433 protein-coding genes, 7 tRNA genes and 7 pseudogenes (2 of these 447 only partly in view) are annotated in these 449,177 nt (G+C 64.1%); 220 read left to right on the top strand and 227 right to left on the bottom strand.

Going from position 1 to position 449,177, the window contains the following annotated elements; genetic code table 11:
- Window positions 1-192 carry the 3' end of a lysine-2,3-aminomutase-like protein gene (locus tag JJC00_RS21515; protein ID WP_200467953.1) on the top strand. It extends 903 nt beyond the left edge of the window, so only the last 192 of its 1,095 coding nucleotides appear in the window; its start codon lies beyond the left edge, outside the window; its stop codon occupies window positions 190-192.
- 41 nt (window positions 193-233) lie between these two features.
- On the top strand, window positions 234-488 hold the full coding sequence (locus JJC00_RS21510; protein ID WP_200467952.1) for a hypothetical protein: 255 nt from the start codon (window positions 234-236) through the stop codon (window positions 486-488).
- Between the two features lie 63 nt (window positions 489-551).
- Here the strand turns inward: JJC00_RS21510 and JJC00_RS21505 are convergent, their stop codons facing one another.
- From JJC00_RS21505 to JJC00_RS21480, 6 genes are all read right to left on the bottom strand, one after another.
- Window positions 552-1,637: a 3-deoxy-7-phosphoheptulonate synthase gene (locus tag JJC00_RS21505; RefSeq protein ID WP_200467951.1), complete on the bottom strand. Its 1,086-nt coding sequence runs from the start codon at window positions 1,635-1,637 to the stop codon at window positions 552-554.
- A 234-nt stretch (window positions 1,638-1,871) separates the two neighbouring features.
- A complete protein-coding gene (locus JJC00_RS21500) occupies window positions 1,872-2,450 on the bottom strand; it encodes an HdeD family acid-resistance protein (protein WP_200467950.1) in 579 nt (192 codons plus the stop codon).
- A 69-nt stretch (window positions 2,451-2,519) separates the two neighbouring features.
- Entirely contained in the window at window positions 2,520-3,560 is a 1,041-nt protein-coding gene (locus tag JJC00_RS21495) for a PrsW family glutamic-type intramembrane protease (protein WP_200467949.1), read from the bottom strand.
- Between the two features lie 323 nt (window positions 3,561-3,883).
- Window positions 3,884-4,156, bottom strand: a complete 273-nt coding sequence (locus JJC00_RS21490; protein WP_200467948.1) for a hypothetical protein — start codon at window positions 4,154-4,156, stop codon at window positions 3,884-3,886.
- Window positions 4,157-4,271: 115 nt separating this feature from the next.
- Window positions 4,272-4,898 carry a PilZ domain-containing protein gene (locus JJC00_RS21485; RefSeq protein WP_200467947.1) on the bottom strand — a complete coding sequence of 209 codons (627 nt, stop codon included), beginning with the start codon at window positions 4,896-4,898 and terminating at the stop codon, window positions 4,272-4,274.
- 214 nt (window positions 4,899-5,112) lie between these two features.
- Window positions 5,113-5,751, bottom strand: coding sequence for a hypothetical protein (locus JJC00_RS21480; RefSeq protein WP_200467946.1), 639 nt, complete (start codon window positions 5,749-5,751; stop codon window positions 5,113-5,115).
- A 260-nt stretch (window positions 5,752-6,011) separates the two neighbouring features.
- Here JJC00_RS21480 and JJC00_RS21475 point away from each other — a divergent pair, with 260 nt between their 5' ends.
- The 4 genes and pseudogenes from JJC00_RS21475 (at window position 6,012) to sugE (ending at window position 10,281) form a co-directional block, all read left to right on the top strand.
- A complete protein-coding gene (locus JJC00_RS21475) occupies window positions 6,012-7,025 on the top strand; it encodes an acyltransferase family protein (protein WP_200467945.1) in 1,014 nt (337 codons plus the stop codon).
- Between the two features lie 272 nt (window positions 7,026-7,297).
- Window positions 7,298-8,080 (top strand): annotated as a pseudogene (locus tag JJC00_RS21470) (glycosyltransferase family 2 protein); the annotation flags it as partial.
- A 269-nt stretch (window positions 8,081-8,349) separates the two neighbouring features.
- A complete protein-coding gene (locus tag JJC00_RS21465; RefSeq protein ID WP_200467944.1) occupies window positions 8,350-9,729 on the top strand; it encodes a hypothetical protein in 1,380 nt (459 codons plus the stop codon).
- Between the two features lie 237 nt (window positions 9,730-9,966).
- Window positions 9,967-10,281 (top strand): quaternary ammonium compound efflux SMR transporter SugE, encoded by a 315-nt coding sequence (sugE, locus tag JJC00_RS21460; RefSeq protein ID WP_200467943.1) that lies wholly within the window; start codon window positions 9,967-9,969, stop codon window positions 10,279-10,281.
- A gap of 39 nt (window positions 10,282-10,320) precedes the next feature.
- On the opposite strand, the gene JJC00_RS21455 is transcribed toward sugE, so the two are convergent.
- On the bottom strand, window positions 10,321-11,445 hold the full coding sequence (locus JJC00_RS21455; protein WP_200467942.1) for an amidinotransferase: 1,125 nt from the start codon (window positions 11,443-11,445) through the stop codon (window positions 10,321-10,323).
- 236 nt (window positions 11,446-11,681) lie between these two features.
- Between JJC00_RS21455 and JJC00_RS21450 the strand changes: the two genes are divergently transcribed.
- The 3 genes from JJC00_RS21450 (at window position 11,682) to JJC00_RS21440 (ending at window position 14,516) form a co-directional block, all read left to right on the top strand.
- Window positions 11,682-12,827 carry a fructose-1,6-bisphosphatase gene (locus JJC00_RS21450; RefSeq protein WP_200467941.1) on the top strand — a complete coding sequence of 382 codons (1,146 nt, stop codon included), beginning with the start codon at window positions 11,682-11,684 and terminating at the stop codon, window positions 12,825-12,827.
- A 45-nt stretch (window positions 12,828-12,872) separates the two neighbouring features.
- Window positions 12,873-14,066 carry a 6-phosphofructokinase gene (locus JJC00_RS21445; RefSeq protein ID WP_200467940.1) on the top strand — a complete coding sequence of 398 codons (1,194 nt, stop codon included), beginning with the start codon at window positions 12,873-12,875 and terminating at the stop codon, window positions 14,064-14,066.
- A 93-nt stretch (window positions 14,067-14,159) separates the two neighbouring features.
- Window positions 14,160-14,516, top strand: coding sequence for an Mth938-like domain-containing protein (locus JJC00_RS21440; protein ID WP_200467939.1), 357 nt, complete (start codon window positions 14,160-14,162; stop codon window positions 14,514-14,516).
- 18 nt (window positions 14,517-14,534) lie between these two features.
- Here JJC00_RS21440 and JJC00_RS21435 read toward each other — a convergent pair.
- Window positions 14,535-14,609, bottom strand: a tRNA-Glu gene (locus JJC00_RS21435).
- Between the two features lie 228 nt (window positions 14,610-14,837).
- Here JJC00_RS21435 and JJC00_RS21430 point away from each other — a divergent pair.
- The 3 genes from JJC00_RS21430 to JJC00_RS21420 are packed head-to-tail and all read left to right on the top strand — an operon-like array spanning window position 14,838 to window position 15,552.
- On the top strand, window positions 14,838-15,092 hold the full coding sequence (locus JJC00_RS21430) for a PilZ domain-containing protein (protein WP_200467938.1): 255 nt from the start codon (window positions 14,838-14,840) through the stop codon (window positions 15,090-15,092).
- Between the two features lie 45 nt (window positions 15,093-15,137).
- Window positions 15,138-15,377 carry a hypothetical protein gene (locus JJC00_RS21425; protein ID WP_200467937.1) on the top strand — a complete coding sequence of 80 codons (240 nt, stop codon included), beginning with the start codon at window positions 15,138-15,140 and terminating at the stop codon, window positions 15,375-15,377.
- Window positions 15,378-15,384: 7 nt separating this feature from the next.
- A complete protein-coding gene (locus JJC00_RS21420; RefSeq protein WP_200467936.1) occupies window positions 15,385-15,552 on the top strand; it encodes a hypothetical protein in 168 nt (55 codons plus the stop codon).
- A gap of 118 nt (window positions 15,553-15,670) precedes the next feature.
- Here the strand turns inward: JJC00_RS21420 and JJC00_RS21415 are convergent, their stop codons facing one another.
- Window positions 15,671-16,309, bottom strand: coding sequence for a glutathione S-transferase (locus JJC00_RS21415; RefSeq protein WP_200467935.1), 639 nt, complete (start codon window positions 16,307-16,309; stop codon window positions 15,671-15,673).
- 286 nt (window positions 16,310-16,595) lie between these two features.
- Window positions 16,596-17,048, bottom strand: coding sequence for a VOC family protein (locus tag JJC00_RS21410; protein ID WP_200467934.1), 453 nt, complete (start codon window positions 17,046-17,048; stop codon window positions 16,596-16,598).
- A gap of 360 nt (window positions 17,049-17,408) precedes the next feature.
- Between JJC00_RS21410 and JJC00_RS21405 the strand changes: the two genes are divergently transcribed.
- The 5 genes from JJC00_RS21405 to JJC00_RS21380 all read left to right on the top strand — a co-directional run bounded on the left by JJC00_RS21405 (window position 17,409) and on the right by JJC00_RS21380 (window position 19,444).
- Window positions 17,409-17,903: a hypothetical protein gene (locus JJC00_RS21405; protein ID WP_200467933.1), complete on the top strand. Its 495-nt coding sequence runs from the start codon at window positions 17,409-17,411 to the stop codon at window positions 17,901-17,903.
- Between the two features lie 218 nt (window positions 17,904-18,121).
- Window positions 18,122-18,364 (top strand): hypothetical protein, encoded by a 243-nt coding sequence (locus JJC00_RS21400; protein ID WP_200467932.1) that lies wholly within the window; start codon window positions 18,122-18,124, stop codon window positions 18,362-18,364.
- Between the two features lie 112 nt (window positions 18,365-18,476).
- Window positions 18,477-18,758: a hypothetical protein gene (locus JJC00_RS21395; protein ID WP_246773871.1), complete on the top strand. Its 282-nt coding sequence runs from the start codon at window positions 18,477-18,479 to the stop codon at window positions 18,756-18,758.
- Window positions 18,755-19,063: a hypothetical protein gene (locus JJC00_RS21390; RefSeq protein WP_246773870.1), complete on the top strand. Its 309-nt coding sequence runs from the start codon at window positions 18,755-18,757 to the stop codon at window positions 19,061-19,063. Before JJC00_RS21395 ends, JJC00_RS21390 begins: the two co-directional genes overlap by 4 nt.
- A gap of 216 nt (window positions 19,064-19,279) precedes the next feature.
- Window positions 19,280-19,444 (top strand): hypothetical protein, encoded by a 165-nt coding sequence (locus JJC00_RS21380; RefSeq protein WP_200467930.1) that lies wholly within the window; start codon window positions 19,280-19,282, stop codon window positions 19,442-19,444.
- Between the two features lie 220 nt (window positions 19,445-19,664).
- On the opposite strand, the gene JJC00_RS21375 is transcribed toward JJC00_RS21380, so the two are convergent.
- The 3 genes from JJC00_RS21375 to JJC00_RS21365 form a co-directional block, all read right to left on the bottom strand.
- Window positions 19,665-19,973, bottom strand: a complete 309-nt coding sequence (locus JJC00_RS21375) for a hypothetical protein (protein ID WP_200467929.1) — start codon at window positions 19,971-19,973, stop codon at window positions 19,665-19,667.
- A gap of 159 nt (window positions 19,974-20,132) precedes the next feature.
- Entirely contained in the window at window positions 20,133-20,318 is a 186-nt protein-coding gene (locus tag JJC00_RS21370; protein WP_200291380.1) for a hypothetical protein, read from the bottom strand.
- Between the two features lie 91 nt (window positions 20,319-20,409).
- Entirely contained in the window at window positions 20,410-21,960 is a 1,551-nt protein-coding gene (locus JJC00_RS21365; protein WP_200467928.1) for a carboxylesterase/lipase family protein, read from the bottom strand.
- Between the two features lie 94 nt (window positions 21,961-22,054).
- Here JJC00_RS21365 and JJC00_RS21360 point away from each other — a divergent pair, with 94 nt between their 5' ends.
- From JJC00_RS21360 to JJC00_RS21340, 5 genes are all read left to right on the top strand, one after another.
- Window positions 22,055-22,861, top strand: coding sequence for an AraC family transcriptional regulator (locus JJC00_RS21360; protein ID WP_200467927.1), 807 nt, complete (start codon window positions 22,055-22,057; stop codon window positions 22,859-22,861).
- A 269-nt stretch (window positions 22,862-23,130) separates the two neighbouring features.
- Complete coding sequence (locus JJC00_RS21355; RefSeq protein ID WP_027531020.1) at window positions 23,131-23,427, top strand: HU family DNA-binding protein; 297 nt, start codon at window positions 23,131-23,133, stop codon at window positions 23,425-23,427.
- A 512-nt stretch (window positions 23,428-23,939) separates the two neighbouring features.
- Window positions 23,940-24,077: a hypothetical protein gene (locus tag JJC00_RS21350; RefSeq protein WP_177243661.1), complete on the top strand. Its 138-nt coding sequence runs from the start codon at window positions 23,940-23,942 to the stop codon at window positions 24,075-24,077.
- A gap of 464 nt (window positions 24,078-24,541) precedes the next feature.
- Window positions 24,542-24,892, top strand: coding sequence for a GrlR family regulatory protein (locus JJC00_RS21345; protein ID WP_200467926.1), 351 nt, complete (start codon window positions 24,542-24,544; stop codon window positions 24,890-24,892).
- 140 nt (window positions 24,893-25,032) lie between these two features.
- Window positions 25,033-25,230 carry a hypothetical protein gene (locus tag JJC00_RS21340; protein ID WP_200467925.1) on the top strand — a complete coding sequence of 66 codons (198 nt, stop codon included), beginning with the start codon at window positions 25,033-25,035 and terminating at the stop codon, window positions 25,228-25,230.
- On the opposite strand, the gene JJC00_RS38625 is transcribed toward JJC00_RS21340, so the two are convergent.
- Window positions 25,227-25,352 (bottom strand): hypothetical protein, encoded by a 126-nt coding sequence (locus JJC00_RS38625; RefSeq protein ID WP_283816629.1) that lies wholly within the window; start codon window positions 25,350-25,352, stop codon window positions 25,227-25,229. The two genes, JJC00_RS21340 and JJC00_RS38625, sit on opposite strands and share 4 nt — an antisense overlap.
- Before the next feature lie 354 nt (window positions 25,353-25,706).
- Between JJC00_RS38625 and JJC00_RS21335 the strand changes: the two genes are divergently transcribed.
- Complete coding sequence (locus JJC00_RS21335; protein WP_200467924.1) at window positions 25,707-25,985, top strand: hypothetical protein; 279 nt, start codon at window positions 25,707-25,709, stop codon at window positions 25,983-25,985.
- Window positions 25,986-26,052: 67 nt separating this feature from the next.
- On the opposite strand, the gene JJC00_RS21330 is transcribed toward JJC00_RS21335, so the two are convergent.
- Window positions 26,053-26,217 (bottom strand): hypothetical protein, encoded by a 165-nt coding sequence (locus tag JJC00_RS21330; RefSeq protein WP_200467923.1) that lies wholly within the window; start codon window positions 26,215-26,217, stop codon window positions 26,053-26,055.
- A 264-nt stretch (window positions 26,218-26,481) separates the two neighbouring features.
- Between JJC00_RS21330 and JJC00_RS21325 the strand changes: the two genes are divergently transcribed.
- The 5 genes from JJC00_RS21325 to JJC00_RS21305 all read left to right on the top strand — a co-directional run bounded on the left by JJC00_RS21325 (window position 26,482) and on the right by JJC00_RS21305 (window position 29,823).
- On the top strand, window positions 26,482-27,243 hold the full coding sequence (locus JJC00_RS21325; protein ID WP_200467922.1) for an SIR2 family NAD-dependent protein deacylase: 762 nt from the start codon (window positions 26,482-26,484) through the stop codon (window positions 27,241-27,243).
- Between the two features lie 208 nt (window positions 27,244-27,451).
- Complete coding sequence (locus tag JJC00_RS21320; RefSeq protein WP_200467921.1) at window positions 27,452-28,084, top strand: cold-shock protein; 633 nt, start codon at window positions 27,452-27,454, stop codon at window positions 28,082-28,084.
- 167 nt (window positions 28,085-28,251) lie between these two features.
- Entirely contained in the window at window positions 28,252-28,737 is a 486-nt protein-coding gene (locus JJC00_RS21315) for a DUF192 domain-containing protein (RefSeq protein ID WP_200467920.1), read from the top strand.
- 111 nt (window positions 28,738-28,848) lie between these two features.
- Window positions 28,849-28,925, top strand: a tRNA-Pro gene (locus JJC00_RS21310).
- A 172-nt stretch (window positions 28,926-29,097) separates the two neighbouring features.
- The gene (locus JJC00_RS21305) at window positions 29,098-29,823 is read left to right on the top strand and encodes an outer membrane protein (protein WP_200467919.1); all 726 of its coding nucleotides are present in this window, start codon (window positions 29,098-29,100) and stop codon (window positions 29,821-29,823) included.
- Between the two features lie 42 nt (window positions 29,824-29,865).
- Here JJC00_RS21305 and JJC00_RS21300 read toward each other — a convergent pair whose 3' ends face one another.
- The 3 genes from JJC00_RS21300 to JJC00_RS21290 all read right to left on the bottom strand — a co-directional run bounded on the left by JJC00_RS21300 (window position 29,866) and on the right by JJC00_RS21290 (window position 32,292).
- Window positions 29,866-30,087 carry an RNA-binding protein gene (locus tag JJC00_RS21300; protein ID WP_200467918.1) on the bottom strand — a complete coding sequence of 74 codons (222 nt, stop codon included), beginning with the start codon at window positions 30,085-30,087 and terminating at the stop codon, window positions 29,866-29,868.
- 431 nt (window positions 30,088-30,518) lie between these two features.
- Window positions 30,519-31,718 (bottom strand): IS256 family transposase, encoded by a 1,200-nt coding sequence (locus JJC00_RS21295; RefSeq protein WP_200467897.1) that lies wholly within the window; start codon window positions 31,716-31,718, stop codon window positions 30,519-30,521.
- A 295-nt stretch (window positions 31,719-32,013) separates the two neighbouring features.
- Complete coding sequence (locus tag JJC00_RS21290) at window positions 32,014-32,292, bottom strand: hypothetical protein (protein WP_200474369.1); 279 nt, start codon at window positions 32,290-32,292, stop codon at window positions 32,014-32,016.
- Between the two features lie 203 nt (window positions 32,293-32,495).
- Here JJC00_RS21290 and JJC00_RS21285 point away from each other — a divergent pair, with 203 nt between their 5' ends.
- Entirely contained in the window at window positions 32,496-32,690 is a 195-nt protein-coding gene (locus JJC00_RS21285; RefSeq protein WP_200467917.1) for a hypothetical protein, read from the top strand.
- Between the two features lie 33 nt (window positions 32,691-32,723).
- On the opposite strand, the gene JJC00_RS21280 is transcribed toward JJC00_RS21285, so the two are convergent.
- Window positions 32,724-33,902, bottom strand: coding sequence for an OpgC domain-containing protein (locus JJC00_RS21280; RefSeq protein WP_200467916.1), 1,179 nt, complete (start codon window positions 33,900-33,902; stop codon window positions 32,724-32,726).
- Between the two features lie 258 nt (window positions 33,903-34,160).
- Here JJC00_RS21280 and JJC00_RS21275 point away from each other — a divergent pair, with 258 nt between their 5' ends.
- Together JJC00_RS21275 and JJC00_RS21270 are read left to right on the top strand one after the other, a co-directional pair.
- A complete protein-coding gene (locus JJC00_RS21275; RefSeq protein ID WP_200467915.1) occupies window positions 34,161-34,463 on the top strand; it encodes an ETC complex I subunit in 303 nt (100 codons plus the stop codon).
- 96 nt (window positions 34,464-34,559) lie between these two features.
- Complete coding sequence (locus JJC00_RS21270) at window positions 34,560-35,054, top strand: Lrp/AsnC family transcriptional regulator (RefSeq protein WP_200467914.1); 495 nt, start codon at window positions 34,560-34,562, stop codon at window positions 35,052-35,054.
- A gap of 31 nt (window positions 35,055-35,085) precedes the next feature.
- Here the strand turns inward: JJC00_RS21270 and JJC00_RS21265 are convergent, their stop codons facing one another.
- Window positions 35,086-36,114: an AraC family transcriptional regulator gene (locus JJC00_RS21265; protein ID WP_200467913.1), complete on the bottom strand. Its 1,029-nt coding sequence runs from the start codon at window positions 36,112-36,114 to the stop codon at window positions 35,086-35,088.
- A 159-nt stretch (window positions 36,115-36,273) separates the two neighbouring features.
- On the opposite strand from JJC00_RS21265, the gene JJC00_RS21260 reads away from it, so the two are divergent.
- The 4 genes from JJC00_RS21260 to JJC00_RS21245 are packed head-to-tail and all read left to right on the top strand — an operon-like array spanning window position 36,274 to window position 41,964.
- Complete coding sequence (locus JJC00_RS21260; protein ID WP_283816822.1) at window positions 36,274-37,401, top strand: isovaleryl-CoA dehydrogenase; 1,128 nt, start codon at window positions 36,274-36,276, stop codon at window positions 37,399-37,401.
- 37 nt (window positions 37,402-37,438) lie between these two features.
- Window positions 37,439-39,043 carry a carboxyl transferase domain-containing protein gene (locus tag JJC00_RS21255; RefSeq protein ID WP_200467911.1) on the top strand — a complete coding sequence of 535 codons (1,605 nt, stop codon included), beginning with the start codon at window positions 37,439-37,441 and terminating at the stop codon, window positions 39,041-39,043.
- Window positions 39,044-39,047: 4 nt separating this feature from the next.
- Window positions 39,048-41,051: an acetyl/propionyl/methylcrotonyl-CoA carboxylase subunit alpha gene (locus tag JJC00_RS21250; protein ID WP_200467910.1), complete on the top strand. Its 2,004-nt coding sequence runs from the start codon at window positions 39,048-39,050 to the stop codon at window positions 41,049-41,051.
- Between the two features lies 1 nt (window position 41,052).
- Window positions 41,053-41,964, top strand: a complete 912-nt coding sequence (locus JJC00_RS21245) for a hydroxymethylglutaryl-CoA lyase (RefSeq protein WP_200467909.1) — start codon at window positions 41,053-41,055, stop codon at window positions 41,962-41,964.
- A 103-nt stretch (window positions 41,965-42,067) separates the two neighbouring features.
- Here the strand turns inward: JJC00_RS21245 and JJC00_RS21240 are convergent, their stop codons facing one another.
- From JJC00_RS21240 to dctP, 3 genes are read right to left on the bottom strand one after another with little or no spacing between them, the layout of a single operon-like run.
- Window positions 42,068-43,426: a TRAP transporter large permease gene (locus JJC00_RS21240; protein WP_200467908.1), complete on the bottom strand. Its 1,359-nt coding sequence runs from the start codon at window positions 43,424-43,426 to the stop codon at window positions 42,068-42,070.
- Entirely contained in the window at window positions 43,423-43,977 is a 555-nt protein-coding gene (locus JJC00_RS21235; protein ID WP_200467907.1) for a TRAP transporter small permease, read from the bottom strand. Before JJC00_RS21235 ends, JJC00_RS21240 begins: the two co-directional genes overlap by 4 nt.
- Window positions 43,974-44,996, bottom strand: a complete 1,023-nt coding sequence (gene dctP / locus JJC00_RS21230) for a TRAP transporter substrate-binding protein (RefSeq protein ID WP_200467906.1) — start codon at window positions 44,994-44,996, stop codon at window positions 43,974-43,976. The genes JJC00_RS21235 and dctP overlap by 4 nt, the downstream gene beginning before the upstream one ends.
- A 343-nt stretch (window positions 44,997-45,339) precedes the next feature.
- Between dctP and JJC00_RS21225 the strand changes: the two genes are divergently transcribed.
- A complete protein-coding gene (locus tag JJC00_RS21225; RefSeq protein WP_045007240.1) occupies window positions 45,340-45,582 on the top strand; it encodes a pentapeptide MXKDX repeat protein in 243 nt (80 codons plus the stop codon).
- Window positions 45,583-45,744: 162 nt separating this feature from the next.
- Here JJC00_RS21225 and JJC00_RS21220 read toward each other — a convergent pair whose 3' ends face one another.
- Entirely contained in the window at window positions 45,745-46,092 is a 348-nt protein-coding gene (locus JJC00_RS21220) for a DUF6481 family protein (RefSeq protein ID WP_200467905.1), read from the bottom strand.
- A 263-nt stretch (window positions 46,093-46,355) separates the two neighbouring features.
- On the opposite strand from JJC00_RS21220, the gene JJC00_RS21215 reads away from it, so the two are divergent.
- The 3 genes and pseudogenes from JJC00_RS21215 to JJC00_RS21205 all read left to right on the top strand — a co-directional run bounded on the left by JJC00_RS21215 (window position 46,356) and on the right by JJC00_RS21205 (window position 47,893).
- On the top strand, window positions 46,356-46,592 hold the full coding sequence (locus JJC00_RS21215; RefSeq protein WP_200467904.1) for a hypothetical protein: 237 nt from the start codon (window positions 46,356-46,358) through the stop codon (window positions 46,590-46,592).
- 74 nt (window positions 46,593-46,666) lie between these two features.
- Window positions 46,667-46,888, top strand: a pseudogene (locus JJC00_RS21210) (hypothetical protein); the annotation flags it as partial.
- A gap of 189 nt (window positions 46,889-47,077) precedes the next feature.
- The gene (locus tag JJC00_RS21205; protein ID WP_200467902.1) at window positions 47,078-47,893 is read left to right on the top strand and encodes a hypothetical protein; all 816 of its coding nucleotides are present in this window, start codon (window positions 47,078-47,080) and stop codon (window positions 47,891-47,893) included.
- A 139-nt stretch (window positions 47,894-48,032) separates the two neighbouring features.
- On the opposite strand, the gene JJC00_RS21200 is transcribed toward JJC00_RS21205, so the two are convergent.
- Both JJC00_RS21200 and JJC00_RS21195 read right to left on the bottom strand, forming a co-directional pair.
- Window positions 48,033-48,194, bottom strand: coding sequence for a hypothetical protein (locus JJC00_RS21200; protein WP_200467901.1), 162 nt, complete (start codon window positions 48,192-48,194; stop codon window positions 48,033-48,035).
- A gap of 545 nt (window positions 48,195-48,739) precedes the next feature.
- Complete coding sequence (locus tag JJC00_RS21195) at window positions 48,740-48,967, bottom strand: DUF2171 domain-containing protein (protein WP_200467900.1); 228 nt, start codon at window positions 48,965-48,967, stop codon at window positions 48,740-48,742.
- 138 nt (window positions 48,968-49,105) lie between these two features.
- Here JJC00_RS21195 and JJC00_RS21190 point away from each other — a divergent pair, with 138 nt between their 5' ends.
- Window positions 49,106-50,407 (top strand): hypothetical protein, encoded by a 1,302-nt coding sequence (locus JJC00_RS21190; protein ID WP_200467899.1) that lies wholly within the window; start codon window positions 49,106-49,108, stop codon window positions 50,405-50,407.
- A gap of 29 nt (window positions 50,408-50,436) precedes the next feature.
- Here JJC00_RS21190 and JJC00_RS21185 read toward each other — a convergent pair whose 3' ends face one another.
- The 5 genes from JJC00_RS21185 to JJC00_RS21165 all read right to left on the bottom strand — a co-directional run bounded on the left by JJC00_RS21185 (window position 50,437) and on the right by JJC00_RS21165 (window position 54,491).
- Complete coding sequence (locus JJC00_RS21185; RefSeq protein ID WP_246773869.1) at window positions 50,437-50,646, bottom strand: hypothetical protein; 210 nt, start codon at window positions 50,644-50,646, stop codon at window positions 50,437-50,439.
- A gap of 428 nt (window positions 50,647-51,074) precedes the next feature.
- On the bottom strand, window positions 51,075-52,274 hold the full coding sequence (locus JJC00_RS21180; protein ID WP_200467897.1) for an IS256 family transposase: 1,200 nt from the start codon (window positions 52,272-52,274) through the stop codon (window positions 51,075-51,077).
- Window positions 52,275-52,398: 124 nt separating this feature from the next.
- Window positions 52,399-52,824, bottom strand: coding sequence for a DUF2441 domain-containing protein (locus JJC00_RS21175; RefSeq protein ID WP_200467896.1), 426 nt, complete (start codon window positions 52,822-52,824; stop codon window positions 52,399-52,401).
- Between the two features lie 490 nt (window positions 52,825-53,314).
- On the bottom strand, window positions 53,315-53,587 hold the full coding sequence (locus JJC00_RS21170) for a hypothetical protein (protein ID WP_200467895.1): 273 nt from the start codon (window positions 53,585-53,587) through the stop codon (window positions 53,315-53,317).
- A gap of 827 nt (window positions 53,588-54,414) precedes the next feature.
- Window positions 54,415-54,491 (bottom strand) — tRNA-Arg (locus JJC00_RS21165).
- Between the two features lie 403 nt (window positions 54,492-54,894).
- Here JJC00_RS21165 and JJC00_RS21160 point away from each other — a divergent pair.
- From JJC00_RS21160 to JJC00_RS21135, 6 genes are all read left to right on the top strand, one after another.
- A complete protein-coding gene (locus tag JJC00_RS21160; protein ID WP_200467894.1) occupies window positions 54,895-60,099 on the top strand; it encodes an alpha-2-macroglobulin family protein in 5,205 nt (1,734 codons plus the stop codon).
- Between the two features lie 137 nt (window positions 60,100-60,236).
- Complete coding sequence (pbpC, locus tag JJC00_RS21155) at window positions 60,237-62,297, top strand: penicillin-binding protein 1C (protein ID WP_200467893.1); 2,061 nt, start codon at window positions 60,237-60,239, stop codon at window positions 62,295-62,297.
- Between the two features lie 50 nt (window positions 62,298-62,347).
- Window positions 62,348-64,090: an ArnT family glycosyltransferase gene (locus JJC00_RS21150; protein WP_200467892.1), complete on the top strand. Its 1,743-nt coding sequence runs from the start codon at window positions 62,348-62,350 to the stop codon at window positions 64,088-64,090.
- A gap of 1 nt (window position 64,091) precedes the next feature.
- On the top strand, window positions 64,092-64,937 hold the full coding sequence (locus tag JJC00_RS21145) for a phosphatase PAP2 family protein (RefSeq protein WP_200467891.1): 846 nt from the start codon (window positions 64,092-64,094) through the stop codon (window positions 64,935-64,937).
- Between the two features lie 65 nt (window positions 64,938-65,002).
- A complete protein-coding gene (locus JJC00_RS21140; protein WP_200467890.1) occupies window positions 65,003-65,737 on the top strand; it encodes a glycosyltransferase family 2 protein in 735 nt (244 codons plus the stop codon).
- A complete protein-coding gene (locus tag JJC00_RS21135) occupies window positions 65,734-66,072 on the top strand; it encodes a lipid-A-disaccharide synthase N-terminal domain-containing protein (protein ID WP_200467889.1) in 339 nt (112 codons plus the stop codon). Before JJC00_RS21140 ends, JJC00_RS21135 begins: the two co-directional genes overlap by 4 nt.
- Before the next feature lie 10 nt (window positions 66,073-66,082).
- On the opposite strand, the gene JJC00_RS21130 is transcribed toward JJC00_RS21135, so the two are convergent.
- Entirely contained in the window at window positions 66,083-66,667 is a 585-nt protein-coding gene (locus tag JJC00_RS21130) for a hypothetical protein (protein WP_200467888.1), read from the bottom strand.
- Window positions 66,668-66,702: 35 nt separating this feature from the next.
- Complete coding sequence (metC, locus tag JJC00_RS21125) at window positions 66,703-67,887, bottom strand: cystathionine beta-lyase (RefSeq protein ID WP_200467887.1); 1,185 nt, start codon at window positions 67,885-67,887, stop codon at window positions 66,703-66,705.
- Between the two features lie 382 nt (window positions 67,888-68,269).
- On the opposite strand from metC, the gene JJC00_RS21120 reads away from it, so the two are divergent.
- The 5 genes from JJC00_RS21120 (at window position 68,270) to JJC00_RS21100 (ending at window position 73,579) form a co-directional block, all read left to right on the top strand.
- Window positions 68,270-69,286: an amino acid ABC transporter substrate-binding protein gene (locus JJC00_RS21120; RefSeq protein WP_200467886.1), complete on the top strand. Its 1,017-nt coding sequence runs from the start codon at window positions 68,270-68,272 to the stop codon at window positions 69,284-69,286.
- A 26-nt stretch (window positions 69,287-69,312) separates the two neighbouring features.
- Window positions 69,313-70,518 (top strand): amino acid ABC transporter permease, encoded by a 1,206-nt coding sequence (locus JJC00_RS21115; protein WP_200467885.1) that lies wholly within the window; start codon window positions 69,313-69,315, stop codon window positions 70,516-70,518.
- Window positions 70,515-72,035: an amino acid ABC transporter permease gene (locus JJC00_RS21110; protein WP_200467884.1), complete on the top strand. Its 1,521-nt coding sequence runs from the start codon at window positions 70,515-70,517 to the stop codon at window positions 72,033-72,035. The genes JJC00_RS21115 and JJC00_RS21110 overlap by 4 nt, the downstream gene beginning before the upstream one ends.
- A gap of 11 nt (window positions 72,036-72,046) precedes the next feature.
- Window positions 72,047-72,787, top strand: a complete 741-nt coding sequence (locus tag JJC00_RS21105; RefSeq protein WP_200467883.1) for an amino acid ABC transporter ATP-binding protein — start codon at window positions 72,047-72,049, stop codon at window positions 72,785-72,787.
- Between the two features lie 90 nt (window positions 72,788-72,877).
- Complete coding sequence (locus tag JJC00_RS21100; RefSeq protein ID WP_349643511.1) at window positions 72,878-73,579, top strand: tetratricopeptide repeat protein; 702 nt, start codon at window positions 72,878-72,880, stop codon at window positions 73,577-73,579.
- A 46-nt stretch (window positions 73,580-73,625) separates the two neighbouring features.
- Here the strand turns inward: JJC00_RS21100 and JJC00_RS21095 are convergent, their stop codons facing one another.
- Entirely contained in the window at window positions 73,626-74,660 is a 1,035-nt protein-coding gene (locus JJC00_RS21095) for a cysteine synthase A (protein ID WP_200467882.1), read from the bottom strand.
- 98 nt (window positions 74,661-74,758) lie between these two features.
- On the bottom strand, window positions 74,759-75,988 hold the full coding sequence (locus JJC00_RS21090) for an SAM-dependent methyltransferase (RefSeq protein ID WP_200467881.1): 1,230 nt from the start codon (window positions 75,986-75,988) through the stop codon (window positions 74,759-74,761).
- 692 nt (window positions 75,989-76,680) lie between these two features.
- Between JJC00_RS21090 and JJC00_RS21085 the strand changes: the two genes are divergently transcribed.
- The 6 genes from JJC00_RS21085 to JJC00_RS21060 all read left to right on the top strand — a co-directional run bounded on the left by JJC00_RS21085 (window position 76,681) and on the right by JJC00_RS21060 (window position 87,998).
- A complete protein-coding gene (locus JJC00_RS21085) occupies window positions 76,681-78,126 on the top strand; it encodes an efflux transporter outer membrane subunit (protein WP_246773868.1) in 1,446 nt (481 codons plus the stop codon).
- Entirely contained in the window at window positions 78,116-79,540 is a 1,425-nt protein-coding gene (locus JJC00_RS21080; protein ID WP_200467879.1) for an efflux RND transporter periplasmic adaptor subunit, read from the top strand. Before JJC00_RS21085 ends, JJC00_RS21080 begins: the two co-directional genes overlap by 11 nt.
- Before the next feature lie 36 nt (window positions 79,541-79,576).
- Window positions 79,577-82,729 (top strand): efflux RND transporter permease subunit, encoded by a 3,153-nt coding sequence (locus JJC00_RS21075; RefSeq protein ID WP_200467878.1) that lies wholly within the window; start codon window positions 79,577-79,579, stop codon window positions 82,727-82,729.
- Complete coding sequence (locus JJC00_RS21070; RefSeq protein WP_200467877.1) at window positions 82,729-85,833, top strand: efflux RND transporter permease subunit; 3,105 nt, start codon at window positions 82,729-82,731, stop codon at window positions 85,831-85,833. The genes JJC00_RS21075 and JJC00_RS21070 overlap by 1 nt, the downstream gene beginning before the upstream one ends.
- Window positions 85,834-86,155: 322 nt before the next feature.
- Window positions 86,156-86,905 (top strand): class I SAM-dependent methyltransferase, encoded by a 750-nt coding sequence (locus JJC00_RS21065; protein WP_200467876.1) that lies wholly within the window; start codon window positions 86,156-86,158, stop codon window positions 86,903-86,905.
- Window positions 86,906-87,266: 361 nt separating this feature from the next.
- Complete coding sequence (locus JJC00_RS21060; RefSeq protein ID WP_200474182.1) at window positions 87,267-87,998, top strand: tRNA-uridine aminocarboxypropyltransferase; 732 nt, start codon at window positions 87,267-87,269, stop codon at window positions 87,996-87,998.
- Between the two features lie 9 nt (window positions 87,999-88,007).
- Here the strand turns inward: JJC00_RS21060 and JJC00_RS21055 are convergent, their stop codons facing one another.
- The 3 genes from JJC00_RS21055 to JJC00_RS21045 form a co-directional block, all read right to left on the bottom strand.
- Window positions 88,008-88,154 carry a hypothetical protein gene (locus tag JJC00_RS21055; protein WP_200467875.1) on the bottom strand — a complete coding sequence of 49 codons (147 nt, stop codon included), beginning with the start codon at window positions 88,152-88,154 and terminating at the stop codon, window positions 88,008-88,010.
- A gap of 185 nt (window positions 88,155-88,339) precedes the next feature.
- Window positions 88,340-88,413: transfer RNA gene (locus JJC00_RS21050), tRNA-Cys, on the bottom strand.
- A gap of 85 nt (window positions 88,414-88,498) precedes the next feature.
- A complete protein-coding gene (locus JJC00_RS21045) occupies window positions 88,499-88,705 on the bottom strand; it encodes a hypothetical protein (RefSeq protein WP_200467874.1) in 207 nt (68 codons plus the stop codon).
- Between the two features lie 268 nt (window positions 88,706-88,973).
- Here JJC00_RS21045 and JJC00_RS21040 point away from each other — a divergent pair, with 268 nt between their 5' ends.
- The 10 genes from JJC00_RS21040 (at window position 88,974) to JJC00_RS20995 (ending at window position 100,363) form a co-directional block, all read left to right on the top strand.
- On the top strand, window positions 88,974-89,237 hold the full coding sequence (locus JJC00_RS21040) for a hypothetical protein (protein WP_200467873.1): 264 nt from the start codon (window positions 88,974-88,976) through the stop codon (window positions 89,235-89,237).
- A gap of 534 nt (window positions 89,238-89,771) precedes the next feature.
- Window positions 89,772-90,935, top strand: coding sequence for a PspA/IM30 family protein (locus tag JJC00_RS21035; RefSeq protein WP_200467872.1), 1,164 nt, complete (start codon window positions 89,772-89,774; stop codon window positions 90,933-90,935).
- Window positions 90,936-90,945: 10 nt separating this feature from the next.
- Window positions 90,946-91,608 carry an OB-fold-containig protein gene (locus JJC00_RS21030; protein ID WP_200467871.1) on the top strand — a complete coding sequence of 221 codons (663 nt, stop codon included), beginning with the start codon at window positions 90,946-90,948 and terminating at the stop codon, window positions 91,606-91,608.
- A gap of 19 nt (window positions 91,609-91,627) precedes the next feature.
- Window positions 91,628-93,325 carry a flotillin family protein gene (locus tag JJC00_RS21025; protein WP_200467870.1) on the top strand — a complete coding sequence of 566 codons (1,698 nt, stop codon included), beginning with the start codon at window positions 91,628-91,630 and terminating at the stop codon, window positions 93,323-93,325.
- Between the two features lie 95 nt (window positions 93,326-93,420).
- Window positions 93,421-93,495 (top strand) — tRNA-Asn (locus JJC00_RS21020).
- A gap of 212 nt (window positions 93,496-93,707) precedes the next feature.
- Window positions 93,708-93,857, top strand: a complete 150-nt coding sequence (locus tag JJC00_RS21015; protein WP_200474368.1) for a hypothetical protein — start codon at window positions 93,708-93,710, stop codon at window positions 93,855-93,857.
- A 166-nt stretch (window positions 93,858-94,023) separates the two neighbouring features.
- Entirely contained in the window at window positions 94,024-94,686 is a 663-nt protein-coding gene (locus JJC00_RS21010; protein ID WP_200467869.1) for a protein-L-isoaspartate O-methyltransferase family protein, read from the top strand.
- Window positions 94,687-94,892: 206 nt separating this feature from the next.
- Window positions 94,893-96,284: a TolC family outer membrane protein gene (locus JJC00_RS21005; protein WP_200467868.1), complete on the top strand. Its 1,392-nt coding sequence runs from the start codon at window positions 94,893-94,895 to the stop codon at window positions 96,282-96,284.
- Window positions 96,285-96,587: 303 nt separating this feature from the next.
- A complete protein-coding gene (locus JJC00_RS21000; protein WP_200467867.1) occupies window positions 96,588-97,358 on the top strand; it encodes a PopZ family protein in 771 nt (256 codons plus the stop codon).
- Window positions 97,359-97,486: 128 nt separating this feature from the next.
- Complete coding sequence (locus JJC00_RS20995; protein ID WP_200467866.1) at window positions 97,487-100,363, top strand: valine--tRNA ligase; 2,877 nt, start codon at window positions 97,487-97,489, stop codon at window positions 100,361-100,363.
- 110 nt (window positions 100,364-100,473) lie between these two features.
- Here JJC00_RS20995 and JJC00_RS20990 read toward each other — a convergent pair whose 3' ends face one another.
- Window positions 100,474-101,076, bottom strand: coding sequence for a DNA-3-methyladenine glycosylase (locus tag JJC00_RS20990; RefSeq protein ID WP_200467865.1), 603 nt, complete (start codon window positions 101,074-101,076; stop codon window positions 100,474-100,476).
- A gap of 130 nt (window positions 101,077-101,206) precedes the next feature.
- On the opposite strand from JJC00_RS20990, the gene lipA reads away from it, so the two are divergent.
- From lipA to JJC00_RS20970, 4 genes are all read left to right on the top strand, one after another.
- A complete protein-coding gene (gene lipA, locus JJC00_RS20985) occupies window positions 101,207-102,160 on the top strand; it encodes a lipoyl synthase (RefSeq protein WP_200467864.1) in 954 nt (317 codons plus the stop codon).
- 6 nt (window positions 102,161-102,166) lie between these two features.
- Window positions 102,167-102,649 (top strand): type II toxin-antitoxin system RatA family toxin, encoded by a 483-nt coding sequence (locus JJC00_RS20980; protein ID WP_200467863.1) that lies wholly within the window; start codon window positions 102,167-102,169, stop codon window positions 102,647-102,649.
- 967 nt (window positions 102,650-103,616) lie between these two features.
- On the top strand, window positions 103,617-103,796 hold the full coding sequence (locus JJC00_RS20975) for a hypothetical protein (protein ID WP_200467862.1): 180 nt from the start codon (window positions 103,617-103,619) through the stop codon (window positions 103,794-103,796).
- A 93-nt stretch (window positions 103,797-103,889) separates the two neighbouring features.
- Window positions 103,890-104,666, top strand: a complete 777-nt coding sequence (locus tag JJC00_RS20970; protein ID WP_200467861.1) for a mechanosensitive ion channel family protein — start codon at window positions 103,890-103,892, stop codon at window positions 104,664-104,666.
- A gap of 6 nt (window positions 104,667-104,672) precedes the next feature.
- On the opposite strand, the gene JJC00_RS20965 is transcribed toward JJC00_RS20970, so the two are convergent.
- Together JJC00_RS20965 and JJC00_RS20960 are read right to left on the bottom strand one after the other, a co-directional pair.
- Window positions 104,673-105,284, bottom strand: a complete 612-nt coding sequence (locus JJC00_RS20965) for a CinA family protein (protein ID WP_200467860.1) — start codon at window positions 105,282-105,284, stop codon at window positions 104,673-104,675.
- Window positions 105,285-105,287: 3 nt separating this feature from the next.
- Complete coding sequence (locus JJC00_RS20960) at window positions 105,288-106,469, bottom strand: bifunctional 2-C-methyl-D-erythritol 4-phosphate cytidylyltransferase/2-C-methyl-D-erythritol 2,4-cyclodiphosphate synthase (protein ID WP_200467859.1); 1,182 nt, start codon at window positions 106,467-106,469, stop codon at window positions 105,288-105,290.
- 281 nt (window positions 106,470-106,750) lie between these two features.
- Between JJC00_RS20960 and dusB the strand changes: the two genes are divergently transcribed.
- The 3 genes from dusB to ntrC are packed head-to-tail and all read left to right on the top strand — an operon-like array spanning window position 106,751 to window position 110,370.
- Entirely contained in the window at window positions 106,751-107,752 is a 1,002-nt protein-coding gene (dusB, locus tag JJC00_RS20955; RefSeq protein ID WP_200467858.1) for a tRNA dihydrouridine synthase DusB, read from the top strand.
- Complete coding sequence (locus JJC00_RS20950; RefSeq protein WP_200467857.1) at window positions 107,749-108,918, top strand: two-component system sensor histidine kinase NtrB; 1,170 nt, start codon at window positions 107,749-107,751, stop codon at window positions 108,916-108,918. The genes dusB and JJC00_RS20950 overlap by 4 nt, the downstream gene beginning before the upstream one ends.
- Before the next feature lie 9 nt (window positions 108,919-108,927).
- Complete coding sequence (gene ntrC / locus JJC00_RS20945; protein WP_200467856.1) at window positions 108,928-110,370, top strand: nitrogen regulation protein NR(I); 1,443 nt, start codon at window positions 108,928-108,930, stop codon at window positions 110,368-110,370.
- 162 nt (window positions 110,371-110,532) lie between these two features.
- On the opposite strand, the gene JJC00_RS20940 is transcribed toward ntrC, so the two are convergent.
- Together JJC00_RS20940 and JJC00_RS20935 are read right to left on the bottom strand one after the other, a co-directional pair.
- Window positions 110,533-110,679, bottom strand: coding sequence for a hypothetical protein (locus JJC00_RS20940; protein ID WP_200467855.1), 147 nt, complete (start codon window positions 110,677-110,679; stop codon window positions 110,533-110,535).
- Between the two features lie 109 nt (window positions 110,680-110,788).
- A complete protein-coding gene (locus tag JJC00_RS20935; protein ID WP_246773867.1) occupies window positions 110,789-112,939 on the bottom strand; it encodes a VCBS domain-containing protein in 2,151 nt (716 codons plus the stop codon).
- Between the two features lie 209 nt (window positions 112,940-113,148).
- Here JJC00_RS20935 and JJC00_RS20930 point away from each other — a divergent pair, with 209 nt between their 5' ends.
- The 6 genes from JJC00_RS20930 (at window position 113,149) to hflX (ending at window position 120,641) form a co-directional block, all read left to right on the top strand.
- A complete protein-coding gene (locus JJC00_RS20930; RefSeq protein WP_246773866.1) occupies window positions 113,149-113,832 on the top strand; it encodes a FecR family protein in 684 nt (227 codons plus the stop codon).
- A complete protein-coding gene (locus JJC00_RS20925) occupies window positions 113,826-114,656 on the top strand; it encodes a tetratricopeptide repeat protein (protein ID WP_200467854.1) in 831 nt (276 codons plus the stop codon). The genes JJC00_RS20930 and JJC00_RS20925 overlap by 7 nt, the downstream gene beginning before the upstream one ends.
- 274 nt (window positions 114,657-114,930) lie before the next feature.
- Complete coding sequence (locus JJC00_RS20920) at window positions 114,931-117,366, top strand: sensor histidine kinase NtrY-like (RefSeq protein WP_200467853.1); 2,436 nt, start codon at window positions 114,931-114,933, stop codon at window positions 117,364-117,366.
- Window positions 117,367-117,383: 17 nt separating this feature from the next.
- Entirely contained in the window at window positions 117,384-118,754 is a 1,371-nt protein-coding gene (locus tag JJC00_RS20915) for a sigma-54-dependent transcriptional regulator (protein ID WP_200467852.1), read from the top strand.
- 247 nt (window positions 118,755-119,001) lie between these two features.
- Entirely contained in the window at window positions 119,002-119,250 is a 249-nt protein-coding gene (hfq, locus tag JJC00_RS20910; protein WP_007591126.1) for an RNA chaperone Hfq, read from the top strand.
- A gap of 11 nt (window positions 119,251-119,261) precedes the next feature.
- Window positions 119,262-120,641, top strand: coding sequence for a GTPase HflX (gene hflX, locus JJC00_RS20905; protein WP_200467851.1), 1,380 nt, complete (start codon window positions 119,262-119,264; stop codon window positions 120,639-120,641).
- 49 nt (window positions 120,642-120,690) lie between these two features.
- Here the strand turns inward: hflX and JJC00_RS20900 are convergent, their stop codons facing one another.
- Together JJC00_RS20900 and mazG are read right to left on the bottom strand one after the other, a co-directional pair.
- Window positions 120,691-121,149, bottom strand: coding sequence for a GNAT family N-acetyltransferase (locus JJC00_RS20900; RefSeq protein ID WP_200467850.1), 459 nt, complete (start codon window positions 121,147-121,149; stop codon window positions 120,691-120,693).
- Between the two features lie 14 nt (window positions 121,150-121,163).
- The gene (mazG, locus tag JJC00_RS20895) at window positions 121,164-121,982 is read right to left on the bottom strand and encodes a nucleoside triphosphate pyrophosphohydrolase (RefSeq protein WP_200467849.1); all 819 of its coding nucleotides are present in this window, start codon (window positions 121,980-121,982) and stop codon (window positions 121,164-121,166) included.
- Between the two features lie 126 nt (window positions 121,983-122,108).
- Here mazG and queC point away from each other — a divergent pair, with 126 nt between their 5' ends.
- Complete coding sequence (gene queC, locus JJC00_RS20890; RefSeq protein ID WP_200467848.1) at window positions 122,109-122,822, top strand: 7-cyano-7-deazaguanine synthase QueC; 714 nt, start codon at window positions 122,109-122,111, stop codon at window positions 122,820-122,822.
- A 106-nt stretch (window positions 122,823-122,928) separates the two neighbouring features.
- Here queC and JJC00_RS20885 read toward each other — a convergent pair whose 3' ends face one another.
- From JJC00_RS20885 to nthA, 3 genes are read right to left on the bottom strand one after another with little or no spacing between them, the layout of a single operon-like run.
- Window positions 122,929-123,306, bottom strand: coding sequence for a nitrile hydratase accessory protein (locus JJC00_RS20885; protein ID WP_200467847.1), 378 nt, complete (start codon window positions 123,304-123,306; stop codon window positions 122,929-122,931).
- Complete coding sequence (gene nthB / locus JJC00_RS20880; RefSeq protein WP_200467846.1) at window positions 123,306-123,965, bottom strand: nitrile hydratase subunit beta; 660 nt, start codon at window positions 123,963-123,965, stop codon at window positions 123,306-123,308. Before nthB ends, JJC00_RS20885 begins: the two co-directional genes overlap by 1 nt.
- Window positions 123,962-124,597 carry a nitrile hydratase subunit alpha gene (gene nthA / locus JJC00_RS20875; RefSeq protein WP_200474179.1) on the bottom strand — a complete coding sequence of 212 codons (636 nt, stop codon included), beginning with the start codon at window positions 124,595-124,597 and terminating at the stop codon, window positions 123,962-123,964. Before nthA ends, nthB begins: the two co-directional genes overlap by 4 nt.
- Window positions 124,598-124,720: 123 nt before the next feature.
- On the opposite strand from nthA, the gene JJC00_RS20870 reads away from it, so the two are divergent.
- From JJC00_RS20870 to JJC00_RS20855, 4 genes are all read left to right on the top strand, one after another.
- Window positions 124,721-125,527, top strand: a complete 807-nt coding sequence (locus tag JJC00_RS20870) for an enoyl-CoA hydratase/isomerase family protein (protein ID WP_200467845.1) — start codon at window positions 124,721-124,723, stop codon at window positions 125,525-125,527.
- A gap of 107 nt (window positions 125,528-125,634) precedes the next feature.
- Window positions 125,635-127,110 (top strand): DASS family sodium-coupled anion symporter, encoded by a 1,476-nt coding sequence (locus JJC00_RS20865; RefSeq protein ID WP_200467844.1) that lies wholly within the window; start codon window positions 125,635-125,637, stop codon window positions 127,108-127,110.
- Between the two features lie 246 nt (window positions 127,111-127,356).
- Window positions 127,357-128,463, top strand: coding sequence for a methionine ABC transporter ATP-binding protein (locus JJC00_RS20860; protein ID WP_246773865.1), 1,107 nt, complete (start codon window positions 127,357-127,359; stop codon window positions 128,461-128,463).
- Window positions 128,453-129,118 carry a methionine ABC transporter permease gene (locus JJC00_RS20855; protein ID WP_200467842.1) on the top strand — a complete coding sequence of 222 codons (666 nt, stop codon included), beginning with the start codon at window positions 128,453-128,455 and terminating at the stop codon, window positions 129,116-129,118. Before JJC00_RS20860 ends, JJC00_RS20855 begins: the two co-directional genes overlap by 11 nt.
- Window positions 129,119-129,147: 29 nt before the next feature.
- Here the strand turns inward: JJC00_RS20855 and JJC00_RS20850 are convergent, their stop codons facing one another.
- Entirely contained in the window at window positions 129,148-129,720 is a 573-nt protein-coding gene (locus JJC00_RS20850; protein WP_200467841.1) for a helix-turn-helix domain-containing protein, read from the bottom strand.
- A 199-nt stretch (window positions 129,721-129,919) separates the two neighbouring features.
- Between JJC00_RS20850 and JJC00_RS20845 the strand changes: the two genes are divergently transcribed.
- On the top strand, window positions 129,920-130,732 hold the full coding sequence (locus tag JJC00_RS20845; RefSeq protein WP_200467840.1) for a hypothetical protein: 813 nt from the start codon (window positions 129,920-129,922) through the stop codon (window positions 130,730-130,732).
- Here JJC00_RS20845 and JJC00_RS20840 read toward each other — a convergent pair.
- Entirely contained in the window at window positions 130,689-131,924 is a 1,236-nt protein-coding gene (locus JJC00_RS20840; RefSeq protein ID WP_200467839.1) for a M24 family metallopeptidase, read from the bottom strand. The two genes, JJC00_RS20845 and JJC00_RS20840, sit on opposite strands and share 44 nt — an antisense overlap.
- 454 nt (window positions 131,925-132,378) lie before the next feature.
- Between JJC00_RS20840 and JJC00_RS20835 the strand changes: the two genes are divergently transcribed.
- The 3 genes from JJC00_RS20835 to JJC00_RS20825 are packed head-to-tail and all read left to right on the top strand — an operon-like array spanning window position 132,379 to window position 136,974.
- Window positions 132,379-133,398 (top strand): TRAP transporter substrate-binding protein, encoded by a 1,020-nt coding sequence (locus JJC00_RS20835; RefSeq protein ID WP_200467838.1) that lies wholly within the window; start codon window positions 132,379-132,381, stop codon window positions 133,396-133,398.
- A gap of 15 nt (window positions 133,399-133,413) precedes the next feature.
- The gene (locus JJC00_RS20830; protein WP_200467837.1) at window positions 133,414-135,303 is read left to right on the top strand and encodes a TRAP transporter large permease; all 1,890 of its coding nucleotides are present in this window, start codon (window positions 133,414-133,416) and stop codon (window positions 135,301-135,303) included.
- A 24-nt stretch (window positions 135,304-135,327) separates the two neighbouring features.
- Complete coding sequence (locus JJC00_RS20825) at window positions 135,328-136,974, top strand: acyl-CoA synthetase (protein ID WP_200467836.1); 1,647 nt, start codon at window positions 135,328-135,330, stop codon at window positions 136,972-136,974.
- A 116-nt stretch (window positions 136,975-137,090) separates the two neighbouring features.
- Here the strand turns inward: JJC00_RS20825 and JJC00_RS20820 are convergent, their stop codons facing one another.
- From JJC00_RS20820 to JJC00_RS20780, 9 genes are all read right to left on the bottom strand, one after another.
- Complete coding sequence (locus tag JJC00_RS20820; RefSeq protein WP_200467835.1) at window positions 137,091-138,068, bottom strand: TRAP transporter substrate-binding protein; 978 nt, start codon at window positions 138,066-138,068, stop codon at window positions 137,091-137,093.
- 39 nt (window positions 138,069-138,107) lie between these two features.
- Window positions 138,108-139,421, bottom strand: coding sequence for a TRAP transporter large permease (locus JJC00_RS20815; RefSeq protein WP_200467834.1), 1,314 nt, complete (start codon window positions 139,419-139,421; stop codon window positions 138,108-138,110).
- 2 nt (window positions 139,422-139,423) lie between these two features.
- Window positions 139,424-140,023, bottom strand: coding sequence for a TRAP transporter small permease (locus tag JJC00_RS20810; RefSeq protein WP_200467833.1), 600 nt, complete (start codon window positions 140,021-140,023; stop codon window positions 139,424-139,426).
- A 161-nt stretch (window positions 140,024-140,184) separates the two neighbouring features.
- Complete coding sequence (locus JJC00_RS20805) at window positions 140,185-140,982, bottom strand: MBL fold metallo-hydrolase (RefSeq protein ID WP_200467832.1); 798 nt, start codon at window positions 140,980-140,982, stop codon at window positions 140,185-140,187.
- Window positions 140,983-140,995: 13 nt separating this feature from the next.
- Window positions 140,996-141,772 (bottom strand): TatD family hydrolase, encoded by a 777-nt coding sequence (locus tag JJC00_RS20800; protein ID WP_200467831.1) that lies wholly within the window; start codon window positions 141,770-141,772, stop codon window positions 140,996-140,998.
- 11 nt (window positions 141,773-141,783) lie between these two features.
- Window positions 141,784-143,739: a methionine--tRNA ligase gene (gene metG, locus JJC00_RS20795; protein ID WP_200467830.1), complete on the bottom strand. Its 1,956-nt coding sequence runs from the start codon at window positions 143,737-143,739 to the stop codon at window positions 141,784-141,786.
- Window positions 143,740-143,787: 48 nt separating this feature from the next.
- Window positions 143,788-144,834: a DNA polymerase III subunit delta' gene (locus JJC00_RS20790; RefSeq protein ID WP_200467829.1), complete on the bottom strand. Its 1,047-nt coding sequence runs from the start codon at window positions 144,832-144,834 to the stop codon at window positions 143,788-143,790.
- Window positions 144,831-145,517: a dTMP kinase gene (tmk, locus tag JJC00_RS20785; protein ID WP_200467828.1), complete on the bottom strand. Its 687-nt coding sequence runs from the start codon at window positions 145,515-145,517 to the stop codon at window positions 144,831-144,833. Before tmk ends, JJC00_RS20790 begins: the two co-directional genes overlap by 4 nt.
- A 2-nt stretch (window positions 145,518-145,519) precedes the next feature.
- Complete coding sequence (locus JJC00_RS20780; RefSeq protein ID WP_200467827.1) at window positions 145,520-146,782, bottom strand: D-alanyl-D-alanine carboxypeptidase family protein; 1,263 nt, start codon at window positions 146,780-146,782, stop codon at window positions 145,520-145,522.
- A 153-nt stretch (window positions 146,783-146,935) separates the two neighbouring features.
- On the opposite strand from JJC00_RS20780, the gene JJC00_RS20775 reads away from it, so the two are divergent.
- Window positions 146,936-147,901: an alpha/beta fold hydrolase gene (locus JJC00_RS20775; RefSeq protein ID WP_200467826.1), complete on the top strand. Its 966-nt coding sequence runs from the start codon at window positions 146,936-146,938 to the stop codon at window positions 147,899-147,901.
- Here the strand turns inward: JJC00_RS20775 and JJC00_RS38620 are convergent.
- A pseudogene (locus JJC00_RS38620) lies at window positions 147,898-148,823 on the bottom strand (septal ring lytic transglycosylase RlpA family protein). The gene JJC00_RS20775 and the pseudogene JJC00_RS38620 sit on opposite strands and share 4 nt — an antisense overlap.
- A gap of 808 nt (window positions 148,824-149,631) precedes the next feature.
- Between JJC00_RS38620 and JJC00_RS38615 the strand changes: the two are divergent.
- A complete protein-coding gene (locus tag JJC00_RS38615) occupies window positions 149,632-149,760 on the top strand; it encodes a hypothetical protein (protein WP_283816627.1) in 129 nt (42 codons plus the stop codon).
- Window positions 149,761-149,785: 25 nt separating this feature from the next.
- Here the strand turns inward: JJC00_RS38615 and JJC00_RS20765 are convergent, their stop codons facing one another.
- Entirely contained in the window at window positions 149,786-150,073 is a 288-nt protein-coding gene (locus tag JJC00_RS20765; RefSeq protein WP_200467825.1) for a hypothetical protein, read from the bottom strand.
- 123 nt (window positions 150,074-150,196) lie between these two features.
- On the opposite strand from JJC00_RS20765, the gene JJC00_RS20760 reads away from it, so the two are divergent.
- Window positions 150,197-150,775 carry a TIGR00645 family protein gene (locus tag JJC00_RS20760; protein ID WP_200467824.1) on the top strand — a complete coding sequence of 193 codons (579 nt, stop codon included), beginning with the start codon at window positions 150,197-150,199 and terminating at the stop codon, window positions 150,773-150,775.
- Between the two features lie 14 nt (window positions 150,776-150,789).
- Here the strand turns inward: JJC00_RS20760 and JJC00_RS20755 are convergent, their stop codons facing one another.
- From JJC00_RS20755 to JJC00_RS20740, 4 genes are all read right to left on the bottom strand, one after another.
- Complete coding sequence (locus tag JJC00_RS20755) at window positions 150,790-151,122, bottom strand: DUF1476 domain-containing protein (protein WP_200467823.1); 333 nt, start codon at window positions 151,120-151,122, stop codon at window positions 150,790-150,792.
- A gap of 254 nt (window positions 151,123-151,376) precedes the next feature.
- The gene (locus JJC00_RS20750; protein WP_200474178.1) at window positions 151,377-151,568 is read right to left on the bottom strand and encodes a hypothetical protein; all 192 of its coding nucleotides are present in this window, start codon (window positions 151,566-151,568) and stop codon (window positions 151,377-151,379) included.
- 227 nt (window positions 151,569-151,795) lie between these two features.
- A complete protein-coding gene (locus JJC00_RS20745; RefSeq protein WP_200467822.1) occupies window positions 151,796-152,824 on the bottom strand; it encodes a glycosyltransferase family A protein in 1,029 nt (342 codons plus the stop codon).
- A 48-nt stretch (window positions 152,825-152,872) separates the two neighbouring features.
- The gene (locus tag JJC00_RS20740; RefSeq protein ID WP_200467821.1) at window positions 152,873-154,300 is read right to left on the bottom strand and encodes a lipopolysaccharide biosynthesis protein; all 1,428 of its coding nucleotides are present in this window, start codon (window positions 154,298-154,300) and stop codon (window positions 152,873-152,875) included.
- 649 nt (window positions 154,301-154,949) lie between these two features.
- Here JJC00_RS20740 and JJC00_RS20735 point away from each other — a divergent pair.
- Complete coding sequence (locus tag JJC00_RS20735; RefSeq protein WP_200467820.1) at window positions 154,950-156,386, top strand: IS1182 family transposase; 1,437 nt, start codon at window positions 154,950-154,952, stop codon at window positions 156,384-156,386.
- A gap of 993 nt (window positions 156,387-157,379) precedes the next feature.
- Entirely contained in the window at window positions 157,380-157,634 is a 255-nt protein-coding gene (locus JJC00_RS20730) for a DUF3551 domain-containing protein (protein WP_200467819.1), read from the top strand.
- Between the two features lie 606 nt (window positions 157,635-158,240).
- Here the strand turns inward: JJC00_RS20730 and JJC00_RS20725 are convergent.
- The 5 genes from JJC00_RS20725 to JJC00_RS38205 all read right to left on the bottom strand — a co-directional run bounded on the left by JJC00_RS20725 (window position 158,241) and on the right by JJC00_RS38205 (window position 160,430).
- Complete coding sequence (locus JJC00_RS20725) at window positions 158,241-158,609, bottom strand: hypothetical protein (protein WP_200467818.1); 369 nt, start codon at window positions 158,607-158,609, stop codon at window positions 158,241-158,243.
- A 253-nt stretch (window positions 158,610-158,862) separates the two neighbouring features.
- Window positions 158,863-159,522 carry a hypothetical protein gene (locus JJC00_RS20720; protein WP_200467817.1) on the bottom strand — a complete coding sequence of 220 codons (660 nt, stop codon included), beginning with the start codon at window positions 159,520-159,522 and terminating at the stop codon, window positions 158,863-158,865.
- A gap of 205 nt (window positions 159,523-159,727) precedes the next feature.
- The gene (locus JJC00_RS20715; RefSeq protein WP_200467816.1) at window positions 159,728-159,964 is read right to left on the bottom strand and encodes a hypothetical protein; all 237 of its coding nucleotides are present in this window, start codon (window positions 159,962-159,964) and stop codon (window positions 159,728-159,730) included.
- A gap of 130 nt (window positions 159,965-160,094) precedes the next feature.
- Window positions 160,095-160,184, bottom strand: a tRNA-Ser gene (locus JJC00_RS20710).
- Between the two features lie 117 nt (window positions 160,185-160,301).
- Entirely contained in the window at window positions 160,302-160,430 is a 129-nt protein-coding gene (locus tag JJC00_RS38205; protein ID WP_246773862.1) for a hypothetical protein, read from the bottom strand.
- A gap of 284 nt (window positions 160,431-160,714) precedes the next feature.
- On the opposite strand from JJC00_RS38205, the gene JJC00_RS20700 reads away from it, so the two are divergent.
- The 3 genes from JJC00_RS20700 (at window position 160,715) to JJC00_RS20695 (ending at window position 161,613) form a co-directional block, all read left to right on the top strand.
- Window positions 160,715-160,930, top strand: coding sequence for a hypothetical protein (locus tag JJC00_RS20700; protein ID WP_200467815.1), 216 nt, complete (start codon window positions 160,715-160,717; stop codon window positions 160,928-160,930).
- 184 nt (window positions 160,931-161,114) lie between these two features.
- Window positions 161,115-161,312 (top strand): hypothetical protein, encoded by a 198-nt coding sequence (locus tag JJC00_RS38200; protein WP_246773861.1) that lies wholly within the window; start codon window positions 161,115-161,117, stop codon window positions 161,310-161,312.
- Window positions 161,313-161,406: 94 nt separating this feature from the next.
- A complete protein-coding gene (locus JJC00_RS20695; RefSeq protein WP_200467814.1) occupies window positions 161,407-161,613 on the top strand; it encodes a hypothetical protein in 207 nt (68 codons plus the stop codon).
- A gap of 921 nt (window positions 161,614-162,534) precedes the next feature.
- Here the strand turns inward: JJC00_RS20695 and JJC00_RS20690 are convergent.
- The 11 genes from JJC00_RS20690 to pncA all read right to left on the bottom strand — a co-directional run bounded on the left by JJC00_RS20690 (window position 162,535) and on the right by pncA (window position 175,735).
- Window positions 162,535-162,861 carry a hypothetical protein gene (locus JJC00_RS20690; RefSeq protein WP_200467813.1) on the bottom strand — a complete coding sequence of 109 codons (327 nt, stop codon included), beginning with the start codon at window positions 162,859-162,861 and terminating at the stop codon, window positions 162,535-162,537.
- 245 nt (window positions 162,862-163,106) lie between these two features.
- Complete coding sequence (gene ilvD, locus JJC00_RS20685; RefSeq protein WP_200467812.1) at window positions 163,107-164,957, bottom strand: dihydroxy-acid dehydratase; 1,851 nt, start codon at window positions 164,955-164,957, stop codon at window positions 163,107-163,109.
- A gap of 162 nt (window positions 164,958-165,119) precedes the next feature.
- Complete coding sequence (locus JJC00_RS20680) at window positions 165,120-165,980, bottom strand: ABC transporter permease (protein WP_200467811.1); 861 nt, start codon at window positions 165,978-165,980, stop codon at window positions 165,120-165,122.
- A complete protein-coding gene (locus JJC00_RS20675) occupies window positions 165,977-166,906 on the bottom strand; it encodes an ABC transporter permease (protein ID WP_200474177.1) in 930 nt (309 codons plus the stop codon). The genes JJC00_RS20680 and JJC00_RS20675 overlap by 4 nt, the downstream gene beginning before the upstream one ends.
- Complete coding sequence (locus JJC00_RS20670) at window positions 166,906-167,898, bottom strand: ABC transporter ATP-binding protein (RefSeq protein WP_200467810.1); 993 nt, start codon at window positions 167,896-167,898, stop codon at window positions 166,906-166,908. The genes JJC00_RS20675 and JJC00_RS20670 overlap by 1 nt, the downstream gene beginning before the upstream one ends.
- Window positions 167,895-168,878 (bottom strand): ABC transporter ATP-binding protein, encoded by a 984-nt coding sequence (locus tag JJC00_RS20665; RefSeq protein WP_200467809.1) that lies wholly within the window; start codon window positions 168,876-168,878, stop codon window positions 167,895-167,897. Before JJC00_RS20665 ends, JJC00_RS20670 begins: the two co-directional genes overlap by 4 nt.
- A gap of 3 nt (window positions 168,879-168,881) precedes the next feature.
- Window positions 168,882-170,519, bottom strand: a complete 1,638-nt coding sequence (locus tag JJC00_RS20660) for an ABC transporter substrate-binding protein (RefSeq protein WP_200467808.1) — start codon at window positions 170,517-170,519, stop codon at window positions 168,882-168,884.
- A 29-nt stretch (window positions 170,520-170,548) separates the two neighbouring features.
- The gene (locus JJC00_RS20655) at window positions 170,549-171,364 is read right to left on the bottom strand and encodes a sugar phosphate isomerase/epimerase family protein (RefSeq protein WP_200467807.1); all 816 of its coding nucleotides are present in this window, start codon (window positions 171,362-171,364) and stop codon (window positions 170,549-170,551) included.
- Between the two features lie 454 nt (window positions 171,365-171,818).
- On the bottom strand, window positions 171,819-173,852 hold the full coding sequence (locus JJC00_RS20650; RefSeq protein WP_200467806.1) for an NAD(+) synthase: 2,034 nt from the start codon (window positions 173,850-173,852) through the stop codon (window positions 171,819-171,821).
- 127 nt (window positions 173,853-173,979) lie between these two features.
- Window positions 173,980-175,095, bottom strand: coding sequence for an alpha/beta fold hydrolase (locus JJC00_RS20645; protein WP_200467805.1), 1,116 nt, complete (start codon window positions 175,093-175,095; stop codon window positions 173,980-173,982).
- A 13-nt stretch (window positions 175,096-175,108) separates the two neighbouring features.
- Entirely contained in the window at window positions 175,109-175,735 is a 627-nt protein-coding gene (gene pncA, locus JJC00_RS20640; RefSeq protein WP_200467804.1) for a bifunctional nicotinamidase/pyrazinamidase, read from the bottom strand.
- A 270-nt stretch (window positions 175,736-176,005) separates the two neighbouring features.
- On the opposite strand from pncA, the gene glk reads away from it, so the two are divergent.
- From glk to JJC00_RS20625, 3 genes are all read left to right on the top strand, one after another.
- The gene (glk, locus tag JJC00_RS20635; protein WP_200467803.1) at window positions 176,006-176,974 is read left to right on the top strand and encodes a glucokinase; all 969 of its coding nucleotides are present in this window, start codon (window positions 176,006-176,008) and stop codon (window positions 176,972-176,974) included.
- A gap of 143 nt (window positions 176,975-177,117) precedes the next feature.
- Window positions 177,118-177,321, top strand: coding sequence for a hypothetical protein (locus JJC00_RS20630; RefSeq protein WP_027536131.1), 204 nt, complete (start codon window positions 177,118-177,120; stop codon window positions 177,319-177,321).
- A gap of 148 nt (window positions 177,322-177,469) precedes the next feature.
- Window positions 177,470-177,625, top strand: coding sequence for a hypothetical protein (locus JJC00_RS20625; RefSeq protein WP_200467802.1), 156 nt, complete (start codon window positions 177,470-177,472; stop codon window positions 177,623-177,625).
- Between the two features lie 100 nt (window positions 177,626-177,725).
- On the opposite strand, the gene JJC00_RS20620 is transcribed toward JJC00_RS20625, so the two are convergent.
- Entirely contained in the window at window positions 177,726-178,103 is a 378-nt protein-coding gene (locus JJC00_RS20620; RefSeq protein WP_200467801.1) for a response regulator, read from the bottom strand.
- Between the two features lie 111 nt (window positions 178,104-178,214).
- A complete protein-coding gene (locus tag JJC00_RS20615; RefSeq protein ID WP_200467800.1) occupies window positions 178,215-179,030 on the bottom strand; it encodes a Spy/CpxP family protein refolding chaperone in 816 nt (271 codons plus the stop codon).
- A 485-nt stretch (window positions 179,031-179,515) separates the two neighbouring features.
- Here JJC00_RS20615 and JJC00_RS20610 point away from each other — a divergent pair, with 485 nt between their 5' ends.
- The 6 genes from JJC00_RS20610 (at window position 179,516) to JJC00_RS20585 (ending at window position 185,591) form a co-directional block, all read left to right on the top strand.
- The gene (locus tag JJC00_RS20610; RefSeq protein ID WP_200467799.1) at window positions 179,516-180,856 is read left to right on the top strand and encodes an ABC transporter substrate-binding protein; all 1,341 of its coding nucleotides are present in this window, start codon (window positions 179,516-179,518) and stop codon (window positions 180,854-180,856) included.
- A gap of 125 nt (window positions 180,857-180,981) precedes the next feature.
- Window positions 180,982-181,920: a carbohydrate ABC transporter permease gene (locus tag JJC00_RS20605; protein WP_200467798.1), complete on the top strand. Its 939-nt coding sequence runs from the start codon at window positions 180,982-180,984 to the stop codon at window positions 181,918-181,920.
- A complete protein-coding gene (locus tag JJC00_RS20600; protein WP_200467797.1) occupies window positions 181,920-182,825 on the top strand; it encodes a carbohydrate ABC transporter permease in 906 nt (301 codons plus the stop codon). The genes JJC00_RS20605 and JJC00_RS20600 overlap by 1 nt, the downstream gene beginning before the upstream one ends.
- 6 nt (window positions 182,826-182,831) lie before the next feature.
- Window positions 182,832-183,932 (top strand): ABC transporter ATP-binding protein, encoded by a 1,101-nt coding sequence (locus tag JJC00_RS20595; RefSeq protein ID WP_200467796.1) that lies wholly within the window; start codon window positions 182,832-182,834, stop codon window positions 183,930-183,932.
- A 35-nt stretch (window positions 183,933-183,967) separates the two neighbouring features.
- Window positions 183,968-184,957: a hydroxyacid dehydrogenase gene (locus JJC00_RS20590; protein WP_200467795.1), complete on the top strand. Its 990-nt coding sequence runs from the start codon at window positions 183,968-183,970 to the stop codon at window positions 184,955-184,957.
- Between the two features lie 166 nt (window positions 184,958-185,123).
- On the top strand, window positions 185,124-185,591 hold the full coding sequence (locus tag JJC00_RS20585) for a hypothetical protein (protein ID WP_200467794.1): 468 nt from the start codon (window positions 185,124-185,126) through the stop codon (window positions 185,589-185,591).
- Here JJC00_RS20585 and JJC00_RS20580 read toward each other — a convergent pair whose 3' ends face one another.
- Entirely contained in the window at window positions 185,592-186,089 is a 498-nt protein-coding gene (locus JJC00_RS20580) for a DUF1993 domain-containing protein (RefSeq protein ID WP_200474176.1), read from the bottom strand.
- A gap of 114 nt (window positions 186,090-186,203) precedes the next feature.
- Between JJC00_RS20580 and JJC00_RS20575 the strand changes: the two genes are divergently transcribed.
- The 3 genes from JJC00_RS20575 to JJC00_RS20565 all read left to right on the top strand — a co-directional run bounded on the left by JJC00_RS20575 (window position 186,204) and on the right by JJC00_RS20565 (window position 188,607).
- Window positions 186,204-186,986 carry a transporter substrate-binding domain-containing protein gene (locus tag JJC00_RS20575; RefSeq protein ID WP_200467793.1) on the top strand — a complete coding sequence of 261 codons (783 nt, stop codon included), beginning with the start codon at window positions 186,204-186,206 and terminating at the stop codon, window positions 186,984-186,986.
- A 169-nt stretch (window positions 186,987-187,155) separates the two neighbouring features.
- Window positions 187,156-188,067, top strand: coding sequence for a DUF2147 domain-containing protein (locus JJC00_RS20570; protein ID WP_200467792.1), 912 nt, complete (start codon window positions 187,156-187,158; stop codon window positions 188,065-188,067).
- 183 nt (window positions 188,068-188,250) lie between these two features.
- Complete coding sequence (locus tag JJC00_RS20565) at window positions 188,251-188,607, top strand: hypothetical protein (RefSeq protein WP_200467791.1); 357 nt, start codon at window positions 188,251-188,253, stop codon at window positions 188,605-188,607.
- 9 nt (window positions 188,608-188,616) lie between these two features.
- Here the strand turns inward: JJC00_RS20565 and JJC00_RS20560 are convergent, their stop codons facing one another.
- Both JJC00_RS20560 and JJC00_RS20555 read right to left on the bottom strand, forming a co-directional pair.
- On the bottom strand, window positions 188,617-189,021 hold the full coding sequence (locus JJC00_RS20560) for a (R)-mandelonitrile lyase (RefSeq protein ID WP_200467790.1): 405 nt from the start codon (window positions 189,019-189,021) through the stop codon (window positions 188,617-188,619).
- A gap of 18 nt (window positions 189,022-189,039) precedes the next feature.
- Entirely contained in the window at window positions 189,040-189,738 is a 699-nt protein-coding gene (locus JJC00_RS20555) for a ribonuclease activity regulator RraA (RefSeq protein WP_148772666.1), read from the bottom strand.
- A gap of 248 nt (window positions 189,739-189,986) precedes the next feature.
- Between JJC00_RS20555 and pxpB the strand changes: the two genes are divergently transcribed.
- The 3 genes from pxpB to JJC00_RS20540 are packed head-to-tail and all read left to right on the top strand — an operon-like array spanning window position 189,987 to window position 192,550.
- The gene (gene pxpB, locus JJC00_RS20550; protein WP_200467789.1) at window positions 189,987-190,718 is read left to right on the top strand and encodes a 5-oxoprolinase subunit PxpB; all 732 of its coding nucleotides are present in this window, start codon (window positions 189,987-189,989) and stop codon (window positions 190,716-190,718) included.
- The gene (locus JJC00_RS20545; RefSeq protein WP_200467788.1) at window positions 190,715-191,752 is read left to right on the top strand and encodes a biotin-dependent carboxyltransferase family protein; all 1,038 of its coding nucleotides are present in this window, start codon (window positions 190,715-190,717) and stop codon (window positions 191,750-191,752) included. The genes pxpB and JJC00_RS20545 overlap by 4 nt, the downstream gene beginning before the upstream one ends.
- Before the next feature lie 27 nt (window positions 191,753-191,779).
- Complete coding sequence (locus JJC00_RS20540; protein WP_200467787.1) at window positions 191,780-192,550, top strand: LamB/YcsF family protein; 771 nt, start codon at window positions 191,780-191,782, stop codon at window positions 192,548-192,550.
- An 87-nt stretch (window positions 192,551-192,637) separates the two neighbouring features.
- On the opposite strand, the gene JJC00_RS20535 is transcribed toward JJC00_RS20540, so the two are convergent.
- The 7 genes from JJC00_RS20535 to JJC00_RS20505 form a co-directional block, all read right to left on the bottom strand.
- Window positions 192,638-192,790: a hypothetical protein gene (locus JJC00_RS20535; protein ID WP_200467786.1), complete on the bottom strand. Its 153-nt coding sequence runs from the start codon at window positions 192,788-192,790 to the stop codon at window positions 192,638-192,640.
- Between the two features lie 306 nt (window positions 192,791-193,096).
- Window positions 193,097-194,710: a sulfite reductase subunit alpha gene (locus tag JJC00_RS20530; RefSeq protein ID WP_200467785.1), complete on the bottom strand. Its 1,614-nt coding sequence runs from the start codon at window positions 194,708-194,710 to the stop codon at window positions 193,097-193,099.
- Window positions 194,707-196,503, bottom strand: a complete 1,797-nt coding sequence (locus JJC00_RS20525) for a NirA family protein (RefSeq protein ID WP_200467784.1) — start codon at window positions 196,501-196,503, stop codon at window positions 194,707-194,709. Before JJC00_RS20525 ends, JJC00_RS20530 begins: the two co-directional genes overlap by 4 nt.
- Before the next feature lie 13 nt (window positions 196,504-196,516).
- Window positions 196,517-197,347 (bottom strand): formate/nitrite transporter family protein, encoded by an 831-nt coding sequence (locus tag JJC00_RS20520; protein WP_200467783.1) that lies wholly within the window; start codon window positions 197,345-197,347, stop codon window positions 196,517-196,519.
- Between the two features lie 351 nt (window positions 197,348-197,698).
- Window positions 197,699-198,856 carry a CmpA/NrtA family ABC transporter substrate-binding protein gene (locus tag JJC00_RS20515; protein ID WP_200467782.1) on the bottom strand — a complete coding sequence of 386 codons (1,158 nt, stop codon included), beginning with the start codon at window positions 198,854-198,856 and terminating at the stop codon, window positions 197,699-197,701.
- Window positions 198,853-199,443, bottom strand: a complete 591-nt coding sequence (locus tag JJC00_RS20510; RefSeq protein WP_200467781.1) for an ANTAR domain-containing response regulator — start codon at window positions 199,441-199,443, stop codon at window positions 198,853-198,855. The genes JJC00_RS20515 and JJC00_RS20510 overlap by 4 nt, the downstream gene beginning before the upstream one ends.
- 294 nt (window positions 199,444-199,737) lie before the next feature.
- On the bottom strand, window positions 199,738-200,301 hold the full coding sequence (locus JJC00_RS20505; protein ID WP_200467780.1) for a hypothetical protein: 564 nt from the start codon (window positions 200,299-200,301) through the stop codon (window positions 199,738-199,740).
- 355 nt (window positions 200,302-200,656) lie between these two features.
- Between JJC00_RS20505 and rimO the strand changes: the two genes are divergently transcribed.
- A complete protein-coding gene (gene rimO, locus JJC00_RS20500; protein WP_200467779.1) occupies window positions 200,657-201,976 on the top strand; it encodes a 30S ribosomal protein S12 methylthiotransferase RimO in 1,320 nt (439 codons plus the stop codon).
- Between the two features lie 195 nt (window positions 201,977-202,171).
- On the opposite strand, the gene JJC00_RS20495 is transcribed toward rimO, so the two are convergent.
- Entirely contained in the window at window positions 202,172-203,110 is a 939-nt protein-coding gene (locus JJC00_RS20495; protein WP_200467778.1) for a hypothetical protein, read from the bottom strand.
- Window positions 203,111-203,509: 399 nt separating this feature from the next.
- On the opposite strand from JJC00_RS20495, the gene JJC00_RS20490 reads away from it, so the two are divergent.
- On the top strand, window positions 203,510-204,706 hold the full coding sequence (locus JJC00_RS20490) for an acetylornithine transaminase (RefSeq protein ID WP_200467777.1): 1,197 nt from the start codon (window positions 203,510-203,512) through the stop codon (window positions 204,704-204,706).
- A 98-nt stretch (window positions 204,707-204,804) separates the two neighbouring features.
- Here the strand turns inward: JJC00_RS20490 and JJC00_RS20485 are convergent, their stop codons facing one another.
- The 3 genes from JJC00_RS20485 to pcsA all read right to left on the bottom strand — a co-directional run bounded on the left by JJC00_RS20485 (window position 204,805) and on the right by pcsA (window position 207,311).
- Window positions 204,805-205,779 carry a quinone oxidoreductase family protein gene (locus JJC00_RS20485; protein WP_200467776.1) on the bottom strand — a complete coding sequence of 325 codons (975 nt, stop codon included), beginning with the start codon at window positions 205,777-205,779 and terminating at the stop codon, window positions 204,805-204,807.
- 75 nt (window positions 205,780-205,854) lie between these two features.
- Complete coding sequence (locus tag JJC00_RS20480; RefSeq protein ID WP_200467775.1) at window positions 205,855-206,589, bottom strand: TerC family protein; 735 nt, start codon at window positions 206,587-206,589, stop codon at window positions 205,855-205,857.
- Window positions 206,586-207,311, bottom strand: coding sequence for a phosphatidylcholine synthase (gene pcsA, locus JJC00_RS20475; RefSeq protein ID WP_200467774.1), 726 nt, complete (start codon window positions 207,309-207,311; stop codon window positions 206,586-206,588). Before pcsA ends, JJC00_RS20480 begins: the two co-directional genes overlap by 4 nt.
- 128 nt (window positions 207,312-207,439) lie before the next feature.
- Here pcsA and JJC00_RS20470 point away from each other — a divergent pair, with 128 nt between their 5' ends.
- Window positions 207,440-208,624: a UbiH/UbiF family hydroxylase gene (locus tag JJC00_RS20470; RefSeq protein WP_200467773.1), complete on the top strand. Its 1,185-nt coding sequence runs from the start codon at window positions 207,440-207,442 to the stop codon at window positions 208,622-208,624.
- A gap of 17 nt (window positions 208,625-208,641) precedes the next feature.
- Here JJC00_RS20470 and JJC00_RS20465 read toward each other — a convergent pair whose 3' ends face one another.
- Window positions 208,642-209,595 carry an AEC family transporter gene (locus JJC00_RS20465; RefSeq protein ID WP_200467772.1) on the bottom strand — a complete coding sequence of 318 codons (954 nt, stop codon included), beginning with the start codon at window positions 209,593-209,595 and terminating at the stop codon, window positions 208,642-208,644.
- 106 nt (window positions 209,596-209,701) lie between these two features.
- Here JJC00_RS20465 and hspQ point away from each other — a divergent pair, with 106 nt between their 5' ends.
- A complete protein-coding gene (gene hspQ / locus JJC00_RS20460; protein ID WP_200467771.1) occupies window positions 209,702-210,034 on the top strand; it encodes a heat shock protein HspQ in 333 nt (110 codons plus the stop codon).
- 157 nt (window positions 210,035-210,191) lie between these two features.
- Here the strand turns inward: hspQ and JJC00_RS20455 are convergent, their stop codons facing one another.
- The gene (locus JJC00_RS20455; protein ID WP_200467770.1) at window positions 210,192-211,001 is read right to left on the bottom strand and encodes an invasion associated locus B family protein; all 810 of its coding nucleotides are present in this window, start codon (window positions 210,999-211,001) and stop codon (window positions 210,192-210,194) included.
- A gap of 259 nt (window positions 211,002-211,260) precedes the next feature.
- Between JJC00_RS20455 and JJC00_RS20450 the strand changes: the two genes are divergently transcribed.
- From JJC00_RS20450 to JJC00_RS20440, 3 genes are all read left to right on the top strand, one after another.
- A complete protein-coding gene (locus JJC00_RS20450; protein ID WP_200467769.1) occupies window positions 211,261-213,135 on the top strand; it encodes an extracellular solute-binding protein in 1,875 nt (624 codons plus the stop codon).
- Window positions 213,136-213,139: 4 nt separating this feature from the next.
- Window positions 213,140-214,642 (top strand): class I adenylate-forming enzyme family protein, encoded by a 1,503-nt coding sequence (locus JJC00_RS20445; RefSeq protein ID WP_200467768.1) that lies wholly within the window; start codon window positions 213,140-213,142, stop codon window positions 214,640-214,642.
- Between the two features lie 85 nt (window positions 214,643-214,727).
- Window positions 214,728-215,951, top strand: a complete 1,224-nt coding sequence (locus tag JJC00_RS20440) for a GGDEF domain-containing protein (protein ID WP_200467767.1) — start codon at window positions 214,728-214,730, stop codon at window positions 215,949-215,951.
- A 107-nt stretch (window positions 215,952-216,058) separates the two neighbouring features.
- On the opposite strand, the gene mfd is transcribed toward JJC00_RS20440, so the two are convergent.
- Together mfd and JJC00_RS20430 are read right to left on the bottom strand one after the other, a co-directional pair.
- Complete coding sequence (gene mfd, locus JJC00_RS20435) at window positions 216,059-219,577, bottom strand: transcription-repair coupling factor (protein WP_200467766.1); 3,519 nt, start codon at window positions 219,575-219,577, stop codon at window positions 216,059-216,061.
- Window positions 219,574-219,864: a succinate dehydrogenase assembly factor 2 gene (locus JJC00_RS20430; RefSeq protein WP_200467765.1), complete on the bottom strand. Its 291-nt coding sequence runs from the start codon at window positions 219,862-219,864 to the stop codon at window positions 219,574-219,576. The genes mfd and JJC00_RS20430 overlap by 4 nt, the downstream gene beginning before the upstream one ends.
- Before the next feature lie 185 nt (window positions 219,865-220,049).
- Between JJC00_RS20430 and recG the strand changes: the two genes are divergently transcribed.
- Window positions 220,050-222,158, top strand: a complete 2,109-nt coding sequence (gene recG, locus JJC00_RS20425) for an ATP-dependent DNA helicase RecG (protein ID WP_200467764.1) — start codon at window positions 220,050-220,052, stop codon at window positions 222,156-222,158.
- A gap of 15 nt (window positions 222,159-222,173) precedes the next feature.
- On the opposite strand, the gene JJC00_RS20420 is transcribed toward recG, so the two are convergent.
- The 3 genes from JJC00_RS20420 to glmS all read right to left on the bottom strand — a co-directional run bounded on the left by JJC00_RS20420 (window position 222,174) and on the right by glmS (window position 225,841).
- The gene (locus tag JJC00_RS20420) at window positions 222,174-223,031 is read right to left on the bottom strand and encodes an NAD(P)-dependent oxidoreductase (protein ID WP_200474175.1); all 858 of its coding nucleotides are present in this window, start codon (window positions 223,029-223,031) and stop codon (window positions 222,174-222,176) included.
- 133 nt (window positions 223,032-223,164) lie between these two features.
- Window positions 223,165-223,935 carry a DUF502 domain-containing protein gene (locus JJC00_RS20415; RefSeq protein ID WP_200467763.1) on the bottom strand — a complete coding sequence of 257 codons (771 nt, stop codon included), beginning with the start codon at window positions 223,933-223,935 and terminating at the stop codon, window positions 223,165-223,167.
- Between the two features lie 79 nt (window positions 223,936-224,014).
- Window positions 224,015-225,841 carry a glutamine--fructose-6-phosphate transaminase (isomerizing) gene (glmS, locus tag JJC00_RS20410; RefSeq protein WP_200467762.1) on the bottom strand — a complete coding sequence of 609 codons (1,827 nt, stop codon included), beginning with the start codon at window positions 225,839-225,841 and terminating at the stop codon, window positions 224,015-224,017.
- Window positions 225,842-226,061: 220 nt separating this feature from the next.
- On the opposite strand from glmS, the gene JJC00_RS20405 reads away from it, so the two are divergent.
- Entirely contained in the window at window positions 226,062-226,292 is a 231-nt protein-coding gene (locus JJC00_RS20405; RefSeq protein ID WP_200467761.1) for a hypothetical protein, read from the top strand.
- A 6-nt stretch (window positions 226,293-226,298) separates the two neighbouring features.
- Here JJC00_RS20405 and glmU read toward each other — a convergent pair whose 3' ends face one another.
- Window positions 226,299-227,666, bottom strand: a complete 1,368-nt coding sequence (gene glmU, locus JJC00_RS20400; RefSeq protein ID WP_200467760.1) for a bifunctional UDP-N-acetylglucosamine diphosphorylase/glucosamine-1-phosphate N-acetyltransferase GlmU — start codon at window positions 227,664-227,666, stop codon at window positions 226,299-226,301.
- Between the two features lie 180 nt (window positions 227,667-227,846).
- On the opposite strand from glmU, the gene JJC00_RS20395 reads away from it, so the two are divergent.
- On the top strand, window positions 227,847-229,253 hold the full coding sequence (locus JJC00_RS20395) for a hypothetical protein (RefSeq protein ID WP_200467759.1): 1,407 nt from the start codon (window positions 227,847-227,849) through the stop codon (window positions 229,251-229,253).
- Between the two features lie 374 nt (window positions 229,254-229,627).
- Window positions 229,628-230,008, top strand: coding sequence for a hypothetical protein (locus tag JJC00_RS20390; RefSeq protein ID WP_027534560.1), 381 nt, complete (start codon window positions 229,628-229,630; stop codon window positions 230,006-230,008).
- Here JJC00_RS20390 and JJC00_RS20385 read toward each other — a convergent pair.
- Window positions 229,968-231,632, bottom strand: a complete 1,665-nt coding sequence (locus tag JJC00_RS20385) for a beta-(1-6) glucans synthase (RefSeq protein ID WP_200474174.1) — start codon at window positions 231,630-231,632, stop codon at window positions 229,968-229,970. The genes JJC00_RS20390 and JJC00_RS20385 overlap by 41 nt on opposite strands.
- Before the next feature lie 228 nt (window positions 231,633-231,860).
- Between JJC00_RS20385 and JJC00_RS20380 the strand changes: the two genes are divergently transcribed.
- From JJC00_RS20380 to JJC00_RS38190, 4 genes are all read left to right on the top strand, one after another.
- A complete protein-coding gene (locus JJC00_RS20380) occupies window positions 231,861-232,454 on the top strand; it encodes a beta-1-3, beta-1-6-glucan biosynthesis protein (protein ID WP_200467758.1) in 594 nt (197 codons plus the stop codon).
- Window positions 232,455-232,677: 223 nt separating this feature from the next.
- Window positions 232,678-235,338, top strand: coding sequence for a glycosyltransferase (locus JJC00_RS20375; RefSeq protein WP_200467757.1), 2,661 nt, complete (start codon window positions 232,678-232,680; stop codon window positions 235,336-235,338).
- A gap of 266 nt (window positions 235,339-235,604) precedes the next feature.
- Window positions 235,605-235,680 (top strand) — tRNA-Lys (locus JJC00_RS20370).
- An 82-nt stretch (window positions 235,681-235,762) separates the two neighbouring features.
- Complete coding sequence (locus JJC00_RS38190) at window positions 235,763-236,239, top strand: type II toxin-antitoxin system HicB family antitoxin (RefSeq protein WP_246773860.1); 477 nt, start codon at window positions 235,763-235,765, stop codon at window positions 236,237-236,239.
- A gap of 843 nt (window positions 236,240-237,082) precedes the next feature.
- Here JJC00_RS38190 and JJC00_RS20360 read toward each other — a convergent pair.
- On the bottom strand, window positions 237,083-237,778 hold the full coding sequence (locus JJC00_RS20360; protein WP_200467756.1) for a hypothetical protein: 696 nt from the start codon (window positions 237,776-237,778) through the stop codon (window positions 237,083-237,085).
- A 268-nt stretch (window positions 237,779-238,046) separates the two neighbouring features.
- Here JJC00_RS20360 and JJC00_RS20355 point away from each other — a divergent pair, with 268 nt between their 5' ends.
- The 5 genes from JJC00_RS20355 to JJC00_RS20335 all read left to right on the top strand — a co-directional run bounded on the left by JJC00_RS20355 (window position 238,047) and on the right by JJC00_RS20335 (window position 239,641).
- Complete coding sequence (locus JJC00_RS20355; RefSeq protein WP_200467755.1) at window positions 238,047-238,217, top strand: hypothetical protein; 171 nt, start codon at window positions 238,047-238,049, stop codon at window positions 238,215-238,217.
- Window positions 238,218-238,277: 60 nt separating this feature from the next.
- Complete coding sequence (locus tag JJC00_RS20350; protein WP_200467754.1) at window positions 238,278-238,433, top strand: hypothetical protein; 156 nt, start codon at window positions 238,278-238,280, stop codon at window positions 238,431-238,433.
- Between the two features lie 159 nt (window positions 238,434-238,592).
- A complete protein-coding gene (locus tag JJC00_RS20345) occupies window positions 238,593-238,835 on the top strand; it encodes a hypothetical protein (protein ID WP_200467753.1) in 243 nt (80 codons plus the stop codon).
- Window positions 238,836-238,989: 154 nt separating this feature from the next.
- Window positions 238,990-239,229 carry a hypothetical protein gene (locus JJC00_RS20340; protein ID WP_200474173.1) on the top strand — a complete coding sequence of 80 codons (240 nt, stop codon included), beginning with the start codon at window positions 238,990-238,992 and terminating at the stop codon, window positions 239,227-239,229.
- Between the two features lie 118 nt (window positions 239,230-239,347).
- A complete protein-coding gene (locus JJC00_RS20335) occupies window positions 239,348-239,641 on the top strand; it encodes a hypothetical protein (protein ID WP_200467752.1) in 294 nt (97 codons plus the stop codon).
- Between the two features lie 15 nt (window positions 239,642-239,656).
- On the opposite strand, the gene JJC00_RS20330 is transcribed toward JJC00_RS20335, so the two are convergent.
- Window positions 239,657-240,577: a LysR family transcriptional regulator gene (locus tag JJC00_RS20330; RefSeq protein ID WP_200467751.1), complete on the bottom strand. Its 921-nt coding sequence runs from the start codon at window positions 240,575-240,577 to the stop codon at window positions 239,657-239,659.
- A 107-nt stretch (window positions 240,578-240,684) separates the two neighbouring features.
- Here JJC00_RS20330 and JJC00_RS20325 point away from each other — a divergent pair, with 107 nt between their 5' ends.
- From JJC00_RS20325 to JJC00_RS20280, 10 genes are all read left to right on the top strand, one after another.
- Window positions 240,685-241,008, top strand: a complete 324-nt coding sequence (locus JJC00_RS20325; protein ID WP_200467750.1) for a Dabb family protein — start codon at window positions 240,685-240,687, stop codon at window positions 241,006-241,008.
- A complete protein-coding gene (locus JJC00_RS20320; protein ID WP_200467749.1) occupies window positions 241,005-242,084 on the top strand; it encodes a maleylacetate reductase in 1,080 nt (359 codons plus the stop codon). The genes JJC00_RS20325 and JJC00_RS20320 overlap by 4 nt, the downstream gene beginning before the upstream one ends.
- Before the next feature lie 5 nt (window positions 242,085-242,089).
- Window positions 242,090-243,454 carry an amidohydrolase family protein gene (locus tag JJC00_RS20315; RefSeq protein WP_200467748.1) on the top strand — a complete coding sequence of 455 codons (1,365 nt, stop codon included), beginning with the start codon at window positions 242,090-242,092 and terminating at the stop codon, window positions 243,452-243,454.
- Between the two features lie 19 nt (window positions 243,455-243,473).
- The gene (locus JJC00_RS20310) at window positions 243,474-244,376 is read left to right on the top strand and encodes an NAD(P)-dependent oxidoreductase (RefSeq protein WP_200467747.1); all 903 of its coding nucleotides are present in this window, start codon (window positions 243,474-243,476) and stop codon (window positions 244,374-244,376) included.
- Window positions 244,377-244,508: 132 nt separating this feature from the next.
- The gene (locus JJC00_RS20305) at window positions 244,509-245,900 is read left to right on the top strand and encodes an FAD-linked oxidase C-terminal domain-containing protein (RefSeq protein WP_200467746.1); all 1,392 of its coding nucleotides are present in this window, start codon (window positions 244,509-244,511) and stop codon (window positions 245,898-245,900) included.
- Window positions 245,897-247,411 (top strand): sugar ABC transporter ATP-binding protein, encoded by a 1,515-nt coding sequence (locus JJC00_RS20300; RefSeq protein ID WP_200467745.1) that lies wholly within the window; start codon window positions 245,897-245,899, stop codon window positions 247,409-247,411. Before JJC00_RS20305 ends, JJC00_RS20300 begins: the two co-directional genes overlap by 4 nt.
- Window positions 247,404-248,354: an ABC transporter permease gene (locus JJC00_RS20295; protein WP_200467744.1), complete on the top strand. Its 951-nt coding sequence runs from the start codon at window positions 247,404-247,406 to the stop codon at window positions 248,352-248,354. Before JJC00_RS20300 ends, JJC00_RS20295 begins: the two co-directional genes overlap by 8 nt.
- On the top strand, window positions 248,351-249,328 hold the full coding sequence (locus JJC00_RS20290) for an ABC transporter permease (RefSeq protein ID WP_200467743.1): 978 nt from the start codon (window positions 248,351-248,353) through the stop codon (window positions 249,326-249,328). The genes JJC00_RS20295 and JJC00_RS20290 overlap by 4 nt, the downstream gene beginning before the upstream one ends.
- Window positions 249,329-249,371: 43 nt before the next feature.
- Window positions 249,372-250,364, top strand: coding sequence for a sugar ABC transporter substrate-binding protein (locus tag JJC00_RS20285; protein ID WP_200467742.1), 993 nt, complete (start codon window positions 249,372-249,374; stop codon window positions 250,362-250,364).
- A 71-nt stretch (window positions 250,365-250,435) separates the two neighbouring features.
- Window positions 250,436-250,723, top strand: a complete 288-nt coding sequence (locus JJC00_RS20280; protein ID WP_200467741.1) for a YciI family protein — start codon at window positions 250,436-250,438, stop codon at window positions 250,721-250,723.
- Between the two features lie 205 nt (window positions 250,724-250,928).
- On the opposite strand, the gene JJC00_RS20275 is transcribed toward JJC00_RS20280, so the two are convergent.
- From JJC00_RS20275 to JJC00_RS20265, 3 genes are all read right to left on the bottom strand, one after another.
- Entirely contained in the window at window positions 250,929-251,321 is a 393-nt protein-coding gene (locus JJC00_RS20275; protein WP_200467740.1) for an NUDIX hydrolase, read from the bottom strand.
- Between the two features lie 155 nt (window positions 251,322-251,476).
- Window positions 251,477-252,592, bottom strand: coding sequence for an AI-2E family transporter (locus JJC00_RS20270; RefSeq protein ID WP_200467739.1), 1,116 nt, complete (start codon window positions 252,590-252,592; stop codon window positions 251,477-251,479).
- Between the two features lie 167 nt (window positions 252,593-252,759).
- Window positions 252,760-253,485 (bottom strand): outer membrane protein, encoded by a 726-nt coding sequence (locus JJC00_RS20265; RefSeq protein ID WP_200467738.1) that lies wholly within the window; start codon window positions 253,483-253,485, stop codon window positions 252,760-252,762.
- 259 nt (window positions 253,486-253,744) lie between these two features.
- Here JJC00_RS20265 and JJC00_RS20260 point away from each other — a divergent pair, with 259 nt between their 5' ends.
- Window positions 253,745-253,972, top strand: a complete 228-nt coding sequence (locus JJC00_RS20260; RefSeq protein ID WP_200467737.1) for a hypothetical protein — start codon at window positions 253,745-253,747, stop codon at window positions 253,970-253,972.
- Window positions 253,973-254,081: 109 nt separating this feature from the next.
- On the opposite strand, the gene JJC00_RS20255 is transcribed toward JJC00_RS20260, so the two are convergent.
- On the bottom strand, window positions 254,082-254,561 hold the full coding sequence (locus tag JJC00_RS20255; protein WP_200467736.1) for a GNAT family N-acetyltransferase: 480 nt from the start codon (window positions 254,559-254,561) through the stop codon (window positions 254,082-254,084).
- 153 nt (window positions 254,562-254,714) lie between these two features.
- The gene (locus JJC00_RS20250; protein WP_200467735.1) at window positions 254,715-255,407 is read right to left on the bottom strand and encodes a glyoxalase superfamily protein; all 693 of its coding nucleotides are present in this window, start codon (window positions 255,405-255,407) and stop codon (window positions 254,715-254,717) included.
- Between the two features lie 1,161 nt (window positions 255,408-256,568).
- Here JJC00_RS20250 and JJC00_RS20245 point away from each other — a divergent pair.
- Together JJC00_RS20245 and JJC00_RS20240 are read left to right on the top strand one after the other, a co-directional pair.
- On the top strand, window positions 256,569-258,617 hold the full coding sequence (locus JJC00_RS20245) for an acetoacetate--CoA ligase (RefSeq protein ID WP_200467734.1): 2,049 nt from the start codon (window positions 256,569-256,571) through the stop codon (window positions 258,615-258,617).
- A gap of 143 nt (window positions 258,618-258,760) precedes the next feature.
- Window positions 258,761-259,063, top strand: coding sequence for a hypothetical protein (locus JJC00_RS20240; RefSeq protein WP_011087444.1), 303 nt, complete (start codon window positions 258,761-258,763; stop codon window positions 259,061-259,063).
- Between the two features lie 5 nt (window positions 259,064-259,068).
- On the opposite strand, the gene JJC00_RS20235 is transcribed toward JJC00_RS20240, so the two are convergent.
- Window positions 259,069-259,305, bottom strand: a complete 237-nt coding sequence (locus JJC00_RS20235; RefSeq protein WP_200467733.1) for a hypothetical protein — start codon at window positions 259,303-259,305, stop codon at window positions 259,069-259,071.
- Between JJC00_RS20235 and JJC00_RS20230 the strand changes: the two genes are divergently transcribed.
- On the top strand, window positions 259,304-259,555 hold the full coding sequence (locus JJC00_RS20230; RefSeq protein WP_200467732.1) for a hypothetical protein: 252 nt from the start codon (window positions 259,304-259,306) through the stop codon (window positions 259,553-259,555). The genes JJC00_RS20235 and JJC00_RS20230 overlap by 2 nt on opposite strands.
- Window positions 259,556-259,644: 89 nt before the next feature.
- Here the strand turns inward: JJC00_RS20230 and JJC00_RS20225 are convergent, their stop codons facing one another.
- Complete coding sequence (locus JJC00_RS20225) at window positions 259,645-259,926, bottom strand: hypothetical protein (RefSeq protein ID WP_200467731.1); 282 nt, start codon at window positions 259,924-259,926, stop codon at window positions 259,645-259,647.
- A gap of 188 nt (window positions 259,927-260,114) precedes the next feature.
- Between JJC00_RS20225 and JJC00_RS20220 the strand changes: the two genes are divergently transcribed.
- From JJC00_RS20220 to JJC00_RS20200, 5 genes are all read left to right on the top strand, one after another.
- Entirely contained in the window at window positions 260,115-260,702 is a 588-nt protein-coding gene (locus JJC00_RS20220) for a formyltransferase family protein (protein ID WP_200467730.1), read from the top strand.
- 183 nt (window positions 260,703-260,885) lie between these two features.
- Window positions 260,886-261,236, top strand: coding sequence for a hypothetical protein (locus JJC00_RS20215; RefSeq protein WP_200467729.1), 351 nt, complete (start codon window positions 260,886-260,888; stop codon window positions 261,234-261,236).
- Complete coding sequence (locus tag JJC00_RS20210) at window positions 261,181-261,726, top strand: hypothetical protein (protein WP_200467728.1); 546 nt, start codon at window positions 261,181-261,183, stop codon at window positions 261,724-261,726. The genes JJC00_RS20215 and JJC00_RS20210 overlap by 56 nt, the downstream gene beginning before the upstream one ends.
- A 179-nt stretch (window positions 261,727-261,905) precedes the next feature.
- A complete protein-coding gene (locus JJC00_RS20205; RefSeq protein ID WP_200467727.1) occupies window positions 261,906-262,781 on the top strand; it encodes a DMT family transporter in 876 nt (291 codons plus the stop codon).
- Between the two features lie 209 nt (window positions 262,782-262,990).
- Complete coding sequence (locus JJC00_RS20200; protein ID WP_200467726.1) at window positions 262,991-264,421, top strand: caspase family protein; 1,431 nt, start codon at window positions 262,991-262,993, stop codon at window positions 264,419-264,421.
- Between the two features lie 93 nt (window positions 264,422-264,514).
- On the opposite strand, the gene JJC00_RS20195 is transcribed toward JJC00_RS20200, so the two are convergent.
- Together JJC00_RS20195 and cysK are read right to left on the bottom strand one after the other, a co-directional pair.
- Window positions 264,515-264,754, bottom strand: a complete 240-nt coding sequence (locus JJC00_RS20195; RefSeq protein WP_200467725.1) for a BrnA antitoxin family protein — start codon at window positions 264,752-264,754, stop codon at window positions 264,515-264,517.
- Window positions 264,755-264,757: 3 nt separating this feature from the next.
- The gene (gene cysK, locus JJC00_RS20190; protein WP_200467724.1) at window positions 264,758-265,747 is read right to left on the bottom strand and encodes a cysteine synthase A; all 990 of its coding nucleotides are present in this window, start codon (window positions 265,745-265,747) and stop codon (window positions 264,758-264,760) included.
- A gap of 223 nt (window positions 265,748-265,970) precedes the next feature.
- On the opposite strand from cysK, the gene JJC00_RS20185 reads away from it, so the two are divergent.
- Entirely contained in the window at window positions 265,971-266,189 is a 219-nt protein-coding gene (locus tag JJC00_RS20185) for a hypothetical protein (RefSeq protein WP_200467723.1), read from the top strand.
- A 60-nt stretch (window positions 266,190-266,249) separates the two neighbouring features.
- Here the strand turns inward: JJC00_RS20185 and tgt are convergent, their stop codons facing one another.
- Window positions 266,250-267,398 (bottom strand): tRNA guanosine(34) transglycosylase Tgt, encoded by a 1,149-nt coding sequence (tgt, locus tag JJC00_RS20180; protein WP_200467722.1) that lies wholly within the window; start codon window positions 267,396-267,398, stop codon window positions 266,250-266,252.
- 229 nt (window positions 267,399-267,627) lie between these two features.
- On the opposite strand from tgt, the gene JJC00_RS20175 reads away from it, so the two are divergent.
- The 4 genes from JJC00_RS20175 (at window position 267,628) to JJC00_RS20160 (ending at window position 271,850) form a co-directional block, all read left to right on the top strand.
- Window positions 267,628-268,782 carry a patatin-like phospholipase family protein gene (locus tag JJC00_RS20175; protein WP_200467721.1) on the top strand — a complete coding sequence of 385 codons (1,155 nt, stop codon included), beginning with the start codon at window positions 267,628-267,630 and terminating at the stop codon, window positions 268,780-268,782.
- Between the two features lie 147 nt (window positions 268,783-268,929).
- Window positions 268,930-269,688, top strand: a complete 759-nt coding sequence (locus JJC00_RS20170; RefSeq protein WP_200467720.1) for a TetR/AcrR family transcriptional regulator — start codon at window positions 268,930-268,932, stop codon at window positions 269,686-269,688.
- Window positions 269,689-269,986: 298 nt separating this feature from the next.
- Entirely contained in the window at window positions 269,987-270,595 is a 609-nt protein-coding gene (locus JJC00_RS20165) for a PepSY domain-containing protein (RefSeq protein ID WP_200474172.1), read from the top strand.
- 217 nt (window positions 270,596-270,812) lie between these two features.
- Complete coding sequence (locus tag JJC00_RS20160; RefSeq protein WP_200467719.1) at window positions 270,813-271,850, top strand: aspartate-semialdehyde dehydrogenase; 1,038 nt, start codon at window positions 270,813-270,815, stop codon at window positions 271,848-271,850.
- A 66-nt stretch (window positions 271,851-271,916) separates the two neighbouring features.
- On the opposite strand, the gene queA is transcribed toward JJC00_RS20160, so the two are convergent.
- From queA to coaD, 7 genes are all read right to left on the bottom strand, one after another.
- A complete protein-coding gene (gene queA, locus JJC00_RS20155; RefSeq protein WP_200467718.1) occupies window positions 271,917-272,990 on the bottom strand; it encodes a tRNA preQ1(34) S-adenosylmethionine ribosyltransferase-isomerase QueA in 1,074 nt (357 codons plus the stop codon).
- Window positions 272,991-273,008: 18 nt separating this feature from the next.
- On the bottom strand, window positions 273,009-273,476 hold the full coding sequence (locus JJC00_RS20150) for a PIN domain-containing protein (protein ID WP_200467717.1): 468 nt from the start codon (window positions 273,474-273,476) through the stop codon (window positions 273,009-273,011).
- A complete protein-coding gene (locus JJC00_RS20145) occupies window positions 273,476-273,757 on the bottom strand; it encodes a hypothetical protein (RefSeq protein WP_200467716.1) in 282 nt (93 codons plus the stop codon). The genes JJC00_RS20150 and JJC00_RS20145 overlap by 1 nt, the downstream gene beginning before the upstream one ends.
- Window positions 273,758-273,962: 205 nt before the next feature.
- The gene (locus JJC00_RS20140) at window positions 273,963-274,427 is read right to left on the bottom strand and encodes a peptidylprolyl isomerase (RefSeq protein ID WP_200467715.1); all 465 of its coding nucleotides are present in this window, start codon (window positions 274,425-274,427) and stop codon (window positions 273,963-273,965) included.
- Complete coding sequence (locus JJC00_RS20135) at window positions 274,424-274,849, bottom strand: hypothetical protein (protein ID WP_200467714.1); 426 nt, start codon at window positions 274,847-274,849, stop codon at window positions 274,424-274,426. Before JJC00_RS20135 ends, JJC00_RS20140 begins: the two co-directional genes overlap by 4 nt.
- 8 nt (window positions 274,850-274,857) lie before the next feature.
- The gene (locus JJC00_RS20130) at window positions 274,858-275,433 is read right to left on the bottom strand and encodes a peptidylprolyl isomerase (RefSeq protein WP_200467713.1); all 576 of its coding nucleotides are present in this window, start codon (window positions 275,431-275,433) and stop codon (window positions 274,858-274,860) included.
- A gap of 37 nt (window positions 275,434-275,470) precedes the next feature.
- Entirely contained in the window at window positions 275,471-275,968 is a 498-nt protein-coding gene (gene coaD / locus JJC00_RS20125) for a pantetheine-phosphate adenylyltransferase (RefSeq protein WP_200467712.1), read from the bottom strand.
- A 260-nt stretch (window positions 275,969-276,228) separates the two neighbouring features.
- Here coaD and JJC00_RS20120 point away from each other — a divergent pair, with 260 nt between their 5' ends.
- A complete protein-coding gene (locus JJC00_RS20120) occupies window positions 276,229-276,486 on the top strand; it encodes a hypothetical protein (protein ID WP_200467711.1) in 258 nt (85 codons plus the stop codon).
- Between the two features lie 189 nt (window positions 276,487-276,675).
- A complete protein-coding gene (locus JJC00_RS20115; protein ID WP_200474171.1) occupies window positions 276,676-278,529 on the top strand; it encodes a potassium transporter Kup in 1,854 nt (617 codons plus the stop codon).
- 58 nt (window positions 278,530-278,587) lie between these two features.
- On the opposite strand, the gene gyrA is transcribed toward JJC00_RS20115, so the two are convergent.
- The 3 genes from gyrA to JJC00_RS20100 form a co-directional block, all read right to left on the bottom strand.
- On the bottom strand, window positions 278,588-281,320 hold the full coding sequence (gene gyrA / locus JJC00_RS20110) for a DNA gyrase subunit A (protein ID WP_200467710.1): 2,733 nt from the start codon (window positions 281,318-281,320) through the stop codon (window positions 278,588-278,590).
- 168 nt (window positions 281,321-281,488) lie between these two features.
- Window positions 281,489-281,887 (bottom strand): DUF2306 domain-containing protein, encoded by a 399-nt coding sequence (locus tag JJC00_RS20105; protein WP_200467709.1) that lies wholly within the window; start codon window positions 281,885-281,887, stop codon window positions 281,489-281,491.
- Between the two features lie 202 nt (window positions 281,888-282,089).
- Window positions 282,090-282,590, bottom strand: coding sequence for a single-stranded DNA-binding protein (locus tag JJC00_RS20100; RefSeq protein ID WP_027534641.1), 501 nt, complete (start codon window positions 282,588-282,590; stop codon window positions 282,090-282,092).
- A gap of 434 nt (window positions 282,591-283,024) precedes the next feature.
- On the opposite strand from JJC00_RS20100, the gene JJC00_RS20095 reads away from it, so the two are divergent.
- The 5 genes from JJC00_RS20095 to JJC00_RS20075 all read left to right on the top strand — a co-directional run bounded on the left by JJC00_RS20095 (window position 283,025) and on the right by JJC00_RS20075 (window position 289,351).
- Complete coding sequence (locus tag JJC00_RS20095; RefSeq protein WP_200467708.1) at window positions 283,025-283,786, top strand: outer membrane protein; 762 nt, start codon at window positions 283,025-283,027, stop codon at window positions 283,784-283,786.
- Window positions 283,787-284,017: 231 nt separating this feature from the next.
- A complete protein-coding gene (locus JJC00_RS20090) occupies window positions 284,018-284,764 on the top strand; it encodes an outer membrane protein (protein ID WP_200467707.1) in 747 nt (248 codons plus the stop codon).
- 158 nt (window positions 284,765-284,922) lie between these two features.
- Window positions 284,923-285,675, top strand: coding sequence for an outer membrane protein (locus JJC00_RS20085; RefSeq protein ID WP_200467706.1), 753 nt, complete (start codon window positions 284,923-284,925; stop codon window positions 285,673-285,675).
- A 323-nt stretch (window positions 285,676-285,998) separates the two neighbouring features.
- Entirely contained in the window at window positions 285,999-288,974 is a 2,976-nt protein-coding gene (gene uvrA, locus JJC00_RS20080) for an excinuclease ABC subunit UvrA (RefSeq protein WP_200467705.1), read from the top strand.
- Between the two features lie 107 nt (window positions 288,975-289,081).
- Complete coding sequence (locus tag JJC00_RS20075) at window positions 289,082-289,351, top strand: hypothetical protein (RefSeq protein ID WP_200467704.1); 270 nt, start codon at window positions 289,082-289,084, stop codon at window positions 289,349-289,351.
- Between the two features lie 22 nt (window positions 289,352-289,373).
- On the opposite strand, the gene JJC00_RS20070 is transcribed toward JJC00_RS20075, so the two are convergent.
- Together JJC00_RS20070 and JJC00_RS20065 are read right to left on the bottom strand one after the other, a co-directional pair.
- The gene (locus tag JJC00_RS20070) at window positions 289,374-289,718 is read right to left on the bottom strand and encodes a DUF5615 family PIN-like protein (protein ID WP_200467703.1); all 345 of its coding nucleotides are present in this window, start codon (window positions 289,716-289,718) and stop codon (window positions 289,374-289,376) included.
- Between the two features lie 3 nt (window positions 289,719-289,721).
- Window positions 289,722-289,943 carry a DUF433 domain-containing protein gene (locus JJC00_RS20065; RefSeq protein WP_200467702.1) on the bottom strand — a complete coding sequence of 74 codons (222 nt, stop codon included), beginning with the start codon at window positions 289,941-289,943 and terminating at the stop codon, window positions 289,722-289,724.
- 70 nt (window positions 289,944-290,013) lie between these two features.
- Between JJC00_RS20065 and JJC00_RS20060 the strand changes: the two are divergent.
- Window positions 290,014-290,163: pseudogene (locus tag JJC00_RS20060) on the top strand (HAD hydrolase-like protein); the annotation flags it as partial.
- A 50-nt stretch (window positions 290,164-290,213) separates the two neighbouring features.
- Here JJC00_RS20060 and JJC00_RS20055 read toward each other — a convergent pair.
- Together JJC00_RS20055 and JJC00_RS20050 are read right to left on the bottom strand one after the other, a co-directional pair.
- Window positions 290,214-290,549 (bottom strand): DUF5615 family PIN-like protein, encoded by a 336-nt coding sequence (locus tag JJC00_RS20055; protein WP_200467701.1) that lies wholly within the window; start codon window positions 290,547-290,549, stop codon window positions 290,214-290,216.
- A gap of 1 nt (window position 290,550) precedes the next feature.
- Complete coding sequence (locus tag JJC00_RS20050) at window positions 290,551-290,778, bottom strand: DUF433 domain-containing protein (RefSeq protein WP_130212464.1); 228 nt, start codon at window positions 290,776-290,778, stop codon at window positions 290,551-290,553.
- Between the two features lie 76 nt (window positions 290,779-290,854).
- On the opposite strand from JJC00_RS20050, the gene JJC00_RS20045 reads away from it, so the two are divergent.
- Window positions 290,855-291,487, top strand: coding sequence for an HAD-IA family hydrolase (locus JJC00_RS20045; RefSeq protein WP_200467700.1), 633 nt, complete (start codon window positions 290,855-290,857; stop codon window positions 291,485-291,487).
- Between the two features lie 92 nt (window positions 291,488-291,579).
- Here JJC00_RS20045 and JJC00_RS20040 read toward each other — a convergent pair whose 3' ends face one another.
- Together JJC00_RS20040 and JJC00_RS20035 are read right to left on the bottom strand one after the other, a co-directional pair.
- Window positions 291,580-292,518 (bottom strand): cytochrome D1 domain-containing protein, encoded by a 939-nt coding sequence (locus tag JJC00_RS20040; protein WP_200467699.1) that lies wholly within the window; start codon window positions 292,516-292,518, stop codon window positions 291,580-291,582.
- A gap of 2 nt (window positions 292,519-292,520) precedes the next feature.
- Entirely contained in the window at window positions 292,521-293,075 is a 555-nt protein-coding gene (locus JJC00_RS20035) for an SRPBCC family protein (RefSeq protein ID WP_200467698.1), read from the bottom strand.
- A gap of 963 nt (window positions 293,076-294,038) precedes the next feature.
- Between JJC00_RS20035 and JJC00_RS20030 the strand changes: the two genes are divergently transcribed.
- Both JJC00_RS20030 and JJC00_RS20025 read left to right on the top strand, forming a co-directional pair.
- A complete protein-coding gene (locus JJC00_RS20030; RefSeq protein ID WP_200467697.1) occupies window positions 294,039-296,108 on the top strand; it encodes a DUF1217 domain-containing protein in 2,070 nt (689 codons plus the stop codon).
- A 106-nt stretch (window positions 296,109-296,214) separates the two neighbouring features.
- Complete coding sequence (locus tag JJC00_RS20025; protein ID WP_200467696.1) at window positions 296,215-297,381, top strand: IS110 family transposase; 1,167 nt, start codon at window positions 296,215-296,217, stop codon at window positions 297,379-297,381.
- A 653-nt stretch (window positions 297,382-298,034) separates the two neighbouring features.
- On the opposite strand, the gene JJC00_RS20020 is transcribed toward JJC00_RS20025, so the two are convergent.
- The 4 genes from JJC00_RS20020 to JJC00_RS20005 all read right to left on the bottom strand — a co-directional run bounded on the left by JJC00_RS20020 (window position 298,035) and on the right by JJC00_RS20005 (window position 301,755).
- Window positions 298,035-298,322, bottom strand: a complete 288-nt coding sequence (locus JJC00_RS20020) for a HigA family addiction module antitoxin (RefSeq protein WP_200467695.1) — start codon at window positions 298,320-298,322, stop codon at window positions 298,035-298,037.
- Between the two features lie 61 nt (window positions 298,323-298,383).
- Window positions 298,384-299,169 (bottom strand): AAA family ATPase, encoded by a 786-nt coding sequence (locus tag JJC00_RS20015; protein WP_200467694.1) that lies wholly within the window; start codon window positions 299,167-299,169, stop codon window positions 298,384-298,386.
- Between the two features lie 108 nt (window positions 299,170-299,277).
- Window positions 299,278-300,138: a PCC domain-containing protein gene (locus JJC00_RS20010; protein ID WP_200467693.1), complete on the bottom strand. Its 861-nt coding sequence runs from the start codon at window positions 300,136-300,138 to the stop codon at window positions 299,278-299,280.
- A 9-nt stretch (window positions 300,139-300,147) separates the two neighbouring features.
- Window positions 300,148-301,755, bottom strand: a complete 1,608-nt coding sequence (locus JJC00_RS20005) for an acyl-CoA synthetase (RefSeq protein ID WP_200467692.1) — start codon at window positions 301,753-301,755, stop codon at window positions 300,148-300,150.
- 179 nt (window positions 301,756-301,934) lie between these two features.
- Here JJC00_RS20005 and JJC00_RS20000 point away from each other — a divergent pair, with 179 nt between their 5' ends.
- Both JJC00_RS20000 and JJC00_RS19995 read left to right on the top strand, forming a co-directional pair.
- On the top strand, window positions 301,935-302,300 hold the full coding sequence (locus JJC00_RS20000; RefSeq protein WP_200467691.1) for a hypothetical protein: 366 nt from the start codon (window positions 301,935-301,937) through the stop codon (window positions 302,298-302,300).
- Window positions 302,301-302,392: 92 nt separating this feature from the next.
- The gene (locus tag JJC00_RS19995) at window positions 302,393-302,668 is read left to right on the top strand and encodes a GNAT family N-acetyltransferase (protein ID WP_200467690.1); all 276 of its coding nucleotides are present in this window, start codon (window positions 302,393-302,395) and stop codon (window positions 302,666-302,668) included.
- 52 nt (window positions 302,669-302,720) lie between these two features.
- Here the strand turns inward: JJC00_RS19995 and JJC00_RS19990 are convergent, their stop codons facing one another.
- Window positions 302,721-303,119 carry an SPW repeat domain-containing protein gene (locus JJC00_RS19990; protein WP_200467689.1) on the bottom strand — a complete coding sequence of 133 codons (399 nt, stop codon included), beginning with the start codon at window positions 303,117-303,119 and terminating at the stop codon, window positions 302,721-302,723.
- Between the two features lie 280 nt (window positions 303,120-303,399).
- On the opposite strand from JJC00_RS19990, the gene JJC00_RS19985 reads away from it, so the two are divergent.
- Complete coding sequence (locus tag JJC00_RS19985) at window positions 303,400-303,675, top strand: GNAT family N-acetyltransferase (RefSeq protein WP_200467688.1); 276 nt, start codon at window positions 303,400-303,402, stop codon at window positions 303,673-303,675.
- Between the two features lie 56 nt (window positions 303,676-303,731).
- On the opposite strand, the gene JJC00_RS19980 is transcribed toward JJC00_RS19985, so the two are convergent.
- Window positions 303,732-304,145 carry a DUF3597 domain-containing protein gene (locus JJC00_RS19980; protein WP_200467687.1) on the bottom strand — a complete coding sequence of 138 codons (414 nt, stop codon included), beginning with the start codon at window positions 304,143-304,145 and terminating at the stop codon, window positions 303,732-303,734.
- Between the two features lie 334 nt (window positions 304,146-304,479).
- Between JJC00_RS19980 and JJC00_RS19975 the strand changes: the two genes are divergently transcribed.
- Complete coding sequence (locus JJC00_RS19975) at window positions 304,480-305,382, top strand: DUF2189 domain-containing protein (RefSeq protein WP_200467686.1); 903 nt, start codon at window positions 304,480-304,482, stop codon at window positions 305,380-305,382.
- Between the two features lie 143 nt (window positions 305,383-305,525).
- On the top strand, window positions 305,526-306,350 hold the full coding sequence (locus JJC00_RS19970; protein WP_200467685.1) for a lytic murein transglycosylase: 825 nt from the start codon (window positions 305,526-305,528) through the stop codon (window positions 306,348-306,350).
- A 91-nt stretch (window positions 306,351-306,441) separates the two neighbouring features.
- On the opposite strand, the gene JJC00_RS19965 is transcribed toward JJC00_RS19970, so the two are convergent.
- Window positions 306,442-306,768: a hypothetical protein gene (locus JJC00_RS19965; protein ID WP_200474170.1), complete on the bottom strand. Its 327-nt coding sequence runs from the start codon at window positions 306,766-306,768 to the stop codon at window positions 306,442-306,444.
- Window positions 306,769-307,392: 624 nt separating this feature from the next.
- On the opposite strand from JJC00_RS19965, the gene JJC00_RS19960 reads away from it, so the two are divergent.
- The 5 genes from JJC00_RS19960 to JJC00_RS19940 all read left to right on the top strand — a co-directional run bounded on the left by JJC00_RS19960 (window position 307,393) and on the right by JJC00_RS19940 (window position 312,119).
- On the top strand, window positions 307,393-307,545 hold the full coding sequence (locus JJC00_RS19960; protein WP_007590701.1) for a DUF1127 domain-containing protein: 153 nt from the start codon (window positions 307,393-307,395) through the stop codon (window positions 307,543-307,545).
- Window positions 307,546-307,671: 126 nt separating this feature from the next.
- Complete coding sequence (gene trmFO / locus JJC00_RS19955) at window positions 307,672-309,099, top strand: methylenetetrahydrofolate--tRNA-(uracil(54)-C(5))-methyltransferase (FADH(2)-oxidizing) TrmFO (protein ID WP_200467684.1); 1,428 nt, start codon at window positions 307,672-307,674, stop codon at window positions 309,097-309,099.
- A 7-nt stretch (window positions 309,100-309,106) separates the two neighbouring features.
- Window positions 309,107-310,201 carry a serine/threonine protein kinase gene (locus JJC00_RS19950; protein ID WP_200467683.1) on the top strand — a complete coding sequence of 365 codons (1,095 nt, stop codon included), beginning with the start codon at window positions 309,107-309,109 and terminating at the stop codon, window positions 310,199-310,201.
- Between the two features lie 92 nt (window positions 310,202-310,293).
- Complete coding sequence (locus tag JJC00_RS19945; RefSeq protein ID WP_200467682.1) at window positions 310,294-310,845, top strand: CAP domain-containing protein; 552 nt, start codon at window positions 310,294-310,296, stop codon at window positions 310,843-310,845.
- A 95-nt stretch (window positions 310,846-310,940) separates the two neighbouring features.
- Window positions 310,941-312,119, top strand: a complete 1,179-nt coding sequence (locus JJC00_RS19940; protein WP_200467681.1) for an aminotransferase class V-fold PLP-dependent enzyme — start codon at window positions 310,941-310,943, stop codon at window positions 312,117-312,119.
- Window positions 312,120-312,145: 26 nt separating this feature from the next.
- Here JJC00_RS19940 and JJC00_RS19935 read toward each other — a convergent pair whose 3' ends face one another.
- Window positions 312,146-312,607, bottom strand: a complete 462-nt coding sequence (locus JJC00_RS19935; RefSeq protein WP_200467680.1) for a cupin domain-containing protein — start codon at window positions 312,605-312,607, stop codon at window positions 312,146-312,148.
- A gap of 126 nt (window positions 312,608-312,733) precedes the next feature.
- On the opposite strand from JJC00_RS19935, the gene JJC00_RS19930 reads away from it, so the two are divergent.
- A complete protein-coding gene (locus tag JJC00_RS19930) occupies window positions 312,734-314,275 on the top strand; it encodes a winged helix-turn-helix domain-containing protein (RefSeq protein ID WP_200467679.1) in 1,542 nt (513 codons plus the stop codon).
- A gap of 12 nt (window positions 314,276-314,287) precedes the next feature.
- Here JJC00_RS19930 and JJC00_RS19925 read toward each other — a convergent pair whose 3' ends face one another.
- The 6 genes from JJC00_RS19925 to yajC all read right to left on the bottom strand — a co-directional run bounded on the left by JJC00_RS19925 (window position 314,288) and on the right by yajC (window position 319,941).
- Complete coding sequence (locus tag JJC00_RS19925) at window positions 314,288-315,532, bottom strand: threonine ammonia-lyase (RefSeq protein ID WP_200467678.1); 1,245 nt, start codon at window positions 315,530-315,532, stop codon at window positions 314,288-314,290.
- Window positions 315,533-315,577: 45 nt separating this feature from the next.
- The gene (locus JJC00_RS19920; RefSeq protein ID WP_200467677.1) at window positions 315,578-316,441 is read right to left on the bottom strand and encodes a phytoene/squalene synthase family protein; all 864 of its coding nucleotides are present in this window, start codon (window positions 316,439-316,441) and stop codon (window positions 315,578-315,580) included.
- Window positions 316,438-316,821: an Mth938-like domain-containing protein gene (locus JJC00_RS19915; protein WP_200467676.1), complete on the bottom strand. Its 384-nt coding sequence runs from the start codon at window positions 316,819-316,821 to the stop codon at window positions 316,438-316,440. The genes JJC00_RS19920 and JJC00_RS19915 overlap by 4 nt, the downstream gene beginning before the upstream one ends.
- A gap of 60 nt (window positions 316,822-316,881) precedes the next feature.
- Window positions 316,882-317,901, bottom strand: coding sequence for a protein translocase subunit SecF (secF, locus tag JJC00_RS19910; protein ID WP_200467675.1), 1,020 nt, complete (start codon window positions 317,899-317,901; stop codon window positions 316,882-316,884).
- 10 nt (window positions 317,902-317,911) lie between these two features.
- Window positions 317,912-319,510 (bottom strand): protein translocase subunit SecD, encoded by a 1,599-nt coding sequence (secD, locus tag JJC00_RS19905; protein WP_200467674.1) that lies wholly within the window; start codon window positions 319,508-319,510, stop codon window positions 317,912-317,914.
- Window positions 319,511-319,572: 62 nt separating this feature from the next.
- Window positions 319,573-319,941 (bottom strand): preprotein translocase subunit YajC, encoded by a 369-nt coding sequence (gene yajC / locus JJC00_RS19900; RefSeq protein WP_148753779.1) that lies wholly within the window; start codon window positions 319,939-319,941, stop codon window positions 319,573-319,575.
- Window positions 319,942-320,121: 180 nt separating this feature from the next.
- Here yajC and JJC00_RS19895 point away from each other — a divergent pair, with 180 nt between their 5' ends.
- Entirely contained in the window at window positions 320,122-321,102 is a 981-nt protein-coding gene (locus tag JJC00_RS19895) for an ATP-binding protein (RefSeq protein ID WP_200467673.1), read from the top strand.
- A 169-nt stretch (window positions 321,103-321,271) separates the two neighbouring features.
- Here the strand turns inward: JJC00_RS19895 and JJC00_RS19890 are convergent, their stop codons facing one another.
- A complete protein-coding gene (locus JJC00_RS19890) occupies window positions 321,272-322,663 on the bottom strand; it encodes a LysM peptidoglycan-binding domain-containing M23 family metallopeptidase (protein WP_200467672.1) in 1,392 nt (463 codons plus the stop codon).
- A 109-nt stretch (window positions 322,664-322,772) separates the two neighbouring features.
- Window positions 322,773-323,423, bottom strand: a complete 651-nt coding sequence (locus JJC00_RS19885; protein ID WP_200467671.1) for a protein-L-isoaspartate(D-aspartate) O-methyltransferase — start codon at window positions 323,421-323,423, stop codon at window positions 322,773-322,775.
- Between the two features lie 241 nt (window positions 323,424-323,664).
- On the opposite strand from JJC00_RS19885, the gene JJC00_RS19880 reads away from it, so the two are divergent.
- A complete protein-coding gene (locus JJC00_RS19880; protein WP_200467670.1) occupies window positions 323,665-324,036 on the top strand; it encodes a response regulator in 372 nt (123 codons plus the stop codon).
- Between the two features lie 3 nt (window positions 324,037-324,039).
- Here JJC00_RS19880 and surE read toward each other — a convergent pair whose 3' ends face one another.
- From surE to JJC00_RS19820, 12 genes and pseudogenes are all read right to left on the bottom strand, one after another.
- Entirely contained in the window at window positions 324,040-324,807 is a 768-nt protein-coding gene (gene surE, locus JJC00_RS19875; protein WP_200467669.1) for a 5'/3'-nucleotidase SurE, read from the bottom strand.
- Window positions 324,808-324,905: 98 nt separating this feature from the next.
- A pseudogene (locus JJC00_RS19870) lies at window positions 324,906-325,293 on the bottom strand (hypothetical protein).
- A 95-nt stretch (window positions 325,294-325,388) separates the two neighbouring features.
- On the bottom strand, window positions 325,389-326,720 hold the full coding sequence (gene serS, locus JJC00_RS19865) for a serine--tRNA ligase (RefSeq protein ID WP_200467668.1): 1,332 nt from the start codon (window positions 326,718-326,720) through the stop codon (window positions 325,389-325,391).
- A 197-nt stretch (window positions 326,721-326,917) separates the two neighbouring features.
- The gene (gene tatC / locus JJC00_RS19860; protein WP_200467667.1) at window positions 326,918-327,730 is read right to left on the bottom strand and encodes a twin-arginine translocase subunit TatC; all 813 of its coding nucleotides are present in this window, start codon (window positions 327,728-327,730) and stop codon (window positions 326,918-326,920) included.
- Window positions 327,727-328,245 (bottom strand): Sec-independent protein translocase protein TatB, encoded by a 519-nt coding sequence (tatB, locus tag JJC00_RS19855; RefSeq protein ID WP_200467666.1) that lies wholly within the window; start codon window positions 328,243-328,245, stop codon window positions 327,727-327,729. Before tatB ends, tatC begins: the two co-directional genes overlap by 4 nt.
- Window positions 328,246-328,333: 88 nt before the next feature.
- Window positions 328,334-328,567, bottom strand: coding sequence for a twin-arginine translocase TatA/TatE family subunit (locus JJC00_RS19850; protein WP_027529733.1), 234 nt, complete (start codon window positions 328,565-328,567; stop codon window positions 328,334-328,336).
- Between the two features lie 168 nt (window positions 328,568-328,735).
- On the bottom strand, window positions 328,736-329,488 hold the full coding sequence (gene scpB / locus JJC00_RS19845; protein ID WP_200467665.1) for an SMC-Scp complex subunit ScpB: 753 nt from the start codon (window positions 329,486-329,488) through the stop codon (window positions 328,736-328,738).
- Between the two features lie 21 nt (window positions 329,489-329,509).
- Entirely contained in the window at window positions 329,510-330,349 is an 840-nt protein-coding gene (locus JJC00_RS19840; RefSeq protein ID WP_200467664.1) for a segregation and condensation protein A, read from the bottom strand.
- Between the two features lie 8 nt (window positions 330,350-330,357).
- Window positions 330,358-330,588: pseudogene (locus JJC00_RS38985) on the bottom strand (glycoside hydrolase family 3 N-terminal domain-containing protein); the annotation flags it as partial.
- A gap of 246 nt (window positions 330,589-330,834) precedes the next feature.
- A complete protein-coding gene (locus JJC00_RS19830) occupies window positions 330,835-332,379 on the bottom strand; it encodes an SPOR domain-containing protein (RefSeq protein ID WP_200474169.1) in 1,545 nt (514 codons plus the stop codon).
- Between the two features lie 141 nt (window positions 332,380-332,520).
- Complete coding sequence (gene argS, locus JJC00_RS19825; RefSeq protein ID WP_200467663.1) at window positions 332,521-334,317, bottom strand: arginine--tRNA ligase; 1,797 nt, start codon at window positions 334,315-334,317, stop codon at window positions 332,521-332,523.
- A gap of 9 nt (window positions 334,318-334,326) precedes the next feature.
- Entirely contained in the window at window positions 334,327-335,535 is a 1,209-nt protein-coding gene (locus JJC00_RS19820; RefSeq protein WP_200467662.1) for a deoxyguanosinetriphosphate triphosphohydrolase, read from the bottom strand.
- 136 nt (window positions 335,536-335,671) lie between these two features.
- Here JJC00_RS19820 and erpA point away from each other — a divergent pair, with 136 nt between their 5' ends.
- Window positions 335,672-336,001: an iron-sulfur cluster insertion protein ErpA gene (gene erpA / locus JJC00_RS19815; RefSeq protein ID WP_200467661.1), complete on the top strand. Its 330-nt coding sequence runs from the start codon at window positions 335,672-335,674 to the stop codon at window positions 335,999-336,001.
- A 177-nt stretch (window positions 336,002-336,178) separates the two neighbouring features.
- Here the strand turns inward: erpA and JJC00_RS19810 are convergent, their stop codons facing one another.
- The 5 genes from JJC00_RS19810 to JJC00_RS19785 form a co-directional block, all read right to left on the bottom strand.
- Window positions 336,179-336,796 carry a site-2 protease family protein gene (locus JJC00_RS19810; protein ID WP_200467660.1) on the bottom strand — a complete coding sequence of 206 codons (618 nt, stop codon included), beginning with the start codon at window positions 336,794-336,796 and terminating at the stop codon, window positions 336,179-336,181.
- A 414-nt stretch (window positions 336,797-337,210) separates the two neighbouring features.
- Window positions 337,211-337,567 (bottom strand): type II toxin-antitoxin system RelE/ParE family toxin, encoded by a 357-nt coding sequence (locus JJC00_RS19805; protein ID WP_200467659.1) that lies wholly within the window; start codon window positions 337,565-337,567, stop codon window positions 337,211-337,213.
- 7 nt (window positions 337,568-337,574) lie between these two features.
- Window positions 337,575-337,862 (bottom strand): type II toxin-antitoxin system ParD family antitoxin, encoded by a 288-nt coding sequence (locus tag JJC00_RS19800; protein WP_200474168.1) that lies wholly within the window; start codon window positions 337,860-337,862, stop codon window positions 337,575-337,577.
- Window positions 337,863-338,212: 350 nt separating this feature from the next.
- Window positions 338,213-338,365 carry a hypothetical protein gene (locus tag JJC00_RS19790; protein WP_200467658.1) on the bottom strand — a complete coding sequence of 51 codons (153 nt, stop codon included), beginning with the start codon at window positions 338,363-338,365 and terminating at the stop codon, window positions 338,213-338,215.
- A gap of 23 nt (window positions 338,366-338,388) precedes the next feature.
- Window positions 338,389-339,000 (bottom strand): hypothetical protein, encoded by a 612-nt coding sequence (locus JJC00_RS19785; protein ID WP_200467657.1) that lies wholly within the window; start codon window positions 338,998-339,000, stop codon window positions 338,389-338,391.
- Window positions 339,001-339,143: 143 nt separating this feature from the next.
- On the opposite strand from JJC00_RS19785, the gene JJC00_RS19780 reads away from it, so the two are divergent.
- Both JJC00_RS19780 and JJC00_RS19775 read left to right on the top strand, forming a co-directional pair.
- Window positions 339,144-339,842: a GIY-YIG nuclease family protein gene (locus JJC00_RS19780; protein WP_200467656.1), complete on the top strand. Its 699-nt coding sequence runs from the start codon at window positions 339,144-339,146 to the stop codon at window positions 339,840-339,842.
- 8 nt (window positions 339,843-339,850) lie between these two features.
- On the top strand, window positions 339,851-340,690 hold the full coding sequence (locus JJC00_RS19775) for a hypothetical protein (RefSeq protein ID WP_200467655.1): 840 nt from the start codon (window positions 339,851-339,853) through the stop codon (window positions 340,688-340,690).
- Window positions 340,691-340,843: 153 nt separating this feature from the next.
- On the opposite strand, the gene JJC00_RS19770 is transcribed toward JJC00_RS19775, so the two are convergent.
- Window positions 340,844-343,174 (bottom strand): hybrid sensor histidine kinase/response regulator, encoded by a 2,331-nt coding sequence (locus JJC00_RS19770; RefSeq protein ID WP_200467654.1) that lies wholly within the window; start codon window positions 343,172-343,174, stop codon window positions 340,844-340,846.
- Window positions 343,175-343,308: 134 nt separating this feature from the next.
- Between JJC00_RS19770 and xth the strand changes: the two genes are divergently transcribed.
- Window positions 343,309-344,106 (top strand): exodeoxyribonuclease III, encoded by a 798-nt coding sequence (xth, locus tag JJC00_RS19765; protein ID WP_200467653.1) that lies wholly within the window; start codon window positions 343,309-343,311, stop codon window positions 344,104-344,106.
- A gap of 60 nt (window positions 344,107-344,166) precedes the next feature.
- On the opposite strand, the gene JJC00_RS19760 is transcribed toward xth, so the two are convergent.
- Window positions 344,167-344,991: a tetratricopeptide repeat protein gene (locus JJC00_RS19760; RefSeq protein ID WP_200467652.1), complete on the bottom strand. Its 825-nt coding sequence runs from the start codon at window positions 344,989-344,991 to the stop codon at window positions 344,167-344,169.
- Window positions 344,978-346,702 (bottom strand): dihydroxy-acid dehydratase, encoded by a 1,725-nt coding sequence (gene ilvD, locus JJC00_RS19755; RefSeq protein ID WP_200467651.1) that lies wholly within the window; start codon window positions 346,700-346,702, stop codon window positions 344,978-344,980. Before ilvD (JJC00_RS19755) ends, JJC00_RS19760 begins: the two co-directional genes overlap by 14 nt.
- Before the next feature lie 388 nt (window positions 346,703-347,090).
- Here ilvD (JJC00_RS19755) and JJC00_RS19750 point away from each other — a divergent pair, with 388 nt between their 5' ends.
- Complete coding sequence (locus tag JJC00_RS19750) at window positions 347,091-347,369, top strand: metal/formaldehyde-sensitive transcriptional repressor (RefSeq protein ID WP_200467650.1); 279 nt, start codon at window positions 347,091-347,093, stop codon at window positions 347,367-347,369.
- A 4-nt stretch (window positions 347,370-347,373) separates the two neighbouring features.
- Complete coding sequence (locus JJC00_RS19745) at window positions 347,374-348,435, top strand: urease accessory protein UreH domain-containing protein (RefSeq protein ID WP_200467649.1); 1,062 nt, start codon at window positions 347,374-347,376, stop codon at window positions 348,433-348,435.
- Between the two features lie 31 nt (window positions 348,436-348,466).
- Here JJC00_RS19745 and JJC00_RS19740 read toward each other — a convergent pair whose 3' ends face one another.
- The 9 genes from JJC00_RS19740 to JJC00_RS19700 form a co-directional block, all read right to left on the bottom strand.
- The gene (locus tag JJC00_RS19740) at window positions 348,467-349,387 is read right to left on the bottom strand and encodes a DUF1259 domain-containing protein (RefSeq protein ID WP_200467648.1); all 921 of its coding nucleotides are present in this window, start codon (window positions 349,385-349,387) and stop codon (window positions 348,467-348,469) included.
- A gap of 370 nt (window positions 349,388-349,757) precedes the next feature.
- Window positions 349,758-350,552 carry a CbtA family protein gene (locus JJC00_RS19735; RefSeq protein WP_200467647.1) on the bottom strand — a complete coding sequence of 265 codons (795 nt, stop codon included), beginning with the start codon at window positions 350,550-350,552 and terminating at the stop codon, window positions 349,758-349,760.
- 10 nt (window positions 350,553-350,562) lie between these two features.
- On the bottom strand, window positions 350,563-350,757 hold the full coding sequence (locus JJC00_RS19730; protein ID WP_200467646.1) for a CbtB domain-containing protein: 195 nt from the start codon (window positions 350,755-350,757) through the stop codon (window positions 350,563-350,565).
- A 3-nt stretch (window positions 350,758-350,760) separates the two neighbouring features.
- Complete coding sequence (locus JJC00_RS19725; protein WP_200467645.1) at window positions 350,761-351,051, bottom strand: hypothetical protein; 291 nt, start codon at window positions 351,049-351,051, stop codon at window positions 350,761-350,763.
- A gap of 83 nt (window positions 351,052-351,134) precedes the next feature.
- On the bottom strand, window positions 351,135-351,356 hold the full coding sequence (locus JJC00_RS19720; protein WP_200467644.1) for a hypothetical protein: 222 nt from the start codon (window positions 351,354-351,356) through the stop codon (window positions 351,135-351,137).
- A gap of 83 nt (window positions 351,357-351,439) precedes the next feature.
- Window positions 351,440-351,697 carry a phage terminase large subunit family protein gene (locus tag JJC00_RS19715; protein ID WP_200467643.1) on the bottom strand — a complete coding sequence of 86 codons (258 nt, stop codon included), beginning with the start codon at window positions 351,695-351,697 and terminating at the stop codon, window positions 351,440-351,442.
- A 149-nt stretch (window positions 351,698-351,846) separates the two neighbouring features.
- Window positions 351,847-352,059 carry a hypothetical protein gene (locus tag JJC00_RS19710; RefSeq protein ID WP_200474167.1) on the bottom strand — a complete coding sequence of 71 codons (213 nt, stop codon included), beginning with the start codon at window positions 352,057-352,059 and terminating at the stop codon, window positions 351,847-351,849.
- Between the two features lie 219 nt (window positions 352,060-352,278).
- Window positions 352,279-352,455, bottom strand: a complete 177-nt coding sequence (locus JJC00_RS19705; RefSeq protein ID WP_200467642.1) for a hypothetical protein — start codon at window positions 352,453-352,455, stop codon at window positions 352,279-352,281.
- A gap of 105 nt (window positions 352,456-352,560) precedes the next feature.
- Window positions 352,561-354,297 (bottom strand): adenylate/guanylate cyclase domain-containing protein, encoded by a 1,737-nt coding sequence (locus JJC00_RS19700; RefSeq protein WP_200467641.1) that lies wholly within the window; start codon window positions 354,295-354,297, stop codon window positions 352,561-352,563.
- 325 nt (window positions 354,298-354,622) lie between these two features.
- Between JJC00_RS19700 and JJC00_RS19695 the strand changes: the two genes are divergently transcribed.
- Window positions 354,623-356,812, top strand: a complete 2,190-nt coding sequence (locus JJC00_RS19695; RefSeq protein WP_200467640.1) for a lytic transglycosylase domain-containing protein — start codon at window positions 354,623-354,625, stop codon at window positions 356,810-356,812.
- Window positions 356,813-357,536: 724 nt separating this feature from the next.
- Here the strand turns inward: JJC00_RS19695 and JJC00_RS19690 are convergent.
- Window positions 357,537-357,932, bottom strand: coding sequence for a hypothetical protein (locus JJC00_RS19690; RefSeq protein WP_200467639.1), 396 nt, complete (start codon window positions 357,930-357,932; stop codon window positions 357,537-357,539).
- Window positions 357,933-358,850: 918 nt separating this feature from the next.
- On the opposite strand from JJC00_RS19690, the gene JJC00_RS19685 reads away from it, so the two are divergent.
- The 3 genes from JJC00_RS19685 to JJC00_RS19675 all read left to right on the top strand — a co-directional run bounded on the left by JJC00_RS19685 (window position 358,851) and on the right by JJC00_RS19675 (window position 362,250).
- Window positions 358,851-361,115 (top strand): PAS domain S-box protein, encoded by a 2,265-nt coding sequence (locus tag JJC00_RS19685; protein ID WP_200467638.1) that lies wholly within the window; start codon window positions 358,851-358,853, stop codon window positions 361,113-361,115.
- Complete coding sequence (locus JJC00_RS19680; protein WP_200467637.1) at window positions 361,112-361,771, top strand: response regulator transcription factor; 660 nt, start codon at window positions 361,112-361,114, stop codon at window positions 361,769-361,771. Before JJC00_RS19685 ends, JJC00_RS19680 begins: the two co-directional genes overlap by 4 nt.
- Before the next feature lie 83 nt (window positions 361,772-361,854).
- Window positions 361,855-362,250 (top strand): response regulator transcription factor, encoded by a 396-nt coding sequence (locus JJC00_RS19675; protein ID WP_246773856.1) that lies wholly within the window; start codon window positions 361,855-361,857, stop codon window positions 362,248-362,250.
- A 22-nt stretch (window positions 362,251-362,272) separates the two neighbouring features.
- On the opposite strand, the gene JJC00_RS19670 is transcribed toward JJC00_RS19675, so the two are convergent.
- The 13 genes from JJC00_RS19670 to JJC00_RS19610 all read right to left on the bottom strand — a co-directional run bounded on the left by JJC00_RS19670 (window position 362,273) and on the right by JJC00_RS19610 (window position 376,406).
- Window positions 362,273-363,244, bottom strand: a complete 972-nt coding sequence (locus tag JJC00_RS19670; protein WP_200467636.1) for a tripartite tricarboxylate transporter substrate binding protein BugD — start codon at window positions 363,242-363,244, stop codon at window positions 362,273-362,275.
- A gap of 87 nt (window positions 363,245-363,331) precedes the next feature.
- Complete coding sequence (locus JJC00_RS19665) at window positions 363,332-364,573, bottom strand: threonine synthase (RefSeq protein WP_200467635.1); 1,242 nt, start codon at window positions 364,571-364,573, stop codon at window positions 363,332-363,334.
- Window positions 364,574-364,704: 131 nt separating this feature from the next.
- Window positions 364,705-366,126, bottom strand: coding sequence for a dihydrolipoyl dehydrogenase (lpdA, locus tag JJC00_RS19660; protein WP_200467634.1), 1,422 nt, complete (start codon window positions 366,124-366,126; stop codon window positions 364,705-364,707).
- A gap of 129 nt (window positions 366,127-366,255) precedes the next feature.
- Complete coding sequence (locus JJC00_RS19655) at window positions 366,256-367,608, bottom strand: pyruvate dehydrogenase complex dihydrolipoamide acetyltransferase (protein WP_200467633.1); 1,353 nt, start codon at window positions 367,606-367,608, stop codon at window positions 366,256-366,258.
- 62 nt (window positions 367,609-367,670) lie between these two features.
- Window positions 367,671-368,123, bottom strand: coding sequence for a nucleoside deaminase (locus JJC00_RS19650; protein WP_200467632.1), 453 nt, complete (start codon window positions 368,121-368,123; stop codon window positions 367,671-367,673).
- Window positions 368,124-368,125: 2 nt separating this feature from the next.
- A complete protein-coding gene (locus tag JJC00_RS19645) occupies window positions 368,126-368,428 on the bottom strand; it encodes a DUF5076 domain-containing protein (RefSeq protein WP_200467631.1) in 303 nt (100 codons plus the stop codon).
- Between the two features lie 3 nt (window positions 368,429-368,431).
- A complete protein-coding gene (locus tag JJC00_RS19640; protein WP_200467630.1) occupies window positions 368,432-369,820 on the bottom strand; it encodes a pyruvate dehydrogenase complex E1 component subunit beta in 1,389 nt (462 codons plus the stop codon).
- A gap of 30 nt (window positions 369,821-369,850) precedes the next feature.
- Complete coding sequence (gene pdhA / locus JJC00_RS19635; protein WP_200467629.1) at window positions 369,851-370,873, bottom strand: pyruvate dehydrogenase (acetyl-transferring) E1 component subunit alpha; 1,023 nt, start codon at window positions 370,871-370,873, stop codon at window positions 369,851-369,853.
- A 169-nt stretch (window positions 370,874-371,042) separates the two neighbouring features.
- On the bottom strand, window positions 371,043-372,425 hold the full coding sequence (locus tag JJC00_RS19630; protein WP_246773855.1) for a glycerophosphodiester phosphodiesterase family protein: 1,383 nt from the start codon (window positions 372,423-372,425) through the stop codon (window positions 371,043-371,045).
- A gap of 175 nt (window positions 372,426-372,600) precedes the next feature.
- A complete protein-coding gene (adh, locus tag JJC00_RS19625) occupies window positions 372,601-374,118 on the bottom strand; it encodes an aldehyde dehydrogenase (RefSeq protein WP_200467628.1) in 1,518 nt (505 codons plus the stop codon).
- A gap of 150 nt (window positions 374,119-374,268) precedes the next feature.
- Window positions 374,269-375,228, bottom strand: a complete 960-nt coding sequence (locus JJC00_RS19620; protein WP_200467627.1) for a GAF domain-containing protein — start codon at window positions 375,226-375,228, stop codon at window positions 374,269-374,271.
- A gap of 200 nt (window positions 375,229-375,428) precedes the next feature.
- Complete coding sequence (locus JJC00_RS19615) at window positions 375,429-375,746, bottom strand: FtsB family cell division protein (RefSeq protein ID WP_027529774.1); 318 nt, start codon at window positions 375,744-375,746, stop codon at window positions 375,429-375,431.
- Between the two features lie 108 nt (window positions 375,747-375,854).
- Entirely contained in the window at window positions 375,855-376,406 is a 552-nt protein-coding gene (locus JJC00_RS19610) for an NADPH-dependent FMN reductase (RefSeq protein ID WP_200467626.1), read from the bottom strand.
- A 73-nt stretch (window positions 376,407-376,479) separates the two neighbouring features.
- On the opposite strand from JJC00_RS19610, the gene JJC00_RS19605 reads away from it, so the two are divergent.
- A complete protein-coding gene (locus JJC00_RS19605) occupies window positions 376,480-376,698 on the top strand; it encodes a hypothetical protein (protein ID WP_200467625.1) in 219 nt (72 codons plus the stop codon).
- On the opposite strand, the gene JJC00_RS19600 is transcribed toward JJC00_RS19605, so the two are convergent.
- Window positions 376,676-377,815 carry a zinc-binding dehydrogenase gene (locus JJC00_RS19600; protein ID WP_200467624.1) on the bottom strand — a complete coding sequence of 380 codons (1,140 nt, stop codon included), beginning with the start codon at window positions 377,813-377,815 and terminating at the stop codon, window positions 376,676-376,678. The genes JJC00_RS19605 and JJC00_RS19600 overlap by 23 nt on opposite strands.
- Before the next feature lie 34 nt (window positions 377,816-377,849).
- Entirely contained in the window at window positions 377,850-379,133 is a 1,284-nt protein-coding gene (gene eno / locus JJC00_RS19595; RefSeq protein ID WP_200467623.1) for a phosphopyruvate hydratase, read from the bottom strand.
- A 176-nt stretch (window positions 379,134-379,309) separates the two neighbouring features.
- Here eno and JJC00_RS19590 point away from each other — a divergent pair, with 176 nt between their 5' ends.
- The gene (locus JJC00_RS19590; RefSeq protein WP_200467622.1) at window positions 379,310-380,287 is read left to right on the top strand and encodes a Vgb family protein; all 978 of its coding nucleotides are present in this window, start codon (window positions 379,310-379,312) and stop codon (window positions 380,285-380,287) included.
- Between the two features lie 48 nt (window positions 380,288-380,335).
- Window positions 380,336-380,788, top strand: coding sequence for a preQ(1) synthase (queF, locus tag JJC00_RS19585; protein ID WP_200467621.1), 453 nt, complete (start codon window positions 380,336-380,338; stop codon window positions 380,786-380,788).
- A 49-nt stretch (window positions 380,789-380,837) separates the two neighbouring features.
- Here queF and JJC00_RS19580 read toward each other — a convergent pair whose 3' ends face one another.
- The 5 genes from JJC00_RS19580 to JJC00_RS19560 all read right to left on the bottom strand — a co-directional run bounded on the left by JJC00_RS19580 (window position 380,838) and on the right by JJC00_RS19560 (window position 385,652).
- Complete coding sequence (locus JJC00_RS19580; protein WP_200467620.1) at window positions 380,838-381,290, bottom strand: universal stress protein; 453 nt, start codon at window positions 381,288-381,290, stop codon at window positions 380,838-380,840.
- A 246-nt stretch (window positions 381,291-381,536) separates the two neighbouring features.
- Window positions 381,537-382,961 (bottom strand): serine hydrolase, encoded by a 1,425-nt coding sequence (locus JJC00_RS19575; protein WP_200467619.1) that lies wholly within the window; start codon window positions 382,959-382,961, stop codon window positions 381,537-381,539.
- A gap of 193 nt (window positions 382,962-383,154) precedes the next feature.
- Window positions 383,155-384,366 (bottom strand): MFS transporter, encoded by a 1,212-nt coding sequence (locus JJC00_RS19570; RefSeq protein WP_200467618.1) that lies wholly within the window; start codon window positions 384,364-384,366, stop codon window positions 383,155-383,157.
- Window positions 384,366-385,217, bottom strand: a complete 852-nt coding sequence (gene kdsA / locus JJC00_RS19565; protein WP_200467617.1) for a 3-deoxy-8-phosphooctulonate synthase — start codon at window positions 385,215-385,217, stop codon at window positions 384,366-384,368. The genes JJC00_RS19570 and kdsA overlap by 1 nt, the downstream gene beginning before the upstream one ends.
- A 108-nt stretch (window positions 385,218-385,325) precedes the next feature.
- Complete coding sequence (locus tag JJC00_RS19560) at window positions 385,326-385,652, bottom strand: NIPSNAP family protein (protein WP_200467616.1); 327 nt, start codon at window positions 385,650-385,652, stop codon at window positions 385,326-385,328.
- A 191-nt stretch (window positions 385,653-385,843) separates the two neighbouring features.
- Here JJC00_RS19560 and JJC00_RS19555 point away from each other — a divergent pair, with 191 nt between their 5' ends.
- The 3 genes from JJC00_RS19555 to JJC00_RS19545 all read left to right on the top strand — a co-directional run bounded on the left by JJC00_RS19555 (window position 385,844) and on the right by JJC00_RS19545 (window position 388,664).
- Window positions 385,844-386,518: a response regulator transcription factor gene (locus tag JJC00_RS19555; RefSeq protein ID WP_200467615.1), complete on the top strand. Its 675-nt coding sequence runs from the start codon at window positions 385,844-385,846 to the stop codon at window positions 386,516-386,518.
- The gene (locus JJC00_RS19550) at window positions 386,515-387,891 is read left to right on the top strand and encodes a sensor histidine kinase (protein ID WP_200467614.1); all 1,377 of its coding nucleotides are present in this window, start codon (window positions 386,515-386,517) and stop codon (window positions 387,889-387,891) included. Before JJC00_RS19555 ends, JJC00_RS19550 begins: the two co-directional genes overlap by 4 nt.
- Window positions 387,892-388,001: 110 nt before the next feature.
- A complete protein-coding gene (locus tag JJC00_RS19545) occupies window positions 388,002-388,664 on the top strand; it encodes a class I SAM-dependent methyltransferase (RefSeq protein WP_200467613.1) in 663 nt (220 codons plus the stop codon).
- Between the two features lie 4 nt (window positions 388,665-388,668).
- Here the strand turns inward: JJC00_RS19545 and JJC00_RS19540 are convergent, their stop codons facing one another.
- The 3 genes from JJC00_RS19540 to tpiA all read right to left on the bottom strand — a co-directional run bounded on the left by JJC00_RS19540 (window position 388,669) and on the right by tpiA (window position 391,751).
- Window positions 388,669-390,300, bottom strand: a complete 1,632-nt coding sequence (locus tag JJC00_RS19540; protein WP_200467612.1) for a CTP synthase — start codon at window positions 390,298-390,300, stop codon at window positions 388,669-388,671.
- A gap of 166 nt (window positions 390,301-390,466) precedes the next feature.
- A complete protein-coding gene (gene secG / locus JJC00_RS19535; RefSeq protein ID WP_148753720.1) occupies window positions 390,467-390,856 on the bottom strand; it encodes a preprotein translocase subunit SecG in 390 nt (129 codons plus the stop codon).
- Window positions 390,857-390,995: 139 nt separating this feature from the next.
- Window positions 390,996-391,751 (bottom strand): triose-phosphate isomerase, encoded by a 756-nt coding sequence (tpiA, locus tag JJC00_RS19530; protein ID WP_200474164.1) that lies wholly within the window; start codon window positions 391,749-391,751, stop codon window positions 390,996-390,998.
- Between the two features lie 274 nt (window positions 391,752-392,025).
- Between tpiA and JJC00_RS19525 the strand changes: the two genes are divergently transcribed.
- The 5 genes from JJC00_RS19525 (at window position 392,026) to JJC00_RS19505 (ending at window position 399,289) form a co-directional block, all read left to right on the top strand.
- Window positions 392,026-393,924 carry a SurA N-terminal domain-containing protein gene (locus tag JJC00_RS19525; protein WP_200467611.1) on the top strand — a complete coding sequence of 633 codons (1,899 nt, stop codon included), beginning with the start codon at window positions 392,026-392,028 and terminating at the stop codon, window positions 393,922-393,924.
- Between the two features lie 14 nt (window positions 393,925-393,938).
- Window positions 393,939-394,952, top strand: a complete 1,014-nt coding sequence (trpD, locus tag JJC00_RS19520) for an anthranilate phosphoribosyltransferase (protein WP_200467610.1) — start codon at window positions 393,939-393,941, stop codon at window positions 394,950-394,952.
- A gap of 7 nt (window positions 394,953-394,959) precedes the next feature.
- On the top strand, window positions 394,960-395,781 hold the full coding sequence (gene trpC, locus JJC00_RS19515) for an indole-3-glycerol phosphate synthase TrpC (protein ID WP_200467609.1): 822 nt from the start codon (window positions 394,960-394,962) through the stop codon (window positions 395,779-395,781).
- Window position 395,782: 1 nt separating this feature from the next.
- A complete protein-coding gene (gene moaC / locus JJC00_RS19510; protein ID WP_200467608.1) occupies window positions 395,783-396,328 on the top strand; it encodes a cyclic pyranopterin monophosphate synthase MoaC in 546 nt (181 codons plus the stop codon).
- Window positions 396,329-396,568: 240 nt separating this feature from the next.
- Window positions 396,569-399,289 (top strand): bifunctional diguanylate cyclase/phosphodiesterase, encoded by a 2,721-nt coding sequence (locus tag JJC00_RS19505; RefSeq protein ID WP_200467607.1) that lies wholly within the window; start codon window positions 396,569-396,571, stop codon window positions 399,287-399,289.
- 129 nt (window positions 399,290-399,418) lie between these two features.
- Here the strand turns inward: JJC00_RS19505 and JJC00_RS19500 are convergent, their stop codons facing one another.
- Entirely contained in the window at window positions 399,419-400,756 is a 1,338-nt protein-coding gene (locus JJC00_RS19500) for a S41 family peptidase (protein ID WP_200467606.1), read from the bottom strand.
- A 290-nt stretch (window positions 400,757-401,046) separates the two neighbouring features.
- On the opposite strand from JJC00_RS19500, the gene JJC00_RS19495 reads away from it, so the two are divergent.
- The 7 genes from JJC00_RS19495 to JJC00_RS19465 all read left to right on the top strand — a co-directional run bounded on the left by JJC00_RS19495 (window position 401,047) and on the right by JJC00_RS19465 (window position 406,466).
- Complete coding sequence (locus JJC00_RS19495; protein WP_200467605.1) at window positions 401,047-402,174, top strand: alpha-hydroxy acid oxidase; 1,128 nt, start codon at window positions 401,047-401,049, stop codon at window positions 402,172-402,174.
- Window positions 402,175-402,188: 14 nt separating this feature from the next.
- The gene (locus tag JJC00_RS19490) at window positions 402,189-402,815 is read left to right on the top strand and encodes an HAD family hydrolase (protein WP_200467604.1); all 627 of its coding nucleotides are present in this window, start codon (window positions 402,189-402,191) and stop codon (window positions 402,813-402,815) included.
- Between the two features lie 137 nt (window positions 402,816-402,952).
- The gene (locus JJC00_RS19485) at window positions 402,953-403,168 is read left to right on the top strand and encodes a hypothetical protein (RefSeq protein ID WP_200467603.1); all 216 of its coding nucleotides are present in this window, start codon (window positions 402,953-402,955) and stop codon (window positions 403,166-403,168) included.
- Between the two features lie 185 nt (window positions 403,169-403,353).
- A complete protein-coding gene (locus JJC00_RS19480; RefSeq protein ID WP_200467602.1) occupies window positions 403,354-404,565 on the top strand; it encodes a molybdopterin molybdotransferase MoeA in 1,212 nt (403 codons plus the stop codon).
- Between the two features lie 175 nt (window positions 404,566-404,740).
- A complete protein-coding gene (lexA, locus tag JJC00_RS19475; RefSeq protein ID WP_014494969.1) occupies window positions 404,741-405,442 on the top strand; it encodes a transcriptional repressor LexA in 702 nt (233 codons plus the stop codon).
- 194 nt (window positions 405,443-405,636) lie between these two features.
- A complete protein-coding gene (locus JJC00_RS19470; RefSeq protein WP_200467601.1) occupies window positions 405,637-405,840 on the top strand; it encodes a hypothetical protein in 204 nt (67 codons plus the stop codon).
- Window positions 405,841-406,031: 191 nt separating this feature from the next.
- A complete protein-coding gene (locus JJC00_RS19465; RefSeq protein WP_200467600.1) occupies window positions 406,032-406,466 on the top strand; it encodes a hypothetical protein in 435 nt (144 codons plus the stop codon).
- Window positions 406,467-406,476: 10 nt separating this feature from the next.
- Here JJC00_RS19465 and JJC00_RS19460 read toward each other — a convergent pair whose 3' ends face one another.
- Together JJC00_RS19460 and JJC00_RS19455 are read right to left on the bottom strand one after the other, a co-directional pair.
- Complete coding sequence (locus JJC00_RS19460) at window positions 406,477-408,762, bottom strand: ComEC/Rec2 family competence protein (RefSeq protein ID WP_200467599.1); 2,286 nt, start codon at window positions 408,760-408,762, stop codon at window positions 406,477-406,479.
- Between the two features lie 97 nt (window positions 408,763-408,859).
- Window positions 408,860-409,093, bottom strand: a complete 234-nt coding sequence (locus JJC00_RS19455) for a DUF2171 domain-containing protein (protein ID WP_026311879.1) — start codon at window positions 409,091-409,093, stop codon at window positions 408,860-408,862.
- A gap of 388 nt (window positions 409,094-409,481) precedes the next feature.
- Here JJC00_RS19455 and JJC00_RS19450 point away from each other — a divergent pair, with 388 nt between their 5' ends.
- Window positions 409,482-410,807 carry an MFS transporter gene (locus tag JJC00_RS19450; RefSeq protein ID WP_200467598.1) on the top strand — a complete coding sequence of 442 codons (1,326 nt, stop codon included), beginning with the start codon at window positions 409,482-409,484 and terminating at the stop codon, window positions 410,805-410,807.
- Window positions 410,808-410,890: 83 nt separating this feature from the next.
- On the opposite strand, the gene JJC00_RS19445 is transcribed toward JJC00_RS19450, so the two are convergent.
- Entirely contained in the window at window positions 410,891-411,253 is a 363-nt protein-coding gene (locus JJC00_RS19445) for an SPW repeat protein (protein WP_200467597.1), read from the bottom strand.
- A 251-nt stretch (window positions 411,254-411,504) separates the two neighbouring features.
- Between JJC00_RS19445 and JJC00_RS19440 the strand changes: the two genes are divergently transcribed.
- Entirely contained in the window at window positions 411,505-411,687 is a 183-nt protein-coding gene (locus JJC00_RS19440; RefSeq protein ID WP_200467596.1) for a hypothetical protein, read from the top strand.
- A 165-nt stretch (window positions 411,688-411,852) separates the two neighbouring features.
- A complete protein-coding gene (gene glnA, locus JJC00_RS19435) occupies window positions 411,853-413,283 on the top strand; it encodes a type I glutamate--ammonia ligase (RefSeq protein WP_200467595.1) in 1,431 nt (476 codons plus the stop codon).
- Window positions 413,284-413,311: 28 nt separating this feature from the next.
- Here glnA and JJC00_RS19430 read toward each other — a convergent pair whose 3' ends face one another.
- Window positions 413,312-413,704 carry an SgcJ/EcaC family oxidoreductase gene (locus tag JJC00_RS19430; RefSeq protein ID WP_200467594.1) on the bottom strand — a complete coding sequence of 131 codons (393 nt, stop codon included), beginning with the start codon at window positions 413,702-413,704 and terminating at the stop codon, window positions 413,312-413,314.
- Window positions 413,705-413,710: 6 nt separating this feature from the next.
- Window positions 413,711-415,387: a glutamine--tRNA ligase/YqeY domain fusion protein gene (locus JJC00_RS19425; protein WP_200467593.1), complete on the bottom strand. Its 1,677-nt coding sequence runs from the start codon at window positions 415,385-415,387 to the stop codon at window positions 413,711-413,713.
- 155 nt (window positions 415,388-415,542) lie between these two features.
- Here JJC00_RS19425 and gltX point away from each other — a divergent pair, with 155 nt between their 5' ends.
- The 8 genes from gltX (at window position 415,543) to JJC00_RS19385 (ending at window position 424,798) form a co-directional block, all read left to right on the top strand.
- Window positions 415,543-416,970 (top strand): glutamate--tRNA ligase, encoded by a 1,428-nt coding sequence (gltX, locus tag JJC00_RS19420; protein ID WP_200467592.1) that lies wholly within the window; start codon window positions 415,543-415,545, stop codon window positions 416,968-416,970.
- Between the two features lie 144 nt (window positions 416,971-417,114).
- Entirely contained in the window at window positions 417,115-418,419 is a 1,305-nt protein-coding gene (gene gltA / locus JJC00_RS19415; protein ID WP_200467591.1) for a citrate synthase, read from the top strand.
- Window positions 418,420-418,614: 195 nt separating this feature from the next.
- Window positions 418,615-419,793, top strand: coding sequence for an ROK family transcriptional regulator (locus tag JJC00_RS19410; protein WP_200474163.1), 1,179 nt, complete (start codon window positions 418,615-418,617; stop codon window positions 419,791-419,793).
- 52 nt (window positions 419,794-419,845) lie between these two features.
- Window positions 419,846-421,132 (top strand): ABC transporter substrate-binding protein, encoded by a 1,287-nt coding sequence (locus tag JJC00_RS19405; protein ID WP_200467590.1) that lies wholly within the window; start codon window positions 419,846-419,848, stop codon window positions 421,130-421,132.
- 50 nt (window positions 421,133-421,182) lie between these two features.
- Complete coding sequence (locus JJC00_RS19400; protein WP_200474162.1) at window positions 421,183-422,058, top strand: carbohydrate ABC transporter permease; 876 nt, start codon at window positions 421,183-421,185, stop codon at window positions 422,056-422,058.
- Window positions 422,051-422,908, top strand: a complete 858-nt coding sequence (locus JJC00_RS19395; RefSeq protein WP_200467589.1) for a carbohydrate ABC transporter permease — start codon at window positions 422,051-422,053, stop codon at window positions 422,906-422,908. Before JJC00_RS19400 ends, JJC00_RS19395 begins: the two co-directional genes overlap by 8 nt.
- A 10-nt stretch (window positions 422,909-422,918) precedes the next feature.
- Entirely contained in the window at window positions 422,919-424,034 is a 1,116-nt protein-coding gene (locus JJC00_RS19390) for an ABC transporter ATP-binding protein (RefSeq protein ID WP_200467588.1), read from the top strand.
- A complete protein-coding gene (locus tag JJC00_RS19385) occupies window positions 424,031-424,798 on the top strand; it encodes an SDR family NAD(P)-dependent oxidoreductase (RefSeq protein WP_200467587.1) in 768 nt (255 codons plus the stop codon). Before JJC00_RS19390 ends, JJC00_RS19385 begins: the two co-directional genes overlap by 4 nt.
- Here JJC00_RS19385 and lpxB read toward each other — a convergent pair.
- From lpxB to JJC00_RS19295, 18 genes and pseudogenes are all read right to left on the bottom strand, one after another.
- On the bottom strand, window positions 424,795-425,976 hold the full coding sequence (lpxB, locus tag JJC00_RS19380; protein WP_200467586.1) for a lipid-A-disaccharide synthase: 1,182 nt from the start codon (window positions 425,974-425,976) through the stop codon (window positions 424,795-424,797). The genes JJC00_RS19385 and lpxB overlap by 4 nt on opposite strands.
- Window positions 425,973-426,830: an LpxI family protein gene (locus JJC00_RS19375; protein ID WP_200467585.1), complete on the bottom strand. Its 858-nt coding sequence runs from the start codon at window positions 426,828-426,830 to the stop codon at window positions 425,973-425,975. The genes lpxB and JJC00_RS19375 overlap by 4 nt, the downstream gene beginning before the upstream one ends.
- 19 nt (window positions 426,831-426,849) lie before the next feature.
- Window positions 426,850-427,641 (bottom strand): acyl-ACP--UDP-N-acetylglucosamine O-acyltransferase, encoded by a 792-nt coding sequence (gene lpxA / locus JJC00_RS19370; RefSeq protein WP_200467584.1) that lies wholly within the window; start codon window positions 427,639-427,641, stop codon window positions 426,850-426,852.
- A gap of 115 nt (window positions 427,642-427,756) precedes the next feature.
- Window positions 427,757-428,218, bottom strand: a complete 462-nt coding sequence (fabZ, locus tag JJC00_RS19365; RefSeq protein WP_036010015.1) for a 3-hydroxyacyl-ACP dehydratase FabZ — start codon at window positions 428,216-428,218, stop codon at window positions 427,757-427,759.
- Entirely contained in the window at window positions 428,215-429,282 is a 1,068-nt protein-coding gene (lpxD, locus tag JJC00_RS19360; protein WP_200467583.1) for a UDP-3-O-(3-hydroxymyristoyl)glucosamine N-acyltransferase, read from the bottom strand. Before lpxD ends, fabZ begins: the two co-directional genes overlap by 4 nt.
- A 150-nt stretch (window positions 429,283-429,432) precedes the next feature.
- A complete protein-coding gene (bamA, locus tag JJC00_RS19355) occupies window positions 429,433-431,967 on the bottom strand; it encodes an outer membrane protein assembly factor BamA (protein ID WP_200467582.1) in 2,535 nt (844 codons plus the stop codon).
- A gap of 174 nt (window positions 431,968-432,141) precedes the next feature.
- The gene (rseP, locus tag JJC00_RS19350; RefSeq protein ID WP_200467581.1) at window positions 432,142-433,293 is read right to left on the bottom strand and encodes an RIP metalloprotease RseP; all 1,152 of its coding nucleotides are present in this window, start codon (window positions 433,291-433,293) and stop codon (window positions 432,142-432,144) included.
- Window positions 433,294-433,337: 44 nt separating this feature from the next.
- Window positions 433,338-434,561 (bottom strand): 1-deoxy-D-xylulose-5-phosphate reductoisomerase, encoded by a 1,224-nt coding sequence (gene dxr, locus JJC00_RS19345; RefSeq protein WP_200467580.1) that lies wholly within the window; start codon window positions 434,559-434,561, stop codon window positions 433,338-433,340.
- A 4-nt stretch (window positions 434,562-434,565) separates the two neighbouring features.
- A complete protein-coding gene (locus tag JJC00_RS19340) occupies window positions 434,566-435,408 on the bottom strand; it encodes a phosphatidate cytidylyltransferase (protein ID WP_246773853.1) in 843 nt (280 codons plus the stop codon).
- Window positions 435,405-436,163 (bottom strand): isoprenyl transferase, encoded by a 759-nt coding sequence (locus JJC00_RS19335; RefSeq protein ID WP_200467579.1) that lies wholly within the window; start codon window positions 436,161-436,163, stop codon window positions 435,405-435,407. The genes JJC00_RS19340 and JJC00_RS19335 overlap by 4 nt, the downstream gene beginning before the upstream one ends.
- A 123-nt stretch (window positions 436,164-436,286) precedes the next feature.
- Window positions 436,287-436,850, bottom strand: coding sequence for a ribosome recycling factor (gene frr, locus JJC00_RS19330; RefSeq protein WP_200467578.1), 564 nt, complete (start codon window positions 436,848-436,850; stop codon window positions 436,287-436,289).
- 66 nt (window positions 436,851-436,916) lie between these two features.
- A complete protein-coding gene (gene pyrH / locus JJC00_RS19325; protein ID WP_200467577.1) occupies window positions 436,917-437,633 on the bottom strand; it encodes a UMP kinase in 717 nt (238 codons plus the stop codon).
- A 60-nt stretch (window positions 437,634-437,693) separates the two neighbouring features.
- The gene (gene tsf, locus JJC00_RS19320) at window positions 437,694-438,617 is read right to left on the bottom strand and encodes a translation elongation factor Ts (protein ID WP_200467576.1); all 924 of its coding nucleotides are present in this window, start codon (window positions 438,615-438,617) and stop codon (window positions 437,694-437,696) included.
- Between the two features lie 136 nt (window positions 438,618-438,753).
- Window positions 438,754-439,743: a 30S ribosomal protein S2 gene (locus tag JJC00_RS19315; protein WP_200292254.1), complete on the bottom strand. Its 990-nt coding sequence runs from the start codon at window positions 439,741-439,743 to the stop codon at window positions 438,754-438,756.
- 208 nt (window positions 439,744-439,951) lie between these two features.
- Window positions 439,952-442,599 (bottom strand): annotated as a pseudogene (locus JJC00_RS38610) (caspase family protein).
- A gap of 165 nt (window positions 442,600-442,764) precedes the next feature.
- Complete coding sequence (locus JJC00_RS19305; protein ID WP_200467575.1) at window positions 442,765-443,505, bottom strand: carbonic anhydrase; 741 nt, start codon at window positions 443,503-443,505, stop codon at window positions 442,765-442,767.
- A 127-nt stretch (window positions 443,506-443,632) separates the two neighbouring features.
- Entirely contained in the window at window positions 443,633-447,136 is a 3,504-nt protein-coding gene (dnaE, locus tag JJC00_RS19300) for a DNA polymerase III subunit alpha (RefSeq protein ID WP_200467574.1), read from the bottom strand.
- 465 nt (window positions 447,137-447,601) lie between these two features.
- Window positions 447,602-448,321, bottom strand: coding sequence for an outer membrane protein (locus JJC00_RS19295; protein ID WP_200467573.1), 720 nt, complete (start codon window positions 448,319-448,321; stop codon window positions 447,602-447,604).
- Between the two features lie 707 nt (window positions 448,322-449,028).
- On the opposite strand from JJC00_RS19295, the gene JJC00_RS19290 reads away from it, so the two are divergent.
- On the top strand, window positions 449,029-449,177 hold the beginning of the coding sequence (locus JJC00_RS19290) for an FAD-binding oxidoreductase (protein ID WP_200467572.1). Its footprint extends 1,615 nt past the window's final position; the window shows 149 of its 1,764 coding nt (coding positions 1-149); it begins with the start codon at window positions 449,029-449,031; its stop codon lies beyond the right edge, outside the window.

Raw genomic sequence — 449,177 nt, 5'->3', positions numbered from 1 at the left:
CGGGTGTCAGGACTGTGTCAGCCGGACTACGTCATCGACATACCAGGCGGCGCCGGCAAGTCGCCGGTCGGGCCGAATTATGTGTTGGCGGAGCAAAATACCGCAGCCGATGCACGTGATGCAGCCTCGGAAACGCGCTATCGTATCGTTGACTATTGCGGCGACGTTCATCTCTATCCGCCCGAGGCTTGAGCGGCCCAGAGAACGCCGGTTTGAGGAATGGAGGATCGGACATGAAAAAGATCATCGTGGCAGCATCGCTCGCGATCTTGCTTGGCGGCGCGGCGATTGCGCAGACTGGCACCAAGGGATCGTCGACCTCAGGCGGCGCCTCGTCGGGAACGCTGCCGCAGGCGCCGGTGGGGCACCGCCAGCCGCGCGCGGGCGACGTGCCGAACGAGAAGAATTTGAGCGATCCGAACAATCCCGTGAACAAGGAAGATGCTCTGCTCGACAAGAAGATCAAGAGCATCTGCCGCGGCTGCTAGACCACATCTGCGGCGCGGCGGGCAGGGCGCGAACAGCATCGCCCCGCCCACCTGTTGCCGCGGTTAAGCGGAGCGCTCGTGCAATCCGGCGCGCGCGGTGTTGCGCCGGATCTCGACCGCATCGGCGAGCTGCTCGAGCACGGTTGCCGTGGTCGCCCAATCGATGCATCCGTCGGTGATGCTCTGGCCGTAAGTCAGCGGCTTGCCCGGCACCACGTCCTGGCGGCCGGCGACGAGATTGCTCTCGATCATCACGCCCATGATGCGGTTCTCGCCGCCCGAGATCTGGCCGGCGATATCGGCCGTGACCAGCGGCTGGTTTTCCGGCTGCTTGCTCGAATTGGCATGGCTTGCATCCACCATCACCAGCGGCGCGACACCGGATTTCGCCAGATCGTTGCAGGCCGCCGCGACGCTCGCCGCATCGTAGTTCGGCTTGCTGCCGCCGCGCAGGATGACGTGGCAGTCTTCGTTGCCGGCGGTCGAGGCGATCGCCGAGCGGCCGAGCTTCGTCACCGCCATGAAATGATGCGGATGCGAGGCCGACTTCACCGCGTCGGCCGCGATGCGCACATTTCCGTCGGTACCGTTCTTGAACCCGACCGGGCAGGACAGCCCCGAGGCCAGCTCGCGATGGATCTGGCTCTCGGTCGTGCGCGCGCCGATCGCGGCCCAGGACACGAGGTCGGCGATGTATTGCGGCGTCGTCATGTCCAAAAACTCTGCGCCGGCGGGCAGGCCCAGATTGTTGATGGCCGAGAGCACGTTGCGTGCGAGCCGCAGGCCCTTGTTGATGTCGAAGCTGCCGTCCAGATCCGGATCGTTGATCAGGCCCTTCCAGCCGACCGTGGTGCGCGGCTTCTCGAAATAGACCCGCATCACGATCTCGAGCTGGTCGGCGAGATCCTCGCGCAGGGCGGCGAGGTGCTCGGCATATTCGAGCGCGGCCTTGGGATCATGCACAGAGCAGGGGCCGACGACGACCAGAAGCCGGTCGTCCTGGCCGTTGAGGATGGCATGGATGGCGTTGCGCGCTGCCATCACCACGCGGGTGGCCGTGAGGGTGCGCGGGACCTCCCGCATCACATCCTCAGGCGTGCTCAGCTCTTTCAGTTCGCGGATACGAAGATCATCGGTCGTGCTCAGCACGGCGGGCTCCTGTCTGTTTCTCGAACCTGCCGGCCAATAAAAAAGCCGCCAGGTCTGGCGGCTGTTCGGACGTTTGCTTCAATATTCAGATTGAGCGCGATCCTCCTGCCGCCAGCGAGCTGTCGTAGCTAAAGTACCAAAAATAGCTGGTGGCGACGGTGATCATGGCCGGCCATATAGCGCGCCGTCGGAGGGTTGTCACCCCCCAATCGGCGTCAGGGGCTTTGAGGCGCCTCAACTGTTGCTTTTGCGCGCCGCCAGGGCCATGCCGATCAGGGTGGCGCCGCCGAACAACAGGTTGATGCCGACCAGCACGCCGATGGCCCATTCCGCCGAACTGGGCAGTCCCGCGATCACCATGAACGCGATCGCGATATCGACGAGGCCTGCGATCAGCAGCCAGGACCAGCGGCCGCTCAGCTCGCGGCGGTGCTCCAGCGCATACATGATGGTGGTGACGCCCTCGGCGAGGAAGTAGGCGCCGAGCACGATGGTCAGCGTCAGCACGGCTTGCATCGGCCGTGCTAACAGCAGCATGCCGGCGAGCACGGCCAGCGCCGCCGAGATCAGCGACCACCAGAAGCCCGGCGTAGCGCGCGCCCAATAGGTCACGATCAATCCGCCGATGCCGCTGATCAGGAACATCCAGCCGAGAAAGATCGTGATGGCAAGGCTTGCGAGCGGCGGCAGGATCAGCGCGGCGATGCCGAGAACGGCGAGCAAGATGCCTTCGAACAGAAAGGCCTTCCAATGTGCCTTCACCGCCTGGCTCATCGCGGATTGCATCCGTGAAAACTCATCGGGCGATGTCATCGGCAAGCTCCAGATCGAAAGATGTGCGCTCAATCTAGTACGCACACGCCATGCTTGCCATCCCGCGGATCAACCGCCGCCGTGCGCTGACGAAAAACCTTCGCCACTGGTGCGGATGCGGTTGCGGCCGAGAACGTAGATCGCGGTCGTGACGACCAGCAGCGCAAGGCCGAGCAGGATCGAGACGAAGCCGATCGGGATCAGCGCCAGCGTCAGATTGCGCTCGGGGTTGATGAGCCAGTGGTGGATCGAGGTCAGGACGAAGGCGAGGCCGAGGAAGCCGACGCCGCCGCCGGCGAGCCACAGCGCCCACATCCGGCGCAGCTGGCTGAGCCGCTCCCGCGCGATATCGGTGCGGGGCGCGTGATGGCGCGCGACGCGCCGCACCAGGCGCATGGCAAAGGCGATCGAGCTGAAGCCGATCAGCAGGCTTGCGGCGCCCAGCCACATCCGCAAGGTGGGATCGAGATCCGGCAAGTGCTGAAGCGCGAGCAGCGGGAAGTCGAAGGCCGAATGCAGGGCGAGCGGGCCTGCGAAAATCAGGAGGCGGCTTGAGAGGCGGGACCAGTCCCGATGATGGCGGTTCGCGCCTAGCGCCGTGCCGGCGCGCGCGATCGTCAGATAGGCGCCTGCAATGATGCCGAGCGCGCCATGGAACGGCACGGTGAGAACGCTGCGCAGCGCCGCCAGCGACCGCCACATCTCGGCATGCTGGACCAGATAGGCGAGGTTTTCGTAGGCCGCGAAGCCGAGGCCGACGGCAGCGCCATAGACCACGGTGTCCATGGGGTTGGCGAAGGTCCGCCGCTTGGTCGAGGAGACCAACACGATGGCGATCACCTTTACCGCCTCCTCGGGCAGCGCGACGCCGAAGACCGAATGCATGGCGAGTGCCGCCCACGGATTGTCGGGCGCCGCGACCATCTTGGCGAAGGGGGCCCGGGCGAGACCCAGCAGCGAGATGCTGGCCGCGCCAAGCAGGAAGGCGGTCCAGACCTGGGCCGGCGGCCCGGGGCGTTCCTCGGCGGCAATGACAAGCCACAACATCAGCAGCGCCGGGGCGATGGCGGCCGTTCCGATGACGGTGGGTAACGCTTCAATCAGATACATCGGCGCCGAAAATAGGTTCCCTTGGTCCGCTTATCTACGTTTCCCGATGCGACCATCTGTCATGCGCCTGCTGTCCTGTTGCTTAACAAGGGCGACAGCTGGCGTTCATCAGGGCCCCAAAGTGTAGAATATGAGCGCAATCAATTGCATGACAGAATCACCTCGACGTCGACCGTAACGGCTGCGCGCCCGTCACCGGATCGCGATTGATAAATCAAATCAAGGCAATGTGCGGGTTTCTTCGATTCACGATGCACGTGCGCAAGCGGCGAGTCCAGAGGCGGAAATTTACCTTGCTCGGGGCAACTCGCAGGCTTCCACCCTCAGTGGGTCGTGAATGGCGGCGGAGCATCTGGCGTGATGTCGAAGGCCCCGAGGTGGAATTCCTCGCCGACGGTCTCGTCGGCCTCGACATGGTGCGCAAGCAGCGTGAAGGCAGCTTGCGGATATTGCTTCCAGATATCGAGATCGCCGGCCGTAATCGTGAGCCAGCCGAACGTGTACATGTAGCGCCCGGGCTCGGTGACCCGGCCGACCCTGTCCCAGGTGATCTTATCGACTGTGATCTTATCAACTGTGGTCTTGTCGACTGCCATCCGGTCCCCCGATCGCAAGTCTGCAAATGACGCCCGGCACGCGGCACGGACCCTTAAAAGCTGATCCCGCAATGGGGCCGCGATAGGGCAGCAGTACGAATTGCTTTGGCCGGCTTCAGGCCGGCTGCGGCACGGCCTGCCGCACGACCAGGCGGACGAGGTCGTCCCGGTCCTGCTTCTCGGTGAACTTCACCGCAAAGCCATTGTCGAACTTGCGGATGACGCGTCCAACGCAGGCGCCGACCGCAAGCGGGGTCCCGATCGGCGGGTCGTATTCGCAGGAGATCGCGACGCCGGCCGTGGAGACGTCGATGATGAAGCAGGGATGGATGCTGCCGTCGGCAACCGTCAGGAATGTGTGCGAGCCCTGCGGAACGAAGCGTGCGTCACGTCGCAGCTCCTCGATGCTGTCGTCCTTCTGCTTCTTTTCAAGCCAAGTCAGCTTTTCCGACATCCAGGCGCGGCGAGCCCGCGTCATGTCGAGCTCCATCAGGAAGCCCGATTTCAGCGTCGCGCTGATGGTGCACTGGAATTCGCCGAAATCCTGGAAATAGGAGGTCACGCGCTCGCCGATCTTGCCGACGACAGGCACGTCCACGATCATGCGGAAGGGCGAGACGCGCTTGGTGCGGCAGGCGAAGTTTCGCAGCTTGCCGTCGCAATCGTACCAGCGATGCAGCGAATAGCTACCGCTCACGGTTACTTCCACCGCTCGCTGCCTGAGGAACTCTGCGACGGACATTGGGCCCCAATCGTGTTTCGGATTGTCTCCGTAATTCCACGGTAGCGATCAAATTCTAAGCAAATGATACCGGCGCTCAGGAGCAGGGGTAAATTTCCGGTAAATGACCGGGTCGGTAGTGTGCCGGGGTAAGCGGCAAAACGTCCCGACTATCGGGCGGGCGCGTTCACAACCACATCATTGCGGGCGCCTTGTCCGAGTTGAACGGTGGCATTCAGACAGGCCCGTGCAGCCCCACCAAAACCAGCGCGCCAATGGCCAAGGCGAGCTTCATCACCTTCCAGGTCAGGCTGTCCCACCTGATCTCCAATCCGAGCCATGGCAACGCGCGCCGCATCGCGCGTGTCGCGAGCGCTTCGACGATGACGACCGCAAGGGCAATGCCGGCGATGAGAGACCAGGACGGCTCGGCCGGAGGCATCCATGCTGCGAGCCATTCGGGGACCAGGTCCCGCAACGACACGAGCAGCGCGAACCATCCGAACAGGGAGACGAAGCCCTTGACGATCTCGGGTCCGATCGCTCCCGGCTCGAACCGGATCCCGATCGTTGCGAGTGCGCTTTCGATGCGCTCGCCGTCGGTCAGGAAGATGAACGCCCCGAAGTAAAACGGCACGCGCAATTGCAAAAGGAACGCGACGATCGCTGACAGGACGGCGTAGCCATAGGCGTCGCCCAGAATGTCCTTCGCGGCTTGGGGCTGCGGCACCGATCTGGTGCGCGCCATGTGCTCCAGCATTTTGGCGCGTCGGTCCGGCGAATACGGCGCCGTACGCTGTATCCAGGCCGGGGGCATGGTCACAGCCGGCGGGGCGCCGGACTGGCCCTCCGGGGTAGATTTGCGCTGCTCCATGAGGCCGACCCAGGTCTTTCAACATCCATGACGGCGCGGCGACAACCGCGGTCTTGGGTTCCGCGGGGGGCGGTCCCATACGCACATTTGTCGGAAGTGGGGACCGGGCAGGTTCATGGCAAAGGGACGGATTCTCGCCCAGACGCAGCCCTTCAGCGATCAGGCTCGGACCCGAAGCGATTATTTCAATAGATTGCCATGACGTGCCGCGTTGTGGCTAAGTGCGAACGCGGATCCAGACCTCGGATGTCAGGACGACCGTGGTTCAAAAACTCGAATTCCTGCCTAGACTTGAGTCGTTGCGTGGCCTGGCTGCGGTTTCTGTCGTCGGCTACCATGCGTTCGGACAATTCACCGACACCTATGTCACAGGCATGGCGCCGGTGGTGCTCTTCTTCGTGCTGAGCGGCTTCGTGCTATCGCGCTCGCTGGCTCGGAACGACGACATCGCGGTATTCCTGCGTCACCGGATTCTCCGGCTGTTTCCGGCGGCGATTGCGGTCGTAGTGCTGCTGGCCGCGCTGCACGGGGCATTCGGATTCTATCTGGGCTTCGGGCCTGATTTTTCGCCCTTCAACGTGCTGCTGAACGCCCTGATGATCCGGCACGACATCAATGGGCCGATGTGGTCGATGACGGTGGAGTGCTTCGCAACACCGGTCATCGTTCTGGCTTTCCTGGGCGGCCGGCGTTTTGGCTCGCGCGTCCTGATCGCGGCGAGCGCGGTGCTGTTCGGGCTGTCGTTCATCGGTCCATATGTGCACCTGCTCGGCGGCTATACGAACCTCGCACCTTTGTACGCTTTTGTGCTTGGCGTGACGCTGCACTTCTCGGGACGCCGCCTCGTGGAAGGTATCGGCGATCGGCAGATGGTGGTGGCTGTCGTGGCCGGTGTCCTGTTCCTCTATTGCGGTCTGCAAAAGCAAACCGCGCCGATCATCTTGCTCGAAGCCTGTTCATCCGGGCTGCTGGTCGCGCTGATCGCGTTTGGGGAGCCGCAGCGCGGCTTTCGTTTGCTGGGTCAGCCGGTGATCGGCTTCTACGGCCGGATATCCTACAGCTTCTATCTCTTCCACATGATCGGCTTGAGCGTTGCGGTCCGCATCAGCGCCATCGACGGCTGGCCCATGCTGTCGATCCTGTTGAGCATTGTCATCGGCGTGCTGTTGACCACGCCGATGGCGTGGACATCCCGGCGGTTCATCGAAGAGCCGTTCATCGCGATAAGCCGAAAATGGCGCGACCGGCGAGGTGAGGTTTTCACGACGACCTGAAGACGTCCAGCGCGGTCGTTAGCCTTCGCCCGCGCCGATATGGCGCGTTCGGTCAGCATCGGATCGTCGCTGAACGGGGGCCGAATTTCTGGCGCGCCGGATGACGTTCCTGTTGAAGTCCCGCTGCAGTTGCGCTTGAGTAGCGGCAGGTTCGGGGGGACTTTTTTATGTGTATTTTTATGTCTGCGGCGCCTCGCGCCGCGGTTTCTGATGTCGCGATAGATCGTCATTCGAGCCGGCCCGACGAGGCCTGCGTCTTGTCATGGACATGAATCCGCCAGATGGCGCTCCGGCACTATATGGTCGCGCGCTCGAGCCGGTGGGCGAGGGAGGAGTTTTGCTCGGCCACGGTCGTCGTTCCGGCGCGTAACGAGCGCGGCAATATCGAGCCGGCTGTCCTGCGGATGCCGGACTTCTGCGGCGACATCGAGATCATCTTCATCGAAGGCCATAGCCAGGACGGCACCTTCGAGGAGATGGAGCGGGTCAGGCAGGCGTATCCCTCCAGGGACATCAAGGTGATGCCCCAGCCGGGCAAGGGCAAAGCCGACGCCGTCTTCACCGCGTTCGATGCGGCGCGCGGCGACGTGCTGATCATTCTGGACGCCGACCTGACCATGCCGCCGGAGCAGATTCCGAAATTCGTCGAGGCGCTGCTGTCGGCGAAGGGCGAGTTCGTCAACGGATCGCGCCTGGTCTATCCCATGGACGAGGGCGCGATGCGCTTCCTCAACTTGATCGCCAACAAGATCTTTTCCTATCTGTTCTCCTGGCTGCTCAATCAACGCTATACCGACACGCTGTGCGGCACCAAGGTTCTGCGCCGCAGCGACTATCAGCGCCTGAAAGCCGGCAAGGCCTATTTCGGCGATTTCGATCCGTTCGGCGATTTCGATCTGATCTTCGGCGCCTCGAAGCTCAATCTCAAATCGGTGGATCTTCCGATCCGCTACGCTGCGCGCACCTATGGCGAGACCCAGATCTCCAGGTTTCGCCATGGCTGGATGCTGCTGAAGATGGTGGCTTTCGCTTTCCTCAAGATCAAGGCGATCTAGGCCGTGGGAGCCACGGGCGATTGCCGTTTTCCTGACACGCGCTTGAACGGGAGGATCAGAACATCGCTGATCATCATCGTGCCGTCATTGTATCTGGCGGCGACGTTGCTCTATTCGGCCTGGCAGGCGGTCTGGGGCGTCCAGGTCGATCCGGAATCGGCCTACACCATGAACGGGCTCGTTGCGGCGGCCGGATTTGGCTCGCTGAAGTTCGATCATCCGGGAACAACGACGACATTGCTCGTCGAGTTGGTCATCAGGGCTGGGCCTTGGTCGCCCGGCCCGATGATATCGTCGCGTTCGGGCTCAAGCACTACGATGCGATCACCTACGCAGCGCGGACTTGCGAGGCGCTGGTTCTCTCGGGCGCGTTGCTGGCAGGCGGGCTCATCGTGGGCCGGACGACGCGCAGCGCCATTGCCGCGGTGCTGTTTCAGGCCGGAGCGTTCGTTCATCCCGATGCGTTTCACTTTCAGACGGTGCTCGCTCTGGAAAGCCTCATGGTCACGTTCGCCCTGTTCGGCATGGCGATCGTGCTCAAGGCTGCGCTCGACGAGCGACCGCCGGCGACCAGCCTTGGCGTCGTGTCCGGATTGATTTTCGCGCTCGGGTTCTCGACCAAATATCTCTACCTGCCGCAGGCATTGTTCGCCGTGTGCCTGATCAGAAACCGGCGGGCGTTCGTCGCCGCCCTGATCACCGGGACCATCGGCTTCGTTGCCTTCAGCCTGATCTTCAATCCGGGCACGATCACGCGCGGGTTCGGATGGCTGATGCAAATCGCAACCCACAAGGGACATTACGGCGAGGGCGAGACCGGATTCATCGACTTCGCGACGTTCTGGTCCAACATGCGCGAGATCATCGCGGCCGTGCCGCTCGCGGCGGGCGCCACCATCGCAGCCGCGGCCGCAACGCTGGCCTGGTGCATCAAGACGCGGGACTGGCGCGATCCGGTCAGCCTCACGCTCAGCGCCGCTGTCCTGATCTTTGCAGCGTACCTGGTGGCGACGTCGAAGCATTTCGCGCTGCATTACATGATGGCATCGTGGGCCCTGACGGGCGGTGTCCTCGTCCTGGTCGCGGTGCAGATCAGGCGGCTGATCCCGGCGATCCCGGCGACCGCTCTGAGCCTGCTGGCGGCCGGTCTATGTGCCGCGACGGCCGCGGTGACGCTGATCGAGGCGCGCGCTGTCGCGCTGCAATCCTCCAGCTCGAATGCGATCGGGGCCAGGCTCTCGAAGGCCGTGGCCGCGGCCGGTCCCGCCTGCGCCAACGTCTCCGGCATGTTCGTGGGGGCGCCGGAGAACGATATGAACCACGGCTGGGACATGACACTGCAGCTCTGGGGCGATCAGGCGATGCGGGAGAGGTTCTCTGTTGCCTATGAGCGCGCCTTCACGGTCGCGCTGCTGGACCACAACACCTACACGCACGTCCTGAAGAACAATTTTCGCACCGCCAGCTACGCCAAGCTCGCCGCGGACTATCCCTGCATCATCGTCCGCTCACCGTGGGAGCTGAACGAGGACACGTCGATCGGACTGCTGGCGCTCAATCCGGATCATTGCGTGATCGAGGGGATCCACGTCTACAGCGTCGGCCTTGCCTGCGCGAAGGTGCGCGAGAGCTTCCTGGGCGAGCGGTGAGGGCAATGGGGGATGCTTGGCGCTCCCTGGCGAAGAGCGATATTCGAACAATTTCAACCGGTTTGCCAGTTTTTGGAAGCCGAATCTGCACACTGATACACATAGTCTATTTCGGTCTATTTCGGCTGTTGGCAACTTTTTCCTGCAGCGCTGCCGTGTTTTTCTTGCGCGGACACGCTGCACGAACGAGCGTGGAAAGGAACTGAGACCAACAAACGTCTTAAAGGAGGATCTCCCATGGCTTGGCTCTTCCTGCTCGTTGCTGGCCTGTGCGAAACAGCCTGGGCGATCGGCCTCAAATACACGGAAGGATTCTCGCGCCTGCTACCCACAATCGGAACGGTCGCGGCTATGGTGGCCAGTTTTGGATTCCTCGGCCTGGCCTTTAAGTCACTGCCGGTCGGTACGGCGTACGCGGTGTGGACGGGTATTGGCACGGTCGGCGCCGCGGCGCTCGGCATCTATCTTTTCAATGAGCCCGCGACCTTGCTCAGGCTTGCCTGTATCGGCCTCATTCTCTCGGGCGTCGTCGGACTGAAAATCACCTCTTAGCCCGCGTGGCGCGATGTGGGTCTCACGGAAAGTCGGCGCTCAGAAATAGCTTTCCAATGTGCCGCGCCGCCGGATGTCGAGCGTGGCGCAGTGGAAGGCGCCGCCAAATGCGGCGTAGTGCAGGAATTCGCATGGAATCGGCTCGAAGCCCCATTTCTCCATCGCACGCATTGTTCCCGTATGATGTGGGTCGACGATGACGCGCTTCTCGTCCACTGTTAGGACGTTCATGCTGAGCCATTTCCCGCACAGCGAAGTGATCTTGAGCATACGATCGGCGATCGAATCGGGCTCCGGGGCCACAAGGATGTCCCATTTTTTCAAGATGGCCGGAAGACGACCGACGTCTATGTATTCGGGATTGATCAGAATCTTGCCGGGCCCAAGCGGCAATATGGTGGTATCGATGTGCATCGGATTGGGACAGCGGCTCTCGATCTCATGAATGCGATAACCATCGCCAAGGTGGCGACGCAGCCATTCAATACCGGACGCATTGGTGACGTTGCTGCGGGTCACGAATAGGTCGCGCCCGCAGCGAAAGAAATCGGCGGCATCGAAGACCGGTTCAAATTCGGTCAGGATGTGTGAGATCGGCTCGCCTTTCTCGGGGACGCAATACTCCGGATCGAACAGCTCGTCCGTCAGTTGCGGCCTCGGCGCGGCGGTCCAGCGCGCGCCACGTCGGAAATAGTCCTTCAAGATCGGACGATAGGAGTGGGTCTCGAAGTAGCGACACGGCCACGCCATCGGCGTTTCGATGATCTCGTCACCGATCACAAGCATGCTGTCGCGCGGGCAGGAGTTGCAGAAGCCGTGTGAGGACCATTCCGGCGTACTGAAGCGTTTCCTGTGATCGACGGCTTCCGGCCGCCTTACCACAATGCCCAACGACTGTAACAGCGCAACAAACCCATCAAGCTCGCGCTGTGCCGGTTCGATCATGATCTTTGGATAGTGGAAGCCTGCGAACAGCGACTGGGCCCGTGCAGCCACGCCCGGGATATTGCAGGTGACAACCGGATGATCGGACGGGATGACTGCACCCTCGAGCCTTCCGACGATCACTTCCTCGAGCGGATCCCACTCGTTGTACGAGTTCACTGGAGAGATTTGCCCCAATGAGGCGGTGTCCGGGCCGGCGGCGCGCGTGACCACGTCCATTGCATGGAGCCTCCGCGCTACAACAGTCGCGAGCCCCGGAGGTTCCAATGGCAGCCGAGACGCGTCGGCGGACGGTGAGCTGGAACAAGAACACGGTCTTCGGGAGTTTCAAGGTGCCGTGATTTTCCTGCACGGAACCTATCGGAACGTCAGACGTTCTTTTCCGCGAATGAGCAGCGCCATTGCCCGGGCGCAGCAAGCGCCGAGGCGTTTGGTTTGCGCGGGGAGGAACGCTCATGAGACTCACCCTTTCAGTCATTAAGGCTGACGTTGGCTCCGTTGGCGGACATACGAAGCCGTCTACACACATGCTGGCGACTGTCGATCGCGAGGTTGGGAAAGCGATCGCCAATGGTCTTTTGATCGACGGCTTTGTCTGCCACACCGGCGACGACATTGCGATCATCATGACGCACACACGGGGCGAAGGGAGCTCCGAGGTCCATCAATTCGCCTGGAAGACTTTTCTCGCGGCCACGGCGGTCGCGAAGACGTCCGGTCTCTACGGCGCGGGCCAGGATCTTCTCGCAGACGCACCTTCCGGGAACATTCGCGGTGCTGGTCCGGGCGTCGCCGAACTTAGCTTCGATCACAACCTCTCGGGTCCGAGACCCGCGGAATCGTTCATGGTGTTCGCCGCCGACAAGTGCGGCCCCGGCGCCTACAACCTGCCGCTCTACCTCGCTTTCGCCGATCCCATGTATTGCGCGGGGCTGATGCTGCCCCCGATGATCAAGGGATTCCGTTTCCATATCATTGACATGGACAACACAGCCGGCGACAGCGTGATCGAACTCGACGCGCCCGCGGACAACTACCACATTGCTGCGCTGCTCCGCGACAACGAGCGCTTTGGCGTTGATCGCATCGTTTCTCGAACGCATGGCGAGGTCGCCGCGGCCGTGTCTGCGCAGCGTCTTCACGCGATCGCAGGCAAGTACACCGGCAAGGATGATCCGGTCGCGATTATCAGGAACCAGGGAATTTTCCCCGCGCCCGAGGAAATCGTATCGCCCTTCGCCAAGGCGCACTTCGTCGGTGGCGATGCACGGGGCTCGCACGTGATGCCGCTGATGCCGGTGCCGCTCAATACACCGGTGACCGGCATGTACTGCCTGCCGATCGTTTCCTGCGCCGGCTTTTCGATGGACAAGAATGGCCGCTTTGCCGAATCCTATACCGATTTCTTCGACAACCTAGCGTGGGATGAGGTGCGCCGGTGCGCACAGCGCAAGGCAATCGAGATGCGCAGCCAAGGCTGGTCCGGCGCTGCGATGCTGCCCTATTCCGAGCTGGAGTATGGCGGCTTCCGCGACACCGTATCCGCTCTGCTGCAGCGCTTTCGGTTGCGAGGGGAGCGCGAGCCTGAAGCGGCCGAATAGAGAGCGTGCGACACGGGCGCTATTGCGACATGCTAGTACTAGGAGATGGGCGTGGCGAGAAAACGCATCGGCATTCTCACCGGCGGCGGCGATGTTCCCGGCCTCAATGCAATCATCAAGACCGTGACTTATCGCGGCAGCGAGGACGACATCGAAGTTGTCGGGCTCCGCCGCGGTTGGGAGGCCCTCACGCATCTGAACCTCGACGACCCCGCCAGCACATCCCACTACGTCATCCCGCTCAACCGCGAAAATACGCGCATCATCGATCGGCGCGGCGGTACCGTGCTGCACTCGAGCCGCACCAATCCCTCAAAAATGAAAAAGCGGCCCGATCATCTGGCTGGCCAAAACTTTCCAAGCTCGGAGAGTACCAAGGGCGGCGTCGCAACCAAGACCTGGGACGTCACCGGTCAGGTATTGGCGAACTTATCGGGGCTCGGCATCGAACACCTCATCGCCATCGGCGGCGACGACACACTTAGTTATGCGGACAAGCTGAACGGACTCGGCGTCAAGATCATCGCGATCCCGAAGACGATGGACAACGACGTCCGCAACACCGAATATTGCATCGGCTTCTCGACCGCGATCACCCGCGCCAGCGATGCTATCCAGCGGCAGCGCACCACTGTCGGCTCACACGAGCGAATTGGAATTTTCCGCATCTTTGGCCGCGATGCCGGATTTACGGCGCTCTATTCCGCATACGCGACCTCGATCCGATGCGTGGTACCGGAGTACAAGGTCAATCTCGACAAGCTGATCCGATTGCTGCTCGAGGAGAAGCGTGCCAACCCAAGCAACTACGCGCTGATCGTGCTGAGCGAGGGTGCCGAGTGGGAGGACTACAAGATGCAGGAATACGGCGAACCTGACGCCTACGGTCACCGCAAAAGGATGAGCGTGGCCGAAGTGCTTGCCGACGAGATCAAGCGGCGCGCGGGCGAGGAGACCATCGTCTCTGATCTCACCTACGACCTGCGATCGGGCGATCCTGACTTCATCGACAAGCTCGTCGCCCTGACTTTCGGCAACATGGCCTATGACGCCATCCTCGAAGGCAAGACCGGCCTCATGTCGGCGCTGGTCGATGGCCGCTACGACCTTGTGCCTATCCCCGACGCCAGGCTCGGGCCGCGCAAACTGGACGTCGCCAGCACATACAACACGGAGCGCTACCGTCCTCTCTATTCCAACAAGCGTGGGCTGCCGATCTTCCTCAACCGCGCGTCTTAGGGTGGCAGACGCGGAGCAGATGTGCGCGGACATCGATACAAGGCTCGTCTGCCGAGTCGGGTCCTCGCGCCGAGATCAGAAGGAGGTCAGTCCATGGAGATCGAGCGCACTACATTCGGCACAATCACGATCGACGGAAAGACGTACGAACACGACGTGATCATCCGTCTCTCCGGCGAAGTGGAAAAGCGGAAGAAGAAACTGTCGAAGAAGTACTACGGCACCTCGCATGTCCTTTCGAAGGACGAAGCGAAGTTCGTCTATGAGAAGGGATGCGAGCAGTTAATTCTTGGCTGTGGCCAGTACGGAAATGTGCATCTATCGCCCGAAGCAGAGGCGTATTTTGCGAGAAGGGGCTGCAAGGTCCTGCTGCAGCCGACCCCTAAGGCGATTGATACGTTCAACAACTCGCATGCGCGGAAGATCGGCCTTTTTCACGTTACGTGCTGAGTCGGACGGCGGGAAATTTGGCGCTCCCTAGCGGAATCGAACCGCTCTCTCCACCGTGAAAGGGTGGCGTCCTAACCGATAGACGAAGGGAGCAAACGCAAGGCCACGCCGCATGTGGCGACAGGCCCGCTGGCCGCGCGAGTCGTGCCCCGGCGGCTTGCAGCGGGCGAACGTATAATGGCCTTTGCGCCCGTGGGCAAGCCGTTCGGAACGCTCTTTTGGCCCCGGTGGATAGCCTGCCCCGGGATCATTCGGGTGGCGATTTCAACCGTTTCTTAGGGTTCCCTGGGCTAGCGCTGGAGCGGGAGATATCTTTAGCCAATGCCACAGCCCACGAAGCGCGCAGCCCGCAAACTGCTGTCGCAGCATGCCTGGATCACGCTCGATGGCGGATTCGCGGCGCGGCATTGCCTGGTCCAGGACATCTCGGCCTCGGGCGCCAAGATCACGCTGGACGAGGATGCAAGCCAACTGCCCGGCGTGATCCGCATGGCGTTCGCGCGCGATGCCCGGACCGGACGGAGCTGCCAGGTGGTCTGGCGCCGCGGCAAGTCGGCCGGCATCAAGTTCCTCTGACCGCCAGCGGATAGCGCCTGGCCCGGGTCCGGGCTACAAGGCGGGATGCGCTTCACCGTCCTCGTCCTGATCTCGCTCGCTACGACCTCGGCAGCCGGGGCCGAGACCCTGCGCCTGCCACCGAGCGAGCCACCGCAGCCCGGCAAGACCCTGCCGCTGAAGGGCGCCGCCGGGTCTGCCAAGGCCAATGGTTGCGCCTCCTATGGCCGGGGCTTCACCATGGTCGAGGGGACCTGCGTGAAGATCGGCGGCGCGGTCAGGGTCGACGCAACTGCCAGGCGCTGAGGGACCGATGTCGCCGGATCTGTTGCGACTCGATCTCCTCGTCCCCGCGCTGATGTATTGCGCGCTGCTATGGTGGGTCGGACGCGGGCTGTCATGGGCCGCAAAGCTCACCACGGCAGTCGTAACGCTGGGGCTGATCGTCCTCGTTGTGATGGTCGAGCGCGCCCGGCACTAGGGTGCCCAAACTAAAAACGCGAAAACAACCCCATGCATAGTAGACGCGAGGCCCGGGCAGTTTGCGCGCTCACAGCGATTCAGCGCGCGCTCACCGCAGCTTAAGCCGCGTCAGCGGGTCACGACATCGGCGGGGCCACGTGCTGCGCAAATCCGGGCCGCTTGCCGAGCGCGGCGAGCCACCGCGTCAGGTGCGGCTGGGCCGGCCGGGTGATCCCCTCGACCCCGAGCCAGCGCCGCGCATAGGCGCCGATCGCGATATCGGCCAGCGTGAACTGGTCGCCTTCCATGAAGGCCCGCTTGGCCAGATGGTGGTCGGCGATGGCCCAGACCTCGGCGGCCGCGTCTGCATCCCTTTGGATCTTGACCATGTCGCGCTCGGCGGGCGGCGTGCGCACGATGCCCCAGAACACCGGGCGGTCGACCGGCTGCACCATCGATAGCGTCCAGTCGAGCCAGCGGTCGACGCCGGCGCGCTTCTTCGGCGCCTCCGGATAGATCCCCGTGCCGCGCCCGTGCGCCATGCAGAGATAGCGCATGATGGAATTGGATTCCCACAACGCATAGTCGCCCTCGACCAGCGTCGGGATCCGCGCATTGGGGTTCATCGCGAGATAGTTGGCCTCGCGGGTCTTGCCGTATTGCATGCCGGCGTCGATGCGCTCGTAGGGCAGGGAGAGCTCGTCCAGGCACCACAGCACCTTCTGCACGTTGACCGAATTGGCGCGGCCCCAGATCGTCAACTTCGTGTCCGGCATGAAATCCTCCCGCGGTGTTGTCAGTTGGCGCGGTGATAGCGGAATTTCATGTCCTGAGCGACGGTGATTGCGGCGCGCCTCTCATGCAAAAAGCTCCGCCATGAGCGGAGCCTTCCTTGCAGTTTTGCCTGAGATCAATGGCCGAAGAACAGCCACAGCAGAATGATCACCGGGATCGGCACGCCCAACAGCCACAACAAAATCCCGCGTCCCATCACGTCCTCCTCCATTCATGTCGTTGAAGAGAGAACGCGGGGGCGGAGAGCTTGTTCCTGCGGCGAAGGCGCTACCAGTGACCCGTATTCGGCATCGACGCCCACGGCTCGGCCGGCGCCTTCGGCTCGCCCTTCTGCAAGATCTCGATCGAGTGCAGATCGGGCGAGCGCACGAACGCCATGTTGCCGTCGCGCGGCGGCCGGTTGATGGTGACGCCGGCCTTTTGCAGCTTCTCGCAGGTGGCGTAGATGTCGTCGACCTCATAGGCGAGATGGCCGAAGAAGCGGTCCTCGCCATACTTCTCCTCGTCCCAATTCCAGGTGAGCTCGACGAGCGGTGCGCCGCGCGTTTGCGGCTGCTTCTTCAGCGCCTCGAGATCGTCATCCGAGCACAGGAACACGAGCGTGAAGCGCCCCTTGTCGTTCTCGATCCGCCGCACCTCCTTCAGCCCCAGCGCATCCTGATAAAACTTCAGCGCGACATCGAGATTGCGCACGCGCAGCATGGTGTGAAGGTATCGCATGGTTGTTGCTCCCTTGGACGTTCGGAGGGTTTTGCTTTGGGCCGGGACGGCGGGAGAGAGATAGCAGGAAAAGGGGATGAGGGGCAGGGGGCGGGGAGATATGGGTGACGGGGCGGCTGGCGAGGGAGACCTGCCGGGCGAGGATACAAACCGCAGGGCAGCCAGACTGTGATACTGACTAAGTCAAATGCGCGGTGATCGCATGCAGCTGCGCTGAGGCGACCACGGATAGCCGTGAGCATTTCCTGAACAAGACTCGCAGATTCGGCGGCTCTCGGAAGGCGAGCCAGACCGGCATTGCCTAAAGTCGCGCAATTTTGTGGTAGTAAGAAGGTGCGGGAATATTCCTTAGGGGGATGCATGGCCGGGGAAGTCGCTGGGCAAGTCAGTACCGTCTCGACCGCTTGGGCAGTCTTTGGTGTAATTGGCGGATCGATAATCGGCGGCGCGATAAGTGCGACCGTTGCTTTCCTGATTCAAAAGAGAACCCTCAACGCCGCGAAGGAGCAGCGAGAAGCTAAGCGCTTTGAGAAACGAAAAGCGATCGCCTACTCGCTATTTTTCAAGATGATACGAATCCACTCGACAATCGAAGTCATAAAATCAACACTCGATGAATGCGTGAACGCGGGGAAGAAAAAGGGGTTCGCTTCGTATTGGCAAATGATCCTTCCCCTTGGAAATCTGCCTGACCGGGTAAGGTTTACAGCCGACGAGATGGCATTGCTGCTTTCGCTCGACAGTAGGCTGTTCAACGACCTGGGTCCGTACGACGAAGTCCGCAACAGTCTGATTGACCTGTATGAGAATTACGGCCGACGACGAACGGATGTTCTCTCCAAAGTTCGGTTCTGAGGAAATGGATGGTGGGACAGGCACTCATAAGCTCTCCGCCGAGGACGTTGCGTGGCTTAAGCCACGATCATATGAGTTGGATAGCCTTGCGGAAGGGATGATTGCTCGTGCTTCGAGCGAGCAGGTATTGTCCAAATCTTTGCTGCAACGAATTCACGATCTGTTTGTAAAGGAGTTTCAATTCGAGAAGACGTTGCAGTTTGTGAAGGAGGCGTAGCATGAGCGATATCCCAAGCCCTGAGGGAGGACTGCCAACTCTAAGCGATTGGCTTGCCAATTGGCTTGGATTCCAGTTGCCATCTATCCCGATGCCCCAAACGATAAAGAATCTCGACAAGGCAGTTGGCAGGATATTGCTAGCGTCAGGCGAGAACGTCGAAGCCCGCATCAAGTCGAACACCGGAGCGGTGAAAGCCGCCGGAAAAATTTCTGTTGAGGGAATGTATCGGGAATTACGGTGACAGTGCACTCAACTCAAATGGCAGAAGAGAAACTGAGGGGGTGGTGGGAGGAGGCGCCAAACCGGTCTGGTACGGCACCTGAACCGTTGGCGGAGCAGCGCGACTAAGTTGCATGGCTCATACCCTGAAAACGAACCTGCTGATCGCGTTGGCGATCGGATTCCTGATCTCCACGGCCTTCATGTCGATACCGTCGATGAGAGACGGCACCAGCGATTGGTCGGGCGTGGAATTTCCAGGCATGGCCGCAGCGTACTTGTTCTGGGGAGCGCTCAGCGATTCTGTCTTTTGGGGCACGGTGATTGGATGGGCCGTGAACGCGGTGGTCTACAGCCTGCCGGCCTTTGTCGTCTTCAGCGTGTTCACTGCCATGAGGAGCCTGCAGTTGCGGTGACAGCAATCGGCAAAAGCGAGGTAAGATCCGGCCATGACGGGAGCGGCAAGACGCGCTGGCTTCAAAGGCTGGGAAGGATTGCGCGGGTTGCGGCGCTTTGCGGGACGGTCGCGTGGCTTGTGCTCGTGACAATCTCTCCTCAAGAGCCTGATGCCGCCCACCCCGAACGTTACGCACACCGGCAAGACGTCCGCTATGTGAGCGAGGACATGGGCCTGGTTTTGCGAATTCTATTTGGCTCGACGTTTGCGCTGGCCATGGTTGCGTTTGGATGCCATTTCGCGATCAGGGACATGCAAGATTGAAGGTAGCCAGGCCAAGGCCTGGCCACGCATGTGTGATTGCCCGCATATCCTGCCGGCGAGGAGCCCGGCCTGATGAACCGGGGTTGCGCCTCATGCGACGAATGCCTGGAAACGAGGTCTTTCGCCGTGAACTGGTTCAAACGATATGTCGTCGGCTGGCTGATCGCGGTGCTCTTCTTCGCCGCCGTTGACAGCTACAAGGCAGGATGATTGGCCATGCTTGACGCCTTGCTCGGCCTCATCTTCGACATCGTTCTCAGTGCCGTTGGGACTGCCATTGTCAAATTGTTCAGTGTGGACAACGCCGCCGAAATCGCGACGGTTATCATTGGCCTCGGCTTTATCGCGATCGGCTTCACGGCCGCTGTGTGGGGGCATTGAAGGGCAGCGCCATCGCACATGAAGGAAAACACGGCGATCGACTCGTAGCCATCCTTCGAGACGCCCGCCTATGGCGGGCCCTCAGGATGAGGCCTCGTTTTGCGGCGAGATATTAGACCCTCGTGATGAGGAGCCCGCCAAAGCGGGCGTATCCTGACGATTCTTCGCATCGCCGCGCAAAACATGCAGGCCGAGCTCGTCCGGCTGTCTCCGCCTGCAACTACGCCGCAATCCGTCGTTCGACGGGCGCCGCCGTCGTCAGCAGTTTTAGCACCTCGGCATGCTCGAGGTCGGGAACCGCGATCGCCGTGTGGCTGTACATCGCGTGCGACCGCGATGTCGAGATCTTGTCCAGGATCTCTTTGCCCTTGATGACGTGAAGGCCCATGCCGTCTCCGGACGGGAAGATCGCCAGCACCACGTCGTAGGCGCCGATGACGGCCCTGAGCGCCTCGGCCTTGTCCTCGGCGACATCGACAAACACACGAACATCGGCTGCGAGTTCACGCAGCTCGTCAAAATCCAGCACTGTGGGGTACTCCAACGCAACCAACCTGAATGGAGAGTGGATGCGTTGGGTTACCAGAGTCTGAACAATGTCGATCAAGTCACAAGTTTCACGACGAGGTGACTCCCTCGTGGAACCGGAGCTGCAAAGGCGCGCTGAAGGGAAGCTACTTGAAGCTAATCACTTGGCGTAGCCCTGAGAGCGGAGCCACGCGATCTTGCGATCGCCGTTGATCCAGTCGTCGGCATCTGCCTTGCTGGTAAACCCGGTGATTTGACGCTGCTCGTGGTCGGGGTAATCAGCCAGGATTTTCCATTCGCTGTCTGAAATCCGGGCGGTTTTGAAGGTCACTTTTGTTTTGGCCATGCCGCATTATGCAGGAGATGGCCTGAAAAGGGAACTACCTTGCGGCGACCGCGAACGGCCGCTCTTTTGAACCCACCGCGGGTCCCGTCGCCTACATCTCCTCGCGCCAGCGCATCGGAAGTGCGCCGTCCGCTCTGAAGCTGCCGATGAAGGCGAAGCGATCGGCTTGCGGATTGGGGCGGGCTTCGATCGCGTTGCCGAGGATCTGTACCACATCGCTCTCGTCGTAGGCCGGCCAGGGCGGCAGGCCGGGCCCGTTGGGATCGCCGCGTGTCGCAAAGTTCGCCCAATAGCTCATGATGGTCTGCGCGAGCGCGCGGTCCGCTTCAGCCGGCGGCGTGGTGCTGCCGATCACCCGCTGCGGCGTCAGCGTGCCGAACACGAAGGGGATCTCGGTGACGTGCGAGGCGATCGGCGTGTAGGGCGAGGTGTAGTTGAAGTGGTAGCCGTAGACGGGCGCGCGCGTGCGGCTGCGATGCAGCCGCAGCCACTGCCAGCATTGCTCGCCGACGACCATATCGCCGGTGAGCGCGGCGGCGGATGCCCTGGCCTGCGCGTCAGTGTCGGCGGGGTAGATGTTGAGACATTCTGCCAGCCGCTCCTTGCCGAACATCGCTTCGGCCGCCGCGCGAAAACCTTGCGCGGAGTGAGCGGGCAGGGATTGCGACATGAAGGGGAATTCCTCCGCGCTGTTCCAGCCGGCGAGCAGTGGGATGTGCATCTGTTCGCCGCGCAGGAAACGTCGCGCGGGCACGTCAGGCACACCGTGATGATCGATGTTTGGCGAGAAAGCCTGGGTGACATGGTCGCGCTCAAAGCTCCAGGGCGCGGCCGCATTCAACTGTTCGGCGGGCATCGCGCGCAAGGCTGCGATCGACGCATTGCCTTGCCTTCGCGTGAAGGCGAGGCCGCGCGCGCGAGCTTCCTCAAAGTTTTGCAGCGGCCCGTGCCGGCCATCCCAGAAGGCGCCGCTCTCGCCGATGGCCTTGTGGAACAGCCCGCGTGCCAGCGGCGACGCCATCAGAATGCCGACGGCCATGGCGCCGGCGGATTCGCCAAACAAGGTGACGTTATCGGGGTCGCCACCGAAGGCTGCGATGTTGGCCTGGACCCAGCGCAACGCGGCGAGCTGATCCTGCAGGCCGTAATTGCCCGACGGCGCTTCCGCATCGAGCTCGGGATGGGCGAGAAAGCCTGAAATGCTGAGCCGATAGTTGAAGCTGACGACGATGACACCCTTGGCCGCCAGCAGGCTTCCGTCGGTCGCGGGATTGGCCGAGGAGCCGAATTGGAAGCCGCCGCCGTGAATCCACACCATCACGGGCCGCTTCTCGTCCGCTTTCTTCGCGGCGGTCCAGACGTTGAGGGTGAGGCAATCCTCACTGCGCGGTCCCGGCCTCGGATCATTCTCGAGCGACGAGAGAGACGCTGGGCCAAAGGCCAGTGCATCGCGCACGCCTGTCCACGGCGTCGGCGGCCGTGGCGCGCGCCAGCGTAACGGCCCGACCGGCGGCGCGGCGTAAGGAATGCCTTTGAAGGCGAGCACGCCGCCGGCGTCGCGTGGCTCGCCGCGCACCACGCCGGCCTGCGTGCGAATGGTTCGGCCCAGTTGGGCAGCTCCAGAGGGTATCGAGCCGTGCACGGTCGCATCTCCTTGTTCGAGGTGAGGCGAGATCTATCGACTTTCCCGATGGATGAATCTATGCATAATTCCATTCGATCGCTAAAAACCGTCAATGATGAGACAGAAGCTTCGTTATCCTCTCCGTTATCCCTGGCTCGACCTGGACGTGGATGACCGCTCCGCGCCGGTCATTGCCGTGCGCGTCGATGCCGATGGGACCAAAGGGGAGGTGCCTGATCACAGGCATCGCAAGGGACAGCTCGTGGTGTCGCTTGGAGGCGGCGTGACCTGTCGCGTTCCGAGCGGGCTGTGGATGGTGCCGCCGCATTGCGCGGTCTGGATTCCAAGCGACATGCCGCACAGCAATCGTGCGACTGCGAATGCACGCCTGTTCTTCGTCTACATCGAGGCGGAGCTGGTCGATCTGCCGGATCGCTGCTGCACCATCTCGATCTCGCCATTGCTGCGCGAATTGATCGTCGAGCTATCCGACGGCGCGCAGCATGACGAGGCGCGGCGGGAGCGCCTGATCGGCGTGCTGCTCGGCGAGTTGCCGCGCATGCCCGTGCAGCAATTGCATCTGCCGCTCTCGCGTGAGCCGCGGTTGACGCGCATTGCGGAAGCCTTGGCGGACAATCCCGCGGACCGCCGCACGCTGGCGGAATGGGCGGATCACGTCGCGCTCAGCGAGAGCAGCCTTGCGCGTCTCGTCGCGAAGGAGACGGGGCTGACGTTTGGACGCTGGCGCCAGCAACTGCATCTGATCGTTGCGATCCGCCAGCTTGCTGCGGGGGCGAGCGTACAGCAGGTCTCCGCCGATCTCGGCTATGAATCGGTCACGGCCTTCATCACCATGTTCAGGAAGGCGCTGGGAAAGCCACCGGCCAAATATCTCAGCAGTGTGGCTCAGGAGCCGTAGTCGCATGCGCGCGGGCAAGTCCGCAAGGTTGGCGAACTCTTTAAGGGTGCTGCGGAATTCGATTTGTCGTCGCCGCAGACAGCATTGTCCGGCGGAAACAGGACGGAACTCGCGCAGAACTGCTGCTTGCGTTTTCGGCCTCAATGGGTTCTAAGCCCGGCTGCTTCGTGACCGACAGGCATGAACAGACGCGCGGCCCGCGTGGTTTTACCGCTTCCCGGACAAAGCTACGTCGCAGCGCGCGCACCCAATTCAGAGGAAGTCCAGACATGGCGAAGATGACCAAGACCCAATTGATTGATGCAATTGCGGAAGGCACGCAGCTTGCGAAGAACGACGTGAAGTCGGTCATCGAATACATGGCGACCGTCGGCTACAAGGAGCTCAACGAGTCCGGCGAGTTCGTTATTCCCGGTTTCGTGAAGATGTCGGTCGTCAACAAGCCTGCGACCGAAGCCCGCATGGGCGTCAATCCCTTCACCAAGGAGCCGATGCAGTTTGCTGCGAAGCCGGCGAGCAAGTCGGTCAAGGCCTCGCCGCTGAAGGTCGCCAAGGACTCGGTCTGATCCCAACGTCGCGCGCCGTCTGCGTGCGCCTTGAGCGACGCGCGGACCGGCGGCGCGATGCCGACAAAAAGGGGAAAACCCCGCCTGGGGGAAGCGGGGTTTTCTGATGGGGGTGAAGCCTGGGGGAAGCTTCATTGATTTGACGCGCCAGCGCTGAAAAAGTTCATCGCGATCGTGCGCGGCGATCCCCGCAACTCATCAGCCGATACCGAGAAAGAAAAACCCCGTGCTTGCGCACGGGGCTCTCTTGCTGACGGCATTGGGATTTCAGCGCCTGGCCGTCAGCGACCTCTCTGACTTAAGGTTGAAAATCCAAAAAGCAACAGCGCCGCGGTGACGGAATATGTTCGTCGATCGCGGCGCTGCCATGTGACCGGGCGCTGAAATCCCCAGCCTCCATGGGTCCTCGGCGCACCGGAAAGGTTCAACGCGACACGCATGAAATCTCGCGTCAGGGCTGGACTTTTTGTTCCCATTTTGTTCTAGTGAGTCATCCGCTTTGGAGGTGATTCATGACCGTCGAGAAACAGCGCGAAGTGATCCGGCTCTGGAACCAGCTCAGGAAGGTCGAGGGTCCGGCCGCAGAAGAACTCCGCATCCAGATCCTGGAGTGCTTCTCCGAGAAGGGCAACGCCAAGCGCGCAGCCTGAGCGTTCTCGGCTAAAGGCGTTGCGGACCTCAGGTGAGGATGGCTTCGCTTCATCGATCATTAGGAATCGCTTTCGCGTTGATTTGCTCGACTCCGATTCGTTCTTCGAGAACGAAATGGAGTCGGATGCAGAACAGTTTGTGGCTGCTCGAATATTGGTTGGGGGCTGTGTCAAAACGAGTCAGTGCGATGCTTCGCGTCATCGTGTCGTCGTTGCGGCCGCCTCTGCCGATGTCCCAGGACACGGTGTGATCGTTCGCATGCAGCGGTTTGTCGCTCGTTTGCGTGCAAACGACTTTTTAAGAATTGCTTCGCGCGGATTTCGTCGATTCCGATTCGTCCTCCGGGAACGAAATGGCGGCGAAGCCTGAACAAAGCCGGTCACGGCGCGGCGACAGGTCTGGGTCGCTGGCTCGACGCTTCCCGCATGCCGCGCTATCGTCGCTCGTAACGACGGGCGCATCCATGAAGAACGGGCTCTACTCGATCCACATCCACATGCTCGACGGCGTGAAGGGCCGCGACAACGGCGTGTTGATCTTGCGTGATGGCGTGCTGCTCGGCGGCGGACCGTATTTCTGGTCGCGCGGCTCCTACACATTCGGCAACGGCACCTGGAAGGGCGAGTTGGCCACCAACCAGCATTCGCCGTTCGCCGATCCGCTCGTGCGGCCGCTGTTCGCCGGCACCGAAGCGACCAGCGGCTTTTCCGGCACGTTCAGCGAGGAGGGGGCCGAGGTGTACGGCACCGTTCTGGTCGCGGGCCATCGCAGCCTCGGCTTCCGCGCGTCGTTGAAGTGGCTCGCCGAGATCTGAGGCGCGCGCCAAATTCCTAACGGAAAACTTGCAGGGATCGCGATAACCCTATTCGGTTAGGTTAAAAGCCCAATCGCGTTGCGCTTGCTGCGCGTTGGGATAGCTGTCTGGCAAAGACAACAAGAAAACCGAATTTGCCAATGACACCTTTTTTAGAACCGTCATTTTACCAGGGCGACCGCCAGACCTACCGCCGCGTCGTCGTCGTCGGCACGCTGTTCTGTCTCGCCTTCGTGGTGATCAGCTTTTCGTTGCGGCCGCAGCTCGAGGACACGCGCGTCGCGGTCAAGGCTGACCGGCTGGTGCGCACTGCAGGACAGCCGCCGCAGGCGAACTAGCGCTTGCTGCCATAGGCCTCATCGTCGGCGGAGTCCTGCGGGCATGCGGCGCCGCGGGTTGCAAGCGCCACGAAGCCGGCATAGCCGGACAGATTGAGCAGTACTTCGAGCCAGGCAGGCATGACGAGCCTCTTCTCTCGCGGGAAGACCACCTCAATGTGTGCGGGGCGCGCTTGTTCCCGATTGGCCAGGAGACTTACTGCAAAGAGACTTACTGCAAAAAGAGACTTACTGCAAAGAGACTTGCTGCGAAGCGACTTGAAACCGAAAACCCCGCCAGCACCGCGGAGATGCTGACGGGATCTTCGTGCTGTCGCCTCGACCCGGATGGCGGAGGCTTCCGCACTTGCAGGTCCAATCCGCGTGTCCCGATATTGTTCCCGCCGGCAGTGAGATTTTTGCGCGGCGCGGTTCCACCAGAGGCGAACCATCCCGGGTGGTCCGCGTTGTCAGCGCGAGATGCGAAGGAGGAAATCATGAAGAAGACACTCGCAGTTCTGGCGACCGTCGCAGCCGTCGGCGTGACCGCGGTTGCAGCGCCTGCGCAGGCACGCGGCCGCGGCATTGGCCCGGGCCTGGCGTTTGGTCTCGCCGCCGGTGCGCTCACCGCGGGCGCCGTCGCCGCGTCCCATCCGTACGGCTACTATGGCCCGGGCTATGGCTATTATGACGGCCCGGCCTATTACGACCCCGGCCCGTATGCCTACTACGGTGGACCGTACTATCGGCACCGCCACTATTACCATTACTGGTAACGGCTGAGGAATCGAAAAGCCCGGAGCGACGCCCCGGGCTTCGTGTGCGCAGATCCTGCGCGATCGCTTACGGCCAGAGCGAGGGCCGTTCCGCCTTGCGGGCGTTCTCGAGCGTCGACACGAAATATTCCTCGCGCTCGCGCTTGAATTTTTCCTGCGTGGCGCGGAAGGCGGCGACACGGGCGGCAATCTCTTCGCGTTCGCGGATCTTGCGTTGTTCGTCTTCGGTCATGTCAAACCCCCACGATAGCTGAGTATGTGTGCACTGCTGAACTCAAGCACTGCCGCCGCAATCACGTTGAGTCGCGTCAATACATGCATTGGCGCTTCTGATTGGGGCGTCAATGGGGAGGCGGCATTGCAGGATTGTGATAAGCGAAGGTCGAAAACAATTGCCGCCCCATCGCCGCTCACGACTTGCGGTGGATAAGAGCGTCAACAATCTTGTCGCTTGCGGATGTTGCAGCCAGCGCGACGGCAAATCAGGAGGCGGCGAGTGATTGCATCTGACCTTCAGAGCGGTGTCGAACGGCTTGGCGAATTGATCGCGAGCGCCAGGATCATCGTGCCGTTCACCGGCGCCGGCATCTCGACCGAATGCGGCATCCCCGACTTCCGCTCGCCGGGTGGAATTTGGACCCGCAACCGTCCGATTCCCTTCGACGAGTTCGTCGCGAGCCAGGAGGCGCGCGATGAATCCTGGCGCCGGCGTTTCGCAATGGAGGAGGTGTTCGCCGCAGCGAAACCCGGCCGCGGCCATCGCGCGCTTGCGTCACTGCATCGCGCCGGCAAGATTCCCGCAATCATCACCCAGAACATCGACAATCTGCACCAGGCCTCGGGCTTCGCCGCCGATCGCGTGATTGAACTTCACGGCAATACCACTTACGCGCGCTGCATCGGATGTGGGCAGGCCTATCAGCTCGACTGGGTGAAGCGCCGATTCGATCATGACGGCGCCGCGCCCAACTGCACCGCATGCGACGAGCCGGTCAAAACCGCAACGATCTCATTCGGTCAGGCGATGCCCGAGGATGAAATGCAACGCGCGACCGCGCTGTCGCAGGCCTGCGATCTCTTCATCGCGATCGGTTCCTCGCTTGTGGTATGGCCGGCGGCGGGATTTCCGATGATGGCGAGGAACGCCGGTGCACGTCTGGTGATCATCAATCGCGAGCCGACCGAGCAGGACGACATCGCCGACCTCGTCATCCGCCACGACATCGGCGAAGCACTCGGGCCCTTTGTCGAGAATTGAGGCATCAGTTTGATTCGCGCCTGTGCAAGCTGTTCATAGGTTCCGGCGAATCGCTTTTTTATCTATGCCTCGCAACCGGGAGTGTTATCTTTTGATTCGAAAGATTCGCGTCGCGTCGATTGAGAAGATTCTCTGAAGGTTCTCTAAAGACGCGTGATTCGACGCCGCCATTGAGGCGGGTAGCATGGCATGTGTGGGGTCCGGGGTTATGGGGTCGTCGGACGGATTTGAGTCCAAGAAGCTGGGAGTTCCCGCGTCGGGCGAGCACGGCGCCGGTCGCGATAGCGCGCTCAGTCCCTTCAGCGGACTAGGTGAGGGCAGCGCCAACCTCGTCGAGGTCCATGGCGTCATCAAATGGTTCGACGCCTCAAAGGGCTACGGCTTCATCGTTCCCGACAATGGATGGCCCGACGTGCTCCTGCACGTTACCGTGCTCAGGCGCGACGGCTTCCAGACCGCGTATGAGGGCGCCCGGATCGTCGTCGAGTGCATCCAGCGCGCCAAGGGCTATCAGGCCTTCCGCGTCGTCTCGATGGACGAGTCGACCGCGATCCATCCCGCGCAGATGTTGCCGCCGCGCACCCATGTCACGGTGACCGCGACCAGCGGGCTCGAGCGGGCTCAGGTCAAATGGTTCAACCGGCTGCGTGGCTTCGGCTTCCTGACCTGCGGCGAGGGTACCCCCGACATCTTCGTGCACATGGAGACGCTGCGCCGCTTCGGCATGACCGAGCTGCGGCCGGGCCAGTATGTGCTGGTTCGCTTTGGGCCGGGCTCCAAGGGCATGATGGCCGCCGAGATCCATCCAGAGACCGGCTCGCCGGGTCTCCAGTCGCACTAGCGGCTTGCCATTTTCGTATTCGTGAGCAGAAGCGCGCGGCCCCGGGATCGCGCGCTTCTGGCTTTTGTCACGATCGCCGCGTAAGGATGTCGCAGTCCCACGCCATCAGGCCCAGTCCATCGCCGTCAGGCCCAGTCCCACGCCGTCAGGCCAATGAGTCCATTTCCATGAGCTTTGATCGAAAGGCCGCCCGGTCCGTTGCCCGGGGCTGGCTTGCCGCCATCCTCGTCGTTGTCGGCTTTGCTGTCGCAAGCGGGTCGGTTCGCGCGGCCAGCTTCCAGCCGCTCGAGATCGTCACCAAGAACGGCGTGCGGGTGTTCTCGGTGGAGATGGCGACCACGGACGAGGAGAAGCAGACCGGGCTGATGTACCGCAAGGAATTGGCCGATGGCAAAGGCATGCTGTTCGATTTCAATCCCGAGCAAGAAGTCTCGATGTGGATGAAGAACACCTATGTCTCGCTCGACATGATCTTCATTCGCGCCGACGGCCGCATCCTGCGCATCGCCGAGAATACCGAGCCGCTCTCGACCAGGATCATCTCGTCGGGAGGCCCGGCCCGGGCCGTCCTCGAGGTGGTGGCGGGAACAGCGCAGAAATACGGCATCCGCCCCGGCGACCGCGTTGGCCACCCCCTGTTCGGCAGCAAATAGGCCGGATTGGTGCGACCATGGCCGCCCTGACGGGCGGCTGAGCGTTTGCCGGCGGTCGGCAGGCTTGCTGGCGCTTTGGGAAGCGTGTATCGACAGGGCTCGCCGGACATTCGGGGTATAGCGCAGCCTGGTAGCGCGGCAGTTTTGGGTACTGCAGGTCGTTGGTTCGAATCCAGCTGCCCCGACCAGTCCCGAGGTGGACCCTCTTCATTCCCTAGAGATCTATAAGTGCGGTGTGCGTCCGCCGCGCCGGCGTTGGTCAGGCCGGCAGAACAATGCCGCGACAACTTGTCCGCTACACAACCTCCGCGTCAGCTTCGCGTGCACTATCTCTGCGCGTGCAATGGGGAATGTTCGGACATGTTTAGAACTGTCGGGGTTGCGGTGATTCTCGCTCTGTCTGCGACGGCGGCATCTGCGGCTGATTATGCGCGGCAGGCGCCTCCAGGGGCGCCGCTCACCTTCAACTGGACCGGCTGCTATATCGGGGGACATCTCGGCGGCGGTGCCAGCGACGATCGCACGATCAACAGCGCCGGCGGGACGGTCGATTTCGGCGCGGGCGGCTTTATCGGTGGCGGACAGGCCGGCTGCGACCATCAATTCGCATCCAACTGGGTCGTCGGCGCCGAAGGCCGGGCCGCATGGTCGAGCCTGTCGAGCCAGCATGGCAGCAATGTCAGATTTCCCGCGTTCGGCAACCTCGTCGTGCCGTCGCAGTTCGGACTCAAGAACGATTTTCTCGCCTCGGTCACCGCACGGTTCGGTTACGCCTACGGTTCAGGCTGGCTGTTCTACGGGCGAGGCGGCGTCGCCTGGACCCACGAGAAGATCGATGATGCCTATGTCAGTCCGGCCACTGGTTTCCGAATCGATCCAAGCGCGTCCGTCATGCGGACCGGCTGGACATTGGGGGCGGGCGTGGAATGGGCGTTTGCGCCCTGCTGGTCGGCCAATGTCGAATACAATTACCACGACTTCGGTACGAAGGGCCCGATACAGCTGATCAGTCCGGAAGGCATAACCGTGGCCCATCTCAAGGACACGATCCATGCCGCGACGATCGGCGTGAACTACCACTACTGATGTCGGGAGCGGCTGGCATGTCACGGCCGGCCAGCTCGGGCGTCAGGACAGCAGCCAGTCGACGAGGCGCCAGGCCAGCCAGCCCAGCGCCCAGATCCAGCCCACCATCGCGATCGCCGCAATCCCGAGCCAGCACAGTGCGAACAGCGACATCCGGGGCTCCTCTGCCTCGGACAGTTTCTCGCTCGTATCAAGTTGGCTCACTGCATCCCCTTGGCCAATGGCCTGCTGTTCATTGGTCTTCGTTCGCTCGCTAAAATTCACCGGCCGCGCTCCAACTCACACGGACGTGAGACGGGATGACTATCCATTCACCGCGAGCGGGAGCTGATCAGACCCGCTCGCGGCGTCCCCGGACAGGTGGGAAGAAGCTGCAACCCGTGACGGGCCGAATGGTTTCTGATGTTTGCTGGAGAAATACGCGCCGCGTTGAGCTCCAACGGTGCGTCTGCCGCCGCCAGCGGCGTCTGAACGGTCCTGCGCTGCGGGCACAAAGGCACGATCCAAGGTCCGGTCAGGCCCGAAGGGGACGGCCGGACGCGACGGCGAACCCTCAGCGCTCGTTCTTTCCGCCGCACGATTTCTGCGCGATTTCTACAAGAAGCTAAGCGGGTTAACGGGCGCAAAAGATCGTGTCCCAGGGAGTGGTGTAACTGGCGGTGGGACACCGCGTTCGCCGGCAAGGGCCGGACTGGTCAGCTGGCGATAGCCGGAAAGCTGACGGTTGGATCATCGCTCAACGGCGCGATGGTTTCCAGCGTCATGTAGCGGGCGCGCTGGACGGCCCATTCATCGTTCTGCTCGAGCAGGATCGCGCCGATGAGGCGGACGATGGCATCCTCGTTGGGGAAGATGCCGACCACCTCGGTGCGCCGCTTGATCTCGCCGTTGAGGCGCTCGATCGGGTTGGTCGAGTGCAGCTTGGTTCGATGCTGCGGCGGGAATGTCATGTAGGCCAGCACATCGGTCTCCGCTTCGTCGAGGAAGCCGGCCAGCTTGGGCAGCTTGGGGCGGAGTTGATCGGCGACCTTCCGCCATTGGGTTCGCGCGGCCTCGGCATCGTCCTGGGCGAACGCGGTGGCAATGAAGGCGGAGACGACGCGCCGCCCACTCTTGCCGGCATGCGCCAGCGCGTTGCGCATGAAGTGGACGCGGCAACGCTGCCAGGTGGCGTTGAGCACCTTGGCGACGGTGGCCTTGATGCCCTCGTGAGCGTCGGAGACGACCAGCTTGACGCCACGCAGGCCGCGGCGAGCAAGCTTGCGCAGGAATGCCGTCCAGAACGTCTCGGCTTCGGAGGGACCGATGTCCATGCCGAGCACTTCGCGGCGGCCGTCACTGTTGACGCCGACCGCGATAATCACCGCGACCGAGACGATGCGGCCATTTTGGCGCACCTTCACGTAGGTGGCGTCGATCCACAGATATGGCCAGTCGCCCTCGATCGGCCGGGCGAGGAAGGCCTTCACCTTGTCGTCGATCTCGCCGCACAGCCGGCTCACCTGGCTCTTCGAGATGCCGGTCATGCCCATGGCCTGCACGAGGTCGTCCACCGAGCGGGTCGAGACGCCCTGCACATAGGCTTCCTGCACCACGGCGGTCAGCGCCTTCTCGGCCATGCGGCGTGGCTCCAGGAAGCCCGGGAAGTAGGAGCCCTTGCGCAGCTTGGGAATACGCAGCTCAACTGCGCCGGCGCGGGTCTCCCAGATCCGGTCGCGGTAGCCGTTGCGCTGGGCCAGACGTTCGGGGTTCTTCTCGCCATAGCCCGCTCCGGTCTGGCCTTCGACTTCCAGCTCCATCAGCCGCTGGGCCGCAAAGCCGATCATCTCGCGCAACAGATCGGCATCAGGGGTCTTCTCCATGAGCGCGCGCAGGTTCATCATCTCGTCGGTCATCGGTGGTTCCTCGAATCAGGTTGGTGTCAGCAACCCGACCCTACCGACGAATCATCGATGACCACCGCAAAGCCGTCCGCCCGCTACGGCGCTATGTGGGGGCGCGCGTGCGGACGGCTTTGCTCTACCGAGCTACACCATCAGCTGGGACACGACCGCGCAAAATTACCAAAGCTTCGTCGAACCTTTGGCTGTCGCCTTAGACATAACAGTGTTGGGGATTTCAGCGCCCAATACCTAAACGGACGCCGCCAAGCGATGATATTCCGCTTGCGCGGCGTTGCGCTTTTTAGGCTCAGCCCGAGGCGTACCAGCCCGCCGGAAACGGGATCAGCGGCCAGACCGGACAATTGTCGTTGGCAGCCCTCGTCGACCTGTTGTGAGGCGGCTTGTCATGGGGCGCCGCCCTGGCAACCGGTGTCGGCGGCGATGAAACCATCGCCAGGCGCAGACGTGCACATTGCAAATTCATTGTGGTTGCCCCGGCCAGCAAGTCTTTTGAAAAATAGAAATCGGTCCAAAATCGCCGCGCGTTTAGAACGGGGCGCTCGTTCTCAAATTGCGCATACATCATAGAAAAATCGGCGCCTGCTTTCAACGGGTTTGGTTAGGTACCCCACGAGAGTAAGGTTGATCAGTTAGGTTAAGGACGAGAGGATGTTGCGGCTGCCTTGGTGGCTGTTATCAAATCGGCAAGGCTCGCGATCGGCTGCTGCAATCGGTGCTCGCACGGGATCACAGTCCATCGCGGAGCTCATATCCTGTGAGTTTTGCGTCATGTCTTTCGATCGTAACGTCCGTGCCGTCCATCCGCGGCCAAACTGGACCGAGATCTGGCACCTCTGGACCGTGATCGTGCCGCGCCGCTCGATCAACGGGCAGCTCGTCTACGGCAAGGTCTGGCGCCGTCACGACGGCCGCGACTGGATCTACAAGAAGTTCACCGAATACGACGGTGAGGCGGCGGCCTGAGCCGCCGCTGCCACGCGTCTCAGGCGGCCTTTTTCAAGCAGCCTTGGCCGCCGGGGTGGCCGCGGGCTTTGCCGGCGGCGGCTTCAGCGGCTTGTCCTGCCGCTTCGACCAGGAGATGTAATAGGCGACCGTCGTCATGATCGCGATGCCCGCGATGGAGACGAAGAGCTGCGCGAACAGCGAGCCCGAGCTCATCGACAGCTCGAAATGGCCGACGAAGGACAGGAACACGCCGACGCAGAACACGGCGAGCGATTGCTGACCACAGACGATCACCGGATCGAAGATCTTCCACTCCAGGCCCGGCCATTCCTTCGGCACGAAGCGGATCACCAGGATCACGATCACGACGAAGTGGATGAAGCGGTAGGGCGCGAGGTTGGTCTTGTCGTTCGGGTTGAAGGCCGAGAACAGCCATTCCGGGAACATGCCGCCGAGCGTCGGGAAGCGGCCGGCCATGGTCATGACCAACGCGAACGCGAGATAGCCAAGGCAGAGCCACAGCGTGATCTGCGAATTGATCAGCCAGCCCGAGCGACGTGCGCCGCCCATCGCGCACCAGGCGCCGAACACGAACAGCACCTGCCAGCAGTAGGGGTTGAAGTACCACTGGCCGGCCGGGTAGGCGTTCAGGTTCAGGCCGAAGTGACGCGCGGTGAGCCACAGGATGATGGAGAGCACCATCGTCAGATCAGGCTTGCGCAGCATGAACCAGAGCACCGGCGGAAACAGGCCCATCAGCACGATGTAGAGCGGCAGCACGTCGAGATTGAGCGGCTTGAAGCGCAGGAACAGGCCCTGGCGCAGCGTCTCGGTGGCATTGTCGACGAGGCCTGCGACGTTGAACTCGTTGATCATCTCTGAATCGCCGAAGCGCAGCGCCAGATAGCTGATCGAGGCGATGTAGATCACGAACAGGATGATGTGGGCGACGTAGAGCTGCCAGACCCGCTTGGTGAGGCGGGTGGCGCCGACGATGAAGCCGCGCTCCAGCATCATGCGGGCATAGACGAACGAAGCCGTATAGCCGGAGATGAAGACGAACAGGTCGGCGGCGTCGGAAAAGCCGTAGTTGCGGGTCGTGATCCAGTTCACGACATTGTCGGGGATGTGGTCGAGGAAGATCGCCCAGTTGGCGACGCCGCGAAACAGGTCGAGCCTGAGGTCACGGCCCTTCTCGGGGAGCGTGGCATTGATGTTCAGGAAGGCCATGCGACGGGAGCTTTCGAAGGGGACGGATATGCGGATGTCGGCGAGGCAGGGCCGCCGGGCGGGATTCCCGGGCGGACGGCGGCGGGTACGCAATTGTCACGGTGCAGCATAATGACTATACCCGTCGGTGAGGGACCCGGGGGCACGGAATCACCGATCAGTTCCCGAAAGGTGTCTCTATACTATGCCCGCGGTTTCCACCAATCGCTACCGTGACGCATTAAAATCGAACGAAAAGACCAAGAGGCCCGACCGCCAATGACCGCACGCATTTTCAAGCCCGCCAAGAACGCGATGCAATCCGGCCGGTCCAAGAAGGAATGGCAGCTCGATTACGAGCCGGAGCAGCCGCGCGCGGTCGAGCCGCTGATGGGCTGGACCTCGTCGGGCGACATGAAGCAGCAGATCACGCTGCGCTTCGACACCAAGGACGAGGCGGTCGCCTATTGCGAGCGCAAGGGCATCGCCTACCAGGTGATCGAGCCGAAGGAATCGCTCCACCGCCAGGTCGCCTACGCCGACAATTTCGCCTTCCGCCGCGGCGAACCCTGGACGCACTGAGGGGCTTCACCTCGTCCGTTTTCGCGGGGAGCCCTTGGCACCCATTCTGCCGCGTGCTTCGCTGGTCCGCATGACGGGACCATGACGAGGTGGGGGATGGCGGGGCGTGATCAGCTCGACGGCGTCGATCTGAAGATCTTATCCGAGCTGCAGCAGGACGGGCGGGTTCGCAACAACGAGCTGGCGCTACGCGTTGGCGTCTCCGCGCCGAACTGCCTGCGGCGGCTCAAATCGCTGTTCAGCCGCGGCGTGATCCGCGCGGTGCGTGCCGTCATCGACGAACGGCTGCTCGGCTACGAGGTGGTGTCGTTCGTCTCGATCCAGCTCGGCAGCCAGGCCCAGCCGGTGCTCGAGGCGTTCGAGAGTTCGATCACCGCGATCCCGCGCATCCAGCAGTGCTGGCGCATTTCGGGCGACACCGACTATCTCCTGAAATGCGTCGCGCCGAGCGTCGAGAGCATGCGCCAGCAGCTCCTTCATTTTGCTGCCATGCCTGATGTGAAGAACGTGCGCAGCTTTCCCGTGCTGGGTGTCGCAAAGGACGTGCCTTTGCCGTTGCAGGAGATCGCGGCTGCGGCGCCGGCCGGATAGGAGCCGCGCGAGGCGACGGCGACCAGAACCTTCAGCGATATCGGTCGCGAAACTCGCGGGGGCTGGCGCCGGTCCAGCTACGGAAAGCCCGCGAAAAACTCTTTTCGTTGCGGAAGCCGGCGATCTCCGCGATCCGCTTGATCGGCGTGCGGCCGCGTATCAGCTCCTGCTTGGCAAGCTCGAGCTTTGCTTCCTCCTTGAGGTCGCGCAGCGAGGTGGCTTCCGCGCGGAGCCGCCGATGCATGGTGCGGGTGGACAGCGCAAGCTCGCTGGCGACATCCTCCGCGCCGAGAATGCGTCCGCGCGCCTCGCGCAGCACGCGCCTGACACGCTCGACCAGCAAACGATCGCGCCGATAGGGCAGCACGGTCAGCCGCAGCGCGCCCTTGAGCATGCTGTCGAGGTCGGCGGCACTGCGGGTCAGCGGCAGTGAGAGATAATGCTTGTCGAAGACGATGCGGGCCCCAGTCGCATCGAAGCGGACATGCTTGCAGAAGATGGTCGGATAGACCGAGACGTGGCCGGGCTCGGAATAGGGGAATTCCGCCGCGCGCAGCGCGATCGCGGAATCCACCGCCCAGCAGGAGAATCCGAGCACGTAGCGGAGCAAGGTGACGAGGCAGAACTCGCGCAACGGTCCGAGATCGCGCTGCTCGCGGAGGGAGATGGTCGCGGTCTCGCCGCTGACCGCAAGCTCGAACAGCACGTCCTCGGTCAGCAGGCGGTGATGCCGGCACCAGCGCTTCAGCGCGACCTCGAGCGTGGGCGCGGTGATCGACGCGCGGCACAGCATGCCGTAAGTGCCCCACGGCAGCCTTCGCGAGAACCAGCCGAGCGCCTCGTCGTCGAGCTCGCGCATGGCATGGCCCGCCAGCGCCTCGAACTGCGCTGCCGTGACCCGCCCGTCGCTCGATCCGACGAGGTCGGACAGGACCTGCGCCTTGCTCAGCGCCTCGGCTGGATCCCGGCCATAGCGGGCATAGGCCGCGACCACGCCGCGGACGAAGGCGGCAGGGGTCATGGCGCGGCGGGGCGTGGCGGTTGCGGCCTGAAAGGGCATCGAAAGTCCTTTGGAAAATCCTCGCCAAACTTGGCGGAAAATGCAACCTTTTCGACTGCCACGGCGCCTGGGCGGGGGTAGGTTCGGGGCCGACAAGAAACCGGAGGAATCGCCTTGAACATCCCGAGCATCGACTTCGATCTGGGCGAAGACATCAGCATGCTGCGCGACACCGTGCGCGCCTTTGTCGAGGCGGAGGTGGCGCCGCGCGCGGCGGAGGTCGAGAAGGCCAATCTGTTCCCGGCCGATCTCTGGAAGCGTTTTGGCGACCTCGGCCTGCTCGGCATGACCGCGCCGGAGCATTATGGCGGGTCCAACATGGGCTATCTCGCCCATGTCGTCGCCATGGAGGAGATTTCGCGCGGCTCGGCCGCGATCGGGCTGTCCTACGGCGCGCATTCCAACCTCTGCGTCAACCAGATCCGCCGCAATGGCAACGATGCGCAGCGCCAGCGCTATCTGCCGAAGCTGATTTCCGGCGAATATGTTGGCGCGCTCGCAATGTCCGAGCCGGGCGCGGGCTCCGACGTGGTCTCGATGAAGCTGCGGGCCGACAAGCGCGGCGACCGCTATGTGCTCAACGGCTCAAAAATGTGGATCACCAATGGCGGCGATGCCGACGTGCTGGTGGTCTACGCCAAGACCGATCCCGAGGCCGGTCCGCGCGGCATGACCGCCTTCCTGATCGAGAAGGGTATTAAGGGCTTCACCCACGGCCAGCATCTGGACAAGCTCGGCATGCGCGGCTCCAACACCTATCCGCTGTTCTTCGACGATTGCGAGGTGCCGGAGGAGAACGTGCTCGCCGGCGTGGGCGAGGGCGTCAAGGTGCTGATGTCCGGCCTCGACTATGAGCGCGCGGTGCTGTCGGGCGGTCCGCTCGGCATTATGGCGGCCTGCATGGATGCGGTGGTGCCCTACATGCACGAACGAAAACAGTTCGGCCAGCCGATCGGCGATTTCCAGCTGATGCAGGGCAAGCTCGCCGACATGTATTCGACCTGGCAGGCAACGCGCGCCTATGTCTATGCCGTTGGAAAGGCCTGCGACCGTGCCAACCACGCGCGCACGCTGCGCAAGGACGCTGCTGCGGCAATCCTCTATTCCGCGGAGAAGGCGACGTGGATGGCCGGCGAGGCGATCCAGGCGCTCGGCGGCGTCGGCTATACATCCGAGTTTCCGGTCGGCCGTCTCTGGCGCGATGCCAAGCTTTACGAGATCGGTGCGGGGACGTCCGAAGTGCGCCGCATGCTGATCGGCCGTGAGCTGATGGCGGAAACGGCTTAACTCTCCACGCAACCACGCATAGGAAACGCGGGACCACATGCCGCTCCATTCCAGCATCGATCCATCGTCATCCGATTTTGCGCGCAATTCCGAATCCATGCGCGCGCTCGTCGCCGATTTGCGCGAAAAACTCAGCCAGGTCGCGGGCGGCGGTGGCGAAGTCTCACGCAACCGCCACACCGCGCGCGGCAAGATGCTGGCGCGCGAGCGCGTCGATCTGCTGGTCGATCCCGGGACGTCGTTCCTGGAGCTGTCGCCGCTGGCGGCCCATGGGCTCTACGGCGGCGACGTGCATTCGGCGAGCATCGTCACCGGCGTCGGGCGCATCTCGGGCCGCGAATGCGTGATCGTCGCCAACGACGCCACCATCAAGGGCGGCACCTATTGCCCCATGACGGTCAAGAAGCATCTGCGGGCGCAGGACATCGCGCGGCAGAACAATCTTCCCTGCGTCTACATGGTTGATTCCGGCGGCGCCTTCCTGCCGCTCCAGGACGAGATCTTTCCGGACGAGCGGCATTTCGGCCGCATCTTCTACAATCAGGCGCAGATGTCCTCGCAAGGCATCCCGCAGATCGCAATCGTGATGGGCTCCTGCACCGCCGGCGGCGCCTACGTGCCGGCGATGTCGGATGAGAGCATCATCGTGCGCAATCAAGGCACCATCTTCCTCGGCGGCCCGCCGCTGGTGAAGGCCGCGACCGGCGAGGTTGTGACCGCCGAGGAGCTCGGCGGCGCCGACGTGCATTCGCGCCAGTCCGGCGTCACCGATCATTACGCACAGAACGATGCCCATGCGATCGGGATCGCCCGCCGGATCGTTGGTACGCTCAAGCCGTCCACGCGGCCGAACCTCAACATGCATCCGCCCCGCGATCCGCTGTTTGCGGCCGAAGAAATTTACGGCGTGGTGCCGATCGACGGCCGCAAGCCGTTCGATGTACGCGACATCATCGCCCGCGTGGTCGATGGCTCCGAATTCGACGAGTTCAAAAAGCTCTACGGCACGACGCTGGTGTGCGGGTTCGCGCACATCTGGGGCTTTCCGGTCGGCATCATCGCCAACAACGGCATCCTGTTCAGCGAGAGCTCGCTGAAAGGCGCGCATTTCATCGAGCTGTGCTGCCAGCGCGGCATTCCGCTGGTGTTTTTGCAGAACATCACCGGCTTCATGGTCGGCAAAAAATACGAAGCCGGCGGCATCGCGCGCGACGGCGCCAAGCTGGTGACGGCGGTTGCGACCGCCTCGGTGCCGAAATTCACCGTCGTGATCGGCGGCTCCTACGGCGCCGGCAATTACGGCATGTGCGGCCGCGCCTACGCGCCGCGCTTCCTCTGGATGTGGCCGAACGCGCGTATCTCGGTGATGGGTGGCGAACAGGCCTCGATGGTGCTGAGCCAGGTTCGGCGCGATAATATCGAGGCCAAGGGCGATAGCTGGTCGAGGGACGAGGAAGATAAATTCCGCGAGCCTATCCGCGCGCAATATGAGAGCCAGGGGCATCCCTATTACGCGACCGCGCGTCTGTGGGACGACGGCGTGATCGATCCGGCCGACACCCGCCTCGTGCTCGGCCTCGGCCTCTCGGTGGCGTCGAATGCGCCGATCGAGCCGACGAAATTCGGCCTGTTCAGGATGTGATGCGATGGACCGCTCAAAGCTCTACCGTCGTTTTCGCACGCTCCTGATCGCCAACCGCGGCGAGATCGCAGCCCGCGTGATCCGCACCGCCCGCGCCATGGGCCTGCGCACCGTCGCGGTCTATTCCGAGGCAGACCGCGACGCCATGCACGTCGCGCTCGCCGACGAGGCCGTACTGCTCGGGCCCGCACGGGCCCGCGACAGCTATCTCGATGTCGAGCGTCTGATCGAAGCCGCGCGCAAGACCGGCGCCGAAGCTATCCATCCCGGCTACGGCTTCCTGTCCGAGAATGCCGAATTCGCGCAGGCCTGCCTCGATGCCGGCCTCGTCTTCGTCGGCCCGACCGCCGAGATGATGACGGCGATGGGCTCAAAGTCCGGCTCGAAGGCGCTGATGGAGAAGGCGGGCGTGCCGCTGGTGCCCGGCTATCACGGCGAGGCCCAGGATGATGCCACGCTGTCGAAGGCCGCCGACAAGATCGGCTTCCCCATCCTGGTGAAGGCCTCCGCCGGCGGCGGCGGCCGCGGTATGCGCATCGTCCGCTCGGCGGCCGAGCTTGCGCCCGCGATCGTCAGCGCCAAGCGTGAGGCCAAGGCCGCGTTCGGCGACGATCGCATGCTGATCGAAATATATGTCGACAATCCCAGGCATATCGAGGTGCAGATCATCGGCGACAGCCACGGCAATCTGCTGTCGCTGTTCGAGCGCGAATGCACCTTGCAGCGCCGGCACCAGAAGGTGATCGAGGAGGCGCCTTCGCCGACGCTCAACGCCGCCCAGCGCGAGACCGTCTGTGCGGCTGCCCGCAAGGCGGCGGCCGCAGTGAACTATGTCGGCGCCGGCACCATCGAGTTCGTCTCCGACGGCAAGGACGTGTTCTTCATCGAGATGAACACCCGTCTCCAGGTCGAGCATCCCGTGACCGAGCTGATCACCGGCATCGATCTCGTCGAATGGCAGCTGCGCGTCGCGTTCGGCGAGGCACTGCCGCTCAAGCAGGACGAAATCAAGCTCAACGGCCACGCTGTTGAAGCGCGCGTCTATGCGGAGAACCCGACCAAGAACTTCATGCCGTCGGTCGGAAAGATCTCGACCTGGCGGCTGCCGGCGGAGACTGGCGGCCTGCGCATCGACGCCGGCTATCGCGAGGGCGATACGGTCTCGCCGTACTACGACGCCATGCTCGCAAAGATGATCGCGTGGGCGCCGACACGCGACGTCGCGATCGACCGGCTCAACCGTGGGCTGGAAGACTCGGACGTCCGCGGCGTCGTCACCAATATTCCGTTCCTGTCGGCGCTGATCACGCACCAGAAGGTGCGGGCGAATGCGATCGACACCGGGTTCATCGAGCGCGAGCTTTCCGTCCTGACATCAGCCTCGCCGGTGCCCGGTGAGCTCGAGCTGTGCGCCGCAGTCGCCGCGATCGTCAATGACGAGCGGCAGGCCACGCAAGCGGGCGCGAATTCGCCGTGGCAGACCTTTGGCTGGATGCCGGTCGGCCGCCGTCAGCGCAGCTTTGCTTTCCGCGTCGGCCACGGGCCCGAGCAAGAGATCATGCTGAACTATGGCAGCGGGCCTTCGACGCTGGTGATCGGTGAGCGCGAGCTCGCGTACACGGTTGCGCCGAAGGATGGCGGCTTCGACCTGACGCTCGACGGCGTGAAGTCCTCCGTGGCGGCCGTGATCGACGGCCATGAGCTGTATTTGCGCACGCGCAACGGCCGCTTCGACCTGCATTGGGTGGATCCGTTCGGCGGCGAGAGCGAGGAGCATGTCGGCGAAGACAAGATCGCGGCGCCCTTGCCGGGCACCGTCGTCGCCGTGCTGGCCGAGGAGGGTGCCAAGCTCGAAAAGGGCGCGCCGATCCTCACGCTCGAAGTGATGAAGATGGAGCAGACGCTGCGCGCGCCCTATGCCGGCGTGCTCAAATCCATCAAATGCAAGGTCGGGGACATCGTGCAGGAAGGCGTCGAGCTCGCCGTGGTCGAGCCGTCGGGAGAGTGATATGAGCGATCCCGTCCGCATCATCGAGATGGGGCCGCGCGACGGCCTCCAGAACGAGAGGACACCCGTCAGCGTCGAGGCCCGCATTGCCTTCATCGGGGCGCTGGTCGGAGCCGGCCTCGATACGGTCGAGGTCGGCGCCTTCGTTTCACCCAAGGCGATCCCGCAAATGGCAAGCTCCGACGCCGTATTGCGCGGCGTGAGCCACATCAACGGCGCCGAATTCCACGTGCTGGTGCCGAACGAAAAGGGCTATGACGCGGCCCGCGCCGCCGGCGCGAAGGTGGTTTCCGTGTTTGCGGCGGCCTCCGAGGGCTTTTCGCGTGCCAACATCAATTGCACGGTCGCGGAGTCCATCGAGCGGTTCAAGCCGGTGCTGACGCGCGCCAACGACGATGGCGTGAAGGTACGCGGCTATATCTCCTGCGTGCTCGGCTGTCCCTTTGACGGCGAGATCAAGCCCAAGGCGGTTGCCGATCTCGCCAATACGCTGTGGGAGCTCGGCTGCTACGAAATATCGCTCGGCGACACCATTGGTGTCGGCACGCCTGAAAAGGCCAGGGAGATGCTGCGTGCGGTCGCCGCCAACATTCCCGCTGCCAAGCTCGCGATGCACTTCCACGACACTTACGGCCAGGCGCTGGCCAATCTCTATGCCGGCCTGAAGGAGGGCGTCCGCGTCATCGACGCTGCCGCGGGCGGGCTCGGCGGCTGTCCCTATGCGCCCGGTGCCACGGGTAACGTCGCAACCGAGGATGTCGTTTACATGCTCGAGGGCATGGGCGTGAAGACCGGCGTCGACATGGAGAAGCTGCTGGCCGCGACCAACACGATGAGCGGCGTGCTGGGCAAACCGCCGGTGAGCCGCGTGGCCTCAGCGCTGAACGCGAAGAAGAAGCGCGCGGCTTCCTAGTTCTCCGTCATTGCGAGCGAAGCGAAGCAATCCAGAGTCTCTCCGCGGAAAGAGTCTGGATTGCTTCGTCGCAAGGGCTCCTCGCAATGACGGTGGAGAGACATCATCGGCTCCCGTCCGGCCCCATCACCAAATCCGGCAGCCAGGTCGAGATCTCCGGCACGAGGCAGAGCAGCAGCACTGCGCCCATCATCAAGAGCACGAAGGGCAGCGTGCCCCAGATCACTTCGCTCAGCGAAATGTCCGGCGCGACGTTGCGGATGACGAAGATATTCAATCCCACCGGCGGATGGATCAAGCCCATCTCCATCACGATGGTCATGACCACGCCAAACCAGATGATGTCGAAATTCGCCGCGCGTAACGGCGGCAGGATGATTGGCGCCGTCATCAGGATGATCGAGACCGGCGGCAGGAAGAAGCCGAGCACGACGACCATGACGAGGATCGCAAACAGCAGGCCCCAGCGCGGCAGATGCATCGCGACAACGGATTCGGCGGCCGATTGCGAGATGTGCAGATAGCTCATCACGTAGGAATAGAGCAGGGACATGCCGATGATCATCATCAGCATGGTCGATTCCCGGATCGTCGATTTCATGATCGGGCCGAGGTCCTCCGGCCGCCATACGCCGTAGATCGCCGCGATCAGTCCGAGCGCCAGCAGGCCGCCGAGGCCGGCCGTCTCCGACGGTGTGGCATAGCCGCCATAGAGCGCCGCCATGACGCCGGTGAGCAGCAGCACGAACGGGAGCACGCGCGGTAGCACGCTGAAGCGCTCCGCAAGCGTATACTCGTCGCGGGCGAGGATCGCAGCTTCGGGGCCGCCGTTCTTGTAAGCCGCTTCGGCCGCCGCATATTCCTGGCGGAAGCGGATCACGGCATAGCCGCCGAACAGCGAGACCAGCAGCAGGCCGGGGCCGATGCCGGCGAGGAACAGCCGTCCCAGCGACTTTTCCGCCGCGACCGCGAACAGGATCATGGTGATCGAGGGCGGCAGCAGGATGCCGAGCGTGCCGCCGGCGGCGATGATGCCGGCCGCGAAGCCGCCGGAATAGCCACGCTTGCGCATCTCGGGGATGCCGGCCGAGCCGATCGCCGAGCAGGTCGCTGGGCTCGAGCCCGCCATCGCCGCAAACAGCGCGCAGGCGAAGACGTTGGCAACGCCCAATCCGCCAGGCACGCGATGCAGCCAGGCGTGCAGCGCCGAATAGAGATCCTGGCCGGCGCGCGATTTGCCGATCGCCGCGCCCTTCAGGATGAAGAGCGGGATCGACAGCAGCGTGATCGAGGCCATCTCCTCGTAGACATTCTGCGTCACCGTATCCAGCGATGCCGCAGGCATGTAGATGCCCATGAACACGACCGCGACCGCGCCGAGCGCGAACGCGATCGGCATGCCCGAAAACATCACGAGCAGTGTCGCGATCCCGTAAGCGATACCGATACCGAAAACGCTCATGGACGCTTGGCTCCCGTGAACGGCAGCGCCAGCTGCACGAGGATCTGGGCGCAGAGCAGGCTCATGCCAAGCGCCATCAGTGAATAGGGTATCGCGAGCGGCGGCGACCACATCGAGTTCGAGACCTGACCGTCGACATAGGCTTCATGGGCCAGCGTCCACGACTTCCAGGTGAAGAAGGCGCAGAACAGGAACGTCACGGCGTCGACGATCCAGAGCCGGATCCTGTTCGCCAGCGGCGACAGCAGGCCAACGAAGGCCTCGATGCCGATATGGCCGCGGTTCTGCTGCACATAGGCCGCCGTCATGAAGGTGGCGCCGACCAGCAGGAACACGGCGGCCTCGTCCTGCCAGTAATTGGCGGCCTTGAACAAGGCACGACTGAGCACGCTGTAGCTCAGGATGGCGCAAGCGGCGACCAGCGCCAGCGCGGCGAACACGACGATGATGCGATTGAGGATGGCGAGGCCGCGATCGAGTGCTGCCGCAAGGCCGGTCCTTGCGGCAGCATTCGTCGTGTCGTCACGATCCGGAAGCGGACCGTGGCTCATGCAGCGACGTCGGTGGCGAGCTTGAGCAGGTTCGCAGCGGTTGCGGTCTTGGCGCCGTAATCCTTCCACGCGGTGTCGCGGGCGATGTCGCGCCATTTGCCGACCGTCGCGGCATCGAGCGCCGAGACCTTTGCGCCCGCCTTCTCGTAGACCTTGGCGACCTCGACGTCGTCATCCTGCGCGCCCTTGCGGCCGAAGGCTTCGAGCTCCGCGCCGACGGCGACCAGAATGTCCTGCTGGTTCTTCGGCAGCTTGTCGAAGATCGCCTTCGACATCATCAGCGGCTCGAGCATGAACCAGTAGGACGCGCCCGCGCCCGAGGTCAGCGACTTCGCGACCTCTTCGAGCCGGAACGAGATCAGGCTGGTGGAGGAGGTGATGCCGGCGTCGCAAGCGCCGGTCTGCATCGCGGCGTAGAGTTCGTTCGAGGGCACCGACAGCACCGAGGCGCCGGCGGTCTGCAGCACCATGTCCATCTCGCGCGAGCCGCCGCGAACCTTCATGCCCTTGGCATCCTCCGGCGACACGATCGGCTTGGAGCGGCTGGCGACGCCGCCGGCCTGCCATACCCAGCTCAGGAGAATGATGCCCTTGTCGGCAAGGAAGTCGGTCAGTGCCTTGCCGACCGGCTCCTTCTTCCAGCGCATGCCCTGGTCGTAGGTGGTGACGAGACCGGGCATCAGGCCGATATTGGTCTCGGGCAATTCGCCGCCGGCATAGGGCATCGGGTACAGCGAGATGTCGAGCGCACCCTTGCGCATCGCGGAGAACTGCGCGTTGGTCTTGATCAGCGAGGAGTTCGGATAGATCTCGGCGGCGATGTCGCCGTTGCTGCGCTTACTGACTTCGGCGGCGAACATGCGGCAGAGCCGGTCGCGGAAATCGCCCTTGTCGATGGTGCCGCCGGGGAATTGGTGCGAGATCTTCAGCGTGGTCGCGGCATGCGCGGTGCCGATGCCGAAGCGGAGAATGGCGGGTGCAGCGACAGCGGTCGCGAGCAGGTGACGACGCGTGAACATGGAATATCCCCTTGGGCGGTACTTTGGACGGTTCTTGCTTAACGTGATCCGGGTGGGTCATGAGACCGGCGCCGAGGCCCATCCTAGCCGGTCTTTGACCCCAACTTCTCTCATCTGATAGTTCGAGACGGAATGCCGCGGCAAGTGTTGGCCTTGCTGCGCTGCACACGTAAGCCTCGACGGTTCCGCTCGTTAACGCCGTTCGTCAGGGGCGATCGCGCAGGGCGCCGGGTCACCTCCGAAAAAATTCGCAACGTCGCGTAACAAGCATGCGCGTCGATTCGTCGAGGTTGAATAGCGGCAACCGTCGCTGACAAACACCATCTCGAAGGGAACATTTCTCATGACCATTCGCACCCGCATCGTGCTCGGCGTCTCGGCTGCCGCTCTCTCGCTTGGCCTGGCGCTGTCGCCGGCCGCTTTTGCTCAGGACAAGATGGGCAAGGATGACGGCATGATGAAGAAGGACACGATGTCCAAGGACGGGATGAAGAAAGACACCATGTCCAAGGACGACGGCATGAAGAAGGACACGATGTCGAAGGATGGCATGAAGAAAGACGACGGGATGATGAAGAAGAACTGATCTTCCACCGGTCGTCACGACGCGTCTCGCCGAGGCGCGCTTGCGATTGGACGGCGTTCGTAGCCTGCCATCGGGCCGCGCATTCACGCGCGCCCCGGTGGGGGGACCATTTCGAACTGCCGTGTGAACCGAGGCTTGCCTCGGTTCAATTTGATTTGAACGTTACTTCCGCTTGGCCTTGCGGGCAGCGTAGCGGGCGTCGCGTTTGGCCTTTTGCTCGGCCTCCATTTCGGCCTGCCTGGCGACCGCTTCTTCCGCTTCGCGGGCGAGCCGCGCGGCTTCCGCAGCTGCAGCCTCTTCCGCAATGCGCTTCTGCTCGGCCTTTTCGGCCTCGCGCGTCGCCTTTGCCTCAGCGCGCTTGGCCGCGAGCGCCTCGCGCTCGGCACGACGTGCCGCCACCTCCGGGTCGTCGTGACCCGGCTGCGACTTGAATTTGTTCAAAAGATTTTTGCGTGCTTCCTGAGCGGCCTTTTGCCGGTCGGAGAATCCTGGTTCCCTGAATCCACTCATCGAACGAACCTTGTCATCCTCGCTTTCGATCCTACATCACTGGCTGTTGGTACGTCGGCTGGGCACAAGCAGGCACCACGCGACGCAGAAGCGTGTACATCGCCACGCGCCGCGAAGCCACCCATAATCGCAGCCGATCAGGTCAACGAAATCGCTGGACCAGCCGATCCTTCGTAGCCCGGAAAAACTGCCGAATTGTGATGTCCTTCATAAGGGGCACCCAACGGCGGCGCCTAGCGTCCGCCCCGATACGGAGCACGGGCATGATCCTTTTCCGGCTGAGCCTGAAGGCCCTTGCAATCACATTTGCCGCTGCGGCGGTCGCAGGTGCGGTGCTGTTGGCTGCCCGCCCGCAACCCATCGAAAGCACCGTCCTGGGAGCCGCCTGGGAGTGTACCCAGACCGCATTCATCCTGACGAGCTGCGCGCCGCGTGCGCAGCAGGCGATCCCGGCGGTCGAGACCTCGCGCAAGGAGGCGCTGAGGCCGACCAGGGGCTGAGCGGCGACGGATTGAGCGGGATGTGACGCGACGTCGCAGAGGTGATAAAGGCCTCAGCGAGCGACAAGGTCCCCATGTCCAACCCTGAAACCAAGCTTGATCCTGCCGATAAGCCCAGCGCGCCGCCAAAACCCCAATCCGGCGACAGCCGCCGCGGCGCGATCGCGGGGCTGATCATTGCCGCTGTCATCCTCGGTGTCGGGCTGTGGCTCGCCCGTGACCTCACGGCCGCCAGCAAGATGCAGGACTGCCTGATGTCGGGGCGGAGCAATTGCAACGTGATCGAGCCCGCCCGCAGACCGGTTTCGGCGGGACGCGTCCGGACGAAAAAATGCCGTGATCTTAATCATTTGTAACGGGACACAGCCGGCTTGTCGGCTCAGTTTGACAAGTCAGTTATGTCCGCCGGCATCACCCAGGCGCGATCCGAATCGTCTATCGCGCGTGGACTACGGCAATTTGCGAAGGTTGAGGGGTAAGCACGCATGAGTGCGTCCAGCCGCATGAAGGTTATCATTCCCATGGTTTCGGCCATGTCGTTGCTGGCGTTCTCCGCGCAAGCGCAGGACGCGGGTCCGCCGAAGGGCGTCGGCCAGCCGCAGGGGCAGGGCGCCGGTAGCCCGCCTCCGGCCAATCAGAACATGCGCAAGGGTCCTCCGCCGCAGCAGGCCGCGCACCCCGGGCCTCAGCCCGCCGGCCAGGCCCATATGGCTCCGGGCCCAGGTCCAGCAGCGGCTCCCGGCCCGCATGGTCCCGGTCCGCGCGCCGCCGGAGGCCCGCCGCCGGGACCCGGTCGCTACACGGCACGCGGCCCCGCACCGGCGCGCGACTGGGACGGACAAGCCTACCGCGGCAATCTCGCCTGGGACGGCGGACGCTGGCGCCACGAGGTCCACAACGGCCGCTCTGGCTGGTGGTGGGATGTCGGCGGCGTCTGGTACTATTATCCCCAGCGGATGGACGGCCCGCCCGCCTACATTTCCGAAGACTACATCGACGATGTGCCGGTGGCCTACGCGCCGCCGGGTCCGCCGGTCGCCTATGAACCGCCGCCTCCACCGCCGCCCGCAGATCCCGGCGCGAGCGCGCTCGGCGGGGCCATCGTCGGCGGCGTGCTTGGCGGCCTGATTTCCGGCAACGCCTCGGGTGCGGCCGCAGGCGCCGTGATCGGTGGCGCGACGGGCGCAATCGCCGGCGCCACCGCCGCTTCGCGCCCCGGCTACTATCTCGCTGAGGGCAATTGCTATTACCGCTATCCGAGCGGCCAGTATGTGCAGGCCGATCCGCGCGCCTGCTACTGAACTTCTCAAACCGCAATCCAACATGAATGAGGCGGGTCCGGTGCCCGCCTCATTTGCGTTTGCGCCTGCGTGGAGACGAGGTCCGACAACGTTGTGGCGACGCACACAACTGTCTCAACTTTTCTCTGGCGCATTGCGCTTAGGAGACGAGCCAGGTCAGGAACGCCATCGCGGCCCAGACCAGGCCGCCGATCCAGACTGTCATCGCCAGGACGATGGCTGCGAGAAGGGAGAGACCGAACAGGTCGATCTTGCGCGGTGATGCGCCAGCCCGTGCTGCGGCTTCGGCCTTTTGTGCCATGACGGAAACAACCATCCTTCCTGTGTCGCGTTCTTGCGGCGCGTAAAGCATCGTTTAGCGAACCCGCCGGAACTCGGCTGTGATGCAATTCACAGATCCGCCAGAATGAAAGCGGCCTCACCGGTTTGTGCGCAAATCGCGCTCGCGCAGTTCCTGGTCGCGCTTCAAATTCGTCGCGGTAACATCGTGCGGAAACGCGCACGACGTTGCGACCTTGGTCCACCGCAATCATACGGACGAAATTGCCACGCACTTGTCCATATCGGCCGGTTAAAGTTAGCCGCATGTGTACGAAGTACGACCCTCAGCATGAAGCCGAGGCGGCGATGAAGCGCGCCGCGGCGTCCGAAGGCCCCGACCGGCAACGACTCATCGAGCTCGCCCTGGCCTGGCATCAGCTCGCTCGCGATCGGCGCGACGACGAGCGAAGGAGCTGATTTTACGCGGCGTTAAGATTCACCTGGACGCCAATTTCGCGTTTCGATTCGTGCTTGGCGAACGAAGCGGAGTCGGATCGTGAACAAACGAGCGGAGGCTTTCCCGGATTAGGCGGCTTCCGTCTTCGGGACGGCGTCGGCATTCATCGAAAGCTTGACGACGTCGCCCTCGACCGCACCAACGTATTTCGTGTCGATGTAGTGGTGATGGTCCTTGTGACCTTCCGGACTGTCCATCCGGGTCAGCTTGATACGATTTCCCTCGACGCGATCGACAGTGCCGACATGCACGCCGTCCTTGCCGATGATCTTCATGTGTTCTCTGATGTTCGACATGCTGTCCTCCTTGGGTAGCATCAACGTGCCGAACGCATCTTCGTTGCAACGAAGGTGCGGGCCGACCTTTGGATCTCCGGCACGCGCCAGACGTTGAAGGGACGATGGAAGCTTTTCGATCGTCACACCAAGAATCGCATGGAGACCATTGAGGCCTATCTGGCGCGGAAGCACAGGGAAATCGGGCTGCTGAACGATTGCCTGAGAAACCCGCGACCCTTGCCCTGTCCGCAATCGGTGGACGAGGCCGTCAAGGTAAAATTCCAGCTCGCCGCCATGCTGCGTGCGGAGCACGAGCTGCAGGACTGGAAGGCGACGGAGACGGCGTGGTCGGCCTCGGCCAGGCCTGCGAGCGGTCCGTTTGTATTCAGTTACGACTATCAGCGGGCAGATCTCAGTGTCAGCGGCCCTTCGTTTTATGAACTCGAGCACGGCTGCACCAGCGAGGCGATTTATGCCGCCTCCGGCATGGCCGCGATCTCGACGCTGCTGCTGGCTTCGGCGGCGGCTCTCCCCAATGGCGACATTCTGGTGCTACCGGGCTCTTACGGTGAGACGCTGGAGCTGATCGAGCGCCTTGTCCCAAACCTGCGGCCCGTCACGCTGAGGCTGCCGCTGGCTGATGCGTTTGCCCACGCCGGTGTACCCCGAATTCTGCTGCTGGATTCATGTGTCTCTGCCGGGGCGTTCGAGGCCGTCCTGCGCTGCGACGGTTCGGCGCTCGATCTGCTGGTCTTCGACACGACATGCTTTGCCGGACGGTCGGGTCGCATCCGGCGCGTCCTGCGCTGGGGACAGCGATGCAAGATTCCAGTCGTGATGGTGCGAAGCCATAACAAGCTGGATTCGCTCGGCGCGGAATACGGAAGGCTCGGCTCGGCGGTTTTCGTCGGCTGGGACGAGCAGCGCGCCGCAACGGGCGGTTCGATGGTCGGGCGCCTTGCCGCGGATGCTCGCAACGCGGTCCGGCTTCTGGGCGGGGCGGCGCTGCCGGCACACTTCCCGCCCTACGTGGGCAGCGATGCCTATTGGGCGTTAACGAAGAGGCGCGTCGCAGCCATCCTGCGCAATGGCCGCCATACGGCGCGGTTTTTTGCGCGCGAGCTCGCCTCGCTCTCGGCCGAACTCCACTTCACCCACGGTCTCTACGTCACGCTCCGCGCCCGCCGTCCTCTTGACGAGGCGAGTGCACGGCAAGCCGCCGAAGCCATGAGCCATGATCTGAGCGGGAAGGGATATCCGATCCGCCACGCCGGCAGCTTCGGGTTCGATTTCGCCGCGACCGAGTGGTTTCACGACGCGACCACGGATCGGTACAGCGTCCGGGTCGCGGTGCCGGATTTGCCGACGGAGCTGTGGAATGGTCTTGCAGTGGCGATTGCCGAATGGTGGAGGTCGAATCAATGTCGGCTTGGTTCGCAACTCTCGGCAAATCTTTGATGTGCTCGCCGATTATCGCTGCGCCAGAATCACTCGATCGCCGACGCCTGCTTCTGGTAGCTCCTGCGCGCCCAGGCCTGAACGGCGGAAGCGAGCTTATGCTGGCTCTTGGCGGCGTCGGCAATGGTCGCCTGCGCCATCTCGATCCGCTTTGCGATCGTGCTGGAGTTGATGTCCACGACTGCGTCGAGCGCCAGAAACGACATCGCGACGATCGCCACCGCAAAGGCAATCCCCATTCTCGTCAATTCGGCTCGCGGCATTCACAGTCCATGATCGGGCGCAGTTCGCCCGCCGCGCATAGATAGGGCGCGTCCGCACGGTTCAAAGACCAGCGTAAGGTTACCCACGCGTTCGTGAAGGACGACAGATTTGCGATGGGCGAGGGGCGGCGCGTTAATCATGAACGCTGGCGCGCGTCGACAAGAATGAGGCTTGGCGATCCCGGCAGGAATCGAACCTGCAACCCTCAGAGTAGAAATCTGCCCGACGCATAATAGTATCAATGGGTTGCGGCCATCGTGTTGCAGTGGTGTTGCGACCGCAACTACGTCAGTTGATTGACGATGCGCAGCCGAGACATCGTAAGTCGCTCGCGAAGATCGTGTCCCAGGGAGTGGTGTAACTGGCGGTGGGACACCGCGTTCGCCGGCAAGGGCCGGACTGGTCAGCTGGCGATAGCCGGAAAGCTGACGGTTGGATCATCGCTCAACGGCGCGATGGTTTCCAGCGTCATGTAGCGGGCGCGCTGGACGGCCCATTCATCGTTCTGCTCGAGCAGGATCGCGCCGATGAGGCGGACGATGGCATCCTCGTTGGGGAAGATGCCGACCACCTCGGTGCGCCGCTTGATCTCGCCGTTGAGGCGCTCGATCGGGTTGGTCGAGTGCAGCTTGGTTCGATGCTGCGGCGGGAATGTCATGTAGGCCAGCACATCGGTCTCCGCTTCGTCGAGGAAGCCGGCCAGCTTGGGCAGCTTGGGGCGGAGTTGATCGGCGACCTTCCGCCATTGGGTTCGCGCGGCCTCGGCATCGTCCTGGGCGAACGCGGTGGCAATGAAGGCGGAGACGACGCGCCGCCCACTCTTGCCGGCATGCGCCAGCGCGTTGCGCATGAAGTGGACGCGGCAACGCTGCCAGGTGGCGTTGAGCACCTTGGCGACGGTGGCCTTGATGCCCTCGTGAGCGTCGGAGACGACCAGCTTGACGCCACGCAGGCCGCGGCGAGCAAGCTTGCGCAGGAATGCCGTCCAGAACGTCTCGGCTTCGGAGGGACCGATGTCCATGCCGAGCACTTCGCGGCGGCCGTCACTGTTGACGCCGACCGCGATAATCACCGCGACCGAGACGATGCGGCCATTTTGGCGCACCTTCACGTAGGTGGCGTCGATCCACAGATATGGCCAGTCGCCCTCGATCGGCCGGGCGAGGAAGGCCTTCACCTTGTCGTCGATCTCGCCGCACAGCCGGCTCACCTGGCTCTTCGAGATGCCGGTCATGCCCATGGCCTGCACGAGGTCGTCCACCGAGCGGGTCGAGACGCCCTGCACATAGGCTTCCTGCACCACGGCGGTCAGCGCCTTCTCGGCCATGCGGCGTGGCTCCAGGAAGCCCGGGAAGTAGGAGCCCTTGCGCAGCTTGGGAATACGCAGCTCAACTGCGCCGGCGCGGGTCTCCCAGATCCGGTCGCGGTAGCCGTTGCGCTGGGCCAGACGTTCGGGGTTCTTCTCGCCATAGCCCGCTCCGGTCTGGCCTTCGACTTCCAGCTCCATCAGCCGCTGGGCCGCAAAGCCGATCATCTCGCGCAACAGATCGGCATCAGGGGTCTTCTCCATGAGCGCGCGCAGGTTCATCATCTCGTCGGTCATCGGTGGTTCCTCGAATCAGGTTGGTGTCAGCAACCCGACCCTACCGACGAATCATCGATGACCACCGCAAAGCCGTCCGCCCGCTACGGCGCTATGTGGGGGCGCGCGTGCGGACGGCTTTGCTCTACCGAGCTACACCATCAGCTGGGACACGACCCTCGCGAAGCCTCATGTGCGTCTCTGGATGGGGCATGACATCACCGCGCCAGTAGCGCCGCGCCCATTCTTTTGTGTCGTCGTAAGGTCCGGTGCCCTTCCAATCTGCTTCGTGCGATTTCGCGGCCGGACCAATAAGCGCTACTTCGTAAAGAACCGCCAGTGGAGCGAACTTAGAAAAATAGAACCGAGCTTCTTCTTCCGCGTCTATGACGAAGGCGCAGTCGAAGCGCGATGGAAGGGCGGGAAACTCTTTTGCCCTGACTTCCTCCAGGATGGTCTCTCGGGGCCACTCCGTGTGTCTGTTACCGATAAGGCGGACGATACGTCCCCAATTGCCGGGACGTACTACTGATCCTGCCTCCAGCAGCAGGGAGCAAGCAAAGTAGGGCATTCCTTCTACACTCCTAGGAGCCGGTTTTGAACGCTCTCTGCGGCACGCTGATCAGCTTCAGTGCCGAACGTCGTTTCGATAGATATAAGTTCGGTAGAGCATGACCGCGCAGCCGACTCCAAGCGCGCCGAAGACCAACCCCGGAGCTGAGTTGCCCGAGTTAAACGCGGTGACTGCGATGGAGAGGTTTCCGAGAAGGCCGAAGACCAGCACGATGATCCACCAGATGAGGAGGAGCTTGGGTCCGAGAGACATCTTCCGTTGGGTCATTGGGAGTGCATCACTACCGCCGAGGCTGGGTAAGGCGACCCACGAGCCGTCCGCAAAACCATCCAAAGAGATTACTGAGGATCCGTGCGGCCACGACGAATAGCGCAACGCTGCCCCACAGCAGCCATTGAGATTGTCCGACATCCCAAGGCAACAGAGATCGAATGACCTCCGGCGATCTCAGGATAATTTCCCAGACTTGCCGGAGAGCTTCCACTAGTCAGTGCGCCGTAAGCCGCTGCATCAACATTTGTGCGGCATATTGAGATCGCGAGTCGCGTCCGACCTTCTTTTCATTCGCTTTGCACCACGCGACGAAGGTGTCCGGATCAATTTCTATTTTCTCCGTTTGAGCGCCTGAAGCCTTGACCTGTTTCATGGCGGCTTCAATTTTGGCGAGCCAGCGTGGATAATCGGGCATCTCTCGATCGAGTGCTTGCCAGACTTGCCAGTCGCGTTCGAGCAACCAAGCTACGGCTATTCTCGTTGCCATATTATCCTTTGTGGGGGTGCTGCGTTAATTCAACTGCGTGACGATCGCAAATCCATGGTGCCTTGCAGACTTGAGAACCTGACTGAAGCCGGATGACTTCGACAGCTCATCCGCGGGTCTAAATGTCAGGTCGCGGCACCATTCGCATTTTGCAATAGCTCGCGGCCTTTCTGCGCCCGATCGCAGCAGCAGTTGGCGGCCGGTCTGCCTGCCGTACAATGTCCGCTCGAAGAATCTCGCCACATCGTTAGTTTCCGGCACGGAGCAATTTCCCTTCGCTGCACCACGATTCGGAGAGAAGGGTAGAAGACACGCCCGCCGGTTGTAAGGTACGCTTTACTCGTTTTCCCCGGATATTTGGCAGAGGCTCGACCCAGCTATGACCACAAGCACTTATGAAGCTCTTGTTTGCGAATGTGGTCACCTGGGCCGGCTTCGGTGCCGAGAGAATGACGCCCCACACAGCGGTCTGTGGGAGTCCTACAGCTTGGAAGGCTTCGATGGCGGCAAGCTCGCCATAACAAACTACAAGGACCTCCCTGCGGACCTGTTGGCGGTGCTGAAACCCAAGTGTCCTAGCTGTGGACAGACCGGCAAGGTGACGTACGTGCTGCGGAGAGTAGCCAACCCCGCGATCACGGCGCATCGATCCAAGTCGTGAACGAAGCGCGAAAAGCCACGTTGCGTCCGTGTTGCGCGGAGCGAATGGTATCACTTCGTAAGTCGTTGATTTCAATGGTGGCAGATGGCAGCAGCTTGCAACACACAAAGAACGTCGAGAACGAAAGCGAACTGAGATCAAGCGTTTGATTTGGCTGAAGGAATTGTGGCGATCCCGGCAGGAATCGAACCTGCAACCCTCAGAGTAGAAATCTGATGCTCTATCCAGTTGAGCTACGGGACCGTCCTCGGCCGCCCCGGTTTGGGGGCCGGCTGTTCATATATCATGCCAATATGAAAAATCTGGTCTTTCGCCAAGCCTGAACCGAACCCTTTTCCTCCATGCCGCGACAAAGCGGAACGGCGGAGTGTCAGGGTGCCGGGTTGAGCGGCAGCGTACTGGACGATGGATCACATCGCCGGGGGCGCTGACTAGCTTCCGGGACACGGCCGCCGGTCGATTGGTCCGGTATTGCTGCGCCACAGGACGGCGTGTGCTGCGATATCTCGATCGGTCTCCTCTGGGCGTGCCTTGCCATGGCGAATGCGACGTTTTGCACCTTTGGTTCCATCGCCATGAGTCCGTCACCTTTCCGCGCACTTTATCGCCGCCGCGGCGTTCGTCCGCGATTTCCGGGAGTCCCTTCATGATCGGTCTGGTTCGCGCCGTCACCCTCTGCGCCGCGCTGGCGCTCGGCCTTAGCATCGCGCAGGCCGCCGATAAGGCGTTCAAGCGCGACGATCTCGCTGATTCCGCCATCAAGCTGGAGACGCAGATCAAGAGCGAGGCCGGGCCGGTCGCCAAGACCGGTGCGACCTTGCGTACCGACGCGGATGCCGCCTTCAAGCGCAGCGATTACCGCACCGGGCTCTCGGTTCTCGGCCAGATCGCCGCCGTCACGCCTGATGACGCCGGCAACTGGCTGCGGCTCGCAAAAGTCATCTTCCAGATCACGCCGAAGAGCTCGAGCGAGCAGACCTTCCTGCTGGAGCGCGCCTCGACCGCCGCCTACATCGCCTACATGCGCGCCGGCAATCCGGGCGAGGAGGCGGATGCGCTCGCCGTGCTTGGCAAGTCGCTCGCCGAACGCAAGCTATGGCGGCCGGCGCTGGACGCATTGCGGCTGTCGCTCGACATGCGCGAGGTCGCCGACGTCCGCGGAAATTACGAGAAGCTGCGCGACGAGCATGGCTTCCGGCTGCTCGACTATACCGTGGACTCGGATTCGGCGAGCCCGCGCGCCTGCTTCCAGTTCTCGGAAGAGCTCGCCAAGCGCACCGACTTCGCGCCGTTCCTTGCGCTCGCCGGCCAGGACATGCCGGCACTGTCGGCCGAGGGCAAGCAGCTCTGCGTCGACGGACTGAAGCACGGCGAGCGCTACAATATCAATCTGCGCGCCGGTCTGCCGTCGACCGTAAAGGAAGGCCTGCCGAAATCGGCCGAGTTCAACGTCTATGTGCGCGACCGCAAGCCGTTCGTGCGCTTCACCAGCCGCGCCTATGTGCTGCCGCGGACTGGCCAGCGCGGCATTCCCGTGATCAGCGTCAACACGCCCGCGGTCACCGTCAACGTGTTCCGGATCGGCGATCGCAATTTGATCAACACGGTGGTCGACAGCGACTTCCAGAAGACGCTATCGAAATACCAGCTCAGCGATCTCGGCGGCGAGCGTGGTGTCAAAGTGTGGTCCGGCGAGCTCGCGACCGCGATGACGCTGAATCAGGACGTCATCACGGCGTTTCCGGTCGACCAGGCGCTGGGCGAGCTCCAGCCCGGCGTCTATGTGATGACGGCAGCGGCCAAGGGCGCGGGCAGCGACGACGATTACCAGCTCGCCACCCAATGGTTCATCGTCTCCGATCTCGGCGTTACCGCCTATTCCGGCAATGACGGCATTCATGTCTTCGTCAATTCGCTGGCCTCGACCGACCCGGTCGGCAAAGCCGAGGTGCGGCTGGTCGCCCGCAACAACGAGATTTTGGCGACGCGCAAGACCGACGATGCCGGCCACGTGCTGTTCGAGGCGGGGCTCGCGCGCGGCGAGGGCGGCCTGTCGCCGGCGATGCTGACGGTCACCGGCGAGAAGGCCGACTACGCCTTCCTCAGCCTGAAGACCTCGGCCTTTGATCTGTCCGACCGCGGTGTCGCGGGCCGCGTGGTGCCTGTTGGCGCCGATGCCTTCGTCTATGCCGAGCGCGGTGTCTACCGCTCCAGCGAGACCGTCTATCTCACCGGGCTCTTGCGCGACGGGCAGGGCAAGGCCGTCACCGGCGGGCCCCTGACCCTGGTGATCGAGCGTCCCGATGGTGTCGAATTCCGCCGCGCTCAGCTCGCCGACCAGGGCGCCGGTGGCCGCACGCTTGCCGTGCCGCTGAACTCGGCGGTTCCGACCGGCACTTGGCGGGTGCGCGCCTTCACCGATCCGAAGGGATATTCGGTTGGCGAGACCACCTTTATGGTCGAGGACTACGTCCCCGACAGGATCGAATTCGACTTGTCCGCCAAGGACAAGCTGATCAAAGCTAACGCTCCTGTGGAGCTTAAGGCGGACGGTCATTTCCTCTATGGCGCGCCCGCATCTGGTCTCCAGCTCGAAGGCGACATGCTGATCGCACCCGCGAGCGAACGCCCTGGCTTTGCCGGCTACCAGTTCGGCGTCGATGACGAACAGACCACCTCGAACGAGCGCACGCCGCTGGAGAACTTGCCGGAGGCCGACGCCAATGGCATTGCGACCTTCCCGGTGACGCTGGAGAAGCAGCCGGCCTCCACGCGTCCGCAGGAAGCGCAGATCTTCGTCCGCATGGTCGAGACGGGGGGACGTGCCGTCGAGCGCAAGCTCGTGCTCCCGGTCGCGCCGGCGACTGCCCTGATCGGCATCAAGCCGCTGTTCGGCGACAAGAACGTCGCCGAGGGCGATAAGGCCGAGTTCGATGTCGTGTTCGTCTCACCCGAGGGCAAGACGCTTCCGCGCGACGGTCTGCGCTACGAGCTCTTGAAGATGGAGTCGCGCTACCAATGGTATCGGCAGAACAATTACTGGGAGTACGAGCCGGTCAAGTCGACCTCGCGCGTCGCCGACGGTGACGTCACAATCGCGGCGGACAAGCCGTCGCGGATTGCGCTCGCACCGCAGCCCGGCCGCTACCGGCTGGACGTGAAGTCGAACGACGCCGACGGCCCGGTGACCTCGGTGCAGTTCGACGTCGGCTGGTATTCCGACGGCAGCGCCGATACGCCGGACCTGCTCGAGACCTCGATCGACAAGCCGCAATACTCATCCGGCGACACCATGACCGTGTCGGTCAACGTCCGCTCCGCCGGCAAGCTCACCGTCAACGTTCTCGGCGATCGCCTACTGACAACGCAGACCATCGACGTTAAGGAAGGCACCACGCAGGTGAAGCTCGCGGTCGGCAAGGACTGGGGCACCGGCGCCTATGTGGTGGCGACGCTGCGCCGTCCGCTCGATGCGGCCGCCCAGCGCATGCCGGGTCGCGCGATCGGCCTGAAATGGTTCGGGATCGACAAGCAGACGCGCACGCTCCAGGTGAAGCTGACGCCGCCGGCGTTGATCCGTCCGAACGCGACGCTGAAGATTCCGGTCAAGCTCGACGGGCTCAATCCGGGCGAGGACGCCAAGGTCGTGATATCAGCGGTCGATGTCGGCATCCTCAATCTCACCAATTACAAGCCGCCGGCACCGGATGATTATTATCTCGGCCAGCGCCGCCTGAGCGCGGAGATCCGCGATCTCTATGGGCAACTGATCGACGGCATGTCGGGCACGCGCGGACAGATCAAATCCGGCGGCGACGCCGGCGCTGCCGAGCTGCAGGGCTCGCCGCCCGCGCAGAAGCCGCTCGCGCTCTATTCGGGCATCGTCACGGTTGGCCCAGACGGCACAGCCGAGGTGAGCTTCGACATTCCGGAGTTCGCCGGCACCGCGCGCGTGATGGCGGTGGCGTGGACCGCGACCAAGCTTGGTCGTGCCAATACCGACGTCGTGATCCGCGATCCCGTCGTGCTGACCACGACCTTGCCGCGCTTCCTGCTCAATGGCGACCACGGCACGGTCAATCTCGAGATCGACAATGTCGAGGGGCAGGCCGGCGACTACGTCATCAACGTGAAGACGGGCGGACCGGTGAAGATATCAGGCAACCCCGCCACCACGGTCAAGCTCGCCGCCAAGCAACGCAACTCGTTCGCGCTTGCGATCGACGCGACCGCGGCGGGGCCGGCGACGCTCGACGTCGACATCAAGGGGCCGAACGGCCTGGCGCTCGCGCGGCATTATGCGCTCGACGTCAAGGCGGCGACGCAAGTGCTGGCGCGGCGCTCGATCCGGACGCTGGCGAAGGGCGAGAGCCTGACGCTGACCTCGGACATGTTCTCCGACCTCGTGCCAGGCACCGGCAGCGTCTCGGTCTCGGCAAGCCTGTCGACCGCGCTCGATGCGGCGACGATCCTGAAAGCGCTCGACCGCTATCCCTATGGCTGCTCGGAGCAGATCACGAGCCGCGCCATGCCGCTGCTCTACGTCAACGACCTCGCGGCCGGGGCGCATCTCGCCATGGACACCGAGGTCGATAGCCGCATCCGTGACGCCATCGAGCGGCTCCTGGCCCGTCAAGGATCCAACGGCTCGTTCGGCCTGTGGTCGGCGGGCGGCGACGATGCCTGGCTCGATGCCTACGTGACGGACTTCCTCACCCGCGCCCGTGAAAAGGGCTTTGTGGTGCCGGACGTGCTGTTCAAGAACGCGCTGGATCGCATCCGCAACTCCGTCGTCAACGGCAATGAGCCGGAGAAGGACGGCGGCCGCGATCTCGCCTACGGCCTCTACGTGCTCGCCCGCAACGGCGCGGCGCCGATCGGCGATCTCCGCTATCTCGCCGATACCAAGCTGAACAATCTGGCGACGCCGATCGCCAAATCTCAGCTCGCGGCGGCGCTGGCTCTCGTCGGCGACCGCAACCGCGCGGAGCGGGTCTATGGCGCAGCCCTCGACAGCCTCGCGCCAAAGCCGGTGCTGGAGTTCGGCCGCACCGACTACGGCTCGCAGCTCCGCGATGCCGCGGCACTCGTCTCGCTCGCGAGCGAAGGCAACGCGCCGAAGGCGACGCTGACGCAGGCGGTGGCACGGGTCGAGACCGCGCGCGGTCTCACGCCCTACACCTCCACGCAGGAGAATGCGTGGCTGGTGCTGGCGGCGCGGGCACTGGCCAAGGAAAACCTCTCGATGGAGGTCGACGGCCAGCCGATCAGGACCGCGCTCTACCGCAGCTACAGGGCGGACACGCTGAGCGGCAAGCCGCTGAAGATCACCAACACCGGCGATGCGCCGGTGCAGGCGGTGGTCTCGGTGTCGGGCTCGCCGGTCACGCCAGAGCCGGCCGCGTCGAATGGCTTCAAGATCGAGCGGAACTACTTCACGCTCGACGGCAAGCCGGCGGACATCAGCAAGGTGAAGCAGAACGATCGCTTCGCCGTGGTGTTGAAGATTACGGAAGCGAAGCCCGAGTACGGCCACATCATGGTGTCCGACTATCTGCCGGCGGGACTGGAGATCGACAACCCGAAGCTGGTGTCGTCGGGCGACAGTGGTACGCTGGACTGGATCGAGGACGGGCAGGAGCCTGTAGATACCGAGTTCCGTGACGACCGCTTCACTGCTGCGGTCGATCGTGCCTCGGACTCCAAGGCGGTCTTCACCGTGGCCTATGTCGTGCGCGTGGTCTCGCCCGGCAAATACGTGCTGCCGCAGGCCTATGTCGAGGACATGTATAGTCCCTCGCGCTACGGCCGCACCGGCACGGGCAGTGTCGAGGTGCGGGCGGCGAAGTGAGTGGTGAGATGAGTGAGGCCAACCAAGCCTCTCGTCATTCCGGGATGGTCCGAAGGACCAGACCCGGACTCTCGAGATTCCGGGTTCGGCTCTTCGAGCCGTCCCGGAACGACTGCCGTGGAGAACGGCGCGCGAGCATGCGCATCCTCTCCGCCGCCGCGCTCGCGTTCATCCTCGCCATCATCGGCTTCGTCGGCTGGGTCTATTCCCTCGGTCCGCTGCCGCTCGACGAAGCGCGGCGCGTCTCTACCACAATCGTCGACCGCAACGGAAAACTGCTGCGCGCATACGCCATGGCCGACGGGCGCTGGCGGCTGCCGGTCGAGGCCAAGGCCGATGTCGATCCGACCTATCTCAAGCTGCTGTTCGCCTGTGAGGACCAGCGCTTCTACGCCCATGACGGCATCGATCCGCTGGCGCTGGGCCGTGCCGCGGTGCAGCTCTCGACGCGCGGCCACATCGTGTCCGGCGGCTCGACCATCTCGATGCAGCTTGCCCGCCTGATGGAGCCGCGGCGGCAGCGCTCGCTCTACGCAAAGCTGCACCAGATCGTGCGCGCAATTGAGCTGGAGCGGAGGCTGAGCAAAGACGAGATCCTCAATCTCTACCTCGCGCTCGCGCCCTATGGCGGCAATCTCGAAGGCATCCGCGCCGCGTCGGTCGCATATCTCGGCAAGGAGCCGAAGCGGCTGTCGCTGGCCGAAGCAGCGCTGCTGGTCGCGCTGCCGCAATCGCCGGAGACGCGCCGTCTCGACCGCTATCCGGACGCCGCGCGAATCGCCCGCAATCGCGTGCTCGATCGCATGGTCGAGGAGCATGTGGTCAGCGTCGACGATGCCAAGCAGGCCAAGGCCGTGCCCGTGCCGAAGCTGCGCAAGCCGATGCCGATCCTGGCGCCGCATGCCTCCGACAGCGCGCTTGCGACAGTCAAGGACGCGCCGATCATCAAGCTGACGCTGGACGCCAATCTTCAGAAGGTGCTGGAGCCGTTGGCACGCGACCGCGCAATTGCTCTGGGGCCGAATATCTCGGTCGGCATCATCGTGGTCGACAATGACAGCGGCGACGTGCTCGCCCGCGTCGGCTCGGCGGATTATTTCGACGAGAGCCGGGCCGGGCAGGTCGACATGACCCGCGCCATTCGCTCGCCGGGCTCGACGCTGAAGCCGTTCATCTATGGCCTGGCTTTCGAGGACGGCTTTGTTCATCCCGATAGTCTGATCGACGATCGCCCGGTGCGCTTCGGCTCCTACGCGCCGGAGAATTTCGACATGACGTTCCAGGGCACGGTGCCGGTGAAGAAGGCGCTGCAATTGTCGCTGAACGTGCCGGCGATCGTGCTGCTGGACCGCGTCGGCTCGAGCCGGCTGGCCTCGCGGCTGCGGCAGGCCGGCGGCAATCTCATTCTGCCCAAAGACGAGACTCCGGGGCTCGCCATGGGCCTCGGCGGCGTCGGCGTGACGCTGCAGGATCTCGCGCAGCTCTATGCGGGCGTCGCGCGGCTCGGCACCACCAAGCCGCTGCGCGAGGTCATGGCCGCCCAGGACAATCGCGAGCCATTGCGGCTGCTGGATCAGGTCGCGGCCTGGCAGGTCGGCAACGTGCTGCTGGGAACCCCACCGCCGGAGAACGCCGCCCATAACCGTATCGCCTTCAAGACCGGCACCTCCTACGGCTATCGGGACGCCTGGTCGGTCGGGTTCGACGGGCGCATGACCATCGGCGTCTGGGTCGGGCGGCCCGATGGCGCGCCAGTTCCCGGACTGGTCGGCCGGGTCGCCGCGGCGCCCATCCTGTTCGATGCTTTCGCGCGAACCGGCAAGACATTGTCCCCGCTGCCGAAGCCGCCAAAGGGAGCCTCGCTCGCCAGCAACGCGAAGTTGCCGTTGCCGCTGAAGCGGTTCCGCCCCGTCGGGGAACTCGTTCGGACCGGCGGCGAGCAGGCGCTCCACATTCAATTCCCGCTGAACGGGTCCCGGATCGATGTCGACCGCACCAATGGGCCAGACGGCGCCGCCATGCCCGTGAAGGTTGCCGGCGGGGTGTTGCCGATGACTGTCATGGTCAATGGTACCGCGCTCGGCGAGATCGACGGACGGCGCCAGCGCCTGATCGATCCGCCCGGCCCGGGCTTTGCACGGCTGACCGTGATCGACGCCACTGGCGCCGCGGACACAGTTGTCATTCGAATTCAATGACCTTGCCTTAAGCGGTTGTGGCGATGGCGGTTTCAGCGTAAGCGGAACCAATGGCCGAGACCTATCCAACTCCTCGTTTTGGAGCGCCCCGCGTGCCGAAAACGCCCGTGAATCCGGGCAGCCGGCTCGTGCTGATGCTCGACTTTGTCACCGCCAACCATGCCCGCGCGGTGGGCTTCCTGGTGCTGTGCGCGCTGCTGCTGTTCCTGCCCGGCTTCTTCACCATTCCGCCGGTCGATCGCGACGAGGCGCGCTTTGCGCAGGCCACAAAGCAGATGGTCGAGAGCGGCGATTATGTCGACATCCGCTTCCAGGAGGACGTGCGCTACAAGAAACCGGTCGGCATCTACTGGTTGCAATCCGCGGCGGTCGAAGTCGCGACTGCGCTGAAGCTGCCGAAGGCTGAACTCCGGATCTGGGTCTACCGGCTGCCGTCGCTGCTGGGGGCGATTGGCGCCGTGCTCATGACCTATTGGGCGGCGCTCGGCTTCGTGACGCGGCGCGCCGCGGTGCTTGCCGGGCTTCTGATGTGCTCCTCCGTGCTGCTCGGCGTCGAGGCGCGGCTCGCCAAGACCGACGCCATGCTGCTGTTCTGCGTGGTCGCCGCGATGGGGGCGATGGCACGCGCCTATCTGTCCTGGCAGCGCGCCGAGGACGAAACCCATCCGCCCTGGAGCTGGCCCGCGATCTTCTGGACCGCGCTCGCCGTCGGCATCCTGATCAAGGGTCCGCTGATCCTGATGTTCGCAGGCCTGACCATCGTTGCGCTCGCGATCCAGGACCGCGACTCCTCCTGGCTGTGGAAGCTGCGCCCGGTCTGGGGCCTGATGTGGATGCTGGTGCTGGTGCTGCCCTGGTTTGTCGCGATCTTCTGGCGCGCGGGCGATGCCTTCTTCGCCGACTCCGTCGGCGGCGACATGCTGAGCAAGATCGGCGCGCAGGAATCCCATGGCGCGCCGCCCGGGCTGTACCTGGCGCTGTTCTGGATCACCTTCTGGCCGGGCGCGCCGCTTGCGGCGATGGCGGCGCCTGCGGTGTGGCGGGCGCGGCGCGAGCCCGGCGCGCAATTCCTGCTGGCCTGGCTGATCCCGTCCTGGATCGTGTTCGAGGCAGTGCTGACCAAGCTGCCGCATTACGTGCTGCCGCTCTATCCGGCGATTGCGATCCTCACCGCCGGTGCGCTGGAGCGGAACGTGTTGTCGCGCTCCTGGCTGGCGCGCGGCTCGGCCTGGTGGTTCGCGATCCCCGCGGGCGGCTCGATCATCGCGGTCGTCGGCGCCGTCATGCTGACGCGGCAGCCGGCCTTCGTGGCCTGGCCGTTCATTGCGGCCTCGCTGATCTTCGGACTGTTCGCCTGGTGGCTCTACGACAACAACCGCGCCGAGCGCTCGGTGCTCAACGCGCTGGTCGCGGCGCTGATGCTCGCCGTCGTGGTCTACGGCATCGTGCTGCCGTCCCTGACGCCGCTGTTTCCGAGCATCGAGGTCGCGCGCGCGTTGCGCAATGTGACCTGCGTCGGGCCCAAAGCGGCGTCCGCCGGCTATCACGAGCCGAGCCTCGTCTTCCTGACGGGCACCCAGACGCTGCTGACCGACGGATCGGGAGCCGCCGATTTCCTCAGGCAGGGAAGCTGCCGGTTTGCGCTGATCGAGCAGCGCTCGGAGCGCAGCTTCGTGCAGCGCGCGGAGGCGATCGGGCTGCGCTACAAGGTCGGGGCGCGCATCGACGGCTATAATTTCTCGCAAGGACGCGCGATCTCGATCTCGATCTTCCGCTCCGAAGGCACCGAATAGGATGCCTGCTACGACCACCATCGCACCGCGTGCGAGCTATCCTGTGCAGCTGCTCGCGGTCGCGGGGAGCGCGCTGGCGCAGCTCGTGCGCACGCCCTCGCATTCGCGCCGCGCAGCAGCTGCGCGAAAACTGGCGCGGCACTCGCTGTGGCTCAGCGCGGCGGGCGCCGCGCTGATTATTGTTCTGATGCTCGCATTCGATGGGACCGAGATCCAGCTGATGCCGGCGCGCGGCACGCCGGCGCTCTGGCCGATCCGTATCCTCACCGATTTCGGCAAGGATGAGAATCTGCTCTCGGTGCTGGGCGTCGCGTTGATTGTCGTGGCGCTCGTTGCTGCTAGAATGCACGGCACACGGCGCGCGCTGCTGCTCGGCTTCGGCACAAGGCTGCAATATCTGTTTCTGTCTGTTGCGCTGTCGGCGTTCGTCGCCGATATCCTGAAATATCTCATTGGCCGCGGGCGTCCCTTCGTCGGCGGCAAGGCCGACCCGTTCAACTTCATTCCGTTCGATGGTACGGGGGCTTATGCCAGCCTGCCGTCGGGGCATGCGGTGGCGGCGTTTGCACTGGCATTTGCAGTCTCGGCACTCTGGCCGCGCCTGCGCGTGTTCATGTTCACTTACGCAATCGTGATCGTGCTGACGCGCCTGGTGCTGCTGGCGCATCACCCGAGTGACGTCACGGCCGGCGCTCTGATCGGCATGGTCGGCGCCATGGCGGTCCGCTACTGGTTTGCGGCGCGCCGGCTCGCTTTTGCCATCCGGGCCGACGGCACCATCGTGCCGCTTCCAGGACCGCTTCCCGGGCGCCTCAAAAGGGTTGCCCGCGGGGCATCTGCCCCATAAAAGCGGCTGCTTCCCGGGGGCACCGGTTCCCCGGAGGCGGGCCAATTCCAACCACGAGCTTCGATTTGTCGTCGTCCCAGCCCTCGGTTTCCATCATCGTCCCCGTGCGCAACGAAGCCGACAACATTGCGCCTTTGATCGAGGAGATCACGGCCGCGCTCGGTGAGCGCTGGGCCTATGAGATCATCTATGTCAACGACGGCTCGACCGATGCGACCGGCGAGCGGCTCGCGGCGGTCATGGCGCAGCGGGACAATCTGCGGCAGCTGCGTCATGCCAAATCAGGCGGCCAGTCGGCAGCGGTGCGCAGTGGCGTGCGCGCGGCCCGCGGCGTGATCGTGGCGACGCTCGATGGCGATGGCCAGAACAATCCCGCCTTCCTCCCGGACCTGATCGCGGCGGTCGAGAAGGGCGCCAATGTCGGGTTGGCCGCGGGACAGCGCGTCGGGCGCAAGGACACCGGCTTCAAGAAATTCCAGTCGCGGGTGGCCAACAAGGTCCGCAACGCGATCCTGCAGGACGGCACGCGCGACACCGGCTGCGGGCTGAAGGCGTTCCGGCGCGAGGTCTTCCTGACGATGCCCTATTTCGACGGGCTGCATCGTTTCCTGCCGGCGCTGGTTCGCCGCGAAGGTTTTGACATTGCCTATGTCGACGTGATCGACCGGCCGCGCCATTCCGGCGTGTCCAATTACGGCTTCTTCGACAGGCTGTGGATCGGGATCATGGATCTCGCCGGCGTGTGGTGGCTGATCCGCCGCAAGAAGCCCACCCCAGACGTGACCGAGGTAAAGGCATGATCATTCAATTTGGTCAGGCGTTGCATAACTATTTCTACGACGTGTTCGTCGCCAAGTTCGATTTCTGGCTCGCCTTCGGCCTGGTCGCGCAGCTGTTCTTCACCGCGCGCTTCCTGGTGCAGTGGATCGCGAGCGAGCGCGCCGGCAACAGCGTAGTGCCGATGGCATTCTGGTTCTGCTCGATGGGCGGTGGACTGATGACGCTGGTCTATGGCGTCGTCAAGCGCGAACCCGTGATCATCCTCGGGCAGGCGCTGGCGACGATCATCTATATCCGCAACATCATGCTGATCATCAAGAACCGCGGCCGGACGTCGAAGACGCTGGACCGCTGAGGCGGACTGGCTAGCGCGTTTCTTGGCCAATCACGATCCTCAAGTATCTCAAGGAAATCCCGGCAATTGTGGCAAGGGCGACGATGCCAGCGAACGGCCCCGTGATGAAACCGGTCAAAAGCGCAATACCAAGCGTAAAATCAAACCAATTCCACCGATCGCAAAAGAGCAGCTGCGGCATCCAGAGTCCTCTGCCCTGAATCCAACTTACCACCAACTCATCAGTTTCCATCAAAACAATAGCCGCAGACAAGAAGAACGAGGCGTAAAAGACGATTCCAAATCTCGGCCAGCGCAGTGTCGCACATTGACAAATGACCATCACAATCCACGGCAGAACATAAAAAAGAGATTCTGCCGCGAGCGCGACACTGCGAACCTCCTGGCAGATCGCGTACTGCCTCCACTCGAGCACCGCTAGATAGGTTGTTTCAAGCAGCGCCGCCGCAACCGTCAGGCAGACGGTAGCGTGTCGAAACTTCGTTACTGAAGGTGAGAGGGGCGGCACGGGAATCAGCTCGAACGGTTGCTCTCGCGCGTTCCTATCGAAAACCCGTGAAGCTTTCGTGGCGCCGTTCAGCGAAACGAGATGCATCCCCTGCTTTGGCGCGATGCCCGATTCCCCGGGGCTTACATGACCGCCTTCAGTGCACCGAAGCCGCGATCGAGATCGGCCTTGAGGTCGTCGACGTTCTCGAGCCCGATGTGGAGTCGCAGCGTCGGGCCGCCCGGCGCCCACTTCGTCGCGGTGCGATAGTCGCTGCAATCGAAGGGAATTGCGAGGCTCTCGAAGCCGCCCCAGGAGAAACCCATGCCGAACAGTTTGAGCGTGTTGAGCATGGTGTCGACGGCGGTCTGCGGCGCCGGCTTCAGCACGATGCTGAACAGGCCCGAGGCGCCGGCGAAGTCGCGCTTCCAGATCGCGTGGCCCGGATCGGTCTCGAGCCCCGGATGCAGGACACGCGCGACTTCGGGGCGGCCAGCGAGCCAGCGTGCCACGTCGAGGCCGGAGCGATGATGCTGTGCAAGCCGCACCGACAGCGTGCGCAGGCCGCGCAGCGCGAGGAAGACGTCGTCGGGGCCGGCACAAACGCCGAGCAGGCGGATGCCTTCCGATATCTGCGGCCAGGTCTTGGCATTGGCCGAGATGGTGCCGAACATGATGTCGGAATGGCCGCCGATATATTTGGTGGCCGCCTGCATGCTGATGTCGACGCCCTGCTCGAGCGAGCGGTGATAAAGCGGCGTCGCCCAGGTGTTGTCGTCGATGACGAGCGCGTCGCGCGCATGTGCAATTTGAGCGATGGCGCGGATGTCGGGCATCTCGAATGATTGCGAGCCCGGTGCCTCGACCAGCACCGCACGGGTGTTGGGCTTGAACAGCTTCTCGATGCCGGCGCCGATCAGCGGATCGAAATAGGTGGTCTCGATGCCAAGGCGGGCGAGCATGCCGTTGCAGAAATTGCGCGTGGGACGATAGACGTTGTCGCAGACCAGGATGTGCTCGCTGGTCTTCAAGACCGAGAGCAGGGTGGTCGAGATCGCCGACAGGCCCGACGGCACGATGCCGACGCCGGCGCATTGCGGCCCCTCCAGCGCCATCAGCGTGTCCTGAAACGCCCTGGTGGTCGGGGTGCCGTGGCGGCCATAGGTGAACTCGCCGCGATGGGCATGCAGGTCCTCGGCGGTCGGATAGAGCACGGTCGAGCCGTGGAACACCGGCGGATTGACGAACCCCTTCTGCGCCTTGGTGTCGCGGCCGGAGGTGACCAGCCGGGTTTCGGCATGCTGCTGTGCGGGGTGCGAGGAATCCATGCGTCTGCTTTCAAAAAAGCGTTTCCGCCCGGCGCGGATCGCGGTCGGGGCGGCCTGGAGGCCGCTGACGTTAATAACAGAACACAGAAGAGTCCCGTCAACCCCTTGACCCGGCTCGCCAGTCGTTCTGTGATGCGCAGGTGCTATTCAGTCGCCGCATGTTGAGGGGCCTGCCGCGACCTTCGATCCATCGTCTGACCGGACCTTGCGCCACAGCCACAAGTGCGGGCGCCTGCGGCGAGGATTAAGGTATGGCCTCCCAGGATGGGCGAGTGTTCGGCAAGGTTTTTCCAGCATGATTCTTGCAAGGCTAGCCCTTAGGGAAAGTCTTGGCAGAGACACCGTTCCTGACCTTGAGATGACTTTGAAAGGCTAGAAGCCCATGAAACGCGTAACCTTGGCTCTCTCTCTTGCTCTCGCCGCCGGCCTCTCCGCCCAGGCCGCCGACGCGCAAACGCTCAAGACCATCAAGGACCGGGGCACGCTGTCCTGCGGCGTCAGCCAGGGCCTGCCGGGCTTCTCCTCGCCCGACGACAAGGGCAACTGGACAGGCCTCGACGTCGACGTCTGCCGTGCGCTTGCGGCTGCGATCTTCAACGATCCGACTAAAGTCAAATTCGTGCCGACCTCGGCCAAGGACCGCTTTACCGCGCTGCAATCCGGCGAGATCGACGTGCTCTCGCGCAACACCACCTGGACCATCTCGCGCGACACCTCGCTCGGCGCCAACTTCACCGGCGTGACCTATTATGACGGGCAGGGCTTCATGGTGAAGAAGTCGCTCAAGGTGAATTCGGCGCTGGAGCTGAACAGCGCCTCGGTCTGCGTGCAGACCGGCACCACCACCGAGCAGAACCTCGCCGACTACTTCAAGGCCAACAACATGAAGTACGAGGTGATCGCGTTCGGGACCAACGACGAAACCGTCAAGGCCTACGAGGCCGGGCGCTGCGACGTCTTCACCACCGACCAGTCCGGCCTCTACTCCAACCGTCTGAAGCTCGCCAATCCCAACGACCACATGGTTCTCCCCGAGATCATCTCGAAGGAGCCGCTCGGCCCAATGGTGCGCCACGGCGACGACCAGTGGTTCGACATCGTGAAATGGACGCTGTTTGCCATGATCACCGCCGAGGAGCTCGGCGTGACCTCGAAGAACGTCGACGAGAAAGCCAAGATGGAGAATCCGGAGCTGAAACGCGTCCTCGGCACCGACGGCAATTTCGGCGAACAGCTCGGCCTGACCAAGGATTGGGTGATCCGCATCGTGAAGGCCGTCGGCAATTACGGCGAGGTGTTTGATCGCAACGTTGGCGCCGGTTCGCCGCTCGCGATCAACCGCGGTCTCAACAATCTCTGGAACAAGGGTGGTCTCCAGTACGCGCCGCCGATCCGCTGATCCCGCGCGCTCGCCGGCATACGGCAATGAGCACCGAAGCTCGCAAACCGCCACTCCAGATCGCGCTGAAGATCAGGCGCCTCCTGGGTGGCAAGACAGGCTGGAACGGCGTCGCCGTCCAGTTTGCCTTCGCGGCGGTGCTGGGCTGGATCGCCTATGAGATCATCTCGAATGCCCGCGCCAACCTGGAAAACCAGCACATTGCCGCCGGCTTCGGCTTCCTCGCGAACAATGCCGGCTTCGATGTCAACCAGACCCTGATCTCCTATACCGGCTCCGACACGTTCCTGCGGGTGTTCGTGGTCGGCCTCCTCAACACGCTTGTCGTCTCTGTGGTGGGCATCGTGTTCGCCACGTTGATCGGCTTCATCGTCGCGCTATGCCGGCTGTCGCCGAACTGGTTGGTGTCGCGCGTCGGCGAAATCTATGTCGAGATCATCCGCAACCTACCGCTGCTGTTCCAGATCCTGTTCTGGTATCTCGCGGTGCTGGCCGCGCTACCCAATCCGCGACAGAGCATTTCGTTTCTCGGCATCGCCTTCATCAGCAATCGCGGCCTCGTCATTCCGAGCCCCATCGGCGAGCCCGGATTGCTGCCGTTCCTGGCCATGCTTGCGCTCGGCATCATTGCCTCGCTGGCGCTGCGCTCCTACGCGCGACGCGCCCTGTTCCAGGCTGGCCGGGTGATCCGCATCTGGCCTTACGTGCTCGGCTTCCTGTTCGGGCTGCCGCTCGTCACGACGCTGCTGTTCGGTCTGCCCTTCACGGTCGAGCTGCCGCAGCTCAAGGGCTTCAATTTCGCCGGCGGCGCGCGCGTCATCCCGGAGTTCGTGGCGCTGACGCTGGCGCTGTCGACCTATACCGCGGCCTTCATCGCCGAGATCGTGCGCGCCGGGATCCTGTCCGTCCACAAGGGGCAGATGGAGGCGGGGGCCTCGCTGGGCCTGAGCCGCGGCTCCACGCTGCGGCTGATCGTGGTGCCGCAGGCGATGCGGGTGATCGTGCCGCCGCTGACCAACCAGTACCTCAACCTCACCAAGAATTCCTCGCTCGCGGTCGCGATCGGCTATCCCGACCTGGTGTCGGTTTGGGCCGGCACGTCGCTGAGCCAGACCGGGCAGGCGATCGAGATCATCACGATGACGATGGGCGTCTACCTCCTGATCTCACTGATCACCAGCGGCGTGATGAGCATCTACGGCTGGCGCCTGAACCGGAGTCTTGGCGCATGACCGACATCACTGCGTCATCCTTCGTCCGTCGGGACCTCGTCGCCGAGCGTCCCGCGCCGGTCAGAACCACCGGCTTTGTCGGTCTGTTGCGCACCCGGCTGTTCAACTCGCCGACCAATATCCTGCTCACGATCGTCGGCGCGTTGCTGCTCTGGTTCACGATCATTCCGTCCGTCAGATTCCTGATCGTCGATGCGGTCTGGAACGGCAAGGACCGCGGCGCCTGCCTCGCCGAGAACGCCGGATTTGCCGTCGGCGCCTGCTGGCCCTACATCCAGGCCAAACTGCCGCAGCTGATCTACGGCTTCTATCCCGAAGCCGAGCGCTGGCGGGTCAATCTCGCGCTGATCCTGGCGGCGGCGCTGCTGCTACCGCTGCTGATTCCGCGCCTGCCCGCCAAGAGCCTCAACGCCAGCCTGTTCTTCTTCGCCTTTCCGGTCGTCGCGTTCTTCCTGCTGCATGGCGGCGGCATCAGCGGCTTTGGCCTGAGCTGGACCGCCGGCCTGCTGGAATTGTTCGACGACAGCATCGTCAGCGCCGGGCAGGTCCTGCTCAGCCTGAGCAAGGCATCAGCGATCGCGCCGCTGCTGTGGGTTGTCGGCCATCTCATCATGCTGGTCGGCACCGCGATCCACTGGCTGATCTTCCCGTTGACCTGGCTGCGGGACCAGATCCAGGGGACGGGCCAGTCGGTCTGGGTCGATTTTGCCATTACGACTGCTTTCGTCTCGCTGATCGCCTTCGTCCTCGGCGGCGGCATGCGCACGGGGTGGCGCGGGCTCGCGTCGAGCATCGCCACGTTCATTGCAATGGCCATCGTCATCAAGCTGATGGGGCTCGACCACGGCGGCCTGCCGATCGTCGCGACCAATCTCTGGGGTGGGCTGCTGGTGACACTGGTGGTCTCCGTAACAGGCATCGTCACCTCGCTGCCGATCGGCATTGCGCTGGCACTCGGCCGGCGCGCCTCGATCCCCCTGATCCGGATATTCTCGATCGCCTTTATCGAATTCTGGCGCGGCGTGCCACTGATCACCGTGCTGTTCTTCGCCACCTACATGCTGCCGCTGTTCCTGCCGGGCAATTTCACTGTCGACGGCCTCGTGCGCGCGCTGATCGGCATCGCGCTGTTCACGGGCGCCTACCAGGCCGAGAACGTCCGCGGCGGCCTCGCTGCGATCCCGCGCGGGCAAAACGAGGCCGCGGCAGCGCTGGGCCTGTCGTGGTGGAAGACCACGTCGCTGATCGTGCTGCCGCAGGCGCTGCGCCACGTGATCCCGAACCTCGTCAACAGCTTCATCTCGCTGTTCAAGGACACCTCGCTGGTCTCGATCGTGGCGCTGTTCGACTTGCTCGGGTCGCTCCGGGCGTCGTTCTCGGATCCGAAATGGTCGACGCCGTCGACCGCGTTCACCGGTTTCGCCTTCGCCGGCATCATCTACTTCATTTTCTGCTTTGGAATGTCGCGCTACTCGCTCTTCGTCGAGCGCCGCCTCAACGTCCACCGCCGCAACTGATCGAGGCCACCATGTCCGCTGATCCCATCGTCAACATTTCCGGCCTGAACAAATGGTACGGCGAGTTTCACGTGCTGCGCGACATCGACCTCGAGGTCAACAAGGGCGAGCGCATCGTGATCTGCGGGCCCTCGGGCTCGGGCAAGTCGACGCTGATCCGCTGCATCAATGCGCTCGAGGAATTCCAGGAGGGCGAGATCGTCGTCGATGGCATCGAGCTCGGGCCGAACCTCAAGCATGTCGATGCGGTACGCCGCGAAGTCGGCATGGTGTTCCAGAGCTTCAATCTGTTCCCGCACCTGACGGTGCTGGACAATTGCACGCTGGCGCCGATCTGGGTCCGCAACATCCCCAAGAAGGATGCTGAGGAGACCGCGATGAAATTCCTGGAGCGGGTCAAGATCCCGCACCAGGCCAACAAGTTTCCTGGCCAGATGTCCGGCGGCCAGCAGCAGCGCGTCGCGATCGCGCGCGCACTGACCATGAACCCCAAGGTGATGCTGTTCGACGAGCCGACCTCGGCGCTCGACCCCGAAATGGTCAAGGAGGTCCTCGACACCATGGTCGACCTGGCGAAAGAGGGAATGACCATGCTGGTCGTGACCCACGAAATGGGCTTTGCCCGCGAGGTCGCCAACCGCGTGGTGTTCATGGACGCCGGCCAGATCATCGAGGCCAACACGCCGAACGAATTCTTCGCCACGCCCCAGCACGCCCGTACAAAACTGTTCCTGAGCCAGATCCTGCGTTGATCTCCGGGACATCCCGGAGACGGTGCTAACCGGCCGGCCGGACATGCGAATCGGTTAGACTCTTCGTTGGCCATCCTTCGGAGAGCGACCTTGCAAAGCAATGCCGGCGCACGCGCGTTCCAGAACGCGCGATTGCAGAAGAAATTCAAGAAGCAGGCGGAGGCCATCATCGCCGCCGCGAACGCGGCCTTTGGCCAGGGCCGCTATGCGGAGACCGAGGCGCTCTGCCGCCAGATCCTGAATGAGCTCCCGGAGCATTTCAGCGCCTTGCATCTGCTTGGATTGTGCGCATTCGCAAGCCAGCACTTCGAGGCAGCGAAACAGGCTCTCAAGCATGCCGTGACCGTCGACCCGCGCTCGGCACAGGCTTTTTCGGATCTGGGAGCTACGCATTTCGCACTTGGGCAATATGAGGATGCGCGCACCTGCCTGGAAAAAGCGATCGCGCTGAAGCCGAGCTTCCCGATGGCCTTGGCCAATCTCGGCAATGCGCTGCTGCATCTCGGCCGCGTCGAGCAGGCCATCGAAGTGTACGATCGCGCGATCAGGCTGAAGCCCGACTATGTCGATGCGCTCAGCAATCGTGGCCTGGCGGAGCTGGCGCTGCGCCAGTTCGACCGCGCCAGGCAAAGTTTCGAGCGGGCTCTGTTGTTTCAGCCAAAGCACGTTGAATCGCTGGTCGGCAAAGGTTTGGTCAGTATCGAGCTCAAGAACTACGACGAGGCGAAAACCGCGCTCGAAGCGGCGCTTTGCCCACCCTACAGCACCTCGGAACGCTGCGCCGAAGCGTAAAATTTTTACGGCGCGTCCGAGCTGAAGTTGACCAAGCCGACTGGAGCTAGACGAACGGCAGCTTGATGTTGCTGCGCTTCTCCAGCCATTCCGGCACCGGCAGGTTCTTGGCGCGCATGAAGTCGGCGTTGAACAGCTTTGACTGATAGCGGCTGCCGGAATCGCAGAGAATGGTGACGATGGTCTTGCCGGGTCCGAGCTGCTTGGCGAGCTGCATCGCGCCGACGATGTTGATGCCGGTGGAGCCGCCGAGGCACAGGCCTTCGTGCTGGAGCAGCTCGTAGATCACCGTGACAGCTTCGGCATCAGGAATGAGAAAAGCATCATCGACTTTCGCACTCTCGACGATTGCGGTCACGCGGCCGAGCCCGATGCCTTCCGTTGTGGAGTCGCCGGGCGTCGCCTTGGCGGTGCCGGTCCTGAAGTATTCATACATGCCGAAGCCGTGCGGATCGGCGCAGGCAATGCGAATGTTCTTGTTCTTCTCTTTCAGATAGCGGCTGACGCCGGCCAGCGTGCCGCCGCTACCGACCGAGCAGACGAAGCCGTCGACCTTGCCGCCGGTCTGCTCCCAGATCTCGGGTCCGGTCGAGTCGTAATGCGCCTTGGCATTGTCGAGGTTGTTCCACTGATCGGCGAACAGCACGCCGTTCGGCTCGGTCTTGCGCAGCTCGTCAGCAAGGCGGCGGCCGACATGCTGGTAGTTGTTCGGATTGGAGTAGGGCAGTGCCGGTGATTCCAGCAGTTCGGCCCCGCACAGCTTCAGAAAGTCCTTCTTCTCCTGGCTCTGCGTCTCCGGAATCACGATCAGCGTGCGATAGCCGCGCGCGCTCGCCACTACCGCTAGGCCAATGCCGGTGTTGCCGGCGGTCGCTTCCACCACGAGGCCGCCCGGCTTCAGCTCGCCGCGCTTCTCGGCTTCCAAAATCATCCATTTGCCGGCGCGGTCCTTGACCGACTGGCCGGGGTTCATGAACTCGGCCTTACCGAGAATGGTGCAGCCGGTCAGTTCGGACGCGCGCTTGAGCTTGATGAGCGGGGTGTTGCCGATGGCTTCGACAACGTCGTTTTTGATGGTCATGTCAGGCAATTACCGGCTGGATGCATGAAGGCATCGAGACCCTAAAGTAGGGTCGCCGGCCTTACAAGCGAACCTTGCAAGGCGAGGGGCGCAAACTCTTATTGCTGCTTTGCGAAGATAACCTGCCGGACGTCGATATTGCCGGAGAGGAATCCGGCCTCGCAATAAGCGAGATAGTATTCCCACAGCCGCCGGAACCGGTCGTCAAAGCCGAGCGGCACTAGGCCCGGCCAAGCCGCGCGAAAATTATTTCGCCAGGTGGCAAGCGTCTTGGCATAATCTTGCCCGAAGATGCGCTCGCCGATGACAGGGAGGTTGAATCGGTCCCCGAGCGACTTCAGCACCGCGGGCGAGGGCAGCATGCCGCCGGGAAAGACGTAGCGCTGGATGAAGTCGACCTCGCGCCGGTAGCCCTGAAAAAGGCGGTCCTGGATCGTGATGGCCTGGATGCCGGCAAGCCCGCCCGGCAGCAGCCGGTCACGCAGCTGGGCGAAATAGCGCGGCCAGAACTGCTCGCCGACCGCCTCGATCATCTCGATCGAAGCGATCCGGTCGTAGCGATCCCGCTCGTCGCGATAATCCTGCAGCCGGATCTCGACCTTCTCGGCGAGGCCCGCCTCGTGGATGCGCTTGCGCGCGAAGTCGCGCTGCTCGGTCGAGATCGTAAGGCCGACGACGCGTGCGCCAAAGGTCTTGGCGGCGAATTCGGCGAAGCCGCCCCAACCGCAACCGATCTCAAGCAGCTTCAGGCCCGGCTTCAGGTCGAGCGCCTCGGCGAGGCGGCGATATTTGTTGGTCTGCGCGGCCGTGAGGTCCGTGGTTGATTCTTCGAACAGCGCCGACGAATAGGTCATGCTGGGATCGAGCCAGGCCGAGTAGAACGCATTGCCGATATCGTAATGGGCGTGGATGTTGCGCCGGGCCTGGCGGCGGGTGTTGCGGTTGAACCAGTGTTGCACCATCTGGACGAACCGCATCAGAGGCTTGTCGCGCAACATGGCCTGGATCAGATCGTGGTTGACGCAGAATAGGTAGAGAAACTGCGTCAGGTCCGGCGTATCCCAATCGCCGGCGAGATAGGCTTCCGCAATGCCGATATCGCCGCCATTGATCAGCCGCGAGGCGAAGCCGTAATTGTGCAAGCGCATGGTGGCATTCGGACCCGGCTCATGACCGCCAAGCCGGATCACACGGCCATCGGGCAGGGTCACATCGAGTGTACCGCGCCTGAGTCTGGAGCCGAACGAGAGCGCAAGGCGGACAATCCGCGGCAGGTCAGCGAGCGCTGTCTCCACGTTATCGGGCGTCACCGAGACGACATTCGGCATCGTCGGACTCATCACCTCAACTGGTCAGGTGTGACTATCCGCAAGACGCGCCCCATCCCGCCTTTCGCCAGACCCGCGCGCCCCGCAAACGGTCAGCTCCGCATAATATAGGCGGGCGTTTTGCCGGCCGCCAAGGTGGTTTCGGAGTCTGGCGCGGCATCGGTCGCGGGAAAGGCTATCGTCACCATCGCGCTATTCCGTGGTCTCCGCGAGCTCGATCGGTGCCGCGCGTCTGGGCGCAATCGCCACGAGCCTCGGCCGCCGTGTCAGCGTCCCCACCTTGCGCTGGACAAGCGACGGTGCGTTGCGGCGCAGGTTTCAGTGGAGCCCGGGCGGGCTTCGCTGGCTCTGGCGATAGTGTGGCGGCAATATCACATGAAATCTTAGTAAGCTTGTCGCCGTTTCCGGATGCTTCGGAAATGAGAGAAAGCCTTGCAAGACAAGTACATCTTACATTTTCGGGCCAAGGATATGGGCGCTTTCGAGGGTGCATTTCGCAGGTGCGGGACTGTCCTGCAGTTCCGCGCCCGGCTAGGATGGCTCTCAGGTTTCGCAGAAAGCATCACCGTTGTGACCGAGTTGCACAGACCCACCCAGCTGTTGAGCCGCGAATCGGCTAATCCGGCCACGCGGTGGCGGTTGGATCTGCCCGGCGGGGGGTGGATGTGACACAGCGAGTTCCGGCGGTCGCCATGCGGCGATCCCTTGGTTCAGCTCTCCGGACGCCTGCGCGCTGGCTCGCGGTGCTGTGCTTTGCCTCGAGCTCGGGCGCCTGCGTGCTGACGCAGGACCTTCCCGATCCCGCGCTCGATGTCCCCACGCAATACAAATACGCCGGCAAGGGGGATGCGCCGCCGACACTGGATTGGTGGCGCAGCTTCCGCTCGTCGGAGCTGACGCAGCTGATGGAAGAGGCGCAGACCGTCAACCTCGACATCGCTGCCGCGGTCTCGCGCATCGTCGAGGCCGACGCCCAGGCGCGGCAGGCGGGCGCGGCGCTGCTGCCCAGCCTGTCGGGAGCCGGATCGGAGACCTATTCGCGCACCTCGGGCTCGAGTGCGTCGGGCCTGACCAACGGCGGCCGTGAAGTCGTCAACTATTCCTCGTCGCTGAGCGCGAGCTACCAGCTCGATTTCTGGGGCCAGAACCGCGACGCGCTGCAAACGGCGGAGGAAACCGCCAAAGCCAACCGCTTCGACCGCGATACTGTCGCGCTGACGACGCTCGCAGCCGTCGCCAACGCCTATTTCCAGGTGCTGTCCTCGCAGGATCGCCTGCGCACCGCCCAGCGCAATATCGCGAGCGCCCAGCGCATCCTCGATGCCATTCGCGAGCGCCGCAAGGCCGGAACGGGTACCGATCTCGACGTCGCCCAGCAGGAGAGTGTGCTGGCCAACCAGAAGGCGCTGGTGCCGCCGCTGCGCCAGACGCTCGACCAGAACGCCAATGCGCTGGCGGTGCTGGTATCGCGGCCACCGGAGAGCGTGCGCCTCGCGGGCGGCTCGCTGGATCGGATCGCGATCCCGCGCGTCACGCCCGGCCTGCCGTCGGAGCTGCTGACGCAGCGGCCCGACATTCGCCGGCAGGAGGCCCAGCTCGCCTCGGCCACTGCCAATATCGGCAATGCCCGCGCGCAATTCTTCCCGACCATCCAGCTCACCGGCAATGGCGGCTATCAGAGCTCGGCGCTGGTCTCGCTATTCCAGCCGCACGCGGCGTTCTTCCAGCTGGTCGGCAGCGCGACGCAGCCGATCTTCGACGGCGGCAAGATCCTCGGCAATTTCGAATTCGCCAAGGCGCGGCAGGAGGAGTTGCTGCAGACCTACCGCAAGACCATCGTCCAGGCCTTCACCGACGTCGACAATGCGCTGTTCTCGATCAAGCAGACCACGATCAAGCTGCAATTGCAGCGCGATGTCGTCAACGCCTCGCAGCGCGCCTTCGACCTCGCCGAGCAGCAGCTGCGCGCCGGCACGGCCGATATCGTGACCGTGCTCAACACCCAGCTGACGCTGTTCCAGGCCGAAGACACTCTGGCGCAGGCGCAACTCGCACGCCTTCTTGCCATCGTCAGCCTGTATCAGGCGCTCGGCGGCGGCTGGGAGCCGCGAATGGAGAAACCGGTCAATGCTCTTTAAGCCGGATACGAAGGACAAGGCGAAACAGGGGACGGCGAAAAAGTCGCGCGGCCGCGGCTTCGTCATGACCCTGATCACGCTCGCGATCCTCGGCGGCCTCGGCTATCTCGGCTGGACCGTGATGCACCAGCAGCCGCAGCAGCAGGGCAACGGCCCCAATCAGCGGCCCGATCTGCCGGTGCCGGTGCTGGCAGCGACGCCCAAGATCCAGGACGTGCCGGTCTATCTCGACGGCGTCGGCGCGATCCGTGCGCTCAACACGGTCACCGTGCGCTCGCAGGTCGACGGCAAGCTGATCGCGGTGAAGTTCACCGAAGGCCAGGACGTCAAGAAGGGCGACGTGCTCGGGGAGATAGACCCGGCGCTCTACCAGGCGACCTATGACCAGGCCGTCGCCAAGAAGGCCCAGGACGAAGCCCAGCTCGCCAACCAGCGCATCGATCTGACGCGTTACGAGCAGCTCGCGGCCACAAATGCCGGCTCGAAGCAGCAGGCCGACACCCAGCGCGCCGCGGTCGCGCAGACCGAGGCGCTGATCAAGGCCGACCAGGCTTCGATCGACAATGCGGCGGCGACGCTGAGCTACACCAAGATCGTGGCGCCGCTGTCGGGCCGCGCAGGCCTGCGCCAAGTCGATCAGGGCAACATTATCCACGCCGCCGACACCACCGGCCTCGTCGTCATCACGCAATTGCAGCCGATCGCGGTGTGGTTCAGCCTGCCGCAGCAGCAGATCATGCGCGTCAACGCCGCCGCGGCCAAGGGGTCGCTCGCAGTCGACGTGTTCGGCAATGACGGCGTCACCGTGATCGACACCGGCAAGCTCACCGGCATCGACAACCAGGTCGACCAGACCACCGGCACGCTCAGGCTTAAGGCGGAGTTTCCCAATGCCCATTACCAGCTCTGGCCGGGTCAGTTCGTCAATGTCCGTCTCAAGGTCGAGACTTTGACGCAGGCGCTGGTGGTGCCGACCTCGGCGGTGCAGCGCGGACCGATCGGCACGTTCAGCTACGTCATCGGGGAGGGCGACATCGTCTCGGCCAAGCCGGTCACGGTGACGCAGCAGAACGAGCATGACGCGGTCATTGCGAGCGGCCTGTCGCCGAACGACAAGGTCGTGACCACAGGCTTCGCCAATCTGTCTGACGGCTCCAAGGTGGTCGTCGGCCGCGACGAGCAGACACCGTCGGCCGATCTTGCCCCGCGCAAGCGCACGCGCGCGCCGGATGGCCAGAAGAAGGACGGTCAGGCCAAGGACAGTCAAGCCAAGGACGGGCAGAAGGACGGACAAGGCAAGGATGGCGAATTCCGCGCTCAGCGGAAGAGCAGTGAAGGCGACCAGAAGGGCCAGACCGGCCCGGCGCCGGGGCCGGGGGCTCAACAAACGGGACCTGGAGCCAAGCAGCCATGATCCCGGCAACAGCCGCCTGAGCGGCAGGCGCATCTCATGGGTGTTTCAGAGCCCTTCATCCGCCGGCCGATCGCGACCTCGCTGCTCGGCATTGCGCTGCTGATCGGCGGCTTGCTCGGCTATTTCGCGCTGCCGGTCTCCGCGCTGCCGCAGGTCGACTTCCCGACCGTGCAGGTCTCGACGCAGTTGCCGGGCGCGAGCCCCGACGTGATCGCCTCGCTGATCACCGCGCCGCTGGAGCGGCAGCTCGGCCAGATCCCGTCGCTGACGGCGATGAACTCGACGAGCTCGTTCGGCGTCAGCCAGATCTCGCTGCAGTTCGACCTCAACCGCGATATCGACGGCGCGACCCAGGACGTGCAGGCCGCGATCAACGCGGCTGCCGGCGTTCTGCCCAAGACGCTGCCTTATCCGCCGACCTACGCCAAGGTGAACCCGGCTGACGCGCCGGTCATGACGCTGGCGCTGCGCTCGGACACGATCTCGCTGCGCGCGATGAGCGACATCGCCGATACGCTGCTGGCGCAGCGGCTCAGCCAGATCTCCGGCGTCGGTCGCGTCTCCGTGCTTGGCGGGCTGAAGCCGGCCGTGCGCATCCAGGCGGATCTGGCGCGGCTCGCTGCCTACGGCATCGCCATGGAGGATTTGCGCGCCGCCATCGCCAATGCCAACGTCTCCGGGCCGAAGGGCTCGCTCGACGGCGCCCAGCAATCCTACATCATCGCCGCCAACGACCAGATCGCCGCCGCAGACGCCTACAGGCCGATCATCATCGCCTATCGCAACGGCTCGCCGGTCACGATCGGCGACGTCGCCCAGATCGTCGACGGGCTCGAGAATGACCGCACCGGCGGCTGGTACCAGGGCACGCCGGCCGTCATCATCGACATCCAGCGCCAGCCCGGCGCCAATGTCATCGACGTCGTCAAGCAGATCCGCACCGAAATCCCGAAGGTTCAGCGCGCCATTCCGGCCGGCGTGCATCTGACCATCGTCTCCGACCGCACCGTCACCATCCGCGCCTCCGTCCACGACGTGCAGTTCACGCTGATCCTCAGCGTCGTGCTGGTGACATTGGTGGTGCTGCTGTTCCTGCGCTCGCTGCGCGCCACGCTGATCGCCGGCGTGGCGCTGCCGCTGTCGCTGATCACGAGCTTCGGCATCATGTATTTTGCCGGCTTCAGCCTCGACAATCTCTCGCTGATGGCGCTCACGATCGGCACCGGCTTCGTGGTCGACGACGCCATCGTGATGATCGAGAACATCGTCCGCCACATGGAGAATGGCGACAGCGCGATGCAGGCGTCACTGAAGGGCGCCAGCGAAATCGGCTTCACCGTGATCTCGCTGACGGTGTCGCTGATCGCAGTGTTCATCCCGCTGCTGTTCATGTCGGGCCTGGTCGGCCGCATGTTCCGCGAATTCGCGCTGACCTTGACGATCGCGGTCGTGACCTCGGCGGTGGTGTCGCTGACGCTGACGCCGATGATGTGCTCGCGGCTGCTTAAAGCTGCCCATGAGGAGCTGGCGGTGCCGGGGCTTGCCGCCGTCAGCCGCTTCATCGACCGCACCGTTGAGTTCTACCACCGCACGCTGCTCTGGGTGCTGGAGCGCCAGCGCGCCACGCTGGTCGTGACCTTTGCGACGCTGGCAGCGACCCTCGTGCTCTATGTCGTCGCGCCGAAGGGTTTTCTGCCGCTGCAGGACACCGCTTCGATCACGGCGGTGACGGAGGCGGCGCCCGACGTGTCGTTCGGCGAGATGCAGAAGCGCCAGGCCGAGGCCGCCGACGCCATCAAGGCCGATCCTGACGTGACTGGCGTGGTCTCGGTGATCGGCGCGGGCTCGGTCAACCCGACCACCAATGTCGGCCGCCTCGTCATGACGCTGAAGCCGCGCGGCGAGCGGCGCGACGATGTCAGCGCGGTCATCACCCGGCTGAAGGACAAGGTCGCCGGCATCCCCGGCATGACCGTCTACTTCCAGCCGGTGCAGGACGTGCAGATCTCGACGCAGTCGAGCCGCTCGCAATACCAGTACACGCTGACCGGCACGGATGCGACGCTGGTCTCGGAATGGGCGCGAAAACTCGTCGACGAGATGCGCCGGGATCCCCTGTTCCGCGACGTCTCGTCGGAGGCACAGGAAGGCGGCCTGCGCGCGCAGCTGGACGTCGACCGCACCCGCGCCGGCCAGCTCGGCGTCAGCTTGCAAGCCATCACCGACACGCTGAACGATGCGTTTGCGCAGCGCCAGATCTCGACCATCTACGGCCAGGCCAACCAGTACCGTGTGGTGCTGGAGGCACTGCCGATGTATCAGCGCGATCCCTCGATCCTGTCGAAGCTCTATTTGCCGGGCGGCGCCAGCAGCTCCGTCGTTGGCGCGCCCAACGCCCAGGTGCCGCTCGATGCCGTGGCGACGCTGAAGCGCACCACGGCACCGCTCGCGATCTCGCACCAGGCGCAATTCCCGGCGATCTCGCTCAGTTTCAATCTCGCGCCGGGCGCGGCGCTTGGCGACGCCGTCGAAGCGGTCAAGACGATCGAGACCCGGATCGAAATGCCCAACAGCATCGTCGGCGTCTATGCTGGCGACGCCGCCGAATTCGCCAAGGCGCTCGCCGGCCAGCCTTGGCTGCTTCTCGCCGCCGTGATCACGATCTACATCGTGCTGGGCGTGCTCTATGAGAGCTACATCCACCCGATCACGATCCTCTCGACGCTGCCCTCGGCCGGCGTCGGCGCCATCCTCGCACTGATCCTGTGCGGGCAGGACCTCTCGGTTATTGGCCTGATCGGCATCATCCTGTTGATGGGCATCGTCAAGAAAAACGCGATCATGATGATCGACTTCGCGCTGGAAGCCGAGCGCGGGCAGGGCATGCCAGCGCATGAGGCGATCGTGCAGGCGTGTCTGTTGCGCTTCCGCCCGATCATGATGACGACGCTGGCCGCGCTGTTCGGCGCGCTGCCGCTGGCGATCGAGAGCGGCACCGGCGCCGAGCTGCGCTTCCCGCTCGGCATCTCCATCATCGGCGGCCTGCTGCTGAGCCAGCTGCTCACGCTCTACACGACGCCCGTGATCTACCTCGCGCTCGACCGCATCAACCGCCGCCTCGAGCAGGCGCTGCCGCCGCCGGCGCCCGAGGGGCCGCCCACGGCCGGCGCGACCGAGGGGATGCAGTGATGGCATCGATCTCGGAGCCCTTCATCCGCCGTCCGGTCGCGACCACGCTGCTGTCGATCGGCCTGTTCCTGCTGGGGGGCGTCGCCTACGAGTTCCTGCCTGTCGCTTCCGTCCCGAATGTCGACTTCCCCGCCATCTTCGTCTCGGCGAGCCGTCCCGGCGCCGATCCCTCGGTGATGGCCGCAACCGTGGCCGCACCACTGGAACGGCGGCTCGGCGAAATCGCCGGCATCAATCAGATCACGTCGACGAGCTCTCTCGGCACTGCGAACATCCAGCTCCAGTTCGACATCGGCCGCAACATCGACAAGGCGGCGCGCGACGTGCAGGCCGCCATCAACGCCGCGCTGGTCGACCTTCCCAGCGATTTGCCCGCGCTGCCGCGTTTCCGCAAGGCGAACACCGCGGGTGCGCCCGTCTTCGTGCTGGCGCTGACCTCCAAGACGCTGTCCGCCAGCGCCATCTACGACGTCGCCGATACCGTGCTGGCCCAGCGCATCTCGCAAGTCCCGGGCGTGGGCGACGTCACGGTGTCCGGCGCCGATCAGCCGGCGGTGCGGATCCAGCTCAACCCGGTCGCGCTGTCCAATGCGGGGATAGCAACCGACGCCGTGCGGACTGCGATCGTCAACGCCAACCCGCTTGGTCCAGTCGGCATCTTCAATGGCGATCGCCAGAGCGAGACGCTGTCGCTCAACAGGCAGATGCGCACGGCGCAGGAATTCCGCGACATCGTCATCAAGAGCTCGAACGGCAATTTCGTACGGCTCTCCGACGTTGCCGAGATCGAGGACGGCGTCCGAAACGCGCGCTCGATTGCCTGGTTCAACAAGCAGCCGGCGGTGCTGATCCAGATCACCAAGCAGGGCGACGCCAACGTCATCGACACCGTCGACCGGGTCAAGGCGCTGATCCCCGCGCTGAAGCAATGGATCCCGGCCGGCGTCGACGTCTCCACCCTGGTCGATCGCACCTCGACGATCCGCGCCAGCGTGATGGACATGCAGTGGACGTTGCTCGCGACCGCCATCCTGGTGATGGTCGTGGTGTTCGTGTTCCTGCGCCGGGTGACGCCGACGATCGCCGCCGGCATCTCGGTGCCGCTGGCGCTGGCGGGAACCTGCGCCGGGATGTGGGTCGCGGGCTTCTCGATCGACAATCTGTCGCTGATGGCGCTGGCGATCTCGGTCGGCTTCGTGGTCGACGACGCCATCGTCATGATCGAGAACATGTACCGCAATCTCGAGCATGGGATGCGGCCGTTCCAGGCGGCGCTGGAAGGCGCCAAGCAGATCGGCTTCACCGTGGTCTCGATCAGCCTGTCGCTGATCGCGGCGTTCACGCCGCTGATCTTCATGGACGGCATCGTCGGCCGCCTCCTGCGCGAATTCTCGCTGACGCTGACCTTCGCGATTCTGGTCTCGACTCTGGTGTCGCTGACGGTCACGCCGATGATCTGCGCTCATTACATCCGGCAGACCACGTCGGGGTCGGCCACGCTGTTCGACCGCCTGGTCGAAGGTTCGCTGTCGCGCATCGTCGCGTTCTACACCCGCACCTTGCGCGCGGTGCTGGAATTCCCGCTGCTCACGCTGCTGGTGTTCTTCGCCACCATCGGGCTCACGGTGATGCTCTACATCAAGGTGCCCAAGGGCTATTTCCCGACCGATGATTCCGGCTTCGTCATCGGCGCGACGCGCGCCTCGGCCGATATCTCGTTCCAGTCGATGCTCGGCCTTCAGCAGCGGCTCGCCGACATCGTGATGCAGGATCCGGCCGTAGCCGGCATCGGTTCGACGGTCGGCGGCGGAGGCGGGCCGGGGGGCGCGACCTCGAACCGCGGCATCATGTACATCAGCCTAAAGCCGCCTGAGGAGCGGGATCATATCTCGACGCAGGTCGTGATCGACCGGTTGCGAAAGGCACTGTTCCCCGTGCCCGGCATCCGTCTCTTCATGTTTGCTGCCCAGGATGTCCGCGCCGGCGGTCGGCAGAGCGATTCCAACTTTCAATACACGCTCTCAAGCACCGACCTCGACCTGCTCCAGAAGTGGGCGCCGATCGTCGCCAAGCGGATGGAGACAGTCGAGGGCATCACCGACATCTCGAGCGACCGCGATCCCGGCGGACTTCAGCTGACTTTGAACATCGACCGCCAGAAGGCAGCCGCGCTTGGCGTCAAGGTTCAGGACATCGACAACGCCCTGAACAACGCCTTCTCGCAGCGCCAGATCTCGATCATCTACACCCAGCGCAATCAGTACATGACCGTGCTGGAGATCGATCCGAAATTCCAGGTCGATCCGTCCAATCTCGAGCGCATCTATGTCGCCGGCGCCAACGCTGTGCAGGTGCCGCTGTCCGCCGTGGTGCACGCGACGCGTAGCCTCGCCGCGCTCGCGGTCTATCACTCGCAATCGGTTCCCTCGACCACGGTGTCGTTCAACACCTTGCCGGATGTGCAGCTTCAGGCCGCGACCGAAAACATCCAGCGCGCGGTCGAGGAGTTGCATATGCCCGAGGGCATCCGCGGCAGTTTTGACGGCAATGCCGGCGATTTCGCCAAGACCAGCGGGCGTCAACCACTCTTGATCCTCGGCGCGCTGGTGGCGATGTATATCGTGCTCGGCGTGCTCTATGAGAGCCTCGCCCATCCGCTCACGATCATCTCGACGCTGCCCTCTGCCGGGCTCGGCGCGCTGCTTGCGCTCCAGATCACCAACACGCCGCTGACGGTGATCGCCTTTGTCGGCATCATCCTGTTGATCGGCATCGTCAAGAAGAACGGCATCATGATGGTCGACTTCGCGCTCGATGCCGAGCGCCAGCGCGGCCTGTCCTCGGCCGAGGCGATCTTCGAGGCCTGCCAGGCGCGCTTCCGCCCGATCCTGATGACGACCATGGCGGCGCTGTTCGCCGGCATTCCGCTGGTGGTGGCGACCGGGCCGGGCACGGAGCTGCGGCGCCCGCTCGGCATCACCATCATTGGCGGCCTGTTCGTCTCGCAGATCCTGACGCTCTACACCACGCCCGTGATCTACCTCCTGATCGACCGCCTGCGCCGCCGCTCCGAGCCGCGCCCGCTGCCCGCGCCGGCGGAATAGGCGAAGCGCCGCCTGCAGCGCGTAGCGGCGACTACTTCCAGCCCGTACGCTCCCGGCTTGTCGCGCGCGTCCGGCGCCGTCAGTTGGCTGGTGCCTATAACATCTGATGATATCGGTGCAACATTTTGTCTCATAAATGCTCGTTGCTTCTCATTTCTGTCAACAAAGCACGTTATAGGGACCGCACCCTTCGGTCCTCGCGCCGCCCCAGCCCTTTGCATTCGGACGGGTTCTGTCCCCGAAAAGGCACGCTGTCATTGGGAATCCGCGTTGTGGTCAGCACAGAGCGGCCGGCTCGTGTTGTTATGGAGTGGTTAGCCAAATGGCTGATGCGGTTGGAACGCACTTTTTCCCGGAGATTGCGGCGGGTGGATTCTCTCGGGTCGACGGCACGGTTCAGTTCTGGCAGCGGGTCGGCGCCCTGATCCGTCCGGATTCCGTTGTGCTGGACTTTGGCGCCGGACGAGGCGCCGGCCAGAGCGAGGATTCGGTTGCCTACCGGCGCAGCCTGCTGTCGTTGAAGGGGCGGGTGCGTGAGCTCATCGGCGTGGATGTCGACTCGGCCGTAACGACCAACAATGCGCTGGATCGGGCATTCGTGATCAAACCCGACGAGGCACTTCCGATCCCGGATCAATCCATCGACGTGATCGTCTCGGATTTCGTGTTCGAACATCTCCAGGATCCGGCCAGGGTTGTGCGTGAACTCGACCGCGTGCTCAGGCCGGGCGGCTGGATTTGTGCGCGAACGCCCAACCGCTACGGATATATCGCGCTCGCCAACCGGATGATCCCTGACCAGTGGAGTGCCCGCATCATTCAGTCGGCCCAGGACAACCGAAAGAGCGAGGATGTCTTCCCGGCCGTCTACCTGCTGAACACTGCCGGCGCGTTCAAACGGCACTTTCCTGCCTCCCGATACGATCTGTATGTGATCCCGTGGGACGCGGAGCCGGCCTACTATTTCGGATCGAAGCTTCTCTATTCGCTGTTCCTTGCGGTTCAACACTGCACGCCGGCTCCGTTCAAGACGGTCTTGATGGCGTTCGTGCGCAAACGCCCCGTGCCGTGAACCCGACAACCAAATTACGCCGGGCTCGAGCCGCCGAACACCTCATCGCGAAGACGAACGAGCGCACGAGACGAAAGGTCTTCGGGCGCGGAACGTGACGTACCGGGGCAATCTTGTAGGAAGATCGCCCCCTCCAAGACGTCACCAAATCCGAGCGATGACGTCACTCGCAAGTCAACTGGGGCGTGTATTACGGCTGGAGCATCCCGCTCATGCCCATCGCCCGCCTTTGGGCGGTCTTTCTGTTTGATGTGGGTATGATGATTGTTCGGCGGGCGCCACCACAGAGCGGCAGCGCGGTTCATGCGCCGTCGGAATAGGCGGGTTGTTGAAGCGGCGCATGAAGCGTATAGCGGCGACCATGTCGAACCCCACCGCCGCCGCGCCCGAGCCGATCCCCGAATGCCCGCACTGCCAGAAGCCGATGCCGCTCTGCATCTGCGACAGCGTCACGCCGATCGAAAACCGGCTTTCGCTCCTGATCCTCCAGCATCCGCAGGAGCAGGACAGGGCGCTTGGCACGGCGCGGCTGCTGGCCAGGCATTTTGCCGATGCGACGCTGCGGGTCGGCCTGTCCTGGCCGAGCCTGTCCAAGGCGCTCGGGCACCCGATCGAGAACGCCTCGCACTGGGCCGTGCTCTATCTCGGCTCGGCCCGCGCAGCCGACCTCGACGTGGAGGGTGAGATCGTCGCGCTCAACCGCAAGGGCGAGGTCGCGGAGAACCAGCGTGCCATCCTCGGCAAGCTCGAAGGCGTAGTGCTGCTCGACGGCACCTGGAGCCAGGCCAAGGCGCTGTGGTGGCGCAATCCCTGGATGCTGAAATGCCAGCGCGTGATCCTCAACCCGGCGCATCCGTCCCGTTACGGCCGCCTGCGCCGCGAGCCGCGCAAGGACGGACTGTCGACCATCGAGGCAGCCGCAACGCTGCTGGCCGGTCTGGAGCGGCGCCCCGATATCGCCGAGACGCTCAACGCAAGCTTTGAACGGCTGTTGACCCGCTACCGCGAGGTTCAGGCCGAGATGCCGGAACTGGCGCCAAAGCCGGCGCCGAAAGGCCGGCGCCGCGATTTCCGCCGCGGCAAGAAGGCTTGAGCCCCGCGGCTAGTTCTTGACGCTGTCCTCGTCGTCCTGCGGCCTCTGGTCGGGGGCGGACGGCGGGAAGATGCTGTCATAGAGTGCGCGCGCCTCGCGGATGAGGCGAGCCCGTTCCAGCTCTGATTTCGGGATAAATCGGACGATCTCGCCCACGTGCTCTCCAGCGCTCGCTTCTGCATCACCCAGCTGATGCGAAGGTTATGCCACGTGACCTGAATCGGGGGTTTCCAACCCGCCCCGGGCAAACCCGGTGGCGGCGCATCGCACGGGCGAACCCCGCAGGCGCGGCGGAGCCGGCGCGTGGGTCGCTTTTATGTTAAGATGTCAGGGAGTTGTGATGGAGGCCACGACCAGAATTGAACTGGTGTACACGGTTTTGCAGACCGTTGCGTAACCACTCCGCCACGTGGCCTCAACGAGGGCGGAGCAATATAGGGGATCAACGGCTTAGGCAACCCCGCGGGCCGTCGCGCGACGTCAAGCCTGGCTGAGAGGTCTCAGCAGGCGGCGTACCAGCCGTCCGGAAAGGGCACGAGGGGCCAGGCACCCTCATTGTCATTCGCGGCCATCGGAGTTTTCCTGGGCGTCGCCTCGAAGCTCCACGAGCGGGGCACGAATTCCTCCTCCGGCGCGGGCGCGAAATTGTCATGCATCATGGCGTCGCGGACGGTATCCAGCAGCAAGTTGAATTCGGCTTCGCTCATCACACCCTCCGGAACGCGGATGGCGAACTGTCGCAACGCCGGTTTGTTTCTCGATTGACCTGATTGTTCGCATTTTAACGATCGGCCGATCGAGATCCGAATGGTTAGCGATTCCTGAAAAGTCCCAGAGAACCCCGGTGGAAACTCTAGGGATCCCCAAGCAGCGGCCAGTGTGAAAGAGATCACATCCGGCGCGATTTATTCCTCCTACCTCTTCACACGCCGGCCAGCGCGGGCCCGGCGAGCAGGGGCAGACAGGAGACTGGTCATGAAGGCGAGGTTCTTGCGGTTTGCGGGTGTGAGAAGCCGGGCGCGTCGCGCCTCGACGGTCGGGCTGTTCCTGACGCTATTTGCCGGCGCCGCCCAGGCGCAGCAGGGCACGCCGGAGCAGCGTCGGGCTTGCACGCCCGACGTCTACCGGCTCTGCGCCGGCGAAATCCCCAACGTCCGCGCCATCACAGCCTGCCTGCGCCGTAACCGCTCAAGCCTAAGCGAAGCTTGTCGCACCGTGTTCGACCAGGCCGGCGGCTGAGCAGCCGCTGTGGATTTGTGCGCAGCAAGTGCTTTGCGATTCCAGCGCAAATCCGGCGGGTCGCGGCTGTGGATATGCTGCGGACAAGCTGTTGACTGGCGAATATCCGGCGCAGATCGAGCAAGCCCCCGAATCATGTCTGACAGATTCATGACGCAGTTAAGTCCGGTGACGAAACCATGGCGGCGGAGTGGTGTGTCGCACCGGCCTCGTGCCCCGGACGCTGCGCAGCGCGTCTTCAGCGGTGCGCTGCAGAGCCGGGGCGCATGGCAACACCGAGCAGCGCGGCTCCTTGCTAGGTCCCGGCTCTGCGCAGCAGCGTAAGAACGCTGCAGCGCGTCCGGGATACGAGAGCTTGCACTTCGTTTCAAATTGCAACCCGCGCCTGCAAGAAGTCGTGATTGGCAGTGATCTAGAGGTGATGGCCCCGCCTTGAACGCAGTCCCGAACGACAGCGACTAACTCTCAGAGTGCATCAGGATCAGTGGAACGTGATTGAATTCCCCTCTTGTAAAGCACTAAAATGGTGCTTTAGTGCTTTCCATGAGCCCGTCGCCTCGACATGCGCCATCGGCGCTGCGTTACAGGCTAGCCCCTGATCCGGCCGCCAAGGCTGCGATGGAGGCGACGTTTGAGGCTTATGACCGCATGATGGAGATCCTCGACGAGGTCGCGCGGATCCATAATGTGGGCTCCAACGTCGTCCTGCTGCATGCCCATGCCTATGAGCAGATCCGCAAACAGACCGCGCTGCCGTCGCGGCTGGTGACGCTGGGCCTGCGCGACCGCGCCGACTATCGCGCCGCCCAAGGACGCCGCCTGCCGCTCGACGACAAGCTCGCCAAGATCAAGGGCCCAGCCACCATTTCGATTTCAACCGTGCAGGGGCGCTTCAGCGTGCCCTTCGACTATGCCGGCTACGCGGAAGGCTGGGGGCAAAGCGTGCCCGCGCACCTGATCCGCACCGACGACGGTTTCGAGGTTCACTACGGCGTCACGCCGAACAATCTGCCAGAGGAGGAGAACGCTATGGATACCATCGCTGCCGCTCCCGAAAATTTCCTGTCCCGGGTCGGACGTCTGATCGCCGGCATCGCCTATGACGCGATCGAGCAGGCGGAGGGCAACAACAAGCTGAAAGTGGTTGGCCAGGCCATCCGCGAGATCGAGCGCGCAGAGAGCGAGGCGCGCGATGCGCTCGCGGCCGCGCGCGCCGAGGAATACCGCCTCAACGCGCGGCGCACCGAGATCGAACGCGAGATGACCGATCTCGCCGCCAAGATCGAGGGCGCGATCGCGGACAGCCGCGATGACCTTGCCCGTGCCGGCATCGCGCGGCAGATGGATCTGGAGGCGCAGTTCGAGGTGCTCTCCCGCGCCATCGACGAGAACAATGAGAAGATCGAGCAATGCGTGACCTCGCTCCGTGCGGTGCTGTCGGCGCTCCAGGATGCCGAGCAGCGCCGCGCTGATCTCGAAAAGAGCGAGGCTCTCGCAAGCCACCAGGCCTCGACCTCACCTCGTAAACGTGGTGGCACGTCCGCGGCGGGGAAGGCGTTGCGCGCGGGCAGGGCAGTGGCGCGCGTCACCGGCGTGCCGCCGGGCATTCCCTATTCCAGCGACATCGACGAGCTCAGCACGTTGCATCGCGACAAGGAGATTGCAGCGAGGCTGGCGCGGTTGAAGTCGCGCTCCTGAGTAATGTGTCATGAGCGCTCTGCTCGAACACGTCATGTCGGCCGAGGTCAGGCCGTTCGCGATCGCGGCCGCCATGATCCTCATCGTCGGCACGCTCGAAGTGGTCACCATGCTGGTCGGGGCCTCGCTGAGCGAGATGCTCGGCACCAGCATCGATTTCAGCCATCCCAGCGACAATGGCGTGATCAACGCCATCTCCTGGATCAATGTCGGCGGCGTCCCGCTCTTGATCTTCCTGCTGCTGGCGCTCGGCGCCTTTTCGATCACCGGCTTCCTGATTCAGGACGTGGCGAGGATGGTGGCTGCCCCGTTGCCGGCGAGCTTCGCCTCGATTGGGGCCGTCGCCGTGTCGGTCCCGCTGGTCCGCGCCGCCAGCGGCGCCATCGCGCGGGTCATCCCCAAGGATGAAAGCTACGCCGTCGGCCTCGGCGACCTCGTCGGCCGCGTCGGCGAGGTCGTCATTGGTCCGCTTGACCAGGGGCCGCCTGGCCGCGTCAGCGTCGCCGACGTCCACGGTAACCGCCATTTCGTCTGGGCGGTCGCGGCACCGTCATCACCACCCCTGCCGCAGGGAACTACGGTCCTCCTGGTCGATCGCGCCGGCACCCGCTTCGTCGCGGTGAAAGCCGACGATGAACTCAAGCCGTCCAAACCATCTCTAAGCAGCAGCTAAGTCATTATCGGAGAAAGTCATGTTCGATATCGCAGTCCCGGCCATGATCGGCGTCGCGCTGATCGTTGTCCTCGGGATCGTCTTCACCATTCTCTACAAACGCGCCACCCGCGACGAGGCTTTCGTGCGCACCGGCCTCGGCGGCAAGAAGGTCGTGCTCGACGGCGGCGCCATGATCCTGCCGATCTTCCATTCCTATGCCAGCGTCAATTTGAAGACGCTGCGGCTCACCGTCGAACGCAAGGAGCGGGAATCCCTGATCACCAAGGACCGCCTGCGCGTCGACATCGTCGCGGAATTTTATGTGCGGGTCCGCCCCGACGACGAGAGCATTGCGCTCGCGAGCCAGACACTGGGCGCGCTGACCAATGACGCTGAAGCCTTGCGTAACCAGGTCGAGGCAAAATTCGTCGACGGTCTGCGGTCGGTGGCGGCCACCATGTCGATCCTGGAACTGCAGGAAAAGCGCAGCGATTTCGTCAAGCACGTGCAGGCGACCGTCGAATCCGACGTCAAATCGAACGGGCTCGAGCTTGAATCGGTGTCGTTGACAAAACTCGACCAGACCGACGTCAAATTCTTCAATCCCGAGAATTTCTTCGACGCCGAAGGTCTGACCCAGCTGAAAACCGTGACCGAGACGCGCCGGCGCGACCGCAACTCGATCGTCCGCGACAACGAGGTGGCGATTGCCCAGAAGGACCTCGAGGCGCGGCAGCAGACCCTGACGATCGAGCGGACCAAGAAGGAGGCCGAGCTGTCGCAGGAGCGCGACATCGCCAATAAGACCGCCAGCACCCGCGCCGAAGTCGCAACCGCGACGCAGACCGCGCGCCTGACCGAGGAGAACGCCCGCATCGACACCGACCGGGCGGTCGCTGAGAAGGAGGCGGGCGCCAAGCAGGTCAAGGAAACCGCGGTGATCGAGTCGGATCTGGCGATCAACAAGCGCAAGACCGACGCTCAGCGCGAAATCCAGATCGCGACCCAGGAGAACGAAATCCAGATCGCGTCCAAGAGCAAGCAGACCTCGGAAGCGGTGGCCGAAGCCAAGACGGCAGAAGCCCTGGCCGTCTCCGCCGAGGAAAAAGTGGTCACCGCACGCGCCGTCGAGGTCGCCGACCGCGCCCGTCTCACCCAGGTGCTCGCCGCGCGCACGGAGGCCGAGCGAAAATCGACCGAGCTGATCGTTGCCGCCGAAGCCGAGAAGAAGGCGTCGCTCGACCGCGCCGAGGCAGTCAAAACGCTGGCCACGGCCGAAGCCGAGTCCAACAAGATCAAGGCGGTCGGTGTCCGCAACATCGGTGAGGCCGAGGCTGCCGTGATTACCTTGAAGAACGAGGCGCAGAACAAGCTCGGCAGCAACGTCATCGATTTCGAGATCGCCAAGAAGCGAATCGAGACGATGCCGTCGGCGCTCGCCGAGATGGTCAGGCCGATCGCCAACCTCAAGGACGTCCGTATCCTGCACACCGGCGGCGCGTTCGGCGGCAATGGCGCCGGGGGCGGCAATGTCGGCTTCGGCGAAGGGCTCGCCGGCGAGCTACTCAAGGTGCACGCGCTGCGTCCGATGATCGACGAGATCCTGCGCCAGAGCGGTTTTGCGCCGGGCGATGATCCCGTGAAGACGCTGGTCGGCGCCGTCACCGGCAAGGCCAATGGTGCCGCGCCGGCGACTGTGCCTGCGCCGGAGAATACAAACACCGCCGATCTTTGAATGCCGACGCTTTGCGAAGGATGGCGAATTCGTCCTTTGCAAGCGCAACCGGCTTTGTTATACGCAGCCGCGCGCGAACGACTGGTTCGCCCTTTTCCTCGGTAGCTCAGCGGTAGAGCATCCGACTGTTAATCGGATGGTCGCTGGTTCGAATCCAGCCCGGGGAGCCAAATTCCGCTTCATTTTCAATTACTTGTTGCCGTACGCTGATGCGGCGCACGATCTTGCTCGATCAGTTTCCCAGCGTCGTGCGCTTGGGCCCAACAGAATCGCGTTCAAGCGGATGTGTGTGGGTGGAGGCATCGTCGCCACGCAGACGGCGCCAAATCGACTTAATTCAAATCGAGCTTGATGGGGCCGGACTCTTACGGAGCTGATTCCCATGCCCGACATCCAGATCGGCCGCGCCCACCTGGCCCCCTCGATTCTGCCGGCCGATATTCCCGAGCTGAGCGACGATCAGTGCCTGGCCTGTCTCGCGCGCGCCGTCGAGACCCCCGATTCGGCACGGCTGGACGAAGTGGCGGCCTGATCGGCCGGCTTGCCGTCGCGATCGAATAGGCCATCTCGCCTCCGATACCTCCGTTGCATCGCCGTTGGTTCACCGTCCCAACGGACGTGTTGCGTTTTCGCGGAGCCTGCTCCAAATATGCCGCCAACTTTCGTCCGCGGCATTGTCCGCCTTGCAGGGTCCGCAAATGTCCGGTTTCTCGACCGCGCGCCAAAAAATGGTCGATGGCCAGGTGCGCACCAATGACGTCACCGATCGCCGCATTCTCGATGCCATGCTCGCGGTTCCCCGCGAGGCCTTCGTGCCGGCGAGCCGGCAGGCTCTGGCCTATCTCGACCTCGATCTCGATGTGAGCGAGGGCGGCGCCAAGCGCTATCTGATCAAGCCGCAGCTGATCGGCAAGCTGCTCCAGGCCGCCGAGATTGGCGAAGGCGACAACGTGCTGGTCGTCGGTTGCGCCACCGGCTACCTCGCCGCGCTGACCGCGAAGCTTGCGCGCCAGGTCACGGCTACAGAGAGCGATTCGGCTCTGGCTGCGAAAGCCAGGGACGCCTTCGCTGCAATCGGGCTCACCAACGTCACCTGCAGGGCCGCCGCCAGTGCCGAGGGCGATCCGGCTGCCGCGCCTTATGACGTGATCATCCTCAACGGCGCCACCGAAGTGACGCCGGACGGTCTGTTCGGCCAGCTCAAAGAGGGGGGGCGCCTGGTGGGGGTCTCGGCCGAATCCCGGCCGTCGCGGGCCATGATCGTGACCCGAATCCACGGCGAATTCGGCTATCGGCCGCTGTTCGACGCCGCCGCCCCGGTGCTCCCCGGGCTGGAACGGGCCGCCGCCTTCGTGTTCTGATGGCCGAAATCCCGTTAAAATACCGTTCTGAATCAGAAGTGTGGCCGGGATGCTGCACGTAAAGAGTTTCCACCGAGAACTACCCAAGGGTAGTTCCGTTGCGCTTGACCGCGTCCTATGTTGCTGCGGGGCAACGACTCCCACTTGGATACGGTAACCGGGCTCGCGGGCACGAGCCTGACGTGAGAATGAACGGAATTTAAGGGATGCATGGGGTGAAGCTCTTCACCGGAGCGGCGGTTTCGGTTCTGCTGCTGGCGCTTGCAGGGCCGACGCCTGCCTTGGCGGACACGATCGAGGCTGCGCTGGTGCGCGCCTATCAGAACAACCCGCAGCTCAACGCACAGCGCGCCCAGGTGCGCTCGACCGACGAGAACGTGCCGCAGGCGCTGTCGGGCTATCGCCCCAAGGTCGGCGTCAACCTCAGCACCGGGTATCAATATCAGGACGTCCAACAGCTGCAGAGGGGGCAGCCGTTCCATAGCGATCCCCCCCTTCAGCCCAACAGTGCCAGCCTGACCGTCACCCAGACGCTCTACAACGGCAATCAGACGGCCAACAGAACGCGCGCGGCGGAAAGTCAGGTCTCGGGGTCCCGCGAAGCGTTGCGTGTGCTCGAGCAGACGGTGCTGTTGCAGGCTGCCACGAGCTACATGGACTACCTGCGTGATGCGGCAACTCTCGAAGTTCAGCGCAGCAACGTGCGCGTGCTCGAACAGACGCTCAAGCAAACGCGCGACCGCTTTAATGTCGGCGAGGTCACGCGCACCGACGTCGCGCAGTCCGAAGCGCAACTGGCTGCCGGCAGGACCCAAGCGCTGACGGCCGAATCGAATCTCACGACGACGCGCTCGAACTTCCGCCGGATCATCGGGAACGAGCCGACGAACCTCGCTCCGGGCTCGCCGGTCGATCGCTTCCTGCCCACGACAATCGCCTCGGCGGTCAATCTCAGCCTGGTAGAAAACCCCAACGTTACGGCTTCGATGTACGGCATCGACGTCAACTATCTCCAGGTCAAGATCAACGAAGGTGCGCTGCTGCCGACCGTCACCCTGCAGGCTGCCGTCAGCACGGCGTACCAACAGACCCTGCAGGTCTTCCGAACAAATACCGCTTCCGCCCTCGCGACGGCCTCCATACCGATCTATCAGGGCGGCGCCGAATATGCGCTGATCCGACAGTCGAAAGAGAATCTGGCGCAGCAGCGCCTGAATCTCGAAACCACCCGCGACCAGACCCGCGCCAACGTCGTGCAGGCCTGGGGCCAGCTGGAAGCCGGCAAGGCGCAGGTGCAGTCGGCGCAGGCTCAGGTCACGGCGTCCGAGATCGCGCTGAACGGCGTGCGCGAAGAGGCCAAGGCCGGACAGCGCACCACGCTCGACGTGCTCAACGCGCAGCAAGCACTGGTCAACGCGCGTGTCGCGCTCGTCACTGCGCAGCACGACCGCGTGGTCGCGTCCTACTCCGTGCTCAGCGCCGTTGGCCGCCTTGCCCCGCAGGTGCTCGGCCTCAACACCACGGTCTACGATCCCAGCGTGCATTACCAGCAGGTCCGCGATAGCTGGGCCGGCGTGCGCACGCCTGACGGACGCTAAGTCCCGTAATCCTCCGGTCGGCCTCGCAAACTGCCAAGGCCGACCGGTGCTTTGCTTGCAATCATCAAAATCCCTGACATAGCCTTGCCAAGAAGCTGCGGGTCGATTCGCCCCGCGTCCAATGTTGCATGCGTAATGCTTGAGTGACGGGGCAGGGGCGCGCCGCCTCACATTGAGCCGTGATCTGGGGACAAGTCTGGCTGTCGCGACGAAAATGTCGGGCCACACATCCGGAACCGGCCAATCCTGTCGTGCTTGGTGTAAAACAACGCATGCGAGGGCGTTGATGATGTGGAGTCGGAGATGACGCAGCCTGCAAAGGTCACAGAACCCTCCATGGAGGAGATTCTGGCCTCGATCCGGCGCATCATTGCCGACGATGAGGCGAAGCCGCCGCCGGCAGAGGCCGCGAAGCCAGCACCGGCGCCCGCCGCCGCGCCTGCACCAAAGCCACAAACGACGGCTGACATTCCGCCCTCCAAAGTCGCGCCAGCAAAACCTGCTGCTGAAAAGCCCGCGCCACCACCGGCCGCGAAGCCTGCCGCGCCGCCGCCTGCGCCTGCGGCTGATGCCGGCCCCAACAACCAGGACGATATCGACGCGCTGCTGGCGGGGCTCGACGAGGCCACGCCTGCGCCTGAGATACGGGCCCCGGAACCTGAGCCCGAACCCGACGTGCTCGAATTGACCGACGAGATGGCGATGGACCCGGAGCCGACGCCCGCGCCACCACCACCGAGCTTCCACAGGGTCGAGCCGCGCGACGATCTTGAATTCGCCGAAACGCCGCCGCCTCGCCCGACACCCGCGCCATCCTATGCGCCGGTGGACTTTGACGCCCCGCCGCTGCCACCGCAGCAGCCGATCCTGGCCCAGTCGACCGTTTCGGCGGTCGAATCCGCCTTCAACTCGCTGGCGCACACGGTGCTCAGCAGCAATGCGCGGACGCTGGAGGATTTGGTCAAGGAGATGCTGCGTCCGATGCTGAAATCCTGGCTCGACGACAATCTGCCGGGCCTGGTCGAACGCATCGTCAAGGCCGAAATCGAGCGAGTCTCGCGCGGCGGCCGCTGAACCCGGCCGCTCGGCCCCGATAAAGCCCTGCTGCTGCGTCATGCTTGACCTGCCGGTCGGGCCGGAAAGCCCTTTTGCCGCTGAGCTTTCCGTTGACTTGAACCCCGCGCGCGGCTTTCTAGCGCCCCATGATCGAGAAAAACTACCAGCCCGCCGATATCGAAGCCCGCATGTCCGTCGTGTGGGAGGACAGCCTTGCCTTCAAGGCCGGCCGTCCAGACCGTCGCGACGCCGTGCCCTTTACCATCGTGATCCCGCCGCCGAACGTGACGGGCTCGCTGCACATGGGCCACGCCCTCAACAACACGCTCCAGGACATCTTGTGCCGCTTTGAGCGCATGCGGGGCCGCGACGTGCTGTGGCAGCCCGGTACCGACCATGCCGGTATCGCCACCCAGATGGTGGTCGAGCGGCAGCTGATGGAGCGCCAGGAACCCGGCCGTCGCGAGATGGGCCGCGAGCAGTTTCTGGAGCGGGTCTGGCAGTGGAAGGCCGAGAGCGGCGACACCATCATCAACCAGCTCAAGCGCCTCGGCGCTTCCTGCGACTGGTCGCGCGAGCGCTTCACCATGGACGAGGGCCTGTCCAAGGCCGTGGTCAAGGTGTTCGTCGAGCTGCATCGCGACGGCCTGATCTACAAGGACAAGCGGCTGGTGAACTGGGACACCAAGCTCTTGACCGCGATCTCCGATCTCGAAGTGCAGCAGACCGAGGTGAAGGGCCACCTCTGGTATCTGCGCTATCCGATCGAAGGCAAAACGTTCAATCCCGAGGATCCCGCGACGTTTATCGTGGTCGCCACGACGCGCCCGGAGACCATGCTTGGCGATACCGGCGTGGCGGTGCATCCCGAGGATGAGCGCTACCAGAAGCTGGTCGGCAAGAACGTCATCCTGCCGCTGGTCGGCCGCAAGATTAAGATCGTCGCCGACGACTATTCCGATCCGGAAAAGGGCTCGGGCGCGGTGAAGGTGACGCCGGCGCACGATTTCAACGACTTCGAGGTCGGCAATCGCCACGGCCTGCGCCGCATCAGCGTGCTCGACAAGGAAGGCTGCCTCGATCTCCTCGACAACGAGGATTATCTGCGCGGCCTGCCGGAAGGCGCCTCGCAGTTCGCCGAGGAGTTCAACAAGGTTGATCGCTTCGCTGCGCGCAAGCGCATCGTCGAGCGGCTGGAATCGTTCGGCTTCGTCGAGCGGATCGAGCCGCACACCCACATGGTGCCGCATGGCGACCGCTCCAACAGCGTGATCGAGCCGTACCTGACTGACCAGTGGTATGTCGACGCCAAGACGCTCGCCAAGCCCGCGATCGCGGCGGTGCGCTCGGGCGAGACGTCGTTCGTCCCGAAGAATTGGGAAAAGACCTATTTCGAGTGGATGGAGAACATCCAGCCCTGGTGCATCTCGCGCCAGCTCTGGTGGGGCCATCAGATCCCGGCCTGGTACGGCCCTGACGGCAAGGTCTTCGTTGCGGAGACCGAGGAGGAGGCGATCAGCCACGCGCTCGGCTATTACGTCGAGCAGGAGGTGATCACGGCCGAGCAGGGTCGCGAGATGGCGCTCGACCGCAACAAGCGTGAAGCCTTCATCACCCGCGACGAGGACGTGCTCGACACCTGGTTCTCCTCGGCGCTGTGGTCGTTCTCGACGCTCGGCTGGCCGGAAGACGCGCCCGAGGTGAAGCGCTACTATCCGACCAACGCGCTGGTGACCGGCTTCGACATCATCTTCTTCTGGGTCGCCCGGATGATGATGATGGGCCTGCACTTCATGAAGGAAGTGCCGTTCTCGACCATCTACATCCACGCCCTCGTCCGCGACGAGAAGGGCGCCAAGATGTCGAAGTCGAAGGGCAACGTGATCGATCCGCTCAACCTGATCGACGAATACGGTGCGGATGCACTGCGCTTCACGCTGGCCGCGATGGCGGCGCAGGGCCGCGACATCAAGCTCGCCACCAGCCGCGTCGAGGGTTACCGCAATTTCGCGACCAAGCTCTGGAACGCGTCCCGCTTCGCAGAGATGAACCACTGCGCGGTGCCCGAGGGCTTCGAGCCGGCAAAGGCCAAGGAAACGCTGAACCGCTGGATCGCGCATGAGAGCGCGCACACCACGCGCGAGGTGACCGAGGCCATTGAGGCCTATCGCTTCAACGATGCCGCCGGCGCGATCTACCGTTTCGTCTGGAACGTCTATTGCGACTGGTATGTCGAGCTCGCCAAGCCCGTGCTGCTCGGTCCCGACAGCCCCGCCAAGGACGAGACCCGCGCCATGGTCGCCTGGGCGCGCGACGAGATCCTGAAGCTGCTGCATCCCTTCATGCCCTTCATTACCGAAGAGCTTTGGGAGGTGACGGCCAAGCGCGACGACCTGCTCGCGCTCGCACCTTGGCCGCTGAAGCCGTCCGGTCCGACGCCGGAGCAGCTTGCGATGCTTGCGGCTGCGGCGGGACCGACCGATCCGCTGATCTCGCCTGCGTTCGTCATGCCGATCTTCGACCATGCCGACTTCACCGATCCCAAGGCGGAAGCCGAGATCGGCTGGGTGATCGATCTGGTCACACAGATCCGCTCGGTGCGCGCCGAGATGAACATCCCGCCGGCAACGCTGACGGCGCTGGTGCTCGCAGGAGCCTCGGCCGAGACGAAGGAGCGCGCGCCGCGCTGGACCGACGTCATCAAGCGGATGGCCCGTCTGTCGGACATCTCCTTCGCCGATCGCGCGCCTGACGGCGCGGTTCAGCTTCTGGTGCGCGGCGAGGTCGCCGCGTTGCCGCTCAAGGGCGTGATCGACGTCGCCGCCGAGCGCACGCGCCTCGACAAGGAGATCGGCAAGGCCGACGCCGACATCAAGCGTGCCGAGTCCAAGCTCGCGAACGAGAAATTCGTCGCCAACGCGGCCGAAGAGGTCGTCGAGGAGGAGCGCGAAAAGCGCGAGGCGGCGCTGGCCCGCAAGGCCAAGCTGCTCGAGGCGCTGGAGCGGTTGAAGCTGGCGTCATGATCTCATCGTCATTCCGGGATGGTCCGTAGGACCAGACCCGGAATCTCGAGATTCTCAGGTGCGCAATTGCGCACCATAGTTCGATGCTGCGCATCGCCCCGGAATGACCTTCACTTCGGGAACGGCTTGCTCAGAAACTTCGAGCCCCTGATGCCATAGCGCCAGGGCAACTCGACCGCCTTGGTTATGCCGATCCGGATGCCGGCCACGACATCCAGATCTTCCGTCCGCGCATGCAGCGCGATCGGCGGCCGGTCCAGCGGCAGGGTGTTGTGCGCGACAGTGATGCCGAGAGCTTCCGTCAGCTTGCCGGGGCCGGAGCACAGCGCGTGCACATCGATCGCGTGGCGGCGCCGGCGCATCGCGGCCAAGCCATGCGTCGGCTCGAGCGCGCGGATCAACACTGCGGCGGCCGAGCCTTCCTCCTCGCAGACGAAGTTGACGCACCAGTGGATGCCGTAGGAGCGGTAGACATAGGCAAAGCCGGGCGGGCCGAACATGATCTGGTTCCGCGGCGTCGGGCCGTTGTAGGAATGCGCTGCCGGCTCGGTATGATGATAGGCCTCGACCTCGACGATGATCCCGCCGACGCCGTCGACCAGCATGGTCGCGCCGATCAGGTCGCGCGCGACCTCGCGGACGCTGCGCGCGAAAAAGGCACGCTTCAGCGCTTTGCCAAGCCGCGGTGTGGAAGTCTTCGAGACTGGAGCCATTCGAGGTGAGAATCGCCTGAGAACAGAGCAGGATATTGCCCATATCTGCCATGTTCCCTGAAGCGGCGCGAGCCGGGTTGCGGCAGGCAGCCAGACCGACTAGGTAGGACCTGAACAGACCGGACAGATCATGGTCGTTATTGTCGATACCATCTCGAACCCGTTGCGCCCGCGCCACCCCGAAAAGGTGAATCGTCCCGATTCCGCTTCGCCGCCGAAGCCGGACTGGATCCGCGTGCGCGCGCCCAATACCCGCGGCTACGCCGACACCCGCAACATTGTGCGCGCCAATGGCCTGCACACGGTGTGCGAGGAGGCGGGCTGCCCGAATATCGGCGAGTGCTGGGACAAGAAGCACGCGACCTTCATGATCATGGGTGACACCTGCACCCGGGCCTGCGCCTTCTGCAACGTCAAGACCGGCCTGCCGAACGCGCTGGACGCGGTTGAGCCGCAGAACGTCGCCGAGGCCGTCGCCAAGCTGGGTCTTGCGCACGTGGTCATCACCTCGGTCGACCGCGACGATCTTGCCGACGGTGGCGCCGAGCATTTTGCCCAGACCATCCGTGCGATTCGTGCCGCGTGCCCCACGACCACGATCGAGATCCTGACGCCTGACTTCCTGCGCAAGGAAGGCGCGCTCGAAGTTGTCGTCGCGGCGCGGCCCGACGTTTTCAACCACAATCTCGAGACCGTGCCGTCGCGTTATCTGACGGTGCGGCCCGGCGCGCGCTACTTCCACTCGATCCGGCTGCTGCAGCGGGTCAAGGAGCTCGACCCCACCATCTTCACCAAGTCCGGCATCATGGTCGGCCTCGGCGAGGAGCGCCACGAGGTGCAGCAGGTGATGGACGATCTGCGCTCGGCCGACGTCGATTTCCTGACCATCGGGCAATATCTCCAGCCGACCCGCAAGCATCACGCCGTGATGCGCTACGTGCCGCCGGACGAGTTCAGTTCTTACGAAAAAGTCGCCTACACCAAGGGTTTCCTGATGGTGTCGGCGAGCCCGCTCACCCGTTCGTCGCATCATGCCGGCGAGGATTTCGCGAGACTGAAGGCTGCGCGGGCCGCCGCGCGCTGAACTGACATGCCCAAATTTTCGAGCAAGCGCCGTGTCAATCACAGCGCACCCAGGATGTTTGATCTGGTCGCCGATGTCGAGCGCTACCCGGAATTCGTGCCGCTGTGCAGCGCGTTGAAGATCCGTCAGCGCATGGCGAAACCCGACGGCACCGAGGTGCTGATCGCCGACATGACGGTGTCGTTCAAACTGGTCAAGGAATCCTTCACCAGCCGCGTGACGCTCGACCGCGCCAATCTGAAAATCCTGGTCGAATATCTGCAAGGTCCGTTCAGTAATCTCGAAAACCGCTGGACGTTCGAGCCCAAAGGCCAACAGGATGGCAATGACGTCTGCGATGTCGGTTTCTTCCTCGCCTATGAGTTCAAGAGCCGCATGCTGGCGATGCTGATGGGCTCGATGTTCGACGCCGCATTCGCGCGGTTCTCTACTGCGTTCGAGAAACGGGCGGACGCAATCTACGGCCGGCCGAAGCTCGCGTCGTCCTAGTCCTTCCAGTCTGGCACGCCTCTCCACTGTCATTGCGAGGAGCTCTTGCGACGAAACAATCCGAAATCGTTCCGCGGAAGGATTCTGGATGGCTTCGCTGTGATCGCAATGACCGAGCGAGGGGCAACATCCCTCTTCCAATAGCTCGCATCTCAACTCGCAGACACAGATCCGCATCCTCGCGACGCGTCTCGCCCGAGTTTTGCTTCCTCGTCTCGCCCTCCAGTGTCAGAGGGCGCAGGGAAGACCGGGTGCCGGCTGGGCACCCGCGATCCACTGTGCGATGGTTGCGCTACAAGAGGCTGCACAGCGGCATACAGGTGAAGCCAAACATCCGGCCTTCCCTGCGCAGTGGGTTGACGGCTTATGCCGTGCTCTCCCCGGGGAGCGATGCACTATTGCCCCCGTCGCCTTGCGGATGGCTGATGCGCGGACCCGGTTGGGCCACACCCATCACCGCAAGACTTGACGCACAGACCCCGGGCGTCAGGACGACACGGTTTTGCCGTACGCTGACCGCACCGGTCGTGCGCGCGATGCTCTCGCTCACGGTTGCCCGCCCTGCGAAACCAATCGCGCCGATGCAGTCGGCGTCCACCACGGCTCACCCCACGTTCGTGACGATCGCGATACGCCCCTCTGACCGGGATGAGGTGGCACACCATTACGCCAAAGCCGAATTTCGGTAAAGCGGAATATTTTAGCGCTAGCTGATTGACCCGCCGGTTGAGTGTTTTGCCCGACAGGCAGCGCAAGGGATAGTGGCTCGGAGGCGCCAAGGCAGGGCGCAAGACCTTCGATTCGAACGCCGCACTGCACGGTCTGACAAGTGCAGTTTGTGCCAAAACGGCTTGTCCTGACGAAACACCCCTTGCCGCATGCGGCACACCCGAAAGACAGCCGCTCTCAAGGTCCTCAAGTACAATCCGAGTCGGGCGCGGGGCTTTTTGTAGTGGGACCAGGGGACATGGCGCGCTGGAAGCAGTCGTGGAGCGAGGAAGAGCTCAGCAAGCTCAGGAAACTCGCCGGCACCAAGCCGATCACGATCATTGCCAAGGAGCTCGGCCGGACGACGGGGACGGTGCTTGCCAAGGCGATCGAACAAAAGCTTCCCGTCATGCACCGGATCGAGCGTACGACGCAGTGAGGGTGGCTGCGGTCGATGTGGAACTTCGGCCGCTGAAAGGATCATTTTCCACGACGGCGAGTTTGCAACCGATTGTTCCGGGTTGGAGACCTCATGACCATCAATTTCGACACGCTGAAAGCGTCACTCGTCCTGTATGGACTGAACGCGATCTACGCGATCCTGCTGCTGGCGATCGGCTGGTATCTGTCGGGCGCCATGCAGCGCGTCGTCACGCGTGTGCTCGATGTCGGCCACCGGGTCGATCCGCTCGTGACCCTGTTCGTGTCCAGCGTCACGCGTTACGGCGTGCTGGCGGTGGTCGGCATCGCCGTGCTGCAACTCTTTGGCATCCAGACGGCGAGCCTCGTCGCGGTGTTGGGCGCAACATCACTCGCCATCGGTCTGGCGTTGCAGGGCACGCTGTCCAATCTCGCCGCGGGCGTCATGCTGCTGCTGTTCCGGCCCTTCCACATCGGCGATGACGTCGAGGTCGGCGGCAAGGCCGGCAAGGTGAGATCGCTGTCGCTGTTCATGACCGAGCTGGTCGCGCCCGACAACACGCAGATCCTGCTGCCGAACGGCCAGGTCTGGGGTGCCGCCATCATCAATCATAGCGCCTATCCCGGCACGGGCGAGGTCAAGGTGACTTTTCCGGTCAGGGCGGGTTCGGCCAATACGCTCGCCGACCGGATCCTGAAGGAGCTGCGCGATGATCCGCGGGTCGACGCGCGGGCCGCGCCGTCGGTCAATGTATCGAAGGTGATCGCCACGGATCCCGTGGCACCGGTCGTAGAGTTGACGGTGAGCGCGAAGGTGAAGCCGTCGGATGCCGATGCGGTCAAGCAGCGCGTGCTCGATCACGCGAGCGCGCTGCTGGCAGCTGCGTAAGGCGCCTCAACCCCGCGGCGATCGCGGCGGCCTTCGCTTCGCGACGTGCCGGCGCGGCGTTCGTGTGACGCGCGGGCGCAGGCGGGTTGCGGCGGTGGCGCGGCGCGGCTTGGCCGCGGCCTGGGGGCCGCGGGCGAGATCCATCAGCATGCGCAGGGCCTCGACCACCGAGCGCTGACGCACGGCGGTGCGGCCGATCGCGCCAAATCGCTGCTCGCGATGAACGATGCGGCCATCGCGCGCGGCAACGGCGAAATGCACGAGGCCGACCGGCTTGCCGGGCGTGGCGCCACCGGGGCCGGCAATGCCGGTGATGGCAACCGCGAGATCAACGCCGGCACGCTCCAGTGCGCCGACGGCCATGGCGGTCGCGGTCTCCTTGCTGACCGCGCCGAAATTGGTGAGTGTGCTGGCCTCGACGCCGAGCATCGCGCGCTTGGCGTCGTTGGAATAGGTGACGAAGCCGCGATCGATGACATCAGACGAACCGGGAATATCGGTCAGCGCGCCGGCGACCAGGCCGCCGGTGCAGGACTCGGCGGTCGCGATCGTCAGCTTGCGCATCCGGCACAGATCGAGCAGCGAGCGGGAGAGGGCGCGTGCGTCGCTGCCGCCCATGGCCTAGACGCTCCAGGGCAGGCGGATGGTGGCGCTCGCGGTGGCCGCGATGCCTTCCTCACGGCCGGTGAAGCCGAGCCGCTCGCTGGTCGTCGCCTTCACCGCGACGCGGGAGATGTCAACGCCGGAGATCTCGGCAATGCGCGCGCGCATGGTGTCGCGCAGCGGGCCGATCTTCGGCCGCTCGCAGATCATCGTGACCTCGAGATTGGCGACGCGGCCGCCGCGCGCCGTCACGCGCTCGATGGCGTATTTCAAAAACTGATCGGAGGAGGCGCCCTTCCACTTCGCATCGCTCGGCGGGAAGTGCGAGCCGATGTCGCCGTCGGCCAGCGCGCCGAGGATCGCATCCACCAGCGCATGAAGGCCGACATCGCCGTCGGAGTGGGCGAGAAAACCCTTGGTGTGCGGCACACGCACGCCGCAGAGCATGAGATGGTCGCCTTCGCCGAAGGCGTGGACGTCATAGCCCGTGCCGGTCCTGATGTCGCCGAGCAGGCTGGCCAGACGCGCTTCCTCGCGCGCGAAATCTTCGGGGGTGGTGAGCTTCATGTTGGCAACATCGCCTTCAAACGTCGCAACCGTCAATCCCGCCCATTCGGCGATCGCGGCATCATCGGTGAAATCGCTTCGTCCGTCCTTTGCCGCGCGACGATGCGCTTCGAGGATGACATCGAAACGAAAGGATTGCGGCGTCTGCGCGATTCGCAAACTTGCCCGGTCCGGCGTGTCCTCGACATTGCCGTCCGCGCTCGTGACCTTGATGGTGTCGGTGACGGCGACGACGGGGATCGCCGCACCTGTGCGGCTTGCCGCCGCGATCGCGCGCGAGATCACGCCGGCCGAGACGAAGGGACGCGCGGCATCGTGGATCAGGACGATGTCGGGCTGGTGCCTGGCGAGCGCTTCGAGACCGGCGAGCACCGAGGCCTGACGCGTCGCGCCGCCATTGGTCGGCGCCTCGTGCTTCAAGCCTGCGACCGCTGCCGTGAACATGGCGCCGTCGTCCGGGTTCACCACCGGCTGCACGGCGAACACGTCCGCGTGGGTGCTGAAGGCTTCCATGGCGCGGTAGATCACGGGCACGCCGCCGATCTCACGATATTGCTTCGGCCCGCCCGCGCCCGCGCGCAGGCCACGTCCGGCCGCGACAAGAACGACTGCGGTGCGCTGTGATTTCGCCATAGGACTCAAATATTGAACTGTTAAGGGATGCGTCGGGCGTGGGGTGATTGCCGGCATGCCTCTAGCACGGCAGGCCCGCAAAAAAAGGGGGTTTCCCGGGATTGTGGGATTCAGCATTTTGCTGCACTGCACTTGAAAGATCTGCAGAACTGTCTAAACTGTAGGCATGACGCTTGACTGCACAAGAATTGTGCGCAAGATAGGCCATGGCAGGCGCGATGAGGCCCTGTCCACTGAACGAGACCCCTGTGACCGGCCCGGCAAGTTCAGGCTCTAAGCCGTTGAAAATAGGCGATATTGAAATCGCTACCCCGGTCTTCCTGGCACCGATGTCGGGAGTGACGGACTCACCCGTCCGCCGGCTGGCCGCCGAGCTCGGCGCGGGTCTGGTCGTCTCCGAAATGACGGCCAGCGATGAGCTCGCCAATGGCCACCGGATGTCGCGGTTGCGCTGCGAAGCGACCGGGGTCGGGCCGCACGTGGTCCAGCTCGCCGGCTGCGAGGCGCACTGGATGGCCGAAGGCGCCCGGATCGCCGAGGCCGAGGGCGCCGATATCATCGACATCAACATGGGCTGTCCGGCCCGCCACGTCACCGGGGGCCAGTCGGGCTCCGCCCTGATGCGCGATCTCGATCATGCCGTCAGCCTGATCGAGGTGACGATTGCTGCCGTGAAGGTTCCGGTGACGCTGAAGATGCGGCTCGGCTGGGATGACCGCACCCGCAACGCGCCGGAGCTGGCGCGTCGCGCGGAGGCCGCCGGCGTCAAGCTCGTCACCGTCCATGGCCGCACCCGCTGTCAGTTCTACAAGGGCGAGGCCGATTGGGATGCGATCCGCGCGGTGCGCGAGGCCATCTCCATTCCGCTCGTCGTCAACGGCGACATCACCACTTATGAGAAGGCGCTCGCGGCGCTCGAAGTCTCCGGCGCCGATGCCGTGATGATCGGCCGCGGCGCGCAGGGCCAGCCCTGGCTGCCCGGCGAGATCGGCCGGCGCCTGAATGGCGGGGCGGCAGAAACGACGCCGTCGCTCGCGACGCAGCTTCATTATGTCCGCACGCTCTATGAGGGCGTCTGCGCGCTCTACGGCCTGCGCGTGGGCCTCAAGCATGCGCGAAAACATCTCGGCTGGGCGCTCGATGTCGCGGCCGAAGCGAGCGGCACGCCGGTCGAGACGCTGAAGGCCTGGCGCCAGAAGATCCTGACGTCCGAGGATCCGGGCCTCGTGCACCAGTCCCTGCAGGATGCGTTCGACGATTTCGCATGGAGCGCTGCTGCATGACCTCAGCCGCTGACCATCGCAAGCCGTCCGACAGCGACGCGATCCTGGATGCCTTGCCCAATCCCGTGCTGATGATCGGGCCCGACGGCAAGATCGTCGCCGCCAATATCGCGACAGAAGCCTTCTTCGATATCTCGACGCAGTTCTTGAAGCGGCAGTCGTTGAAAGAGCTGGTGCCGTTTGGCAGTCCCTTGCTGGCGCTGATCGACCAGGTGCGCTCGTCGAATTCGCCGGTCAACGAATACAAGGTCGATCTCGGCACGCCGCGCATGGGCGGCGACCGCCAGGTCGATCTGCATGTCGCGCCGCTCACCGAGCGGCCCGGCCATATCGTGGTGATGCTCCAGGAGCGTTCTATCGCCGACAAGATGGACCGGCAGCTCACCCATCGCAGCGCCGCCCGTTCGGTGATTGCGCTCGCGGCCATGCTGGCGCACGAGATCAAGAACCCGCTCTCCGGCATCCGCGGCGCGGCGCAGTTGCTCGAGCAGCAGGCCTCCTCCGAAGACCGCATGCTGACCCGCCTGATCTGCGACGAAGCCGACCGCATCGTGACGCTGGTCGACCGCATGGAGGTGTTCGGCGACGAACGACCCGTGGTGCGCGGCCCCGTCAACATCCATTCGGTGCTCGACCACGTGAAGCGGCTGGCGCAGTCGGGCTTTGCCCGCAACATCCGTTTCATCGAGGATTACGATCCGTCGCTGCCGCCGGTGCTGGCGAACCAGGACCAGCTGATCCAGGTGTTCCTCAATCTGGTGAAGAATGCCGCCGAAGCACTGATCGACGTTCCCGACGCCGAGATCCAGCTCACCACCGCGTTCCGCCCCGGCGTGCGCCTGTCAGTCCCCGGTCAAAAATCCCGGGTATCCCTGCCGCTTGAATTCTGCGTGAGGGACAATGGACCAGGCGTGCCGGACGATCTTCTGCCCAATCTGTTCGATCCCTTCGTGACCACCAAGCAGACCGGCTCTGGCCTCGGTCTCGCGCTGGTCGCCAAGATCATCGGCGATCACGGGGGCATCATCGAATGCGAGTCTCAGCCGCGAAAGACCACCTTCCGCGTGCTGATGCCGATGTATTCCACATCGGTCAAACACGCTGATCACAGCAGTCGCGACGGCTCTGCCGGGAAGTCGTCGTCTGCATCACAGGGGGCAAAATGAGGATTAACAATGCCCGCAGGTAGCATTCTCGTAGCTGATGACGACACCGCCATCCGCACGGTTCTCAACCAGGCACTTTCCCGGGCCGGGTATGAAGTCAGGCTGACCGGCAATGCCGCGACGCTGTGGCGCTGGGTCAGCCAGGGGGAGGGCGATCTCGTCATCACCGACGTGGTGATGCCGGACGAAAACGCCTTCGATCTGCTGCCGCGGATCAAGAAGATGCGGCCGAATTTGCCCGTCATCGTCATGAGCGCGCAAAACACCTTCATGACGGCGATCCGCGCCTCGGAGCGCGGCGCCTATGAATACCTGCCCAAGCCCTTCGACCTGAAGGAGCTGATCGCCATCGTCGGCCGTGCGCTCGCCGAGCCGAAGGAGCGGGTCGCGACGCCGGACGACGACGCCGAGATGGAGGCGATCCCGCTGGTCGGGCGTTCGCCGGCGATGCAGGAAATCTACCGCGTGCTCGCACGCCTGATGCAGACCGACCTCACCGTGATGATCACGGGCGAGTCCGGGACCGGCAAGGAGCTGGTGGCGCGCGCGCTGCATGATTACGGCAAGCGCCGCAACGGCCCGTTCGTCGCGGTCAACATGGCGGCGATCCCGCGCGACCTCATTGAATCCGAGCTGTTCGGCCATGAGCGCGGCGCCTTCACCGGAGCCAACACGCGTGCCTCCGGCCGGTTCGAGCAGGCCGAGGGCGGCACGCTGTTCCTCGACGAAATCGGCGACATGCCGATGGAGGCGCAGACCCGCCTGCTGCGCGTGCTGCAGCAGGGCGAATACACCACGGTCGGCGGCCGCACCCCGATCAAGACCGATGTGCGGATCGTCGCAGCCTCCAACAAGGATCTGCGCGTGCTGATCCAGCAGGGTCTGTTCCGCGAGGATCTGTTCTTCCGCCTCAATGTCGTGCCGCTGCGCTTGCCACCGCTGCGCGAGCGTATCGAGGACCTGCCGGACCTCGTGCGCCACTTCTTCACACTCGCCGAGAAGGACGGTCTGCCGCCGAAGAAGCTCGACACGCTGGCGCTGGAGCGGATGAAGCAGCACCGCTGGCCCGGCAACGTGCGCGAGCTTGAAAACCTCGCCCGTCGCCTTGCGGCGCTCTATCCGCAGGACGTGATCACGGGCTCCGTCATCGACGGCGAACTCGCGCCGCCCTCGGTCAGCCCGGGCGCGGCGGTCCAGCAGGGCGTCGACAATCTCGGCGGCGCGGTGGAGGCCTATCTCTCATCGCACTTCCAGGGCTTCCCGAACGGCGTGCCGCCGCCGGGCCTTTATCACCGCATCCTCAAGGAGATCGAGGTGCCGCTGCTCACGGCCGCGCTCGCCGCCACCCGCGGCAACCAGATCCGTGCCGCCGATCTCCTTGGTCTCAACCGCAACACGCTGCGGAAGAAGATCCGGGATCTCGATATCCAGGTGTATCGGAGCGGGGGCTAATTTCGGAGCGGTGGCTCAGCTCCCCCTACCAAAGGTGAGCTGAGCCTGTCCGGATCGCGCTGGCCTGTGTGGCTGACGCGGTGAGCAGAAGTCCGAGCCGGGCTCAAATGTTCCGCGGGAACGTTCGAATTCGTCATTCGGCCGCAGCGCGCAGTGTCGCACCTATCTGATCAGCCGGACCACGACCGGCTGGATATTGGCCATTTCCGCCGTCTGGTCCTGCCTGCTCGGGCCATTGACCAGGAGGTCAGAGGCCACGATCAGCAGCAGCACGGCCGACACTATGATCGCGAGAAAGAATCTATCCATGCCGGGTCAAGCCGGAACGACATGATTCTGTTCCGGGACATTCGCAAACGATCCGCCATTACCTGTGAATGCGCGGCAAACACAAAGTCCGCCGGCCGGAAACCGGCGCTCAGACGATCAGATCGTGCTGCGGCGGATGGAACCCGACGGCGGCCGCCTCGTGTGGGCCCGCGTCGTGCCCGACCGAGTGTAGGTCGTCCGGCGGAATTGCCGTCGGATGAGCGGCGTCGGCGAAAGCCGCCTGGACGACCTCGGCGGACGATGCCGGCGTCGGGGCCGCAGGGGCGGAGCCGAAGCTTTCCTTGAACCGGAACGAATCGGCCTCCGCCGCGCCCTGGATGGTCACGCTCACCGTCTGGGGCGTTCCGTCGATCGTGGTCACGATGAAGCAGTCGGTCAGCGTATCGCAGGACCGCAGGGCCTCCACCGCCGGGTTGCCCGGATCGAGCGTGTAGGTCCAGGTGCCGTCGGCCGTCATGGTGAAGCTGCCGTAGCCGTGCTCGCTGGCCTGAGGGCACGTCGTCGCCGTGAAGGTATCGTCCGGATTGTCCACGTCCTTGTCGCTCAAGGTGCCGCTGGCGCTGGGCGGCGGCAGGCAGGAGTTGCTCGGTTCGGTCACGCATCCGTGGGTATCCCCGCAGATCGTCGCCGCGTCGTTGCTGCCCTCGATCGTGATGCTCACCGATTGCGCGGTCCCGTCCGCCGTCGTCACCGTGAAGCTGTCGGTGAGGTTCTGACCGACGTTGAGCGCCTGGACCGCGCAATTGCCGTTGTCGAGCGCGAAGGTCCAGTGCCCGTCGGACGTCATGGTGAAGGTGCCGTAGCCGTGGTCGCTGGTCTCGGGACAGGCGACCGCGTCGAAGTCGTTCGAAGGTCCGTCGACGTCGACGGCGGTCAGCACGCCGCTGGCGGTCGGGACGCCGTGGTCGGCGTTGTGGACCCCGCCAGCCTCGACCACGCGTCCATGCGTGTCGCCGGAGACGACGGATGGATCGCCCGCGCCCTGGATGGTCACGGTGATCGTCTGCGGCGTGCCGCCGATCGTGGTCACGGTGAAAGTGTCCGTCGTCGTGTCGCAGGCCTTCAGCGCGAGCACGGCCGGATTGGCGTCGTCGAGCGTGTAGGTCCAGTGCCCGTCGGTCGTCATGGTGAAGGTACCGTAGCCGTGGTCGCTGGCGTGGGGCGTGCTCACCACGGTGAACGTGTTGGCGGGATCGTCGACGTCGGCGTCGGTCAGCGTGCCGCTCGCGGTCGGCGCGGCATGGACGTCGTGACCGGCCGCGAAGGCCGTGGCGGCCATTGCGGTGGCGGCGACCGATCCGGCGGTGGCGCCGGAGATCACGGACGCGTCGTCCGTCCCGTTGATGTCGATGGTGAAGCTCTGGCTCGCTGAGGCGAAGCCGTCGGAGGCGGTGATCGTGAAGTTGTCGGCGCTGGGAGCCTTCAGCGCGTTGATGGCGTCGTTGTTGGGCACGTAGGTGTAGGCGCCGGTATGGCTGTTCACGTAGAGGATTCCGAACGAGCCCGGCTTCTCCACGTCGAAGCTCGCGCCCGCCACCGTGAAGGGACCGACGATCCCGCCGGCGATGCCGAAGGTCGGCGCGCCGCCGGAGCCGAAGCTCGAGGCCGAGAAGCTGCCGCTGGATGCGGAGAATTCGTCGAACCTGATCGTGTCGATCTCGACCGGAGCCGATCCGAGGTTCAGGGTCGGTGCCGAATGGATCGGCGCGTCCGGGACCAAGCTCGCCGGCACTACCAGTCCCTCAAGGGCATGCGGCGCCGTCGGCCCGTTCGGAGCCTCGAAATTAATCGGCTGCGGCGACGGATCGGCGGTTTCGCCGGGCGGCGTGCTGGAGCCGGCCGGCCCGTGCTCCCGCGAATAGTTCGCGAGCACGTCCTGTTGCTGGGCTTGCAAGTCGTCCATCTGCGACGCGTTGTTGGCGAGCTGGGCGAAGCTGACCGAGGACCCGGTCTTGCTCAGGACGACGGTCTGTCCGGGATCGTCGACGATGATGTGGCGCGGCACGGCCTCCTTGGTGACGAGCTCGAAGGAGCCGTGCGCGAAATCCTTGTAGGTGATGCTGTCGTGGTCGAACAGCGCGACGTCCGGATCGGCGCCCCACGCCTCCTTCAGCGCGGACAGGATCAGCGCCACGAACGAAATCCCGCCGGTCAGCGACGCGACGCCGAGCCGGCTGCCGGGCGGCGTGCGTCGTAGACCGTCGAAGACCCGTGCCGGCGACATCGCCACGTCTCGCATGTTGTCGTTTCGGATCGCGCCGATGCCGCCGCATCTGCCCGCATTGCACGCTCGGAAATACGCCATTTCGGCGGACGCCGCGCAGCATGAACGCGGGCCCGACTGACTATTAAGTGGTAGCCCGAAGCCCGATCTGGCCCGTCTCGCGTGGCTCTGCCATCATTCGCGGGGCGCGATGATGGGGCTCTTCTCGCGAAGGGAGAAGCAGCATGGACGGGCGACGGACGATGGTGGGCCTCGCGGCCCTGCGGCTCGGCTTCCTGTGTCTCGGCTTCCTGTGTCTCGGCTTCCTGTGTCTCGGTTTGACCGCATCCCGGACGGCGTCGGCGCAGAACGCGCCGCCCTCCGACGTCAAACCGATCGGCAAGATCGTGATGATCGTCGGCAAGGTGGCGGTCGAGCACGCCGGCACGGCCGTCTTCCAGACCGCCCTTTCCAACGACAAGGCCGCCGTCAAGGTCGGCGACCCGGTCTACCAGGGCGACGTGGTCAAGACCGGCGCCGACGGCAAGCTCGGCATCAATTTCGCCGACGGCTCTTCGTTCAACCTGTCCAGCAACGCCAGCATGGAGATGAACGAATTCGTCTACGACCCGGGCGCCAAATCCAACGCGAGCCTGTTCAACCTGACCAGGGGGACGGCCACCTTCGTGGCCGGAGCCGTCGCCAAGAGCGGCGACATGAAGGTCGACACTCCGGTGGCGACCATGGGCATCCGGGGCACCACGCCCCACATCGAGGTCTCCGACGACGGCACCGTCAGGTTCTCCACCCTGATCGAGGAGGGCAAGGACAAGGTGCTGGACAAGAGCGGCGTTCCGAAGCGCAGGGCGGCCGCTCCGGCGCGGGAGCGGAGGGCCGAGCGTACGCCCGGCATCTGCCGCGGATGCTGAACGCGCGCCTCGCGGCGGCGTCGATCGTGATCCTGCTGCTCGCGCCGGCCGCCGCACAGAAGCTGAAGGAAGGCCAGTTCCGGAACGTCGAGCTGTGCAACGGCGCCGCTGCGCCCGACACGCGGATCGAGGCCTGCTCGGCCTTCATCGAGGCGAACCAGGGCGGCCCGTCTTCGCTCGCCATCGCCTACAACAACCGCGGCGTCGCCTACTCCGAGAAGGCCGACTACGACCACGCCGTGGCCGACTTTGAAAGCGCCATCGCGGTCGATCCGGCCTTCGTCAAGCCCGTCAACAACCTCGGCGCGGCCAGACTGAGAAAGGGCGACTACGACGCCGCGATCGAGGATTTCGACCGGGCCGTCGCCCTCGCTCCGACCTATGCGCGGGCCTTCGCCAACCGCGCCGAGGCCCGGCTGAAGAAGGGCGATCCGACGCGCGCGGAGCGCGACTACGGCGAAGCGGTGCGTCTCGACCCCGACCTGGAAGTGGCTTGGAGCGGCCTCTGCTGGATCCGGGCGAGTTCGACGGAGGCGCGGGACGCCATGGAGGCCTGCGACAGGGCGATCGGCGCCGGCGCCCACACCTCGGCGACCTACGATTCCCGCGCGCTGGCGAACCTCAGGGCCGGACGTCTCGCGGCGGCGATCGCCGACTACGATTCCGCGCTCCGCATCGACCCGAAGCTGGCGGCCGCGCTGTATGGCCGGGGCCTGGCGAAGGCCCGCCGCGGCGACATCGCCGCCGGCGAAGCCGACGTCGCGGCCGCGAAGGCCATCCGGGCCGACATCGCGGAGGAATTCGCGCGGTATGGCGTGCGCTAGGATGCCCTCAGCGGAAGACCAGATGTGGATAACCCATCCGTAGCCCTCGCTCTCGTCACAATGCCGGGCCGTAAATCGCCACGCGAGACAAGAGGCGCGAGCCTCCGAGTCCAAGTTTCCCGTTTTGGTCAAACATGGCCAAAAGAAGAAGTTGAAATTGGTAAGCCACTGAATTGCCAAGGCGATTTGACACTGTCGCGTCTCGGCAACAATGTGGTACGAATACATCAGTAGCCGCCGATCGCGGACCCGTTTTCAGCACCCCATTGCCGGAATGACCAGCGCAGATACCTCGGCCGCATCCTTTGACACGGCCCCAGCGGAAGAGCCCCGGCGTTGGTCGGTGCGGCGCTGGTTGGTGCCGTTTGCGGTGGCGCTGGCGCTGTTGTCGGGCCTCCTGACCTTCCTGGTCCTGACCGGCCTCACCAGGATCGATCCGACGCCGGAGGTGGTCCGCTCGTTCTACCTGATCAATGCGGGCACGATCCTGCTGCTGGTCGGAATCATCGTGCGAGAGCTCTGGCAGCTGATCCTGGCACGGCGGCGGGGCAGGGCGGCGGCGCGCCTGCATGTCCAGATCGTCAGCCTGTTCTCGATCGTCGCGGTGCTGCCGGCGGTGCTTGTTTCCGTCGTCGCCAACGTCACCCTCGAACGCGGTCTCGACCGGCTGTTCTCGGGACCGACCAAGGAAGTCATTCAGAACTCGCTGGATATCGCGCGGGCCTATATGCAGGACCATGCGCAATTGATCCGCGGCGACATCATCGGCATGGCCAATGACATCGCCCATGCCCGGCCACTCTACGACCAGGATCGCCGGTCGTTCCGCGAGCTGCTCACCGCCAGCGCGGGCTCCCGCAATCTGCCGGGCGCGATGATCATCGACAAGAACACCAACATTCTCGAATCCGCCGACACGGGTATGCGACTGGCCTATTCGCCGCCGGCGCCCGACTTCCTCAGCAACGTCAACGAGAACGAGCCCGAGATCGCGGTGCTGCCGGATGCGAGCTACGTCGCGGCGGTGATCCGCCTGCGCGCCTTCAGCGACACGTTCCTGTACGTCGCCCGGCCGCTCGATCCGAAGGTCGTCAGTCAGCTCAAGCAGACCGAGATCAGCGTCGCCGAATATGCCCAGATCGAGTCGCGCCGGCTTGGCATCCAGGTGGCGTTTGCGCTGATGTTTGCGGTGATCGCGCTGACCATCCTGATGGCCTCGGTGCTGATCGGCCTCAACTTCGCCAACTCGCTGGTGGCGCCGATCCGGCGGCTGATGAACGCGGCCCACACCGTCTCGACCGGCGACCTCCATGTGAAGGTGCCCGTGCATCAGTCGGAAGGCGATCTCGCCCAGTTAGGTGAGACCTTCAACAAGATGACGCAGGAATTGCGCAGCCAGCGCGATGAGCTCGTCAACGCCAGCGACCTCATCGACAGCCGCCGCCGCTTCATCGAAGCGGTGCTGTCCTCGGCGAGCGCCGGCATCATCGGCGTCGATACTTCGGGCAGCGTCGGCATCCTCAACCGCTCCGCCGAGAAGCTGATCGGGCACTCCGAGGCCGAGACGCTCGGCCATTCGCTCTCCGACGTGCTGCCCGAGCTCGACGAGATGATGAAGACGTCGCGGGAAGGGACCCAGCGCCTGGTGCAGGGCCAGATCACGATCACGCGCGACGGCACCGAGCGAAATCTTTCAGTGCGCGTCAGCGCCGAGAAAAACCAGCCGCACGACAGCTACATCATCACGCTCGACGACATCACCGAGCTGGTGTCCGCGCAGCGCACCTCGGCCTGGGGCGATGTCGCGCGCCGCATCGCCCACGAGATCAAGAATCCGCTGACGCCGATCCAGCTCTCGGCCGAGCGCATCCGCCGCAAGTTCGGCAAGGACATCACCGAGGCCAAGGACAAGCAGATCTTCGAGCAGTGCACCGATACCATCGTGCGCCAGGTCGACGATATCCGCCGCATGGTCGACGAGTTCTCGCGCTTTGCGCGGATGCCGAAGCCCGTGATGGAAGGCGAGGACGTCGCCGACACCGTGCGGCAGGCGGTGTTCCTGATGAAGGTCGCCCATCCCGAGCTCGATATCGAGGCCGAGTTCAGGGACGATCCGCTGCGCGCCCAGTTCGACCGGCGGCTGATCTCGCAGGCGGTCACCAACATCGTCAAGAACGCCACCGAGGCGATCGAGCAGGTGCCGCCGGAAGAGCTGGCCAAGGACGGTGGCAAGGGCCGCATCGACGTCGTGGTCTCGCGCGAGGGCGAGGATGTGCTGATCGACGTCATCGACAACGGCATCGGCCTGCCCAAGGTGGCGCGCTCGCGGCTGCTCGAGCCCTATGTGACGACGCGCGCCAAAGGCACCGGCCTTGGCCTTGCCATCGTCGGCCGTGTGCTGGAAGACCATGGCGGCCGCATCGAGCTTAAGGACGCCTCCGACTTCCGCGAAGGCCAGCGCGGCGCCTGGATGCGGATGCGCTTTGCGATCTCAGGGACTCCCGCGAAGGGCGAGGGGGCCGAGCAGGCCCCGGCAGTCAAGGAGCCGGCGCAGGAAGCAGCCGAGGTGGCGACCAAGGACGCAACCACGGCGGATATCAAGGCGGATTCCGTCACGTCGCCGGAAACAAAAGAGACGACGGCCGAAACCAAAGAGCCGGCTGAAAAGACCAATGATTCAACGAAGATCGAAGCCTCAACAGGCAACTGACAAGACAGGCGCGACCCATGGCAAGTGAAATTCTGATTGTCGATGATGAGGCCGATATTCGGGATCTCGTTGCGGGCATCCTCGAAGACGAGGGTTTTGTCACGCGAACGGCGCGCGATAGCGACTCGGCCTTGGCCGAAATCGCCAATCGCAGGCCGCACCTCGTGTTCCTCGACATCTGGCTGCAGGGCTCCAAGCTCGACGGCTTACAGCTGCTGGAGCAGGTCAAGAAGGACAATGCCGACCTGCCCGTCGTGATGATCTCCGGCCACGGCAACATCGAGACCGCGGTCGCCGCGATCAAGCGCGGCGCCTATGATTTCATCGAGAAGCCGTTCAAGGCCGATCGCCTCATCCTGGTCGCCAACCGCGCGCTGGAAAACTCGCGGCTCAAGCGCGAGGTGAAGGAGCTGAAACAGCTCGCGCCGAGCGCAAGCCAGCTCGTCGGCCGTTCCCCGAGTGTCAACCAGTTGCGCCAGACTATCGAGCGTGCGGCCAAGGCCAACAGCCGCATCCTGATCGTCGGCCCTGCCGGTGCCGGCAAGGAATTGACCGCGCGCACGCTACATACGGCCTCGGGCCGCGCCGACGGCCCCTTCGTCGTCATCAATGCCGCCGCGATCACTCCGGAGCGGATGGAGCACGAGCTGTTCGGCGTCGAGCAGTCCAACGGCGAGCAGCCGCGCAAGGCGGGTGCGCTCGAAGAAGCCCATGGCGGCACGCTGTTCATCGACGAGATCGCGGACATGCCGCGCGAGACCCAGAACAAGATTTTGCGCGTGCTGGTCGAGCAGTCGTTCCAGCGCGTCGGCGGCACCGCCAAGGTGCAGGTCGACGTTCGCATCATCTCGTCGACCGCGCGCAACCTCGAGGAGGAGATCGCGGCCGGCCATTTCCGCGAGGACCTCTATCATCGGCTCTCGGTGGTGCCGATCCGCGTGCCCGCGCTCTCCGAGCGTCGCGAGGACATTCCGGAGCTGATCGACTATTTCATGGAGCAGATCTCGGCCGGCAGCGGCCTGCCCAAGCGGCAGATCGGGCAGGACGCGATGGCGGTGCTGCAATCGCATGTCTGGCCGGGCAATGTGCGCCAGCTCCGCAACAACGTTGAGAGAGTCATGATTCTGGCCGCGGGCGGACCGGAGGTGATCATCACCGCCGACATGCTGCCGCAGGATGTCGGCTCGATGGTGCCGGCGATGCCGACCAGCAACAATGGCGAGCACATCATGGGCCTGCCGCTGCGTGAGGCCCGCGAAGTGTTCGAGCGCGACTATTTGATTGCCCAGATCAGCCGTTTCTCGGGAAATATCTCTCGCACGGCCGAGTTTGTTGGCATGGAACGTTCGGCGCTGCACCGAAAGTTGAAGGCGCTCGGCGTCGGCTAGCGCCCGACGCCGCGGCCGAACCTTAGGGATACGCGAGGAAAATCATCTATTTCCGTAGTTTTTCGGGGCAAATCCGCATGGCTTGCCGCGTGAAGCAGCTTGCCTAATAAGCCGTCCTGCCCTCTAATCGACCTGCTGTTCCTCCGAGGGGGATCTCATGGGAAACGGCAACCGGAAGAAGGCCTCAATTTTGAAAACAGGGTCACGACCGGCGCAATAAAAAGAAACTCAAAGCGAGAAAAAAACAATGGCGGCAGACCGCGCACAAAACCTACAGGACACCTTCCTCAATCACGTTCGCAAAACCAAAACGCCACTGACGATCTTTCTGGTCAACGGAGTGAAGCTCCAGGGCATCGTGACCTGGTTCGACAATTTCTGTTTGCTGCTTCGGCGCGACGGTCATTCGCAGCTCGTCTACAAGCATGCGATCTCGACCATCATGCCGGGCGCTCCGATCCAGCTGTTCGAAGGCGGCGAGGATCAGCCGGCTTGAGAGTGATCTGATTGGAACCCCGGAATTTTGACGGGGATGCCGATCGTCCGCGGTCGGCAGGGGCTAAGCAGACGGGGCGGGTGCTTGTCATCGGCCCCTATTTGCGCGTGCGCGCGGGCGGTGCCGACGCGCAATCGGAGAGCCATGTCCAACGAGACGCCGAGGCCCGGCTCGACGAAGCCGCCGGCCTCGCGCGCGCGATCGACCTCGTCGTTGCCGACGCCATCATCGCGCCGATCAGCCAGATCCGGCCCGCGACCTATATCGGCAAGGGCAAGGTCGAGGAGATCGCCGCGCTGGCCAAGAGCCTCGACGTCGAGCTCGTCGTGATGGATTGCGCGCTGGCGCCGATCCAGCAGCGCAATCTCGAGAAGGAATTGCACGCCAAGGTGCTCGACCGCACCGGGCTGATTCTCGAAATCTTCGGCCGGCGCGCCAAGACCAAGGAAGGCTCGCTTCAGGTCGAGCTCGCCCATCTCAATTACCAGCGCTCCCGCCTGGTGCGCTCGTGGACCCATCTGGAGCGCCAGCGCGGCGGTTTCGGATTCATGGGCGGTCCCGGCGAGACGCAGATCGAGGCCGACCGCCGCCTGATCCAGGAGCGCATCTCCAAGCTCGAGGGCGAGCTGAAGAAGGTGCAGGCGACGCGGCGGCTGCATCGCGCTGGACGCCTGCGCGTGCCGTATCGCGTCGTCGCGCTGGTCGGCTACACCAATGCCGGCAAGTCGACGCTGTTCAATCGCCTGACCCGCGCCGACGTGCAGGCCGCCGATATGCTGTTCGCCACGCTCGATCCGACCTTGCGCGCGCTGACGCTGCCGCACGGCGGCAAGGCGATGCTGTCGGACACCGTCGGCTTCATCTCCAATCTGCCGACGCAACTCGTCGCCGCCTTCCGCGCCACGCTGGAAGAGGTGCTGGAGGCCGACGTCATCCTGCATGTGCGCGACATCTCGCACGAGGATGCCGAGGCGCAGCAGAGCGACGTCGATGCGGTGCTGCGCCAGCTCGGTATCAACCCCGATGACTCAGGCCGCATCATCGAGGTTTGGAACAAGATCGACCGTTACGATTCCGAACAGCGCGAAGAGCTCCTGAACATCGCAGCCCGCAGGCCGGAGGATCATCCGGCCATGCTGGTCTCCGCCGTGTCGGGTGAGGGGATCGATGCGCTGCTCAGCGCGATCGAGGAGCGGCTCGCCGCAAAACGCACCACGCTCGACCTCTCCATCGACGCCGCCGACGGCGCCGGCATCTCCTGGCTGCATCGCAATTCCGAGGTGCTGGCAAAAGAGCTGCACGACGGCCGTTTCGATATGACCGTGAGGGTCGACGAGACCAAGCGGGATATCCTGGTGAACAGGTTCGACGCCGTGCCGCGCGTGGCGTGATCCTCGTATCCCGGAGATTGCGCTGCGCTTGGGCAACGCACCGGGCAAATCACCTCAACAGGTCGAGGCTCAGAAACTGGTTGTGCGGGCTCGCCTGATAGTCCGCGAACGGTGCGCAGGAAACGAAGCCGACGCTGCGGTAGAGCGTAACGGCAGGGACGTGCAGCGGCGCAGTCCCGGTCTCCAGGCTGAGACGCGCATAACCTCGCTTGCGGCCTTCAGCAATGATGTGGTTCAGAATGGCGCGCCCGGCTCCGGTCCGCCGCGCCGTGGGCGCGGCGCGCATTGACTTTACTTCACCATGCGTCTCATCCAGCTGCTTCAAGGCCCCGAAGCCGGCCAGCTCATCGTTGTGCCAGGCGGTCCAGAACGTCACGGACGCAGCTGAAAGGCCGCTCGCATCGAGTGCCTGCGCGTGTTCGCCCATGACACTGCGCAGCTCTTCCAGATGATGCGCCAACAAGTCGGCGACATACGGTGCCGTTGGATCGTCCTGCCTGAAGTCCATTGCGTGCCCTCGTATCAGGTAGCGGTCTTCGCCGCATTCCACAATGCGTCCATCTCCGCGAGCGAGGCCTGCTCCAGCGTCCGTCCCCGCGCCTCCAGCGCCCGCTCGATATAGGCAAAGCGCCGCTCGAACTTCGCGTTGGTCGCGCGCAGTGCGGCTTCCGGATCGGCGTCGACGTGGCGGGCGAGGTTGACGAGGGCGAACATCAGATCGCCGGTCTCTTCCGCGATCTCCTGTTTGTCGTTGCGATCCAGCGCAGCCTCGATCTCGTCGGCTTCCTCGCGAATCTTTTGCAGCACCGCGCGCGGGTCGTTCCAGTCGAAGCCGACGGTGGAGGCCCTTCGCTGAAGCTCCATGGCGCGGGCCAGCGCGGGCTGGCCGGACTTGACGCCCGCCAGCAGCGATTTGTGCGGCGGCGTCGCCTCCGGCGGCCGGTGCGCGGCGCGCTCGGCTTTCTCCTCGGCCTTGATGCGGTCCCAGACTTCCTTGACGTGGGAGGAGGCGAGATTGCCGTCTTTGTCGGCGAAGACGTGGGGATGGCGCCGGATGATTTTTCGCGTGATGGCCTCGACGACGTCGCCGAACGCAAACGCGTTCTGCTCCGATGCCATCTGGGCGTGGAACACCACCTGCAGCAGGAGGTCGCCGAGCTCCTCGCGCAGGTCATCGAGATCGCCGCGGTCGATGGCGTCGACCACCTCGTAGGCTTCCTCGATCGTGTAGGGCGCGATGGTCGCGAAATTCTGCTCGAGGTCCCAGGGGCAGCCAGTCACCGGCGTGCGCAGCGCCGCCATGATCTCGATCAGGCGGGAAATGTCGCGGGAAGGGGTCATTGCGGGGCAGTCTCCTGGGTCCAAAACCTTATGCCAAAAGCGGGCCGCCGTTCCCAGCGGCGGCATGCGGAACAGACCGATTTCCACCGATTGGCGGACCTGCTCGGCAGTGCTAAAGCGCAGGCCATGAGTGACGCATTTTCATCACAAACCGCGCTGGTGCTGTTCTCCGGCGGCCAGGATTCCACCACCTGCCTCGCCTGGGCGCTGAGCCACTTCGCGCGCGTGGAGACGCTTGGCTTCGCGTACGGCCAGCGCCACGCCGTCGAGCTCGACTGCCGCGACCGGCTGTTCGAGGGCATCAAGGGCTTGCGCGCCGATTGGGCCGCAAAGCTCGGCGAGAGCCATACACTGTCGATCCCGACGCTGGCCGCCGTGTCCGAGACCGCGCTTACGCGCGATGTGGCGATCGAGATGGGTGCTGACGGCCTGCCCAACACGTTCGTGCCAGGCCGCAATCTGGTGTTTCTGACCTTCGCCGCGGCGCTGGCCTACCGGCGCGGCATCACCCACATCGTCGGCGGCATGTGCGAGACCGACTATTCCGGCTATCCCGATTGCCGCGACGACACCATTCGCGCGATGCAGGCCGCGCTCTCGCTCGGCATGGCCCGCAAGTTCGAGCTGCACACGCCGCTGATGTGGATCGACAAGGCGGCGACGTGGAAACTGGCGCACGATCTCGGCGGCGCGGGGCTGGTCGATCTCATCCGCGAGCAGTCGCACACGTGTTATCTCGGCGAGCGTGGCGCGCAGCACGATTGGGGTTATGGGTGCGGGGAGTGCCCGGCGTGCAGTTTGCGGGCGAAGGGGTGGCGGGAGTTTGTAGCGGGGAGGTAGCTCCACCGTCATTGCGAGGAGCTCTTGCGACGAAGCAATCCAGACTGCCGCTGCGGAAAGATTCTGGATTGCTTCGCTTCGCTCGCAATGACGGGTGGAGCGCGAGCTACCCAAAATCCTCCGGCCGCAGCTCGATCGGCTTGCCGTGCGGCGTGCGGTCCGCCGCGTGGTCCCAGGCGTCGCGATAGCGATGCAGCGTGTCCATCGACGCGACGCCCTTGCGTGCGACGAGGCCCTCAAGCGTGGCGAGCCAGTGCAGATAGTAGGTCTCGCCGGTGTCAGGATCGCCGGCGGCCTGCGCGCGCTTGATCTCGTCCGCGAGGGCTGCGGCCCATTCCGGCCAGGTGAATACGCCGCGGTCATGCAGCGTCAGCGCCATCGCGAAGGCGTGCGCCTCCCAGGGCGCACGAAACACCGGGCCGTCGTCATCGCGCGGAATGCTCGGAACGGCTGCCGTCGCGGCGGCAGCAGCATCGCTGCTCATCACACCGGGTCCAGATACGGCTCGAACGCGTCGATCGACACCTTCAGCGTCGGATCACCATCTGCGCCCCAGAGATCGCGGCCTTCGAACACGACCGTGTAGAGCCATTGCGGGTTCTCGCCGAGCTCCATCGCCGCCGAATCCGGAAACACGTGGCAGCCGTGGTTGAGCTCGACCACGCCGACATGGCCGCGCACATAGCGCGGCAATCGCGTGTGCGCGATCGGATGGATGTTTTTCGCACGCACGCGATCGCCGATACTGAATTTGGCGGGCGCAGCTGCTGGCCGGGCGAACTTGCCGCGCACCATGATGCGCTCGACGTTGGCGAGATCGAACTTGCCGTGCTTCAGCGCCTTGCCGGGCTGCATTGCATGGCCGGCCGCGACTTCCTCGCGGGTCAGGTAGCCCTTCTCGATCAGCATCTCCTCGAGACCGAGGAACCACTTGTTGTAGTAGGAGCTGGAGAGGTAGACATGCGGCGGCAGCGTCTCGCGATAGAAGCGCGAGGTGTCGATGTTGAACGCGCCGGCCGCGCCCATCGCGCGCACCATGGCCAGCACGCGGGACTCCCACGCCTCGTGGAACATCGGCTCGTTCGGCTCGGGCTCGACCTTGCCGAACCCGTCCATGCCGCCCATGTCGTGGACGCCGTTCACGACGGGGCTCCGGGCGTCCTCGGAAAGCCAGTGCCGATCATGGAATCGCGCGTGACCAGGTCGGCAAGCTGCTCCTCGCTCCAGCCTTCGGTGCCTGCAGGGCGCATCGGCAGCACCAGGAAGCGTGTCTCTGCGGTGGAATCCCAGACCCGGATTTCCACGTCCTTCGGCAGCGTCACGTCGAAATCAGCGAGCACGCCGCGTGGGTCCTTGACCGCGCGAGAGCGGTAGGGCGAGGCCTTGTACCAGACCGGCGGCAGGCCGAGCATTTCCCAGGGGTAGCAGGAGCACAGCGTGCACACGATCATGTTGTGTCGTTGCGGCGTATTCTCGACCACGACGAGATGGTCGCCGACGCGGCTGACATGGCCGAGCGTGCCGATGGCCTTGCTGCCGTCCTCCAGCAGCGCCGTCTTGAACGCTGGATCGGTCCAGGCCTTGGCAACGACCCGCGCGCCGTTATGCGGGCCGATCTTGGTCTCGTAGGCCTGGATAATGGCGTCGAGCGCGGCCGGCTCGACGTAACCTTTTTCGGTCAGAATCGTCTCGAGCGCGCGCACGCGCAGCTCAGTCTCCGACAATTCCGAATGATCGTGGTCGTGGTGATGATGGTGGTCGTGATCGTGGCTCATGGCGCGAAAGATTAAGCGCATGGTCCTGTCCTGTCGAGCCTTCGTTGCAGCGCAATTCAGCCACGTATTCGTGACGCCGTTTGTGCGCTACGCTCGGGCGAAAATCAGCTTTGGAGACGCCCCATGAAAGACTTCGTCAAGATCGAGAAGGGCCTTGGGCCCGAGGGGCGGATCGCGGTGGTGCGGTTCGACCGTCATGACGGCATCAACGCATTGTCGCCGGAGGCGCTGCGCCAGCTCACCGCAGCCGCACGCAGCTTCGAGGACGATGCAGCGACATCAGTCGTGGTGCTCACAGGCAATTCGGGCGCGTTCAGCGCAGGGTTCGATTTGAAGGATGCCGAAGGGCGCTCGCGCGAGGAGATGGATCTCGGCGCGCTGCGACGGCATCTCAAGCTCGGGCCGCGCCTGACGCGCGCCTGGCAGGAGATGGAGCAGATCACGATCGCGGCGATCGAGGGCTTTTGCATCGGCGGCGGCGTCGCGCTGGCGGTCGCGCTCGACTTCCGCGTGATGGGCAGCGACGCGCATCTGCGCGTGCCCGAGATCGGCCTTGGCATGAACATGAGCTGGCAGAGCATCCCGCGCATGCTGCATCTGATCGGACCTGCCCGCACCAAGCAGGCGGTGATCCTGGCCGACGAGCGCATCTCCGCTGATGAGGCCTATCAATGGGGCCTGGTCGAGCAGGTCGTTGGCCCCGGCTATGCCTTCGATGCCGCCATGGAGTTGGCCCGCAAGGTGGCCGCGCAGCCGCCGCTCTCGGTCGCCATGACCAAGCTGACCGTCAACCGGCTCGCGCACGCGCTGGACGATCTCGCCAGCCACATGGATGTCGACCAGTACGCCCTGGCGAGCCTCAGCGAAGACCACAAGGAGGGCGTCGAGGCGTTCCTGGGCCGTCGCAAGCCACGGTTCCGGGGACGGTAGATTCCGGCCCATTGATCAAGCCACAGACAATCCGTATACGCCGCGCGGGGACAGAATGGCCCGGCCAACGGGCCGCACGACACGAAGACAATTGAGGGGGCGGGCGCATGACCGCCAGTTCGCAGGCACCTGAGGCGAAAGGCTTTCGCTGGAAACTGATCGCGCCGCTGGTGGTATGGCTCGCGATCTATCTGTGGCCGGTGCCGGCAGGTCTCAACGTCAATCAGTGGCACTATTTTGCCGTGTTCGCGGCCGTCATCACCGGGCTGATCCTGGAATCGATGCCGGTCGGCGCGGTCGGCCTGATCGGACTGACAGTCGCGGGCGTCGGCGGCTATATCGATGCCGATCCCAACAAATCGCTGCGCTGGATGCTGGCGGGCTTCGCCGAGAGCACGGTGTGGCTGATCGTCGGCGCCTTCGTGTTCTCGATCGGCTATCGCAAGAGCCAGCTCGGCCGGCGCATCGCGCTGGTGCTGGTGCGGCGCCTCGGCACCAACACGCTCGGCCTCGGCTATGCGGTCGCGATGTCCGACTTCCTGCTCGCGCCGGCGACGCCGTCCAACACGGCGCGCAGCGGCGGCATCGTCTATCCCATCATCAGCAACATCCCGCGCATCTACGGCTCCGAGCCGGGGGCGACCGCCGGCAAGATCGGCACCTATGTGATGTGGACCGCGTTCGCGGCGACGGCGATCACGAGCTCGCTGTTCTTCACCGCGCTGGCGCCAAACGCAGCCGCGCTCGCGATCGCCAAGAAGACGGTCGGCGTCGATGTGAGCTGGGGCCAGTGGTTCATCGGCTTTGCCCCGCTCGGCCTGTTGCTGATGATCATCGTGCCGCTGCTCAGCTACGCGATCTGCCGGCCCGAAGTGAAGCGCAGCCCCGAGATCTCGGAATGGGCAGCCAAGGAGCTCGCGGAGATGGGCCCGATGTCCCGCAACGAGTGGATCATGCTGGCGCTGATCGTGCTGGCGATGTTCCTGTGGATCGCGGGCTCGAGCCCTGACATCCACGTGCCGGTGTTGGGCTCGAACTTCGTCAATGCCACGACCGTCGTCTTTATCGTGATCTCGCTGATGCTGGTCACCGGCGTGATCGAGTTTGCCGACATCGTCAGCGAGAAGAGCGCCTGGGAGGTGTTCTTCTATTTTACCTCGCTGTTGACGCTGGCTTCGGGACTGAACGAGATCGGCTTCATCAAATGGTTCGCCAATGAATTCGCCAAGCCGCTCACGGGGCTATCACCGTCGACCGCGATGATCCTGCTGGTCGCCCTGTTCTTCTGGATCCACTATTTCTTCTCGAGCATCACCTCGCACGCAGCGGCCGTGTTGCCTGTCGTGCTCGCGGTCGGCTCCGGCATTCCCGATCTGCCGGTGACGACGCTTGCGATGCTCTGCATGTATTCGCTCGGCCTGATGGGTGTGATCTCGCCTTACGCCACGGGACCGGCGCCGATGTATTACGGCAGCGGCTATATCGGGAAGGGCCAGTTCTGGGGCTTTGGTCTGACCTTCGGAGTGCTCTATTTCGCGGGCCTGCTGCTGATCGTGCTGCCCTGGTTGGCAATGGTCCGGTGAGCCCTGCGGCGGGCTGATACCCTCGGCAGACGAATTTTCTTCTGACGCGGGGGATTGGGAAAACTTCGCCCAACTCCCCGCAAATATCTGAAATTGCAAGAAAGACCGGAAAAGGCGATGGTGTGCTGCAGTGCAGCGTCGCCGTTGAGCGCCTGCCAATGTTCCACCCCGTCGCTTGGATAGCGGCCTGGTTCTCGTGCGCCTTCCGGGCGGACGAGCTAAATATCGTGCATGAAAGCCGCTGCCATGAATGCGCACCCATCGCTGGTGATCGGAGAGCCGGTCGAGATCCGAGACGCCGCGGCTGAGCCGGAGGCGATGGTCCGCTTCGAGAACATCTCGAAGACCTATCCGGCCTATCGCGGCAAGCCCGGCGTCAATGCGCTGGAAGGTATCGACTTCGCGATCGCGCGCGGTTCGATCACCGGCGTGATCGGCCGCTCCGGCGCCGGCAAGTCGAGCCTGGTTCGGCTGATCAATGGGCTGGAGAAGCCCACAACGGGCCGCGTCGTCGTCGATAGCAAGGATATCTCGGCGCTCACGGGACGGGACTTGCGGCTCGCGCAGCGTTCGATCGGCATGATCTTCCAGCACTTCAACCTGCTGTCGTCGCGCACCGCCGCCGACAACATCGCGCTGCCGCTGGAGATCGCCGGCTGGTCAAAAGCCGACATCCGCGCGCGCGTGACTGAGCTGCTTGAACTGGTCGGGATCGCCGACAAGCACGATCGCTATCCGTCAGAGCTCTCCGGCGGCCAGAAGCAGCGCGTCGGCATTGCCCGCGCGCTGGCGACGCGGCCGAGCGTGCTGCTGTCGGACGAAGCGACGTCGGCGCTCGATCCGCAGACCACGCGCGCCATCCTCGATCTGCTCGCCAACATCAACCGCGAGCTTGGGGTGACCATCGTGCTGATCACCCATGAAATGTCCGTGGTGCGCCAGCTCGCCAAGGAAGTCGTCGTGTTAGATGCCGGCCATGTCGTCGAGAGCGGCCACGTCGCTGATATCTTCACCCACCCGAAGCATCCGATCACGCAGTCCTTCCTGGCCGAGGTCACCGGCGACAGCCTGCCGGTCTCGCTGGCAAGCCGGATCGTGCAGGAGCCGGGCAGCCACGCCGTGATCCGCGTCCAAGTGTGCGGGGCTGGAGCCGGCGACACGCTGATCGCGCGGCTCGCCCGCGAGCTCGGCCTCGACGTCTCGCTGCTCTCGGCGCGCGTCGACGAGATCGGCGGCCAGCATGTGGGATCGCTGGTGCTCGGCATTCCCGGCGGCGACGGCGCGGCGACGCGCACGCTGGTCTGGCTCTCTCAATATCAAGTCTCGGCGGAGCGTCTCGGCTATGTCGCCTGAACTCATCAATCTCATCATCCAGGCCACCGGTGAAACCCTGTTCATGGTTGGGGTCGCGGCGGCGCTTGGCACCGTCTTCGGCCTGCCCCTCGGCGTGTTCCTGGCGACCAGCCGGAAGGGCGAGCTGTTCGCGGCACCGGCCGTCAACGCCGCGCTCGGCATGGTCGTGAATGCGACGCGCTCGACGCCCTTCATCATCCTGGTCGTTGCCATCATCCCCTTTACGCGGCTCATCGCCGGCACCTCGATCGGCTCGACCGCGGCGATCGTGCCGCTGACCATCGCCTCGGCGCCCTTCATCGCGCGCCTGGTCGAAGCTGCGATCCGTGAGGTCGATGGCGGCCTGATCGAGACCGCGTCCTCGTTCGGGGCTTCCCCGATCCAGATCGTATTCAAGGTGCTGATCCCCGAGGCACTGCCCGGCCTGCTGCTGGCGCTGACGCTCGCGGTCGTTAGCCTGCTCGGCTATTCCGCCATGGTCGGCGCCGTCGGAGGCGGCGGCCTCGGCGATCTCGGCATCCGCTATGGCTATCAGCGCTTCATGCCGGAGATGATGCTGGCCGTCGTGGTCGTGCTAATCGCGCTGGTGCAGCTCGTCCAGAGCGCGGGCGATTATCTGGCGCGCCGGGTCAACCGCCGGCTGCGGCACCGCTGACAAAATCAGGCAGCCAGCCTGGCGCGCCGCTAACGGAGGAGGGCCTCGGTAGAGGCGTGCACGCCTGGCTCAGCCGGCGGCATTGCAATCGACGCCGGCCCCGCAACGAGCGAATCGAGATCGACCAGCAGCAGATCGGCCAAGTGGGTGAGCTGGTGGATCGGGATGCTGATCTCGCCGTTTTCGGCGCGCGCGACGAACTCGGGCGAGACACCAACGAGATTCGCAATCTGGGCCTCGGTATAGCCACGCGTCTCGCGCGCGCCTTTGACCCGGGCGCCGATGTGCTGCCTGTGCAGAGCCTGTTCTTCCTCAGTCATCATAAGCGCCTGCTCGTCCGCGCTCGCGACGCCATCGGCGAACGCGACACCGAGCAGCCGGCGCTTCTGCCAGGCCACGCGGCAGGTCTTCCGCAAGCCGTCGGCAAAGACCAGCGTGGCCTCTTTCGGAAACGCCAGCGACCAATCGAGCTTCAGCCGCGCGCCGGTGCCGGAGACATCAGCGATGGTGCAGGGAATGCTCACCGTGCCTCTGGCGCCGTCAAACTCGATGATCCCGGTCCTCGCCGTGGATTGCCTGGTCGCAGCGCGCAATTCGGTCATGGACGTCGCCCCCGGATGCCCAGCACTCGCTGAAACATCTGCAGCCGATTTTACCTCTCGGGTTCCCTGGGCTCAATCAAACGCGCAAGCCATGGTGAAGGATTCGTTCTCGGTCGAGCAGGGCGGGTCGCTGGGAATGAACCTTCCAGCCCGGCAGCGCCACCAAGACTGGTGTCGCGCCAACCTTCCGGACATCGCAATGAGATCGCTCGCCTTGCTCTGCCTGCTCGCCTTCACGCCCGCACACGCCGCGACGTCCGAGCAGCACTATCTCGATCTGCGCGACCGCTACATCGCCAAATTCTCGAAGGCCAAGGAGAACGACGAGACGTATAAGCAGCACGATGCGGCGCTCGACGAGCTGACCGGGGTGCTGCGTGGCCTGGTGGGCCCCGTCGCGATCAAGGGGCTGCCGGCCGATGGCAAGTCGAACGCCGACACGCTGTTCAAAGGCGACTCGGGCTTCGGCCATCTCGACGGGCTCGGCTTCGCCACGGAAGGCGACAAGCAGCAGGCGGTGGTGACCACGACATCGCTGCTCAGGCACTGGCTGCGCGAGCACAGCAAGGATGGCATGCCGCAGGAGATCGATGCGGCGTTCAGGTCGGACCGCTTCTACTACCAGGCGATCCAGGACTCAGCCTTCGCCAAATACGCGGAACTCCCCATCGCCAAGCCCGCGTCCGCGAGCGCTGCGGTCGCCGTGCTCGGCGTTCGCGGCAATGGCGACCTGAAGGGGCCGCCGCTCGAGATCGACGTGGTCGCGATCCTGGGCGACAAGGTCTTCTTCCTCGCCGCAACCGACGCCATCAAGACGGCCGAGATCCCGGCCTGTGAAAAGGTCTGGAAGCAGATGGTGGCCAAAAAGGTCCCGCAGGATTCCACGGCCAAGGAGGACCGGGCGATGGACGCCTACACCAAGTGTTTCGCCAAGGAAGCACCCAGCCAGAGCTGGTTCGCGGGGGCCGTCAAGAAGGCGCAGAGCCAGCTGGAGCTGCTGCCGCTGCGCTAGAACCGCCGCCGCCAAGATTCCACCCTCGGCCGCCTTCACCGAATATCTCATGGCCGGTTGCCGTCACCGCGACCGTGTCCTCGAGCTTGATGAAGCCGCGCTTGGGATGCTTCATCGTCGTCTCGATCGACACGACCATGCCGGGCTCAAGCGGCAGTCGCGCATCGGTGTCGTCGTAGGGAATCGGCCCCTTGGCGGTCAGGCGAGGGGCCTCGTGGCTGACAAGGCCCATGCCGTGGGCCAGGAAATCGGTGCAGCCGCGCTGGCTGATCCGGCTGAGTTGCCGCTCGGCCGCGACATAGATCTCGCCACCCAGGGCCCCCGGCCGGACCGCGGCAAAAGCGGCGCGCTGGACCGCCTCGATCTCGGCCAGACAGTCCTTCAGTTCAGCGTCGGGATCGCCCAGCACGGCCATGCGCGCGAGGTCGCCGATATAGCCGCGATAATTGCCGCCGGAATCGAGCGACAGCACGTCGCCTTGCTCCCAGCGCTGCGCCGACGGCGCCCGGTTGTGGCTGCTGCCGCAGGCCAGCAGGCAATACTCGAAGGTCAGCCCGCGCCTGGCTTCGGCGATGCGCAGCGCATCGCTCAATTGCTGCTTGGTTGTGCCCGGACCGTGTCCGGCGATCACCTCCAGCATGGACGCGATCACGAGCTCCGAGGCCGTCTTCAGTTTCGCCAGCTCATCGGCCGACTTCACCGCCCGCAAGCGCTCGAGCACCAGCAGCGCGTCCTTGAGCTCGGCGCCGGGCAGGGCGTCGGCTAGCGCCCGTCCCGCGTCCATCGGCAGGAACGCCATCTCGACCCCGACCCGCTTGAGCGGCACTCCGACGTCCCGGATCAACGCCACGGCGCGCGTTACCGCATCCACCGACCCGTTGGACTCGGTGCGGACCTGAGGCACCCAGGGCGGCGCTACGGCACGCTGGTGGGTCTCCAGCCGGTGGCCGACATAGACGGCTTTCTCGGGCGCGCCCTTGGGATAGACCAGGACCGGCAGATAGCGGCTGACGCCCAGGGCATCCATGTAGTCGAAGAAGATCGCGCGCTCGGCGCCGAGCAAGTACTGCACATTGTGCTTGGAGATCGCGATCAGCACGTCGAGGCCGGCACCCTCCATCAGGCGGTCGAGCTTGGCGGCGTCGAACGGAATGGCGCGCGAACTGGCCGCATGCGTGACGTTCTCCTGCATGACGAAACTCCCAATGCTGGAGCGGATCAGGCCGCCGCGTGCGTTTGCCTGACGCTCATTGGCACAAGTGTGAGCCGGAAGCGGGGCTCTGGTAGCCTCGGAATGATCCGGTCTGATCTGCATACCCTCATACCCCTAATTCGCATAAGGTATATTATGGAATATATTTATGTTCAATTGGATCAGTTATTTAGGCGAAGGTCCTGCCATCACGCCTTCGCTGGAGCGAGTTTTCGGACTGGCCATCGAGCGTCGTCTCAGCTCTTGCCGGCTACTGTGCATGGGGTTGTTTTTCAGTTTTTGCATCCGGCCCCATCTGTCGAAAGCCGATATTGCCGCGACCTTGTCCGGCTGCAATAAGCGAGCTCCGCGAGATCGCAGATGACCTTCGAGCCTTCCGTCCGTATAGGTTTGCGTCTCACAACAAAAACAAACCTTCCGAGGAAGCAGACCCATGAGCTTTTCCCGCCGCACGCTTCTCAAGGCCTCCGCCGCGACCGCCGTCTTTGGCGGTGTCGGCGCACCCTATGTGGCCCGTGCCCAGGCTGCCGAGTTCACCTATAAATACGCCAACAACCTGCCTGACTCGCACCCGATGAACGCCCGCGCCAAGGAAATGGCGGCTGCGATCAAGAGCGAGACCAACGGCAAGTTCGACCTCCAGATCTTTCCGAACAACCAGCTCGGTTCGGACACCGACATGCTGAGCCAGATCCGTTCCGGCGGCGTCGAGTTCTTCACGCTCTCCGGCCTGATCCTGGCGACGTTGGTCCCGACGGCCGCCATCAACGGCATCGGCTTCGCGTTCCCGGACTATGACACTGTCTGGAAGGCCATGGACGGCGACCTCGGCGCCTTCGTGCGCGGCGAAATCAAAAAGGCCGGCCTCGAAGTCATGGACAAGATCTGGGACAACGGCTTCCGCCAGACCACGTCGTCGAGCAAGCCGATCACGAGCCCCGACGATTTCAAGGGCTTCAAGATCCGCGTGCCGGTGTCACCGCTGTGGACCTCGATGTTCAAGGCATTCGACGCCGCGCCCGCCTCGATCAATTTCGCCGAGGTCTATTCCGCGCTCCAGACCAAGATCGTCGAGGGCCAGGAGAACCCGCTGGCGATCATCTCGACGGCAAAGCTCTACGAGGTGCAGAAATACTGCTCGCTGACCAACCATATGTGGGACGGCTTCTGGTTCCTGGCCAACCGCCGCGCCTGGGAAAAGCTCCCACAAGACGTGCGCACCATCGTCGCCAAGAACATCAACGCCGCCGCCGTCAGGGAGCGCGAGGATACCGCCAAGCTCAACGCCAATCTCCAGCAGGAGCTCGCGGGCAAGGGCCTGACGTTCAACCAGCCCGCGGTCGCGCCGTTCCGCGACAAGCTGCGCGCTGCCGGCTTCTATGCCGAGTGGAAGGGCAAGTATGGCGACCAGGCCTGGGACCTCCTGGAGAAGGCCGTCGGCAAGCTGTCGTAACGCATTGGGGCCGCCATGGCTCACGTCGAGGTTCAGGTCACCGAAATAGTGGGCGAGGCGGCTGTTCAGTCCCCTCGCCGACCTTCATGGCTGGCCTCGCTGGAGCGCATTCTCGGCCTCGCCGTCGAGATCCCCGCGGCGATCCTGGTCGTCGCCGAGATCGTGATCCTGTTTGCCGGCGTGGTCGCGCGCTACGTCGTGCATCGGCCGCTGATCTGGTCGGACGAGCTGGCCTCGATCCTGTTCCTTTGGCTGGCCATGCTTGGCGCCGCGGTGGCGTTCCGCCGTTCCGAGCACATGCGCATGACCGCGATCGTCGCGAGCGCACGACCCGCGATGCGGGCCTGGCTCGATCTCGTGGCGGTCGCTGCCGCGCTGGCGTTCCTCGCGATGATCGTCTGGCCGGCCTACGACTACGCCTACGAAGAGAGCTTCATCACCACGCCCGCGCTCCAGATCTCGAACATGTGGCGCGCCGTCGCGCTGCCGACCGGCATCTGCCTGATGGCGTTGTTCGGACTGCTGCGGCTGCTCCGCGCCGCGGATTACCGGATGGTGCTGACGGCCGCGATCTCCGTCGCCGTCGTCGTTGGCCTGTTCTGGTTGGCGCAGTCTTACCTGCGGCCGCTCGGCAATCTCAACCTCGTCATCTTCTTCGTCGGCGTCGCCGGCTTCTGCGTCTTCGCCGGCGTTCCCATTGCGTTCGGCTTTGGCCTTGCGATCTTCGGCTATCTGGCGCTGACCACGCGCACGCCCGTCATGGTGCTGGTCGGGCGGATGGACGAGGGCATGAGCCATCTCATCCTGCTCTCGGTGCCGCTGTTCGTGTTCCTGGGACTGCTGATCGAAATGACCGGCATGGCGCGCGCCATGGTGGCATTCCTGGCGAGCCTGCTCGGCCATGTCCGCGGCGGCCTGCATTACGTGCTGGTCGGCGCCATGTATCTGGTCTCCGGCATTTCCGGCGCCAAGGCCGCCGACATGGCCGCGGTCGCGCCCGTGCTGTTCCCGGAGATGAAGCAGCGCGGCGCCAAGCCCGGCGATCTCGTCGCGCTGCTTGCCGCAACCGGCGCGCAGACCGAAACCATTCCGCCGAGCCTCGTGCTGATCACGATCGGCTCGGTCACCGGCGTCTCGATCGCGGCGCTGTTCACCGGCGGCCTGCTGCCTGGCGTCGTGCTCGCGGTCACGCTCTGCATGCTGGTGTGGTGGCGTTACCGCCACGAGGACATGAGCCATGTCCGCCGCGCCACCGCGTCCGAGATCGGCAAAACCTTCGTCGTCGCCCTGCCCGCGCTCGCGCTGCCCTTCGTGATCCGCTACGCTGTGGTCGAAGGCATTGCGACCGCCACCGAAGTCTCCACCATCGGCATCGTCTATGGCGCCCTCGTCGGCCTGATGGTCTACCGCCGCTTCGACTGGCGGCGGCTGTTTCCGATGCTGGTCGAGACGGCGGCGCTGTCGGGTGCGATCCTGCTGATCATCGGCACGGCCACCGGCATGGCCTGGGGCCTGACCCAGTCGGGCTTCTCGCGCTCGCTGGCATCCGCCATGACCGGATTGCCCGGCGGAGCTGCGACCTTCATCGCCGTGTCCATCCTGGCCTTCACCGTCCTCGGCAGCGTGCTGGAGGGCATCCCTGCGATCGTGCTGTTCGGGCCGCTGCTGTTTCCGATCGCCCGCGCCGTCGGCGTGCATGAGGTGCACTACGCCATGGTGATCATTCTGGCCATGGGTATCGGGCTATTCGCTCCGCCGTTCGGCGTCGGCTATTATGCCGCCTGTGCCATTGGACGCGTCGAGCCGGCCGAGGGCATCAGGCCGATCTGGGGCTATCTGCTGGCGCTGCTGGTGGGATTGATCGTCGTCGCGGTCTTCCCCTGGATCTCGATCGGATTCCTGTAACGCGCGGCGTCAAGGAGGGTGTCGATGAGTGATCTGAACCAGTACAATATCGGCCTCGACAAGACACCCGCCAATTACGTGCCGCTGTCGCCGCTGAGCTTCCTCGCGCGCAGCGCCGCCGTCTATCCCAATCACGTCAGCACGGTCTATGAGGGCCGCAGCTTCACGTGGGCTGAGACGGACGAGCGCTGCAGGCGCTTTGCGTTCTGGCTCGCCGGCAAGGGCATCGGCGTCGGCGACACTGTCGCTGCGATGCTGCCGAACATTCCGGCGATGAACGAGGCGCACTTCGCGGTACCGATGACGGGGGCCGTGCTCAATGCGCTCAACATCCGCCTCGATGCGCCCTCGATTGCGTTTCAGCTCGACCATGGCGGCGCAAAAATCATTCTGGTCGATCCCGAGTTTTCCGGCGTGATCACCGATGCGCTGGCGCAGATGAGCGGGCCAAAACCGTTCGTGATCGACGTCGACGATGCCGCTTTCAAAGGCGGCAAGCGCATCGGCGAGATCGAATATGAAGCGGCCGTCGCGCAAGGCGATCCGAATTTTGCGGCGATCCCGCCCAGCGACGAATGGGACGCGATTGCGCTGAGCTATACCTCGGGCACAACGGGCAATCCGAAGGGCGTCGTCACCCATCATCGTGGCGCGTACCTCAACGCCGTCAGCAATATCCTCGCCGGCAATCTCGGCCAGCACCCGGTCTATCTGTGGACGCTGCCGATGTTCCATTGCAACGGCTGGTGCTTCCCCTGGACCCTTGCGGCGGCGGCCGGCATCAATGTCTGCCTGCGCAAGGTCGAGCCGACCAAAATCTTCGAGCTGATCAGGCAGCACGGCGTCACTCACATGTGCGGCGCGCCGATCGTCTACAACACGCTGATCAACGCGCCCGATGCGCCCAAAGGCAATGCGGCCCGCCGCGTCGTTGGCCTCATTGCCGGCGCCGCACCGCCGGTCGCTGTGCTCGAAGGCGCCGAAAACATCGGCATCAAGCTAACACACGTCTATGGCCTGACCGAAGTCTATGGCCCCGCCTCGGTCTGCGCCGAGCAGCCCGGCTGGGACGAGCTCCCGCCCGCCGAGCGCGCGCGCATGAAGCGGCGGCAGGGCGTGCCCTACCCACTCGAGGAAGGCGTCACCATCATCGATCCCAAGACCATGAGGCAAGTGCCGCGCGACGGCGAGACCATCGGCGAGGTCATGTTCCGCGGCAACATCGTGATGAAGGGCTATCTCAAGAACGAGAAGGCGACGAAGGAAGCCTTCGAGGGCGGTTGGTTTCACACCGGCGATCTCGGCGTGCTCGACGAGCACGGCTACGTCACCATCAAGGATCGCTCCAAGGACATCATCATCTCCGGCGGCGAGAACATCTCGTCCGTGGAGGTTGAGGACGTCCTCTACAAGCATCCGGCTGTGCTGTTCGCTGCCGTGGTCGCAAAGCCCGATCCGAAATGGGGCGAAGTGCCCTGCGCCTTCGTCGAGCTCAAGGACGGCGCGAACGCAAGCGAGGCCGACATCATCGCTTTCTGCCGCACGCATATGAGCGGCTTCAAGACGCCGAAGGCGGTCGTGTTCGGACCGATCCCGAAGACGTCGACGGGCAAGATCCAGAAATTCCTGCTGCGCAACGAGGTCGGCTCGGCCAAGGCCATCACGGCCTGAAGCACGCTCCAGCTTCAGATCACACGTAGAAGCACGGGCCGTCACGATCGCGCGTCGCCGCAGCGATAAATGAGAGCGCGTGGGTGCCCTCACCCGTTCGTGCCGGGATCTTCCCGTCACATTTTCTTGTAGGCGTCGATCACGGCCTGACCGTCCGCACCGGCCTTTTTGAGCCAGTCAGCGGTGAGCTGCTGACCTACTTTCTCGAAGCCGGCTTTCAGCGGCGGGCTCGGTGGTTCGACCGTCATGCCCTTGGCCTTCAGCTGATCGATGTACCAATTGGCCTTCTCCTCCCAGGCCTTCCAGCCGCGGGTTTCGGCCGTGGCAGCGGCCTTGAGGATGGCCTCCTGGGTCGGCTTGTCGAGCGCCTCGAACGCGGCCTTGTTCACGAAAGTATAGTCCTTCGGAATCCAGGCCTGCACGTCGTAGAAGTATTTCAGCGACTCCCAGGCCTTTGAATCGTAGCCCGTGCCGCCCGATGACATGAACGAGTTCACCACGCCGGTGGCGAGCGCCTGCGGCAGTTCGGCAGCCTGGATCGTCACCGATTGGGCGCCGACCAAGTCACCGATACGCGCGGTTCCGACATTGTAGGCGCGCCATTTCAGGCCCTTCATGTCCTCAATAGTGGCAAGTGGCTTGTTGACGTAGACGCCCTGCGGCGCCCACGGCACAGCGAACAAGAGCTTCAGACCTTGTGCATCCAGCTTCTTCTCGATGAGGGGCTTTGACGCCTGGTACAGCTTCATCGACTGAGGAAAGCTGGTCGCAAGGAACGGCACGACATCGATCCCGAACAGCGGATCTTCGTTTTCGTGGATCGAAAGCAGCAATTCGCCCATTTGCGCCTGCCCGGTCACCACCGCGCGCTTGATATCGGGGGCCTTGAACAGCGACGCGTTCGGATGAACCGTGATCACGAGCTTGCCGGAAGTCGCAGCTTCGACGTCCTTGGCGAAGGCGACCAGATTCTCCGAGTGCGGATTGTCGATGGGATATGCGGCTGGCAAATTCCATTTGGTCTGGGCCAACGTAGGCGTGGCGGCCAACAGCGCGCCGGCGATCAGTCCTGAGAACAGCAAACGAGACGTCATCGAACTTCTCCTCACGGTAAGGCGGCAATCCCGGCGCGATCAGTCGGGGAAAGCCAGCTTGGGCAGCACCAGCACGATTTGCGGGTATTCGGTGATGATGAAAACTGCGGCCAATAGCAGCACAAAGAACGGGAATGCCGCACGGGCGACCGTCAACGTATCGCGGCCGCTCATGTTTTGCAGCACGAACAGGTTGAAACCGACCGGTGGCGTGATCTGCGCCATTTCGACATGGATGATGAGGTAGACACCGAACCAGACGAGATCGAGGCCGGCCTGCTTGACCATCGGCAACACGATGACCGCGGTCAGCACGATCATCGAGATGCCATCGATCAGGCATCCAAGGATGATGTACATGATGCTCAAATAGAGCGCGAGCATGCCTGGCGTGAGTTGCTGTCCCTGAACCCAGCTGGCGAGCGCCGCGGGAATACCGGTATAGGCCATCGCGGCTGTGGTGTAGGCGGCGCCGGCCAGGATCAGCATGATCATGCAGGTCAGCCGCGTCGCGCTCATGATGCTTTCGAGGAAGTTCTTGCGCGAAAGCGTGCCGCTCCACCACGCCAGGATCAGCGCGCCGGCGACGCCCCATGCGGCGCATTCGGTAGCGGTCGCAAACCCGAGCACCAGCGAGAGGAAGACCGCAAGGATCAGCAGCATGCACGGTGCGAGCTTGGCCGACTCGCGCAGCTTCTGCCGGAACGGCATCGGTGGGTCGCGCGGCGGGACTTTCGCAGGGTTCAGCAGCGACCAGATGATGATGTAGCCGGAATAGAGCACCATCACGAGCACGCCCGGCAGGAACCCGCCAAGGAACACCTGGAGCACGGAAACATTCGCCGTGACCGCGTAAACCACCATCGGAATTGAGGGTGGAATCAGGAGGCCGAGCGTGCCGGATCCCGCCAGCGAACCGAGGCTGAGGCCCTTGTCGTAGCCGCGCTTGTCGAGTTCGGGCAATGCGATCTTGCCGATGGTCGCACACGTCGCAGCCGACGAGCCCGACACCGCCGCAAAGATGCCGCAGCCGATGACGTTCACATGGGTCAGCCGTCCGGGCAACCATTGCACCCAAGGCGACAGGCCGCGAAACATCTCTTCCGACAATCTGGTGCGAAAAAGGATTTCTCCCATCCAGATGAATAGCGGCAATGCCGCCAGCGTCCACGACGCACTCGCGCTCCAGGTCGTGGTCGCGAGTACGCTCCCAAGCGGCAGGCTCGTGGTCAGCGCCATCGCCACGAAGCCGACGAGCCCAAGCGAGATCGCGATCCATACGCCGCTCGCCAGCAGCAGGATCATCACGCCGAGCAGGATGAACGACAGTTCGATCATGCCGAGACTGGCCATCGTCAGCCCCCGCCGCCCTGCGAGATGCGCTCGATGAATTCGTCCGGCGTTTCTTCCGGCGATCCCTTCTCGTAGCTCGGCCGATGGCCGCGCAGGACATTGACCGTTTCATCGACGACCGCGATCCCCAGGATCATGAGGCCGCCGGCGAAGCCCAACTGCGGAATCCAGAGAGGAACGGCGACGACGCCTTGAGCAACGTCTTTGAAGCGCCAGGAGTCGTAGGCCATCTGCGCAGCATATCGGGTGAAGTAGAGAATGAAGGCAGTCGCAATCCCGAGCGCCACGATCTCGGCACACAGCCGGGCGCGCCCATCCAGGCGCTCGAGCAGCAGACCGACGCGGATCATCTCTCCACGTTTGAATGTGTGAGCGAGTCCGAGAAAGGCCATCGCGGCCATGCACCAGGACGCGAAATCGTCGCCGGCCGGAATGTTGATGGCAAATTGGCGGCCAACCGACATGACCATCATAATCGCAAAGATCGCAACCAGGAACGCGCCGGCGGCGTAGCCTGCGCCGAGATAGAGAACGTCGAGAGCGCGCCGAGGCAATCCCGGCGCCGCCACATCATCGTCTTGCTCCGCCAATGCGGCCCCCATCCTCACGCGCCACGGCTCAACCGGACCACACGACTTCTGAGCCAGTTGATGCTGGCTGATTATCGCTGCCCCTCCACGCCTGTCTTTGAGACGTTAGACCAACACGATCGCAACCATGCAGGCAAGGACCATGCCGGTCTGCGCCGGTGCCCGAGGTACTTTTACACCGTATCGAGCCGCATGCCGTCATAGGCCGGCACCACGCCAGCAGGCAGCTTGTGCCGGATCACCTCGTAATCGACGTCCGCCGTCATGTTGGTGATGACGGCACGCTTCGGCTTGAAGCGCTCGATCCAGGACAGCGCGTCGTTGATGCTGAAATGGCTGGGATGGCCGGTGTAGCGCAGGCCATCGACGATCCAGAGATCGAGGTTTTCCAAGGCGCCAAAACTCTCGGGCGGGATGTCGTTGAGGTCAGGCGTGTAGGCGGCATTGCCGATGCGGTAGCCGAGCGCGGGAATGTTGCCGTGCTGGACCAGGAAGGCGGTCATCGTCACGTCGCCGCCCTTGCCGATGACGATCTGGCTCCCGCCGGCCTCGATCGAATGCCGCGTCAGGATCGGCGGATAGTCGCTACCCTCCGGCGAGATGAAGCAATAGGAGAACCGCGCCATGATGTCCTTGGCGGTCGACTGATTGAAATAGGTCGGAATCCGCTTGCGCATGTGGAGAACGACGGAGCGCAGATCGTCCATGCCGTGGGTCTGGTCGGCATGCTCATGGGTCAGGAAAACCGCGTCGATGTGGTCGACATTGGTGTCGATGAGTTGCTCGCGCAGATCCGGCGAGGTATCGATCACGATGCGCGTGGTGCCGTGGCCTGACGTCTTCTCGACCAGCAGCGAGCAGCGGCGGCGGCGGTTCTTGGGGTTATTGGGGTCGCAGGCGCCCCAGCCGAGCGCCGGGCGCGGCACGCCGGCGGAGGAGCCGCAGCCCAGGATCGTCAGCGTCAGCGTCATGCGGCTCAGGACCTCAAGCTTTCACCTTGGAGAACAGGCGGAAGAAGTTTTCGCTGGTCTGGCGTGAGATCTCATCGAGCGACACGCCGCGTGTCTCGGCAAGCACCTTCGCGACCTCGACCACATAGGCCGGCTCATTGCGCTTGCCCCGGAACTTGCCTGGAGCAAGGTAGGGCGAGTCTGTTTCAACCAGAATACGGTCAGACGGCAATTCGGCCGCCAGCGCGCGCAAGGCATCCGACTTCTTGAAGGTCAGGATGCCCGTGAAGCCGATGTAGAGCCCGAGCGACACCGCCTTCAGCGCCAGCTCGCGCCCACCGGTGTAACAATGCAGCACGGCGCGAAACGATCCGCGTGCCGCCTCCTCTTCCAGGATGCGCGCGCAATCCTCGTCCGCCTCGCGGGTGTGGATCACCAGCGGCAAGCCGGTCGTACGCGCGGCCGCGATGTGGGCACGAAAGCCCCTCGCCTGCGCCTCCGGCGAGCCGTCGTCGTAGAAATAGTCGAGCCCGGCTTCGCCGAGCGCGACCACCTTCGGATGCTGTGTCAGCGCGATCAGCTCGTCCGACGAAATGCCGTCTTCCTCATCCGCATTGTGCGGATGAGTGCCGACCGAGCAATAGACGTCGTCGTAGCGCCCGGCGATGGCGAGAAGCTGATCGAGCTTTCGCACCCGCGTTGAGATCGTGACCATGCGCGTGATGCCGGCCGCACGCGCACGCGACACGATCCCGTCGAGATCCTCCGCAAAGTCCGGAAAATCCAGATGGCAGTGACTATCGACCAGCATCTCGGAATGCCCTAAGCCGCCGGCTCGATGTAGCGCGGGAACGCCGGCGTCGGCCCGGGTAGCGTCGAGCCCGGCGCAATCCGTTTGGCGCCACCAAGCATGGCGAAGTTGCGCTCACCTTCGGAAATGCCGAGGCTGTCGAGCAGCAAGCTAGATGCCGTCGGCATCGCCGGCTGGGCCAGGATCGCGATCTGGCGCACGACTTCGGCGGTGACATAGAGCACCGTCTTCTGCCTGACAGGATCGGTCTTGGCCAGCGCCCACGGCGCCTCGCCCGCAAAATAGCGGTTGGCCTCCGCAACCACGGCCCACACGGCGTTGAGCCAGTGATGGATCTGCTGCGTCGCCATCGCCTCGCGCGACGCGACGATCATGCCGTCAGCCATCGCCAAAATCGCCTTGTCGTTGTCGCTGAACTCGCCGTGCTCCGGCAGCACGCCGCCGAGTTGCTTGGCGATCATCGACAGCGAACGCTGTGCAAGGTTGCCGAGGTCGTTGGCCAGATCGGCATTGATGCGCGCGACGATGGCTTCATGGTTGTAGTTGCCGTCCTGGCCGAACGGCACCTCGCGCAGGAAGAAATAGCGCATCTGGTCGACGCCATACTGGTCGGCGAGATTGAAGGGGTCGACGACGTTGCCGACCGACTTCGACATCTTCTCGCCCCTGTTGAACAGGAAGCCGTGGGCATAGACCCGCTTCGGCAGCGGGAGCCCAGCCGATAGCAGGAACGCCGGCCAGTGCACTGCATGGAAACGGATGATGTCCTTGCCGATGATATGCAGGTCCGCCGGCCAATAGCGCCAATTGGCATCGGTCTCGTCGGGGAAACCCAAGCCCGTGATGTAGTTGGTGAGTGCATCAACCCAGACATACATCACGTGCTCTTCGTCGCCCGGCACTCTGACGCCCCAGTCGAACGTCGTGCGGGAGATTGAGAGATCGCGCAGGCCGCTTCTCACGAAGCTCACCACTTCGTTGCGACGCGCATCCGGGCCGATGAATTCCGGGTGCTCCTCGTAGAGCTTCAGCAGCTTGTCCTGATAGGCCGACAGGCGGAAGAAATAGCTCTTCTCCTCGACCCACTCGACCGGCGTACCCTGCGGCCCGAGCCGCACGCCGTCATCGTTCAGGCGCGTCTCCTCCTCGGCGTAATAGGCCTCATCGCGCACCGAGTACCAACCGGAATAGCTGTCGAGGTAAATGTCGCCGTTCGCTTCCATGCGCCGCCAGATCTCCTGGGTCGAGCGATGGTGCTGCTCCTCGGTGGTGCGGATGAAGCGGTCGAACGACACGTTCAGCCGCTCGTCCATCTCCTTGAAGCGGCCGGCATTACGGGTCGCGAGCGCGGCCGGTGTCAGGCCCTCGTTCTGCGCCGTCTGGACCATCTTCAAACCATGCTCGTCGGTCCCGGTCAGGAAGAACACGTCCTTGCCGTCGAGCCGCGCAAAGCGCGCCAGCACGTCGGCGGCGATCGCCTCATAGGCGTGGCCGATATGCGGATTGCCGTTGGGATAGGCGATCGCGGTCGAGATGTAGAAGACGTTGTCGCGCGCCGGGGCGGCCACGGGCGCGGCGGCCTGCGGAGCTGCAACGGGCTTCGGTGCACGCGGCGCCTTCGCCTTAACGGTCTTGGGCGGAATCGAGACGGAAGCCGGAGCTGCAATCGCGGCCGGCGCGGTCGCCCTCGCCTTGGTGATCTTCTTCGCCGGAGTCTTGGCTGCCTTCTTGGTCGCCTCTTTCACCGTCTTCTTGGCGACGACCTGCTTCTTCGCAGCTTTCTTGCCGGCCTTCTTCGGTCTCTTCGCAGCGCTCTTCGTCACGCCCTTCTTGGGGGCAGCCTTCTTGGTCTTTTTGACCTTCTTGGCACTTTTGCGCGCAAGCGCCTTCACAGCCTTCGCGGCCTTCTTGGCAGCCTTCTTCTTGCTGCTCTTGTCCTTGGCGGTTTTCTTAGCTCGCGCTGCCACGACGAATTCCCTTACCGGCTTCTCAAAATTTGGAAACGAACCTGCGCTCTAGCGCGTTGCGTCCGCCAGCCAGCCGAACACCGAGAAAACCAAGGGCTTTCGCTCCAGATTATAGGTTTCGGTGTCGCGCGCGGCGCGGACGATCTTTTCCCATACCTCAGCTAGGCGCGCAAGGCGCGGCAGGTTTTGGTTGGCATTGGCCTCGTCCGCATGCAGGCGTTCCGCGATCCAGCGATCGATGCCGTCGATGAAGGCCGCAAGCGCGACGCGGTCGCTGGTGCCTAGGGATTCGCCGAGCGTGTGCAATTCGCGCGGATCGACCTGCGGCAATCGAGCGAGCAGCGCTGCCGTGCGCTGCTGGAGTTTGAGCGCATCGCCGCCGAGCAGGGTGAGTGCCCGTGCAACGCTGCCTTCGGAGGCCTCTGCGGCTTCGCGCAGCGCCAGATCGGTCGGAGCGAGGTTGGCGGCCGTGGCGGCTGCGGCGATCACGTCGTCGGTCGCGAGCGACCGCAAGCGCAGCTTGCGGCAACGCGACTGGATCGTGGCGAGCACGCGCGCGGGCGCGTGGCTCACCAGCAGGAACAGCGATCGCTGCGGCGGTTCCTCGAGGATTTTCAGCAGCGCGTTCGCCGCGCTGGGATTGAGCTCATCGACGGTGTCGACGATGCAAACGCGCCAGCCTTCGGCCGCCGCCGTCGAGCCGAAGAACGTGATGGTCTCGCGCGTCTCGTCGACGGTGATGACCGTGCGCATCACGCCACGGTCGTTGGCGGTGCGCTCCAGCGTCAGCAAACCGCCATGCGAGCTTGCCGCGACCTGCCGCGCCACAGCGTCATCAGGATCGATCGCGAGGTCCTCGGCGCCTTGCACGGCGGGCGCCAGCGGCTGGCCGTGAGCGAGCACGAAGCGCGCCATGCGATAGGCCAGCGTCGCCTTCCCGATCCCCTGCGGCCCGCCGATCAGCCAGGCGTGCGGGATGCGCCCGCTGCGATAGGCGCTGAGCAGCGCGGTCTCGGCCTCGCGATGGCCGAACAGAAGGCTTGTCTCGCGTGGATGCGGAATGGCGGATTCACGCTCGAACTGACGCGGGCTCATATGGACACCACCGAGGCAGGGGTCGGCAGGAGACGGTCGCGCAGCGCGGCCCAGACGCGTCCCGCGACGGTGTCAGGATCAGAGTTGGCGTCGATCAGCACGCAGCGTGCGGGATCATCCGCGGCGATCTTGCGATAGGCCTCGCGCAGCCCCTGATGGAAGGCGAGCTTCTCGCCCTCGAACCTGTCAGGCGCGCCGTTGCCGCGCCGCACCGCCGCGCGTGCCAAACCGATCTCGACCGGCAGGTCGAGAATGATGGTGAGGTCCGGCTTGAGATCGCCGATCGTGACCCGCTGCATGGCATTGATCAGACCGGCGGGCACGCTGCCGAGGCTGCCCTGATAGGCCCGCGTCGAGTCGGCGAATCGGTCGCAGAGGACCCAAACGCCCTGCTTGAGCGCAGGCTCGATCACGGTGCGGACATGGTCGTCGCGGGCGGCCGCAAACAGCAGCGTCTCCGCGTCGGGCCCGAGCAGCTTGCCCATGCCCGACAGCACCAGATGGCGCATGATCTCGGCGCCCGTCGAGCCACCGGGCTCGCGTGTGACGAGGGTACGGAGCCTCGCCGCACCAAGGCGGTCGGCGAGCTTCTTGATCTGGGTCGACTTGCCCGTCCCCTCACCGCCTTCAAAGGTGATGAAGCGTCCGCGTCCGGACGGCCGCTGTGCCGTGCTCTCACTCATGATCAGAGCTTCTCGGCGCCTGCGCGGAACATACCGATCACGAGCTCGCTGGCGCCGTCGATCGCGCGCCGCACGGTCGAGCCGGTGCCGATCGCCTCCGCCGCATAGACCGGTGTCTCCACCGCGATATTGCCGCTGCGCCAGACCCTGACCACGCCGACCCGCTGGCCGGCCTGGACCGGTGCGCGCACGGGGCCGCTATAGACGACACGCGCGATCAACTTGTCGCCGCCGCTCTTGTGCACCATCACCTTCACGGGCTCTTTCGCAACGAGCTTTACCGAGCGGCTCTCGCCGCCGAACACCTTGGCGTAGCCGACGGGCTGGTCGGCCGCGATCAGCGTGCGGGTCTCGAAATTGCGAAAACCCCATTCCAGCATCTTCTTGGCTTCGGTGGCACGGTCCTCAGGATCTTCCAACCCGTTGACGACGACGATCAGCCGCGTGCCGTTCTGCACGGCCGAGCCGACCATGCCGTAGCCGCCTTCCTTGGTATAGCCGGTCTTCAGGCCGTCGGCACCCTCCAACGAATTGAGCAGCGGATTGCGGTTGGGCTGGCGGATCTTGTTCCAGGTGAATTCCTTCTCGCCGAACAGTTTGTAGAATTCCGGGAAGTCCAAAATGATGTGCCGGGCGAGCATGCCCAGCTCGCGCACCGTCATCTTGTTGCCGGGGTCGGGCAAGCCGTTGGAATTGGCGAAGGTCGACTTGGTCAGGCCGAGCTCGCGAGCGCGCTTGGTCATGAAATCGGATGCAAAGATCTTTTCGTTGCCGGCGATGCCTTCGGCGAGCGCGATGCAGGCGTCGTTGCCGCTCTGGATGATCGCGCCATGCAAGAGGTCGTCGACCGAGACCTTGCTGTTAATGGCCGCGAACATCGTCGAGCCGCCGGAGGGCGCGCCGCCCCTGCGCCAGGCGTTCTCGCTGATCCGGTATTCGTCGGTCAGCTTGACGTCGCCCTTCCTGATCGCGTTGAACACGACCTCCGCGGTTACGAGCTTCATCATGCTGGAGGGCGCGCGGAGCTCATCGGCGTTCTTCTCGAACAGCACGCTGCCGCTGGAGGCCTCGATCAGGATCGCGGTGGGGGCATCGCCGTCGAAGCCGGCATCCTCGGTCTTCTTGGCGCCCTGGACGCTCTGGTTGGCGGCGTAGAGCACCCCGCCCCAGCTGAGACTGACTGCGATAGCCGCCGCGACCAGCCCGCGCGCCAATGCTCCGGCCGTGAATCCGGTATGACGGAGCGAGATGAGACGAAATGCCATGGCGAAGCCCTGAGGGCGGCGTTCTAACAGTTGGAACCGGTGCGAACAACACGAGGATCGGTGCTCGCCCCCGAGATTGCACGATTCTCGTCGCGCCCCTATCGTGCCACCTGATCTTTCTCGACCAAACCCCTGAAACAAGGCGGAAAAGCGATGTCCACCACGCGCGTGATCAAGGCCAATGGGATCGACCTCTTCATCCGCGAGGCCGGCCAGGGGCCGCTGGTGGTGCTGTGCCATGGCTGGCCGGAACTATCCTATTCCTGGCGGCACCAGATCCCAGCGCTCGCAGCTGCCGGCTTTCATGTCGTGGCCCCCGACATGCGTGGCTACGGCCAGAGTGCTGCGCCCCCTGACGCGACCGCCTATTCAATCTTCGATCTCGTCGGCGACGTCGTCGGCCTGGTCCAGGCGCTCGGCGCGACCAAGGCGATGGTGGTCGGCCACGACTGGGGCGCGCCGGTCGCCTGGCATGCGGCGCTGTTCCGCCCCGATATCTTTACGGCCGTCGCAGGCCTGAGCGTGCCGCCGCCATTCCGCGGACGCGGCAAGCCGCTCGAACTGTTACGCCAAGGCGGCATCACCAATTTCTACTGGCAGTATTTTCAGACGCCCGGCGTCGCCGAGGCCGAGTTCGAGCAAGACGTCGCCCGCACCATGCGCAGCGTGCTCGGTGGCCGCGGACTTGCCGATCCGAACGCCGCGATGTTCGTGCAGGAGGGCAAGGGCTTTCTCGGCCATGCCAGCGCCGAGGAGCCGCTGCCGGCGTGGCTGAGCGCGGCCGATCTGGCTTATTTCACCGAAAGCTTCCGCAAGTCGGGATTCCGCGGCGGGCTGAACTGGTATCGCAACCTCGACCGCAATTGGGAGCTGACCGCGCCCTGGCAGGACGCGCAGATCCACCAGCCCTCCCTCTTCATCGCCGGTGAGCAAGACGCCGTCATCACCGGCCTGATCGGCGCCAAGCGCGTCAACGAGCTGGAGCGCGTGCTGCCCAATCTCACGCGAAAGCTGATCATCGATGGCGCCGGCCATTGGGTGCAGCAGGAGCGACCCGACGAGGTCAACGCCGCACTGGTCGGATTCCTGCGCGAAGCGGGTCGCGCTAGCGGTAGTTAGTAGAGGCCGCGGCCGGTCAGGATGCTGCGGGCTTCGGCTGCGCCGTCATCGGACGCCGCGGGACGGCTCTCGGCGGCGTAGCGGCCGTCCTCGTCATAGGACACTTGGCGGGCATTCTGGAACGCCCGGCCCCGGCTGCGGCTCGAGGCCGACATCTCCGTGGTCGCGTTCAGCGAGGCGACGTCGCCGACGTGTTGCCGAGGCTATAGGGCCGTCCCTCCGGCATCGGGACCTCGCCACGGATAGCGCTGCGGCTCGACGATAGCTCTGGCACGAACGGCCGGGCCGAGGCGATCCGGACCATCGAGGGCGACGGCGCCGGAACGCCGGTGCGCAAGGTCGCCATCAGCTGGCGGTCGTCGGAGCCTTCGAGCGGCGCACGGCCGACGTATTCGACGCGGACCCTGGCGACGCCATTGCCTTTGAATTCAAGCAGTTCGGCGGCTTTGTTCGAGACGTCGATGAGGCGGTTGCCGTGATAGGGCCCGCGGTCATTGACGCGGACGACCAGCGACTTGCCGTTGGACAGGTTGGTGACCCGCGCATAGGACGGCATCGGCAGGGTCGGATGCGCCGCCGTGAGCGAGCCCATGTCGAACACTTCGCCATTGGCAGTCTGGCGGCCATGGAAATCGTCGCCGTACCAGGACGCCATGCCCTCGGCGCGGTAGTTCACGTCCTCCTCCGGCACGTAGGTCCGGCCCGCGACCATATAGGGCTTGCCGACGCGGTAGGTGCCGCCGCCCTTGGGGACAGGATCGCCCCAGGCCACGACTCGCGGGCTCGAGGACACGCCGTATTTGGGGTCGACCCTGCTGGCGAACTTGTTGGACGAGGCGCAATTGGCGAGCGCTAGGCAGGTGGCGACCGCCGCAACGCACCGCGCGGCCCGCACCACCGAATCTGACCGTCGGATCCCCATTCGCCCCAAATACCATTCCGCCGGAGACGGACCCAACCCGCTTGCCACGGGGAGTGCCTTCCGGACCTTAAGCTCCGAGGCGGCCCACCACCGTCTCAGAGGCGGTAACGATAACGCAACCCGAACACGGCGGAAATGGGGAGCCCACAGCGTTCGCGCTGGGATGGTAAACAGGACGTTTGGCATTCTCCGTTGATCTACCGAGCGCGAGGGCTCCAGCACCGCCTTCTCTGTGCCAGTCCCGCACAAGCTGTTGCGCCAAAAGCTCACTCCACCCCTGATATCGCCGGCTTCACCGGAATTCTTTTGACTGTGCAAGGCCGCCCGCGTTTTCTCGCGTGCAGGGGCGGGATTGGAATTTAACGATGATCGAGACGGTTTCGGCACTGATGGGTCTGGTAAGCGCGGGGATCTTCCTGGCCCATGCGTTTGAAGGCTACCGCACGAGGGCCTGACGGCACTCGCGCGGGCGACATTGCATCACCTCTTCATGGCGGCACGTTCGGACAATTTTAAATCGATCCGATCGAGCATCGAAGACGAGAGCAACAGGTGTCCCATGCGCAAACATGACCTCGTATCCGACGGCTTTCTGGCATTGACCGCAGGCGGTCTGGTCCTGCTCTGCTCGAGCCTCGTCGCGCTGGCCTTCGGCTAATCCTCACTTCGTATTTTCGCAACAGCTGCCTTCCTGCGACGCAGTATGCGTATTGGTCCGGGATTGCCCCGCTCCCGTTTAGTTGATTGAATTTTCGCGTCGGCGCCTCGACTCATTTTCACGAGGCCATCACCAACTGGGGTGACGCACATGCTAGCCGAGAAATTCTTCCTGGTCCTGGAATCGCTGATCCGCGGCGGCCGGACCTATCCCGATGGAAGCCCCCGGGTCATCAGCAACTCCCCGCACGTGCCGGTGAAGCTACCGAACCAGAACTAGCCGCTCGCCCTCAAGCCCGCGCTGCTCAGCGCAAGCCCAGCGGCGACCTGCGATAGAGGCTGTCGCGGGCTTCGGTCTCGCAGACGAAGCTGCCATCAAATCCCTGGCCATAGAGCTTCTGGCCCTTGCGGTAGTAGACGCCCTTCTTGAAATCCAGCCACACCACCTTGTCGCTGGGGCAATGGCGCTGCGCCTGCGCCTCATAGCGGAACGGCGTCAGCGGTGTCGCCGACACCTGGGCCGTGCCGGCGTCCAGCATCATCGTGGCCGCGATCGCAATCCTCCCAATCGCCCAGCCAAAGCTGCGAGACATCTGCCAGCCTCCCGATCCAAGCCCGCACGATAGCACGGCCACATCGTCAGCACGGCCACGTCTTCCGCCAGCCATCTGCTCGGGTTACAGGATAGCGAGATCATCTCAATGTGTGGATGCTGAATGTCGGTAGAGCCAGAAACCACGACCGGACCCCGCCCGCCCTTGCCGCGGCTCGGCCTGTTGCCGATGATCATCTTCGGCTCGCGCTGGCTGCAGCTGCCGCTTTATCTCGGACTGATCGTGGCGCAATGCGTCTACATCGTGCTGTTCCTGAAAGAGCTCTGGCACCTCGCATCGCACGCGCTCGACTTCACCGAGCAGGAGATCATGATGAGCGTGCTGGCGCTGATCGACGTCGTGATGATCTCCAACCTGCTGGTGATGGTGATCGTCGGCGGCTACGAGACCTTCGTGTCGCGGCTCGACCTCCAGGGCCATCCCGACGAGCCGGAATGGCTCGGCCACGTCAACGCCAGCGTGCTCAAGATCAAGCTCGCGATGGCGATCATCGGCATTTCCTCGATCGCGCTGCTGCGCGCCTTCATCGAGGCCGGCAATCTCGGCTCGAACCGCGCCAGCTTCACCGAGAGCGGCGTGATGTGGCAGGTGCTGATCCACCTCACCTTTGTGGTCTCGGCGATCGGGATCGTCTTCGTCGACAAGTTCAGCGACGCAGCCTCGCGCAAAAGTGCCGAGTGAAGATCAAGTGAAGATCACTCGCTAGCCTTGCTCGCTGCGGCTGCGAGCTGCGCCACGGCCTGATGCAGGCATTCCTGAAGCTTCCGCGCAACTTGCTCCCGCGAAATTCCCTTCGTGGCGAGATCGCTCGACACCTTGTTCAGGGTCTCGTCCACGGTCTGGTTGGCCACATTGTCCGTGACCAGCGCCGTCGCATAAGCCGACGCGGCATCGCCGCCGAGCCCGAGCTGGTCTGCGGCCCAGAGCCCGAGCAGCTTGTTGGACCGGGCCGCGGCCTTGAACATGAGCTCCTCGTCATGGGCGAATTTGGCCTCGAAGCCCTGCTCGCGCTTGTCGAACGTGGTCATGGTCAGCTCCAATTGCTTTACGCTGATGGGATACCAACTGGGAGCGAATGTCTCCGTGGTTCTCGCCAATTGAGGATGATTTGAATCATCCGACCGAAGGCGGACGCCGTCAAGTCGCCGGTCGGACCTTGACGGCGACAGCCGTCAGGCCCGGACCAGCGCATGGCAAGCGTGCAACGACAACCGCGCGCCCCTGATCCTGAACCGGAGACGCGCGGGTTGGAGATTCCTGACCGATGGGTCCTTGTCAGCCATCAGGCTTTGGCCGCAGCCGCCTCACGGGCCAGCCGCTCGGCCTTCAGCCGTTCGCGATTCTCATAAAATGCCTTCTGCGCCGCCTCATGGTCGCGCATGGCCTTCTCGGCCTCGACGCGGCGCGCCGCATCGCGCGCCTGGCGCTGTTCGGGGGTCAGGGGTTTGCGTCGGTAAGAAAGATCTTCTGTCATGGCGCAATAACGCGGCCGTGAGGAAAAGGTTCCACGCGAGAGGCCCGATCCCATTCGAGACGCTCGCCCGCCAAACATCGAAAACAACCCCATGCACAGTAGCCCGCGCTTGTCGAATCAACGACTTGCGCGCCGGCCGCCCGTGTCAGCACTGCCGCTCGACTCGCGGGTGCAGCCGCCCTGGCAACGACGGAGCCGGGCCGTCATCGCCAGGCGAGACGCGATGCTTAGCTCGACAGCAACGCGCGTGCGGCGCGGGCAAGGCGACGACCGGCGGTCTTCTGCCGAAGTGCCTCCGTCCAGTCGAACATGCTTGAATTGACATCATAGTCGCCCCGCTGGGCTTCCGGGATCGCACCGGCCACGATGCGTGCGATCAGGTGTGGCAATTCCTGATAGAATGCGTCCGTGCGATACGGCGGATGCAGCGAGTAGATCCCGGCTCCTGAGCCGAGAAAGTCGATTCGGGAAAGTCCCTTGCGCATCATGGCGGCGCTGATGATCTCCTCGGCCGGCATCGACAGCGGCGACTGGCGAAACAACCTTGCGCGGATCCGGCGTCGGAGATTTGGACGCACCAGGTCCAGCGCCCTGACCGATGCATCGAACCGGCCTTGATCAAGAACGAAGATGCGCGTGCTCACGCTGCGAAAGCGGTAAGCCGGATAAGCCGCGGCCAGCCGCTCAGGTGGTTGGATACCGGTCAACCCCGGAAACGCTCCATGCAAATCGCCGAGTGTGCCGTCAGCGCGGGGCGGACCGGGAAGTGGTCCGGCGAACAGCGCATCCGGCGTCGCCCTCAGCCAGCCGATCGCCTCCTCCAGCCAGACCTGGCTGCCGCCGCCGAACAGCATGTCGCTGTCCATATGCACCACATATTCCGCGTCCGTCTTCAGCAGACCGTAGAAGTAGGCGTGGAACGGTCCGCCATCGAAGGCCTTTTGCGGATGAGCGCGGCTCGTCGAGAAATAGCGCTGCCGTACCGACTCGAGCGCCGCCGGCGAATAGTCAACCTCGGCAATTTCCGCCTTCGGTGACTGCCGCGCGATTGCCTCCAGGAGTGCAAACAGGCGTGCACGGCTCTCGTCGTAAGCCGTACCGCTGTAGCGGCCGCTCTTGCTCTGCCGAGTATCAACCGTGAATACGATACGATCGACCTGATCGCCCCACACGTCGAGCTGATGCGGAAGTGTGTGGACCGCATGGCGCACGTCCAGCGGATGCAAATTGATCTGAAGCGCGGATCTCACCTGCATTTTATCTCTCCTTGCCGGTGAACTGCGGCACCGCGCCGGAAACCACCATCAACTCGCCGTTCGCAGGCGAAGCCATGACATCATCGCCGTTCTCACGTGAACGACATTCAACAACCAGGCCGCGCCCGCATAAGCGAGTCCCCCGGCTGTCGTGACGATCAGCAGCGACGGCAAGCCAGTGCCGCCCACCGCGATCCTCGCCGCGCAGATCGCTGTGCCCATCGCGACCGCGGCAGCGAGCACCCTGGCCAGCCGGCGCGGCTCGAGTGGAAGCCGAAAGGCGCGGCGCGCCAGCAGTATCCCGAGCACCAGCCCCGTGGCCTCGGTCAATAGCGCGGCATACGCCGCGCCCATCAAGCCGAACCTCGCAACCAATGGGAACATCAGTGCGATGCTGAGCGCCAGGGTCACGACCGACTGGAAAATCGGCAGCGCCGATCGTTCGGATAATTGAAAGCTGATCTGGACATAAAACTGGTTGATGACCCCGCACAGCCGTGCCACCGCAAGCACGGGCAGCAGCGGCAGGATGCTTGCCCTGAAATCCGCCCCAACCAGGGTTCCCACAACCTGGGACGCGGCGAATGAGAGCCAGACGGCGACCGGCACCACAACGGCCAGCAGCAATTCGGCATTCTCGTTCAATCGCGCGCGCGTCGCAGCAATGCCTTCTTCAGACAGCGTGCGGAAGACGATAGGAAAGGTCGCCGCGGCCACACTCGATCCCAGCATCACCATGAATTGGCGCGGAAGATCGGTGGCCACGCCGTAATGCCCGGCAGCGTCTTCGCCAAGCAGATAGGCCACGACCAGCCTGTCACTGACGCTGTAAAGCCCAAACGACAATCCACCGACGGAGAGCGGCAGTCCGTAGCGAGCGAACTTGATCAAATGTTCGCGTCGATAGGTGTTGAGCCATGTCCCACCGTCCAGGCCAGACGCCAACGCTCCGATGAGAAAGCTCAGTCCGACCGCTGCAAGAAGCCCGAGCCCTCCCCAACCGATCCCGATCGCAAGGCATCCGATCGCAAAGCCCAGCACGCTGCGAGAAATGCCGACGACCGCATAACGAACCGGCTTCAGGTTGGCGCGGCAAAACTCCTGCGTGATGTCGAATGCACCGACGCCGAGCGCAACAAAAATGCTACCGCATAGCACGTAGATATCGACGTCTCGGCCGAGAAGCACGACCGCAGCGGGAACGCCGCAAAAAACCAACACCGCCGTCGCACCAAAGGCAACCAACGCAGTTCCGCGAAAGTCTATGTCCGCGGATATGGCCTGATAGCGCACGACCGACAATCGTATCCACGCGAAAAACACCGACCCCGCGATTCCCGCGATGCTCATTCCGACGACATAGACGCCGTATTCCAGCGGGTTGAGCAATCGGGTGAACACGGTGATCGAGAGGAAACCGATCACCGCCGGTATCAGCTGGGCGCCGAAGTAGATGGAGAAATATCGATTTAGCATGATAGGCGCTGCTGCTCTCTGATCTCTCGGCGATCTTACGAACCAGGCGCCTCGACGGCTCTTCAGGTTGAACCGGATTCGGGTGTTGCCCGAGATTTGTACTCGGAGATTTGCACCTCAGCGTTTGTATCCGCAATTTGTCAAAGATGGCTTTCCATAAGAAGCCAATTCGCATTGCGGTGTTAACGAAGCCGAATTCCCAGTGCGCGTTTGCGCCTTAACAAAAACGGTTACTCAGTCATTAACGCTCCGCAGGATATCTCGCGTCGTCGCGCCTTCGTGCTGGAGCGAGCGCCTTAACCTCTCCCGCCGCCCTGCGCGGGCATTTCTTTGGTCCGCGGATCGACAAATGCGACGGCCGCAGCGCACTCAATCGCTGCGGCCTTCGTATTTAGCGGAACTTAATGCACGTCAGCGTGCTGAGGGAGGGGCGCCGTTGGGGCTGGCGGGCGGGCCCTCTACCTAAAATGTACATAACACTTTTTCCCGGATGGGTTATGATGCCCCCATTTTACAACTGCGTATTGGAGGTACAAATTGCCAGCGAGCATTGAATCGATCGTGTCCGCTTATGTACCAGGCTGTGTGAAAAGGCTCTGTTTGCTGTGATTCGCGCGATAAGATTCCCGAAGCTTTTTGCGGGGATCAGATGAAGCGCTTTGTTGAAGGGCTGGATCGCGGGCAAAGCACACTGTTTCCGGCATCGCTCGACGACTATGTGGCCGAGGACAATCCGGTGCGAGCGGTCGACGTGTTTGTCGACGGTCTCGATCTCGACAAGCTCGGGTTTGTCGGTGTCCAGCCACTCGACACCGGCCGACCCAGTTATCACCCTGGTGTTATGCTCAAGCTCTACATCTACGGCTACCTCAATCGCGTGCCGTCGAGCCGACGCCTGGAGCGGGAATGCCAGCGCAATATCGAGATGATCTGGCTGACCGGGCAGTTGGCGCCCGACTTCAAGACCATCGCGGATTTCCGCAAGGACAATGGCAGGGCCATTCGTGAGGTCTGCCGCGAGTTCGTCGCGCTGTGCCGCAAGCTTGATCTGCTTGTTGCAGCGAGCGTCGCCATCGACGGATCGAAGTTCAAGGCTGTCAATGCGCGGGACAAGAACTTCACCGAGGCCAAGATGAAGCGGCGTCTTGAGCGGATCGATGAGAGCATCGCCCGCTATCTCTCGCAGCTCGAGACCGCCGATCGGCATGGCGACGCGGTGCCAGAGGCGAAGGTTGAGCGGTTAAAGGGCAAGATCGAGAAGCTCAAGGAGGAGATCGTCCGGCTCAACGCGATCAATGCGGAGATGATGGAGAGTGAGGACAAGCAGATCTCGCTGACCGATCCTGACGCGCGCTCGATGGCGACAAGCGGCAAGGACACCGGGATCGTGGGCTATAACGTGCAGATTGCAGTTGATACGCAGCATCATCTCATTGTGGCTCATGAGGTGACCAACGTGGGTACCGACCGCCACCAACTCGCCAACATGGCCAGGCAGGCTCGCGATGAGATGGCTGTCGAGACGCTCGAAGTCGTGGCAGATCGCGGCTATTACGATGGAGAGGAGATCAAGGCCTGCGAGGAAGCCGACATTACGGTGACGTTGCCGAAGCCGATGACTTCGGGCGCCAAAGCTGCTGGCCGCTTCGGCAAACAGGACTTCGTCTATGTCGCCGCCGACGATGTTTATCGCTGTCCCGCCGGCGAGCGGCTAACTTATCACTATGCGAACGTAGAGGACGGAAAGACATTGCGCCGCTATTGGACAAGCTCCTGCAAGACCTGCGCACTAAAAGCTCAGTGCACGACCGGCCCCGAGCGCCGCATCTCACGCTGGGAGCATGAGGCTGTTCTGGAAAAGGTTCAGGATCGGCTCGACCACAACCCCAGTTCAATGGGTGTCCGCCGTCAGACAGTGGAGCATCCGTTCGGCACGATGAAGTGTTGGATGGGAGCAACGCACTTTCTCACGAAAAATCTGTCAAAGGTGGCCACCGAGATGGCGCTCAACGTGCTCGCCTACAATATGAAGCGCGTGATGATGATCGTGGGCGTCGGCGGATTGCTGGAGGCGATGCAGGCGTAAGGCCGGCCTCTGCGACCAAATCAGCGCCTACATGAAGCTCCTGGTTGCCACTGAGATGACAGGAGATCGGTTCCACCGAATTAGAAGCGCGGCAGCCGTTGAAATGCGCCGGAGTGCCCCAAGTTACGGGATTTTCACACGGCCTGGTACGTTTGAAGAACCGGCAAGCTCTGGAGAATATGCGAGAGCTCCGGCGCGAATTGCTCAAACCGCTACAGTCCGCGTCCAGCATCAACGCGGCTCGGTCTCGAGATGCTATCCTTGAGGACCTCCGAGCGATCGAGAATGGACTGGAGCAGATCCGACCGCCACAACACGGCTGAGCAATCTGTTTCCAAAACGAAAGGCCCCACGCTCTGATCCGCAATTGAAGCGGCCGCCGGGAGCTTGGTGCTGGAAGCGCCTGTGCATGCCCTCCCCTGAGAGACAGTACGCAGAAGATCGGAGTTCGGTAATCTTACGGAATCCATTTTCGGAACGGGGTGTTCTACTGTGAGAACACCGGAGAGATTTGAGTACCAATTGCTAATTTTACCGGGATAGCCGCAGTGGGGGCTGGAACCACGCTGCGGCTTTTCCTGTTGGGCCGGCTCATCTGCTACAATGGTGCTGCGTATGCAGTTTAGTCCTGTCTCCGGTGATCCGCTCGACATCGCCGTCGATGAGGCACGCGTGAGGCAACTGCTCACGCCTGGGCTTGCTTCCTGGCTTGAGGGCGGCCGTCGGCGAACTGGCGATCAGCCATCGATGCCAGACTAGACCGATCATCATCCCCGGTGATCGATTCCGATTTGCGGCGACAGCACTATCAACGTAATTCCGACAGATCCTGCCGTGCTGCCTCTTGGTCTGGGCAAATGGCGCGGGTGTGATTTGACGTGCCCCGGCCGGGCGGGTGAGCTACGGGCTCCGCAGGAACCAAAGGCCCAGACCGGCCATTGGCTTCGGCCCCCTCAAAGCTCTCTTTGAGGGCGTCATCCCTGGAGACCCGAGATGCGTACCACAGTCCTGGCCCTGCTGATCCTTCTGGGATCTCTTCCTGCTGCGCACGCAGAGCGCGATTATCCCTGGTGTGTCGTTGGCGACGATCTCGGCTGGCCCGGCGAGTGCATGTACGTGACCCGGGAGCAATGCTTGGCCTCGGCATCCGGCCGGTGGAACACGACGTGTGACATCAATCCACGGGTGAGATTCAGGCAGCAGGCGCAGCCTGGGACAAGGAAGTTGCAGGAGCGACGCGGATATTAGCGGCCGGTCCGGCGGTACTGGCGGAAGGGTGTCCTGTCAACTTTGCTGAAATTGCTCGCCTATTTCGGCTGCGCTGCTCGTAATCTACGGTCCTAGCCACGGTTCTTCTGGCTGCCTCGCGACCGACGTTCTCGCGCTCCTTGTTGGCACGGACGCACCTCGGTCGCATTTGGCGGCGAGCACGCTACGGAACGTAAAATCCGAATCGCACTGCACGTTCCTCGGTTAGGCAGGCCAACGATTGCTCCGGGTAAGCCCTCAAGCAATTCCTGTACAATCGCATCTCGATAGCCTCGTCAAACAGGCCCAAGATGACGACCAGCGCGAGCCCCACGCCGCCTGCAATTCCTAACGAATAAACCGCGAAGCGCCTCGCCACCGAGACGGGAGTAGATTCATAACCCACAATCATCTCACAAAGAATGCACTGATAAAGACCCACTCGTGCCCTAAGGCAAGGTTCGGGTCAATCACCGATCGCCGCCCCACGGCGGCAAAAAGGCGCGCCAGCGTGAACCGGCGGCCCCCGCTCTTATCGCTTCAGCCGCCGGCGGTGCGCCATCAGCCTTTGCCGGTCGCGCTTTCTGTGAGCTCGGCGCCGACGCTTCATGCCGAGCGCTCCCGCTTGCGGCGCGCCGGATGAGCAGCCAGGAATTCGATATCGTGAGAGATTGCGGCCTCGATCCGCTCGCTCGATAAGTCGGTGTGCTTGTGCTCTTCAGCCGCCAGCGCCTTTTGCTTCCATGCGACGTCCGACAGCCTGTGAGCCGGAGTTAAGAATAGCCTGGCGATCGCCTTTCGGTAGCTATCGATGATCGGATGCCAATGCCAATGCTCAACCCTGCTGTGGTTGTCCCCCTCGGGCAGACCGGCCCGCTGCTTGGTGCGCCCGACACCCGCAACCTTGAAGGCTGCCGGGACCGAGAACGCCATCTGCGCTACGGGCTGTGGCGCTAAGGGCTGTTGTTCTTGCATGACGTCGCCTTCCGACCCGGTCAAACCCGGATCATGGACGGCAAAGCACTTTCTGGACGGATACGGACTAACCTAAAGACGAGCCTGCAGGCTAGTCGGTAACAAGCTCACAATCGCGTGGGCGGTAACAAGCTGTAGCCCGCAGCTCCTCACCGACTGTCGTGATGCATCAACGATCGCGGAATGGGAGGCGGCCGTGCTGCCTTGAGCAGCGCGGCCGCCTCCCGGGCATCAGGAGCCCGGCAACGCTGGTCTACTTCTCCTCGACAGTGCAACTCGGTGGGGTGTTTGCAATAAAGAGCGAATCGGAGGCGTCCGCTCTAACGAAAAGGTCATTGCTCAACGTCCACACAACACAATCCGGTTTTGGACCTGATATGGAAGGATTGCCGAGGGCTGCGGTTAATTTTCCGCGGATAACCCCGGAAGATCGGTCACTTGTGAAAAAAAGCAAAGCTCGGATTCTTCTGTCCTTCAAGTTCCTCGACGTCGGCTGATCAAAATAATACACAACCTCCCTAAACGCCGCGTGGTCCAGATTAACGGACCAATAGGACGGCGTATTTTTCTTGACGGATGCCTCAGGAAAATTCCCGAGGATAGCGTCGAGGCCGTCTCCGATCCTAACCTTATCCAAGCCAATTGGATAAGGGTTGCCCGCCGAGAACACGTTGATGAGCTGGGCTGCTTTGAGGTCAAGCTTGGCCTTCGCGGTTTCGTCGGTCGCTTTCTTAAGTTGCTCCTTTACAGTCGCAACCTCTTGCGCTTGGGAGCGCGCCGCCGTTACTTCGTTTTGAAGCGACGCCGTCATCGTTGGGAAGATCACAGTCTGCGCGAAAATCAGCGCAGCAGCGCCGCTGCAGATCGCAATTAGGACCGGATGATCCTGCCACTTTTTGGTGTCGTCAGGCATGGTAGGCAGCTCCGATTCGCGCGGGCCACGAGGATGCCATCGTCAAAGCGGCGCGGGGTTAATAGGCGCAGTTATTCACAGGTGAGAGTCAATCGAGGCTTCGCCACGCCGCTGCGGTATAGCCGTCGAGCGCGTGAGAACTCCCGCCGAACAGCCTTGCCGGGCTGCGTATGGCACCAGGGTGTTGGCGGGGCGATCCTAGCCGTCAGGCAACGAGCGCCCACTTGCCAGCAACAGACGCGATGATGCCATGCGCATCGTGTTTTCCGATCGGCGTCGGCTCGGGATAGAGTTGGTTATACGTCCAATTCGGCCCGCTGCCGTCGGCATGAGTTCGGACTATCCCGACGCGCTGGATCTCCCGCGTTGTCATGTTCGCGTGAAGCAGGCGGAGGCATTCTGCCTCAAGCTCTTCAGCGGTTTTGAGCGGCATTTCTTCCATGGCATCACTCTCCTCTTGGGATCATCCACCGGCGAGGAAGACGACTAAACATTTGCTAGGGCCCGCGCTAGGGCCGTCGGCGCAAACAATTTAATTTCTACAATAATTTCAGTTGCTTAAATTGATTTACTGGCGGAAGGGGTGGGATTCGAACCCACGGTACCCTTGCGGGCACGCCGGTTTTCAAGACCGGTGCCTTAAACCACTCGGCCACCCTTCCGGACTTTGAAATTGTTTAGCTTTTCGTCGCTTCGCAGAGAACGTTTCGTGGACTCTGCTACCGCTTTGCTACCCAACGTCGTCGGTTCGCTTCTTTATGGCGGCACGCATGGCGTCGTCAACCGCCGCCGCGGCCCCACCCTGCACGTTCGGCATCAGGTGGCTGTAAAATGTCCATCGTGATCGCGATCGAGGAATGGCCTAGCCGCTCTTGGACGATCTTGGGATGGATGTTTGAGGCCAGCATGTGGCTGGCGTGGCTGTGCCGGAGGCCGTGCAGAAGTGACGCGCCATTCCTTCAGGAACTCAGAAACCGCATGCGTGAGGCTGCGGGGCTGGAGCGGTGAACCGTCCGCCTCGGTGACCACATGCCGGTCGTCGTCACCGCGCACGCCAAGACGAAGCAGCTCCTCTGCTTGCAGGACGCGCCAGAGGCAAGCCGCCCTCACCGACCTCGCCAGACTCAGGAAAGAGGCACGCGCCGAGATCCATCGACTGATCACCTTCCTGGATCAGTCCGATCCCTATGTTATGACCGAACTCGAGGAGCAGGACGAGCGAGAGGAAGGCGGCGACTCGGAGCCGTCGCTTGGTTCTTTCGATCGGATGACGAACCAAGAAAGGAGCTACCGGCAGGTTTCGGTTTGGTGCCTGCCCCTTGACCTTGGGGCCGACGACTGCGACCGGGAGGACGGTGACCCGGACGAGGCGATGCAGCAGGCGCCGGAAATGTGCCCATGCGCCTGACGCCGCTAGAGCATCGCTAAGAAACGAGGGCTCGTCGGGTCACAAAAACTTAAAATTGGAATGGCAAGATGGGACGCTGGGATTTCAGTGCCCAGACTGGAATGCATTTCGGGGAGGCCGCCGAGCGAACATACTCCGCTCGTGCGGTGTCCCCCGTCCTCTTAGTATTTTGTGGGGTTGATGCATGTTCGACATGGAAACCACTGCGCTCCTCAGAGCGGTGCTTGAGGAGGTTTGCGAAAATATCCCCGTCAGCGAAACCGGTGCGAGAACGCACGTTGCGTCGAAGCTCCTTGAGGCCGCGGCACAGGGTCAAGTTTCGACCGACGTGTTGAGAACGGCGGGTCGCAAGGCTCTGAACCAACCTACGATGTGGCGGTGATAAAACATCTTCAAACGAGGCGGCGGAACTAGCGAGCTACGTGCATGTTGTTCCCCGCCGCCCTTTGTCGAGTTTTTTGGCAGGTTCGTTCCCGATGAGCGACAACACTTTGCAATCCAGATTTTTGGTTCGTCAGGGTGGCAAGGGCTGGATGGTGTACGATCGACAACGAAAAGGCTCGGCATTGATTGGTACGAAGTTTGCGGAAAATTTGACCGAAGAACAAGCGCACCTCATCAAGCAGACCTTGATGGGCAGCGCGTTCCCTGAGGAGGAACATCTGAAGGCGAACAGAGCTTAAGGGCGGAATTTGTCTAGGCTGAGAAGCTTGGTGATCTCATCAGGCAACCTCCAGCGGCCCCGGCCACATCACCCTTAAAGCCCCCCGGCCGGGGCCGTCTTTAGGCCCCGTTTGCCGATACCCCATCGCTGCAATCTGCGGCTTACCCCGCTCGAAGTCGGGCCGAACGTCAGCGCCGCGTGATCCGCAGCCTTGGCAGACAAACCGCGGCTCGAGATCGGACAGCCGCAGCTCGTCCGGGCAGCGATCGGCACTCAGCTCAATGTGATGCCCGCAGTGGCAGTAGACCAGGACGCCGCGCACACCCATCTCGCGCATCTCGCCGAAGGTGATCTTGGTCGGCCGGCCGCCGGCGTGCGTTGGTGTGTGACGTCGAATAGAGCGAGACATGCCGCATCAAAGCCGGACGCCAAGCAGCTCGCAAATTGTCGATTCCTAGCGGCTCGGATTGAGCGCGAGCTACTGCCGGTCGTGGGTGTGGAAAAATCAGCCCGCCGGCATTCGTAGCCACAGCTCGACCATGAACCAAACGATTGGCGTCGGCATACACCGGGATGGCCGTTCCTGAATTTCAAGACTGATGCCTTAAACCACTCGGCCACCCTTCCAGGTCCGGAATGCAGGTCCGGAATGGCTGTCGCTTAACGTAGTCGGCCGCGCAAGGCAACGCGAAGTTGGGCTGCTCGCGCCGCCTGCCCTGCCTTTTCGTTGGCACGGGACCTGTCAGGCGCGCGTCAGTTTGGTCCTCTAGCCTCGGTCAGGACTGGCGATGCCACCCAGGGTGTCGCCGGTCGCGAGGCCCGGGTGGATTCACCTCCATGTCCGGGCCTCGTTTGGTTCTGTCCGCAAAAGAAAACGCGGCGCCCTTTTGGGGGCACCGCGCGAGGTCTGTTTGTTGCGCTTGCTTGTTGTTGCGTTGGCTCAGTAGCCGCAGGACGCGCAGCTCGGCGCCACCGGCGCGTAATAGGAATAGCCCGGCGAGACCATCTCGACGCGCTGGCGCGTGGCGTATTGCGGCGGAATCCGTTCGTACTGGACACCAGGCGGCGCCACCATCACGGTCTGCGGAACCATCACGGTGCGATACTGCGCCGGCGTGCGATGCGCGACGGTCGCACCTGGCGACACCATCACGGTCTCGTCGACGGCGCGGTATTGCGGCGCGACGTATTGCTGTTGATAGCAGGTCGTGCACGGCTGCGGCGGCGCGTAGCAATTGTAGCAGCCGGCGGAGGCCGCGGTCGTCATGGCAATAGCAGCGACGGCCGTGGAGAAAACGACAGCAAGAGTACGAGACATTAGCTTGGTGCCCCAGTTGCCCAAAATGGATTTGCGAAGGTCGCTGCCAGTATATGCCGCAGAATCCTGGGCTGCCGAAGTTCGTCGAGGCATCCTTAATGCGAACGGCCGGCTTTCGCCGGCCGTTCAGAATCTGTTGACCATGCACGTCGCGTGATCGTGAGGTTCGCGATCACGCCTGCGCAAAGTCGCTTCTACTTCGTGCGCCGCTTCACTTCACGCACGGCGCCGCGAGCTGCGCTGGTGGTGAGCGCAGCGTAGGCCTGCAGCGCGGTCGAGACGTTGCGCTTGCGCGGGGCGGGCTGCCAGGCGGCATCGCCCTTTGCCTCCTCCGCCGCACGGCGGCTGGCGAGCTCCTCGTCGGAAACCTCCAGGTTGATGCTGCGGTTCGGAATGTCGATGGCGATACGATCGCCGGTCCGCACCAGACCGATGTTGCCGCCTTCGGCTGCTTCCGGCGAGAGATGGCCGATCGACAAGCCGGACGAACCACCGGAGAAGCGTCCGTCGGTGACGAGCGCGCAAGCCTTGCCGAGGCCCATCGATTTCAGATAGCTGGTCGGATACAGCATTTCCTGCATGCCAGGGCCGCCGCGCGGGCCTTCATAGATGATGACCACGATCTCGCCGGCCGTGACCTTGCCGCCCAGAATGCCTTCGACGGCCGCGTCCTGGCTCTCGAACACGCGCGCGGGACCGGAGAATGTCAGGATCGAAGAGTCGACGCCCGCGGTCTTCACGATGCAGCCGTCCTGCGCGAGGTTGCCGTAGAGCACGGCGAGACCGCCGTCCTTGCTGAAGGCGTGCTCGAGGTTACGCACCACGCCCTTCTCACGGTCGACATCGAGCTCGTCGTAGCGGCGCTCCTGGCTGAAGGGGACCTGGGTCGGGATGCCGCCGGGCGAAGCGCGATAGAACGTGCGCACCGCTTCGCTCTTGGAGCGCTTGATGTCCCAGCGCTCCAGCGCCTCGTTCATGGTCGGCGCGTGCACGGTCGAGACCGACGTGTCGATCAGGCCGGCGCGGTCGAGCTCGCCGAGAATGCCCAAAATGCCGCCGGCGCGATGCACGTCCTCGACGTGAACGTCGGCGACTGATGGGGCAACCTTGCAGAGCACCGGCACGCGCCGCGACAGCCGGTCGATGTCCTGCATGGTGAATGCGATCTGCCCTTCATGGGCGGCGGCCAGCAGATGCAGCACGGTGTTGGTGGAGCCGCCCATCGCGATGTCGAGCGTCATCGCGTTCTCGAACGCCCTAGAATTCGCGACGTTGCGCGGCAGCACGGACGCATCCTCCTGCTCGTAATAGCGGCGGACGAGATCGACGATGGTGTGACCGGCCTCGACGAACAGGCGCTTGCGATCGGCGTGGGTCGCAACCACGGTGCCGTTGCCGGGCAGCGCCAGGCCGAGCGCCTCGGTCAGGCAGTTCATAGAATTGGCGGTGAACATGCCCGAGCAGGAGCCGCAGGTCGGGCACGCCGAGCGCTCGATCACCTTGACGTCCTCGTCGCTGACCTTGGAGTCGGCCGCCGCCACCATGGCGTCGATGAGGTCGACGGCCTTGGTCTTGCCCTGCAGCTTGACCTTGCCGGCCTCCATCGGGCCGCCCGAGACGAACACAGCGGGGATGTTGAGCCGCAGCGCAGCCATCAGCATGCCGGGCGTGATCTTGTCGCAATTGGAGATGCAGACGAGGCCGTCGGCGCAATGCGCGTTGGCCATGTACTCGACGCTGTCGGCGATCAGCTCGCGCGACGGCAGGCTATAGAGCATGCCGTCATGGCCCATGGCGATGCCGTCATCCACCGCGATGGTGTTGAACTCTTTCGCCACACCGCCGGCCTGCTCGATCTCGCGGGCGACGAGCTGGCCGAGGTCCTTCAGGTGGACGTGGCCGGGCACGAACTGGGTGAAGGAGTTGACGACCGCGATGATCGGCTTGCCGAAATCGCCGTCCTTCATGCCCGTCGCGCGCCAGAGGCCGCGGGCGCCCGCCATGTTGCGGCCGTGGGTGGTGGTGCGGGAGCGATAGGCTGGCATGGCGGTTTCCGTCCTCGGGTTTGCATCGGCCGGGCGCGAAAATATGGAGCCGCCTCAGGCCTTTCCGGCCGGATAGCGCACAGGATGGGCTGGCGCAACGAGAACTTGCCCCTGACAGGCCCGGATTGGCCCCGTGCAGGCCTCCCCTGCTCCCGGCGCGGCCTATTGCAGCGTCGGATCGAGCCGGTCGCGCAGCCAGTCGCCGATCACGGAGACAGCCAGCGTGGTCACGACGATCGTGGTGGCCGGCGCCAGCATGATCCAGGGGGCGCGGGTCAGGTACTCGCGGCCGTAACCGACCATGTTGCCGAGGCTGGTCATTGGCGGCTGCACGCCGAGGCCGAGGAAGGACAGGCCCGACTCCATCAGGATCACCTCGGGGAAGACCAGCGTGGTCGAGACGATCAGGGTCGAGGCGATGTTGGGCAGGATGTGCCGCAGGTAAATCCGCGTCGGCGTCGCCCCTAACTGGCGGACGGCGGCCGCATAGCCCTGCGCGTTGGCGGAGATGGCGAGGCCGCGGGCGATGCGGGCGTAGCGCTCCCAGCCGAACAGGCCCATCAGGCCGATGAGCAGCGGCAGCGAGTTGCCGAAGAAGGCGAGCACTGCGAGGGCCATGATCAGGAACGGCATGCTGGCCTGGAAGTCGGTCAGCATCAGGACGAACTGCTCGACCACGCCCCGAAAATGCGCGGCGAGGAAGCCGAGCGTGGTGCCGACGACCGCCGAGATCGCGGTCGCGCCGAATGCGATCAGCAGCGAGATGCGGATCGACACGAGCAGCCGCGACAGCACGTCGCGGCCGAGCTCGTCGGTGCCGAGCCAATGCGTGACATTGCCGGGCGCTGAGAGCCGGTGGCGCAGGTCGAGCTGGGTGTAGCCGTAAGGTGCGATCTTCTCGGCAAACGCCGCGATCACCAGCATGACGACGATCCAGGTGACCGCGATCGCGACCGAGACCGGTATCGCCGGCAGGCTGATGCGGCGGCGGACGGCGCTGTCCTTCAGCGTCGCGTCGGTCATGCATGTGCTCCCTTCGCTCGCAGGCGCGGATCGAGGAAACCGTAGAGGAAATCAACGATCAGGTTCGACGTGACCATGGTGAGCGCGACCAGCAGCAGGATGCATTGCACGACGGCGAGGTCGCGGTTGGCGACGGCAACGACGAGCAGCCGCCCCACTCCCGGCCAGGAAAACACGCTCTCGACCACCACCGCGCCAGCGATCAGCGTACCCACCATGAAGCCCAGAATGGTGACGGTCGGGATCGCCGCATTCGGCAGCGCATGCGAGGTCACGACCTTGCGCCACGGCACGCCCTTGGCTGAGGCCGCGCGGATATAGGGCTGGCCCAGCACCTCCAGCATGGCGCTGCGGGTGAAGCGCGCCAGCACGGCGGCGCCGCCGAGGCTGAGCGTCACGATTGGCAAAATGGCGTGGCGCCAGCTGTCCTGTCCCCCCGAGGGCAGCCAGCCGAGCTGCACGGCAAAGACCAGCACCAGCAGCAGCGCGAGCACAAAGCTCGGCACAGTGAAGCCGGCAACCGCCGTCATCATCACCGCGCGGTCGATTCCCGAGCCCCGATGCAGCGCGGCGTAGATGCCGGCGGGAATGCCGAGCGCAACCTTGAAAAAGAACGCCGGCAACGTCAGCGCCAGCGTCGCCGGGATCCGCTCCAGCACCAGCTCGATCGCCGGCCGCCCGTCGCGCATGGAGCGACCGAGCTCGCCCTTGGCGATGGCGCCGAAGTAATCGAGATACTGGAACCAGATGGGATCATCGAGACCCCAGGCCTTGCGGAAGGCGGCGAGGACTTCAGGCGGCGCTTCCGGCCCCAAGATCATCAACGCGGGATCGCCGGAGAGACGCAGCACGACAAAGGCAAAAGTCACGACGAGCACGATCGTCAGCGCCGCGCGTCCGATCCGAATGGCGAAATAGCGCCCCATCATGCCGCGTCCCGCGTCTCGGCCTGCGGCCCGGTCACGAGATGGCAGGCGACCTGGCGGTCACCGCCGACGGCGAAGAGCGTCGGCACCTCGCTTGCGCAGCGTGCGATCGCGCGCGGACAGCGCGGATGGAACGCGCAGCCTTGGGGCCGCGCCGCCGGGTTCGGCGGATCGCCCGCCAGCACGATGCGGCTCGCGCTGCGGCGGCCCGGCGCGGGCGAGGCCGAGACCAGCGCCTGCGTGTACGGGTGCTCAGGGCGCGCAAAGAGATCATCGGCGCTGCCGATCTCGACGATGCGGCCGAGATACATCACGGCGACGACGTTGCTGATCTGCCTGACGACCCGCAGATCGTGGCTGATGAACAGCAGCGTGAGCCCAAGCTGCGCCTGGAGATCGCAAAGCAAATTCACCACCTGGGCCTGGATCGAGACGTCGAGCGCGCTGACCGGCTCGTCGCAGACGAGGAAGTCCGGCTTCATCGCCAGCGCGCGTGCCAGCACGATGCGCTGGCGCTGTCCGCCGGACAGTGCGCCCGGATAACGCCCGCCATGCGCCGGCGTCAGTTCGACCGCGCGCAGCAATTCGCGGACGCGATCCTCGCGCTCGGCGGGCGTACCGACGCCGTGAATGTCGAGCGGCTCGCGGATTTGTGCCGCGACCGGCAGGCGCCGGTCCAGCGCGCCAAGCGGGTCCTGAAAGATCATCTGCATGCGGGCGCGCTGTGCACGCCACGCCGGCGTTCCCGGTGCGGCCATCGGCTTGCCGTCGAACCGCACCTCACCGCGATCGGGCGGCTCAAGGCCGAGCACGATACGGCCAGTGGTGGATTTGCCCGAGCCGGACTCGCCAACGAGGCCGAGCGTCTCGCCCTTGGGAATCCTCAGCGACACGCCATCGACGGCATGCACGGCCGTGCTGCGGCCGAACATCCCGGAGCGCATGGAATAGCTGCGCGCGATCGAGGACACCTCGACGAGCGGCGCGCTCATTCGGCGGCGATCCCGAGCAGCGCGCGGCGCGAGGCTTCGGCGCGGATGCAGGCAACAGCGCGATCGTTTGCGATGGGCGCGAGGGTCGGCGCGGCGAGGCCGCACGGTCCGGCCGCCAGCGCACAGCGTGGCGCGAACGCGCATCCAACAGGCATGTGTGCGGGATCGGGCACGGTGCCGGGAATGGCGGTGAGGCGGCGGCGCGGCCCGTCAAGTGGCGGCAGCGCGCCGATCAGGCCCTGCGCGTAGGGGTGCACGGGATCGGCAAAGAGCTGGTTGGCAGGCGCCTGCTCGACGATGCGGCCGGCATACATCACAGCGACGCGGTCGCAGTTCTCGGCGACGACGCCGAGATCGTGGCTGATCAGGACCATCGCCATGCTCATCTCGCGGCGGATGGTGGAGAGCAGCTCCAGAATCTGCGCCTGGATGGTCGCATCGAGTGCGGTGGTCGGCTCGTCCGCGATCAAGAGATCGGGATTTCCGGCGAGCGCCATCGCGATCATGATGCGCTGGACCTGGCCGCCGGAGAATTCGTGCGGATAAGCGGACAGCCGCCGCGCCGCGTCGGGAATACCGACGATATTGAGCAGCCGCAGTGCTTCGGCCTTCACGGCCTCGCCGGAGAGATCGCGATGCAAGGCCAGCGCCTCGCAGAGCTGCTTGCGGATGGTCAGCACCGGATTGAGCGCGCTGGCCGGATCCTGGAAGATCATCGCGACCCGCCCGCCCCGCACCTGGTCGAGCTGGGACGCCGGCGCACCGAGAATCTCGCGTCCGTCGAGCCGCACGGAGCCCGAGACGTTCGCGTACCGCGGCAACAGGCCGAGCGCGGCAAGCCAGGTCACCGACTTGCCGGAGCCGGACTCGCCGACGAGGCCCAAGGCCTCGCCCTTTTGCAAGGTAAGATCGACGCCGCGCAGGACCGGCACGCCGTTGAAGGCAACGCTGAGGCCCTGAATGCTGACCAGCGGCGCCACGGCCTAGGCCTCGAAATTGCCGGCGCGGAAATCCATCGCAAACGCCGGCGAGGCCTTCCACTTGATCGATTTCGGCTTGGCCGTGAAGGTCGCGTTCTGGTGCAGCACCGTGTAGGCGGGGTCCTCGCGCTCGGCGATCTCCAGCATGCGGTGGAACGCCTTCTTGCGCGCGGCGCGGTCGGTCGAGGTCTCCAGGAATTCGGAGAGCTTGTTCAGCTCTGCGTTGGTCCACTCGCCAATCTGCTGCTGCTGGCCGTTCGGACCGTGCTGGGCGACCAGCGAGGAGACGGGATCGTTGAAGGCGGCGGAGTTCGACCAGTCGCGCACGGCACGCGTCGGCGCACGCTCCATGATCTGCGACCAGTTTTCCTTGGTCTCGATCTCGACGTTGAGGCCAACCGACTTCCACATCTCGACCAGCACCTGCGCGGTCGCGACCTGGTTGGTGTAGTAGTTGTTGAGCAGGCGGTACGGGATCGGATCGCCCTTGTAGTTGGCCTGCTTCAACAGATCCTGCGCGAGCTTGGGATCGTAGGCCGGCACGCTCCAGTCGGCGTTGAACATGTCGCCATAAAATTCCCACTGCAGACCCTTCGGCACGCGGGTACGGCCGGCCCACAGGCTGTCGACGATGGCCTGGCGGTCGATCGCGTGCGTGAAGGCGCGGCGCACCTGCGGATTGGCGAGCTGGGCGTGGTTCTTGTCGAACACGGTCAGGCGGTGATTGGGAATGGTGCCGCCCTGCACTTCGAAGGCGGCGTTCTTCTCGATTCCGGCGATCTGGTCCGGCGGGATGTCGCAGGCGAACTGGTATTCGCCGGACAAGAGCCCATTGATGCGGCTTGCGACCTCCGGCACTTCCAGGAAGCGGATGCGCTTGAGCGGCGGACGGCCACCCCAATATTCGTCGTGCGCTTCCAGCGTCAACGAGACGTCGGGCTTGAGCTCGACGACCTTGTAGGGTCCGGTGGTGATCGGCTTGCGCGCCCAGTCGAGATAGCTTGCGGATTCATCCCAGGCGCGGCGGTTGGCGATGTCGGAGCCGTAGCGCGACAGGCGTCCTTCGATCGTGACGTCGGGCGTCGCGTTGTAGAAGCGCACCGTGTACTTGTCGACGGCATCGACGCGGACGAGGTCCGGCCAGATGCGGCGGGCGACCGCGGGCACATCCGGCGGCAATTCCTTGCCGGGCTTCGGCATCGGGATCTTCTCAAACGCCTGGATGGTGGAGCGGCTCTTGGCTTCGGTCTCGCCGAACATGCGCTCGCGGCTGAAGGTGAAGACGACGTCTTCTGCCGTCAGCTCGTCGCCATTGTGGAATTTCACGCCTTGGCGCAGCTTCACCTCGACGGTCTGGTCGTCGATACGACGCCATTCGGTGGCAAGGCCCGGCACCGCCTCGAGGTTGCCGCGCCAGTTTTTCGAGATCAGGCCTTCCCAGATCGAGGAGAAGAATACGCGCTCGCCGACATTGGACTGCTCGCGCAGCACGTCGAGCACATTGGCGTTCGTGACCTTCTGGACGGCGATCGTCACCGACGGACGATTGTCGGCCTGCCCGATCGCAAAGCGCGGCAGGAGCAGCGTGCTGGCGGCAGCGCCGCCGGATTTCAGGATGGTGCGACGGCTGATGTTGCTCATGACGATGACCCCTGCCCGCTGTGATCTGGTTATTCGGCGAGACCCAGCGCGGCGAGATGCGCTGCACCCTTGCGGACATCGTCGTGATTGCGGAGCTCGAGGATCAGCCGCGGGTTCGACGCGAGGCGACCCAGCGCGCGGAACACGGCGACCCACGGAATGTTGCCTTCGCCCGGTGCCCAATGCCGGTCGGCAAAACCGTCGGTGTCCTGGAGGTGCACATGCGTCAACATGTCACCGGCGGTTTCGACGTAGTAGTCGACCGGCGGCGCACCCGTGGAGATGTGGACGTAGTTGGCATGGCCGGTGTCGAGCGAGACGCGGACCTTGCTGCTTTCGAGCGCCTTGGCGAGACGCACGCGGTCGCGCGGGTCCTTGTCCTCGATGTTCTCGATGACGATCTCGCAGCCGATGGTTTCGGCGCGCGCGGTCACCTCGGCGAGCGTCGCCTTGACGCGCTCGACGATGTTGCTGCGGTTGTCCGGATAGAGATCGAGATTGTTGTGGTCCCAGGTCGTGAACGGCGAATGCACCACCATCTGCGTCGCGCCGAGGAATTCAGCGGTATCAAGGCCCTGCAGCAGGCGCTTGGTGACGGCCTGGCGGATCATGGGATCGTGACTGTCGATCTTGAAGCCCCAGAACGGGCCGTGGATGCCGAGGCGGCCGGTATGGCCTGAGAGCATCTGCTTGATTTCGGTGGCGGCGCTGCGCCAGTCGCCGTCGAGCAGATCGGCGCGGAAAAAATCCTGGATTTCGAGATCGCGTTGTCGTTCCAGAAGCCAGTCGCGATGAGCGGGGATCGATTTGATCGATAGTGCGGCGCCCAACACCGGTTTCGACATGGCTTGCTCCCTTGGCCGTCAGCGATGACGGGGAGCAGCGCTAGACCAGTTCAATGACAGGCCCGTGAAATGCAGGTTCTGCAGCGTCGTGGAGATGTGGACATCCGTCCCGCGCTTGCATCGATTTCAGGCAGCGGCGAGCGCGGCGCGTGCAGACGCATGCATGCGCGCGCGAAATCAAGCGCTATCGAGTCCGTAGTGATCCGGAATGGAGTCCTAGTCCGATCTCACGTACATCGCGCACATCGATCGGCGGCCTTCCAAGGGCATCACCCTCTGATCGCGCACCACGGGGCTGGGGGCCACTGGGGCGGGGGATCAAAGGCTGGGGCAAGGTTACGAGGTCCGGACTCCTAGGCACTCCGGACCTCGTGCTTTCTACATCGAACGCAATTTCGCGCCGCCGGCTGTATGAGCCGCGCGGCGCGAAATCGTTTTGGGCGGCCCTTTTCGCTTACTTCGGCACGTTCCGCTCGAGATCTTCCAGCCAGGCCGCAGCGCTCGAATCCGAGGGCGCACGCCAGTCGCCGCGCGGCGACAGCGAGCCGCCGGCCGAGACCTTCGGTCCGTTCGGCATCGCGGAGCGCTTGAACTGGCTGAAGGCGAAGAAGCGGCGCAAAAACACCTCAAGCCAGCCACGGATCTCCTTGAGATCATACGCCCTGCGCTTGTCGGCTGGGAATGCCGGCGGCCATTCGCCCGTCCCGACGTCCTTCCAGGCCTGAAACGCCATGAAGGCGATCTTGGACGGCCGCAGGCCGAAGCGCAGCGTGTAGAACAGGTTGAAATCCTGCAGTTCGTAGGGCCCGATCGAGGCTTCCGTGCTCTGCGGCTTCTCGCCCGGCTTCACCGGAACCAGCTCCGGCGAGATTTCGGCCGACAGGATCGAGGCCAGCGTCCCGTTCACATCGCCGCTGAACTGCTTCGAGGAGATCACCCAGCGGATCAGATGCTGGATCAGCGTCTTTGGCACGCCGGCGTTGACATTATAGTGCGCCATCTGGTCGCCGACGCCGTACGTGCACCAGCCGAGCGCGAGCTCGGAGAGGTCGCCGGTGCCGATGACGATGCCGCCATGCTGGTTGGCGAGGCGGAACAGGTAATCCGTGCGCAAGCCCGCCTGCACGTTCTCGAAGGTGACATCGTAGACCTTCTCGCCCTTGCCGAAGGGATGGCCGATGTCCTTCAGCATCTGCGTGGCCGTGGTGCGGATGTCGAGCTCCTGAGAAGTGGTCTGCAACGCCTGCATCAGCGCCAGCGCATTGGTCTTGCTCTCGCTGCCGGTGGCAAAGCCCGGCATGGTGTAGGCGAGGATGTTTTCGCGCGGCAGGCCGAGCAGGTCGACGGCCTTGGCGGCGACGATCAGCGCATGGGTGGAATCGAGACCGCCGGAGACGCCGATCACGACACGCTTGGTGCCGGTCGCGCGCATGCGCTGCACGAGGCCTGCGACCTGGATGTTGTAGGCCTCGTAGCAATCCTGCTCGAGCAGGCTTTCATCGCTCGGCACGAATGGGAAGCGCTCGACCTTGCGCAGGAAGCCGATGTCGGCAGCCGGCGGCTTCAGGGCGAATGTCACCTTGCGGAAGCTGCCTTCGCGCTGCCGGCGGTTGTCGTCGAACGTGCCCATCAACACGCGCTCCTGCCTGAGCAGGTCGAGGTCGACATCGGCGAGCGTGATCTGGCCGTCCTGCCGGAACCGCTCGCCTTCGGCCAGCAGCACCCCGTTCTCATAGATCGCAGTTTGGCCATCCCAGGCGAGATCGGTGGTGGATTCCCCTGCCCCCGCCGCGGAATAGACGTAGGCCGCAAGGCAGCGGGCCGAAGTCGACTGGCACAACAGCGCGCGCGAGCGCGCCCGGCCGATCGTGATCGGGCTGCCCGACAGATTGATCAGCACACTCGCGCCGGCGAGCGCCAGTTCGGACGCCGGCGTCACCGGGATCCACATGTCCTCACAGATCTCGACGCCGATGGTGAGGCCGGGGACGTCCTCGGCCGCAAACAGCAGGTCAGTCCCGAAGGGTGCATGCGCCCCACCGAACCCGATCGTCTCTCTGGCGATACCGGCGCCAGAGGCGAAATGCCGGCCCTCGTAGAATTCGCGATAGGTCGGCAAATAGCTCTTGGGCACGACGCCTAAAATGCCGCCGCGGTGAATGACGACGGCGCAATTGTAGATGCGATTGCCAAATCGCAACGGCGCGCCGACGATCAGCACGGTCATCAGCGCCGTGGAGGCCTCGACGATCGAGGCGAGCCCGCGCTCGACCGCGTCGAGCAGCGGATCCTGCTTGACGAGATCCTCGATCGCATAGCCAGACAGACACAGCTCGGGAAACACGGCCACCGCGACCGATTGCGCGTCGCAATTTTTCGCCGCCGCGACAACCGCCCTCGCATTGGCCGCGGGATCGGCCACATGGGAGGTGGTGACGCAAGCCGCAACGCGCGCAAACCCGTGGGCGTAGATCGAGTGGAAGCTCATCGAGCGCAGTACCCTTAAATCGTTTCAGACCAGCCGCGGCCGGCTCTGGACTCTATTTAGCCCATCGACCGGGCCCCGTGCAGGCCATCCGCCACCATGCATAACGGATTTGCAGCTTCGCTGGCCGTCAGGCGCTGCGCGCCAGCACACTGGAGAGGTCGTTGCGCAGCCATTCCGCGATCCGGGGCCAGGCATGGGCGTGAATCCGCGCGCCCATGAACAGGCCGAGATGGTTGCTGGGCTCGGAGGCCGCTGCGACGAAGGCCGGCGGCGTGCCGATGAGGCTGGCGGTCGCGAGCGCCTGCGTAGCCGGCACGACCTCGTCATCGAGCCCGGCCAGCAGGAAGGTGGGCGACTTGACGTCCTTCAGGTCGATTTCGCGGCCGAGCGCCGTGAAATTGCCTGATGCGATGCGGTTCTCTCGAAAGATCCAGTTGACGATCTGGAGATAGTAGGTGCCCGGCAGATTGAGCGTTTCGGTGTTCCAGCGGTCGAAGCGCGCGAGCAGGGCCGCGCTCTCCTCGTCAGAGAGGGCTTTCTGCAACGCCGCCGCCATGTCGTCACGGCTTGGCGCCTTGGACCAGACATGCAGCATCTCCTCGCCGCTGACATTGCCGCCGCCGCGCGCGACGAGCTGGTCGTAGACGATCTCGGGCGCGTTGCGGGCGAGCTGCGACAGCCTCGACTCGACCGAGAGGTCGACCGGCGCACCTGCTAACACCAGCCGGCGCACCTTGGCCGGAAAGCGGGCCGCATAGAGCAGCGAGAGCCAGCCGCCCTGGCAGAGCCCGACGAGATCGACCGGGTCGCCGATCTCGTCGACGGCCACGTTGAGATCGCCGAGATAGCTGTCGATCGAGAGATAGCGCATGTCCGGCGTGGCAGAGCGCCAGTCGGTGAGATAGATCCGTTCGACGCCGCCCTGTTGCAGCGACTGCACCACGCTGTGGCCGGGTGCGAAATCGGCGATCAGGGCCCGATGCAGCGCGTATGGCGCGCAGACCAGGGCCGGTTGACCGGATCGCGTCCGCGAACAATCGCGCAGCCGCATTGTGGCCAATTCCAGCGCCGTGGTCCCGGGCGTGGTCCAGGGGAGTTCGCCCTCGCCCTGCTCCGCCGGGCCGCGCTCCAGCCACCAGAAGCAGGCGTCCATGGCGAGCCGTGCCGCCGCAAAAGGCCACAGCATAGGGACGTCGGGACCACGGCCCGCTTCGCCGGGCTGCTGGCCGGTCCGCTCCACCATTACCGCGTGATCCTCACAGGAACGCCTCCAGGCTGACGATGGAAATACCGAGCTCCCTCAAGCTGTGATGGGTCGCTGCGACCGAGCCGTCGAGGTCGATGCCACGGCAGGCATCCTCGATCACGGCAACCTCGAACCCCGCCTTGCGCGCATCCTCCGCGGAAAAGCGGACGCAGAAATCGAGCGCCAGGCCGGCGACGAAAACCGTCTTCAGCTCGCGTTCCCGGAGATAGCCGAGCAGGCCGGTCGGCGTCTTGTGGTCGTTCTCGAACAGCGCCGAGTAGGAATCGATGCCGCGGCGAAAGCCTTTCCGGACCACAAGGTTTGCGTGGGTGACCTCGAGCTCCCGATGGAATTCGGCGCCGGCCGTACCTTGCACGCAATGCGTCGGCCAGAGCACCTGGGTGCCGTAATCGAGCTCGATGGTCTGGAACGGCTGGCGGCCTGCATGGTTCGGCGCGAAGGAGATGTGGTCGCCCGGATGCCAGTCCTGCGTCAGCACCACATTGGCGAATTTTTGGGCGATCCGGTTGATGGCGGGGACGACCTTCTCTCCGCCGGGAACAGCGAGCGCCCCACCCGTGCAGAAATCGTTCTGCACGTCGATCACCAGCAGCACGTCGCGGTCGGTTATCTTCATCGCAGGCCTCGTTCCATCCGCCCGGCGCAATTGGCGCCGGCCATTCTCGCCAATGTCGATCTTCCCGCGCTGCTTCGCAACCTCCGACACCCTGCAACGATGTCGCGCGAACGGCCGGCCGATCCCCTCCTGAATGCAACGCTTTGGCCCTGTCCGTGTTGACTAGCTGTACCCGACGGGCGGAATCTCTGATATCCGCGGCATGTGGATCGCCAAGGAGTGGAGGAAAAGGGTTCCCAAAGCCTGCAAGGCTACGGCAGCCAAATGGTCATGAGTATCGGCAAGACAGGAAACATTCTTCTCGCCGATATCGGCGGCACCAATGCGCGCTTCGCGCTGAGCAATGGCGAGCAGATCGGCCCAATCGACTATGTGAAGGTCGCCGACCATCCGACGGTCCGCGAAGCCATCTCCGACGTGCTGCGGCGGGCCGACGGCGAGAAGCCGCTCAGGGCCGTCCTCGCTGTTGCCGGTCCCGTCACCAACAACCGCTGCGTCATGACCAACAGCCCGTGGGTGATCGACGGCAACGAGCTCCAGCCGGCGCTCGGCTTCGACAGCGTCCACGTGCTCAACGATTTCGAGGTGGTGGCCTGGTCTCTGCCCGCCTTGCAGCCGGCCGACCTGATTCCGCTCGGCGGCCAGAACGGCATGTCCGGGGAGCCGCTGCTGGTGGTCGGGCCCGGGACCGGCTTCGGCGTCTCCTGTCTGGTCGAGCGCCATGGCTCCCGGCTGGCTGTCGTCACGGAGGCCGGTCATGCCACCCTGCCGGCGGAGAACGAGCGCGAGGAACGCGTCATCGCCGCGATGCGCCGGCGTTTCGGCCATGTCTCGATCGAGCGCGGCGCCCTCTCCGGCTCCGGGATGCAAGCCCTCTACGAAGCGATGGCCGAGATCGACGAAGCCCAGGTGCCGCAACGCGATGCGGCAGCAGTCACCAAGGCGGCGCTGGACGGGACTTGCGAGCTCAGCCGCGCGACGCTGGAGATGTTTTGCGCCATCCTCGGCTCGGTTGCGGGCAACCTCGCGGTGACCTTCGGCGCCAGAGGCGGCGTCTACATTGCCGGCGGAATCGTGCCGCGCTTTCCGGACTTCCTTTCGGCTTCAGCGTTCCGCGCGCGCTTCGAAGCCAAGGGGCGCTTCCAGGACTATTTGCGCAATATCCCGACGCGCCTCATCGTAAAGCCCGATGCAAGCTTCGTCGGCCTGAAGATGTTCGCCGATCACAACCTGGACTAAGGCGCGTCTGCCCTCGCGCCTTCCGTTAAGTAATTCACAGCTGATTGCAGCGCACGCGCGGTTCCACGCAGGATCGTGCTTGCTCGCTTGTTTCGGATGGGAAACAATTCAACCAGTGTGTGGCGTACGTACGGGGGCGTGACATGCGTAAGCAGGATATTGGGTTCGACTATCATCGCTATCACCGCCTGCTGACCGAGGCGGACGACGATGGCAAGCGACTGGCCTTGATCGAGCTGTTGATCGAGGAAAAGGCGCGAGACCGGCTCGCTGCGCAACGTGCCTCGGATCGCGCGGCCATGACGGCCCACACCATTGCCAACGTGCTCAAGAACGGCCGCAACTGAGACGTGTGTGGGACCCGTTTGTTTCTCGCGGAAACGCGCAAGCGATTGCGATTCCGTTAACGATCCCTCGCAACCTCGTATCAAACTCTTTGCTCTAAGAGTTCCCTCACCTGATCCAATTCAGGGTCAACACAAAGGGGGAATGAACATGAGCATGATTTCGCTCGCCGAAATGCCCGCTGCCGTCCAGTCCCGGTCGACCGACTATTCTTTTAAAGCCATTATCATCTTCTGCGGCGCAGGACTGCTCGCCTCGTTCAGCCTGATGGCGCACGGCGTCGACCTCAGCGCCGGCTTGATATGAAATACTGACGGACCTTCCGTCCCAAATGGCCGCCCCTGTCGGGGCGGCCATTTTCGTTGACGATGTCGCCATCGTTGAAAATCCAGCGTGGCCCCTTGGATCAGTGCGGGGCTTTGGCGGCCGCGTCCGGAAACAGCGAGTCGATCATGATCTTGAGCTGGTCCATCGCTATCGGCTTGCGCAGGATCGGCCTGCGCCGGAGCAAGGACGGCAGTAGTTCCGGCCCGTAACCGGTGGCGAACAGGAATGGCTTGCCGCGACGCTCGATCAAATCGGCGACCGGATCGACGTAAACGCCCATCAGGTTGATGTCGAGGATCGCGAAATCGTACTGCGCGGTCATCGCAAAGGCGCTAGCATCGCGCACGTTGTCCGCTTCCGCGACAACATGGTGGCCAAGCTCCTCCACCATGTCGGCGATCATCATCCGGATCAACGCCTCGTCTTCGACCAGGAAAACGGAGAGTCCGTCCGCCATATCAACCTCGCAGCCAACTTGCGAAGCTAAGCATACTCCAATTGCAGAAAGGATACACGAATTCGTGGCACGCGCCGTTAATTCCAGCGCGCGCAATCCGATCCAACTTGATCAATCCAGGCCGCGCTCGTGGCTGAGGCGAACCATCTCCTGGATGAACACCTCCTTCTGCTTGTCATCGAGGCTCGAGAACAACGGTTCGGCGGCATCGGCGACATTGCGCTGGTCGGCGGCCCGGTCGATCAGGAACTGCGACTCGTTGCGCATTTGCTCGACAATGTCGTCAGGCGGATCGCGCTTGGCCCGCGCAATGCGCAGGTTCAGCCGCTCCGCGCCATTATGCCCGAGATAATGCATGGCGCTGGAGAAGCCGAACCAGTGCTTCTCCTGATCGGGCGTCAAGTTCAGCTCGGTCTTGATGCGCTCGATATAGGAATCGCTGTTGGCGACGATCTGGTCGGCGGTCAGCTGCGGCGTGCCGTTCTGGGTCAGGACCGCGACATCCTTATCCTTGGTGTCCGGCGGAGCGTTCTTGGCTTCCTTGCTGGCTTTGGCACCCTTGGCGTCCTTCGCCGTCTTGGCATCCTTGTCCTTGCCGGCGCCGGGCTGCTTGGAGTCCTTGCTGGCATCCTTGGATGCATCCTTGTTTGCATCCTTATTTGCATCCTTGGCGGCCGGCGCCTGGCCATTATTGTTGTTGACGCCGAGCACACCGGTGAAGACGCCAACCACGCCGCCGATGGCGCCGCCCAGAACGCCACCGACAGGGCCTGCCGCCTTGTTGCCGGCCGCGGCCCCATCCTGAACGCCCTTGACCAAACCTTGAGCATTCGCAACCGCGGCTGCGCCAATCAGCACTGTCAGCACGGAGCCGAGCGCGAGCCAGCGTCGCAGGCCAAGCCGCGCAGGCGGCGCCGGGGTGATCATTTGGGTCTCCATCTCGATCTGCTTGCCTTCTAGCGAATGGCAGGCTTCCTGCCGGTTGCAATTCTATCGTTTTCGCGACGCCGAGGTCTAGGCGCGGACCATCGCTGTCCCCGTTTGAAAGGCCTTTGGCGCGAAGCGGTTATGCAGGCTCATTCGGAACTGCGGCGTAATTGCGCACGAAACGTCTCCAGCCGTCGCACTCCGAAGTGTGCGTCGCAATAAGAGCAGCCGTAGCTGATGCTCGGCGCATGCCGCAAGCTTCCCCTACACAACGTTAGTTCTAGAGCGCGAGGCATTCGGCTTTCTCGACAGACGCAATCAATCATGATCTGATCGCGCTACCAATTTGCCGTGTTCCGCGCGTGATTTACCGCTAGGGGAACGACGGCGCCAATAAGAAACGTCCAACGACAAAATCAAAAACAAACTCGGGAAATTCAGAGGAAACGACAGAACAATAAAACACACCAAGGCGAGGAAACGAGATGTCACGCAAGACACTGACGCGACGTCAATTTGTGGCTGCCACTGCAATGTCCTCCACGGCGCTGATCGCAGCGCCCTATGTCCGAGGCGCTTACGCCGCCGGCAAACTCTCGATCGGCTTTTGGGACCACTGGGTGCCCAACGCCAACGATGCTTCCACCGCGCTCGTCAAGGAATGGGCCGACAAGGAAAAGGTCGAGGTTTCGATCGACTACATCACCAGCAACAACAAGAAGATTGAGTTGACCGCGGCGGCTGAAGCGCAGGCCAAGTCCGGTCACGACATTCTCCAGATGCCGAGCTGGTGGCCGCACGCCTATTCCGAGAATCTCGAGCCGCTCAACGACGTCATGGAGCCGCTCATCAAGCAGAATGGCGAGGTCAACGGCACCGTCAAATATCTGGGACAGTCGGGCGGCAAATGGCTCGCCGTGCCGGCGACGCCAGGAAGCCAGATCAAGGGCCCCTGCTCCCGCATCGATCTCATGAAGAAGCATGCGGGCATCGACGTGCAGGAGATGTATCCGGCCGGGAGCCCGCCGAAAGCGGACAATTGGACGCTGGAGACGTTCCTGAAGGCGGCGGAAGCCTGCCACAAGGCCGGCTTCCCGTTCGGCATCGGTCTCGGCGAGACCACCGACAGCGTCGACACGGCGGGGGCGATCTTCCAGTCATTCGGCGCCGAGCTCGTCAATGCCAAGGGCGACGTCACCGTCAAGACCGACGCGGTGCGGCAGGCGCTCGAATTCTACAAGAAGCTGATCGCCGTGCTGCCGGCGGATGCGCCGTCCTGGGATGACGCCTCCAACAACAAATGGCTGATCTCGGGCCGCGGCGCGATGATCATGAACCCGCCGAGCGCCTGGGCCGTCGCCAAGCGCGACGCGCCCCAGGTCGCCGAGCAATGCTGGACGCATGGCTTCCCGTCCGGACCGAAGGGCCGTTTCGCGCCGTTCCTGCCCTATTTCTGGGGCGTTTGGAGCTTCGGCAAGAACAAGGAGGCGGCCAAGAGTCTGCTGGTCCATCTGTCCTCGCCCGCGGCGATTGAAAAGTTCGTCGCGGCGAGCGGCGGGTATGATCTCCCCGCCTACGCCAACATGACGAAGTTCAAGACCTGGGCCGAGGAAGGCCCCCCGAAGGGTACGCTCTTCCACTATCCGGATCCCTACCATCAGCAGACACTGTCGATCGCGGCGTCACCGGCGCCGCCGAAGATCGCCCAGCAGATCTACTTCCAGGCGACGCTGACCAAGATGGCGCTGCGCTTTGCGCAGGGCGAGAAGATGGAAACGGCGCTCGCCTGGGCCGAGGACGAGTGCGAGGGCTTTATGCGAACCTGAGCCGGGTGTGTGCCATGGCGGTTCATGCACTCCAGCGTGAGCCGCCAAGGCGCGCCTTCAGCATGACAACGAAGTCGACTGGTCGCCGGCTTCCTTCTTGAATGTTCCGTCAGAGAGTTCGCCCCATGGCCGATGTCGTCGTTGAGCAAAATCGCCGCGTCAGTTCCGCGCGCTCGCGCAAAGGTGGCAGTCTGCGCAATATGCTGGGTCGAAAATCGACCGTGGCGTTCTTCCTGACGCTGCCGCTGATCCTCCTGATCGCGCTGCTCGTGCTCTATCCCGCCTTCTATTCGCTCTATCTGGCGACGCTGAACAAGGCGATGACGAAATTCGTCGGCCTCGGCAATTTCACCTTCCTGTTCAAGCGCGAGACGTTCTGGATGGTGGTGAAGCAGTCCTGCATCTTTGCGATCACCGCGGTCGTCTTCAAGGCGCTGATCGGCTTCGTCGTCGCGCATTTCGTCCACAACATTCCCGGCAAGAAGCAGCGCAAATGGCGCGGCATGCTGCTGGTGCCCTGGGTGATTCCGCCGGCGATGAGCACGCTGGCCTGGCTGTGGCTGTTCGATCCGTCCTACAGCGCATTCAACTACACCCTCTCCTTCTTCGGCGTCGGTCCGATCCCCTGGCTCGGTGACACTTTCTGGGCGCGCTTCTCCGTCATCCTCGTCAACGTCTGGTACGGCGCGCCGTTCTTCCTGATCATGTATCTCGCCGCGTTGAAATCGGTCCCCGACCAGCTCTACGAGGCGGCCGCCATCGATGGCGCCAATTGGTGGCAGAAGATGTGGTATGTCACGCTGCCGATGATGCGCAACATCATCGCCATCACCACGCTGTTCTCGCTGATCGTCACCTTCGCCAATTTCGACATCGTGCGCATCCTGACCTCGGGCGGACCTCTGGATACGACGCATCTGTTCGCCACCTGGGCGTTCCAGGTCGGCATCCAGAGCAGTGACATTCCGCTCGGCGCCTGCGTCTCGCTGTTCATGGTGCCGATCCTCGCTGTCGCAGCGGTTTTCATCCTGCGCGATGTCTCCAAACGCGGGAACGAAGCCTGATGAGCACACTGGCAATCGACAAGGCCGGACCAACCCGTAAACTCGGCAGCATGAGCCGGGACCGCGCCTGGGCGCTGCGCTGGTCCTATTTTTTCCTGGTGCTGTTTGCGATCTTCTTCCTGACACCACCGGTCTACATGCTGATCACCTCGCTCAAGAGCAGTGCGGAGATTTCGGCGGCGACCAATCCATGGTGGGTGTTTCACCCGACCCTGTCGAACTATGTCGAGCTCCTGACCTCGAACCAGTTCCTGCGCTTCTTCTGGAACTCGTCGATCATCTCGATCGTGGTCGTGATCGTGACGATGCTGATCAGCATTCCCGCGGCGTTCGCGTTGGCGCGGATGAAGTTCTGGGGCTCGGCGACGCTCGCGACCGGCGTCTTTCTCACCTATTTGATCCCGGACAGCCTGCTGTTCATTCCGCTGTTCAAGATGCTGGCGGTGATCCAGGACTTCACCGGCATTGCGCTCCTGAACCGCTGGTACGTGCTGGTGTTCATCTATCCGACCCTGACCGTGCCGTTCTGCACCTGGATCATGATCGGCTATTTCGCCTCGATTCCGAAGGAGCTCGACGAGGCCGCGATCATCGACGGCGCCTCGTGGCTGCAGACTCTGCTGCGGATCTTCATTCCGGTCGCCCTACCGGGACTGATCGCAGCGACGATCTTCGCCTTCACGGTCTCCTGGGCCCAGTTCCTCTATCCCCTCGTGTTCACGACCTCCATTGACCAGCTCGTGCTGCCGGTCGGCATCACCACGACACTGATCAAGGGCGATGTCTTCAACTGGGGTCAGATCATGACCGGCGCGCTGCTCGGCGCGGCGCCACCGCTGATCATCTACGCCTTCCTGATGGACTACTACATTGCCGGCCTGACCGCCGGCGCGACAAAGGGTTGATGTCTCATGGCTGACGTTACGTTGCGGAAGGTGATCAAGCGCTACGATGAGGTCGAGGCCGTGCGCGGTATCGACCTCGATATTGCCGACCATGAGTTCATTGTCCTCGTCGGCCCCTCCGGCTGCGGCAAGTCGACCACGCTGCGCATGATCGCAGGGCTCGAGGACATCAGCGACGGCGACATCATGATCGGGGGCGACGTCGTCAACGACGTACCGCCGAAGGACCGCGACATCGCCATGGTGTTCCAGAATTACGCGCTCTATCCGCACATGACGGTCGCCGAGAACATGTCGTTCGGGCTGCGGTTGAAGCACTATCCGAAGGCCGAGATCAAGGCGCGGGTCACGGAAGCCGCGCGCCTCCTCGACATCACCGATCTGATCGACCGCAAGCCGAAGCAGCTCTCCGGCGGCCAGCGCCAGCGCGTCGCCATGGGGCGCGCCATCGTGCGCAATCCGAAGGTCTTCCTGTTCGACGAGCCGCTGTCCAATCTCGATGCCAAGCTGCGCGTGCAGATGCGGATCGAGATCAAGAAGGTGCACCAGAAGGTTCGCACCACGACCGTCTACGTCACCCACGACCAGGTCGAGGCGATGACGCTGGCCGATCGCGTGGTGGTGATGAACAAGGGGCGGATCGAGCAGATCGGCACGCCGAACGAGCTCTACCACAAGCCGGCGACACGCTTCGTCGCGGGCTTCATCGGCTCGCCCGCGATGAACTTCATCCCGTGCCGGCTGGAAGATGCCGGCGGCACGCTGCAGATCCGCCTGACCGACCGCATCGCCTTTGCGCTGCCGCCGGCGCGCGCCGCGCGCTACAACGGGCTGCCGCGCACCGACAGACTGTTGCTTGGCATCCGGCCCGAGCATCTCACCGAGGCGCACGCGCATCTTGGACCGGGCGTCGAGACCTTCGACACCGTGCTCGATGTCACCGAGCCGATGGGAATGGAGACGCTGGTCTATTTCGGGCTCGACGGCACGCCTGTCTGCGGGCGCGTCGATCCCAATGCCGGCGCCACGGACGGGGCTCCCATGCGTTTGGCGATGGACCTCAATAACATGCACCTGCTAAACGAGGAGACCGGCGTCGTGCTGTGACGCCGGCCTTAAGAAGCGCTAGCAGGCAGGGAGCGATGACGACCAACAAGAAGAAGATTTTCGTTACACAAACTTTGTCGCAAGGGGCACGCGCCCTCCTCACCCAGCGGGACGATATCGAGCTCATCGAGTTTCCGAACCTGATCTCCGCCTTGGATTTCGAGGCCCTGCTGAAGAGCCATGCGCCGGTTCACGGCGTCGCGCTCGGTGCCACCGCGTTCGGCGAGACCGAACTCGAGGCCTCCAAGGACATGAAGGTGGTGACCCGCATCGGCGTCGGCTACGACGCCGTCGACGTGCCCGCCCTCTCCCGCCGCAAGGTGCCGCTGATGGTCGCAGGCAGCGCGAACTCGCCCTCGGTCGCGGAAGCGGCACTGTTCATGATGCTGACGCTGGCCAAACGCGCCAATGAAATGCATGCCTGCGTCAAGCACGGCCAATGGGCCAACCGGCTCGGCATGCTGCCGTTCGACCTCTACGGCAAGACCGTGCTGATCATCGGCTTCGGCCGCATCGGCACCCGCACCGCCAAGCGCTGCCAGGGGATGGAAATGAAGGTGCAGGTCTATGATCCCTACAAGGGAGCCGCCGACATCAAGGCCGCCGGCTGCGAGCCGGTCGCTGATCTCGACGCGGCGCTGCCCAATGCCGACTTCGTCACCATCCACTGCCCGAAGACGCCGGAAACCGTCGGCCTGTTCGATGCGGCGCGGATCGGCCGGATGAAGCCAAAGTCCTATCTCATCAACACCGCGCGCGGCGGCATCGTGAAGGAAGCCGCGCTGTACGATGCTCTGGTCTCCGGAAAACTCGCCGGCGCCGGCATCGACGTGTTCGAGGTCGAGCCGCCGCCGGTTGGCAATGCGCTGTTCGCGCTGCCCAACGTCATCATGGCCCCGCACGTGGCCGGCGTCACCGTCGAGGCGGTGAGCCGCATGAGCGAGCAGACCGCGCGCAACATCCTGAGTGTGCTGGACGGCGATCCGATCCGGCAGAACATCATCAATCAGGACGTGCTGGGCTGAGGTAAATCCGAAGGCGGACAATCTGCCCGCCTTCGGATGGCCAGAATGCGTCCCATTTTGGTGCAGATCGGGCCCCAACTCAGCCTTAATCAAACCCGCGTAATGTATCCGGTCGCGGCGGCAGTGGGACAGACTTGCCGACCGCGTCGAGCTGGAGGATGGACCCTTGTCAGAGATCGACCCGACCGACCACGCGCTGGCGACCATCGCGAGCATTTTGGAGCACCCCGAGCCCGTTCTCGTCATCCGCGATACGGAAACGGAAACGGTGGCTGCCGATGAATATGCGGTCGCAGATGAGCATCACGCCTCCGACGAGCATCTGGTGGTCGAGGAGCAGCCGCTGGTGCCCGAGCACACCGATGCCGACGGCTACAGCAAGGTCGGTCCGGGGCCGATGGTGGCGATCCGCCTGAAATGGACAGTCCATCGCGGCGACGACGGCCAGTACTATGTGCACGAGACCATCGGCGAACAGTCCGCCCCCGTGGTCAGCGGCCCCATGACCAGCGAGGCCGCCGTGCATTTCGTCGACGAACGCGAGAACGAGGCGCATCGGCGCTTCGAGCTGCTGCGCAGCGAGATCGCCGGCCGCAGTTCGCTCGCCGACTACGAGCGCAAGGGCGAGGCGTAACTACTTCCTCCCGAGAAAGTCCTTCTTCACGAGCTCGACGCCCGCGTGCCGCAACAAATCGTACGCGGTCGTGACGTGAAAGAAGAATTGCGGGACGCTGTTGGTGAGCAGCAGCGTCCGCCCGGTAAAGGGCAGCTCGGTCCCATTCTTGAGCCTGAAGAACACCTTCAGCTCCGCCGCCGCATCGATCTCGGCGCGCGGCAGGCTTTCAATGAATTCGATTGAGGTGGCGATCCGCGCCTGAAGCCCGGCCATGTCGTGCTCCAGCGGCGGCAGCGCGAGCGGCTCGCATTGCGCCAGCAAGGCCGGAGCGACGGTAGCGTGGCGGCAGGCCTCGCCGATCTGCTGCGCCAGATCGTACATGTTCGGCGCCATGCGCATGCCGAGCAGGACCGCCGGATTGAACTTGCGGGTCTCGGCATAGGCAACGCCCTTGTCGAGCAGGACGGACAGGTTGCGCAGGTAAGGCACGAACAGGCCGACCGAGGCCTCGTACATCGAGATCGTCACTTCAAGATTCCCTTCAATTCCGTCTCGCCAGAAACCGGCATCTGGTCTAAATCCACGTCTCAAGAGCTGCACAATGACAGCTCGGGCATGGGTGGAAAAGAGATGATCGTTAGAATCGTGACGGCTTTGGCCGTGGTGTTGCTGGCAAACCTTTCGGCTCACGCGCAGCAGGCGGCGCCCTCGCGCCTCGATGAGATCATCAAGCGCGGCACTTTGCGCGTCGGCATGACCGGGGACTACAAGCCCTTCACCTATCTCGACAAGGCCACGCAGCAATTCTCTGGCTTCGACGTCGACATGGCGGAGGCGCTCGGCAAGGCGCTCGGCGTCAAGGTCGAGTTCGTGCCGACGGCCTGGCCGAAGCTGATGAAGGACTTTGAGGCCGACCAATTCGACATTGCGATGGGCGGCGTCTCGGTCACGCTCGACCGCCAGAAAAAGGGCTACTTCACGATGCCGATCATGCGCGAGGGCAAGACGCCGATCGCGCGCTGCGCCGATGTCGGCAAGTATCAGAGCATTTCCGACATCGACAAGAAGGGCACCCGCGTCATCGTCAATCCCGGCGGGACCAATGAGCGTTTCGCGCGGGCCAACGTCAAGGACGCCGACATCACCGTCTTCCCCGACAATACCGCGATCTTCGACGAGATCGCCAAGGGCAACGCCGACCTGATGATGACGGACGCTTCCGAGACCCGCTACCAGCAGAAGCAGCATTCAGGCGTGCTCTGCGCGGTGCATCCCGAAAAACCGTTCGACTTCTCGGAGAAAGCCTACTGGCTCCAGCGCGACATGGCGCTGAAGGCCTTCGTCGACCAGTGGCTGCACATCTCCATGGAGGACGGCAGCTACAAGAAGATCTACGCCGCCTGGTTCGACTGACCCCGCGTCCTCCTGTCGCTTGCTCTGGCCAAACTTTGGACTGGCTCCCGGTCTATTGAACCCGGAACCGCCGGAGGACGACTCATACCGTGACAGTGATCTAGATCACTTTTCTCGGTCGGACCGGGGCGTAAGTGTCGGCACTGGACCACCTGTTCGGGAGATGGAAATGAGGAAGCTGTTGGCCACGGCCGCATTCCTTTTGGCGAGCACCGCTGCGCAGGCGCAGTACACTTTCGAATATGGCGGGCGCACCATCCGCATCGATCCGGACCGCGGCACGGTGCAGATTCCCGGCGTCTACGACAACACCGGTCAGGGCAAGGCCAAGAAGGCCAAGGGCGACAGCAAGAACGACGCCAAGAACGACGTCAAGAACGATACTAAGGGAACTCCGAAATCCGAACCGCAGGCGCCGCAACAAGCCAAGGCTGATCCGCAGCCGCCGGCCAATCCCGCGCCGGCCGCCGCACCTGTCGCTGCGCCTCCAGCGGCCGAGCAGGCCCCTGCCCAAACTCCCGTGGCCGTAGCGCCTCCCACCGCGCCGCCGCCTCCAGCCGCTACAGCAAACAACGCGCCGACCGAAGATGTGATGGTGCCGCCGCCGCAACCGGCTCCCAGCGCTGCCCCGACGGTGGCCGCGGTACCGCCCGCACCGCCTCCGCCGCCGACCGTCGCAGCGGCGCCGGCCGCGTCAACTGCGCCGGCGCCTGCCCCCGCGCCGGTTCAGGCCGCCGCCATCGCACCGCCGGCTCCCGCAGCAGGTCCCGCGCGCGATCTCAGTTCACCGCTCGGCGTCTGGCTCACCGAGGAGAAGGAAGGCAAGGTCCGCATCGAGCAGTGCGGCAATAACCTCTGCGGCTATTCGGTCGACAGCAAATCGAACCAGAACGGCGAACAGGTCCTGATCAACATGAAGCCTGGCAAGGACCAGAAATGGTCCGGCCGCATCCTCGATCCCAACACCGGCTCGACCTACGATTCGACGATCGCGCTGAAAGGCGGCGATCGCCTCCGCGTGCAAGGCTGCGCCTTCGGCGGCATGTTCTGCGGCGGCCAGACCTGGACGCGCGCGAATTAGGTTCGCACCCGATATTTTCGAGAGAGACAAGGGGCCCGCGATCCGGGCCCCTTTGCTTTTGCCTGCAGTGTCGTCGCGATGTGCGTCACCTCACAGAGAACCTGGCGCGCGTGACAGCCCTCACATCGCCGGTTCCGCGCCTGTGACACGATCCCCGCACGGTCAACCCCAAAGGGGCGCGTCATGAACGGATTTCGTAAAGGACTCTTCGCCAGCATTCTCGCCATCGCCTTCCCGCTCGCGCAGGCGGATGCCGCGGGCTCGACGTTCGACGGCGCATGGAATGTCCGCATCGCGTCATCGAGCGAGACCTGCGGCAATGGCGCGACTGTCGCGATCGGCATCAGCAACGGCCAGATCGCTTCGAGCAGCGCTGCGGTGACGGCGTCGGGCCGGGTCGCGGATGCCGGCGCCATCAACGTCACCTTAAGCACCGGCATCAAGCACGCCGTCGGCTTCGGCCGGCTCAGCGCCACCTCGGGCTCCGGCACGTGGCGCGGCGCCCTGTGCTCGGGCACGTGGACGGCGGAGCGGATGTAGCGGTCTGCGTTAGCCGATCGCCGCACCATACTCCGCGTCCGTGACCGGCTCGAGCCAGGTCGAGAACACGCCGTCGAGCGCTTCCTGCATGGCGATGTGGCACATACTGTTGCCCGGCGAGGCGCCGTGCCAGTGCACTTCGCCCGGCGGGATCCAGACCGTGTCGCCGGGACGGATTTCCTGGACCGCGCCGCCCTTGGTCTGGACGCGGCCGACGCCCGAAATCACGTAGAGTGTCTGCCCGAGCGGATGGTGGTGCCAGTTGGTGCGAGCGCCGGGCTCGAACGAGACGCGCGAGACGTTCAACCGCGCCGGCGCGGGCGCCATGTTGATGGGGTCCTGCAACACGGTGCCGGTGAAGTGTTCCTTGGGCGCGCGACGGGTCGGGCGCGTGCCTGCGAGCGTGATGTCCATGGGGGTCCTCGTCTCCTGTTACTTCTTGCTGGCGGCGTAGCGCGCCTTGGTCTCGGCGTTCATGGGATAGAGGCCCGGCAGCGCCGCGCCGTTGTTCACCTCGTTGACGATCCAGGCTTCCATCCGCTCCTGCTCGACGCCTTCGTTGAGCACGTGCTCGAGCATGGCCTGCGGGATCAGCACGCAGCCGTCCTGGTCGGCGACCACGATGTCGTTCGGGAATACGGCGACACCGCCGCAGCCGATCGGCTCGCCCCAGCCGACAAAGGTGAGGCCCGCCACGGAAGGCGGCGCGGCATAGCCGTCGCACCACACCGGCAGGTTGGTGCCGAGCACGCCCTCGACGTCACGCACGACGCCGTCGGTGACGAGCGCCGTGACGCCGCGCTTCATCATGCGGGCGCAGAGGATGTCGCCGAAGATGCCGGCATCGGTGATGCCCATGGCGTCGACCACGGCAATGCAGCCCTCGGGCATCGCCTCGATCGCGGTGCGGGTCGAGATCGGCGACGACCAGGATTCCGGCGTCGCCAGATCCTCGCGCGCCGGCACGAAGCGCAGCGTGAAGGCAGGTCCCACCAGGCGCGGCAGGCCGGGGCGCAGCGGACGCGCGCCGCGCATCCACACATTGCGCAGGCCCTTCTTCAGCAGGACCGTGGTGATGGTGGCAGTGGTGATGCCGGCGAGGGTCTTGCGGGCTTCGGGGGACAGCGACATGGAAACAGACGAGCTCCGGATGGGCGGGAAAGAACGCGCGCATCTTGCGAGCCGGGGGCTTGCCGTCAAGGCCCAAGAATGCCGTCCTGCCGGGCTGTTATGCGACGCGATAACAAGGCTTTATCGCTTGCCCCAGCATTAATTTATTGGACTTGCGGGCGCATTTACGCGAAGCAGGGGCAACGCGGAACTCAAGGTCGAGCCCGCATTTTCCAGAAGCCCGATTTCGACAGCGCTTTGACAGTTCAATGGCCGCGACGCTTCCCCCGCCCCGCCTTCTGCCCAGTGGCGACAGCGCCGTCACGGTCGAGTTCAGCCGCACCATCGACGACGCCGCCAACGAGCGCGTGCTCGCGCTAGACAAGGCGCTGCTCGCCACGCCCATCGAGGGCATCTCCGAGACCATCCCGACCTACCGCTCGCTGCTGGTGCATTACGATCCCGGCAAGATCGGGTTTGACGCGCTCTGCGACAAGCTGCTCCCGATCGCCTGCCAGCCGCTGCCGCCGTCGACCAAGGCACGGCGCTGGCGCATTCCCGTCGCCTATGGCGGCGAGCACGGCATCGACCTCGAGGATGTCGCGAAAGCGCTGAACACCACGCCCGACGATATCGTCGCCCGTCACGTCGGCGGCGACTATCGGGTCGCCATGATCGGCTTCACGCCAGGCTGGTCCTATCTCAGCGGCCTCGACAAATCGCTGCACATGTCGCGACGGCAGAACCCGCGGCTGTTCACGCCCGCCGGCACGATCTCGATCGGCGGCATCCAGGCCGGAATCCAGTGCCTGGCCGCGCCCAGCGGCTGGCACCTGCTCGGCCGCACCCCGGTGCGGACCTATCAGCTCCACCGGAATCCGACCTTCCTCACCGAACCCGGTGATCGCGTGACGTTTTTTGCCATCGACCACAAGACGTTCGAGGAGCAGGACCGCGCCGCCGAGGCCGGCGAGATCATCGCCGAACAGGTGATCGCATGAGCCGGCTCATGGTCGCCAGCATCGGTCCCGCAAGCTCCGTTCAGGACGGCGGACGCCGCGGCGCGCAGCGCTATGGCCTGACAGTCAGCGGCGCGATGGACCGGCTGGCGCTCGCGGCGGCGAACACGCTGGTCGGCAACGAGCCGCTCGCAGCCGCGGTCGAGATCGGCCCGTTTGGCGCCACGTTCACCGCCAAGGACGGCGCCGTGCGCGTCGCCATCGCCGGCGCGCCGCGCAACGCCGACGTCGCCGGGCGGCCGGTGGCCATGGATACGTCCGTCACGCTGAAGGATGGCGAGACGCTGACGCTCGGTTTCGCCCGCGGCGGTGCGTTCACTTATCTGGCCATCGAAGGCGCCATCAAGGGCGAGCTGGTATTCGGCAGCCTCGCGGTCAATGCCCGCGCCGGTCTCGGCAGCCCGTACCCGCGGCCGCTGCGAGCCGGCGACGAATTCACGGTCGATGCCGCGAGCGGCGCGCCCGAGCTGCGCATCGAACTGCCAAAGCCTGTGAGCGGTCCGATCCGCGTCGTGATGGGACCACAGGACGACGAGTTCGACGACGCCAACAAGGCTCTGTTCCTCGACAGCGAGTGGAAGATCTCGGCGACCTCCGACCGCATGGGCTACCGGCTCGAGGGCCCCGCGATCAAGCATCTGCACGGCCACAACATCGTCTCCGACGGCACCGTCAACGGCAGCATCCAGGTGCCCGGCAACGGCGCACCGATCGCGCTGATGATGGACCGCGGCACCTCCGGCGGCTATCCCAAGATCGCAACCGTGATCACGGCCGATGTCGGCCGTCTCGCCCAGACCTCGGCGGGCACGGCGTTCCGCTTCAAGGCCGTCACCATGGCCGAGGCGCAGGACGAGGCGCGCAAGTTTCAACAGCTGATCCGCACCCTGCCCGATCGCCTGCGCTCCTCTGACACGATCGAGCTCAACATCGAGGCGCTCAGCGATGCCAACGTCGCGGGCTATGCGGTGAGCGCGATGGATGCCGGGACCTGGCAGGTGACGGCCGAGCCTTAGACACAAGACCAAAGGCGGAGAGCAGCCATGAAGACGATCGATCTCAATTGCGACCTCGGCGAAGGTTTTGGCGCGTGGGAGATGGGCAACGACGCCGCCATGATTGACCTCGCAAGCTCGGTCAACGTCGCCTGCGGCTTCCATGCCGGCGACCCCGACATCATGCGGCGCACGGTGGAGCTGGCGAAAGCACGCGGCGTCTCGGTCGGCGCGCATCCGGGCTATCGCGACCTGCACGGTTTTGGCCGGCACCCGATCGCGGGCCTGAAGTCATCCGAGATCGAGAACCTCGTCGCCTACCAGATCGGCGCGCTGCAGGCGATCGCGACCGCGGCCGGCCACAAGGTCACGCACGTGAAGGCGCATGGCGCGCTCTCCAACGTCGCCTGCGAGGACGACATGACGGCCAAGGCGATCGCCGCCGGCATCAGGGCGGTCGACCCCAGCCTGATCTTCGTCGTGCTCGCCAACTCGAAGCTGGTGAAGGCCGGCGAAGAAGCCAACCTGCCGATGGTGCATGAGGTGTTCGCCGACCGCGCCTATGAGGACGACGGCAACCTGGTCTCGCGCAAGAAGCCCGGCGCGGTGCTGCACGACGCCAAGGCGATCGCCGACCGCGTGGTGCGCATGGTGCAGGACGGCGCGGTGGTGTCGGTGACAGGCAAGGTCATCAAGATGCGCACGGACACCGTGTGCATCCACGGCGATACGCACGGCGCCGTCGATATCGCGCGCGGTCTGCGTCAGGCGTTGAAGGATGCGGGGATCGAAGTCGCGCCGTTCAAGCGCGGAGCGTGAAGCCCTTCGTCATTCCGGGATGATGCGAAGCATCAAACCCGGAATCTCGAGGTTCCGGGTTCGGCTTCGCCGCCCCGGAACGACAACTCAGAACGGGTGCACCGACAGCGTGCCGAACACGATCGCGGCGATGAGGGCGAAGGCGCTGTAGAGCCCGATGTGATGGGCGTTCGCCGCGGTCCGACGCGAGAGCGAGCGCGCGTAGAAGTGCAGCCTGGCTTCCGCCGATAGTTCGCGCATGGTCGATCTCCAACGCCCCATTTGCGGGAGTATGAGGGATCGACCGGGGTGGCGGGCAAGACGGGCGTGGAAATAGCGATGCCCTTCTCCGGAGAACCCTCATCGCAGGCGCAAATTCTTTTCGCGCCCGGGTTCCGAGAATCTTATTCGTTAAGATCCGAGCCAGCTGGAACCGGCCGGATGACGCTGGGATGACAGCGCGTTAGCCCCGTCCAACTCAAATCGCGAATACAACCCCATGCACAGTAGAAAGCGACCGTCGGTGCTCTGCGCGGCGGTCGCGATTGGCGGAGCTCCTCCAGCCGCTTAGTAGACGTCAGCCTGGAAGCGGCCCTTCTTCTTGAGATCAGCGACAAAACTGACGGCCTCGTCGGTCGAGCGCGCGCCGAACTGGGCGACGATATCGACCAGCGCGCGCTCGACGTCCTTGGCCATGCGCTTGGCATCGCCGCAGATGTAGAGATGGGCGCCCTCGGCGAGCCACGTCCAGACCTCGCGGCCGAGCTCACGCATGCGATCCTGCACGTAAAACTTCTTCTCGCCGTCGCGCGACCAGGCCAGCGACAGGCGCGTCAGAAGGCCCGAGGTCTTCATCGCGTTGAGTTCGTCGCGGTAGAAGAAGTCGCAATCGCTGCGCTGATGGCCGAAGAACAACCAGTTCTTGCCTTGCGCGCCAGTCGCCTTGCGGTCGAGCAGGAAGGCGCGGAACGGCGCAACGCCGGTGCCGGGGCCAATCATGATAACCGGTGTCTTCGGATCCTCCGGCAAACCGAAACCGTGCGCCTTCTGCACATAGACCTTGAGCTTGTCGCCCTCGTTGATGCGCTCGCCGAGGAAGGTCGAGGCGACGCCGAGCCGTTTGCGCTTGCCGACGACGTAGCGCACGGAATCGACCGTGAGCGAGAGCTTGCCGGGCGTCGCATTGTGCGACGACGAGATCGAATAAAGCCGCGGCTGGAGCGGCTCAAGCGCTTCGACGAAGGCTTCGGGATGCGGCCGCGTGCCCGAAAATTTCTGCAGCGCAGCCATCACGTCGAGCGTTGCGGCATCGCCATCGGGATCCTCACCCTGCGCCAACGCCCGCGCCTTCTCGCGCTGCGCACCGCCGGTGATGAAGGAGAGCAACTCGAACAGGTTGTCGGGCGCGGGCGACAGCGAGACGTCCTCGACCAAGGCCTCACGCAGCGTCTTGTTGTTGACCTTGGTGGTGTGGGACGCCCCGAGCAGCGCGATGATCTGGTCGACGAGGCCGAGATCGTTGCGCGCAAACACGCCAAAGCTGTCGCCGACGACGTAGTCGAGTTTGCTGTCGGAGAGATCGAACTCGACGTGATAGGTCTCCTTCTCGGAAGCACCCTTGTTGAGCAGGCGCCGCGACAGGAAGGTGGCCTCAGCCGGATTTTCACGGGCGCGGCCGAACTCGGCCTTCACCTCCGGCGCAGCCGGTGCACTCGTGGTCACAGCCGCCCCTGCGGCAGGCTTCGCAGCAGGCGCCTTGTCGATCTCCTCGAAGAGCTGCTTGAGCATCCGCGCCGTCTCCTTGCCGCCGGGGGCGCAGAGGTTGAGGCGCGCTTCGCTCTTGTTGGCGATCGAGTCGGAATAATCGGCGCAATTGTAGCCGCACTGGCCGCAATCCTGCTGCGCCATCGCCGCCATCATGCGGCGGCGAAGCGGACGGCCCTCGGCGAGCTTCATGCGGTCGGCTATCGCCATCGCCGGATCGTGCCAGGGTGCCTCACCGTCATCGCCGTCACCCTGCGGCGCCAGCATGGCACCGTTCTCGATCGGCGACAGCGCCGTCGAGCCGTCGAGGCCGAGCATGCCGACGAGAAACCCGTTCAGCCACAGCCGCTGTCCCTCGCTGAAGGGCGCGTTGGGCGGAATGATCTCGAGCTTCGGTGGGACGGGCATCTGGGTCATGCTGTGACTTCCGCTTCGGCGAGTTTTCGCAGGGCTTCCCCGTCATGGCGACGGGAGAAGGTCAGGAACGTCTCTTCCGGCGAGGTGCGGTTGGCGAGATAGGCCTTCAAAAGCCTCTCGACGGTCTTCGGCACATCCTCAGCCTTCACATCGTGAAATACCTCCTGCCCGATATCGGCATCGGGACCGAAGCCGCCCCCGGTAAAGAGGTGATAGCCCTCGACCTGGTCATCCTCGGTCGCACCAGGCACCTTGGCCGCGATCAGGCCGATGTCGGAGATGTAGTGCTGCGCGCAGGAGTGATGGCAGCCGGTCAGATGGATGTTGAGCGGCGTATCGAGATTGACGCGCTCGTCGCACCAGTCGCCGATCGCGGCGGCATGGCGCTTGGTGTCGGAGGCCGCGAACTTGCAGCCGGCATTGCCGGTGCAGGCGATCAGGCCGGCGCGGACGTTCGAAACCTGCGTGGCCAGCCCAAGCTTCTCAACCGCGGCAGAGACGAGTGCGATGTTCTCGTCGCGCACGCCTGAGATCAGTAGGTTCTGCCAGACCGTCAGGCGGATATCGCCGTCGCCGAAATCCTGCGAAATCTTCGCGAGCCCACGCATCTGATCGCAAGTGAGCTTGCCGACCGGCAGCGCCACGCCGACCCAGTTGAGCCCCGCCTGCTTCTGCTTGTGCACGCCGATATGGGCCATACGATCGGACAAGGGGCGTGGCAGAAGCGCCTCGGCCGGCACGCGTGCGAACGGTTTCTTGAGGCGCTCCTCGACCAGCTTGAGGAAGCCGTCGTGCCCCATGTTGTCGAGCACGTATTTCAGCCGCGCCTTGTTGCGGTTGGTGCGGTCGCCGTGCTCGATGAAGACGCGCACAATGGCATCGGCGACAGCGGTCGCGTCCTCGGGGCGAACGACGATGCCCGAATACTTCGCAAAATCCTTGTGGCCGGTGATACCGCCAAGGCCGAGCTTGAACCAGACACCGGGCTCGACGCCGAAGCCCTCCTTCAGCTCGACCGCGGTGAAGGCGATGTCGTTGGTCTCCTCCAGCGCGGCGATCTTGCCGGCGCCGTCGAAGGCAACGTTGAACTTGCGCGGCAGGCCGAACAGCGAGCGGTCGTTGAGGATGTGGTAGTGCCACTCGCGCGCACAGGGACGCGTGTCGAGCAGCTCCTGCGGATCGATGCCCGCCGTCGGCGTGCCCGTGACGTTGCGGATGTTGTCGGCGCCGGCGCCGCGCGAGCACAGGCCGATGTCCTGGACGCCCTCGATCAACGCGACCGCGTTCTTCGGCTCGATCTCGCGGATCTGGAAGTTGGCGCGCGTGGTGACGTGGGTGTAGCCGCCGCCACAGCTTTCGGCGATGTCGGCCAAGCCCGACATCTGCCAGTGCTTCAAGATGCCGTTGGGGATGCGCAGGCGCGCCATGTAGGAGGTCTGTGCCGGCGCGACCCAGAAGATGCCGTAATAGCGCCAGCGGAAATTGTCCGCCGGCGTCGGGTTGGCGTTGTTGCGCGCCTGGTCCTTCAAGCGATCATAGGCATCGAACGGATGCATCTCGCGCTTGAACTTCTCCTGGTCGGCGAGCTTCTTGCCCGCCGCCGTGAGCTTGTCCTGCGCCTTGATCGCCGCAGCATCCGGCCCCGTCGGCTCGGACGGAGCGTTGGCCGCGGGCGCGCCGCCGGCTGCAAAGGCGCGCCCGACACGTCCGACCTGCATGCCGGACATGAAGCCTTCGAGATAGCGCTTCTGCTCGTCGGAGAAATCGGCGGTGGGTGCTGTATCGAGTTTCATGGGCTGAATGGACCTACTCTGCTGCCTGGACCGCGACCTGCGCGACGTCGGCCGTGGGCTTGGCGGGCTTGTACGTGGCGTAGAGCGCGAGGCCGGTGAAGACGAAGCCGCCGACGAGATTGCCGAGCGTCACAGGGATCTGATTCCACAGCCACCAGTCGGAGAGGCTGACCTTGGCGCCCAGTAACATGCCAGTCGGGATGACGAACATGTTGACGACGGCGTGCTCGAAGCCGAGCGCGAAGAACAGGAAGATCGGCAGCCAGGTCGCCGCGATCTTGCCGACCGTGGAGGTCGAGGTCATCGCCATGACAACGCCGAGGCAGACCAGCCAATTGCAGAGGATCGCCTTGACGAACACCGAGACCATGCCGGCGGTGCCGATCGCGGCATTGCCGATGGTCTTGGCTTCGGCCACGGCAACGATGCGGGCGGCCACGCCGGCGACTTCGACCTTGCCCATGTTGGTGAGCGCGATCGCGATCAGCGCGCCGAAGGCAAGGCTGCCAAGCAGATTGGCGACGAACACCCAGGACCAGTTGGCGATCACCGCATTCCAGCTCGCCTTGCCCTCGAGGCGGGCGAGCGGAACGATGGCGAAGCTGCCGGTGACGAGCTCGAGGCTCAGCAGAACGATCATGACGAGGCTGACGGGAAAGATCAGCGCGCCAACGAGAGGCTGGCCGGTCGTGATCGCGCCGGAGAAGGCGAGCGTGGTGGCGGCGCCGAGCAGTGCACCGGAGATCGCACCGCGGATCAGGATGTCGCGGGGGGCCAGCGCCAGCTTCTTCAGGCTGGCATCGACCATCGAGGCCACAACGTCAGAGGGTTTCGCGTAATCCATATCGAAGCTCCAGCTTGCCGCACGAAAGGCGGCGTCAACGGGTTGAACGGACGTTGATCGCTGGGAGCCGGTTGGAGGCGCATAAGCGCCCAGCCGGAACCCGGAACGATCCGATCAGCTTCGTTGCTGCGGAAATCCACCATGGACTTGGAGCCGCCGGCGCCCACGCCGGGCGGCATGGTTCTCCCTATTCAAGGAGTGTGCCAACGCAGCATAAACTGCAAAGACCTATAAAATCAGAGATTTAGGTTCGTGTGCAGCGCATGAAGTGGATCAAGGTTCATGCTGCTTCGGGCAGCAATGGCCCAAAGATTAAGCTTTGAATCAGAATGATTAATTTTTAGGCAGGCGCTAGAGGCGTCCGACTTCGAAAGAGGCGAGATAGCCGCCCACGTCCTTGGGATCGAAGGCCGGTCCGGCAAAGGCGCTGAACGGAGTGCTGGCCTGACCGTCTCCGGCCCGCCCCAGGGCGGCGTCATAGACGTCCGACCGGAACACGGCCATAGCCGTCCCAAGCGCTTCCGGGCTCAGCGCCGTCTGTCCCCAGCGCACCATCTGGGCGTAGAGCCAGGCGGCCTGGACAGGATCCGGACGCCCTGCCCCTTCGCGTCCCACCAGCAGGTAACGGCCACTCTCCCGCACCGCGCCGTCGGGCGAGATCTTCAGGCGCCCGGTGAGCGAGCGCAGGATCACTTCGGCATCGACACCGATCCGCTCGGGCTGCGCGAGGAGCTGTGCCGCTTCAGCCAGATTTGCCGGCTGCTCGATGAACTCGGCCGCCTTCACCGCCGCGCGTACCAGCGCTGCAACCACGTCCGGATGCTTGTCGGCCCAGACCTGGCGCACCGCCAGCACCTTCTCCGCCGCGCGCGCCAGAATGTCGGAGACGAAATGCAGGATGTGGCCGATGCCGAGATCGACCGCGACCGAATTCCAGGGCGCACCGACACAGAAGGCATCGACATGGCCGTTGGCGAGGCTGTCGACCATATAGGGCGGCGGCAGCACGACGAGGCGCACGTCCTCGTCCGGATCGACGCCGGCTGCCGCCATCCAGAACCGCAATTGGTAATTGTGGGTCGAGAACGGAAAGGTCATGCCGAAGGTCAGCGGATCGGCGCCCACCTTGCGACGCTTGGCGACGACCTTTGCCAGCGCCTTCGCGGTCGCGAGCGGATCGAAACGGTCGCCGTCGATCTCCTCCATCAGCGCAGCGTGGAGCGCGGGCGACACCGTGATCGCATTGCCGTTGATGCCAAGATTGAGGGGTGCTGCGATCGGCACCTTGACGTGACCGAGTCCGAGAGAGGACGCGATCGCCACCGGCGCCAGCAGATGCGCGGCATCGAACAGGCCGATGTTCAGCTTGTCGCGGACGTTGGACCAGGACACCTCGCGCACCAGCTCGACCTCGAGCCCTTCGGCTGCGGCAAATCCCTTGTCGACGGCGACGATCAGGGCGGCGGCATCGACCAGCGGGATGAACCCGATGCGAAGCGGAGCGGTCATTTCAGCATCTCCGACGCGGTGATGATCGACTGCGCGATCTCGCCGATTTTCTTCTTCTCGCGCATGGCGGTCGAGCGGAGCAGCACATAGGCCTCGTCCTCGGTGAGGCCCTTGACCTTCATCAGGATGCCCTTGGCCTTCTCGATGATCTTGCGGTCCTCGAGCTGCGACTTGGTCCGCTCCAGCTCCTCCTGGAGTTTTGCGAAAGCGTTGAAGCGCGACACGCAGAGGTCGAGGATCGGCTTGATGCGCTCCTTCTTCAACCCGTCGACGATGTAGGCCGACACCCCCGCTTCTACGGAGGCCTGGATCGAGGATGAATCGCTCTGGTCGACGAACATCGCGATCGGCCGCTTCACGGCGCGGCTGACCTGGAACATCGCCTCCAGCACGTCGCGGCTGGGGTTCTCCAGATCGATCAGGATGATGTCGGGGTCCACCGCATAAATACGGGCAAGCAGGCTCTGCATTTCGCGGATATGGACGATCTGCGTGAAGCCGGCTTCCCGCAACCCCTCCTCGAGGATCGCGGCCCGGACCGGGCTCTCGTCGACAATCACGATTTTAGGCGACTGTTCGGCGCTCATAGCTCACTCACCACCCGGCGATTCATCCATAGCATGCCGCACGGCCATGCAAAGGGTTGTAATTATGGGCAATTGGGACTAGCTCAAGCCCGTCAATCAGGCAGATTTGGATATGGAACGGACGGCTGCGCCCAAGGTCAGTTTTGTGTCGCTCGGGGTGTGCCTGAGACAACGAATGTAAGCTTTTGGGGTGGTCAACTCCCAAAGAAAGATGGCGCCTGAAAGCGGCTGTCATCTGGACCCTCAGCGGCCTTACCGGTCGAACCCGGAGCGAACATCTGGGCTTATGCTCTCTCACGGTACGTTCGCGCCAACGATCATCTTTTCGAGAAGTGGCACGGCAGCCAGCACCGCCGTCTCGTTGAGACCGGAGACCGCTAGCCGCACGACGTAGGAATTGCCGTCCTTGTCGAGATCGGCGTAATGCGCGATCACTTCAATCGGCTGGTCCTTCAGGGACGGACTATCGTAGCGGTTGATAATGACCTTGGGGTTGACCGAGGGAAGCGTGGTGATCTTGGCATTCTTGCCGGATGTCGTCGCCCAATCCCGATCGCTGGCTGCGACCCATTGAACCAATTCGGTCCGATCCTTGTTGTAGCGGCCTTCGGCATAGATGATTGCTTCTGAGTTACCGAATTTCTTCCCGTTGGGCACGAACATCGAGGCGCCGTACTTGAGGCTCGCGGCCTCGTCCCTCGCCCACCCATCGGGGGCCTTCACGCGTGGCCTGAATTCCGGACACAATCGTTCTTGCCGATCGCAGACATGGATGATCTTGTCGACTTCTGCCCGCGCCGGAAACATCGCGCCACAGGAAACGGTAACGAAAGCCATGCCGAAGATGAAACTGCGCATCGCAGTGAAGCTCCGTGGAATCAGGCAAGAAACAAAATAATCGTATCAGATCGCGTCAGTCAGCTTCAAAACAAAGGAGATGCTTCCAGCCGCGTGGGGGTGTTGAGCAGACGTTCAACTAGTGTGCCGGAATCGCGCATCTTTCATCGCTTCGGTGAACTCGATCGGAACGAGCTTCCACTCATCAGGAACCTCTCAGTCCGGCCACACCTGCCTAGTCCGGTTGATCGCATTATCCCTGCGCGAGCACTGCTTTAGCATCGCGACACGCGCGTTAGTTATTGAATTTCGGCATCGGAGCAATTAGTTAGGTCGCCATATCCAAACAATTCAGATGCAGGTTCCGGGCGAATACATGGAAAAAGCGCCGCGCATATCATTTACCAGTCTAGGGTGTCCTAAGGCATTGGTGGATTCCGAGCGCATCATCACGCGCCTGCGCGCGGAGGGTTACGAGCTCGCCCGCAAGCATGACGGGGCCGACATCGTCATCGTCAACACCTGCGGCTTCCTCGACAGCGCCAAGCAGGAATCGCTTTCGGCGATCGGCGAGGCCATGGCCGAGAACGGCAAGGTGATCGTGACCGGCTGCATGGGCGCCGAGCCCGAGCAGATCGAACAGGCCTATCCCGGCGTGCTCTCGATCACCGGCCCGCAGCAATATGAGAGCGTGCTCGATGCCGTGCACCGCGCGCTGCCGCCGGCGCATAATCCGCATCTCGATCTGGTGCCGCCGCAGGGCATCAAGCTTACGCCGCGCCACTACGCCTATTTGAAGATCTCAGAGGGCTGCAACAATCGCTGCACCTTCTGCATCATCCCAAAACTGCGCGGCGATCTGGTTTCGCGTCCGGCCAATGACGTGCTGCGCGAGGCCGAGCGGCTGGTCGGAGCCGGCGTCAAGGAGCTGCTGGTGATCTCGCAAGACACCTCGGCCTATGGCGTCGATCTCAAATATGCCGAGAGCCCGTGGAAAGATCGTCAGGTCCGCGCCAAATTCCTCGACCTCGCCCGCGAGCTCGGCGAGCTCGGCGCCTGGGTCCGGCTGCAATATGTCTACCCCTACCCGCATGTCGACGAGGTCATCGCGCTGATGAACGAGGGCAAGGTGCTGCCCTATCTCGACATCCCGTTCCAGCATGCGAGCCCCGAGGTGCTGAAGGCGATGAAGCGCCCGGCCGCGCAGGACAAGACGCTGGCGCGCATCAAGCGCTGGCGCGAGGAATGTCCTGATCTTGCGCTGCGCTCGACCTTCATCGTCGGCTTCCCCGGCGAGACCGATGACGATTTCGCCTATCTGCTCGACTGGCTCGATGAGGCCGAGATCGATCGGCTCGGCTGCTTCAAATACGAGCCGGTTGCGGGCGCGACGTCGAATGCGCTCGAAGGTGCGGTGCCCGCCGAGATCAAGCAGGAGCGCTACAACGCGCTGATGGCGCGGCAGCAGAAGATCTCCGCACGGAGACTGAAACGCAAGGTCGGCACGCGCCAGCAGATCATCATCGACGAGGTCGGTCCGACGGTGGCCAAGGGCCGGTCCAAGGCCGATGCGCCGGAGATCGACGGCGCGGTGTATTTGACAAGCCGCCGCCCGCTGCGCGTCGGCGAGATCGTCACCGCGAAGATCGAGCGCGCGGATCAATACGACCTGCACGGCAGCGTCGCGGGGTTTTAACTTTCGACCGATTGTTGGCAGACGGGACCTAGCCGCGAACTCGCTGCAACCTCTCCCGCTTGCGGGAGAGGTCGGCGCGAAGCGCCGGGTGAGGGCTTTCTCCTCGTTGGGAGTCTCTCTGCGGAAACACCTTCTCCCCAACCCTCTCCCGCAAGCGGGAGAGGGAGCAGACCGTCACCGACGCTCCAGCTGCGGTCACACCAGCCATTTCGGCACCCAGCGCTCCGGGCGCGGAGCGCGGGCGAGATCGGCTTGGGCCTCGGACAATTTCGCCGGCTCGCCGTCGATGGTCGGGCGCACATCATATTCGAAATTCGGCATGACGCGGCCGTCGGCATAGAGGGCGAACTTCATCGCGTACCACAGCCCGAGCTCGGGCTGTGCGCGGCGCATCTCCTCGCGCAAATCGCGCAGCAGGGATTCGATCGAGGCGGCCTCCTCGAACGGCTGCGGCCCGCGCGACAGCACGCGCGCCTCGTATTGCTTGCCCGCGATCGCGACCTCGAAATGGGTCTTGTCCCAGGCGTTCTTGCCCTTCGGCAGATGCGCTGCGAGCCGCCAGCCGAGCTCGGCCATCAGGCGGTGATTGGCCCAGTATTCCTCGCGGTCCCGGCTCCACTTCTCGACGAAGCCACGGAAGTCGGGCAGCTCGAATGCGCCGTCCTCGGACGGCACCGGCTCGCCGGTCGGCCGCCGGGCGAGCCATTGCGCAAGCTCGACCGTCTGAGGCTCGACCTCGTCGTGCGGCCGCAGATCGTGCCAGGCCTTGTCGAATTGCTGCGACGTGAGTTTTGCAAGCAGCGCGTCGAGGGACGGTGCGAGCAGCTCGTAGTCGCCCTCCGAGCCCAATCCCACGATCGGGGGATCGTCGCGATCGAGACCGGCGCCGTACCAGCCGCCGACGGCCGAGCCGTCCGGCAGGCGCATGAACAGCGCGAAGCGGTCGCGCAGCGAACTGCCGTCGAAGATCGGCGCCTGGTCGGAGAACTGACCTTGCAGCGAGAAACAGCCGACGCTGCCCCAGGCGCGCCCGTTCAGCCAGCCGGCAAAATCCAGCAGCAAAGGCGGTGCCTCGATGCCCGGCGGAAACGCGCCGCGAATGCTGTCGAGGTCGATCGGGTAAGGCTCGGACAAGGCAAAACAATCTGGTTGGTCCCGTCCCTCTTGGTCTGAACCGTCGCGTGTCCGGTTCGAACTCAATCGGCGTCCCTCGATCACAAACGCGCTAGAGGCAGGATGGTTTCTGCGCGGCAATCAATTGACGTGCGATGCACGCGCGGCGGGTGCTTTGCAAGACGCCCGCTTGACAAGTCGCGCGGTTCGCATGTATTGCCGCGCCCCATGATCAATTCTCGGACCCATCTGCGCCAGGCCATGCGTCGTCGCTCCCGCGACGATGATGGGTTGCGCCATGTCCGACGACGCCGCTGAACCAGTAAAGTCAGCACAGTTTTCGAGAAGGCCGCACCCGCAAAGTGCGGCCTTCTTGCATTTCGCGTCCCTTTTCACCCCGCCCCCCAAGAGGAGTTCGACATGACCACCGCCACCCATCCGTATGACACGCTGATGGACATCACCGCACGGCCCAAGGCCGTGTTCGTCCGTGGCGCCGGCTCATACCTGTGGGACGACAGCCGCAAGCGCTATCTCGATTTCGTGCAAGGCTGGGCCGTGAACTGCCTCGGCCACTCCCCGCCGGCGGTTGCGGATGCGCTGGCTTCGCAGGCCAAGCGGCTGCTGACGCCGAGCCCGGCCTTTTACAACGAGCCGAGCCTCAAGCTCGCCGAGGCGCTCGTCGGCACCAGCGCGTTCGACCAGGTGTTCTTCGCCAATTCGGGTGCCGAGGCCAATGAGGGCGCGATCAAGCTCGCGCGCAAATATGGCAGCCTGCACAAGGGCGGCGCGTTCGAGATCATCACATTCGAAGGCGGCTTCCACGGACGAACGCTGGCGACGATGTCGGCCTCGGGCAAGAAGGCGTTCGAGCCGCTGTTCGAGCCGAAGGTCGCCGGCTTCAAGAAGGCGAAGCTCAACGACATCGCTTCGGTCGAGAAGCTGATCAACGACAACACCGTCGCGGTGATGCTCGAGCCGATCCAGGGCGAGTCCGGTGTGTGGCCGGCGACCGATCAGTTCTTGCGGGAGCTGCGCGCGCTGACTGAAAAGCATGGCCTGCTGCTCATTTTCGACGAGATCCAGACCGGCATGGGCCGGACCGGAAAGCTCTTTCACTATGAGCACACCGGGATTGCGCCCGACATCATGACGCTCGGCAAGGGCATCGGCGGCGGCGTGCCGCTCGCAGCGCTGCTTGCGACCGAACGCGCCTCCTGCTTCGAGTACGGCGACCAGGGCGGCACGTTCAACGGCAACCCGGTGATGTGCGCGGCCGGTCTTGCCGTGCTCGAACAGGTCGGCACGCCCGACTTCCTGAAGTCGATCACCGAGACCGGCCTGCTGCTCGAAAGCGAGCTGCAAAAAGTCTCGGCGCGGCACGGCCTCGGCGGCGTGCGGGGACGCGGGCTACTACTCGCGCTCGACCTCAAGCTGCCGATCGCGCCCGGCATCGTCGCGCAGGCGTTCGGGGCCGGCGTGCTCCTCAACGCGCCGCAACTCGACACGCTGCGCTTCATGCCGGCGCTCAACGTCACGAAAGGAGAGATCGCCGAGATGATCTGGTGTCTCAATGCGATTTTGACCAAGGCCGGCGCGGCGAGACGGGTGGCTTAGGACTCGTCATTGCGAGGAGCGAAGCGACGAAGCAATCCAGGCTGCCTCCGAAGAGGGATTTCTGGATTGCTTCGCTTCGCTCGCAATGACGGCAACGCCTACGGCTTCAAGATCGACGCGCCGGTCGTGTTGCGGCTTTCGAGGTCGATATGGGCCTTGGCGGCGTCCTTCAGGGCGTAGGCGTGGTTGATCGGCACGTGCAGCTTGCCGTTGATAACGGCGGAAAACAGCGTGTCGGCGCCCTCCAGCAGTTCCTTGCGGGTGCCGACGTAGTCGTTGAGTTTTGGCCGCGTCGCAAACAGCGAGCCGTGATTGTTCAGCTCGGCGATCGAGAACGGCGGCACCGGACCTGAGGCGTTGCCGAACGAGACGAACATGCCGCGCGGCTTCAGGCAGGACAGCGAGCCCGGAAAGGTCGCCTTGCCGACGCCGTCATAGACGACGTCACAGCCCTCGTTGCGGCTGATCTGCTTCACGCGCGCGACGAAGTCTTCCTCGTTGTAGAGGATGACGTGGTCGCAGCCATTGGCCTCGGCAAGCTCGGCCTTCTCGCGCGAGCCGACGGTGCCGATGACGTGGGCCCCGAGCGCCCGCGCCCATTGGCAGGCGAGCAGGCCGATACCGCCGGCGGCGGCATGAATCAGCACGCGATGATGCGGCTCGACCTTGAAGGTCTTGTGCAGGAGGTACCACACCGTCAGCCCCTTGAGCATCAGCACAGCGCCCTGCTCGTGGGTGATGTGGTCGGGCAGCTTGACCAGCTTCTCCCAGAGAATGTTGCGCTCGCTCGTATAGGCGCCGAGGTTGTGATAGTACGCGACGCGGTCGCCGGGATGAAAATTTGTCACACCCGGCCCGACGGCGACGACCTCGCCCGAGGCCTCGTTGCCGGCAATGAAGGGCAGCCCCGGCGCCTTGTAGAGGCCGGTGCGGTAATAGACGTCGATGAAGTTCAGGCCGACCGCATGCTGGCGGATGCGCACCTCGCCGGGTCCTGGCGTCGGGACGTCGACGCTCTCATAGACCAGCGCTTCGGGGCCTCCGACCTTGTGCACACGAACGGCTTTGGTCATCACCTGACCTCCTCTTGACCCGGCTAAGCGAAAGACATCACGCCCGCCTTGTCAACTCGACCCAAATTGGAGCGGCTAGACGGACGGCTTGCGGGCCTTCTTGCGGTTGCTCTTCGCCAGCACGTTGAAGAATTCGACCGCCGCCGAGAACGCAATTGCGAAATAGATGTAGCCGCGCGGAATGTGGAATTTGAATCCGTCCGCGACCAGGGCGACCCCGATCAGCACCAGGAACGCCAGCGCCAACATTTTCGTGGTCGGATGCTCGGCGACGAATCGCGCCACCGGTCCCGACGAAATGTACATGATCAGGCAGGCGATCACGACCGCCGCGATCATGATCTCGATGTCCTGCGCCATGCCGATCGCGGTAATGATAGAGTCCAGCGAGAACACGATGTCGATCACGACGATCTGGGCGATCACCCAGAAGAATGCGCTGCGAGCGGACGTGCCCTTGCCCTCCTCGTCGTCGGCGTCGACCTCGGCATGGATCTCGTGCGTCGCCTTCGCGATCAGGAACAGGCCGCCGCCGATCAGGATCAGATCGCGCCACGAGAAGTCGTAGCCCGCAAACGAGAACACCGGTGCGGTCAGGCCGATCAGCCAGACCAGCACGCTGAGCAGGACGATGCGAAAGACCAGCGCCAGCGCCAACCCGATCTGGCGCGCGCGATGGGCCTGCGGCTCGGGGATGCGCGAGACGATCACCGACAGGAAGATGACGTTGTCGATGCCGAGCACGATCTCGAGCGAGGTCAAGGTGAGCAGCGCGGCCCAGGCCTCGGGGCTGGTCAACAAATGCATCATGCGAAGGACTTTGCCAGGCGGATCAACGCGTCGCTGAACACAATCCAGAGCGCGATCGCGCAGAGCGCAATCGTCACGCCGGTGCCGACGCGGAAATCCATCTCCAGCGCGTAGAGCCCGAGCAGCGACCAGATCGCAATCAGCGACATCGTCAGCCAGCGCAGCCGCACGACGCGAACCGGATGCAGGACGTGGAACGGCACGAAGGTCAGCACCACCAGGGCCGCAACCAGCAGCGTCGACGACAGCGGCGGCCAGTGCAGCAGGAACAAGTAGAACGCCGCCGCATTCCACAGCGCCGGAAAGCCGCGAAAATGATTGTCATCCGCCTTCATGCGCAGATCGGCGAAGTATAATGCGCTGGTGACGATGATGGCGATGCCGAGCAAGGGCGCCGCCACCGGCAGCAACAGGCCGCTCGCCACGATCGCATAGGCCGGCACGAAGACATAGGTGACGAAGTCGACCACGAGATCGAGCACGTCACCCGACCAGTTCGGCTGCACGTTCTTGACGTCGAGCCGGCGCGCGATCGGCCCGTCGATCGCGTCGATGATCAGGGCGACGCCCAGCCAACCGAACATCGCCGCCCAGTGCTCGCGCACCGCCTCCAGCATCGCCAATAGCGCGATCGCCGCGCCGAAGGCGGTGAAGATGTGTACCGAAAACGCCGCGGCTCGGATCGCTGGTCTCGGTTTCAGGGAATCCTGCTGGGTGTCCATGGCTTCTGCTACCAGAATGGGACCGGTTTGCACATCCGCCGTCGCGGCATTGCGCCGCGCAATTCGTCATAAAATCAGGCAAAATAGGTGGGCTTGAATTTACCGCGGGGCGTGTCATGTGTCGTTCCATGACAGACGGATCGGCACCTTTTGACGCAGCCATTATCGGCGGCGGACCGGCAGGCCTCGCGGCAGGAATTGCATTGGCGCAAGCCGGCGCGCGGACCGCGCTGGTGGCACGGCGCCTGCCTTATGCCGACAATCGTACCACCGCGCTGTTAGGCGCCTCCGTCGATCTCCTCGAAAACCTCGGTGTCTGGCCGCGCTGCCGGGACAAGGCGGCGGCGCTCGAGGTGATGCGTCTCGTCGACGATACCGGGCGGCTGTTCCGGGCGCCCGAGGTCCGGTTCTCCTGTCACGAGATCGCGCTCGACGCGTTCGGATACAATATCGACAACCGCTCGCTGATGCTGGCGCTCGAGGCGCGCGCGGTCGAGCTGCCCAATCTCGTCCGTTTCGACGACGAAGCCGAGAATGTCGTCATCGAAGCCGATGACGTCGCAATCCGCACGGTTTCCGGACAATTTTTGACCGCGCGACTCGTGGTCGGCGCCGACGGCCGGCACTCGCTGTGCCGGGAGGCCGCCGGCATTGCGGTGACGCGGCGCGACCTGACGCAGACGGCACTGACCTTCAACGTCAGCCATGCCCGCCCGCACCGCAACGTCTCGACCGAGTTCCACACGCCGCACGGACCCTGCGTATTCGTGCCCCTGCCCGGCAACCGCTCCAGCATCGTCTGGGTCTCCGCGCCCGCGGAGGCCGAACGGCTTCGCGGCTTGAGCGACGAAGACCTCTCCGTCGCAATCGAGAAGCAGTCGCACTCCATCCTTGGCCGGATGACGGTCGAGCCCGGCCGCAATTTGTTTGCACTGGCGATCGAACGGCCAAAGTCCTTCGGGCGCGACCGCATTGCGCTGGTCGGCGAAGCCGCTCATGTAGTTCCCCCGATCGGCGCCCAGGGCCTCAATCTCGGTTTGCGGGATGCTGCCGATATTGCCCGGCTAGCTGGCGAGGTCATCGCCGCCGGACAGGATCCCGGCGCGGACGACGTGCTTAGGCGTTACGACCGGGCGCGGCGGCCCGACATTTTGAGCCGGACCTTTGCGATCGACATCGCCAACCGCTCTTTGCTCAACGACTTCCTGCCGCTGCAGCCGGTCCGCGCCATCGGCATGCACCTGCTCGGCGCCATCGGCCCGCTCCGACGCTTTGCCATGCGCGAGGGGCTGACGCCGACGTGGCGAAAGTAGCCTGGCGCAAGTAGCATTTACGGAAACGCCAGCCGCCCCGCCTGAATCGCCCACATCACGCTGGTCAGCGTGACCACTGACGCAAAAGTCCCGAGGAGCACCGCGACGGATGCGGATTCGATCCAGGCATCGTTCTGACGGGCAATCACGAACACATTCAGCGCCGGCGGCAGTGAAGCCATCAGCACGGCGGTCGCGGCCCAGGGCTGCGCGAACGGACCGAACGCCAGCATCAGGCCGAACGCCGCGAGCGGATGGATCAGGAGCTTCACCGCGATGACGCCCGGCACCTCCCAGGGCACGCGGTCGAACGGGCGTAGCGCCACGGTCACGCCGAGCACGAACAGTGCGGTCGGCGCGGCTGCGTTCTGGAGGAAGGTGATGGTGCGATCGACCGCGACCGGCAGCTCGATATGGAGTGCGGCGACGGCTGCGCCAAAGCAGGCCGACATGATCAGCGGGTTGAGCACGATCTGCTTCAGCACGACGCCGAAGGCATGCACCAGCGAGGGATGGTCGCGGTCGGACAGTTCGATCAGCAGCGGCACGATCGTGAACAGGAAGATGCTGTCGCAGCAGAAGATCAGCGCGGTCGGCGCCGACGCCTTCGGCCCGAGCACGGCCAGCGCCAATCCCGGACCCATGTAGCCGATATTGCCGTAGCCGCCGGACAGGCCCGCGAGCGTCGCCTCACGCAGCGTCAGCCCGCCGAGCACCTTGCCGACAACCAGCGCGAGCGTAAACGCGGCAACGGTCGACAACGTGGTCGCGACCAGGAACGGCGGGTTGTTCAATTCGGAGAACGGCGTCTTCGACATGATTGCGAACAGCAGCGCCGGCAACGACACGTAGAGCAGGAAGAAGTTCATCCAGACGAGGCCCGATTCCGGTAGCGATTTGGCCTTGCCGCAGGCGAAACCGACGAAGATCAAGCCGAAATAAGGTAGTGCGAGATTGAGGATATCGACCATTAATGAAGTGACTTCTGAAGACCTGGGGGCTATCTCCCCCGCAGCCGCGGGTTAATTCCAGATCAGGGCACTAGCATCGGCCACAATCCTGGTCTATCGACGGGGAATGATTAAAACGCGGACCGCCAAATTCCAGATCGGACAGGTCGTTCGCCACCGGATCTTCTCGTTCCGGGGGGTGATTTTCGACATCGATCCGGAATTCAACAACACCGAGGAGTGGTGGCTGTCGATCCCCGAGGAAGTGCGGCCGCACAAGGACCAGCCGTTCTATCATCTGCTCGCGGAGAACGCGGAGTCCGAGTACGTCGCCTATGTCTCCGAGCAGAACCTGCTGCCCGACGAGTCCGGCGAGCCGATCCGCCATTCCCAGGTGGCCGAGATCTTCATCAAGAACAAGGATGGCGGCTACCGCCCGCGTAATCCGTCGCTGAATTAGAGCGACGAGGCTCGTTCGATCACATCTCCCCGACGGGGAGAGGTGGACGGAGCCCTTCAAGCGAAACCGTTCGATCCTCGGAAGTTGCTGACCATCAGAACCCAGCAAAAAAGGCGCTCGAACGAGCGCCTTTTTCATGTCCGGGATCTGGGCCCGATTACTTCTGAGCGGTCGGGGGTGCGCCGGGCGCGCCACCCTGCTGCTCGAGCTTCTTGCGCTGTTCGTCAGCTTTCTTCTGAAGCTCTTCCTGGAGCTTCTTCTGGGTTTCCTCGAACACCTTCGGATCGGTCGGCGGACCGTCATAGGCCTTCTGGAATTCGCCGGCGAGCGGCAGCGGCAGGGTCAGCGGCGCACCGTTGGCGTTGATCGCCTGCACCACGAGGTTCTGACCCTTCTTCAAGTTGGCGAGGAGCTCGGGTGTGGCCTCGTAGTCCGACATGCAGCCGTTCTGGAAGCAGATCACATACGGGCTCTGCAGCGGCGGGTTGTTGTCGACGATGATGCGGGTGCCGTGCACGAGCTGCATGCCGAGCGGCAGCGTCACGCGCAGGATCTTCTTGGGCTCGCCTTCCGGCTCGATGATCACGGCCGCGATGACAGGCTGGCCCGATTCGATGCGACCGTCCTTGCCGGTGAAGCAGACCTGCTTGGCGTTGGCATCCTGGCCTTTGAGGCAGAACTTGGTCCAGGGGGCGTAGATCAGCTGGATCTGCTGATCCGCGGGCTGGGCGCCCTGCGCTGCCGGAGCACCCGGCTGGGCCGGGGGCTGCTGCGCCTGGGGAGCCGGCGCGGGGGCCGCAGCCGGAGCCTTGGGGGCAGCCTTCGGAGCGGCCTTCGGCGCTGCCTTTGGCGTCGGCGAGGGAGCCTGGGCCTCAGCGGCAAACGGGACGACCAATGCCGTCGCCGTCAACAGGGCGAGAAGTCGCCCGCGCGGCCGGACGGACGCGGCCAAATAACGGAAATTCATTGCAGAAAACCCTTTCTGAACGGGAAGCGCCCGAACCGCTCCTAAGCGCCGAACAAAGCCGCCTTGGGCGCGGCTCTCTCCCCGTCAATTGAGGCAGATAAGTGACGGGCTCGGCGCTCTTGCGCGATCGGGTGCCTTCTTAGCGTGGTCGACGGAAAGATCAATGCCGACAAGCGTCTTTGGCCGCATCCGGGCCGGCGCCCAGTGAAATCCCTGTGATAGGATTCAGGCGCGCCGACCCTCGAATCAACGTGTCCGAATGTTCATGTTCCTGCGCCTGCTCGAGGGTCCCGGTGTCCGCCGTTGCAGTCTCCCTGTTGTCCTCGCGATCTTGGCCCTCACGATCTTGGTCCTCGCACTGGGGCTATCGGTCGGCGGTGCGCGGGCCGAGGAGGCCCACGCGATCGCCATGCACGGCAAGCCGGCGCTGCCGGCCGATTTCACCCACATGCCCTATGCCAACCCTGATGCCCCCAAAGGCGGCCGGCTGACCTGGGGCATCCTCGGCACCTTCGACAGCCTCAATCCGTTCATCGTGAAGGGATTGGCCGTGCAGCCGATCCGCAACTACGTGGTCGAGAGCCTGCTGGCGCGCGGCCAGGACGAGCCGTTCACGCTCTACGGCCTGCTCGCCAGATCCGTCGAGACTGACGACGAACGAAGCTACGTCACGTTCCGTCTCGATCCCCGCGCCCGTTTTTCCGACGGCAAGCCGGTGCTTGCCGAGGACGTGCTGTTCTCCTGGCAGCTGTTGCGCGACCACGGCCGTCCCAACCTCCGGCAATATTATGCCAAGGTCGCCAAGGCCGAGACGCCCGATCCCCTCACCGTCCACTTCGACCTTGCTGGCGCCAACGACCGCGAGCTGCCGTTGATCCTCGGCCTGATGCCGATCCTGCCGAAGCACGCCGTCGATGTCGCCACCTTCGAGGCGACCACGCTGACCGGGCCGATCGCCTCGGGCCCGTACCGCGTCACGGCGGTGAAGCCGGGCGCGAGCGTGACCTTGACGCGCAACCCCGATTATTGGGGCCGCGACTTACCCGTCAATCGCGGCCTCTTCAATTTCGATGAGGTCCGGCTCGACTATTTTCGCGAGGCCAATGGCCAGTTCGAAGCCTTCAAGCGCGGCCTCTATGATTTCCGCGTCGAGAACGAGCCGTTGCGCTGGCACGACGGCTACGATTTTCCGGCCGCCAGAAACGGCGACGTGATCCGCGACACCATCAAGCCCGGCGTGCCACAGCCCTCGGAATTCCTGGTGTTCAACACCCGCCGTCCGATCTTCGCCGACATCCGCGTGCGCCAGGCGCTGACGCTGCTGTTCGATTTCGAGCTGGTCAACCGCAACTATTTCTTCTCGCTCTATTCGCGCGTCGCCGGCTACTTTGCAGGCTCCGACCTGTCTGCCTATGCGCGGCCTGCGGATGCGCGCGAACGCGAGCTGCTAAAGCCTTTTGCCGCGCAGATCCCGCCGGATATCATGGATGGCAGCTACCGGCTTCCCGTCACTGACGGCTCGGGGCGCGACCGGACGACGCTGCGCGCGGCGCTCAAGCTGCTGTCCGACGCCGGTTACGATCTCGACGGCACCGTGCTGCGCAACCGCGTGACCAAAGCGCCCTTCACCTTCGAGATCCTGGTGACGACCCGCGACCAGGAGCGCATCGCGCTCGCCTTCCAGCGCGACCTCAAGCGCGCCGGCATCGCGCCGAGCGTACGCGCGGTCGATCCGGTGCAGTTCGACCAGCGCCGGCTCGCCTACGAGTTCGACATGATCCAGAACCGCTGGGACCAGTCGCTGTCGCCCGGCAACGAGCAGTATTTCTATTGGGGTAGTGCTGCCGCCGACAATCCGGGCACCCGCAACTATATGGGCGCCAGGGATCCCGCCGTCGACGCCATGATCAAGGCGCTGCTGGAGGCCCGTGATCATACGGATTTTGTCGCGGCTGTGCGGGCGCTCGACCGCGCTTTGATCGCGGGCTTCTACACAATCCCCCTGTTTAACGTATCCGAGCAATGGATCGCGCGCTGGAATCGGATAGAACGGCCATCGACCACCGCGTTGTCCGGCTATCTGCCGGAGACCTGGTGGTCGAAGGGTGAGTCTCAAGCCAGTCCAGCGAAGTGACGCCGTGAACCAGCCAGCCGTATCGCCGACGCTCGACACGCTGTTCCAGCGGACGCTGATGCGGCAGCCGCACGCGCCCGCTCTGCTCGATCCTCTCAACAAATCCCGCATCACCGGCCACCAGCCGCGGCGGCTGACTTACGCCGAGGCCGACACCGCCATCGATGCGCTGTCGGCGCATTTCGTCGAATCGGGCCTGCCGGCCAATTCGGTGATCGCGATCCAGTTGCCGGCGACGGTCGAGTTCGTGCTGACGGTGCTCGCCGCCCATCGCGCCGGCCTCGTGGTTGCCGTGCTGCCGCTGCTGTGGCGGCAGGCGGAGCTGGCGGCCGCGCTCAACCGCACCGCGGCGCGCGCCATTGTCACCATGAGCAAGGTCGACGGCGTCAGCTATTCCGACCTCGCGATGCACGCAGCCGCCGAGGCCTTCTCGATCCGCCACGTCTTCGGCTTCGGCGCTGATTTGCCGGAGGGCATGGCCTCGCTCGACGAGGTGCTCGCGCGCCCGGCCGGCACCACGCGCGCCGTGATCCAGGACGGTCGCAAGGCGGCGATGATCTCCTTCGACGTCACGGCGGAGGGCTTTCGCCCGGTGCCGCGGCCGCATTTCAGCCTGATCGCGGGCGGCCTCGCAATGTCGCTGGAAGCCGACATCCAGCAAGGCGCGACCGTGATGTCGGCGTTCGCGCCGATGTCCTTTGCGGGCCTCGCCTCCTCGCTCGCCGTGTGGCTGCTCTGCGGCGGCACGCTGGCGCTGCACCATCCGTTCGAGAGCGAGGTGCTGGAGCAGCAGATCAACGAGCACGCCTGCGACGTGCTGATCGCGCCGGCACAGCTCGCGCTGCGGCTTGGCGATTCCGGTCTAGGGGCGCGGATGCCGACCTTGCGCAACGTCATCGGGCTCTGGCGCGCGCCCGAGCAGGTGGCCGCAAGCGAAGCCTGGATCGCGCCGCATGCGCCGCTCACGGACGTCTATCTGTTCGGCGAGGCCGGGCTGTTCGGCGCCCGGCGCGGCGAGGACGGCATGCCGGTGGCGGTGATGCCCGGACCGCATGGCGCCCCGCGCGAGCAAGCCGGCTCCTCGATCGCCGGCGAAATTCTGCTGACCCCCAAGGGCACGCTCGGCCTGCGCGGCCCGATGGTGCCGATCGCGGCCTACGCGCCGCCGCAGCCGGTCGGCGAGACGCTGACGGCACAGCCGCCGCGCGACTATGTCGACACCGGCTATGCCGCGCGGATCGACCGCGCCAACGGCGCGATCTGCATCACCGCGCCGCCCTCCGGCATCATGGCGGTCGGTGGCTATCGCTTCCTCTCCAACGACCTCCAGGAATGGGCGCGCCGGCTCGGCCAGGGCGCGCTGCTGACGGCCCTGCCCGACCGCCTCTCGGGCCACCGGCTGGCCGGCCGGGCCCAGGACAATACCCGCGCCCGCGAGGCGCTCAGCGAGCTTGGCCTTAACCCCCTGATGGTCGAGGCTTTTCGCGACCGCTCCGGACCGGTTTGACCCCAGCTTCGCCTGAAGCATTGACGCTGCATTAAGGCGGCCGGACTAGATTGCGCAGCATCAATTGCGTGATCAGAGTTTCCGAATGTCCCAGGCGGGCCCGATCCTGTTTGTGTCCAACGCCGAGCGCCCCGCCTTCATGGCGGCGCTGGACGAGGCCCGTCTCTTTCCCGTCGTCGACAGCGATTGGGCGAGCGCGGCGCGCGCTGTCGAGCAGGTTCAGCCGGCCGCCGTCCTTGCCGCGATGTCCGGCGGGCACGAGCCGCATATGGCTTTGCTCGCCAAGAAGATCGCCGATCAGCCGCTCTATCTCCCGCTGGTCGCGCTGGATGCGCAAGGCCCGCTGCCTCACAACGCGCTGCCCTTCGCCTCGCGCAGTGGGACTGCCGAACGCCTGATCGCACGCTTGCGCGCCGCGATCCGCGTCCGCACGCTGCATGCCACGGTGCTGCGCCGGCTGCCGGAGGTGAAGGTCGCGCTGCCGGAGACCGATCCGGTGCGCGATGCCATCGTGCTCTTGATCGGCCGCGGCGCGGCTTATCCTGCCCTCTCCGTCGCACTCGGCGAGCGCACCGGCGTGGTCGGCGCGCTCTCGATCGAGGCCGCCGCAAAACATCTCAACACCCGCGACATCGACGGCGTCGTGCTCTCGGACGGTTTCACCCCGCGCGTCACCGACGCCTTCCTCACGGTGCTCGCGGAGGATACGCGCTTCCGCAACCTGCCCGTGGTCGTCACCGCGCACCAGCTTACCCAGAGCTACGACCTGCCCAATCTCGAACTGATCGCAGGCGAGCCCGCGAAGGTCGCCGCCAACGCGCTGCCTTTGATCCGCCAGCACGCGATGGAAGCGCAATTGAGCCGCACGCTGCGCTCGATCGACGCCGGCGGCTGGCTCGACCCGCGCAGCGGCCTGTTGACGGTCGAAGCCTTCGCCCGTGATTTTGCCAAGGCGGTCGAGCAGACGCTTGCCCGCGGCGGTGGCCTGTCGGTGGCGCGCTTCGCCTTCGATCCCGGCAATCCCCGCGCGCAACTGGATGCCGCGCGCATCCTCAGCCGTCTGATGCGGCAGATGGACTTTGGTGTCGCGCAGAAAGACGGCTCGGTGATCGTGGTGTTTGCCGAGACCGATTTCCGCACGGCCCATATGATCGCCCGCCGTTTGTCGGCGGTGATGAAGCACACATCGAACGGCAAGCACGAGATGCGCAGCGATCCCGTCGTCAGCGTGGATTCGCTGTCGACGTCGGATACGGCAAGGTCGCTGCTCGGGCGGCTGTCAGCCGACGCGTCGAGGGCGGCGTCGTAAGGTTTCGTAGGGTGGGTTAGCCGAAGGCGTAACCCACCACTGTTCGCATCCGCAGTGACAAAAGAGGTGGATTACGCCTTCGGCTAATCCACCCTACGGCACCTTGCCTACGCCGCCTTCTTTTTCTGCGCGAGCTGCGCCAGCTGGCGCATGATCTCGGTTGTGCCGGCGAGGCGCTCTTCCGGCGTCTCCCAGTCCTGCAGGAACACCACCTTCATGTCGGGGCGCACCTTCGCTGCCTGGCCGTAGCTGCGGATGAAGGTCACCAGACGCTCGGGATGGGCGAAGGAATTGTCGCGGAAGCTGATGACCGCGCCCTTCGGGCCGGCATCGATCTTCCCGACATTGGCCTGGCGGCAGAATGCCTTGATCGCGGCGACCTTGAAGAGATAGCGCACCTCGTCCGGCAGCACGCCGAAGCGGTCGCGCATCTCGGCGCCAAAATTCTCGATCTCCTCCTCGCTGTCGAGATCGGCCAGCCGCCGGTACAGCGACAGCCGCACCGAGAGATCGCCGACATAATCCTCGGGAATGAGCACGGGCATCCCGATGGTGATGGTCGGTGACCAGCGGTCGGCGGCAGGCTCGGAGACGCCGGCCTTGAGGTTGACGATCGCCTCCTCCAGCATCGACTGATAGAGCTCGAAGCCGACCTCCTTGATGTGGCCGGACTGCTCTTCGCCGAGCAGATTGCCGGCGCCGCGAATGTCGAGGTCGTGCGAAGCGAGCTGGAAGCCTGCGCCCAGCGTCTCCAGCGATTGCAGCACGGTGAGCCTGCGTTCGGCCTGCGCCGTGATCTTCTGCTGCGCCGGCAGCGTGAACAGCGCATAGGCCCGCAGCTTGGAGCGGCCGACGCGGCCGCGGAGCTGGTAGAGCTGCGCGAGGCCAAACATGTCGGCGCGGTGCACGATCAGCGTGTTGGCGTTGGGAATGTCAAGGCCGGATTCCACGATGGTGGTCGACAGCAGGATGTCGAACTTGCCGTCGTAGAACGCGGTCATGATGTCTTCGATCACCGCGGGCGGCATCTGCCCGTGCGCGACCGCGACCTTCATCTCCGGCACGTTCTTGTCGAGGAAGTCCTTGACCTCGGCGAGGTCGTCGATGCGCGGCACCACGTAGAATGCCTGGCCGCCGCGATAGCGCTCGCGCAGCAGCGCCTCGCGGATCATCAGCGGATCGTGCGGGGCCACGAAGGTACGGACCGCGAGACGATCGACCGGGGGCGAGGCAATGATCGAGAGCTCGCGGACACCGGTCAGCGCCAGCTGCAGCGTGCGCGGAATCGGCGTCGCCGACAACGTCAGCACATGCACCTCGGCGCGAAGTGCCTTCAGCCGCTCCTTGTGCGTGACGCCAAAATGCTGCTCCTCGTCGACGATGACGAGGCCGAGATCGCGGAACTTGATCGCCTTGCCGAGCAGCGCATGGGTGCCGACGACGATGTCGACCGAGCCGTCGGCAATGCCCTTCTTGACCTCGTTGAGCTGCTTGGTCGGGACCAGGCGCGAGGCCTGCGCCACGTTCACCGGGAAGCCCTTGAAGCGCTCGGTAAAGGTCCTGTAGTGCTGGCGCGCCAAGAGCGTGGTCGGCACCACGATCGCGACCTGCCTGCCGTCGAGCGCGACGGCGAAGGCCGCGCGCAGCGCCACTTCCGTCTTGCCAAAGCCGACGTCGCCGCAGATCAGCCGATCCATCGGACGCCCGAGCTCGAGATCCTTCAGGGTGGATTCGATGGCGCCGAGCTGGTCCTCGGTCTCGTCATAAGGGAAGCGCGCACAGAATTCGTCGTAGACGCCCGGCTGCACCATCAGCTTGGGTGCCTCATGCAGATGGCGCGCGGCGGCGATCTTGATCAGCTCGCCCGCGATCTCGCGGATGCGGTTCTTGAGTTTTGCCTTGCGGGTCTGCCAGCCGGAACCACCAAGACGATCCAGCTCGACCGTGGTCTGGTCGGAGCCGTAGCGCGACAACAGCTCGATGTTCTCGACCGGCAGGAACAGCTTTGTCTCGGCGGCGTAATGCAGCTCGAGACAGTCATGCGGCGCGCCGGCGACGTCCAGCGTCTGCAGGCCGACGAAGCGGCCGATGCCGTGATCGACGTGGACGACGATGTCGCCCGCGGCAAGGCTCGTCACCTCGGAGATGAAATTGTCGAGCTTGCGGCTCGCCTTGCGCGGGCGCACCAGGCGGTCGCCCAGGATGTCCTGCTCGCTGATCAGCGCGATCTCGTCAGTCTCGAAACCGCTTTCGAGGCCGAGCACGGCGAGCATGGTCTCGTTGCGTGGCGTGGCCTGCACCGTGCGCCAGCTGTTGACGCTGGTGGTGTGGGCCAGCTTGTGGTCGCGCAGCATCGAGGTCATGCGATCGCGCGAGCCTTCGCTCCACAGCGCGATCACGACCTTCTTGCGGCTCGCATGCAGCGCCATCACGTGGCTGACGACGGACTCGAACACGTTGACGGTGGTGTCGTTGCGCTCGGGTGCGAAATCGCGGCCCTTGCGCGCGCCGGCATCGACAATGCTCGTGCCATCGGCCGGCACGGAGAACTGCGTCAACCGGGCCAGCGGGACGTCGGCGAGGCGCCTGGTCCATTCTTCCTCGGTGAAATAAAGCCGGTCAGGCGGCAACGGCTTGTAGATCGCGCCGCCGCCGGGATGCTCCATCGCATCGCGGCGGGCCTCGTAATAGTCCTGGATCTGCTTGAAGCGCTCGCGGACGGCGTCCTCGGCCTGGGGCTCGATGGCGACGGCGGACCCTTGCAGATAGTCGAACAGCGTGTCCATCCGGTCCTGGAACAGCGGCAGCCAATGCTCCATGCCGGGATGGCGGCGGCCTTCGCTGACGGCCTCGTACAGCGCATCGTCACGCTCGGGTGCGCCGAACTCGGCGACATAGCCCATGCGGAAGCGGCGGATGGTGTCGGTGACGAGCTGGAATTCCGAGATCGGCACCAGATTGAGCGCGCGCATGTCGAGCAGCGTGCGCTGGGTCTCGGCGTCGAAGGTGCGGATCGATTCCAGGCTGTCGCCGAAGAAGTCGAACCGGACCGGCTGCTCGAGGCCCGCCGGAAACAGGTCCAGAATGCCGCCGCGCACGGCATATTCGCCGGGCTCGCGCACGGTCGAGGAGCGGTTGTAGCCGTTGTGCTCGAGCCAGGCGATGATGGTGTCCATCGGCACGACATTGCCCGGCGCAACCGACAGTGCCTGCGCCGCGACCAGCTCGCGCGCGGGCACGCGCTGCACCACGGCGTTCACCGTGGTCAGCACGATCAGCGGCTTGTCGCTCCCGGTGAGCGAGGCCAGCCGCGCCAGCGTGGTCAGGCGTTGCGCCAGAATGCCGCCATGCGGCGAGACGCGGTCATAGGGCTGGCAGTCCCAGGCCGGAAACGTCAGCACCGGCAGATCGGGCGCGAAGAATTGCAGCGCGCGTTCGAGCTGCTGCATCCGAGCCCCGTCGCGGCAGACCACGGCAAGGCTGACGGCCGGCTTCTTCGGCCGTGCCGCGATGGCGCGCGCCAAGTCCGAGATCACAAGGCCTTCGGCGCCTTCCGCGACATTGGCAAGCGTCAGCGCGCGGCCGGGCGCAAGCAGCTCGGCCGGAGATTTCATTCCCGGTTTCATACGTCGCGGTCCGCGATCGGATAGGCCTTGATCCGGGCAAACAACGCGCCGGTGACATCAGCTGGCAGCACCTTGTCACCGGTGATGGCGGCGTAGAGGTCGGGATCGTTGACCTCGAGCACGGTCTCGAGCTCGATCAGCTCGGCGTCGGAGAGATTGGCGATCTCGGCATCCGCGAAGCGGCCGAGGATCAGGTCCATCTCGCGCGTGCCGCGGTGCCAGCAGCGGAACAGCAACCGCTTGCGGCGGTCGTCCAGCCCATTGCTCGATCGTGTCGTTCCCGTCATGTCTCAAATCCAGTCAAACGCCGAAAGCCCGGACGTGCCGGGCCGGGGTGATATAGCCACTCGGACCTGCCGTGTCAGCCCTCGATTTGGCATGGCCGCACCCGCGCAAAGGGCTACGAAAAAAGACGTGGATGCCCGCGATAAAGCCGGGCATGACGAGCCGAAACGATCCTAGATTCGCGTCCATGCGCCCCAGCCTGCTCAATCCGCTGTTTGCTCCCGTGACCAGCCTGCCCGGCGTCGGTCCGAAGCAGGACAAGCTGTTGCAATATCTGCTCAGCCGCAACGAGACGCCGCGGCTGGTGGATCTGCTGCTGCATCTGCCGAGCCAGGTGATCGACCGCCGGGCGCGGCCGAAGATCCGCGACGCGGTGCAGGGAACCATGGTGACGCTGGAGGTCACCGTCGACCGCCACCGCCCGCCTCCGCCGCGTAATTCCCGCGCGCCGTATCTGGTCTATGCCAGCGACGACACCGGCGACGTCGTGCTGACCTTCTTCCGCGCCAAGCCCGGCTATGTCGAAAAGCTGCTGCCTGTCGGCGAGAAGCGCTACGTCTCCGGCACGCTGCAGATGTATGATGGCATCTCGCAGATCGTGCATCCCGACCGCGTGCTGGACGAGGAAGCGATCGCAAAGCTCTCGGGGATCGACCCGGTCTATCCGCTTACCGAGGGTCTCGCGCTCGGCTCGCTCCGCCGCGCGGTCGCACAGGCGCTGCAGAAGTTGCCGGCCCTGCCGGAATGGATCAGCCCGGACGTGCTGCGCCGCTGCAATTTCCCGCCGATCGCGGAGGCGCTCAACCGCGTGCATCAGCCGGTCGAGCTCACGGACATCCTGCCCGATCAGCGCTTCTGGTCCCGTCTCGCCTTCGACGAGCTGCTCGCCGGCCAGCTCGCGCTCGCGCTGATCCGCGCGCAGCTGCGCCGGCCTGCGGGCGTGCGCAATGCCGGCGATGGGCATTTGCGCAACAAGATCATCGATGCCCTGCCCTATGCGCTCACGCTGTCACAGCGCAACGCTGCGGCTGCCATCGCCGAGGACCTGCAGCAGCCCGTGCGCATGCTGCGCCTGCTCCAGGGCGACGTCGGCTCCGGCAAGACCGTGGTCGCGCTACTGGCAGCCGCGGCCGTTGCCGAGGTCGGCAAGCAGGCCGCGCTGATGGCCCCGACGGAGATCCTGGCGCGCCAGCACATCAAGACCATCGCGCCGCTCGCCGAGCGCGCCGGCATGCGGGTCGCCATCCTCACCGGCCGCGAAAAGGGCAAGGAGCGGCGCGAGTTGTTGGCGCAACTCGAAGCCGGCGAGATCGACCTCCTGGTCGGTACCCACGCACTGATTCAGGATGACGTGATCTTCCGTGACCTCGCGCTCGCCATCGTCGACGAGCAGCACCGTTTTGGTGTGCGCGAGCGGCTGGCGCTGACCTCGAAGGGCGAAGCCGTCGACGTGCTGGTGCTAAGCGCCACGCCGATCCCGCGCACGCTGGTGCTGACCTATTTCGGCGACATGGACATCAGCGAGCTCCGCGAAAAGCCCGCCGGCCGGCAACCGATCGACACCCGCGCCGTCGCCATGAGCCGGCTCGGTGAGGTCATGGACGGCATCGGCCGCGCGCTCGTATCCGGCAAGCTGGTGTACTGGATCTGTCCGCTGGTCGAGGAATCCGAGGCCGAGGGCACCGAGCATCTCACCAACGCGACCAAACGCTTCGAGAGCCTGCAGAAGCGCTTTGGAGATCGCGTCGGCCTCGTCCACGGCCAGATGAAAGGCACCGAGAAGGATCGCGTGATGGGCCAGTTCGCCGCGCACGAGATCGGGCTTCTGGTCGCGACCACCGTGGTCGAGGTCGGCGTCGACGTGCCGGCCGCCACCATCATGGTGATCGAGAATGCCGAACGCTTCGGCCTCGCCCAGCTGCACCAGCTGCGCGGCCGCATCGGGCGCGGCTCGGAGGCTTCGACCTGCATTTTGCTCTACAGCGAACCGCTCGGCGAAATGTCGAAGGCGCGGCTGAAGGTGATCCGCGAGACCACCGACGGATTTCGTATCGCCGAAGAGGATCTGAAATTGCGCGGCGAAGGCGATGTGCTCGGCGTCCGCCAGAGCGGCCTGCCCGGCTATCGCATCGCGCGCTCGGAGGTGCACGGCCAGCTCATCACGCAGGCCCGTGACGAGGCACTGCGCATCATGAAAGACGATCCGAAGCTGAAGGGCGAGCGCGGCGAGGCGCTGCGCTGCCTGTTGTATCTCTACGAGCGCGACGAGGCGATCCCGCTGATCGGGGCGGGTTGACCGGCTCTCCCGTAATCAGGCTTTTTTCTTCCCGATATTGGCAGCGAACGCCTTCAATAGCGACGCATCGACGGCCTCGCCCTTTGCGTCACCGGCCAGATGCTCGAACCATTTGGCAAAACCTTGGTAGATCTGGCTTGCCGGATGATCCGGCCCGAGAAAGCCGGAAATCTCCTGCATCTCCGCGACCCAGCGATAGGCCTTCGGGATCATGTCGGGCAGCGCGACCTCGAGCCGCGCCAGGATCGCGGGCTGGCTGAGCGCGAGCTCGTCGCGCAGCGCATCCGCGGCCCCCGCCTTGGTCGCCGCGGCCACCATGGCCGAGCCGATCCCGGCGAGACCTTTGACAATGCCGGCGTAGGACATCTTGAGCGCAGAGGCCGCACCCACCGGGCCTTCGACGATGCGCAAGTCGAGCCCGAAATCCCTGAGCACCGCGACATCCTTGGCATGTTCGCCTGACATGTAGAACGCCGGGCTCTTGCCGCCCGGCTGCGGCGGGAAGCCGATGATGCCGCCATCGACGAAGGGCGCCTGCGCCGAGCCGATGATCTCCTCGATCCGCTTCACCGTGTCGACATTGACGGCGTTGCAGTCGACCACGACCGGCTTCTTTGCTCGCTTCACAATCGACGCGGCGAGCCGCTCGGCCAGCGCCACCGCCTCGCCCGGCGGCACGATCGAGAGGATGATGTCGGCGTCCGCGATCGCGTCGTCCTCGGCGCCGACCATGCCGGCATCCGCCGCCCGTTTCAGCGTCGCCTCGCTGCGTCCCTTCAACGACGTCAGCACGCGCGCACCGTTGTCGCTCAGGCGGCGGGCCACCGCGCTGCCCATGGCACCGGGCGCGAGGATCGCAATGGTTTTGGACATCGACTTTGACATCGACTTGGACATCGGGGGCACTCCAGTTCGAATTCCGAGCGTTGGCACTCAGTTCGACCGGAACATTAGCAGAGGACGCAAACGCCCGCGCGATCCGCAGCCATCCCGCCGCGGAATAGCGCTACTCCGCCTTCGCAGGCTCGGGCCGGAGCGCGGAGGCATTGGCAATGCGCGCGGCATTGGCCATGCCGGCGAGCGCGGCTGCCTTCTTCGGATCCGGCGCTGCGCCGGGCTGCACCACACCGGCCGACATGATCAGCGTTGCGGCATCTTCGGCGCTGAGGTCGACCTCGACGATCTTGCTCTTGGGCACATAGAAGAAGAAGCCGGTGGTCGGGTTCGGCGAGCACGGCAGAAACACCGAGACGTGTTCCTCCTGTCCCGGCAGGCTGCGCGCGACCTCCTCGTTCGGCGATTGCGAGATCAGCACGATCGACCACATGCCGGGCGACGGAAACTCGACGAGCCCGACTTTGCGGAAGCTCGAGCCCTTGCCCGAGAACAGCGTCTCGAACACCTGCTTGAGGCCGCGATAGATCGCACGCACCGCCGGAATCCGGCCGAGAAAGGTCTCGCCGACATCGACCAGGGTGCGGCCGATCAGGTTCGCCGCGAGGAAGCCGACCAGCGTCAGCGTGAAGAATGCGACAATTAGTCCCCAGCCGGGAACGCCATAGGGCAGATAGGTTTCCGGCCGATAGGCCAGCGGCACGAATGGCCGCACCACGCCGTCGACCCAGGTGACGAACCACCAGACCAGGTACAGCGTGATCGCAATCGGACCGGTGACGACCAGCCCGGTCAGGAAATAATTGCGGAAACGGCCGATCAGGCCGGTATGCGGTTCCGGGGCGGGATCAAGAGGCGCAGGCGCGTCGTCGCGGGCGGTCATTCGGGTTCCAGGTCGGTCGCTTCGGTCAAGCTAGGGGCTTCTAGCAGGTTTTGGAAGAGCGCGGCCTGGTCCCTTTTGCCTATTCCACTGTCACGGATTTCGCGAGATTGCGCGGCTGGTCGACGTCGGTCCCCATCACCACCGCCGTATGATAGGCGAGCAGCTGCACCGGGATCGAATAGACCATCGGCGTGAACGCCGCCGCCATGTCCGGCATCACGATGGTGACGAGCGAATCCACCGTCGCCTCCGCCGCGCCCTTGGCGTCGGTCATCAGGATGATGTTGCCGCCACGGGCGGCGACCTCCTGCATGTTGGAGACGGTTTTCTCGAACACCCGATCATAAGGCGCTATGACGACGACCGGCATGGTCTCGTCGATCAGCGCGATCGGGCCATGTTTGAGCTCGCCGGCGGCGTAGCCCTCGGCGTGGATGTAGGAGATTTCTTTCAGCTTCAGCGCGCCTTCGAGCGCCAGCGGGAAGCTGGTGCCGCGGCCGAGATAGAGCACGTCACGGGATTTTGCGATTCTGTGCGCGAGCTTTTCGATCTGGGGCTCGGAGGTGAGCGCGTCCGCCATCAGGCGCGGGATCTCGACCAGGCCGTGGACGAGCTTGGTCTCGTCCTCGACGGACAATTCGCCTCTAGCCTTGCCGGCCGCAATCGCCAGGTTCGCCAGCACCATGAGCTGGCAGGTGAAGGCCTTGGTCGAGGCGACACCGATCTCGGGGCCGGCCAGCGTCTGCAGCACGGTTTCGCTCTCGCGCGCGATGGTCGAGGTCGGCACGTTGACGACCGCGATCGTGTGCGCGCCCTCGGCCTTGGCGTAGCGAAGTGCCGCCAGGGTGTCGGCGGTCTCGCCGGATTGCGAGATGAAGATCGCGAGATCGCCCTTGCGCAGCGGCGCTTCGCGGTAGCGGAATTCGGATGCGACATCGACCTCGACCGGCAGACGCGCAAAGCGCTCGAACCAGTATTTTGCAACGATGCCGGCATAGCTCGCAGTGCCGCAAGCCGTGATGTTGATGCGCTGGATATCCTTGAAGTCGAACGGCAGCTTGACCGGCAGCGAGACGCGCTCGGTCGCCATGTCGACATAGCGCGCCAGCGTGTGGCCGACCACTTCCGGCTGTTCGTGGATCTCCTTTGCCATGAAGTGGCGGTAGTTCGCCTTGTCGACCAGCGAGGTCGAGGCGGCGTGCTTGATCTTGTCGCGCGCGACGGCCTGGCCGTCCTTGTCGAAGATGTCAGCGCTCTTGTGGGTCAGCACGACCCAGTCGCCGTCCTCGAGATAGCTGATCGTGTCGGTGAACGGGCCGAGCGCGATCGCGTCCGAGCCGAGATACATCTCGCCGTCGCCATAACCGATCGCCAGCGGCGGACCGTTGCGGGCGCCGATCATCAGATCGTCATCGCCGGCGAAGATGAAGCCGAGCGCGAAGGCGCCGCGCAAGCGCGCCAGGGTCAGCTTCACTGCTTCCACCGGCTTGTTGCCGCGCGTCAAGAGATCGTCGACCAGGTGCAACACGATCTCGGTGTCGGTCTCGGTGTGGAACACCGTGCCGTTCTTTTCGAGTTCCTCGCGCAGCTCGCGGAAATTCTCGATGATGCCGTTATGGACGACAGCGACGCGCTCGGTCGCATGCGGATGGGCATTGTTGACGGTCGGCTTGCCGTGGGTGGCCCAGCGGGTGTGACCGATGCCGGTCGTGCCCTTCAAGGGCTCGGCCTCCAGCCGCTTCTCAAGATTCTTCAGCTTGCCCTCGGCGCGCCGGCGCTCGAGATGCTTGCCTTCGAGCGTGGCGACGCCCGCGGAATCGTAGCCGCGATATTCGAGGCGTTTGAGCGAATCCACCAATTGCTCTGCAACCGGCTCGCGCCCGAGAATGCCGACAATCCCGCACATGCGGATCAATATCCCCCAAATCGTCGAAAAATCGCCTAAACGACGCGCTCGGCTTTTAGCGAAGTTCCTAAGGACCCAGTTACTCAATAATTATGACGGATTGCGACAGCATCCGGCGACGTCGAGCTTCGCCTGTGTCGATGTGGCCGGCCTTTAACCGCGCGGATTAACTCGTTGTCAACAAATTTGGCCAACGATTCTACCCTCGGAGATCAAGGCCATGAAAGCCACGTCCGACCGCAAGGGTCTGCCACCGACGTATCTGCTCGCCAGCGAGACCAGCGGCACGCGTCTCGCGCATTGGCCGCCGCCCCAGCGCAGCCTGGACCGAGGCAAGGAAAGCAAACCTGTCCTCCTCACACAGGCGGCCGGCGAACCGGCAAAGCGCGCCAGGTCGCGCGGCTGGCGCCTGACGCGCGCGATGTTCTCGGAAGTCGCCGACGACGACTAGCGCCGCTCATTTCTCGGGCGTCTTCTCGACCTTCTTGCCGCTGGTCTTCAGCTCGCGGTAGCGCGCCGCGCCGCCTTCGCGAATGGTCTGCTGGTTGCGCTCCAGCGCCATCGCATCGTCGGGCACGTCGCGCGTGATCACCGAGCCTGAGCCGATATAGGCGCCGTTGCCGATCTTCACCGGCGCGACCAGCGACGAGTTGGTCCCGACGAAGGCGCCCTGCCCGATCACCGTCTTGTGCTTCTTGAAGCCGTCGTAGTTGCAGGTGATGGTGCCGGCGCCGATGTTGGAATTGGCGCCGACGGTGGCGTCGCCAATGTAGGAGAGATGGTTGACCTTGACGCCGGCCTCGAGCGTCGCGGCCTTGGTCTCCACGAAATTTCCGATGCGCGCGCCGTCGCCGAGCGAGGTGCCGGGGCGCAGCCGCGCATAGGGACCGATCGACACGTTCTTGCCGAGCGTGGTCTCGACAAGATGCGAGAAGGAATGGATCACGGTGCCGTCGGCGATCGACACGCCCGGTCCGATCACCACGAACGGCTCGATGGTGACGTCCTTGCCGAACACGGTGTCGGCAGCAAGATAGACCGTTTCAGGGGCGATCAGCGTGACGCCGGCCTCCATCGCAGTCTTGCGCAGCCGTGCCTGCATGACGCCCTCAGCCTCGGCAAGCTGGGCCTTGGTGTTGATGCCGCGCACTTCGTCCTCGCTGGTTTCGATCACCACGGACTCCCATCCATTGTCACTGACAACGCCGACCGCATCGGTCAGGTAGTATTCGCCCTTGGAATTCGCATTGCCTATTTTGTCCAGGATCGCGAACGCGCGGCGGCCATCGATCGCCATCACGCCGGCATTGCACAGATCGATCTTGCGCTCGTCCGCGCTGGCGTCGGCGTGCTCGCGGATCGCGACCAGGCGGTTGCCCTCGACGATGAAGCGGCCATAGCCGGTCGGGTCCGCCGCGCGAAAGCCGAGTGCGGCAATCGCAGCTCCTTTCGCGAGCGGCGCCCGGAGCCGCGCAAAAGTCTCGGCCGAGATCAGCGGCGTATCGCCGAACGCGATCAGGACATCGTCCACGCCGCGCGCAATCGCCTCCCGCGCCGCCAGCACCGCATGCGCGGTGCCCAGCCGCTCGGCCTGCACGAAGACGAGCGCGTCGGAGCGGATCCGCTTTGCCTCGTCCGCGACCGCCTGGTGATCGGGGCCGATCACGACCGCAAGCGCCGTGCCGGTTCCGCGCGGCGCGGCACCGAGCACATGGGCAAGCAGCGTCTGGGAAGCTACGGGATGCAGCACTTTCGGCAGGCTGGATCGCATGCGCGTGCCTTCGCCGGCGGCGAGCACGATCGTGAGGCTTGAGCGGGCGGTCATTGCAATCCTGTCAAATACGGCCGAATCGATCATCACATCGACGGGCGACAAGCCGATGTCGCCTAAGCTGGCTGCCTTGCTACCCCCGCAAACGCCCGGAATTCAAGTGCGAGTGGGTTTTCCTGTTAATGTTCCTTGATTGATTCGGGGAAGCCAGACAGGGCTGGGCACTAATCGTTCATGGCAAAGGATTCCGACCCACTGGCGGATGCCTTCGGCGACAGGGAGACCGGCGGGCTGTTCTCCGGACTCCTGGCTGAAGAAGGCACGTTCGATCGCCGCATGATGTGGCGGCTGGGCTCGTGGGGCGCGGCCGCCGTCGGCGCTGTCGTGATCGCCGTGATGGCCAACCAGGCCCAGTTCGGCTGGCGCCGCGACCAGGTCGCCTCCGCCGATCTCGCCCGCCAGTCCGACCGGCTCCAGGTGCTGACCAAGGAAAGCCAGCTCGAAGCGCGTCGCTTCGCCTCCGCCATCGAGACGCTGAACACCGATCGCGACCGGCTCTATTCGCGCGTCACGGTGCTCGAGCAGGGGCTTGATTCCGTCACCGGCGCCATCGCCAAGCAGAGCGCGACATCGCCGCAGGCCCCTGCGTCGAAGCCACAGGACACGCCCGTCGCCGCCGCGCAGCCCTCGACCCCGGCCCCGGATGTCGCGCCGGCCGCCTCGACCGCGGCTTCGCTGGTCGACAAGCCGCGCGCAATTGCCGGCAAGGAGTCCAAAGACAATTCGAAAGAGGCGGCGAAGGATCAGCCGGGCCCGCCGCCGCAGACTGCGGCCGCCGCTTCGCTCGTTCCGCAGTCGCCGGTGACGACGTCGGCGCTGCCGATCCTTCCGCTGGTGCCGTCGAAGTCGATCATGGCACCGCCTGATCCGGCGGCGTCGAAACTGATTCAGCCGGACGCCCCGGAGCAGAAACCCGAGGCGGCGCCCGCCCCCACCGAAGTCGCCGCGGCCCCAGCCAAACCGCCCGAGGCAACTGAAGCCGAGTCGCCCGCCATCGCAGTCCAGCAGACGCGCTTTGCCATCGATCTCGGCGGTGCCAACTCGGTCGACGGCCTGCGTGCGCTCTGGCGCGGCCTGAGCAAGTCGCATCCGGAGGTCGCCGCGCTTCGGCCGATCATCATGATCAAGGAAGGCAATAACGGCCTCGGGATGCAGCTCCGTCTGGGTGCCGGCCCGCTGATCAATGCCGCCGCCGCCGCCAAGCTCTGCGCCGGCCTTGCCGAGAACGACCGCCACTGCGAGACGACCGTGTTCGACGGCCAGCGGCTGTCGATGCGCGGCGGCTCGGACAAGGGCCAAGAGAAAGGCCAAGACAGAAACCAAGACAAAGGACAGGACAAGGGTTCAGACAAGAACCAGGACAAGAGCTCGGAGAAGAGCCAGGGCTCGGTGCCGCAAGCTGAGACCGCCCCTGCGCCTGCGCCCGCCGCCAAGCCAGACAAGCACCGCCGCAGCTACTCCTCCAAGCGCTCGTCAAAGCGCGAGGAGCCGGCGCCTGCGCCTGCGCCACAGCCGGCCGCTCAGGCCAAGCCGGAGACGGCATCGGCGAGCTCGACGATATCGTCGTTCTTCAGGCGGTAGGACTATCAGGGCTTCCGATTGAACGCCGGAGCGTCTCGCCCGAGACTGCGCCGTTCAAAGAACGGCCATCAACTGGCTGATCTTGATTGCCGCGCAAATGATCATGCCCCAAAGCGCAAAATTGACCTGCAACGCCTCAACCATTGCCAACCTCGCTCGCATCCTCTGTCGCGTTCTTCGACGAGATCTGCGATCACGCCTACGCTTCAAGCCGGATGTTAGGCGACGTTGGAATTCTCGCAAATCCGTATCGCTACGGATGGGGGATTCGGGCAATCGCAAGCAAATGTGACGGACCTGGTGACGGTCCCTATCGTGTAAAAATGCGCCTCGCCCCTGTTGCTCCCTCCCGCCATCCCGACCATATTGCCCGGATGACAAAAAAGCCGTTTCGCCTCACGCCCTATCAGGTGCAGTTTCTCATCGTCGTCGGTTTCGTCACCGTCGGCTGGGCGCTCTATGTGCGCTATCTCGCGATCGAGTTCTCGCAGGTGGCGCTCGCATGCGACGCCGGCTTGCAGACCATGATCTGCAAGGCGCGGTCGGTGTCGACGTCGCTGTTCAAGAATTCAGTGTTCGGCATCGTCGCGCTGGTGATCGCGACGCTGAACCTGATGCGGCCTTCGATCGTGCTGCTGACCCTTGGCGTGGTCGCAGCCGGCCTCGGCATCGTGCTCTACAACATCGTGCTGTCGGGCCTGGCGATCGGCCTGCTCATCCTTGGCTTTGCTCGGCCCGCGCCCGCCACAGCGTGAGCGCGAACAAGAGATAGATCGCGCAGGTCCACATCGCCTGCCAGTTGTCGCGCCCTTCGTTCAGGATCACGTAGACGGCCGACAGCGCCAGCAGCCCTGCGAACGCTGATTCCGCGATCGGGCGCACGCCGATCTGCGGACGGTTCAGCATCAACAGCGCGAACGGCACCACCGCCATCGTCAGCGAGGCATAGGGGAAGTCGCGGTAGCGCGGGTCGAACACGAAGCCGAGCGCGGTCTCGGTCGCGATCGCCGCAGTCACCGCCAGGGTCAGGCCCAGCACGGCGGAGAGCTTTGACCATTTCCGTCCCTCGCGCGGACCGAGCAGATCGAGGAAGCTCGGCAGGCTGCGGCCGATGACGATCGCCTGCGCGCAGAGGATTGGCGAGAGGATGCCGGCGAGCAGCAGCATGCCCCATTGCAGCCAGCCGCCCCAGCCGTAGCTCTCGTAAAACATCTTGTCGGCGGCGATTCCGAGCAGGATGCCCGCCGATGTCGCGGAGATGCCGACGCCGAGCCAGGCCGAGAAGCGCGGCGTCCAGGGCCGGCGGCGCAGCGTGATGCCCGCCACCGCGAACACCAGCACGCTGAGGCCCATGCCGGCGCCCATGTACCATTTCCAGAACGGGAAATTGCTGATCGGCTCGCCCGGCGGATATTTCAGCTGCCGCCGCACCGAATCGATCAGGCCCCAATAGCCGCCGACGGTGCCTTCGAGCCGCCGTTTCCACGGCTGGTCGTAGGCCTCGATCAGGTTGACGCGAAACTTCAGCGCCTTCGCGAGCCCCAGCATTTCCGAGACGACGCGCGCCTGGTTGGTGCGTGACGGCAGCGCGCCCTCGCGCATGCGGCCTTCGCTCGGCCAGCCGGTCTCGCCGATCAGGATTTCCTTGCCGGGGAACGCCACCGCCATGCGCTCGCGGATCGCCTCGACATGGGACGCTGCGAACTTCGCCTTCACCGGAACATCCTCCCAATAGGGCAGGATGTGAATCGTGACGAAGTCGACGGCGTCATAGACCTCGCGATTCCTGAGCCAGTATTCCCAGACGTCGGCATAGGTCACGGGCACGGTGACTTGCGCCTTCACCGAACGGATGATCGCGGTGAGGTCCGACGTCGTCATCTCCCCGCGCAGCAACACCTCGTTGCCGACGACGAGCGCGGAGATGGTATCGGGGAATTCCTTGGTGAGGCGGACCGCGGTCGCAACTTGCGCAAAATTCTTGGCGCGGTTGCTGCCGAGCCAGATGCCCTGGATCACCTTCAGCCCGCCGATCTTGGTCGCGACCGAAGGCACCTGGTCGAGCCCGTTCTCGATCGAGTAGGTGCGGACACAGTCGGTGATCTCTTTGAGCTGGCGCAGATCCTGCTCGAGCTGGTCAGCCTCGATGTGGGTCCATTCGTTCAGCGGCGTCTGCTCGCCGCGGAACGGCGCGTAGGACACGCATTGAACCTTGTCATTGGGATCGATGGGTGCGCGCGCGAGCGTGATCGGCGTGGCCAGCCACCACCATACGGCAGCAATCTCACCCAGGGAGACGAGCAGGAGCGCCAGTGGCGTACGAAGTGAAATTGGTTCCGTCCTCCGCGAGGGTCCGTCGATTACCTGCTCGCACGCCATCTGCCAAGGGGGTGACGCCGGCAAGGCGCATGCTCTCCCCGGCGAATTGGGCTGCGGCCGTTCGACCGGGCCCTAGGATCGTGACTTTGCTGGACAAAAATCCAAATACAGGTCATGGGATTCCGCGGGAATTTTCCGCCGCATTGGAGACCCATTTGGACGCCATCACGTCGGCGTCCGCGAGGAGGTCCTCCCGCGCGGGCGGACGGCTGAGATATTGGGGAATTCATGCGGCGACGGGTGTTCGAGTTACGAAATGCGGTCCTGCGGCAGTTCGCCGCCTCGTTGGCCGTCTCCTCCCTTGTCCTTCTGGCCAGCCTCGGTAGCGCTTCCGCCCAAAGCGGCTCGCCCGCCCCGGATCAGAACAAGGCAGCGGCCCAGCCCGCCGACGCCGCCAAGGACGCTGCCCAGAACCAGCGCCGGACCGACGAATTCGCTGAAGCCGCCCAAGTCATCAACGGCCCGGCCGGCAACCCCGAATGCGTCTGGCTCGGCCGGCGCGTGGTGCGGCTGATGTGGCGGGATGACCTCGATACCGCGTTCCGCCATCTCGACCTCTATGACCGCTTCGGTTGCCCCGGCGGCCACATCCAGGCTGCGTTCCGCTGCCTGACCCGCTTCGGCGCCCAGATCGATCCCAAGATCGCCGAGACCCTGGACAGCCGGGTGCACGCTTGCTGGATCAACCCGGCCTCCCAGCCGCAACAGGCGGCAGCCGCCGCCTCCCAGCCTGCGGCGCCGACGACAGCCAATTCGCAGCCCCCGCAGCCGGCCGCAAGCCCGGCGCCCGCAGCAAGCCCGTCACCCGCACCCCAGAAATAGCCGCGATCGTTTTCAGCCTGCGTTCAGGAACGATCGGCGATAGCAACTGACGGCACTGCCACGCGTTGACCGGACCGGACAAGGCCATGCCCTGATAAGGACATGAGGCCATGACAGTTGAGAAACCGCGCGGCAGGGTTATGCTCCCGTTGCCGCGAATTTGGTCGGATCTCGGGGTCGGATCCGCTTCCCTGCCCCCTCAGCCCCTTTTGGTTTAGCCGCGATGCGCGTTGTCGCCGCCGTTCTGTTGCTCGTGTCCGTGCTCCACGCCGGCCTCTGGGGAGTCCTGCGCGACAAGGAACCCGCGCCGGACTTCAAGGGCCTGTTGCCGAGCCTCTCCTATACGCCGTTCGAACCGGGGCATGTCGTCGACAACAACGTCGACCCCGACAAGATTCGCGCGGACATGAAGAAGCTCTCGACCCTCACGCGCGCCATCCGGTCCTACTCCGCGACGGAAGGCAACGAGCTGGTGCCGCCGATCGCCGCCGAGTTCGGCCTCAAGGTCACCGTCGGCGCCTGGATCGACAAGGACCCCGACCGCAACGAGCGCGAGATCAAGGCCGCGATCGAGCTCGCCCGCAAGAACAGCAACGTCAACGGCGTCGTCGTCGGCAACGAGGTGATCTACCGCGGCGAGCAGAAGGTCGAAGACCTCATCGAGATGATCAAGCGGGTGAAGAGCGCGGTCCGCGTGCCCGTCACCACCGGCGAAATCTGGAACATCTGGCGCGACAATCCCGACCTCGGCTCCAACGTCGATTTCATCGCCGCCCACGTCCTGCCCTACTGGGAAAACTTCCGCTCGGACCAGGCGGTGGACCAGGCCGTGGACCGCTACAATTTGTTGCGTAACCAGTTCCCCGGCAAGCGCATCGTGATCGCCGAGTTCGGCTGGCCGAGCGCGGGCTACAATCTGCGCAACGCCGACCCCGGCCAGTTCCAGCAGGCGCTGACCTTGCGCAACTTCGTCAGCCGCGCCGAGGCCCTCGGCATGGAATACAACATCGTCGAGGCCATCGATCAGCCCTGGAAATACTACGAAGGCGGCGTCGGTCCGTACTGGGGCATTCTCAACGCCAGCCGCGAGCCCAAATTCGCCTGGACCGGGCCGGTGGAGAATCTCGATTACTGGAAGCTGATGGCGATCGCGTTGCTGGTCGGCGTCCTGTTGTCGCTGCCGATCCTGCGGCTGGAGCAGCCGACCGCGCGGCAGGCGTTTTTGCTGTCGGCGACGGCCAACGGCGTCGGCGCCTGGGCCGCCACCGTGTTCGCGTTCTGGAACGGGCACTATTTCGTCTTCGGCTCGGCCTTCGCGCTGACGCTCGGCATGACCCTGCTCGTGCCGCTGGTGCTGATCGCGATGGCCCGCATCGACGAGATCGCGGCCGTCGCCTTCGGCCGGCCGCCGCAACGGCTGCTCGCCAAGGGCAAGCCGGTCGAGAACGTTCCCGAGAACTACTACCCGAAGGTCTCGATCCACATCCCCGCGTATTTCGAGCCGGTCGAGATGCTGAAGCAGACGCTCGATGCGCTGTCGCGGCTCGACTATCCCAATTACGAATGCGTCGTTATCATCAACAACACGCCAGATCCCGCCTTCTGGCAGCCGATCCAGGATCACTGCCGCGCGCTCGGTGAACGCTTCAAGTTCATCAACGCCGAGAAGGTGCAGGGTTTCAAGGCCGGCGCGTTGCGCATCGCCATGGACCGCACCGCCGTCGATGCCGAGATCATCGGCATCCTCGATGCCGACTATGTCGTCGAGCCCGACTGGCTGAAGGACCTGGTGCCTGCTTTCGCCGACCCACGCGTTGGCCTCGTGCAGGCGCCGCAGGAGCACCGCGACGGCGACCTGTCGATCATGCACTACATCATGAACGGCGAATATGCCGGCTTCTTCGACATCGGCATGGTCCAGCGCAACGAGCTCAACGCCGTCATCGTGCACGGCACGATGTGCCTGATCCGCCGCGCCGCGATGGACATGGCCGGCGGCTGGTCGAGCGACACGATCTGCGAGGACTCGGACCTCGGGCTCGCGATCCAGGAGCTCGGCTGGACCACCCATTACACCAACCACCGCTACGGCAAGGGGTTGCTGCCGGACACCTACGAGGCCTTCAAGAAGCAGCGTCACCGCTGGGCCTATGGCGGCCTCCAGATCGTGAAGAAGCACTGGCGGCACTTCCTGCCCGGGCGGAACCGGCTAACGCCGGACCAGAAGCGCGAATACGGCCTGGGCTGGCTGAACTGGCTCGGCGCCGAAAGCCTCGGCGTGGTGGTGGCACTGCTCAACCTCATCTGGGTGCCGATCGTCGCCTTCGCCGACATCGCCATCCCCGACAAGATCCTGACGCTGCCGATCATCGGCGCCTTCATCGTCTCGCTCGCGCACTTCTTGTCGATGTACCGCGCCCGCGTCGCCATCAAACCCGGCCAGATGCTGGGCGCCATGATCGCCGCGATGAGCGTGCAATGGACGGTGTCGCGCGCGGTCGCGCAAGGCCTGATCACCGAGCACATCGCGTTCGCGCGCACCTCCAAGGGCGGCCTGTCCAGGATGTCGATCGAGTTCCAGGCGTTCTGGGAGGCCGTGATTGGCGCCCTGCTCCTGATCGGCTCCGGCGTGCTGATCGCCTCCAACAGTTTCCGCCAGATCACCGAGATCTATATCTTCGCGGGCGTCCTGGTGCTGCAGAGCCTGCCGTTCCTGGCCGCGGTTGCGATTGCGATCCTCGAGCTCAGCCGCATCAACTCGTTCCAGTTCTGGCGCGACAGCTCGATCCGCACCGCCGAGCTGATCGGCCTGCGCCCCGTCGCCCTACCGGCGCCCGGCAACGCACAGCCGGTGCCGAGCGAGGTGCGGCGGGAGGCGAACTGACTTCGACGTGGATGACGGTCCGCCAATCGGCTTGAAAATCCCCGGCTAAGCGGCGGAAACTTGGGACGAATCCCCGGTCCTGCCGCGATCTTCGGCAACCGCGCGCGCTATTGACCTCAGCGCCCCGTCCTCCTACACAGCGCGTGCCGAAAGCATGATCCGGAAACAGCCGGTTTTCCCCGCGACGCGCGTTGAGCGCCGCGGCAAGACATGCTTCTCGAATGACCGAAGACGATGGCGATCTTTGAAGCCATCAGCGGCCATGGGAGCGCGTAGCTCAGCCGGTAGAGCACGTGACTTTTAATCACGGGGTCCTGGGTTCGAGCCCCAGCGCGCTCACCAAAGTTTCCATACCGAACAGCAGACGACGTCCCGGGACGACCGGTGGGTTTGGGCGGCCTTGCCGTTGCGCCATCGCTCAACAATGATCCTTCGTCCGTCGAAGGGCAATCACGCCCGGCTCGCCTTTCGAAAATTCAGAGAGAGAGAGACTGAGGCCACATGTCCTCACTACACGATCATCATTGACCCGCTTCTGGAGGAAGACGGCGGCGGATTTGTCGCGACCGTGCCCGATCTTCCTGGCTGCATGTCTGATTGCGCCACCGAATTCGAGGCGGTGCAAAACGGCAGGACGCAATCATCTGCTGGATGCACCGTGCTCGCCGCAGGCATAGGAACGTTTCCATGCGCGGGGACTCTTACAGTCGCAATCGATCCTGTGTTGCTCGTGGATCGAGCGATGGAAAAAGCCGTTGCCTACGCCATCTCAGCGCTCCTTGTGGGCTTCGGTGCCTGGATACTCGTCGCTGGCCTTTCCTCGAGCTCGCCCGCCCTTTGGACCCTTGTGGCGCTGGTCCCGATTACGATTGGAATCGTGAGCGCTTTTGGCCCGATGTGAATTGATGGGGACAATCGGGGATGGGTCAGCGCGTCTGCATTTTCCGAATCGAGGTTCTGTGGTCGCTCCGCTGGTACGTCGCGTTCGGGGGATGTAGGCGTGAGCCAGTTTCTATCGATGCTGCTGCTAGTTGCTGCCGTCTTTCTGACCGTCTGCTTCGGAGTGGCGGCTTGGCGCCTCTCTGATGAGAAGGATCTCGACGTCACTGGCCAAATCGCGCCTCAGTCCTATGGATGGAAGGCGCCTCCGACCCGGTAACCTTGGCACTCGCCCTCCGCCGCCACCCGGCATCCCATCCTCGTCGACGTGGTTGTAAGCCGGCAGCGCATCGGTATCGACGCCATGTCTCTCCCTCGGCCAATTGCCGCTTTTTCCCGAGTAGTTTGACAGGGAAACTGCAGAGTCAATCTTGCTCGCGGAGACCCGGCAAGGCTCGCACCGTTATCGCCTCTCGACAGAGCCGCAGGACGGCCCCGGCCGGGGGGCTTTTGGGGTGTAGGGCCGGGGCCACTGCAGGGGCTCGGCCTTTTGGGGAAGGCCCAAGCAGATGGGAGCTTACATTGAGATCGAAGCGCTGCTCTGTTCGTTTCAGCACATTCGGCGAAGTTTTCCGGGTAGCAACACGCCGAATATTGCCTGGTTTTCCCGACCTTGACACACTGGACAAATATATTTTGATGAAGTGGGTGCGGCTTACTTCGCCAATCGCAGCAAGTAACCGGGTCCCATCGGTGAGTGACAGAGCGCCGACGCAGAGCGTACCGCGTTGAATGGGCCCGCCAGCGTAGACCTGCGAGCCAGCTGAGCGCGGACCTCGTCCCAAGTGATTTGCTTGAGGTGCCTTCAGCTCTCCGGCGCGGCGACCGTCGCCGGCACGCTGAGCGGAGCGCCTCCCACCGAAACAGGCCCGATAGATTTCGACTGCCGAACCATCCGTTTGCGCATCATCAGCCGATCGCGCGCGCGCCCTCTTGGGATGGATGAGGTTATGTCCGACGTCATGGCACTTTGCAGCGCATCGATCTTCGCGATGAGCGTCGAAAGCTGCGGCGATATCTTCTTTACGTCGCCCCGTTCGTCCGTGATGCTCTGTCGGAGAGACAGAAGGGTCGTTGAATCCTGCTGCTGCAGAGCTGCATTTTGCTGCAATGAGGAATTGATCTCATGCAGCGACGCCGCCTGCTGTTGCTGGGCCGACTGAATGTCCTTCAACGCAGCGACAATCGGATCCGGCCTTGGCGCGGTGTCTCCCTGGTGCGGCAGCAGCGCAGCCAAACTGCTGATGTTCGGCGACGGAAGATCAAACGGCGGAAGATCAAACGGCAATGTACAGATGGCCGCCGCGCCATTGATGGCCAAAGCACATACCGACAATGCCAGGACCGATTTCCGGCTGGACCGCTTGCCCGGTGCTGGAGCTTCCGGGGCTTCGTGCTCGGCTTCGCGTTCGGCCTGGGGTTCGAATGCTGCGGCGGCGAGTGCTGCAGCGTCGAGGTGCTCGGCAAAGCCCAGCGTTTCGGATGTCGTGCTCATACGCATTACCTCATGAGCGAGCAAAAGGAAGCCGTCGCCGGAACGTCCTCGTGACGCCTCCTTTACGCAGCACCCACCTACAACTGTCTAAAATTGTGGGCTTTTTGGATTAATTCCACGTTAGCGGCGCGGCCGTCAGGCATGTCCAGCCACCCCGGCCGACTACGGGGGCTAAGCGATGGAATTTGCGGCGCCTGTTCCACCAACCCTGCCAAAAAAGCCAGGAGACAGCCCGCGAGAAAGGTGTAGGATTCGACCACACGGGAGGAGCGGCATGTTTGAAATCACCGGTTTCGACACGGCAGGCGTCGTCAATCTCAAGCGCGAATCACTCGCCGCCGCCCTCAAGAAGGCCAGGGAGCTGATCGAGGACGGCTGCCGCGACGTTCAGATCGTCGATCCCAATGGCCGGATCTACACCTCGTTTGAGGAGCAGGCCGCTTAGCCGCCCCCGCCTTCGGCGCTTTTCGAATAGCACCCGGGCTTCTGGAAGGAAGGACCTGGCGTGCAATCGCGCTACTGGCTTGCCATGCTGATCTGCTCAACGATCGGCGTCTTCGTCCCCGCGTTATGGGGTGGCGAGATGTTGTCCTATCCCGGCGTCCTGTTCAGCTGTGTCGGCGGAGCCGTCGGATTGTGGATCGCCGACCGAACCAGATAGGGCCAGACAGGCGGCAACGATGACCCGCGCTGATTTTCGCTGGTCGCGGCTTCGCAGCCGCGAGATGGATTCGCGAAAGCAGCGCCGTCGCGTTGCCAATCAATCCGTTTGGGCGCACGTTCGCTCCAGGCGCGTGAGACGCCGCACAGGGAGCGACCCATGAAGGAACATGGCCTGGATGATCGCCATCGGGACAAGGATAGCGCGATCAGCAAAAAGCACGGCAATACGCTGGTTGGTACATTGCGCAAGATCTACGGCAAGGGTTTTGCGGCCGGCTATCCTGATGCGACCCAGCTTAGCGAGGTCTTGCATCAGTTGAACGAGACGTCGCTCAGCCAGTTGCGGCGCGATCACGACACCGGCCATTTGGGGCACAAGATCGACCACGCCCCGAAGTGACGGACGTCGCTCGGAGAAGTTGATGTTGTCAAACCAGACCGCCGGTCCCAACGACCCGGGTTGGTCAAGCCGCGCTATTGATCGGCGCCATCGCACTTGCCGTTTGAGCCTTCCGAAACCAGGCGCTAGGATGAGCGCTTTTACGGAGGCTCATTTGAAACAAGTCATTATCATCGCAGCGCTCGCGCTGCTTGCCACGGCGCCTGCCCGGTCTCAGGGCTTGGTCGATCCCAGCAAGGTTGCTCCCGAATACCGCGAGGCGGCCGAAAAGCGCCGCGCGGAGCAGATCCGTCAGCGCGAATGCGCCCTGAAGGCAGACCTGGAGAAGGTGCTGCCGCGAGATCGGACCGTCTTTCTCAACCACTGCCTGGACGCGATGGCGGCGAAGCAATAGCGACGCGCAGCCGGTTGGCCTCAAGACGTGCAAAGAAAGTCGCAACCGGTTTTCAGGCTTTCTTCAGACATTCGGCTCACCTTAGCCGCCGATTTGCAATCATCATTGTTGTCGGCGTATGAGCTTCGTCCAGGTCCAGTGCACGCGCTGCAAGACGATGTTTCGCGATCGCGCGGGACGGTTGCAGGACGGCTATTCCCGACAGTGCCCAGGTTGCGAAGTCGTGTTGTTCTTCGCCGAGGACTCGCAGCATCCCTTCATCAAGCGCGCCATGCGAGACGCGGGGAAGGCCCGCAAGGAACAGCACGAGGCCGAGGCAGCCCGGCGCGCTGTCCCGCCGGAACCGCGGGCGGCGCCCCGCTCGCGGCCGTCGTCCACCGTACGGGCGCGGGTGCTCAACCGGACCGAGTAGTGGCCGGCCGACCGTTTACGTCGCCTCGATCCAGATCCCGGCATCGGAATGCGCGCGGATGTGGTCGACCAGAAAGTCCGAAAACACCCTGATCTTCGCGGGCAGCCGGACGCGGTTCTGGTAGGCCACGTTCATTGTCAGCAACGGCAATTCCCAGTCGGTCAGGACCGGCACGAGCTTGCCGGCCGCGATGTCGCTCTGCACGATGTAAAGCGGCTGGATCAGGATGCCGAGCCCTGCGCGCGCGGCGCCGCAGATGATCTGGCCATCATTGCTGTCGAGCGTTGGCGCGATGCGAATGGTCTGCGTCGTGCTGCCCTTGCTCAGGCGCAGCGAATAGGGATCGTTGGCGAGGTTGTAGACCAGCATATCGTGGCGTGCGAGATCGGCGGGATGCTCGGGGGCGCCGTGCGTCGCGAGATAGGATGGTGCTGCCGCCAGCACCCGGCGCATCTGGCCGATGCGGCGGATGATGATGTTGGAATCTGGCTCCTGCTCCCGCGTGCGGATCGCGACGTCGATACCGGCCTCGATGAAGTCGGGGTAGCGGTTGGCGGCGATGATCTGGACGTCGAGCTTCGGATAGAGCTTGCGAAACGCCGGCAACATCGGCGCCATGTAGATCATCGCAAAGGACAGCGAGCTCGTGACGCGCAGCATGCCCTTGGGCGACAGCGCGCGGTCACTGACGGCATCCTCGGCCTCTGCAAGCTCGTTCAACAGAGTGCTGCAGCGCTGCAGCAGCTCCTGCCCGGCCTCGGTCAGCCACTGCCGGCGCGTGTTGCGCTCGATCAGCCGGACCGCGAGCCGCTCCTCCAGCGCGCTGAGGTGCCGGCTCGCCGCGGCGTTCGACATCCGCAGGATCTCGGCGGCCTTGGACAGGCTGCCGAGCTCGGCCGTCCGGGAGAACACCTCGAGCTGGAGAAGGCGGTCCATTCTTTCTCATAATGGAAAAGAGACTTACGATTTTTGGCCTTTATTTCCGATTTCTGCAAGGCAAAATGGCCCCAACAAGCAAGATCGCAGGCGAGGAAATTTGGGAAATGTCGGGTCCGATCAAGCACATCGTGATGTGGCGGCTGCGCGGGGAGACGGCCGCAGAGCGCTCGGCGGCTAGGTCCAAGGTCAAAACCCTGTTCGAAGGCCTCCGGGGCCGGATCGACGGCCTCACCCATATCGAGGTCGGGGTCGATGTCAGCGATGTCGATTATGCCTGCGACGTTGTTCTCGTCTCCGAGTTTACCGACGGCGCGGCCCTGAAGGCCTATGCCACCCATCCGGAGCATTTGCGGGTGCGCGAGGAGCTCGGTGACTTGCGGATCGGACGCTTCCAGGTCGATTATCCCACTAAAGAGACCGGCGCATGATCGGTTCGTTCACCTTTGAAAATCTGCCTTGCCGCGTCGTGTTCGGCAGCGGAACATTGGCTGCAGCCAAGGCCGAGGTCGAGCGTCTCGGTGGCAAGCGCGCGCTGGTGCTGACGACGCCGCAGCAGGAAGCGCAAGGCGTAGCGCTCGGCGCTGCACTCGGCCCGCTCTCAGCCGGCATCTTCGCCGGCGCCACGATGCACACGCCCGTTGAGGTAACCGAACGGGCGATCGCGGCGATGAAGGCCTGCAATGCCGATTGCGTGGTCGCGCTCGGCGGCGGCTCGACGACAGGATTGGGCAAGGCGCTGGCCTTGCGCACCGGCGTCAACCAGCTCTGCATTCCCACCACCTATGCCGGCTCGGAGATGACCCCGATCCTGGGCCAGACCGACAACGGCCTGAAGACCACTGTGCGCGACGTTGCCGTGCTGCCGGAGACCGTGATCTACGACGTCGACCTGACCCTGACGCTGCCAGTCGGCCTCACTGCAACCTCCGGCATCAACGCCATCGCGCATGCGGTGGAGGCGCTTTATGCGCGGGACACCAATCCCGTGACCTCGCTGATGGCGGAGGAAGGCATCCGCGCGCTCGCACGTGCCCTGCCCGCGATTGCCGCCAAGCCCGACGATCGTGCTGCCCGCAGCGATGCACTCTACGGCGCGTGGTTGTGCGGCGTTTGCCTCGGCACCGTCGGCATGGCGCTGCATCACAAGCTCTGCCACACGCTCGGCGGCACTTTTGACCTCCCGCATGCCGAGACGCACGCGATCGTGCTGCCGCATGCGCTGGCCTATAACGCTCCCGCTGCGCCCGAGGCGATGGCGCGGATCACGCGCGCGATCGGCGCGCCGGATGCGGCCCAGGGACTTTTTGATCTCGCCAAGCGATTGGGCGCCAAGGTCGCGCTGCGCGACATCGGCATGCCCGAGAGCGGCATCGACAAGGCGGCCGATCTCGCCGTCACCAATGCCTACTGGAATCCGCGCCCGCTCGAGCGCAACGCCATCCGCGACCTCATTGCGCGCGCCTGGGCAGGTGAGCCGCCGGTCGCAAACAAAGCGGCGGCGTGACCCACATGCGGCGCACCCTCATCCAGTCGGCAACAATCATCAGCATGGACGATCGCATCGGCGATCTCCGTGCTGGCGACGTACTGGTCGAGAACGGGCGGATCGCCGAGGTCCGCCCAGGCATCGATGCTGGTGACGCCGAGGTCGTCGACGGTCGCGGGCGCATCGTCATCCCCGGGCTGATCAACGCGCATATGCACACCTGGCAGACGGCGCTGCGCGGGTATGCTGCGAACTGGACGCTGCTCGAATATTTCCGCCGCATGCATGCCGGGCTCGCGACCTTGTTCGCGCCCGATGACATTTATATCGCCACCCTCGTCGGCGCGCTGAACCAGATCAATTGCGGCGCCACCACGCTGGTGGACTGGTGCCACAACAATCCGACGCCTGCTCATACCGACGCTGCCGTGCGTGGCCTGATCGAGAGCGGCATCCGCGCTGCCTTCTTCCATGGTTCGCCAAAACCCGAGCCGAAGCCGGGCGAGCCGCACTTCTCGGAGGTGCCGCATCCTCGCCGCGAGATCGAGCGGCTGCTCGCGGGCCCCCTCGCCGACCGTGACGGCCCGGTCACGCTCGGGCTGGCCATTCTCGGCCCGCATTATTCGACGCTCGACGTGTCCTTGCATGATTTTCGTCTGGCGCGGGAACTCGGCCTGATCGCCTCGATGCATCAGGGCGGTGGGCCGGCGAAGACGCCCGGCGGCTGGGAGAAGCTGATCGAGGCCGGCCTCGTCGGCCCCCACGTCAACATCGTCCACGGCAACGATCTGTCCGACGATCTCCTGCAAAGGTTGATCGATCTTGGCGTCACCTTCTCGGTGACTCCGGAGAACGAGATGATCCAGGGTCACGGCTTTCCGATCACCGGACGCCTGCTCAGGCGCGGCGTCTGCCCCACCATCGGCATCGACCTGGAGTCCGTGCTTGCCGGCGATCTCTTCTCCGCCGCACGCGTCGCCCTGTCGATGCAGCGCGCGCTCGACAATGCGGAGATGCGCAAGAGCGAGGGCACGATTCCCGCGACGACCACGATTCCCGCGCGCGAGGCCTTGCGCTGGGTTACCACCCAAGGCGCGCGCATGCTCGGCCGCGAGAGCCAGATCGGCTCGCTGACGCCGGGGAAACTCGCCGATCTCGTGATGATCAATGTCGAATATCTCAACCTCTTTCCGGTCCACGATCCCGTCGCCACGGTGGTGATGCAGACGAGCCTTGCCAACATCGAGTCGGTGATGATCGGGGGCCGCTGGAAGAAACGGAACGGACAATTGCTGGTCGACGGGCTCGACCGGAAGAAGGAACTGCTCGCGCAATCCGGCCAGCGGCTGGTGCGGGACATCGAACGACAAGGGCACGCCGCGACCTAGCGGCTAACGGACAACAACAATGGCTGATACAAGCAAACAAGTCGCCTTCATCGGCATCGGCAAGATGGGCCTGCCGATGTCGCTTCTCGTCGCCAAGGCTGGCTTTAGCGTCGCCGCCTTCGACCAGAGCGCGGCGCGGCTGAACGAGGCGCGCGAACACGGTATCGCTGTCGCAAGCTCAGCGGCCGACGCCGTCAACGGCCGGCCTGTGATCATCACATCGCTCCCCGACGACGCGGCCTTGCGCGCGGCGATGCTCGGCCCGACCGGACTGATCGGCGCGATGGCGCCGAAGGCGGTGCTGATCGAGACCAGCACGGTCAGCGCCGAAGTCTCGGCAGAAGTCGATGCGGCCGCGCAGGTCCGCGGGATTGCCTATCTGCGGGCGCCGGTGTCCGGCAATGCCAGCATCGTCCATACCGGCACGCTGAGCTGCTTCGTCTCGGGGTCGAAGGATGCCTTCGAGAGCGCCAAGCCATTGTTTGCGAGTTTTACGCGTGCGCAGACCTATCTCGGCGCGAGCGAGGAAGCCCGCTACGCAAAGCTTGCGGTCAATCTCATGATCGCGGTCTCGGCCGCGATGATGGCCGAAAGCCTGGCGCTGGCGCGCAAGGGTGGCATCGGCTGGCAGGACATTTTGAAGGTGCTGGACGACAGCGCGGTCGCCTCCCCCATGGTGAAGTACAAGACCGCGCCGCTGCGAACCCGCGACTTCGAGTCCAGCTTCTCCTGCAAGCAGATGGCCAAGGACCTCGATCTCATCCTCGGCGCCGGTCATGCCGTCGGCGTGCCGCTGCAGCTCGCAGCCCAGGTGCGCGAGACCTACGCTTCGCTGGTCGCGCAAGGCGACGGCGAAACCGACTTCATCACGACCGTCAAGCATCTCGAACGACTGTCCGGCCTTGGTGAGCCCAAACTCTGATCGACGGACTACTATCACCTCAATTATGATTTCGGCCTGAAGCAGGTCGCAAGCAACGCACAAGCGGCGTAAGCCGAACGTCGGATCGACGGACTGACAACAGTCTGCGACGACGAAAGACGGGGAGAGACGATGGGACCGCGGGTCAGCAGTGCCGCTTTGGCTGAACGCCTGACAGGCGTGATCGGCCCGCGCGCGACCATCGCGCGCGGCGTGCTCGACCAGCATGGTCAGAGCGAGTCCTATTACCGCGCCCTGCCCCCCGATATCGTCGTGTTCCCGGAGACGACTGCGGAAGTGGTCGAGATCGTCAAGCTTTGCGCCGGCGCAGGAACGCCGATCGTGCCGTTCGGCGTCGGCACCTCGCTCGAGGGCAATGCGTCCGCGATCGCAGGCGGCGTCTGCATCGACTTCACCCGCATGAACAAGGTGCTGACGGTCCACGACAGCGACATGAATGTCGTGGTCCAGCCCGGCATCACCCGCAAGCAGCTCAATGCCGAGCTCCGCGGCACCGGGCTGTTCTTCCCGATCGATCCCGGCGCGGATGCCTCGATCGGCGGCATGGCGTCCACGCGCGCCTCCGGCACCATGGCGGTGCGCTACGGCACCATGAAGGACAATGTCATGGCACTCGAAGTCGTGCTGGCAGACGGCCGGGTGCTCCGCACCGCCCGCCGCGCCCGCAAGTCCGCGGCCGGCTACGATCTGACCCGGCTGTTCGTCGGCGCCGAAGGCACGCTCGGCGTCATCACCGAGATCACGCTGAAACTGCATCCGCTGCCGCAGGCGATTTCGGCTGCGGTGTGCAGCTTCGACACCCTGCACAACGCGGTCGATACCGCGATCGGGATCATCCAGGCCGCCATTCCGGTGGCGCGCGTCGAGCTGCTCGACGACGTCATGATGCGCGGCATCAACGCCTACGCCAAGCTCGGCTATCGCGAGGCGCCGACGCTGTTCTTCGAATTCCACGGCTCGGAGAGTGCCGTCGCCGAGCAGGCCGAGCTGGCGCAGGCGATCGCCGCCGAGCACGGCGGCCGCGGCTTCGAATGGGCCAAGGCGCCGGAGGACCGCAGCCGGCTCTGGCATGCCCGCGACAACACGCTCTATGCCGGCCTGGGCCTGCGGCCCGGCGCGCGTGCTGTCATCACCGATGTCTGCGTGCCGATCTCGCGGCTTGCCGAATGCCTGACCGACACCCGCCGCGACGCCGACGAGCACGGCTTCACCGCGCCCATCGTCGGTCATGTCGGCGACGGCAATTTCCACATGCTGATCCTGGTCGATCCCGCAAAGCCGGAGGAGATCGACGGCGCCAAGGCGCTGCAGGCCCGCATGGTCGCCCGCGCCATCGCGATGGACGGCACCTGCACCGGCGAGCACGGCATCGGGCTCGGCAAGATCGGCTATCTCACCGATGAGCTCGGCGACGCGGTCGATGTGATGAGGTCAATCAAGACCGCGCTCGATCCCGAAGGCTTGATGAATCCCGGCAAGATTTTTGCGGGAGCGCAGCCATGAACGCTCCCGACCCGATCACAGCGACGCCGTTGCTCGAGCTGCGCGGCATCAGCAAAACGTTTCCGGGCGTGAAGGCGCTGGATGACGTGTCCTTGGCGCTCTACCCCGGCGAAGTGCACATGCTGCTCGGCGAGAACGGCGCGGGCAAGTCGAGCCTGATGAAGGTGCTGTGCGGCGCCTACAGCGCCGACGCCGGCGAATTCTTCTTTGAGGGCAAGAAGGTCACGATCGCCTCGACGGCGGATGCGCAGAAGCTCGGCATTGCCGTGATCTTCCAGGAATTCTCGCTGGTCCCCTATCTCGACATCGCCCAGAACATCTTCCTCGGCCGCGAGCCGAAGGGCCGCATTCCCGGCACCATCGATCGCCGCAGGATCCTGGCCGATGCCAAGCGCCTGCTCGACACGATCGGCTTCGACATCGATCCGTCCATCACCGTGAACACGCTCGGCGTCGCCCAGCAGCAGATGGTCGAGATCGCAAAAGCCATCAGCCAGAACGCGCGCATCCTGGTCATGGACGAACCGACGGCCGCACTGTCCGACCGCGAGAGCGAGCTCCTGTTCGCGCTGATCGCGCGGCTGAAGGCCGATGGCGTCGCCATCGTCTACATCTCGCACCGCATGGCCGAGGTGTTCGCGCTCGGCGACCGCATCACGGTGCTGCGCGACGGCCGCCGCATCGACGGCGTTCGCCCGGCCGACGTCACGCCCGACCAGCTTGTTCGCATGATGGTCGGCCGCACCGTCGACATGACTTATCCGCGCAATTTTGCCGACAAGCCCGGCGAGGTGCTGCTTCAGGTCAAGGGCCTGACCTCGCCGAGCGGAATCTCCGACATCAACATCGAGGTGCGCCGCGGCGAGATCGTCGGCCTCTGCGGCCTGGTCGGATCCGGCCGCACCGAGGTGGCGCGCGCGATCTTCGGCGCCGATCCGGTCGCCTCGGGCGAGATCGTGTTCGACGGCAAGCCGATCTCCGGCGAGCCTGATATCGCCGCCCGCCGCGGCATCGCGCTGATCCCCGAGAGCCGCAAGAGCGAGGGGCTCGCGCTGCTGCGTTCGGTCGGCGACAATCTCGTGGTCTCGGCGCTGCGAAGGCTGTTCCCGAGCGGGCTGTTCGACCCGCGCAGCGGACAGCGCACCGCCGATGGCCTGATCCGGCAGCTCCGCATCGCCACCCCGAGTGCGCGCCAAACCGTCGGGCTCCTGTCGGGCGGCAACCAGCAGAAGGTCGTGATCGGCAAGTGGTTAGCTGCCGGCGCAAAACTCTTCATCTTCGACGAGCCGACCCGCGGCATCGACGTCGGCGCCAAGTCCGAGATTTTTGCGCTGATCGACCGACTGGTCGCCGAAGGCGCCGCGGCCCTGATGATCTCCTCCGAGCAGGTCGAGATCTGCCATGTCTGCGATCGCGCCTATGTGATGCGCGAGGGCCGCGTCGCCGGACATCTGACGCGCAACGAGCTGACCGAGGAGAACATCGTGCGATTGGGGATGCATCATGCGTGAGGCCGCGGTCGTCTCTCAACCCAATCCGCTGCAGCGCATTCCCGGGGTCGCCATCGTGCTCGGCGGCTTGATCGTGCTGTTCGGCGCGATCGCGCCCGGCTTCCTCACTCCGGCCAATCTCTCCAACGTGCTGGTGCAGTCGACCATCCTGACCATGCTGGCGCTGCCGATGACGCTGATCATCATGACCGAGGGGCTCGACCTCTCGATGGGCGCGGTCCTGACGCTGACCTCGCTCTGCGTTGCCATCGTCTCGCTCGCGACCAAGTCGATGCTGCTCGGTCTCGGCGCAGGCGTCCTTGTCGGCGCGGCCTTCGGCACCGTCAACGGCTGGCTAGTCGCCATTCTCGGCATCCCGCCCTTCGTAGCAACGCTCGGCACGCTCGGCATGGCGCAGGGCCTGTCGCTGATCGTCTCCGACGGCCAGAGCGTGGTCGGCATTCCCCATAGCGTCCGCGACGTCTATTCGGCGACGCTGCTCGGCATTCCCGTGCCGATCATGATCGCGCTCGTGACTTATGCCGCCTTCCACGGCCTGCTCTATCACACCCGCTTCGGCAGCTACGTGTTCGCGCTCGGCGGCAATCGCGAGGCGCTCCGCTATGCCGGCCTCTCGCCCAACAAGCTGCTGATCGCGGTCTACGCGCTCGGCGGCACCATGGCCGGCATCGCCGGGTTGCTGATGACCGCCCGGATGAATTCGGGGCATCCGACCGCGGGCCTCGGCCTCGAATTCGATGCGATCGCGGCGGTCGCGGTCGGCGGCACCTCGTTCGAGCGCGGCAATGGCTGGCTGCTCGGCACCCTCCTCGGCGTCATCGCCGTCGGCGTGCTGCGCAACGGGCTGAACCTGATCTCGCTGCCGTCCTCGGTGCAGGTCGCAAGCGTCGGCGTCCTCGTCATCGTCGCGCTGTTCCTCGACGGCCTCAGGAGCCGGGCATGACCGACATCACCAAGGAGGCCCCGTCGCCGCCACGCTCGTTCCTGTCGCAGGACGCGATCCAGCTGTTCTATCGGCTGCTCGCGGTGCTGCTGATCTGCGCCGTGCTGGCGGTGCTGAACGACTCCTTCCTCAGCCTCGGCAACATCCTCAACGTGCTGCGCCAGGCGAGCCTCACCTTCTTCATCGCCTCGGGCCTGACGCTGGTGGTGCTCACCGCCGGCCTCGATCTCTCGGTCGGCGCCAATGTCGCGCTGTCGGCTTGCGTCGCCGGGACCGTGATCCACACCACGGGATCGCCTGTTCTCGGCATCCTGACGGGACTTGCCTGCGGCGGCATCGTCGGCCTCCTCAACGGCATCATGGTGACGGCGCTGCGCATCCCCTCCTTCATCGCCACCTACGGCATGCTCTGGGTGCTGAACGGTCTCACTTACTGGTACATGGCGGGCGAGACGCTGCACGGTTTCCCCGCGGGCTTCCGCCAGATCGGCAGCGGCTACCTGTTCGGCCTGCCGATCCCGGTCTATCTGCTGCTGGTCTTCCTCGGGATCGGAACGCTGTTTGCCCAGCGCACGATCTGGGGCCAGGAAATCTACGCGATCGGCGCCAATCCGGTCGCCGCCCGCCTCTCCGGCATTCCCGTCACGCGGCGCCTTCTGCTCGTCTACGCCGTCTCCGGCACGATGGCCGGGCTCGCCTCGATCATCTTCCTGTCCCGGCTCAACTCCGCCGAGGCCGACATCGGCGAAAGCCTGACCTTGCCGGCGATCGCGGCCGTGCTGATCGGCGGCACCTCGCTGTTCGGTGGCGTCGGCACAGTGTTCGGCACCTTCATCGGCGCGCTGATCCTGACGCTGGTGCTGAATGGCATGAACCTGCTCTCGGTCAGCGCCAATTGGCAGCCGCTGGTCACCGGCATCATCGTCATTCTCGCGGTCTGGCTCGACATGAAGACACGCCGCCGCGCGCAATGAGTTTTCAAGCAATCCAACAAACCAAAATGGGGATGGAGACGACATGAAACAGAGACTTGGCTATAAGCAGAGACTTGGCTATCTCGCACTGCCGCTCGTGATGGCGGCCGCGTTGACGACGCAGGCGCGCGCTGATGGCGAGACCATCGCGGTGTTCACCAAGAACCAGACCAACCCGTTCTTCCAGACGGTGCGGGTCGGCGCCGACAACATGGCGAAGACGCTGAACGCCAAGACGCTGCAGTACATTCCGACCAAGCCGGACTCGATCCCCGAGCAGCTCAGCCAGATCGAGGACGTCGTGGTGAAAAAGCCGAGCGCGATCGTGTTCACGCCGGTCGACTACAAGGCGATGGTGCCGGGCGTCGAGAAGATCAACGACGCCAAGATTCCTGTCGTCAACATCACCGACCGCTCCGCCGGCGGCAAATTCCTCTCCTTCGTCGGCGCCGACGATTACAGCCTCGGGCTCGAGACCGCGCGCTTCATGCTCAAGTCGCTCGGCGGCAAGGGCAACATCGTCATCATCGAGGGCGTCAAGGGTTCGCTCACCAATGTCGATCGCGTCCGCGGCTTCAACGACGCGCTGAAGGAGAACCCGGGCGCCAAGCTGCTGGCCTCGCAGCCCGGCAACTACCAGCGGCTCCAGGCGCTCCAGGTCATGGAAAACCTGATGCAATCGATTTCACAGATCGACGGCGTGCTCGCCGCCAACGACGCCATGGCGGTCGGCGCGATCGAGGCGCTCGACGGCGCCAACCGCAAGGCCCAGGTGATCGGCATCAACGGCACCAAGGAAGCGATCGACGCGATCAAGTCGGGCAAGTTGCTGGCAAGCGGCGACTATAACGGATTTTTCCAGGGCTGCCTCGGCACCATGATGGCGGTCCGCAGCTTGCGCAACCAGCCTGTTATCAATGAGATCGTGCTGAAGCCGACCGTCATCACCAAGGACAATTACCAGCCCTTCGACCAGCCGCTCGAGCAGCGCACCTGCCCGACCTTCGAGGAAGCCAGCAAGCTCGGCGCGAAGTAACCGCAGCTGTTCTGATCACTCGACGGGACGGCTGACATGACAGCCGTCCCCAAAAAACTCCCGGAGACGTCATGCTGTTTGCCATCCATGCCATTGACCGCACCGGCACACTGCCGACGCGGCTTGCCAATTACGATGCCCACAAGGCCTTCCTCGGCGACACCACGCGCTTCGGCGTCAAGATCGTGATGTCGGGACCGCTGGTCGCCGACGACGGCGCCACCATGATCGGCAGCCTGTTCCTGATCGAGGCGCCCAGCCGCGCCGAGGTCGAGGCCTTCAACCGCGCCGATCCGTTCGCAGCGGCCGGCATCTGGGAAAAGGTCACGATCACGGGGTTTTTGCGGCGGCAAGGCTGAGAGACAAGGCTGACAAACAGGGTTGACCAATCCGGTGCCTCTCGCCGAACGCGAAAAACCCCAGTGCGTGGGGCACTGGGGCGTTTCAAGAAAAATGGATTGGTAAGGCAATGACGCCTCTATAGCAGTCCTCTCGGCAGCAGCTTGTGAACTGGTTCACACGCGCGCGGAGTGACCGGACGATTTGTCACAGCCGGGCGCCTAACTAGCTCCGCCGGTGCTTCCTCGGAAACAGGCGATCGCGGATGTAGCGCGAGGTCGCGGTCAGGCGGATCCCGCGCGGCTTCTGCCAGGCGGCGCGGTCGATCTCCTTCTTGTCGCCGATCGCAAGCCGGCCCTTGGCGCTCTTGGCGATGAAGATCGCGTCGCTCATCTTGCGGCCCGAACGCTTGTTCTTGGCCTTCACTTCCTTCCAGAGGCTGATCCGGCCGAGCCTCAGCTTCGGCAGCTCTTCCCTGATCTCGCGCCGCAGGCAGTCCTTCTCGGTTTCGCGCGCGCGCTTGCGCCCCCCGGGGAACATCCAGAGACCGTCCGCCCGTCGCCTGACCAACAGAACCTTGCCGCGCCTCGCGGCCACCAGCTTGGAAGACTTCGCCATTACTACTGTCGCAAACCGAAAAAGAATCTGGCGCCATCGTAACTTGTCTGTTCCATTAGACAAGTTCGGCGACCACCCGGATACCGTCGGCCCCATCGTTGTCCACACGCATACGACGTGCGCAAACGTCCGGGCAACCCGCTGGGGCTGCCCAGCTAGCGAGCCTCGTCGGCTGGCGGCATCGCATTCGGCTTCGCAGCCGCGGTTCGGTCTTCGGTCCGGATCCACGCCGCCGCCATTTCCCACGCCACCGACAGGATGATCGGCCCGATGAACAGGCCGACGATGCCGTGGGCGAGCGTGCCGCCGATCACGCCGACGAAGATCACGATGGTCGGCGTGTTGAGACCGCGTCCCATCACGAGCGGCTTCAGCATGGTGTCGATGAAGCCGACAAGGACGAAGAACACGGTGAGCACCAGCGCCGTGGTCACGTCCTTGGCGGTCCAGATCCAGATGATCACCGGCAGCAGCACGAGGAAGGCGCCGATCTGCACGATCGACAGCAGCAGCACGATGAAGGCAAGCAGGCCGGCGCTCGGCACGGCTGCGAGCTTGAAGCCGATGCCGGCCAGCAGCGCCTGCACGATGGCGACGCCGATCACGCCTTGCGCCACCGCGCGGATGGTGGCGCCGCCAAGCACGAGGAAATGCTCGCTCTGCTCCGGCACAATGCGGGACAGGAAGCCGCGCCCGGCCGCAACCAAGCGCGGCCCGTGCGGAAACAGGAAACCGGCCACGAACACCGAGACCAGGAACTGGAGCGTGCCGAGGCTGGCATCGCCCGCGAGCACCAAAAGCGGTCCCGCCAACGGCTGGAGATAGGGCGCGACCTCGCGCAGCACGGCGCGGATGTTGTTGTAGGCCTGGTCCCAGAGCTCGTAGAGCGTCGGGCCGATCACCGGCCACGACTTGATCTGCACCGGCGCTGACTGGAGCGCAAGATCACCGGTGCCGAGCTCGTGCGCGAGCTCCCTCGCCCCATCGACGGCACTGATGCCGAGCCAGGTTGCGGGGCCGAGGACGATGCCGAGCGTGATCAGGGTGAGGATCGCAGCTGCGGTCTTGGGCCGCCCGCCCAGGATTTTGGCGACCCAGCTGAAAGCCGGATAGAACGCGACCGCGAGCACGCCGCTCCAGGCCAGGATCGGCACGAACGGCCGGATGATCAGAAATGTCCAGATGATCAGCAGCGCCAACAGGCCGAGCCGGATCACGAGCTGGATGACGTCCTCGCCCGTCAGGAGCTGACGCAGACTTTTCACAGGCACGGCTTTCGTTGCGGCATCAACCCGGGTTCCGGCACTTGCGCGGGCTAGGGTTATTGCCAGCAACGGGCCGGGCGTCAAGACGAGCGGGCGCGCGTCCGGCCCATCGGGGACCGGCCGCGTCGTGCTTCAAGATGAAACCGCTGTGACGAAGGCGCCCGAACGCGCCCTCAGAAGTGATAGTTGACGCCCACCGTGCCGGTCTGGATGTTCAGCTTCACATTGGCGGGCGAGGCCACCAGATTGCCCGTCGTCACCGGCTGCTCAGTGATGGTGCCGAAGCCAAGATAGTTGTATTCGGCCCGCACCGACCAGTTCGGCATGAACATCCATTCGACGCCGCCGCCGGCGAGCCAGCCGGAGCGGTTGAAGCTACCCGAGGCCGAACCGGCGAGCGCGCCAGCCAGGCCGTTGCTGGCGCTGTACTTGTCGCGGGTAAAGGCCGCCCCGCTCCTGGCGTAAAGCAGGACGCGATCGAAGGCGACGCCGAAGCGCCCGGCGACCGTCGCGATGTAGTCGTTCTTGAGCGACAGGTTGAAGCCTGCGCCGCCCCCGAACGGGCCGCCGGTATTGAGCGTGACGCTCGACCAGGCGCCGGTGCCCTCGAGGCCCACCACGAAATTGCTGATCTGGTAGTTGCCGCCGATCTGGCCACCGACCACGCCGCCGCTGGCCGTCACCGAGCTCCAGGTCGCCATCGGATCGGTCGGATCGATGCCGGTCCACTTGCTCCAGGCACCGCCGCCATGGGCGCCGATATAGAACCCGGTCCAGGTAAAAATCGGAGCCGGCGCGGTCGGCGCTTCGACCACCGGCGCGGGTTCGATGATGTCAGCCGCAAAGACCGGCGTTGCCAGCGACAACAGCGCAGCCGTCAGAACCAGTCTCTTGCCCATGATCTCACCCCCAACGACTTTTGCCCGCCCGACCAGAGCGATGGGTGAAATCTAGCTGTCCGAGCAAGGACGCGCTTGGACCGACCGGCGGTGCGGTTTGGACTAACGGGCGCTGCGAATATCGGGAAAGCCCTGCAATGACCGCGAGCAGAGCCGGGTTTGCCTAACGTCGATTAACCGGATTTCCGCCGGCCGGTTTACGCGGCTGCAAAGTCTCGTACCTACGCTTAGGCCAGGTCCCCAAAACACTTGCGGTGCAATGGCCAACAGCATCTGGACGATCGAAGAATTCACCTGCCCCGGTTGCAGCATGAACTACACCGCGACAAGGGAGGAGCATGCCGAGCCGCATTCAGGCCACTTCAAATGCAGCATCTGCAGCGGCGTGGTGCACAGCTGGTCCGGCAAGCATCACTTCTTCGGCTGGTCGGCGGTGAAGACCAAGCCGCCGATATTTGGCCGGCGTTGGGCGGGCGTCGGGTGGTAGAGCTGCGGAGCGAGCAAGCTGAACTGTTTGCGATCTGCGAGCGGCCGAGCTTACTTCGCCTTTGAGCTTTAGCACGATAACCGGACGAGAGACCGACTGGTGCAGCCAATCATGTCTCGCGAGGTATCACGTACAGCAGGTTAGGCAATACGATGTCCGGCGAGAAGTAAAATGGTGCTTCGCCGATCCTAATGGCTCCCATCCTCGCATAAAACCCTTCCGCTGAGGGTTCGGCAGAGATCACAAGGGCGCCCGCTTTTACCTGTTTTGCACGAACCAAAGCCGCACTGAAAAGAACTCGGCCGATCCCGCGTTTCCAATACGCCGGATCAACGAAAAGGTGATGAAGCTGCGCAATTCCTTGCAGCGCGGTCGGTGTCACCGAGACAACGCCGACGATATTGCCGGAGCTATCTTGTGCCACTCGCACAAAATCCGCAGCGATGAATGGCAGGGTTACAGTGAGTGCGGGCATCGTGCGGTCGATGAACGCTTCGTCGTATCCCGCATGCATCGTGGCACGCACGCAGAGGCGCGTCAGGTCACGTTGTTCGTCGGGCTTGGCCCCTCGTACCGTAAAGATTTCCACTGTGCCGCCATTTCTCAGCTACATGTTAGCTCAATTGAGCATCGCCTAGACGTCTGTTCTGGTCCAAACGCGCCTGTCGCAAGGTCTGCAACGCCCTTCCGCTCCACCTCCATGAATTGACTACTCCGGAGCCCGGGCACAGCCCTGCGCTGATCAGGGCGCGGAGGACCTATCTCCCTTTGCAATGCCGCGTTCGACAATATCAGCCGCATCTTCGGCGGTCATGTTTTGATTGTAGAGCCGCCGCACCGCCGGACTCAATCGCTCGGCAAAGATAACGACCACCACATTTGCCCCGGTGACTTCCTGCAGGCCCATCTGCTCGGCGTGTGCTTCGGCGCGCTGCATCACCCGCTGAAACGCCGCTGATGGCCGCGACCCGCCGGGAGAACCACCAGTTTCGACCACGATAGACCGCAACTCGTTGTCGATGTAATCGGTCAGGCTCTGCCGAAGCATTGCAAGATCGACACCGCACGCCAGCATCACCTTTGAAGCACTGGCGTCGTCTGCGAGGGCGAGTAACAGATGCTCCAACGTCGAGTACTGATGTCTTCGAACATCGCTGTAGCCGAGGGCGCGTTGCAGAGTGCGTTCAAGTTCGGTGGCAAATCGCGGCGCCCGCGGCCTGATCCCGGCATCGATGGTGACTGATGGCTTCGCGACCTCACGGCGCGACGAAGTGCTCGCGCCGCGAATTGCAGCGGCGAGCGTGTTCCAATCAGCAGCACCGAATGCCTTGGCTATTAGTTCAAGGCTTTGGCTGTTAGTGACCTTCAGGCCCTGGTCAGCGAGTGAGGCTCGAACCGTGTGCGCCATTGCCTTGGCATCGCGAAAATCGCGCATGATCTTTCATCCTTTGCTTGAACGAAACAGAAGTGCCAGGTGCTTGCGTTGCTGACCCGCTCGTTCGGGCAAAGGGCCATGAAAGACCGTTGATACGTTCACCATCCCCGTTGGGGGCGCAAGCGGCAGGTCGTATCTACCTTCAGGTAGAATGCTACGGATGCAACACGCTGTCAATTGCCACGACGCAATGGATGATGTCCGCCTTGAGTCAGAAGCAGCCGTGACCCGTCGGGCAAAACACCGCGCAAATCCTCCACGCGCCTGTCAATCCTCCGCCGCAAAAATATTCCACTTTACCGAAATTCGGATTTATCGTACAAGCGAAACACCCAGGCCCGGGACAAGGGGCGGATCGCGATCGTCACGAACCGCGGGCCTGGCAGCGATGGACGCGACGGCGTCGGGCGCGGCGAGCCTTGCAGGGCGGGATACCGTGAGTAGCAGCTCTCGCGCGGATGACACGGCGCTGACAGCGTCTTCGCATGGCTTCGGGCGTGAGCACACGCCAGCACTCGAAGTCCCAGCGAGGACGTGCGCGGACGGCCAAGTCGTGTGGTCCTGACGCCCGGGGTCTGTGCGTCACGTCTCGCGGTGATGTAGCCCTGCCCGACCGGGCGCGCACATCAGCTATCCGCGAGGCAACGGGGGCAATAGTGCATCGCTCCCCGGGGAGAGCACGAAGTACGCCGTAAACCATTGCGCGGGGAAGGCCGGACGTTCGGCCAACCTGTGATCCACCCCGTGTGCTTTTTTCCAGCGCACGGATCGCGGGTGCCGCCGACGCCCGGCCTTCCCTGCGCCCTTGCTCTAGTAAGGGCGATTGCGACGAAACAAAACTCGGACAGGATACGTCGCGAGAGAGCGAAGGTGTGTCTACGATTTGAGATGCGATTTGAAGGACGGCCATCGTACCCTCTTGCTCCGTCATTGCGAGCGCAGCGAAGCAATCCAGAATCCCTCCACGGAAAGACGCTGGATTGCTTCGCTTGCGCTCGCAATGACGGTGTTGAGACAGCTGTGCGCCACCACGCCCACCGTCGTCCCGATCGAGCACCAAGACCCATTATCCCGGTCAGTGTCGTGTGCGAAAAACCGCGACTTCTGCTAAGCCTCAACACCGGATAAACTCCCCTCCCCGCAAACCAAAGCCGATACCCAATGACCGCTCCTTTCGTCCCGCAGATCGCCCTCTACCGCAACTGGCTCGTCGAGCAGCGCGGCCTCACCTTCGCGAACTACGAGGAGATGCGGCAATGGTCGGTGCGCGATCTCGACGCCTTCTGGCGCAGCATCTGGAATTATTACGATCTGCAATCGCCGACGCCGTTTGCGGCCGTCATCACCGAGCGCAAGATGCCGGGGGCGGTCTGGTTTCCCGGCGCGCAGGTGAACTATGCGCGGCAGGTGTTCCGGCATGTCGACGCTGCGCATGCCGCCGGCCTACCCGCGATCGTCAGCGGCGGCGAGGATGGCAAGCTGAACGAGACGAGCTGGCCGGAGCTCAAGCGCAAGGTGGCCGCGCTCGCGCTGCACCTGAAGGACAAGGACATCAAGCCGGGCGACCGTGTCGCGGCCTATCTGCCCAACATCGCCGAGACCATCATCGCGTTTCTCGCGAGCGCCAGCATCGGTGCGGTCTGGAGCGTCTGCGCGCCCGACATGGCGGCGCCAGCCGTAATCGACCGCTTCAAGCAGATCGAGCCAAAGGTGCTGATCGCCTGCGATGCCGTCACCTATGCCGGGCGCAGGCATGATCGCAAAGATGTCGTCGCGGAGCTGCGGCGATCACTGCCGAGCGTCGCGCATGTCATTTTGCACAGCGACGCCATGGCGCCCGCCGCGCCGGACGCCCTGCTCTCCGACATCATCGCACGGACTGGTGCCGCGATCGACGCGTTCGAGCCGATGTGGCTGCCGTTCGATCATCCGCTCTGGATCGTCTATTCCAGCGGCACCACAGGCCTGCCCAAGCCGATCGTGCACGGCCATGGCGGCATCGTCATTGTGGTGCTGGCGCTCTTGGGCCTGCACAACGATCTCGGCTGCTCCTACCACCAAAACTCTTTCGGCGAGCGCTATCACTGGTACTCTTCGACCGGCTGGATCATGTGGAACAGCCAGGTCGGTGGCCTCCTCAGCGGCACCACCTGCTGTATTTTCGACGGCAGCCCCGGCGGCACCAAGGAGAAGCCGGACTGGACCACGTCGTGGCGCTTTGTGGCGCAATCGAAAGCGACCTTCTTCGGGGCGGGGGCGGCGTTCTTCGCCAATTGCGCCAAGGCCGAGATCGATCTCGGCCTCGCCGGCGATCTGTCGCGGCTGCGCTGCCTCGGCTCGACCGGCTCGCCGCTCAGCGCCGACACGCAAGCCTGGTTCAACGCGCGCTTCGCGGCGTTGTCGAAAACCAACGGCAGCGTGGCGCAGGCCGACATCTGGTGGGCAAACATTTCCGGCGGCACCGATTTCGCCGGCGCTTTCATCGGCGGCAATCGCGAATTGCCGCAGACACCGGGCGCGATGCAGTGCCGCCTGCTGGGCGCAGCGGTCGAAGCCTTCAGCGAACAGGGCCGCGCCGTGATCGACGAGGTCGGCGAGCTCGTCTGCACCGAACCAATGCCATCGATGCCGCTCTATTTCTGGAACGACAAGGGCAACGCGCGCTATCTCGCGAGCTATTTCGAGACCTATCCGGACAATTTCGACTGCAGCGGCCGCGGGCCGGTATGGCGCCATGGCGACTGGCTCAAGGTCAATCCGGACGGTTCATGCGTGATCTATGGCCGCAGCGATGCCACCATCAACCGGCACGGCCTGCGCATGGGCACGAGCGAGCTCTATTCCGCGATCGAGGCGCTGCCGGAGGTGCTCGACAGCCTCGTCGTCGACCTCGAATATCTCGGCCGCGACAGCTACATGCCGCTGTTCGTGGTGCTGCGCGAGGGCGTTGCCCTCGACGATGCGATGAAGGCCAAGATCAACAAGGCGATCGAGGCCGGTCTCTCCCGCCGCTTCCTGCCGAACGAGATCTTTGCGGTCGCCGAGATCCCGCGCACGCTGTCGGGCAAGAAGCAGGAGCTGCCGATCAAGAAGCTCCTGCTCGGCCAGCCCGTGGAGAAGGTCATCAACAAGGAGGCGATGGCCAATCCCGCCTGCCTCGACTGGTATCTCGCCTTCGCCCGCGACTATCTCGCGCGCACGGCGGCGTAGACCTCAGCCGTCGCCAAAATTGAGGGAATCGGCGACGCGGCAGATCGGCCCAATTGCACCTTCGGCGTTTGCACTCCGTTCACCGATCGCCGTTAGATGGAGTCGGGATCCCTTGCAATGAACCGCAGCCATAAACCGCCGCCATGGCCGACCTCAACGCCGTCCTCACCAGGCTCAACGACCGCCTGCTCCGCCTCGAGGGCGAGCTGTTCGTGCTGCGCTCGCTGGCGCGCGCGACGCTCACGGCGGGCGACGATCATGCCGCACGCATGCGCAAGCTGGTCGAAGCCGCCAAGGTCGCGCTCGATGACGAGGCCAAACGGGAGCTCGACAAGCCCACGCGCAAATATGTCGATGCGGCAACCGCGCTGGTGGAGGAATTGCTGGTCGAGCCGACGCCGGCGCGTCCGCTGTTCACCGTCATCGACGGCGGCCGGCGCGACTGAGCGTCTCAACGGAATCGCGTCGGACCAAGCTCGGGCGCATCCGCCGCCAGCCTGGCAAGTCCGGCCTCGATGATCGCGATCTCCTCGTCGATCTTGCCGATCGGCAGGCTGAAATCGAAGCTGCCTGACTTGCTCTTCAGATCGACCGCGAGCCGCTGCCGGTGCATCATCAGCTCGTCGAGGCCACGGCGGTTCTTCAGCCGCACATAGGCGTCCACGATCTGCTCAATTGCGTTCGGCATGAAATCGGTCCCGGCAAAAATGTCCGCGCGGCGCAACCGCGCCGGCGGGACATTTTTGGTGTCGCGGTACGCAATACAAATCCGCGACGGATTCGTCGATACGACAGCGAGGTTGAGAACGCGTTACCGTTTGATGATTTTCACGACGCGCGGCATGAAAAAGCCGCTGGCATTTGCGCCAGCGGCCGATGCCGGGTTCGAAAATGGGTCCGGAATGAAATATCACCAGCCCCGGTACGTGCCATTCTAATCGCACGAGGCGATGTCGTTCTGTCGGAATTCAAACACAGGAACCGGCGCATCGACCACTTGCTGTCCGACCGTGGCCGTACGGCAACGCTAGTCGGTGACGCAGAAATAGGTCCGCGGCCATCTGCGATAGGCGCTGTAGCGGTAGTACGGCCTGTAGGCATAGCCGCGATAAATCGCCGGCGGCTCCTCGCCGTAATAGGCGCCGTGGTAAAAATTGTAGGGCACCCCCTCAGTGCAGCGATAGGCGTCCCAGGTCGGGCCGATAAAGGGCGCTACGCCGATTTCGGGCGGCACCGCCGGGTATGGCCCGCCGGCATGGGCCGGAGTTGCCGCAATCAGTGCGGCGAGAAGAAACCATGCGCTGCGCATTCGCTCGCTCCGAGTCTCGGAATCTCCCCATGGAAACACCGGAGCGGGCCGCTGTGCAATCGTCGCGTTCGTCGCAGCCCCGCAGCGGACGCATTGTTGATAACCGGCGCAAACGCCGCGCGGGTGGTGACAGGGCGGCCTGACGTGTTATCGGGGGATAACGCAGTTGCGAGACGGATCGGACACCCATGCGCATTACCCTGGTCGGCTCCCGCCATTTCGGCGTGACCACCCTGAACATGCTCCGCGAGCACGGTGTCGGGGTCGTGCGGGTCGTCGTGGCCGACGCCGATGACCGCTTGGCCGCGACCGCCAAGGCCGCCGGCATCGAGGTGGTGGTGCAGGCCAATCCCAAGCTGGTGGTGGCCTCCGAGATCGCCCCGGACACTGACCTGATCGTCACCGCCCACAGCCACGCCCGGATCGGCAGGGACGCGCTCGCCGCGGCGAAGTTCGGTGGGATCGGCTATCACCCCTCGCTGCTGCCGCGCCATCGCGGCAAGGCCGCGGTGGAATGGACCATCAAGGAAGGCGATCCGATCGCCGGCGGCACGATCTATCACCTCGCCGACCGCATGGACGCGGGCGCCATCGCCGCCCAGGACTGGTGCTTCGTCAGGAAAGGCGAGACCGCCCGCGAACTCTGGGAGCGTGCACTAGCCCCGCTCGGGCTCAAGCTGCTCGCCGACGTGATCGATTACGCCAAGGTCCACAAGGCCCTGCCGTCGAAAGCCCAGGACGAGCAATTCGCGACCTCGGCGCCAAGTCTTTCGTGAATCGCTCCTGATGTTAACGATTAACGTGAGGCCGCATTGATTTTGCTTCGAAAATTGGAGCCGGAAACGCAAATAAACCGTTGTTTCCACAGGAACAATTTTCGACTTTGCAATGCACCAAACTTCCGTCACATTTCGCCCGAATAAGCGTCAGCATATCAGACAAATTCAAGGACGGAATTCATGCGTTTTGGTCGCATCGCGGCGTTCTGTGCCGCTTCAGTTATTGCCGCCACCCTCGCCGCACCTGCGGTCGCCCAGACGCCGTTTGACGGCAATTGGCAGGTTACCATCGTGACCAAGACCGGCTCCTGTGAGCCGACCGCAAGCTCCATGCTGACGGTTGCCGACGGCAAGATCAGCGCACCCGGCGCTAACGTTTCCGGCACCATCGGTAGTGGGGGTCTTGTGAAAGTTTCGATCAATGGTGCATATGCTAACGGTCAACTCAGCGGCAACGCCGGATCGGGGAAGTGGAATGGAGCATCTGCAGGCATACCGTGCAGCGGGCGGTGGGAAGCATCGCGCCAATAAGCAATTCGGGACGAACCTCCTCAACCGGCGGCTGCTGATGGCGGCCGCCGTTTTGTTTGTGACAGCTGCCACCGGCTCGGAGAGCAAGGCCCAGGTCGGCCCGTTCGCGCCCATGGCGGGCACGTGGAGCGGCGGCGGCACGGTCGTTCTCGATGACGGATCGACCGAACGGATCCGCTGCCGGGCCAAATATGCGCCGATCGGCCCCACCATGGAAATGTCGCTGACCTGCGCCAGCGACGCCTACAAGTTCAACCTCAGCGCCAACGTCAAGGCCGAGGGCAGCGCCATCACCGGAAGCTGGAGCGAGGCGAGCCGCAACATCAGCGGCGCCTTGCAGGGGCGTGGTGGCGGCGGAAACTTCGAGGTGGTGGCCTCGACCGCCAGCTTCAACGCCAACATTGCACTGAGGACGAGCGGCAACAAGCAGATCGTCACCATCCGCGCGGACAGCCAATTCCGCGGCGCCAACATCTCGATGTCGAGATAAGGCAGTACGGTGACACGACAATCGATCCGGCGAACCCCGCCGGATCGATTTTTTTATGCGGCCGCCATGTCAGGCTCGTAATTGCCGCCGAAATGCATCGCTGCACCGGCAGATTTGGCCGTTGCAAACGGCGGCGATGTCGCCGATACCGGCCCTCCCCCAGGATTCCTGCTTCCCGCATGAGCACGACACCGTCCAAATCCATGGCAGCCTTCTGGATGGCCGGCTGGCTGTCGCTGATGCTGATCATGGCGGTAGCCGGACGCGAAGCCACGCGCGAACTGAACGTCTTTGAGATCATGGAGGTGCGCTCGCTGGCAGGCTTCGTGCTGCTTTTGCCGATCATCTACCGCGCGGGCGGCTTCAGGGTGCTGAGGACACAGCGCCTGCCGCAACATATCGCGCGCAACTTCGTGCACTACGTCGCCCAGCTCGGCTGGTTCTTCGCGCTGACACTGATCCCGATCGGCCAGGTGGTAGCGATCGAATTCACCATGCCGATCTGGACGGCGATCCTCGCGGCGAGCTTCCTGTCCGAGCGCATGACTCCGTGGAAGATCACGGCCATCGTGCTCGGTCTCGTCGGCGTGATCGTCATCGTCCGGCCCGCCACCGGCGAGATCAATCCGGGCCAGCTGATCGCGCTCGGCGCCGCCATGGGCTTTGGCGTCTCGATGGCGCTGGTCAAATCACTGAGCCGCACCGAAAGCGCGCTCTCGATTCTGTTCTGGATGATCGTCGTGCAATCGGTCGCAGGCTTCGTGCCGACGCTGTTCGTCTGGACCTGGCCGTCGGCCTATGTCTGGGCCTGGTTGGGCGTCATTGCCGTCTGCGGCACCTTCTCGCACTACTGCCTCGCCAGCGCGATGCGCTACGCCGACGCCACCATCGTCGTACCCATGGACTTCCTGCGGGTCCCCCTGACCGCGACCGCCGGTTGGCTGCTTTATTCCGAGCGGCTCGACACCTGGACCGTGCTTGGCGCGGCCCTGATCCTGTGCGGCAATCTCCTGAATTTGAAGCCGCCCGCCCCGGTTCCCGCCCGCGCGCAATGAACCCGCACGCGGCCTGACGCGACAAATCCAATGGTCGAGGGTGATTTGGATCACGTTCGAGAGCGCTTCCATCGTGCACACTCGGTCACGGAGCAGCGGGTTGGTGAGTTGAGTGAACTGTCGTTTTGCTAGCGCGAAGACGGTCGCTTTCGTGTAAATTCGACGCCAATTTGTTGCTGCCTGTCATTCGATTCTGTTGGGGATTTCAGATGCGCACTCTCACGATCATTATTTCGCTGATGTGCATGGCACTGTCGGTCAGCGCCGCCAAGGCCGATCGCCGCGTCGCCTTCGTCGTCGGCAACGGCGCCTACAAGAATGTCGCACAATTGCCGAACCCGCCGATCGACGCCAAGGCGATGGCGTCGACGCTGCGCAATGTCGGCTTCGAGGTGATCGAAGGGTCCAACCTCACCCGCGACCAGATGACGGAAAAGCTGCTCGACTTCGGCCGCAAGGCGCAGGGCTCCGATGTCGCGGTGTTCTATTATGCCGGTCACGGCATCGCTGTCGGCGGCAGCAACTATCTTCTGCCCGTCGATGCCGACATCAAGTCGGAAATGGACGTCAAGCTCGGCGCCGCCATCAATATCGACCTGACGCTCGACCAGACCATGGGCGACGCCAAGGTGAAGCTGGTCTTCCTCGACGCCTGCCGCGACAATCCCTTTGCCGCCAAGATCAAGTCGAACTCGGCGACCCGCAGCGTCAACGTGCAAAGCGGTCTGGCTGAAATGAAGTCTGGCGAAGGCACGCTGATCGCGTTTGCCACGGGCCCGGGCCAGACCGCGCTCGATGGCCAGGAGGGCAATAACAGCCCGTTCACCCGCGCGCTGATCGACAACATCACCAAGCCGGGCATCGAGATCCAGCAGGCGATGACCTCGGTGCGCGCCCAGGTCAATGAAGAGACCCACAAGGGTCAGCTTCCCTGGGGCCACACCAATTTGATCGGCGCCGTCTATCTCAACCCGGCGCAGCAGACCCAGCAGGTCGCCAACGCGGCACCGACCGCCTCGAGCCGCACGCCAGCGGCGGCTGCCAGCAGCAGCTCCGACGGTGTCGAGCTCGAATATTGGCGCTCGGTCAAGGAAACCAACAAGCCGGAAGAGCTCAACGCCTACCTCTCGGCCTATCCGAACGGCCAGTTCAAGGCCTTAGCGCTGGCGCGGCTTGCGGCGATCCAGAACGGGCCGTCGACCACGACCCGCAACCTCAATGCCGGCGTCGATCCCGCGACCTTCACCGATGACGCCAGCCAGCTCACCGAGGACCAGATCGGCCTCGACAAGGGTCAGCGCCGCGACGTGCAGCGCCGCCTCAACGGGCTCGGCTTCGACACCAAGGTGACCGGCGCGTTCAACGACGAGACCCGCACCGTGCTCAAGCGCTGGCAGGCCGCCCGCAGCTATCCCTCGACCGGCTTCCTCAACAAGCTCCAGCACAAGGCCCTGCTCTCCGAGATCGTGGCGTCGGCGCCGACCGCAAGCGATGACAGCGCGAAGCCGGCCCGACGTGCCCCCGCGCAAGCCCAGAGCGCACCCGCACCCGCGCCCCGTCACAGCGGCGGCGGCGATGCCGGCGCGGCCTTCATGGGCGGCGTCGTCGGCGGCATGATGGGCGGCATGTTCCGCCGCTGAGGCGAGACCGAACTCTCAGAACACAAAAGCCCGGCTCGCGCCGGGCTTTTTCGTTGGTACGACCGTGCCGCCGCATACTCCATCAGAGGTTGGCTACTTCCCCGCAGCCTTCCGCAGCGCCTCGTTGATGCGGTCCTGCCAGCCGGGGCCGCCCGCCTGGAAATGCTCCAGCACGTCCTGGTCAATGCGCAGCGTGACCTGCTCCTTGACCCCCGGCGCCACGTTCTGCTTCGGCGGCGCCACGGCGACCTTGGCCGTCACCTTCTTGAACGCCGCCTCGGCCTCCGACCGCGCATCGCCCAGCGTACGTGGCCGTCTCGGTTGATCCGCCATCTCTCAGATTCCTTCAAACATAACTGTCGAAAGATACCGCTCGGCGAAGGACGGCACTATAGCCAGGATGGTTTTTCCAGCAGCTTCCGGCCGCTTGCCGATCTCGAGCGCTGCGGCGATCGCAGCACCGGACGAGATGCCGCCCGGGATCCCCTCATGCCGCGCCAGCGCCCGCGACATCTCGATCGCCGTGGTCGAGTTGATCTTCACGATCTCGTCGATCACGGAGCGGTCGAGGATGTCAGGAATGAAGCCCGCGCCGATGCCCTGGATCTTGTGCGGCGTGTGCTGGCCGCCTGACAGCACCGGGCTCTCCTCGGGCTCGACCGCAACCACGCGCAACGACGCCTTGCGCGGCTTCAGCACCTGACCGACACCGGTGATGGTGCCGCCAGTACCAACGCCGGCGACGAAGAAGTCGATATTGCCGGCGGTGTCGTTCCAGATCTCCTCCGCCGTGGTACGACGATGCACCTCGGGATTGGCGAGATTCTTGAACTGCTGCGGCATCACCGAGTTCGGCGTCGTCTTCAGAAGTTCTTCGGCCGCGGCGATCGAGCCTTTCATGCCTTGCGCGGCCGGCGTCAGCACCAGCTCGGCGCCGAGGAAGGCCAGCATCTTGCGTCGCTCGATCGACATCGATTCCGGCATTACCAGCTTCAGCCGGTAGCCGCGCGAGGCCGCGACGAAGGCGAGCGCGATGCCGGTATTGCCGGAGGTCGGCTCGATCAGCACGGTGTCGGGCTTGATGATGCCCGCCTTCTCCATGGCGATGATCATGGCCGCGCCGATGCGGTCCTTCACGCTCGCAGCCGGACTGAAATATTCAAGCTTTGCCAGAATGGTCGCATTGACGCCGTGCATGCCCGGCAACCGGCGCAGGCGCACGATCGGCGTGTCGCCAAAAGCCTCGACGATCGAATCATAGATCCGGCCGCGGCCGGGCTGGTGCGATGCACTGGTCATTGCAGCCTTCTCGGACGATGCGTCCATGATGAACTCCCTGTAGCGACAATTTGCGCATTTATCGCAGCGTTTGCGCAGTTACGGACAGCTTGTGACGACACACAAGCGACAATGCGGTACATGTTAAGTACGCTGCATCGCAAAATCGCGTGAGCTGTAATTAGCAGAAAATCAACGCATTTGTGTTGCGGCCTCGTCAACTGATTCTGCTTATGTTAGACTTAGGTCTAGAAGCAGAGAGGTCACCACGATGTCAGCAGTCGCTGAAGTGTTGTCGACCGTCGCACCAAGGCGCGAACCGCGCTGCAGTGAGTTGCCCACCTGTCCCGTGTGCGCCGACTCCATGGTCGCCGCCGAAGCCTCCGCTTACGTCTCGGACCACGTGATCAGCTATCTCTGGACCTGCGACACTTGCGGCTACGGCTTCGTCACCAAGCACGCCGTCAAGCAGCGGCTCGTCTGCAATTGATCTTTGCTGTTTGAGCATGATCTGATCGGAAAACCGCTTCACACTTTTCCGCATCATGCTCTACCGAGGGGCGATATCGCCCCTCGCCCAGCCCTCGCGCGTACGCTGATAGAACTCGTCGAACGTTCCGTGTGAGATCGCGTCCCTGATGCCCTGCATCAGGAACTGGTAGTAAGCGACATTGATTTCGGACAGCAGCATCGCCCCCAGCGTCTCGCCGGCCTTGACTAGGTGGTGCAGGTAAGCGCGCGCGCAGTTGCACGCTGACGGCCATGAGCTTTCCCCGTCGAGCGGACGCGGATCGTCGGCGTGGCGCGCGTTGCGCAGATTGACCTGACCGAAGCGCGTGAAGGCCACGCCATGGCGGCCGTTGCGCGTCGGCATCACGCAATCGAACATGTCGACGCCGCGCTTCACCGCCTCGAGAATGTCGTCGGGCGTGCCGACGCCCATCAAATAGCGCGGGCGGTCGGTCGGCAGCGCCGGCGCCGTCTCGTCGATCATCGCCAGCATCACCGCCTGCGGCTCGCCGACGGCAAGGCCGCCGATCGCATAGCCGTGGAAGCCGATCTCGACGAGTCCTTGCGCGCTGACATGGCGCAGCTGAGGGATGTCGCCGCCCTGCACGATGCCGAACAGCATATAGCCGTCGGGCGCGCTCTCGAAGGCTCGCTTGCTTCTCTCGGCCCAGCGCAGCGACAGCTGCATCGCGCGCTCGATATCGTCGCGTTCCGCCGGCAGCCGCACGCATTCGTCCATCTGCATGGCGATGTCGGAGCCGAGCAGGCGCTGCACCTCGATCGAGCGCTCCGGCGACAGTTCGATCTTGGCGCCATCGATATGCGAGCGGAAGGTGACGGCGTGCTCGCTGATCTTGCGCAGGTCCGACAGCGACATCACCTGGAAGCCACCGGAATCCGTCAGCATCGGCCCGTTCCAGCCGGTAAACCGCTGCAGGCCGCCGAGGGCGTTGATGCGCTCCGCGCCGGAACGCAGCATCAGATGATAGGTGTTGCCGAGCACGATGTCGGCGCCGGCGTCACGCACCTCGCGCCAATGCATGCCCTTCATGGCGCCGGCCGTGCCGACCGGCATGAAGGCCGGCGTCCGCACCACGCCATGCGGCGTGGTCAGGCGGCCGGTGCGCGCCGAGCCATCGGTCGCGAGCAGTTCGAAATGATTGGGTACACCAGGATCAGGAAGATTCATGGCGGTGCTTATTGCGTGTCGGGACATGTCGATCAACCCGCTCGGACCGCGTTGCCCCAGACTGGGACACCGCTGACGTGGACGTGATATCGATCACGCTTGATAAATAAAACGATACAGTTTAGTTTAGTGCCGGGGACTGGACGAGACGCCGCGGCAAATTGCCGGCGGCCGTAGATGCGTGATCGTCAGCCACCGACCGATGCCCCTCCCCAATTGCTCGACTAACATGTCCAGCCTCCCCGATGGTTGGACAAGGCGGACAGGCGCCCGCCTGATCAGATCGCTGGCACTCGCGTGCAGCCTGGCACTCGCCTCCTGCACCTCGCTCCCCCGCACGCCCTATTCGGCGGCCGATGCGAGTGCTTCGCGCGTGCTCGATATCGACGGCCTGCGGCGCTACGCCGACGAGCCCATCACGAAGTTCAGCTTCGAGCAGGACAAGGTGACCGGGAGCAGAACCTATCTGGCACTATCAGGGGGCGGTGCCGATGGCGCCTATGGCGTCGGCGTGTTGAACGGCTGGACCGCGGCGCGTAACCGCCCGACATTCTCCGTCGTCTCGGGCGTGAGCACCGGCGGCCTGATCGCTCCCTTTGCCTTCCTCGGATCGCAATATGACGCTACGATTCGAGAACTCTACACCAGCGGCATCGCCGAAAGCCTGCTGAACGATCCCAGCATCATCCGCGTGCTGTTCGGCTCCGGCCTGTTCGGCAATACGCGACTGCGCGAGCTGGTCGCGCGCTATGTCGGGCCGGAGATCATGGCACAGGTCGCCCGCGAGAATGCCAAGGGCCGACGGCTCTTGGTGGTCACCACCGATCTCGACACCCAGCGCACCGCGATCTGGGACATGGGCAAGATCGCCGCGGTCGGCACGCCCGAGGCGTTAAAGCTGTTTCGCGACGTGATGGCGGCGTCCGCCAGCATTCCCCTGGTATTTCCGCCGATCCTGATCGAGGCCGAAGGCCAGGGCCGCAGGTTTCAGGAAATGCATGTCGACGGCGGCGTGACGGCGCCGGTGCTGACCTTGCCAGAGGCCCTGCTGTTCCAGGGGCGCCTGCCTGGCAACGCGAAGATGGACATCTACATCCTCGTCAACAAGAAGATCGAACGCAACTTCGAGCTCGTCGCCAACAGCACGATCGATGTCGCCTCACGCAGCCTGTCCTCGATCACGCAATCGCAGACGCGCTCGATCATCTTCTCGACCTATGATTTCGCCCAGCGCAACCACCTCGGCTTCCATCTCTCTTATATCGAGCGCGATTATCCGGCGCCGCCGTCCGAAGGCTTCGACACCGGCTATATGCGGGCGCTCTATCAGTACGGATACGAGAAAGCGGCAGGCGGCCAGGCCTGGACTTCGCGGATGCCGTGAGGTCCGCGCGGCGGAACACCGTTGGTGCGAGACCGTTGACGATACGGCCAATTCGGCCAGATTGGCGATGACGCCCCGGTTGCCGCGCGTTATACAGCTACGAGCACTGGCACGACCGCGCAGGAATCATTGGGCATATCATTGGGCATGGGATTGGCTGTGGCCAAGGCAAGAACGGCAGCACCTCGGCGCGAGGCCTCGAAATCGCGCGGCGGCCGGCCGACCAAGAGTGCCGCGATCGAGCGCGATCAGCGGCTGATCGAGGTCGCCACCCGCCTGTTCCTCGACCGCGGATTTGATGCGACCTCGCTCGACGCGGTAGCGGAAGCGGCTCGCGTGAGCAAGCCGACCGTCTATTCCCGTTACGGCGACAAGCGCGGGCTGTTCACGGCGGTGCTGAGGCGCGAGATTGCGCGCTGGCTTGCGCCGCTGTCGGCTGCAGCCGAGATGCAGCTGGGCAGCTCGTCCGACATTTCGGTCGAACAGCGGCTGGTGGAGATCGGGCGCGAAATGCTCAATTTCACCTGCGGGCCCGACGCCATGGCCTTCAGCCGCATGATGACGTCGCAAGCCATCAACTTCCCTGACATCGCCAAGCTCGGCAAGGAAGAAGGCTGGCTCAAGGCCGTCGCTACGACCACGCGCTTCTTCGACCATCTGGCGGCGCAAGGCGCGCTCGACGTCGACGACACCACGATCGCGGCCGAAGTGTTCCTCGACGTTGTCGTCGGCCACACTCACCGCATGGCGACGTTCGGCACGCCGATGGAATTCAAAGCCGCCGAAAAGCGGATGCGCGCGGCGATCAAGCTGTTCCTGGCCGGCGCGCTCGGACCCGCCGACCGGCTCAAAGAAACTGCAAAAGACACAGCCAAAGCTCCGCAACGGCGCCGCTCCTCCCGCTGACATTTCCGTGAGACTGCGCGTCCATCCCCTGGGAACGAGGGTCTTTCCGTTGACCGAAATAAAACGATACGGTATGGTTTTGTTTATAGAGCGGTGCGGGCCACTTTTTTCACCAGCCCCAAAAGAGGACCGAACCGCTTGGATCGCCGCGACGGGTACAGCCCGCCACAGCGCTCCGCGGCCGGCCGTTGCCCACGGTCGGCCGCGATTTCTTTACGAACATCCGGCAGACTCGTTGGCTAAGAGCTACTCGCACAAGACCTACCCGTACAAGACCTGCCGGCCGAAGGTTTGGACCATGAGCGCATCGAGACCAGGGATGTACGGCTTGCTGGCGATTGCCCTGTCGTTGGGGCTGCTCGTCGCAGCGCCGGCCCGAGCGATCGTCTCGGCGGACGGCACACCCACTACCCTCCACAGCGAGACAGATGGGGACGCCGCGGCGGACCGCCAGGCCGTCAGCCGCGAGATCGAACGCTTCCGCGGCTCGTCGATCTCGATCAGCCAGGCCATGGCGATTGCGGAAGCCCGTCATGCCGGCGCCACGACCGCGGATATCAGCTTCGACGGCGGCTCGGGCGTACCGGTGTACCGGGTGAAAACCCTGCACAACGACCGGATCTGGCGCCACACCATCAACGCGGCGACCGGCGAGCTCATGGGCGGCGAAGCTGCCCTCCCTCTGGCCGAACTAGACCACGAGGATCGCAGCAATCTCGCAGCACTCGGCACCATCAGGCATCGCCTGGCAGATGCGGTGCGCGTCGCCGAGCAGGCGGCGTCGGGCAAGGCCATCAGCGGCGGTCTGGTGCGCGACCGCGGCCGGCTCAATTTCGCGATCGTCGTCATCAGCGGCGACGACCTCAAGGAGGTCCTCCTCGAGCCGCCGGGCGTACGGGGCAAGTAGTGCGGGCCACAATCCCGCCCAAAAGCCATTGACGGGCGCAAGACTCTCCCGCATAAGTCGCCGCCATGTTCACGACCACCAAACGCACGACCAAAACCACCACGGCCTTCGGGGCCCGGGGAGGCGTGCGCGCGTAGTCGTCGACTGAAACGCATCAGCTCTACCGAAGCCCCGCCCATGATGGTCCGGGGCTTTTTTGTTGTCTAAATCGATCTCAATGGAGGACACAGTGAGTAACGATCCCGTCGTCGCGATTGTCGGCGTCACCGGTGCGGTGGGCGCCGAATTCATCGCCACCATGGACAAGCGCGGCTTTCGCATCAGTAAGCTCAAGGCGCTCGCCAGCGCCGGCTCCGCCGGGAAGACGGTCTCGTTCCGCGGTCAGGACGTCGTCATCGAGGAGCTGACCGAGCGCGCCTTCGAGGGCGTCGACATCGCGCTGTTCTCTGCCGGCAGCGGCATCTCGAAGAAGTTCGCGCCGATCGCGGTCAAGGCCGGCGCCGTCGTCGTCGACAACTCCTCCGCCTTCCGCATGGACCCGAACGTTCCGCTGGTGATCCCCGAGGTCAACGGCAACCGCATCCGCGACCACAAGGGCATCATCGCCAACCCGAACTGCGCCGCGATCACCGCACTGGTGCCGCTGTGGCCGATCCATCAGAAGAACCGCATCAAGCGCGTCATCATCTCGACCTATCAGGCAGCCTCCGGCGCCGGCACCGCCGCAATGGACGAGCTCGTCGAGTCCACCCGCGCCAATCTCAACGGGCAGGTCTATACGCCCAGGGTGATGCCGCACCCGTACGCCTTCAATCTCTTCAACCACAACACGGCCGTCGATCCCGAGACCGGCTACAACGACGAAGAGACCAAGGTCATCAAGGAAACGCACAAGATCTTCGAGGACGACAAGATCGCCATTGGCGTGACCTGCGTCCGCGTGCCGGTGCTGCGCGCGCATTGCGAGGCCATCACCTTCGAATGCGAGAAGGAGATCACCGAGAACCAGGTCCGCGCCATCATGGCGCAGGCGCCCGGCGTGAAGGTCGTCGACGATCGCGTGAAGAACTACTTTCCGATGCCGATCGACGCCTCGGGCCAGGACGACGTCCTGGTCGGCCGCATCCGCAAGGATCTCAGCGATCCCTCGGGGCATTCGATCTCGATGTTCGTGGCGGCCGATCAGCTGCTCAAGGGCGCCGCGCTGAACGCGGTGCAGATCGCCGAGCTGTTGCCGCAGCGGGTGATGGCGTAACAGAAGGTGCGTAGGGTGGGTTAGCCCTGCAGATGTGCGAAGCGCATCTGCTCGGCGTAACCCACCCTACCGCTCTGCCCGGAACAACAAACACGCGTCGCCGTACGAATAAAACCGGTAGCCGCTCGCAATCGCATGCGCATAGGCCTGCTTCATCGTGTCTAGGCCGGCGAAAGCCGACACCAGCATGAACAGTGTCGACTTCGGCAAATGAAAATTCGTCAGCAGGACATCGACCGCGCGAAAGCGATAGCCGGGCGTAATGAAGATCGAGGTCTCCGCCGTGAACGGCTGGATGATCCCGTCCTCGCCGGCGGCGCTTTCCAGCAGCCGCAATGACGTGGTGCCAACGGCGACGATACGGCCGCCGTGTTTTCGCGCGGTGTTGAGCCGTTCCGCGGTCTCGGCCGAGACCGTGCCCCACTCGGCGTGCATTTTGTGGCCGTCGGTGTCGTCGACCTTGACCGGCAGGAAGGTCCCTGCCCCGACATGCAACGTGATGCGGTTGATGCCGACGCCGCGTGCGCTGAGCGCCTGCTCCAGCGCCGGCGTGAAGTGCAGGCCCGCGGTGGGCGCCGCGACGGCGCCCTCGTTCGCCGCGAACATGGTCTGGTAGTCGGCGAGATCCTGTTCGTCAGGCGTGCGCTTCGAGGCGATGTAGGGCGGCAGCGGCGGGCTGCCGAGATCGGCGATCGCGTGGTCAAGCGCCGGGCCGTGGAACGAGAATGACAGCGTCACCTCGCCTTCCGTACCCTTGGCCTCGACCTCGGCATCGAGATGGCCGAGCAGGCAGACCTGGCCTTCATTGCCGAAGCGGATGCGGTCGCCGGCTGTGAGCTTCTTCGCGGGCTTCACCAGTGCCTGCCAGCGCGAGCCGTCGAGGCGCTTGATCAAGGTCGCCTCGATCTTCGGCTCGGTCTCGCGGCCGATGCGGCGGCCCTTCAGCTGCGCCGCGATCACCTTGGTGTCGTTGACGACGATCTGGTCACCCGGCTTCAGCCAGTGCGGCAGATCCGCGATGGTCTGATCGCGCAGCGCGCCGTTCTCGACGACCAGCATCTTGGCCGAGTCGCGCGGATGCGCTGGGCGCAACGCGATGCGCTCGGGCGGCAGGTCGAAATCGAAGAGATCAGTGCGCATCCATTTCAATCCGGAGGATCAGGCGCGCGCAGCTTCAATTGCATGTATGAAATTCGCTGCGCTGTATCCTGCACTGATTGCGGCCAGATAGAGAGCAATATCTGCCGAGAGAATATGAATGCCCGCCTTGCCCGCCTCCAGAGTGGCTGAATCCGTTAATCCCAAGCGCCGAAACTCCGCTCGTTCAATGGCGCTCAAACTCGGGATATAGATCTCTCTCGTTGTGGAAACAAATTGCAGAAATCGACGGAATATTTTCTCCGGAAGACCATTCCCTTCAAACTCTAACAGATTAGACGCTTCGGAGAGAGCGTTCGGCAGCACGGCAAGCTCTCGATACTCGGAGATCACATTAAGCAACAACCGGAAGTCATTGGTGGTGTAAGCACGAGTGCGCTTGTGTTTTGGAACGGCGTGCTCGTCTGCCAATCCAACAACAAGTAAGACAATCAAATTAGCATCTAAGATCAGAGTTTGACGTGCCATCAATCGTCAACGCTTACTTTCCGCACCATCCCCTTTACTCGCCCATTCTTGTCATCAACGAGGACCGTTCGGTATGCCCGCCTCAACGCGGCATCCCCGGTCAGGGTTGAAAGAGCGCTTTTGGTGGAATTCCAGGGTCGAGAGAAACCAAGAGTGATCTTCCACATTTGGCTTGGATCGTCGAACTCTACTTCCTCAAGCCCAAGATTAATGGGGTCTTCGTCCTTCATGACGTCGAGCACCCAATCCTTCGCCAACTTTACCGCCTGCTGTACGTCCATCTTCGCCTCGCGCGATCGTCCTTCCAAGCCCTCGGCCGAGAATAGCACCTTCAGGCCCAAAGGTCCCCCACCTTCACATCAGTCCAAGTTTCACTTCAGAGCCGGCGATGCCTTTCCATTCCGGACGCCGCGCAACTAGCGCGGCGATCCGGAGTCCCGAGGTTGGCACGAGATTCCCGAGCCGTCCCGGAATTACGACGTGCGCTTAATCAGCGTCGGCCGCCATCCGCGCCTTGACGATCTTGTCCGGGTTCTGCACCGGCTCGCCGCGCTTGATCTTGTCGACGTTCTCCATGCCCTCGGTGACCTTGCCCCACACCGTGTACTGGTTGTCGAGGAAGCGGGCGTCGTCGAAGCAGATGAAGAACTGGCTGTCGCCGGAATCGGGGCTCGCGGCGCGCGCCATCGAGGTGGTGCCGCGCACATGCGGCTCCTTGTTGAACTCGGCCTTCAGCTTCTGGCCCGAGCCGCCGGTGCCGGTGCCCTGCGGGCAGCCAGTCTGCGCCATGAAGCCGTCGATCACGCGATGGAACACAATGCCGTCGTAGAAGCCTTCGCGGACCAGCTCCTTGATGCGCGCGACATGGCCGGGCGCGAGGTCAGGTCGCATCTCGATGGTGACGGGGCCCTGCGTGGTCTCGAGGATCAATGTGTTTTCGGTGGCGCTCATGCTCGTCTCTCTTGCGTTGGGGGTGAAGTCTTGTCAGGTGAAGTCTTGCGGTTACGGAACTGGATCGCGAATGGACGTCCCGCGGCGGCGCCGGCCATTGCATCGGTAAATGGCATCGGCGTGCAGCGTTGCAACGCCTCCATCACCGCGATCCGGTGTTGCAGCCGGTCATTGTCGGAGGCCTCCGCGGATTCATAGGTAATCCTCGGATGGCCCAGAATGTTTCCGGCCCGGTTAAAGCTCACGACGACGGTGATGTCGATAGGGCGAGCCTTAGCCGGCGGCGGCGGCTTCCAGCAGGTCCGCAAGTGCTGGAAGACGTCCTGAATGGTGTTGACCGGCGCGTTCTCTGCGGAGGCGCCGCAAGCGCCGAACAGCAGCACTGCTGCAGCGAACAGGAGCCTGTCGCCGCGGCGCGCCATCGTCCCGGCTACTTGATGTCGGAGGCGACCTGCACCTTCACCATCTTGTCGGGATCGGTGACGGTGCCGCCGGCCGAACCGGGCGGAGCCTTCTTCAGCTTGTCGACCACGTCCATGCCCTGCACGACCTCGCCGACCACGGTGTACTGGTTATCGAGGCTGCCGCCGTCGGCGAACATGATGAAGAACTGCGAGTTGGCGGTATCGACACTGTCGCCGCGCCGGGCCATGCCGACGATGCCGCGAGCGAAGTGAACCTTGGAGAATTCCTGCTTCAGGTTCGGATATTTCGAGCCGCCGGTGCCGTTGCCGTTCTGGCCGTCGCCGGTCTGGGCCATGAAGCCGTCCATCACGCGGTGGAACGGAACGTTGTTGTAGAAGCCCTCGCGCGCGAGCTGCTTGAGGCGCTCGGCGTGCTGCGGCGCAAGGTCGGTCCTGAGCTTGATGACAATGCGGCCCTTGGTGGTGTCGATGACGAGCGCGTTGGGCTTGTCGAGATTGGCCGGCAGCTGCTGCGCCATTGCCGGGACTGCGCCAATCAGCGCGACGAACATCGTGGCAAGAATTGCGAGACGACGGATCATGGAAACTCCGGATCAGGTGAGATGAAAAAACGCGCCGTTATCCGGCGAATTTTGCCTTGAGCTGGGATGCAACGAGCGGCGGTACGAAGGCCGAGATATCTCCGCCCATGGCGGCGATCTGGCGCACCAATGTGCCGGTAATCGGGCGGACCACCGGGGAGGCCGGCAGGAAGACGGTTTGCACCTCGGGCGCCATGGTGCCGTTCATGCCGGCGAGTTGCATCTCGTAGTCGAGGTCGGTGCCGTCGCGCAGGCCCCGAATCATGATGGTCGCGCCGTACTTGCGCGCCGCGGTGACTGCGAGATCGTCATAGGTCACGGCCTCGAGCGTGCAGCCGGCCTGGGCCGCGACTGGGTCGCAGACGTCGTGGAGCATCTTCAACCGCTCCTCGGTCGAGAACAGCGGCTTCTTGCCTGGATGGACCCCGATCGCGACCACCAGCCTGTCGCACAAGGGAACGCTGCTCCGGACCACGTCCAGATGGCCGTTGGTGATGGGGTCGAAGGAACCTGGATAGAAGGCAATGCGCGGCATGGCCACGTCCTACCGCGCCCGGCCCGGCCCGGCAAGCCGGACAGGTTCCTTGGCCGTTTCCTGCCGGTTTTTCCGCCAAACCCTGTCGGCTGGTCCCCGATTGTTTCGTCCTCGGGGCGACCACGAAACAAAACGAGGTGCGAACGAAACCATTTCCGGCATCGGCGAAGACGTCCGGAAACTGGCCATGGTTACTAGTCCAGCCAACGAATGACGGGCCGCACACTGGGCGTGGCGGCCGCATCACAGGGGACCGTCAAATGATCAAGGCTCTTTCAGCGATTGCTATTGCTGCGTGTGTTGCTACCGCCCTCACTCTCCTGCCCGGTTTTGCTCCCACCGTCGAAGCCAGCGTGCCGCAGCCGCTTGCCAAGAGCGACCGGCTCGACATCAAGACCATCGGCCGCGATTGTTCGCAGCAAGCCTGGCCCAACTTCGAGGCCTCCTGCCTGCGCCGCGCTGGCACCAAGGCCGACGTTCGCGTCGCTCGCCTTGTGACGGCAGACCGGACCCCGTAGGCGGTCTGTCAGCTCGGTGTCATGAACCTCGCGATAAACACCATGGATATTTGCGACGTCTCGTCGCAGACTGTGTGACTCTCGCGTCCCTCGGAATGGCCCGACGGGCGCGATTCCATCGAGGGGTCGCATTTGTCCAGTACGCCCGCAGTCGCTTCCGGCCATCACCCCGACCCTCTGCCGATTGCCATGACCATGGGCGCCCTCGGGGTGGTCTATGGCGATATCGGCACCAGCCCTCTCTACGCCCTGAAGGAAGCCGCCAAGGCAGCCGCCCGTGGCGGTACCGTGACTCCCGAGGCTGTCCTGGGCGTTGCCTCGCTCATCCTCTGGGCGCTGCTGCTGATCATCTCACTGAAATATGCGCTGCTGATCCTGCGCGCGGACAACCGCGGCGAAGGCGGCATCGTCGCGCTATTGGCACTGCTGCACGCCCGTCACGCCCAGCCAGGTACCTGGCGCGCGCATCTCCTGGTGGTCGGCCTGATCGGCGCGGCCCTGCTCTATGGCGACGGCGCGATCACGCCGGCGATCTCGGTGCTCTCAGCCATCGAGGGCCTCAAGGTCGACGCCCCCTCGCTCGCGCCGGCGGTGGTGCCCATCACCATCGTCATCCTGGTCGGCCTGTTCATGATGCAGAAGCAGGGCGCGGGCTTCATCGGCCGCATCTTCGGACCGGTGATGCTGGCCTGGTTCTTCGTGCTCGCCGCGCTCGGCATCCACGGCATCGTCAAGGCGCCCGCCGTGCTGGCGGCGCTCAGCCCGCTCTATGCGTTCGACTTCCTGATCCACCAGGATTTCCACGTCTCCTTCGCGATCCTCGGCGCAGCCTTCCTCGCCGTGACCGGCGGTGAAGCCATGTATGCCGACATGGGGCATTTCGGGCGCCTGCCGATCCGGCTCGCGTGGTTCGCGATCTGCCTGCCGGCGCTGGTGCTGAATTATTTCGGCCAGGCCGCGCTTCTGATCACCGATCCCACGATGATCGAAAATCCGTTCTTCCAGCTCTGCCCGGACGTCCTGCATTACGGACTGGTCGCGTTCTCGGCCGTCGCGACCGTGATCGCCTCGCAGGCGATCATCTCCGGCGTGTTCTCGCTGACCCAGCAATCGATCCAGCTCGGCTTCCTGCCGCGCATGCAGATCCGCCACACCACCAGCGACGCGATCGGCCAGATCTACGTGCCGCTGGTGAACTGGCTGCTCGCCGCCGCAACGCTCGGCGCGGTGCTAAGCTTCGGAACCTCGGATGCACTGGCCGGCGCTTATGGTATCGCGGTGTCGCTGCTGATGGCGATCACCACGCTGCTCGCCGCACTGGTCGCGATCCAGTGGGGCTATTCGCCCTGGCTCGTGGTCGCCGTGAACGGCTTCTTCTTCGTGATCGACGTGATCTTCTTCTCCGCCAACTCGATCAAGCTGTTCGAGGGCGGCTGGTTTCCGCTGCTGCTCGCCGCCTTCGTCGCCTTCCTGATGCTGACCTGGCGCAGCGGTGTGAAGCTGGTCGAGGCCGCGCGCGGAAAGCTGCGTCAACCCGAGGAAGACCTGATCGAGACAGCGGTGAACAAGTGCCGCGCAAGGCTGCCTGGGACTGCGGTATTCCTGGCCTCCGCGCCGAACGGCGTGCCGCTGGCGCTGACGCAGTTCGTCAAGCACAACCACGTGCTGCACGAACGCGTCATCCTCGTCACGGTGCTGATCGAGGAGCTGCCTCACGTTGCCGACCAGGACCGGAACGAGGTGATCGAGATCATCACCGGCATCACCCGCGTGATCCTGCATTACGGCTTCATGCAGAACCCGACGATCTATGAGGGACTGACGCTCGCCTGCCGCCAGGGCAAGCTGCCCGGCATCGACCTCTCCGACATCACCTATTATGTCGGCCGCGAGACCATCATCCCGAGCGAGGACATTCCGGGCATGTGGGTCTGGCGCGAAGGCCTGTTCGCCTTCCTTCAGCGCAACGCCGAACGCTCGGCGGCATTCTTCGGCGTGCCGACCAAGCAGGTCGTGGAGTTCGGCACGGAGCTGGAGATCTAATGTCGCGAATAGCGAGTGGCGATTAGCGAATGGAGTAGCAAGGCATATTCGCTACTCCCTATTCGCCATTCGCCCCGTTTCCGCTCTCGGCCTCTTCCGTGATGTGCTCGACCGACACCACGTGCTCGTCCTCAGCGGTGTCGAACACGATCACGCCCTGGGTCGAGCGGCCGGCGATGCGGATGCCTTCGACCGGGCAGCGGATCAGCTGGCCCTTGTCGGTGACCAGCATGATTTGATCCGCATCCTCAACGGGGAAGGACGCGACGAGATTGCCGTTGCGATTGTTGACGCTCATGGCGACGATGCCTTTGCCGCCGCGACCCGTGGTGCGGTACTCGTAGGACGAGGTCCGCTTGCCATAGCCGTTGACGGAGACGGTCAGCACGACCTGCTCGGCCGCCGACATCTCGGCATAGCGCTCCTGCGGGAGCTGGAAGCTGCCGGAGGTTTCCTCGGCCTCGGCGTCCACCGCAGCCTCTTCCGTCGCGGCTTCGCCAGCGACGGCGCGGCGCATCTTCAGGTAGGCCGACCGCTCGTCCGAAGTGGTCTCGACATGGCGCAGGATCGCCAGCGAAATCACCTTGTCGCCGTCGCCAAGCGCGATGCCGCGCACGCCCATCGAGGTGCGCCCGGTGAACACGCGCACGTCAGGGACAGCGAAGCGGATGCACTGGCCGCCGGCGCCGGTCAGCAGCACGTCGTCGCGCTCGGTGCAGATCTGCACGTCGACGATTGCCTCGTTGTCGTCGAGCTTCATGGCGATGATGCCGGAGCGGCGGACGTCGACGAAGTCGGACAGCTTGTTGCGCCGGACGTTACCGCCTGTCGTGGCGAACATCACGTCGAGGTTGGCCCAGGTCGACTCATCCTCCGGCAGCGGCATGATAGTGGTGATGCGCTCGCCCTGCTCCAGCGGCAGGATGTTGATCAGCGCCTTGCCGCGCGCGTTCGGCGCCGCCATCGGCAGCCGCCAGACCTTCTCCTTGTAGACCTGGCCGCGGGACGAGAAGAACAGCACCGGAGTATGCGTGGAGGCCACGAACAGACGGCTGACGAAATCCTCGTCGCGGGTCTGCATGCCGGCGCGGCCCTTGCCGCCGCGGCGTTGCGCCCGATAGGCCGACAGCGGCACGCGCTTGACGTAGCCGGCGTGGGACACGGTGACGACCATGTCCTCACGCTGGATCAGGTCCTCGTCCTCGACCTCGCCTTCCTGCTCCATGATCACGGTGCGGCGCGGCGTGGCGAACTCGGCCTTCACCTCGGCGAGCTCGGTCTTGATGATCCCCAGCACGCGCTCGCGCGAGCGTAGGATGTCGAGATAGTCGGCGATCTCACCGGCGAGCTTGTCGAGCTCGTCGCGGATTTCGTCACGGCCAAGCGCGGTGAGGCGTTGGAGGCGCAGATCGAGAATGGCTCTCGCCTGTTCCATCGACAGCCGGATCGTGCCGTCCTCGCTGATGCGGTGGCGTGGATCGTCGATCAGCGTCAGCATGTCCTCGACGTCCCGGGCCGGCCAGTCGCGCGACATCAGGGTGTCGCGCGCGGTGGTCGGGTCGGGTGAGGTCCGGATGACGCGGATCATCTCGTCGATATTGGCGACCGCGATCGCCAGACCGACCAGGATATGGGCGCGATCGCGCGCCTTGGCGAGCAGATACTTGGTGCGCCGCGTGACGACCCGTTCACGGAAGTCGACGAAGATGGCCAGCAGGTCCTTCAGATGCATGATCCGCGGACGGCCGCTGTCGAGGGCCACCATGTTGACGCCGAAGCTCGTCTGCAGCGGCGTGAACCGATACAACTGGTTCAGCACCACATCCGGCACGGCGTCGCGTTTCAATTCGATCACGACGCGATAGCCTTCGCGGTCCGATTCATCGCGCAGGTCGCCGATGCCCTCGATCTTCTTTTCCTTGACCAGCTCGGCGATGCGCTCGACCATCGTCGCCTTGTTCACCTGGTAGGGAATCTCGGTGATGATGAGCGCCTCGCGCTCCTTGCGGATGGTCTCGATCGCGACCTTGCCGCGCATGACGATCGAGCCACGGCCGAGGTGATAGGCGGCGCGGATGCCCGCCCGTCCGAGAATGACGCCGCCGGTCGGGAAATCCGGTCCCGGCACGATGTTGATGAGCTCGTCGATGGTCAGTGCGGGGTTGTCGATCAACGCAACGCAGGCGTCGATGACTTCGCCGAGATTGTGCGGCGGGATGTTGGTCGCCATGCCGACCGCGATGCCGCCCGCACCGTTGACCAGAAGGTTCGGGAACTTGGCCGGAAGAACCGACGGCTCGGTCTCGTTGTTGTCGTAGTTCGGCTGGAAGTCGACGGTGTCCTTGTCGATATCGGCCAACAGCGCCAGCGCCGCCTTGGTCAGGCGCGCTTCGGTGTAACGATAGGCGGCTGGGGGATCGCCGTCGACGGAACCGAAATTGCCCTGGCCGTCGATCAGCGGCACGCGCATCGAGAAGTCCTGCGCCATGCGGACCATGGCGTCGTAGATCGACTGGTCGCCGTGCGGGTGATACTTACCGATGACGTCGCCGACCACGCGGGCGGATTTGACGTACTTCTTGTCGGGCGTGTGCCCCTGCTCGTTCATCGAGTAGAGGATGCGGCGATGCACCGGCTTCAGACCGTCGCGGGCATCAGGCAGCGCGCGCGCCACGATCACGCTCATGGCGTAGTCGAGATACGACTTCTTCATCTCCTCGAAGATGGAGACGGGGCGAATATCCGAGCGCTCCGGCTCATCGCCGGGCTTCTTGTTGTCGTCGTCGGCCAAGGGGGAATCCGGTGAGTTTTTATCTGGGAATCATATAGCGCATCGAGGCCCTGATAACCACCCTTGCGAGCTCTTGGGAAGCGGTTTTTCCGTTTGTTTTTCCAGAGACTTACGCCCTTCTCGCCACCGTCATCAGCGACACCGGAACGAGCCACCCGCAACCGTCGATTATGCCCCGAAAAGCACCTGGTGCATGATCCGGCCGGGCACCAGCGTGAACAGTCCCGCCACGACCAGCGCACCGGTGAAGAGCAGGATCATGATGCGACGGTGATCGGTCACGCGATGCGTGTGGGCCCGCCACACCGCCAGCGGCAGCATCAGCAGCGTGAAGATCGACAGGAGGTGGATCGGGCTGAACGGCCCGACCAGGCGGATCTGGTGGATCCAGAACGACGAGGCCGCCACCACGGCCATCAGCGCCACCCAAATCCAGCCGAACGTCCGATGGGGCAGCGTGCCCTTGGGCGCGGCGAACTGGACGATACCAAGCACGAAGGCCGCCATCGCCGCGAAGGCGTGCAGCGGGATCGCCGGAGCAGCGTCAAGCAGCGGCGCGAGGTTCATGGGGGCGCATCCTCCGATCGGGAACCAACCATGTGAATAGGATTAACATAAAGTTAATACCATTCACATTGCGACCCGTCAAAGGCTTTAGGCAGCATACGAGGCCAGCCCGGGAAAACCGAGCTTCGCCCGTCAATTGGTAAGAAATCCTGCCGCTTTACGCGAGCACCGGCAAAGTCCGGAATGAAGCGCCCGTCCCGCCTCAGAACGGGATGTCGTCGTCCATGTCGTTGTTGCGGCCACCGCCGGTGCCTGCGGCCACGGCACGGCGCGGTGCGCTGCTGACGGGACCGGAGGAGCCGAAATCGCCGCCCGGCTCGTCGCCGAAGCTGCCGCCTCCCCCGCCACCGCCGCGGCCGTCGAGCATCGTCAGGGTCGAGTTGAAGCCTTGGAGCACGACCTCGGTGGAGTACTTCTCCACGCCGCTCTGGTCGGTCCATTTGCGGGTCTGGAGCGCGCCCTCGATGTAAACCTTGGCGCCCTTCTTCAGGTACTGCTCGGCGACCTTGCAGAGACCTTCATTGAAGATTACCACGCGATGCCACTCGGTCTTTTCCTTGCGTTCGCCGCTGTTCTTGTCGCGCCAGGTCTCCGATGTGGCGATGCTCAGATTCGCGATCGGCCGCCCGTCCTGGGTGCGGCGGATTTCGGGATCCTTGCCGAGATTTCCAACCAGAATGACCTTGTTGACGCTTCCCGCCATCGCCGCTCTCCACTCCAAATGCACTGAATTTCGAAAAGGCGCGCCCGCGCTGTCGCCTGTTGGGCCGACCCTATACGCTTACAGGCGCCGATCGGCCCGCCACGCCCTCGGTTATCCCCACATATAGCATCGGCTGAACATTTGTTCCAGATTTGTTCCTGTCGAAATTGTTCGCTGCAGAGTCCGCACGCCGGTTCCCGTGCCGCTCTTCACCGCGCGATGCATAGGAACCTCGCCGAGTTCCTTAGAAGCAGAAAAAGCACCTAACATTCATCAAGTTACGCGCACCTTCAATTGACCCGCAACTGTTGCATTCCGGAGACGGACTCTACCTCCGGAGGGCGCTACAGTTGCCTCGGAATTGGTTCTTATGGGCGTCACGCCTGATTGACCGCCTCGGGGCTTCTTGAGCGGACAAAACTGGGGAGACTGCAATGAAGAAAATTCTGTTTAGTACTATCGGTATGGTTGTGTTTGGCCTGTCCGCGCCCGCGAGCGCGGCGGATCTTGCGGCGCGTCCCTACACCAAAGCGCCGGCGCCGATGATCGCCACCATCTACGACTGGAGCGGCTTCTACATCGGCATCAACGGCGGTGGCGGATCGAGCCGCAATTGCTGGGACTTCGTGACGCCGGTAGCAGGCGCGCTGATCACCGACGGCTGCCATAACGCAACCGGCGGCACGGTGGGTGGCCAGGTCGGCTATCGCTGGCAGTCCAGCCAGTGGGTGTTTGGCTTCGAAGGCCAAGGCAACTGGGCGGACTTCAGCGGAAGCAATATTAGCCCGACGGCCCTGGGTCAGGAGAACCGTTCAAGGATCGATGCCTTCGGCCTGATTACAGGCCAAATCGGCTATGCGTGGAACAACGTCTTGGTCTACGTGAAAGGCGGCGGCGCGGTCGTGGCCGACAAGTACGACCTCGCCGTCGCACCTGGATTCGTGGGTGCAGGCGGCATCTTTGGTTCGGCCCGCGAAACTCGATGGGGCGGAACGGTTGGCGCAGGTCTCGAATTTGGCTTCACCCCGAACTGGTCGGTTGGCGTCGAGTACGACCACATTTTCCTTGGCCATCGTAACGTCGATTTCACCTTGGGCGGGGCTTTCGTCCAGACCGAACGGATCGGCCAGGACGTCGATATGGGCCTCGTCCGCCTGAACTACCGCTGGGGCGGCCCGATGATCGCGAAGTACTGATCCCCCTGAAATCATTCGAGAAAGGCCGGCCTTGTGCCGGCCTTTTTGTTGCTGGTTCCCGATGGGAACTTTAGGTCAGCGAATGCCACATTTTGCACCCGTTGTGACTTTTGGGAGACGCAACTTGCGGCTTCAATCGTGTAAGCACGTCATCAGTTGGACCACAGCGTCCGATTCTGCTTCCGACGCACGGAAGTCCAAAACAGAAACTGGGACTGGGATTTGTTGAATATGAAAAAGATTTTCTTGGCTTCGGCCTGTCTGCTCGCCCTCACTGGCGCCGCTTCGGCTGCCGATCTGGCGGCTCGCCCCTACACCAAGGCTCCGGTGGCCGTGGCTTCCGTCTACAATTGGACCGGCTTCTACATCGGCGCCAATGCCGGTGGCGGCTCGAGCCACAATTGCTGGGACACGACCAGCGTCGGCGGTGCTGCCGTCCCCACGACGAGCGAGGGTTGCCATGATGCGACCGGCGCTCTCGCCGGCGGTCAAATCGGTTATCGGTGGCAGTCCGCCGCTTGGGTGTTCGGCGTCGAAGCGCAGGGTGATTGGGCTGATCTGAAGGGCTCGAACACAAGCACGCCGGCCGCTTTTTTCCCGCTGGTGAACAATACCAAGATCGACGCCATCGGCCTCTTCACCGGTCAAGTCGGTTACGCTTGGAACAACGTGCTCTGGTACGTGAAGGGCGGCGCGGCCGTCACCCACAACAAGTTCAGCGGCACTCTGGCCGGCGTCACGTTCGGCGAGGCGACCGAGACCCGTTGGGGTGGCGTCGTCGGCACGGGCATCGAGTTCGGTTTCGCGCCGAACTGGTCGGTGGCGATCGAATACGACCACCTGTTCATGGGCAAGCACAGCGACAGCTTCACTGCGTTTGGCCTGCCCTTCCGCACGGACAGCATCAAGCAGGATGTGGATATGGGCACCGTCCGCCTGAACTACACCTTCGGTGGCCCGGTCGTCGCCAAGTACTGAGCTGAAGTACTGATCTTCGCCACCTGCGTCACATCGTTACGAAAGGCCGGCCTTGTGCCGGCCTTTTTGTTTTCGCGGCCCGGCGCGCCGAACCGTCAAGGAATCGTAGGGCGCACGCATTGCGCTCGCGAATTGCTTGAGCGAGTTGGGGATCTGACATGAAAACTTGCGCGCTGGCCGCGGTCGGCTTGTTCGCACTCGGCGCAGTCGCGCCGGCCGGTGCCGCGGATCTCCCGCTCTATAAGGCGCCGGTGGCACCGCTAGCCGCCCTCGAATGGACCGGCGTTTACGGCGGCATCAATGGTGGCGGCGGCCTCGGCCATGCCTGCTGGAGCGTTGTTGCCGTCAGCGGTGTTCCGATCGATCCGGCCGTCGGCGAAGGCTGCCACAATGCCAGCGGCGGCACGGTCGGTGCCCAGCTCGGCTATCGCTGGCAGAAGGCGCACTGGGTTCTCGGCGTCGAAGCCCAGGGTAACTGGGCCGACTTCAAAGGCAACAATGTCAGCCTGGTGCTGGCGCCCCTGAACAACCGGACCAGGATCGACAGCTTTGGTCTGTTCACCGGCCAGCTCGGCTACACCGTGAACAGCCTGCTGTTCTACGGCAAGGCCGGCGCCGCCGTCGCGCACGACAAATACGACGAGTTCATTCCGGGCGTCGGCGTCGTGTCCAACACGCTCAGCCAGACCCGCTGGGGCTACAGCGCGGGCTTCGGCGTGGAATACGCCTTTGCGGAGAACTGGTCGATCGGCGGTGAGTACGACCATCTGTTCCTCGGCCATCACGGCGGCGATCTCGCCAGCAGTATCCTCGTTCCGCCGGGACGCACCGAGCGGATTGGCCAGGACGTCGATATCGGGCTGATCCGCGTCAACTACCGCTGGGGCGGCCCGGTCGTCGCCAAATACTGAGCCAGCTACGAACTCCGGAGGACTCCCTCCAAGGTCCTCCCCATCTGCGGATTCCCCAAGGTCCGCAGTCAATGGTGAACGAAGGGCCGGCCTCGCGGCCGGCCCTTCGCTTGTTCCGGACGACGCAGCTGCTGCAAGACCTGCTGCCAAGTCCCGCCAGCGCGCCAACAATCCGTTGACGATTCGCAAGTCGCACTAGAAATCCGTCTCCGTTCTTCCTACGTTCGCTCGCAACCCCATCGGCGCCGATCCCGGTTCCGGCGAAGCGCGCCTTTTACGTCGGCGCGATCGCGCACCTTTGGGATTCCTTGAGGGCAACTCGGATGGATGAAGTGATCAAGGCGAAGCGCCAACAGCAGAACGCGGGGTCACACCTGCGCGCAATTACGATCCGTGGCGCGCGCGAGCACAACCTCAAGAACATCGACGTCGAGATTCCCCGCGACAAGCTCGTGGTGTTCACCGGCCTCTCCGGCTCCGGCAAATCGTCGCTCGCCTTCGACACCATCTACGCCGAAGGCCAGCGCCGCTATGTCGAGTCGCTCTCGGCCTATGCACGCCAGTTCCTGGAGATGATGCAGAAGCCTGATGTCGACCAGATCGACGGCCTGTCGCCGGCAATCTCGATCGAACAGAAGACGACGTCGAAGAACCCGCGCTCCACCGTCGGCACCGTCACAGAGATTTACGACTACATGCGCCTGCTCTGGGCGCGCGTCGGCGTGCCCTATTCGCCCGCGACCGGACTTCCGATCGAGAGCCAGACCGTCTCGCAGATGGTCGACCGCGTGCTGGCGCTGCCCGAAGGCACTCGCCTCTATCTGCTCGCGCCTGTCGTGCGTGGCCGCAAGGGCGAGTACCGCAAAGAGCTTGCCGAATGGCTCAAGAAGGGCTTTCAGCGCGTCAAGATCGACGGCACCTTTTACGAGCTTGCGGAAGCGCCTGTTCTCGACAAGAAATTCCCGCACGACATCGACGTCGTCGTCGACCGCATCGTGGTGCGCGCCGACATCGGCCAGCGCCTCGCCGAAAGTTTTGAGACCGCACTGAAGCTCGCCGAGGGCCTCGCCGTGGTCGAGTTTGCCGACGCGCCTGCGGCGGCGCCGGTCGAGGAGAAAAAGAAGACCGCAAAAATCCACGACAAGAGCGGCCCCGAGCGGATCCTGTTCTCGGAAAAGTTTGCCTGTCCAGTGTCCGGCTTCACCATCCCCGAGATCGAGCCGCGCCTGTTCTCGTTCAACAACCCCTACGGCGCGTGCCCGGCCTGCGGCGGCCTCGGCGTCGAGCAGCATGTCGATGAAGACCTCGTCATCCCCGACAAGGAGCTCGCGATCGGCAAGGGCGCGATCGCGCCCTGGGCCAAATCGTCGTCGCCCTATTACACGCAGACGCTGACCGCGCTCGGCAAGCACTACAAGTTCACGCTGACCAGCAAGTGGAAGGATCTGCCCAAGAAGACGAGAGACGCGATCCTCCATGGCTCCGGCGAGGACGAGATCAAGTTCTCCTACGAGGACGGCGTCCGTTCCTACGACACCAAGAAGCCGTTCGAAGGCGTCATCACCAATATCAACCGCCGCTACCGCGAAACCGAGAGCGAGTGGGCGCGCGAGGAGCTGGCGAAATACTTCCACGACGTGCCCTGCGGCGCCTGCAACGGTTTCCGGCTCAAGCCCGAGGCGCTCTGCGTCAGAATCGGCGGCAAGCATATCGGCGAGATTTCTGAGCTGTCCGTCAAGGGCGCCGGCGCGTGGTTCGAAACTGTGCCGGAAGCGCTGAACGCGCAGCAGAACGAGATTGCCGGACGCATCCTCAAGGAGATCCGCGAACGCCTCACCTTCCTGCTCGACGTCGGCCTCAACTATCTCACCCTCTCCCGCTCCTCCGGCACGCTGTCCGGCGGCGAGAGCCAGCGCATCCGCCTGGCCTCGCAGATCGGCTCGGGCCTGACGGGCGTGCTCTACGTGCTGGACGAGCCGTCGATCGGCCTGCACCAGCGCGACAACGCGCGCCTGCTCGACACCCTCAAGCGGCTTCGCGACCTCGGCAACACCGTGATCGTGGTCGAACATGACGAGGATGCCATTCTGCTGGCCGACCACGTGCTCGACATCGGCCCCGGCGCCGGCATGCATGGCGGCCACATCATTGCCGAAGGCACGCCCGCCGAGATCATGCGCAACCCGAAATCGCTGACCGGCAAATATCTCACCGGCGAGCTTGAGGTCGAGGTGCCGGAGCGGCGTCCGCCGAACCATCGCCGCACCATCAAGGTGGTGAACGCGCGCGGCAATAACCTCAAGAACGTCACGGCGGAAATTCCGCTCGGCCTGTTCACCGCCGTCACCGGCGTCTCCGGCGGCGGCAAGTCGACGCTGCTGATCGACACGCTCTACAAGGCCATCGCCCGCAAGCTGAACAACGCCAGCGAAGGCGCAGCCCCGCACGACCGCATCGAGGGTCTCGAGCATATCGACAAGATCATCGACATCGACCAGTCGCCAATCGGCCGCACCCCGCGCTCGAACCCCGCAACCTATACCGGCGCCTTCACGCCGATCCGCGAGTGGTTTGCAGGACTGCCCGAAGCCAAGGCGCGCGGCTACGAGCCCGGCCGTTTCTCCTTCAACGTCAAGGGCGGTCGCTGCGAGGCCTGCCAGGGCGACGGCGTCATCAAGATCGAGATGCACTTCCTGCCGGACGTCTACGTCACTTGCGACGTCTGCAAGGGCAAGCGCTACAACCGCGAGACGCTGGAAGTCCTGTTCAAGGGCAAGAGCATCGCCGATGTGCTCGACATGACCGTCGAGGAAGCCGCCGAGTTCTTCAAGGCGGTGCCGCGCGTGCGCGAGACCTTCCAGACCCTGCACCGCGTCGGCCTCGACTACATCCATGTCGGCCAGCAGGCGACGACGCTCTCGGGCGGCGAAGCCCAGCGCGTCAAGCTCGCCAAGGAATTGTCCAAGCGCGCCACCGGCCGCACGCTCTACATTCTGGACGAGCCGACCACCGGCCTGCACTTCCACGACGTCAAGAAGCTGCTGGAGGTGCTGCACGAGTTGGTCGCGCAAGGCAACACGGTCGTCGTCATCGAGCACAATCTCGAAGTCATCAAGACGGCCGACTGGGTCATCGACCTCGGCCCCGAAGGCGGCGACGGCGGCGGCGAAATCGTCGCCTGGGGCCCGCCGGAGGACATCGTGAAAGCGCAGCGGAGCTATACCGGCAAGTTCCTGGAGCCGGTGCTGAAGAAGGCGCGGAAGCCGAAGCGGCGGAGCACGAGCGAGGCGGCGGAGTAAAGGTTCGATGGTCTCGTCCGTGGGACTTCGGGACGAAACTTGCGAGTGTCCGCGATGCCCAGCCGAACCTACACACTCTTCCGCAACGCGTTCTTGCCGAACAGCAAGTGACCTGCGTCTACGAGGGTCGCCATCGCGAGCTTTGCCCGCATATCATCGGCACCAACAGGAGCGGTCAGGAAGCCGTGCTGGCTTGGCAATTTGCCGGCGAAAGCAGCGGGCCACTGCCGCAATGGCGATGCCTGAAGCTCGCCAACGTCAGCGCGGCCCGGGCACGCGGAGGCCGTTGGTACGAGGGTGGCTCGCATCGCACCACGCAGACTTGCGTTAGCACCATTGATCTCGACATCAATGTTCACGTGCGCAAACTGCGGTGACGCGCCTTGGCTCAGAGCAACGCTACAACAGACGGGATCGGAGCCGAACCTCGTCAATCACAATATAACGCCCGAAAAGCCCTTGGCCGAACCGATCGACGGCCTCTAGAAGCCGTGCTCGTAACAGTGGCCCACTGCCCGGATCGACGCGGAGCAAGATCAGGCCTGGAACGGCTTGACCCCGGCGGAAAACAAGCTCGCCGAAATCTTTGTCGGCAGTAAGCAGAAGGCGTCCCTGTTGGGACGCCAGCGCGATGACCTCCACATCGCTCAGACTGGCTGCAAATTCGGCGATATAGAGTACGTCATGACCGGCCGCCCGCAGCGCTCGAGAGACTGTGATGCATTCATCTGCGAGCCAGCGCACGATTCAACGATAAATGATCTCTTCGTCGGCCAAATAATCGGCCGCGAAGGCCTGGGCTGCCCGAATATCATCGGCCGTCAGCCGCGGATGCTCCGCCATGATGACCTCGGGGGTCATGCCGGCTCCGAGCTCGCGCAACACCAATTCGACCGGCACACGCGTCCCGCGGATGACAGGTTTGCCGTCCATGATCGCCGGGTTGATTTCAATACGCTCGTGCCGCATGGCTATCCTCGCATTTGCCAAATATAGCACGCCACGTCCCGCTTGTCAGCGAACTCCAAAACCATCCTCCATGCCCTACTCCCTCGCCATCTTCGACCTCGACGGCACGCTCGTCGATAGCTTTCCCTGGTTCCTCCGCACCATCAACGACGTCGCCGATCGCTTCGGCTTTCGGCGTGTCAGGGATGAGGATGTCGAGGGGCTGCGGCATGCGTCAGCAACATTGATCTCGACATCAACGTTCACGTGCGCAAGCTGCGGTGAGTCTCGCTAGCTCCCCACGAATTCAATAACCGCCTCGCCCCGCGCGACGGCTTCGACAATTTGCGGCATGGCGCCCAGAAACTGGCGGATCAGCGCCCGATTGTCGATGTTGCCGACCCGGACCCAAAGCACAATCGGTCCCTGACGCTTTGCGGCCCGCAGCAGGGAGAAATCACGATCCTTGGTGACGAGAACGGCTGATCGAGAAACAGCCGCACTCCAAATCGTCCCATCGGTCGCATTCGCCATCCCGAACTCGGCGACATGGGTCGCGTCGTATCCGGCTCGACGCATGGCTTCCGCGAGTGCAGGTGGAAGCTGGGCGTCGATCAGGTAGAGCAAGCTATTTGGCCGCTATGATGGGGTGGTCGACCTGACGGGCAGCATAGGCGAGCACCGCGTCGATATCGGCCTCTTCCAGATACGGATAATCTTCGAGGATGCTTTCGCGCGACTGCCCTGCAGATAGCAATCCAAGGACGTCGGCAACCGTGATGCGCAGGTCGCGAATGCACGGGCGTCCATGCATTCGCTGCGGGTCAACCGTAATCCTTGCCAGTAGCTCCGACATCTGCCACCTCTTTGAACCCAATATAGCATCTCTGACTGCATCTGTCAGCGTGTCGCCCGCAGTGTCCGCCCTCCCCATGCCCTACTCCCTCGCCATCTTCGACCTCGACGGCACTCTCGTCGACAGCTTTCCCTGGTTCCTGCGCACCATCAACGACGTCGCCGACCGCTTCGGCTTTCGGCGTGTCAGGGATGAGGATGTCGAGGGGCTGCGGCATGCCTCGACGCGCGAGATCCTCAGCCGGCTCGAGGTGCCCGTGTGGAAGCTGCCGGCGATCGCGCGATATGCGCGGCGGCTGAAGGGAGAAGCGGCGGCGGAGATCTCGCTGTTTGCCGGCGCCAAAACGATGTTGCGGACGCTCGCCGAAAGCGGCGTACAGCTCGCGCTGGTGACGTCGGACAGCGAGGTCAATGCGCGGGCGAAGCTTGGCGCATCGGCCGCACTGTTCTCGCATTTCGACTGCGCGGCTTCGGTGTTCGGCAAGCCCGCCAAATTCCGCCGCGTGATCCGGCAAGCTGGCGTAGAACCGGGCAAGGTCATCGCGATCGGCGACGAGGTTCGTGACATCGAGGCGGCGCGGGCCGTGGGGATTGCCTGCGGCGTGGTCTGCTGGGGCTATGCTGCGCCGGCGGCGTTGCGGGCGCGCGGGCCGGATTACACGTTCGAGCGGATGGACGAGATTGTCTCGTCGCTATGCACGCTGCCGTAGCCCGGACGAGCGAAGCGATATCCGGGACCGCCAGTGGATGAGGACGACTCTGCCCCGCATGTCGCTTCGCTCATGCGGGCTACGTCTACCCCCTACTCCGTCCTCCGCAAGAACGTCCCGAACGCGCGCGGGCCGTCGCCGGTCTTGACCTCGCCGATCACCTTCAGCTCGGCCGCATCGATGATCTCGAGCGTGTTGCTCTCCCAGCAGGCGACGATGATGCGCTTGCCGTCGGCGGTCGCATTGATGCCTTCGGGATAGTCGCCGACATTGATGCGCTTGAGCGGTTTGAACGTCGCAACATCGAACACGCTGACCGTGCCGCCATACTGGTCGGTGACGAAGCCGCGGCCGAGCGTCAGCGCCACGGCATAAGGCCGCATTCCGACCGGCACGCGGCCGATCTCGCGTGCCTCGGCGATGTCGATCACCGAGACATCGTTGGAGCCGACATTGGCGGTGTAGGCGTGCTTGCCCTCGGCATCGATTGTGACGCCGAACGGGCGGGTGCCGACCTTGATGACCGCCTTTCGCTCGCGCGTCGCGGCGTCCACCACCGAGACGCTGTCGTCGTCGCGGTCCGCCGAAAGCAGCAGCTTGCCGTCCGGCGTCACCGCGAGCCCCGACGGCGAGGCGCCGACCGCGATGCTGGCGGTCACGCTACGCGACCCCGCATCGATCACCCGCACCGCGGCCGCGTACCAGTCGGCGACATACACCGTCTTGCCGTCAGGCGTGACGGCAATGCCGAGCGGCCCGCCGCCAACCTCGATGCGGCCGGCGACCTGCCGCGTGGCGGCGTCCACCACCGTCACCGCCTTGGCGTCCGGGCTCGTGACATAGGCAAAGCGGCCGTCCGCGGTGACGGCCACGCCGGCCGGCTTGCCGCCGATCGGGATGGTCGCGACCGCGCGCGATGTGGCGAGATCGACGACCATCAGATCGTCGCTGAGCTGATTGGTGACGAACGCCTCTTCGGCAGAGGCGTTCGCGATGCTGGTAGCGAGCGCCGCCAGGACCAGGATCCGCACGGTTAGCTTCCGCTCTCGATCTTCTTCTTCAGCGCTTCGAGGCCGGTCTGATAGAGGTCCTTCACCGCCTTGACCGAGGCCTCGTCACTCAGCTCCGGCGGCGGATCGTTGTTGGGAAAGCCGCGGTAGAACGCGCCGGCCCATTCCAGCGTCGCGCCCTTGCCGTCGGTGCTCGGCGTCACCGTCAGCGTCGAGGAATAGTTGTTCACCGGAAGAACCTTCACGTCGACGGCGGTGATCCGGTAGGAATATGTCATGGCGGCTGCGTCGAACTTGTAGAGCTCCTCATCGACGATGCCGCCGCCGGTCAGCGTCAGCCGGCGCGTCGCGCCGATCTCGTTGCCCTTCTCGCCCTCGGTCTTGGTCACCGGCGCGAGCCAACTCATGTCCTGGAAATTGCCGATCACGGCCCACACCTTGGCCGCCGGCGCATTGATCTCAATGGACCCCCGCACCTTCTGCCGGGTCGGGCCATGGGCCCAGGCAGCAGTCAGAGCCATTCCCGCCACAGCAAGCACCGCCACCCCGGCGATCGCCCTCACGATCGTCTTCCTCATCTCGTTTCCTCACCCTTGACCATGCGCGGCTTGAGGCGCGCTGAGGCCATGGTAACGCATTTTCGGGCCGTGGGGAGACCGCTTCGTGGCCACGGCATGGCGGGAGCGCTGCTCGCGCCCCACAAGCCCTTGCGTTGCCTGGCGGGCAAAACACGCCAGACGATGGTCAATGCTCTCAGGGTAAAATAATTCGCTTTACGCGAATTCGGAAATGCATCATAGTCGGGCCATCCCAACCCGGCCGAGGGGCGCTATCGCGATCGTCACGACACGCGGGATGGGACGTGGTGGACGTGGATTACATCGGCGCGAAGGGATTTGCAGGGCGGGCAACCGTGAGCGAAAACGTCGCGCGCGCGACCGGTGTGATCGGCGTACGGCGAAATCGTGTGGTCCTGGCGCCCGGGGTCTGTGCGCCAAGTCTTGCGGTGACGGCTGTGGCCCGACCGGGCGCATACGTCAGCCATCCGTGAGGCGACGGGGGCAATAGTGCATCGCTCCCCGGGGAGAGCGCGACATAAGCCGTAAACCCACTGCGCAGGGAAGGCCGGATGTTTGGCTTCACCTGTATGCCGCTGTGCAACCTCTTGTAGCGCAACCATCGCACAGTGGACCGCGGGTGTCAGCCGGCACCCGGCCTTCCCTGCGCCCTCGGCACTTTCGAGGGCGGCAACCACCGCAAGGCTCGGGCACCGACGTGCCGCGAGGACGCGAAAACATGTCCGCGATTCTCAAACGCCGACGGGAAGACATAGCTTACTCACGTCTTGCTTGCGGGAGGCTTGCCGGAGAGATCGCATACGATGCGGCGCTTGGACGCAAGCAGCACCTAAGGTTGCCGCCCAGAATCGCAGTAATGAATTGCAACAATGTTTCTGCGTGCTGGCATGAGGCCAGCCCTGCCTTGCGACCCGGCAATGATTGACGGACGTCCAGGACCCGCCGAGCCGTCAGGAATTCCCCATGGTGTCCACCTATTTTGGCTATAGCTACGTCGCGCGCAATCTCGCACAGACCCTGACGCGGGTGGCGCAGCAATCGGACGTATCGCGCGATGCCGCCTATTACAAAGCCAACATCGGCAAGGTGCACACCGTTGACGATCTGATGAATGATTATCGCCTGTATCACTACGTCACGAAGGCCTACGGCCTGGAAGACATGGCCTACGCCAAGGCTTTCATGAAGAAAGTGCTGCAGAGCAACCTCTCGGACTCAAAGAGCTTTGCCAACACGCTGATCGACAAGCGCTACCGGGAGTTTGCCGCGGCATTTTCCTTCGGTGGCGGTGAAACGAAGGTTGCGCAATCGGGCGACCAGACCGACGATATCATCGACCTGTACACAGCGGCCATGAAGAGCAACGTCGATGCCGTCGCCGCCGACACGAGCTACTACAACGCCACGATCGGCAGCGTGACCAGCGCCGACCAGCTTCTCGACGACGATCGCCTTCGCAACTATGTCGCCTCGGCATTCGGGATCGATCAAAGCAAGTGGCCGCGTGACACGATCAAGCAGGTCCTGTCCAGCGATCCATCCGATCCGAACAGCTACGTCAATGTCACCTTCTCGTCTCAGCTGAATGGCCTGAACGCCCAGCTTGCGCAAGCCAAATCGGATGCGACCGACGCCAGTTCGAAGATCGCCGACTATACGACGCAACTGTCGCAGCCCGGCGCCGACGTCAACCAGCTGAACGTGCAGATATTGGTCGAAAAATACCGCCTGCAGTCGGCCGTGAGCAGCATCTCCAGCACCAACGACGCCATCGCGACGACCGGCCGGTTCATGGCTCTGGCCGGCGCGTTCGAGTTTTCCGCCGATGGATCGCTTCCACCGGGTACGCCGGCGCAGACCGCTGCAAACATCGCCAGCACGACCCAGAGCTTTGACGACAGCAAGTCGGCCGTCTATTCGGCGGCAAGCCCGTTGCAGGAAGCCCTGGTCATCGGGCAATTCAGAAAAGCCATCCCCAAAGTGACGTCACTCCAGACGCTCGTCTCCACGCCGGGCGCGTATAATTTTGCACTGGCAGCCGTCGGCCTCGACCCCACACAAGTCTCACAATCCACTGTGAAGGCTGTTCTCGAAAGCGATCTCAACGATCCCAAGAGCTACGTCTATACGCTCAAGGACGATCGATACGTCAAGCTCGCGCGCGCGTTCAACTTTGACGCAAAAGGCAATCTGACGACGCCCCTGGCGGCTCAGGATTCGGCGGAAGTCCTCGATATTGCGAAGGATTACATTATTGCGAAACTGAAATCTGCAAGCAAGCAGGACCAGGCGAAAGTCAAGGCTCAAGCGCAGAAGGACGCGACGGACTATCAACAATCGATCGGCGACATCAACAGCGTTTCCGACCTGCTCGCAAACAAGAAGATGGTCGACTTCATTCTGGTCGCCAAGGGTCTGGACCCCGCGAAAGTGACCACCGCCTATCTGAAGAAGATCTTCGCCTCTAATCTGACCGATCCCAAGAGCTTCGCAAATACGCAGAGCGACCCTCGCTTCGCAGAGATTGCGGCGTCGTTCAATTTTGACAGCAAGGGCGACGTCGCGCGTCTTCCGATGATGGGTCCGCAAAAGCGCGATCAATTCCTGGCAACGCAAAAGAACTATCTCGAGCAAAGCCTGGAGCAGCAGCAGGGCGATACGAATCCCGGCGTCCGCCTGGCACTGTATTTCCAGCGCAAGGCGGGAGAAATCACGTCCGCCTATGACATCCTTGCCGACAAGGCCCTTTCGGAGGTGTTCAGGACCACCTACGACTTGCCTGACCAGATGGCTTCAATGCAGATCGATCAGCAAGCCAAGATCGTGGAAAAATACCTCAATCTTAGAGATCTCGGGGATCCCACCAAAGTTGCAAAGCTGCTGAGCCGCTTCTCGGCCATGTATGACGCCAGGAACGCCAGCCAGACCTACTCGCCCGTGCTCGACCTCTTTCAGGGATCGAGCTCGGGGACATCAGGCTTCAGTGAATCGACATATCTGGCCATGGCGAAAGTGCGCGCCAAGCCGTGGTGATCGTCCGCTGTCATTGCGAGCGCAGCGAAGATTCCATGGGGAGTGGATAGCGACCAGATCTGAGGCCAGACTGAGGTTGCTAAATCCATTCAACCTGGAGACGACGATGTTGCTCGATCATCCTTCCGACGGACCGGCCGCTATCCGCACGCAGTTTGGCGCAATTTTTGTGTCATTGGAACTGAGCCGCTCGACATGGCTGGTGACCTCGCTGTCGCCCGGCAAGGGCGAGAAGATGTCCAGACACAGCGTGGAGGCCGGTGATATTGCGGCGCTCTTGAAGCTGTTTGCAGAGCTGAAGCAGAAGGCCCTGGCCCGAACGGGGGAGAACTATCCGATCATCACCATCCAGGAGGCTGGACTGGATGGGTTCTGGCTTCACCGCGCTTTGCAGCAGGAGGGCATTGAAAGCCACGTGGTCGATCCGGCCTCGATCGCGACGCCGCGCCGGCGCCGGCGGGCCAAGACGGACAGGCTCGATGGCGAGACGCTGCTGCGGTCGCTTCTGGCCTACAAGCGCGGCGAGCCGCGGGTCTGCGCGATGGTGGTTGCTCCTTCACCGGAGGACGAGGATCGCCGCCGACTTTGCCGCGAGCGGCGGACATTGATCGCGGAGCGGATCGAGCACGTCAACCGGATCAAGGGGCTGCTGTTTGCACAAGGGATATCCGGCTATGTGCCGCTGCGGCGCGACCGCAAGGCACGGCTCGAGGCCTTGCGCACCGGGGACGGGCGCCCGTTGCCGCAGCATTTGAAGGCGCAGGTCGGCCGCGAGCTCGCCCGGCTCGAACTGCTGCTCGAGCAGATCGCGGCGGTGGAGCGCGAGCAAGAGGCGCTACTGACGGCGAGCAAGCCAACCGGCGAGAAGGCTGCATCGGACCCGGTCACCATGCTGCTCGGCCTGAAGAGCCTGGGCCCGAACTTCGCTGCCGTTCTCTGGACGGAAGCCTTCTGGCGCCAGTTTGCCAACCGCCGCCAGGTCGCCTCCTATGCGGGGCTTGCGGCCACGCCATGGCGCAGCGGCGGTATCGAGCGCGAGCAGGGCGTGTCGAAGGCCGGCAATCCGCGGCTGAGAACCACGATGATCCAGCTCGCCTGGTTGTGGATACGCCACCAGCCCCAATCGGCTCTGACCCAATGGTTCAAGGCCAACAGCCAGCGCGGCCGCAAGCGCGCGATCGTGGCGTTGGCGCGCAAGCTGCTGGTTGCCTTGTGGAAGTATGTCACCCAGGGCGTCGTGATCGAGGGGGCCGTGATGAAGCCTGCCGCCTGAGCCCTCTTCACCACCTCAAAACCAATCTGCCGAGGTCCGATCGAACCTCGGCCGATCCGGGTGGACGAACCGATGGATTGCATGGCTTCAAACGCCGCAACGAAGAATGGCCTCGTCCTCTCGAGCCTGCCCGCCGCAAGCGGAATGTTGGTGCTGTCGCTATCACGCGACGACCGAATGTGAGTTTGATCTGGCAAGCAAAACCAGATTGTCAAAACTGGCTCGAACCTGAGATCGCCTGACGACAAGGAGTTATCCGCCCGACCACCAAAGCCTGATGGCGTGCTCGCTCAAGTCAAGGTCAAGCCGCTTCGCGGCGGCCCTACGGGCCGACCTTGACTCGATCTGCGCGCGCCATCCGAAGGGCCCCATGGTCGGGACGAAGAGCTGGCTGCAATCGAACAAAAAGCTGAACTACCACCTTGACACACCAAATCCCCATGTGAGCAATCCAGACCGTCTCCGCGGAAAGATTCTGGATTGCTTCGCTGCGCTCGCAATGACGATTGAGAGAGCGAGTGGTGACAGCAAGGTTTGGCCGTTGATGCAGTTGGATCGTGGTGTCGGGTATCGGGCACGCATGCCGTGAGAACTTCGAGGTTGTCATCTCGCTGCTTGGATGAAGAATGCTGAAGCTTTCAGCCGAAGCCCCATCAGGCCGCGTTGGCGGGCTTGACCCGTCGAGCGATTTCCGCGCCCTTCTCCCGCTCGACGAGACCAATGTCGTACTGGCCTTGCAAGTCCAGCCAGAATTGAGGGCTATTGCCGAAATAGCGACCAAGTCGCACCGCGGTGTCCGCCGAGATACCTCGGCGTCCGTTCAGAATATCGGTGATCCGCCCCGAAGGAACGCCGATATCGAGCGAAAGCCTGTTCGCACTGAGCCCGCGCGCAACCAATTCGCGTTTGAGCAACCGTCCGGGATGAACGAGTGGAGCCATGGATGTCAGCCCTTGGCAAGAACATACTACGGAAGTCGATGAACGACAATTGATGATACATTCACTCCGCCAGCCTCGCCTCGACGAAGCCGCGCGGGTCGGCGCAGAATTCCCGCATCACCCGGTAATGATCGGTCTGCTCCACTGTTGTCGGCTCAAGTCCGTATTTGCCCAATCGCAGCAGCTGCGCTTTGGGATAGGCCATCAGCAGCGGCGCATGGGTTGCCATGATGACTTGGCAGATTCGGGAGTCCTCCATGCGTCGCAGCAGCTTGAGGAATTCGATCTGCCGCGAGGGCGACAGCGCGGATTCCGGCTCGTCGAAAATAAAGATGCCTTGTCGCCGGCAGCGCTCTTCGAAAAAGCGCAAAAAACCTTCGCCGTGCGAATGCGACAAAAAATCCGGAGGGGGACCACCCGGCAATCCCATCCTCATGTCTTCCAGCGCCATTTGGTCGAGCCATCTGGCCACCGAAAAGAAGCTCTCAGCGCGGAAAAACCAACCGTTGGTGATCTTGGGCAGCCAACTCGCGCGGAGCGCCGTCGAAAGGCGACTGCCCATCTTTTCCAGCGCATCGGAATGATCGACCGGCCTGTAACCATTGCCGCCGCCTGCATCGTCGAAGCCCGCAAGTGCTGCAATCCCTTCGAGGATCGTAGATTTCCCTGTGCCGTTTTCACCAACGATGATGGTGATCGATGCTTCAAAACGAAGCTCAAAGTCAGCCGCGAATATCGGGAGACAGAACGGATAGGCCTCACGTGCGCCAACGCGTGCCTGATCCAGCCAGACCCGCTTCAGATACGGTGCCGGCAGGTTGATCGTCCGGTTGCCCCTTCGGCTCATGACCTCTCTGTCTACTCCCATCAACGGCACGGCCGCTCGATGGAACATAACAGGAACAACAGGCTTGGGGAAGTAGCAATGGCGGCCAGCAACAAGCCCCGGTCGGGCCTAAACCAACACTTCCAGCACCAGCTCCATCGTCATCAGCACGGGATTGTCGCCGCGGACCAGGCGGCCTGCGGCGATGCCGCCGGTGTGGTCGATCAGGGCGACGTCGAGCGCAGCTTCGAGTGCGCCAGACGCGCCCGGCGCGATCGTCCCGGCGGTTATCGCCAGCTCCGTGGCAAACGGCTCGGTCACGCCGCCATGGGTGAAGCGCGCACCGATGGTCGAGCCGACGCCACCGTGGATTTTCGCGCGCGCAATGCCGTGACAGCGGCAGAAGCCTTCGAGGCAGAAGGCAAAATCCTGATTGGGACGCAGGCGCAGCGCAAAGGCGCGGCTGGTCGTGCGCGCACCGGTGCTCGCAGAGACGACCGGCCCGAACAGCTTGAAATTGGTCTCGGGGTCGGGCTCGGCGGTGAACATCGCGCCGTCAACGCCAAAGGCCTGGACCTCGAACGGCTCGGCGACAACAGTCTCGTCCGGCAGCATGTGGCCGCCGCTCGCCTTGCCGTCCGCCTCGGTCCACAGCCCGTGGCAATGAAAGAACGCAGCGCCGTCTCGGATGCCGAGCGTCATGCTGCCGAGCCTGGTGCGCGTCACGCCTGCGGGCCGATACGTGTCGCTGTAGAACGCCGCATTCTCGCCGGTCTTCGACAGCGCCGGCATCACATAACCGAACGGCCCGAGCGCGCCGTGGCCGAAATTCAGCACGCCACCCGCAAACCCTTCCGCGGCAAAACCGCGGCGCGCGGCTTCGAGCAGCGGCACGCCGGCTTGAAGTGTGAACGAAAAGGCGCGTCCCCTCGCCGCCACCCACTGGATACGTTCGACGGCGGGCGTGCCCGGCTGCTTGATACTCCGCATCACGTAAACTCAGCCCGTCTTGGTCTTGTCGAGACCGAGCAGCCCGCGCGCCTCGAGCTCGTCGCGCACCATGCGCTTCGGCACCTTGCCATAGCCGGATTTCGGCAGCGCGTCCCAGAAGAAGAAACGTTTCGGCATCTTGTAGCGCGGCACCTTCGGCGACAGGAACGCCGCCATCTCGGCTTCGCTCACGGGCTTCGCGCCGTCGCGCGCGACGCAGACGGCGATTCCGACCTCGCCCCAGGTCGCATCGGGCACGCCGAGCACGGCGACCTCACCGACCGCAGGGTGCGTCAAGATCTTCTCCTCGATCTCGCGCGGATAGATGTTGGAGCCGCCAGAGATGTACATGTCGGACGCACGGCCGGTGATGTAGACGAACCCCTCCTCGTCCATATGGCCGAGATCGCCGGTGCGGAACCAGCCGTTGCGGAACGCCTTCGCGTTGGCCTCGGGGTTATCGTAGTAGCCGGCAAGCACAGCAGGCCCGATCACGCAGATCTCACCGCTCTGGTTGGCCTTCAGCTCGCGGCCCTCGTCGTCCTGGATCGAGACCTGCATGCCGGTGCGCTCGAAGCCGCAGGTGCCGATCTTGGCATGCGGGCCGTCCTCGGGGTCGTGCAGCGCCGCCGGCAGCACGGTGATGTTGCCGGTGACCTCGCCGAGGCCAAAATACTGCACGATGACCTTGCCGAGCTTCTTCAGCGCGGCTTTCTGGTCCTCGCGATACATCGGCGCGCCCGCATAGATCACGTGACGCAGCGAAGAGTGATCGTACTTGTCGACGGCGGGGTGCTCGACCATCATCTTCAAAATCGTCGGTACCGTGAAGAGATTGCCGACCCGATACGTCGCGATCAGGCGGAACGCCTCGTCGATGTCGAATTTCTCGGTCGGCAGCAGCACGGTGCAGACGCCGCGGGCGGTCTGCACCAGCTGATGCACGCCGGCGCCATGCGACAGCGGCGCCACCACCAGCGATGCATCGGCTTCCGTCACCCCGGGCGTCAGATCGGCGAGATGGTTGGTGACGACAAAGCCCATCTGGCCGTGGGTCAGCACCGCGGCCTTGGAGCGGCCGGTGGTGCCGGACGTGAAGAAGAACCAGCAGGGATCGTCGTGCTCGACGGCAACGTTCTCGACCACTTGGCCCGCCTGCGAAACGATGGCCTCGGCCACCGAGCGCTCGCCGAACGATGCCTTGCCGTCGATGCTCCAGGTGAATTCGAGCGCACCACCGGTCACGGCCGCGGCGTGCTCGTGAAAATCGACATGGCACAAAAATGCCTTCGCGCCGGAGGCCTGTGCGAGATAGGCCACCTCATCCGGCATCAGGCGGAAATTGGTGGGCACCCAGACCGCGCCGAGCCGGAACGCCGCGAACATCGAGACAAACATCTCGTCGCCATTCTTGGAATGAACGAGAATGCGGTCGCCCTTGGCGATGCCGCGCGCGGCAAGCGCCGCGGCCAGCGCGGAGACCTGCGCATCGATCTCGCGCCAGGTCCAGGATTTCTTGCCCCAGACGAAACCGGGACGCGATCCATGCCGCCGCGCATTCTGCGTCAGCATGTAGGCAAGATTCATCACGCGGCGGGACATGCGGAGCGGCTGCATCGAGCTTCCTCTTCGACGGCAGACGGCACGCAAGCCGTCCGCTCATTGCGGCCCATTTATCGCCATCATCCGTGGCGTAGCAAGGCCGCCCGACACTGGATCACCCGTGCGCTCATTCAAGGAATTTTAAACATGATCGAGGCAACCTCAGCCAGTATCCGCGTACAGAGTACCGCCTCATGGTCAAAGCGCCCGTCGTCCTCCTGCTCACGCTGGCGCTCGCCGGATGTGCTGTGGCCCCGCAAGCTCATCTGGCATCCGATCCCGCCTTCAGGCCCGCGCGCTATGCCTGGGATGGCGCGGGCGAGGATCCCAACCGGCCTCATGCCGCTGCCGAGCCATCGCATGCGATGCGTGCTGCCGTATCCGAGCGCGCCAAGCTGCAAGCCGGGTTCCAGCCCTATTCGAAGGAGTGGTGGCAGGCCCAGGACGGCATCGAGGCCGAGCAGGACGCCAAGGTCAATCGCTCGCTCGTCATCTGCCAGGGCTGCCTCCCCGCAAAGCCTCAGCCGGAAGATTCTCGCCTCGCCAAGGCGGCCGACTGAACCGAACGACCGATGGCGGGGCCGCCTTCGTCCGAGGCCTGGTCGATCCGCAAGATGCGGACGGACGCACTGGAGCACTGACCGGAGACATCATGAGCAACGTCATCAACAACAGGGCGCATCACCGCTACGAGCTCGAGGTGGAGGGCCACCTCGCGACCGAGCATTACAAGCTCGACGGCAATGTCATCACGTTCGAGCATACCGACGTGCCGAAGGAGCTCGGCGGCAAAGGCGTCGGCTCAAAGCTGGTGCAAGGTGCGCTCGACCAGGTCCGCGCGGCCGGCCTGAAGTTGATCCCGGAATGCCCATTCGTGAAGGCGTGGATCGAGAAGCATCCGGAGTATGCCGACCTGGTGAAGAAATAGAGCGTGCTGGCCCACGGGTCATTCGTCCGGTGGGCCTGCCGATATCTACGGCCTATCGCCCATGCTTGAGCATGTCCTCGTCACTTACCCCCCAGTCCTGCCAGAGCTGAAGCACTCCGAGCAGCACAACCACGGCGCCGAGGCTCGTGTGATAGACACGGAGAAAGCCTGCACCGGAGTAGCCGAGGACGTAGGGCGAGACGACGAGCCACAGCCCGACCAGGAGCGTGATCACCTCTTGCCAGCGTTGCAGCGCCACATATTCGAGCTGGCTGAGTCCAAATACAACGAGGCCGATCGCGACGGTGTTCAGGATGAGCATCTGGTGTCCGGCCGCCACCCCCTCCTCATAGATGGGAAACCAGGGCGACACGACGATCAGCGCGCCGAGCAGCATGCCGCACCAGTCTTCCCATGTTCGGTGAGTATTCAAGAAACCAAAGTCCGACATCGTAACCTCCTATAAGCAAGAGGCATACGTCTGCGGCTGGCATTCGCGACTTCCGAATCTCCGGCGACCTGCCGGCCGCATTCGGGCGTATGTCTAATCAAAGACGTGGGAACCGCAGCGGGAGCTGCAAGGGTAACGGGGAGGAATCTTTGGCCTTACAGTGCCCCCAGCTTCTGGAGCGCGTCGCGCACGGTGCGGCAACCTCCCTTGGTCGCGCCTTGGCAAGGCAGGGTTGAGGCGCCTAGATCAGGCAACAAGCATCGCTTCGGAAGGATCAGGCATGGCGGCATCGGTACGCGACAACAAGGAGAGGAGCCGCTTCGAGCTCGACATCGGCAGCGAGCTGGCCTTCGCCAATTACCGGCTGACGCCGTCGGCCGTCATCATCACCCACACCGAGACGCCGCGCGCGCTGCGCGGTCGCGGCATTGCCTCCGAGCTGGTCAAGGGCGCGCTCGACCTGATCCGCCGCGACGGCAGGAAGGTGATCGCGGGCTGCGGTTTCGTCGTCGATTATCTCGACAGGCATCCGGAGGATGCAGATCTCGTTGCCTGAACGCAAAAGGGGGCCCGCGAGATCGCGGGCGCCTCGCGTCGACCGATGCTCCTCGGTCAGTGCTTGATTTCAGGCGGCAGCTTGCCGCCATTGGCGGCGAGCTTGGACATCACCTGCTTGTGCAGCCAGACGTTCATGCTGGCGGAGTCGTTCATATCGCCGGTGTAGCCGAGCTCCTTGGCGAGATCCTTGCGCGCAGCAAGGCTCGAATCGACGTCGAGCGCCTTCATGAGGTCGACGATCGAGGTGCGCCATTCCAGCTTCTCGCCCTTGTGTGCAGCGACGGCCGCATCGACGATCGCAGCGACATCCACAGTTGCCGCAGGCGCGGCAGCCGGCGCAGACGCTGGCGCCGATCCGCTCGGCGCGGTCCCTGCCGGCGCGCTGCCGGCGGGTGCGCTGCCGGGGGGCGCAGCGGAAGCCGGATGGCTGCCGAAGATTGCGCCCATGATTTTCCCGAAAATGCTCATGTCTGCTCCCCGAAAAAGGATCCCGTTGGAAGGCCCTGAGTGGGCACTTATAGACGAAGTTACGTCGCTGCGCCCGCGAAGTTCCGCGAACCACGAACAGCATGAGCTTATCTGCGGCGAAATGACGACCGGATGACATCATCGAGGTTGCACTGCGGCAACGAATCTCACCCAAGCGTGAGGGACAGGACTCGGAAATCGGCGTACGTTTCTTGTTCAGCTCGCGATGCCATCCAGAATTCGCGTCTGGGCGGACTCGCGAAACTCAGAAAAGCGGCCGCTTGCGCCGTTGTCGGCGCCGAACTCGGCTGCATGGCAAGGGAGCAAGTCGACCATGGCCACACTCTATCAGGGCAATGTCCCTACGATGGCCCAGACCGCAGACGCGGCTGGACCTGTGATCCGAACCATCCAACTTTCCGACCTGCATGACGCGCTCAAGCGTGGTTGGGAAGATTTCAAGGCCGTTCCGAGCCACGCCATCATCCTCTGCGTGATCTATCCGGTACTCGGCCTCGTGATCGCGCGCATCGCAATGGGCTATTCAGTGATACCGCTGCTGTTTCCGCTGGCCGCGGGCTTCGCCCTGATCGGCCCGTTCGCAGCACTCGGCCTCTATGAGCTCTCGAGCCGTCGCGAACGCTATGAGGAGGCCAGCGCCTGGGATGCCATGGACGTGCTGCGCTCGCCCTCCTTCGGCGCCATGCTCGGCCTCGGCACGCTGCTGCTCGCGCTGTTCGTGACCTGGGTCGCGACCGCACAGGCGATCTATGTTGCCGCATTCGGCTATGAAGGCGTCAGCGGAATTTCGGATTTCGTGACGCGCGTGCTGACGACCTCTCAGGGCTGGTGGCTGATCGTGATCGGCTGCGGCACCGGCTTCCTGTTTGCGCTCGCCGCGCTCTGCCTCAGCGCCGTATCATTTCCGCTGATGCTCGACCGCCATGCCGGCGCTCTGGACGCGATGGTCACCTCGCTGCGCGTCGTCGCCAAAAACCCGGTGCCGATGGCGGCCTGGGGCCTGATCGTGGCGCTGCTGCTGGCGCTCGGAACGATCCCCGCCTTCCTCGGGCTCGCCGTCGTCATCCCCCTGCTCGGCCACGCCACCTGGCATCTCTACCGCAAGGTCATCGTCTCCGCGCCCGGCGCACGGCCGGTGCCGCCTCCGCCGCAGCGTCCGCGCAAGCCGGCGGCCGATTTCCCCGCCAATCTCTTCCCGTGGCGGAATAGGGAATAGGAGAGCTGCCTGACAATCTCGTTACAGCCGATCCCGTCCGGGTCCCGGGCGGAGTCGGCTGCTGTCATACGCCTTGCTTTGGCCGCGGTTACAATCGACATTGGTCCGCCGGTCATGCCACTTCACGGAATCAATTTACTCGAATGACCCTGACGATTTCTCGTCTCGCTCTCGCAGCTCTCGCCCTTTCAGCGTCAATCGTGTCCGCCGAGCCCGCTCTGGCCGCGACCGCCTGCGGTTCAGGCAATTTCGACGCCTGGCTCGCCGACTTCAAAACCGAGGCCGCGGCCAAGGGCATCTCACAACAGGCGATCGCCGCCGGGCTTGCCGGCGTCACGCTCGACCAAAGCGTGCTGAACCGTGACAAATCGCAAAAGGTCTTCAACCAGACCTTCGAAGAGTTTTCCGGTCGCATGGTGCCACCGCGGATGACGCGCGGCTCCAACATGATGAAGCAGTACGGCTCGGTGCTGTCGCGAATCGAGCAGACCTATGGCGTGCCGGGCGAGATCCTGGTCGCGATCTGGGGTCTCGAGACCGACTTCGGTGTCAACACCGGCAAGTTCGCGACGATCCGCTCACTGGCGACGCTGGCCTATGATTGCCGGCGCGCAGAGCAGTTTCGCGGCGAGCTGATGGATGCGCTGCGTATCGTCCAGCGCGGCGATCTCGCGCCCGCCGACATGAAGGGCGCCTGGGCCGGCGAGCTCGGCCAGACGCAGTTCATGCCGTCATCCTGGATGAAATACGCCGTCGACTTCGATGGCAACGGCAAGCGCGACCTCTTGCACAACGCACCCGACGTGCTGGCCTCAACGGCGAACTATCTTGCGGGCTATGGCTGGCAGAAGGGCAAGGATTGGCAGCCGGGCAGCCCGAACTTCGCGGTGCTCCAGCAGTGGAACAAGAGCGAGGTCTATTCCAAGACGGTGGCCTATTTTGCCACCCAGCTCGCCCACGCCCCTTAAAGCACACGCCCAGACACAAAACGCGTAGGGCCGATCGCCCCGCGACCGGCCCTCTCTTGGACTGCGTTTACTTACCCGTTTTCTTGCCCGTTTACTTGCCCATGGTGGCTTGCATCGCCTTGTTCAGGTGCATGCCGCACGCACCCATTTTGCCGTTGAGCATCGCATCCTGCGCAGCCGTGATCTCCTTTTCAGCGACGAACTTGCTGTCGCCGTCTGCCATGTTCTCGACCGCGGTCTCCGTCTTTTCCAGATTGGCCCCGCTGCAGCCGCCCATGCTGTGCTTGGCGGCCTGGGCCGGCGCGACGGCGAATGCGACGGCGGCAATTGCGATAACCCCGAGTAACTTCGTCATGATGTTACTTTCCTTCTCTTGTTCTTGGGACAGACCCGGCGACATTGCCGGAATCTGCAACATGACTTTGCTGCCGGCGCGGCAACTTGCCGCAATAAATTCCCCGCGAGAATCGCGTGATGTTGCGCGCCGCGCAGAGCCGCATGCGAAAATTCTGATTTTCATTACAACTTTGTAATCAGAGACTGCACGCATGGCGTGTGTGCACTGCATCAACGAGGGGCGATCACCTCCGAGCCGATCAACGAGGCGCGTCACCGCCCCGCCAATGGACGAGAGAAACGTCGCCGCGCCCTTTCCTCAGACCATATGGCTCTCAAACCATAACTTGAATATAAATTCATATCTATAGGCCGCGATTCATGCGATTCGCGCATGCGAGACTTGGGCTCACACGCTAGCGTATCGCCTTGCGGGTCACGGAAACGCGACTCATTTCCATCAACGTCGGACCCCTAGAATTTGCTATAACTCCGTGATTTTACGGATATTTGCTGCACCATGCGAGAGCTTTCGCCTAGCTGTTGGGCGGCACTGCAGACCCGTTAATCGTTCCTTACCGATGCCATGCGTTCTTCGCTTAGCTGCATCGCAACATCGAAACTTTCGCAGTGCACCACTCTCACCTATATTCATTCCAACGATGACGCCCTCGCAAAGGCTGAATCAAATTACAGGAGATTACCAATGCTGCTCTCGCTCATCCGCATGATCCAGGCTTTCCGGGACTATCAGCGCAACGTTGCCGAGCTGTCCCAGCTCAGCGATCGCGAACTGGCCGACATCGGCCTCGACCGCTCGGACATCCCGCGCGTTGCTGCCGGTCAGTACCAGGGCTGATATCGTTCAGCCCTTAACCGGACGAACCGATAGCGCCCGCCTTGTGCGGGCGTTGTCGCATCCGGAGGCAGAAAACTCGATCTCGGCGATTCCACTGGCCGCCGAAAAGCGCTACCTGTCCGCCCCATGACAGGACCTCTATCCAATATCGTGCACGTCATCGGCGCCGGCCTTGCCGGCTCCGAAGCCGCTTGGCAGGTGGCGAAATCAGGCGTGCCCGTGGTGCTGCACGAGATGCGGCCCGACCGCATGACCGAGGCGCACCGCACCGACGGGCTTGCCGAGCTCGTCTGCTCCAATTCATTCCGCTCGGACGACGCCGCCAACAACGCAGTCGGCCTGCTCCATGCCGAGATGCGCCGCCTCAACTCGCTGATCATGCGCGCGGCCGACGCCAACCAGGTGCCTGCCGGCGGCGCGCTCGCCGTCGACCGCGACGGCTTCTCGGCCGCCGTGACCAAAGCGCTGAACGACCATCCGCTGATCGAGATCGCCCGCGGCGAGATCAAAGGCCTGCCGCCGGCCGAGTGGAGCAACGTGATCGTCGCGACCGGCCCTCTCACCTCCGCGCCGCTGGCGGATGCCATCCGCGAGCTGACCGACGAGAACGCACTCGCCTTCTTCGATGCGATCGCGCCGATCGTGCACCGCGAATCCATCGACATGTCGGTGGCCTGGTTCCAGTCGCGCTACGACAAGGTCGGCCCCGGGGGCAACGGCGCCGACTACATCAACTGCCCCATGAACAAGGAGCAGTATGACGGCTTCGTCGCCGCCCTGATCTCAGGCGAGAAGACCGAGTTCAAGGAATGGGAGACCAACACGCCCTATTTCGACGGCTGCCTGCCGATCGAGGTGATGGCGGAGCGCGGCCCCGAAACGCTGCGCCACGGTCCAATGAAGCCGGTCGGCCTCACCAACCCGCACGATCCCACCACGAAGGCCTATGCGATCGTGCAGCTGCGTCAGGACAACAAGCTCGGCACGCTCTACAATATCGTCGGCTTCCAGACGAAGCTGAAATATGGCGAGCAGCAGCGCATCTTCCGCACCATTCCAGGGCTCGAGAAAGCCGAATTCGCCCGTCTCGGCGGCCTGCATCGCAACACCTTCCTCAATTCGCCAAAGCTGCTCGACAGCCAGCTGCGCCTGCGCGCCCAGCCGCGGCTGCGCTTTGCCGGCCAGATGACGGGCTGCGAAGGCTATGTCGAATCCGCCAGCGTCGGCCTGATCGCCGGCCTCTATGCGGCAGCCGATGCGCGCGGCGAGACGCTGGCGAGCCCGCCCGGCACGACAGCGCTCGGATCGCTGCTTGGCCACATCACCGGCGGCCACATCGAGACCATCGAGCCGGGCATGCGCTCGTTCCAGCCGATGAACATCAATTTCGGCCTGTTCCCGCCGCTTGCGACCGCGCCGACGAAGAAGCCCGACGGCACGCGCCTGCGCGGCAACGAGAAGACGGTGGCCAAGAAGCAGGCGATGAGCGCATTGGCGCTCGCCGATCTCGATCGCTGGATCGCCGATCATTTGCGCATTGCCGCAGCCGCGTGAGTTTTCGATGAATCTCCCGAACGACGACGCCGCAGTGCTCTCGGCGCGCTGGACCGAGGGCGTGCTGCTCAAGCGCGACGTGTTCTCGACCGTAGAGCGCGGCCGCTTCCGCGCCGACGGTGGCGAGGTCGACGCGGTGCTGCGACGGCTCGATGAAGTGCCGTGGTGGTCGTTCCTGCTGGCGCGTCATCTGTTCGCGCGCGAGAAGCACGCGCTGGCGCTGGCCAAAGGCCTCAATGTCGGCCCTGAATTGCTCTGGGCCGGCCGCCGTGCGCTTGCGCGCGGCTTCGTCGACGGCGTCGCGCTGCATCTGGCAAAACCCCATGGCGATCTCGCCTATTTCCGCTCGGCCAAGGCGGCGCTGCGAAGGCTGCGCCGCGCCGGCATCTGCCACAACGATCTCGCCAAGGAACAGAACTGGCTGGTCGGCCGCGATGGGCGCGCCTATGTGACCGACTTCCAGCTCGCGGCCTGCTTCAACCGGCGCGGCCGCCTCTATCGCATCCTCGCCTACGAAGATCTCCGGCATCTGCTCAAGCACAAGCGCTCCTACGCGCCTGAGGCGCTGACGCCGCGCGAGCGGAAGATTCTCGCGAAGAAGTCGTTCGCCGCGAGCCTGTGGCTTGCCACCGGAAAGAAGGTCTACCGCGCGATCACCCGCGGCCTGTTCAACTTCACCGACCGCGAGGGCGGCGGCCGCCGTCTCGTCAACGATGCGCCGGTGCTGGCTGCGCTGATCCGCCAAAACCCGGCCGTCCGTGACACCGCCATCGTCGCGTTTGCCGATCGCCGCTCAGGCGTCGGGCTCTATGCGTTCGTGGAGGCGGACCAGGCCGCGCTTGAAGGACAGCTCCGCAACGAGCTCACCGTGGCCAAGGGGCCAAAACCACCGGAACACATCCAGGTCGTCCACGCGCTGCCGCGCGACGCCAGCGGCAAGCCGCGCACCGAGATCCTGCAACTGGTCGCTATGAACCAGCTCGACCTGATCGAGCCCATGATGAAGAACGACCAGGACCGCGCCTTCCTCAAAGACATCCTGGAGCAGCGCAAGAACCTGCGCGACCGCTTCAATTTCGAGGCCGACCTGCCGGCCGGCTAGCGCGGTCCGTGCCTTGAAGCGTCCACATTGGCGATAGAGAAGCAGGCTGACAATTCGGGCATGTCGGGGTTATGGGCACTCGGGGGGCGTTGATGCATCGTGTGGTTGGCGGCCTGATCGCTGGCCTGCTGCTGGCGGCTGCGCCCGCGATGGCCGACTCGCCTGCCGAGCAGATCTCCGGCTTCCGTCTCAAGCATGGTGAGGGTCGCGTCGTGCGCGATTCCACCCTCGATCGCATCGCCATGGACCAGGCCCGCGCGATGGCGGCCAAGGATGATCTCAGCCACGAGACGCTCGGTCCGTTCAACAGGCGCATCGCACCGGCCGGCGCAGGCCGTGCCGCTGAAAACATCGCCTACGGTTACGACAACTTCGAGAAAACGCTGGGACAGTGGATCGATTCCTCGGGGCACCGCAAGAACCTGCTGCTGCACAATGCTTCGCGCGTCGGAATCGCGAGCGCGAAGAACGCCAGCGGCAAGCGCACCTATTGGGCGATGGTGATTGCCGGCGACTACGAGCCGAAGAAGGGCAAGGGCAGGAAAGACACGGAGCCGCTTGTCGCCGTGAAACGCGAGACCACACTAACCAGCAAGCCCAAAGCGAGCAACTGCCACGTCAAGCTGCTCGGCCTCTGCATTTGAGCCGAAGCCTGGCTTGGTTCCTCAAGGCCCCATCTTGCTCGTGTTCTTGAGCACGTCTAATTCATGCGCAGGAATTGCGAGACGCGGAGGCGCAGGTGATCGACATCGAGCGAATACGGACCGATACGCCAGCTGTGTCCCGGCTTGCCTACCTGCACAATGCCGGCGCAGCCCTCATGCCATCGGCCGTCGTCGCGGCGATGAAGCAGCATATCGATCTCGAGAGCGAGATCGGAGGCTATGCCGCCGCCGACCGCGAGTCCGAGCGGCTTGATGCGGTCTACGGCTCGGTGGCGCGACTGCTGAATGCCGCGCCGGACGAGATCGCGCTCATGGAGAACGCGACAATTGCCTGGCAGATGGCGTTCTATGCGCTGTCGTTTCGCGCGGGCGATCGGATCCTGACCGCCGAAGCGGAATATGCCGCCAACTATGTCGCGTTCCTTCAGGTCGCCAGGCGTACCGGCGCGATCATCGATATCGTCCCGAGCGATGCCAGCGGCGAACTCGACGTCCACGCACTCGAACGTATGATCGATGACCGCGTAAAACTGATCGCCATCACCTGGGTTCCGACCAATGGCGGGCTCGTCAATCCCGCCGCAGCCATCGGCAAAATCGCGCGCGCACGCGGCATTCCCTATCTGCTCGACGCCTGCCAGGCGGTCGGCCAGATGCAGGTCGACGTCGAAGCAATCGGTTGCGACATGCTATCGGCCACGGGGCGCAAATTCCTGCGCGGGCCTCGCGGTACCGGTTTTCTCTACGTCCGCAGGCCACTGCTGCAACAGCTTGAACCGCCGATGATTGACCACTTTGCGGCGCCCTGGGTCGCGCGGGACCACTATCAGCTCCGCGACGATGCCCGCCGGTTCGAGACCTGGGAGAACAATTACGCTGCCCGGCTCGGGCTCGGCGCTGCCGTCGATTACGCCCTCACGATCGGCCTCGGCCCGATCGAGCAGCGCTGCCGCCTGCTGGCAGATCGTCTCCGCAATGGCCTCGCCGCCATCAGCGGCATCACCATTCGCGACCTCGGCCGTGCGCCGGGCGCGATCGTCAGCTTCACGATGGAGGGGCGTGAGGCGGATGCTATCGTCCGCAGCGCCGCTGCGGCCGGCATCATCATCGGCGCTTCGGATCCCGCTAGCACCCGCATCGATGCCGAGGCCCGCGCGCTGCCGCCGGTCGTGCGGGCATCTCCGCATTACTACAATACTGAAGCCGAGATCGATCGGCTGATCGCCCACCTCGCGGGTCTGGCGCCGCGATAGCGTGGCGCCGGCCCCACGGCGTGGACCTAGGCTCTTGTCGTCAATGCCGACAACTGGTCGGTGTCGAAGCGGGCACGCAACTCGCTGATGGCTTTCGCATCCGGCGGTCCGCTGGCGGTCAGCTTGGCCAACTCCTCGAAGTAATGCTCGTGCCCAGGCGGAGACACTGTCATGAGCACGCGCGCCGGCTTGTCGCTGACATTGGTGATGTTGTGGGGAACGCCCGGAGGAATGAAGAGGTAGGTCCTCGGCGTGGCCCGGACGACCTCTTCGGCGACGTGCCATTCGCATTCGCCTTCAAGCATGTAGAAGGTCTCTTCCTGCACACGATGAACGTGCCGGCCCGTGGCGAACCCGGCCGGAATCGTCCAATCGAACATGCTGGTGTGCCGGGTGTCCTCCCCCGTCACCAGAAAGGCCATCGGCTGGCCGCGTAGCATCACTCCACCGGTTTCGCCGGGCCTGCGGATGAGCGGCTTTGCGTTCATGTGATCCTCCATGGCTGGTCGCTGCATTGCGCTGCAACGGCACCATCATGGTCCGCCTGCGCCGCGAAGTAGCGAAACAGTGCGGAAAACATTGCAAAAAACCTGCGAAATGTGCCTTCTTTGGCGATGGCCGCGATCCTTGAATTTGGTCCCTTCCGCCTCGACGCCGATGCAGGGATTCTTTTCCGCGGGGCCGAGCCGACCCCGCTCGGCCGGCGCGCAGTGTTGTTGCTGGCCCTGCTGGTGCGGCGCGCCGGCATGCCGGTATCCAAAGATGCCCTGATCGAGGCGGCATGGCCCGCCCAGATGATCGAAGACAGTAACCTCACTGTCCAGATCGCGGCTGTCCGGCGCACGCTGGCGGACGTCTCCGCAGAGGCACAATGGATCGAGACACTGCCACGACGCGGCTATCGCTATGTCGGCCCGGCGGTCACGGCATCCGACACGGACCGCTCATCCGCGCCATCGCTGACGTTGCCCGACAGACCATCAATCGCGGTGTTGCCCTTTGCGAACCTGGGCGGCGATGCGGAGCAGGTCTATTTTGCCGACGGAATGGTCGACGACATCATCACCGGCCTGTCCCGCATCAACTGGCTGTTCGTGATCGCGCGAAACTCCACATTCACGTACAAGGGCCGAGCGGGCGACGTGAAACAGGTCGGCCGCGAGCTCGGTGTGCGCTACGTGCTGGAAGGCAGCGTCCGGAGGACCGGCGGCAATGCGCGCATCACGGGGCAGCTGATCGACGCGTCGACCGGCATGCATGTATGGGCCGAGCGCTACGACCGCCAGTCCGCAGATATTTTCGCACTTCAGGACGATATTGCCATGTCCGTCGTAGGCGCCATCGCACCAAGCCTGCGCCGCGCCGAAATCAACAGGGTCAAGCGTAAGCGACCCGATAGCCTCGATGCCTATGACCTCGTCCTGCGTGCCCAGCCGGATGTTGATTCCGGCATGCCGGAGCAGGTGACGCAGGCGCTGATATTGCTCGAACGTGCGATCGCGCTCGAGCCCTCCTATGCACTGGCGCACGGCAATGCTGCGATGTGCCATCATTGCCTGTTCCTTCGCGCTGGTTTGCGGGAGGCCAGCCGGGCAGACTCGATCCGACACGCGCGTTCGGCCGTTGCCCACGGGCAGGATGATGCTCTTGCCCTCACGCTGGCGGGCTTTTCGATCGGCATGGATGGGCACGACCGCTCCGCGGCATTCACCGCACTCGACGCCGCGCTCGCGATCAGCCCCTCATCGGCACTGACTTACATCCTCGGCAGCGTCATGCTAGGTTGGGGCGGCGATGCCGAGCGCGCCATCGAATGGAGCGAGCGCGGCATGCGACTCAGCCCGTTCGACTCCTGGGCCTTCGCCGCCTTCGACGCGCAGGCGATGGGGCATTTCCACCGCGGCCGGTACGAGGAGGCTTGTCGCGCCGCTTACCGCGCCGTTCAGGCCAATCCCCGCCACAGCATCACCCACGTGCAACTGGCCGCGGCGCTCGCAAAGCTGGGCCGATTGCAGGAGGCGAGAACGGCCGCGGCCCGGGTGCTGGAGTTGCACCCGACCTTCCGCTACGGCCGTCAGTTCCAGGGCGTCAACTGCGCTCCGGCGTTGGCAGCGTCGCTTGGTGAGGCGCTTCGGACCGCCGGGCTGCCGGAGTAAGGTTACACCCCCTTAGGTGCAGCGCGCGCTCAGTCCGGATGCGCCGAGCTTGGCCATGACCTCGTCGAGATGCGCGCTGTCGCGGGTCTCGATGACGAGTTGCAGCAGCGTCGCCTTGGCCGGCAGGTCCGAGAAGGTCCGTTGATGTGAGACCTCGATGATGTTGGCACCGGCTTCCGCCAGCAGCGCGGCAACCGCGGCCAACTGGCCCGGCCTGTCAGGAATATCGAGCGAGAGCTGCGTCAGCCGCCCCTCACGCGCGAGCTCGCGCGTCAGCACCGAGGCGATCAGCCTGGTGTCGATGTTGCCGCCGCTCAGGACCAGGCCAACCTTCTCGCCGGCGAAGCGCGTGGGATCAGACATGACCGCCGCAAGGCCGGCGGCGCCGGCGCCCTCGACGACCGTCTTCTCGATCGAGATCAGGGTTGCGACCGCACGCTCGAGCTCGGCTTCGTTGACGAGCGCGATGTCGTCGACCAGGCTGCGGACGATCTCAGTGGTGATCTTGCCCGGCGATTTGACCGCGATGCCTTCGGCGAGCGTATCGCCGCGTGCGGGCAAAGTGCCGCCGTGGATGGCATTGTACATCGAAGGATAGAGCCAGGCCTCGACGCCCAAAATCCGCAGCGACGGCTTGATCGATTTCGCCGCAATGGCGATGCCGCTGATCAGCCCACCGCCGCCGATCGGAACCACCAGCGTGTCAAGCTCGGGCACCGCCTTGAGCATCTCCAGCCCGACCGTGCCCTGCCCCGCAATGACCAGCGGATCGTCATAGGGGTGGACGAAGATCATGCCGCAGGCTTCGCCGTGACTTCGGGCAAACGCAGCCGCCTCCTCCAGCGTCGCGCCGGTGACAATCACCTCGGCACCATGATGTCTGGTGTTCTCGACCTTCACCATCGGCGTGCCCACCGGCATGACGATCGTGGCGGGAATGCCGAGCCGCCTGGCGTGATAGGCCACGCCCTGCGCGTGATTGCCCGCCGACATGGCGACGACGCCGCGCGCACGCTCCTCCGGCGTCAGCGCCGTGAGCCGGTTCAGCGCGCCACGCTCCTTGAACGAAGAGGTGAACTGGAGGTTCTCGAATTTGAGCCAGAGCTCGCAGCCGCAAATGTTGCTCAGCGTCCGGCTGTGGTTGCAGGGCGTCTCGACCACGGCACCGCGGATGGTCTCGGCAGCAGCTTGAATATCGCCAGGTGCGACCGGGAGGCCGCTCAGATCCGGGATTGCGGTTTGGGACAATTCGGCCATGGGACAGCATAGAGCATTTGGCCGCCTCGGGCGATAAGCCAACCGCTATTTGGTAAATTCGCGGGATCGTGAAGCCCGCCACAGCGTCCATAGCGTGCGCAACCGCGACACCGGCTGCGGCGCGAAGGGATTGCGCCCCGGCCGAGACAGGCGATTGAGATCGGCGCCCACCTGGCTCACCGGCAGGAAGGCGGCCCGCGCCGACGGCGGCACCTGCGCCAGCAGCGACGAGGCCGTCGCCAGATGCTGCCGCGCTTCGCCCATGAGCTGGTCCAGCACGGCATCCAGATTGGGCGTCTGCTTGCCGGCAAACGCATCCTCGATGCCACAGCCATGGCTGGTCAGGAATTGCTGCGGCAGGAACAATTGTCGATGGGCCGAGTCCCGCGGCAGGTTCGCGATCACTTGCGCGATGCCCTGCGCCAGCCCGGCATGCCGCGCGAGGTGCTCGCTCGCATCCGAAGCTTCGCCCATGATCCGCGCCGCGAGCGCGAACAAGGCCGAACAGGTCGCCGCCAGATAGCCCTCAAGCGCCGTCATGGTCGGCATCGGATCGTTGTAGAGATCGAACTGATGCTCGTCGACGAGCAGCGACAACGGTTCGACCGGCAGATCAAAATCGCGGATCGCGCGCAACAGCTCGGCCGCCACGGGATTGCCCTCGGCGCTGCCGTGGACAAGGCCCGAGAACAGATCGGTCCACCATTGAAAGCGGATTTCGCCGGGCAAGGGCTGGCTCACCTGGTCGCGGACCCGGACGATCTCGACATTGAAGGCGTAGAGCGCCAGCAGCGCCCGCCGTTCGGCGGCGGGCGCGAACAGGGTCGCGGCGTAGCGTGGAAAGTCGTGGCTACGCACGAGGTCGGCGCAGAATGTCACGGTGTCGGGCGGCGGCGCAGCGCGGCTCATGGCACCGCAATCAGCGCAGCCGCGACGCGGCGCCGCTCGCCGATCATGATGTTGTAGGTGCGCACGGCCGGCCCGGTTTGCATGGTGTCCAGCACCACCCTCACCGCCTTCAGCGCCTGGCGCAGTTCCGGCGGCGGCAGCCAGACGCCGGTTCCGGTCCCGACCAGCAGCGTGTCGATGCTGTTGGCGGCCGCGAAAACCCGATCCAGCGAATAGCGGTCGATCTTGCCTGGATCGGTCACGTCCCAGGCCCAGATCGCATCAGGCAGGCACAGCAGCGAGCCCCGGTGCGACATGCCGGCGAAGGCAAAACCGCCCTTGCCATAGGCCTCGATTGGCGCCGAGCGCGGGAAATGGGGAGCGTTGGGGTCGCCGGCCATGAGCTTCGTCCGAATGAGCTGACTGCCTTCGCAAACTCATGCGAGGGCCTGCGGTTCGGATCATGCCTTGTTTTTCTTCGCCGGCGGAGCCTCTTCTCTCGCATCTTCGCGATGCTCGCCGACGCCGAGATAGATCAGGATCGGCGCTGCGATGAAGATCGAAGTATAGGTGCCGACCAGCACCACGCCGAACATCATGACGGCCGTGAAGCTGTGGATGGCGTGACCGCCGAACAGCAGCAGGGCGAGCAGCGCCAGCGTCACGGTGAAATGGGTGATGATCGAACGCGACAGCGTCGAGTTGATGGACTCGTTCAGCAGCTGCGGCATCGGCATCTTCTTGTAGCGCCGCAGCATTTCACGGATGCGGTCATAGATGACGACGGTATCGTTGAGCGAATAACCGAGAATGGTCAGAAGCGCCGCGATGCTGGTCAAGTCGAAATCGACCTGGCTGATCGACATGAAGCCGATGGTCAACACGATATCGTGCACGTTGGCGATCATGGCGCCGAGCGCGAACTGCCATTCGAACCGGAACCAGAGGTAGATCAGGATCGAGACGATCGCGAGCATCAGGCCGAGCATGCCGAAGGCCAGCAACTCGCCGGAAACGCGCGGACCGACCACTTCGACGCGGCGATATTCGAAGGAATCGCCGAGTGCCGTGCGGACCTTCTGCACGGCTCCCTGCTGCGCGGCGTCGCCGCCCGGCTGCTCCGCGACACGGATCAGGACGTCCGCCGGACCGCCGATTTGCTGGATCTGGACTTCGCCCAGGCGCAGACCATCCAGTGTCGTGCGCATCGCCGCGATGTCGGCGGTGCCGGACTTGGCCCGCACCTCCAGCAGCGTGCCGCCGCGGAAGTCGATGCCGAAATTCAGGCCGTGGGTGAAGAACAGCGTGATGGCGACAATCGACAGCGCCGCCGAGATCGGGAAGCTGATGCGACGGAAGCGCGTGAAGTCGAAATGCGTATCATCAGGGACGATGCGCAGCGACGGCAGCCAGCCGAACACCGAGACCACGGTGAGGACTGTGATCAGGATACCGAGCCCGATGAGAACAATGTGAGTCACGGTCAGGCTCCTAGATCGGCACGCTCTGCGGCCGCTTCCACCGCACCCACCCGGCCACGATCAGCCGGGTCAGCGTGAAGGCGGTGAACACCGTGGTGATGATGCCGATGCCCAGCGTCACGGCGAAGCCGCGCACCGGGCCGGTGCCGATATAGAACAGCACCGCGGCGGCAATGAAGGTGGTGATATTGGAATCGAGGATGGTCGCAAGCGCCCGCTTGAAACCGGCGTCGATCGCCGAGATCGCGTTGCGGCCGCCGCGCAACTCCTCGCGGATACGCTCATAGATCAGCACGTTGCTATCGACCGCGATGCCGACGGTGAGCACGATGCCGGCGATGCCGGGCAGCGTCAGCGTGGCGTTGAGCAGCGACAACAGGCCGAAGATCATGGCGACGTTGATCGTCACCGCGATGTTGGCGAACACGCCGAACAGCCGGTAGGTCAAGAGCATGAACACGATGACCATGATCGAGCCGACATAGGCCGCAAGCTCGCCCTTCTCGATCGAATCCTGGCCGAGGCCCGGACCGACGGTGCGCTCTTCGACCACCGTGAGCGGCGCCGGCAGCGCGCCGGCGCGCAGCAGCACGGCCAGATCGTTGGCGGACTGAACGGTGAAATTGCCCGAAATCTGCCCCTGCCCGCCCGTGATGGGCTCGCGGATCACCGGTGCCGAGATCACCTCGTTGTCGAGCACGATCGCGAACGGCAGACCCACATTCTCCTGCGTGGCCTGCGCGAATTTGCGGGCGCCGGTGGAGTTGAAGCGGAACGAGACGATCGGCTCGTTGGTGCGCTGGTCAAATCCGGTCTGCGCATCGGTGAGCTCGCCGCCCGACACCAGCACCTGCTTCTTGACGACGTAGGGCACCTTCGGCGAGCTCTGGCTCATCAGCAGCTCGGAATCCGGCGGCAGTCCGCCACGCTGCGCCTGGTCCGGCGGCACCGAGGTGTCGACCATGCGGAATTCCATCTTCGCGGTCTTGCCGAGCAGCTCTTTCAGATGCGTCGGGTCCTGAAGGCCCGGGACCTGCACCAGGATGCGGTCCGTGCCCTGGCGCTGGATCACCGGCTCGACGGTGCCGAGCTCGTTGACGCGCCGCTCGACGATCTGGATCGACTGCTCGATGGTCTTGCGCATGCGCTCGACCATTGCTGGCTGCGACAGTGCCAGGCGGATCAACCCGCCGCCGGCATCGGATATGTCGAGATCGCGCTGGGCGCTCGACCCGAGCAGGCCGCCGATCGGTTGTGAGAGGTCACGCAGCTTGGTCAGCGCAGCCTGGTGATCGGTATCCTTGACCCGGACCTCGACGGTGTCGCCGCGGGTCACGAGGCCAGTATAGCCGATTTTGGCCTCGCGCAGCGAGCGACGGACGTCGTCGCGGACCTGGTCGAGCTTTTCCTTCTTGACGTAGTTGGCATCGACCTCGAGCAGCAGATAGGAGCCACCCTGAAGGTCGAGGCCGAGCACGAGCCGGCGCTGCGCCCAGGCGGGCCAGGTCTTGACCTGCGCTTCGGGGAAGAAGTTCGGGACCGCGCAGAGGCACACGACCAGCGCTATCAGGATAATCCCGAGCGCCCTCCACCGCGTGAAATACAACATCGACTGGACCTGTCAGATCAGGAGATTTGCAGGAAACTTATTATAAAGACTCGCGGACGCGCTCACTTCGCCGCGGCGTCGTCCTTGGCGCTTTCCTTCGCGCTGTCCTTGGCCGGCTCGCCCTTGGCGCGCACGCCCGAAATCATCGACCGCATCTGGCGCACGCGCACGCCGTCGGAAATCTCGAACTCGATCTGATCGTCATCGACCACCTTGGTGACCTTGCCGACCAGACCGCCCGAGGTCACGACGGTGTCGCCGCGGCGGATGTTCTTCACGAGCTCGGCGTGATCCTTCACCTTCTTCTGCTGTGGACGCAGAATCAGGAAGTACATGATCACGAAGATCAGGGCGAACGGCAGCAGCGACATCAACATGCTGTTGGTGTCACCGGCGCCCGCAGCCTGGGCATACGCAGGGGTAATGAACATTCGGACGATCCTCGTGGAAACGGGGGAAAACCGGTCAGGCCCTGAAGGCGACCGGTTCGGTCAAATTCGCGCGGACTATAGCGGCCACCGCCCCAATTGCAACGCTGCCAGACCGTCGATTTGGCCACCTTGCGGCGCGCCGTCAGGCCCGATAAGGCTGCATTCTCAGGAACTTCGGACATGCCCAAAAAACCAAGCAAAAGCCCGGCCGGCAAAGGCCCCCGCACCCCTGCCACGAAGCCCGCCCAGGTCGCGGCAAAACGCCCCAAGGCGGTCTCAAAGGCGGACCCGGGCCTGTCCCAGGACCGCATCGTCCGCGCGCTGGAGACCATCGCGGTGCACCTCGCCGCCCAGGGCAAGCCGGCTGTTGCGCGCGAGTCGTTCAAACAGGCGGACGCCTATGTCTGGCACCCCGACGGCCGCCTTGCTGCGGTGCTGCGGGTCAGCCGCGTCGAGCTGTTCCTGCTCAAGGGCGTCGACCGGATGCGCGACATCCTGATGGAGAACAGCGAGCGGTTCGCCAACGGCCTGCCCGCCAACAACGCCCTGCTCTGGGGCGCGCGCGGCATGGGCAAGTCCTCGCTCGTGAAAGCCGCCCACGCCAGCATCAACGGCGACCGCAAACCCGCCGATAAACTGAAGCTGATCGAGATCCATCGCGAGGACATCGAGAGCCTGCCGGCGCTGATGGAGCAACTGCGCGCCTCGTCCTTCCGCTTCATCGTGTTCTGCGACGACCTCTCCTTCGACGGCAATGATGCGTCCTACAAGTCGCTCAAGGCCGTGCTCGAAGGCGGCATCGAGGGCCGGCCCGAGAACGTCATCCTCTACGCCACCTCCAACCGACGCCATCTGCTCGCGCGCGAGATGATCGAGAACGAGCGCTCGACCGCAATTAATCCCGGCGAAGCGGTCGAAGAGAAGGTTTCGCTGTCGGACCGCTTCGGCCTGTGGCTCGGCTTCCACCGCTGCAGCCAGGACGAGTATCTCGCCATGGTGCGCGGCTATTGCAACCATTTCGGCATCAAGGTCGACGATGAGGCGCTGGAGCGCGAGGCGCTGGAATGGTCGACGACGCGCGGCTCGCGCTCAGGCCGCGTCGCCTGGCAGTTCGTGCAGGAGCTGGCAGGACGGCTCGGCGTGAAGCTGACGGCGACGTAAGGGGCGGTCTCGCTTCACCCACAAATGTCATTCCCCGCGAAGGCGGGGAATCCAGTGCGCCGCGGCCTATCGGCTCAACAATGACCGTCTCTGGAATACTGGATCGTCCGCCTTCGCGGACGATGACAGCTCGTATGTGGACGGAGTCTACCCGACCGAAGCGTGAGCCTCACGCCCCGTTCAGAAATTGAAGCGGGTCAACCGGGCTCGATCCCTTACGGATCTCGAAGTGGAGCTGCGGCGACGCCACCTCCCCGGATTGACCCGACTTGGCAATGACCTGACCGCGCTTGATTGGATCGCCGCGCTTCACCAACAGCTCACTCGCATGGGCATATGCGGTGACGTAGCCGTTGGAGTGCCGAACCAGGACCAGATTGCCGTAGCCCTTCAGCTCGTTGCCGGAATAGGCAACCACACCGTCTTCAGCCGCCTTGACCGGCGTCCCCTCGGGCACCGCGACATTGATGCCGTCATTGGACTTGCCGTTGGTCTTGGCGCCGTAGCTCGTGATCACCTTGCCGCGCACCGGCCAGCGGAAGGTCGGCAGCGAGCTGGTGGTCTCCGCCGCTTTCGCCGGCGTCTCGACGGCTTTCTCTTCGATATTGGTGGTGGCCTGGGCCAGGCGCGCGCTCTGCGCCGGCTGGGCAACAGCGGCCATCTTGGTGGTCGGCGCGGGAGCGGCCGCAACCGGCTGCAGCGCAGCCGCCACGGGGGCCGCGGCAACCGGCGCCGGAGCAAGCGGAGCGGCAACCGCTGCGGTCTTGGCGCCAGGCACGGTCAGCTTGGTGCCGAGCTTGAGTTTTGCCGACGGTGCGAGACCGTTGGCGCGCGCGAGCTCGGCCGCGGAGATATGGTTCTTGCGGGTGATGCTGGCGAGCGTATCGCCGCGATTGACGAAGTGACTGCTCGGCGGCGCGGCGACGGCCGCAACCGGCTTCGGCGCCATCGCCGGAGCAGCAGCAACCGGAGCCATGACCGGCGCCGGAGCAGCAGCCGTTGCACCGGGATGCGGAATGACCAGTTGCTGGCCGGGCGAGAGCGCGCGTGGCCCCTTATAGCCGTTGGCGGCCATGATCGCCTGCGGCGTCACGTGATAGCGCTTGGCGAGCACGTCGAGCGTGTCGCTGGTGCCGACGATGATCTTGGTCCCGCCGACCGGCTGGGCGGCCGCGACCGAGCGCGGCGGCACGGTGCCGGTAGCTTCAAGACGCGGCTGAGCCGGCGGTGTGTAGGAGCCGAGCCCGCGACCACCTCCGGAGACGCCCCCACCCGCTGCAACCGGGTAGGATTGCGGCGCGGCGACCGCAGGCGGCGGCAAGGCCTGGGATTGATAATAGCCGGGCTGAGTCTGCGGCCGCGAATATTGCGGCAGCTCGCGCTGCGGCGGCGGGGCTTGCTGGACCGAACCGGTCGATTCAGAGAAGGGATTGGAGAAGTTCGACTGGGACAGGCGCGACTGCATGTCGGCACTGCACCCTGCGAAGCTGAAGGAAATTAGCGCCAGCACCGCGACCTGCGGTACGCGGCGCGAGTAAAGCAACTCGGCGACAACAGACATGGTTACTCACTCGTACGCAACAGAACTGGTCTTTTAAGTAAACACGCGCCGAGTAAATAACGGCTTAACCCTCCCAATAAGATGTTGGATGCACTGCCGATCCGGAGTTCTACAGCTCCCGCGCCACGCCAGGCAGCGCCGGCACGAAACGGACCTCGACGAGTTCCTTGCGTTCGATCCCGGCTTCGGTCCGATTGAGCCGGATCAACGTCTGCACGCCCTGATGCGGGCCGACCGGCGCAATCAGGATGCCGCCGACCTCGAGCCGCTCGACCAGGTTCTCCGGAATCTGCTCCACTGCGGCGGTGACGATGATGCGGTCGAACGGGCCGATGTTCGGCGGCAGATTGAGACCGTCGCCGAGCATCACCTCGACATTGTGACAGCCGAGCTTTTCGAGCCTGGCGCGTGCAGCATCCGCGAGCTTGCGGTAGCGCTCGACCGTCAGCACCTCGCGCGCGAGCTTCGACAGCACGGCGGCCTGATAGCCGGAGCCTGCGCCGATCTCGAGCACGCGGTGGGTCTTCTGGAGCTGAAGCTGCTCGGTCATGTAGGCGACGACGAAAGGCTGGCTGATGGTCTGTCCGCAGGCGATCGGCAGCGCGCTGTCACGGTAGGCGCCATCGCGATCAGCCTCGTCGACGAACAGGTCGCGCGGCACCTCCTCCATGGTCCGCAGCACGGTTTGATCGCTGATGCCGCGACGCCTCAGCGTGAGCTGAAACATCATCTTTTCCGGCGGGGGCTGATTGGAGGTCATCGCTGCTTATATCGTCTCGTCAGAGGGCCGGATCGGTGCACGCGTCGCTCAGGCCCGGGCAAGAATCCTGTTCCTGCTCAGGAACCTATGATAGCCTTTTGCTGCGGTATTTGACCACAAATTGGCTTGCAGCGGGCCGGCCGCAAACGCCATTTTCGGGCGCCCGCTGGCCGAAACGCGCATTGCGTCGATTCGTGTTATCTGCGAACGTTTTCCGGAGATGGGCAAGGACTCAACGACAATGACCGCGACCGGGCTTTCGGGCCGCTCTGTATTCCTCGTCGAGGACGAGGTCATGATCAGAATGATGGTCGCGGATATGCTGGAGGAGCTCGGTTACAAGGTCGCGGCTGAAGCGGGCGAGATCAACGAGGCCCTGCGGCTGGCCCAGGACACCGAGTTCGATATCGCCATCCTCGACGTCAACGTCAACGGCAAGGTCATCTCGCCGGTTGCCGATCTCATCAGGGACAAGGGCTGCCCCTTCATCTTTGCCACGGGCTACGGCTCGTCGGGCCTGCCCGAGCAATATCGCGACCGGCCGGCGCTGCAGAAGCCGTTTCAGCTCGACGCACTCGGCAAGACCATCGAAGCCGCGCTTCGCGCCGGCTAGCCGCTACTTGAGCGTCGCGCTGAGCTCTTCGGAAAACGCTTCATTGGTGCGGTCGAGCCGAAGTGGCGTGACCGAGACGTAGCGCTCGCGCAGCGCCGCGAGATCGGTGCCGTCGGCCGGCGTGTCCATCATTGCTGCGCGTTCGAAGCCGATCCAGAAATAGGGATTGTTGCGGCCGTCCCTGCGCTCGTCGATCCTGAGGAAGCCGAGATTGCGCTTGCCCTGCCGCGTGACGCGAATGCCTAGCACGTCCTCCGGCGCGCAAGACGGGAAGTTGACGTTGATGACGGTGTCCTTCGGGATGCCGGCCTTGATCACCTTGCGCAGGATGTCGGGACCGAATTTGCGCGCGGTGTCCCACGGCGGCCGCTCGCGCGTCTCGACGCTGAATTCCTGCGACAGCGCGAACGACGGGATGCCCAGAATGGTGCCTTCGAGCGCGCCGGCGATGGTACCGGAGTAGACCACGTCCTCTGCAACGTTGCGGCCCTTGTTGACGCCGGAGAGCACGACATCGGGCAGCTTGGCGCCGAGGATATGGCGCGCGCCCATGATGACGCAGTCGGTCGGCGTGCCGCGCACCGCGAAGTGCCGAGGCCCGACGTCGCGCAGGCGCAGGGGATCGTTCAGCGACAGCGAATGCGACACGCCGGACTGATCGAGCTCAGGCGCCACCACCCAGACATCGTCGGACAGCGCGCGTGCGATCTCCTCCACGACCTTGAGGCCGGGAGCGTGGATGCCGTCGTCATTGGTACAGAGAATGCGCATGCCGGTGGTCGATTCCTGAGCTGGGGTCAGGCCGTCTTATCCGGCTATGGCGGATCAGGCAAACCGGCTTCGGCGCAGATCTCACCCGTAATCCCTGCTCATCGCCGCAGCGCAGCAATTGATCCCACGCGGACGCGCCATTGCGGCAGGAAGCGCGCGAGCTTGCCCTCCGCGCGCAGATGCATCGCCGGTACTACTGGGGCTGATGACGGGTGTCTCGATCGCACCGAGCGCCTTCAGCTGCGCAATGAACGGGGCCGACACGGGTGTCTCCGGAAAGCGCTCACGTGCGATCGTCACCGCTTTGTCAAAATCCTCGACATTGACGCCCGGCTTGGCGCGCCGGCTTTGCACATACGTGTCGTCCCAGAGCCGCGCGATGTCGATGTCCAGCACGCCACGCAAGCGCTGGTCGACGGCCTGGATGCCGGTACCGGTCACAGCCCATTGTCGGCCGACCCAGAAGACGTCGCGGTGCAAGGCCATGGACGGTGATTTCGCGTTCGCTGGTCACCATCAAGATAGCGGGCCGCCCGATCTTCGCAACCAAACGTTCTGCCGCAACATCGTATAATCACGCTTTACTCGCGCGCGACCACCTTCAACCCGCCCATATAAGGCTGAAGCACGCTCGGGACGGCAATCGAGCCGTCCTCCTGCTGATAGGTCTCCATGACGGCGATCAGCGCGCGGCCGACCGCCGTGCCCGAGCCGTTCAGCGTGTGCACGAAGCGCGGCTTGCCGTCCGGCCCCCGCGAGCGCGCATCCATCCGCCGCGCCTGGAAATCGCCGCAGACCGAGCAGCTGGAGATTTCGCGGAACATGCCGCTCTCGCCCTGCCCGGGCATCCATACTTCGATGTCATAGGTTTTCTGCGACGAAAAACCCATATCCCCTGCGCAGAGCGTCATGACGCGATAATGCAGGTCGAGCTTCTGCAGCACCTGCTCGGCGCAGGACAGCATCCGCTCCAGCTCGTCCTTGCTGGTTTCAGGCGTCGTGATCGAGACCAGCTCGACCTTGGTGAACTGATGCTGGCGGATCATGCCGCGGGTGTCGCGCCCCGCAGCGCCCGCTTCGGCACGGAAGCACGGCGTCAGCGCGGTAAGCCGCATCGGCAGTTGCTTCTCGTCGAGAATGGATTCGCGCGCGAGGTTGGTGAGCGAGACTTCGGCCGTCGGGATCAGACCGAGGCGCTCGGTCTTGAGCCGCTCATGATCGGGCGACGCAAGAAGCTCGCCCTTGATCGCCCAGAACTGGTCGTCCTCGAACTTCGGCAACTGGCCGGTGCCGAACATCACCTCGTTGCGCACCAGGAGCGGCGGGTTGATCTCGGTGTAGCCGTGCTCATTCGTGTGCAGGTCGAGCATGAACTGCCCGATCGCGCGCTCAAGGCGCGCCAGCCCCTTCTTCAGCACCACGAAGCGCGCGCCGGAGAGTTTTGCCGCCGCCTCGAAATCCATGTAGCCGAGCGCGGTGCCGAGATCGTCATGCAGCTTCGGCGCAAAACCGTAGTTGCGACTGACACCGAACACGTGGTGCTGGACATTGCCGTGCTCATCGACGCCGTCGGGCACTTCATCGAACGGAATGTTCGGGATCGCGGACAGCTCTTTGGTCAGCTCCTCGTCTGCAGCCTTCGCCGCGGCCTCGAGCTCCGGCATCGTGGTCTTGAGCTCGGCAACCTCGGCCATCAGCTTGGCGGCACGCGCCTCGTCCTTGGCCTTCTTGGCGTCGCCGATTTCCTTGGACGCCGCATTGCGCCGCGCCTGTGCCTGCTCGGAAGCCAAGATCGACGCCCGCCGACGCTCATCGATCGCGAGCAGCGACGCCGACAGCGGCTTCAGACCCCGCCGGGCAAGGCCGGCGTCGAAAGCTTGCGGATTGTCGCGGATCGATTTGATGTCGTGCATGGCGGCGGTCCTAAGGCAGTGTGCAAACCTGCAAATCCGGGATTTGCATTCATGCAAATGGTTTGTCCACCTAGCACAGCTGTCATCATCCGCGAAGGCGGATGATCCAGTATTCCAGAGGCGCCAGTGATTCCTCGATAGGCCGCGGCGTACTGGATTCCCCGCTTCCGCGGGGAATGACACCGAGCGTGCGGCCCCTACTCGGCCGGGTTGGCGTCCGACGAGGCGCCGGTGGTCGAGGATGCCTGCGAGGCGGCGGCCTTCTTCTCCACCATCGAGACTGCGATGATCGAGCCCTCGTAGAGCGCGAGCAGGGGAATCGCAAGCGAGCACTGGCTGAGGATGTCCGGCGGCGTCAGGACGGCCGCGATGATGAAGGCGAGCACGATGAAATAGCGGCGTTTTTCACGCAGCATCTTTGACGTGATGATGCCGATCCGCCCGAGCAGCGTCAGGATCACCGGCAGCTGGAAGGCGATGCCGAAGGCGAAGATCAGCGACATCATCAGCGACAAATATTCGCCGACCTTGGGCAGAAGCTGAATCTGCGCGGTCTCGTCGCTGCCGGCCTGCTGCATGCCGAGCGAGAAGCGCACCAGCATCGGCAGCACGACGAAATAGACCAGCGCCGCGCCCAGCACGAAGAAGAACGGGGTTGCGACCAGATATGGCAGGAAGGCCTGCTTCTCATGCTTATAGAGGCCGGGCGCCACGAACTTGTAGATCTGGGTGGCGACGATCGGGAACGAGATGAAGCCGGCACCGAAGAGCGCGAGCTTGAGCTGGGTGATGAAATATTCCAGCAGCGCCGTATAGATGAATTTCGAATTGTCGGCGCCTGCGACCCACACGAACGGCCAGACCAGCACGTTGTAGATCTGCTTGGCGAAGAAGAAGCAGAAGATGAAGGCCAGGCCGAATCCGAGCAGCGCCTTGATCAGCCGCGACCGCAGCTCGATCAAATGGTCCATCAGCGGGGCTTTGCTGGCCTCGATATCGGCGTCGCTCATGACGCTTTGGCGTCCTTGATCGCTTCGGGCGCGGTGTCCTGTGTAACAGTGTCCTGCGCAACCGGTATCTGCTCGACCTCACGGGTGATGGCGAGCGGCTCGTTCACGGCCGCATGCGCCTCGGCTTCCACGAACGTTTCCGGAGTCGGCGCTTCAGGCGTGGTCGGACTTGCCGGTGGCTCGACAACAGTCATCGCGGTCGACGCCTCGGCCGGCTTGTCGAGCGCATCGACGCGTAGTGCGTCGCTGACGTCCTTCTGCAGCGAGGTCATCAGACCGCCGCCGGTCAAGCCGGAAGCAGCTTCCTTGACCTCGTCAAAGCTCTTCTTGAGGTCGGCCATCTCGGCCTCGCGCATGGCTTCCTGGAACTGCCCCTGGAATTCGGCGGCCATCTTGCGGGCCTTGCCCATCCAGTGGCCGACCATGCGCAGCACGCCCGGCAGCTCTTTCGGGCCAATGGCGACCAGGGCCACGACCCCGATCAAAACCAGCTCACTCCACCCGATGTCGAACATGACGTCTTCCGTTCACGCGAAGCCACGACCGGCCCAATCCCTCACGCGCAGGATCGGGTCCGTTTCCCGCGTCTCGCGTGCTCCTGGCTCAGACGGCCTTGCTGCCGACGTCGGATCGCGCCGCGGTCGGCGCGGCATTGTGCTCGATGGACTTCGAGGGCTCCTGCTTCTCGGCGGGCTTGTCGTCGTCCTGCATGCCCTTCTTGAAGGCCTTGATGCCCTGCGCCACGTCGCCCATCAGATCCGAAATCTTGCCGCGGCCGAACAGCAGCAGGACCACTGCGATCACCAAGATCCAGTGCCAAATGCTAAGCGAACCCATCCTGCAACCCTCCAAACGCGCATGGCCGGGACCCGGCCGATCTTGACCGAAACGTAGGCTTCGCAGGCCTCAAAAACAAGGACCAAGGCAGCGCCAATTCGCTGTTGGCGCTACGTAATCTTGCCTAGTGTTAACTGGTCGCAGGGGATCCGCCAAAGGGCCGCAGGATCACTCCTCGCTTCTGCCCTCGCCGCCCTCATTGCCGCCTTCCGGCGGTGTTTCGGGCTCGACCGCCGGCGCCAGTGTCAGATCGAGGTCCTCGCCCGGTTCCAGCGGATCCTCGTCCTCGCGCAGCTGCGGGTCATCCGACGGCGTCGGCACGCTGAAGCCGGTCGGCAGGCGCGAATCCAGCAGACCTGTGCCCTTCAGCTCTTCCAGGCCCGGCAGATCGCCAAGCTGTTCCAGGGTGAACTGCGACAGGAAGTCCTCGGTGGTTCCGAAGGTCAGCGGGCGGCCGGGCGTCTTGCGACGGCCGCGCGGCTTGATCCAGCCGGTCTCCAGCAGCACGTCGAGCGTGCCCTTGGAGGTCACCACGCCGCGGATCTCTTCGATCTCGGCCCGTGTTACCGGCTGGTGGTAGGCGATGATCGCCAGCACCTCGATCGCCGCACGCGACAAGCGGCGGGTCTCGGTGCTCTCGCGCGTCATCAGCCAGGCGAGATCGCCGGCCGTGCGGAACGTCCATTTGTTGGCGACCCGCACCAGGTTCACGCCGCGCAAGGCGTAGTCGGCCTGGAGTTGCTCGAGCGCAGCCTTGACGTCGACGCCCTCGGGCATGCGCTTGGCGAGCGTCGCCGTGTCCAGTGGTTCATTCGAAGCAAACAGCAGCGCTTCCAGCAGCCGCAATTCTTCGGGACGTGCCTGGGATTCGTTCTCCATCGGCTCGGCCTCTTCTACCCGCACTTCAGCCAGGCTTGCCATGGCAGCTTCTCCTTCTTGCACTTAACCGACCGGCGCATCGGGCGCAGGAGCTGCGTCCACGACCGGTTTCGGGCGCCCTTTCCGGAAATAGATGGGCGCAAACGCCTGTTTCTGGTTCAGCTCGAGCTGACCTTCACGCACCAGCTCGAGCGCGGCGGCGAAGCTCGAGGCGAACACCGTCGCGCGCTGCGTCGGGTCGGCGACGTGACGGATCAGGAAATCGTCGAGCACGCCCCAATCGTCCTGCTCGGTGATGCTCCCGACCAGCCGCTCCAGCGTGGCGCGCGCCTCGGCCAGCGACCACACCGTGCGCTTGGCCAGATGCACGCTCGCCAGCACGCGCGACTGGCGCTGCGAGGCATAGGCCGTGAGCAGGTCGTACAGCGTCGCGGTATATTTCGGATGCCGGATCTCGGCGATCTGCTCCGGCTCGCCGCGCGGGAAGATGTCCCGCTGTAGCTGCGGCCTGTTCATCAGCCGGTTGGCGGCTTCGCGAATGGCTTCCAGGCGGCGCAGCCGGTTGGCGAGCGCAGTTGCCATTTCCTCGGCGCTCGGACCCTCCGCACTCGGCGGCTCCGGCAGCAGCAGGCGCGACTTCAGGAAGGCCAGCCAGGCCGCCATGACGAGATAGTCCGCGGCAAGCTCAAGCCGGATCTTTCGCGCAGCTTCGATGAAGTGAAGGTACTGGTCCGCCAGCGCCAGGATCGAGATCTTGGCAAGATCGACCTTCTGCTGCCGCGCCAGCGCGAGCAGAAGGTCGAGCGGGCCTTCATAGCCCTCGACGTCAACCACCAACGCCGGCTCGCCCTCGGCCAGCTCTGCGGGCCGCCCGGTTTCAAACGATAGGATTTCTGCGGTCATGCGGATGCCGTGGTTGCGGTCAATGCGTCCAGTTCCGCATTGTCATTGCTGTGGCGCGTCGTGTCGCAGCCGGCCGCGAACATGGCGCGAATTCGCTCGGCGATGCCTCCCGCCAGCGCGTTCATCGACACGTCATCACTCATTAACAAACCCTGGAACCCGATTGCGCGGCGAATCACCCGAGCAATCATTGTCGCAGAAGTCGTCACCGGATGGGCGGGATCGGCAGCGCCATCCACGGGAATGCTGAGACCGCCGAGATTGGCCGCGGCGACCCTCGTGACCGTCAATTCCCTAAGCAGCACCGTGACTTGCGTGGAAACTTCGATGCTACGCCTGAAGGGATTGAAGTCCCATGGGCATTGGGCGCGGCCAAACGTCCGCTCGGCGGCGGTCAGTTCCGTTCCGGATACGCCGGTATCGAAGGCCCGCGTGCTCATAGGGCCGATTAACCCCGCCCCGGGAGAGGGTCAAGGAAACGGCCGCTAATTCCTCTGGACGAAGCAGGACGGCAGGCCAGCCGACTTCAGATTGTTGCAGGCCTGCACCGCCTCGTCCGCCGAGCCATACGGTCCGGCGAAGGCGCGGTAGACGATACCTTTGCCCTTATCGGTCAGATCGACGCGCTTGATAACCGGCGAGCGGCCGCCGAGGACGCTGCCATATTTGCTCTGCAGCACCCGGTAGGACGCGGCGGCACTATCCTCGCTCTGCTGCGAGGAAACCTGCACGACGAAGCCGCCACCGCCACTGGGCGCGGGTGCAATTTGGGTCGGATTGTTCGCGGCCATACGCTGCGGCGGTTCGGCTTGCGGCGCCAGCGAGAGCGGCTGGTTGGCGCTGGCATTGGCCGAGGTCGGCGGCGTACGCGGCGGAGCCGGTGCGGCGACCGGCTTCGGCGGCGCGGCCGGCTTGGCCGCTGACTGTGCGGCGGCCTGTGGCACGGCGCTGTCGGTCTGGTCGCCCTTGACAGCCACGGTCTTGATCGAGCGCGGCGCGGCGTTCGGCATCGTCCCGTTGCTCGGGGTCGGACCGGCATTCGACGGCGGAATGGCGGACGGCGACACGCTCGCAACCGGCGGCGGATTCGCATTTGGGTTCAGCGGCGGAAACACCACGCGCGGACCAGCCGCCTTGGCGTTGACGTCGACGGGCGCTTCCTCGCGCGGCACGATCTTCTCGCTGCCGTCACCGCTCACCATGCGGTCGGGCACCTTGGCCGACGAATCCGACGGCGCCGGCACGATCTTGGTCGGCGTGTTGTCGGCCTTGATGATCGGCGGCTCGCCGCTGCGGGGCGATCCGATATAGGTCTTGTAGGCGAAGGCAGCGCCAGTTCCGACCACGGCCAGCGCGAGGATCGCGGCGACGGTCATCATGCCGCCGCGCGACTTCCTGGGCTCGTCGAGATCGGCCTCGGGATAATCGCTCTGGAACGCGTAAGGATCGTCCGGATAGGCCGGCTCTCGCTGAAAATCCTGCTCACCCGACTCCAGCCGCCCGTAGAGCGCGTCGTCGTAGCGCGCCGGATCGGGCTGCTCGTACGGCGCCTCGTAGGCTTGCTCCTGGGCCTGCTCCGGATGCTGGTAGGCCTGATGCTGGTAAGTCTGATCCTGGTAGGCGCGGTCCTGATAGGCCTGCGGCTGTTGAAACTCAGGCTCCGGCGCAGCCGGCTGGGCTGAATAGCGATGCAGCGGATGAACGGGATTCACGGCGACGGGGTAGTCAGGCTCGGACGCCGGCTGCGGTTGCACGTTGGCGCGCCGCATCCATGACGGCGGACCCGGTTGAGGCGCGGCGGCCTGCTCGGCGTAATCCTGCTGATAGCCGTCCTGCGAATAACTGTCGTCCTGATAAGCTGGCGTTGCTGCCGGCTGCGCACCTGGACGACCTTGCGCTGCGAACGGATCGGTCTGTCCGATCAGGCGGGCGAGCTCGGCCAAGGGATCGTTCTCCGCCTTGCCATGCTGATCGCCACCGCGACCATAGTCATCGGAGGGAAACGGTCTGTTCTGATATCGTTCGGCCATCGTGATGATGCGTCCCTTCGGGAAAGCCGCGCGCCCCTCGACCAAGGCACGGCTTTCGACCCACAAGGCTTTCAACCAAGTCTAAGCGATCCGGCTTCTGCCGGTACCCCCCAATATTCCCCTTAAGTAGTTCGCCCCAAACTACCGCATCTCGTCCGGAGCATGGACGCCGAGGATGGCGAGGCCCGATGCCAGGACAGAGACGACGCCCTGGACCATGGCCAGTCGCGCCTTCGTTAGATCTGCATCATTATTGATAATGAAGCGTAAATAGGGCAAATCGCGCCCCTTCGTCCAAAGTGCGTGAAATTCGCTCGCTAAGTCATAGAGATAAAAGGCAATACGGTGCGGCTCGTGCGCTGCGGCGGCGGCTTCCAGCATGCGCGGATAAATTGCGAGGCGCTTGAGAAGATCGAGTTCCACCGGGTCGGACAGCCGTTCCACGGCCGACTCGCTGAGCCAGGCGATCCTCTTGCCCGAGTCCCCCGGCAGTTCCGGGAACACTTCGGTCCGCGCGTTGCGGAAGATCGAGTGGCCGCGGGCGTGGCCGTATTGAACGTAGAACACCGGGTTGTCGCGCGACTGCTCCATGACCTTGGCGAGGTCGAAGTCGAGCACCGCGTCGTTCTTGCGGTAGAGCATCATGAAGCGGACGGCGTCCTGGCCGACTTCATCCACCACCTCACGCAAGGTGACGAAGTCCCCGCTCCGCTTGGACATTTTCACAGGCTCGCCATTGCGCAGCAGTTTTACGAGCTGGACAATCTTGACGTCGAGCGCGCCCATGCCGGAGGTCGTCGCCTTCACCGCCGCCTGCATGCGCTTGATGTAGCCGCCATGATCTGCGCCCCAGACATCGATCATCTCCGCAAAACCACGGTCGAACTTGTTCTTGTGGTAGGCGATGTCGGAGGCGAAATAGGTATAGGAATTGTCCGACTTGATCAGCGGACGATCGACGTCGTCGCCGTAGGCGGTCGCCTTGAAAAGCAGCTGTTCGCGGTCTTCCCAGTCCTCGACCGGCGCGCCCTTCGGCGGCGGCAGGCGGCCTTCATAGATGTCGCCCTTGGCCTTCAGGAAATCGATGGTTTCGGCGACCTTATTGTTATTGTTGCCGGTCTCGATCAGCGAGCGCTCCGAGAAGAACACGTCGTGGCGGATGTTGAGCGCGGCGAGATCGTCCTTGATCTCGTCCATCATCATCGCGATCGCCTTGGCCCGCACCGTCGGCAGCCATTGCGCCTCGCTCATCGCGAGCAGCTTGTCGCCGTACTCCTTCGCCAGCGCTGCACCCACCGGCTTCAGGTAGTCGCCGGGATAGAGGCCTTCAGGGATCGCACCGATGTCCTCGCCAAGCGCCTCGCGGTACCTGAGAAAGGCGGAACGCGCGAGCACATCGACCTGAGCGCCGGCATCGTTGATGTAATATTCGCGGGTGACGTCGTGGCCGCCGAACTGAAGCAGGCTTGCCAGCGCGTCACCGAACACGGCGCCGCGGCAATGGCCGACATGCATCGGCCCGGTCGGATTGGCGGAGACGTATTCGACGTTGACCTTGGAGCCGCCGCGGACGCGGCCGTAATCGGCGCCCTCGCGCAGCACCGTCCGCAGCGCCTCGGCCCAGGCGGCGGGCTTCAGCGACAGATTGATGAAGCCGGGACCGGCGACGTCGACCTTGGCGATCAGCGCATCCGTGCGAAGCCGCTCGGCGATCCGCTCGGCGAGGTCACGAGGCTTTGCCTTTGCCTCTTTCGCAAGCACCATGGCGGCGTTGGTCGCCATGTCACCATGGGTCGCATCGCGCGGCGGCTCGACGACCACGCGCGAGAAATCGATGCCCTCGGGCCAGCTGGCTTCCGCTGCGAGCGCCCGGCAGGCGGCGTGCACGCGTGCGAGCACGTCGGCGAACAAATGCGGTGCAGAGGATGTGTCGGGCATGGGCGCCGCCTAACGCAAATCCGGGGTCGAGTCAAAGAGCCGCTGGTGCTCGGTCAGGGCGAAGCGGTCGGTCATTCCGGCAATGAAATTGCCGATCCGGCGGGCCCGGTCGCCCTCATCGTCCGCCTCCGCCCCGACCAACCATTCCGGCGGGAGGTCGGCCGGCGATGTCAGGTACTTTGCGAACAGGTCGAACAGGATCTGTTCCGCCTCCGCCATCACCCGCATCACCCGCTTGTGGCGGTACATGTGCCCATAGAGAAATCGCTTGATGGCGGCCTCCTCCTCGGCGGCCTCGGCCGGGAAAGCGATCAGCGCCCGGCTCTGCTGGCGCACGTCCTGGGCCGATTGCGGGCTGACGCCGACAATGTTCTTCTGGGCTTCAGCAAACACCGCTCCGATCAGATGCGAGATCAGCTCGCGCACGAGCTCAGCCCCGCGCCTGACTTCTTCGAGGTCGGGATAGTGCGCCGAGGTCTCGGCAATGATCTCCGCAGTGAGCGGCATCACCTTGAGATCATCGAGGTGGAACAGGCCGGCGCGCAGGCCGTCGTCGATATCGTGGGCATCGTAGGCAATGTCATCGGCAATCGCAGCAACCTGGGCCTCCAGCGAGGCGAAGCTCCAGAGTTCGAGATCGTAGGTCTTGATATAGTCGGCGATGCCGACGGGGACGCCATGGTCGCGATAGCGCCCGACCGGCGCGCCGCTGCGATCGGTCAGCGGACCGTTGTGCTTGACGATGCCCTCGAGCGACTCCCAGGTCAGGTTCAGCCCGTCGAACTCGGGATAGCGGTGCTCCAGCGAGCCGACGACGCGGAGTGCCTGGGCGTTGTGGTCGAAGCCGCCGAAATCCTTCAGGCAGGCGTCCAGCGCCCGCTCGCCGGCATGGCCGAATGGCGGATGGCCGAGGTCGTGGGCGAGCGCCAGGGTTTCCGTGAGATCCTCGTCGAGCCCAAGCTGGCGCGCCAGCGCGCGGGCAATCTGCGCCACCTCCAGCGAATGGGTCAGCCGGGTGCGGTAATGGTCGCCCTCATGGAACACGAACACCTGGGTCTTGTACTTCAGGCGGCGAAACGCGGTCGAATGGATCACGCGGTCGCAATCGCGCCGGAACGGGCTCCGGGTCCGGCTCGGGGGCTCGGCAAACAGCCGGCCACGGCTGCGATCGGGGTCGCAGGCATAGGGCGCACGGGGGGCTGCCATTCCGACGGACACGACGAATTTAGTCCCTATCCATTTGATTCTGCGTATCCTTGCACTTAACTATGCCGGACGCGGGATACCACATGAATTGGCCAAGTGAATCTGCCAAGTGAATTTGGTATGACCGCGGACCTATCGGAGACGGGCTATGACGACTGCTGTGACCATCAGTGACCGAGCCGCACGCCGGATTGGGGAGATCCTCAAGGGCGAAGGCATAGGCGCGATGCTGCGCATCTCGGTCGAGGGCGGCGGCTGCTCCGGCTTCCAATACAAGTTCGACATCGACCGCGACCGCACCGACGACGATCTCGTCATCGAGCAGGAGAACGCGGTGGTGCTGGTCGATTCCGCATCGCAGCCGTTTCTGGCGGGCTCGCAGGTCGACTTTGTCGACGATTTGATCGGCGCCTCGTTCCGCGTCAACAATCCCAACGCGACCGCGTCCTGCGGCTGCGGGACCAGCTTCTCGATCTAGCCGAAATCAAAATCTGCAAAACAACCCCATGCACAGTAGCCTGGAAGCCGGCGCGGCTCGTTTCGGCTTTTTCGAAAATCATTTGACGCGTCGGGCAAAACAGGGGTAAGGTACGATCATCGCGAGATCCCCCAGCTCGGCCGGCCTCCCCCGTCCGATGGTCCATAGCGCTGCCATTCATTCCAGAAAGTTCGGATCTCGCGAGGACGCGCCAGACACGGTTCCACACGCGAGCAGCAGAAGCTGCAGGCCATCGCTGCCGGTCCGGACACCGCCCGCCGTGGTCCAGAAGGGCACCAAATTCACGATGATGTAGTAATATTGGACGAATGCGATCGGACTGACGTAATCGTGCCCGGGGTCCGGCACGACTGCCGAACGGATCGCGCTCACGAGGCCGATCAGCACGACATTCCCCAGCACGCCGCCGAGCAGAAAGAGCAGCCTCGAAAGCCTGTTGACGATGGGCTGCGGATAGCACCGCACGAAGCCCGCACAAGGCACCGCACGCAGCTCAAATCGGGTTTCGCCGATTCGGCAGTGCCACAGCACTGGGCCGATGCCGATCGACACCAGTTGGACTGGAGCTGACAGGAGCACAGCGCACAGCATATGTCCAAATTCGTGGCACGCGATGCCGGCCGCCAGCCCGACGGCCGATGAAGCGAGGACGGCGGGAATCCGGTAGTCGCGAGTCAACACCCATACGCAGATCAGAACGGTCGCAAGACAAAGCAAAGCGACGAGCACGATCCATCGAGCCAGGCGATCCGCCGGCTCATGGGCTGCGGCCATTCTTGCTTCCTGCATCGAACGTTTTCTCCTCACCATCAAGGCTGCCCAGATGAGACGGTCGGCGCGAATCGATCGGGTCAGAATCTTGGTAACCGGTGTCTACTCAGTCGCCTTGTTCAGAAAGCTCTGTCCTGGCGCTTTGGACGTTCTGATTCCCCAATGGGTTCAACATTGGCCGCGCTGGGGACTTGCCAGGAAGAGTAACCGGACCCCCCTCCTGAAATCGAAGGCAGCGTCCGCGACGCATAGCGCCGGCAATCGCAGTTTTGCCGATTGCAGCGCACCGCTGGCTCCAGCATCATAGCGCCACGGCGAAGCAGTCGTTCCCATCTTCATCGGCCGTGGCGCGCCATTTTACGACCCGACGCCAGAGCACGCTGGAATATCCGGATTTGCGGTCGCCTTGCGCGCGAGCTATTTCCCGCTCTCGTCGGTAGCCGATGGAATGTGGCGTTGAAGGTCCATTCTGTCGTGCAGAATGCGAACAATTTCGATGGTCGTTTTGGTTGCAACCCGGTACATCAAGAAGTGACTTCCGCGCCGTCCGTGTCGCGCGATGTGGAGCGTGCGCAGACCCCGCATGATCTCGTCGCCGGCCCTGGACCCCGCAACGTCAGGGCCGTTCGCGAGTTCGGCGATCGCCCGAACGAGCGTGTCCCGATAGATTCGAGACTGTCGGGGGCCGAAATTCTCGGTGGTCCATTTCAGGATATTCGCAAAATCGAGCTCTGCGGCTCCGCCGAGACGAACACGCCATTTCTGCTCGGCCATGAGGTGACTATTCCGATGTTCGGGAAATAACCTTCTCCGAGAGATCATTCAAATAAGCGTGCAGGTCTCCTGCGGTTTCAAATTCCTTGAACTCGCCCCTCTCCAATGCGTCGATTCCGACGCGAGCGGCTGCCCGCAGGGCTTTCAGCCTGCTCGCATCCTCGGCTGCGCGTTGCTCCACAAGTCGCAATCCTTCGCGCAACACCTCGCTGGCGTTCTGATAGCGCCCGGACTTGACGAGGGTTTCAATAAGTTCTTCCTGCCGTTTCGTCAGCACAACGTTTTTGGTTGGCATCGACGTCCTCTCGGGCCATTCGAAACATGGGCAGCTATGGCATATTATGCCAGAGCCAATTCGTCGGCACAACCCTCCGATCGGCGTAGTGTCAGGCAGCCGCAGCGCATGAACATCGAGCAGCTCGCGCTTGGCGCCGTCGTCATGGCGCCACGGCGAAGCAGTAGTGCCATCTTCATCGGCCGTGGCGCGCCACTCACCCAAAAATACGATAGAAGACCCCAGGTTGAGCGCCGCTAGCGAGCCGCCCGCAGACGCATCGCTCAATGAAGTGTTAGGTGTCGCGACATGATCCCACGTCTGTTCCTTGTGTCCGATAAGCCAGTTCAAAGCGTAGTGTCTTTCTTCTGTCACGCCAGGATCGAGAGCTGCCGGTACTTGCTGAAATCAATTGAGAACGTGACGGATCGAGGTTCTTTGCCGGCCTTTCCCTTACTCAGCTTCATTGCCTGCCTCCGTGTTTCGGCGGCGGTCGGCAATATACGGATAAATTTGAGCGTCAAGGTCCCTTTCCCGCTTTCGCCGTTCATTGCCGCGCCGCGTCGCGCATCTTTTCGGCTGTGACCACCTCGCTGAAAGCTTGTTGGAAAGCAACGTTGGCGTCTGCTTCCGACATTTCGCGACGATCCAGCCGCTCCGAAATTTGAGCGCGCTTTGCAACCATCAGGCTCACCAAATCCATGTAGCGGTAGCTCGCCTTCCTGAAGGCTTCGATGATACGCGGGCCGGAGCACTGGGCGGATGCGGTGAAGCTCTTCAGCTCCCCGGATAAGCGCTTTGCCCGGCATTCGTTGATTGCTGCCGCAGCTTGATTGCCGGCCGTCTGAAACGTTGGCGGCTCAGCCCGCGATGAACCCGGCGCGAGCGCTTGCGACGCAGAAGGAGCGGCCGGGGCTGGCGCGGCCATTGCCTTTCCGCCGACAAGCACGGCGAGGCAGCGGCCCGGCGAGAGTTTCCCATACTGAGCTGTCATTCCGAAATCGACGATGGCGTCGGGCATCACGCGCGCTAGGTCGTCTTGTCGGCGGACGGTCTCGCGGAGCGCATCGCACGGCGAAAGCGTGCCGTAATTGTAATAGACTGCACCGACAGCGAGAGCCATACAGATGCCAAGCGTCTTCAGCGTTGTGCCGGCCATCGATCGCCTCCCCGAAACCCCGACGGGCTAAAAGCCGCTTTCGTTGGGCTCTCGCGGCAGAGCAACCTAAACGGGTCGCGCTTGGCGGACAAGCCTAAACCGTTGTAACTATTGGGGGCTGGGATGCTGAGGAAAGATGATCCGTGCGAGAGACTATTCTTCGAGACATACGAAGACTGGCAGACGCGAATGATGGTCAGCCGCCCGGAAGTCAGTTGTTCGAGCGAGAAACCGGTATTCGCGAACATACTTGGCGGGGCATTTATTGGGCTCGTTGGAGCGATGCGCTTAAGGAAGCGGGCTTTGCTCCTAACCAGTGGCAAGGCAAATCAGAAACCGGCATCATCTTGCAACGATATATCGAGGTAGCGAGACACTACGGACACTTGCCCACCTCCAGCGAACTCGCGCTGTATCGCAAGACGAATGCGGAGGTGCCGAGCGCCAAAGCCATCTTCACGCACTTCGGGTCCAAAGACGATCTCTTGTCGAACCTCCGAGCGTGGGTGGACGGCAAGCCTGATCTGCGCGATATCGCCGACATGTTGGGCAGCGAAACAGCGAAAGTCTCTGGCAGCACGGTGCTGGAGGGGCTCGTCTATTTGATCAAGTCCGGCGCTCACTACAAGATTGGTCGCAGCGACGAGATCGAACGCCGCATGAAGGAAATCCGTATTGCGCTGCCTGAAGCTGCGAACCTCGTTCACGCGATCCGCACCGATGACCCTTCGGGAATCGAGGCGTATTGGCATCGGCGCTTCGCCGATCGCCGCGCAAACGGGGAATGGTTCAAGCTGACTACGGCAGATGTCGCAGCCTTCAAACGACGCAAATATCAATAGCGCCAAACATGACCGAGATTGTGCCAGAACCAACGAACCGGCCTAAGACCTTTCGCGAATTCATCGACGCAGTGCAACGCTTTCCGCGGGGACGGCGTATCATCGTATACGTTTCGACGTTGGGCTTCTTCGTATTGCCAGTTGCCCTATTTTTCGCATACCGCGCGGAGGTAGGGTTCGTGACAGAGCTAGCTCTTGCTTTCCTGTGGTTTCTCCTAGCGTCACATGCGCACTACGCTTCGGAGCCGAACCTGTCGCAGAGGAAGGTACGAAGAATTGATTATTGGTACCTTGGCGCCGCAACGATCGGCCTCTTCCTGTTTGCGGTTGGGTACACTGGTCAGCGCGATCTCACCCTGTCGCGAATGTCCGTGAAGGTCCATCAAGAGGGCGAAGCGCCGTTTAGATCTGATGTCGAAAAATCTGCTGCGTATCTCTCCGAGTTCTTGTGCGGGTCGATAGCGAAGTTCTCGGCTCAGCCATGCGAGGGTATCAAAAGAATCGCGGCGGAGATTCGACCAAACCTGTCGGCCGAACAGATCGATGCTCTCGAAGGTAGGTTTCGAAACGAAGTCACGCTTCCATATGGAGGGTTGTTCACCCTTGAGAAGCTTCGCGAAAAGCCCTCGATATTCTCTTCGTTGTCTGTGTTTGAGATTCGGCTTGAGAGCTGGCGCGACTACATGAAGGGCGCACCCAAGTTCGAAGCAACCGCGAAGGGGTTGAACGAGGAAGCTGAAATCATGTTGGGGCTTGGCCAATGGGTCGTGTGGCCATTCGTGCTCGCCTACGCATTGGCGCTTCGTATCACCAAGGTTACGATCGACGTTTTTGAGTGGGCTAGGTAAAGAAATTTTTGGATTATCCGCCCTTCTTTTTTTCGGCTTTCGACCTTCGCTTATGCTGGGGGCTAAAGGGATGCTCGCGCCGGTCAAGCCGCATCCGGAGTCCGGCTCGGTCGAGCGCCTGAAGGCGGTCGCCGGGCGAGTCTATGGAAAGCTTCAAGCGCCCGCCATCTGCCTTTCCTCGTCCGTCCACTCGACATCGACCGGCATCAGATCCGGCTGGAGCGGTGCGTCCTCTGCCATCACGTGACCGTCCAGCCCGCGGAGCAGGGCCGCGGCCAGCGCCGGTTTCCGTAGCGGCTTCGCCAGGAAGTCCGACATGCCGGCCTCGCGGCAGATCTTGACGTCTTCGGGGAAGGCGTTGGCGGTCAGCGCGATGATCGGCAGGGCATCGAAGCGGCCGCCTTCCGCGCGGATCGCCCGGGTCGCGGCAAGCCCATCCATCTCGGGCATGCGCACGTCCATCAGCACGATGTCGTAATCGCCTTCGGAGACAGCCGCGACGGCCTCGACGCCGTCGGCGACGACCCGGAGCTCGACGTCGAAGGCTCCTAACATCTTGCTCACGACCATGCGGTTGACGGCATCGTCCTCGGCGACCAGCACCTTCAGCGGCCGGTCGAGGCTTGCGATGCGCGCCTTGAGGTCGTCGGCTTCATCGCGGCCCGAATCCTGACTGGACGTCTGCGCCTGGCTCCACGGCAGCACCAGCGTGAAGCGGAAGGTCGAGCCCTCGCCCGGCGTCGAGGTGACGCCGATCGTGCCGCCCATCTGCTCGACGATGCGCCGGGAGATCGCGAGCCCCAGTCCGGTGCCGCCGAAGCGGCGGCTGATCGAGGCATCGGCCTGGGCGAAATCCGAGAACAACTGCCCGAGCTTCTCGGGTGCAATGCCGATGCCGCTGTCCGTCACGGTCCATTCAACGGTCGCGAGCAGATCGCGGCGCGCCTGGCAGATGGCCTTGATCGTCACCTCGCCCTGGTCGGTGAACTTCACCGCATTGGATGCGAGATTGAGCAGCACCTGGCGGATGCGCGCGACGTCGCCACGCAGCGTCGGCGGCAGGTTCGGATCGAGCTCGATCTTGATCGCGAGCCCCTTGCTCTTGGCGCTTGCGCGCACCACGGTCGCGACCGTCTCGACCAGCGTCTGCGGCGCAAAGTCGATCGCCTCGAACGCGAAGCGCCCGGCCTCGAGCTTGGACAGATCGAGGATGTCGTTGAGGATGCGCTGGAGGTTGTCGCCGGACTCCCAGATCGTGGTGACGGCTTCGCGCTGCTCCGGATCGAGTTTTGTTTCGAGCAGCATGCTGGCAAGCCCGAGCACACCGTTCATCGGCGTGCGGATCTCGTGGCTCATCACGGCGAGAAAATCCGACTTCGCGCGGCTCTCGGCCTCGGCCTTTTCCGCGCGCCAGCGCTCGGTGACGTCGCGGCCGAAACCGCGATAGCCGAGAAACTGGCCGTCACGGTCATAGGCCGGCTTCGCCGTCAGCGACCACAGCCGCGCCTCGCCGCCCGTAACGACCGTGAGGTTCATCTCGTGCAGCGGCTCGGCGTGCTCCATCAGGCCAACGACATTGTAGGCCGCCGCCTTGTCTTCGGGGCACAGCATGTCGAGCACGTCGGCGAAAGACGATCCCTTCAGCAGCGGCAGCGGCAATTGCGCGACGTCGGCGAAGCGTTGCGGCACGTCGGTGAGATGCCCTTCGGCATCGGTCTGCCACAGCCAGTCGCTGGCGTTCTCCTGAAAATCCTTCAGCAGCAGCGAGATGATCTCCGTCTGGCGTTCGAGCTCGCGCTGGGCCTTGAGATTGCCGAGGAACAGATTGCCCTGCGAGACGATGTTGCGCGCCATGAAGAACGCGAACAGCAGCAGGAACATTGCGGTCAGGGCATACGGACCAGCACCGCACAACAGCATCGCGCCGGCGCAGGCGATTGTCATGGTCGCGAGATAGACAAGACCGGCGCGCGGAAAGGTCGACAGCGTGAAGGCGCCGCCGGACATCATGCCGACCATCAGGCAGGCCAGGATCAGCTGGCCGGTCGGCCCGACGCGGCTGAACAATGCGAGCGGCAGCGTGCCCCAGATCGCAGCCAGGAAGAATGCCTGCCGCATCATTTGCCGCGCCGCGCGGCGTGAAGCTTCCTGCGGCGGATTCTGCTGCGCGCGCCGCCACGCCCTCACCGCGAGCGAGGCGGTGGCGGCAAGCGTCATGCCCCAGATCGCGAGGAAATCGTTCCAGCCCCGGCCCCAGAACAGGATCAGCACGATGGCGACGTTCAGCATGGTGACGGCCATCGTCACCGGGATTGCCCGCGTCACGGCGTCGATCTGCTTAGCGCGGATGCGGCGCAGCTCGCGCTCGCTGAGACCGGCAGTCAGGCCGTCCTCGATCGCGAAGCCGCCAAGCCAGTACAGGAACGCGCCGATCAGGCCGTCTTGTGGCTCAGCGCGCTGTGTTGATTTGTCCGGCCATCCCATTCGAAAAACCTTTTCGGTATCAATGGCCCAAGGCCGGCTTAAGCCGGGTTAATTTTGTGGGAGATTTTGCGGCGTCCTTGACGGGCACGTTTGCATTTTGTTCTAACCATGACCCCTGCCCGGAGCCCTCGCCCATGCCCATCAGAGTTGCCACCTGGAATGTGAATTCGGTCCGGCAGCGGATCGATCTCCTGCTGACCTGGCTGAAGGAGTGCCAGCCGGACGTCGTCTGCCTGCAGGAGATCAAATGCGTCGACGAAGCCTTCCCGCGGCTGGAGATCGAGGCGCTCGGCTACAACGTGGTGACCCACGGGCAGAAGACGTTCAACGGCGTAGCGCTGCTCTCCAAGCTCAAGTTCGATGAGACCAAGTCGGGGCTTGCCGGGGGCGACGAGGATGCGCATGCCCGTTTCCTCGAGGGCGTGGTGACGCTCAAGCGCGGTGTGCTGCGCATCGCCTGTCTCTATCTGCCCAACGGCAACCCGGTTGGGACCGAGAAATATCCCTACAAGCTCAAATGGATGTCGCGGCTTCTTGAGTATTCGAAGGAGCGCCTCAAGACCGAGGAGCCACTGATCCTCGCAGGTGACTTCAACGTCATTCCGCATGCCCGCGACGTCCACAATCCCGCGGCCTGGACCGAGGACGCGCTGTTCAAGCCGGAGACGCGGGAGAGTTTTCAGTCCCTGCTCGGCCTCGGCCTGACCGATGCACTGCGCGCGGTCACCGACGAGCCCGGGCTGTACACGTTCTGGGACTACCAGGCCGGGGCCTGGCAGAAGAACCAGGGCCTGCGCATCGACCATCTGCTGCTATCGCCACAGGCCAGCGATCGGCTCGCCAATGTCGGCATCGACAGCTATGTGCGGGCCTGGGAGAAGCCGTCGGATCACGTACCGGTGTGGGCGGATTTGGATCTGGAGGCGGCGTAAGCGCTGATCAGATGGGTGGGCACGGCGCCAAGGCGCCTTTGCCCGTCCTACGGACCTCGCCTATTCGTGGCGGCCCTGCACCCATTGCTCCAGCATTTGCAGGCACATGGCGCGGTCGTCGTCCGAGGCCTTGGCGAAGGCGCGGTTGTAGTTTTCCTTGATCCAGGTCTCATCAGTGCCGGCGCTGTCACGCGCGAGCGTCAGCCACATCAGGCCGCGCGCGGCCTGGCGCGGCAGGCGGTCGCCATTGAACAGCATCTGCCCCAGCAGCGCCTGGGCCTCATGCTGGCCCTTCTGGGCCGCGAGGCCGAGCCAGCGCGCGCCGTAGCGGAAATCCTCGCGCGAGGCGTCCGGCGTCTTCAGATAGAGCCGGGCGAGATCGTACTGGGCATCCGCGTTGCCGAAATAGGAGGCGGCATAGGAGAACATCTCCCGCGCCCGGTCCGGGTCGGCCTTGACCTTCGAGTTCGGGATGCCGCTCAGATAATAGCGGCCGAGCGCGACGAAGGCGTTGGCCACGACCTGCGCCTGCGGCGCCGACGGGCTGTCCTCGGCATGCGCATTCGCGATCCGGGTGAAATATTCGAACGCACGCACGTCGTCCTGGGCCACGCCATCGCCACTGGCGTACATGCGGCCGAGCTTCCACTGCGCGATGGGGTGACCGCCCTCGGCAGCATATTGCAGGGCGCTGAGCGAGGTTTCCTGGGGCGCGACCGGCGCCACCGACTTGCGCACCGCACCCGCGGCACCGGGCAAGGTGGTCACGACGGGAATGGTCGCATCCTTCGGATTGACCGGCGCACCGTCGAAGGCGAGCGCCGGCGCGGCCAGCGCGGTAGCCCCCAACACAAACGCAACTATGGCACGCCTAGATGTCCGCATAACACTGTTTCTCGTGCGCGCCGCCCGGATGGGTGACTGCCCCATCGACCGCCGGTCCAACCTGCTGAGCATATTTCCAGAGCGCACCCGACGTATGGTTAGTCGCGCGAGGGCTCCATTTGGTCTTGCGTTGCGCGAGCTCGGCGTCGCTCAATTTTACGTTAAGGATTCCGGCAACGGCATCGATCTCGATGATGTCGCCATCCTGCAACAGTGCGATCGGGCCGCCGATGGCGGCCTCAGGCCCGACATGGCCGATGCAGAAGCCGCGGGTGGCGCCGGAGAAGCGGCCGTCGGTGATGAGCGCGATCTTGCCGCCCATGCCCTGCCCGGTCAGCGCTGCGGTGGTCTGGAGCATCTCCCGCATGCCGGGGCCGCCCTTGGGGCCCTCGTAGCGGATCACGATGACTTCGCCTTCGCGGTAGGTGCGGTTCTGGACGGCCTCAAACGCGTCCTCTTCCCGGTCGAAGCAGCGCGCCGGACCGGTGAACCTCAGACTGGACATTCCCGCGACTTTCACGATCGCACCTTCTGGCGCCAAATTGCCCTTCAGACCGACCACACCACCGGTGACGGTGATGGGTTTGTCTGCCGGGTGCACCACGTCCTGGTGCGGATTCCATTTCACGCTCTTGAGGTTTTCGGCGATCGTTCGACCGGTGACGGTGAGGCAGTCACCGTGGAGAAATCCGTTGTCGAGCAGCGTCTTCATCAGAAGCGGTATGCCACCTACTTCAAACATGTCTTTGGCGACATAACGGCCACCCGGCTTCAAATCCGCGATATATGGTGTCTTTTTGAAGATTTCGGCGACGTCGAACAGGTCGAACTTGATGCCGCACTCATGCGCGATCGCCGGCAGGTGCAGCGCAGCATTGGTAGAGCCGCCAGACGCCGCGACCACAGCGGCCGCGTTCTCCAGCGCCTTGCGGGTGACGATGTCGCGCGGCCGGATATTTTGAGCGATCAGGTCCATCACCTTTTCGCCCGCGGTCATGCAGAAGGCGTCGCGGATTTCATACGGTGCCGGAGCACCGGCCGAGTAAGGCAGCGCGAGGCCAATGGCTTCCGAGACGGTCGCCATGGTGTTGGCGGTGAACTGCGCACCACAGGCGCCCGCCGAGGGGCACGCCACGCGCTCGATCTCGTCGAGGTCCTCGTCCGACATGGCGCCGACCGAGTGCTTGCCGACCGCCTCGAACATGTCCTGCACGGTGACCTGCTGTCCCCGGAAATTGCCAGGCAGGATCGAGCCGCCGTAAATGAAGATCGAGGGCACGTTGAGGCGGACCATTGCCATCATCATGCCGGGCAGCGACTTGTCGCAGCCGGCGAGGCCGACGAGGGCGTCATAGGCGTGGCCGCGCACCGTCAGCTCGACGGAGTCGGCGATGCATTCGCGCGACGGCAGCGACGAGCGCATGCCGTCATGGCCCATGGCGATGCCATCGGTCACGGTGATGGTGCAGAATTCGCGCGGCGTGCCGCGGGCGGATGCGACGCCCTTCTTCACCGCCTGCGCCTGGCGCATCAGGGCGATGTTGCAGGGCGCAGCCTCATTCCAGCACGAGGCGACGCCGACGAAGGGCTGATGGATCTGCTCGGTGGTCAGACCCATGGCGTAAAAGTAGGACCGGTGAGGCGCGCGCGCAGGGCCTTCCGTCACGTGACGGCTCGGCAGCCTCTGCTTGATGTTGGTCTTGGCGTCCATCGCACCAGTTTCCTTGGCCAACCCTTGTCAGACCCGGAACATCAGACCCAAGATTTGAATCGACCTTGGGATTTCCCGCCGCCTGCAAGGGACCAGCCCAGCCCCTGAAACATTAGAGCGATTTTATTCATGTTCGGGTGTGGCCAAAAAGCGGCGCCGGTACGGGCGGACTGCGATAACAGTTAAATCGCACGTGAATGTTGCTGGAAAGGCACAATCGTGGCGTGGAGGACACGGAAAAGCCTACAGTGTTACCCTCGCCAAGATGACAATCCACAACTTCAGATTTTGTTGCGTGAGCGGCGCGCCCGCTTTTGACGGGCATCCGGGCTGAGTCGGCGCTGTCCCTCGCCTTGACCAATATAGGATACCCCCCTATCTTACTGTCATGACACACACCATCAAGCACAAGTCGAAGCTCATCGGCCGCGTCCGGCGTATCAAGGGGCAGCTCGAGGCGGTTGAACGCGCGCTCGAGTCGGAGATCGGCTGCGCCGATGTGTTGATGCTGGTGGCGTCAGTGAAAGGCGCGATCAGCGGTCTCACCACCGAGCTCCTGGAAGACCACATTCGCCATCATGTCGTGGATCCCGCGCACGAAACGGATCCGGAGAAGGCCAAGGGCGCCGCCGACCTCATCGACGTCGTCCGAACCTATTTGAAGTGAAGAGATGACCGACCTGTCTCACCTGCTCCAACAGAGCAGCGCGCATGCATGGCTGTTCGCGCCCAGTGCGATCCTGCTCGGCGCGCTGCATGGCCTCGAGCCCGGGCATTCCAAGACCATGATGGCCGCGTTCATCATCGCCATCAGGGGCACCGTGCTCCAGGCCGCGGTGCTCGGCCTGTCGGCAACCATCTCCCATACCGCCATCGTCTGGGCGATCGCGCTGGCGGGATTGTACTTCGGCCAAGAATTGTCCGGCGAGCGCAGCGAGGCCTATCTGCAACTGGCGTCCGCCGTCATCATCGTCGGCATCGCCGGCTGGATGGTCTGGCGCACCTGGCGGGAGCAGAATGACGAGCATGACCATCATCACCACGACGAGCCGCACCCCATCTCGTTGGCCGGCTTGCCGCTGCTGATCGAGGTGTTCGAGGACGGCGTGCCGCCTCGCTGGCGGATCCGAAGCGAAAACGGCGCGCTTCCCGCAGCCCGCGACATCGAGGTGACCACGATCCGCGAGGACGGTGCGCCCCAGACCTTCGCGTTCGCCGCTTGCGATGGATACCTCGAAAGTATCGAGGAGATTCCCGAGCCTCACGCGTTCAAGGCGCGTATCGCCCTTGCCGGCGACTCCACCGAGATACTGTTTAGCGAGCACGATCACGATCACATGTATCTCGGCGAAGAGGACGACGCTCACGCGCGCGCCCACGCCGCCGATATCCGCAAGCGTTTTACGGGGCGCAACGTGACGACGGCGCAGATCGTCCTGTTCGGTCTCACTGGCGGACTGATCCCCTGTCCCGCCGCGATCACCGTACTGCTGCTTTGCATTCAGCTGAAGCAGTTCAGCCTCGGCTTTGTCCTCGTGCTGTCCTTCGGCATCGGGCTCGCGATCACGATGGTGTCGGCAGGCGTTCTCGCCGCGCTCAGCCTGCGACACGTCGAACGACACTGGGGCGGCTTCAGCCGCTACGCTCACCGCGCGCCCTATGTCTCGGCAGCCCTGATCGTCTTCGTCGGCCTCTATACCGGCTGGACGGGTTTGCACGAACTGATGTCGTAACAAGCAGCGGCGGCATCCACTGCTCTGTCGGTTAGCCTTTCGCGCTCGCAGTCTTGTCGAGCGCGGACCGCAGGCCCTTGGCGAGCTTGATCGCATCGTCATTGGCCCAGAAGTGCATGAAGAACAGCCGCGGCTGCTCGTCCAGCATGTGGCTGTGCAGTGCCGTCACCTCGATGCCATTCGCCAGCAGCGCCGTAATCACCGGGTTCACCTCGTCGCCCGACAGAACGAAGTCGCCGGTGATGGCGGCCTTGCCGTTGCCGGTTGGCTGGAAGTTGATGCCGATCGCGACGCCCATCGGCCCGACGGGCGTGAGCGGCATACCCTCCTGTGTGATCGGATCGCGACGCTTGACGTTGAATTGGTAGACGCCGCCATTGGCCTGTCCCTTCGCGCCGATGATCTGGTCGAGCTTGGCGGTGTCGAGATCGACCGCGGGCGGCGGGTTGGCCGGTGCGGCGACGGTCAGCGGAGTCTTGCTTTCGGCGAGCCCATCGTGGATCGCAGAGGCCAGCTTGACGGGGTCCCCGTGTCCCGCGACGTGCATGTAGAACGTCGCCGGGCTCGCACGCAGCAGATGATTATGCACGGCCGTGATCTCGAGACCGCTAGCGATCATCTTCGCCATCACAGGATTGATCTCGGTCTCGAGCAGCACGAGGTCGCCCATGACCATGGCGCCGCCATGGGCAGGCTTGAACGCCACCCAGCCGCCGAGGGCCAGCGCTGGCTTGATCGCGACCCCGTCCAGGGTCACGGAGAGATCGCTGCGAGGAAAACCGTATCGGTGGACATCATCCGAGACGGCGGCCTTGCGGCCGAGCGTTTGGTCGATCGCCTGCCAATTGACGTCTTCCGCCTGGGCCGGCGAGACGAATTGCGCGGCGAAGGATGCTGGGCCCAGGACTGCAGCCAGCAGGAAGGCTGCGTGACAGATTGTTCGTAGTCGCATGGTCATTCTCCTGGTGTTCCTGCCCCAGGTCGAATCCGTTTTCGGCTCAGACATTCGCACCGTGCGCGTCGAGGCATGCCGCGCGAGGCGAATGAGCCACTCGGTCGAACGAAACGGAGGTGTAGGAAATGGACATGCTGCGCCCTTGGTGATCAGGACGCGATGCTTGGGCATGTCGCCTCGCGGGGAGATCGCATATCCCCGATGGCTCGAATAGAAGCCCGGAGGTCCAAGCTGTCAACCGCGTGCAATCCGTGGCCGTTCGAAAAGATTTGATCGATTCAAATGGAACGAAATCGATTGCGCCCGCCCCGCGCGAGCCGATAGATGGTTTGGACGGCGATCTCCACGTTGTGATGCGAGCGCCGGCTCAAGCGCGCTGGTTTGTGCCGCGGTCGAAGCGCGCGAATACCGCGCTGGTCAGACCGCCGAGCAAGGTCCAAAACACCAGGCTCGTCACCGTCACCGCGGTGACGAACTGATGCGTCAGCGACGACGGCACGTTGGTCTCGATGTTGGCGAGCTCCGGCGCGCCGATCAGATGCGGCAGTGTCAGCAGGATCACGCCGGCGATCGCGGCCGGCACCGAGCGACGGAAGGCGATCAAGGCGAGCCCTCCTGCCGTCGCCAGCACCGCGGCCAGCCACCAGATCTGCCGCGACAGCAGCGGCGCGACAGGCACGCCGGGCAGCTCCGGCGGCAGGCCGAGGCCGGGCGCAAGCGTAAAGACGGCAAAGCCCGCCAGCCCCCACAGCAGGCCTTCGTGCCAGGACACGCTCGCCCCGGTGGCGCCGCTGCGCACGGCGAAGAAGCCGGCCAAGAGCAATGCGAAGCCGATCGCGGTCAGGATATTGGCGGCGGCGGTATAGGCGTTGCGCTCAAAACCATCGCGCGGCTCCCAAGCCCCGGCGCCATGGTCGTGGTCGCCGGCGCCATGGTCGCCGTGATCGTGGGCGGCATGGTCATGGTCTGCGGGGTCATGCCCGGCTGCTGCCGGCTGCGCCGTGGCCGGCGCCTCATGCTGGTGCATCTCCGCCGCCTTCTCGAAGCCTTCCGCCTTCAGAATCAGGGGGACGGTGCCGAACTGCTGGACGACAGTGACGATGAGACCGACGATGAAACCGGCAATGACCGACGCGAAGACGATCGCGCGAAATGTGCTCATGCCACCCCGGTTAGTGGCAAGGGAAAGCGTTCGAGTGGCGTACGTCGTGGGCCGAGTTGTGGACGACGTCGATGTGGGAGAAGCCGACCATGCCGATGACGAACACGCCGAGCACTATGGCCATCAGAGCCTGCGACAGCCGTCCCACCTGCCCGGCGGCGACCGGAAGCGTGATTTGGGCGTTGGCGAGCTGGGACTGGCTCATGGTCTATTCTCCATTGGCGATTTGCGCGTTTTCTAGCAGCTTCCGGGCGATGTCGCGACTGGTAAGATGCAGGCTGGTCCCTGGCAAAATGCCGTTGCGGGCGATCTTGGCGCCGGCGGCGGCCCGAAAGGCCGCCTCAAACCGCCGGAAATAGCCGAGGCAGGCCTCCGGCGCGGGCTCGACGCCCAGCAAGGTCCGGAACGCGCCCCGGTGCACGGCGCAGATCGCATCATGCCCCGCGACGGGAAACACCAGCGAGGCGATGTCGTCGCGCCAATGAACCTCGCTGCTCAAGTCGTCGCGCCTCCGTCAGCACCAGGGATAATCTCCTGGCGGCGACCCTAGCACGGCTATCGACGAAGTCCGCCAGCTCGCAATCAGGCCGGCTCCCGCTGCGAACGGGTCCTGATCATGGCGCGCTCACCGGCATCGACGAGCTGGCCGATGCCGGTGCGACCTGTCAGTGCACAACGGATGATGTTCTCGGCGACCGACTTGCGGAAGCCGTGGTCCTCGCCGTCGGGGCGATTGCGGCAGACGCGGTCGAGCGCCAGCTTCATGTTGATCCGTGTGCGGGTGTCAAAATGTTCGCTGATCATGCGCCCATCCTGATGCGTTGCTGTCGGGGCGGAAACGTCCGATGAACGGCCCAGTTCCAAAACGGGATCGAGCAATGAATGCCCTAAGTGCGCCCGCGCGGGCGTTGGGCCTGGGCCCAGGCCGCGGTCGCCTCGTGCGGGGGAATGTCGACGCGCTTGATCGGTAACAGCTGCCCGGACGCAGAGACGATCGCGGTCTCCTCGCGGCGGCAGCGCGGGCAGACGAAGCGGACCTCGTGCGGCTGTGCCGACCAGTTCGTACGTTTGACATTGGCCGCCATCGGCCAAGCCTCGCAATGCGAGCACGACACCAGAAACCGGCCGGGATCGAGCATACCCATTCCAAAGGACTCCGCGTCCTGCCCGCCCCATCAATGATCATCTCATGGAAATCGTTCCGGTGGCGGAGCACCGTCAGCGGTTTGGCTCTAGCGGTTCCCCGATTGCGAACAGGCTGAAATAAAAAGGCCGCGGTCTCGGGCCCTTGCTTTCAGTGCGCGCCCTTGAGCGTACAGGAGGTGGTGCAGGTGACGGTATTGCCGTGGTCACACGACTTGCAGGCGGCAACGCACTGATTCATGTCGCGGGGATTGTAGGAGCTGTAGTTCCGCAGCGCGCAGACCGATGTCGAGCCCGTGACGTCCTGCTCCTGGTTGCAGGCTGCCGTCAGAAGCGCAAACAGGATGACCGCAAACAGACGCATGGCAAATAGACGCATGGGACGTCAACCATCGGACGAGCTACGTTTGCAAGCAATGTTGCACGGCAACCTTGCCTCAGGCATTCCCATCGCCGGGAAACGCACTGCGCAGCTCCCGCTTCCCATCGAGGATGCGTCTCAATTGTTAAGAACGGCTTGCGATCGCGACCGATCCTGCAAACGCAGGAACGCCCCGTCGCGCCTCGCTCCTACGGGAACCCCTCAGGCCGCGGCCTTGCTCGCGATCACCTGGCGCATGTCCACCGCAAGCTGACGGTACTGCTCCCCGAGTCTCAGGTAGAACTCGCGCTTTTTGCTGTCGGTGGCGAGCTTGGCAATCAGCTCGCATTCGGCGGTCAGCGTCTCGAACCGCTCCAGCCTGTCCTCAAGTTCTGTCATCGGCGTATCCCCATTAAACGCCTCAAGGACAACAAAGCTAAGCCCGGGAATTAGGTCACGACAAACATCGTTATGGGATAGAAACAATTATTCACAGGCGGACAGCTATTTGCTGTCCAATCGCCAGGCGCCGTCCCAATCGGCTGCCGGCGGATTGGTCTCGAACCGCGCGATGCGGGCGAGCATTGTGCGTGACGGCCCGTCGCCGGGGCAGCGCTCCAGCGCCGCGTTGAACGCCATGCGTGCGTCGTCGAAGCGGCACCCGCGATAGGCGGCAAGGCCTTCCGCATAGTGCGCGCGCAGGCTCTCCTGCGGCTCCGCGAGCGCGCCTGCCCGTCCCATCACCTCGAACACCGGCTGCGGCACGCTCTGGCCGACCACCGCGAGACGATCGATCTCGCGGAATTCGAGGCGCGCTCCGATCGCCTCGGCGGTGGCCTGCGAGATCAGGATGCGGGTACCGTAGAGCTTGTTGACGGCCTCCAGACGCGAGGCAAGGTTCACGGCGTCGCCCATCACCGTAAAGCTCATCATCAGCTCGGAGCCGATGCTGCCGGTCAGGACCTCGCCGGTGGCAATGCCGATACGGAGATCGCACTGCACGGGCATGGCGCGGATGCCGAGCAGATCCGGCAATTGCTTCTGCAGCGCCGGCACCTGGTCGGCCATGTCGATGGCGGACAGGCCTGCGAGCAGCGCCTGCTCGTCCTCCTCGACGAAGGGCGGGCCCCAATAGGACATGATGGCGTCGCCGATATATTTGTCGATCACGCCGCGGTTGTTCCGGATCGGAGCGGACATCACCGTGAAATAGTGGTTCATCACCTTGACGAGGCCGCGCGGGGTCATACCCTCGCTCATCGAGGTGAAGCCGCTCATGTCGGAGAACATGATGGTCATCACCCGGCGCTGGCCGTCGATTGCGACCTCGGGCCGGTCGATCAGGCCCTGCACCACCTTGGGATCAATATAGCGGCCGAAGGTCTCGCGGATGCGCTCGTTGTGGCGCAACTGCTCGATCATGCGGTTGAAGGCGGCCGCGAGCTCGCCGATCTCGTCTTGGGTCGAGACGGCGATGCTCTTGTCGAAGCGACCTGCCTCGACTTCGCGGGCCCCGGCCAGCAGCAACCGCACCGGGCGGGTGATGCCGCTACTGACCAGCAGCGCGAAGGCAAATCCGACCACCGCCGCAAGGATCGTGACGATGCCGGAGATGATGATGGCCTGGCGCTGGTGACCGATCACCTGCGACGTTGAGAAGAAGACCTGCTTGAGCATGTCGGCGCGGATCGCGTCGATCTTCTGGTTGAAATTGTCACGGAGAACATCGAGATGCTCCAGCGTGCCGCGGGCGTTGTCCATCTGCCTGGCGTCGACCTGCTTGAGGAGTTTTGCATGGTCCTCGTTCATGTCACGGCGCAGCTCTGAGACGGCGGTCTCGATGCGGGTTTCGATCCGCGCGAGCGTGGCGTTGTCGGACGGCGTCCGGGGATCGTCGATGATCGCGTTGATCAGCGTGCGTGCGCCCTCGGCCTCCTCCTCGATCTTGCGGTCGACGTCCTCGAACTCGTGCAGGCGCGCCGTATAGGCCTCCTCATCCGAGGGCGACTGCATCCTGGTCATGACCATGCGCCGCAGTGCCAGCGCCCGCTCCAGCGAGCGGATATTGGCGCGCGCCAAGTGCCCGTAGGCGGGAATATAACGGTTGGTCAGCTCATCCAGGAGGACGCCGACCTTGCTCGACATCACCATCGACAGGATCGAGGTGACGAGCATCAGGACGATCAATCCGAGGGCGATGCCGACGATCTTGCGCCGGATCGACTGGTTGAAAAGCGGCATGAGGTACAAGCAAAGGCTGAAAGAACGGTCTATGGAACTCAATACACCGGATTCTCGACCGGGAACACGCGCAATCGTGCCTTCGTGGCGCCATGAACTTGCCCATAGCCGTCGCGCGAGGCCTGTTTGTTAACAAAGGTTAAAAGCCCAGTTCTATCCCCCGTTGCACAGGTTCCCGCACTCCATCCGTATTTTGCCGCATTGTTGCGGGAGTGTGAGGAATGCGAAACGATGCCGTGTCACTGTTTTTGATGTCGATTTGATTCTCGAACCGCGTGTCGTCGCGGACTTTGGTTTGTACTGGTTTCGCAGGGGGGACCACGGAATGAACCAGTGCCTACGCTCGCTCGCGTGCCTCGTTGCCGTGGCCTCACTGGCGCTCCTTCCGACGGAGTTGGCAGCGAAGGGCAAATCATCAGCGCCGAAGAAAACGCATGAGGCCAAAGCGGGCAAGCAGCGCCATGCTGCGGCCGGCAAGCACGGCAAACATGCCGAGGCCAAGCGCAAGTCGAAGAAGCAGGACGAGGAGCCCGCGGACAAGCCCGCAACCCCGCCGCTGACGGGCGACCTCGCCGCGCTGAAGGACGCCATCGACCTCGCGCGCAAGGGCAAGACCGACGACGCCGCTGCCGTGCGCGACCGCATTGCCGATCCCGCCGGCCAGAAGCTCGCCGACTGGTTCATGCTTCGCCATTCCGAGAGCACCGCGAATTTCAAGTGCTACGCCGCCTTCCTCGCCGCCAATCCGGATTGGCCGAGCGCCGCGCTATTGCGCCGGCGTGCCGAGGCGCGGCTGTGGCAGGAGAAGACCGACGCGGCCACCGTGCACGCCTTCACGATGGACCGGCCGACCAGCGCCAAAGGCAATTTCGCGCTCGCCCGCGTGCTGATCGCCGAAGGCGACAGCGAGCGGGCCGCGCGTCTGGTCCGCGAGGCCTGGCGCTCTGAGGAGCTGTCGGAGCGTAGCGAGGCGGATTCATACGAAGCCTTTCACGATCTTCTGCGTGCCGAGGATCATCGCGCCCGCATGGATAAGCGCCTCGGCGCCAAGGACTACGCCGGCGCAAGGCGCGCGGCCAAGCGGCTCGGCGAAGACGCGCTCGCGATCGTCAAGGCCTGCGCGGCGGTCAACGGCAAGGAGAACAAGGCCAAGGATTATCTTGATGACGTGTCGGCTGATGAGCGTCGCGATCTCGGCTATGTGCTGTGCCGCGCGCAATGGCATATCCAGAAGGACCGCATCGACGATGCGGCTGAGGTGATCCTCGCTGCCGCGCCCGACACCATGGCGGCGCAGGATACCGATGCCTGGTGGCGCGAGCGCCGCCTGCTGGCGCGAAAACTGCTCGACCAGGGCAAGTCCAGGACCGCTTATGACGTGGTGCGTGCGGCCGCGGTGCCGGCAATGGAAGTCTATCGCGTCGACTATCATTTCATGTGCGGCTGGATCGCGCTGCGCTATCTCGACGATCCCAAAACCGCATTGATGCACTTCGCGGCGATCGACGAGGGCTCGGCCAATCCGATCGCGCTGTCGCGGGGCCATTACTGGCGCGGCCGTGCGGCCGAGGCGATGGGCGCAGTCGCCGACGCACGCATGAGCTACAGGGCCGCGGCGCGCTATCCGACCGCCTATTACGGCCAGCTTGCCCGTGCGCGACTTGGCCTCGAGGGAATCGAGCTGCGCGCGCCCTCGCCCGTGCTGGCCTCCGCCGACACGCCGCCCACGGACGAACGCGTGCGCGCCGCCGACATGCTCTACGGCATCGGCGAGCGCGACACGGTATATTACTATGCCGAGGATTTTTCCAAGGAGAGCACAGATGTGGCCGCGCTCGAAGCGCTCGGCGAGCTCGCTGGCCGACGCAACGACGCACGCGTCATGTTGGAGGTCGGCAAGTCGGCGCTGGCGCGCGGGCTCGCGCTCGACCATTACGCCTTCCCGACCATCGGCATCCCCGAGCACAAGCAGGTTGCGCCCGCGATCGAGACCAGCGTGATCTATTCGGTGGCGCGCACCGAGAGCTCGTTCAATCAGCGCGACAAGTCGGCCGCCAATGCGGTCGGCTTGATGCAGGTGACGCCGGAAGCCGGCCGCGACACCGCAAAGCGCTTCGGCGTGACCTATGACTGGGACAGGATGGTCTCCGATCCCGTCTACAACACACAGATGGGCGCAGCCGAGCTCAGCGCGCTTCTCTCGGAATACCGCGGCAACCAGATCATGACCTTCGCCGGCTACAATGCCGGCCGCGGCCGCGTGCGGGAATGGGTGCAGGCGCACGGCGACCCGCGCGACCCCAAGATCGATCCCGTCGACTGGGTCGAGCGCATCCCGCTGTCGGAGACGCGCAACTACGTCCAGCGTGTGATGGAGAACGTGCTGGTCTATCGCTCAAGGTTCGAGGCCAGCGGCGCGGTGGCCGGCAAGACCGACCAGCGCGTGGTGACGCAGGATGCGAATGTCGCGCCGCGCGCCGCCGCGACGCCCGCGAGCTTCAGGGGCGCGAATTGACACCTTTGGAGCTGCGGGTGGGCTAGCGAGGCGCAACCCACCACGATGTGGAGGGGGCATGGTTGGTTACGCCATCTGCTAACCCACCCTGGCTGGTCGACGCCTCCGGGGCTGGACCGAGGCGCCGCTCAGATCGAGTGACTGCGGCTCCACGCGGGCTCAATTGTGTGGCTCGCTACCAGCTCCTTCCATAGCCGCCGGATCGTGAGCGCCCAAACATGCGTCGGTCAATGCTCGCGAGAAAGTCCACATCTGCATCGTAGAGCTCCAGCACCACACCGCACCCAAGACAGCGAGGACTTCGATGGCGCGGCTGGCGACGGCCGCGATTTGCTCGGTGGCCTGCGTCCCAGCGAGGCCGGGCATCGACCAATCCAATATCAGCGTCGCGAACTCGTTTCGGCGGTAGCAATCATGGTCACAGTACCGGCGCTGCGCCCGCGCATGCCGGATATAGCCGGACCGGAGCGGCCGCGAGCATGTGCTACACGCGGCCTCGCGTGACGGCGGATCGTGATTGACCACCACGAACTTCATGACGCCACCCTCGCGCGCTCTTGCTGCTCCGCAACAGCCGCACGAAACAGCGCGTAGCATTCATAGTCGCAATAGGAGAGATGCGTCCCGATCTCGCGCAGATAGCTGCCGCTGATGCATTCGCAGCACTGCAAGCACCAAGTTTGCCGGAATGGAGTCCTGTCGTTCACCAAGACGAAGGCGAACCTCATGTGGCACCTCCCAATGCGAAGCAATAGACGCTATCCAGCGGGGAAAGCGCAGGCGGCGGCGCGCAAAGATGGTTGCGGCCATCGGGGTTGTCCCTGTTGCGCTCCACCTTCCGGGCGGGGACGAGGATGTATTTGCCGTCTTCCCTCCGCCGCGCGTAGAGCTTGCCTTCCTCGTACCTAATCTCGGTCGGATAGCAGTCCGAGCTGTTGCAGCAGCTGAGCGCCGGGTTATCCGGCATGTGCCAGGTCGAATAGAACTTTTCGTGCAGAGCCTGATCCTGAGGAGGATGCTGGCGATGGGCAGCACCTTGCCCAACCTCCTGCGCCCGGACCGCCGCAGTGAGGCAAAGGACGAGGACACCCGATAAGAGGAGCTTGCACGTTGGGTTCACACACAGCCTCCTGGATCAGAATTGCTGAACGCTCCGACCTCTCCGGCTGGTCCTCACGCCACCTGAACTCGAAACAGCCAGCGGCGGTCACGTTCCCTGCGCGCACGGAAATGATCCAGGCACTTCCTGGAACAGAGCGCGGTTCTCCAGGAATAGTATCGGATCAAGCCAAACTGCCTGCTACATACGGCACAGCCGCGGTCTGAAGGACTGCGCTCAGACTGCTCGGACTTGTCGCACATCGTTCTCTCCCTCGTTCCGTTGTCCGTTCTCTTCCTTCGAATTCATTTGCGTGCTGGATCGCGGAAATCGCCGTTTCGCCGTCGCAGCGTGCGCACAGATGAAGCGAGGCGCAGGCGTCGTAATGGTCCGCCAGATCCTGCGGAACGTACGGGCAACGGGCGCAGAGCTTCACTCTCATGGCGACATCCCGAGCAACGCAGCGGCTTGGTCTTTCGTCCTGCGTCTGTCGGTGAGATCGCTCGAACCGTACGCTTGAGACCCGGTTCTTTCGCCATCGCCGCCAGCGGCAGCACAATCAACGCTTCCCAATCGGTCATGAGGCTATTCCGCCAGCAACGACGTGCTCAATTGTACGGAGGTAAATGGCCGACATGACTAGGGTTGGGCGAGCTATACCTAGGTTTGTCCCGTAGTTGCCCGGGCCCCTGACCGGCATTTTCGCAACGAGACGGCGCACGGCGCACCGGTTGCACGGTCTCCGCGAATTCCTGGCAGCGTAGTCGCGCTCAGTTCGCGGCGACGAGCAGCATGGCAAACCGCAAGTTCGAAGGCGGCACGTTGTCAGGTCATCCCCTCGCCCTCGCGATCGATCCGACTTTGGTCAGGGGGAATTGCCGATGTTGTCGCAACGTGGTCTACTTGCATTCACCGCAGAGATGAGCCGGGACGTCTGCGATGAAGCCTGGCCAGATTGCAAAGACATGGAAGTTTGCCGCGCAATTCGTCTTCGGTTGCGCTGTGCTGGCGCTGGTGACCACGGCCGGTTTCTTCCTCCAGATCGGGCTCGCCGCGACCGCGTTCTGCTATCTCGTGGTGATCCTGCTGTTCGCACTCACGGACAGCTTCCTGGCCTCCGGCCTCCTCACTCTCCTCGCCGTTGCTGCGCTCGCCTATTTCTCGGCGCCGCCGCTCCTTGATTTCCGCATCTCCGATCCGCAGGATCGCCTGGTCATCGCTCCCTTCATCCTCGCATGCCTGATCGGATCGGGGTTGATCCAGCAGGCCCGCAGCGAACGGCGAGTTGGCCCCGCCAAGCCGAGCCGTGAATCCAGCGATGTCGGTTTGCGCGAGGCTGTGAAGCAATGGCAGCAGGTCTTCGAGCACAACCCGGTCATGTATTTCATGGTTGATCCTGCCGGGACCGTGGTGAACGTGAACACGTTCGGCGCCGCGCAACTGGGCTATACGGCAGCGGAGCTGATCGGCCAATCGGTGCTGGGCGTGTTCTTCGAGGAAGACCGCGACTTCGTCGCCCATTGCGTTGCGCTCTGCCTCGAGACCGTCGGGCAGTCTCACACCTGGGAAATCCGGAAGGTGCGCAAGGACGGCTCGGTTCTGTGGGTCCGCGAGAACGCCAAGGCCATGCCGCAAGGCGATGGCAAGCAGATCGTGCTGGTCGCCTGCGAGAACATCACCGAGCGCAAGGAAGCGGAGAATGCGCTGCGACAGAGCGAGGCTTACCTCGCCCAGGCGCAGGAATTGAGCCACACCGGCAGCTTCGGCTGGAAGGCCGCGACCGGCGAGATTACCTGGTCGAAGGAGACGTATCGCATCTTCCAATGCGACGAGGCTGAGAAGCCGACGATCCCATTCATGCTCCAGCGTATCCATCCGGACGACAGGCTCGCGGTGCAGCGAACCACAGGGCGCGCGATGCGCGATGGTCGCGATTACGATCACGAATACCGGCTCGTGATGCCGGACGGCGCCGTAAAGTATGTTCGTGCGGTGGCCCGCGCCACGCGAGACGCCAATGGTGGCCTCGAGTTCGTTGGCTCGGTGAGCGACGTCACTCCGGCGAAGGAGGCGGAACGACAACTCCGCGAAAGCGAGCAACGCTTCCGCGACCACGCCGAAACGGCGTCCGACTGGTTCTGGGAGACCGGTCCCGACCATCGCGTCACCCGCGTCTCCGAACATCGTGAAACCGCCGGCATGGCCCCTTCCGGAGTGGTCGGGCTCACACGTTGGGACATTGCTCCCGATGCGGCGCTGCAACCGGAGAAGTGGCAACAGCATCGGGCGGCACTCGACGCGCACGCTCCGTTTCGCGACCTTGTGTACCGGAGCAGGGAGCGGGACGGACAGCCGATCTACGTTCGCACCAGCGGCAAACCGTTCTTCGACGCCAACGGCAATTTCCTCGGCTATCGTGGCGTCTGCACCGATGTGACCGCGACCATCCGGGCCAATCAGGCCGAAGAGGCACTGCGCAAGGCACAGATCGAGCTGGCCCATGTGACACGCGTAACGATGCTCGGCGAGCTGACCGCCTCGATTGCTCACGAGCTCAATCAGCCCCTCGCCGCTGTGATGGCCAACGCCGACGCGTGCATCGGCTGGCTGCAGCGCAGTCCCCCCGATCTGAAAGGGGCACGCCGCTCGGTGGAGTGGATCATCGAGGATGGAAACCGTGCCAGCGAGGTGATCCGTCACGTCCGGGCCCTCGCCAAGAGAACCGACGTCGAGATGGTCCCGCTCGACCTCAACCGGGTCATTCGCGAGGCGGTCGCGCTCGTTCAGCGCGAGATGGCCACCCACGCCGTATCGGTGCGAATGGAGTTGAGATCAGTGCTGCCCAACGTTTTCGGCGACCGAATCCAGTTACAGCAGGTGCTGATCAACCTGATCATGAATGGGATCGAAGCGATGGAAGGCGTTACGGACCGCCCGCGCGAGCTGGTGATCTGCTCCGGTCCGGACAACAACGGATCGGTGCTGCTGAGCGTGACGGACCGCGGCGTCGGTATTTCTGCCGATGCGATTGATCGCATGTTCACACCGTTCTTCACCACCAAATCCAGCGGCCTGGGCATGGGGCTCTCGATCTGCCGATCCATCGTCGAGGCCCACGGCGGACGACTTTCGGCCTCGTCCAATGAGGGCCGGGGCGCGACGTTTCAGATCGCCCTGCCCTTGTATCAGGAGAACGCGTCGTGACGGAGCGCCCCGCGCCCTCCCCGCCGGACGAGCCGATCGTCCTGGTCGTCGACGATGACCCGTCGGTGCGCCGGGCGCTTGTCAATCTCTTCGAATCGGTCGGCCTCAGGGTCGCTGCATTCGGCTCGGCGCCGGAGATCCTGCAAAGCAAGCCGCCTGAGGTCCCCAGCTGTCTGGTGCTCGATATCCGCCTGCCGGGACTGAGCGGCCTCGACCTGCAGGCCGATCTTGCCAAGGCAAACATCCACACGCCCATCATCTTCATCACCGGCCATGGCGATATTCCCATGACCGTCCGGGCCATGAAGAGTGGCGCGGTCGACTTCCTGACCAAGCCGGTGCGCGACCAAGACATGCTGGACGCAGTCCAGGCCGCGATCCAGCGCGACCGCAAGCGCCGCGAGATCGAGAAAACGGTATCGAACGTCAGGTCCCGCTTCGAATCCCTGACCCCGCGGGAACGGGACGTCCTGTCGCTGGTCGCGTCCGGCAAGATGAACAAGAACGTGGCCGCCGAGCTGGGGTTGGCTGAAATCACTGTCAAGATCTATCGCGGCCAGATCATGCGGAAGATGGGTGCCAAGTCGCTCGCCGAGCTGGTCAAAATGAACGAGGCGCTCGCGATTCAGCGCGCCACGCGGGACGAACAAACCTAAGTATGAGTTCCAAATCCCGCTTGATGGGCCCACCTTTGCTCCCGGCCGCGGTGCGACGGCAAGCAGCTCGGGAGCGGACGGACTTGTCAGCACCTTCAGCGCCTTCATTGATTTCTGTGCTCGACGATGATCCCTATGTGCGGGCCGCGATCGACAATCTTCTCGCGTCGCGCGGATACGTCGTCCACACATTTGCCTCGGCCGAAGCGTTCCTGGGCTCGACCGATCTGAACGGCGCCAGCTGCGTGATTGCGGATGTGCAGATGCCGGTCATGGGCGGGATCGATCTGTTAACGCAGATGCGAACCCAGGGCTCGGCCACGCCGTTCATATTCATGACGGCGTTTCCGGATGAGAACGTACGCGCACGTGCGCTGGGGGCCGGTGCACTCTGCTTCCTTGGCAAGCCGTTCGCCACCTCGGAGCTGATGCGATGCCTTGAGATGGCCCTGAGTGGGCGGGGGGACGCCCCGGCGTGATGCCGCACACGTGAGCCTCGCCTCACTCTACCTTGATGTTCGCCGCCTTGATGATCGGCCACCACTTCGCGATCTCGGCTTTCTGGCGGGTGCCGAGGGCCTCGGGGGTGAGCTGATCCTGCGGCGTGATCTCCAGGCCCTGGCTTTCAAGCTGCTTCTTCACGCCGGGATCGTTCAGCGCCTCGACGGCAGCCGCGTTGAGCTTGGTCACGATCTCTTTCGGCGTGCCCTTCGGCACCCACATTCCCGACCACAGCGTCATGTGGAAGCCCTTCAGGCCCGCTTCATCCGCGGTCGGGATGTCGGGCGCCGAGGCGAGGCGCTTGTCGTCGGTGATGGCGTAGGCGCGGATGGTGCCGGCGCGGACCTGGTTGATGGAGTTGGAGGTCTGGTCGACAATGACGTCGATCTGGCCGGCGATCAAATCGTTCAGCGCGGGCGCGGTGCCGCGATACGGCACGAATTGCAGCTTGATGCCCGAGACGCTCTCAAAATAGACGCCGGCAATGTGGCTGCCGGAGCCTGCGCCTGCGGTGCCGGCGGTCGGAGGCGACGGCCGCGATTTCAGCCACGCCAGCAGCTCCTTCAGCGAGGTCGCGGGTACCGCGTTCTTGCTGACCACGATCATCGGATTGCTCGGCAGCAGCACCACCGGCTCGAGATCGGCGACGAGATCGTAATTGAGCTTGTAGACCGCGCCGTTGGCGACGTGGGTGCCGAGATGGCCGAAGGAGATGGTGTAACCATCCGGCGCCGCATGCACGGCACGCCCGACCCCGATCGAGCCGCCCGCACCGGTGACATTCTCGATCACCAGGGGCTGACCGAGCGAGACCCGCATCCGTTCGGCGAGGACGCGCGCCATCGCATCCGACGGGCCACCCGCCGCAAACGGAACGATGATGGTGATGGGATGCGACGGATAATCGTCGGCGCGCGCGACGCCGGTGAGAGCGAGAATGCCGATCAGCCCGGCCCAGGCGGCCTTCTTCATTGTGTTCTCCCCAACGATGTAGTTTTTGTTTTTATCTCTTCCCGCGTACGGGAAGAGGGATCGTTCGTGAAGAGACGAAATGACGCGCTAGAACTGCGTGTAGTCAATCGGCTTATGGCGATCGAGCGTGCGGGTGACCGGCGGCAGCGGGTACTTCAGGCCGGTCGCGCAGTTGAACAGCATGACGCGGTCGGTCTTGCTGACGCGGCCGTCGGCGAGGCTTGCCTTGTAGGCGGCGTAGGTCGCGGCGCCCTCCGGGCACAGCAACAGCCCCTCCTCGCGTGCGACCTCGTTCAGCGCCGCCGAGATCTTGTCGTCGTCGACCGCGATGGCAAAACCCTTGCTCTGGCGCACCGCGCGCAAAATCAGGAAGTCGCCGATCGCCTGCGGCACGCGGATGCCGGAAGCGATGGTGTGGGCGTCCTCCCAGCGCGTGGCATGCTCGGTGCCGGCGTCATAGGCCCGCACCATTGGCGCGCAGCCCGAGGCCTGCACTGCGACCATGCGCGGGCGCTTCGAGCCGATGAACCCGATCTTCTCCAGTTCGTCAAAGGCCTTCCACATGCCGATCAGGCCGGTGCCGCCGCCGGTCGGATAGAAGATCACGTCGGGCACGTCCCAGCCGAGCTGCTCGGCGAGCTCGAGGCCCATCGTCTTCTTGCCTTCGATGCGGTACGGCTCCTTCAGCGTCGAGGTGTCGAACCAGCCGACCTTGGCCTTGCCCTCGCCGACGATCTTGCCGCAATCGTCGATATAGCCGTTGACGCGGTAGACGGTCGCGCCCTGCAGCTCGATCTCGCTGACATTCACCTCCGGCGTATCGGCCGGACAGAAAATCGTGGTCTTGATGCCACAGGACGTCGCGTAGGCCGCAAGCGCCGCACCGGCATTGCCGTTGGTCGGCATCGCCATGTGCTTGATGCCGAGCGCCTTGCCCATCGACACCGCCATCACCAGGCCACGCGCCTTGAACGAGCCGGTCGGAAGACGTCCCTCGTCCTTCACGATGATCTCGCCGCCGCCGAGCTTCTTGCCGAGCTTGGGCAGCCGGATCAGCGGCGTCGTCACCTCGCCGAGCGAGACGATATCCTTGCATTTACGCACCGGCAGCAGCTCGCGGTAGCGCCACATGTCCGCGGGGCGCTGAGCGAGTGCATCCTTGGTCAGCGCCTTCTTCACGTCGGCGAGGTCGTAACGCACCAGCAGCGGCTTGCCGGCCTTGGAGAGGTTGTGGATCTCATCAGCCGCGTAATGATCGCCCTCCATCGCGCATTCGAGATGGGTGACGAAGGTCGGGCGCTCGATGGTCAGGTTGTCGTTATCATGCATGGGGTGATTTCCTTCTTATTTTGCAAACGACTCTCTCTGCTCGTCATTGCGAGCGCAGCGAAGCAATCCAGAGTCCTTCCGCAGAAACAGCCTGGATTGCTCCGCTTCGCTCGCAATGACGGAGGCGGCGGTCAGATATTCAACACCCGCCCGTACGCATCCAACACAGCTTCCTTCATCATCTCCGACAGGGTCGGATGCGGGAATACCGTGTGCATCAGCTCTTCTTCCGTGGTCTCCAGATTCATGGCAACGACATAGCCCTGGATCAATTCGGTCACTTCAGCACCGACCATGTGGGCGCCGAGCAACTGGCCGGTCTTCTTGTCGAAGATCACCTTGACCAGGCCCTGGTCCTCGCCGAGCGCGATCGCCTTGCCGTTGCCGACGAAGGGGAAGCGGCCGACGCGGATCTCGCGGCCGTTCTCTTTCGCCTTGGCTTCGGTGAGACCGACCGAGGCAACCTGCGGCAGGCAATAGGTGCAGCCCGGGATCAGGTTCTTGTCCATGGGATGCGGATGCAGCCCCTTGATCGCTTCGACGCAAACCACGCCTTCATGCTCGGCCTTGTGCGCCAGCATCGGGGGACCGGCGACGTCGCCGATGGCGTAGATGCCGGGAACGTTGGTCTTGCCGTAGCCGTCGATCACGATGCAGCCGCGGTCGGTCTTCACGCCAAGCTTTTCCAGACCGAGATTCTCGATGTTGCCGACCACGCCGACGGCCGAGATCACCCGCTCGAATTCGGTGTTGACGGGCTTGCCCTTGCCGTCGTCGATGGTGGCGACGACGCTGTCGGCCTTCTTCTCCAGCTTCGTGACCTTGGTCGAAGACATGATCTTGATGCCCTGCTTCTCGAGCCGCTTGCGCGCGAGACCCGCAATCTCGGCGTCCTCGACCGGCAGGATCTGCGGCAGCACCTCGACCACGGTGACGTCAGAACCCATGGTGTGGAAGAACGAGGCGAACTCGATGCCGATTGCGCCGGAGCCGACCACCAGCAGCGACTTCGGCATCCGCTCGGGCACCATCGCTTCAAAGTAGGTCCAGATCAGCTTCTTGTCGGGTTCAAGGCCCGGCAGCACGCGCGGCCGCGCGCCGGTCGCGATGATGATGTGCTTGGCCTGGTAGCTCCCCTCGCCCAGCGTACCCTTCGGCGCCTCGATGTCGGACTTTTTCACGGTGACCTTGCCGGGCGCTTCGATCGAGGCGGCGCCCCAGATCACGCTCACCTTGTTCTTCTTCATCAGGAAGCCGACACCGTCGTTCAGCCGCTTCGAGACGCCGCGCGAGCGCTGCACCACCGCCTTCGGATCGAACGAGACGTTATCGGCGGACAGGCCGTAATCCTTGGCGTGCTGCATGTAGTGATAGATTTCGGCGGAGCGCAGCAGCGCTTTCGTCGGGATGCAGCCCCAGTTCAGGCAGATGCCGCCGAGATAGGACTTCTCGACAATCGCAACCTTGAGGCCGAGCTGGGCCGCCCGGATCGCGGTAACATAGCCGCCGGGGCCGGAGCCGATGATGATGACGTCAAAGGATGTGTCGGCCATTGCGGCTCCCATTCACTGAACTTCGTAGGGTGGGCAAAGCGAAGCGTGCCCACCGCCTTCCAACACTAAGAAAAGGTGGGCACGGCGCGTTGCGCCTTTGCCCACCCTACGTATTCACCGTCTGCCGCGTCAGACCATCATCATGACGGGGTTTTCGATCAGCTGCTTGAAGGCGCCGATCAGCTCGGCACCGAGCGCGCCGTCGATGGCGCGGTGATCGCAGGACAAGGTCACGCTCATCATCTGCGCGATCTCGATCTTGCCGCCGCGCACGACGGGGCGCTCCTCACTGGTGCCGACCGCGAGGATCGTGGCATGCGGCGGGTTGATCACAGCAGTGAAGTCCTTGATGCCGAACATGCCGAGGTTGGACACCGCGGTGGTGCCGCCCTGGTACTCTTCCGGCTTCAGCTTGCGCGTGCGGGCGCGCGCCGCAAAATCCTTCATCTCGTTGGAGATGGTCGAGAGCGTCTTGGTCTCGGCCTTGCGGATGATCGGCGTGATCAGGCCGCCGGGCATCGCCACGGCAACGCCGACGTCGGAATGGTGATGCTTGACCATGCCGGACTCGGTCCAGCTGACATTGCAGTTCGGGATTTTCTGGAGCGCGACCGCCATCGCCTTGATGACGAAGTCGTTGACCGAGATCTTGTAGAGCGGCTTTTTCTCCTTGTCCTTCGGCGCGGCGGCATTGATCTCCTCACGCGAGGCGAGCAGCTTGCCGATGTCGCAGTCGATGGTCAGGTAGAAGTGCGGGACGTTCTGGATCGATGCCGTCAGGCGCTGCGCGATCGTGCGGCGCATGCCGTCATGTGGGACGATGTCGTAGGAGCCCGGCTCGAACAGCGACAGGATCTGCTTGTCCGACATGGTCGGTGCGATCGAGGGCGCACCACCGGACGGTGCCGCGGCGGGCGCCTTGAGGCCCTTGCCGGACTTGGCCTGCTCGACGTCGCGCGCAACCACGCGACCATGCGGGCCGGTGCCGGTGACCATGCCGACATCGATGCCAGCCTCCTTGGCGATGCGGCGCGCCAGCGGCGATGAGAACACGCGGCCAGCATGGCCGTTGCCCTGTGCAGCGGACGCTGTTGCCTGCGGGGTCGGTGCGGCGGTGGGCGGAGGTGCAGCCTTCGGCGCGGCAGGCGCGGGAGCCGGCGCAGCAGCGGGAGCTTCAGCGGCCTTGGGCGGCGCGGCCGAAGCGCTGGGCTTGGCGGAGCCTGCGGCTTTGACGTCCTCGCCATCGCCGGCGAGCACCGCGATCACGTCATTGACCGGCACATCCTGTGTGCCCTCAGGCACGAGGATCTTGGCGATCGTGCCCTCGTCGATGGCCTCGACCTCCATGGTCGCCTTGTCGGTCTCGATCTCGGCGATGACATCGCCGGATTTGACCTTGTCGCCTTCCTTCTTCAGCCACTTGGCGAGGTTGCCCTTCTCCATCGTCGGCGAAAGAGCGGGCATCAGGATGTTGATGGGCATGCTGACCTCACGAAGAACTTTTCAAAACGTCGTCCCCGGAAGCGAGGACGAACAGACCAGGGTTAGTTGCCGATGTCGCCTTGCCACAGGCGCTCATTGGCCGGAACGGAACGCCAATTCTTCATCATGGTGATGGAGCGGTCGTCCGCAAGATCGATCCAGGGAATCCCGAACTTGTCGAGAATGTCCTTGGATCCCTCGAAGGTGACGGATTCGCCGATCACCACGAGCTTGACCTTGAACAAAGCGAGCGCGCCGGCACACATCGAGCATGGCGACAGCGTGGTGTACATGACGGTGTCGTGGAACGAGATCGCGCCGGCTTCGCGCAGGCAGCTCATCTCGCCGTGCAGGATGACATTGTTCTCCTGCACGCGGTTGTTGTGGCCGCGGGCGATGATCTTGTTGTCGCGCGTCAGCACGGCACCGATCGGCAGGCCGCCCTGCGCGATCGAATCCTGCGCCTCGCGGATCGCCTCCAGCATGAAATCGAAATGATAGGCTTCGACGGCCACGGTCAGTGTCCCTTCCCGCGCGGCGTCGTGGTGCCGGTGTCCGTGGGACGCTCGATCTCGGCCTGAAACATCTCCAGGATCCGGTTCAGCGCGTCCTCTTCGGTATATTCGCTCTCGCGCGAATAGGCGCGCGCGGCGTGGCGGGCGAGATCGACCAGCAGCAGGCCCCACATGTCGGGCTCTTCGAAGGCGCGCTGGAACGCCATCGACAGCCCGCCGTCCAGCACGAACACGCGCAGGATCTCGACCGCATCATCGCGGGCGAGGACGTCGGGTGGCAATGGCTGCTCCTTCGGGCCCGCCATGATCTACCTGTAAGAGACGGCTTTGGCGGCCTCGACCACTTCGGCCACCGTCGGCAGCGCGAGCTTCTCCAGGTTCGCGGCATAGGGCATCGGCACGTCCTTGCCGGACACGCGCGCAACCGGCGCATCCAGATAGTCGAAGGCGTTCTCCATGATGCGCGCGGCGATCTCGGCGCCGACGCCGCTCTGGGCCCAGCCCTCTTCCACCGTGACGGCGCGACCGGTTTTCTTGACCGAGTTGATGATGGTCTCGGTGTCCATCGGCCGCAGCGTGCGCAGATCGATCACCTCGGCCTCGATGCCGTCCTTGGCGAGCTCGTCGGCGGCCTTCAGCGCATAGCTCATGCCGTTCGACCAGGAGATGATCGTGACATGGCTGCCGGAGCGCACGATACGGGCCTTGCCAATCGGGATCACGAAGTCGGCAAGCTTCGGCACCTCGCCGGTGTGGCCGTACAGCACCTCGTTCTCGAGGAAGATCACCGGATTGGGATCGCGGATCGCGGCCTTGAGCAGGCCCTTGTAGTCCGCCGCTGAGAACGGCGCGATGACCTTGAGGCCTGGAATGTTCGAGTACCAGGACGAGTAGTCCTGGCTGTGCTGGGCGGCGACGCGCGCAGCCGCACCATTCGGCCCGCGGAACACGATCGAGCAGCCCATCTGGCCGCCGGACATATAGAGCGTCTTCGCCGCGGAGTTGATGATCTGGTCGATCGCCTGCATGGCGAAGTTGAAGGTCATGAACTCGACGATCGGCTTCAACCCGGTCATCGCGGCACCGACGCCGACACCGGCAAAGCCGTGCTCGGTGATCGGCGTGTCGATCACGCGCCTGGCGCCAAATTCCTGGAGCAATCCTTGCGTGACCTTGTAGGCGCCCTGATATTCCGCGACCTCTTCGCCCATCACAAAGACGTCCGGATCGCGGCGCATCTCTTCGGCCATGGCGTCGCGCAATGCGTCGCGGATGGTCTGGGTGACCATCTCGGTGCCAGCGGGCACTTCCGGATCGGGCTCGGCGACCGCCTGCGGTGCCGGCGCGGCTTTGGGCGCTGGTGCCTCGGCCTTGGCGGCGGCGGGCGGAGCGGATTCCGCAGCCTTCTCCTGCTTGGCGGGCGCAGGCGCTTTCGCAAGATCAGCCGCGCTCTCACCATCGGCGAGAATCGTCGCGATTGGCGTGTTGACGGGGACGTCGGCGGTGCCCTCGGCGATCAGGATCTTGCCGAGCGTACCCTCATCGGTCGCCTCGACCTCCATGGTGGCCTTGTCGGTCTCGATCTCGGCGATCACGTCGCCCGACTTGATCGTCTCGCCCTCTTTTTTCAACCATTTGGCGAGGTTGCCCTTTTCCATCGTGGGCGACAACGCGGGCATCAGCACTTGAATTGGCATATCGACTCCAAAAGAAAGCTTGCGCGCGTTTTAGCGATAAACATCGGTCCAGAGCTCGGCGGCATCCGGCTCGGGATCATGCTGGGCAAAGTCGGCGGACGCGTTGACGATGTCGCGCACCTCGGCGTCGATCGCCTTGAGGTCCTGCTCGCTCACCTTCGCCGCCAGCAGGCGGTTGCGCACCTGCTCGATCGGGTCCTGGTCGTGGCGGACCTTCTCGACCTCCTCGCGCGTTCTGTACTTGGCCGGGTCAGACATCGAGTGACCGCGATAGCGGTAGGTCTGCATCTCCAGGATCATCGGCCCCTTGCCGGAGCGGCACCAGGCGGCGGCCTCGTCGCCGGCAGCCTTCACGGCGCGGACGTCCATGCCGTCGACCTGCATGCCGGGGATGTTGAAAGACGCACCGCGCTTGGAGAAATCCTGCTGCGCCGAAGCACGCGAGACTGAGGTGCCCATGGCGTAGCGGTTGTTCTCGATGACGAAGATCACCGGCAGCTTCCAGAGCTCCGCCATGTTGAAGCTCTCATAGACCTGGCCCTGGTTGGCCGCGCCGTCGCCGAAATAGGTGACGCTGACATTGCCGTTGCCGCGATAATTGTTGGCGAACGCTAGACCGGTGCCGAGCGAGACCTGGGCGCCGACGATGCCGTGGCCGCCGTAAAAGTGCTTCTCCTTGCTGAACATGTGCATGGAGCCGCCCTTGCCCTTGGAATAGCCGCCGCGGCGTCCGGTGAGCTCGGCCATCACGCCGTTAGCCTCCATGCCGGTGGCAAGCATATGGCCGTGGTCGCGATAGCCGGTGATGACCTGATCGCCGTCCTTCAGGGCCATCTGCATGCCGACCACCACGGCCTCCTGGCCAATATAGAGATGGCAGAAGCCGCCGATCGCACCCATGCCGTAAAGCTGGCCGGCCTTCTCCTCGAATCGCCGGATAAGCAACATGTCGCGGAGCGCCTTCAGCTCCTGTTCCTTGGTGAATTCCGGGGGCGAACCGCCGTTGGTCTTGTCTTGCGGGCTGCTTGCGGCGGCTTTCTTGGGTGCGGCCATGGGAATTCCGGGTCAGAGAAATCTAGGCCCTCTCTAACCCAACTCAATCGCGTGTGAAAGCACCGCAGCGACATGGCACGACTTTCATTATGCCGCACTGCAACGTGGCCGAAATTTTGCAAAACCTTTAGGCTTGATCAGGCAACATTCGGCTTTCGCAATGCTCGGCTCACCAGCCGAGCTCTCGCAAATACGCTGCGCGGGCGGCAACGCCGGTATGCGTGAAATCAGTGAACACCCCATCCACGCCGAGCCGGAAGAATTTGAGATATTCCTGGGCCGGATCGGCGTGATAGTCGGCCGCGAGATATTTCTTCTCATTGCGGAACGTGAAGACGTGCACGAACAGGCCGAGCTTGTGCGCGTCGGCGATCAGGCTGGTTGCCTCCTGCGTTGAAGCCTCCGGTGTCGAGCCCTTGTAGGGCGTGCCGTCGGCATTGGCGTCCTTCCACGGCGCGATCTTGAGCGGCACGATATAGGCCTTCCACGGGCCGATGCCGTCGGCATAGGTCTTGATCTCGGCAAGGCCCGCGGGGGTTAGCATCGCATCGTAGAGCCGCGCATCGCCGGCCACCGTCCAGTCGAACGGACGGGAATTGGTGATGTTGTTGAGCAAGACCTTGCCGGTTTTGAAGTCGATGCCGTTGCCGTCGACGAGCTGGACCTGCCGCGTCTCCAGGCCATGGCTGCGCATATATTTCAGGCTGCCGGGCTCGAAGCTCTGGACCAGGATCGGCGCGTCCTTGGTATTGAGGCCGTTGTCCTTGATGATCTTGATCAAGGCATCCTCGAGCGGATGGCTGCCGGGCGCGCCGCAGCCATTGGCGATGGCCTGGGCATTGTTCCAGGTCGGATTCTTGGTTTCCGGATAGACCAGGATGGACTGCCCGGTCCCCTTGCTCTTCGCCTTGGCGATGTCGAGGACGTCCTGGAAGCTGATGACCGGGAATTTGCCGTTGAACACCTTGGGCCGCTCATTGGCTGCATCATAGGTGGTGCCGCCGATCCACTCCTTCAGCTCGGCCATGGTGAAGTCGGTGATCGACCAGTCGTTGGTGTGATCTTCACCGTCAACGATCAATGACTTCAGCACCGATTTGGGATCGGACGGATCGGTGAGATCGACGAGGTAGTCTGCTGGCACGCCGGCGGCAGCCGGCGCCTTGACGCGCACGCCGGGCACCGTGCGCTTGCGGGCCGCGACCGCCGCATTGGTCTTCGCCACCTCGGCCACGTTGGTGTTGTCGGCGAGCCAGGGGTTGTGACGCACGACCAGGACGCAGTCCTTGGTGAGGTGAAGGTCCTCTTCGAGCGCGTCGGTTCCGAGCGCTGCGGCGAGGTCGTACGAGGGCTCGGTCTCTTCGGGCACCAGTCCCGGCACGCCGCGATGTCCGAGGATCAGCGGCGCCTTGCCGTCGACGGTGAGGAAGGGTTTTGCGCCTGATGGCGCCGCCTGCGCCAAGGCCGCCGACGGTGCAAGCAACGCCAGGGCCGCCGCGCCGAGCAGCATCGCTCCGACATGAATCTTCCGCTGCAAGGGATTGGTCGTCATGGCCGCGCCTCCGTCCTGCCTGACATCGCATGGTGTGCGATCGGGCTGTCGTCTTGTCTCAATTCTCTGACAGACGGATGACGGCGGGGCCAGCGGTAACCGATGTACACAGGCGGCGCCGTGATGACGCCGCCCGTGCCCACCCAATCAGAACTTTCCGATAAGAACTTGCCGATCAGAAGAAGCCCAGCTTCTTCGGGCTGTAGCTGACCAGCAGATTCTTGGTCTGCTGGTAGTGATCCAGCATCATCTTGTGGGTCTCGCGCCCGACGCCCGACTGCTTGTAGCCGCCGAACGCGGCATGGGCGGGATAGGCGTGGTAGCAGTTGGTCCAGACCCGGCCGGCCTGGATCGCGCGGCCGAAGCGGTAGCAGCGGTTGGCATCGCGGCTCCAGACGCCGGCGCCGAGGCCATAGAGCGTATCGTTGGCGATCGCGAGCGCCCCGTCGTCGGTCTTGAACGTGGTGACCGAGACCACAGGACCAAATATCTCCTCCTGGAAGATCCGCATCTTGTTGTGGCCTTCGAACACCGTCGGCTGGACGTAGAAGCCGCCGGCGAGATCGCCCGCAAGCTCGGCGCGCGCACCGCCCGCCAGCACCTTGGCGCCCTCCCGCTTGCCGATGTCGATGTAGGAGAGGATCTTCTCCAGCTGGTCGTTCGAGGCTTGCGCGCCGATCATGGTGTCGGCGGCGCGCGGATCGCCCTGCTTGATCGCCGCGACGCGCTTCAGCGCCCGCTCCATGAAGCGATCGTAAATGTCCGCGTGCACCAGCGCGCGGCTCGGACAGGTGCAGACCTCGCCCTGGTTCAGCGCGAACATGACAAAGCCTTCGATCGCCTTGTCGAAGAAGTCGTCGTCTTCGGCGGTGACGTCGTTGAAGAAGATGTTCGGCGACTTGCCGCCGAGCTCGAGCGTGACCGGAATGAGGTTCTGGCTGGCATATTGCATGATCAGCCGGCCCGTCGTGGTCTCGCCGGTGAAGGCGATTTTTGCGATGCGCGGGCTGGATGCGAGCGGCTTGCCGGCCTCCAGGCCGAAGCCGTTGACGATATTGAGAACACCGGGCGGCAAGAGATCACCGATGATCTCGGCCCAGACCATGATCGAGGCCGGCGTCTGCTCGGCCGGCTTCAGCACCACGCAATTGCCGGCGGCGAGTGCGGGGGCGAGCTTCCAGCAGGCCATCAGCAGCGGGAAGTTCCAGGGGATGATCTGGCCGACGACGCCGAGCGGCTCGTGGAAATGATAGGCGATGGTGTCATGATCGATCTCGCCGATCGAACCTTCCTGGGCGCGGACCACGCCGGCGAAATAGCGGAAGTGGTCGATCGCGAGCGGCAGATCGGCGGCGCGGGTCTCGCGGATCGGCTTGCCATTGTCCCAGGTCTCGGCGATCGCGAGCCGCTCGAGGTTCTCCTCCATGCGGTCGGCGATCCGATTGAGGATCGCAGCGCGCTCGGCGACGCTGGTGCGTCCCCACGCGCCCTTGGCGGCATGCGCAGCGTCCAATGCAGCCTCGACGTCCTGCGCGTCGGAGCGCGCGATCTTGCAGACGATCCGGCCGTTCACCGGCGAAGCATTGTCGAAGTATTTGCCCGAAATCGGCGCGACGAATTTGCCGCCGATGAAATTGTCATAGCGTTCAGCGAAGGGATTTTGGGTGACGCCGAGGAATTCCATCTTGTTCATTGATCTCTCCCGATGTTGATGTTTGTGCAAATCGTCGTGTGCTCACGACTTGCGCCGACGATCTCGCGGGAGGTGGTTTCTGTCAGCCCGGGCGGGAGCGATGGCCGGGCTGACCTGTCGCAGTTCTGCGACAGTCGCGGGCCCTAGCCCTCAGTACTTGATCTCGAACCGCTTCAGCTTCCTGTGCAGCGTGGCACGGCTGACGCCGAGGGCCTTGGCGGCCGCCGACACGTTACCGCCGGCGCGGAGCAGCGCCCGCTGCAATACTGCGCGCTGGCCGCCGGCCAGATGGTCATGCGCGGTATCGCCACCAAGAAGGTCGCACGCGGGCACTGGCTGCAATGGGCGGCCTGGCGCGATGCCGAGCGCCGCGCGCGCGGACCGGGTCGCGCCGATCACGAGATCGTCTGCGTCGACCGCCACGAGGCCAACCGACTGGCCGTCCGGTGCTTGCGTCAGCACGATGCGGGCATGGGCGAAGGCGCGGCGAAACAGATCGGCTTCGATACGCCTGGCCGCCTCTCCCGCTGCCAGAGCGATCAGGTTGGAGAAGGCGTCGGTGCGGTCGGCGCGGCAGGAGGAGACATCGAGCACGCCGGCAAAGGCTGCCTCGTGGTCGTAGATTGGGACGGCCGTGCAGCTCAGCAGGGTGTTGCGGGTGAAGAAATGCTGATCGCGGTCGATCGTCAGCGGACGCTGCTCGACCACGCAGGTGCCGATGCCGTTGGTGCCCTCGTGCTCCTCGCTCCAGAGCGCGCCGGTCCACAATCCCCAGGACCGGAAGGTGGCGTCATCGGCCGGCGTGCCACGGCGGTCGACCGGCACGCCCTCGCCGTCGGCGAGCAGCACGCAGCAGCCGGCAGCACCGACGGCCTGATAGAGCCGGTCCATGGCGCCTTGCGCGGCAGCGAGCAGCGGCGCGATGCGCTCGCGCGCCTGTCGCAGCTCGGCTTCGCTCAGCCGTAGCGGCAGGCCGCGGCCGGCAGGATCGAGATGATGCAATCGGGACGAACGGCGCCACGAGGCCACGAGCGCGGAGCGAGCCGCCTGGCCTGATGCGATGGCGGCTTCGACACGAGCCGCGTGATGCCGGGGCATTGACCCATCCATCACCGTTTCCTCCGGGCAGCAGTCTAGGCGGCGCCTCGCGCAACCCGATTGATCTCCGTCAACCTTAAGCGGCATCGCGCCCGAACTAGGAATGCCCCCCTCGCCACGCCGGCGTCAAGGCGGCCGCCTGGTCGCGGCTCTACGACTTTCGGAACAATTGGGGCGGCTTTCGTGCGCCGTTTCGAATGCTGCGGAAACCGCTAGTTTTGCGGGATCATCCGAACGAGATCGTGCGGATTGACATAATCGAGCTGGAACCGCGCCCGCTCGTCCAGCATGTCAGGATCGATCTTCTCGGTGCGCAAGAGCGACACGCGCTGCTCGCTCCGGGCGCGCTCGCGCTTGAGCTGGGCCAGCTCGCTGGTCAGGGCGATGATCTCCTGGTCGAGCTCCTGGCGGGCGTTGAGGCCGTATTTGCCGGTATAGGCGTTGACGCCGAAATAGCCGACGATGGCGGCCGCCATAGCATAGAGAGCGAGACCGGTCAGGATCGATTTGAGGCGCGCGCGGGAGACCATTTTGGCAAGATGGGCCAGCTTGGTTAAGGGAGTGCTAATTGCTTCTGACCGCACTACGGATCGTCATGCCCGGGGCTTATCCCGGGCATGACGGAGGCTCGAGCGGCCTCAGCCGTGATGCTTGGCGACGTGCGCGGCGAAGGCGTCGATATAGGCCTGGAGCACGCCCTTCAGTGAGTCCTTCGCCAGATTGCCCTCGGCATCGAAGGCGTCGCCGACCGCGTTCAGGTAGATCTCGGGCTGCTGCATGATCGGGCCGGCGATGCCCGGCAGGATGTTCTGGAGCGTCTTGGCGGCGCTGACGCCACCGAGCGGGCCCGGCGAGTTGGAGATGATGCCGACCGGCTTGCCGTTGAACGAGCTCTTGCCATAGGGCCGCGAGGCGACATCGATGGCGTTCTTCAGCACGCCCGGGATGGCGCGGTTGTATTCGGGCGTGACGAAGATGACACCGTCAGACTTCTGCAGCTTCTCGCGGAAGGCCAGCCAGTCGGCCGGCGGCGCGCCTTCGAGGTCCTGGTTGAAGAAGGAGATGCCCTCGAGCGTGACGACCTCGAGCTTGAGAGAAGCCGGTGCGAGCTTGGTGAGCGCTTTGGCGATCTTCAGCGAGAAGCCGTCCTTGCGCAGGCTGCCGGCGATCACGACGATATTGTAGGCCATCAGATTTTCCTTGGATTGTCTTGGAACCTTGAGAGGAAGTGCCGAACGGCACTTAAGCGATCGGGATCGATGGATGCAAGTGCATGAACTGGTGCAATTTGGAAACGCTGTGTTTCTGAAACCGTCGCCCAAACAATCGGGCCGCCAAGCGGCGGCCCAAGCTTTCGTGCAAATCTGCAAAGAGGATCAGATCGTCGGATTCCACGTCGACGCGGTCTCCCGCTTCGCTCAGAAGGCAAGACTTCTTTTGGTTGACGTCCGATCGCAGATCACAAAGATTTATTCGGATTGATGAGGAATTTTTCGCCGGTGGCGCGCTTGGCGTACACCGCGAAGTTGGCGGGATCGAGCGCTTCCTGAAGCGACACCACCTTGGTGTAGTGGCTGGCAAAGGTGGTCTTCAGTTCACTCACGACGCGCTGGCGCAGACGTCCGATGTCGGCAGGTCCGATCTTCTGCAGGAACGGGGTCAAGAGCCAGCCGCCGACGCCCCAGGCCATGCCGAAGCCGCGCGGCAGTTCGATCGGACGGATATCGAGCGCGCCGTAGACATAGACCTGCTTGTGCACGCTGGAGCCGTAACGGCTGTATTCCTTCGCGGTCTTGTTGATCGCGATTTCCATGCAGTTGAGGATGTCGCCGGCGAGCTTGCCGCCGCCGATGGCATCGAAGGCGATGGTCGCGCCGGTCGCGACCAGCGCGGCCGTGAGATCGTCCAGGAAGCTCGGTACGCTGGAATCGACGACGTATTTCGCGCCGATCTTCTTCAGGATCTCCGCCTGCTCCTTGCTGCGGACGATGTTGACGAGCCCGATGCCGTCCTTGATGCAGATCTTGTTCAGCATCTGGCCAAGATTGGACGCGGCTGCCGTATGCACCAGCGCCTTGTGGCCTTCGCGCCGCATCGTCTCGGTCATGCCGAGCGCAGTGAGCGGATTGACGAACCAGGATGCGCCCTCGGCCGCCGTCGTGCCCTCGGGCAGCGGCTGGCAGTCTCTCGCCTTCAGGGTCCGGTACTGCGCGTACATGGCGCCACCGATCATCGCGACCGTCTTGCCCATCAGCGCCTTCGCAGCATCGGACGAGCCGGTCTTGATGACGACGCCCGCGCCCTCATTGCCGACCGGCAGGGACTGGTCGAGCCGCGCCCCCATTGCGCGCATCGCACCATCAGGCACCCTCGCGGTGATGACGGGCGCCTCTTTCGTGCCGGACGCCTTGGCCGTGCTCATGTCGGCAGCGCCGACGAGCAGGCCGAGATCGGACGGATTGATCGGCGCCGCCTCGATGCGGACGACGACCTCGTCGTCCGCGGGCTCGGGGGTCGGCACGTCGACGAGCGAGATTTCGAGCTCTCCGCTTGTCTTGATCAGCGAACGTAGTTGCAGTCCGATGTTGCCGTCGCTCATGTCGACCCCTCCCTATGTTTGTTCAAGCGCTGGCTTATGCCAGCGCCTTCAGTGCCGCCTTGCCGCCGTAGAGCGCCTGCTTGCCGAGTTGCTGCTCGATGCGGAGGAGCTGGTTGTATTTGGCGGTGCGATCGGAACGTGCAAGGGAGCCGGTCTTGATCTGACCGCAATTGGTGGCGACCGCGAGGTCAGCGATGGTGGAATCCTCGGTCTCCCCGGAGCGGTGCGACATCACCGAGGTGTAGCCGGCCTTGTGCGCCATCTCGACGGCGGCGAGCGTCTCGGTCAGCGTGCCGATCTGGTTGACCTTGATCAGGATCGAGTTGGCGCGGCCGGCCTTGATGCCTTCGGCGAGGCGCTTGACGTTGGTGACGAAGAGGTCGTCGCCGACGAGCTGGCACTTCTTGCCGATGAGGTCGGTGATCTCCTTCCAGCCGTCCATGTCGTCTTCCGACATGCCGTCCTCGATGGTCACGATCGGATAGCGGCCGACGAGGTCAGCGAGATACCTGGCCTGCTCGGAGATCGAACGGGTCTTGCCCTCGCCTTCATAGACGTACTTGCCGTCCTTGAAGAACTCGGTCGAGGCGCAGTCGAGGCCGATCACGATGTCGGTGCCCGCCTTGTAGCCGGCCTTGCCGATGGCGTTCATGACGAATTCGAGCGCGGCGTCCGCTGACGGCAGGTTCGGGGCGAAGCCGCCCTCGTCGCCGACATTGGTGTTGTGGCCGGCCTTCTTCAGCTCCGACTTCAGGGTGTGGAACACTTCCGCACCATAGCGTAGGCCTTCGACGAAGGACGACGCGCCCACGGGCAGGATCATGAACTCCTGGAAGTCGATCGGATTGTCGGCATGCACGCCGCCATTGATGATGTTCATCATCGGCACCGGCAAGAGCCGCGCCGAGGTGCCGCCGACGTAGCGATACAGCGGCATGTCGAGCGAGTTCGCGGCCGCCTTGGCGCAGGCGAGCGAGACGCCGAGGATGGCGTTGGCGCCGAGCCGGCTCTTGTTCGGCGTGCCGTCGAGGTCGATCATGATCTGGTCGATCTGGGCCTGCTGCTCGACATCGAGGCCGCTCAGGGCCTCAAAGATCTCGCCGTTGACGGCGCCGACCGCCTTGGTGACGCCCTTGCCGAGATAGCGGGCCTTGTCGCCATCGCGCAGCTCGACCGCCTCATGGGCGCCGGTGGAGGCGCCCGATGGCACCGCGGCGCGGCCGAGCGCGCCATCTTCCAGCACGACGTCGACCTCGACGGTGGGATTGCCGCGGCTATCGAGGATTTCGCGTCCGATGATGTCGATGATGGCCGTCATGATGTGCACTTCCGTTCGTTGGAGCTGATCGGTTCGCCGCGGGTCTTACACGGAGCGCAAGCAAATGTGAACGCTTGGGCGAGCCGGTTCGACTGACGCGCGAAGAGCCTCGGCTTATGCTCCATGGCATCTGGTCCGCGCGTCCAACCTCAATCTGAAACAGTCGGGGTAACGCCATGAATCGCCGCCAGTTTCTTGCTTCGAGCACAGCCCTCCTCGCAATCCGCCCAAGTATCGCCCTGGAAGGCCCGTTCCGGACGAAATATTTCCCGATAAGCCCAGGCATCGGCCTGCACGATCTCGCCCCCGCCCCAGACGGCGCGGTCTGGTTCACCGCACAGGGCGCGGGCATGCTCGGCCGGCTCAACCCCAAGGATGGCACCTCGAAGACGATCAGCCTCGGCGACGGCGCCGCCCCGCACGGCGTGACCATCGGCCCCGACGGGGCGCCCTGGATCACCGAGGGCGGCCAGAACGCGATCGCGCGGGTCGATCCGTCCCACCTCAAGGTTACGCTGTTCCGCCTGCCCGAAAAGTTCGCTGACGCCAATCTCAACACCGGCGTGTTCGACAGAGCCGGCACCTACTGGTTCACCGGCCAATCCGGCTATTACGGCCGCCTCGCGCCGCAATCCGGCGCGATGGACGTCTTCAACGCGCCCAAGGGCGTCGGTCCCTACGGCATCGCTGTGACGCCGAAGGGCGATGTCTGGTACGCCTCGCTCGCCGGCAGCTACATCGCGAAGATCGATCTCGCAACCGGCCACGCCAATGTCGTCGAGCCGCCGACCCCAGGCCAGGGCTCGCGGCGCGTCTGGTCGGATTCGAAGAGCCGAATCTGGGTCAGCGAATGGAACAGCGGCCATGTCTCAGTCCATGATCCGGCAGACGGCTCCTGGAAAACCTGGAAGCTGCCGGGCGAGCATCCCCGCACCTACGCCGTCTATGTCGACGACAGGGACAAGGTCTGGCTGACGGACTTTTCCGCCAACGCGATTGTCCGTTTCGATCCAGTGACTGAGCAGTTTAACGTCTTCGCCAGCGACAGGGCCAATGCCAATGTCCGCCAACTCGACGGCAGGCCGGGCGAACTCTGGGGCTGCGAGTCCGGCAACGACCGGATTGTGCTGATTCAGACAACCGCCGCTGGTTGACGACGACAGCGTTTGCGTCCATCCCGACGTCTGCGAAAGGACGTTATGATGGCGAAAAAATCTCTCCAGCTCGGCCGCGCGGTCGAATGGCCGCACACACCGGAACAAGCCCAGCTCGACCGCGTGCCCAATCCGCAAAAGGATGCGGATTATCTGGTCCGTTTCACCGTGCCGGAATTCACCTCGCTCTGCCCGGTGACCGGCCAGCCCGATTTCGCCCATCTGATGATCGACTACGCGCCCGGCCAATGGCTGCTGGAGTCGAAATCGCTGAAACTCTACATCGCGAGCTTCCGCAACCACGGCGCCTTCCACGAGGACTGCACCGTGATGATCGGCAAGCGCATCGCCGCCGAGATCAAGCCGAAATTCTTGCGCATTGGCGGCTATTGGTACCCGCGCGGCGGCATCCCGATCGACGTGTTCTGGCAGACCGGCCGCGTGCCGAGAGGCCTGTGGGTGCCCGAGCAAGGCGTCGCGCCCTATCGCGGCCGGGGCTAGTTTGAGACCTCGGCTGACGGAGCGAAATAACGCGTCGTAGCCCTAGCAACTACGGCACGACCAATACCGGCACGCTTCCGTTGACGAGAACTTCGGACGTCTGACTTCCCAGAAACAGCTTCCTGAGGCCGCGACGCCCATGAGAAGCCATGACAATCAAATCGCAGCCTCTGGACTTTGCCGTTCCGACAATCGCAGTGGCCGGATGCGCATTCGGAACATGCAAGAGTTCGACCGACAGCCCGCTCCGGTCTGCCATGGCTCGCGCTTGATCAAGCACTTTGCCTGCCCGTTCCTTGCAGGCCGCGTCGAAGCTAGCAATCTCGTCCTGCGAAGGAATCCATCCCGAATCGTGTCCGCCGCCATAATCGATCGGCAGCGCTTCAGTCACGGTGACGATGGTCGCTTTGGCATTCAAGGCTTTTGCCAGAGCAATTCCATGCTCGACGCCTTTTCTTGCGACATCCGAACCATCGGTGCTCAAGAGGATATTGGCGTACATTCAGTGGCTCCTTGCTGCTCGCCCCCGCAAGTGATGCCTCTGAATATGGTCCGATCCCGGCCTTGGGTCTATCCGCTTTTATTTCAATCTCGATATCTCGGCGCACAGTTCGCGGCGCAGCGAGGCGTTCGCTTCGCGCGTTGTAGTGCCACATCTGCTCGATCGATTGCCTTCGCATAGAGCGTTGATCAACGCTGTAGGCGTCGCGCCCAATCGCGGCCGGGGCTGGAAGCCTGACCACCGGCTTCAGCCGGTCCGATCCCGAAAGAAGTGGGCTGTGCCGAACCAATCCGACCAAGCCAGCCCGTTGACGACGCCGTTCTCCGCTCTGAACTGCACCCGGGCACAGTCGCCGCGCGGCTCCCGCGGAATCGCAAGCGGTGGCCACGCCATCGAGTCGCGGTCGCCCTGGTACTCGAAGCCCATCGCCGAGTAGCGCATCAGCGGTCCATCGAAACCGGAGAGGTGCTCAATCCGAAACCACAGATGGTCACCGCGAGAGTCGATGCGTAGCACGCCGAATCCGGGATGCCGAAACGTGCCCGTGAAGTCGTTCAGCCGCAGGCCCGACGATGATATCGGTCGATCGCGCCGCTCCTGCACAAAACTCGCCATCCGCTGGTTCAGCTCGCACTGATCGAGCCGATCGATCTCGGCGATCCAGTCGAGCAGGGTTTCGCCGCGGCAGCGTTGGATGATGTGATTGGTGATGGCGAAGTGAGCCCTCCCGATGCCCAAATTCGTGGCGACGAAGATTCCAGTCCCGGCCTCAAGATCGCACCAGATGTTGGCGCGGAATCCGCGCTGGGCCCCCTCATGCTGGACGCGTCGGTTGCGGACGTACCAGCCAAGACCATAACCTTCGTCGAGGCGGCGGTCGCGTTTGGCGATCTGCAGCAGATGCGTTTCCGCGATCGCTGACCTGCGCGCTTGTTCACCGAGATGGAAAGCGAGCCATCGTGCCGCATCTCGCGCGCTCATCATCATGCCCAGCGCGCCAAGAAGATTGTCGGTGACCATCGCCGGAACGGGCCGCACCTCACCGTCGATCGGATAATGCGGCACCGCCACGTTGTCCGTGACTACAGCCGAACCGCCGACCCTGCTGGCGGTCATCCCGAGAGGACGCAGGATGTGCTGATCGACCAAGCGATCAAAGGTCGCGCCGGAACATTGGGCCATCGCCTCCGCGGCCGCGACAAAGCCGATATTGCAATATGCGAATTGATCGCGAAAGCCGCAGGCCGAGGGAATGGTCTGCGTCCGCTGCAGGATATCGGCCCGGCTCAGGTCGGAGCCGTATTCGCCGACGCTGGCGCGCGAAAGCCCAGTCCGGTTAGCCAAGAGATCCCGGATCGTCACGTGATCGCTGATCCAGGGATCGTGAAGCTGGAAGTCCGGCAGATAGGTGCGAACGCGGTCATCCCAGCCGAACTTGCCATCATCGACCAGCGCGGCCGCAACCGCTGATGTGACGGCCTTGGTACAGGAGCCGATCGCGAATGCGGTGTCGATATCGGCGGTCGCATCGCTGCCGAGACGGCGCAGTCCGTACGCAGCGACGTGAATGACCTGCCCGCCACGGACAATTGCAACAGCGATACCCGGCACCCGGTAGTGCCGGCGCACATCCTCGACGAACCGGTCGAGGTCGGCGGTCAATGAGCTCACCGGTCCCCCCACATCCGCAGGCGATTGCAACGCCCGAATAGCTTAGTGGTGGCAACGCGGCCATATCAACGATTTTAGATTGTTTTCAACATTCCGGCCGGCCCGTCTCGTTCGCCGCCAACGAACCGGTTACGATCGCGCTACCGTTCGTTTTTTTCGAAGAATACGGACAACCGGCATCTCGACACTTCCTTCAGGCCCGCGCATCGGACGGTGCTCGCGGCTTGAGCATCCGCGCACAGACGAGCCCCAGCACCACCATGATCCCTGCGCTCGCAAACAGCGTCGGCACTCGACCTCCATGCTGGAGACCCAGGCCATAAGCGAGCGGACCGACCGTCTGGCCCATGAAGAAAAAGAACGAGTGCAGCGACATCGCTGTCGCCCGCGCCTCGACCGACAGCTCGCTGGCGAACACCTGCAAGCAGCCATGGATCATGTAGAAGCCCCAGCCCATCAGCAGCATGATGGTGAATTGGACCTTCCAGCCGGGCCCAAGGGCGAGTGCCGCGAGCTGGAGCGCGACGAGGCTCGCACCTGCGATCATCATTCCCTTGACGCCCAGTCGCGGCAGGAAGCGCGAGACCGTGAAGGTGTAGAACAGTCCGCCGACCGCGAAACCCGCGATGACGATGCCCGCAATCGACAACGAGGTCTCACCGAGATCGAACAGCAAGGCGGCGATGAAGGGAAACAGGCCGAACACGCAGCAGCCCTCGACGAATACGGCCGAATAGCAATAACGCGCGTTGGGATTGGCGAGGATGGTGCGATAGCCCTGCCGCAGGGTCTTCAGATCGCTCTTCGGCGGCGCCGTCAGCGCGGCGCCGCGAAAGCCCGCCGCGACGGCAACGGCCGCAATCAGGCCGAGTGCGCCGATGATGACGAGCACGCCGCGCCAGCCGACGAGATCGCCGATGATGCCCGAAGCGGTCGCGCCGAGCAGATTGCCGGTCATCGACCCCGCCAGCGTGCGCCCGATCGCCACCTGCCGTTTCGCCGGCACAACGAGATCGGCGGTGAGGCCGAGCGCAACCGGGAACACGCCGCCCGAGGCGATGCCCGCGAGCATGCGGCTCGCGAACAGACCCGAGAACGATGTGGAAAGCGCGCCCAGAATGCAGGCGACGCCGAGCAGCGCCAGGCACAACGTCATCAGCCGCGCCTTGCCGAACAAGTCGGCCGCCGCGCCGACAATCGGCTGGATCAGCGCGTAAATCAGCGCATAGCCGGCCGCGATGCTCGCCGCCGTCGTGATGCTGATCGAAAATTCTTCCGCAACATGCGGCAGCACCGGATCGAGCGCGCGCGTCGACAACGCAGCGGAGAAGCTGGCGAGCGCGATGATATTGATCGCAGGCGGAAACTTCTGGTCGGACGACGGCCTGGCCAGGGGCTCGTGCATCAGTGCGCTTGGCCCTTCGCTAGCGCGTCGAATGCCATCAGGGTGCGGATCAGCCCTTCGAACTGATGCAGCGGCACCATGTTCGGGCCGTCGGAAGGCGCGCGATCGGGATCAGGGTGAGTCTCGATGAACACGCCGGCGACGCCGACGGCCACGGCCGCGCGCGCCAGCACCGGCACGAATTCGCGTTCGCCGCCGGAGGACGCGCCCTTCCCGCCAGGCTGCTGCACCGAATGGGTGGCATCGAAGATCACGGGCGCGCCGGTCGTTCGCGCCATGATCGACAGCGAACGCATGTCGGAGACCAGCGTGTTGTAGCCGAAGGAGGCGCCGCGTTCGGTGACGAGCACGTTGGGATTGTTGGCGCTGGTGATCTTGCTCACGACATTCGTCATGTCCCAGGGCGCCAGGAATTGCCCCTTCTTGACGTTGACCACCTTGCCGGTTGCGGCCGCGGCGAGCAGCAGATCGGTCTGCCGGCACAGGAAGGCCGGGATCTGCAGGACGTCGACGGCCTGCGCCACGTCGGCGCATTGCGCGGCGTCGTGCACGTCGGTCAGCACGGGCAAGCCCAGCGAGGAACGGATCTCGGCGAAGATCGGCAGCGACTGCGCTAAGCCAAGACCGCGCTCCGCCGACGCGCTGGTGCGGTTGGCCTTGTCGAAGGAGGTCTTGTAGACGAGCCCGATCTTGAGCCGCGCCGCGATCTCCTTCAGCGCGGAGGCGACCTCCAGCGCATGCTGACGGCTTTCGAGCTGGCACGGGCCGGCAATGATCGAGATCGGCAGATCATTGCCGAATTTGACCGACCCGACGGTGACGACCGGCGCTGCAGATTGACTGGTGCTCAAGACGCAAAATCCCTGTTTCGGGGCGACCATAGCGGCCGAGTGGGTGGGATCAACCCCATTCGGCGCCGGCCGTCGTATATCAGGGTTGCGCCGCAGCCCGAAGGATCGCTATTTGACCGAAGAGAAAGCCGTCGGCTTCAGAATCTGGCTGACGATGTTGGCCACGATCTCGCCATCGGCCACCGATTTGGCGCTCCCCTCGATCCAGTCCGGGTCGGTCACGAAGGCGCTCCACTTCTTCTCGCGCTCGGCGAGCGACTCCCAGGCCAGGAAATAGGTCAGCTCCTGGTGGGACTCGCCGATCAGCGTGGTGAAGAACCCGGCCTGGCGGATGCCATGCTTCTCCCAGATTTTCAGCGTGATCGTTTCAAAGCGCTTCAGCAGCGCCGGCAGACGGCCGGGCACGCAACGATACTGGCGCATCTCGTAGATCATTCTTGCTTTCCTCACTGAACAGGTGGGGCGGTTATAGCGATTGCCCACAATCCTGTCTTGAGCCCTGCCCGGCCGCCCCCTCCAGCGTTTGGCGCATGGCTGGAGGACCTCCGGCGACGCCGCAGCATCCCGCAATGCTGCCGCAATGATCGGGCCGCTAGAAAGGCTCAATGTGATTGAGGTGCCGGATCATGCGGATTTTGCTCGTCGAGGATGAGGCGGAGATGGCCACGGCGCTTTCGTCGGCGCTCAGGCGCTACGACATGGTGGTGGATCACGCCCCCACGCTCGCGGACGCGGAGGAAGCGATTTCCGCCGACGTCCATGCCGCCGTCCTGCTCGACCGCCAGCTTCCCGACGGCGACGGCCTCACGCTGATTCCGAAGCTGCGCGCACGCGCCGACGGTGTGCCCATCATCGTCCTGACCGCGCGCGGCGAGCTCGCCGACCGCATTGCCGGGCTCGACAGTGGCGCCGACGATTATCTGGCCAAGCCGTTCGCGGTCGAGGAGCTGCTGGCGCGGCTGCGTGCGGTGCTGCGGCGGCCCGCGGGCCTGTCCCCGGACATCATCCATGCCGGCCGCATCGCCTTCGATGTCGGCCATCGCGAGGCCAGCATCGACGGCCAGCCGTTCGAGCTGCCACGCCGTGAGCTACTGGTGCTCGAAGCCCTGATCCGCCGCATGGGCCGCACGGTGCTGCGCTCGGCGCTCGAAGAGGCAGTCTACAATTTCGACGACGAAATCCAGTCGAATGCGCTGGACACCCATGTCTCGCGGCTGCGCCGCAAGCTTGCGGAAGTCGGCGCCGGCGTGGAGATCCACGGCATTCGCGGCGTCGGCTATCTCCTGAAGAAGCTATCATGAGCAAGCACGACGATCCCTATTGCTTGCGCTCGCGATTGAGCTGGCGCCTGCTTGCGCTCCAGGCCGCACTGTTGCTGGCGCTGGTTGCCGTCGTCGTCGGTGCGCTCTGCGCCTCAGGCTTCGTGCTCGCGGAGCGCGACGAGGACCGCGTCATCGATGTCGTGCAGCGTGCACTCGCACGTAGCGTTGACGGCGACCTGACCCTGCGGTCGACACCCGATTTGAAACAGCTGCGTGCCGAGACACCGGACCTCTGGTTTCTGGTCCGCGACCGGCAAGGACATTCACTCACCGAAGGTGCCGTGCCGGCGGAATTCGCGGCGATCGGTGGCGGTCTCGACCAGATCAGCCAGGCGCGGCTCGGCTGGCAGATGTTCGAAGACGATCCACGCAAGCCGGCGGCGCGGCTGAAGCGCGTCGAGACCGATGCCGGCAATGTGCAAATCATCACGGCGACGCAAGGCAGGCTGACCGGTGCCAAGGCGCTATTCATGACCTCGCTGGCGTTTCTCGGCATTGCCCTGCCCGGCCTGCTTGTGATGGGCACCGCAACCTTCATCGCGACGCCGATGATCGTGCAGCGCGCCTTTAGGCGGCTCGATACGACCGCAGACCAGGCGCGGCGCATCGACATCCATCAGCGCGGCGCGCGGCTGTCGGTGGAGCGAATTCCGCTCGAGGTCGTGCCGCTGGTGACCGCGGTCAACGACGCGCTGGCGCGGCTCGACCAGGGCTATGCCCGTCACAAGCGCTTCGTTGCGGATGCCGCCCACGAGTTGCGCACTCCAATCGCGATCCTGAACACGCGACTGGAATCGCTGCCCTCAGGTCCGGACAAGACCAGGCTGCTGGAGGATGCGGCGCGGCTGGCCACGCTTGCCGAGCAATTGCTCGATATCCAGCGGCTCGACCGCTGCGGCCATCCGTTCACGCGCGTCGACCTCGTCGCGATCGCGCAAAGCGCGGCTGCCGACCTCGCACCGCTTGCGATCGCCGCGGGCTATGAGCTGGAGCTCGACGCGCCCTCAACGCCGATCGAGACGATCGGTGATGCAGCCGCGCTGGAGCGCGCGCTGACCAATCTCGTGCAGAACGCGATCCAGCACGGCCCTCGCCGGGGCACGATCGGCATTCGCGTGAGCAAGCCCGCCTGCATCGAGGTCTCCGATGACGGCACCGGCATTCCACCCGATCAACGCGAGCAGATCTTCGAGCCGTTCTACCGGCTCTCGCCACTCGATCGCGGCGCCGGCCTCGGTCTCAACATGGTGCGCGAGATCGTGCTGCTGCATGGCGGCCAGGTCTCGGTCACCGATGGCGCGGACGGCGGCACCTGCTTCAGAATGACGCTGCGGCCAAGCCCGCAGATTTGATTCAATCCGCTTTCGTTGCTCGCAGCGCAATGCTGTCGCAATGCACTCCCGCGACAGTGCCTCCGCCTCACCTTTGATCTCCGAGGTGCAATCGAAATGCCGGAGTGCGCATGCCCAACGATTTCCTCTCCTTCTTCATGTCGTGGATGTCTTCGCCGCGTCGGGTCGGCGCGATCGCGCCATCGGGCGCGGCGCTCGCCGATCTCATCACGCGCGAAATCACCGAGAAGACCGGCCCGATCCTCGAGCTCGGTCCCGGCACCGGTGCGTTCACCTACAAGCTCTTGAAGCGCGGCGTCAGGCCACAGGATCTCACGCTGATCGAATACGGCTCGGACTTCATGAGGCTCTTGCAGATGCGCTTCCCCGGCGCGCGCGTGCTGTGGATGGACGCGGCACGGCTCGCGACGGAGCGGCTCTATGACGGTGCGCCCGTCGGCGCCGTCGTGAGCGGCCTGCCGCTGCTCAACATGTCGACGCGCAAGGTCATCTCGATCCTCGGTGGCGCATTCAGCTATGTCCGCCCCGGCGGCGCCTTCTATCAGTTCACCTATGGCTTGAGCTGCCCGATCCCGCGTCCGGTGCTCGATCGTCTCGGCCTGCGCGCCACGCTGGTGGATCGCGCCTTCCTGAACATGCCTCCGGCCGCCGTCTACAAGCTGACGCGGCGGCCGCAGATGACGATCATTGCGGGATCGGTTGCGCCCGACGCGTCAGCACCGCTCGCTCGCGAGGCGCTGCATCGCGAGCACGACTTCACCGCGATGCCTTAGGAAATCAGACCAGCCGGCTCTGCACCATCGCCGCCTGGATAAACGAGGCGAACAGCGGGTGCGGCTCGAACGGCCGCGACTTCAACTCGGGGTGGAACTGGACGCCGATGAACCAGGGGTGATCCTCGTACTCGACGATCTCCGGCAGCACACCGTCGGGCGAGAGGCCGGAGAATTTCAGGCCGTGCTGCTCGAGGCGGTCCTTGTAAGCGGTGTTGACCTCGTAGCGGTGGCGGTGGCGTTCCGAAATCTCGGTCGCGCCACCGTAAACCTCCGAGACGCGGCTGCCGCGATTGAGCGCGGCGGGATAAGCGCCAAGCCGCATCGTGCCGCCGAGATCGCCGGCCTGCGAGCGCTTCTCGAGCTCATTGCCGCGCAGCCATTCCGTCATCAGGCCGACCAGCGGCTCCTTGGTCGGACCGAACTCGGTGGAGTTGGCCGCCTCGATGCCGACGAGGTTTCGCGCGGCCTCGATCACCGCCATCTGCATGCCGAAGCAGATGCCGAAATACGGCACGTCGCGCTCGCGCGCGAACTGCGCCGCCCTGATCTTGCCTTCCGCGCCGCGCTGGCCGAAGCCGCCCGGCACCAGGATGCCGTTGACGTGTTCGAGGAACGGCGCCGGATCTTCCTTCTCGAAGATCTCGCTCTCGATCCAGTCGAGATTGACCTTCACCTTGTTGGCGATGCCGCCATGCGAGAGCGCCTCGATCAGCGACTTATACGCATCCTTCATGCCGGTGTATTTGCCGACGATGGCGATGGTGACATCGCCCTCGGGATTGCGGATGCGCTCGTTGATCTGGTGCCAGCTCTTGAGCACCGGCGGGATGCGCGATTCGATGCCGAAGGCGGCGAGCACTTCGTCGTCGAGGCCCGCCGCGTGGTAGGCTTCAGGCACGGCATAGATGCTGTCGGCGTCGCGCGCCTCGATCACGGCGCTCTCGCGCACGTTACAGAACAGGCCGAGCTTGCGCCGCTCTTCCTTCGGGATCTCGCGATCGGTACGGCAGAGTAGGATGTCCGGCTGGATGCCGATCGAACGCAGCTCCTTCACCGAGTGCTGCGTCGGTTTCGTCTTCAGTTCGCCCGCGCTCGGGATGTACGGCAGCAGCGTGAGGTGAATATAGATGGCGTGATCGCGCGGCAGCTCGTTCTTGAGCTGACGGATCGCCTCGAAGAACGGCAGGCCTTCGATGTCGCCGACGGTGCCGCCGATCTCGACCAGCACGAAATCGTAATCGTCATTGCCGGAGAGGACGAATTCCTTGATCGCGTTGGTGACGTGCGGCACCACCTGGATGGTCGCGCCGAGATAATCGCCGCGGCGTTCCTTCGAGATGATGTCCTGGTAGATGCGCCCCGTCGTAATGTTGTCCTGCTTCGTCGCGGGCCGCCCGGTGAAGCGCTCGTAGTGACCGAGATCGAGATCGGTCTCCGCGCCGTCATCGGTCACGAACACTTCGCCGTGCTGATACGGCGACATCGTTCCGGGATCGAGGTTGAGATAGGGATCGAGCTTGCGGAGGCGGACCTTGTAGCCCCGGGCCTGCAGCAGGGCACCGAGTGCCGCTGAAGCCAAACCCTTGCCGAGCGAAGAAACCACGCCGCCGGTGATGAAGATGTACCGCGCCATGGGACCTAACCTCTAATCCCTCGAATCCGATTCGCCAAAGCGATTCGTATTCCGCCCCAAAGAATCTGGGGGCCTGTGGGTGAGCCAAAACTAAGAGTGGTGACAGAGCCTTGATGGGGGGTGTTGATGCAGGACGGTAGCCACCGCCCTGCATGGCCCCCCTGCTTTATTGCGAGCGAGGCACCTGCGGGCCGCTCGGCGCTGCCGGGGCCTGCTGCTGCTCGTCCGCCTTCTTCAGCGTATCCAGAATGCCGCCCGAGGTCGGCGGGGTGATCGGCCCACCGCCGGCCGGCTGGGTCTGCGACGCCGGCTGGCCGATGATCGAGGACGGCGCACGGTTGTAGCCAGCGTACCAGGACAGGAACAGGCTGGTCAGGAAGAAGCCGGCGGCGAGGACCGCGGTGGTGCGCGACAACAGATTCGCGGTGCCGCGGCTCGACATGAAGCCCGCGCCTCCGCCCATGCCGAGGCCGCCGCCTTCCGACTTCTGGAGCAGCACGGCACCGATCATGACGGCAACGATCATGAGGTGGATGACGATCACAACAGTCTGCATAGTATCCTTCCGTCACAAGCCGACAGCGCCGAGACGGCGGCCGATCGCGCTTCGCGGGTTTTCCTGAAGTTGCGCGGTGTTACACGATCGGAAGGGGCATTGCCACCCCCGATCGGCCACGGCCGCGCGTTACCCCTAGCTAGGGGCAGCCCTTGGCAATCGCAAGGAAATCGGCCGCTTTCAGGCTGGCCCCGCCGACCAACGCACCGTTGACGTCTTTGACCGCCATCAGCTCGGCCGCGTTCGACGGCTTGACCGAGCCGCCATACAGGATCCGCATCTTAGCCCCATCCGTCTTGAACCTGATGGTCAGGAGTTCCCGAATAAAGCCATGAATCTGCTCGACATCCTTGGCCGTGGGGGTCAGGCCCGTGCCGATCGCCCAGACCGGCTCATAGGCCACGATCAGATTGGCGGCCGTGGAGCCGTCCGGGAGCGAGCAGTTGAGCTGGCCGCGGAGGATGTCCAGGGTCTGCCCTGAATCGCGCTGGGCTTGGGTCTCGCCGATGCAGACGATCGCGACCGCTCCCGCCCGCCAGGCGGCTTCCGCCTTCTGCCGGATCAGGGCATCGCCCTCGCCGTGGTCGGCGCGGCGTTCGGAATGGCCAACGATGATGGCGGTCGCACCCGCGTCCGCCAGCATTTCGGCTGCGATATCGCCGGTATGGGCGCCGGACGCCTTGGGATGGCAATCCTGGGCCCCTACGGCGACCTTCTTGCCGCACACCTTGTCGGCAAAGCCCGCGATCAGGGTCGCCGGCGGGCAGACCAGCAGATCGGCCTTGCCGGCCACCTCTGCCGCGCCATTGAGCATGGCGTCGAATTCGGCGGCCGCAGCCTTCAGCCCGTTCATTTTCCAATTGCCGGCGATCAGCGGTCGGATGGCATCGGTCATGTCAATTTCCAGCAAAATGAGGTGTGCATGCGCTAGCAGAGCTGCCGCAGCAGTTCCAGATTCTTGTTTTGACGCGTTTTCTTGACGCGAACCGGGGTCCACTTCGCTCGAAAACGCTCTGGGGCCTTTAACCGCAGATTGAAGGCCGGCCTGAGCCGAGGTTGCGGGGGGAAAGCCGCCACTTTATGATGGCATATCAATTTGGTGACGCGCTTCTGCGGAATCTGCATTAAGACGCGCTCCCGTTCCCCTCCTGCCAAACAAGTTGGACCAAATGCTTCGAGGAATGCGCAAGGCCTCATCAAACTGGGTCGGCAAGACCATCATGGCCGTCGTGATGGGCGTGTTGATCATCAGCTTCGGCGTTTGGGGGATTGCCGACATCTTCCGCGGCTTCGGCCAGTCCACGGTGGCCAAAGTCGGGCACACCGAGATTTCGCTGAACGAGTTCCGCCAGATCTACACCGACCGCCTCCAGCAGATCGGCCGCCAGTTCGGCCGCCCGCTGACGCCGGAACAGGCACGCGCGTTCGGCCTTGACCGCCAGGTGCTGCAGCAGACGCTTGCGGAAGCCGCCCTCGATGAAAACGCGCGCCGGCTCGGGCTCGGCCAGTCCGACAACCAGATCCGCGAGCTCATCATGAACGATCCGAACTTCAAGGGCGTCGACGGCAAATTCGATGCGAACCGCTTCCAGGGCCTGATCCGCAATTTCGGCTACACCGAGCAGCGCTACGTGGCCGAGCAGCGCAAGGTGGCACTGCGCCGGCAGATCACCGGCACGATCGGTGCCGGCCTCGAGCCGCCGACGGCCATGCTCGACGTCGCGACGCGCTTCCAGAACGAACAGCGCGCGATCGAATTCGTCAGGCTCGACACGGCGCAGGCAGGCACGATCGACGCGCCCTCGCCCGAGGCGCTCGCCGCCTATTTCGAGGATCACAAGGTCCAGTTCCGCGCGCCCGAATTTCGCAAGATCGTCTTCGCCGTGATCTCGCCTGAGGAGATCGCCAAATGGAGCGACGTCTCCGATGACGACGCGAAGAAGCTGTTCGATCAGCGCAAGGATCTGCTCGCCACACCGGAGAAGCGCCGGATCCACCAGATCGTGTTCCCGAACCTCGCCGAGGCGCAGGCCGCGCGCGAGCGCCTCGCCGGCGGACTCTCCTTCGAGGACCTCGGCAAGGAACGCGGACTGAGCGCCACCGACGTCGATCTGGGGCTTGTGGCCAAATCCGCACTCGAACCCGCCGTCGGCGATGCCGCCTTCGCGCTCCCCGCAGGCGAGATCAGCCAGCCGATCCAGGGCCATCTCGGCGTCTCGATTGTCAAGGTCGACAAGATCGAGCCGAGTGTCGAGGCCGACTACGCCAAATTTGCCAGCGACGTGAAGCGCCAGATCGCGACCGAGCGTGCGCGCGTCAAGGTCGGCGAGCTCCGCGACAAGATGGAGGACGAGCGGGGCGCCGGCACGAGCGTTGCTGATGCCGCGCAGAAGCTCGGGCTCACCGCCGTGACCATCGATGCCGTCGACCACTCCGGCCGCGCGCCGAACGGGCAGACGGTCGCCAATATTCCGCAGGGCCTCGATGTGGTGTCGCAGGCCTTCAACAGCGACGTCGGCGTCGACAACGACCCGATCTCGTTCAAGAACGGCTATGTCTGGTATGACGTGGTCGCCATCACGCCGTCGCGCGACCGCAATCTCGACGAGGTTCGCGACCAGGTCGAGGCGCGCTGGCGCCAGGACCAGATCGCCGCCAAGCTCAAGACCAAGGCGACCGAGATGGTGCAGAAACTCGAACATGGCGGCAAGCTCGCTGACGAGGCGGCCGCGATCAACGCCAAGGTCGAGACCGCCAGCGGCTTCAAGCGCGATGATCAGCCGGCCGGCGTGCCTGCGAACATTGTTGCGGCCGCTTTCCGTACCGCCAAGGACGGCGTCGGACAGGCGCCCGTGACCGGCGGCACCGAAGTCATCGTCTTCCGCGTCACCGACATCGTCGAGCCCACGGTCGATACCGCTTCCGACGCCGTCAAAAAGCTGAAGGAGGGCATCGACAAGTCGCTGACCGACGAGCAGGTTGCCTCTTACGTCACCAAGCTTGAAGCCGACATCGGGACCAGCATTAATCAGGCCGCCTTCGCGCAAGTGACCGGCGCGAACCAGTGAGTTGAAAGCACGCGATGGACGACCTGAAATCGATCATTGGGAAAGTGGCGACCGGCGCCAGCCTGTCGCGTGACGAGGCCGCGTCCGCCTTCGACGCCGTGATGTCCGGCGAGGCCACGCCCTCGCAGATGGGCGGCCTCTTGATGGCGCTACGCGTGCGCGGCGAGACCGTGGACGAGATCACCGGCGCGGTCACGGCGATGCGATCGAAGATGCTCACGGTCGATGCGCCTGCGGACGCCGTCGACATCGTCGGCACCGGCGGTGACGGCTCCGGCTCGGTCAACGTCTCGACCTGCGCGTCGTTCATTGTCTCCGGCACCGGCCTGCCGGTCGCCAAGCACGGCAACCGCGCGCTGTCGTCGCGCTCGGGCGCCGCCGACGTGCTGGCCTCGCTCGGCGTGAAGATCGACCTCAAGCCCGAGCAGGTCGGGCGCTGCGTGCGTGAATGCGGCATCGGCTTCATGTTCGCGCCGGCTCATCACCCGGCCATGAAGAACGTCGGCCCGACGCGCGTCGAGCTCGCCACCCGCACGATCTTCAATCTGCTCGGACCGCTGTCCAACCCGGCCGGCGTGAGGCGACAGATGGTCGGCGTATTCTCGCGGCAATGGGTGCAGCCGCTGGCGCAGGTGCTGAAGAATCTCGGCTCCGAATCCGCCTGGGTGGTGCACGGCTCCGATGGGCTCGACGAGATCACCCTCTCCGGCCCGACCTTCGTCTCCGCGCTCCACAATGGCGAGATCCGGAGTTTCGAGGTGACGCCCGAGGACGCCGGCCTGTCGCGCTGCGAGCCTGGCGCACTCAAGGGCGGTGACGCCGATAGCAATGCGATCGCACTGCAAAGCGTGCTCGACGGCAAGCCGAGCCCCTATCGCGACGTCGCGTTGATAAACGCCGCTGCGGCGCTGGTCGTCGCCGGCCGCGCCAAGGACCTTAAGGAGGGCGTCGCGATCGGTGCGAGATCGCTCGACAGCGGCGCGGCGAACGCGCGGCTGAAGCATTTGATCGCGGTCTCGAACAGCTGAGCCTGTCATGTCTGATATCCTGACCAAGATCGAAGCCTACAAGCGCGAGGAGATTGCCGCGGCCAAGCGCGCACAGCCGCTCGCTGCGGTGGACGCGAAGGCCAAGGCGCAAGGCGCGCCGCGCGGCTTCGTGCGCGCGATCAGGGCCAAGCACGCCAATGGCGACTATGCGCTGATCGCCGAGGTGAAGAAGGCCTCGCCGTCCAAGGGGCTGATCCGCGCGGATTTCGATCCGCCTGATCTCGCCAAGGCGTATGAGGCGGGCGGCGCGGCCTGCCTGTCGGTGCTGACCGACACGCCTTCGTTCCAGGGCCATCTCGACTTCATGGTCGCGGCGCGCGCGGCGACCTCGCTGCCGGTGCTGCGCAAGGATTTTCTGTTCGACACCTATCAGGTCGTCGAGGCGCGGGCCCACGGCGCCGATTGCATCCTCATCATCATGGCTGCGCTCGATGATGCCACGGCCAAGGACCTCGAAGACACGGCGATCGCCTATGGCATGGACGTGCTGATCGAGATCCACGATCGCGCCGAGCTCGACCGGGCACTGAAGCTGCGCTCGCCGATGATCGGCGTCAACAACCGCAATCTGCGCACCTTCGAGACCACGCTCGCGACCAGCGAGACGCTGGCGCCACTGATCCCCGGCGAGCGGCTGATGGTCGGCGAGAGTGGTATCTTCACACCGGCCGACTTGGCGAGGCTCGAGCGCGTCGGCATGTCGACCTTCCTGGTCGGTGAGAGCCTGATGCGGCAGGCCGATGTCACCGCGGCGACGCGCACGCTGCTCGCACGCGAGACCAAGGCCCGCGCCACGGGCACGCGCTGATATGGCGCGCAAGTCGTCCAAGGCCAAGCCGTCGAAGACCAAACCGTCGAAGGCCAAGCCGTCGAACACGGCGAGCCCTGCCCTCACCCATATCAGCGCTTCCGGCGAGGCGCGGATGGTCGACGTCTCGGACAAGGCCGCAACCGAGCGGCTCGCTATCGCCGAAGGGCGCGTCGTCATGGAGAAGGCGACGCTCGACCTGATCGTTTCCGGCAACGCCAAGAAGGGCGACGTGCTCGGCACCGCGCGCATCGCCGGAATCATGGCGGCGAAACGCACCTCGGACCTGATCCCGCTCTGTCATCCGCTCGCGCTGTCGAAGGTGACGGTCGACATCGAGCCCGACGCCAAGCTGCCGGGCTGCGTCGTGCGCGCCAGCGTCAAGGTGACCGGCCCCACAGGCGTCGAGATGGAAGCGCTGACGGCGGTGTCGGTCGCCTGCCTCACCATCTACGACATGATCAAGGCGGTGGAACGCGGCGTCCGCATCGAGGGCATCCAGCTCATCGAGAAGCGCGGCGGCAAGTCGGGCCACTATCGCGCCTGACCACAGCTGCTACTTCAGCGACGCGCTGATCGAGCCGAACTTCGCGTTGAGCTTGCTGCCCATGCCGTTGACGACGGCAGGCGGTTTGCACCTCTTACCATACGCATCGATTGCATTTGTGTACTGCGGTTTACGTCGCGTTAACCGCGCTTCCTAACGCCGCCTCCACATCGATCCCCTAAACCGACGGATGTTATGGGGTCGCGAATTGACCCTGACGTGTGTACGGCAACGTTCGACATGATAACGAGATACGGCAGTCGCCTCCTTGACCAGGCCTTCGCCCGCAGCGGACCGATTCGCTGGCTGGTGGTGGGCGGCACACTCCTGATCGCTGCGATCGCCGTCGGCGCGGTGCTGATGGCGCAGAATTTCCGCGAGCGCGCGCTGCGCAACTCCGGCCGTGAGCTGGAAAACACCGTGCTCCTGCTCGCCCATCATTTCGATCAGCAATTGCAGGATTTCGCAGTCATCCAGAAGGATTTCGTCGGCCATGTGCGCGCGACCGGAATCACGACCGCGAAGGACTATCGCAGGCGCCTTGCCGGCCAGGACGTGCACCAAATGCTGCGTTCGAAGATCGAGGCGCTGCCTTACATGGGCGGCGTCACCATCGTCGATGCCGATGGCAATGTGATCAATTCCTCGACGACATGGCCGGCCCCGAAGGTCAACGTTGCCGACCGCTCCTATTATCGCACCTTTCGATACGATCCGCAGGCGCCCGACGTGCTGATCGAACCGGTGCACAGCCGAATCTCAGGCGCCTGGACCATCCTGATTGTGCGCAAAATCATGGGACCGCACGGCGAGTTCATGGGCATTGTCGGGCGCGGCGTCGAGCCGGCCAATTTCGAGAAGTTCTTCGAGACCGTCATGCTCGGCGACGGCGCGACGATCTCGATGCTGCATCGAGACGGCACTTTGCTTGCCCGCTTCCCGCATTCCGGCGAGATAATGGGACGCAATTTCAGGAACGGCTCGTTCGCGCAGCAAAAGATCTTCGCGCTCGATCACTTCGCCGGTCGCTTCGTGAGCCCGGTCGACGGCGAGGACCGGCTGGTCTCGGCGCGTGCCCTGCCGCACTTCCCGATCCTGATGATGGCGACAACCACGCGCGCGGCAGCGCTTGCCGACTGGCGCGAGCAGATCGGCATCCTGATTTCGATCGCCAGCGCCTCTGCGCTCGCGATCGCCGGCGTGCTGATCGCGATCGTGCGCAAGCTCCTGGAGCAGCATCGCATGTCCCGGGAGCGGCTGACGCTGGAGAAGCAGCGCCTCGATCGCGCCGTCAACAACATGACCCAGGGCCTGCTGCTGTTCGACGCCTCGCAGCGGCTCGTGGTCTGCAACCAGCGCTACATCGAGATGTACGGCTTGTCGGCCGAGATCGTGAAGCCCGGCTGCAGTTTTCTCGACATCATCGCCCACCGTAAGGCCATCGGCTCGTTCCCGGGCGACGCGGATCAGTATGTCGCGCGCGTGCTGCGCGACATCCATGTGCGCAACTCCATGGTCGTCGATACGTCCGATGGCCGCTCGATCCAGATCGTCAACGAGCCGCTCGGCGACGGCGGCTGGGTCGCGACCCACGAGGATATCACCGAACGTCGCCGCATCGAGGAGCGCATCACCCATCTCGCACACTACGACGCGCTGACCGACCTGCCGAACCGCACCATGTTCCACGAACATCTGCGCGGAAAGCTCCTCGCCATCGTCGACGGCGAAGAGCTCGCGGTGCACTACATCGACATCGACGAATTCAAGGGCGTCAACGATGCGCTCGGCCATCTCGTCGGCGACGAGCTGTTGAAGTCGGTGGCGGAGAGCCTACGCGGCTGCGCCGGCCCCACCGACTTCGTGGCACGGCTCGGTGGCGACGAGTTCGCGATCGTGCAGAGCGCGGTGACCTCGCAGGACCAGGTCGACGAGCTCGTCGCGCGGGTCTTTGCGGCGATCCGCACGCCGTTCGACTGCATGGGCCATCATCTCACCACCGACGCCAGCATCGGCATTGCGCTGGTACCGGAACACGGCACCGCGCTGGACCAGATCCTGAAGAACGCGGACATGGCGATGTATGCCGCCAAATCCGCCGGGCGCCGCACCTACCGCTTCTTCGAGCCGGAAATGGACGCCAAGGTGCGCGAGCGGCGCCAGCTGGAGGTCGATCTCCGCCACGCCATCGCTCATGGCGGCCTCGAGGTCCATTACCAGCCCTGCCTCAGCCTCAAGGACGACTGCATCACCGGCTGCGAGGCGCTGGTACGCTGGCGCCACCCCGAGCGTGGCATGGTTTCGCCGGCCGAGTTCATCCCGATCGCGGAAGATACCGGGCTGATCAACGAGATCGGCGAATGGGTGCTGGCGACCGCCTGCCGCGACGCCGCCGGCTGGCCCGACGACATCCGCCTTGCCGTCAACGTCTCGCCGGTGCAATTCAAGAGCGGCACGCTGGCGCTGAAGATCATGGCTGCGTTGGCCGCCTCCAATCTGCCGGCCAGCCGGCTCGAGCTCGAGATCACCGAGGCCGTGCTGATCCGCGACGACGAGACCGCGCTTGCGATCCTGCACCAGCTCCGCGCCATCGGCGTCCGCATCGCGCTCGACGATTTCGGCACCGGCTACTCCTCGCTGAGCTATCTGCACCGCTTCCCGTTCGACAAGATCAAGATCGACCGCTGCTTCGTCAACGACATCGCAGGCCCCGACGGCTCTGCCAGCATCGTGCAGGCCGTGGTCAATCTCGCCAGCGCCCGCCGCATGGCGACCACGGCCGAAGGCGTCGAGACCGAGGAACAGCAGCGGCTGCTGCGTGCGCTCGGCTGCTCCGAGATGCAGGGCTACCTGTTCAGCGCGGCGAAGCCGGCCGACAAGGTCATGGAGCTGTTCGCGCTCCATCGCAGCCGCCGCGCCCAACGCAACAGCAAGGAAGCTCGCCGCCGCGAGGCAAGCTAGGTCCTACGCGCGACGAGGCGACCTTCGCCGCGATGAATCCGGGCTGAGACAGCGCGCCCAAAACGAAACCGCCCGGGAGCGGTCATCCACTCCCGGGCGATCTCTGAAAGTCGCAAAGACCGATAGCGTTTAGTTCGGCACCGTGGACTTCGGCGCCGGCTTCGCGGCTGCCGCGTTCACGGTGACGCCATGCAGGAAGTCGTAGGCCGCGTGCAGCGCCTTGTCGTCCTTCTCTTCCGGCGGGACATAGGACTGCGATCCGGTCTGCTCGGTGCCATCTGCGGCCTGCAGATGGCCGCGCATCTGGGACTCCGCCATGGTGTCGACGCGGCCCTTCAACTCGGCCGGCACGTCCTGGAGGATCTCGATGTCGGGCGCGATGCCCTGGGCCTGGATCGAACGACCCGACGGCGTGTAGTAGCGCGCCGTGGTCAGCGCCAGCGCGCCGTTGCCGGCACCAAGCGGAATGATGGTCTGCACCGAGCCCTTGCCGAACGAGCGCGTGCCGATGATCGTGGCGCGCTTATGATCATGCAGCGCGCCAGCCACGATCTCCGAGGCGGAAGCTGACCCGCCGTTGACCAGAACCACCAGCGGCTTGCCCTTGGTGAGGTCGCCGCCATGCGCGGTGAAGCGCTGGGTCTCTTCCGGATTGCGGCCCCGGGTCGAGACGACCTCGCCACGTTGCAGGAATGCGCTCGACACCGACACGGCCTGGTCGAGCAGTCCGCCCGGATTGTTGCGCAGGTCCATCACATAGCCGACGAGCTTCTCCTGTGCGACGTCCTTGGAGATCGAGGCGATCGCCTTCTTCAGACCATCGGTGGTCTGCTCATTGAACGAGGTGACGCGGATGTACCCGATGTCGCCGTTCTCGACGTGGAAGCGCACCGGGCGGACGTGGATGATCTCGCGCTTGATTGCGACATCGAGCGGGGCGTCGGCACCCTTGCGCACGATGGTGAGCTTGGTCTGGGTATCGACCGGGCCCTTCATCTTGTTGACGGCCTGCTCGAGCGTCATGCCCTGCACGCCCTCGCCGTCGATCTTGCTGATGAGGTCGCCGGACATGAGGCCAGCCTTCGACGCCGGCGTGTCATCGATCGGCGAGACGACCTTGACCAGGCCCTCCTCCATCGTGACTTCGATGCCGAGCCCGCCGAATTCGCCGGAGGTGGTCTCCTGCATCTCGGTCCAGGCCTTGTCGTTCATGTAGCGCGAATGCGGATCGAGCGAGGTCACCATGCCGGTGATCGCGCCTTCGATCAGCTTGGAATTGTCGGGCCTCTCGACATAGCTCGCCTTCACCCGCTCGAAGACCTCTCCGAACAAATTGAGCTGGGAATAGGCATCATCCGCGCCCGCTGCCGCCCGAGCCGCCCATAGTCCGCCCTGCGGACCGGATACGAGGAGGGTCAGGCATGCTCCGGTGAGCGCGCCCAGGGGGAACAGCAGGGTTTTCCGCATGGAATGGTTGGCCTTTTCGCTTGGGACAGGACGCCGCGCAAATGGCGATCCAGCCCGGTTCTCACAATACTATTCAGGTTTCTTCAAGGCCGGGCTGCCACGCCCGCGGGTATACTGCAAAAATCCCTTCGCCCTGGCCTAAACCTTTGGCAACGTTCCGAAACCATCGCCGCCAAGGCGGGAATCGATCGGCCGAGCCACGCTTCGCAGCTATGCGATTTTAGGATGGTTTTGGAGGGCCGGACGAGATACCCGATGACATAAGGCTTCAAATTCTCGGGAGGACAACAATGAACGAAGCACTCCGGCCGGAACGGAACGTCGAACTCGGCGCCAGCAATGAGCCGTTCCAGAACCTGCACGAATTCATCCGGAAGGCGCGTTCCAACCTCAACCAGAACGCCTGGGACTACATCGCCGGCGCCGCCGAGACCGAAACCACGATGCGCCGCAACCGTATGGCCCTGGACGAGATCGCTTTCCGCCCGCGCGTGCTGCGCGACGTGCGCAAGGTCTCCGGCTCGGTCGAGCAGTTCGGCCGCAAGATGCGCTTACCCGTCGTGCTCGCCCCCGTCGGTGCGCTGGAAATCTTCGATCCGCATGGAGCCGCCAGTGTCGCACGCGCGGCTGGCACCTTCGGCGCCTCACATATGCTAAGCTCGGTGTCCGAGCCCGGCCTGGAGAAGACCGCCGAAGCCGCCCCCGATGCGCTGCGCATGTACCAGCTCTATGTCCGCGGCGATGACGCGTTCGTGGCCGACGTCGTCAGCCGCGCCGAGAAGGCCAATTATGCCGCCTTCTGCCTGACCGTCGACACCGCCCATTACAGCCGTCGTGAGCGTGACATCGCCAAGCGCTACGTTCGCGAAAGCCGCCTGCGCGCCACCGGCGGCGACTACCAGAAGGGCCTGGAGTGGCGGACCGTGAAGATGGTCAAGGACAAGTTCAGGATACCGCTGATCCTCAAGGGCATCGCCACCGCCGAGGACGCGCAGATCGCGGTCGATCACGGGGTCGAGTGGATTTACGTCTCCAATCACGGCGGCCGCCAGCTCGATCACGGCCGCGGCGCCATGCATGTGCTGCCCGAGATCGTCGACGCCGTGAAGGGCCGCGCCAAGATCATGGTGGATGGCGGCATCTGCCGCGGCACGGATATCGTCAAGGCGATCGCGGCGGGCGCCGACCTCGTCGGCATCGGCCGGCTGCAGTGCTGGGCCCTGGCGGCGGCCGGCGAGACCGGCGTGACGCGGATGCTCGAGCTGCTCGAGGACGAGGTGCTGCGCTGCCTCGGCCTCCTGGGCGCCACCTCGTTCGCCGAGGTCAACACATCCTGCCTGCACCAGGCCACTGCCACCAATGCGCCGAGCGTATTCAGCGCATTCCCGCTGTTCGACCACGAGCCCTATCGATACTGACGAGACAGGACGCAATGACATCTCTCTCTCCCGGCAGCGCGGACGCGCTTCTGTTCGATCTCGGGCGCGTGGTGCTCGATATCGATTTCTCCCGGGCGATCGCCTGCTGGGCGGGACATGCAGGCCTCGAGCCCGAGGCCATCGTGGCGCGCTATGAGCGTGACAGCGAGGCTTACCAGCTGCACGAGGTCGGCAAGATCAGCGACGAGGACTATTTCCAGTCGCTGCGCTCATCGCTCGGCATCGGCATTTCGGATGCGCAATTTCTGGAGGGATGGAACGCGATCTTCGCCGGCGAGATGCCCGACATCGCGGAATTGCTGCCGCGCGCGGCGAAGCAGATGCCGCTCTATGCCTTCTCCAACACCAACCGCCCGCACGTGGATCATTTCTCGAAAGAGTATGCAGATCTGCTCGGCCATTTCCGCGAGCTGTATCTGTCCTCCAGCATCGGCCTGCGCAAACCGGATGCGGAAGCTTTCGACCACGTCGTCGCCGCGATGGGGGTACCCGCGAACCGGATCGTGTTCTTCGATGACCTCGCCGCGAACGTCGAAGGCGCCCGCGCCCGCGGGCTGATGGCGGTGCATGTCACCTCGCCCCGCGACGTCGGCATCGCACTGAAGGCGCTGGGGATCTGACCGCCGATTCCAGAACAATTGCATCCGGAAATGAGGAAACCACTCTGTGCATTTTTGTACAGAGTTCCGGGAACGGAATGCCCGCTTCCGGACTCTAGAGTCCGTTGGGAAGTCTACGAACGAACGGACGTATCATCGTGTTGGGCAAAACCTACCTCACCAAGCAGGCCTCGCTGCTGGTCAAATTCGCCAAGACCACCTCGGATTCCGAGCTTTCCGCCAAGCTGATGAGCAAGGCCGCCGACCTGAAAGCCCAGGCCGATCCGATGCCCGACAGCGATCAGAGTCCCCAGGCGCCCGACGTCGCTGAAGACGGAAGCTCGGCAAGGGGAAATCCTATAACGCCGTCGTGATACCCGGCGCGGCGCCTCAGCGAAACTTGGAAGCCATGCGCGAGCGCTACGATCTCACGCGCGCCGAAGCCGCTTTCCCGCTGGAGATCGTCAAAGGCGGCGGCCATTTTGCCTCGGCGCCCGCACTCGGCTAGAACGCTTGCCGTAACGTGATCGTTGCGTTGCCCAAGCAGGAGCTTTCACCCGTGGCCCTCATGCCGGTTTCCGATGCGCTCGCTGCCGTGCTCGCGGGTGCGGAGCCGCTGCCCGAGGAATCGGTCGCGCTCGACGCGGCCTTCCATCGCGTGCTTGCGCGCGACGTCGCGGCGCGGCGGACGCAGCCGCCGCAGGCGATGTCGGCGATGGATGGCTATGCCGTCCGCGCGGCCGATGCGGCCAGGATTGACACGCAGCTCGCCGTCATTGGCGAGGTCGCTGCCGGCCGTCCGTTTGCGGGAACTGTCGGCGCCGGCGAAGCGGTCCGGATCTTCACTGGTGGCGTCGTTCCCGACGGCGCTGATGCAGTCGTGATCCAGGAGGATACCGTCGCCGATGGCGAGCGCATCGCGATCAAGGAGGCAGCCGTCACCGGGCGGCACATTCGGCCGGCCGGCATCGATTTCTCCGAGAGTGACGTGCTGCTGCACAAGGGCGCCCGGCTCACCGAGCGCGACCTCGCGCTCGCCGCCGGCATGAACCACCCGCACCTTAGCGTCCAGCGTCGTCCAAAGGTCGCGATTCTCGCCACCGGCGACGAGCTGGTGATGCCGGGCGCCACGCCCGGCCATGGCCAGATCGTCTATTCCAATGGCTACGCCTTGCATGCGCTCGCCCGCAGCGAGGGGGCTGACACCATCGACCTCGGGATTGCGGCCGACACGCTTGCCGCCACCACCGCCGGCATCCGCCGCGCGCGCGAATCCGGCGCCGACATCCTGATCACCACGGGCGGTGCCTCGGTCGGCGACCACGATCTGGTGCAGCAGGCGCTCCGCGACGAAGGCACGTCGATGGCGTTCTGGAAGATCGCGATGCGGCCGGGCAAGCCGATGATGAACGGGCAGCTCGGGGCGATGCGCGTGATCGGCCTGCCCGGCAATCCCGTGTCATCCTATGTTTGCGGCTTCCTGTTCATGGTGCCGCTGATTCGCGCGTTGTCGGGCCGTTCGATGGTTCATCACCGCCGCGAACGCGCCGTGCTCGGCCGCGACGTCGGCGCCAATGACCAGCGCGAGGATTATCTGCGCGCCCGCCTCGATGTGCGTGATGACGGCACGCTGATCGCCCTTCCCGTCAATCGCCAGGACTCCTCGCTGCTTGCGAATCTCGCTGCGGCACAGGCACTTCTCGTGCGCGAACCGTTCGCACCGAAGGCCGAAGCGGGAGCGCCCTGCGAGGTGCTGCGACTGCCCGTTTGAGCGCTTCGTTCGCAACCGTTCCGCGAACTTTGTCGCGTTCACGGTAAATTAAGCAGTTGCGGAACATGTATCGAACATATAGTGTCCGTTCATGATTTGTTTCGAGCGTGCAGCGGCTTATTGCCGAATTCACGTCTCGGAATCGAACGACATCAACCGGGGGATTTTGGTCGAGATGTTAACGCGCAAACAATACGAGCTCCTGCGGTTCATCAGCGAGCGCCTGAAGGAAAGCGGCGTGCCGCCCTCCTTCGACGAGATGAAGGACGCGCTCGATCTGCGCTCGAAATCGGGCATCCATCGCCTGATCACTGCGCTCGAGGAGCGCGGCTTCATCCGGCGCCTGCCCAACCGCGCCCGCGCCATCGAGGTGATCAAGCTGCCTGAGCTCCAGGCCGCCGCCGGCAGCCGCCGCGGCTTCACGCCGAGCGTCATCGAAGGCAATCTCGGCAAGGTACGCACGACGTCGAGCCCGCCCGCCGACGAGGGTGAGCGTCCCGTTGCGGTGCCCGTGATGGGCCGGATCGCGGCCGGTACGCCGATCGAGGCGTTGCAGACCCGCAGCCACACCATCAGCGTCCCGCCCGACATGCTCGGCTCGGGCGAGCATTACGCGCTCGAAGTGCGTGGCGACTCAATGGTGGAAGCCGGCATTCTCGATGGCGACATGGCGCTGATCCAGCGCAACGAGAGCGCCGACACCGGCGACATCGTCGTCGCCCTGATCGACGACGAGGAAGCAACCTTGAAGCGTTTCCGCCGCCGTGGCGCCTCGATCGCGCTCGAGCCGGCGAATGCGGCCTATGAGGTCCGCATCCTGCCGCCCAACCGGGTCAAGATCCAGGGCAAGCTGATCGGGCTGTACCGCAAGTACTGAGCGCGTCAAGTACTGAGCGCGTCGCAATCGACGACCACCATCAACGATTGGAGCGGACGATTGTCCGCTCCGGCTGGATAGTCTTTCTGGTTTTGCACAGATTATCCGGCCCCCTCTCCAGCGCTACATCCTCGGCACGCCGCAACGAAGCACGCATCGCTTCGCAGGCCTTTAAGAAGACCGAGGAGGCCACCATGCGCAAGCTCGTATTGAGCACTGTCACGATGGCGCTGATCGCAGCATCAGCGTCGCAAGCCTTCGCGGCACAAAAGCCGCATCACGCCCACAAAGCTCCGCAGGCAACGAACGAACAATTCCGCGATGCCCGCAACGCCGTCACACGGCCCACCCCGCCGGCCTGGCCGTATGCGGGCTGGTCAGCGCCCGCAGGCCGTTGACCGAACGGCTCTCCAAATGCATGAGAGCAGGCTTTGTTCCTCACGTATTTGAAAAAGATATTGTGATGGCGGCTTGCGGATCCAAGCCGCAGATTTGCCCCCAACATCGCATATGATCACAGGCTTCCACTCTGATAGAGGCCTGCGCCTCAGAAGAGGCGCGGTGCTCTATCCCGATTGAGGAGCACCCGATGTGTGACTATAGCCTGCATGCCGTCGCGACCCGTCCCGCAGAGGTTGGCGAGACGATCGTCACGACAACGTTCCGTGGCACCTCGACGCGCGGCTTCGCTTCCGAAGCCGACATGTCAGTTGCGGTCTGCCTGCTGCCGGGAACGGAGCTCGCCTTCGCCGACAACGTCCGCTACGATAATCGCTGGATCTGGACGCGCACCGTCAACTCGCGCGTCGGCAAGTTCGGCAAGGTCGATCCGCACGTTCCTGATCGTCATCACGACGCGATCGAATTCCCCGACGGCAAATACGTGCTGGTGACGCAGCTCGTGGAAGGCCAGCGTGCAACCGTGCTGCAGCTGCCCGTGACGCAGCCGCTCGGCGAGCGCGAGCACAAGCCGCATGTCATCGCCGACAGCCACTCGACGTCCCCGCGTCTGCCGATCGGCTGATAGGTCGACCTCAGTCCTCGGCCTGAAGGTCGGCCTCTGACGGCGTTGCGTCTTTGGCGCGCGGAGCCGCCGACCTTGGCATGAGGGTCCGTTCGAAATCTCCATCGCCGGCCGCCGCCGGCGACCAGGGGCGGTTTGCACCCCTCGACTTCACCGCCGCAATCGCAAAACCGTCGCCACGCTGCGTCAGCGCCAGCGCGCCCTGGCGCGCGAGACGCGGCCGATCGACCACCATGGCACCGCAATCCGGCGGCGCGGGCCTTGACGTCACCACCAGTGCCGCGCGGCTGCAATCGTCGTTCAGCGCGTCGATGCGCAGCGCCTGCGCAATCATCCGGCCGTCGGCGAGTGGCGTCACGCAGCCGGACTCGTCACACGACACGCCTTTACTGAGCGAGGCGCTGGCCGCATCGCGCGGGTCGGCGTCCGCCGCGAGCCACTCCTTGATCAGGAAATTGTCCTTGTTGGTCCTCATCAGATGCAGCTGCCCGTCCCTGCCCCGCACCGCGACGCTCTGGCCGTCACCGGCGATAAGGATGTCGGGTTGCCGGACCGACAGACCCCAGACGGTTGCCGCCATGAGGACGAAGGCGCCCGACCAGCGCAGCGGCGTGCGCAGCAGGCCCATCAGGATCAGGCCGAGGCTCGCAGCGATCAGCGGCGCGGTGCCGAAGGCGGCGATGTGCCCGATCGCGCCGGGCAGCGCGGCGACCCAGCGCGACACCGCCACCATCCAGTCGATCCCGATTCCCATCAGCCACCAGAACACACCGTCGAGCCCGAACGGGGCCGCGAGCAATCCCAGCAGTCCAGCAGGCATCACCAGCGCCGACACCACCGGCATCGCGCCGAGATTGGCGAGCACGCCGTAGGGCGTGACGCGGTGGAAATGGAAGGCGGCATAGGGCGTGGTCGCGAGCCCCGCGATCATCGAGGCCATGAACAACATCGCGATCTCGCGACCGCCCCACAGGGCGATGCGCGCAGTCGTCGAATGATCGGGAGATGCGAACAGGTTCGGCATGCCGATCTGCACCAGCGCCACAAGCCCAAGCGTTGCCGCAAAGGACATCTGGAAGCTCGGATGCACCAGCGCCTCCGGCGCGACCGCAAGCACGATCAGAGCCGCCACCGCCAGCGTGCGGAACGTGATCGCGCGGCGATCGACCATGACAGCGATCAGCACCACTGCCGTCATGAAGAACGACCTTTGGGTCGCAACCTCCGCGCCCGAGAGCAGCAAATAGAATGCGGACGCGACCAGCGCCGCGGCGGCCGACCATTTCTTGATTGCGAAGCCGGCCGCGAGCCCGGGGATCAGCGCCAGCAGCGCGCGGACCGCAAAGAAGACGACGCCGGCGACGACGGCCATGTGATAGCCGGAGATCGACAGCACATGGCCGAGGCCGGAGATGAACATCGCGTCGTTGACGGGCGTGGTGATCGCATCGCGGCGGCCAGTCAAAAGCGCAGTCGCGATGGCGCGGTTGTCGCCATCGAGCGTGGCGCGGATCCGCGCGTCGATCGCATCGCGCAGGCCTTGCATCACCGCCGCATAGCGTAGCCGCAGGCCTCCGACATCGGGCGGCACTGATGCCGTGATCGCGCCCATCACGAAACCGGAGGCGCCGATGCCCTGGAAGAACATGTCGCGCGAGAAATCGTAGCTGCCCGGCCGCAACGGCGCGAGCGGCGGCATCAGCCGCGCCTTCAGCTGCACGAAGCTGCCGACATCGGGCGCGGTGCCCTTGCGCACGGAGAGGCGGACGCGCTCCAGCTTGACGTCGCTGCCCTGCGCCTCCATCGCGGTGACGCGCAGCACGAAACGGTCGGTGCGCTCGCGGATGTCGCGGGTCTCGACGAAGCCCGACAGCGACACCGAATAAAGCGGCTTTGCGAGCACATTGTGCGCGATGCGTGCCGTCTTCCACGTCGCCATGGCAAAGCCGGCCGCGACCGCCGCGATCATGATCGCCGGCGCAAACCAACGATTTCGCCGCAACAACACCGCCCCGAGCGCCAGCGCCACCGCCGTCGCGGCAACGACCCACAGCACCGGCTCATGATCGGCGGCGAAGTAGAGCGCGATGCCACAGCCGAAGGCGATGGGCACCCAGGGAAACACTCGCCCGGCGCCGGCTTCGGCCTTTGCCCATTCGCGCAGCGTCCCGACGATCGCGGGCCAAACGCCAAAGCCCGCCGGCACAAAGCCGCCGGCAGACGCGGCCCGACCGGTCGTCGGCCAAGTCCCGGCGATCCCCTGCGAGGCACGCTGTGGCCGGCCCGGCTCTGCCATTCCTTAGCAACCCTGCGATACGCGACAGGGGCAGAGGCTACCGGAACGTGCAGGCGGCCGAATAGCGGTACGGATCAGGAACGAGCGGGCCCCAGCCCTACTTTTCCTCTTCCATCGTCACGGCCACGTCCGCCTTGGCCGACAGGCGGACCTTGTTGCCCTCGACACCGGCGACGAGGCCTTTGTCGATGAAATGGTGATGGCCCTTGTGGCTGCCCTCACCGCTGTCCTTCTTGGTCAGCTTGATGCGGTTGCCCTCGACCCTGTCGACCGTGCCGACATGGACGCCGTCGGCACCGATGACTTCCATATGCTCTGCAATGTTTTGCATGGGGGGATCCTCTGATAGACCCCACACAACGCCTGGGACGACCTTCCGTTCGCTGCCCGCCAGACGTCACGGAGAATTTGAGCTCGTGCGACCTGCTTCGCAAACGCGCCGGGCGCGGGTCGATTGAGCCGAAAGTCTCATAAGGTGCCCGCCCCTGGTGGGATTACACTACGGTTCCCCGCCTCCCCGGCAGACGGGTAAGGCAGTGGAGGCTCGCGGTTCTAAGGCCGCAGGAGCTCACCTCAGGTGGACCAAAATTCCCCTGAGGTCAGGCGTTGCCGACGCAACTCGTGAACAGGCGCATGCAACGCCGCGCATCACGCACTCCGCGAGAAGATCGACCGCTGAAACAATGCGAGGAGACATCTTGAAACCATAGGAGTTGCAAATGCCCATGCAAATACCGAGCGATTTTCGCCGCGTGATCATCGCTGCGTCGGTGGGAAACATCATCGAATGGTATGATTTCTATATCTTCGGCAGCCTGGCCGCAGTTCTATCGTTCAAGTTCTTCGAGCAATCCCACCCGGTTGCAGCCCTCCTCAGCACGATCGCGCTCTTTACGGCAGGATTTCTCATCCGTCCGCTGGGGGCCTTCCTGTTCGGATGGATGGGTGATCGGGTCGGCCGCAAATATACGTTTCTCATCACACTCAGCGGAATGGGACTGGGCACGGGGGCGATCGGATTGATCCCGACCTACCAGTCGATCGGTCTGACGGCCGCGTTCGTTCTCTTCGGCCTGCGCATGATCCAGGGTCTGTGCCTGGGCGGCGAATATGGTGGCGCCATCACCTACGTCGCCGAGCATGTGCCGGACGATCGACGCGGCTACTACACCGGCTGGCTGCAGACCTCTCCGACTCTCGGGATCGTGGTGTCGCTGGCCGTCATCGTCCTCACGCGGACATATGCCGGCAATCAGGCCTTCGACGAATGGGCCTGGCGCGTTCCGTTCCTGGCGTCCTTCCTGCTGGTGGCCATCGCCATCTATATCCGTCTCCAACTCCAGGAGACGCCGATCTTCCAGGAGATCAAGGCTCGCGGGCAGATGACCAGGAACCCCTGGAAGGAGGCCTTCCTGAGCGCCAACATCAAATACATCGGGATCGCCATTGTGGTCCTGATCGGACAGGGCGTGGTCTGGTACAGCGGTCAGTTCTGGGCGCTGTACTTCCTACAGCAGGTCTCCAAAGTGGACCCGGTGACCTCGGCCTACATCGTGGGAGCGGCGCTGCTGATTGCAACCCCGAGCCTGATCTTCTTTGGCTGGCTGTCGGATCAGATCGGCCGCAAGCCGGTGATCCTGGGCGGCATGCTGCTTGCCGCGATCACCTACTATCCACTGTATCTGTGGCTCGGAACGGTTACGCAGCCCGGAAGCATCAACTATCCGATCGCGGTCTTCATCATCTTCATCCTCGTCTGCTACGTCGGGATGGTGTACGGGCCAGTCGGCGCGTTCCTGGCGGAATTCTTCCCCGCCAGGATCCGGTACACGTCGGTCTCGGTGCCGTACCACATCGGCAATGGCTGGGGTGGCGGACTGGTGCCGTTCATCACGTCGGCCGCTTTCGCCGCGACCGGCAGCATCGGCTACGCACTGATCTACCCGATCGTGGTCCCCGCGGTGTGTTTCGTGCTCGCGGTGTTCCTGATGCCGGAGACGCGCAAGATCAGCATCTGGCAGCCGATCGAGCCCAGAGCCGCATAATGAGGCAACCCTCACGGTGCAGGACCAAAAGGCCCTGCGCCGTGGCCGATAGTCCGCCTCGAAAGCTCGGCCAACTGCTCTCGTCAGCCGGCCGGATGATGCCAGAGATCATGCCACCAGGTGGTGAAATCGCGATCGGTTATCAGCTCCCAGCCACCGAACAGGATCACCAAGATGCCTGAGAGTACGCTGCTGACCGTGGCTGACGTCGCGTCGTAACCAATGGCCCAAGGCGCCAGCACCAGAGCCAGGCCCAGCAGCATTTCTCCCCACTCTTCCAGATAGGACGGGATGACAAACGCTTCTACGGCAAACAGCACGACGCCGAGCCCGAGCGCGATGGTGATCCAGACGGCCGCTCCGGACGAGCCGAGGACGAAGGACGACAAGACCAGCCACACGCCGACCAACAGGCTGGCAGCGTCTTGCCAATGTTGAATGCGCATAATGCTCACCTCCTCTCTCCGATTCATATAGTGGCGCCACCTGCGAAAATGTATCCGTCCGGCCTGCGTTGTGTTGCCGCGACTGCCGGTCCACCACCGGCGTCCAATCCTGGCCGCCGATACCCCAAAAGGGCTCTTGCAAATGCTCTGCGCAAGGATGCAGACTATCCGTTGCTTGACGGTGTCAACGCCTGCGGTCCTCGGCCCCATCCATTCACGGGTGGCGCCTGGAAGAGGAGAAGGGTGGCGCCATGCGAGAAATCGAAATCCACGACTATGCGCGGCAGTTGCTGGAAGCACATGGCCCCAAGGCTGTTGCGGAAGCGGCCCAGAACGCCATCGACCTCGAGTCGAAGGGCGAACTCGAGCTGGCCAGAACCTGGCGACATATTGAAGACGCCATGAAGCTCATGCGCGGCCCGCACCAAAGCTGACGCTGCCGGCGCCGCAAACGAGACTGCCTGACTGCGAATGCCGCCATGCTGGACTTGAGGCAGGAGCGGCGGAAGGCGGGCCATTGTCCGTCGCAAGCCGCCCGACTGCGAAGCGAACGGCAGCCAGATGTGCAGGATGCCGATCTCCATCAAGGGAGCGAGGCCATGGTCCGGAATTGCGCGAGCGCCGAAGATCTCGTGAAGGCGATCAAGGACGAGAAGGTCCAGATGATCGATCTGCGATTCACCGACTTGCCGGGGGTATGGCAACATTTTTCAGTCCCGCCGAGCGCAGTGAACGTCGACGCTCTCGGGGAGGGCATTGGATTCGACGGCTCATCGATCCGCGGCTTCCAGGAGATCCAGGAAAGCGACATGCTGGTCGTCGCCGATCCGACGACGGCCTTCGTCGATCCCTACAGTCCGGCCAAGACGCTAGTCCTCATCTGCAACATCCGCGATCCCGTGACCGGCCAGTCCTATAGCCGGGATGCCCGCTACATCGCCCAGAAGGCCGAAACCTACCTCAAGGGCACGGGACGCGCCGACACCAGCTACTTCGGCCCGGAGGCGGAGTTCTTCGTATTCGACGACGTGCGCTATGGTCAGGGCATCAACTACGCCCTGCATGAAATCGATTCCAGCGAAGGCAGCTGGAACACGGCCAGCAATGAGGCGCCAAATCTGGCCCACAAGCCACGACCGAAAGAGGGATACTTTCCCGTTCCCCCGACCGACAGCATGCAGGCGCTACGCACCGAGATGGTGCTGACGATGGAACAGTTGGGCATCCAGATCGAAGCTCATCACCATGAGGTGGCAACCGGCGGCCAGAACGAAATCGACATGCGCTTCACCACCCTTACCCGCATGGCCGACAATTTGATGATCTACAAATACGTGGTGAAGAACACCGCGCACCAGCATGGCAAGACCGCGACCTTCATGCCGAAACCGCTGTTCGAGGACAACGCTTCGGGAATGCACGTTCATCAGTCGCTGTGGAAGGGCGAGACGAATCTGTTCTACGACAAGGGCGATTACGCCGATTTGAGCGAACTCGGCCGCTACTACATCGGCGGGCTGCTCGCTCACGCCTGGGCATTGTGCGGGCTCTGCGCTCCCACCACGAACTCCTACCGGCGCCTGGTGCCTGGCTACGAGGCTCCAATCAACCTGGTCTATTCCCAGCGCAATCGCTCGGCCTGCTGCCGGATTCCCATGTATTCGCCGAACCCACGGGCAAAGCGCGTCGAGTTTCGCTCACCGGATCCCTCCTGCAATCCTTATCTCGCCTTCGCCGCAATGCTGATGGCCGGCCTCGACGGGATCGACGGGCGGATCGACCCCGGTAGCCCGATCAACAAGAATCTCTACGACCTCCCGCCCTCCGAAGCGAAGGAGGTGAAGTCGACGCCGGGATCGCTGGACCAGGCCCTCGACGCGCTCGAGCGCGATCACGCCTTCCTGCTGCGCGGCGATGTCTTCACCGCCGACGTGATCGAAACCTGGCTCGACTACAAGCGCAAGAAGGAGGTCGATGCGATCCGGCTGCGACCGCATCCTTACGAGTTCCATCTGTACTACGACATCTAGCAGCGGCCGCTCGCTGGCGGCGGCCGGCCTACCGCTCCATCAGAGGGATTCGGGCCGAGACGTGATGGCTCGCGATCTTCCAGTCGCCGTCCTCGCGGACGATCACCCAGGTGATCTTGACCGACAACAGCGGATGTTCCTCGCCGAGGTCGAACGAAGCAATGCCGGCCATGTTGATCGCGTCAGGCGCAACCGGCGCTGAAGCCACGTCAGAGAACGTGACGCGCGGCGCGCACCAGAGCGGCAGGCCGTTGACATAGTCTGCAACGCCGTCCCTGCCCCGATAGAGGTTCGGATTGAAGCCGAAGAAGAACGCGTTCCTCGCATAGAGCGACGCCTGTGCGGTGGCGTCGAGCGTTGCGAAGCCGGCGCACCATTTCGCGATGATGGCGGCAACGATGGCGTCGGCGCCGTCGTTCATGTGACCTCAGCCCTTACCGACTTCCTTCGCAAACGTGTCGCGAAGCCCGATCGTCCGCGAGAACACCGGCTTGCCCGGCGTCGAGTCCTTGTCACGCACGAAATAGCCCTGGCGCTCGAACTGCATCGGCTCGGTCGAATTGCTTTCCGCAACCGATGCCTCGATCCGTGCATCGGACAGGATCTCCAGCGACTGCGGATTGAGATCGGCCGCGAAGTTCGCGGCGTCCGGGGTCGGATTTGCGAACAGCTGGTTGTAGATGCGGATCTCCGCGGGCACCGAATTCACCGCCGGCAGCCAGTGCATGGTCGCCTTGACCTTGCGTCCGTCGGGCGCGTTGCCGCCCTTGGTCGCGGGATCGTAGGTGCAGCGCAGCTCCACCACTTCGCCGGCGTCGTTCTTGATCACACCGGTGCACTTGACGAAATAGGCGTAGCGCAGCCGCACCTCGTTGCCGGGCGACAGGCGGAAGAACTTCTTGGGCGGATTCTCCATGAAATCGTCCTGCTCGATATAGAGCTCGCGGCCGAACGTGATTTTCCGCGTGCCCGCCGACGGATCGTCCGGGTGATTGATCGCCTCGAGTTCCTCGCTCTCGCCTTCCGGATAATTCTCGATCACCACCTTGAGCGGCCGCAGCACGCCCATGCGCCGCTGCGATGTGCGGTTCAGCTCCTCGCGGATGCAGAACTCGAGCATGCCGACATCGACCACGCTGTTGGCTTTCGCAACGCCGATGCGCTTGATGAATTCGCGCAAGGCCGCCGGCGGCACGCCGCGGCGGCGCATGCCCGCCATGGTCGGCATGCGCGGGTCGTCCCAGCCGGCGACGTGGCCGTCGCGGACGAGCTGGGTCAGCACGCGCTTGGACAGCAGCGTGTAGGTCAGGTTCAACCGGGCCATTTCGTACTGATGCGGCTTCGACGGCACCGGCAGCTTCTCGATGAACCAGTCATAGAGCGGCCGGTGATCCTCGAACTCCAGCGTGCAGATCGAGTGCGTGATGCCCTCAATGGCGTCCGACTGGCCGTGAGCATAGTCGTAGCTCGGATAGATTCTCCACTTGGTCCCGGTGCGCGGGTGATGCGCATGCAGGATCCGATAGAGCACGGGATCGCGCAGATTGATGTTGCCCGCGGACATGTCGATCTTGGCCCGCAACACGCGCGCGCCGTTCGGGAATTCGCCTGATTTCATGCGGCGGAACAGGTCGAGATTCTCGTCCACGCCGCGGTCGCGGAACGGCGAGTTCTTGCCGGGTTCGGTCAGCGTGCCACGCGAAAGCCGAATCTCCTCCTGGGACTGGTCGTCGACATAGGCGAGCCCGTCGCGGATCAGCGTCTCCGCCCATTCGTACAGACGGTCGAAATAGTCCGAGGCGAAGAACAGGTTCTTGCCCCAGTCGTAGCCGAGCCAGTGCACGTCGGCCTGAATGGAATCGATATACTCCTGCTCTTCCTTGACCGGATTGGTGTCGTCGAAACGCAGATGGCAGCGGCCCGGAAACTCCTGGGCGATGCCGAAATTGAGCGCGATCGACTTGGCGTGGCCGATATGCAGGTAGCCGTTCGGCTCCGGCGGGAACCGGGTCACGATCTCCTTGTACTTGGCCTGATCGAGGTCGGCCTGGATGATGTCACGAATGAAATCGCGCCCAACCTCAGTCGCCACCGGTTCTGTCATTTCGAAAATCCTGTAGGGAAATCAGCAGTCCTTCTGCCAAATTCGCGTGGCCGAGCCAAGGGCTTAAGCAAGGCCTAGCAGGTCCGCTGACGGGCTTTAGTTATGTCCCGTTCCTGCTATACACCACCGCTTCCAATGCATAGGCCCTGCCAAGAATGACCGATTCCGTCGTCACGCGCTTTGCGCCCTCTCCGACCGGCTTCCTCCATATCGGAGGTGCCCGCACCGCGCTGTTCAACTGGCTCTATGCGAAGAAGCACGGCGGCAAGATGCTGCTCCGGATCGAGGACACCGACCGGGAGCGCTCCACCGAAGCCGCGATCGGCGCTATTCTGGACGGGCTGAAATGGCTGGAGCTCGGCTGGGATGGCGACGTCATCTATCAGTTCAGCCGCGCCGCCCGCCACCGCGAGGTCGCCGAGCAGCTGCTTGCCGACGGCAAGGCCTACCGCTGCTACGCCACGGCCGAGGAGCTCACCGCCATGCGCGAGAAGGCGCGCGCGGAGGGCCGCACCCGCCTGTATGACGGCCTATGGCGCGACCGCGATCCCGCCACCGCGCCTTCCGATGTCAAGCCGACCATCCGCCTGCGCGCGCCGCAGACCGGCGAGACCGTGATCGAGGACCAGGTCCAGGGCCGCGTGGTCTGGCAGAACGAGAACCTCGACGACCTCGTCCTGCTGCGCGGCGATGGCAACCCGACCTACATGCTCGCGGTGGTCGTGGACGACCACGACATGGGCGTCACCCACGTCATCCGCGGCGACGACCATCTGATCAACGCTGCCCGCCAGAAGCAGATCTACGATGCGATGGGCTGGGCGCTGCCGAACATGTCCCACATCCCGCTGATCCACGGCCCGGACGGCTCAAAGCTCTCAAAGCGCCACGGCGCGCTCGGCGTCGACGCCTACCGCGCCATGGGGTACCTCCCGGCCGCGCTGCGCAACTACCTCGTCCGCCTCGGCTGGAGCCATGGCGACCAGGAGATCTTCTCGACCGAGGAGATGATCGCAGCGTTCGACCTCGCCAATGTCGGCCGCGCCGCCGCCCGCTTCGACTTCGCCAAGCTGGAGAACCTCAACGGCCACTACATCCGTCACGCCGACGATCAATCACTTGTGAGGGCGTTCGAGGACGTGCTCGACCACGTCGTGCCGAGCCGCGACGAGCTTAAGGCCAAGTTAAACGACAGCACGCGGGCGCAGCTTCTCAAGGCCATGCCGGCTCTGAAGGAGCGCGCCAAGACGCTGATCGAGCTGATCGACGGCGCATACTTTATCTTCGCCGATCGGCCGCTGCAGCTCGATCCCAAGGCCGCAGCGCTGCTGACGCCGGAGAACCGCAAGCTGATCGGCCAGCTTCATTCCGCGCTGGAGAATGTCGAGACCTGGAGCGGTGCCACCACCGAAGCCGCGCTGCGCGCTTTTGCCGAGGAAAATAGTCTCAAGCTCGGCGCGGTTGCCCAGCCGCTACGCGCGGCGCTGACCGGTCGCACCACGTCGCCTGGTATATTTGAGGTTTTGGACGTGCTGGGACGCCAGGAGAGCCTCGGCCGGCTGAAAGATCAGTCTACGACGTAAGTAGGCCATGCCTGCCATGATCTTGCAGCGCACACAGCAATAATATACCCATCTCCCCGTACATTCTGGAACATCCGGCCTGCCCCATAATCTCCCTTGGGGACTCCGGGTCCGGCCCGTTTCACCACACATCGGGGACCTACGATGGACGCAAACTCAAGCAACAAGACCGCCACGCTGACGGTCGGAAACAAGAATTACGATCTTCCGATTCACAGCGGCAGCGTCGGACCTGATGTCATCGATATCGGCAAGCTGTACGGCCAGTCCGGCCTGTTCACTTACGATCCCGGCTTCACCTCGACCGCGAGCTGCCAGTCCAAGATCACCTACATCGATGGTGACGCGGGCGTGCTGGAATATCGCGGCTATCCGATCGAGCAGCTCGCCGAGAACGGCGACTTCCTCGAGACCTGCTATCTGCTGCTGTTCGGGGAGCTGCCGACTGCCGCGCAGAAGAAGGATTTCGACCACCGCGTGATCCATCACACGATGGTGCACGAGCAGATGGCTCGCTTCTTCCAGGGCTTCCGCCGCGACGCCCATCCGATGGCGGTGATGGTGGCTTCCGTCGGCGCGCTTGCCGCGTTCTACCACGACTCCACCGACATCAACGATCCGAAGCAGCGCATGATCGCTTCCATGCGCATGATCGCCAAGATCCCGACGCTGGCGGCGATGGCCTACAAATACACCGTAGGCCAACCCTTCGTGTATCCGAAGAACTCGCTGTCGTTCGCCGAGAACTTCCTCAACATGTGCTTCGCCGTGCCGTGCGAGGAGTACAAGATCAACCCGGTGCTCGCTGACGCGCTGGACAAGATCTTCATCCTGCACGCCGACCACGAGCAGAACGCCTCGACCTCAACGGTGCGTATCGCCGGCTCTTCCGGCGCCAACCCATTCGCCTGCATCGCCGCCGGCATCGCCTGCCTCTGGGGCCCGGCGCATGGCGGCGCCAACGAAGCCGCGCTTGCGATGCTTGCCGAGATCGGCACCGTGGACAAGATCCCCGAGTTCATCGCCAAGGTGAAGGACAAGAACTCCGAAGTCCGCCTGATGGGCTTCGGTCATCGCGTCTACAAGAACTACGATCCGCGCGCCAAGATCATGCAGAAGATGTGTCACGCCGTTCTCAAGGAGACCGGCCATGGCGACGATCCGATGCTGAAGGTTGCGCTCGAGCTCGAGAAGATCGCGCTCAGCGACCCGTACTTCATCGACCGCAAGCTGTACCCGAACGTCGACTTCTATTCGGGCATCACGCTGAAGGCGATGGGCTTCCCGGTCTCGATGTTCACCGTGCTGTTCGCGGTGGCCCGCACCGTCGGCTGGATCAGCCAGTGGAGCGAGATGATCGAGGACCCGCACCAGAAGATCGGCCGCCCGCGCCAGCTCTACACCGGCGTCACCAAGCGCGACTACGTCGCGATCAAGGATCGCAAGTAAGTCTTAGGCACTACGACTTTCGAAACGGCGCCATCTCCGGATGGCGCCGTTTTTGTTTTTGCAGCGAACTTCTCATGCGGCCGCCCCATCTTGCTGCCACGCACAACAACAAGTCGGCGCATCACGCCTGTGAACGCTTGACAGTTGAAGCGCTCCACGCGCAAATTCTTACACTAAGTAAGAATGACGACAGGGATGGAAATGCCGGAGCAGCCGAGAAGTCGGCGGCAGACGCGTGCTGCCATTTTGACCCATTTGCTCCAATCCGGCGGCTCGTTCCGGCCGCCGCTGGCGCGCGCCGTGCGCCTGTCCGAAGCAAGCCTGTCGCGCATCCTGTTCGACCTGAAGGCCGAAGGCCTGATCGAGGAAATGCGGCGCCCTGCCCCTTATGTCGGCGGCCCGACGGGTCTGGTGTCGCTCGACCGCACGGTGACGCTCGCGGCCCTCGAGCTCACCGAACGATGGCTCAGCGTCGGCGTTGGCCGCCTGTCGGGCGAGCTGCACTACACCGAGCGTGTGCCGCTGCCGAAGAAGCCGACCGTCGAATCCGTCGGCCGGGTGTTTCGCGAGGCGCTGGCACTGCTGCGCGACTGGACGCGCCGGCGCCGCATCAGGCTCGCACAAGTCGGCGTTACCGTTCCGGGCCTCGGCCGCCTGAGCGAATTCGGCAACCCCATCATTCCCTGTGATGTCGGACGTATCGGCAACATGTTCGGCGAATTGTTCGCGGGCGTGCCTGTTGCCTTCACCAATTCGGTAGTGGCGCACGCCGCCTTTCATCGTTGCCGCACGGAAAACTACCCATTCAGCGATGCGCATCTGTTCGTCTTCGTCGGCCAGGGCGTCGCTGGCGCCTGGATGGACGATCCGATCGAGGACGACGCGCTCGACCCGGTCGAGCTCGGCCACATGGTATTCGGCACTGACGGCCCGCGTTGCCGCTGCGGACATCACGGCTGCGTCGAAGCCTATACGTCGCTGCCGGCGCTGGCCGAGCTTCTGCGCGTCACCGAAGCAGAATTGCTCCAACTCGGCAGTGAATGGGTGACCACGATCCCCCTCACAGCGCGGGTACGCCAGGAATTGCGCCAGCGGCTCTTCAGGCTTGGCCTCGCCATCGGCAACACATTGAACGTCAAGCCATGCCGCGGCGTTGTCGTCAGCGGCTGGCCATCGCTGCTCGCCGAGGACGATCGCCAGGCCGTTATCGACGGGATCGACTCCTGCCTGCTCGGCGGCCGGAAACTGGCGCAGGTGTCGCTCGCCTTCGTGCCGCCCTCGAACGGCAACGATCCGCAGGCCGCACTCGCCTTCGCCGCGCTCTGCCTGACCAGAAGCGGCGGCATGCCGGCCGCATCGACGGAGGCCGCCTGAAATAGCCTGCGCGGCTCTCACGCAAAACAGTTCACACCGGGAGGAACTTGCCATGCCGATCACAACAACAAGGCGTCGTCTGCTCGCTGGATCTACTGCCGCGCTCGCGCTGCCGGCCTTTGCCCGCGCGCAAGGCGCGGTCAAGCCGCGCCTAACCGCAATCTCGCAATGGTCCGCAGGAAGCGATGGAGCTGCCATCACGGCGCTCGGCAAGAAATTTGAGGAGAAAGGCGGCATCTGGCAGCACTCGCCCGTTCCCGGCTTCACCACCGAAATGATGAACAAGCTGCGCGCCCAGATCATCGCCGGCGATCCGCCGGCCTGCTCCCAGCTCAAGGGCCCCGAGATTGCGGCCTGGTCGAAGATTGCGCCGACCGTCGATCTTGACGCCGTGGTCGCAGCCGCCGGCTACGAGAAGGTCGTCGCGCCAGACCTCGCAAAATTGCACAAGCCTGCGGGCAAGTGGATTGCGCTGCCGTTGCAGATCTACAGCACCAACATGCTGTTTCTCTCCAAACGCGCGATGGACAAGGCCAAGGCCGACAAGCCGCCGGTCACCTGGGCTGACTTCAATGCTCTTGCCGAAAAGATGAAAGCAGCCGGCATCACTTATCCCATTGCCAACGGCGGCTCCCGCCCCGACGACGGTCAGAAATTCGAGGCCTCTTTCGCCGGCATCAGTCCGACGGCATATCGCGCAGCCATTATGAATCTCGACAAAAAGGCGCTGGACGGACCCGAGATCAAGGCAGCCTTCGCACAGACGCGCAAGATCGCCGACTGGTCGGACCCCAATGTCGGCGCCCAATCCTATGCCACCAATTTGAAGCGCTTCGTCGACGGCGACATGGGCATGCTGATCATGGGCGGCTGGGCGCAGGGCGTGTTGAAAAACGCCGGTTTCAAGTTCGACGACTACGTCATCGCGCCGGGACCCAGCGACAATGGCAAGCCGGTTTTCCTGTTGAATGCCGATGCCTTCATCTTCTGGCAGCGCAAGGAGGCCGACCTGCAGGCCGGCCAGATGTTGATGGCGCAGCTCGTCATGGATCCGGCGATCCAGACCATGTACTCGCAGATCACGGGATCGATCCCCGTGCGCACCGATGTCGATCTGTCCGGTGAAGGCTGGTCGGACGGTCAACGGCGGACCGCGGCAGCGCTGAAAGACGCTGTCGCCAGCAACCAGGCCGTCCTGAGCCTCGCGCACAACATGGCGCAGGAGAACGGTCTCACCGCCGCGATGATCGACGTCATCACCGAGTATGTGAAGAACAAGACGATCAAGCCGGACGAGGCGGTCACCCGCCTCGCCGAGGCCGTCGAGAGCTCACGTTGACCAACGCCATCTCGACAGCAACGCGACCGGGTCGGCCGGCGACCTCTGAGATGGTGCGCCGGCTGCCCGAATTTCTGATGATCTGGGTGCCGCTGCTGTTGTCCGCAGCGCACCTCATCTCGTTTTCGATCTGGACCATCTGGATTTCGTTCACGCCATCCACCCTTGTTCCGGTCTCGGGCTGGGTGGGCTTGCGCAACTACAATGCGGTCCTGGCGTCGCGGAACTGGCAGATCGCCTTCGACAATCTGCTGCTGTTCGGCATCGCCTTCGTGCTGCTGAGTTTGATCACCGGCCTCTTGCTCGCGATTCTGCTCGATCAGCGCATTCGCGGCGAGAACGTGCTGCGTACCATCTTCCTGTACCCCCTGGCGGTGTCGTTCGTCGTCACCGGCACGGTCTGGAGCTGGCTTCTCAATCCCGGTATCGGGATCGAGAAGCTCGTCCATGACCTCGGCTGGACCGCGTTCCGGTTCGACTGGCTGGTCAATCGTGACATGGCGATCTGGACCATCGTCATCGCTGCGATCTGGCAATCCTCAGGCTTCGCCATGGCGCTGTTCCTGGCCGGCCTTCGCTCCGTCGATGCCGACATCATCAAGGCTGCGCAGATCGACGGCGCTGGACCGTTCCGAACCTATCGGCGCGTCATTCTGCCGACGCTCTGGCCGATCACCATCACCGTCGTCGTGGTCCAGTTGCAGTTCGCGATTTCCGCCTTCGACCTCGTCCGCGCGCTCACCAACGGTGGGCCTGGCATTGCGACCCAGCTGCCGGCCCTTGTCGTCTACGATTTGATGTTCCAGCGCAGCCAGCTCGGCCGCGGAGCGGCAGCGGCAGTGCTCATGCTGCTCATTCTTCTCGCGGTGCTGCTGCCCTATGCAGCGTGGCGTTACGTCCAGCGACGGCAGGCCACCCATGCGTGACCGAAGCTTCGCCCCAAGCCGCATTCTGATCTATCTCATCGTGACATTGTTCGCGGCCGCCTACCTCGCCCCGCTGGTTGTCGTGGTGCTGAACTCGCTCCGGACCAATGAGGAAATCGCGCAGAGTTCAATGATCGGCTGGCCGCAACATTTGGCCTGGAGCAACTACGCCCTGGCCTGGAGCGGCTTCTGCGTCGCCGAAACCTGCGCCGGCATCCGGCCCTATATGCTGAACTCCGCGCTCATCACGATACCCGCGACTGTTATCTCCACCCTGCTCGGTGCTATCGCGGGTTACGCGGTGGCCCTGTGGCGTTTTCGCGGCGACAACTGGATCTACGGCATCGTCACCCTCGGCCTCTTCCTACCCCAGCAGATGCGCCTGCTGCCATGGACCATCGTGCTGCGGGACATCGGCCTCATCAACACGCTGACGGGCCTCGTGCTGATTCACACGATCCAGGGACTGTCCTTCACCGTGCTGTTCTGCCGGAACTACTATGTCGCCATTCCACACGAATTGATCAGGGCCGCGCGCGTCGATGGCGCCGGGTTCTTTCGTATTTTCTGGCGCATCATCCTGCCGCTCTCCTCTCCCATCCTGATCGTCACCGTGATCTGGCAGTTCACCCACATCTGGAACGAGTTCCTCTATGGCGTGACGTTCACGACCGGCCAGCAGCAGCCTGTGACGGCCGCGCTCATCGCGCTGTCTGCCGCGGTCGCAGATATCCCGCAGCATGGCGTGCAAAGCGCTGCGGTGATCGTCGCGGCACTACCCACTTTGCTGATCTATCTCTTCGGCGGCAGGTATTTCGTACGCGGCCTCACTGCCGGGGCCGTGAAATGATGGATATGTCATGGCAGCACTAAGCATTCGCGCCCTGTCGAAGCGCTACGCCAATCTGGAGGTGCTCAAGGGCATCGACCTCGACATCGAGAGCGGTGAATTCACCGTGCTGGTCGGGCCGTCCGGCTGCGGCAAGTCCACGCTGCTCAACATCGTCGCCGGGCTCGATCGGGCGAGCGACGGCACCATCGAGATCGGCGGACGCGTCGTCAACGACGTTCCGCCCAAGGACCGCGACATCGCCATGGTGTTCCAATCCTACGCGCTCTATCCGTCGATGACGGTGCGCCAGAACATCACCTTCGGCATGGAATGCCGACACGTGGCCAAGGCGGAGCAGGAGAAGGCGCTGGCGAACGTGGCCAAGCTGCTGCAGATTGAACCGCTGCTCGGCCGCAAGCCGTCGCAACTATCCGGCGGCCAACGCCAGCGCGTGGCGATGGGGCGCGCGCTGGTGCGCGATCCCCTGCTCTTCCTGTTCGACGAGCCGCTCTCCAATCTTGACGCCAAGCTGCGCGTCGAGATGCGCATGGAGATCAAGCGGCTGCATCAGCGCATCGGCGCCACCATCGTCTATGTCACCCACGACCAGATCGAGGCGATGACGATGGCGACCCGCATCGCCGTGATGCATCGCGGCGTGGTGCAGCAATTCGCCGATCCCGACACGGTGTATCGCTATCCGGCCAATCTGTTCGTCGCCCGCTTCATGGGCTCGCCGCCGATGAACACAATGCCGGCACGGCTCGAGGCCGACACGAGCGGGCCTGTGGTGGTGATTGGCCCGGGTCGGCCTGATGAGGTTCGTCTCCGCCTCCAGGACTACGACGCGGCTGTGTCCTATGTCGGCCGCGAGGTGGTGATTGGGATCCGGCCGGAATGCATCGCCGAGGGGGATCGCGTGTTCTCTGGCGCCACGGCCGCGCCGGTCATCGTCTCCGCCCCAGTCGAGCTGGTCGAGCCCACTGGCGCGGAGACCATCGTCCTGCTGCGGCTTGGCGGCGAGCCCGCGCAGGCGCGCATCTCGCCGGACATCCGCCCGACACCGGGCGGGACCGCCTCCTTCGCCCTCGATACCCGCCGCATTTGCCTGTTCGACCCTGAGACGGAGCGACTGATCGCATGACCAAGACGAGCTATGCCGACCTCGCGGACCGCGTGGTGCTGATCACCGGGGGCGCCAGCGGCATCGGCGCCGCCTTCGTGCGGGCTTTCGCCGCCCAGGGCGCTCGTGTCGCCTTCCTCGACATCGATGCGCAGGCCGGCGAAGCGCTGGCGCACGAGGTGGCGAAAACGTCCAGCACAACGCCGCTCTTCGTGCCCTGTGACCTCCTCGACATCGACGCCCTGCGCGCCGCGCTGGCGAAGGTGCACGGTTCGCTCGGCGATGCCGCGGTCCTCGTCAACAACGCCGCCAATGACCAGCGCCAGGTGCTGGCCGAGGTGACGCCGGCCGAATTCGACTGGATGATCGGCGTCAATCTCAAGCACGTCTTGTTTGCCGCACAAGCCGTGGTGCCGCAGATGCAGGCGCGTGGCGGCGGCTCGATCATCAACATGTCGTCGGTGGCCTGGATGCGCGGCGCGCCGGCGCTACCGGTCTACGCTGCGGCCAAGGCGGCGATCGTCGGCTTCACCAATTCGCTGGGCCGCCGATTTGGTACCGACCGCATCCGCGTCAACGCGATTGCGCCGGGCATGGTGATCACCGAGCGGCAGCGTCGGCTGTGGTTTCCCAACGAGCAGGCCATCGCCGAGCTACGCACGCGCCAGGCCATTCCCGATGCGGTGACGCCCGAGGATGTCGCTGACATGGCGCTCTACCTCGCCTCCGACGCGAGCCAGCGCATCACGTGCCAGTGTTTCCGGGTCGACGGCGGATTGGCCTAGCTGACACGCCCCTTCCGCATCGTCGCGAGCACGATGTCGGCGGCGAGCACGCTCGGTGATTTATTGCCGGTGGACATGATGGTGTCGAGCTGCGCGAAGCCTTCGACCTGCTGCTTGCGCATCGGCGTGTCCGTCAGCACCTCGGACAGTGCCGCAGCGAGCTTCTCCGGCGTGCAGTCCTCCTGCAGGAATTCGGGGATCACGTCCTTGCCGATCACGAGATTGGCGAGGATCACGGAAGAGACCTGGATCGCGCGGCGCAGGATGAAGGCCTCCATCGCGCCGACGCGATAGGCCGTCACCATCGGAATGCCCGATAACGCCAGCTCAAGCGTCACCGTGCCGGATTTCGCCAGCGCCGCGCGCGCGATCCGGAATGCGGCGCGCCTCTCGGTTTCGCCGACCACGATCCGCGGCTTGACCGGCCAGGTCGCCACGCCCTCGCGGACCGTGGCTTCGAGATGCGGCATCGTCGGCAGCATCAATTCGAACGCGCGGCCTTCGGCCTGCAATCGCCCGAGCGCGGCGCCGAACAGGCCGAGATGATGCCGGATCTCGCTGCGGCGGCTGCCCGGCAGCACCAGCAGCAGCGGCGGCTCGCTGTCGCGGCGCTTTTGCTCGTCAGGGTTCGGGCGCAGCGACGGCAATTGCTCGATCAGGGGATGGCCGACATAGCTGCATGGCGGCCCTTTCAGCTTGCGGTACTCCTCCGGCTCGAACGGCAGCAGACCCAGCACGTGATCGACATAACCGAGCATCGCGCGCGCGCGGCCCGGCCGCCAGGCCCAGACCGAGGGCGAGACGTAGTCGACGACGGGAATCGCCGGATTCTTCGCGCGCACACGGCGCGCAACGCGATGGGTGAAATCGGGACTGTCGATGATGACCAGCGCGTCGGGCGCGGACTCGGTCACGGCATCCGCGGTCTCGCGGATCAGCCGCAGGATCTTCGGCAGTTGCTGCATCACGGCGGCAAAGCCGACGATCGACAGCTCCTCGATCGGAAACAGCGTCTCGAGCCCCTCGCGCGCCATGGTGCGGCCGCCGACGCCCTCGAACTGCACGCCGTCACCGAGGCGCTGGCGCAGCACCTTCATCAGCGCCGAGCCGAGCCGGTCGCCGGATTCCTCCGTCGCGATCAGAAAGATCTTCCGTTTGGGATCGCGGGTCTGCATCACGCGGGCAGACCGATGACGAAGAGATATTTGGCGTCGGCGAGCCCGATCATCGCCTGCGGCTCGGCGGCGATGGTGTTGCCGGCGATGACAGCGACACCGGCAAGGCCGGCCTTGGCGACGCCCTCGATCGTGCGCGCGCCGATCGTCGGCAGGTCGAAGCGCAAATCCTGGCCGCTCTTCGGCGCTTTCACCAGCACGCCGCGTCCGGTGGCGGCACGGATACGGCCCTCCTCGCGCAGCCGCGCCACGCGCGCCAGCAGCGCATCGGTACCCTCGATGTCTTCGACCGCCACCACGTGGCCATCGATCACCACGGCGGCCTGACCGATGTCGAACGGCCCGAGCGCGGTGAGCACCGCGCGCCCGCGCTCGATGTCGCTTTTGGCATTGTCGGCGGGCCAGGCGCGGGTGATGCAGCCCTCAGGCATCAGCAGGTCGGGCGCGACGTCCTTGATGCCGACCATGCGAAAGCCGCCTTGCTCGAGAATGCGCCCGACACCGGACAGCAGATGATCGTCGCCGCCGCGGAAGGCGCGGATGACGTTGCCGAGCAGCCGCAACGTCGTGAAGTCGAACCGGATTTCCGTGAGCGAAGGCCGCACCAAAGTGCCGATGAAGATCAGGTCGCGGCAGCCCTCCTCGCGGAACAACCGCATGGCCCGGCCGAGCTGACCGACCGAGATCCAGCGGTGGCGGAATTTCTCCACTTGCACCGGATCGCAGGCGCCTCGCAACGGAAACAGCACCGGCGAGATGCCACGCGCGGCAAGCGACTCGGCAACCGCAAACGGCATCGCGCCACCGCCCGCGACCACGCCGACCGGTGATGACATCCCTGAAGCCGCCGATGTCATGTCCGCGGCCATCCCTGCGTCACTTCTCGATGGTGGGAATACAGAGCGGACGCTTGCCCTTGCCGATGAAGCCGAGGATTTCGGCGATCGCAGGATCTTCGCTCTCAAGGAGTCGCGCCGCCTCCAGCCGCTCGGCGAATGTGCCGGGGCCATGGAAGAGTTTCTGGTAGAACGCACGCACGGTTGCGAGGCGCTGCCTGGTGAACTTGCGCCGCTTCATGCCGATGAGATTGAGGCTCTCCAGCACCGCATATTGGCCGTTGGCGAGCCCGTACGGGATGATGTCGTCGCGCACGCCCGAGAGGCCGCCGACCATCACATGGGAGCCGATGCGCGTGAACTGGTGCACCGCGGACAGCCCGCCGATGTAGACGGCATCGCCGACCTCGCAATGGCCGCCGAGCGTCGCCGAAGTCGCGAAGATCGCGTTGTTGCCGACCATGCAGTCATGGCCGACATGGCTGTTGTTCATGAAGTAGCCGTCATTGCCGACGCGCGTCTTCCCGCCACCCTTGACGGTGCCGACGTTCATCGTCGCGCCTTCGCGGATGGTGCAACCGGAACCGATGTCGAGCGTGGTCGGCTCGCCCTTGTAGCTGAGGTCCTGCGGCGCGCCGCCGAGCACCGCGAATGGCGAGATCACGCAATTGTCCCCGACCGAGGTATGGCCGATGACGGTGACCTGTCCAATCAGCTTGCAATTGGCCCCGATCCGGGCGTTGCGACCAACGATGCAAAAGGGCCCGATCTCGGTGCCCTCGCCGATCACGGCGCCGTCTTCCACCCGGGCGGTGGGGTCGATCTTACTCATCAAGAAGGTCTGACTATGTGTTGAACTTGCTCAGCTTTCCGCTGGTTAGCGCGACGGCGCCCGATCTGTCCAGTGACGTATGATCTCGGCGTGTTTCAGAAGGCGCAGGTTCACCTCAGTCCGTCAGCATCGCCCCGACATCGGCTTCGGCGACGACCTGGCCGTTGACCTTGGCGTCCCCGTGAAACCACCACATGGTCTTGCGGCGGCCGAGCGAGCGCATGTGATACTCGATGGTATCGCCGGGCAGCACGGGCTTGCGAAACTTGCACTTGTCGATGGTGAGGAAATAGACCGCGCGAGGCTTCTCGGTGCCCTCGACCGACTTGATGCCGATCACGCCGGCGGTCTGCGCCATCGCCTCGATCATCATCACGCCGGGATAGACTGGACGTTCGGGGAAATGGCCCTGGAAGGCCGGCTCGTTGAAGGTGACGTTCTTGATGCCGATGCCGCTGTAATCGGCCCGGATGTTGATCACCCGGTCGATCAGGAGCATCGGAAAGCGGTGCGGCAGCGTCTGGAGAATCGCATTGATATCCACCAGCTCGAATTTAACAGGTGATTCCGCCGTCATTCCCGTCCCTCGTCCTTCGGATCGGCCTTGCTGTCGCGTACCAGGCGTTCCACCGCGATAATTTCCTTGAACCACTGTTTGGTCGGCTTGGCAAAAAATCCGCCCCAGCGACCGTTCGGCGGGATGTCGTCCTTGACGCCGCTCATTGCGGTGACCTGGGCCCCGTCACCGATCTTGAGGTGATTGTTGATGCCAACCTTTGCTCCCAGCGCCACGTTGTCGCCGATCGTCAGGCTGCCCGCGAGCCCGATCTGGGCCGCCAGCAGGCAGTTCCGGCCGATCGTCACATTGTGGCCGACCTGGACCTGGTTGTCGATTTTGGTGCCCTCCCCGATCACGGTGTCGCGCAAGGAGCCGCGATCGATGGTGGTGCCGGCGCCGACTTCCACATTGTTCTGGATCAGCACACGGCCGGTCTGGGGCACCTTCAGATGGCCCTCGGGGCCGAAGAAGATGAAGCCGTAGCCGTCCTGGCCGATCGAGCAGCCGGGATGGATCAGCACGTTGTTGCCGATCAGTGCACACTGGATAGCCGTGCGGGCACCGACATTGCAGTCCCGCCCGATCTTGACGCCCGGACCAAGGACCACACCGGCGCCGATCACGGTGCCGCTGCCGATCTCGACATCCGGACCGATGACGGTCAGCGGCTCGACGATGACGTCGTCCTCCAGCCGCGCCGACGGATCGATGATGGCCGATGGGGCAATGCCGTCATTGCCGAACCAGGACTGTGGGCGCAGCGCATCGCCATGCCATTCCCGGGCGATCCCGACAAAGGCGCGGAACGGCTGCGCCACCCGCAGCACGGCCACATGCGCGGGCACCTGGGCCTCGAAGCGCGGGCTCACCAGACAGGCGCCAGCCTTGGTCGCCTTGAGCTCATCGGCGTATTTGAGGTTGTCGAAGAATGCCAGATGCATCGGGCCGGCTTCGTCCAGCGAAGCAAGACCCGTGATGACATGACCGCCCCTGACAGGGTCGACCAGTTGCGCCTTGGTCAGCGCGGCGATGTCGGCCAGCGTTGAAGCCGGCGGTCTTTTGAAGAAGGTCGGCTGCGCCATTCCACCCCGTCGCGGTCCGGCTTCGGCATGAAGCGGCCAAGCCGCATCATGCCTTATCTCATGGATTGATCACGATCTTTTTGGCGGCCGGCCCCAAGGAACTCCCCAAGAGGAACCCCTAAGCGGCCGGATCATGCCCTGCTGATCGAACTAGAACGAGGTGCCGCCGCCGAACCGGAATTCCTGCGTGCGGTCATTCTTGCCCTTGGTGAGCGGCACTGCGTAGTCGAAGCGCAGCGGTCCGAACGGAGAGGCCCAGATCAGGCCGACACCGACCGACGAGCGGACCACATTGCCGTTGTCATACACCAGGCCGGTACAAGTTCCAGCCGTGGCCGGGTTGACGGTCGATGGCGTACAGGTCGAGTTCCTGGTCGTGGTCATTTCGTTGGTCACCGACCACGTCGTCGGGCCCTGATAGTCGAAGAGACCGCCGGCGTCGGCGTAAACAGCGCCCTTCAGGCCCACTTCCTTCGGCAGGAACCAGAACGGCATCTGCAATTCCAGCGAAGCGCCCCAATATTTGGTGCCGCCAATCGCGTCCTGCGTACCAAACGGATTCAAATCGCGCGGGCCGATGCCGTTCGGCGCGAAGCCGCGGACGAGGTTCGGACCCATCTGGAAATGATCCAGCATGCGCAGATCGTTGTTGCCGACCTTGTTCAGGATACCGCCCTGGAGGTGGACGATGCCGACAAGATCAGACACCAGCGACTGGTAGTACTTGGCGTCCGCGACGGTCTTCAGGTAGGAGACGTCGCCGCCGACGCCGGCGAAGTCCTGCCTGAAGTCGATGAGCAGGCCGTCGGTCGGGTTCTTGTTGTTGTCGAGCGTGTTGTAGGTCAGCGTGTAGCCGAGCGCCGAGGTCAGCGTCTTGCCGTTGGCAAGCTCCTTGCGGACCGGCAGCGAGGCTTCGCCGTCGCTGTAGCAGCCGAGGCCGTTGGTCGAGGTCAGGTCGATGCCGTTAACGGCGGCAAAAGCCGGGCTCGGGTTGAATGCCGACGAGCCGAGGACGTTGTTACAGTTCGCCAGGTAGGACGGCAGCGTGATTTCCTGCCGGTAGATCGAGTAGCGCAGCTGGAGCGACAGATCTTCACGCAGGGAGAAGCCGAGGCGCGGCGAGAAGCCGAGCGTCTTGGTGCCGTAGGAGATGTAGTTGTTGGACAGCTGGGTGCGCTGGTAGAGGTCGAGCCCCAGCGCGACGCGGTAGTCGAGCAGATACGGCTCGACGAACGACAGCGAATAGCCGCGGGCGTACTGGCCGTAGGTGACCGACGCCTTGGCGAACAGACCGCGGCCGAGCAGGTTACGCTCGGAGACCGAGACTTCGGCCAGCGCACCGTCGGTCGTGGAGTAACCACCCGAGACCGAGAAGTCGCCGGTCGACTTTTCCTCGAGATCGACGATCAGGACCACGCGGTCGCTCGAAGAGCCCGGCTCCGTCGTGATCTTCACGGTCTTGAAGTAGTCGAGGTTCTTCAGGCGGCGCTCGGCGCGATCGACCAGCGCACGGTTGTAGGCATCGCCCTCGGAGAGGTCGAACTCGCGGCGGATCACGTAATCACGGGTACGCGTGTTTCCGCGGATATTGATGCGCTCGATGTAGGTGCGCGGACCTTCGTCGATGTTGAACACGACGGCGACGGTGTGCGCATCGAAATTGCGATCGCCGCCCGGACGCACCACCGCGAATGCATAGCCGCGGCGCGAGGCCTCGATCTGCATATCCTCGACCGACTTCTCGACCGATTCGACGTTGTAGAGCGAGCCGACATTGACGCGCGAGAAGCTGCGCAGCGAGCTCGGGTCGAAGTTCGCGATGCTGGTGCGGAAATCGACGGTACCGACGCGGTACTGCTGGCCTTCCTCGATCTTGAAGGTGACGTTGAAGCCCTTCTTCTCCGGATCGTATTCGGTGAGCGCGGCCACGACCTGAACGTCGGCGAAGCCGTTCTTCAGGTAGAAGCGGCGAATCAGGTCGCGGTCGGCCTCGACGCGGTCCGGATCGTAGATGTCACCGCTGCTGAGGAAGCTCAGCAGATTCGATTCGTGCGTCTTGATGACGTCCCTGAGGCGGTAGGACGAGAACGCGGTGTTGCCGATGAACTCGATCGACTTGACCGAGGTCTTGGCGCCTTCGTTGACCGTGAAGACGAGATCGACGCGGTTGTTCGGCTGCTCGATGATCTCGGGCGTGACAGTCACGTCATAGCGGCCGGAGCGGCGATAGATTTCGGCGATTCGCAGCGTGTCCGACTGCACCATGGCGCGGGAGAACGTGCCGCGAGCCTTCGACTGGATTTCGGCGGTGAGCTGCTCGTCCTTGATCTTCTTGTTGCCCTCGAACGCGATGCGCCCGATCACCGGGTTTTCCACCACGGAGACGACGATCTGGCCGCCGGCGCCGCGGTTGATCTTCACGTCCTGGAACAGGCCGGTTTCGATCAGCGCCTTGAGGCCGTCATCGATGGCGCCCTGATCGAGGCGACCACCGGGGCCGGGCTTGAAATAGGAACGGATCGTCTCCACCTCGACGCGGCGATTCCCTTCGACGGAAATCGACTGCACGGTCTGAGCGAGCGCAGACGAAGACACGAAAATAGCCCCAATCGGGGCAACCACCGGCGCGCCGAACATGATCAGGGTTGCTAGCAAGCCCCCCCGGAGTCGCAGTCCAAACTTCATGCGCAACGCGCCCTTATCAACTTACCAGACCCAACCCCAAAGCCGGTCTGGGAGATTCCCCAAGTTCAAGCCGCTTGTAGCCAATTTCCCCGACGTCGCAAACGGCAGCTGACACCGCAATTTCAATTTCATTCCAAGACGTTGCCTAAGAGCAACGCCACAAAAAAGCCCCTATCAGGAAGCGGCCATCCGCAGGATGTCGTTGTAGGTCGCGAACACCATCAGCATCAGCACCAGACCGAGCCCGATTCGGAACCCCATTTCCTGGGTCCGCTCGGACAGCGGACGACCTCGGACGATTTCGGCCGCGTAGAACATAAGGTGACCGCCATCGAGCAGCGGGATCGGGAACAGGTTCAGAAGCCCGATCGAGACCGACAGCACGGCGCACAGATTGATCACAAACTGGAACCCGGCGCTGGCCGCCTGCCCCGACATCTTGGCGATGCCGAGGACGCCGCTGACCTCGTTCGGATTACCTTGGCCGATGAACAAAGAGCCCAGGAACTTGAAGGTGCTGGTGATGATGAACCAGACCTGCTCGCCCCCGATCTTGAGCGCCTCGCCGACACCGACCGGCGAAGTCGAGGCCTCACCGGCCTGGGACTTGTGCTCGACGCCGAGCACGCCGACGCGGTGGCTGTTGCCGAACGGATCCTTGCGCTCGAGCAGCGCCGGCGTCGCGGTCAGCGACACGATCGCGCCATCCCGCTTCACCTGGAAAGCCAGCGCCGAACCGGCGCTCGTCGCGACGATCCGCTGCATGTCGGCAAAGCTGTCGATCGGCTTGCCGTCGATCTGCACGACGACGTCGCCGATCTTGAAGCCGGCGGTGGCCGCAGCGCCGTCGACAACGACGCCGTCCACGCGCGCGATCGTGCTCGGCTTGCCGTAGTACAGGGCCATGCCTGCGAAAATCAGGGCGCCGAGGATGAAATTGGCAATCGGACCGGCCGCGACGATGGCGGCGCGCGGGCCGACCTTCTTGTGGTGGAAGCTGCCGGCGCGCTCCTCGGCCGTCATGGCCGCGAGCGCTTCAGCCGACGGGGTCGAAGCCTCGCTCTCGTCGCCGAAGAACTTGACGTAGCCACCGAGCGGGATCGCCGAAATCTTCCAGCGGGTGCCATGGCGATCGTTGAAACCGACCAGCTCAGGTCCGAAACCGAGCGAAAAGGTTAACACCCGAACACCGGCCCAGCGCGCGACCAGGAAATGGCCGAGTTCATGGAAGAACACGACGATCGTCAGGACGAACAGGAAGGGAACGACGTAGCCGAGGAGCCCATGGCTCAACGCATTGAAACTATGGGTAAAAAAGTCGATCATCGAATTCCCTCATCCAGCGCCGCAAGGCCCTGGCCCCGAACTACCTAGGATGCCTTTAAGGCAATTTGAGGCAATAGGGCGGCAGCTTTATTTCGCGAAATATGGTCAATGGATATTGCGTCATCCGCTGAGGTCATGGGGCCCTGGTTCCCACCTCGGATCCAGTCCTCCAGGGTCGCCTCGACCAGCCGGGCAATGGCGCCGAAGCGGATCTTGCCGGCGATGAAGGCCGCGACCGCGACCTCATTGGCGGCATTGTAGACGGTGGTCGCTCCCTTCCCGTGCCGGAGCGAATCGAAGGCCAGGCGAAGCCCGGGGAACCGCTCGAAATCCGGTGCCTCGAAGGTCAGCTGGCCGATCTTGGCCAGATCGAGCTTGGCTGCCGGTCCCTTGATGCGGTCAGGCCAGCCGAGGCAATGGGCGATCGGCGTGCGCATGTCCGGCGAGCCGAGCTGGGCCATGACCGAGCGGTCGGAGAACTCGACCATGCCGTGAATGATCGACTGCGGATGCACCAGGACGTCGATCTCATCAGGCGACAGTGCGAACAGATAGGACGCCTCGATCACCTCGAGCCCCTTGTTCATCATCGAGGCGGAATCGATCGTGATCTTCTGGCCCATGCTCCAATTCGGATGCTTCAGGGCCTGTTCGAGGGTCGCCTGCTCGATGTCGGCCGGCTTCCAGGTGCGGAACGGGCCACCCGAGGCGGTGATGATGACGCGAACCAGCTCGTCGCGATTGCCCGATGCCAGCGCCTGGAACAGCGCGTTGTGCTCGGAATCGGCCGGCAGAATACAGGCGCCCGCTTTCGCCGCGCGCTGCATGAAGAAATCGCCGGCGCAAACCAGGCATTCCTTGTTCGCGAGCGCGACATGCGCGCCGCGATCGACCGCAGCCAAGGCCGGCTTCAGTCCGGCCGCGCCGCTCACCGCCGCCATCACCCAATCGGCCGGACGCGCGGCCGCCTCGATCACCGCGCTTTCGCCGGCGCCGCATTCGGTGCTCGTGCCCGCAAGGGCGGACTTGAGCTCGGCGAGCTTGGAGGTGTCTGCGATCGCGACGAAGCGCGCGGAGAATTCCTTCGCGAGCTTCGCCAGCGCTTCGACATTGCCGTTCGCCGTCAGGGCCTCGACGCGATAGCGCTCGGGCGAGGCGCGCAACAGATCCATCGTGCTGTCGCCGATCGAGCCGGTGGCGCCAAGCACTGTGACGCTGCGGATGTCGGCCGCGGCCGGCTTGTTGTTACGCAAAGGGACTGCGCTCATATCCTCACCAAACCATAAGACCGCTTCCGGCGCTATGCACACCGTGGCGGAGGAAGCCGATAATCCATGCCACCAGGATGGCGGCGACAAAGCCGTCCAGGCGGTCCAGAAGTCCGCCATGGCCGGGAATTAAGTGACTGGAATCCTTGACGCCGAAGCGCCTTTTCACCGCGGATTCGAACAGATCGCCCGCCTGCGAGACCACCGTGAGGACCGCACTGAGGACCAAGAGTGGAACCGCCTTGCCGAAGCCGAAGGCGGCAAAACCGCCCGCGACCGCGAGGCTTGCCACGACGCTGCCGAGCGCCCCGGCCCACGTCTTCTTCGGGCTGACGCGCGGCCACAGCTTCGGTCCGCCGATGCCGCGGCCGGCGAAATAGCCGCCGATGTCGGTCGCCCACACCACGAGCAGCACGAACATCAGCGCGGCGAAGCCGTGCACGAAATCCTGCCGCACCAGGATCGAGGCCAGCAGGGCCGCGGAGGCATAGGCGAATCCGGTCGCGGCCCAGACGAACTTGCCCCGCGCGATCAGCGTCACGATCGCACCGCCGACGCAGCCGGTGACGACGGCGGTCTTCAGTGCGCCGAAGGCGACGCAGGCGCCCATCATCGCGATGACAATCGTCCCTGCGCCGGTCAGCGCAACGGACCCCGCCCCCACCACCATCAGCCATTCCGCGAACAGCCCGATCGACACCAGCGTGACGAGAAGCGCCCACAGCCAGCCGCCGGCATAAGCGATCGCGATCGCGAGCGGCGCCAGCACGAGTGCTGCGAGGACTCGCATCAGGAAATTGCTCGGGGCAGGCTTCGAGCCCGCTGCTTCGGCGTCGGGTTCGCTCACGAGGCGGTTTTCGCGACCAGGCCGCCGAAACGGCGCTCGCGCCGGGCGAATTCGGCGATCGCGCTTTCGAGCGCCGCCTTGTCGAAATCGGGCCAGTGGACCGGCACGAACACGAGCTCGCTATAGGCGGCCTGCCACATCAGGAAATTGGACAGGCGCTGCTCGCCACTGGTGCGGATGATGAGATCGGGATCGGGAATGTCGGGCGCGTCGAGATGCGCGCCGAGAGCATCGGCGTCGATCGAGGCAGGATCGCGCCTGCCGTCGGCGACTTCGCGCGCGAGCTTTTGCGCCGCTTTCGCAATCTCCTGCCGCGAGCCGTAGTTGAAGGCAACGACAAGCGTGAGGCGCGTGTTGTCGCGCGTCAATTCCTCGGCCTCGTTCAGCAGCGCGCAGATGTCGACCTCGAGCCCGTCACGCTCGCCGATAATGCGGACCCTGACGCTGTCGCGATGCAGGCTCGCGAGATCGTTGCGAATGAAGCGCTTGAGCAGCCCGAAGAGATCGCCGATCTCGCTCGCCGGGCGCGACCAGTTCTCCGAGGAGAACGAGAAGATGGTGAGATAGCGGATGCCGAGCTCGTGCGAGGCACGCACTACGCGGCGCAGCGCCTCGACGCCGCGGCGATGCCCCTCCGCCCGCGGCAGACCGCGCGCGGCCGCCCAGCGCCCGTTGCCATCCATGATGATGGCGACATGCGCAGGCGCGTCGGACCGGTCTGGTCCTTCCGTTGCGGGCGCGGCGGCGTTGGACATGACGGCAGCCTTAAAGCATGATCCGGACCCGAAGGGCCGCGTGAGCGCTAAGTGCGAAGCGGTTTTCCGACAAGATCATGCGCGAACTATACTCTAGAGCGTGATGATGATGCTCATCGCGCTTTAGACGGTGAGGATTTCTTTTTCCTTGGCGGCCAGCAGCTGGTCGATCTCGGTGATGGTGCCGTCGGTCGCCTTCTGCACCTCGTCGGCGTGACGCTTCTGATCGTCCTCCGACATCTCGTGATTCTTCTCGAGCTTCTTCAGAACATCGAGACCGTCGCGACGGACGTGACGCGTAGCCACCTTGGCGGCTTCGGCGTATTTGTGCGCGACCTTGACCAGCTCCTTGCGGCGCTCCTCGTTCAGCTCGGGAATGCGCAGACGGAGCACCTGGCCTTCGGTCGCAGGCGACAGGCCGAGATTGGAATCGACGATCGCCTTCTCGACCGGCTTCACCATCGACTTGTCCCAGACCTGCACCGAGATCAGGCGCGGCTCGGGCACGCTGACTGTGGCGAGCTGATTGAGTGGCATGTGACTGCCATAAGCCTCGACCTGCACCGGATCGAGCATCGAGGCCGACGCGCGGCCCGTACGCAGGCCGCCAAGCTCGTGCTTGAGCGACTGGACCGCGCCCTGCATGCGGCGCTTCACTTCGTTGAGGTCGAAATTATCCGTGGCCATCACGTTTCTCCTTCAATATCCCGGCGACCTCACCGCGCCCTTCCCTCGGGCGCACCAGATGAGCCGTCAGCCGGCGACGATCGTCCCGTGGCCGGCGCCGCGTAGAATCGCGCCGATCGAACCGGGCTCCGCGATCGAAAATACGATGATAGGCAGCGACGTCTCGCGGGCAAGTGCGAAGGCGGTCGCATCCATCACCTTGTAGCCGCCCTCGATGGCCTGGGAATGCGTCAGCCGGTCGAATCGCGTGGCGGACGGGTCCTTCTTCGGATCGGCCGAGTAGACGCCGTCGACATTGGTCGCCTTCAGCACCACCTGGGCGCCGATCTCGGCGGCGCGAAGCACCGCCGTCGTGTCCGTGGTGAAGAACGGATTGCCGGTTCCACCGCCGAGCAGCAAGATTCGGCCCTCGGCGAGATATTTGTGCGCCGCCGCGCGAGTGAACAGCTCGGAAACTTCGGGCATGACGAACGCCGAGAGAGCCCTCGCCGGCATGCCCTTGCGCTCGATCGTAGCTTCGAGCGCGAGACAGTTCATCATGGTGGCAAGCATGCCCATGGTGTCGCCGGTCGGGCGCGACACGCCGCGGGAGGACACATCGACGCCGCGAAAGATATTGCCGCCGCCGATCACAACCGCAACCTCGGTGCCAAGCTGACGGGCGGCGATCAGATCGTCCGCAACCCGGTCCAATGTCGGTTGATCGATGCCAAAGCCTTGCTGTCCCGCGAGATACTCGCCGGACAGCTTGATCACGACGCGACGATAGACCGGATCAGTCATGAGCACTTTCCTCGTCCGGGCGCCGCTTCCGGCGGCACGCCGGAAGGAACGTTCCGGCGCTTACTTCTTGCCGCTGGCCGCCGCGACCTCAGCCGCGAAGTCCGATTCCTGCTTCTCGATTCCCTCACCGAGAGCATAGCGCACAAAGCCAGCGATCTTCACGGCGCCGCCGACCTTGCCTTCGGCTTCCTTCACCGCCTGCGCCACCGACTTGCCGGTGTCGTGGATGAAGGCCTGCTCGAGCAGGCAGACTTCCTTGTAGTAGGTCTTGAGGCCGGACTCGACGATCTTCTCGATCACGTTCTCCGGCTTGCCCTGCTGGCGATATTTGTCGGCGAGCACGTCCTTCTCGCGCTTGACGACGGCCGGATCGAGACCGGACGGCTCGAGAGCAAGCGGGTTGGTGGCGGCGACATGCATCGCGATCTGGCGGCCGAGCGCTGCGAGCTCGTCGGCCTTGCCGGGCGATTCCAGCGCCACGATCACGCCCATCTTGCCGGCGCCGTCGACCACAGCACCGTGGACGTAGCTCGACACCACGCCCTGGCTCACTTCGAGCGAAGCGGCACGACGCAGCGTCATGTTCTCGCCGATGGTGGCGATCGCGTCGTTGATCGCGGCTTCCACCGAGACGTCACCGACCTTGGCGGCCTTGATCTTCTCGACGTCAGCGCCGGCGTCGAAGGCGACCTGGGCGACCATCTTGACCAGGCCTTGGAACTGGCCGTTGCGCGCCACGAAGTCGGTCTCGGAGTTGACCTCGACCACGACGCCCTTGTTGCCCTTGGTGAGCGCGCCGATGAGGCCCTCGGCCGCGACGCGGCCCGACTTCTTGGCGGCCTTGGACAGGCCTTTCTTGCGCAGCCAGTCCTGTGCCGCTTCCATGTTGCCGTCGTTCTCGGTCAGCGCGGCCTTGCAGTCCATCATGCCTGCGCCGGTGGACTCGCGCAGATCCTTGACCATCGCAGCTGTGATCGTTGCCATCGTTGAAAATCCTTCTTGCCTGCCGGTGCGCCGCGGCGCGGCTCCAATTGCCCCGCCGCGGTCCATCTCAGGAATTCGCGTCAACTGAATGAAATGGTGGCCGGATCCCGTCCGGCCAACCGATCGCTCTTTTTGACTATTCCGCTTCCGCGGTCAGCGCCTTGGCCTTAGCCACCCAGGCATCCGCCCGGCTCGGCAGACCGACTTCTTCGCCGATCTTGTGCGCGGTGTCGTGGTCGAGCTCGGCGAGCTGCCAGAAGTGGAAGATGCCGAGGTCGTTGAACTTCTTCTCGATCGCGCCCGACACGCCCGGGAGCTTCTTGAGATCGTCGGCAGTGCCGCGCGGGCCGGCAAGGCCCTGGAAGCCGCCAGCCGAGGGCAGCTCTTCGGCGACCGGACGGGCCGATGCACCGATGTCGATGCCGGAATCGCCCTGGGCGCGCGAGATGCCGTCGATCGCGGCGCGCGCAATGAGATCGCAGTACAACGAAATGGCACGACCGGCGTCGTCATTGCCCGGCACCACGTAGGTGATGCCCTTCGGATCGGAGTTGGTGTCGACGATCGCAGCGACCGGAATGTTGAGCCGCTGGGCTTCCTGGATCGCGATGTCTTCCTTGTTGGTGTCGATCACGAAGATCAGGTCGGGCAGACCGCCCATGTCCTTGATGCCGCCGAGCGAGCGATCGAGCTTGTCGCGCTCGCGCTGAAGCGTCAGGCGCTCCTTCTTGGTGTAGGAATTGGCTTCGCCGCCGGCCAGCACCTCATCGAGGTGACGCAGGCGCTTGATCGAGGCCGAGATCGTCTTCCAATTGGTCAGCGTGCCGCCGAGCCAGCGCGAATTGACGAAATACTGCGCGCAGCGCTTGGCCGCGTCCGCGACGCCGTCCTGCGCCTGGCGCTTGGTGCCGACGAACAGGATGCGGCCGCCCTTGGCAACCGTGTCGCTGACGGCCTGGAGCGCCGTGTGCAGCATCGGCACGGTCTGGGCGAGGTCGACGATGTGGATGTTGTTGCGGGCGCCGAAAATGAACGGAGCCATTTTCGGATTCCAGCGGTGAGACTGGTGACCAAAGTGCACGCCAGCTTCGAGCAGCTGACGCATAGTGAAATCGGGTAGTGCCATCGTTCTAATTCTCCGGTTGGTTCCTCCGGAAGCGTGTGAGCAAAACGGAGCGTTGTCGCCCCGGCTGCCACCGGACGGCCTTGTGAGCCATGCTTCCGTGTGAGATGGCGCGCTGTATAGCGCCATTTCGGCCAGAAGCAAGGAAATAAGGGCCTTTCGGGCTTTTACAGCCCACGAAAGGCCCATTCCGGGATTTTCGCCTTGCCCGCTAGCACTTTGGCTGGTTGGGCGGGCATTTCTTTGCCGCCGGCGGCGGGGCGGCAGGTCGCGGCGGCGGCGCAGCTGGACGCGGCGGCGGCGCAACAGCCATCCGGGGCGGCGGCGGCGGCGGGGTGCCGGCCGGGCTGCCGGGGGCGGCGGTGCGGGTCGAGCGGCTGCAACCGGGGGAGCCGGTCGTGGCGGCGGAGGCGCGGCCATCCTTGGCGGAGGCGCCGATACCCGCGGCGGAGGCGGCGGCGTCGGCCTCGCGACGGCCTGGGGCCGCGGCGGCGGCGCAATATGGGTGACCGGCGGCGGCGCGGTCGGCCGAGCCTGCGTCGGTGGCGGCGCCAGCTTTTCGCGCAGAGCCGGCTTCTCGACCGGCTGCACATTGGCGTGCGACTGCGCAGGCGGCGATGGCGGGGTCGGCTTTGTCGCTTCGGGCTTTGCCGGCGCATTGGCCGTATTCGCCGTATTCGCGGGACTGACCTTATTGGCGCGCTCCTGGACGTTCGGACGCGCTCCTCCCGTAGGCGGCGCGTTTGATGGCATCGTCTGCGGCGTGAGCTTGGCGTTGGCAGGCTGCGAGCTGCTGCCGGGTTTGGCGGTGGCGCCAGTGCCACCAGCGGGGTTCGTCGAGGATGACGTTCCCGCGGCCGCCGTTCCTGTCTGCGGCGCGCCCTTGATCGCGGGCGCGGTCTGGCCGGGCACGGGCAAGGAGTGGTTGGACGGCGGACCGGCCTTCGTATCCGCCGTGCTCGGCGCGGTGGCCGTATTCGCCGGATTGGCCTTGCCTCCGGCCGCGGGCCCGGTGGCGTTGCCGGTGACCGGCGCACCGGGAGCTCCCGTCTTCGCCGCTGTCGCCGCACCACCGGTCGCTGGCGCGCCCTGCGGTCCGGTGACCGTTGCGCCCTGCACTCCCGTCTTCGCCGCGGCGTTGCCGGTCCCGGACGCGCCCGTTGGAGTTCCCGTAGCAGCGTTGCCGGTCGGCGCCGTGACTTGGCTCCTTGTCTTCAAGGCTGCCGCGCCGGCTTTCGTTGTCGGATCAACCGAGACCGTGTTGGGGACCTGTGCCTTGTTGTCCCGGATCAGGGCGGCCTTTTGAATCACGGTCGGCGGCACGGCGGTCGTTGCGCCGACAGGCTTTCCGGACGCTGCCGCAGTCGCGGTAATAGCTGGATCGCCCGCCGCTGTTACCGGTGGCGGCGCAGGCTGGTTGATCACGGTGTTGATGACCGTGGTGTTGTGGATGTTGTTGAAGATGATGGTATTCGGCGGCGGCGCGACATAGACCGGCGGACTGTAGAATGCCGGGATCGGCACGAACACCGGCTGCGGCAGCACGAACAGGCCGACCACGGGCAGCGGCGGTGCCAGCACCACGAAATCCGGCGGCGGCGGCGGACAGAAATAGACCGGCGGCGGCGGTGGCGGCGCGAAGCCGAAATCGGGGTCGCTGAAATACAGTACGGGACGGTCGACATAGACCACTTCGGCCGGCGGCGGCGGAGGTACGTCATAGTCCATCATCGCGAAGGTCGGCGGCGGCTCGAGCGGCGCTGTCAGGATCGCGAGCCTGCGCCGGGCATCGCCCGCATGCGGCCCGCGCGGATAGCGGCGCAGATACGACCAATAAGCGTCCGCCGTATCGGCGCGATAGGACCGCCGCCAGGTGATCGCCTCGCGGCGCGCCGCCACGATCGCCATCACGCGCTTCGCAAGCGGATCGTCGGGATAGGCGGCGAGAAAGTCCTCATAGGCCGGCAGCGTGTCGCGCTCGAGCGCGGCCGCATAGGCGTCCTGCACACCGAGATCGCGGATCGGCTTGTCGCGCATCGCGGCGACCTGGTCGGGCGCAGCCTGCGGCGGGGGCGCGTCGGGAGCGCGCTCGAAGAAGGCGAATTGCGCTGATACTTTCTGGTCGTCCCAGGGCACCTGCGCGCCCTTGGAGGCCTCGTTGACGCGCAGGCGGACGCGGTCGAACACCTCCGGCAACGACAGGCCGCCGGTGCGGATCATCTCTGCGAGCGATTGCGCATAGACGCCGTACGGCCCCGGCTCTTCCGGCGCCACCGTGCCGGGTGCGGCGTTGAAGGCGATCAGCATGTTCGGGTCGGGCTCGACCAGCGCCAGGCCGCTCGCGATCGGCTGCTGGCCGCCCTCGATGAAGGGCTGCGCGCGCGCCGCGTCGAGCACGACGATGTTGGCCTTGAGCGGGATCGAGCCGAGCTGGCGGGCATAGTCGCTGACGCGCAGTGCCTCGGTCGGTATGTCGGTGTCGCGCGCGATGTTGGAATCGACCGGGATGAAATAGTTCTCGCCGGCGAGCTGCACGCCATAACCGGCCAGATAGATCATCGCGACGGTGCCGGGTCCTGAGGCCTGCGCCTTCTGGATGAAATCGCGCAAGCTCTTGCGCAGCGTGTCGCCGTCGAGATCACGGGCGCCGACCACGTCGAAGCCCGCCGCCTGCAGCGTCTGCGCGATCAGGCCGGCATCGTTCGCGGTGGTTGCCAGCGGCGACTTCGAATAGGCGCCGTTGCCGACCACGAGCGCGATGCGCTTTTCCTGCTGCTGCGCACGCACCGGTGTGAGCGCAGCAGCAACGAAGAGGATCGGCAAAAGGAAGCAGATGAAGACCTTGTGTGTCCCGCGCATGGCTTGCTTGCCCGTTATTGTTGTTGAGGTGCCAGCACGCATGAGACGCGCGGCCGGCTGAACGGCAGTTGAACGAAAGGCTCGGATTGAGGCGGCTGCGTGGCGTCCGCCTGCCCCGACCTCTCCTGTCAGCTCCGCGTAAGCCTCGGCCTTTTGGCGCAAGCCTCAGCCCTGCGCGATCAGCTCCACCGTTCCCGTCGTGAGCCGGTAGATGCCACCGACGATTTTCAGCTTGCCCTGTTCCACAGCTGCACTGAGGATCGGCGCGGCCGACTTCAGCTTCGCGACATTGTCGATCACGTTCTGCCGGGTCGCCTTGTCGAGCACCTCCCCGCCCTGCTGCATCGCAGCCTTCGCGGCGGGCGCAATCGCATCGACCAGCGAGGGAATGTGTCCCGGCGGCGATGTGTTGTCCTTGAGCGCCTTCAGCGTGGCATCGACCGCACCGCACGCATCATGGCCGAGCACGAGGATCAGCGGCGTGCCGAGCACGGCGACCGCATATTCCATGCTGGCGACGGTCTCGGTGCCGGCGAAATTGCCGGCGACGCGGCAGACGAAGAGATCGCCGCGGCCGGTGTCGAAGGCATATTCCGGCGCGATGCGCGAGTCGGCGCAGCTCAGCACCGCCGCGAACGGATTCTGCCCGCTGGCCAGCGCCTCGCGCTCGTGCTTGAAGTCGTGGCGCCGCGACACGCCGTCGACGTAGCGCGCATTGCCCTCCAGCAGCCGCTTCAGCGCCGCATCCGGCGACAGCACGTTCTGCGGTTTGGGCGGCGGCTTGGTTTCCTTGGCAAGAGCTCGGCCGGCGAAGACGACGCTGAGCGCCGAGGCCGTCAGCAGCATCGCAGACCGCCGCGATGGCGCCAGTCTGTCAGGCATGACTTCAGAGCACTGATCGCACATGTCCCGCTCCCCCCCGGCGCGACGGACGCGCCCTCATCAATGAGCGCTATCGCGGCCGATCATAGCCGAGATTGCAGGACGAGACCACCACATCCGTTGCACGTGGTGCCGTTCGCGGCAGCCGGCGCTAGATCTGCTGCACGTCCACCACGCCGGCGACCGCCTTGATGGCGCCGGCGATCTGCGGCGAGACCTTGAAGCGGCCGGGCAGCTTCATCTCGACCTCGGTCTCGAGGTCGAGCATCATCACCAGCGAGACCTCGCCGTCGCCGTTGGAGCGCGGCGCGATGCCGGGGCTGCCGATCCTTGGCGTGGCGCCGTTCGCGCCTGCGGCCTCCGGTCCGGCCAGGCGCTTGGCGATCGAGTCCAGCGGCTTGGTGTCACGCACGAAGATGCGCAGGCCTTTCTGCGTCTTGGCCGCGGCGTCATCCAGCGGCTCGGCATGCAGCACGCGGGCGCGGACATCCTCGCCCTGGAGCTCGGCGCCGAGCTGGAGCAGCACCGCGGCGCCGGGCTCCAGCACGTCGCGATACTGCGCAAGGCCTTCGGAAAACAGCACGGCCTCGAAGTGGCCGGTGGGATCGGACAGGCCCATGATGCCCATCTTGTTGCCGGTCTTGGTGCGCCGCTCCATGCGCGACACCACGGTGGCCGCCACCTTGCCGGCGGTGGCACCGGTCTTCACCGCGCGCGAAAATTCCGCCCAGCTCTGCACCCGCAACCGCTTCAGCACGGTGGCGTAATCGTCGAGCGGATGGCCCGACAGGAAGAAGCCGATCGCGTCATATTCGCGGCGCAGCCGCTCGGCCGGCAGCCACGGCTCGATCTGCGGCAGCATGATGGTCGGCGCGTCCGCCGACATGCCGAACATGTCGTTCTGGCCGATGGTCTCGGCCTGATGCGCGCGCTGGCAGGCGGCCAGGATCGAGTCCGCGCCGGCGAAGACCCGCGCCCGGTTCGGCTCCAGCGTGTCGAACGCGCCGGCGGCGGCGAGACTTTCGATGATGCGCTTGTTGACCGCACGCGGATTGACGCGCGCGGCGAAGTCGGCGAGCGAGGTGAACAGCCCCCGCTTGGTCCGCTCCTCGATGATCTGCTCGATGGCCTGGATGCCGACGCCCTTGAGCGCGGCGAGTGCGTAGTAGATGACCTTGTCGCCGACCTCGAAGGTCGCACCTGAGCGGTTGATGTTCGGCGGCTCGACCTTGATGCCGAGGCGCTGCGCCTCGGAGCGGAATTCGGAGAGCTTGTCGGTGTTGTTGAGATCGAGCGTCATCGACGCTGCGATGAACTCCACCGGATAGTGCGCCTTCATGTAGGCGGTGTGGTAGGACACCAGCGCATAGGCCGCCGCGTGGCTCTTGTTGAAGCCGTAGTCGGCGAACTTAGCGAGCAGCTCGAAGATGGTCTCGGCCTGCCCCTTCGGCACGCCGTTTTTCACCGCGCCGGCGACGAAGATATCGCGCTGCTTGTCCATCTCGGCGCGGATCTTCTTGCCCATGGCGCGGCGTAACAGGTCGGCGTCGCCGAGCGAATAGCCCGACATCACCTGCGCGATCTGCATCACCTGTTCCTGATAGATGATGACGCCGAAGGTCTCCTTCAGAATCGGCTCGAGCACGGGATGGAGGTATTCCGGCTCCTCGTCGCCGTGCTTGCGCGCACAATAGGTCGGGATGTTCGCCATCGGGCCCGGGCGATACAGCGCAACCAGCGCGATGATGTCCTCGAAACGGTCGGGACGCATGTCGACCAGCGCGCGCCGCATGCCCTGGCTTTCAACCTGGAACACGCCGACCACCTCGCCGCGGGCCAGCATCTGATAGCTCTCGGCATCGTCGATCGGCAGCGTCGCGAGATCGACATGGATGTCGCGCGGCTTGAGCAGTTTGCACGCGACGTCCAACACGGTCAGCGTCTTCAGGCCGAGAAAGTCGAACTTGACGAGGCCGGCCGGCTCGACCCATTTCATGTTGAACTGGGTCACCGGCATGTCCGACTTCGGATCGCGGTACATCGGCACGAGTTCGCTCAAGGGGCGATCGCCGATCACGATGCCGGCCGCGTGCGTCGAGGCATGCCGGGTCAGGCCCTCGAGGCGCTGCGCGATGTCGAAGGCGCGCGCCACCACCGGGTCTTCGTCGCGGAACGCCTGAAGTTTCGGCTCGCTCTCGATCGCAGCCGCCAGCGTTACCGGCGCGGCCGGATTCTGCGGCACCAATTTCGTGAGCTTGTCGACCTGCCCGTACGGCATTTGCAGCACGCGGCCGACGTCGCGCAGCACGCCGCGCGCCTGCAGCGTACCGAAGGTGATGATCTGCGCGACCTGGTCACGACCGTAGCGCTCCTGCACGTACTTGATCACCTCGCCGCGGCGGTCCTGGCAGAAGTCGATGTCGAAGTCCGGCATCGAGACGCGCTCGGGATTGAGGAAGCGTTCGAACAGCAGGCCGAACTTGATCGGGTCGAGATCGGTGATGGTCAGCGCCCACGCGACCAGCGAGCCTGCGCCGGAGCCGCGGCCCGGCCCGACCGGAATGCCCTGGCTCTTCGCCCATTTGATGAAGTCGGACACGATCAGGAAGTAGCCCGCGTATTTCATGCGCATGATGACGTCGAGCTCGAACGCCAGCCGCTTGGAATAGTCTTCGTCTGTCGTGCCCTGCGACAAGCCGTGCACGTGCAGGCGATTGGCGAGCCCCTCCTCCGCCTGCCGCTTCAGCTCGGCCGCCTCGACCGCAGCCGCATCGGAGCTGCCGGCGGCACCGACAGTGAAGAACGGCAGAATCGGCTTGCGCGTCATCGGGCGGAACGAGCAGCGCTCGGCGATCTCGACCGTCGAGGCCAGCGCCTCCGGAATGTCGGCAAACAGCACCGCCATCTCGGCGCGGGTCTTGAAGCGGTGATCGGGCGTGAGCTGCTCGCGCTCGGTCTCCGCGATCAGCCGCCCGCCGGCGATGCAGAGCAGCGCGTCATGCGCCTCGTAATCGTCGGTCGCGGCGAAATACGGCTCGTTGGTCGCGACCAGCGGCAGCCCTTTGGCATAAGCGATGTCGATCAGTCCGCTCTCGACGCGCCGCTCCTTGTCGATGTTGTGCCGCTGCAATTCGACATAGAGGCGGTCGCCGAACAGGCCGGCGAGACGCTCGCAACGCGTGGCCGCGATCTCGGCCTGCCCCGCCGCCAGCGCGAGCGAGATCGGCCCGTCCGGGCCGCCGGTCAGCGCGATCAGGCCTTCGGTCTCGCCGTCGAACCAGTCGAACTTGATGAACGGCGCGTGGCTGTCGGGCGATTCGAGGAACGCGCGCGAATTCAGCCGCATCAGGCTGCGATAGCCGCGCTCTTGCGCTGCCAGCAGCACCACGCGCGAAGGCGGAAGCGCGTTGCGCGCATTGGGATCCTGGTCGCCGAAATCGATCGCGAGCTCGCAGCCGACGATCGGCTGGATGCCGGAACCCGCCATCTTGTCTGAGAATTCGAGCGCACCGAACAGATTGTCGGTGTCGGTCAGCGCCAGCGCCGGCTGGTGGTCCTTCTTTGCGAGCTCGGCGAGCTTGGCGATCTTGATCGAGCCCTTGAGCAGCGAATAGGCCGAGTGAACGTGAAGGTGGACAAATCCGGCGCTCGGCATGGTCGCGTGACGGCCTCTTGCAGATGGGTTGGAGCGGTTGCCGGCGGTGGAGGCATCCTGCACTCGCCCGGCCGACTCGCCTCACAATGGTGGGGTGTCGTCGCGCCAGAGTCCACGCCGCAGCGTCTGATCGGCCGCCTCATTCCGCTTTTCCCCAAGGCGCCCGACAAGGGCCCGGCCGGCTAGAGCTGTGGAATGACTTGGGCCCAGATCGCGATCATCCCGACGAACAGCGCGATCGACGTCAGTGCAGCGGCTTCTTCCACGAAAATCCTGAACATGGCTTGCTCCATCACTAGAACGTATGAAGAACATTGTTCTCATTTCGTTCTCAGGAGTCAAGCAAACTCAACCGCTTCAAAATGGAATGGTTAACTTGCTGAATTCACATAATAAAAAAGCCCCGGCGCAAGGCCGGGGCTTTCGACGATCGCTCGAAACGAGCGATCAGTCTCAGTACTTTGCTCAGTACTTGGCGAGGATCGGGCCGCCGAACTTGTAGTTCAGGCGGACGAGGCCCATGTCGACGTCCTGGCGGACGCGATCGGTCTGAATGCCGGTGAAGGTGATGTCCTTGTCCGACAGGAAGATGTGGTTGTACTCGACGCCAACCGACCAGTTCGGAGCGAAGCCGACCTCGAGACCCGCACCGACGGTGCCGCCCCAACGGGTGTCGCTGACGGAAGCAGCGGTCACGCCGGCAACGCGGAGCTCGTTCTTGGTGCCAACCACAGCCGCACCACCCTTCACGTAGAGCAGGACGTTGTTCCAGGCGTAGCCGACCTGACCGGTGATCAGACCAAACGAATCGATCTTCGAGCGATTGGTGAAGCCGGTGAGCGCGCTGAGGTTGTCGCCCGAGAAGTCAGCCCAGTTGCCCTGGCCTTCCAGGCCGAACACCCACTGCGCCGACTGCCAGCGATAGCCGACCTGGCCACCGACCGTGCCGCCCGTGGCGTTGTGGGAACCTTCGCCGCCAACCAGCGGAGCGCGCTGATCCCAGGTCGTGTGAGCGGAAGCACCGCCGCCGTTGATACCGATGTAGAAGCCGCTCCAGTCATAGACGGTCGCGATCATCGCGGGCGCCTTGGTGTAAGGCCGCGCAGCGAGGTCAGCAGCCAGCGCCGGTGCGGTCGCGCTGATCGCGACGAGGCTCACAGCAGCAAGCAACAAATTCTTGTTCATTTGAATCCCGTTCCAGTTTCGTCGTTAGGCCCCCGGGCCATCGCGAACGTCATAACAGCCGGCGACGGAATTGCTGTAACCTTGACGCAACAGTTCGCTCCAAAGGCCAGCGCTTCATTAATGAAAGTTTAGCAGCGCATTCAGGAAACCCTTTGAAACAAGACTATTCAGCAGTTCCAATGTCTTCCGCACGAGATGCGCTGTGTGCGCGCGCAACACCGTCGCACACACAATCCTGTGATTGGAGAATCGAAGAACTCACGCATCAATTTTTCTCCCCATTGCCGCCACATTCTCACGCGCGATCGCCACAATTGCATTCATGTGCGCGCAGAGCAGAAACGATCCGGACAGACCAGACGAGCAGGCTACCAGGCGCTTTCGACCCAACCGGCCCCTGCAGCGCTCTGTTCGCGAAACTGAGGCCTCGGGAACCTGCGGGCAACTAACGGTCAATGGCCGGATCGATTGAGAAACTGCGAACTAGAGAAATCCCAAGTCTCATTGAAATCCCAAGTCTCATTGACAAGTCTCATTGAGTTGGCTTGCGCGTGCGATGACCTATCGCTTCATTTCGTCCCTCCCACTGCGCCATTCGTCACGGCGCACTCATCCTCATCACCGTACACACCCCGCTCATCACTCCTGGCTCGCCTTTCGGCGCAGGATTGCCGAGAAATCCGTCAGGCAACGCCTGGAGCACCGGAATGGACCGTCGCCACTTTCTAGCTACTGCTCTCTCACTGGCCGCAGGCTCGGCACTCGGAAAGCCGCAAGCGGGCATCGCTCTTACCAGTCGCCCGCGGCCGGACCAGGCTGGCTGGCCCTCCGATGCGGACTGGTCGGCGCTGAATCA

The sequence above is a fragment of the Bradyrhizobium diazoefficiens genome, from assembly GCF_016616885.1.
Classification (GTDB): Bacteria; Pseudomonadota; Alphaproteobacteria; order Rhizobiales; family Xanthobacteraceae; genus Bradyrhizobium; species Bradyrhizobium diazoefficiens_F.
The sequence above is the reverse complement of the archived record's forward strand: the minus strand, read 5'-3'. Positions and strand labels throughout refer to the sequence as shown.

What these genes read in the sequence shown, in the direction of transcription:
- JJC00_RS21510 (WP_200467952.1), top strand. Translation starts at nt 234, where the DNA reads ATGAAAAAGATCATCGTGGCAGCATCGCTCGCGATCTTGCTTGGCGGC.
- dxr (WP_200467580.1), bottom strand. Translation starts at nt 434,561, where the DNA reads ATGAGCGCAGTCCCTTTGCGTAACAACAAGCCGGCCGCGGCCGACATC.
- pdhA (WP_200467629.1), bottom strand. Translation starts at nt 370,873, where the DNA reads ATGGCCGCACCCAAGAAAGCCGCCGCAAGCAGCCCGCAAGACAAGACC.
- JJC00_RS20610 (WP_200467799.1), top strand. Translation starts at nt 179,516, where the DNA reads ATGTCACGCAAGACACTGACGCGACGTCAATTTGTGGCTGCCACTGCA.
- JJC00_RS19935 (WP_200467680.1), bottom strand. Translation starts at nt 312,607, where the DNA reads ATGAACGCAAAGCCGCTCATCCGCAGGCCCGGCGAAACCGGTGGAGTG.
- JJC00_RS20045 (WP_200467700.1), top strand. Translation starts at nt 290,855, where the DNA reads ATGCCCTACTCCCTCGCCATCTTCGACCTCGACGGCACTCTCGTCGAC.
- JJC00_RS20250 (WP_200467735.1), bottom strand. Translation starts at nt 255,407, where the DNA reads ATGCGCGATTTTCGCGATGCCAAGGCAATGGCGCACACGGTTCGAGCC.
- JJC00_RS21380 (WP_200467930.1), top strand. Translation starts at nt 19,280, where the DNA reads ATGCTTGACGCCTTGCTCGGCCTCATCTTCGACATCGTTCTCAGTGCC.
- JJC00_RS20450 (WP_200467769.1), top strand. Translation starts at nt 211,261, where the DNA reads ATGTTCATGTTCCTGCGCCTGCTCGAGGGTCCCGGTGTCCGCCGTTGC.
- JJC00_RS38190 (WP_246773860.1), top strand. Translation starts at nt 235,763, where the DNA reads ATGATCCTTCGTCCGTCGAAGGGCAATCACGCCCGGCTCGCCTTTCGA.
- JJC00_RS20295 (WP_200467744.1), top strand. Translation starts at nt 247,404, where the DNA reads ATGCGTGAGGCCGCGGTCGTCTCTCAACCCAATCCGCTGCAGCGCATT.
- JJC00_RS19945 (WP_200467682.1), top strand. Translation starts at nt 310,294, where the DNA reads ATGCATCGTGTGGTTGGCGGCCTGATCGCTGGCCTGCTGCTGGCGGCT.
- JJC00_RS21410 (WP_200467934.1), bottom strand. Translation starts at nt 17,048, where the DNA reads ATGCGATACCTTCACACCATGCTGCGCGTGCGCAATCTCGATGTCGCG.
- gltA (WP_200467591.1), top strand. Translation starts at nt 417,115, where the DNA reads ATGGACGCAAACTCAAGCAACAAGACCGCCACGCTGACGGTCGGAAAC.
- JJC00_RS20330 (WP_200467751.1), bottom strand. Translation starts at nt 240,577, where the DNA reads ATGGACCGCCTTCTCCAGCTCGAGGTGTTCTCCCGGACGGCCGAGCTC.
- JJC00_RS20245 (WP_200467734.1), top strand. Translation starts at nt 256,569, where the DNA reads ATGACCGCTCCTTTCGTCCCGCAGATCGCCCTCTACCGCAACTGGCTC.
- JJC00_RS21145 (WP_200467891.1), top strand. Translation starts at nt 64,092, where the DNA reads ATGCCTGCTACGACCACCATCGCACCGCGTGCGAGCTATCCTGTGCAG.
- JJC00_RS19670 (WP_200467636.1), bottom strand. Translation starts at nt 363,244, where the DNA reads ATGAAGAAGGCCGCCTGGGCCGGGCTGATCGGCATTCTCGCTCTCACC.
- JJC00_RS21095 (WP_200467882.1), bottom strand. Translation starts at nt 74,660, where the DNA reads ATGACCATCAAAAACGACGTTGTCGAAGCCATCGGCAACACCCCGCTC.
- glnA (WP_200467595.1), top strand. Translation starts at nt 411,853, where the DNA reads ATGGTCCGGAATTGCGCGAGCGCCGAAGATCTCGTGAAGGCGATCAAG.
- JJC00_RS20600 (WP_200467797.1), top strand. Translation starts at nt 181,920, where the DNA reads ATGAGCACACTGGCAATCGACAAGGCCGGACCAACCCGTAAACTCGGC.
- JJC00_RS21275 (WP_200467915.1), top strand. Translation starts at nt 34,161, where the DNA reads ATGACCGCACGCATTTTCAAGCCCGCCAAGAACGCGATGCAATCCGGC.
- JJC00_RS20310 (WP_200467747.1), top strand. Translation starts at nt 243,474, where the DNA reads ATGGCTGATACAAGCAAACAAGTCGCCTTCATCGGCATCGGCAAGATG.
- JJC00_RS19980 (WP_200467687.1), bottom strand. Translation starts at nt 304,145, where the DNA reads ATGAGCATTTTCGGGAAAATCATGGGCGCAATCTTCGGCAGCCATCCG.
- JJC00_RS21340 (WP_200467925.1), top strand. Translation starts at nt 25,033, where the DNA reads ATGACACCTTTTTTAGAACCGTCATTTTACCAGGGCGACCGCCAGACC.
- queC (WP_200467848.1), top strand. Translation starts at nt 122,109, where the DNA reads ATGAGTGACGCATTTTCATCACAAACCGCGCTGGTGCTGTTCTCCGGC.
- JJC00_RS19890 (WP_200467672.1), bottom strand. Translation starts at nt 322,663, where the DNA reads ATGTCTGTTGTCGCCGAGTTGCTTTACTCGCGCCGCGTACCGCAGGTC.
- glmS (WP_200467762.1), bottom strand. Translation starts at nt 225,841, where the DNA reads ATGTGCGGGATTGTCGGCATTCTCGGGCGCGAGCCGGTTGCAGAGCAA.
- pyrH (WP_200467577.1), bottom strand. Translation starts at nt 437,633, where the DNA reads ATGACTGATCCGGTCTATCGTCGCGTCGTGATCAAGCTGTCCGGCGAG.
- JJC00_RS20835 (WP_200467838.1), top strand. Translation starts at nt 132,379, where the DNA reads ATGAGCTTTTCCCGCCGCACGCTTCTCAAGGCCTCCGCCGCGACCGCC.
- metC (WP_200467887.1), bottom strand. Translation starts at nt 67,887, where the DNA reads ATGGATTCCTCGCACCCCGCACAGCAGCATGCCGAAACCCGGCTGGTC.
- JJC00_RS20990 (WP_200467865.1), bottom strand. Translation starts at nt 101,076, where the DNA reads ATGGCTCCAGTCTCGAAGACTTCCACACCGCGGCTTGGCAAAGCGCTG.
- JJC00_RS20695 (WP_200467814.1), top strand. Translation starts at nt 161,407, where the DNA reads ATGAGCGACAACACTTTGCAATCCAGATTTTTGGTTCGTCAGGGTGGC.
- JJC00_RS20885 (WP_200467847.1), bottom strand. Translation starts at nt 123,306, where the DNA reads ATGAGCAGCGATGCTGCTGCCGCCGCGACGGCAGCCGTTCCGAGCATT.
- JJC00_RS19885 (WP_200467671.1), bottom strand. Translation starts at nt 323,423, where the DNA reads ATGACCTCCAATCAGCCCCCGCCGGAAAAGATGATGTTTCAGCTCACG.
- JJC00_RS20590 (WP_200467795.1), top strand. Translation starts at nt 183,968, where the DNA reads ATGACGACCAACAAGAAGAAGATTTTCGTTACACAAACTTTGTCGCAA.
- lipA (WP_200467864.1), top strand. Translation starts at nt 101,207, where the DNA reads ATGGTCGTTATTGTCGATACCATCTCGAACCCGTTGCGCCCGCGCCAC.
- JJC00_RS19715 (WP_200467643.1), bottom strand. Translation starts at nt 351,697, where the DNA reads ATGGGTATGCTCGATCCCGGCCGGTTTCTGGTGTCGTGCTCGCATTGC.
- JJC00_RS20005 (WP_200467692.1), bottom strand. Translation starts at nt 301,755, where the DNA reads ATGCAGCCGCTCCGCATGTCCCGCCGCGTGATGAATCTTGCCTACATG.
- JJC00_RS20740 (WP_200467821.1), bottom strand. Translation starts at nt 154,300, where the DNA reads ATGCTAAATCGATATTTCTCCATCTACTTCGGCGCCCAGCTGATACCG.
- moaC (WP_200467608.1), top strand. Translation starts at nt 395,783, where the DNA reads ATGGCGCGCAAGTCGTCCAAGGCCAAGCCGTCGAAGACCAAACCGTCG.
- JJC00_RS21180 (WP_200467897.1), bottom strand. Translation starts at nt 52,274, where the DNA reads ATGACCGACGAGATGATGAACCTGCGCGCGCTCATGGAGAAGACCCCT.
- JJC00_RS19785 (WP_200467657.1), bottom strand. Translation starts at nt 339,000, where the DNA reads ATGGCCGGCACAACGCTGAAGACGCTTGGCATCTGTATGGCTCTCGCT.
- JJC00_RS20510 (WP_200467781.1), bottom strand. Translation starts at nt 199,443, where the DNA reads ATGAGCGCCGAACAGTCGCCTAAAATCGTGATTGTCGACGAGAGCCCG.
- JJC00_RS19630 (WP_246773855.1), bottom strand. Translation starts at nt 372,425, where the DNA reads ATGACGACCAATCCCTTGCAGCGGAAGATTCATGTCGGAGCGATGCTG.
- JJC00_RS21220 (WP_200467905.1), bottom strand. Translation starts at nt 46,092, where the DNA reads ATGAGTGGATTCAGGGAACCAGGATTCTCCGACCGGCAAAAGGCCGCT.
- JJC00_RS19995 (WP_200467690.1), top strand. Translation starts at nt 302,393, where the DNA reads ATGAGCAACGTCATCAACAACAGGGCGCATCACCGCTACGAGCTCGAG.
- JJC00_RS19555 (WP_200467615.1), top strand. Translation starts at nt 385,844, where the DNA reads ATGCGGATTTTGCTCGTCGAGGATGAGGCGGAGATGGCCACGGCGCTT.
- xth (WP_200467653.1), top strand. Translation starts at nt 343,309, where the DNA reads ATGCCCATCAGAGTTGCCACCTGGAATGTGAATTCGGTCCGGCAGCGG.
- JJC00_RS20525 (WP_200467784.1), bottom strand. Translation starts at nt 196,503, where the DNA reads ATGAAACTCGATACAGCACCCACCGCCGATTTCTCCGACGAGCAGAAG.
- mfd (WP_200467766.1), bottom strand. Translation starts at nt 219,577, where the DNA reads ATGAAACCGGGAATGAAATCTCCGGCCGAGCTGCTTGCGCCCGGCCGC.
- JJC00_RS19550 (WP_200467614.1), top strand. Translation starts at nt 386,515, where the DNA reads ATGAGCAAGCACGACGATCCCTATTGCTTGCGCTCGCGATTGAGCTGG.
- JJC00_RS19590 (WP_200467622.1), top strand. Translation starts at nt 379,310, where the DNA reads ATGAATCGCCGCCAGTTTCTTGCTTCGAGCACAGCCCTCCTCGCAATC.
- JJC00_RS19960 (WP_007590701.1), top strand. Translation starts at nt 307,393, where the DNA reads ATGCTGCTCTCGCTCATCCGCATGATCCAGGCTTTCCGGGACTATCAG.
- JJC00_RS20735 (WP_200467820.1), top strand. Translation starts at nt 154,950, where the DNA reads ATGAAGCGCTTTGTTGAAGGGCTGGATCGCGGGCAAAGCACACTGTTT.
- JJC00_RS19305 (WP_200467575.1), bottom strand. Translation starts at nt 443,505, where the DNA reads ATGTGCGATCAGTGCTCTGAAGTCATGCCTGACAGACTGGCGCCATCG.
- JJC00_RS19580 (WP_200467620.1), bottom strand. Translation starts at nt 381,290, where the DNA reads ATGTACGCCAATATCCTCTTGAGCACCGATGGTTCGGATGTCGCAAGA.
- JJC00_RS19990 (WP_200467689.1), bottom strand. Translation starts at nt 303,119, where the DNA reads ATGTCGGACTTTGGTTTCTTGAATACTCACCGAACATGGGAAGACTGG.
- trpD (WP_200467610.1), top strand. Translation starts at nt 393,939, where the DNA reads ATGGACGACCTGAAATCGATCATTGGGAAAGTGGCGACCGGCGCCAGC.
- JJC00_RS20870 (WP_200467845.1), top strand. Translation starts at nt 124,721, where the DNA reads ATGAAAGACTTCGTCAAGATCGAGAAGGGCCTTGGGCCCGAGGGGCGG.
- JJC00_RS20315 (WP_200467748.1), top strand. Translation starts at nt 242,090, where the DNA reads ATGCGGCGCACCCTCATCCAGTCGGCAACAATCATCAGCATGGACGAT.
- JJC00_RS21160 (WP_200467894.1), top strand. Translation starts at nt 54,895, where the DNA reads ATGATCGGTCTGGTTCGCGCCGTCACCCTCTGCGCCGCGCTGGCGCTC.
- JJC00_RS20115 (WP_200474171.1), top strand. Translation starts at nt 276,676, where the DNA reads ATGACCATGGGCGCCCTCGGGGTGGTCTATGGCGATATCGGCACCAGC.
- tatB (WP_200467666.1), bottom strand. Translation starts at nt 328,245, where the DNA reads ATGTTCGACATCGGGTGGAGTGAGCTGGTTTTGATCGGGGTCGTGGCC.
- pncA (WP_200467804.1), bottom strand. Translation starts at nt 175,735, where the DNA reads ATGAAGATAACCGACCGCGACGTGCTGCTGGTGATCGACGTGCAGAAC.
- JJC00_RS20385 (WP_200474174.1), bottom strand. Translation starts at nt 231,632, where the DNA reads ATGGCGTGCGAGCAGGTAATCGACGGACCCTCGCGGAGGACGGAACCA.
- JJC00_RS21135 (WP_200467889.1), top strand. Translation starts at nt 65,734, where the DNA reads ATGATCATTCAATTTGGTCAGGCGTTGCATAACTATTTCTACGACGTG.
- lpxA (WP_200467584.1), bottom strand. Translation starts at nt 427,641, where the DNA reads ATGAGTAAGATCGACCCCACCGCCCGGGTGGAAGACGGCGCCGTGATC.
- JJC00_RS20820 (WP_200467835.1), bottom strand. Translation starts at nt 138,068, where the DNA reads ATGACGTCTCGTTTGCTGTTCTCAGGACTGATCGCCGGCGCGCTGTTG.
- JJC00_RS19640 (WP_200467630.1), bottom strand. Translation starts at nt 369,820, where the DNA reads ATGCCAATTCAAGTGCTGATGCCCGCGTTGTCGCCCACGATGGAAAAG.
- JJC00_RS20090 (WP_200467707.1), top strand. Translation starts at nt 284,018, where the DNA reads ATGAAAAAGATTTTCTTGGCTTCGGCCTGTCTGCTCGCCCTCACTGGC.
- JJC00_RS21040 (WP_200467873.1), top strand. Translation starts at nt 88,974, where the DNA reads ATGAAGGCGAGGTTCTTGCGGTTTGCGGGTGTGAGAAGCCGGGCGCGT.
- rimO (WP_200467779.1), top strand. Translation starts at nt 200,657, where the DNA reads ATGGAAAAAGCGCCGCGCATATCATTTACCAGTCTAGGGTGTCCTAAG.
- sugE (WP_200467943.1), top strand. Translation starts at nt 9,967, where the DNA reads ATGGCTTGGCTCTTCCTGCTCGTTGCTGGCCTGTGCGAAACAGCCTGG.
- JJC00_RS19375 (WP_200467585.1), bottom strand. Translation starts at nt 426,830, where the DNA reads ATGACATCGGCGGCTTCAGGGATGTCATCACCGGTCGGCGTGGTCGCG.
- JJC00_RS20145 (WP_200467716.1), bottom strand. Translation starts at nt 273,757, where the DNA reads ATGGACGTACAGCAGGCGGTAAAGTTGGCGAAGGATTGGGTGCTCGAC.
- JJC00_RS21235 (WP_200467907.1), bottom strand. Translation starts at nt 43,977, where the DNA reads ATGAGCCACGGTCCGCTTCCGGATCGTGACGACACGACGAATGCTGCC.
- JJC00_RS20165 (WP_200474172.1), top strand. Translation starts at nt 269,987, where the DNA reads ATGAGCGCATCGAGACCAGGGATGTACGGCTTGCTGGCGATTGCCCTG.
- lexA (WP_014494969.1), top strand. Translation starts at nt 404,741, where the DNA reads ATGTTAACGCGCAAACAATACGAGCTCCTGCGGTTCATCAGCGAGCGC.
- JJC00_RS21330 (WP_200467923.1), bottom strand. Translation starts at nt 26,217, where the DNA reads ATGACCGAAGACGAACAACGCAAGATCCGCGAACGCGAAGAGATTGCC.
- yajC (WP_148753779.1), bottom strand. Translation starts at nt 319,941, where the DNA reads ATGTTCATTACCCCTGCGTATGCCCAGGCTGCGGGCGCCGGTGACACC.
- JJC00_RS20730 (WP_200467819.1), top strand. Translation starts at nt 157,380, where the DNA reads ATGCGTACCACAGTCCTGGCCCTGCTGATCCTTCTGGGATCTCTTCCT.
- JJC00_RS20020 (WP_200467695.1), bottom strand. Translation starts at nt 298,322, where the DNA reads ATGGCTCCACTCGTTCATCCCGGACGGTTGCTCAAACGCGAATTGGTT.
- queA (WP_200467718.1), bottom strand. Translation starts at nt 272,990, where the DNA reads ATGCGCACTGATCTCTTCGATTTCGACCTGCCGCCCGAGCGCATCGCG.
- JJC00_RS20655 (WP_200467807.1), bottom strand. Translation starts at nt 171,364, where the DNA reads ATGTCGAAACCGGTGTTGGGCGCCGCACTATCGATCAAATCGATCCCC.
- JJC00_RS20775 (WP_200467826.1), top strand. Translation starts at nt 146,936, where the DNA reads ATGTCCACCACGCGCGTGATCAAGGCCAATGGGATCGACCTCTTCATC.
- trpC (WP_200467609.1), top strand. Translation starts at nt 394,960, where the DNA reads ATGTCTGATATCCTGACCAAGATCGAAGCCTACAAGCGCGAGGAGATT.
- JJC00_RS21265 (WP_200467913.1), bottom strand. Translation starts at nt 36,114, where the DNA reads ATGCCCTTTCAGGCCGCAACCGCCACGCCCCGCCGCGCCATGACCCCT.
- JJC00_RS20065 (WP_200467702.1), bottom strand. Translation starts at nt 289,943, where the DNA reads ATGCGGCACGAGCGTATTGAAATCAACCCGGCGATCATGGACGGCAAA.
- JJC00_RS19605 (WP_200467625.1), top strand. Translation starts at nt 376,480, where the DNA reads ATGCAAGTGCATGAACTGGTGCAATTTGGAAACGCTGTGTTTCTGAAA.
- uvrA (WP_200467705.1), top strand. Translation starts at nt 285,999, where the DNA reads ATGGATGAAGTGATCAAGGCGAAGCGCCAACAGCAGAACGCGGGGTCA.
- tatC (WP_200467667.1), bottom strand. Translation starts at nt 327,730, where the DNA reads ATGAGCGACGCCGATATCGAGGCCAGCAAAGCCCCGCTGATGGACCAT.
- JJC00_RS20690 (WP_200467813.1), bottom strand. Translation starts at nt 162,861, where the DNA reads ATGACGACCGCGGCCTCCGCCGGCTGCTACAATTGCTACGCGCCGCCG.
- ntrC (WP_200467856.1), top strand. Translation starts at nt 108,928, where the DNA reads ATGCCCGCAGGTAGCATTCTCGTAGCTGATGACGACACCGCCATCCGC.
- JJC00_RS21405 (WP_200467933.1), top strand. Translation starts at nt 17,409, where the DNA reads ATGGCCGGGGAAGTCGCTGGGCAAGTCAGTACCGTCTCGACCGCTTGG.
- JJC00_RS38615 (WP_283816627.1), top strand. Translation starts at nt 149,632, where the DNA reads ATGCTAGCCGAGAAATTCTTCCTGGTCCTGGAATCGCTGATCCGCGGC.
- JJC00_RS20995 (WP_200467866.1), top strand. Translation starts at nt 97,487, where the DNA reads ATGATCGAGAAAAACTACCAGCCCGCCGATATCGAAGCCCGCATGTCC.
- JJC00_RS19950 (WP_200467683.1), top strand. Translation starts at nt 309,107, where the DNA reads ATGAATCTCCCGAACGACGACGCCGCAGTGCTCTCGGCGCGCTGGACC.
- JJC00_RS20805 (WP_200467832.1), bottom strand. Translation starts at nt 140,982, where the DNA reads ATGACGCTGACGCTGACGATCCTGGGCTGCGGCTCCTCCGCCGGCGTG.
- JJC00_RS21295 (WP_200467897.1), bottom strand. Translation starts at nt 31,718, where the DNA reads ATGACCGACGAGATGATGAACCTGCGCGCGCTCATGGAGAAGACCCCT.
- JJC00_RS19410 (WP_200474163.1), top strand. Translation starts at nt 418,615, where the DNA reads ATGGAAATGCCGGAGCAGCCGAGAAGTCGGCGGCAGACGCGTGCTGCC.
- JJC00_RS20210 (WP_200467728.1), top strand. Translation starts at nt 261,181, where the DNA reads ATGGAGCATCTGCAGGCATACCGTGCAGCGGGCGGTGGGAAGCATCGC.
- JJC00_RS19970 (WP_200467685.1), top strand. Translation starts at nt 305,526, where the DNA reads ATGACCCTGACGATTTCTCGTCTCGCTCTCGCAGCTCTCGCCCTTTCA.
- JJC00_RS19985 (WP_200467688.1), top strand. Translation starts at nt 303,400, where the DNA reads ATGGCGGCATCGGTACGCGACAACAAGGAGAGGAGCCGCTTCGAGCTC.
- JJC00_RS21400 (WP_200467932.1), top strand. Translation starts at nt 18,122, where the DNA reads ATGAGCGATATCCCAAGCCCTGAGGGAGGACTGCCAACTCTAAGCGAT.
- JJC00_RS20965 (WP_200467860.1), bottom strand. Translation starts at nt 105,284, where the DNA reads ATGGGCGGCAGCGACGCACGCGCCCTCTCCCGCTCGCTGCTCGATCTG.
- JJC00_RS20810 (WP_200467833.1), bottom strand. Translation starts at nt 140,023, where the DNA reads ATGGGGGCCGCATTGGCGGAGCAAGACGATGATGTGGCGGCGCCGGGA.
- JJC00_RS21415 (WP_200467935.1), bottom strand. Translation starts at nt 16,309, where the DNA reads ATGCCGGACACGAAGTTGACGATCTGGGGCCGCGCCAATTCGGTCAAC.
- JJC00_RS20530 (WP_200467785.1), bottom strand. Translation starts at nt 194,710, where the DNA reads ATGACCCAGATGCCCGTCCCACCGAAGCTCGAGATCATTCCGCCCAAC.
- JJC00_RS20980 (WP_200467863.1), top strand. Translation starts at nt 102,167, where the DNA reads ATGCCCAAATTTTCGAGCAAGCGCCGTGTCAATCACAGCGCACCCAGG.
- JJC00_RS19830 (WP_200474169.1), bottom strand. Translation starts at nt 332,379, where the DNA reads ATGGCCGAACGATATCAGAACAGACCGTTTCCCTCCGATGACTATGGT.
- tgt (WP_200467722.1), bottom strand. Translation starts at nt 267,398, where the DNA reads ATGAATCTTCCTGATCCTGGTGTACCCAATCATTTCGAACTGCTCGCG.
- JJC00_RS19540 (WP_200467612.1), bottom strand. Translation starts at nt 390,300, where the DNA reads ATGGCGCGGTACATCTTCATCACCGGCGGCGTGGTTTCTTCGCTCGGC.
- JJC00_RS20300 (WP_200467745.1), top strand. Translation starts at nt 245,897, where the DNA reads ATGAACGCTCCCGACCCGATCACAGCGACGCCGTTGCTCGAGCTGCGC.
- JJC00_RS20650 (WP_200467806.1), bottom strand. Translation starts at nt 173,852, where the DNA reads ATGAGCTTCCACTCGATCTACGCCCACGGGTTTGCGCGCGTTGCGGCT.
- JJC00_RS21130 (WP_200467888.1), bottom strand. Translation starts at nt 66,667, where the DNA reads ATGCATCTCGTTTCGCTGAACGGCGCCACGAAAGCTTCACGGGTTTTC.
- secG (WP_148753720.1), bottom strand. Translation starts at nt 390,856, where the DNA reads ATGCAGACTGTTGTGATCGTCATCCACCTCATGATCGTTGCCGTCATG.
- JJC00_RS20580 (WP_200474176.1), bottom strand. Translation starts at nt 186,089, where the DNA reads ATGTACGAGGCCTCGGTCGGCCTGTTCGTGCCTTACCTGCGCAACCTG.
- JJC00_RS19490 (WP_200467604.1), top strand. Translation starts at nt 402,189, where the DNA reads ATGACATCTCTCTCTCCCGGCAGCGCGGACGCGCTTCTGTTCGATCTC.
- glk (WP_200467803.1), top strand. Translation starts at nt 176,006, where the DNA reads ATGAGTATCGGCAAGACAGGAAACATTCTTCTCGCCGATATCGGCGGC.
- JJC00_RS19925 (WP_200467678.1), bottom strand. Translation starts at nt 315,532, where the DNA reads ATGGCCGAATTGTCCCAAACCGCAATCCCGGATCTGAGCGGCCTCCCG.
- JJC00_RS19740 (WP_200467648.1), bottom strand. Translation starts at nt 349,387, where the DNA reads ATGCGACTACGAACAATCTGTCACGCAGCCTTCCTGCTGGCTGCAGTC.
- JJC00_RS21190 (WP_200467899.1), top strand. Translation starts at nt 49,106, where the DNA reads ATGGAGACCATTGAGGCCTATCTGGCGCGGAAGCACAGGGAAATCGGG.
- JJC00_RS20935 (WP_246773867.1), bottom strand. Translation starts at nt 112,939, where the DNA reads ATGCGAGACGTGGCGATGTCGCCGGCACGGGTCTTCGACGGTCTACGA.
- JJC00_RS21315 (WP_200467920.1), top strand. Translation starts at nt 28,252, where the DNA reads ATGAGCTTTGATCGAAAGGCCGCCCGGTCCGTTGCCCGGGGCTGGCTT.
- JJC00_RS20130 (WP_200467713.1), bottom strand. Translation starts at nt 275,433, where the DNA reads ATGATCCGTCGTCTCGCAATTCTTGCCACGATGTTCGTCGCGCTGATT.
- dnaE (WP_200467574.1), bottom strand. Translation starts at nt 447,136, where the DNA reads ATGCCGAGCGCCGGATTTGTCCACCTTCACGTTCACTCGGCCTATTCG.
- JJC00_RS20800 (WP_200467831.1), bottom strand. Translation starts at nt 141,772, where the DNA reads ATGCTGGTCGATAGTCACTGCCATCTGGATTTTCCGGACTTTGCGGAG.
- gltX (WP_200467592.1), top strand. Translation starts at nt 415,543, where the DNA reads ATGACCGATTCCGTCGTCACGCGCTTTGCGCCCTCTCCGACCGGCTTC.
- JJC00_RS21255 (WP_200467911.1), top strand. Translation starts at nt 37,439, where the DNA reads ATGCCGCTCCATTCCAGCATCGATCCATCGTCATCCGATTTTGCGCGC.
- JJC00_RS20025 (WP_200467696.1), top strand. Translation starts at nt 296,215, where the DNA reads ATGTTGCTCGATCATCCTTCCGACGGACCGGCCGCTATCCGCACGCAG.
- mazG (WP_200467849.1), bottom strand. Translation starts at nt 121,982, where the DNA reads ATGACCCCTTCCCGCGACATTTCCCGCCTGATCGAGATCATGGCGGCG.
- JJC00_RS19965 (WP_200474170.1), bottom strand. Translation starts at nt 306,768, where the DNA reads ATGTTGCAGATTCCGGCAATGTCGCCGGGTCTGTCCCAAGAACAAGAG.
- JJC00_RS21085 (WP_246773868.1), top strand. Translation starts at nt 76,681, where the DNA reads ATGCGGCGATCCCTTGGTTCAGCTCTCCGGACGCCTGCGCGCTGGCTC.
- JJC00_RS20430 (WP_200467765.1), bottom strand. Translation starts at nt 219,864, where the DNA reads ATGACGGGAACGACACGATCGAGCAATGGGCTGGACGACCGCCGCAAG.
- JJC00_RS20095 (WP_200467708.1), top strand. Translation starts at nt 283,025, where the DNA reads ATGAAGAAAATTCTGTTTAGTACTATCGGTATGGTTGTGTTTGGCCTG.
- pxpB (WP_200467789.1), top strand. Translation starts at nt 189,987, where the DNA reads ATGGCCGCGACGCTTCCCCCGCCCCGCCTTCTGCCCAGTGGCGACAGC.
- secD (WP_200467674.1), bottom strand. Translation starts at nt 319,510, where the DNA reads ATGTTGTATTTCACGCGGTGGAGGGCGCTCGGGATTATCCTGATAGCG.
- JJC00_RS20490 (WP_200467777.1), top strand. Translation starts at nt 203,510, where the DNA reads ATGACCACCGCCACCCATCCGTATGACACGCTGATGGACATCACCGCA.
- JJC00_RS19645 (WP_200467631.1), bottom strand. Translation starts at nt 368,428, where the DNA reads ATGGCGGGCCCGAAGGAGCAGCCATTGCCACCCGACGTCCTCGCCCGC.
- tsf (WP_200467576.1), bottom strand. Translation starts at nt 438,617, where the DNA reads ATGGCAACGATCACAGCTGCGATGGTCAAGGATCTGCGCGAGTCCACC.
- hspQ (WP_200467771.1), top strand. Translation starts at nt 209,702, where the DNA reads ATGATTAAAACGCGGACCGCCAAATTCCAGATCGGACAGGTCGTTCGC.
- JJC00_RS38200 (WP_246773861.1), top strand. Translation starts at nt 161,115, where the DNA reads ATGTTCGACATGGAAACCACTGCGCTCCTCAGAGCGGTGCTTGAGGAG.
- JJC00_RS19385 (WP_200467587.1), top strand. Translation starts at nt 424,031, where the DNA reads ATGACCAAGACGAGCTATGCCGACCTCGCGGACCGCGTGGTGCTGATC.
- JJC00_RS20485 (WP_200467776.1), bottom strand. Translation starts at nt 205,779, where the DNA reads ATGACCAAAGCCGTTCGTGTGCACAAGGTCGGAGGCCCCGAAGCGCTG.
- JJC00_RS20760 (WP_200467824.1), top strand. Translation starts at nt 150,197, where the DNA reads ATGTCGGTAGAGCCAGAAACCACGACCGGACCCCGCCCGCCCTTGCCG.
- JJC00_RS20375 (WP_200467757.1), top strand. Translation starts at nt 232,678, where the DNA reads ATGCGCGTTGTCGCCGCCGTTCTGTTGCTCGTGTCCGTGCTCCACGCC.
- lpdA (WP_200467634.1), bottom strand. Translation starts at nt 366,126, where the DNA reads ATGGCCGACACATCCTTTGACGTCATCATCATCGGCTCCGGCCCCGGC.
- JJC00_RS20455 (WP_200467770.1), bottom strand. Translation starts at nt 211,001, where the DNA reads ATGAATTTCCGTTATTTGGCCGCGTCCGTCCGGCCGCGCGGGCGACTT.
- JJC00_RS21280 (WP_200467916.1), bottom strand. Translation starts at nt 33,902, where the DNA reads ATGGCCTTCCTGAACATCAATGCCACGCTCCCCGAGAAGGGCCGTGAC.
- JJC00_RS21115 (WP_200467885.1), top strand. Translation starts at nt 69,313, where the DNA reads ATGAGCACCGAAGCTCGCAAACCGCCACTCCAGATCGCGCTGAAGATC.
- JJC00_RS20630 (WP_027536131.1), top strand. Translation starts at nt 177,118, where the DNA reads ATGCGTAAGCAGGATATTGGGTTCGACTATCATCGCTATCACCGCCTG.
- JJC00_RS20540 (WP_200467787.1), top strand. Translation starts at nt 191,780, where the DNA reads ATGAAGACGATCGATCTCAATTGCGACCTCGGCGAAGGTTTTGGCGCG.
- JJC00_RS20405 (WP_200467761.1), top strand. Translation starts at nt 226,062, where the DNA reads ATGAAAGCCACGTCCGACCGCAAGGGTCTGCCACCGACGTATCTGCTC.
- JJC00_RS20520 (WP_200467783.1), bottom strand. Translation starts at nt 197,347, where the DNA reads ATGGATTACGCGAAACCCTCTGACGTTGTGGCCTCGATGGTCGATGCC.
- JJC00_RS21065 (WP_200467876.1), top strand. Translation starts at nt 86,156, where the DNA reads ATGGCTGATGCGGTTGGAACGCACTTTTTCCCGGAGATTGCGGCGGGT.
- JJC00_RS20320 (WP_200467749.1), top strand. Translation starts at nt 241,005, where the DNA reads ATGATCGGTTCGTTCACCTTTGAAAATCTGCCTTGCCGCGTCGTGTTC.
- JJC00_RS20660 (WP_200467808.1), bottom strand. Translation starts at nt 170,519, where the DNA reads ATGAGCAACATCAGCCGTCGCACCATCCTGAAATCCGGCGGCGCTGCC.
- JJC00_RS19470 (WP_200467601.1), top strand. Translation starts at nt 405,637, where the DNA reads ATGCGCAAGCTCGTATTGAGCACTGTCACGATGGCGCTGATCGCAGCA.
- JJC00_RS20240 (WP_011087444.1), top strand. Translation starts at nt 258,761, where the DNA reads ATGGCCGACCTCAACGCCGTCCTCACCAGGCTCAACGACCGCCTGCTC.
- JJC00_RS20135 (WP_200467714.1), bottom strand. Translation starts at nt 274,849, where the DNA reads ATGGCGCGCCGCGGCGACAGGCTCCTGTTCGCTGCAGCAGTGCTGCTG.
- JJC00_RS38625 (WP_283816629.1), bottom strand. Translation starts at nt 25,352, where the DNA reads ATGCCTGCCTGGCTCGAAGTACTGCTCAATCTGTCCGGCTATGCCGGC.
- hfq (WP_007591126.1), top strand. Translation starts at nt 119,002, where the DNA reads ATGGCGGCAGACCGCGCACAAAACCTACAGGACACCTTCCTCAATCAC.
- JJC00_RS21490 (WP_200467948.1), bottom strand. Translation starts at nt 4,156, where the DNA reads ATGGCAGTCGACAAGACCACAGTTGATAAGATCACAGTCGATAAGATC.
- rseP (WP_200467581.1), bottom strand. Translation starts at nt 433,293, where the DNA reads ATGATCGACTTTTTTACCCATAGTTTCAATGCGTTGAGCCATGGGCTC.
- JJC00_RS21205 (WP_200467902.1), top strand. Translation starts at nt 47,078, where the DNA reads ATGAGTGCGTCCAGCCGCATGAAGGTTATCATTCCCATGGTTTCGGCC.
- JJC00_RS20285 (WP_200467742.1), top strand. Translation starts at nt 249,372, where the DNA reads ATGAAACAGAGACTTGGCTATAAGCAGAGACTTGGCTATCTCGCACTG.
- JJC00_RS19750 (WP_200467650.1), top strand. Translation starts at nt 347,091, where the DNA reads ATGACACACACCATCAAGCACAAGTCGAAGCTCATCGGCCGCGTCCGG.
- dctP (WP_200467906.1), bottom strand. Translation starts at nt 44,996, where the DNA reads ATGTTCACGCGTCGTCACCTGCTCGCGACCGCTGTCGCTGCACCCGCC.
- JJC00_RS20645 (WP_200467805.1), bottom strand. Translation starts at nt 175,095, where the DNA reads ATGGTGGAGCGGACCGGCCAGCAGCCCGGCGAAGCGGGCCGTGGTCCC.
- JJC00_RS20845 (WP_200467840.1), top strand. Translation starts at nt 129,920, where the DNA reads ATGAGATCGCTCGCCTTGCTCTGCCTGCTCGCCTTCACGCCCGCACAC.
- JJC00_RS21045 (WP_200467874.1), bottom strand. Translation starts at nt 88,705, where the DNA reads ATGAGCGAAGCCGAATTCAACTTGCTGCTGGATACCGTCCGCGACGCC.
- JJC00_RS19505 (WP_200467607.1), top strand. Translation starts at nt 396,569, where the DNA reads ATGATAACGAGATACGGCAGTCGCCTCCTTGACCAGGCCTTCGCCCGC.
- JJC00_RS20620 (WP_200467801.1), bottom strand. Translation starts at nt 178,103, where the DNA reads ATGGCGGACGGACTCTCCGTTTTCCTGGTCGAAGACGAGGCGTTGATC.
- JJC00_RS19390 (WP_200467588.1), top strand. Translation starts at nt 422,919, where the DNA reads ATGGCAGCACTAAGCATTCGCGCCCTGTCGAAGCGCTACGCCAATCTG.
- JJC00_RS19615 (WP_027529774.1), bottom strand. Translation starts at nt 375,746, where the DNA reads ATGGTCTCCCGCGCGCGCCTCAAATCGATCCTGACCGGTCTCGCTCTC.
- eno (WP_200467623.1), bottom strand. Translation starts at nt 379,133, where the DNA reads ATGACGGCCATCATCGACATCATCGGACGCGAAATCCTCGATAGCCGC.
- JJC00_RS20440 (WP_200467767.1), top strand. Translation starts at nt 214,728, where the DNA reads ATGTCCCAGGCGGGCCCGATCCTGTTTGTGTCCAACGCCGAGCGCCCC.
- JJC00_RS21185 (WP_246773869.1), bottom strand. Translation starts at nt 50,646, where the DNA reads ATGGGGATTGCCTTTGCGGTGGCGATCGTCGCGATGTCGTTTCTGGCG.
- JJC00_RS20535 (WP_200467786.1), bottom strand. Translation starts at nt 192,790, where the DNA reads ATGCGCGAACTATCGGCGGAAGCCAGGCTGCACTTCTACGCGCGCTCG.
- JJC00_RS20515 (WP_200467782.1), bottom strand. Translation starts at nt 198,856, where the DNA reads ATGACCGCTCCGCTTCGCATCGGGTTCATCCCGCTGGTCGATGCCGCC.
- JJC00_RS20260 (WP_200467737.1), top strand. Translation starts at nt 253,745, where the DNA reads ATGGCCAACAGCATCTGGACGATCGAAGAATTCACCTGCCCCGGTTGC.
- recG (WP_200467764.1), top strand. Translation starts at nt 220,050, where the DNA reads ATGCGCCCCAGCCTGCTCAATCCGCTGTTTGCTCCCGTGACCAGCCTG.
- ilvD (WP_200467812.1), bottom strand. Translation starts at nt 164,957, where the DNA reads ATGCCAGCCTATCGCTCCCGCACCACCACCCACGGCCGCAACATGGCG.
- JJC00_RS20750 (WP_200474178.1), bottom strand. Translation starts at nt 151,568, where the DNA reads ATGACAGAAGATCTTTCTTACCGACGCAAACCCCTGACCCCCGAACAG.
- coaD (WP_200467712.1), bottom strand. Translation starts at nt 275,968, where the DNA reads ATGCCGCGCATTGCCTTCTATCCAGGTTCCTTCGACCCCATCACCAAC.
- JJC00_RS20035 (WP_200467698.1), bottom strand. Translation starts at nt 293,075, where the DNA reads ATGAGGAAGACGATCGTGAGGGCGATCGCCGGGGTGGCGGTGCTTGCT.
- JJC00_RS20050 (WP_130212464.1), bottom strand. Translation starts at nt 290,778, where the DNA reads ATGTCGGAGCTACTGGCAAGGATTACGGTTGACCCGCAGCGAATGCAT.
- JJC00_RS21090 (WP_200467881.1), bottom strand. Translation starts at nt 75,988, where the DNA reads ATGCCGAATGTCGTCTCGGTGACGCCCGATAACGTGGAGACAGCGCTC.
- lpxD (WP_200467583.1), bottom strand. Translation starts at nt 429,282, where the DNA reads ATGGCGCAGCCGACCTTCTTCAAAAGACCGCCGGCTTCAACGCTGGCC.
- JJC00_RS20555 (WP_148772666.1), bottom strand. Translation starts at nt 189,738, where the DNA reads ATGTCGCTGTCCCCCGAAGCCCGCAAGACCCTCGCCGGCATCACCACT.
- JJC00_RS21425 (WP_200467937.1), top strand. Translation starts at nt 15,138, where the DNA reads ATGCGCTTCACCGTCCTCGTCCTGATCTCGCTCGCTACGACCTCGGCA.
- JJC00_RS20150 (WP_200467717.1), bottom strand. Translation starts at nt 273,476, where the DNA reads ATGGCACGTCAAACTCTGATCTTAGATGCTAATTTGATTGTCTTACTT.
- JJC00_RS20230 (WP_200467732.1), top strand. Translation starts at nt 259,304, where the DNA reads ATGAAATCGGTCCCGGCAAAAATGTCCGCGCGGCGCAACCGCGCCGGC.
- tmk (WP_200467828.1), bottom strand. Translation starts at nt 145,517, where the DNA reads ATGAGTGAGAGCACGGCACAGCGGCCGTCCGGACGCGGACGCTTCATC.
- JJC00_RS19405 (WP_200467590.1), top strand. Translation starts at nt 419,846, where the DNA reads ATGCCGATCACAACAACAAGGCGTCGTCTGCTCGCTGGATCTACTGCC.
- JJC00_RS19920 (WP_200467677.1), bottom strand. Translation starts at nt 316,441, where the DNA reads ATGAGCCGCGCTGCGCCGCCGCCCGACACCGTGACATTCTGCGCCGAC.
- JJC00_RS19545 (WP_200467613.1), top strand. Translation starts at nt 388,002, where the DNA reads ATGCCCAACGATTTCCTCTCCTTCTTCATGTCGTGGATGTCTTCGCCG.
- JJC00_RS19560 (WP_200467616.1), bottom strand. Translation starts at nt 385,652, where the DNA reads ATGATCTACGAGATGCGCCAGTATCGTTGCGTGCCCGGCCGTCTGCCG.
- tpiA (WP_200474164.1), bottom strand. Translation starts at nt 391,751, where the DNA reads ATGACCGATGCCATCCGACCGCTGATCGCCGGCAATTGGAAAATGAAC.
- JJC00_RS20920 (WP_200467853.1), top strand. Translation starts at nt 114,931, where the DNA reads ATGACCAGCGCAGATACCTCGGCCGCATCCTTTGACACGGCCCCAGCG.
- JJC00_RS19840 (WP_200467664.1), bottom strand. Translation starts at nt 330,349, where the DNA reads ATGACCGCAGAAATCCTATCGTTTGAAACCGGGCGGCCCGCAGAGCTG.
- JJC00_RS20925 (WP_200467854.1), top strand. Translation starts at nt 113,826, where the DNA reads ATGCTGAACGCGCGCCTCGCGGCGGCGTCGATCGTGATCCTGCTGCTC.
- cysK (WP_200467724.1), bottom strand. Translation starts at nt 265,747, where the DNA reads ATGGACGCATCGTCCGAGAAGGCTGCAATGACCAGTGCATCGCACCAG.
- surE (WP_200467669.1), bottom strand. Translation starts at nt 324,807, where the DNA reads ATGCGCATTCTCTGTACCAATGACGACGGCATCCACGCTCCCGGCCTC.
- JJC00_RS20915 (WP_200467852.1), top strand. Translation starts at nt 117,384, where the DNA reads ATGGCAAGTGAAATTCTGATTGTCGATGATGAGGCCGATATTCGGGAT.
- JJC00_RS20970 (WP_200467861.1), top strand. Translation starts at nt 103,890, where the DNA reads ATGACCATCAATTTCGACACGCTGAAAGCGTCACTCGTCCTGTATGGA.
- JJC00_RS21500 (WP_200467950.1), bottom strand. Translation starts at nt 2,450, where the DNA reads ATGACATCGCCCGATGAGTTTTCACGGATGCAATCCGCGATGAGCCAG.
- JJC00_RS19685 (WP_200467638.1), top strand. Translation starts at nt 358,851, where the DNA reads ATGAAGCCTGGCCAGATTGCAAAGACATGGAAGTTTGCCGCGCAATTC.
- JJC00_RS20480 (WP_200467775.1), bottom strand. Translation starts at nt 206,589, where the DNA reads ATGATGCATTTGTTGACCAGCCCCGAGGCCTGGGCCGCGCTGCTCACC.
- JJC00_RS20670 (WP_200467810.1), bottom strand. Translation starts at nt 167,898, where the DNA reads ATGAGCGCGCCGCTCGTCGAGGTGTCCTCGATCGCGCGCAGCTATTCC.
- JJC00_RS20865 (WP_200467844.1), top strand. Translation starts at nt 125,635, where the DNA reads ATGACCGCCAGTTCGCAGGCACCTGAGGCGAAAGGCTTTCGCTGGAAA.
- JJC00_RS20855 (WP_200467842.1), top strand. Translation starts at nt 128,453, where the DNA reads ATGTCGCCTGAACTCATCAATCTCATCATCCAGGCCACCGGTGAAACC.
- JJC00_RS19805 (WP_200467659.1), bottom strand. Translation starts at nt 337,567, where the DNA reads ATGGCCGAGCAGAAATGGCGTGTTCGTCTCGGCGGAGCCGCAGAGCTC.
- JJC00_RS19760 (WP_200467652.1), bottom strand. Translation starts at nt 344,991, where the DNA reads ATGCGGACATCTAGGCGTGCCATAGTTGCGTTTGTGTTGGGGGCTACC.
- JJC00_RS20780 (WP_200467827.1), bottom strand. Translation starts at nt 146,782, where the DNA reads ATGGCATTTCGTCTCATCTCGCTCCGTCATACCGGATTCACGGCCGGA.
- JJC00_RS20725 (WP_200467818.1), bottom strand. Translation starts at nt 158,609, where the DNA reads ATGCAAGAACAACAGCCCTTAGCGCCACAGCCCGTAGCGCAGATGGCG.
- JJC00_RS21170 (WP_200467895.1), bottom strand. Translation starts at nt 53,587, where the DNA reads ATGGCAACGAGAATAGCCGTAGCTTGGTTGCTCGAACGCGACTGGCAA.
- JJC00_RS20010 (WP_200467693.1), bottom strand. Translation starts at nt 300,138, where the DNA reads ATGCGGAGTATCAAGCAGCCGGGCACGCCCGCCGTCGAACGTATCCAG.
- JJC00_RS21240 (WP_200467908.1), bottom strand. Translation starts at nt 43,426, where the DNA reads ATGAGCGTTTTCGGTATCGGTATCGCTTACGGGATCGCGACACTGCTC.
- JJC00_RS38205 (WP_246773862.1), bottom strand. Translation starts at nt 160,430, where the DNA reads ATGCTGGCCTCAAACATCCATCCCAAGATCGTCCAAGAGCGGCTAGGC.
- JJC00_RS19400 (WP_200474162.1), top strand. Translation starts at nt 421,183, where the DNA reads ATGGTGCGCCGGCTGCCCGAATTTCTGATGATCTGGGTGCCGCTGCTG.
- JJC00_RS20840 (WP_200467839.1), bottom strand. Translation starts at nt 131,924, where the DNA reads ATGCAGGAGAACGTCACGCATGCGGCCAGTTCGCGCGCCATTCCGTTC.
- JJC00_RS19710 (WP_200474167.1), bottom strand. Translation starts at nt 352,059, where the DNA reads ATGCGTCTGTTTGCGGTCATCCTGTTTGCGCTTCTGACGGCAGCCTGC.
- JJC00_RS20680 (WP_200467811.1), bottom strand. Translation starts at nt 165,980, where the DNA reads ATGACCGACGCGACGCTGAAGGACAGCGCCGTCCGCCGCCGCATCAGC.
- JJC00_RS20160 (WP_200467719.1), top strand. Translation starts at nt 270,813, where the DNA reads ATGGAGGACACAGTGAGTAACGATCCCGTCGTCGCGATTGTCGGCGTC.
- JJC00_RS19395 (WP_200467589.1), top strand. Translation starts at nt 422,051, where the DNA reads ATGCGTGACCGAAGCTTCGCCCCAAGCCGCATTCTGATCTATCTCATC.
- JJC00_RS19770 (WP_200467654.1), bottom strand. Translation starts at nt 343,174, where the DNA reads ATGGGATGGCCGGACAAATCAACACAGCGCGCTGAGCCACAAGACGGC.
- JJC00_RS20745 (WP_200467822.1), bottom strand. Translation starts at nt 152,824, where the DNA reads ATGCAGGTGAGATCCGCGCTTCAGATCAATTTGCATCCGCTGGACGTG.
- JJC00_RS20715 (WP_200467816.1), bottom strand. Translation starts at nt 159,964, where the DNA reads ATGGAAGAAATGCCGCTCAAAACCGCTGAAGAGCTTGAGGCAGAATGC.
- JJC00_RS19810 (WP_200467660.1), bottom strand. Translation starts at nt 336,796, where the DNA reads ATGGCCGCAGCCCATGAGCCGGCGGATCGCCTGGCTCGATGGATCGTG.
- JJC00_RS19455 (WP_026311879.1), bottom strand. Translation starts at nt 409,093, where the DNA reads ATGCAAAACATTGCAGAGCATATGGAAGTCATCGGTGCCGACGGCGTC.
- JJC00_RS19440 (WP_200467596.1), top strand. Translation starts at nt 411,505, where the DNA reads ATGCGAGAAATCGAAATCCACGACTATGCGCGGCAGTTGCTGGAAGCA.
- JJC00_RS20215 (WP_200467729.1), top strand. Translation starts at nt 260,886, where the DNA reads ATGCGTTTTGGTCGCATCGCGGCGTTCTGTGCCGCTTCAGTTATTGCC.
- JJC00_RS21430 (WP_200467938.1), top strand. Translation starts at nt 14,838, where the DNA reads ATGCCACAGCCCACGAAGCGCGCAGCCCGCAAACTGCTGTCGCAGCAT.
- JJC00_RS20790 (WP_200467829.1), bottom strand. Translation starts at nt 144,834, where the DNA reads ATGAGCCCGCGTCAGTTCGAGCGTGAATCCGCCATTCCGCATCCACGC.
- JJC00_RS20595 (WP_200467796.1), top strand. Translation starts at nt 182,832, where the DNA reads ATGGCTGACGTTACGTTGCGGAAGGTGATCAAGCGCTACGATGAGGTC.
- JJC00_RS21225 (WP_045007240.1), top strand. Translation starts at nt 45,340, where the DNA reads ATGACCATTCGCACCCGCATCGTGCTCGGCGTCTCGGCTGCCGCTCTC.
- JJC00_RS21110 (WP_200467884.1), top strand. Translation starts at nt 70,515, where the DNA reads ATGACCGACATCACTGCGTCATCCTTCGTCCGTCGGGACCTCGTCGCC.
- JJC00_RS21260 (WP_283816822.1), top strand. Translation starts at nt 36,274, where the DNA reads ATGCTGCGCGACACCGTGCGCGCCTTTGTCGAGGCGGAGGTGGCGCCG.
- JJC00_RS19445 (WP_200467597.1), bottom strand. Translation starts at nt 411,253, where the DNA reads ATGCGCATTCAACATTGGCAAGACGCTGCCAGCCTGTTGGTCGGCGTG.
- JJC00_RS19915 (WP_200467676.1), bottom strand. Translation starts at nt 316,821, where the DNA reads ATGGCCGGCGACCCCAACGCTCCCCATTTCCCGCGCTCGGCGCCAATC.
- JJC00_RS21395 (WP_246773871.1), top strand. Translation starts at nt 18,477, where the DNA reads ATGGCTCATACCCTGAAAACGAACCTGCTGATCGCGTTGGCGATCGGA.
- JJC00_RS20545 (WP_200467788.1), top strand. Translation starts at nt 190,715, where the DNA reads ATGAGCCGGCTCATGGTCGCCAGCATCGGTCCCGCAAGCTCCGTTCAG.
- JJC00_RS21345 (WP_200467926.1), top strand. Translation starts at nt 24,542, where the DNA reads ATGAAGAACGGGCTCTACTCGATCCACATCCACATGCTCGACGGCGTG.
- JJC00_RS20175 (WP_200467721.1), top strand. Translation starts at nt 267,628, where the DNA reads ATGTCCAGCCTCCCCGATGGTTGGACAAGGCGGACAGGCGCCCGCCTG.
- JJC00_RS21245 (WP_200467909.1), top strand. Translation starts at nt 41,053, where the DNA reads ATGAGCGATCCCGTCCGCATCATCGAGATGGGGCCGCGCGACGGCCTC.
- JJC00_RS21320 (WP_200467921.1), top strand. Translation starts at nt 27,452, where the DNA reads ATGGGGTCGTCGGACGGATTTGAGTCCAAGAAGCTGGGAGTTCCCGCG.
- JJC00_RS20975 (WP_200467862.1), top strand. Translation starts at nt 103,617, where the DNA reads ATGGCGCGCTGGAAGCAGTCGTGGAGCGAGGAAGAGCTCAGCAAGCTC.
- serS (WP_200467668.1), bottom strand. Translation starts at nt 326,720, where the DNA reads ATGCACGACATCAAATCGATCCGCGACAATCCGCAAGCTTTCGACGCC.
- JJC00_RS20470 (WP_200467773.1), top strand. Translation starts at nt 207,440, where the DNA reads ATGACAGACGGATCGGCACCTTTTGACGCAGCCATTATCGGCGGCGGA.
- JJC00_RS21175 (WP_200467896.1), bottom strand. Translation starts at nt 52,824, where the DNA reads ATGCCCTACTTTGCTTGCTCCCTGCTGCTGGAGGCAGGATCAGTAGTA.
- JJC00_RS20345 (WP_200467753.1), top strand. Translation starts at nt 238,593, where the DNA reads ATGAAGGAACATGGCCTGGATGATCGCCATCGGGACAAGGATAGCGCG.
- JJC00_RS21270 (WP_200467914.1), top strand. Translation starts at nt 34,560, where the DNA reads ATGGCGGGGCGTGATCAGCTCGACGGCGTCGATCTGAAGATCTTATCC.
- JJC00_RS21010 (WP_200467869.1), top strand. Translation starts at nt 94,024, where the DNA reads ATGTCCGGTTTCTCGACCGCGCGCCAAAAAATGGTCGATGGCCAGGTG.
- JJC00_RS20120 (WP_200467711.1), top strand. Translation starts at nt 276,229, where the DNA reads ATGATCAAGGCTCTTTCAGCGATTGCTATTGCTGCGTGTGTTGCTACC.
- JJC00_RS20205 (WP_200467727.1), top strand. Translation starts at nt 261,906, where the DNA reads ATGAGCACGACACCGTCCAAATCCATGGCAGCCTTCTGGATGGCCGGC.
- JJC00_RS21105 (WP_200467883.1), top strand. Translation starts at nt 72,047, where the DNA reads ATGTCCGCTGATCCCATCGTCAACATTTCCGGCCTGAACAAATGGTAC.
- JJC00_RS21290 (WP_200474369.1), bottom strand. Translation starts at nt 32,292, where the DNA reads ATGATGTATGCGCAATTTGAGAACGAGCGCCCCGTTCTAAACGCGCGG.
- JJC00_RS20305 (WP_200467746.1), top strand. Translation starts at nt 244,509, where the DNA reads ATGGGACCGCGGGTCAGCAGTGCCGCTTTGGCTGAACGCCTGACAGGC.
- JJC00_RS20390 (WP_027534560.1), top strand. Translation starts at nt 229,628, where the DNA reads ATGACAAAAAAGCCGTTTCGCCTCACGCCCTATCAGGTGCAGTTTCTC.
- JJC00_RS20225 (WP_200467731.1), bottom strand. Translation starts at nt 259,926, where the DNA reads ATGCGCAGCGCATGGTTTCTTCTCGCCGCACTGATTGCGGCAACTCCG.
- JJC00_RS21025 (WP_200467870.1), top strand. Translation starts at nt 91,628, where the DNA reads ATGTTCGATATCGCAGTCCCGGCCATGATCGGCGTCGCGCTGATCGTT.
- JJC00_RS20325 (WP_200467750.1), top strand. Translation starts at nt 240,685, where the DNA reads ATGTCGGGTCCGATCAAGCACATCGTGATGTGGCGGCTGCGCGGGGAG.
- JJC00_RS20290 (WP_200467743.1), top strand. Translation starts at nt 248,351, where the DNA reads ATGACCGACATCACCAAGGAGGCCCCGTCGCCGCCACGCTCGTTCCTG.
- JJC00_RS19730 (WP_200467646.1), bottom strand. Translation starts at nt 350,757, where the DNA reads ATGAGCCAGTCCCAGCTCGCCAACGCCCAAATCACGCTTCCGGTCGCC.
- JJC00_RS21030 (WP_200467871.1), top strand. Translation starts at nt 90,946, where the DNA reads ATGAGCGCTCTGCTCGAACACGTCATGTCGGCCGAGGTCAGGCCGTTC.
- JJC00_RS20675 (WP_200474177.1), bottom strand. Translation starts at nt 166,906, where the DNA reads ATGGGGCGCTATTTCGCCATTCGGATCGGACGCGCGGCGCTGACGATC.
- JJC00_RS20220 (WP_200467730.1), top strand. Translation starts at nt 260,115, where the DNA reads ATGCGCATTACCCTGGTCGGCTCCCGCCATTTCGGCGTGACCACCCTG.
- JJC00_RS19850 (WP_027529733.1), bottom strand. Translation starts at nt 328,567, where the DNA reads ATGGGTTCGCTTAGCATTTGGCACTGGATCTTGGTGATCGCAGTGGTC.
- JJC00_RS21200 (WP_200467901.1), bottom strand. Translation starts at nt 48,194, where the DNA reads ATGGCACAAAAGGCCGAAGCCGCAGCACGGGCTGGCGCATCACCGCGC.
- JJC00_RS19655 (WP_200467633.1), bottom strand. Translation starts at nt 367,608, where the DNA reads ATGCCCATCAACATCCTGATGCCCGCTCTTTCGCCGACGATGGAGAAG.
- JJC00_RS20140 (WP_200467715.1), bottom strand. Translation starts at nt 274,427, where the DNA reads ATGAGCGCCACCGAAAACACATTGATCCTCGAGACCACGCAGGGCCCC.
- JJC00_RS19735 (WP_200467647.1), bottom strand. Translation starts at nt 350,552, where the DNA reads ATGAGCACATTTCGCGCGATCGTCTTCGCGTCGGTCATTGCCGGTTTC.
- JJC00_RS21070 (WP_200467877.1), top strand. Translation starts at nt 82,729, where the DNA reads ATGGCATCGATCTCGGAGCCCTTCATCCGCCGTCCGGTCGCGACCACG.
- JJC00_RS19295 (WP_200467573.1), bottom strand. Translation starts at nt 448,321, where the DNA reads ATGAACAAGAATTTGTTGCTTGCTGCTGTGAGCCTCGTCGCGATCAGC.
- JJC00_RS20000 (WP_200467691.1), top strand. Translation starts at nt 301,935, where the DNA reads ATGGTCAAAGCGCCCGTCGTCCTCCTGCTCACGCTGGCGCTCGCCGGA.
- JJC00_RS20720 (WP_200467817.1), bottom strand. Translation starts at nt 159,522, where the DNA reads ATGCCTGACGACACCAAAAAGTGGCAGGATCATCCGGTCCTAATTGCG.
- JJC00_RS20815 (WP_200467834.1), bottom strand. Translation starts at nt 139,421, where the DNA reads ATGGCCAGTCTCGGCATGATCGAACTGTCGTTCATCCTGCTCGGCGTG.
- JJC00_RS21445 (WP_200467940.1), top strand. Translation starts at nt 12,873, where the DNA reads ATGGGCGTGGCGAGAAAACGCATCGGCATTCTCACCGGCGGCGGCGAT.
- JJC00_RS19430 (WP_200467594.1), bottom strand. Translation starts at nt 413,704, where the DNA reads ATGAACGACGGCGCCGACGCCATCGTTGCCGCCATCATCGCGAAATGG.
- JJC00_RS19720 (WP_200467644.1), bottom strand. Translation starts at nt 351,356, where the DNA reads ATGATCAGCGAACATTTTGACACCCGCACACGGATCAACATGAAGCTG.
- JJC00_RS20195 (WP_200467725.1), bottom strand. Translation starts at nt 264,754, where the DNA reads ATGGCGGATCAACCGAGACGGCCACGTACGCTGGGCGATGCGCGGTCG.
- JJC00_RS20185 (WP_200467723.1), top strand. Translation starts at nt 265,971, where the DNA reads ATGTCAGCAGTCGCTGAAGTGTTGTCGACCGTCGCACCAAGGCGCGAA.
- JJC00_RS20570 (WP_200467792.1), top strand. Translation starts at nt 187,156, where the DNA reads ATGAGGAAGCTGTTGGCCACGGCCGCATTCCTTTTGGCGAGCACCGCT.
- JJC00_RS21120 (WP_200467886.1), top strand. Translation starts at nt 68,270, where the DNA reads ATGAAACGCGTAACCTTGGCTCTCTCTCTTGCTCTCGCCGCCGGCCTC.
- JJC00_RS20700 (WP_200467815.1), top strand. Translation starts at nt 160,715, where the DNA reads ATGACCGAACTCGAGGAGCAGGACGAGCGAGAGGAAGGCGGCGACTCG.
- erpA (WP_200467661.1), top strand. Translation starts at nt 335,672, where the DNA reads ATGACGACTGCTGTGACCATCAGTGACCGAGCCGCACGCCGGATTGGG.
- JJC00_RS21250 (WP_200467910.1), top strand. Translation starts at nt 39,048, where the DNA reads ATGGACCGCTCAAAGCTCTACCGTCGTTTTCGCACGCTCCTGATCGCC.
- JJC00_RS21480 (WP_200467946.1), bottom strand. Translation starts at nt 5,751, where the DNA reads ATGGAGCAGCGCAAATCTACCCCGGAGGGCCAGTCCGGCGCCCCGCCG.
- JJC00_RS20765 (WP_200467825.1), bottom strand. Translation starts at nt 150,073, where the DNA reads ATGTCTCGCAGCTTTGGCTGGGCGATTGGGAGGATTGCGATCGCGGCC.
- JJC00_RS21350 (WP_177243661.1), top strand. Translation starts at nt 23,940, where the DNA reads ATGACCGTCGAGAAACAGCGCGAAGTGATCCGGCTCTGGAACCAGCTC.
- JJC00_RS21195 (WP_200467900.1), bottom strand. Translation starts at nt 48,967, where the DNA reads ATGTCGAACATCAGAGAACACATGAAGATCATCGGCAAGGACGGCGTG.
- JJC00_RS20830 (WP_200467837.1), top strand. Translation starts at nt 133,414, where the DNA reads ATGGCTCACGTCGAGGTTCAGGTCACCGAAATAGTGGGCGAGGCGGCT.
- JJC00_RS19975 (WP_200467686.1), top strand. Translation starts at nt 304,480, where the DNA reads ATGGCCACACTCTATCAGGGCAATGTCCCTACGATGGCCCAGACCGCA.
- JJC00_RS20860 (WP_246773865.1), top strand. Translation starts at nt 127,357, where the DNA reads ATGAATGCGCACCCATCGCTGGTGATCGGAGAGCCGGTCGAGATCCGA.
- adh (WP_200467628.1), bottom strand. Translation starts at nt 374,118, where the DNA reads ATGAACAAGATGGAATTCCTCGGCGTCACCCAAAATCCCTTCGCTGAA.
- JJC00_RS21060 (WP_200474182.1), top strand. Translation starts at nt 87,267, where the DNA reads ATGTCGAACCCCACCGCCGCCGCGCCCGAGCCGATCCCCGAATGCCCG.
- JJC00_RS20415 (WP_200467763.1), bottom strand. Translation starts at nt 223,935, where the DNA reads ATGACCGCCCGCGACGACGCGCCTGCGCCTCTTGATCCCGCCCCGGAA.
- JJC00_RS19570 (WP_200467618.1), bottom strand. Translation starts at nt 384,366, where the DNA reads ATGCACGAGCCCCTGGCCAGGCCGTCGTCCGACCAGAAGTTTCCGCCT.
- JJC00_RS20265 (WP_200467738.1), bottom strand. Translation starts at nt 253,485, where the DNA reads ATGGGCAAGAGACTGGTTCTGACGGCTGCGCTGTTGTCGCTGGCAACG.
- JJC00_RS20605 (WP_200467798.1), top strand. Translation starts at nt 180,982, where the DNA reads ATGGCCGATGTCGTCGTTGAGCAAAATCGCCGCGTCAGTTCCGCGCGC.
- argS (WP_200467663.1), bottom strand. Translation starts at nt 334,317, where the DNA reads ATGCCCGACACATCCTCTGCACCGCATTTGTTCGCCGACGTGCTCGCA.
- JJC00_RS19495 (WP_200467605.1), top strand. Translation starts at nt 401,047, where the DNA reads ATGAACGAAGCACTCCGGCCGGAACGGAACGTCGAACTCGGCGCCAGC.
- JJC00_RS20085 (WP_200467706.1), top strand. Translation starts at nt 284,923, where the DNA reads ATGAAAACTTGCGCGCTGGCCGCGGTCGGCTTGTTCGCACTCGGCGCA.
- JJC00_RS19695 (WP_200467640.1), top strand. Translation starts at nt 354,623, where the DNA reads ATGAACCAGTGCCTACGCTCGCTCGCGTGCCTCGTTGCCGTGGCCTCA.
- queF (WP_200467621.1), top strand. Translation starts at nt 380,336, where the DNA reads ATGGCGAAAAAATCTCTCCAGCTCGGCCGCGCGGTCGAATGGCCGCAC.
- JJC00_RS20395 (WP_200467759.1), top strand. Translation starts at nt 227,847, where the DNA reads ATGGCAAAGGATTCCGACCCACTGGCGGATGCCTTCGGCGACAGGGAG.
- JJC00_RS20900 (WP_200467850.1), bottom strand. Translation starts at nt 121,149, where the DNA reads ATGGACTTCAGGCAGGACGATCCAACGGCACCGTATGTCGCCGACTTG.
- fabZ (WP_036010015.1), bottom strand. Translation starts at nt 428,218, where the DNA reads ATGACGGCGGAATCACCTGTTAAATTCGAGCTGGTGGATATCAATGCG.
- JJC00_RS21485 (WP_200467947.1), bottom strand. Translation starts at nt 4,898, where the DNA reads ATGTCCGTCGCAGAGTTCCTCAGGCAGCGAGCGGTGGAAGTAACCGTG.
- JJC00_RS19775 (WP_200467655.1), top strand. Translation starts at nt 339,851, where the DNA reads ATGACCGAGATTGTGCCAGAACCAACGAACCGGCCTAAGACCTTTCGC.
- glmU (WP_200467760.1), bottom strand. Translation starts at nt 227,666, where the DNA reads ATGACCGCCCGCTCAAGCCTCACGATCGTGCTCGCCGCCGGCGAAGGC.
- JJC00_RS21075 (WP_200467878.1), top strand. Translation starts at nt 79,577, where the DNA reads ATGGGTGTTTCAGAGCCCTTCATCCGCCGGCCGATCGCGACCTCGCTG.
- JJC00_RS20275 (WP_200467740.1), bottom strand. Translation starts at nt 251,321, where the DNA reads ATGGCGAAGTCTTCCAAGCTGGTGGCCGCGAGGCGCGGCAAGGTTCTG.
- JJC00_RS19700 (WP_200467641.1), bottom strand. Translation starts at nt 354,297, where the DNA reads ATGCCGCTTTTCAACCAGTCGATCCGGCGCAAGATCGTCGGCATCGCC.
- JJC00_RS20360 (WP_200467756.1), bottom strand. Translation starts at nt 237,778, where the DNA reads ATGCGTATGAGCACGACATCCGAAACGCTGGGCTTTGCCGAGCACCTC.
- JJC00_RS20170 (WP_200467720.1), top strand. Translation starts at nt 268,930, where the DNA reads ATGGGATTGGCTGTGGCCAAGGCAAGAACGGCAGCACCTCGGCGCGAG.
- JJC00_RS20335 (WP_200467752.1), top strand. Translation starts at nt 239,348, where the DNA reads ATGAGCTTCGTCCAGGTCCAGTGCACGCGCTGCAAGACGATGTTTCGC.
- JJC00_RS21360 (WP_200467927.1), top strand. Translation starts at nt 22,055, where the DNA reads ATGATGAGACAGAAGCTTCGTTATCCTCTCCGTTATCCCTGGCTCGAC.
- JJC00_RS19450 (WP_200467598.1), top strand. Translation starts at nt 409,482, where the DNA reads ATGCCCATGCAAATACCGAGCGATTTTCGCCGCGTGATCATCGCTGCG.
- JJC00_RS21080 (WP_200467879.1), top strand. Translation starts at nt 78,116, where the DNA reads ATGCTCTTTAAGCCGGATACGAAGGACAAGGCGAAACAGGGGACGGCG.
- JJC00_RS21335 (WP_200467924.1), top strand. Translation starts at nt 25,707, where the DNA reads ATGAAGAAGACACTCGCAGTTCTGGCGACCGTCGCAGCCGTCGGCGTG.
- JJC00_RS20380 (WP_200467758.1), top strand. Translation starts at nt 231,861, where the DNA reads ATGCGGCGACGGGTGTTCGAGTTACGAAATGCGGTCCTGCGGCAGTTC.
- JJC00_RS20030 (WP_200467697.1), top strand. Translation starts at nt 294,039, where the DNA reads ATGGTGTCCACCTATTTTGGCTATAGCTACGTCGCGCGCAATCTCGCA.
- JJC00_RS19745 (WP_200467649.1), top strand. Translation starts at nt 347,374, where the DNA reads ATGACCGACCTGTCTCACCTGCTCCAACAGAGCAGCGCGCATGCATGG.
- frr (WP_200467578.1), bottom strand. Translation starts at nt 436,850, where the DNA reads ATGGCCACGGATAATTTCGACCTCAACGAAGTGAAGCGCCGCATGCAG.
- JJC00_RS20930 (WP_246773866.1), top strand. Translation starts at nt 113,149, where the DNA reads ATGGACGGGCGACGGACGATGGTGGGCCTCGCGGCCCTGCGGCTCGGC.
- bamA (WP_200467582.1), bottom strand. Translation starts at nt 431,967, where the DNA reads ATGAAGTTTGGACTGCGACTCCGGGGGGGCTTGCTAGCAACCCTGATC.
- JJC00_RS21420 (WP_200467936.1), top strand. Translation starts at nt 15,385, where the DNA reads ATGTCGCCGGATCTGTTGCGACTCGATCTCCTCGTCCCCGCGCTGATG.
- JJC00_RS21015 (WP_200474368.1), top strand. Translation starts at nt 93,708, where the DNA reads ATGCCCGACATCCAGATCGGCCGCGCCCACCTGGCCCCCTCGATTCTG.
- pbpC (WP_200467893.1), top strand. Translation starts at nt 60,237, where the DNA reads ATGCGCATCCTCTCCGCCGCCGCGCTCGCGTTCATCCTCGCCATCATC.
- nthA (WP_200474179.1), bottom strand. Translation starts at nt 124,597, where the DNA reads ATGAGCCACGATCACGACCACCATCATCACCACGACCACGATCATTCG.
- JJC00_RS20625 (WP_200467802.1), top strand. Translation starts at nt 177,470, where the DNA reads ATGAGCATGATTTCGCTCGCCGAAATGCCCGCTGCCGTCCAGTCCCGG.
- JJC00_RS19335 (WP_200467579.1), bottom strand. Translation starts at nt 436,163, where the DNA reads ATGTCCAACGCCGCCGCGCCCGCAACGGAAGGACCAGACCGGTCCGAC.
- JJC00_RS20015 (WP_200467694.1), bottom strand. Translation starts at nt 299,169, where the DNA reads ATGAGCCGAAGGGGCAACCGGACGATCAACCTGCCGGCACCGTATCTG.
- JJC00_RS20100 (WP_027534641.1), bottom strand. Translation starts at nt 282,590, where the DNA reads ATGGCGGGAAGCGTCAACAAGGTCATTCTGGTTGGAAATCTCGGCAAG.
- JJC00_RS19930 (WP_200467679.1), top strand. Translation starts at nt 312,734, where the DNA reads ATGGCCGCGATCCTTGAATTTGGTCCCTTCCGCCTCGACGCCGATGCA.
- JJC00_RS21440 (WP_200467939.1), top strand. Translation starts at nt 14,160, where the DNA reads ATGGAGATCGAGCGCACTACATTCGGCACAATCACGATCGACGGAAAG.
- JJC00_RS20950 (WP_200467857.1), top strand. Translation starts at nt 107,749, where the DNA reads ATGACCTCAGCCGCTGACCATCGCAAGCCGTCCGACAGCGACGCGATC.
- JJC00_RS20755 (WP_200467823.1), bottom strand. Translation starts at nt 151,122, where the DNA reads ATGACCACGTTCGACAAGCGCGAGCAGGGCTTCGAGGCCAAATTCGCC.
- scpB (WP_200467665.1), bottom strand. Translation starts at nt 329,488, where the DNA reads ATGGCAAGCCTGGCTGAAGTGCGGGTAGAAGAGGCCGAGCCGATGGAG.
- JJC00_RS21355 (WP_027531020.1), top strand. Translation starts at nt 23,131, where the DNA reads ATGGCGAAGATGACCAAGACCCAATTGATTGATGCAATTGCGGAAGGC.
- JJC00_RS20235 (WP_200467733.1), bottom strand. Translation starts at nt 259,305, where the DNA reads ATGCCGAACGCAATTGAGCAGATCGTGGACGCCTATGTGCGGCTGAAG.
- JJC00_RS21495 (WP_200467949.1), bottom strand. Translation starts at nt 3,560, where the DNA reads ATGTATCTGATTGAAGCGTTACCCACCGTCATCGGAACGGCCGCCATC.
- JJC00_RS21305 (WP_200467919.1), top strand. Translation starts at nt 29,098, where the DNA reads ATGTTTAGAACTGTCGGGGTTGCGGTGATTCTCGCTCTGTCTGCGACG.
- JJC00_RS20565 (WP_200467791.1), top strand. Translation starts at nt 188,251, where the DNA reads ATGAACGGATTTCGTAAAGGACTCTTCGCCAGCATTCTCGCCATCGCC.
- JJC00_RS19425 (WP_200467593.1), bottom strand. Translation starts at nt 415,387, where the DNA reads ATGACAGAACCGGTGGCGACTGAGGTTGGGCGCGATTTCATTCGTGAC.
- JJC00_RS20280 (WP_200467741.1), top strand. Translation starts at nt 250,436, where the DNA reads ATGCTGTTTGCCATCCATGCCATTGACCGCACCGGCACACTGCCGACG.
- JJC00_RS19665 (WP_200467635.1), bottom strand. Translation starts at nt 364,573, where the DNA reads ATGCATGATAACGACAACCTGACCATCGAGCGCCCGACCTTCGTCACC.
- JJC00_RS19705 (WP_200467642.1), bottom strand. Translation starts at nt 352,455, where the DNA reads ATGACAGAACTTGAGGACAGGCTGGAGCGGTTCGAGACGCTGACCGCC.
- JJC00_RS19880 (WP_200467670.1), top strand. Translation starts at nt 323,665, where the DNA reads ATGACCGCGACCGGGCTTTCGGGCCGCTCTGTATTCCTCGTCGAGGAC.
- JJC00_RS19800 (WP_200474168.1), bottom strand. Translation starts at nt 337,862, where the DNA reads ATGCCAACCAAAAACGTTGTGCTGACGAAACGGCAGGAAGAACTTATT.
- JJC00_RS21370 (WP_200291380.1), bottom strand. Translation starts at nt 20,318, where the DNA reads ATGGCCAAAACAAAAGTGACCTTCAAAACCGCCCGGATTTCAGACAGC.
- JJC00_RS19620 (WP_200467627.1), bottom strand. Translation starts at nt 375,228, where the DNA reads ATGGATGGGTCAATGCCCCGGCATCACGCGGCTCGTGTCGAAGCCGCC.
- JJC00_RS20940 (WP_200467855.1), bottom strand. Translation starts at nt 110,679, where the DNA reads ATGGATAGATTCTTTCTCGCGATCATAGTGTCGGCCGTGCTGCTGCTG.
- JJC00_RS21005 (WP_200467868.1), top strand. Translation starts at nt 94,893, where the DNA reads ATGCATGGGGTGAAGCTCTTCACCGGAGCGGCGGTTTCGGTTCTGCTG.
- JJC00_RS20575 (WP_200467793.1), top strand. Translation starts at nt 186,204, where the DNA reads ATGATCGTTAGAATCGTGACGGCTTTGGCCGTGGTGTTGCTGGCAAAC.
- JJC00_RS21455 (WP_200467942.1), bottom strand. Translation starts at nt 11,445, where the DNA reads ATGGACGTGGTCACGCGCGCCGCCGGCCCGGACACCGCCTCATTGGGG.
- JJC00_RS19895 (WP_200467673.1), top strand. Translation starts at nt 320,122, where the DNA reads ATGCCCAAAAAACCAAGCAAAAGCCCGGCCGGCAAAGGCCCCCGCACC.
- JJC00_RS19315 (WP_200292254.1), bottom strand. Translation starts at nt 439,743, where the DNA reads ATGGCACTACCCGATTTCACTATGCGTCAGCTGCTCGAAGCTGGCGTG.
- JJC00_RS20825 (WP_200467836.1), top strand. Translation starts at nt 135,328, where the DNA reads ATGAGTGATCTGAACCAGTACAATATCGGCCTCGACAAGACACCCGCC.
- JJC00_RS19460 (WP_200467599.1), bottom strand. Translation starts at nt 408,762, where the DNA reads ATGGCAGAGCCGGGCCGGCCACAGCGTGCCTCGCAGGGGATCGCCGGG.
- JJC00_RS21000 (WP_200467867.1), top strand. Translation starts at nt 96,588, where the DNA reads ATGACGCAGCCTGCAAAGGTCACAGAACCCTCCATGGAGGAGATTCTG.
- JJC00_RS20850 (WP_200467841.1), bottom strand. Translation starts at nt 129,720, where the DNA reads ATGACCGAATTGCGCGCTGCGACCAGGCAATCCACGGCGAGGACCGGG.
- JJC00_RS20560 (WP_200467790.1), bottom strand. Translation starts at nt 189,021, where the DNA reads ATGGACATCACGCTCGCAGGCACGCGCCCGACCCGTCGCGCGCCCAAG.
- ilvD (WP_200467651.1), bottom strand. Translation starts at nt 346,702, where the DNA reads ATGGACGCCAAGACCAACATCAAGCAGAGGCTGCCGAGCCGTCACGTG.
- JJC00_RS21215 (WP_200467904.1), top strand. Translation starts at nt 46,356, where the DNA reads ATGATCCTTTTCCGGCTGAGCCTGAAGGCCCTTGCAATCACATTTGCC.
- JJC00_RS20105 (WP_200467709.1), bottom strand. Translation starts at nt 281,887, where the DNA reads ATGAACCTCGCGCCGCTGCTTGACGCTGCTCCGGCGATCCCGCTGCAC.
- JJC00_RS20615 (WP_200467800.1), bottom strand. Translation starts at nt 179,030, where the DNA reads ATGATCACCCCGGCGCCGCCTGCGCGGCTTGGCCTGCGACGCTGGCTC.
- JJC00_RS19610 (WP_200467626.1), bottom strand. Translation starts at nt 376,406, where the DNA reads ATGGCCTACAATATCGTCGTGATCGCCGGCAGCCTGCGCAAGGACGGC.
- JJC00_RS20465 (WP_200467772.1), bottom strand. Translation starts at nt 209,595, where the DNA reads ATGGTCGATATCCTCAATCTCGCACTACCTTATTTCGGCTTGATCTTC.
- JJC00_RS20960 (WP_200467859.1), bottom strand. Translation starts at nt 106,469, where the DNA reads ATGGCGAAATCACAGCGCACCGCAGTCGTTCTTGTCGCGGCCGGACGT.
- JJC00_RS21150 (WP_200467892.1), top strand. Translation starts at nt 62,348, where the DNA reads ATGGCCGAGACCTATCCAACTCCTCGTTTTGGAGCGCCCCGCGTGCCG.
- JJC00_RS21450 (WP_200467941.1), top strand. Translation starts at nt 11,682, where the DNA reads ATGAGACTCACCCTTTCAGTCATTAAGGCTGACGTTGGCTCCGTTGGC.
- JJC00_RS20200 (WP_200467726.1), top strand. Translation starts at nt 262,991, where the DNA reads ATGCGCACTCTCACGATCATTATTTCGCTGATGTGCATGGCACTGTCG.
- JJC00_RS20420 (WP_200474175.1), bottom strand. Translation starts at nt 223,031, where the DNA reads ATGTCCAAAACCATTGCGATCCTCGCGCCCGGTGCCATGGGCAGCGCG.
- JJC00_RS19500 (WP_200467606.1), bottom strand. Translation starts at nt 400,756, where the DNA reads ATGCGGAAAACCCTGCTGTTCCCCCTGGGCGCGCTCACCGGAGCATGC.
- JJC00_RS19525 (WP_200467611.1), top strand. Translation starts at nt 392,026, where the DNA reads ATGCTTCGAGGAATGCGCAAGGCCTCATCAAACTGGGTCGGCAAGACC.
- pcsA (WP_200467774.1), bottom strand. Translation starts at nt 207,311, where the DNA reads ATGGACACCCAGCAGGATTCCCTGAAACCGAGACCAGCGATCCGAGCC.
- JJC00_RS20505 (WP_200467780.1), bottom strand. Translation starts at nt 200,301, where the DNA reads ATGCGCAGTTTCATCTTCGGCATGGCTTTCGTTACCGTTTCCTGTGGC.
- JJC00_RS20355 (WP_200467755.1), top strand. Translation starts at nt 238,047, where the DNA reads ATGTTTGAAATCACCGGTTTCGACACGGCAGGCGTCGTCAATCTCAAG.
- trmFO (WP_200467684.1), top strand. Translation starts at nt 307,672, where the DNA reads ATGACAGGACCTCTATCCAATATCGTGCACGTCATCGGCGCCGGCCTT.
- JJC00_RS19600 (WP_200467624.1), bottom strand. Translation starts at nt 377,815, where the DNA reads ATGAGCGACGGCAACATCGGACTGCAACTACGTTCGCTGATCAAGACA.
- JJC00_RS21285 (WP_200467917.1), top strand. Translation starts at nt 32,496, where the DNA reads ATGTCTTTCGATCGTAACGTCCGTGCCGTCCATCCGCGGCCAAACTGG.
- JJC00_RS19465 (WP_200467600.1), top strand. Translation starts at nt 406,032, where the DNA reads ATGTGTGACTATAGCCTGCATGCCGTCGCGACCCGTCCCGCAGAGGTT.